Raw genomic sequence first — 444036 nt, 5'->3', positions numbered from 1 at the left:
TGGAGACGCTCGCATCGGAAGTCGGGGCCTTCGGCATCAAGGTGACGCTCGTCGAGCCCGGCGGCTACGACACGGACTGGCGAGGAGCCTCGGCCATCAGCGCTGAGCCGATGCAGGTCTACGAGGGGCTGCGCCAGAAGATCAAGGCCCTCAGCGCCACCCGAGCGCTAGGCAATCCGGTTGCCACGACTGCGGCGATCCTCGCTGTAGTCGACGCAGAGGAACCGCCGCTGCGACTCTTTCTCGGAAAGGCCTGCTTGCCTGCCGCGAAGCAGGCCTATTCGCAACGCATGTCGACCTGGGAAGCCTGGGCTGCCGTGTCCGAGGGAGCACAAGGCTGACCTGCGGACCGCCGGTGAGCCGGACTATCAGGAAGCGACTCCCTGCCGCGCGATCCAGTCGTCGACACAGCGCTCGAGCAGATCGCGCCGCTCACCCACCTCGGCCATCAGATACTGGCGTGCGTGTGTCTGCGCCAGTTCGCTCGACAGGAACCATTGCTCGCGCTCCGGGCTTCCTTGTGCCGGCGGCGCACCCCATGCCGAACTGCCGAGAAAAGCCTCGGTGACGGGCAGTCGCCCATCGGTCTTGCCGACGTCCGACAAGGCGTCTCGCGCGCCGCCGAGGACGATGCGCACCTGCACGACCTCATCGTCCGCCTCGATGGAGGCCGCGAGGCCGCCCGCTTGATGCACGTGCCAGAGTTGCGCTGCAGAAGCATTGCGAACCCAGCTCTCCAGCGCGCGCGTCAAACTTTCAAGAATGATTTCTTTGTTCATACGGGAATATTTCACGGTTTTGCCTATCACTTGCAACCTGCTTCGGCCCCGACCTGCAAAAGACACCCATTGGGCATGGCATCTTGTACCTGCTGTCACGCATCACAACAACAAGAGACACAGGGATATCAACTTCGAAGCCAAAAAGCTCGTTCGGCCCGCTCATGCGGGTATTTTTTTGTCCGGCCGCGGCCAGGGCCGGTGACGATGTTCGGAGGCCACAGAATGTGACCTGCCTCGGACCACGCTTCGGGCGTGAGCTATATTTCCTCCCATGGAAAAGGCGTCCGACATAGGCAAACCCACCGTCCCCATCGACCTGATCGGGCCAGATCACTGGCCGCGCTCGAAGCGCGGTTCCGGTCGTGCCACCAAGGTGATCCTCGCGGTCGTGGGTGGCTTGGCGGCCGCAGGCCTGATCGCCTACCGCTTCTTCGGGCGCTGACCACCGATCCCCCGCACAAACAAAAGCCCGCCGTCCGGAAGACAGCGGGCTTTTTTCATGGGCATGGGTCAAGGTCACAGCCCTGCCCTTACTGAAGCCGCGAGCCCTTGGGCAGCCGCTTGGCCAGCCACTCGTGCACGTCCGCACGAATGTTGCGGCCTTCAAGCAGAAAGTTCTCATAGCGGCTCGGCACATAAGGCAGATAGACCAGCGACATGCCTGCTTCCTCCGGCGTGCGCGCGGCCTTGCGGTTGTTGCAGACCGCGCATGCGCTCACGAGGTTGGTCCAGGTCCATGGGCCTCCGCGCGATTCGGGCAGCACGTGCTCGCATTGCAGGTCGCGCTCGTGGAACACGCCCGCGCAGTAGGCGCAGGTGTGACGGTCGCGGCGCAGCAGCTTGCTCTTGGTGACGCTCGGAATCACGTCGAAGAGGTTGATCTTCGACGCACCGCGCAGCGCGATGATCGGCGCCACTTCGACGCGCGACTGCACACCGCGCGCCACATTGAAGCCGCCACGCAGCGTGGCCAGCGGCAGGTCGCCGTCTTCCCATGCGACCGAGCCGGTCGCGTAGTGCAACACCGCCTGCTCCAGCGAAATCCAGGCTTGCGGCGTGCCCTGAATATCGAGTTGCAGGACGTGAGGGTGCATGACTCGCCTCCTTTTGCGGCGATGGTTGTGAGGTTGAATGAAATGAAACCATGGGGTGCACGAACGGAATCGAACCGTCGTCAGCGGGACCACAACCCGCGGCTCTGCCGTTGAGCTACGTACACCATAAGAAAAAGACGAGCAGCCGACTCACCACTCGCCGACCGCGCGCACGCGCTGGTCGAGATCGAGGCCTTCGAGTGGTGCCTCTCGGCCCGGCGACGTCGGCGCGCATTCGTTCGCGCGACGTGCATCGGTCACGATGCCGAAGCGTTGGGCCAGGGCCAGCACCATGCGCTTGCGTGGTTGTGCCGGGCGCACGGTGATCATCCGGATCGGGGTGTTGCGCTTGCGCATGGTGACTCCTTGGTTGTGTGACAGCTGAACAAAGAAAGAAATGGCCCCACGTGCACGACTCGAACGTGCAACCCCTTGCTTCGTAGGCAAGTGCTCTGATCCATTGAGCTAACGCGGGTCGAAAAACAAAAAGTGTCCGGTTACGAGTTCCGGCGCCGCCCAATCTTTGCGGCCGGTTTCCGCGGGAGGGCCATCTGCAATGGCCCGGTCCCGCTCGGGTTCGGTGTTGTTCAAAAAAGCGGTGGCCCGCTTTCCATTTCGGTTGTGTCCTCACGCGACGGACAGCGCGCTGGGCACTGCCCCGTACGACGTCGCTGCACAGGAGTGATCAATTCCTGCACATCCCGCCAGACCGTCTACGCGGTGGGCTCTGGCGGTGTGGTGAAGGCACACCCGAAATGGCAAACAAGAAGCCAAAAACAAAAAGGCCCGGAACCTTGCGGTGTCCGGGCCTCTGCATGAGAGAGCTTGGAAGGTGTGCGCCTATGCGCAACCTCCACCCGGTAGCACCTGATCCTCGACTTTTCCAACGCGCAGGCTGGCTGCAGCTTTTGTGGAATACACGTGGCTCTGGTGCTGATTCAGTCGGAACGACGGCATGCCATCGAAACCACCACACGCCCAGACGCGCACGAGCGATCGGCCCGAGGCGGGTCGAATGCTGGTGAGGTTCAATGCGGTGTTCACGATGGTTCCTGAGTCAAAAATTGCCGCTGTCGGCTGTAAAGGGTTGGAAAAAAGGTACGGCTTTGGGCCGCGATTGAGGGCAACTGTAAATAGTGTTTACGACTGCGTCAACAACCGGGACAATCTTTTTTTGTCTTGTTGTTGTTTTTGAACAGTGCCCAATATCACCGTCGCGCGCCGCCGCAATGCTCTCGCGCTGCACCGCCGCTTTCTCGAAGAGGCCGTTGCCGCGGGCCTGCCTGCCAAGGGGCTGGACCAGGCGTTTGCGAAGAAGATCGAAATCTCCCCCAGCATGTGGAGCCAGATCAAGAGTTCCCGGCCCATCGGCGACAACCTGGCACGGCAGATCGAACGGCACTGCAACGTGGAGCCGGGCTGGCTCGACAAGGAAGATCGCCCCTCCGAGGTGCCCGATGCAGCAGAAGAACGCTTCATTGCCGCCGCGCGCGAGGCATGGCGCACGGCCAATGCCAAGGGCAAGAAAGAGCTCAGCGGCTGGCTGAAGAAGCGCACGCAGGACGCTGCCGGCAACGAGCCCGCGCCCTGAACAAGGATCAGCCCAGTTCGGGCGCGTTGCGCAGGATGGCCACGCGCATGTCGTCCGGAATGGCGACGGCGCGATGCGTTTCGAGCGAAGTCGTCACGATCACCTGTGTCATCTGCATGCGCACTTCGCCCGTCTCGGCGCTGAAGCAGCGCACAGCCAACGTCATCGAACGCGAGCCCAGCCGCTGCACCGTGAGCCCGAGGAGCACCTGGTCGCCCATGCGGCTCACGGCGCGGAAATCGACATCGAGCTTCACGGTCGGCAAGCCGATGCGGCGCTGCGCCACCAGGCCGTGGTAGCTGAGCCCCAAGCCTTCATTGACCCAATCCTCGATCAGCCCGTTGAGCATCACGAAGTACTGCGGATAGAAAACGATGCCCGCCGGATCGCAATCCGAAAACCGGATCAGCCGCGGCCTGCGGAACTCATTGCTCGCGGCCGCCAGATCGACGTGCGTGTCGTCGCTCATCCTCAGCTCTCCTCGCCCGAAGGCTCGCCGCGCATCACATGCACGCGCAGCAGGCCCAGCTGCGTGTGCATCTGCTTGACCGTCTTCATGTCGAGCCCCGAGAACATCTCGAGGATCCACTGCTCGTGCTCGCTCGCCATCGTCTCGAAGGTGCGGCGCCCCGTGGGCGTGAGGCTCACGATCCACGCGCGGCGGTCGTCGGGGCTGGGCGCGCGCGCCACCATGCCTTCGCGTTCGAGCTCATCCGTCAGGCCCGTGACGTTGCCGCCGGTCACCATCAGGTAGCGCGACAGCACGCGCATCTTGAGCCCATCCTCGTAGCGGTAGAGCTGCGCCATGTAGTCGAAGCGCGCCAGCGAGATGCCGAAGCGCTCGCGCAGCCGGCGCCGGATCTCGGCCTCGATCTGCGTGGTGCTGGCCAGCATGCGCAGCCACAGCTTGAGCATCGCGTGGTCCTCGTGGCCCGCGCGGGCTTCGTGGCCCAGTTCTTCCGCATCGCTCAGCGCGGCGTGCGAGGCATCGTTGTTGCGTGTCATGTCACTTCTCCCCCCGAAACCGAGATGGACTGCCCGGTGACCGACGCTGCACCGGGCCCGCACAGCCAGCGCACGGCATCGGCCACCTCGGACGGCTGCACGATCCGCTTCTGCGGATTGACGCTGGAAAACTCCGCCAGCGCGTCGGCCTCGCTGCGCCCGGTCTTGCCGACCACATTGGCGACGCTGTTGCGCAGGATGTCGGTGTCGGTGTAGCCCGGACACACGGCATTCACCGTGATGCCCTTGCGCGCCACCTCGAGCGCCAGCGAGCGCGTGAGCCCGATCACGCCATGCTTGGCCGCGGTATAGGCCGCCACATAGGCGTAGCCCTTCTGCCCCGCCGTGCTGGCGATGTTGACGATGCGGCCCCAGCCGGTGTCGAGCATGTCGGGCAGTGCCGCCTGCGCGCACAGAAAGCTGCCGGTGAGGTTGACCGACAGCATCCGCTGCCAGAGCTCGAACGACGTCTTGAGGAAGGGCGCACTTTCGGCCGCGCCGGCGTTGTTGACGAGCACGGCGACCGGGCCTCGCGCAGCGCGGGCCTCGGCGAACGCCGCCTGCACAGCCTCGGGGCTTGCCACGTCGGCGGCCACGACGCCATGCCCGCCGCCCGCGAGCGAATCGGCCACGCGCTGCAGCGCCTCACGGTCACGGCCCAGCAGCGTCAGGACGGCGCCCTCGGCTGCCAGGGTGCGGGCGATCTCGGCGCCGATGCCGCGTGCCGCACCCGTGACGAGTGCGTGGCGGCCAGTGAGTGAATTTGATTGCATACCTGAATGTTTTAGTTCTGAATCATTTTAACGGAGTGAGCCGGCCCGAGTTGTCAGCGCATGAAACGGCCGCCGTTTAGGTCCAGCGTGGTGCCCGTCATGAAGGCTGCTGCCGGCGAAACCAGATAGACCACCGCCGCGGCCACCTCCTCTGGCAATCCGAAGCGGCCGAGGGGAATGCCCGCCCGCAGCACCCACTGCTTCGCAGGCTCCATGGCGTCGAGCGCCGGGCTGCGGATCGCCGCAGGGGCCAGCGCATTCACCGTCACGCCGTGCGGCGCCAGTTCCTGCGCGAACGATCGCGTCAGCGCCAGCAGTCCGGCCTTGCTCGCTGCGTAGTGCGCGCCGGTCGCCGTGCTGGCCTGCTGCCCCGCCATCGAAGTCAGGTTGACGATGCGCCCCGCGCCGCGCTCACGCATGTGCCGCCCGGCAATGCGACAGCCGAAGAAGCTGCCACGCAGGTTGACGGCGAGCACGTCGTCCCACTCTTCAGGTGTGATGTCCCAGAGCGATACGGTCGGCGTGCGCGCCGCGTTGTTGACCATGACGTCGACAGCGCCGAAATGTGCAACCGCCTTGTCGAAGCAAGCGGAGAACGCCGCCTCGTCGCGCACATCGAGTTGCAAGGCGAGCCCGCCGACCTCCGCCGCAACGGCTTCGGCATTCGCAAGCTCGATGTCGGCCAGGGCCACGCGCGCCCCGGCTTCCGCCAGCCCTCGCGCGATGGCCGCTCCCAGCCCCTGCCCCGCACCCGTCACGAACGCCACGCGGCCGGAAAGCGGGAGCAGCACTGCGCTCGTCATGCGATTCGCCTCAGGCCCTGGCGGGCCGTCCGTCCCAGGTCTGCGGCCCGACACCGCGCTCACGCAGCTTGAACTTCTGCACCTTGCCGTTCTCGGTGCGCGGCAAGTCGGCCAGCAGGTCGATGTATCGCGGCACGGCGAAGTACGGCAGGCGCCCTTCGCAAAAGCGCGCAAGCTCGGCGGGATCGATCGACACGCCCTCGCGCGCCACCAGCGCGGCCATCACCTCGTCTTCGGCCAGCTCGGAGCGCACCGGGTACACCGCGCACGAGGCCACGCCCGGGTGGCTCAGCAGCACCTGCTCGACCTCGAACGAGGAGATGTTCTCGCCACGCCGGCGGATCGCGTCCTTGATGCGGTCGACAAAGCGGAATGCGCCGTCGGCATCGCGCACCACACGGTCACCGGTGTGAAACCAGAGATTGCGCCAAGCCTCGACTGTCTTCTCCGGCATGTTGAAGTAGCCGCTCGCGAAGGCATACGGCTCATCCGCGCGCAGCAGCAGTTCGCCCGCTTCGCCGGGCGGCAGCGTCACGTCGTCTTCATCGGCCACGCGCGCCTGGAAGCCCGGGCGCAGCCAGCCCATGACACCGCCGCGCGGCGAATCGGGCGTGGTGGCGATGGCGAAATTGGTTTCCGTCGAACCGTAGCCTTCGAGCAGCGACACGCCTGTGCGCGCCTTGAACGCAGCGCCTGCGGCAGACGGCACGCCGGGCCCCAGCCCGATGCGCACGCGGTGGTCGCGCTCCCCAGGGCCTTCCGGCTGCGCGAGCAGGATCGGCACCATCGCGCCCAGCAGATACACCACCGTCGCCCCGCTCGAGCGCATCGTCGGCCAGAAGCCCGAGGCCGAGAAGCGCGACTCGAACACCACTTGTGCGCCCGTCAGCGCGGCCTGCACGAAGGTGTTGAGCGCGTTGATGTGAAAGAGCGGCAGCGTGGTGCACAGCACGTCGTCGGCGCCGACGCCGAGCACTTCAGCGCTGTTCACGCCCCACCAGAAATACTGCGCATGCGGGCAGATCACACCCTTGGCCGGCCCCGTGGTGCCGGAGGTGTAGAGGATCGCGAGCGGGTCGCCGGGCTGCACCGCAGCCGGATCAACGGGCTCCCCGCCCTCGGGATACGCCACGACGCGCACACCTTCAGGCGCTCGCCACGCATTGGATGCAGCTTCCCCAACCACCCAGACCTCGCGCAACGCAGTGCGCGTCAGGTCTGCCGTCGCGAGCCGCTCCAGGAAGCCCGCCTCGATCACCAGCAACTTCGCCTCGCTGTTCGCCAGGAAGTATTCGATCTGCGGCCCCATCGACGCCGTGTTGACCGGCACCATCGATGCCCCCAACCAGCCTGCACCGAGAAAGCTTTCGAGAAACTCGACACGGTTTCCGCACATCACCGCAATACGGTCGCCGCGTACCACGCCAGCCGCCGCCAATGCCCCAGCACGCACAGCCGCAGCCCGCGCCGCATCGCCATGCGTCCACTCGCTCCCCGCGATCCGCAGCAACGCACGCGAGCCGAACAGCCCGGCCTGCCGCCGCAGTATCGCCGGCAGCGTGCGCAGGGCGGGCGGTACGGCGCGCGGGTCACTCGTCATCGTGCGTGCCTCCGCCGAGGTAGGTGGCCTGCACCCGCGGGTCGCTGGCCAGCTCGGCCGAAGCACCCGACAGCGCAATCTCGCCCGTCTCCAGCACATAGCCCTCGTCCGAGCTTTCGAGCGCGGCGCGCGCGTTCTGCTCCACCAGCAGGATCGACACGCCGTCTTCCCGCAGCTTGCGCACGATGGTCAGAATGTCGCGCACGATCAGCGGCGCCAGCCCGAGGCTGGGCTCGTCGAGCATCAGCAGGCGCGGCGCCGACATCAGCGCGCGCCCCACCGCCAGCATCTGCCGTTCGCCACCCGACAGCGTGTCCGCGCGCTGCGAGCGCCGTTCCGCCAGCCGCGGAAAGCGGTCGTACACCGACTGCAGCCGCTTCTTCATTGCATCGCCGCGCAGCCGCTTGGCGTACGCACCGAGCTGCAGGTTGTCGAGCACGGTGAGCTCGCCGAACAGCTCGCGCTTCTCGGGCACGAGGCACAGGCCGCGCTCCACGCGCGCTTCCACGTCCAATCCCTGCAGGTCTTCGCCTTCGAAGCGCAGCGTGCCCTTGCAGGGCAGCAGGCCCATGGCCGCGGCCAGCAGCGTGGTCTTGCCCGCGCCGTTCGGCCCGATCACCGAAATGATCTGGCCCGGCTGCAAGTCGAGCGACACTCCGCGCACCGCCTCGACCTGCCCGTACGACACATGCAGATCGCCGATCTCCAGCATCGCGGTCATACAACGCTCCCCAGGTAAGCCGCCTGCACACGCTCGTCCGCGCGCACCGCCGACGGCACGCCCTCCACGAGCTTGGAGCCGAAGTTCATCACCACCAGCCGGTCCACCAGTTTCATCACGAAGTCCATGTCGTGTTCGACGATGAGGATGGTCACGCCCTCCTCGCGCAGCTTGCGCAGCAAATCGCCGAGTGCCATCTTTTCCTTGCGGCGCAGGCCGGCAGCCGGCTCGTCGAGCACCAGCAGCACGGGGTCGGCGGCCAGAGCGCGCGCAATTTCCAGGATGCGCTGCGTGCCCAGCGGCAGGCTGCCCGCCAGTTCGTGCGCGCGGTCGCCCAGGCCGATGCGGTCGAGCTGGCGCTGCGCCTCCTGCAGGATCTGGCTTTCCTCCGTGCGATCGAGCCGCAGCCCCGCCTTCAGGATGCCCGAGCGCGTGCGCGAGTGCGCACCCAACGCCACGTTGTCCAGCAGGCTCATGTGCGGGCGCAGCTTCACGTGCTGGAAGGTGCGCGCCAACCCCAGCCGCGCCACCTCGCGCTGCGGCATGCCCGCGATGTCGTGGTCCAGGAAGCGCACCTGGCCTGCGCTCATCGGCAGCGTGCAGGTCAGCAGGTTGAACATGGTCGACTTGCCTGCACCGTTGGGCCCGATCAGCCCGACGATCTCGCCGGCCTTCACGTCGAAGCTCACGTCGTTCACCGCAACCAGCCCGCCGAAACGCTTGACCGCACCATTCACCGACAACACCTGCGAGCCGCGTTCGGGCAGCGTGCGATGCGGCAACGGTTCGACCGGCGGCGCCTCGTGGCGCGACGGCCCTTGCGAACCGCCACGACGGCGCGTCCAGCGGCGCAGCAGGCCCATCACGCCGCCGCGCGCAAAGTGCAGCAGCAGAATGAACAGCGCGGCGAAGGCCACGGCCTCCAGCTGGCCGGCGCGTTGCGTGAGCATCGGCAGCACGTCTTGCAGGCCGTTCTTCAGCACCAGCACCAGCGCGGCGCCAACCAGCGCACCACCCAACTGACCGAGACCGCCGGCCACCGCCATCAGCAGGTACTCGATGCTGGCGCGCACGTCGAAGGGCGACGGGCTCACGAAGCGGTTCATGTGCGCATAGAGCCAGCCCGCCAGCCCCGCGAACAGCGCGGCTGTGACGAACAGCGACAGCCGCACGCGGTACGCATCCGCCCCCACGCTCGCCAGCAGCGTCGCACCGCCGCGCAGTCCGCGAATCGCGCGACCCGGCCGCGACTGCAGCAGGTTGTGGCTGAACAGGCAGGCCAGACCGACGACCACCCAGATCAGGTAGTACATCGCGCGCGGGTCGGCCAGCGACCAGCCCGCGACCTGCAGCGCCGGAATGTTCGACAGCCCCGTGTGCCGACCGAGCGCATCGACGTTGCCGAACAGCATCGCGATCGACAGCCCCCAAGCGATGGTGCTCAACGGCAGAAAGTGCCCGCCGAGCCGCAGTGTGAGCATGCCGATGGCAAGCGCCGACAGCCCCGTGAGCAGCAGCGCGAACAGCAGCCCGATCCAGGGCGACATGCCCTGCGTGGTCGTGAGCCACGCCGTGGCATAAGCCGCGATGCCCACGAAGGCCGCCTGCCCAAACGATGTGGCGCCGCCCACGCCCGTGAGCAGCACAAGGCCCAGCGCCACCAGCGCGCCGATGCCGATGTCGTTGAGCAGCGAAACGGTGAAGCTGCCCGCCAGCACCGGCACCAGTGCCAGCACGACGACGAGCCCGGCGATCCACGCCCGGTGCTTGTTGCGGTTGGCGTTCATTGGTCCACCTCGTCTTCTTCCTCTTCGGCATGCGTGGCCATGAAAGACCGCAGCATGAGCACCGGAATCAGCAGGCTGAACACGATCACGTCTTTCAGCGCACCGCTCCAGAACGAGGCAAAGCTCTCCACCACGCCAACCGCGAGCGCGCCAATGGCCGTCATCGGGTAGCTCACGAGCCCGCCGATGATCGCGGCCACGAAAGCCTTCAGGCCGATGATGAAGCCCGAGTCGTAATACATCGTCGTCACAGGAGCGATCAGCACGCCGATCAGCCCCGCCAGCAGCGAGGCGCAGCCGTACGCCAGCAGCGCCGTGCGCACCGGCCGGATACCGACCAGCCGCGCGCCCACCCGGTTCACGGCCGTGGCGCGCAGCGCCTTGCCTGCCACCGTGCGCTCGAACACCAGGAAGAACAGCCCGCTCAACACGATGGCCGCTCCCACCATCAACACCACCTGCCCGCTGACCGTGAAGCCATCACCCAGCGTGAACACGGCGCTGGTCAGCGGCGTGGTGCGCGAACCCTCGGGTCCGAAGAACAGCAGGCCCAGCCCCGACAGCAAAAAGTGCAGCGCCAGCGACACGATCAGCAGCACCAGCACCGATGCATCCGCGATCGGCTGGAACACCACCCGCGCCAGCAGCGGCGCGATGGGCACCACCAGCAGCACCGCCACCGCGATGTGCACCGCCACCGGCACGCCCGGCCGCGCCGCCAGCCATGCGAGCACGCACGGAATGGCGGGCAGCACACCCCACATCAGCACCGCCTTCGGAATGCGCGCGGCCTCGCCGCGACGCAGTAGGCTGCCGATCTCGGTGGCCAGGGCCAGTGCGGCCAGCACCGCGACCATGCCGATGGTCGGTGGCACTCGGTCGGTTTCGAAGGCCGCGAGCGACAGGGCCGCAAAGGCCGCGATGTCGCCGAACGGCACGAACACCACCCGCGTGACGGAAAAGATCAACACCAGCCCCAGCCCGGCCAGCAGATAGACGGCCCCGTTGGCCAGGCCGTCGGTGAGGAGAATCAGCGCCACGTCCCATGTCATCGCGCGGCCCTCCGGAAAGACAAAGGCGAGAGGTTCAAGGTGCGAGCTTCCATTGGCCGTTGTCGAGCTTGACGATCACGCGGGCGCGTTCGTCCACGCCGTAGAGACTGCCGGGCTTGAAGGTGTAGACGCCGTGCGTGCCCACCACTTCCTTCGTGCTGAAGATGGCATCGCGCAGCGCCACGCGGAACTCGGGCGTGCCTGGCTCCGCCTTCTTCATGGCGCGCGAGGCGGCATCGACGAACACCAGCCAGCCGTCGAACGAGTAGGCCGAAAAGGCGTCGCTGGTCGGTGCGTTGTTGACCTTCTGGAACACGGCGCGGAAGTCGGTCGCGATCTTCTTGGTCGGGTAGCTGTCCGGCAATTGCTCGGCCACGATCACCGGGCCGGTGGGCATCAGCGCGTTCTGGCCGGCCGCGCCGACCACGCGCACGAAGTCGGGGTTGATCAGGCCGTGCTGGCCGTACACGCCGCCCTTGAAGCCGCGCTCCTGCAGCGCGAGAAACGGCAGCGCCCCCGGCGTGCCGGCGCCGCCGGTCATCACCGCGTCGGGCCGCAGCGCCACGATCTTCAGCACCTGCCCCGTCACCGAGGCGTCGGCACGCGCATAGCGCTCGTTGCTCACCACCTTGATACCTGCGCCGGGCGCGGCCTTCATCAGCGCGTCGTAGACCAGGTCGCCCCAGGCGTCGGAAAAGCCGATGTATCCCACGGTCTTCACGTTGTTGCGCTTCATGCGCTCGACGACCGCGTCGATCATCAACTGCGTCGGCTGCGCCACCGTCATCACCCAAGGGTTCTCGTTGGGGTCGAGCAGGATGGGCGTGAGGCCGATCATCGGCGTCTTCGCTTCCTTGCCCACCTGCGCCATCGCAATGGCGGCCGGCACGCCCGATGTGCCCATGAGCACGTCGACCTTCTCTTCCTCGATCAGCTTGCGCGCGTTGCGCCCGGCCGTGGTCGGGTCGGAGCCATCATCAAGAACGACCAACTGGATCTTGCGGCCGTTCACCTCGCCCTTGTAGGCCAGCGCGGCCTGCATGCCCTTGGCATAGGGCACGCCCAGCGAGGAGTTCGGCCCCGACAGCGACACGCTGAGGCCGACCTTGAGGTCGGCCGCGAACGCGCTCGCTATGCCACAGGCGGTCAGCGCCGCGGCGAGGGTGCCGCGCGTCAGGATCTGCATCAGGCTCTTCATGTCGTAGCTCCGGTGAGGATTGTTGGAATGGACAGGTGGGTAACTCAGATGAACAACTGGATGGCCGGCAACGCGCGCGGGGCGTTGAGCAGGTCGACGCGCTTCTCGCGGATCAGCCAGCCGGTGGAGGTGCGAACAAGGTGATGGCGGGCGGTGCCGCTCAGCAGGATCTGGTCTTCGCCGCGCGCCTCGACGTAGAGGAACGGCGTGCGCAGCCATGCTTCATCGCCCTCCTCGCGCTCGATGCGAGAAGGCTGCAGCACATGCTGGCTGTGGCTCGCAGGATGCTGCGAATGCGCGCGCGGGTTCTTGAGGCGGTCGACGCGCAGCTGCAGCAGCAGCCGGTCTTCATAGGCCAGCGAGTTGTGCGAGAACGGGTCGGCCTGCGCCGCACCGAGCAGCGGCACCCAGTAGTGGCCGTCTTCGGCGAACAGGGCCAACCAGTCATCGAGCCGCCGCTCGTCGAGCAGCGCCGCCTCATGGGCGACGAAATCGCGCGGGTCCGTCATGCCGCAGCCTCCATGCCCGCCGCCATGGACTTCGCCCAGGCGCGGAACTGGTTGCGCATCAGCAGTTCGTTGGTGCCGTTGGTGGTGACCGTGGTTTGCTGCGTCTCGGCCGGGTCGTAGTTGCGGTGCAGGCTTACCCACTCGTTGCCGCCGGCGCGCAGGCCCTGCTGGATGCTCTCGAACAGGTGCACGTCGTCGTGCGCGACCACCGACATCGGCGAGAACACGAGGCGGTTGTAGCTCATGGCACGCTCGAACAGCAGCGCGGGCGCGCCCGCCGCGCGGAAGCTCCAGGCCTCGATAAGCGTGCGGTTGGCCGCCAGCGGGCGAATCACGCGAACGGCCTGCGGCGAGCCCTTGACCGACAGGCTCGGATAGAAGACCGAGTTCTGCGGCGAGCGCTGCAATATCTCGGTGGCCCGCGCCTCGCCGTGCGCGGCGCGCATCGCGGCTTCGTACTCGGGCAACTGCGCGTAGTTGGAGTGGATGCTGAAGTTCACCCCCAGCACGCTGTGCCCGTTGGCGAACACGCGGCCGCCCATCTTGTCGAAGAACTCGTAGCCCGAGCCGAAGGGCAATATCTGCTCCATCGCCATCGGCTTGGGGTCCGTGGGCGCATGGCCTTCCCACAGCGCCTCGGCCGCCTTGGTAGCCGACTCGTGCGTCGACATCGGGTGCACCGTGTCGTTGATGTTCTCCAGGTACATCTTCCAGTTGCAGTGGACGATGTTGCGCAGCACACCTCCACCCACTGTCAGCCTGCCTTCGGGCGAGCGGTCGACCATGTTGTCGATGGCGCCCAGCACCTCGCCGAAGTAGTCCTCGAACGAAGGCCCGGTGTCAGACAACCGCACGAACACGAAGTCGCGGTACACCTTCACGTGCTTCACCACCGACAGCCCCTGCCCCGATTCGCAGGCCTTGAGCTGCGTGCCCTCGTAGCCGTTCTTCAGCGGCAGCCCGAGCGGCGCGCCGTCGAGCTTGTAGGTCCACGCGTGGTACGGGCAGCGGAAGAACCGGCCGGTGTTGCCGCTCTCATCCGTCACCAGTTGCGTACCCTTGTGGGCGCAACGGTTGTAGAGCACGTGCACATCGCCATCGGGCTGGCGCACCATCAGCAGCGGCCGTCCCGCGATGTCCTGCGTGACGAAGTCGCCGGCCTCGGGCACCTGGCTCGCGTGGCCGAGGAAGACCCAGGTGTTGGCGAACAGGTTCTCCTGTTCCAGCGCGAAAAGCTCCTCGCTGAGGTACAGGTCGCGGTGCACCCGGTCGTCCTGCACCAGCGCCGCGACGAGATCGGGGCGGTTGCGATAGATGGTCATGGCGATGTGCTCGGTGGTTCGGCGGAAACTACGGAACCAGCTTCCACTGGCCCTTTGTCATCTGCACGATGACCACGCCGCGCTGGTCGGAGCCATAGCGGTCGTCGGGCTTGAAGGTGTAGATGCCGTGCGTGCCCACCAGCTCCTTCGTGCTCACGATGGCGTCGCGCAGCGCCGTGCGGTACTGCGGCGTGCCTGGCTCGCCCTTGGTGCGCGAGGCCGCATCGGCCAGCAGCAGGTAGGCGTCGTAGGTGTACGACGAGAAGGCATCCGTCGGCACCGCGCCATTGACCTTCTGGTAGGCGTTGCGAAAGCCCATCGACACCTTCTTGATCGGGTTGCTGTCGGGCAACTGGTCGGCCACCAGCACCGGTCCGCTGGGCACCTGCAGGCCTTCGATGGAAGCGCCGCCCACGCGCACGAAGTCGGCGTTGATGAGGCCGTGCGTGCCGTAGATCTTGCCCTTGTAGCCACGCTCGGCCAGCGCGATGTAGGGCAGCGCGCCGGGCGTGCCCGAGTTGCCGGCGAACACTGCATCAGGCCGCGACGCGACAATCTTCAGAACCTGCCCGGCCACGGACGAATCGCTGCGCGCATAGCGCTCGTTCGCCACCACCTTGATGCCGGCGGCGTCGGCGCTCTTCACCAGCGAGTCGTAGGCCAGGTCACCCAGTGCGTCCGAGAAGCCGATGAAGGCCACCGTCTTCACGCCCGACTTCTTCATGCGCTCGACCACGCCAGCGACCATGAGCGGGAACGGCTGCGACACCGTCACCGTCCACGCGCCCTCGGGGCCGGCGATGGTGACCGGCGTGGGCGAGATCAATGGCGTGTTCAGTTCCCTGGCCACCGCTGCGATGGCCATGGCGCCTGGCACGCCGGAGGTTCCGATGAGCACGTCGACCTTGTCTTCGGTCACCAGCTTGCGTGCGTTGCGCCCGGCTGTGGTGGGATCAGAAGCGTCGTCGAGCACGATCAGCTGTACCTTGCGACCGGCAATCTCCGGGTGCTCGGCAATGGCGGCCCGGATGCCCTTTTCGTAAGGAATCCCGAGCGCGGCCACGGGGCCCGAGAGCGAGCTGATGAAGCCGATCTTCAGGTCAGCCGCCATGGCCTGCGAAGCTGCCAGCGCAAGCGCTGTTGCGCCAAGAATGTGGGTTAGCTTGTTCTTCATCTCAGGGCACCAGCTTCCATTGACCCTTTTCGAGCTTCACGACAACGCGCGAGCGGTCATCCGAACCATAGCGGTCGGTCGGCTTGAAGTTGTAGACCGAATGCGTGCCCACCAGCTCCTTGGTGCTCACGATGGCATCACGCAGCGCCAGCCGGAATTGCGGAGTGCCAGGCTCAGCCTTGCTGGCCAACGCGCGTTGCGCAGCGTCGAGATAGATCAGCCACGCATCGAAGCTGTAGGCCGAGAAGGTGTCGGTGGGCGCTGCGCCGTTGGCCTTCTGGTAGGCGGCGCGGAAGTCCATCGCGATCTTCTTCATCGGGTTGTTGTCGGGCAGCTGCTCGGCCACCACCACCGGGCCCGTGGGCGCCAGCAGGCCTTCGACCGACGGGCCACCAACGCGGATGAAGTCGGGGTTGATCAGCGAATGCATGCCGTAGATCTTTCCCTTGTAGCCGCGCTCGGTCAGCGCGAGGTACGGCAACGCACCGGGCGTTCCCGACGCACCGGTGATCACCGCGTCGGGGCGCAGCGCCACGATCTTCAGCACCTGGCCGGCCACCGACGAATCGCTGCGCGCATAACGCTCGTTCGACACCACCTTGATGCCTGCCGTGGGCGCCGACTTCATGAGCGCGTCGTACACCAGGTCGCCCCAGGCGTCGGAGTAGCCGATGTAGGCCACCGTCTTCACGCCGGCCTGCTTCATCTTCTCGACCATCGCGCCCATCATCAGCGGCGCGGGCTGCGGCAGCGTCACCATCCATGCGCCCTCTTCGCCGGCCAAGTCGGCATTGGCGATGGAGATCAGCGGGGTCTTGGTTTCACGCGCCACGCCGGCAATGGCCAGCGAGCCCGGCGCTCCGGCCGTGCCGATGATGACGTCGACCTTGTCTTCCTCGATCAGCTTGCGCGCATTGCGTGCGGCCGTGGACGGGTCTGACGCATCGTCGAGCTGGATCACCTGGACCTTGCGGCCTGCGACCTCCGACTTGTAGGCGACTGCCGCCTTCATGCCCTTGTCGTACGGAATGCCGAGCGACGACACCGGCCCCGACATCGAAGTGATGAAGCCGACCTTGAGATCGGCGGCCCACGCGCCCGCGGCGCTCAGCGCGCCGAGGCCCGCGGCAATGGCCGCGAGTGTGCGAATTCGGTTCAGGACTTTCATGGCGAGGCTCCAGAGGTGGTTTTGGATGAACGTGAGGAAAGCAAAAAACTCAGAGGGCGAGACTTCCGACGCTGGTGCCGCCGCACACATACAGCACCTGGCCCGTGACGAAGCTGTTCTCGGCATCGGCGAAGAAACGCACGGCGCGTGCCACATCGGCCGATTCACCGAGGCGCTTGACGGGAACCGAGGCTGCAAGCGCTCGTTCCTTCTCGCTGCCGGCCTCGACCACGTCGTAGAACATGTCGGTACGGATCGGCCCCGGCGCCACCACGTTCACCGTGATGCCGTCAGCGGCAAGCTCCAGCGCCCAGGTGCGCGCCATGCCCAGCATGCCGGCCTTGGTGGCCGAGTAGCTGGTGCGCGTGGCCAGCCCTAGCGCGGCGCGTGACGACAGCAGCACCACGCGGCCGAAGCGCTGCGCACGCATCGCGGGTAGCGCACCTTGCACGAGCTGAATGGCACAGCCCAGGTGCAGGTCGACCAGTGCGTCGAGGTCGTCGAGCTTCACTTCGGGCAACAGCGCGGCGCGGATGACGCCTGCGTTGTGGACGATGGTGGTCGGCGCGAAGCGTTCGACCAGTTCGCGCACCGCCTCGCCCGTGGCGGCGCGGTCGCTCAGGTCGACCTCGATGCTATGCAGCTTCGGGTGGTCGATCTCGGCCTTGCGGCGCGCGAGCGACACCACCTCGTAGCCCTGCGCGAGCAGGTCCTCGCAGATCGCCTTGCCGATGCCGGCGCTGCCACCGGTGACGGCCGCGACCTTGGGCGCCGCGCTCATGCCGAGGCTCCCACCAGGGCCAGCACGCGCAGCGGGCTGCCGCTGCCCTTTTCGATCTTCAGCGGCGGGCAGATCAGCACCGCGCCGGCCGGTGGCAGCAGGTCGAGGTTGCTCAGGCACTGCAGCCCGTAGCGGCCCGCGCCGTGCATGTAGTAGTGGCACGGATACGGTGGCCGCAGGTGATAGCCCTGCCCCGCGTCGGTGCCGATGGCTTCGGAGCCGAAGCCCAGCACGTCGCGCTGCTCGACCAGGAAGCGCACGGCCTCGGTGCTCGGGCCCGGCGTGTGCTGGCCGGTTTCGTCGAAGTTCTGGTAGGCCTCGGGGTCGCTGCGCTTGGACCAGTCGGTGCGCATCAGCACCCACGCGCCCTTCGGAATGCGGCCATGCGCCGCCTCGTAGCGCTCGATGTCGGCCACGCTCAGCAGGTAGTCGTCGTTCGACTGCACATCGGCCGAACAATCGATCACGCAGGCCGGCGCCACGAAGTGCTGTACGGGAATGGTGTCGACCGAGTTGTTCGGCAGGTCGCGGCCCGAGATCCAGTGGATCGGCGCGTCGAAGTGCGTGCCGGTATGTTCGCCGCAGGAAAAGTTGTTCCAGTACCAGCCCGGGCCACGCTCGTCGTACTTCGACACTTCCTCGATGCGGAAGGGCCAGCATTGGCCCATCTCGGGCGGTAGCGCGATCTGCGGGAACTCGGGCGTGAGCGTCTGCGTGAGGTCGATCACGCGGATGCGGCCACTGGCCATCGCGGTCACCAGGCCGCCGAGGATTTCGGCGGCGGACATCAGTTCGGTTGTCGTGGTCATTCGTATGGCTCCTGTCTCAGCCGCCGGCCGCGAGCTCGCGCTCGAGCACCTTGGGGTTGTCGCGCCAGCGCTCCAGCCACTCCTGCGCCACGTCACCGGGGTAGACGTCTTCCACGCCGTCGCGCAGCGCCTTCACGATGGCATTGGCCAGCGCGGCGGGTGCGAGCTTGGGTGGCGGCGTGTGCTGGTTCCATTCGTCGTCGATGGGCCCCGGGAACACATTGATCACGCGGATGCCGGCCGGCCGCATCTCGGCACGCAGGCACTGCGCGAGCGAGTGCGCTGCGGCTTTCGACGCGCTGAAGGTGCCGTGCGGCGGGAAGTTGCTGAGCGCGTAGATCGACAGCAGGTTGACCCAGGCTGTCGCGCCGGTTACGCCGTCGGCCGAGCGGCCCTTCAGCGCGGGGCCGAACTCCTGCGCCAGACGAAGCAGGCCGAAGTAGTTGATGTCCATCTCGGCCTTGGCCACGTCGGTGCCGCGCCGCGCGCCGATGCCGAAGGTGCGGTGCACCTCGGCGTTGTTGATCACGATGTCGACCTTGCCGCCGATGGAGCCCGCAAGCTCGGTCACCTGGCGGCCGTTGGTCAGATCGAGCGGCACCAGCGTGACTTGTGGCAGCGCCGAGATGTCGTCGAGCCCGTCGCCCATCTTCTTCCAGGGCTCGGCATGGCCGACCCAGACGATGTCGGCGCCAGCCTTCACCAGCGCGCGCACGATGGCCTGGCCGGTCTCGGTCTTGCCGTCTGTCACCAGCGCCTTGCGGAACTTGGGGTCGCTGGTCATTTCGCGAAGCATCTTGTCGTCGGCCATATGGGCACTCCCTTCATTCGGAAAACCAATGAGAACGGCCTGCCCCGCGCGGTCGAGCCGGGCGCCGACACGCACTCGCTGCGGCGCATCACCAACCTCACCATGCAGGTGGACCATGAGCGTCGGGCCGGCATCGAGGTGCACCAGGCCTAGCCGCCAGGGCAGCCGCTCGCGGAAGAACAGGTCGTTGCTGTGGTGCAGCGTGGTGCTGCCGAGCAGCTCCCCCTCGCCGCTCTGCTGGCGCCAGCGCAGCGCAGCCGAGAGGCATTTGTGGCAGACCTCGCGCGGCGGGTACTGCACGGTGCCGCAGTCCTCGCAGGTCTGCAGTTCGAAGCGGCCTTCGGCGGCAGCAGCCGTGAGGCCGAGCGCCACGCGGCCGCGCGCACCGGGCGGCAGGTTCATCTGCCGGGTGCGCAGCACCGGGTTCTTGCGCGGGGGGCGCATCATCGGCATGGTCATAGCGCCTCCGCCGGGCCGCCCCAAGGCAGGCGCGCGGCCCCCTCGGGGGGCAGTGCAGCCGCGAAGCGGCAAACGTGGGGGTACATCATTCAGGTCTCCCCAGGATGACGGCGCCTGTGCACAGGCAGCGGTCGTAGGTCACCATGCCGAAGCCGGCGACCAGGCCCAGCTGTGCATCGGGCACGGTGCGTGGGCCTGCTTGATCAGTCAGTTGGCGGATCGCCTCGACCATGCCGAGGAATCCGCCCGCCGCGCCGGCCTGTCCGGCCGAGAGCTGCCCGCCGCTCGTGTTGTTCGGAAAGCTGCCGTCGAAGGTCATGGTGTGCGACTGCACGAAGGCCGGGCCCTCGCCCTTCTCGCAGAAGCCCAGGTCCTCGAACTGCATCATCACGATGACGGGGTAGTCGTCGTAGGTCTGCACGAAGTCGAGCTCGGTGGGCTGGATGCCGGCCTGCGCATACAGGTCGTCGCGGTCCTTGCGCCATCCGCCCTGCACCATCACGGGGTCTTCGGCGTAGGCGTTGTGGCGCTCGATGGCGCCGCGGATCACGACGTGCGCCAGGCCCAGGTCGCGCGCGCGCTCCTCGCTCATCACGAGGAAGGCATCGGCGCCCGCACAGGGCATCACGCAGTCGAACAGGTGGATCGGGTCGGAGATGGGCCGCGCGGCCATGTACTCGTCGAGCGTCAAGCCCTTCTTGAACATCGCGTTCGGGTTGCCGAGCGCGTTGGTGCGCTGGTCGACGCAGATGCGGCCGAAGTCTTCGCGCTTCGCGCCGTAGGTGCGCATGTAGTTGGCGGTGATGAACGCGAAGATCGAGTTCGGGCCGCCAGAGCCGTAGGGGTAGCTGGCATCGCGCGCGAAGTTGCTGAAGCTGCCCAGCGTCTGTCGGAAAGAATCGACGTGGTTGGTGTCGGCACCCACGCAAGCCACGATGTCGGCATCGCCCGCCTGCACCGCCCGCGCCGCGCGGCGCAGGCACATCACGCCAGATGCACCGCCGGTAGGCACATGGTCGAGCCAGCGAGGCGACAGGCCCAGGTGCTGCGTGACGCCCACCGCCGTGTCGGGCGCGAGCGAGAAGCTGCTGAGGCACAGGCCGTCGATCTGCTCCTTGGCCACGCCGCTGGCATCGACCAGCGCCTCGATGGCCTGGCCGATGAACCAGTGCGCGGTGCGCGTGGAGTAGCGCACGTAGGGCACGGTCACGGGCACCGCGACCGCGACGCCTTCGTAGGAGAGCCGTCGTTTCGTCGTCATGCCTGCCTCTTCTTCATGGCGCGTGTGTCGACGCAATGGCCCTGGCCCGGCAGCGACTGCGCCATTTCGCGCAGCTGGCCGCGCTGGATCTTCTGCGAAGGCGTGAGCGGCAGCGCATCGACGAAGGCCACGTAGCCGGGTGCCTTGTAGTACGCCAGTTGGGCCAGTGCGTGTTCGACGATGCTGGCGGCGATCTGCACGCGCTGCGAGGCATCGACGCCTTCGCGCATCACGATGCAGGCCAGCACCTCGTCACCGCGCACCGCATCGGGCGTGGCTGCTACGGCCGAAGTCTTCACCGCCGGGTGCTGGTTGAGCACGCTCTCGACCTCGACGGCCGAGATGTTCTCGCCGCTGCGGCGGATCACGTTCTTCTTGCGGTCGACGAAGAAGAAGTTGCCCTCGGCGTCGCGGCGCACCAGGTCGCCGGTGTGGAACCACCCGTCGGCCCAGGCTTCGCGCGTGGCCTCCTCGTCCTTCAGGTAGCCGGAGAAGAAATAGCGCTTCGGGTCGTTGCCGGCCGAACGCACCAGCAGTTCGCCCGGTGCATCGACGCCGACGTCGCTGCCATCCTCACCCATGAGGCGAATCTCGACGAAATCTTCCTGCCGCCCGAAACAGCTGGTGCCCACGAGGCGCGGCTCGCGGTTGGCCATGATGCAGGCGGCTGCGCCGGTCTCGGTCATGGCCCAGGCCTCGACCAGCGGGAAGCCGAAGCGCTCTTCGAAGGGCGCATGGTTCTTGCGGTCGACACCGGCGCCAAAGCCCCAGCAGATGGCGTGATCGCGGTCGGCCGCCGACTGTGGCGCGGACAGCAGCATGGCCGGCATCACGCCGAGGTAATGCACGATGGTCGCACCGCTTTCCTTCGCACTCGCCAGCCAGGTCTTCGGATGAAAGCGGTCAAGCTGCACCAGGCAACCGCCCGCAACCAGCACCACCATGGTGGAGAAGGCCATTGCGTTCATGTGGTTCAGCGGCAGCGGCGTGATGACGCGCTCTGCATCGGGCCTGATGCTGCACACACCATCGAGCGCCGCATACCACTCGCCCGCACGCAGGAAGTAGGCGTTGCTCAGGATGCAGCCCTTGGGCCGGCCCGTGGTGCCCGAGGTGTAGAGCAGGCCGCATTCGGTGTCGGCGCCCACGGGCTCATCGGCGCGCGGTGCGGTGGTCTTCGCTGGCGGCACTGCGTCTTCAGGCCTCATCGTCTCGAAAGCCACGCCCGCCTGCGCCGCCGCGGCACGCAGGTCGGCCGCGCGCGCCGGCAGCGTCACGGCCAGGCCGATCTCGCTGTGGCCGATCAGGTAGACCAGCTCGGCCGAGCGCATCTCGGCGTTGATCGGCACCACGCTCACGCCCAAGGCATTCAGCGCGAGCCAGTGGAAGATGAAGGCAGGCCGGTTCTCCAGCAACAAGCCGACGCGGTGGCCGTGCCCGTAGCCGGCTTGCGCATAGGCCGCCCGCAGGCGTTCGATCTGTGCGGCAGCCTCGCCCCAGCGGATGGCGCCTGCTTCGATGCCATAGGCGGCCGCAGTCACCGATTCGGTGAACAGGAATTCGGCTTGCGGCGTGCGCGCCGCGGTGGCCGCAAAGACTTGATGGACGGTGGCGTGTGGCATCTCGTCCCTGTCAGATGAAGAGCTGCACGGCCGGCAGCGCCGCGTCGCAGTTGAGCAGGTCGACGCGCTTGAGCGTCATGCGCAGCGCGCCATCCTGCATCGTGAGGTGGTGGAAGAAGGTGCCGACGTAGAACTGCAGTTCGTCACCCTGCGATTCGGTGTAGTGAAACCCGGTGCGCACCACGTAGCGGTTGGCCTCGGCATCGAACTGCTCGACCACCGGTACCTGCAACAGGTGGTGGCAGCGGCTCGGTGGCTGCTGCGAGAAAGCGCGCGGGCTCTTCAAGCGCTCGATGCGCAGGTCGCGCAGCAGCTTGTCTTCGTACAGGTGCGAGGTGTGGTTGAGGCCGTCTTCCTGGTCGGGCACGAGCGGCACCCAGTAGAAGGCGTCGTCGGTGAAGAGCGCGTTCCACTCCTCGTAGCGGCGGGTGTCGAGCAGGTGTGCTTCGTTCACGACGAAGTCGATCAGGTCCTGGCGGGTGACTTCGGTGCCGGCCATTACATCGTCTCCGTCATGCGTTGTACCCAGCTTCGGTACTGGTTGCGCATGGGCAGCTCGTTGGTGCCGCCGGTGGTGATCTCGCCGCCCTTCAGCTCCGAGGGGTCGTAGTCGCGGTGCAGGCTCACCCACTCGTTGCCGCTCGCATGCAGCCCGGCCTGCATGCCACGGTAGGCCTGCAAGTCGTCATGCCCAACCACCGAGAACGGCGAGTTGATGAGCCGGTTGTACATGGTGGTGCGCTGCAGCAGCTCGGGCGGCGCGCCCTTGAGGCGGAAGGTCCAGCTCTCGATCAGCGTCTTGTCGGCAGAGATCGGCTTGACCACGCGGATCGCCTGGATCGCGCCCTTGATCGTGAGGTTCGGGTAGTACACGGTGTTGTGCCGCGCCATTCCGAGGATCTGCGCCGTCTTCTCCTCGCCGTAGCGCGCCTTCATGGCGTCGTCGTACGCGGGGATCGCCTTGTATTTGCTATGGATGCTGAAGTACACGCCCGTGAAGCTGTGGCCGTTGTCGTAGGTGCGGATGCCCATGTCCTCGAAGAACTTGTAGTCGGACATGAAGGGCGCGAACTGCTCGACCGCCATGGGCTTGGGCTCGTCCTCGGGCTTGTCGGCCCACATGCGCTTGGCGGTGCCGGCAGAAGATTCGTGCGCCACCATGGGGTGCATGGTGTCGTTGAGGTTCTCGACGAACATCTTCCAGTTGCACTGGTGCATGAAGCGCAGGCAGCCGCCCGCGATTTCGAGCTCGCCTTCGGGCGAGCGGTCGGCCATGTTGTCGATGGAGCTCAGCGAGTCGCCGAAGTATTCGTCGAAGTCGGGGCCCGCGTCGTTGATCTTCACGAAGATGAAGCCGCGGTGGCTGCGCACGTGCTTCACGGTGGTAAGGCCCTTGCCCGACTCGCACTCGTGCAGCTGGGTGTGCTCGTAGCCCGTTTTCAGCGGAATCGCGAGCGGTGCGCCGTCGGTCTTGAATGTCCAGGCGTGGTACGGGCAGCGGAAGAATTTGCCGGTGTTGCCGCAGGGCCCGTTCACGAGCCGCGAGCCCTTGTGGGCGCAGCGGTTCATCATGGCGCGCACGCTGCCGTCGGAGTGGCGCACGATGATCAGCGGGCGGCCCGCGATCTCGTTGCTGATCCAGTCGCCGGGCTTGGGCAGTTGGCTTTCATGGCCGACGTAGTTCCAGGTGTTGGCGAAGAAATGCTCCTGCTCCAGCTCGAACAGTTCCTGGCTGGTGTACAGGTCGCGGTGCACGCGATCATGCTGCACCAGCGCGCGGATGGCATCGGGGTTGTCTCGGTACGAGGTCATGGTTCTCATGGCTCCTTGCTTCATCAGATGTCGAGCACCAGGCGCGCACCCTTGGCGCGCGAGATGCAGATCTGCATGACGTTGCCTTCCGCCTTCTCTCGGGCGGTGAGCACGTAGTCGCGGTGGTCGATCTCGCCTTCGAGCACGGGCACCGCGCACACGCCGCATTCGCCGCGCTTGCAGTCGAACATCGGGTCGCAGCCGTTCTCTATCAGGCAGTCGAGGATGCTCTGGTCGGCCGGCACGGTGAAGCACTGGTTCGACTGGGCGAGCTCCACCTCGAAGGGCTGATCGCCTTCTTCCGCGACGGGCTCGGTGAAAAGCTCGAAGTGCACGCGGTCATGTTCCCAGCCGCGCGCCTGGGTGCGCTCGAGCACGGCGTCGAGCATGACCTTGGGGCCGCACACGTAGAGGCGGTCGCCGGTGGGAACGCTGTCGAGCAGCGCGTCGATATCGAGCGGCGTGCCGGCCTCGGCGTCCGCGTGCACGCGCAGGTCATCGCCGAGCAGGGTTTGAAGCTCGGGCAGGAAGGCCATCAGGTCGCGGCTGCGGCCGGCGTAGTGCATGCGCACGGCTGCACCTTCGGCGCGGCGGCGGGCGGCCATGGTGGCGAGCGGCGTCACGCCGATACCACCGGCCACCAGCACGGTGCCGCCGGGGCCGGTGTGCAGCGGGAAGTCGTTCTTGGGCGCCTCGATGGCGAGGGTGTCGCCCTCTTGCAGCTGCTCGTGCATGAAGCGCGAGCCGCCCCGGCCTTCGGCCTCCTTGCGCACCGCGATCACGTATTCGGTGGGCGCATTGGTGGCATTGCGCGCCGTATCGAAGTTGATGAGCGAGTAGTGGCGCCAGTCGGTCTTGCCGTCGGGCAGCGACACCTGCACGCGGATGTGGGCGCCGGCTGCAAAGCCGGGCAGCGCGCGGCCATCTTCGGCGCGCAGGCGCAGCATGCGGATCAGCGGATTCAACGCCCGCGCCTCGACGACGCGCAGTGAGAGGATGGCTGAGGGTGCGGTCATCTTCGTTGTCTCTTCAGGCCAGTGCGTGTTGTGCCAGTGCGGCCTGCAGCTTGTGGCCGTGTTCGTCGGCCAGGGCCGCATCGCGCAGTTCGCGCAGCGTGGCCGGTGCCAGCGCTGTGCCGGCGCGCTCGACAGCGCGCATCACGGTGTCATAGTTGCGAATGCCGCGTTCGTGCGTATCGCTGTAGCCCTTGACAAGGCGCTGGCACTGGGCCAGCTCGACGGCCAGTTCGGGGTTGCGTTGCGCGGTGGCGGCGATGCGCTGCAGCCATTCCTCGATGCGGCGGTTTTCTTCGGCATAGCGCATCGTCGACAGGCGCCAGCGCTTGCATGCCGCCACGATGCGCAGCATGAGGTAGCCGCGCAACGAGCTGGTCTGGATCACCCGGCCGTGCTGCGTGAAGCGCTCGACGAGCTTCTTGGGCATCGTCGAGTTCATGAGCCAGCGGCCGATGCCGCCAGGCAGCGTCTCGCAGATTTCCTGCAGGCGCGGGTGCATGTACTCGTTGATGGCGAGCACCTGGCCGGGCTGCACGCTTGCCTCACCGCGCACGCGCTCGAAGCGGGTGGCGCGGGTCTTCAGGGCTGCGACGCGGGCAGTGTCTTCGTAGGACATCCAGAGCGCGAGGTGGCGCGCGGTTTCGCGCAGCAGGCGATGGTCGTCGTTGCCCGGCAGTGCGGCGATGGCGGCCATGCGGTCGAGGTACAGGCTGGCGTAGGCCGGGTCCTGGTAGTCGATGAGACGGCGCACGCCTTCGAGCAGGAAGTCTTGCGCTTGCACCGGGAAGTCGTGTTGCACCCGCTCAACCAAAGCCCGCACGGCCGGGTGGCGCGGTTGCGGCGCCGGCGCGGCGATAGGCACTTCTTTCGCAGGCTCGCCGTCGTCACCGCCCTGTGCGCGAGCGAATGCAGCGCCAAAGGCCTTGAGGCTGGGCTTCACGCCCACGCCGCCTCGCTCGATGGTTGCCTCGAACTGCGCGCGGCTGAACGGGAGCACGCCTGAGCCTGCCAGCGTGCCGAACAGCACGGCGCTGATCACGCTGCCCGAGGCTTCGGCTGCCTGTGCCATGTCGAAGCGGATGAAGCGCTTGGCTGCCTTGGCGGTGTGTGCCAGCAGTTGGTCGCTGTCGACGCGGCCGTCGCCCAAGGCGCTTTTCTCCGCAATGGAGAAGACACGGTGCGTGGATGCGATCAGCGTGGTGCGGTCGCGCGTGACAAGGCCGCGCTGCACGGCACGCCCGGCCTCCATGAGCTCCGACGCCAGCACCACGTCGACGTCGCCCGGCAGCGGCATCAGCGCGAGCACCGGCAGGCCGCCATCGGCCTCGGCTTGCGCCGTGGGATACAGCTCGACGTAGTAGATGGTCGCGCCGGTGCGCTGGGCCACGCCCGGCACCGAAGTGGTCTGGGCGACGTAGCCGTTGGCCTCGCCCATGTCGACGATCCAGTCGGCCAGCACGCCGCCGCCCTCCCCGCCCATGGCGAGGATGGCAACCTTTATGGGTTGTGCGTTGCTCGTCATTGCTTCAGAAGGCATAGGCTTCACGGCGGCGCGCTTCGCCGCGTTGCAGCCAGCCGATGACGGCGGCGCGCACTCGCTCGCGCAGCATGTCCCAGCGGCTGGGGTTGCTCACGATCTGCGCCTTGTAGAACGACGGGCACAGCACCGCGGCATGCGAAACCTCGCCGCACACGCCGCAGCCCACGCAGCTGTCGAGCACAGTCGCAACGGGGTCGGTGCGCAGCGGATCAGGGTTGGGCTTGATCGACAGCGACGGGCAGCCCGACAGGCGAATGCAGGAGTGGTCGCCGGTGCATGTGTCTGAATCGACACCGAACTTCTCGCGCACCATGCGCTTGCCGTCGGCGATGGCCTTGCGCACCAGCGGCTTCTCGCGGCGCTGCTTGTTGAGCATGCACTCCGACTGGGCGATCAGGACCTTGGGGCCCTTCTTCGTGGTGGTGAGTGCGTCTTTCAGCGCGTCGCGCATGCCTGCCACGTCGTAGGTGCGGCGTAGCGTCTTGACCCACTCAACGCCCACGCCGCGCACGGCGCGCTCGATTTCGTGGCCGGTGCTGCGCGTCTTGTTGACGGCGTGCGACGACAGGATGTCCTGCCCGCCCGTGGCCGAGGTGTAGTTGTTGTCTACGACGATGGTGAGGTTGTCGCTCTTGTTGAAGACCGCGTTCGCTACACCGCTGGTGAGGCCGTTGTGCCAGAAACCACCGTCGCCCATCATCGAGATCGCGCGCTTGCCGGCGGGTGCATTGAGCGCCGCGGCACCTGCGCCGCCCAGGCCGTAGCCCATGGTGGTGTTGCCGATGTTGAAGGGCGGCAGGATGGAGAACAGGTGGCAGCCGATGTCGGCGCTCACGTGGTGCGCTCCGAGTTCGCGCTCGACCAGCTTCATGGCGCTGAAGATGGGGCGCTCGGGGCAGCCGGTGCAGAAGCCCGGCGGACGGGCGTGGACTACCTCGCCCAATGCTGTCGACGGTTGCGCGGGCTCGGGTGCGGCATCGACGCCGATGGCCGCCACTTCCTTCAACGGAATCACCTTGCGCACCGGCGCTGGCACCGGCAGCGGCGCCAGGCGTTCGTAGCGCTCGCAGAAGCTGCGCGCGCCCTTGAGCAGTTCGGACGCGGTGTACTCGCCGGCCACCGGCAGCATGTCCTTGCCGTGCAGCGCGGTGGTCGAGCCGGCCTGGCGCAGGATGGTTGCCAGGTTCTGCTCGACGAAGTTGGGCTGCCCCTCTTCCACGACCATCACGGCGCGCTTGCCTTCGCAGAAGCGGATCACCTCGCTCTCGATGACGGGGTAGGCCACGTTCATCACATAGAGCGGCACCTGCGTGTTGCCGTACACGTCGGCCAGGCCCAGTCGCTCGAGGGCGCGCAGCAGCGTGTTGTAGCTGCCGCCCTGCACGATGATGCCGATGTCGTCGGCGTCTTCGGAGAAGAACTCGTTGAGCTTGCGCTCCTCGATGAAGCGCACGGCAGCGGGCCAGCGGTCTTTCACCTTCTCTTGTTCATGCACGAAGCTCGCGGGCGGCAGCACGATACGGCTGACATCGCGCTGCGGGTTCTCGAGCGCGTCTTTCAGCGTGAACTTCGGGCGGCGGTTGTCGCCTGCAATGAAGTGGCCGTGCACGTGGCAGGCGCGAATGCGCAGCTGCAGCATCACCGGCGTGTTACTGGCCTCTGAAAGATCGAAGCCCTGCTTCACCGCATCGACGATGCTCGGCAGGTTGGGGCGTGGATCGAGCAGCCAGATCTGCGACTTCATGGCGAAGGCATGGCTGCGCTCCTGCATGATGGACGAGCCTTCGCCGTAGTCTTCGCCGACGATGATGAGCGCGCCGCCGGTGACGCCGCCGGATGCCAGGTTGGCCAGCGCGTCTGACGCGACGTTGGTGCCCACGGTCGCCTTGAAGGTGACGGCGCCGCGCAGCGGGTAGTTGACGGAGGCGGCCAGCGTGGCAGCGGCGGTGGCCTCGCTCGCGCTGTTCTCGAAGCGGATGCCCTGCTCGGCGAGGATGTCCTGCGCGTCGGCCAGCACGTCCATCAGGTGCGAGATGGGTGCACCCTGGTAGCCCGCCACATAGGAAACTCCCGATTCGAGCAAGGCCTTGGTAACCGCCAGAATGCCCTCCCCACGGAAGACTTCCCCACCAGAAAGCCGCAGCTTCTTGACTTCTTCAACGAATGAACGCTCGGCCATCTGGGTCCTTGTTGTCTATCGTGGGACGATGAGCTTGGGGAGCTGCATCGCGGTTCATATAATGTTGACAAATGAATGTATCCACAATCATGAATTACCCTAGACATGCAAACAGCGTGCCCGCGGCGACTGTGAGGTGCCTTCATGGCTGAAGAACAATCCGTCGAATCGCATCGCTTCGTCGATGACTACCTGCCGGCACTGCTGGCGCAGGCCAGCCAGCTGATCTCCTCGGAGTTCCACGAGGTTGCGCGGCAGCAGGGCTTTTCTGTGTCGGAGTGGCGCGTGATGGCATCGCTCGCCGGCAGCGAGCCGATCAGCATCGGCCAGCTCGCGCAGGTGACGGTGACCAAGCAACCCACGGTGACGCGGCTTCTGGACCGCATGGAATCGCGCGGACAGGTCGAGCGCCTGCCCCACGAAAGTGATCGCCGCATCACGCTGGTGCGCATCACGCGCAAGGGACTGAAGGCGGTCGAGCACCTGATGGAACTGGCACGCGACCACGAGCGGCGCGTGCTCGAACCCTTCGGGCTGCGACGCGCCGAAGAGCTCAAGCAGACGCTGAGGCAGATGATCGACCTGCACGTGCATGTGCCGGTCGAGGAGCCGCAAGAAGACTGAGCTTGCTCGCTCGCCTCTCCGCTCAGAGGCGGGGCACGAGGACGGCGCGGCCGCGGTGGCCGCGTTGTGCGATCCATTCAAGCGCGCGAGCTGCATCGGCAAATGCGAACGGCTGCACATCGAGATGCAGGCGGCCATCGGCCAGCCTCGTGAGCAATTCGGGCGCCGCTGCACGGCCGACGGCTTCACGTCGAAACATGTTGAGAGGCAACAGCGCAACGTCGCGTTGCAGGAAGTGTGCGATGTCGAGCTGCAGCGTCGGGCCGGCGGTATAGCCGACCAGCACGGCACGGCCGCCTGGCCGCACCGAAGGCAGGACCTTGGCGAGCACATCTCCGCCGACCGTGTCGATCAGCAGATCGGCGCTGGCAGCGGATGGCGGCGCGGCATCTGGATTCACCGCCGTCACCGTGCAACCTGCGTCGCGTGCGAGTTGCATCACGAGCGAGCCGACGGCGCCGCTCGCGCCGGTCACGAGCACCTGCTCACCGGCCTGCAGCTTCGCGACTTCGTGCAGCGCCACCCATGCCGAGGTCGTGGGCGAGAAGAAAGCAGCGCCCAGCGCCATCGGCACCGCATCCGGCAACAGGCCCAGCGCTTCGTCGGGCGCATCGATCTGCTCGCACCAGGTGCCGTCGAAGAGCGTGCCGAGCCCGCTGCCGCGCAGCCACACGCGCTGGCCGACGGCATACCGTTCGCTTGCCATCACTACACCTGCAGCCTCCACGCCAGGCGTGTAGGGCAACGGCGGATGGCGAAGGAAACTGCCGCGCCACACTGTGCGATCGATGTGCCCGACCGTTGCGGCTTCCATGCGCACCAGGGTGCGGCCCGGCCGCGCGACAGGGTCGGCAATCTCCTCCAGCACGGGGATCGCATCGAATCCGTGGATGCGCACTGCCTTCACGGCAGCGTCTCCAGAAAATCGAGCACCGTACGCGCGAAGGCTTCAGGCATCTGGTCGGGCAGCGGCACCATGCCGCCTTCGATGTCGACGATGCGTGCTTGCGGCAGGTAGTGCTGCAGCTCCTCGGCATGCGGCGCCGCGAACGGGTCGGCGGTGGCGCGAACGATCAGCGTGGGCTGCGTGACGCGACTGATGCGCTCTTCCATGCGGTACGACGCGACGGCGCGATGGCCCTCTTCGACACGCTTGACCTTCAATGCATCGAGCACGAAGGCTTCGAGCAGGTCGGGACGTCCTAGCGGATAGAAACCCTGGCGCTTTTGCCACAGCGCTGCGAGGTGAGAGCCGTCTTCGCTCGGCGCGACTTCGTCGATGGGTGGACGTTGTGCTCGTGCCTTGCGAAAGGGCTCGTCGGTGTACGGCGTCGAAGACAGCACCAGGCTGCGAACGCGCTCAGGAAACGCTGCCGCGAGCTCGACTGCGATAACGCCGCCTGTGTGATGCCCCACCACGTCGGCCTGCGCGATGCCCAGCGCATCCAGCAGTTCACAGGCCACGCGTGCCCATTGCCCGATGCTCGCCGGCACTCCGCCGTCGGCCGAATCGCCGAAGCCGGCTGTGTCCATCGCGATGGCCCGACGATGCGCGCCGATCAACGGCAGCACTGCGCGGTACTCGGCCCAGCTGCGCGGCGACTGATGCAGCAACAGCACGGCCGGCGCCTGGTGGTCGCCGCACGCCGCGTAGTGCACCTGCCCCACCGACAGATCGGCAAAGGCGCGGCGGATGCTCATGGCAAGGTCTCGTCCGCGGGCGCGCGCCAAAGGCCCGCATGCCGCAGTTCGCCGAGCGTGCGCGAGAGCACGTCACGCCGGTAGGCCGCGATGTCGCGGCCTTCGTAGTCGTAGAAGCCGCTGCCGCTCTTGAGGCCCAGCCGGCCCTGCTCGACCATGCGGCCGACGATGGCTGGCGCGGTGTAGCGGCCCGCGTCGAGCGAGGCCGACATCTCGCGGCTCGCGTGATGCAGGATGTCGCAGCCGCCGAAGTCGATGAACTCGACCACGCCCAGCGCGGCGAAGCGCAGGCCCAGGCCGTAGCGCGTGGCCTTGTCGATTTCTTCGGCGGTGGCGGCACCCTCCTCGATCATTCGTGCGGCTTCGTTCATCACCAGCGCCTGCAGGCGCGGCACGATGTAGCCTGGCGAGGCGCCGCAGACCACGGGCAGCTTGCCGATCTCTTCCATCAGCGTCTTGGTGCGGGCGAGCACGGCGGCGTCGGTGCCGGGGTGGCAGCTCAGCTCGACCACGGGGATCACGTAGGCCGGGTTGAGCCAATGCATGTTGAGGAAGCGCCCGGGCAGCCGCACCAATGACGCCAGTTGCGTCACGAGGATGCTGCTGGTGGTCGAGGTGAGGATCGCGTCGTCGCGGCAATGGCGGTTGAGCTGCTCGAAGGCCTCGCGCTTGGCTTCCATGGTTTCGGGGACGCCTTCGAACACGAGTTCGGCTACGGCCAGCGCCTGCGGGGCGGCCGCGGCGTTGACGAAGTCCACGCGCGCGGCGATGCGCTCGATCTGCGATGCGTCGATCACGCCGAGTTGCGCGAGACCCGAGAGGCTGGCTTCGATCTCGGCCTTTGCTTCATCGCGCAGGCGCTGCCAGGCTTCGTCGCTGCGCGAGCGCAGGTCGATCAGCGAGATGCGGTGGCCGGCATAGGCGAATGCGATGGCGATGCCGCGCCCCATGCGGCCCGCGCCGACCGCCGCGAACCGGGGGAGCGCGGCGTCATTCGCCATCGTGCAGCCTCTGCTTGAGTTGCGCCGCGCTCAGGTCGGCGAGGCCCAGGCTTTCGAAGGTGCGCGGCCCGCGCCGCAGGTCGCGCCCGAGAAAGCCGCCGACGATGGCCAGCAGGCCGTGGGCGATGGGTGCATCCACGCCCGCGTGGCGCGCGGCCGAGGCCAGGAAGGCCAGGCCGAGCTCGGTGTCTTCCGTGATGTAGCGGTGCGTGTGCAGGTCGATGTTCTCGCGCCAGTCGCCCGATTTGACGAGCTGCTTGTGCGCGTCGCCGTACATCCACTGGTCGTTGTTGTAGTGGTCGGCCAGCGGATAGTGCGGCGCGCCCTGCCCGAAGGCTTCTCGCACGGCAATGCGTTCCTGGTCGAGCCGGTCGGTCACGTCGCGCACGGCGCGCTGCGTGCCTTCGTTGTGGATGTCCCAGCGCTCGAAGTGCTGCAGCGGCGCGGCGTTCATCACCATCAACGGCGGGTGGATGACTGGGCCGGCGTTCATCAGTGCACCCGAGAGCGCATCGCCGCAGCCGTGCACGGACGGATAAGCCTTGCGGATCACCTCGATGGCTTGCGCCTCCTTGCGAGCCGGGTAGACGCCGGTCGGCAGGCGGATGGCGCGGATGGTGACGTTGACTTCGCGCTCGCCGTGCTTGCGGGCCAGGTAAGGCAGGGTTCCGGTCTCGGCCCAGGCGACGTCGGCACGGCTGCCGGCCTCTTTCACCGTCTTGGCCATCACATAGCTGCCGAAGGTGCCCGGCGGCAGGAACACGACCTGCCCGTCGACCAGGTGCGGTGCCATCGCGAGTGCGATGTCGTGCTGGGCGATCGCGGGGGTGGGAATGACGATCAGCTCGGCGCCCTTCAGGGCTGCGCCGATGTCGGCGGTGGCCAGCGCAATGGGCACCTCGCGCGCGCCGTCGGCGTCCTTCAGCGTGATCGAGCCGGCACGCGCCAGCGGCTCGAGCGCCGCGGCGTCGCGGCGCCACAGGCGTACTTCATGGCCGGTTTCAGACAGGTCCGCAGCGGCCGCATAGGCGCCGTGGCCACCCCCAAGAATCGCAATTTTCATGTCGAAAGTCGAAAAGCAGGTGTCGATGAACCGGCGGCCGCAGGACGGACCCGGGGAAATAATGCCTTATTACATTACTTTTCATCGATTCAGATGTCAATCAAATTCGATGTCACCTGACTGCTCGGAAACCCGAAATGAAAAAGCCCGCGTTCGTTAGAAGCGCGGGCTTTCTGGGGGCGGGGCGGCCGTCAGGCCGCCCGGGAAGCAGGATCAGCGGCTGGGCTTGAACGCGCGCTTTTGCGCGTCGCGGGGCACGAACACCTTGCCTGGGCCGCCATGACCGGCAGCGCCATTGCCGCGGGGCGCGAAGCCCTCGCGCGGTGCGAAGCCGCCGTCGCCGCGGCCACCGCCGTGACCATGGCCGCCGCGCGGAGCGCTGTCGCCCCAGCCCGGCTTGCGGCCGTAGCCGGCACCGCCGCCGTTGCCGCCTTCGTCACGGCCGCCGCCGAAACCGGCATTCTGGCCGCCCTGGAAACCACGCGGGCCCGGTGCGGCCGGACCACGCGAGTTGCGGTCGTTGAAGCCGCTGGCGCCGGCATAGCCGCCGTTGCCGCCACCATTACCGCCGCGGTAGCCACCGCCACCGCCGCCACCGAACTTGCGGTCGCGCGATTGGTTGTCGCCACGGCCGCCGCGGAATTCGCCTTGCGGCGGACGCGATTGCGGCATGCGTTGTTGCGGCTCCATGCCCGGCACCACTTCGGCCTTGAACTGCTGGCGGCTGTAGTGCTCGATGTCCATGATCTTGCGGCGATCGCGGAACTCGGCGAACGTGACGGCCAGGCCGTCGCGGCCGGCACGGCCGGTGCGGCCGATGCGGTGGGTGTAGTCCTCGGCCTTCATCGGCAGGCCGAAGTTGAAGACGTGGGTGATGGTCGGCACGTCGATGCCGCGGGCGGCAACGTCGGTGGCCACCAGGATCTGCACCTGGCCCTGGCGCAGCGCCATCAGGCGGCGGTTGCGCAGGCCCTGGCTCAGGGCGCCGTGCAGCGCCACGGCGCTGAAGCCTTCTTGCTGCAGGTCGTTGGCGAGGCCGTCGCACTCGACTTGCGTGCTCGCGAACACGATCGCCTGGTTGATGCTGGTGTCGCGCAGCCAGTGGTCGAGCAGCTTGCGCTTGTGCTGGCTGTTGTCGGCCCAGAACAGCACCTGCTTGATGTTGGCGTGCTTTTCCTGCGGGCTGTCGATGGTGATGCGCTGCGGTTCGCGCATCACGCGCTGGGCCAGCTGCTGGATGCGCGGCGCGAAGGTGGCGCTGAACATCATCGTTTGCTGGCGCTCGATGGTGAGCTGGTTGACTTCGGCCAGGTCGTCGGAGAAGCCGAGGTCGAGCATGCGGTCAGCTTCGTCGACCACCAGGAACTTGACCTGGTCGAGCTTGAGTTGCTGCGAGCGTTGCAGGTCGAGCAGACGGCCGGGCGTGGCAACCACGAGGTCGGCGTTCTGCAGCTTGGCAATCTGCAGTTGGTAAGGCATGCCGCCCACCACGTTGGCGATGCGCAGGCCGCGGCAGTGGCGAACCAGTTCGATGGCGTCGTGCGCGACTTGCTGCGCGAGTTCGCGCGTCGGGCACAGGATCAGGGCGCCGGGCGTGGCGGCCTTGAAATGACGGGCGTTGGTCGGATCCTTGCGCTTCGGCTTCTTGGGCGGGGCTTCGCCGCGGGCAGCAGCTTCGGCGGCCAGGCGCTGGAACTCGGCCTTGGCTTCGGCTTCTGCCTCGGCCTGGCGCTTGAGCAGCGTGTGCAGCACGGGCAGCAGGAAGGCGGCGGTCTTGCCCGAGCCGGTCTGGCTCGAAACCATCAGGTCGACGAAGCGGGCAGCGCCCTCTTCGCCCATGGCGATCGGCACGACCTTTTCCTGCACGGTGGTGGGCTGGGTGAAGCCCAGGTCAGCCACGGCGGCGATCAGCTCGGGCGCAAGGCCCAGCTTGATGAAGCCGTTGGGCTTGGCGGGTTCTTCGGCCGCGGCAGCTTCGGGGGCAGCTGCATCCAGCGCCTCGAGGATGGGCGCCTCGGACATGGTGTCCGTGGCGGCGGTGAATTCGTTGTGGGTAGCGGATTGCACAGGCGCGAACTCGCCCTGCGCTTCAAAAGCGTCGGTCATGAATATCAATCTCAAACGCGAGCGCTGCCGTAGGCGGCGCCCCGTTGGTGGTTAAAAACATCAACCATCCAACGACATTCAACTTCGGGCTGACGCCTGAGGTTGCGGCCCTTTTTGATCAGCGAATGCGATCGGGCGCGGTGTGCAAGATAGGGAGATGCAAGAGACGCTGGCCGGGCTTGAAATACCTTCCCGATCAGCGAAGCCTGCGATTATGGCATGGATTCGGGTTTTTACCTAATCCCCCGGCTTTGCTCAATCCGTCAGGCGCAGAAAGGTCTCACGGTAGTGCGCCAGTTCCTCGATGGATTCGTGCACATCGGCCAGCGCGGTATGCGCCTGCTGCTTCTTGAAGCTGCTGTAGGCCGTGGGTTTCCAGCGCTTGGCCAGCTCCTTGAGGGTGCTGACGTCCAGGTTGCGATAGTGGAAGTACGCCTCCAGCTTGGGCATGTACCTGACCAGGAAGCGCCGGTCCTGCCCGATGGTGTTGCCGCACATGGGCGAACCGCTGCGCGGGATGTATTTGGCGATGAATTCCAACAGTTGCTGCTCGGCGGCGGCTTCGTCAAGGGTGGATGCCTTGACCTTGTCGATCAGGCCGCTGCGGCCGTGGGTGCCCTTGTTCCAGGCATCCATGGCGTCGAGCACGGCGTCGCTCTGGTGAATGACGAGCACGGGGCCGTCGATGACGGGCGTGAGGTCGGGGCCGGTAACAACCACGGCGATTTCGAGCAGGCGCTCTTTTTCAGGGTCGAGGCCGCTCATTTCGCAGTCCAGCCAGACCAGGTTCTGGTCGCTTTTCTTCAGGGTGGGCGCAGCTGCGGGGGGCGTCGGTTCAAGGGATTCAGGCATCGCAGGATTGTCGTCGAAGGGCTGCGGCCCCAGATAGCGGGGACTAAACTCACCGCTCCATGTCCTATTCGCTCATCTTCACCATCGCCTTTGCGGCAGCATTGGTCGCAGGCCTGCTCGTGAAGTTCTGGCTGGCCACGCGGCAGGTGCGCCATGTGGCGCAGCACCGCGGCACCGTGCCGGCCGCTTTCGCGCAGACCATCACCCTCGCCGCCCACCAGAAAGCGGCCGACTACACCATCGCCAAGGCGCGCTTCGGCCTGGTCGAGATGGCCTGGGGCGCAGCGCTGCTTCTGGGCTGGACCTTGCTCGGCGGCCTCGACGTGCTCAACAAGCTTCTGCTGGCGTGGATCGGCGGCGGCATGGCGCAGCAGCTGGCATTGCTGGCAGCCTTCGCGGCCATCGGCGGCCTGCTCGAACTGCCCTTCACGCTCTGGCAGACCTTCAGGCTCGAAGAGCGCTTCGGCTTCAACAAGATGACCTGGAAGCTCTGGCTGGCCGACACGCTCAAGTCGACGCTGCTGGGCGCGGTGATCGGCCTGCCGATCGCGGCGTTGATCCTCTGGCTCATGGGCGCGGCCGGGCAGCTGTGGTGGTTGTGGTCCTGGGGCGCGTGGATGGGATTCAACCTGCTGCTGATGCTGATCTACCCGACCTTCATCGCACCGCTGTTCAACAAGTTCAAGCCGCTCGACGACCCGACGCTCAAGGAGCGCGTGACGGCATTGATGAAGCGCTGCGGCTTCGCGGCCAAGGGCCTGTTCGTGATGGACGGCAGCACGCGCAGCGCCCATGCCAACGCCTATTTCACCGGCTTCGGCGCCAGCAAGCGCGTGGTGTTCTACGACACGCTGCTGCGCCAGCTCAACGCCGGCGAGGTCGAGGCCGTACTCGCGCACGAACTGGGACACTTCAAGCACCGCCATATCGTGAAGCGGCTGGTCGCGATGTTCGCCCTGAGCCTGGCTGGCTTCGCGCTGCTGGGCTGGGTGTCGACGCAGGTCTGGTTCTACACGGGCCTGGGCGTGCAGCCCAACATGACGGCACCCAACAGCGCGCTGGCGTTGCTGCTGTTCATGATTGCCGTGCCGGTGTTCGGCTTCTTCGTTGCTCCGCTGCCCGCACGACTGTCGCGCAAGCACGAGTTCGAGGCCGACGCCTACGCAGTGGCGCAAACCAGCGGCGCCGACCTGTCGGCCGCCCTGCTCAAGCTCTACCAGGACAACGCCTCGACGCTCACGCCCGACCCGGTGTTCGTCAAGTTCTACTATTCGCACCCGCCGGCCTCAGAGCGCCTTGCGCGCATGACGGCCGCCTGACCCGACCCCCTCATTTCGAAGAAGCCCATCATGAGCAGCATGTTCAAGCCCAAGGACTGGAAGAACCTCCCTCCCCGCAAGGCGCTGAGCGCCACCGAGATCGTGGCCGGCCTGGCGCGCCTCGACGGCTGGATGCTCACCGGCGACGGCGCCAACGTCGCCATCGAGAAAACCTTCAGCTTCGCCAACTACTTCGAGACCATCGCCTTCGTGAACGCGCTGGCTTTCGTGGCGCACACGCAAGACCACCACCCCGACCTGGCGGTGCACTACAACCGCTGCGTAGTGCGCTTCAACACGCACGACGTGGGCGGCCTGTCGGTCACCGACTTCGACTGCGCCCGCCAGGCCGACGCGCTGGTCGCGCCCCCCGCCGCATGACGGAACGAGCCCTTGGCTAAGCCCGGCCGCGCCACGCCCGCAGCCGCTGCTGCGAAGGCACTCCACGACGGCCTTGTCGTTGCCAGCCACGGGCGTCATTGCCTCGTCGAAACGCCCACGGGCGAGCGGCTGATCTGCCACCCGCGCGGCAAGAAGAGCCAGGCCGTGGTCGGCGACCGCGTGCACTGGCAGGCCAGCGAGGACGAAGGCACCATCGAGCAGGTGCTGCCGCGGCGCAACCTGTTCTATCGGCAGGACGAGATCCGCACCAAGTCGTTCGCTGCCAACCTCGACCACGTGCTGATCCTGATCGCGGCCGAGCCGGAGTTTTCCGAACATCAGCTGGCCCGCGCGCTGATCGCGGCGGAGGCCGAGCGCATCACGCCGATCATCGCGCTCAACAAAAGCGACCTTGTCGAGCCCTTCGAGCGCGCATGGACCAAGCTGGCACCCTACCGCCGCATGCACCACGGCGTGCTGCCCCTGTCGCTGAAGGCGTCAGGCGAGGCGGACTACGCCTCGCTGATGAAGCTTCTGGCCGGCAAATCCACCTTGGTGCTCGGCCCTTCCGGATCGGGCAAGAGCACGCTGACCAATCTGCTGGTGCCGGGCGCGACCGTGCTGACCCAGGAGATTTCGCAGGCGCTGAACTCGGGCAAGCACACCACCACGAGCACCACTTGGTACTGGATCGATGAAGCCCGCACCACCGGCCTGATCGACTCGCCGGGCTTCCAGGAGTTCGGCCTGAACCACATCGCGCCGATGCAGCTCGCCGGGCTCATGCCGGACATCGCCGAGCATGCGAACGACTGCAAGTTCTACAACTGCACGCATCTGCACGAGCCGGGCTGCGGCGTGATTGCGAACGTGGAAACAGCGAGCAGCGGACCAGGCGCCATCAGCGCGAGCCGCTACAAGATTTATGGCGAGCTGTTCGCCGAGTTGAGCCAGAAGCGGTACTGACCGAAAGGCAGCTTCAGCCGAGCCAGATGCGGTAGGACTTCCAGGTCGGGTCGAAGACAAGGTCCAACGTCACCGGCAGGTCCATGTCGTCCTGCAGCGATTGAGCATGCGAAATCGCTGCCTCAGGGTCGGACACCTGGAAGTGGACGGTGCGAACGCCCTCCTCCAACACCACGTGCGTGCAGCAGCCTGCTTCGTGCGTCTGCAGCCGCGCCGTCAGCCGGTCTTCGTAGACGCGTGCCTCTTCCAACTCCTCACCCGATTCGACCGGCACTGCCGTCGACAGGCGATGGCACAGGTCGGCGCGCCCCACCAGGGCAGTGGCCGCGTCATTGCGCATGACGATCACCTCGATCTCGCGGTCGTCCTCGGCCGTGCGCGTCGCGTTCATGCCCGACCAGGCGTGTTCGCCCTGGGGAAACACACCGGTGTGGCCGAGTTCGTCGCGCCAGCAGGCGTCGAACACAGGCACGAAATCGTCGAGCGGCACGCCATCGAAATCCGCGTGCGCGTCGGCCTCGACGTAGTCGACCGCCCCGACCTTCACCGCGAAGTCGTACTCGCCCAGGATATGGTCGAGCATGATGAGACTCATGTGGCGCGCATGGTCCTGCATGTCCATCGGGATGGGCTTGGCGAAGCCGATCTCCAGCGCCACCCGCCCCCGGTAGAGCTCGTGCTTCACAAGGACTTCGGAGCTTGCCAATTCGAAGTCGTTCATGCGCATGCCGAAGCCATCGCTCGAACGCTGACGAAAGGCTTCCACCTCGACCTGCGGCAGCTTGGGGCTGCTTTGCACCAGCGCCATCAGATCCTCGAAGTCGTCTACCGAACCGTGCGCCGTCAGCACCAGCTTGAACTCGGGCGGCTCGCCAGCCACTTCGGCCGCCAGCCGCGGAAAGAAGGGTTCGAGCAGTTCGTTCAACCCTTCCATCAATTCGCGAGCGGGCAAGGCGCGCAGGCTCTCGAGCCGGGCGCTCACTGCTTGCCAGAAGCCTGAGCAGGCCGCTGTGCGCGGATCGGTGTCGTGGGTCAGCATCGCCAGGGGTTCCTTCAGGGGTTTGGAGTGAGGATGTCCTGCAGGCGCTGGACCAGCGTGCTGCATTGCTCGCGCGTGCCGATGCTGATGCGCAGGTACTGCGCGATGCGCGGCTGTTTGAAATGCCGCACCAGCACCGCACGCTCGCGCAGCAGGGCCGCCAGTTCGGCAGCGTCGCGCTGCGGATGGCGTGCGAAGACGAAATTGGCCTGCGACGGCAGCACCTCGAAGCCCAGGTCTTCGAGCTGCAGGCCGAGGCCCTCCCGGGTGTCGACGATCTTGTCGCGGGTGCTGCGAAACCAGTCTTCGTCTTCGAGCGCGGCGACGGCGCCGGCCGAGGCCAGCCGGTCGAGCGGGTACGAGTTGAAGCTGTCCTTGACGCGCACCAGCGCGTCGATGAGGTGCGCCTGGCCGCAGGCAAAGCCGACCCGCAGGCCAGCCAGCGAACGCGACTTGGAGAGGGTCTGCACCACGAGCAGGTTCGGGTGCTTGTCGATCAGCGGCAACGCACTCTCGCCACCGAAATCGACGTATGCCTCGTCGACCAGCACCACGCGATCGGGGCAGGCTTCGAGCAGTTGCTCGATGCGCGACAGCGGCAGGCCGATGCCGGTCGGCGCGTTCGGATTCGCGATGACGATGCCTGCGCAACCTTGGCGGGCACGCGCTGCAAGGGCGTCGACATCGATGCGCAGGCCCTCGTCCACCGGCTGCTGCTCGCAGACGATGCCGTACAACTGCGCGTAGACCTTGTAGAAGCTGTAGCTCACGTCGGGCATCAGCAGCGGCTCGGCCTGCTGGAAGAACGCGAAGAAGGCGTGCGCGAGCACTTCGTCCGAGCCGTTGCCCGCGAACACTTCGTCGACCCGCAGGCCATGCCGCCGCGCTACGGCTTCACGCAGCGCGAGCGAGGTGGGGTCGGGATAGCGCTCCAGGCCGTTCTCGGCCGCACGCCGGATGGCCTCGATGGCGACTGGCGACGGCGGATACGGGTTCTCGTTGGTGTTGAGCTTGACAAGGTTCGCGATGCGCGGCTGCTCGCCGGGCACGTAGGGTTCGAGCGCGCCGATGCGCGGGCTCCAGAAGGCCGGCACGGGATGTGTCATGGTTCGTTCGCCGCTTCGCTCAACCGAGCAGGCGAGCCAGGGTGAGCAAGGCCAGCAGCACCATCCACATCACGACCGAGCGCCAGACCAGGCCCACGACACTTCGCAGGTGGCCGGGCTCGGGCTCGCGCCCCGGCGTGCTGCCGGTGTCGGTGCGACGGCCGTCGGCCAGCGATTCGCCGGCCTGGGCGCGCGGCAGCGGGTCGGTGACCGGAATCGGGCGCAGCGAACCGCCGCCCAGGCGCACGTTGACCGCACCCGACGTGGCCGCGAGGATCACACCGTCGTTCTCATTGGGAAAACGCTGTGCGTCATTGCGCCAGCAATCGATCGCTTCCTCGAAGCTGCCGACCACCGCGAAACCCAGCGCCGTGATGCGCGCGGGCAGCCAGTCGATCATGTGCCAGGCGCGATCCGCGGCCTGTTGCACAGAAACACTCGACGGCTGCACGGCAGCGCCGTTCTTGTGCGCCCAGTAGCGCGAGACGAACTCGCTCATGCGATAGAACACCGCGCCCGCAGGCCCAAGACCGATGGCCGCAATGATCGAGAACCACGCGAGCACGCCGAACACATGGCGATGCGCTGCGATCACCGAATGCTCGATCACGTGGCGCACGATCTCGCTGCGCGGCAGGTTGGCCGCATCAACGCCCTGCCAATGCGCGAGCAGCGAGCGCGCGAGCGGCTCGTCGCCTTCGTCGAGCGCGTCGCGGATGTCGGTGAAGTGATGGCTGAACTGCCGGAAGCCCAGCGTGACGTAGAGCACCGCAATGCTCCAGAGCACCGCGAACGGCAGGCCGAGCGTGAGCACCAGCAGCCAGTGCACACCCAGCGCGCCGAGCGTGGGCACGAACACCGCGAGGCCCCAGGCGATCCATCCGTGATGCGGCTTGCCCGCGTCGAAGTTGCGGCTGGTCCAGCGTGTCCACGCCAGCACCGCGCCGTACACGGGGTTGTGCGGGCCCAGGGGCCGCACCTGCTCGATCAGCAGCGCGCACAGGATGGCAAAAAAGCTCATCCTTCGATGATAGCGAGAGCGCCTGAAGGTTCAGGCCATCTTCATTCGAGCCGCGGATTCAGTCAGGCCGCGAGGAAACGATAGAGATTGCGCAGCATGCCCGCGGTCGCGCCCCAGACGAAGCGCTCGTCGGGCCCGTCCTGATAGGGCATCGAGTACCACTGGCGCCGGGTGCCATCGGGCGCGGGCACGGTGTGGTGGCGGTGATTGGCCGGGTCCATCAGCCATGCGAGCGGCACCTCGAAGGCTTGCGCGACCTCATAAGGATTGATGGTGAGTTCGAAGTCAGGTTGCACCAGCGCAACCACCGGCGTCACGATGAATGAGGTCACCGTCGTGTAGGTCGGCAGGTTGCCCAGAACCTCGATGTATTGCGCCGAGAGGCCGACCTCCTCCCAGGCCTCGCGCAAAGCGGCAGCCGCGATGTTGGCGTCCTCCGGGTCGACGCGGCCACCGGGAAACGCAACCTGCCCCGAATGCGTCGACAGATTCGAGGTCCGCTCGGTCAGCAGCACGGTCGCGCCCTGGGGGCGTTGCACGATCGGCACCAGCACCGCAGCCTGCGCGGGGACACGGTCGGTCATCCGCGGATCACGCCGCAGCTCCGGCGTCCAGGCAGGCGGTGTCGCGAAGCGGGCTCGCAACGCCTGTGCCGTCAGCTGCACGGCCGACACCGCCGGCAATCCCTCGACTCCTCCGGCCACAAACGGCACTTTGCGCGGGTCGAACTGCAGCAGCGTGGGCGGCGCCACGGCGTTGACGGGTTCGATGGATGCGGCCTGCAGAGGAATGGATGAGTTGGTCAAGAGATGAAACGTACCTGAGGCGGAGGAAAGAAAGAAGTAGAGCGGAAAAAAGGAAGGTTGTCGCTGAGCGGGGACAACAATGCAAAAAGCCGCCAGAGCGGCGGCTTTTCTTGCACGGCAGGCGGACTGCTTACTTGGCAGCCGCTGCAGCCGTCGACTTGCTCGGCAGCTTTTCCTTGATGCGTGCCGAACGGCCGCTGCGGTCGCGCAGGTAGTACAGCTTGGCGCGGCGCACATCGCCACGGCGCTTGACTTCGATACCGGCGATCAGCGGGCTGTAGGTCTGGAACGTACGCTCCACGCCTTCGCCGCTGGAGATCTTGCGCACGGTGAAGCCGCTGTTGAGGCCACGGTTGCGCTTGGCGATCACGACGCCTTCGTAGGCCTGCACGCGCTTGCGGGTGCCTTCGACGACGTTCACGCTGACGATGACCGTGTCACCGGGCATGAAATCGGGGATGGTCTTGCCGAGACGGGAGATTTCTTCCTGCTCGAGGGTCTGGATGAGGTTCATGATTTCCTGAAAGTCGATCGTGTCGGGCTACACAAAAGGCGCCTTGGGCTTTCACGGGATGACCGGGAAAAGACCGGGCGCGGCCGGGCAGAGGATCGGGGAACCGGGGATTATAGCTTTTTTTTCAGCGTGGCCTCGTCGGCTTTGCCAAGACGACCCGCCGCGCGGGCGGCGTCGATCAGGTCGGGGCGCCGTGCGGCCGTGATGGCCAACCGCTGGTCACGCCGCCAGCGCTCGATCTGCGCATGATGACCCGAGAGCAGCGGCGCCGGCACGCCCTGCCCGCTCCATTGCTCGGGCCGCGTGTAGTGCGGGCAGTCGAGCAGGCCGTCGAGTGCGGGGTTGAAGCTGTCCTGCACGTGGCTGGCCTCGTCGCCGAGCACGCCCGGCTGCAGCCTGGCCACAGCGTCGAGTAGCGCCATGGCTGCAATCTCGCCGCCGGAGAGAACAAAATCGCCGAGGCTGATCTGGTGAGTGACGCGCGCGTCGATGAAGCGCTGGTCGATGCCTTCGTAGCGGCCACAGATCAGCACCGCGCCTTCGCTGGCCGACCACTTCTCGACCGCCTCATGGCGCAGCGCCTCCCCGATCGGAGAAAACAACACGACGGGCGCCTGCGCCCCGCGTTCAGCCAGCGCCGCATCAAGGCAGGCCGCCAGCGGCTCCGCCATCATCACCATGCCTGGACCGCCGCCAAAGGGGCGATCGTCCACGCGCTTGTAATTGCCCTGCGCAAAATCGCGCGGATTCCAGAAAACGACTTCGACCTGCTTCGACTCGTAGGCACGGCGCGTCACGCCGCTGGCCATGAAAGGAGCGAACAGTTCAGGAAAAAGCGTGAGGACGTCGAAGCGCATGCGCGCAAGGTCCGGATCAGAAATCGGGTTGCCAGTCGACCGTGATGAGACGGCCGGGCAGGTCGACCTTGTCGACGAAGACCGAGACGAAGGGCACCATGCGCTCGATGGCCTTGCCGTCTTCTTCGGCGGTGAGCACCAGCGTGGTCTGCGGGCCAGTTGCGAGCAGCTCGCGCACGGTGCCGAGCACCACACCTTCGCGGTTGACCACCGACAGGCCGATCAGGTCGACCCAGTAGTACTCGTCGTCGCCGGCCGTAGGAAAGCTCGAGCGCGGCACGAACACACGCGCGCCACGCAGCGCCTCGGCTGCATTGCGGTCGGGCACGTCCTCGGATGTGGCGACGATGCAGTCGGAATGTTCTTTGGCCTCGCGGATCGCGAGCCGGAAAGCGGTGCTTGCCGAGGCTCCGGGAGCCTGCAGGAACCAGCGCTTGGAAGAAAAAAGCGCCTCGGGCTGAGCGCTATGGGGCAGGACCTTGAACCAGCCCCTGATGCCCCAGGCATCGGCGATGCGCCCTACTTCAATCGCATCCGCCGGCAATTCGGCGGTTTCGAGTGCGGGCAGCATCGCCGTGCGGACGGCTTAGGCCGCCGCCTTGGGAGCTGCCGAGGCAGCTTGACGGATCAGGCGCAGAACGGTGGGCGAAGCTTGTGCGCCGACGCTCTTCCAGTAGGCCAGGCGGTCCTGGGCGATACGGATGCTTTCTTCGTTTTCCTTGGCGGTCGGGTTGTAGAAACCCAGGCGCTCGATGAAACGGCCATCGCGGCGAACGCGCTTGTCCGACACGACGATGTTGAAGAACGGACGGCCTTTGGAGCCGCCGCGGGAGAGTCGAATGACGACCATGATTTATCCTTGGGTGGTCAGCAGGCCTTATGGATGAAGAAGAGGCCCGCTCACAATGTTCTTCCAGCGTCGAGACACGCGACATGGCCACCCGGCCAGCGACACGCTGAAAAGCCCGCGATTATAGCCCGACCCGCGTTTTCTCCGAATTCCGGCCTTGCGCCACCCGTTTCCACCGCATGCCCCTCACCATCCGCCCCAGCCGCGACGAAGACGTCGAGGCCATCGCCGCCATCTACGCCCACCACGTGCTGCACGGCACCGGTACCTTCGAAACAGAGCCTCCTTCCCCCGCCGACATGGCCGCCCGCCGGGCCGACGTACTGGGCAAGAACCTGCCGTATCTGGTTGTCGAAGAAAATGGCGAAGTGTTGGGTTTTGCCTACTGCAACTGGTTCAAGCCGCGCCCGGCCTACCGTTTTTCGGCCGAAGACTCGATCTACATGTCGGAGTCAGCACGCGGCAAGGGTCTGGGCGCCAAGCTGCTGGCAGCGCTGTCGCAGGCTGCCGAGGCGGCCGGCGTGCGCAAGCTGATCGCGGTGATCGGCGATTCGGCCAACGCCGGCTCCGTCGGCGTGCACCGCAGCCAGGGCTTCACGCACGTGGGCGTGCTGAAAGACTGCGGCTGGAAGTTCGGCGAATGGCGCGATGTCGTATTGATGGAAAAAGTGCTCGGCGAAGGCAGCACCACCAAACCCGAATGAAAAACAAGACCACCGCCGCCTGGCTCTCCTTCCTCGGCGGCCCGCTCGGCCTGCACCGCTTCTACCTGCGCGGCATGGGCGACTTGCTCGGCTGGCTGCTGCCCATTCCCACGGCGCTGGGCATCTACGGCATCGAGCGTGTGCGCATGTACGGGGTGGACGACGGCGTTAGCTGGGCGCTGATCCCGCTGCTGGGCTTCACCATCGCAGGCTGCGCGTTGACGGCCATCATCTATGGCCTCATGACGCCCGAGAAGTGGAATGCCCGCTTCAACGCCAGCGCACCGGCCGACGCGGAACCCGGCCGCACGAACTGGTTCACCATCGGTGCCGTCGTGCTCTCGCTCTTCTTCGGCAGCACGATCCTGATGGCCAGCATCGTGTTCAGCTTCCAGCGCTACTTCGAGCACCAGGTCGAAGAGGGCCGGAAGATCTCGCAGTAGCCGTCAGAACAGCTGGATGCTGATCCAGTAGGCAATCGCCGCCACGAACGCCGAGGCCGGGATCGTGAAGATCCACGCCCACACGATGTTCCCCGCCACGCCCCAACGCACCGCGCTCGCGCGCTGCGTCGAGCCAACGCCGACGATGGCACCCGTGATGGTGTGCGTGGTCGACACCGGAATGCCCAGCGCCGTCGCCAGGAACAGCGTCAGCGCTCCGCCCGTCTCGGCGCAGAAGCCGCCCACGGGCTTGAGCTTGGTGATCTTCTGGCCCATCGTCTTCACGATGCGCCAGCCGCCGAACATCGTGCCCAGCGCGATCGCGGCGTAGCAGCTCACGATGGTCCAGGTCGGCGGGCTCGCATCGCCGGCATTGGCATAGCCGGTGGCGATCAGCAACATCCAGATGATGCCGATGGTCTTCTGCGCATCGTTGCCGCCATGGCCCAGGCTGTAGGCGCCGGCCGAAACAAGCTGCAGCCGGCGGAACCAGCGGTCCACGCGCGACGGCGTGGCGCGCCGGAAGCCCCAGGCCACCACGACCATCATCATCGAACCGAGCAGGAAGCCCAGCAGCGGCGACACGAAGATGAAGGCCACCGTCTTCCAGATGCCCGAGGCCACCAGGCCACTGGTACCGGTCTTGGAGATCACCGCGCCCACGATGCCGCCGATCAGCGCGTGCGACGAGCTGCTCGGAATGCCGTAGTACCAGGTCACGAGGTTCCAGCTGATGGCACCCACGAGCGCACCGAACACCACGTGCACGTCGACCACCCCCGGCTGGGCGATGCCCTTGCCCACGGTGGCGGCCACGCTCAAATGGAAGATGAAGATCGCGATCAGGTTGAAGAAGGCCGCGAACACCACGGCCTGCCCCGGCTTGAGAACCCCGGTGGACACCACCGTCGCAATCGAATTGGCGGCGTCGTGGAACCCGTTCATGAAGTCGAACAGGATCGCCAGCGCGACCAGCACTATCACCACCCAGAGGGCGACCTGAACCGTTGCCATCAGCGCTGCCCGCTCAGGAATTCTCGAGGACGATGCCCTCGATCACGTTGGCCACGTCCTCGCACTTGTCGGTGATCGTCTCGAGCAGCTCGTAGATCGCCTTGAGCTTGATCACCTCGCGCACGTCGGGCTCTTCGCGGAACAGCTTGCTCATGGCGCTGCGCATCACGCGGTCGGCGTCCGATTCGAGGCGGTCGATTTCCTCGCAGGTCTTCAGCGTGGCCTCGGCCACGGCCGGGTCGGCGATCTTGCCGAGGAACTTGACGGCATCCTTCAGGCGGTCGCAGCACTTCACGCTCAGTGCCGTGAGGCGAACGATCTCGTCGGTCATGTGGCGCACGTCGTACAGCGCCATGGTCTCGGCCGAGTCCTGGATCAGGTCGGCCACGTCGTCCATCGTGTTGATGAGCTTGTGGATCTGCTCGCGGTCGATGGGCGTGATGAAGGTCTTGTGGATCAGCCGGTTGACGTCGTGCGTCACGCGGTCGGCGGCGCGCTCGGCGTTGTCGACGTCGCGGTTGTACTGCTCGCGCAGGTGCACGTCGCTGTAGTTGGCAACGAGCTGCTCGAAGGCCCTCGCCGCCTCCACGATACGCTCGGCGTGCTGGTTGAACATCTCGAAGAAATTGCCCTCGCGGGGCAGCAGCTTGCCGAACATGAAAACTCCAGGGGAGCGCCAATCACAGTTTCATGACGCCTTGATGAAAAACCGGCGAAGTTTAACGGGCGCGCGGGCCCTGCCCGGCCGGGCAGGCTTTTCGGGGCTGCCGGAACACCCGACTTTCAGGCCGGCAAGCGCAGCACCGGCAGGTGCCAGCCGCCGTAGATTCCGCCCAGGCGGAGCGCCACGATCAGCAGCACGCCGGCGTGAAAAGCCCAGCGCCGCGGCGTTCCGGCCGCCTGCAGCAGCAGGTAGGCCGCAATGCCCGCGATGGCGGCCGAGCCGTAGATGCCGCTGCTCAGCAGCAGCGGAACGCGGGCGGTGAACACATCGCGCAGCAGCCCACCGGCCGCGCCGGTCATGGTGCCGACCAGCAGCACGATGACGGCCGGCAGGCGCCGCTCCTCGGCCACCTGCGCACCGGTGATGGCGAACAGGCCGAGCCCCAGGGCGTCGGCAACGGCCAGCGCATGCTCCGGCACCGGCAACAGGTGCACCCAGACGATGGTGAGCGCCGCAGCCGCGAGGATCACGTAGACATACCGGGTGTCGCGGATCCAGAACACCGGATGGCGGTCGAGCAGCAGGTCGCGCAGCGTGCCGCCGCCCACCGCGGTGACCGAAGCGATCACCACCACGCCCAGCCAGTCGAGGCCCGCATGGCCGGCCCCCAGCGCCCCACTGACCGCGAAGACCGCCACGCCGGCGAGATCGAGGACGTAGAGCAGCACAGCCTTCAGACGATGCGCTTGACCACCTGGCCCGTAACGCGTGCCAGCGCCGCGCGCGGCACCTTGTCGGGCGCGATTTCGGCGAGCGGCTTCAGCACGAAGGCGCGCTCGCGCATGCGGGGGTGCGGCAAGGTCAGCGTCGGCGTGTCGATCACCGAGTTGCCGTGCATCAGCAAATCGAGATCGAGCGTACGCGGCGCGTTGGGAAATGGCCTTTCGCGGCCGGCCAGCACCTCCAGGCGCTGCAACGCCACGAGCAACTGCTCGGCATCCAGGCCAGTGCGCACGGCCACCACGGCGTTGATGAAATCGGGGCCTTCGGCATCCACCGGCTCACTGCGATATAGCGACGAGCGGGCCGTCACCACGGTTCGCTGAAGTGCGCCGATGTCCGCCATGGCGGCCTTCACGGCTGCCTCGGCATCACCCAGGTTGGCGCCGATGGCGATGAAGGCCTGTGCCGTGGGGTAGTCCTCCCGCGGGCCGCGCGGGCTGCGCGAAGGAGCACGGGTGGGCGCGCGGCGCGCAGGCGGTCCGCTCTTTGCGCCTGCAGACGGTGGCTTGGCACCACCGCCCGCACGCGGCGGTGCAGCCTTGGCCTTGGGGCCTGGCTTGCCGTCCTTCGGCCGGTTGGGCGTGCTCATGCGCCTCCGGCGCTCCCGCCGCCCCCACCACCAGCACCGCCACCACCTCCGGTGCGGGGCTTGCGGCGACGCCGGCGCTTGCGCGGTACCGCCTCGCCATCGGGCGGCACGGCGCCGGCTTCTACTTCAACCTCTTCGACTTCGTCGTCCTGCTCCGAATCGGGGGCCTGGCTCTTGCGCGCAGCCGGTTCACCGCCGCGCGGCTTCGGCGCCGGGGTTTCGCGCACCCGCACGCGCTGACGCACCTTCTGCTCCTCGCGCACCTGCTCCAGCAGGTCCTGGCGGCGCACGTCGTCGGCGGTGCTGAATTCCTGCCACCACTCGGCAATCGCCTCGCTCACCTCGCCCACGTCGGCGCGCAGGCGCATGAAGTCGAAGGCGGCGCGGAAGCGCGCCTGCTCGACCAGGCTGTAGGGCGTGGAGCCGGTGCGCTTGTCGAAGCGCGGCTGCATCATCCAGATCTCGCGCATGTCGGCGGCCAGCTTGCCGCGGCCCGAGACATCCCCGATGCGGGCGTTGAACACGTCGTCGATGGCGTCCTGCAGCGCCGGAAATGGCGGTTGCGGGCGCTGGCCGTGGCGGCCTTCCTGGCGCTGGGCCCAGCCGTCGCGCACGTCGGCCCACAGCACGCAGGCCAGCAGGAAGCTGGGCGCCACGGGCTTGCCTTCGCCCACGCGGCGGTCGGTGTCCTGCAGGGCGGCCTTCACGAAGGGCTGGTCGGCGCGCTCCACCACCACGTCGAGCAGCGGGTAGATGCCGCGGGCAAGGCCGAGCTTGTTCAGTTGCTCGACGGTCGCAATCGCGTGGCCGGTCTGCAGCAGCTTGAGCATTTCATCGAACAGGCGGCTTTGCGGCACGTCAGCCAGCAGCTTGCTCGACTCGATCAGCGGGGCCGCCGTCTTGGCTTCCATCTTGAAGCCCAGGGCCGCGAGCTTGGCCGAGAAGCGGATGGCGCGAATGATGCGCACCGGGTCTTCGCGGTAGCGCGTGGCCGGGTCGCCGATCATGCGCAGCGTGAGCTTCTGCGCGTCCTTGATGCCGTTGTGATAGTCGACCACGACCTGGTTGGCCGGGTCGTAGTACATGGCGTTGACGGTGAAGTCGCGGCGCGCCGCATCTTCTTCCTGCGGGCCCCAGACGTTGTCGCGCAGCACGCGGCCGCTGGCGTCCACGGCGTGCTTCATGCTGGCAAGCTCGCCCTTGCTGGTGCGCTCGTTGCCCGCCACCTGCTCGGCCGCGGCGTTGTCCATGTAGGCGCGGAAGGTCGAGACCTCGATCACCTCGTGCTCGCGCCCACGGCCGTACACCACGTGCACGATGCGAAAGCGCCGCCCGATGATGAATGCACGGCGAAACAGCGACTTGACCTGCTCGGGCGTGGCGTTGGTGGCCACGTCGAAGTCCTTGGGGCGCAGCCCCAGCAGCAGGTCGCGCACCGCGCCACCCACCACGTACGCCTCGTAGCCGGCCTGCTGCAGCGTGGTGACCACGTTCTTCGCGCGTTCGTCGACCAGGGCCGGATCGATCTTGTGAACCTCTGCCGGCACCTCCTGGCGCTTGCCGAAGCGGCTCTTGCCCTGCGTGCCACCGGCGGTCTTGCCGAGCAGCTTGTCGATGAATTTCTTGATCATTGTTGGTTGAAAGCCTAGTTCGCTCTTTTATTCGTTCTCGAGCATGGAGCGGATCAGCGGAATGGTGATCGCGCGTTGCGTCTGCAGGGCATAGCCGTCGAGCTGTGTGAGCAGCTCCATCAGGCTGCCGAGGTCGCGGCTGAATCGGTGCAGCATGTAGTCGAGCACGTCGTCGGACAGCATCACGCCGCGCGCATCGGCGGCCTGGCGCAGCACCGCGCGGCGTTCGCTTTCGCTCAGCACCTGCAAGTGGAACACGTGGCCCCAGCCGAGGCGGGTGCGCAGGTCTTCGCGCAGCGGCAGGTCGGCCGGCGGCAAGGCGCCAGCGGCGACCACGCCGCGCTGCAGGGTCTGGGCGTTGACGAACCAGTTGAAGGCCGCGTGCTGCTGCACGGCGGTGTAGAGGTGCACGTCGTCGAGCAGGACGGCGCCCCAGCGCTCGTCGAACTCGGGCGGCTCCAGCAGGCCGGCGTGCAGCCAGCCCACGCTGGCGCCCTGCTCGCGCAGTGCGACACGCACCGATTCGAGCAGATGGCTCTTGCCGCTGCCGCCTTCGCCCCAAAGATAGGTGGGCACCGGCGAGTGCAGCGCGGGGCTGCCGGCGCCGCCCACCCACACTTGCAGGTGCCGCAGCGCCGCCTCGTTGGGGCCGGCAAAAAAGGCGTCGAAGCTGGGGCCCGTCGCAATGCCGATATCGAGCGCGAGCTGTTTCATCCCGGGAAGGTTCATGGAGGGGGCCGCGAGGGCCCTTAAAATCGTGAGGAATTCTATCGGCCCGGCCACCATGGTTACCGGCGCCGCCTTCCGCTCCTACTCTTCGCGTCCTTCCCGACCTCGACCACCCATGACTTCCCCTACGCCCACTCCTCTCAGCTACAAGGATGCCGGTGTCGACATCGATGCCGGCGACGCGCTGGTCGACCGCATCAAGCCCCTGGCCAAGAAGACCATGCGCGAAGGAGTGCTGGCCGGCATCGGCGGCTTCGGCGCCCTGTTCGAGGTGCCCAAGCGCTACAAGGAGCCGGTGCTGGTGAGCGGCACCGACGGCGTGGGCACCAAGCTCAAGCTGGCCTTCGAATGGAACATGCACGACACGGTCGGCATCGACCTGGTGGCAATGAGCGTCAACGACGTGCTGGTGCAGGGCGCCGAGCCCCTCTTCTTCCTCGACTACTTCGCCTGCGGCAAGCTGGACGTGGACACGGCCGCGGCCGTGGTCGGCGGCATCGCCCGCGGCTGCGAACTCTCGGGTTGCGCTCTCATTGGCGGCGAAACCGCCGAAATGCCCGGCATGTACCCGGCCGGCGAGTACGACCTGGCGGGCTTTGCGGTCGGCGCCGTCGAAAAGTCGAAGATCCTCACGGGCCAGAACGTCAAGCCCGGCGACGTGGTGCTGGGCCTGGCCTCGGCCGGCGTGCACTCCAACGGTTTCAGCCTGGTGCGCAAGGTGATCGAACGCGCCGGCGCCGACCTGCCCGCCACCCTCGACGGCAAGCCCTTCCGCGAAGCCGTGATGGAACCCACCCACCTCTACGTGAAGCCCGTGCTCGAAGCGCTGGGCAAGCACCCGATCAAGGCACTGGCCCACATCACCGGCGGCGGCCTGCTCGAGAACATCCCGCGCGTGCTGCCCGAAGGCACCGCCGCCCACCTCAAGAAGGGCAGCTGGCCGCAGACCGAGCTGTTCGCCTGGCTGCAGAAGGTGGCCGGCATCGACGACATCGAGATGAACCGCACCTTCAACAACGGCATCGGCATGGTGGTCGTGATCGACGCGGCTGAAGCCGCCGCCTGCGCCGCTACGCTGCGCGCCGCTGGCGAATCGGTGCACGAGATCGGCGTGATCGCCGAGCGCGGCGAAGGCGCCGCGGTAGTCGTCGGCTGAGCGCCGGCTGCCCATCCACAATGTCTTGAACTGAGCACGCGACGCCCCGGATGGCCAAGAAGCCACAACCCATCAGCCCCGCCGTGACAACGGCCCCCGTCCACCGCCCGGCCGCCTCGCGCGGCGTGATGATCGCAAGCTACCTGCTGATGCTGGCCGCCTTGCTGCTGGTGATGTGGGAACACCTGCTGCCGGGGCTGCTGTGCGTCTGCATCGGCTTCCTGGCCACGCGGTGGTTCGCACGGGTGCTGAGCGCGGGCATGCGGCGCATTCCGGCACTCGGCGGCCAGCGCGCCGATGGCTGGGCCGGCGTGCTGGCCGTCATCCTCGTGCTGGTGGGGCCGATCGCGCTGATCACGCTGCTGCTGTCGCAGGCCCGCGAATACATCGTCGACGCGCCTGACCAGTACCGCGAATTGCTCGACTACACGGCGCGCACGGTGCTGGAGCTGCGCTCCAAGCTGCCGGTCGAAATCGCTGTCTACCTGCCCGAGGGCGCCGCCGAGGTGCAGCGGGTGATCGCCAATTACCTGCGCGCGCAGGCCGGCTCGCTGGCCGTGGCCGGGCGTGCCTGGCTGCACGGCATTCTCTTTTCGTACGTGGGCCTGATCGTGGGCGGCCTGGCCGCCGTGGCGCACGCGCCGCTGCGCCGCCTGCCGCTGGCCGACCAGCTGCACCAGCGCGTGCGGACCTTCGGCGAAGCCTTCGGCCAGATCGTGGCGGCCCAATTCTGGATCGCTGCCTTCAACACGCTGCTCACGGCGATCTTTCTGCTGTTCATCATGCCGACGTGGGGGGCTCACCTTCCGTACACGCCGGCGCTCATCACCCTCACCTTCCTGGCGGGGCTGGTGCCGATCGTGGGCAACCTGGTCTGCAACTCGGTGATCACGCTGGTGGGGCTGTCGGTGTCGCCGGTCACGGCGGCGGCGTGCCTGATCTTCCTGATCGTGATCCACAAGGCCGAGTACGTCATCAACGCCAAGGTGGTCGGCGCACGCACGCAGATGAGCGTGTGGGAGCTGCTGGCCGTGATGTTCGTGGCCGAGGCGGTGTTCGGGCCGGCTGGGCTGGTGGCGGCGCCGCTGTACTACGCGTACCTGAAGAAAGAGCTGCAGGCGGCGTCACTGGTCTGACGAGGCCGTTTGGCAGCAATGTCCTGATCTGATCGGTTTTGGTCCGGCCGCGAGCGGACTGCGGGCTGGCAAGGCAGAAGAATAGGCGGCATCATCCACTTTGCCTCTGCGAGCCCCGCCATGAAAACCTGTCTGATTGTGATCGACGCCCAGGAATCGTTCCGCCAGCGCGCGTACTGGTCCGAGAGCCAGGCCACTCCCTACTTCGCCGCGCAGAACGCGCTGATCGAAGGCTGCGCCGCCGCCGGCGTGCCGATCGCGCGGGTCTTTCACACCGACGAGCCCTCCGATGCGAGCAACCCGTTTGCCGTCGAATCGGGCCACGTGCGCCCCATCGGCGGGCTTGCCGACTTTGCCGCAGCAGCCACCTTCACCAAGCACCGCCACAGCGCGCTGGTCAACAGCGGGCTGGACATCTGGCTCACGCAGAACGGCATCGGCCGGCTGATCGTGAGCGGCATCCGCACCGAGCAGTGCTGCGAAACCACAACCCGCCACGCCTCGGACCTGGGCTGGGAGGTCGACTACGTGACCGACGCCACGCTCACCTTCGACATGGTGCAGCCCGACGGCCGGCCGCTTTCGGCCGCCGACATCAAGGCCCGCACCGCCACCGTGCTGCAGGGCCGCTTCGCCACCGTCTGCACCGTGGCACAGGCGCTCGAACGGGCCGTGGCGTGAGCGGCATGAGCTTGCGCGTGCTCATCCTCGCCTTCGACGGCGTCGAAGCGCTGGACTTCGCCGGCCCCTTCGAAGTGTTCACCACCGCGAGCCGGGTCAGCCAGCGGATGCAGCCGGGCACGACGGCGCCGTTCAATGTCGCATCGGTGGCCCACGCTGCACACGGCCAGCCCGTGCAGGCGCGCGCCGGCCTGCAGTTGCTGGCCAACCACACGCTGGCCGACAGCCCGAAGGCCGACGTGCTGATCGTTCCCGGCGGCGTGGTCGACGCGCCGATGGCCAGCCCCCACACCCTGCGATGGATCGCCCACAGCGCAGCCGGTGCGCAGGTCGTCGCCTCGGTCTGCACCGGCGCCTTCCTGCTGGCCGAAAGCGGCGTGATCGCGAACGACACCGTCACCACCCACTGGGAAGACATCGCCGACCTGCGCGAGCGCTTTCCTTCGCTCGACGTGCGCGACGGCGTGCGCTGGGTCGACAACGGCCGCATCGTCAGTTCCGCGGGCATCAGCGCCGGCATCGACATGAGCCTGCACCTCGTCGAGCGGCTGGCCGGACGCGAACTGGCCGAGCGCACCGCGCGCCAGATGGACTACGCATGGACCCGCAACCCCAGCCACGACCCATCCGCGTAGTCTTCGTCCTCCTGCCCGGCAGCATCGTGCTCGACTGGGCCGGCCCGGCCGAGGCGCTGCGCATCGCCAACCAGCGGCTGCGCGCAATGGGCCAGCCCGAGCGTTTTGCCATCGAGTTCGCGAGCCCCCGGCCGACGACGATGGGCTCGGTCGGTGTCGCGCTGGCCGGGCTCTCGCCCTTGCCGACGCAGCGGGACGGCCCCGGCTGGATCGTGCTGGTCGGCCTGCCCGGCGACACCATCGCCATCGACAACCCCGAGACGCAAGACCTGCTGCACTGGCTGCGCGGCCTGCGCTTCGAACGCGACCGGCTGGAGCTGCTGACGATCTGCGCCGGCGCGGTGCTGGCCGCGCATGCCGGTGCGCTGGCGGGCCGGCGCGCCACCACGCACCACCAGCACCTCGACGAACTTCGTGCCGTGGAGCCGCGCTGCGACGTGGTCAGCAACCGCGTGTTCGTGATCGACCCGCCGCTGTACAGCAGCGCGGGCGTGACGACCGGCATCGACCTCGTCCTGCACCGCATCGCCGGGCTGTGCGGCGAAGCGCTCGCGGCGCAGGTCGCGCAGACCATGGTGGTGGCGCTGCGCCGCGGCCCGCACGACCCGGAGCTGTCGCCCTTTCTCGCCTACCGCAACCACCTGCATGCCGCGCTGCATCGCGTGCAGGACGCGGTCAGCGAGCAGCCGCAGGCGGACTGGAGCGTGCCGCGCATGGCCGAGGTGGGGCACACCTCGGCGCGGCATCTCACGCGGCTGTTCGTCGAGCATGCGGGCGTAGCGCCGCTGGCCTATCTGCGGCGGCTGCGGCTCGCGGCTGCGCAACTCGCGCTGGCCTCGGGCGCGAGCGTGACGCGGGCGGCGGAGCAATCGGGCTTCGGCTCGGACACACAGCTGCGCCGCGCGTGGCACCAGTTCGGGTTGCCGGGCTCGCCTTCGGAGGCGGGCTCGGCCTTCAAGGCCTGAAAACGCTCAGTGCCAGACGCCGACGGGCGCCGGCCCGGGCACGCGCAGCAGCCTGTCGTCGCCGATCTCGAGCAGCCGGTTGGCCGCATAGCTGTTCTGCGAGTCGGGCTCCAGCGCCGCGCTGACCAGCGGCGACAGCGGCTGCGCGAGCGACACGTAGAAGCTCCCCGGCTGCACCACCGCGCGACCGGCCCGCGGCCGCACGCGGAAGGCGCGGATCGCCTCGCCGTCCTCGATGGCACCACGCGCATCCTGCCGCTGGCCGTCGGTCTGCGACAGGATCTCGTAGCGCTCCACCTGCCAGGGCGCCGCGCTGTCGATGCGCTCTACCCGCACGCCCAGCATCTGCAGGCGCTGCACGGCCGTGGTCTCGCTCGCCGCGAGCAGATAACCGCAGGGGCGCGGGCGCGCGTTGGCAATCTTGAGCGGCTCGGCGGCGCGCCATTCGACGTCGATGGTCTTGTCTTCCCCGGTCTTCGCATCGAGGAATTCGAGGCGCTGCCGCGTCGGCGTCTGCCAGGCCTCGACCACCAGATCGCCATGGCACGCCTCGGCCTTGGCGCGCTGGCCAGCCTGCGCGGTGAGCTGCATCAACGCCGGCCCCTGCTTCGCGGCCGTCTCGATGACCGTGGTGGCGGCCAGTACCTGCGTGTGCACGCGGCGCGCAAAGTGCGCACGCCCGAGCCCCACGCCGCGCACTTCGAGCAGCAGGCTCACGGCCTGGCGCAGCGCGCTCACGTTGCGTCCGGTGTCGGGCTGCACGCCGCCCATCGACACGGTGCGGTCTTCGCTCTTGCCGCCGGAGGTGGTGTGGTACTTGAAGCCCTGCAAGCCGGCCTGCGTGAATGCGGACTGGATGGCGTCGACGTAGTCGCGTTGCGCACCCACGGCGATGGCGGAGTCGAGATTGCCCACGGTGGCAGGCTGCAGCAGGCCGTCGTACTTCATGACCGCGCCGAACTTCTCGATCCAGCGGCCGCCGACGGTGAACTCGTGCAGGTCGAGCACCACCTGCGGCTGGTAGCGCAAGGTGGCGGCCGCGAGCATGCGCGCCTCGGGGGTGCGCAGCAGCAGGTGGTCACGATTCACGTCGATGCCGTTGGCGGTGACGCGGGTGAAGCGCTCGGCGCCGTCCGGGTTGCCGCGCGGCACCAGCACCAGGTTCACCTTCTTCAGCAGCGCGGCGCCGGGCTCGCTGGCGAACTGCTGCGCCAATGCCAACACGGCTTCGCCACCGGCCGGCTCGTTGCCGTGCTGCTGGCCGATCACCATCACGGTAGGCCGCGCGGGATCGATTCGCCCCTGGTCGGCCAGCACCACCAGCGGCATTTCGCGCCCCTGCTGCGTCAGGCCCAGGCGCTCGACGCGAACGTTCGGCGACTGGCGCGCAAGGTCGCTCAAAAAGGCCAGCACCTCGGCATGCGAAGGAAAGTCGGCGCGCCCGGCGCGAAAACCCGGCGTGGCGTAGCTCACCGGCGGATCGGGGAAACGCGCGGCGATGGCCTGCGGCTCGACCCACGCCTTGGCGGGGTCGAACTGGGCCTGGGCCGAAAGGGCCGGCAGCAGGGCCAGGCAGGAAACGCACAGGAGGCGGAGGGAGGGGGTGCGCAGCATGGCGCGCATTTTCTCCCGGCACCGGTCGCGCGGGCCAGCGCAGCTTCAGCCGGCGCTCAGCTCACCCGGCGGGGCCATCGAGGAGGCAGGCCCGCGCACGTGCGAGCAGCAGCGCCCGCTCGCGCGTGTTGCGCGTGAGCGCCGCGGCGCGGTCGAATTCCTTGCGCGCCTCGTCGCGGCGGCCGAGCTTGAAGAGCAGATCGCCGCGCACGGTCGGCAGCAGGTGGTAGCCCTTGAGCGAGGGCTCGTCCATGAGCGCATCGACCACCTCCAGCCCCGTCGCCGGCCCGAAGGCCATCGACAACGCGACCGCCCGGTTGAGCTCGACGATGGGCGACGGCGTGAGCTCGGCCAGCGCGTCGTAGAGCGCGGCAATGCGGCCCCAGTCGGTTTCGTCTGCGGTGCGCGCGCGGCCGTGGCAGGCGGCGATGGCGGCCTGCAGCGCATAGGGGCCGAGCGCGCCGCCGAGTGCTTCAGCACGCGCGAGCGCCGCGAGGCCGCGACGGATCAGCATCTGGTCCCAGCGCGCGCGGTTCTGTTCGAGCAGCAGCACCGGCTCGCCCGAAGGCCCCATGCGCGCGGCGGTGCGCGAGGCCTGGATTTCCATCAGCGCCACGAGGCCGTGCACCTCCGCCTCCTTCGGCACAAGCTCGGCCACGATGCGGCCCAGGCGCAGGGCCTCGTCGCACAGCGTGGGGCGCATCCAGTCGTCGCCGGCGGTGGCCGAGTAGCCTTCATTGAAGATCAGGTAGATCACTTCGAGCACCGAGGCGAGCCGGGCTTCGAGCTCGTGCCGGCGCGGCACCTCGAAGGGCACGCGCGCCTCGGCCAGCGTGCGCTTGGCGCGCACGATGCGCTGCGCCACGGTGGCCTCGGGCACGAGAAAGGCGCGCGCGATTTCATCGGTGGTGAGGCCGCCCATCAGCCGCAGCGTGAGCGCCACGCGGGCCTCGGTCGACAGCACCGGGTGGCAGGCGGTGAACACCAGCCGCAGCAGGTCGTCGCCGATGTCGTCGTCCAGCGCGGCATCGATCGCCTCGGCGAAATCGTCTTGTGCCATCTCATGTTGCGCGTCGATCTCGCGGCCGATTTCGCCGGCCTTGTGCTCGGCCAGCTGCAGGTGGCGCAGGCGGTCGAGCGCGCGGCGCTTGGCCACTGCCGTGAGCCAGGCCGCGGGGTTGTCGGGCACGCCGGATTCGCTCCATTGCTCAAGCGCCGAGACCAGCGCGTCCTGGGCCAGCTCTTCAGCCAGGCCCACGTCGCGCACCATGCGCGCGACGGTGGCGATGATCTTGGCGGACTCCATGCGCCACACCGCCTCGATGGTGCGGTGGATGGCGGCGACGTCCGCGCGGCCCTCTTCCCTGATCACAGCTTTACGGCTCGGTCTTCTTGACCGTCTGCATCGACGCGAACTCGCTGGTCAGCGCCTGCACGTCGGGCGGGTAGTCGCCGATTTCCTGGATCTGGCGCACCTCGATGACTTCGTTGTCGGAGCCGGGGCAGCGGGCAGCCCATTCGATGGCGGCGGCGCGCGAGGGCACGTCGATGACCCAGAAGCCGCCGAGCACTTCCTTGGCCTCGGCGAAGGGGCCGTCGACGATCTTGGGCTTCTTGTCCTTGAAGCTCACGCGCGCGCCCATCGAGGGCGGATGCAGGCCGTCGCAGCTGATCAGCACGCCGGCTTTCTGCATCGATTCGTTGTAGGCCATCATGGCCGACACCGCATCGACGTCTTCAGGGATGGTGCCGGGCGCGGCGGTTTCGTAGCCGTGGGGAATCATCAGCAGCATGAATCGCATGGTGGATCTCCTTGGGTTCGATTCGGTTGCGGCTGCTTCAGCTGCCGGCCTTCGCGCGGGCCTCGGTCTCGGCGCGCAGGCGGTCTTCCTGGGCGAGCAGCTCGGGCGTCATCGAATCGCCGAAGTCGGCAGCCTCGAACACCTGGCGGATCTCGATCTCGCCTTCCTGGAAGGGGCTGCGCTTGATCCACTCGATGGCTTCTTCCTTTGACTTGACCTGGAACAGCCAGAAACCAGCCAGCAGCTCCTTGGTTTCGGCGAAGGGGCCGTCGATGACGGTGCGCTTGCTCGGGCCTTCGCAGCGCACGCGCACGCCCTTGGAGCTGGGGTGCAGGCCTTCGCCCGCCAGCAGCACGCCGGCCTTGACCAGTTCCTCGTTGAACTTGCCCATGGCGGTGAGTATTTCGGTGCTGGGCATCACGCCTGCTTCGGAATCGGCGTTGGCCTTGACCAGAATCATGAATCGCATGTCGTTTCTCCTGAAGGTTGATGAGACTGGGAGCGGCTGACGAATGAAATTTGCCTGCTCCTGTTCACACGTCGGACGAGCGGAAGACGGATCGACACGATCGCATCGATCTATTTGTAATTTTGTGTTTCTGAAATTGAGGCTTCAGGGCAGGTAGCCGCAGAAGCGCAGCACGTGGCCGTCGGGCTCCCGGATCGCGAATTCGCGCAGTCCCCAGGGTTGGGAGGTCGGCGGCTCGATGACCGTCACGCCGCGCTTCACATAGGCGGCGTGCAGGCCGTCGATGTCCTTGCCCACGTGGATCACGATTTCGCCGCGCCAGGGCTTGGCCTCGCGCGAGTTGCATTGCCACAGCCTCAGGTAGACCGGGTCGCCGTAGCTGCGGTCGCCCTTCTTCACCCGGGCGTAGCTGGGCGGCTCCCCCGCGATGAAGTCGAGCTCGAAGCCCAGCACGTCGCGAAACCAGCGAGCGGCGCGCGACACGTCCGACACCGGCAGCACCGGCTGCACGCCGTGGAATTCATGCAGGGTGCCCAGGTCGGGCGCCGGGCTCACACCGGCCTTGGTGTTCATTTCAGCTGGCCATTCGGCGCAACATGGCGACGCGCTCGGCGATCGCGTCGATGTCGAGGGCGTCCTCGGCCTTCCCCAGATAGGTTTCCAGGTCGCGCACGGCCTGCGCCGTGTTGCCCTGCTCGGCGTGCGCGATGCCGCGGTCGCGGTACTCGCCCCAGGCACTGGGCAGCAGGGCGATCAGGCGGTCCTGCACGGCGATGACGCGCTGCCAGTCTTCCTGCGCGTGGTGCACTTCCTTCAGGTTGCGCAGCATGCGCGCGATGATTTCGCGCGGGCTTGCGGGCTGCAGGTACAGGCCCAGCGGCACGTCGAAATCGCCGACCAGGCCATTGCTGCGCTTGTAGGGTTCGAGCCGCTCGCCGAGTTCCTCGCGCGACAGCGACTTGCCGGTGAAAGGATCGATCACCACCTGCCCCTTGGGCAGCGTCACCTTGAGCATGAAATGCCCCGGAAACCCGATGCCGCGTGCCTGCAGGCCCAGGCCCTGCGCCAGTTCCATCCACAGCACGGCCAGCGAGATCGGAATGCCGCGGCGGGTGCGCAGCACGGCGTTCAGGTAGCTGTTGTCGGGGTCGTAGTAGTCGTTGACGTTGCCGCCGAAGCTCAGGTCATTGAAGAAGAACTGGTTCAGGGCGCGCAGGCGGGCCAGCGGTGCGGCGTCGGCCGGCAGGCGGCGCTTCAGGCGGGCCAGGAGTTGGTCTACATCGCCAAGCACCTGCTGAACGTCGAGATCGGGGTATTCGTCCTGCGCCAGGCTGGCGGCAGCTTCGAGCAACGGAAATTGATCGTCGCTGCGAACCAGCGATTCGAAATACTCCAGTGCGGTAGGAACCTGAAAGCTGAACGTCATGTGTCTTTGTAGAGGAGCATTCAGGGAGCGTCAAGGCGGAACACGTGCGTATTGCCAACGCCCTGCGCGCTGGCTTCAGCGGCGCAGGAAGCTGCGCAACCGCACGCCGACGGCCGCCAGCACGGCGAAATAGAGCAGCGCCGAGCCGGCGATCAGCGCGGCGAGCAGGCCGATGCGCAACAGGCGCTGCTCGCGCAGGCCGACCCAGTCGAAATGGCCCGAGCCCCAGAACAGCAGGCCGGCCAGCACCAGCGTGCCCGCCAGCACCTGCAGCGCGAACTTGCCCCAGCCCGGTTCGGGCTTGTAGCTGCCGCGGCGCATCAGGCCGACAAGCAGCCAGGTCGAATTGACCAGCGCGCCGATGGCGATGGTCAGGGTCAGCGCCGCGTGCTGCAGCACCGGTACCAGGAAGATATTGAGCACCTGCGTCAGCACCAGCACGCCCACGGCAATGAGCATCGGCGTGCGCGTGTCGTGCTTGGCGTAGTAGCCGGGCGCGAGCACCTTCACGGCCACGATGCCGACCAGCCCGACACCGTAGCCCATCAGCGCCAGGGTCGTGCGGCCCACGTCCTCGCCGGTGTACGCGCCGTTGTGGAAGAGCACCGCCACCAGCGGCTTGGCGAACAGCAGCAGCGCGATGGCACAAGGCGCGGAAAGCAGCACGACGAGACGAAGGCCCCAGTCGAGCAACGACGAATAGCGAGCGTCGTCCTTGGCGGCGCGGGCGCCGGCCAGCTGCGGCATCAGCACCACGCCGAGCGCGACGCCGAGCATGGCGGTGGGGAATTCCATCAGCCGGTCGGCGTTGGTGATCCAGGTGACGCTGCCCACTGCAAGGTGCGAGGCGATCTGCGTGTTGATGAGCAGCGAGATCTGCGCCACGCTCACGCCCAGCAGCGCGGGCAGCATCAGCTTGAGCACCTTGCGCGTGGCAGGGTCGGTCCATGCGGTCCGCAGCGCCCGGAAGCTCGCGCCAACGCGCGGCATCAGCCCGAGCTTGCACAGCGCCGGAATCTGCAGGGCCAGCTGCAGCACACCGCCCACCAGCACGCCCACGCACTGCGCGTAGATCGGCTCGATGCCCCACCGGCGGAACAGCGGCGCCCCGACCACGATCGCCAAAATCAGCGCAATGTTGAGCAGCACCGGCGACGCCGCCGGCACCGCGAACTTGCGCCAAGTGTTGAGAATGCCGCCCGCCAGCGCCACCAGCGACATGAAGCCGATGTACGGGAACATCCAGCGCGTCATGATCACGGCCGAGTCGAAGCCGGGCAGTCCGCTCGCCATGGCCCAGACCAGCAGCGGCGCGCCGGCCACGCCGGCCACGCACACGACCAGCAGCGTCCAGGTGAGCAGCGTGGCGACATGGTCGATCAACTGCCGGGCGCCCTCTTCCCCGTCTTCGGCCTTGCGCGCGGCCAGCACCGGCACGAAGGCCTGGCTGAAGGCGCCTTCGCCGAAGACCCGCCGGAACAGGTTGGGGATGCGAAATGCGACGTTGAAGGCGTCGGTCAGCGCGCTGACGCCGAAAACCGAGGCAAACAGCACGTCGCGCACAAGGCCCGTGATCCGCGAAGCGAGAGTCAGCAGGGAGACGGTGGAGGCGGATTTGAGCAGGGACACGGGGGCCGAGTGTAGGGCCCGCGAAGGTGCCGAAACGGGCCGATTCGGGCGCGAATTGGGCAAAAGGGCCAACCCAGCCTATAATGGAGGGCTTTGCTGCATCATCCTCAGACACCTAAGGAACATTAAATATGGCATCCGCCAAGCCCAAGAAGAAGAACCCGCGCCTCGCCTCCGGCCGTAAGCGCGTCCGCCAGGACACCAAGCTCAACGCTGCGAACACCTCGCTGCGCTCCAAATACCGTACCGCTGTCAAGAACGTCGAAAAGGCTGTTCTGGCTGGCGACAAGACCAAGGCAAGCGAACTGTTCGCGAAGGCCCAGAGCATCGTCGACACCGTCGCCGACAAGGGCATCTTCCACAAGAACAAGGCAGCCCGCGACAAGAGCCGCCTGTCGGCCAAGGTCAAGGCCCTCGCCCTCGCGCCTGAAAAGGCCGCCGCCTGACACCTGTCAGGCAAGCCCGGACCGGAATCCTCCAGTCCGCCGTTTGATCGGGGTGCGCTGCAGCAAAGTGAAAAACCGCCTTCGGGCGGTTTTTTCATGCCCGTTCGATTTGCGCCCCAGGGCGACGGGCAAGAAAAAAGGCCGCTCAGGCCTTCTTGGGGGGGATGGGCGTGTCGGGCACCAGGCAGGCCTCGGCCACCTGCAGGTCGTTGTCTCTCGCGAAGTTCACGCAGAAATCCCAGGCCATCGGCTCGGCATCGCGCAGCTCGCGGTTCACGATCACGCACTTCACGCCGTTGATGGTCGTCGGAATGCACCAGGGCGAGTAGCTCAGGTGGCTGCCCGGATAGGCGCCGCCGGGGCGAAAAGAGCACATCACGCCGGCCAGACGCTCGGCCCAATCGCTGGGGCGGAATGTCCGGCCATCCTTGGTGATGCCCTGGATGAAGATTTCTTTGGCAGTGGGGGAAATCATCGTTGAATGAGGCGACCGGAGCGGGTGCTGCGGTGCAGCAAGCGATTCTATCCGCGGCACTTTTTGCATCCTGAACATGGGGCATTGCTGTAATGCGGAATCCTCAACGAAGCCGTCAAACGGCACGCCTAGAATCCGCCTTCCCTATCTGGAGAACCCGAATGAGCGCTACCGCCCAGCCCACCTCGCCCCACGTCATGAACACTTACGGTCGCCTGCCGATCGCACTGTCGCACGGTCAGGGTTGCCGAGTCTGGGACACCACGGGCAAGGCCTACATCGACGGCCTCGGCGGCATTGCCGTGAACACGCTGGGCCACAACCACCCCGAGCTGGTGCCCGCCCTGCAGGACCAGCTGACCAAGCTGATCCACAGCTCCAACTACTACCACGTGACCGGCCAGGAACAGCTCGCCACCAAGCTGACCGAGATTTCGGGCCTCACCAACGCGTTTTTCTGCTGCACCGGCCTCGAAGCCAACGAAGCCGCCCTGAAGCTGGCGCGCAAGTTCGGCCACGACAAGGGCATCGAGCGCCCCGAGATCGTCGTCTACGAAGCCGCCTTCCACGGCCGCAGCATCGCCACCCTGTCGGCCACCGGCAATCCCAAGGTGCAGGCCGGCTTCGGCCCGCTGGTCGAGGGCTTCATCCGCGTGCCGCTGAACGACATCGAGGCGCTGAAGAAGGCCACCGAAGGCAACCCCAACGTGGTTGCCGTGTTCTTCGAAACCATCCAGGGCGAAGGCGGCATCCACCCGATGCGCGTCGAATACCTCAAGCAGGTGCGCCAACTCTGCGACGAGCGCGACTGGCTCATGATGATCGACGAAGTGCAGTGCGGCATGGGCCGCACCGGCAAGTGGTTCGCCCACCAATGGGCGGGCATCAAGCCTGATGTGATGCCGCTGGCCAAGGGCCTGGGCTCGGGCGTGCCGATCGGCGCCGTAGTGGCCGGCCCCAAGGCCGCCAACATCTTCGGCCCGGGCAACCACGGCACCACTTTCGGCGGCAACCCGCTCGCCATGCGCGCCGGCATCGAAACCATCCGCATCATGGAAGAGCACAAGCTGCTCGAAAACGCCGCCACCGTCGGCGCCCACCTCAAGGCCGCGCTGGAGCGCGAAATCGGCGGCCTGCCCGGCGTGAAGGAAATCCGCGGCCAGGGCCTGATGCTGGGCATCGAGCTCGACCGTCCCTGCGGCGTGATCCTGAACCGCGCCTGCGACGCCGGCCTGCTGCTGAGCGTGACGGCCGACAAGGTGATCCGCCTCGTGCCGCCGCTCATCCTGAGCATTGCCGAAGCCGACGAGATCGTTGCCATCCTCGCGCCCATCGTCAAAAACTTCCTGTCGGAGCCTGCCGCCCAATGACGACCGCCACGACGACCGCACCCGCCGCCATCCGGCACTACCTGCAGTTCTCGGACTTCACGGCCGACGAGTACGCCTACCTCTTCGATCGCATGGCGATCATCAAGAAGAAGTTCAAGACCTACGAAAAGCACCAGCCGCTGGTCGACCGCACGCTGGCCATGATCTTCGAGAAGGCCAGCACGCGCACCCGCGTGAGCTTCGAGGCCGGCATGTACCAGCTCGGCGGCAGCGTGGTCCACCTGACCACCGGCGACAGCCAGCTCGGACGCGCCGAGCCCATCGAGGACAGCGCCAAGGTCATCAGCCGCATGGTCGACATCGTGATGATCCGCACCTACGAGCAGACCAAGATCGACACCTTTGCCGCGCACTCGCGGGTGCCCGTCATCAACGGGCTGACCAACGAGTTCCACCCCTGCCAGATCCTGGCGGACATCTTCACCTACATCGAGCATCGCGGCTCCATCCAGGGCAAGACGGTGGCGTGGGTGGGCGACGGCAACAACATGGCCAACACCTGGCTGCAGGCGGCCGAGATCCTGGGCTTCACGGTGCACGTGAGCACGCCCAGCGGTTACGAGGTGGACCAGTCGATCGCCGGCATCCGCTCGGGCGACAGCTACAAGGTCTTCAAGGACCCGATGGAAGCCTGCCGCGGCGCCGACCTCGTGACCACCGACGTCTGGACCAGCATGGGCTACGAGGCCGAGAACGAGGCGCGCCGCAAGGCCTTTGCCGACTGGTGTGTCGACGAGGACATGATGCGCATCGCCCAGCCCGGCGCCCTCTTCATGCACTGCCTGCCTGCCCACCGCGGCGAAGAAGTGCAGGCCGAAGTCATCGACGGGCCGCAGTCGGTGGTGTGGGACGAGGCAGAGAACCGCCTGCACGCACAAAAGGCGCTGATGGAGTTCCTGCTCCTCGGCAGGCTCTGACTCCCTGAAGCACAAGGCGCAGCCGCATGTCCGATTGCCAGCAATGCGGCGCCTGCTGCGCCAGCTATCGCGTCGACTTCAGCGTGCATGAGCTCGACGACAACGGCGGCAAGGTGCCCTCGGGCCTCGCCGTCGAGGTGAACGACGCCATCTGCCGCATGCGCGGCACCGACCACACGCCCATGCGCTGCGCCGCGCTCACCGGCAAGATCGGCCAGTCCGTGGGCTGCGGCATCTACGAATGGCGCCCCAATCCGTGCCACGAGCTGCAGGCCGGCAGCGACGCATGCGAGCGGGCGCGGGCACGGCACGGGTTGCCGGCGCTGTCCTCGTTGCACTGATCCGTTCAACTCGTCACGTTCGGTGTTGGAAATAACCGACACCACGACCCCTCGCCCGGCGCTAACTTCGCGCCATGGCTCCATCACATCAGCAACGCATCTGGGACATCTCGCCGCCCGTGCATGAAGGCGCGCCGGTCTTTCCCGGCGACACGCCCTACCAGCAGCGCTGGGCGGCGACCATTTCGCCGGACTGCCCGGTGAATGTCAGCGAGATCAAGCTCTCGCCCCACGTCGGCGCGCACGCCGATGCGCCGCTGCACTACGACCCCGAGGGCCAGACCATCGGCAACGTCGACCTCACGCCTTTTCTCGGCCCCTGCCGCGTAATTCATGCGATCGACAAGGGCCCGCTGATCGAGTGGGATCACATCGCCCACGCCGTCGACAGCACCCTGCCCCCGCGCGTGCTGGTGCGCACCTACACCACCATGCCGGTCGGCCACTGGGACCCGCAGCTTGCGGCCTACGCCCCCGCCACCGTCGAGCGCCTCGCGGCCATGGGCGTGAAGCTCATCGGCATCGACACCGCCAGCATCGACCCGGCCGACAGCAAGACGCTGGAAAGCCACCAACGCATTCGCCGCCTCGACCTGCGCGTGCTCGAGAACCTCGTGCTCGACGACGTGCCCGAGGGCGACTACGAACTCATCGCGCTGCCGCTCAAGCTGGTCAGCGCCGATGCCTCCCCCGTTCGCGCCGTGCTGCGCGAACTCCCCCGCTGAAAACTCCACCATGACGACCCTTGCAGACTGCCGCGCGCTCGACGCGCAAGACCCGCTGCGCGCCTTGCGCGACCAATTCACCATTCCCGAGGGCGTGCTGTACCTCGACGGCAACTCGCTCGGCGTGATGCCCAAGGCCGCGCCCGCGCGCATCGCCGAAGTCGTGACCAAGGAATGGGGCGAAGGCCTGATCCGTTCGTGGAACACCGCGAGCTGGTTCGACCTGCCGCAACGCCTGGGCGACAAGGTGGCCCGACTGATCGGCGCCGCGCCCGGCGAAGTGGTGTGCACCGACAGCACCTCGGTCAACCTCTACAAGGTGCTGTTCGCGGCACTCTCGCAACAGAAGGACAGCGGTCGCAAGCTGGTGATCAGCGAGCGCAGCAACTTCCCGACCGACCTGTACATCGCCGAATCGCTGTGCCGCGAGCGCGGCTTCACGCTGAAGCTGATCGACGCGAGCGAATTGCCCGGCGTATTGACCGACGAAGTGGCCGTGCTGATGCTCACGCACGTCAACTACCGCACCGGCGCCATGCACGACATGAAGTCCGTCACCGCCGCCGCCCACGCCGTGGGCGCGCTCACGGTGTGGGACCTCGCGCACAGCGCAGGTGCCGTGCCGGTCGCGCTCAACGACAGCGAGGCCGACTACGCCATCGGCTGCGGCTACAAGTACCTGAACGGCGGCCCCGGCGCGCCGGCGTTCGCATGGGTGAACACGAAGCATGCGGGCCAGTTCGAGCAGCCGCTGTCCGGCTGGTGGGGCCATGCGGCGCCCTTCGAGTTCACGCCGCACTACCGGCCTGCCCCGGGTGTCGGCCGCTACCTCTGCGGCACGCAGCCGATCATCGCGCTGGCCGGGCTCGAATGCGGGCTCGACACCGTGCTCGCGGCCGAAGCCTTCAACGGCACGAACGGCGCGATGGCCGCGCTGCGCACCAAGTCGCTCGCGCTCACCGACCTGTTCATCGCACTGGTCGAAGAGCGCTGCGCCGGCCAGGGCCTCTCGCTCGTCACCCCGCGCGACCACGCACTGCGCGGCTCGCAGGTCTGCCTGAGCCGAGAAGAAGGTGCCTACGCCATCGTGCAGGCGCTGATCGCGCGCGGCGTGATCGGCGACTACCGCGCCGGCGACTCGCAGATGCCCGACATCCTGCGCTTCGGTTTCACGCCGCTGTACCTGAGCTTCGAAGACGTGTGGAACTCGGTCGAGCACCTGGCGCAGGTGCTGGAGACGGGCGAGTGGAAGCGCGAAGAGTTCAACCGCAAGAACGCCGTAACCTGAGACGAAGCCAGCCATGAAATCCCGACTGATCATTCTGTACACCGCCTTGCTGATGCTGGCGGCACCCGCCCTTGCACAGCAACCGGCGTTCACGCTGCCGCAACTGAAGGCCTTCGCCGAACTGACGCCCGACGCCTTTCGCCAGCAGATCAAGAGCCAGGGCTTCTCGTATGCCGACAAGACCGTGACCGACGAGGTCAGCATGATCGAGTACGAGAAGTTCGTCGACGGCCAGACCACGCACCTGATGAAGTCCACCTACGTGGAAAGCCGCCGCAGCGAGGACGGCGTGCAGCTCTCGCTGACCGACAAGGCCGCCTTCGAGCGCCTCGTGAAGGAGGCACGCGACACCGGCTACAAGCCGGGCGAGAAGGGCCGCATTCCCGGCGGCGAGACCTACCAGGAATACAAGCGCAAGAACGAGGTCGTGCGCTTCGTCTATCCGAAGAAGGAGTCCGGCATGGGCCTTCCTTCCTACACCGCCGTGGTCTGGCGATGACCCGCCAGCAAACATCATGAGCACCGACAAGTCCCCCGAGAACATCGTCCACGAGGAAAAAGCGCAGCTGGACTTCAGCAAGTCCATGAGCTACGGCGACTACCTGCACCTCGACGAGATCCTCAACGCGCAGCATCCGCTTTCGCCCGCGCACGACGAAATGCTGTTCATCGTGCAGCACCAGACCAGCGAGCTCTGGATGAAGCTGATGCTGCACGAGCTGCGCGCCGCCACCGCCCACATCGCCGAAGAGAAGCTGGCCGACGCATTCAAGATGCTCGCGCGCGTGAGCCGCATCATGGAACAGCTGGTGAGCGCATGGACCGTGCTCTCGACCATGACGCCGCCCGAGTACACGGCGATGCGCCCCTACCTCGCGAACTCCAGCGGCTTCCAGAGTGCGCAGTACCGGTGCATCGAATTCGCGCTCGGCAACAAGAACGCCGCCATGCTCAAGCCGCATGCACACCGCGCCGATCTGCTGGCGCAGGTCGAAGCGGCCTATCGCGCGCCTTCGCTGTACGACGAGTCGCTGCGCCTGCTGGCACGCCACGGCCTGCCGGTGCCCGCCGACCGGCTGGAACGCGACTGGACACAGCCCTACGAATCGAGCGATGGTGTCGAAGCGGCGTGGCTCACGGTCTACCGCAATCCGCACGATCACTGGGACCTGTACCAGCTCGGCGAAAAGCTCACCGACCTGGAAGATGCGTTCCGCCTCTGGCGCTTTCGCCACGTGACGACGGTCGAGCGCGTGATCGGCTTCAAGCGCGGCACCGGCGGCACGGGCGGCGTGAGCTACCTGCGCAAGATGCTCGACGTGGTGCTGTTCCCCGAGATCTGGAAGCTTCGCACCGACCTGTAATCTGGAAGACCGCGCGCGAAGTTGGCTCCTACAATCCGCGCGGCACCGGCACTTCAAGACTCGACAAGGCTCTGCGATTCGTCGCCTGGTCTTGTACTGCGGGGGAACCCCGTGGTGGATGGATGGCTACACATTCCGGCGCGTGAGCGGACCTGCGCTACCGCGCAGCCCAGCTAGCGCATCACCGGCTGGTTGAAGGGCCGGTTGCCACCCACCTTCACAGGCCTCGCCATCTTCATTCATGACGCGTGAACTGAGCTACAGCGAATGGATCGCCCACAGCCTCGCGCGCGCAATGCTTGCCGATGCGAGGCAACCCGGCGGCACCGCGCCCGGTGCGTTACGTGCGCGGGCCGCGGCAACGCTGGGCGCCGACGCGCCCTGGCTGAAGCCACTGGCGGAAGCGCTCGGCAACCGGTCGCGAGCCACTTGGCGGCGCACCGACCTGCCCACGCTGGCGAAGGCGATCCATGAAATGCCTGAGTTCGATGCGGCCTTCGAGCAGGACGAGGAGCCACGCGTGCGGCGAATCATCCTTCGGCCCGCGGAGATGTTCCCCCGCCCGATGGGGCTGGACCATTTCGCGCTGCCGAACATCCCGACGCTCGCCGACCTCGCGCAGTGGCTGGAGCTCGACGCGGACCGGCTGGCCTGGCTCACATCGCCGGCACAGGCTTTTCGCGCACCCAGCGATCCCAGCGTGCAGCCCGCATCGCACTACCGCTACCAATTGCAGCCCAAGCGCCTCGGCGGCCTGCGCCTGCTCGAGATTCCCAAGGCCGACCTGAAGCGCGCGCAGCGCCGCATCCTCGACGACCTTCTGCAGCACGTGCCCGTGCATGAAGCGGCGCACGGCTTCGTGCCGGGCCGCTCGGTCGCGAGCCACGCGGCCGCCCACGCCGGCAAGGAGGTCGTGATCGGATTCGACCTGCGCGACTTCTTCCCCGCGGTTCGCGCCTCGCGCGTGCATGCCACGTGGCGCACGCTGGGTTACCCCGAAGGCGTGGCGCGCGCCCTCACCGCACTGTGCACGCACCGCACCGATGCCGCTGTGATCGAGCGCCTGCGCGACGACGGCGGGCTCGACTGGATGGGCGCCAAGCGCCTCGCCGCGCCGCACCTGCCCCAGGGCTCGCCCTGCTCGCCCGCGCTGGCCAACCTCTGCGCATTCCGGCTCGACCTGCGGCTCGAAGGCCTGGCGTGGGTCTTCGGCGCCACCTACACGCGCTACGCCGACGACCTGGTGTTCTCCGGGCCGGCCTCGCTGCGCGCGCGGTTCACCGCCTTGCGCGCCTGGGTCGACGGCATCGCGGCCGACGAGGGCTTCGAGCTGCACCCGCGCAAGGTGCGCTGCATGCCTCAACACCGCAAGCAGCGCGTGACCGGCGTGGTCGTCAACGACAAGGCCAACGCGCCGCGCGAAGACTTCGACCGGCTCAAGGCCGTGCTGCATCGCTGCGCGCTCGATGGCCCCGCCGGCCAGAACCGCGCGAAGGCGGCCGACTTTCGCGGCCACCTGCTGGGCCACATCGCATGGATCGGCCAGTTCAGCCCGACGCGCAAGGCCCGGCTGATGAGGCTTTTCGACCGCATCGACTGGACGGGTACCACGCAAACGCCCTCATGAAGCTGGGGTGGACCTGATTGTTCCGTCGGCGCAAAGCGCTACAGTTTTGAAAACAACGGAGGCCCCCGCCATGCACGACATCCGGTTCACACCCGACGAGCTCTCCACCCTGCGCGAACATGGCGTCGTGCTGTTCGCCGACCGCGTGATCTTCGACGCGCAGCCGCCAATGCCGCCGCAGCAGATCGACGCCGTGCAGGCCCTGTGCGCAGGCCCCATTCCCGAAGCGCTGCTCGCGCTGTGGCAGCAGACGGCGGGCGGTCGGCTCGACTACGACCTGTCGCTCGAGATGAACGGCAACCTCGAAGCCATCAGCTGGAACGAGCTGTTCTGGAACGGCAGTGACGGCTACCACGACCTGCAGGGCTGGATCGAGCACGAACTGGAACTGGCCAAGGAAGCCGCCGAGGACGGCGGCAAGCCATCGAGCGGCAAGCTCACACACCTGCCCTTCGGCGGCTTCGAGTACACCGACCGCGTCTACGCGGTGGTCGAACCCGGTGCCGGGCACGGGCAGATCGTCGCGTGGAAGAAGGGCCTGCCACCGGCCTGGACGCACGCGCTGCATGAAGACAGCGTGAACACCATCGCGCCCGACCTGCGCGGCGCATTCGCGGCGCTGCAGCTCGACGAAGACCCGCTGGCGCCCACGAGCGACTACTTCTCGGGACAGACGCTGCTCGGCTACCTCGACGACCGCCACCAGGACCACGGGCTCGACCTCGACCTGATGGACAAGCTGGTGACCTTCTATTGCCACGCCGTGGTCGACTGGCGCACGCCGCTGGCCGAAGGCACGCTGCGCCACCATCCGTCGATCGCGCGCGTGGCCTTGCGCCATGCCATCGCGGCTGACGACGCCGGGCTGGTCGCCGAACTCGCCGCCTCTGGCGTGGGCTTCGACGGGCCGCATCAGGGCAGCGCGCTCGCGACAGACGTCGCGGTTGGGCACGGCGCCTTCGCCGCAGCCGCGGCGCTGGTGCGTGCGGGCGCGCCGGTGGCGGCCGACGCTCTGCGCAACATCGACGGGCAGATCGCTCCCGAACTCACGAGCGCCCTGCTGGCCAACGGCGCAGAGCCCAACGTGACGGCCATCGTCAAGTGCGCGGCGTGCGGAGCGCCCGCAAGCGCGCACCTGATCGCTGATGCCTGCGCGCAGGCGGGCATCGATGTGGCGCCCGCATTCGTTGCGGAGCGCGATGCGATGCTGCTCGAACTGGAGACCACGCTCGCGCAGATGCAGGACGGCACGCACGGGCACTACCTCGGACAAGAGGGGCTCGCGGAACGCATCGAGCATCTGCAGACATTCCGGCTCTGAAAGGCGCCGGCGCGCCGTTCGCTCAGCCGCCGTACAGCCAGGGCTGGTCGAGCAGCTTTGCGCCCAGCAGGCGCATCGCCATGTCGCGGCCCAGGCGCACGGCGCCCGTGGCATGGAAGATCTCGCCGTTGCGGCGCGCACGTGCCTGTACCTGTGCGTTGCGCGCCCAGCGCGCCTCGGCATAGCGCGCGAAGGCAGCGGGCACATCGGCCGCACGGCCGTCAGCTAACGAATCGGCCAGCGCCACCGCGTCTTCGATGGCCATGCCCGCGCCTTGCGCGAGGTACGGCACCATCGGATGCGCGGCATCGCCCACCAGCGCGACACGCTCATGCGCCATCTCAGCTGCGCTGGTCATGGGGGCGCGGTCGCCGAGCGACCATGCGCGCCAGCCGGGCATGGCATCGAGCAACGACTGCAGTCCGGCGCAGCTGCGACCCATGGCCTGCTTCAGGGCGGCGATGCTGCTGGACTGGTCCCAATCGCGCGCGTCGCCGGCCGGGGCCGATTCGGCGATCACCACCACGTTGAGCCAGTCGCCGCCGCGCACCGGGTACGCCACGGCATGCAGGCGTGGGCCGAGCCACACATCGACCCGCTTGCGGCGCAATGCGGCGGGCAGGCGCGATTGCTCGATCAACGCGCGCCAGGCCGTGTGGCCGGTAACGCGCGGTGGCTGCGCGGCAGACGCGCAATCGAGCTGCCTGCGCACCATGCTCCAGAGGCCGTCGGCTCCGACGATGGCTTCGCCCTCCCAGGCGCGCGCGTCGGTGCTCGACAGGCAGACGAGGTCATCGCTGGTTTCCACCTGCCTGATCTGCGCGCCAGTCACGAGCGTGCCGGTGCCGCGCGCACGCACGGCATCGAGCAGCAGGCCGTGCAGGTCGGCGCGATGCACGCAGAAGTAGGGAGCGCCGTAGCGCTGCTGCATGGCGTCGGCGAGCGGCATGCGGGCGAGTTCGGAGCCGCTTTCTGCGCTGTGCACCACCAGCGCATCGGGCCGCGCCGCGATGGCCGCGAGCCCGGGGCCCAGGTCGAGTTGCTGAAGACGCCGCGTGGCATTGGGCCCGAGCTGCACGCCGGCACCGATTTCGCCGAAGACGGCGGCCTGCTCGAAAACGTCGACCCGGTGCCGGCCCTTGGAAAGCGCCAGCGCAGTGGCCAGCCCCCCGATGCCGCCCCCGGCGACGAGGATGTGCGCGGGCATCGGTCTCAGCGGCCGTGCATGGACGGGCTGATGGTGGCCTGGTCGGCTTCCGGTTGTTTGAGAGGTGTCTTGGGACCGCAGCTTCCGCAGCTGTCGCACGAGCCGCAGCCCGAGGTCTTGGCGAGCGATGCAGCCAGTTCCTTGGCGCGTTCTTCGTCGACCCAGCCCGCGCGATGCGTGCCGGCCGCGAGCTTCTGTGCCGCGCCGCGGCGCCAGCCTGCGGGCATCCAGCGCCAGACCGCGTAGAACGCGGCGGCCGCGACGATCAATCCGACGATCAGTTGCTGTGCCATTTCTTCTTCAAACCTTTCATGACAGGTTTTAACCCGCTCCGAGTGCCACCGCAACGCGGTAGGTGATGAAGCAGGCCATGTAGGCCAGCGCGAACAGGTAGCCAGCCATGATCCAGACGTACTTCCACGAGCCCGTCTCGCGCTTCACCGCAGCCAGCGTCGAGATGCACTGCGGCGCGAACACGTACCAGACCAGCAGCGACAGCGCGGTAGCCAGCGACCAGCTGCCAGCGATGAGCGGCTCCAGCTGGCCCGCCACGTCGTCGCCCGTAGCCGACAGCGCGTACACCGTGCCGAGCGCACCCACGGCCACTTCACGCGCCGCCATGCCGGGCACCAGCGCGATCGAGATCTGCCAGTTGAAGCCGATGGGCGCGAAGATGTGCTCCAGCCCACGGCCGATCATGCCGGCCAGGCTGTACTGGATGGCCGGGCCGGTCGCGCCCTCGGGCGGCGACGGGAAGGTGGACAGGAACCACAGCAGGATCGTCAGCGTCAGGATGATCGTGCCCACGCGCTGGATGAAGATCCAGGCACGCTCGTACAGGCCCAGCGCCAGGTTGCGCGGGTTCGGCCAGCGGTAGGCCGGCAGCTCCATCAGCAGCGGCGAATGCTGCGTGTTGTCGCGGAAGCGCTTCATCACCCAGGCCACGGCCATCGCCGAGACGATGCCGAACACATACAGCGCGAACAGCACCACGCCCTGCAGGTTGAACACGCCGCCCACGGTGCGCGCCGGAATGAAGGCCGCGATGAGCAGCGCATACACCGGCAGCCGCGCCGAACAGGTCATGAGCGGCGCGATCATGATGGTCGTGATGCGGTCGCGCCAGTTGCTGATGGTGCGCGTGGCCATCACGCCCGGAATGGCGCAGGCAAAGCTCGACAGCAGCGGAATGAACGAGCGGCCCGACAGGCCCACGGTGCCCATCACGCGGTCGAGCAGGAAGGCCGCGCGCGGCAGGTAGCCCGAGTCTTCCAGCGCGAGGATGAACAGGAAAAGAATCAGGATCTGCGGCAGGAAGACGATGACGCCGCCCACGCCTGCGATCACGCCGTCGACCAGCAGGCTCTGCAGCATGCCCTCGGGCATGGCCGTCTTGAGCAGGTTGCCGAGCCCCTCGGTGCCGGCCTTGATGGCGTCCATCGGCACGTTGGCCCAGCTGAACACGGCCTGGAACATCAGGAACATGGTGACGGCCAGCACCAGCATGCCCCACACGGGGTGCAGCACCACGCGGTCGATGCGGTCGCTGGTGGCAAGGCTGCCGACCGGCTCCTTCACCGTGAGACCGAGGATGCGGCGCACCTCGCGCTGCGTGGCCAGCACGTCGTCGAGGCCCGGCGCCTGCCAGGGCTGCGGCGTGGCGGCGGCCACTGGCGTGTCGAGCGCTGCGAGCAGGCCTTGCGCGCCGCCGGTGTGCACGCCGACGGTCTCGATGACGGGCACGCCCAGTTCGCGCGAGAGCACGGCCGTGTCGACCACGATGCCCTGCTTCTTCGCCATGTCGGTCATGTTCAGCGCCACCACCATCGGCAGGCCGAGCCGCTTGGCTTCGATCACCAGCCGCAGGTTCAGGCGCAGGTTGGTGGCGTCGGTGACGCACACCAGCAGGTCGGGCAGGGCTTCCTTGCTCTGGCCGGTGACGATGTCGCGGGTGACGGCCTCGTCGGCGCTCAGCGCATTCAGGCTGTAGGCGCCCGGCAGGTCGAGCACGAACACGCGGCGGCCCGAGGGCGTGCGCAGCGTGCCTTCCTTGCGCTCGACGGTCACGCCGGCGTAGTTGGCCACCTTCTGGCGGCTGCCGGTGAGCAGGTTGAACAGCGCGGTCTTGCCGCAGTTGGGATTGCCCAGCAGGGCGATGCGGCCCGGCTGCGCGGTGGCGGCGAGGCGGCCGGGGCCCTGGATGACGGCTTCAACCATGGTTTGTGGCTCCCGGCGTGACGTGGATCAGCGCGGCCTCGTGGCGGCGCAGTGCGAAGGTGGTGTGGCCGAGGCGCACCGCCAGCGGCTCGCGGCCCGGAATGCCGCTGGCGACGATGCGCACGGCCTCGCCCGGCACGAAGCCGATTTCGGTCAGGCGCAGGACGAGTTCCCGGTCGTCGGCGTTGTCGGGGCGCGCCACATCGAGCACGGTGGCCCACTGGTTGTTCGGAAGCTGGTCGAGGCGCAGGGCGACGGCGGTGGTCGGCGCTGCGCCGAAATCGTTGGTTCGCACGGTGAGAGGACGCCCGGGATATCGGGCGCGCCGGTAAGCAAAACCTAGATGCTAGCAATTCTCACTCACAAATACCTGACCAACCCCTCGAAATCAGGCTCTATCAACCCAGAAACACCAAGAAACCGGCTCAAGGCCGGGTCTCAGGTGCCTCCCCCGGTAGAGGGAAGACCACCCTGCGGGTCGATCGAGACGACGCGCGCAGTCACTGACGCACCGTCGATAACGAGTTCGGCGACGGAAATCGGCAGCTTGAACCGCCGCGGGCCCGCACTGCCCGGATTGACGTAGAGCACACCAGCGCGCTCTTCGACTTTCGGCTTGTGCGAATGGCCCGAGACGACCACGCGCACGCCGGCTGCGGGCGGGTCGATGTCGAGCTGCGCAAGATCATGAATGGCATAGAGGTGCACGCCGCCGAACTTCACAAGTTCGGTTTCCGCAATGGCATCTGCCCAGGGTTCGCGGTCGTTGTTGCCTCGCACGACCGTCAACGGCGCAATGGCCGCGAGCGCTTCGAGGATGCCGGCGTTGCCGATGTCACCGCCGTGCACGATGAAGTCGCTGCCCTTCAGGAAGGCGATGGCCTCGGGCCGCATGAGCCCGTGCGTGTCGGAGATCAGACCGATGCGAAGCATGGGCAGAAGAAGAAAGTTATTCAGGCAAACCCGGGGCGACAGCCGGCAAGAAGCACGGCCTCCAAGGGCATGATCGACGGCATGCCCGAAGACATCATCGCACCGCAGCAGCCTCCCGAGAACACCGAAGAAGCATCCGCTTCGCCTCCGCCCACGCAGGACACCCCGCCGCGCGCGAGCCTGTTGCACTGGCTGGTCGGCGGCCTGCGCGCCTCGCTCCTGCTGGAGCCGCGCGTCGATGCACGACCCGCGCCCTGGCAGTTGCTGCTGCTCGTGCTGCTGCCCGAACTCGTCTGGACTGGCTTGGCGCGCCTCGAAATCGCCGGCCCCGCACGGCTCTACGAAACCGTCGGCCTCAACACGCTCTGGGTGCTCGGCGTGCTCGCGTGGCTGGGCTGGTTCGCGCTGTCCGGGCGGGCCCGCGGCGGCGGACTGGCGCGCTGGTTCGTGCTGGCCACCTGGGCGATGTTCCCGGCCAACCTGGCGCTCGGCATGCTGGCGCTGGGCTACACACGCGGCTGGTTGCCGTCGGCGATCGCCACCTCGCCCGGCTACTGGGTCGTCTTCGGCCTGGGATGCGCGTGGATGGTGCTGGCGCTGGTGCGGTTCACCGCGCGCGAAGCCGGCGCACGCTGGCGGCTTGCGGTCTTCGCGCCCGCGTTCGTGGCCTTGCTGACGCTTACTTTCTGGCAATCGCTCAACACACAGGACCGCATGTGGCAGCCCGATGCCACCAGCGCATCCACCCAGCCCGAGCGTCCGCGCATGCAGCTGACGCAGGAACTCTTCGAGGAGCAACAGGCGCTGTGGGAGCGCACGGTCGCGGCCCTGCCCGCCGGCAAGCCGGGGCAAACCAACGTCTACGGGCTGGTGTTTGCGCCCTACGCGTCTGAAGACGTGTTCCTGCGCGAAAGCAACATGGTCACCCAGTTGCTGGAGGAACGCTTCGACGCCAAGGGCCGCGTGATCCACCTGATGAACCACGCGACCACAGCCGAGACGCTGCCCTGGGCCACCCCGCTCAACCTGCAGCGTGCCATTGCCGCGCTGGCCGAGCGCATGGACCGCGAGAACGACGTGCTGATCGTCTACCTCACCTCGCACGGCGCGCGCGACCACCAGCTGGCCGCCGCGCACTGGCCGCTGGCCGTGCCCTGGCTCACGCCGGAAGAACTGCGCGAAGCGCTCGACGAAGCCGGCATTCGCCACCGGGTGGTGGCGGTGTCGGCCTGCTATTCAGGGGGTTGGATCGAACCGCTGGCCAACGAAAACACGCTGGTGATGACCGCCGCCGACGCCACGCACACCTCGTACGGATGCGGCCGGCTGTCGGAGCTGACCTTCTTCGGCCGCGCGATGTTCAACGAGGAACTGCGCAAGACCCGCTCCTTCGAAACCGCCTTCGCGGCGGCCGTGCCGCTGATCAAGCAGCGCGAGATCGAGGCCGGCAAGGAAGACGGCTTCTCGAACCCGCAGATCCGCGTCGGCGAAAAGATCCGCCCGCTGCTCGACCAGCTTGCGCAGCGACTCGACGCCGCCTCGAAGTAGCAGCGTCGACGGGCCTGCTCCCGGGAGTTATTCCAGGAGCTGTCGCAGCACGAACGGCAGGATGCCGCCGTGCTTGTAGTAGTCGACCTCGATAGGCGTGTCGATGCGCAGGCGCACCGTCACCTCCTGGTGCGTGCCGTCGGGGCGGTGCACCACCAGCTTCACGTCCATCTGCGGCTTCAGCTCGCTGCCGATCACCACGTCGATCTGCTCGTCGCCCGTGAGGCCCAGCGTCTGCCATGAATCGGCGCCGCGGAACTGCAGCGGCAGCACGCCCATGCCGACCAGGTTGGCGCGGTGGATGCGCTCGAAGCTGCGCGCCACCACGGCCTTGATGCCCAGCAGCTGCGTGCCCTTGGCGGCCCAGTCGCGCGAAGAACCGGTGCCGTACTCTTCGCCGCCGAACACCACCGTGGGCACGCCCTGCTCCATGTACTTCATGGCGGCGTCGTAGATGAACATCTTCTGGTTGCCCGGCTGGAACAGCGTGACGCCGCCCTCTTCCTGCGTGCCGTTGGCATCCGGCGGAATCATCAGGTTCTTGATGCGCACGTTGGCAAAGGTGCCGCGCATCATCACGTCGTGGTTGCCGCGGCGCGAGCCGTAGCTGTTGAAGTCGGCCTTGGGCACGCCGTGCGCCTTGAGCCAGATGCCCGCGGGCGAACTTTCCTTGATGGAGCCGGCCGGCGAGATGTGGTCGGTGGTGATCGAGTCGCCGAACAGCGCCATCACGCGCGCGCCCTTGAAGCCCGCGTCCGACGCATGCGGCTTCATCTTGAAGCCCTCGAAGAACGGCGGCTCGGCAATGTAGGTCGACTTCGGCCAGTCGTACACCTGGCCATCGGTGCCCTTGATGCTGCTCCAGAACTTGCCCGGGTCGGTCTTGACCTTGTCGTAGTTGGAGCGGAACGACTTGGCATTCATTGCGTAGCGCAGGTTGTCGTCGATTTCCTTCGGCGTGGGCCAGATGTCGCCGAGGTACACGTCCTTGCCTTTCTTGCCCTTGCCAACGGGCTCGGTCATCAGGTCGGTCATTACGTTGCCGGCGATGGCAAAGGCAACCACCAGCGGCGGCGAGGCCAGGAAGTTGGCCTTCAGGTTCGGGTGGATGCGCGCCTCGAAGTTGCGGTTGCCCGACAGCACGGCCGCGCCGATCAGGTCGTTCTTGGTGATCGCCTCGTTGATCTCGGGCGTGAGATCGCCGGCGTTGCCGATGCAGGTGGTGCAGCCGTAGCCCGCAAGGTAGAAGCCGAGCTTTTCGAGGTACGGCAGCAGGCCTGCCTTCTCAAGATATTCGGTGACGATGCGCGAGCCGGGAGCCAGCGAGGTCTTGATGTGCGGCTTGACCGTGAGGCCGGCCTCGACGGCCTTCTTGGCCAGCAGGCCGGCGGCCAGCATCACGCTCGGGTTCGAGGTGTTGGTGCACGAGGTGATGGCCGCAATCAGCACGTCGCCGTTGCCGATGGTGACTTCGCCCTTGGGTGCCGAGGGCGCCGTGGCGCTCACGTGCGCGGCGGCGTTGGTCGAGCGGTTCGCCACCATCTCGACCACGTCGAGCGGCGCGCCTGCTGGCGGCGGGGCGGCTTCTTCGTCACCGGCCTTGCCGGCCGCGACCAGCGGATAGCGCAGCTTGAGCTTGTCGGCCGGCTGGTTGAAGCCGTTGGCGTCGTTGGGCTTGCTGTAGAGCTCCGAGAACTTGGTGGAGAGGTGGCCGAGGTCGATGCGGTCCTGCGGGCGCTTCGGGCCGGCCAGGCTGGGCGAGACGGTGCCCAGGTCGAGCTTGACGATCTTCGTGTAGTCGATGTCGCCCGGGTTGGGCATGCCGTAGAGGCCCTGCGCCTTGTAGTAGGCGGCGAAGCGCTCGACCTCTTCCTTGGTGCGGCCGGTGCCTTCGAAATACGCCACGGTCATGTCGTCGACCGGGAAGAAACCCATGGTCGCGCCGTATTCAGGCGCCATGTTGCCGATGGTCGCGCGGTCGGGCACGGCAATGGATGCGGCGCCGGGGCCGAAGAATTCGACGAACTTGCCGACCACCTTTTCAGCCCGCAGGATGGAAGTGACGTACAGCACCAGGTCGGTTGCCGTGACGCCTTCGCGCAGCTTGCCGGTGAGCTCGAAGCCCACCACGTCGGGCGTGAGCATGTAGACCGGCTGGCCCAGCATGGCCGCCTCGGCCTCGATGCCGCCAACGCCCCAGCCGACCACGCCGATACCGTTGATCATGGTGGTGTGGCTGTCGGTGCCGACCAGCGAGTCGGGGTAATACGTTGGTTTGTCGTCCTTGTCGCTCGGGCTCTTGTAGACGCCGCGCGCAAAGTATTCGAGGTTGACCTGGTGCACGATGCCGAAGCCCGGCGGCACGACGCGGAAGGTGTCGAAGGCCTGCATGCCCCACTTCATGAACTGGTAGCGCTCGTTGTTGCGCTGGAATTCCAGCTTCATGTTCAGGTCGAGCGCCTTGGGCGTGCCGTAGTAGTCGACCATCACCGAGTGGTCGACCACCAGGTCGACGGGCACCAGCGGCTCGATGGTCTTGGGCGACTTGCCCAGCTTGGCGGCCACGCTGCGCATGGCGGCCAGGTCGGCCAGCAGCGGCACGCCGGTGAAGTCCTGCAGCACCACGCGGGTGACGACGAAGGGAATTTCGTCTACGCGCTCGGCGTTGGGCGCCCAGTGGGCCAGCTCTTCGACGTGCTTGGCCGAGACTTTCTGCCCATCGCAATTGCGCAGCACCGACTCGAGCACGATGCGGATGGAGACGGGCAGGCGGTCGATGGTGGGGTATTGCTTGGCCAGTTCCTTCAGGGACCAATATTTGCCGGACTTGCCAGACGGGGTCTTGAAGGTCTTGAGGGTGGACGCAAACGCATGCGCCGGGGCTTTGGCCATGGAGAGACTCCTGTTTGTTCGTGGAAGCCTCTCAAAGATATCAGGGATCAATGTCAGCCGTTGTAGTCGGTCTTCTCCGATCCCGCCTTCTGCCGCCCTGTTCCTCATCGCGAAAAATGCCGGGTAAAGGGGTGCCGCCGGCATTTGCGCGAGATCGGATCACCAACGACCGGCCGGCGTCAGCCCGGTGACCGCGCCTGCACTGCCGCGGGTGCGGCGCAGGCCAGTCCATTGCAGCTCGGCCAACACAACCACGCACGCCACCTGCGCCAGCACCCAGGCCATGCCCAGCACAGTGATCGCAAACATGCCGCTCACCAGCAGCGCGATGCACGCCACGGCCCAGCCGAAGTTGCCGGCGACGACCAGGCCGATCAGCGTGCGTGGCGGCGTGCTGCGACTGGCCATGAAGGCCGCGGCGGCGGCATAGACCAGCAGGAACACGCCCGTACCCATGAGCAGCGGCGCCGGCAGCCCGGTCAACCCGGCCAGTGCGCCGGTGAATGCCACCTGCAGCGCGCCGGTCGCGGCGCAGGAGGCAGCGTCGGCCCACATCACTGCGGGCAGGTAGCGGGGGGATGCGAAGACGGACATGTGAATCTCCTTGGTTGCTACGCTGCAGGCCAGTCCTGCCGCGTTGGAGCCAATGATTCCGGCCAGCGTGGATCGCGTCGATGACCTGGGAGGTCATGGCGCCGCGCCGCCATCACGCCAGAATGCGCCTCATGAACACCACCCGCTCCCATCCGACCAAGGCCAGCCAGCCCGGCGCGCGCGACCCGTTCGGCGCCCACCTGCGGCACTGGCGCACCCACCGCCGCCTGAGCCAGCTCGACCTGGCGCAGGAGGCCGAGGTCTCGACCCGCCACCTGAGCTATGTTGAAACCGGCCGCGCCGCGCCCAGCCGCGAGATGGTGCTGCGCCTGGCCGAGCGGCTCGAGGTGCCGCTGCGCGAGCGCAATGCGTTGTTGGTGGCCGCCGGCTTCGCGCCGATGTACCGGCAGCGCTCGCTCGACGATCCGGCAATGGCCGCCGCGCGCCGCGCTGTCGACTTGGTGCTGAAAGGCCACGAGCCCTTTCCCGCGCTGGCCGTGGACCGCCACTGGAACCTGGTCGCGCACAACGCGCTGGTGCCGCTGCTGATGGAAGGCGCCTCGCCCGAGCTGCTGAAGCCGCCCATCAACGTGCTGCGCCTGAGCCTGCACCCCGACGGCGTGGCGCCGCGCATCGCCAACCTCGCGCAGTGGCGCACTCACCTGCTCGAACGGCTGCAACAGCAGATCGCCGCCACCGGCGACGCGGTGCTGCAAGCGCTGCACGATGAACTTGCAGCCTATCCCCCGCCCGCCGTGAGCCATGACGCGCCCGTCATCGACACCGCGCTGTCTGCGGTGGCCGTGCCCTTTCAGGTGGTCATGCCGAGCGGCGTGCTGAGCTTCATCAGCACCATCACGATCTTCGGCACGCCGGTCGACGTCACATTGCAGGAACTCGCGGTGGAGTCGTTCTTTCCGGCGGATGAGCAGACGGCGGCAGCGCTGATGGCACTGGCTGCGCAGCAGCAACAGCAGGCGGGCTGAGGTCGGCCCTGCCGTCTGCATCGCGCGGCGGGCCTTCGAAGTCGTCCACCTGGATGACCTTGTCGGCTGCCTTCAGGTAGGCGAGCGCCAGTTCGGGGTCGGGCGTCGAGCGGGCCGCCTCCTCGAGCGAGTTCGTGCGGCGCAGCGCCTTGTTGAGCGCAGCCGTGGCGTCGCCTAGCTGCGCGCCCAGTTCCATCGCGTACATCAGATCGCGCAGGCCACCCGCGGCGGGCTCGCTCAGGTCAGGCGCCAGGCGTTCGATGATGCGCGGGTCCTTGCGCAGCAGGTCGGCCAGTTCGAGCAGCTGCACGTCGCGCAGCGGCGCCAGGTGCGCGGTGCGGCGCAGTACCAGCGCACCGATCACGCGCCGGCCCGCCGTCGGCAGGTTGGCATACAGATCGCGCAGGATCTTGCCGGCCTCGTCGATCTGCAGGCGGATCGCAGCCCGTGCGAAGGGCAACAGTTCGGGCGCACCATCGACGCGATAGCGCCAGATGCACGAACTGGCCAGGTACAGGTGCGCGAGCACGTCACCCAGGCGCGCCGACAGCAGCTCCATGCGCTTGAGCTTGCCGCCGAGCATGCCCATCGCGAGATCGGCCGTGAGCGCGTACTTGGCGCTCATGCGCGCGAGGAGCCGCGCTTCGTGCATCAGCTCATCGGGCGGCGTGCCGAACACCGGCGCGCCGAACAAGCTGCGCCACAGGTTCACCGCCACGTGCCTGCCGTGTGCCATGAGCGCCTTGCCGAGCGCGGTCTCGTCCTTCGCCTGCACGGCCGCCATTTCGTCGAGCACATGCGGATGGCATCGCACCGCGCCCTGCCCGAACACGATGAGCGCGCGCGTGAGGATGTTCGCGCCCTCCACCGTGATCGCGATCGGCGCCTGTCGGTAGGACACGCCGAGCAGGTTTGACGGGCCGGAGATGATGCCCTTGCCGCCGAGGATGTCCATGCCGTGGTTGACCGCGCGGCGTCCGGCTTCGGTCAGCTGCACCTTGAGGATGGCGCTCGCCACGCTGGGCCGCTCGCCCTTGTCGAGCGCGGCGGCCGTGAAGCGCCGCGCCGCGTCGGTCGCATACAGCTCGGCCGACATCTGCGCCACCAGCCCCGCGACCGCGTGGAACTTGCCGACCGGCATACCGAACTGTTCGCGAGTCTGCCCATAGCCATTGCTCACGTAGAGCGCTGTCTGCTGCATCGCCGAGCCCAGCGCCGGCAGCGAGATCGCACGGCCCGCGGCCAGGCACTCCATCAGCATGCGCCAGCCCTGCCCGACCTGCTGCTCGCCGCCGATGATCCAGTCCATCGGCACGAACACCTGCCGGCCGTGGATCGGGCCGTTCATGAAGGCGCTGTCCATCGGGCGATGGCGGCGGCCGATCTCCATGCCCTCGTGCGGCACTGGAATCAGCGCGCAGGTAATGCCGAGTTCGCGCTCGCCCTCGGGCCTGCTTTCGTCGATGGCGTGGAAGGCCAGCCCGACCACGGTGGCGACCGGCGCGAGCGTGATGTAGCGCTTGTCGAAATCGACAAGAAAGCCGCGCGTCGGCTTGCCGTTGAACTCGCGCTCGACCACCACGCCACGGTCGGGAATCGACGCCGCATCCGATCCCGCATACGGCGATGTCAGGCCGAAGCACGGCAGCTCACGGCCGTCGGCAAGGCGCGGCAGGTAGTGCTCTTTCTGCGCATCGGTGCCGTAGCGCAGCAGCAGTTCGGCAGGCCCCAGCGAGTTGGGCACCATCACCGTGACGGCCGTGGCCACGTTGACGGTGGCGATGCGCGCCACCACCGTGGCGTGCGCATGGTGACCGAAGCCGAGGCCGCCGAATTCCTCTGGAATGATCATCCCGAAGAAGCGCTTCTCGCGCAGATAGCGCCACACCTCGGGCGGCAGGTCGTGCGCCTGGTCGATGGCGTGGTCGTCGAGCATGTGGCACAGCTCGCGCACTTCGTTGTGGAGAAAGGCCTGCTCGCATTCGGTGAGCTGGTTGGGGCCCATGGCCGCCAGTGCATCGAAGTCCGGGCGGCCTGCGAAGAGCTGGCCTTCGAAGCCGACGGTGCCCGCCTCGAGCGCCGCGCGCTCGGTGTCGCCCAGCGGCGGGAGCGCCTTCGAGAATGGCTGCATGGCCCATCGGCCGATCAGTGTCGCCAGAGGCATGGTGCGTCTCCTTCCGCGACGAATGCGCGCGGATTGGCACCATTCTTGAGGCTTGTGGCTGGCCCCGAGGGCCGGTCAAGGGCTCCCCGGCCTGTCGGAGACGGACGCGCCTACCGCTTCTTCGGCGGCTGGGCCGCAGCAGCAGCGGCGGGATCCCGCCAGCCATATTCGACATAGCGCCGGATGACCAGGCAGCCCGGCGGCGAATCGATCAGCGAGACCGACGAGGTCGGCTCCTTCTCGTCGGTGTAGACCGCGTAGTTGGGCAGCAGCCGCGTCATCTTGTAGCTCGCCAGCTCCTGCTGGCCGACGCTCGCGCAGGTGAAGGGCGCGACCGAGATGCGCTCGGCCGACACGGTGCAGGCGCCGCTTTCATCGGGAATGGCGGTGATCGAAGCGGCCACGCCGGCGTTCGGAAACTCCATGCCGATCAGCGAAAACATCGGCCCTGCGTCGGGGCGCTTGCGGTCCCAGTCGAGCAGCACGTCGTGGCTGCGAGCCCCCTGCACGGTGAGCGTGGAAAGCCGCGTGATGGCCGGCAGGCAGCGCTTGATGCCCACGCTGGTGGCAGCGCGCGTGAGCGTGTCCTGCGGCGCCGCGGACGGGGCCTGGGGCACCAGCACGCCTTGGGCAAGCGCGGCGCCGGCAGCGGCCCATGCAAGGGAGGCAATCAGCAGGCGGGGAAATCGTTGGGTCGGCTTCATCCCGGTCCTCATGCGTAAAGGTTTTCGATGGCGGCGGTGTAGGCGCGCACGTTGTCCTCGCCCTCGGGGTCGAGCGTGGCGATGAAGCGGCGCGCGCGCTCGCGGTAGGCCGGCAGGTTGGCGTCGTGCTCGGCAAAAGCGCGCTGCAGGGCGCGGCCGCCCTCCTCGCAGTCGAAGCCGTGGTAGCGGTAGCCGCAGTCGCCGATGAGGTGCGAGTTGTGGACGAGCGGGTAGCCGCCGTACAGCGCCTCGTAGTAGAGGTAGTTCTGCGCGTTCTCCCAGTGGTGCGCGAACACGGCGTCGATCTTGCCGGGCATCACCTGGTACATCGGAAAGCGCCCCTCGAAGGTGGCCAGCCCGTGCTGCACGAGGTCCAGGCTCTGCGCGAAGCCGATGAACAGCGGCTTGTCCTTCAGGTGAAAGCTGTTGTAGACCCACATCTTCTCGATCAGCCGCGGCTGCGCGCGGTGCGCCGCCTCGCAGCCGAGCATTGGGATGAAGCTGGTCTTCACCATGCAGATGTTGGGCTCGAAGATGGCCACGCGCCACTGCTTGCGGCCGGGCTCGTAGACAAAGGGCGGGCTGTCCGCCGACGCGCGGGCCATGGCGCGCTCCAGCACCATCGGGCTCCAGAGGTGGGGCATGAGCCGCACCGGCGCGCGGAAGGTGCTCTCGAAGTAGGGCTTGCACGACACCTCGTACTCGGGAATCGTCCAGACCTCGTCGTAGGGCGCGCCTGAGATCAGCAGGCCGTGCGGCTTGTCGAAAATCATGCGCTCGATGTCGATCACGTAGTCGTTGCCCACGCGCATCGAGACGATCTTGCCGCCGCGCTCACGGAACGCCACGGACCACGGCATGGCCAGCTGGGCGCTCATCTCGATCATGAGGTCGAGCTCCTGCGCTGCCGTGGCCATGTCGATGATGGGCACCGGCGAATCGGCGAGGAAGTTGGTGGCGTCCGCCGGGCCGCCGTCGCCACCGCCGGCCACCAGCACAGCGCTTTCCACGCGCGGCGAACGCAGCAGCAGCATCACGAGGAACAGGCAGTTCTGGTAGACGCCGTTTTCCCACAGGCTCTGCTCACCCTTGCGGATGAAGATGGAAACGCCGACCTTCAGCCTGGCCGGCATGGCGGTCTTTTGCTGTTGTTGCGCCTCGCTCATGCGGCAGCCTTCACGCCGTCGACACGGAATGCGGCATTGCCACGCACCAGGTTCAGCAGGCGCTGCGCATAGCCGTCGACGTTCGCGGGGTTGAGCGGATCGACCGCGTCGAAGACGCGTTGCGAGCGGGCGCGGTAGTCGTCCAGCTGCCGGTCGTGATTGCGCACGGCCTGCTGCAGTTGCGCCGCGCCGGCTGCCACGTCGAAGTCAGGGTAGTAGTAGCCCGCATCGCGCAGCCAGGGCGAGTTGTGCACCAGCGGGTAGTTGCCGTAGAGCGCATCGAGGTAGCTGTAGTTCTGGTCGTTTTGCCACTGGTGCGAAACCACTGCGTCGGCAAACTGCACCATGAAGCCCGCGAAGTCGTGCCGGCCGTGGAAGATCGCCTTGTGCTGGCGCACGATGTCGAGCGAGTTCGCCAGGTACAGCATGGTCGGGTGGTCCTTGATGTGCAGGGTGTTGAGCACCTGCATCGAGGTCACGGCCGCCGGGTCTGCGCGATAGGCCCCGTCGCAGATCAGCATGGGCACGCTGCTGGACTTCACCACCGAGATGTTGGGCTCGAAGATCGCCACCCGAAAGCCCGGCTGCTCCACAGTGCGGGGCGTGTAGCCGAAGCGATGGCCCGCGGCCTCGACTTCCGCCACGCGCTGGGCCAGGAACTGCGGCGACCAGAGGTACGGCACCTCGAACACCGGGCAGCGATGCATGGTGCGCATCATGGGCGCGAACACCGCGTCTTTCGGCAGCAGCCACACCTCGTCGCAGCGATCGGGCTTGCTGAAGTGGCCCTTGTCGGTGAACACGATCGGCTCGGCCAGCGCCGCGAAAGGCTGGCCCACGCAATGGAACACCACGCGGCCACCGCATGCGCGAAAGTAGGAGAGCCATTGCACGTCGAGCGCGCCGGCCATCTCGATGACCACGTCGAGCGCATCGGTCAGCTCGCGCGCCCGCCCGAAGGCCAGGCCCATGGCAGCAAGGTCGACCTGGGGCGGCATGCTCGGCTGGTCGCCGGCGTCGATCAGGGTGACGGATTCGACGAACCCGATGCGTTGCAGCAGCCGGGCGAGGAACAGGACGTTCTGCCCCATCCCGTTCTCCCAGATGTTCTGCCCCGCGTGGGTGAGGACTGAAATACCAATGCGCATGGGGGCGAAGTGTGTACCAAAAGAAAAGGCTCCCGCACCATCACAGCGCGGGAGCCGGCCGGTCGCTGGCCGATTCAGTGGCTTATTTCCACTTCCAGCCGATGCCGGCGTTGACGCCCCACTCCTTGCCCGTGGTCGTCAGGCCCGCGCCCCAGGACATCTTGCCGTCGTCGGACAGCGCCTTGAAGGTCAGCGCCACAGCGCTGTAGCCCTTGTAGCTGCCGAGGCCCACGCCCACCGTCTTCTCGCCGGGGTACAGCGTCGGCAGGTAGGTGCCCGACATCGCGAAGGCCATGGCCGTGCCCGAGTAGGCAATGCGGGCCACGTCACCGACCTGGCTCTGCACCTGGTTCAGCTGGCTCATGTTGACCGCGTCGCCCGGCAGGATGCCCGGCGCCACGTTGCTGATGCGCGTGCCGCCAGTTGCCTGGCCGTTGCCCAGCGTGATCTGGTTGTAGTTGACCGAGCCGTCCGGGTTGGTCGCGTACTGCACGCTGCCGGCCTTCGCGGCGGCTGCCGATGCCTTGAGCTGCGCCACGTTGGTCGCGTCGCTGTCGGCCGTGCCTGCTGCCACGCCCGTGATCTGGCGGTACTGCCCGTTGGCCGCATCGCCCACCGACACCGCAGCCTGCGTGCTGGTGGTCGCATTGACGGCTGCTTGCTGCTGTGCCGACGCACCGCCCGGCACGTAACCGGCCACGCCCGCCGCGGTGGAAGCCACCGAGCCCGAGCCCAGTGCGACGCCGCCGCTTTGCGTCACGATCGCGCCGAAGCCGATGGCCGTGCCCTGCGAGATGCTCTGTGCCTTGCTCAGCTGCGTGCCGCCGGCATCCGCGTTGTCGCCCAGCGCCACGCCGCCGCCGCCCGCGCGGGAGTTCACGCCGATCGCCTGCGAACCCGTGGCCAGCGCCCCGGTGCCGATGGCGATCGCGTTCGCACCCGTGGCCTGGGCGCCGAAGCCCACCGCCACCGCGCCGTCGGCCGTCGCCTTCGCACCGTTGCCGGCCGCAAAGGAGTTGGCGCCGCTGGCCACCGACTGCGGGCCGATCGCCACTGCTTCCTGGCCGGAGGCGTCTGCGTCTGCCGCCGTCGAGTTGGCGTGGAAGTACTTGGTGCCCGTGTTGTAGATGTTGTTGACCGACGTGCTCAAGCTGTTGACGTTGACATTGGTCGTGCTCAGGCCGGTCGACAAGCTGCCGACGCCGGTCGAGAGACTTGCGATGTTGCTGGTCGCAGTGCTCAGGCCCGACGAGGTCGACGTGGACAGGCTTGCGAGGCTGCTGTCGGTGGTGCTCAAGCCGGTCGACAGGCTTCCGATGCTGCTTGTCGCGGTGCTCAGGCCCGTCGAGGTCGACGTGGACAAGCTGTCGATGCTGCTCGTGGCGGTGCTCAGCCCCGTGGAGGTCGAGGTCGAGAGGCTGGCAACGCTGCTGTTTGTCGTGCTCAGGCCGGTCGAGGTCGAAGTCGACAGGCTGGCAATGGCGCTCGTCGAACCGCTCAGGCTCGTCGACAGGCTCGCCACATTGCTGTTCGTCGTGCTCAGGCCGGTCGACAGGCTGCTGATGCTGCTGGTCGCCGTGCTCAGGCCCGTCGAAGTCGAAGTCGACAAGCTGTCGATGCTGCTCGTGGCAGTGCTCAGACCCGTGGAGACCGAGGTCGAGAGGCTGGTCACATTGCTGTTTGTCGTGCTCAGGCCGGTCGACAGGCTGCCGATGCTGCTGGTCGCCGTGCTCAGGCCGGTCGACAGGCTGCCGATGCTGCTGGTCGCCGTGCTCAGGCCCGTCGAAGTCGACGTGGACAGGCTGTCGATGCTGCTCGTGGCGGTGCTCAGGCCCGTGGAGGTCGAAGTCGAGAGGCTGGAAACGTTGCTGTTGGTCGTGCTCAGGCCGGTCGACAGGCTGCTGATGCCCGTCGAAGTCGATGTGGACAAACTGCCGATGCTGCTTGTGGCGGTGCTCAGCCCTGTGGAGGTCGAAGTCGACAGGCTGGAGACGCTGCTGTTCGTCGTGCTCAGACCGGTCGACAGGCTGCCGATGCTGCTGGTCGCGGTGCTCAGGCCCGTCGAGGTCGACGTAGACAGGCTGTCGATGCTGCTCGTGGCGGTGCTCAGACCCGTGGAGGTCGAGGTCGACAAGCTCGAGACGTTGCTGTTCGTCGTGCTCAGGCCGGTGGACAGGCTGCCGATGCTGCTCGTCGCAGTGCTCAAGCCAGTCGAGGTGGAAGTCGACAGGCTGGCAATACCGCTGGAAACCGAGGTCGACAGCGAAGTCAGTTGGCTGAAGTTCACCGCGTCGGTGGGGTTCACACCCGCGGCAACGTTGGTCAGGATGACCGGCGATGTCGCGCCGACGCCGCCCAGCGTGACCTTGGTGTGAGTCGCATCGTCGTACTGGACCGAGTTCGCGACGCCCGTGGACAGGCTGCCGATGCTGCTGTTGGCGGTGCTGAGGCCGGTGGACAGGCTGCCGATGTTGCTGTTGGCGGTGCTGAGGCCGGTGGACAGGCTGCCGATGTTGCTGGTGGCGGTGCTCAGCCCGGTCGACGTTGAAGTCGACAGGCTGGTCACGTTGCTGTTCGTGGTGCTCAGGCCAGTCGACAGGCTGCCGATGTTGCTGGTCGCCGTGCTCAGACCGGTCGACGTCGAGGTCGACAGACTAGTCACATTACTGTTCGTCGTGCTCAGGCCCGTGGACAGGCTGCCGATGCTGCTGGTGGCTGTGCTCAGACCGGTCGACGTCGAGGTCGACAGGCTGGTCACATTGCTGTTTGTCGTGCTCAGGCCCGTGGACAGGCTGCCGATGCTGCTTGTGGCTGTGCTCAGGCCAGTCGAGGTCGAAGTCGAGAGGCTGGTGACATTGCTGTTCGTCGTGCTCAAGCCAGTCGACAGGCTACCGATGTTGCTGGTCGCGGTGCTCAGACCCGTCGACGTCGAAGTCGACAGGCTGGTCACATTACTGTTCGTCGTGCTCAAGCCGGTGGACAGACTACCGATGCTGCTCGTCGCAGTGCTCAGACCAGTCGACGTCGAAGTCGACAGGCTGGTCACGTTGCTATTCGTCGTGCTCAGGCCAGTCGACAGGCTACCGATGTTGCTGGTCGCGGTGCTCAGACCCGTCGACGTCGAAGTCGACAGGCTGGTCACATTACTGTTCGTCGTGCTCAAGCCGGTGGACAGACTACCGATGCTGCTCGTCGCAGTGCTCAGACCAGTCGACGTCGAAGTCGACAGGCTGGTCACGTTGCTATTCGTCGTGCTCAGGCCAGTCGACAGGCTACCGATGTTGCTGGTCGCGGTGCTCAGACCCGTCGACGTCGAAGTCGACAGGCTGGTCACATTACTGTTCGTCGTGCTCAAGCCGGTGGACAGACTACCGATGCTGCTCGTCGCAGTGCTCAGACCAGTCGACGTCGAGGTCGACAGACTGGTCACATTGCTGTTGGTCGTGCTCAGGCCGGTAGACAAGCTACCAATGCTGCTCGTGGCAGTGCTCAGACCAGTCGACGTTGAAGTCGACAAGCTGGTCACATTGCTGTTGGTCGTGCTCAAGCCGGTAGACAGGCTGCCGATGCTGCTCGTCGCAGTGCTCAGACCCGTCGACGTCGAGGTCGACAGACTGGTCACATTGCTGTTCGTCGTGCTCAGGCCCGTCGAAAGGCTGGCAATGCTGCTCGTTGCAGTGCCGATGCTGCTCGACAACGAAGCTGTGACGGTCTTGACTTGCAGGACGTTGACGGCGTCCTGGTCCGCGCTGCCCGGCGCCACGCCTGTGATCTGGCGGTTGCCCACGTTCACTTCACCCGATGAGCTTTGCTTGCTCGTCAGGCCGAACGCGTCGTAGTTGGCCAACGCACCCACGCTGGCCACCGAGTTCGCACCCAGCGCCACGCTGTCGGGCTTGGTGGTCTGGGCGTTCTTGCCGACTGCCACGCTGTTGTCGCCGTTGGAGATCGCGTTCTGGCCGATGGCCACGCTGTCGGCGCCGTTGGCCTGGCTGTCCGCGCCGGTGCTGTTGGCGTGGAAGTACTTCGTACCGGTGTTGTAGATCGAGCTGACCGACGAGCTCAGGGTGCCAAGGTTGCTGTTGGTCGTGCTCAGGCCAGTCGACAGGCTGCCGATGCCGCTCGTTGCGGTGCTCAAGCCGGTGGACAGGCTGGAGACGTTGCTGTTCGTCGTGCTCAGGCCCGTTGACAGGCTGCCGATGCTGCTCGTCGCGGTGCTGAGACCTGTCGACGTCGAAGTCGACAGGCTCGCAACGTTGCTGTTGGTCGTGCTCAAGCCGGTAGACAGGCTGCCAATGCTGCTCGTGGCGGTGCTCAGACCCGTCGAGGTCGAAGTCGACAGGCTCGCAACGTTGCTGTTGGTCGTGCTCAGGCCTGTAGACAGACTGCCGATGCTGCTGGTCGCGGTGCTCAAGCCGGTCGAGGTCGAGGTCGACAAACTCGCAACGGCGCTGTTCGTGGTGCTTAAACCAGTGGACAGGCTGGAGACATTGCTGTTGGTCGTGCTCAAGCCGGTCGAGAGGCTGCCGATGCTGCTTGTCGCGGTGCTCAGACCTGTGGAGGTCGAGGCCGACAAGCTACCGATGCTGCTCGTCGCTGTGCTCAGACCGGTCGACGTCGAGGTCGACAAGCTGGTCACGTTGCTGTTCGTGGTGCTCAGGCCAGTCGACAGGCTGCCGATGCTGCTCGTCGCTGTGCTCAAACCGGTCGAGGTCGAGGTCGACAGGCTGGAAGCATTGCTGTTGGTCGTGCTCAGGCCAGTGGACAGGCTGCCAATGCCGCTAGTCGCCGTACTCAGACCCGTCGAGGTCGACGTGGACAGACTGGTCACGCTGCTGTTCGTGCTGCTCAAGCCGGTCGACAGGCTACCGATGCTGCTCGCCGACGCGCTCAGGCCAGTGGACAGGCTGCTGACGGTGCTGTTGGTCGTGCTCAAACCAGTCGACAGGCTGCCGATGCTGCTCGTCGCAGTGCTCAGACCGGTCGAAGTCGAGGTCGACAGGCTGGAAACCCTGCTGTTGGTCGTGCTGAGCCCGGTCGAAAGGCTGCCGATGTTGCTCGTCGCAGTGCTCAGGCCCGTCGAGGTCGAGGTCGACAGACTGGTCACATTGCTGTTCGTTGTGCTTAGGCCCGTGGACAGGCTGCCGATGCTGCTCGCGGCAGTGCTCATGCCCGTGCTCAACTGAGCCACGGTCACGGCGTCCTGGGGCGCCGCGCCATCGGCAACGTTCGTGATTCGCCGCAGGGCGGAAGACGAACCCACCGAGACCTCGGACGCAGGCGCGTTGGTGTTGGTGAGGAACCCCTTGCCGGTAGGCGCCGCGGCGCCGGTCACGCTGCCCGCGCCAATTGCGACGCTGTTTGCATACGCTGCATTGGCGTTGTCGCCGACGGCAATGCCGGACGCGCCATTGACGGCTGATCCACGTCCGACGGCAATGCCGGAGGTTGCCGTCGCAGCGACAGCGGACTGCCCACCAATGGCGATCGAATCGTTCGCAAGCGCCTTCGCCCCGCTGGTGACGTTGGAGCCGATCGCGGTGGATCCGTCAGCGAACGAATTCGCTGTCCGGCCAAGGGCCACGGAGTAGGCGCCTGTGGCGTTGGCTCCCGAGCCAATGGCGGCGCTGCGGTCACCGATGGAAGACGCATTGGTGCCGACCGCCAGGCCGTTTGTTGCACCGGCGCCGGTCTGCGCGGCATAACCGATAGCTGCGGAGGTGGCGCCCTGGGCATTCGAAAGGGTCCCGAACGCCGTGGAACCGCTGCCCGTGGCATTTGCGCTGTTGCCGAAAGCGGTCGAAGGTGCCAGTCCCGATGCATCGCCAACGGCACGCGCGTTGGTGCCGAAAGCCATGTCGTTGCCGAAGGCTGCATTGGCGTTGTTGCCGAAGGCCGTCGCGCCGCCGCCATTGGCCTTGGCACCGGCGCCGACCGCGACTGCGTTGGCGCCAGAGCCAATGGCAGAAACGCCGAGGGCTACCGCGTTGAGGGCCGACGCATTGGCGCCGTCGCCAACGGCAACACCGGCTGTGCCGCTGACGATCGAGCCGCGACCGACCGCGATACCGGAGTTGGCGGCAGCCGCCACCGAAGACTGACCGCCGATGGCGATGCCGTCGACGGCCGCCGACTTGGCCACGTCGGTGGTGTTGCTGCCGATGGCGATGGAGCCGGTGTTCGAAGCCAGCGTGCCATTGCCCGCTGCCAGCGAGTTCTGGCCCGTGGCCTTGGCTCCCACCCCGAAGGCGGTCGCGCCGCTGGCAGAAGCCGTGGTGCCGTTGTTGCCGATCGCCAGCGTGTTCAAGGCACTGGCCGTGGTCTGGCCGCCGACGGCGGTCGAATCCTGGCCGGTGGCCTTGGCACCTGTGCCAACGGCGGTGGAATCGCCCAACGATGCAGCCGTACCCGTCGCCACGGCGCCCCAGCCGATCGCAAGATTCGAGGCGCCGGTGGTCGCAGCATTGGCATTCGTGCCGATGGCGATGGCATTGCTGCCGATCGCGTTCGCGCCGTCACCGAGCGCAATCGCACTGGTACCCGCGACGTTGGCGCCGCGGCCGATGGCTACGCCCGAAGTGGCCCCGGAACTGACAAAAGCCTGGCCGCCGATGGCGATGGAATCCGTCGCGGTCGCCTGCGCGCCCTTGGTCGCGTTGCTGCCGATGGCCACCGCCCCGCTGCCCGAGGCGGTGGTCGAGTTGGCAACGGTCAGCGGGGTGGTGCCGTCCCCGCCAGCGCCGCCGATGGCTACGGAATTGAGCGCGGCAGCGTTGCTGCCGAAGCCCATCGCGATGCTGGAGATGCCACCCGCGTTCGACTCCAGCCCGTAGGCGCTGCTCCACTTGCCGCTCGCGTTGCTGAGGAAGCCGAATGCGGAAGCCCCGGTTGCCCGGCCCTGGGCGAACGCGCCGTACACGGTCACCGCGGTCGAGCCCGTACCGGTCGCGTTGCATCCCGCCACCAGCGAGTAGGTGCCGGTACCGTCTTGCGTCGGTGCACCGGTCGCTCCACTGGTGCTTCCGGGATTCACGCGGCCGACGATGCCACTCGATCCCGTCACACAGGTGCCGTCGGTATTGATGACGTTGGCGTACGCCACCCCGGCTGCGCCCTGCATCACCCCATAGATGGCCGCCACGGCCAGGAGACGGAATGTCGACCGCTTCGCGCTACCGCTTCGCTTGCCGCGCGCCGAGGTGAGCTCGGAAGCCGCCACCCATGCTCCCAGGGCTTCGTTCCATATACTTCTGTATGACTTATTCATTTACTGTTCGGCTCGCGGTGAATGGATTGACGGGTTCAGATCGACAAAAAATGCGATGCCCCTGCGTCAGGTTCCATCGCTGAAGGCACGCGCTTGGGAGTGCCTCGATTACAGGAATGCTGGAATGTACGGACTTGTTTACATTTCAGTTCGCATGCCGCAATAGGGAAATTTCGAACCAATGATTTAGTTCACAAAAATGAAATATGAGTGAACTCATTCAGGCCCGAGGGTTGCCGACAAGCCACTGAAAGCGGGAGGCCACATAGAATCCAAAGCGCGGCTTCAGCGGACTTTTTTCACACAACTTCGCCGATAAGCTCCCTTTCTCCTTCTTCTCGCCGCCGGCTCAAAGAACAGTGCGTCTGCTCTTTGCAAGCCTCGAAGAATGACAAAGCCCGCTGAAATAGGAATTTCGTCACATAGCAGTTAATTAATTGCCAACCCCAGAAAACGATCTCCAATCGCCGCGGATGGCAATTAACATTCTTGAAACAATTAAATGAGGTCCGCCATTCAGCTGCGCATCGGCATCACCATCGGCCTCCACCACGAGGCCGAAACCCTCTGGAACAACGGCATCAAGCAGAACGCCGTGTTCCTGGCGGAAGCACTGAAGCACTGCCCGGATGTGGCCTCGGTGGTATTGGTCAACACCACGGCGATCCCGATCACCCCGGCCCTGCCCTGGGACCAGACACGCTGGCCTACCGTGACCTTCGAGGTGGCCAAGGACAACGTGGACGTGCTGATCGAGCTCGGCGGCCAAATCGACGAGATGCAGACCGACTACCTGAAGCAGCGTGGCGCGCGGCTGGTGTCCTACTGCTGCGGCTTCGAATACGTGCACGCCATGGAGTCGATGCTGTTCAACAAGCCGCTCTGGGGGCAGAACCTGTTCGTGAACCAGCGCTACGACGACATCTGGATGGTTCCGCAGGTGGCGAACATCAGCCAGCCGTACTTCGAGGTGCTGCGCCGGGCCGAGGCGCGCCCCGTGCCTTTCGTGTGGAGCCCGGTATTCCTGGACGAACGCACGCGAGCCCTGCCCGACGCCGGCGTCTACCAGCCGCACGCCGGGCCGCGCCGCCTCAGCGTGATGGAGCCGAACATCAACGTGGTGAAGTTCTGCCTCTACCCGGTACTGATCGCCGAGTTGGCCTACCGCGCCCGGCCCGAAGCCATCGCGCTGCTGCAGGTCACCAATGCCGAACGGCTGGCCAGGGAGAACATGGAGTTCATCACGCTGATGAACCAACTCGACCTGGTCCGTGAGCACAAGGCGGTCTTCCTGGGCCGACATGAAACGCCCGTGTTCCTCGCGCAGAACACCGACATCGTGGTTTCGCACCAGTGGGAGAACCCGCTCAACTATTTCTATCTGGAAACCTGCTGGCAGGGCTACCCGCTGGTGCACAACGCGCACCTGTGCGCGGACCTCGGCTACTACTACCAGGGCAACGACGTGGCCGGCGGCAGCGCCCGGGTGCTCGAAGCCATCGACACGCATGATGCGCAGGCAGCCGCCTATCGCGAGCGCCAGCGCAGCCTGATCGACCGCTACCTCCCCGGCAACGCCGCGGCCACCGAGGTCTACAACAACCTGCTGCTCGGCCTGATGCAGCGCCCCGCCCGATAGACAGGCACACGGAGCCCGAAATGCTTGACCCGTCCGAACTCCGGCAGTTCTTTCCCGTGGTCGTGACACCGAGCCACGACGGCAAGTTCTTCCAGAACTACGTCGCCTCGATGCTGAACTTCACTGTCCAGGCCGAGCGCGCCGGCATGCGCATGCAGGTGCTGATGCACCAGGGCGAGAGCCTGGTGACGCGTGCGCGGAACAACTGCGTGGCCCAGTTCCTCGCCAATCCGCAATGGACCCACCTGTTCTGGATCGACGCCGACATCGGCTTCTCGGCGCAGGCGGCCTTCCGGTTGCTGCTGTCGGGCTACGACATCGCGGCCGGCGTCTATCCGCTCAAGCGGGAGAACTGGCCCGACGACGGCGTGGCCGCAGGCACGACACAGCAGCAGTTCGAGGCCACCTTCACCCGCTACACGGTCAACGCCAAGGCCTCGGAGACCACTTCGCAGGTCGAACTCAAGATCCAGCCCGACGGCTTCATGGAGATGACCGAGGCACCGACCGGATTCATGGTGATCAAGCGCGCCGTGTTCGAGCGGCTCATGGCGAGCTACCCCGACCTCGCCTACGTGCCCGACAGCATCGGCGAGGCCGACCTGGGCCTGCACTACCGCTTCTTCGACGTGATGGTCGACCCGCAGACGCGCCGCTATCTCTCGGAGGACTACGGCTTCTGCCGCCTGTGGTCGGGGCTGGGCGAGTCGATCTACATCGACGCCAACTCCAACCTGACACACCAGGGCGCCAAGCTGTACCGCGGCGACTTCGCCAACTCGCTGCTGACCTCCCTGCCCCACGCGGTGGGCGGCCCGGTCGGCGCGAAGATGGTGCTCACGGGCCAGGAGTACCTGCAGCCCAACGCGCCCTCGCTCTGAGCTGAACGAAGGCGCATCGCCCACAAAAAAGCCCCGCCGAAGCGGGGCTTTCTGATTGGAGCGAGCCGAAGAAGATCAGGCCGCGACCGTGTCCGCCACGCCCTTGTAGTCTTCGATCTTGTCGAAGTTCAGGTACTGGTAGATCTGCGCGCTGGACGCATCGAGCACGCCCGTGGCGGCCATGTACTCCTCGCGGGTCGGGATGCGACCCAGGCGCGAGCAGATGGCGGCCAGTTCGGCCGAGCCGAGGTACACGTTGGTGTTCTTGCCCAGGCGGTTGGGGAAGTTGCGCGTGCTGGTCGACATCACCGTCGCGCCTTCGCGCACCTGTGCCTGGTTGCCCATGCACAGCGAGCAGCCCGGCATTTCAGTGCGGGCACCGGCATTGCCGAACACGCCGTAGTGGCCTTCCTCGGTGAGCTGCTGCGCGTCCATCTTGGTGGGCGGAGCGATCCACAGCTTGACCGGGATGTCGCGCTTGCCTTCGAGCAGCTTCGACGCGGCGCGGAAGTGGCCGATGTTGGTCATGCACGAACCGATGAACACTTCGTCGATCACGGCGCCGGCCACGTCGCTGAGCGTCTTCACGTCATCGGGGTCGTTCGGGCAGGCCACGATGGGTTCGTGGATCTCGGCCAGGTCGATCTCGATCACGGCGGCGTAGTCGGCATCGGCGTCGCCCTTGAGCAGTTGCGGGTCCGCAAGCCAGGCTTCCTGCGCGGCGATGCGGCGTTGCAGCGTGCGGGCATCGGCGTAGCCTTCGGCAATCATCCACTTCATCAGCGTGATGTTGCTGTTGATGTACTCGATGATCGGCTCCTTGTTCAGGTGCACCGTGCAGCCGGCGGCCGAGCGTTCGGCCGAGGCGTCGCTCAGCTCGAAGGCTTGTTCCACCTTCAGGTCGGGCAGGCCTTCGATTTCGAGGATGCGGCCCGAGAAGATGTTCTTCTTGCCCTTCTTCTCGACCGTCAGCAGGCCGGACTTGATGGCATACAGCGGAATTGCGTTGACCAGGTCACGCAGCGTCACGCCGGGTTGCATCTTGCCCTTGAAGCGCACGAGCACCGATTCGGGCATGTCCAGCGGCATCACGCCGGTGGCGGCAGCAAAGGCCACGAGGCCCGAGCCCGCCGGGAAGCTGATGCCGATGGGGAAGCGGGTGTGGCTGTCGCCGCCCGTGCCCACGGTGTCGGGCGTCAGCAGGCGGTTGAGCCACGAGTGGATCACGCCGTCGCCGGGACGCAGCGACACGCCGCCGCGGTTGGCCATGAACTCGGGCAGTTCGTGGTGCATCTTGACGTCGACCTTCTTGGGGTACGCCGCCGTGTGGCAGAACGACTGCATGACGAGGTCGGCCGAGAAGCCCAGGCAAGCCAGGTCCTTCAGCTCGTCGCGCGTCATCGGGCCGGTGGTGTCCTGCGAGCCGACCGAGGTCATCTTGGGTTCGCAGTACGTGCCCGGGCGAACGCCCTGGCCTTCCGGCAGGCCGCAGGCGCGGCCGACCATCTTCTGTGCCAGCGAGAAGCCCTTCTTGGTGTCGACCGGGCTTTGCGGCAGGCGGAACAGCGTCGACACGGGCAGGCCCAGCGCCTCGCGCGCCTTGGCCGTCAGGCCGCGGCCGATGATCAGCGGAATGCGGCCACCAGCGCGCACTTCGTCGAACAGCACGTCGCTCTTGACCTGGAACTCGGCGATGACCTTGCCGTCCTTCAGCGCCTTGCCTTCATAGGGACGCAGCTCGACCACGTCACCCATGTTCATTTGCGCCACGTCGAGCTCGATGGGAAGCGCGCCCGAGTCTTCCATGGTGTTGTAGAAGATGGGAGCGATCTTGCCGCCGAGGCAGACGCCGCCGAAACGCTTGTTCGGCACGAAGGGAATGTCTTCGCCGGTAAACCAGAGCACCGAGTTGGTGGCGCTCTTGCGCGACGAACCCGTGCCGACCACGTCGCCGGCATAGGCCACGAGGTGGCCGCGGGCGCGCAGGTCTTCGATGAACTTCACGGGGCCGCGCTTGCCGTCTTCTTCGGGAACGATGCCCGGGCGTGCGTTCTTGTGCATCGCGAGCGCGTGCATCGGAATGTCGGGACGGGTCGTCGCGTCGGGTGCGGGCGACAGGTCGTCGGTGTTGATTTCGCCAGCCACCTTGAAGATGCTGACGGTGATGCTCTCGGGCACTTCGGGACGGCTGGTGAACCACTCGGCATCGGCCCAGCTTTGCAGCACGCCCTTGGCGTTGGCGTTGCCCTTGTCGGCCTTTTCCTTGACGTCGTGGAACTGGTCGAACATCAACAGGGTTTTCTTCAGGCCTTCTGCTGCCACAGCGCCGACTTCGGCGTCGTCGAGCAGGTCGATCATGGGGCTGATGTTGTAGCCGCCGAGCATGGTGCCGAGCAGTTCGGTCGCGCGGGCGCGCGAAATGAACTCGCTCTTCTCGGTGCCGTGGGCCACGGCCGCGAGGTAGCTCGCCTTGACCTTGGCGGCGTCGTCGACGCCGGCGGGCACGCGATAGGTGAGCAGATCGAGCAGGAAGGCGCCGTCCTTGGCGTTCGCGCTCTTGAGGAGCTCGATCGCTTCAGAGGTCTGCTTCGCGCTCAAGGGCAGCGGCGGGATACCGAGCGCGGCGCGTTCGGCAACATGGTCAACGTAGGCTTGCAACATCTTCTTTTCTCCGGAAACTGAGCTGGCGGGCGTGCAGTACGGCAAGCAAGAGCCGCGCCGCACGCCGTTTCGTTACTTACTTCTTTTCGCCGTCGGCGCCTTCGAACAGGGCCTTCGGCGGGTTCTTCTTCATTTCTGCGGCAAATGCGACCTGGGCGTCGGTCTGGCATTCATCGGCAATGCGCAGGCCGGCCTTCTGGTTCATCAGCATCGACTTGTTGCCGAGCTGGAGCCACATGGCGCCGGCACGCGGGTCTTCGAGGCGGATGGCGCCGGTGCGGCTTTCGACCGGGTGCATGCGGTACTTCAGGCCCTTGGTGGTCACGGTGAAGAAGCCGGGCTTCTTCTCGTCGGGCGTGACGGTCACGTCGGCGCCGAGTTCGCACTGGGCGCGGCCGATCGACACGCGCTGGGCGACGGCCAGGTCGGCATCGGTGAGCACGACGTTGGTGTCGTCGGCGATCGGCGTGACTTCCTCGACGGCCTTGGCCGCCTTGCGGGTGACCTGGCGCTTGGGAGGCGTCTTCTTGGCTTCGGCCTTTGCCGCAGGCTTGGCCGCGGGCTTGGCGTCCTGCGCGACTGCTGCAAGCGGCAGGGCCAGGGCGACGGCGGCGATCAGGGCAATTTTCTTCATGTGTGGGTTTCCTTGAGGCTGGATTCAGAGAGTTTCAGGAGGCCGCGAGCGCAAACCAGGCTTTCGCCTCGGGGGGCAACGCGCGCCCTGTTGCGTGGGCGCGCGTCAAGACCTGCCAAAAGTGGCGGTAGCTCGCGCGGTCGTGCAATGTGCCATCAATTTGTGTCGGAGCCCAATCAGCAAGCGCCGCTTTTGCAATGATTTGTGTGGCAACTTGAATCTGCGCCTCGTCGGGCGCAAAGGCCTCGAGGATGGGGCGGATCTGGTTCGGGTGGATGCTCCACATGCGCGTGTAGCCGAATTCGGTGGCCGCCTTGCGGGCCGCCGTGCGCATGGCATCGGTGTTGCTGAACTCGGTGACCACGCAGTGCGAAGGCACCTTGCCGTAGGCATGCGCGGCCGATGCGATGGCCAGCTTGGCGCGCACCACCAGCGGGTGGCTGAACTGCCCTGCCGCACCCATGCCATCGGCAGGGATCGCACCGGCGTGGGCCGAGACGAAATCCATCAGGCCGAAGCTCAGCGACTGCACGCGCGGATGGGCGGCAATCTCGAAGGCGTTGTGCACGGCGAGCGGCGACTCGATCAGCACGTGCAGCGGCAATGCATCGGCATCCGCCGCCTCGAGCGCCGCGACAGCCTGCAACACATCGGCCACCGATTCGACCTTCGGCACCATCAGATGGCTCAGGCGCTGGGCGGCAAGGCCGGCAATGGTGATCACGTCGCCGGCAAAGGCGGGATGGTCGACGGGGTGCACGCGCACGCCGACACGCATGCCGGGTTTGGCGGCCAACGCCAGTTCGGTGACGAGCGCGGCATGCTCGGCTTCGCCGCCCACCGGGGCGCCGTCTTCGCAATCGAGGGTAACGTCGAACACGCAGGCGCCGAACTCCTCGGCCATTTCGGCCTGGAGCGCGAGGCTCTTCTTCATGCGCGCCTCGACGCCGCTGTAGTGGTCGCACACGGGCAGCGTCACGGCGCCGGCTTGTGCGCCGAGCAGTACTTCAGCGGGATGCGCGGTCTTCGTCATGCCTTTTTCTGCGCCACGATGAACATGCGCGGGAAGGCGAGCAGCCGCTTGCCGTCGGTGCGCGCCGGATAGGCTTCGTTCACTCGACGCTCGTACTCGGCGAGGTAGCTCGCCTGCAGGTCCGGCGGCAGTCGGTCGACGAAAGGCTTCAGCCCCGTGCCGCGCACCCATTCGACGATGGATGCGGCATCGGCCATGCGGTGCTGGTAGATCGTGTGCCAGACATCGACGTGCACCGCACGCGGCGCCAGCAGGTCGTAGTAGCCACCGAGGTCGAGCAGCAGGGTGCGCAGCTTGTCGGCGTCGCCGATGCGTTCGGCCCACGGTGCTTCAGCGGCCACCGCACGCATCAGGCGATGCGTGGGCTCCTGGCGGTTGTCGGGCATCTGGATGGCAAGCACGCCACCCGGGGCCAGCGCGTCGAACAGGCGCGGGATCAGCTTTTCGTGATCGGGCACCCACTGCAGGGACGCGTTGGCATAAATGAGGTCGGGCGCTTCTTCCTGGGTTTGCGGCGCCCAGGTCGCAATGTCGCTCAACTCGAAGCGCGCCTGCGGCAGGCGCTCGCGCGCGCTGACAAGCATGGCTTCGGAGTTGTCGGTTCCGAGGACTTGCGCCTTCGGAAACCGGTTGACCAGCAGCTCGGTGGAGTTGCCCGGTCCGCACCCGAGGTCGACCACGCGGGCGGCCTCGGTCAGTGGCACCCGCGCCAGGAGCTCCTGTGCGGGTCGGGTGCGCTCGTCCTCGTAGCGACGGTAGAGCGCGGGGTTCCAGTCGAGCATGCTGGCCGGTCGTGCTTTAGAGCAGGTGAGCGACGCCGGCGCGTTCGCCTTCCAGTTCTTCCAGGGTCTTGTTGATGCGTTCCTGACTGAATGCATCGATCTCGAGGCCTTCGACCAGCTTGTATTCACCGTTTTCGCAGGTGACCGGGAAGCCGAACATCACGTCCTTCGGAATGCCGTACTGGCCGTCCGACGGAATGCCCATGGTGACCCACTTGCCATTGGTGCCCAGGGCCCAATCGCGCATGTGGTCGATGGCGGCGTTGGCAGCCGAGGCAGCCGACGACAGGCCGCGTGCTTCGATGATGGCAGCGCCGCGCTTGCCGACGGTCGGCAGGAAGGTGTTGGCGTTCCATTCCTGGTCGTTGATCATCTTGGCAACGCTTTCGCCGTTGATGGTGGCGAAGCGGTAGTCGGCGTACATCGTGGGCGAGTGATTGCCCCAGACGGTGAGCTTCTCGATGTCGGCCACGGCCTTGCCGGTCTTGGCGGCGATCTGGCTGGCGGCGCGGTTGTGGTCCAGGCGCAGCATGGCGGTGAAGTTCTTGCGCGGCAGGTCGGGAGCGCTCTTCATGGCGATGTAGGCGTTGGTGTTGGCCGGGTTGCCGACCACCAGCACCTTGACGTTGCGGCTGGCGACGGCGTTGAGGGCCTTGCCTTGCGCGGTGAAGATGGCGCCGTTGACGGCCAGCAGTTCGGCACGTTCCATGCCGGGACCGCGGGGGCGCGAACCGACGAGCAGTGCGTAGTCGGCGTCCTTGAAGGCGGTCATCGGGTCGCCGTGGGCTTCCATGCCGGCCAGCAACGGGAAGGCGCAGTCGTCGAGTTCCATCATCACGCCCTTGAGCGCCTTCTGGGCCTTCTCGTCGGGGATTTCGAGCAGTTGCAGGATGACCGGCTGGTCTTTGCCGAGCATTTCACCGGAGGCGATACGGAACAACAGGGCGTAACCGATTTGACCGGCGGCACCGGTGACGGCAACGCGGACGGGCTTTTTGCTCATGGGAAGACTCCAGAAGGTAATGAAACGGTGTCGGCGCTCTCGTGGGGCGCCAGGGGTTCTGCGGGCTGGGAATACTTCCCGCAGCGCGAGACCGGCCGCATTTTAAGCCGATTCAATGAGCCTCGTCTTATGTCTTATATAAGATATCCTCCGGGGGTCCGCCAAGGCGCACCCCACCGCTGCCATGAACACGCCCACCACATTCGACGAGCCCGCGACGCCGTCCTTCAGTCCGCTCTACCAGCAGATCAAGACATTGATCCTGCAGAGCCTGCAGGCGGGCGAGTGGAAGCCTGGCGAGCCCATCCCGAGCGAGATGGACCTGGCCGTGCGCTATCGGGTGAGCCAGGGCACGGTGCGCAAGGCCATCGACGAACTCTCGGCCGAAAACCTCGTGGTGCGCCGCCAGGGCAAGGGCACCTTCGTCGCCACTCATGCCGAGCAGCATGTGCAGTACCGCTTTCTCAAGCTCGTGCCCGATGCGGGCGACCCGAACACCGAGGGCCCGGCGGTGCGCACCATCGTCGACTGCAAGCGCCAGCGCGCATCGGCCGACGTGGCGCGCGCGCTCGGCCTGCGCACGGGCGACGCGGTGCTGCAGGTGCGGCGCGTGCTCGCCTACGGCGGCGTGCCCACCATCCTCGAAGACCTCTGGCTGCCCGGCGCGCCCTTCAAGGGGCTCACCGCCGAGCGGCTGCGCGCGTGGCCCGGCCCGATGTACGCGTTGTTCGAAACCGAGTTCGGCGTGCGCATGGTGCGCGCAGAAGAAAAAATCCGCGCCGTGCTGCCCGATGCCGAACAGGCCGCGCTGCTCGACGTGACGCTGCAGATGCCCCTGTTGAGCGTGGAACGCGTGGCGCACACCTACCATGACATGCCGATGGAGCTGCGTCGCGGGCTCTATCGCACCGACACGCACCACTACAGGAACCAGCTGGGCTGATCCCGATGCAGACGAAGGCCGAATACCGCCGCGCCGATGTGCGCATACAAGCTGCGCATTGCGCTACGAAGTCAATAGCATCCGACTGCAACGGTGCGCCGACTCGTGCATGTCCGCTGCGCGATGGTGCATTGCAATAGAATTTTGCGTTGTTTGCATTTCCGCAGAAGAAACAAAAGCGTTCGCTCTCAGAACAAGCCAACAAGTCACAAAAGCCACGAAAGCACTTCCCCCAATGACAGAGCTTGCAACTCCCCCCCGGCCTCCGCGTCGCGAATTCCGCAACATCAATGCCTTCACCGACCTCACGACCTACCGGCTGCCGCCGGCCGGCATCGTGTCGATCCTGCATCGCGTCAGCGGCGTGCTGATGTTCCTGCTGCTGCCGTTCATCATCTGGATGTTCGACACCTCGCTGTCTTCCGACTATTCGTTCGCCAAGTTCAAGGCCGCCTTCAACAGCGGCCTTGGTTTCGTTCCGGGGTGGTTCTTCAAGCTGGTCGCGCTCGCGCTCATCTGGGCCTACCTGCACCACTTCATCGCCGGCCTGCGCCATCTCTGGATGGACGTGAGCCACGCTGCCGTGACCAAGGAATTCGGCCATACCTCGGCTGTCGTCACGCTGGCACTGAGCATCCTGCTCACCGTGGTGCTCGGCGCCAAGCTGTTCGGCCTGTACTGAGAAGGAGCCAACCATGTCTGTGAATTACGGCTCCAAGCGCATCGTCGTCGGCGCGCACTACGGTCTGCGCGACTGGCTCAGCCAGCGCATTACGGGCGGCCTGATGGCGCTCTTCACGATCGTGCTGCTCGCGCAACTGATCTTCACCCGCGGCCCCATCGGCTACGACCTCTGGGCCGGCATCTTCGCCGCGCAGTGGATGAAGGTGCTCACGTTCTCCGTGATCGTCGCCCTGCTCTACCACGTGTGGGTCGGCATGCGCGACGTCTGGATGGACTACGTCCAGCCCGTCGGCATCCGTCTCGTGCTGCAAATTTTCACCATCGTCTGGCTTGTCGGTTGTGCGGGTTGGGCCATTCAAGTGCTTTGGAAGATCTGACCCCACCATGACCTACACAAAAGAAAAAATCACCAAGCGCAAGTTCGACGTCGTGATCGTCGGTGCCGGCGGCTCCGGCATGCGCGCCTCGCTGCAACTCGCACGTGCCGGCCTCAACGTGGCCGTGCTCTCCAAGGTGTTCCCGACCCGTTCGCACACCGTCGCCGCTCAAGGTGGCGTGGGCGCATCGCTCGGCAACATGAGCGAAGACAACTGGCACTACCACTTCTACGACACGATCAAGGGTTCCGACTGGCTCGGCGACCAGGACGCGATCGAGTTCATGTGCCGCGAAGCCCCGAAGGTCGTGTACGAGCTCGAACACTTCGGCATGCCCTTCGACCGCAACCCCGACGGCACGATCTACCAGCGCCCGTTCGGCGGCCACACGGCCAACTACGGCGAGAAGCCCGTGCAGCGCGCCTGCGCCGCGGCCGACCGTACCGGCCACGCGATGCTGCACACGCTCTATCAGAAGAACGTCGAAGCCCGCACCCAGTTCTTCGTCGAATGGATGGCGCTCGACCTCATCCGTGATGACGAAGGCGACGTGGTCGGCGTGACCGCGCTCGAAATGGAAACCGGCGACCTGCACATCCTGCAGGCCAAGACCGTGCTGCTGGCCACCGGCGGCGCAGGCCGCATCTTCCAGGCCTCGACCAACGCCTTCATCAATACCGGCGACGGTCTCGGCATGGCGGCCCGCTCGGGCATTCCGCTGCAGGACATGGAGTTCTGGCAGTTCCACCCGACCGGCGTGGCCGGCGCAGGCGTGCTGCTGACCGAAGGCTGCCGCGGCGAAGGCGCGATCCTGCTGAACAGCAACGGCGAACGCTTCATGGAGCGCTATGCGCCCACCCTGAAAGACCTGGCGCCGCGCGACTTCGTGTCGCGCTCGATGGACCAGGAAATCAAGGAAGGCCGAGGCTGCGGTCCCAACAAGGACTACGTGCTGCTCAAGCTCGACCACCTGGGCGCCGAAACCATCCACAAGCGCCTGCCCTCGGTGTACGAAATCGGCGTCAACTTCGCCAACGTCGACATCACGAAGGAACCGATTCCGGTCGTGCCCACCATCCACTACCAGATGGGCGGCATCCCGACCAACATCCACGGCCAGGTCGTCATCCAGAAGGGCGAAGAGAACAGCGCAGTGGTGAACGGCCTCTACGCCGTGGGCGAATGCTCCTGCGTGAGCGTGCACGGCGCCAACCGCCTGGGCACGAACTCGCTGCTCGACCTGCTGGTGTTCGGCCGCGCGGCCGGCAACCACATCGTCGAGTTCAACGACAAGCTCAAGGAACACAAGCCCCTGCCCAACGATGCGGCCGACCGCACGCTGGAGCGCCTGAACCGCCTCGAATCGACCACCACCGGCGAATACGCCCAGGACGTGGCCGGCGAGATCCGCGCCGTCATGCAGCAACATGCGGCAGTGTTCCGCAAGCAGGCCTCGATGGACGAAGGCGTGACCAAGATCGCCGCCGTGCGCGAGCGCGTCAAGGCCATCGGCCTGAAGGACAAGTCGAAGGTGTTCAACACCGCCCGCATCGAAGCGCTGGAAGTCGACAACCTGATCGAAGTGGCGCAGGCCACCATGGTTTCGGCCGCCGCCCGCAAGGAATGCCGCGGCGCCCACACGGTCGAAGACTACGAACGCCCGGCGGACGACCCTGTCGCACCGCTCGGCCGCGACGACGTCAACTGGATGAAGCACACGCTCTGGTACAGCCAGGACAACCGCCTCTCGTACAAGCCGGTCAAGCTACAGCCGCTCACCGTGGCCTCGGTTCCACCCAAGGTCCGCACGTTCTAAGAGAACGGCTCACAGTCAGCTCATACAAAGCATTCACAAGGTCACTACGATGAAGCGCACATTCCAGATTTACCGCTACGACCCGGACAAGGACGCCAAGCCCTACATGCAGACGGTCGAGATCGAACTCGACGGCCACGAGCGCATGCTGCTCGACGCCCTCATGAAGCTCAAGGCGCAAGACCCGACGCTGTCGTTCCGCCGCTCGTGCCGCGAAGGCGTCTGCGGCTCCGACGCGATGAACATCAACGGCAAGAACGGTCTGGCCTGCCTGACCAACATGAACACGCTCAAGGGCACCGTCGTGCTCAAGCCGCTGCCGGGTCTGCCCGTCATCCGCGACCTGATCGTGGACATGACGCAGTTCTTCAAGCAGTACAACTCGATCAAGCCGTACCTGCAGAACGACACCGTGCCGCCCGAGAAGGAACGCCTGCAGTCGCCCGAAGAGCGCGAAGAGCTCAACGGCCTGTACGAGTGCATCCTGTGCGCGAGCTGCTCCACGAGCTGCCCGAGCTTCTGGTGGAACCCCGACAAGTTCGTGGGCCCCGCCGGCCTGCTGCAGGCCTACCGCTTCATCGCCGACAGCCGCGACGAAGCCACCGCCGAGCGCCTGGACAACCTGGAAGACCCGTACCGCCTGTTCCGCTGCCACACGATCATGAACTGCGTGGACGTGTGCCCGAAGAGCCTGAACCCGACCAAGGCCATCGGCAAGATCAAGGAATTGATGGTGCGCCGCGCCATCTGACCCTGATCCATTTGTTCGAGAAGCCACCATGCAACCCGCCGCCGACTCCGCCGACCTGCTCAGTGAACGTGCGCTGAGCAAGCTCAAATGGCGCTGCCGGCGCGGACTGCTCGAGAACGACCTGTTCATCGCCCGCTTCTTCGAGCGGCACGAATTCCGCATGACCGTGGGTCAAGCGGGAGCGATGGAGACACTGATGGACCTGTCGGACAACGACCTCCTTGACCTCCTTCTGCGCAGGAAGGAGCCCGAGCCCGCATGGGCCGGGGCCGAGGTGGTCGCATTGCTGCAGCTGATGCGTACCGACGGCGCGCAGCGTCCCGCAATCTCTCCTTCGTCCTGAATCCACCTCTGAAAGTAAACCGAAATGAAAGCATCCGATACCAAGGCCACGCTGTCGTTCAGCAACGGCGGCGACAGCGTCGAACTGCCGATCTACAAGGGCACCGTGGGCCCCGACGTGATCGACATCCGCAAGCTGTACGCACAGACCGGCATGTTCACCTACGACCCGGGCTTCATGTCGACCGCCGCCTGCCAGTCGGCCATCACGTACATCGATGGCGACAAGGGCGAGCTGCTGTACCGCGGCTACCCCATCGAGCAGCTCGCGACCAACTGCGACTTCATGGAGACCTGCCACCTGCTGCTGTACGGTGAACTGCCGGACACGGCCAAGAAGGCCAACTTCACCAAGCTCGTGACCAACCACACGATGGTGAACGAGCAGATGCAGTTCTTCCTGCGCGGCTTCCGCCGCGACGCGCATCCGATGGCCATCATGACCGGCCTGGTGGGCGCCCTGTCGGCCTTCTATCACGACAGCACGGACATCAACAATCCCGAGCACCGCGAGATCGCCGCGATCCGCCTGATCGCGAAGATGCCCACGCTCGTGGCAATGGCCTACAAGTACACGATCGGCCAGCCGTACATGTACCCGAAGAACGACCTGAGCTACGCCGGCAACTTCCTGCACATGATGTTCGCCACGCCGTGCGAAGAGTACAAGGTGAACCCGGTGCTCGAGCGCGCGCTCGACCGCATCTTCATCCTGCACGCAGACCACGAGCAGAACGCCTCGACCTCGACGGTGCGCCTGTGCGGCTCGTCGGGCACGAACCCCTTCGCGGCCATCGCGGCCGGCGTGGCCTGCCTCTGGGGCCCCGCCCACGGCGGCGCCAACGAAGCGGCGCTGAACATGCTCTACGACATCCAGAAGGAAGGTGGCGTGGAGAAGATCGGCGAGTTCATCAAGAAGGTCAAGGACAAGAACTCGAACGTCAAGCTGATGGGCTTCGGCCACCGCGTGTACAAGAACTACGACCCGCGCGCCAAGCTGATGCAGGAAACCTGCAACGAAGTGCTGACCGAGCTGGGCCTGGAACAAGACCCGCTGTTCAAGCTCGCCAAGGAACTGGAAAAGATCGCCCTGGAAGACGAGTACTTCGTGTCGCGCAAGCTGTACCCGAACGTCGACTTCTACTCGGGTATCGTGCAGCGCGCCATCGGCATCCCGGTGCCGCTGTTCACCGCGATCTTCGCGCTGGCCCGCACGGTCGGCTGGATCGCCCAGCTGAACGAAATGATCGGCGACCCCGAGTACAAGATCGGCCGCCCGCGCCAGCTGTTCGAAGGTTCGCCGAAGCGCGACGTGAAGCCGATCACGGCTCGCTGAGCTTCCGTCGAATCTCGATGATCAGAAAAGCTGCCTTCGGGCAGCTTTTTTTTGGCCTGTAAATTGCGATCTCTTTGGGCTCAAGAAGGAGAAGGCGAATGTCAGTTTTTCAACGCGTGACCTGGTTTGGCGCGAAGGCGGCATTCATTGCCTTCGCGACAACGCTGCTGTTCGGCTGCGCTACCGACGCTCCCGGCGCAAAGCCGCCGCAGCAGATTGCAGTGAAGGTTCTCATCATCAGCATGTTCAAGCCCGAGGCACAGGTGTGGTTCGAGCCGCTGAAGCTGACCCGGGAGATCAAGGTGCCCGGCCTGTCCGCCGAGGATCCGTTGGTCCGGTGCAACGCCGATTCGGTGTGCCAGGTCACCACCGGCATGGGCCACACCAATGCGGCGGCTTCCATCACGGCACTGGTGTTCAGCGGGAAGTTCGACCTCTCGAAGACTTACTTCCTGGTGGCCGGCATCGCGGGCGTCGACCCGAATGTCTCGACCATCGGTTCTGCCACCTGGGCCCGGTTCCTGGTCGACTTCGGCATCGCGCACGAGATAGATGCGCGTGAAATGCCGTCGACCTGGCGCTCTGGCTACTTCGGCATCGGCGCCAAGGATCCGGACTCGAAGCCCAAGTTCGAATACCGGACCGAAGTCTTCCGCCTCGACGAGAAGCTGCTGCAGAAGGCCCTGAAGCTCTCGGCCAATGCGCCGCTGGCCGACAACGACAAGGCACGCGCCTACCGCGCCAGGTATTCGCAGCCAACCGCGAAGGCCCGCCCGTCGGTCCTGCAATGCGACACCGCGGCCGGCGACACCTACTGGCACGGCAGGTTCCTGGGCGAAACCGCCACGCGCTGGGTTTCGCTCGTGACCGACGGGCAGGGCAAGTACTGCACCACCCAGCAGGAAGACAACGCCACCTACGAGGCATTGAAGCGAGGCGCCAGCGCGGGGCTGCTCGACCTGCAGCGCGTGGCGGTTCTTCGCACGGCCTCCAATTTCGATCGGCCCTACCAGGGGCAGACCGCTTACGCCTCGTTGAATGCCGAGTCGGGCGGGTTCCCCATCGCTACCGGCAATCTCCTGATCGCAGGACGCCCTCTGGTGGACGCGATCGTGGGCAACTGGTCCGCCTGGAGCGCGGGGGTTCCCGCGGACTGATCCGCTCCGGGCTCAGCCTTTCACCACTTCACCCGCACGCCGATCGACCCGTTGATCGAGCTTTTGACCTTGGCGTCGCCACCGCTGGCCCAGAGCTTGCCGATTTCGCCGTAGAGGCTTGTCGTCTGGCCCAGCGCCAGCGTGAAGCCACCTGCCAGCTCGGTGCTTGTGCCGCCCGTCGGCGCCGAGATATCGGTCGTCGTCGCCCCGTTCACGAAGCGCGCGATGTCCGCGCCGCTCGATGTCCTGTAGACATTGAAGCGGCCGTACGGCTGAAGCGCGCCGATGCCCGTGTCGATCTGGCCCTTGACCCGCACGCCCGCACGGGCGATCCAGCCGCTGTCGGCCTGCGGCTGCGCGATGGCGCCGACGATGGCGGAGTTGTTCAGATCCATGTGCTGGTGAATCAGTTGCAACTGCGGCTCGACGCTCCAGCCACTGCCGCCCAACGCAAAGGCCTGGCCCACCTCGATCGAGCCCAGCAGGCTGTTGCTCTTGCCGCCGACACCCGGGCTCAGGAATGGCTCGACCGTGTAGCGGTGACGGCCCGACTGCACCACCGCATCGGCGTAGAAGCCGCTGTCGCTGGTGTAGGTGCCGTACACGCCCAGGTACTGGCTGCGCAGGTCGTTGCGGCCCACGGCCAGGTTCTGGATGCCACTGGCGAAGCCGTTCACGCGGGCATCGCCGTCGAGCTGGCCGACGTAGAGGCCTGCTCGCCAGTTCGGCATGACCAGCAGGTCGGTGCCGGCCTGGAAGCCGGTGAGACGCCCTTTGCTGGATGGCGAGACGGCACCGCCCTGCTGAATGTCGATGTCGGTGGAGAGCACGCGGGCCCAGGCGCGGCGATCAGAACCGGTCGGGGTGGTCGCGGTGCCCTTGACGTCGTCATCTCCCACGCGCTTGCGCAGGTCGCCCAGCATCGCGAGGTTGCCCTGTCGCAGCGGGCCCGCCAGCGCGGCGTAGAGCGAGGCTTCCGCGCGGTAGGTGACCACGGGCGCAGAGGGCGTGGGCGCACCTGGCGACGCAGCGGTGCTCGAACGCAGGAACCAGTTCTCGCCTGCGCCATTGGCATCAGCGGCGTACAAGCGGTACTCGTAGGCGCCGGCATCCACGTGGCCATTGGCCAGCGAGAACGCATCCTTGGTCGTCTGGGCAGTGGTCGTCGCGCCGTTCTGCGCGGTGATCACCTCGATGCCGTTGCCGCTGGTGAGCGCACCCAGGCCGCCAAGGTTGGTGATCTGCACCGTGGTCTTGCCGCTGGCCACCGCAGTTGCGCCGTTGAGCACCAGACGATCCGACGGCCCCGTGCCGTTGAGCGCGGTGCCGAGCCTGAGCACGCCGTTGTTGCCGACGTACGCGCCCGTCACCGTCAGCGTGGTGCCTGCGGTCGCACCCACCAGCGAGACGGTGCCGCTGTTGGCTAGCGAGGCCACGCTCTGATTGAAGCCCGCCAGATCGAGCGTCGCGCCCGAAGCCACGCTGTGCGCCGAAGCCGCGCTGAAGGTGTTGGCGGCGCCCGCCTTGAGCGTGCCCTGCGCGACATTGGTGGCGCCGGTGTAGTTGTTGGCGCCCGACAGCGTCAGCGTGCCCGTGCCTTCCTTCGTGATGAAGCCGCCGCCGCTGATCGCGCCGCTCAGGGTCGCGTTGAATACGCCGGTGTCGATGACCGGATCGTTGTTGCCCGTGAGCTGGATCGCGTTGGCGATCGTCAGCCCGTCGGCGCTGAAGCCCAGCGTGGTGTCGTCGTCCATCGACAGCGTGCCGGTGCCCAGCGCCAGGTTGTTGCCGAGGTTCAGGCGCCCCTGGCGCAGCGCGGTGCCGCCGGTGTAGGTGCTGGCGCCCGAGAGCGTCAGCGTACCGGTGCCTTGCTTGACGAGGCCGCCGCCGCTGCCGGTCAGGCTGCCACCGAAGGTTTGCGATGTGTTGTCGGTCAGGGTGAGGGTGTTGGCACCCAGCGCCACCAGACTGCCCGCCACGCCCGACAGGTGCGCCACCGACTGGCTGCTGCCGGTCGACAGGTCGAACACCGCGCTGCCCCCCGTCAGCGATACCCCGGTCGCCCCGGCCAGGGTGCCCGCGCCGGCCAATTTCAGCGTGCCGTTGCTGATGGTCGTCTCGCCCGTGTAGCTGTTCGCGTTCGTCAGCGTCAGGGTGCCGGTACCCGTCTTCGTCAGGCCGCCGGTACCGCTGATGCCGCTTGCCAGCGTCACGTCGTTGCCGTTGGTGTCGAACGTACCGCCGCTTGCACCCAGCGCATTCAATCGGCCGGAAATGTCCGTCGTGTTTGCCGCGGCCCATTGCAGGCCGCCGCCGTTCAGGGTGATGCGGCCGGTGCCGAGGTTGCCACCGTTGCTGAAGTTGATCAGGCCGGCGTTGACGATCGTGGCACCCGAGTAGGTGTTCGCCCCGGTCAGGAAGGTGATGCCGCTGGCGTTCTGCACGACCGCGCCAGTGCCGGCGATGGCCGTGGCAAATGTGTAGGTGGCATCGGACTGGTTGAAGTTGATCGTGCCCGCATTGGTGATGCTACCGACCAGCCCGGTGACGGTGCCGGCGGTCGTGCCGTTGGCCGTGGCATTGCCGATGTTGAGCGTGCCGTTTCCATTGATGGTGAAAGCGGCGCCGGTCAGGTTCAGCGTGCTGCCATCACCCAGGTTGAAGACACCCGCGCCACCCGCCCCGCCGTTGCCGGAGCAGCCGCAGTTGCCGCCCGTGCCACCCAGGCCGCCGATGTACAGCTGGGTGCCGACCGTGATGGTCGCCCCGCCGGTGGCAGTGAGCATTCCACTGCCGCCCGTGCCGCCATTGCCGCCCCGTGTGAAGGGGGCTCCCCCCGAACCGCCACCGCCACCGGCACCGCCGATCAGCAGCGTGTTGGTGACGTTCAGGGCCGTGCCGTTGAGATTGAGTACCCCTGCACCTCCGTCGCCTCCATTCATGCCGCCCAGGTTGGCGCCGTCCCCGCCGCCGGCGCCGCCCCCGATGCCGACGTAGTCGTAGATCGGCAGAAGGCTGCTGCCGCTGGCCGGGCTGGGGAGCGTCTGCGTCGGAGCGGGAACACCACCCGCACCACCAGCGCCTGGAAGGTAGAAGTCTGCCCCGCCACCGCCGCCGCTGATGCTGCCGTTGCCACCGTCACCGCCGCCCGTGCCGCCGGTGCCTATGAGGAGCACGTCGGCCGCGTGCGCTAGCGGCGCGGCCAGGCCCAGCGACACCGCGAACATCGCGCTCGCCGCAGCGCGACGCCGTGCGCGGCGCTTCCCGCCCGCGCCTGCTCCTTTGACGGCCGACACGGCCAGTTCAGATACAGCCTGCCAGACGCCCAGACTCCCGTTCCAGACGACCCTGAAAGTGCGATTCATCCTGTTGATCCCGTTCTGTTTTGTCGGATCCGGCTACGTGGTCGCAGCCGCGTTTCACGGAACGCCAGTCGAGGCACTTGCTCGCGACGGAGCGATGCCGGGCATCCGGGAGACTTAAAGGAGCCAATGTAAAATTTGCAACAGGACGATTCAATTACCCGAAAGAGTAGTCATGAACACCGACCCGATCCTGTTGCAGGAAATCGTGCGCCTCTACGAGGCCGAACCTGACCTGCTGACGCTGCCGCGGCTTCTCTTCGAGGGTGTGGTCCGCCTGACGGACTCCGACGTGGTCGGCTGGACAGAGGTCCACCATCGCAGCGGCGAGCTGCGCGCGCTGCTGTCGGTCGAAGACGACCCGGATCGGCGCCAGGCGGCGTTCCAGGCCTACGCACGTCATGCGGGCAGCCACCCTTTCTGGCAGAAGGATCCAGCCTTTTACGGCGAGCGCGCGGTGCGCGAATCGGATGTCTTCACCGATGAGGAATTCATGGCGCTCCCCATGGCTCGCGATGTCTTCCTGCCATCGGGCGCCCACCGCATCATGGGCGTCCTGATTCAGCACGGCGAATACGCGTTGGATCTGAGCGCGCATCGGGTCATCGGGCGACCGGCATACAGCGATGCGCAGCGCGACCGGCTCCAGATCTACCGAGGGCACGTGCTGCGCGTATACCGCCAGGCGCAGCAGCGTACCGTCGACAACCTCCCCCCAGCCGACCGTCTTCGCTACGCCTTTCCGGAGTTGACGCAGCGTCAGGTCGAGGTTGCCGTGTGGATTGCCCAAGGCAACTCGAACGAGGCCATCGCCAGTGCCATGAACGTCACTCTGGATACCGTCAAGGCGCATTTGAAGGCGATCTTCAGCAAGATCGGCACCGACAGCCGGCTCGCCCTGGCCAAGCTTGTCCACACCGTGCCTCCGTTCTCGCAGATGCCGCCGCTGTGGAAGCTGCCGATGGGAACGTGGAAAACGCAAACCAGACCTGGGTGACGCGCACGGCGAAGCCGTGCAGCCGCGGGGCATCCCGTCGCCACCCGGCAACGATGCCATCGTGCATCGCGATGGATACGGGGCGAAAACAAGGGGAAAATGACAATCTCATCGCAAAGCGCGATGACTCCCCACAGCCCCATGAGCACATCCGAACGCAACTTCGCCCGCCGCATCGACCTCACGTCGCTGCAGCTGTTCGTTGCCGTGTGCGAACTGGGCAGCATCGGCCGCGCTGCCGAGCGCGAGTTCATCGCGGCCTCGGCCATCAGCAAGCGGCTGTCCGACCTCGAGGCCACGCTCGGCACCACCCTGCTCTACCGCCACGCGCGTGGCGTCGACCTCACGCCCGCTGGCGAAAGCCTGCTGCATCACGCCCGCTCGGTGCTCTACAGCCTGGAGAAGATGCAGGGCGAGCTCAGCGAATACGCCGACGGCGTGCGCGGCCACGTGCGGGTGCACGCCAACATCTCGGCGATCGTGCAGTTCCTGCCCGAAGACCTGGGCGTGTTCACGCGCGCCCACGAGGCCATAAAGATCGACCTTGAAGAACACTTGAGCAGCGAAGTGATCCGCGCGGTGCAGGAAGGCGCGGCCGACCTCGGCGTGTGCCACGTGGCCGGCGGCGCGGGTGAGTTGCAAAGCCTCTCGTACCGGCACGACCGCCTCGCGCTCATCGTGCCCACGGGGCATGCGCTGGCGGCGCAGGGCGCTATCGACTTCGTGGATTCGCTCGACTTCGACCACGTCGGCCTGCACACCAACAGCTCGATCTACGTCGCGATGCACGAGGCCGCGCTCGACGCCGGCCGCAGCATCAAGCTGCGTATCCACGTGACGGGCCTCGACGCCATGTGCCGGATGATCGAGAACGGCCTGGGCATCGGCGTGATGCCGCAGCGCGCCTTCGAGCTCATGCAGAACGGCATCGGCCGCGGCCTCGTGAGCGTGGCGCTCAACGACGCCTGGGCGGCACGCGAGATCCGGCTGGTGGCGCGCGACTTCTCCACCCTGCCGGTGGCGGCGCGCTCGCTGGTGAATCACCTGCACGCGGCTGCGGACGCCGCAGAACAGATCGCGGCCTGAACCTCGAATTCACGGCCGCAACGACAGACAATCCATTTCCCCACGAAAGACAAGAGACCGACATGGCACGCACGCTCTACGACAAGATCTGGGACGAACACGTCGTCCACACCGAGGAAGACGGCACCGCGATCCTCTACATCGACCGCCACCTAGTGCATGAAGTGACCAGCCCTCAGGCCTTCGAAGGCCTGCGCGAAGCCGGCCGCAAGCTGTGGCGCATCAGCTCGGTCGTGGCCACCGCCGACCACAACACGCCAACCACGGGCTGGGAGCGCGGCTACGAAGGCATTGCCGATCCGACCAGCAAGGAACAGGTCACCACGCTCGACCACAACATCGCCGAATTCGGCGCAGCCGCGTTCTTCCCGTTCCTGAGCAAGCGCCAGGGCATCGTGCACGTGATCGGCCCCGAGTCGGGCGCGACGCTGCCGGGCATGACTGTCGTCTGCGGCGACTCGCACACCTCCACGCACGGCGCGTTCGGCGCGCTGGCGCACGGCATCGGCACCAGCGAGGTCGAGCACGTGATGGCCACGCAGACGCTGCTTGGCAAGAAGGCGAAGAACATGCTCGTGAAGGTCGAGGGCAAGCTGCCGCTCGGCTGCACCGCCAAGGACATCGTGCTGGCCATCATCGGCAAGATCGGCACGGCCGGCGGCACGGGCTACACCATCGAGTTCGCTGGCTCGGCCATTCGCGACCTGAGCATGGAAGGCCGCATGACGGTCTGCAACATGGCCATCGAGGCCGGCGCGCGCGCCGGGCTGGTGGCGGTCGACGAGAAGACCATCAGCTACGTGAAGGGCCGTCCGCTCGCGCCCACCGGCGTGGAGTGGGACCAGGCCGTGACCTACTGGCGCACGCTGCAGTCCGACCCTGGCGCGACCTTCGACGCCGTGGTCGAGCTCGACGCCGCGCAGATCCAGCCGCAGGTGACCTGGGGCACCTCGCCCGAGATGGTGGTCGATATCAACGGCCGCGTGCCTGATCCCGACAAGGAAAAAGATGCGAACAAGCGCGGCGCCATCGAGCGCGCGCTGGTCTACATGGGCCTGGAGCCGAACAAGGCCATGAACGACATCTTCATCGACAAGGTGTTCATCGGCTCTTGCACCAACAGCCGCATCGAAGACATGCGCGAAGCCGCCGCCGTGGTGAAGAAGCTCGGCCAGAAGGTCGCGAAGAACGTGAAGCTCGCGATGGTCGTGCCCGGCTCGGGCGTGGTGAAGGAACAGGCCGAGCGCGAAGGGCTCGACCTGATCTTCAAGGCTGCAGGCTTCGAATGGCGCGAGCCCGGGTGCTCGATGTGCCTCGCAATGAACGCCGACCGGCTCGAGCCCGGCGAGCGCTGCGCATCCACCAGCAACCGCAACTTCGAAGGCCGCCAGGGCGCCGGCGGCCGCACCCACCTCGTGAGCCCCGCGATGGCTGCCGCTGCTGCCGTGCACGGCCACTTCGTCGACGTGCGCACCTTCGCCTGATCTGGAGACAACACATGCAGAAATTCACCGTGCACAAGGGCCTCGTGGCCCCGATGGACCGCGAGAACGTCGACACCGACGCGATCATTCCGAAGCAGTTCCTGAAGTCGATCAAGAAGACCGGCTTTGGCGTGAACCTGTTCGACGAATGGCGCTACCTTGACGCAGGCTTTCCGGGCCAGGACCCGGCCAGCCGCAAGCCCAACCCCGACTTCGTGCTGAACCAGCCGCGCTACGCCGGCGCCTCGGTGCTGCTGGCGCGCAGGAACTTCGGCTGCGGCTCGTCGCGCGAGCATGCGCCGTGGGCGCTCGACCAGTACGGCTTTCGCGCGATCATCGCGCCGAGCTACGCCGACATCTTCTTCAACAACAGCTTCAAGAACGGCCTGCTGCCAATCGTGCTGCCCGAAGCGCAGGTGGCCCAGTTGTTCGACGAGACCTTCGCGTTCCCGGGCTACCAGCTGACCATCGACCTGGAGCGCCAGGTGGTCGTGAAGCCCGATGGGCAGGAGTTCGCGTTCGACGTGCAGGCCTTCCGCAAGTACTGCCTGATCAACGGGCTGGACGACATCGGCCTCACGCTGCGCCACAAGGACAAGATCAAGGCCTTCGAGGCCGAGCGCCTGGCGCAGAAGCCGTGGCTCGCGCACACGATGATCTCCTGATCGCGCGCATTTCCGTTTTCAAAAAACCTCAGACCAATTTATGAAAATCGCAGTTCTCCCGGGTGACGGCATCGGCACCGAAATCGTGGCGGAAGCCGTCAAGGTGCTCGACGTGCTCGACCTGAAGTTCGAGATGGAGTCGGCGCTGGTCGGCGGCGCGGCCTACGAGGCGCACGGCCACCCGCTGCCTGAATCGACGCTCAAGCTGGCGAAGGAATCGGACGCAGTGCTGTTCGGCGCCGTCGGCGACTGGAAGTACGACAAGCTCGACCGCCCGCTGCGGCCGGAGCAGGCCATCCTGGGGCTGCGCAAGAACCTCGGCCTGTTCGCGAACTTCCGTCCCGCCATCTGCTACGAGCAGCTGGTGGATGCATCGAGCTTGAAGCCCGAGCTGATCGCGGGCCTGGACATCCTGATCATTCGCGAACTGACCGGCGACATCTACTTCGGCCAGCCGCGCGGCCGCCGCATCGCGACGGACGGGCACTTCCCGGGCGCCGAAGAGGCGTTCGACACGATGCGCTATTCGCGCCCCGAGGTCGAGCGCATCGCGCGCGTGGCCTTCGAGGCCGCCCGCAAGCGCAGCAAGCGCGTGACCAGCGTCGACAAGAACAACGTGCTGGAAACCTCGCAGCTGTGGAAAGACGTGATGCTCGACATCGCGAAGGAATATCCGGACGTCGAACTCGACCACATGCTGGTCGACAACGCGGCCATGCAGCTCGTGAAGGCGCCCAAGAAATTCGACGTGGTGGTCACCGGCAACATGTTCGGCGACATCCTCTCGGACGAGGCCGCGATGCTCACCGGCTCCATCGGCATGCTGCCCTCGGCGTCGCTCAATTCGAGCAACCAGGGCCTGTACGAGCCCAGCCACGGGAGCGCCCCCGACATTGCCGGCAAAGGGGTTGCCAATCCTTTGGCTACAATCCTGTCCGCTGCCATGATGCTCCGCTTCTCACTCAACCAAGCCGAAGCTGCCGACCGTATCGAGTCGGCGGTCAAGGACGTGCTCGCCTCCGGGCTGCGCACGGGCGACATCTGGTCAGAAGGTACGAAGCGCGTCGGCACCCGCGAAATGGGCGACGCGGTCGTTGCAGCAATCACCAAAAAGACGATTACCGGCTAACCGCAGCCCGCTTCGTCACGCCCCTCCCCGGCTCGACGAGTCGGGGGCAAGAAAAGACAACTTTTTCTTTTTTCATAAGGGCAAACTGAAATGGCGAACGCATCTCAACCTCTGGTCGGCCTCGTGGGCTGGCGCGGCATGGTCGGCTCGGTCCTGATGGACCGCATGCAGGCCGAAGGCGACTTCGGTCTCATCGAGCCGGTCTTCTTCTCGACCTCCAACGCCGGCGGCAAGGCCCCGGCGATGGCCAAGAACGAAACCGCGCTGAAGGATGCGAACGACATCGAGGCACTGAAGAAGTGCGACATCGTCATCACCTGCCAGGGCGGCGACTACACCAGCGAGGTGTTCCCCAAGCTGCGCGCCGCCGGCTGGAACGGCCACTGGATCGACGCCGCCTCCACCCTGCGCATGCAGGACGACGCAATCATCGTGCTCGACCCGGTCAACCTGCCGGTCATCGAGAACGCGCTCGCCAAGGGCGGCAAGAACTGGATCGGCGGCAACTGCACCGTGAGCTGCATGCTCATGGGCGTGGGCGCCCTCTACAAGGCAGGCCTGGTCGAGTGGATGACCAGCATGACCTACCAGGCAGCCTCGGGCGGCGGCGCGCAGCACATGCGCGAGCTGCTGACCCAGTTCGGCACCCTTAACGCCGAAGTGCGCGCCCTGCTGGACGACCCGAAGTCGGCCATCCTCGAAATCGACCGCAAGGTGCTGCACAAGCAGCAGACCCTCAGCGCCGCTGAAACGGCCAACTTCGGCGCGCCGCTGGGCGGCTCGCTGATCCCCTGGATCGACAAGGACCTGGGCGACGGCATGTCCAAGGAAGAGTGGAAGGGCGGCGCCGAGACCAACAAGATCCTCGGCCAGGGCCCGGGCTTCAGCACCGCTGCCACGCCGGTCGACGGTTTCTGCGTTCGCATCGGCGCGATGCGCTGCCACAGCCAGGCCCTGACCTTCAAGCTCAAGAAGGACGTGCCGGTCGCCGACATCGAAGCGATGATCGCCGCCGACAACCCCTGGGCGAAGGTCGTGCCGAACACGCGCGAAGCCACCCTGAAGGATCTGACGCCGGTGGCCGTGACGGGCACCATGGACATTCCTGTCGGCCGCATCCGCAAGCTGGCGATGGGCCCGGAATACGTTGGTGCCTTCACCATCGGTGACCAGCTGCTGTGGGGCGCCGCGGAACCGCTGCGCCGCATGCTGCGTATCCTGCTCGAAGCCTGATGCGGGCTGCTCAGGGCCTTTTGAAACATGAATTGTTGCTTTACGGCAACATCGAATGTGTGCGTAAGTATGCGCGCACTGGGTAGAACAAGCGCATTGCCTTGTCAGTGCCCGGTGATGGTGCTAACGTCCTCTTACAAATTCTGGGCCTGAGCCGCCCCCTATCAGCATGACAAGACATCTGTTGCCTGCGGCCAGCCCATCGGCCGCTCGCCCGCCTCTGCCATCGAATGGCTGGCGCCTTTCCATCCTTGGCGCGGCGGCAGCCGTGGCCCTGGGCATCGTCAGCACCGACGCCAGCGCATTCGCGCTGGGTCAGCTGAAGGTGCAATCGGCGCTGGGCGAACCCTTGCGCGCCGAGATCGACGTGACCGAAATCGCCGCCAACGAGGCGGACGGTCTGAAGATCAACATCGCCACGGCCGAAGCCTTCAAGAGCGCGGGCGTTCCGTACAACTCGGCACTGAGCGACGTCAAGGCGACGCTTCAGCGCCGCGCCGGCGGCCAATACGTGGTGCGCTTGAGCGGTAACCGCCCGTTGAACGACCCGTTCATCGACCTGTTGCTCGAGGCCAACGGTTCGTCGGGCCGCATCGTGCGCGACTACACCGTGCTGCTCGATCCGCCGGCCACGCGCCAGGCGGCGGCACCGGCCACGCCCATTTCGCCCCAGATCGCCACGCCGACCGAACGCGTTGCCCCGGCAGCCCGTGCTCGCCGCGAGCGCCCTCCGGTGGTGCCGGCTGCGCCTTCGGCAGCCCCCTCTGCACCTGCGGCAGCTGCACCGGCGCCTGCGCCCGCTGCGGCAGCACCCGCCCCTGTCACCGCAGCCGCTCCGGCGGTTCGCAGCGGTGGCGGCGAACAAGTCACCGTTCAGCGCGGCGACACCGCCAGCAAGATCGCCGGCGCCCACAAGCCAGCCGACGTGTCGCTGGACCAGATGCTGGTGGCGCTGCTGCTCTCCAATCCCGATGCATTCGTCGGCGGCAACGTCAACCGCATGCGCGCCGGCGCGGTGCTCGATCTGCCAAGCGGTGCCGAGGCGGCCGCCATTCTGCCGGACGAAGCCCGCCGCACGGTCACGGCACAGAGCCGCGACTTCGGCGCCTACCGCCAGCGCCTGGCCGACAACGCGCCGACCTCGAACGTGGCCGCCGCCAGCCGCAAGGCATCGGGCAAGCTGCAAGCCAACGTCGAAGACCGCAATGCAGCGGCCAGTGCCCCCGACAAGCTCACGATCTCGCAAGGCAACGCGGCCACCCGCGCCGCCGACGAGAAGGTCGCGCAGACCCGTCAGGCACAAGACAACAACAACCGCGTCGCGGAACTGTCGAAGAACATCAACGAGCTGAACAAGCTCAAGGCTGCAACGGGCACCGGTTCGTCGGCACCTGCTGCTGCCGCTGCACCGGCAGCACCGTCGACGCCGGGCATCCCGGTTCCGGCACCGACCACCAGTGCCACGACCGCCCCCCCGGTCGCAAGCCCTGCTCCGGCACCTGCCGCTGCACCAGTCCCGGCTCCCGCCCCCGTTGCGGCAGCCGCGCCAGCCGCTCCTGCAGCAGCAGCACCGAGCCCCGCGCCCACGCCCGAGGCAACGGCTGCAGCCCCTGCCGCTGCACCGGCTCCGACGGCCGAGGCCGCAGCCGCTGCCGCGCCAGCTGCAACCGACGCCGGTGCCGCTCCCGCAACTGCGGCAGCCAGCGCCGCAGTGGCCGCCGCTGCACCGAAGCCAGCCGTGAAGAAGCCCGCTCCGCCACCCCCGCCGGAGCCCACCTTCCTCGAAGAACTGCTGGACAACCCGCTGATGCTGGCCGGCGCGGCGCTGATCGCGCTGCTGATCGGCTTCTTGCTGTACCGCGTGCTGGGCCGTCGGCGCGAGGAAATGAGCGAAAGCGTGTTCCTCGAAAGCCGCATCCCGAAGGACTCGTTCTTCGGCGCCAGCGGCGGTGAATCAGTCGACACCAAGCATCGCGGCGACTCCACCGTCTCGTCGCTGTCGTACTCGCCGAGCCAGCTCGACGCGGGCGACGTGGACCCCGTGGCCGAAGCCGACGTGTACCTGGCCTACGGCCGCGACCTGCAGGCCGAGGAAATCCTGCGTGAAGCGCTGCGCCTGAACCCGGACCGCACCGCCATCCACCTGAAGCTGCTCGAAATCCACGCCAAGCGCCGCGATGTGCGCGCCTACGAAGGCCTGGCTACCGAAGTGCACAAGCTGACCGGCGGCCTCGGCTCCGACTGGACCCGCGTGGTCGACATGGGCAAGGATCTCGATCCGGGCAACCCGCTGTACGAATCGGGCGCTCCCCGCAGCGGTGGCGGCGCCAGCGCTGCCGAGACGGCTGCTTTTGCAGGCGCCCTCGCCTCGGCCGCCAAGCCGGCAGCAGTTCCGCCTCCCGCAGCACCGCCAGTGGCCGTTGCACCGCCCGCCTTCGTGCCCTCGGTGGCACCGCTGGACTTCGACCTCGACCTGACCACGCCGCCGGCACCCGCCCCTGCGCCGGTCCAGCACGCACCGGTCGGCGCCAGCCTGCCGAAGTCGGTCTACGCGCCCGCTCCGACGACAGCACGCCCCGCGCCGCCCCTGTCGAACGGCCACGCCGCAACGCCTGTCGATCTCGAGAACGACTTCGACACCGCCCCCGGCGCGCTGTCGGCAGACACGCTCCCCAGCTCGCTGAGCGATGCGGAACACAACACCCGCCCCGCCGCGCTGCGCAATGCGCTGCCGGCCGACTCGGGTTTCATCGAGTTCGACATGAGCGCGCTGGCAGGCCTGCCGGCTGCCCGCTCGGCCGAAACTGCAAGGCCTGCGGCTACCGCGCCTGACGACGAAGGCGATGACAGCCCGCACGCCGTCAAGCTGTCGCTCGCTCGCGAACTGCAAGCCATCGGCGACGTCGAAGGCGCCCGTTCGCTGGTCGAGGAAGTCGAAGCCGAAAGCGCCGGCGACCTCAAGTCGCAAGCCCGTCAACTGCTCGCAGAACTGCGCTGAGCGATTGCCGCTCCTGTCGTTCTTCCTGAATTCGTGAGGCTGGCGCTCGGCATCCGGTACAACGGCCAAGCGTACGAGGGCTGGCAAAGCCAGCGCTCGGGCCGCACGGTGCAGGACAAGCTCGAAGCGGCTCTCACGAAGTTCGCCGCGCAGCCCATCGGCACGCTGTGCGCCGGCCGCACCGATGCCGGCGTGCACGCGCTGATGCAGGTGGTGCACTTCGACACCACCGTCGAGCGCGAACCCTTCTCCTGGATGCGCGGCACCAACCGCTTTCTGCCCGACGACATCGCGGTGCAGTGGGCGCAGCCGGTGCCCGACGAATTCCACTGCCGTGCCAGCGCCCTGGCGCGCCGCTACCTCTACGTGCTTTCTCAATCGCCGGTGCGGCCCAGCCTCGATACGGGCCGGGTCGGCTGGTCGATGCATGCGCTCGACGGCGACGCGATGCGCACCGCGGCCGCGCTGCTCGTCGGGCGGCACGACTTCAGTTCGTTCCGCGCCTCGGCCTGCCAGGCGCGCTCGCCGGTCAAGGACCTGCGGCGCATCGAGATCACGCGCGTGGGCGACGGCGAACGCTGCCGCTGGCATTTCGAATTCGAGGCCGACGCCTTCCTGCACCACATGATCCGCAACCTGATGGGCTGCCTGGTGCGCATCGGCCGTGGCGACGAACGGCCCGAGTGGATTTCTGAAGTGCTCGAGGCACGCAGCCGCAAGGCGGCGGCGCCCACCTTCTCCGCGGACGGCCTGTATTTCCTGGGCCCGTTGTACGACGCCAAGTGGGGTCTGCCGGCGGAAGCCACGCTGCAGGCCGGCGGGGCTCCGTATGATGGCCCGCCATGACCGCGCCTCCCGTTCCCCGCACCCGCATCAAGATCTGTGGCCTGACGCGTGAGGCTGACGTGGATGCGGCAGTCGAAGCCGGCGCCGACGCCATCGGCTTCGTGCTCTACGCGAAGAGCCCCCGCGCCGTGACACCCGAGCGCGCCGCCGAACTGGCCTCGCGCCTGCCCCCGTTCATCACGCCCGTGCTGCTGTTCGTGAACGAGGATGCTCCCAAAGTCATAGCAGCACTCAGCCGCGTGAAGGGCGCCATCGCGCAATTCCACGGCGAGGAGACGCCCGAACAGTGCGAAGAAGCCAGCGGCGCGGGGCGCTTTCGCTACATGCGCGCGGCCCGCATTCCGCTGGGGGCTGCCGGGGCCGGCTTCGACCTCGTAAAATACGCGTCCGATTACTCCCACGCCCAGGCCATCCTGCTCGACGCTCACGTCGAAGGTTATGGCGGTGGCGGCAAGGCATTCGATTGGTCACTTCTTCCACCCGCCGTCGACGCTCACCTCGTCTTGAGTGGTGGGCTCACACCTGCAAACGTGAGCGATGGCATTCGCATCCTGCGGACGCGCTGCAAGACGCTGTCCGTTGATGTGAGCTCGGGCGTCGAAATCGACGGCCCCGGGAACAAGGGCCTCAAGGACGCCGGAAAGATCCGGCAATTCGTCGCAGCCGTCAGGGCTGCCGACGCGTCCTTCTCCAGTTAGCCGCCGCAGCCGATCGTTGTCGGGCTGCGGCTCACCGATCGAGAACCATGCAAAGCCAATTCCAGGACTACCAGCAACCCGATGCCACCGGCCATTTCGGCAACTACGGCGGCACCTTCGCGAGCGAAACGCTCACCCACGCGATCAACGAACTGCGCGACGCGTATGCGAAGTTCAAAGACGATCCGGCGTTTCTCGCCGAATTCCACTATGAGCTGGAGCACTTCGTCGGCCGCCCCTCGCCGATCTACCACGCCGCACGCACCAGCCGTGAAATGGGCGGCGCGCAGATCTACCTGAAGCGCGAAGACCTCAACCACACCGGCGCGCACAAGATCAACAACGTGATCGGCCAGGCGATGCTTGCTCGCCGCATGGGCAAGCCCCGCGTCATTGCCGAAACCGGCGCCGGCCAGCACGGCGTGGCCACCGCCACCATCTGCGCGCGCTACGGCCTCGAATGCGTGGTCTACATGGGCAGCCAGGACGTGAAGCGCCAGAGCCCCAACGTCTACCGCATGAACCTGCTCGGCGCGACCGTGGTACCCGTCGAATCCGGCAGCAAGACGCTGAAGGACGCGCTCAACGAGGCGATGCGCGACTGGGTCACCAACGTGGAAAACACCTTCTACATCATCGGCACCGTCGCCGGCCCGCACCCCTATCCGACGATGGTGCGCGACTTCCAGAGCGTGATCGGCACCGAGTGCATCGAGCAGATGCCGGCCATGCTCGCGGCCGACGGCATCACCGGCGAGGCCGAGGGCAGGCAGCCCGACGTGGTCGTCGCCTGCGTGGGCGGCGGCAGCAACGCCATGGGCATCTTCCATCCCTACATCCCGTTCGCTGGCACGCGCCTGATTGGCGTGGAAGCTGCGGGCGAAGGGCTCGACAGCGGCAAGCACTCGGCATCGATCCTGCGCGGCAGCCCCGGCGTGCTGCACGGCAACCGCACCTACCTGCTGCAGAACGAGGACGGGCAGATCACCGAGACCCACAGCATCAGCGCGGGCCTCGACTACCCAGGCGTGGGCCCCGAGCACGCGTACCTGGCCGACATCGGCCGCGCCGAATACGTCGGCATCACCGACACCGAAGCGCTCGAAGCCTTCCACTACCTGTGCCGAACGGAGGGCATCATCCCCGCGCTCGAATCCAGCCATGCCCTGGCCCATGCAATGAAGCTCGCCAAGACCATGCGCCCCGACCAGTCGATCCTGGTGAACCTCTCGGGCCGTGGCGACAAGGACATCGGCACCGTCGCCGATCTGTCGGGCGTCGATTTCTACGACCGGCCCTCGATGCGCGGCCTGAGCGTGAAGGGAGGCAAGTGATGAGCCGCATTGCCGCCACCTTCGACGCGCTGAAAAAAGACGGCCGTCGCGCCCTGATTCCCTACGTGACCGCCGGCTTCCCCTTCGCCGACATCACACCCGAGCTGATGCACGGCATGGTCGAGGCCGGCGCCGACGTGATCGAGCTGGGCGTGCCCTTCTCCGACCCCATGGCCGACGGGCCCGTGATCCAGAAAGCCGGCGAAGCCGCGCTGGCATTGGGCATCGGCATGAAGCAGGTGCTCGCCATCGTGGCCGCCTTCCGCCAGAAGGACTCGACGACGCCCGTGGTGCTGATGGGCTATGCCAACCCGGTCGAGCGCTACGACCTCGTGCATGGCAAGAAGGCCTTCATCCGCGATGCGGTCGCCGCCGGCGTCGACGGCCTGCTGGTGGTCGACTACCCGCCGGAAGAGTGCGAAGACTTCGCCGCCGAACTGAAGGCTGCCGGCATCGACCTGATCTTCCTGCTGGCCCCGACCAGCACCGACGAGCGCATGGCGCAGGTCGCGCGCATCGCCAGCGGCTACGTCTACTACGTGTCGCTCAAGGGCGTGACGGGCGCTGGCCACCTCGACACCGAGGCGGTCGGCCAGATGGTCCCGCGCATCCGCCAGCACTTGAGCATCCCGGTCGGCGTGGGTTTCGGCATCCGCGATGCGCGCACGGCGCAGGCGGTCGGATCGGCCGCGGATGCGGTCATCATCGGTACCAAGATCATTCAACTCATCGAAGACCAGCCCCGCGAGCGGGTGGTGCCGGCGGTGCGCGAATTCCTTGCGGGCATCCGCGAGGCGCTCGACGCGCTGCCTGCCGCCACGGCCAAGAACGCGGCTGGTCGATAATCACCGCCAACACAAGGAGCCCCTTATGAGCTGGCTTGAAAAACTGCTACCCGCCAAGATCGCACAAACCGACCCGTCCGAGCGCCGCCAGGTGCCCGAGGGCCTGTGGATCAAATGCCCCGCCTGCGAGACCGTTCTGTACAAGACCGATCTCGAGCACAACCAGAACGTCTGCCCCAGCTGCAGCCACCACCACCGCATCGGCGCCCGCGCGCGGCTCGACGCGTTCCTCGATGCCGAGGGCCGCTACGAAGTCGGCCAGGAAGTGCTGCCCGTCGACGCGCTGAAGTTCAAGGACAGCCGCAAGTACCCCGAGCGCCTGAAGGAAGCCCTGGAAAACACCGGCGAAACCGATGCGCTGGTCGTCATGGGCGGCTCGGTCCACAGCATCAGCGTGGTCGTGGCCTGCTTCGAGTTCGAATTCATGGGCGGCTCCATGGGCAGCGTGGTCGGCGAGCGCTTCGTGCGCGGCGTCGAGACCGCCATCGAGCAGAAGGTGCCCTTCATCTGCTTCACCGCCACCGGCGGTGCGCGCATGCAGGAAGGCCTGCTCTCGCTGATGCAGATGGCCAAGACGAATGCCGCGCTCACGCGCCTGGCAAAGAAGGGCCTGCCCTACATCAGCGTGCTGACCGACCCGACCATGGGCGGCGTGTCGGCAGGCTTCGCCTTCGTGGGCGACGTGGTGATCGCCGAGCCCAAGGCGCTGATCGGCTTTGCCGGCCCGCGCGTGATCGAATCGACCGTGCGCGTGACGCTGCCCGAGGGCTTCCAGCGCGCCGAGTTCCTGCAGACCAAGGGCGCCATCGACTTCATCAGCGACCGCCGCGAACTGCGCAAGACCATCGCCAGCACGCTGGCCATGCTGCTGCGCCAGCCGGCCGACGCGGTCAGCTGAGCGAAACAGGGCAAACGCAAAAGGGCCCAGGTGCGATGCATCCGGGCCCTTTTTTTATTTTCGCTTCAGAAAGTCAGTTGATAGGCAAACACCAGCAGGTTGCCCAGCACGATCGCGATCACCTGCAGCACGACGATGGCTGCCAGCGGCGACAGGTCGACCCCGCCGATCAGCGGAATGAAGCGGCGAAACGGCCGCACCAGCGGCTCGGCCAGGCGCGAGATCAGGTCGAGCAGCATCGGCGAGGCGTTTGGAATCCACGACAGCACCGCATAGACCACCAGCAGTGCGGTCAAGCCGGAAACCGCCAATTGCATCAACCCGACCAGCGACACCAGCGGCAAGGTCGCGATACGCCCCAGGTTGCCCACCAGCAGCCACAGCAGCAGAAACTTCAGCATCACCAGCAGCCAGGCCGCGATCAGGCTTGCCATGTCCCAGCGCTTCACCGCGGGCACGATGCGCCGCAACGGCAGCACGATCCAGTCGGTGATGGCGAACACGAAGCGCCCGAGCGGATTGCCGAACGGCACCCGGTGGTACTGCATGTAGAGCCGCAGCAGACATGCGCCGCCGAGGAGGCCGACGATCACGTCGAGAAGGAACGAGGGAATCTGATAGAGCATGGGGCGTGGCCGTGAGCGGAATGCGATGATAGCCACGCAAGGCTCTTCGATGACGACACAACCCTTTTTGCATTCACTGCCATTGTTCCCGCTCGGTACGGTCCTGTTTCCGGGTGGCCTTCTTCCACTGCGCATCTTCGAGGTTCGTTATCTCGACATGATCGGCAAGTGCCGCAAGGCCGACGCGCCCTTCGGTGTGGTGAGCCTCACCAGCGGCAGCGAAGTGCGCAAGGCTGGCGCCGATGCGGAAAGCTTCGCCGCCATCGGCACGCTGGCCATGATCCGCGAGTTCGAGTCGCCGCAGAGCGGCCTGCTGCAGATCGAATGCGTGGGCACGCAACGCTTTCGGGTTCGCAGCAATGAGCTGCAGAAGCATGGCCTGTGGGTCGCCGAGGTCGAGGCCGTGAACGACGACGTCGCGCTTGAAATCCCCGACGACCTGCGGCACACCGCCACCGCGCTGCGGCGCCTGATCGACACGCTGGAAGAGCGCCGGCGTGCGCAAGGCGAAGCGGTGCGGCTGCCGATCGGCGCGCCCTATCAGCTCAACGATTGCGGCTGGGTGGCCAACCGCTGGTGCGAACTGGTGCCGATGCAACTCGAACTGCGCCAGCGCCTGATGGAGCTCGACAGTCCGTTGATGCGGCTCGAACTGGTCAGCGATCTGCTCGCACGCACGGGCATCACTGAATAGGCTGCTACTTTTTTTGTAGCACATTGCGCAGGATTGACGGGCGCTGGGCGCAGGTTTTATTCAAACCCGATGGGCTAAAATGCCAGCCCCGCGCACGCTCCCGGATGCGCGCCACCCGCCTCCCATGTCCGATCACCTGACCCCTCACCTTCCCACGCCCGCTGCGGCACCGGCCGCGACCACGCCTGCCGCCGACGACAACAAGCTCATCGCCGAACGCCGCGAGAAGCTCAAGCTGCTGCGCACAGCGCAGGCTGAGGGCAAGGGTGTCGCGTTCCCGAACGACTTCAAACCGGGCCATCGTGCGGCGGCACTCATCGAGGCACATGACGCCACCGAAGCCGAAGCCCTTGAAGCTCAAGCCGTCGCCGTGAGCGTGGCGGGCCGGATGATGCTCAAGCGCGTCATGGGCAAGGCCAGCTTCGCGACGCTGCAAGATGCCACCAGCCGCATCCAGCTCTACGTAACGCGCGACGCGGTCGGCGAAGAGGCTTATGCCGAATTCAAGCGCTGGGACCTAGGCGACATCATTGGCGCCGAAGGCACACTGATGAAGACCAAGACCGGCGAGCTGTCGGTCAAGGTCACGAAGATTCGCCTGCTGACCAAGAGCCTGCGGCCTTTACCCGGTGACTTCTACGGCATGGCCGACCAGGAGCAGAAGTACCGCCAGCGCTACGTCGACCTGATCACCGACGAATCGGCACGCGTGCGCTTCACTGCGCGCAGCAAGGCCGTGAGCGCCCTGCGCGAGTTCATGGTGGCCAACGACTTCCTCGAAGTCGAGACGCCCATGCTGCACCCGATTCCGGGCGGCGCGAACGCCAAGCCCTTCAAGACGCACCACAACGCGCTCGACCAGGAGATGTTCCTTCGCATCGCGCCCGAGCTGTACCTCAAGCGCCTGATCGTCGGCGGCTTCGAGCGCGTCTTCGAAATCAACCGGAGCTACCGCAACGAGGGCATCTCGGTGCGGCACAACCCCGAGTTCACGATGATGGAGTTCTACGCGGCCTACTGGAACTACCGCGACCTGATGGACTTCACCGAGACGCTGATCCGCACCATCGCCGACAAGGCCGTGGGCACGCAGCAGCTCACCTATCAGGGCAGGCCGGTCGACCTGACCCAGCCCTTCGAGCGCCTGACGATCCGCGAGGCGATCCTGAAGTACACCGACGCCGGTGATGGTGTCGACGACGCCGCCTGGCTCATCAACGCCCTGCGCAAGATCGGCCTGAGCGAAGAGAAGGACAAGCTCTCGCAGCGCAGTTTGGCCAGCCTGCAGGTGATGTACTTCGAGGAGACTGTGGAAGAGAAGCTCTGGCAGCCGACCTTCATCATGGAGCACCCGACCGAGATCTCGCCGCTGGCGCGCGCCAACGACGAGCGCCCCGAGGTCACCGAACGCTTCGAGCTGTACATCACCGGCCGCGAGTTCGGCAACGGCTTCAGCGAGCTGAACGACGCCGAAGACCAGGCCGCGCGCTTCAACGCGCAGGTGGCCGCCAAGGACAGTGGTGACGACGAAGCCATGTACTACGACCACGACTTCGTGCGTGCGCTCGAATACGGCATGCCGCCCACCGGCGGCTGCGGCATCGGCATCGACCGGCTGATGATGCTGCTGACGGATTCGCCGAGCATTCGCGACGTGATCCTGTTCCCGGCGCTGCGCAGGGAATCTTGAGCGTGTTGTCACCGTCGTCGCTGCCGACGATCGGCATCGACTTCGGCACCTCCAACTCCGCCGTGGCCTGCCGGGTCGATGGCGAGGCCCGCCTGTTGCCCATCGAAGGCGCGGCCACCACCCTGCCCACCGCGATCTTCTTCAACGCCGAAGACCGCACGACCCACTTCGGCCGCGACGCCATCGGCCAGTACCTCTCGGGCACCGAAGGCCGCCTGATGCGCTCGCTGAAGAGCCTGCTCGGCAGCGCGCTGATGCAGGAGAAGACCGCGATCTACGACGGCCTCGTGAGCTTCGAGGACATCATCGCGCGCTTCCTGCGCGAACTGGCCGTGCGCGCCAGCCGCGAGCTCGGCCGGATACCCGAGCGCGTGGTGATCGGACGGCCCGTGCATTTCGTGGACGACGATGCCAAGCGAGACGAGCGTGCCGAAGAGAGCCTGCGCCACGCAGCGCGCGCGGCGGGGTTCCGCGAGATCGCCTTCCAGCTCGAGCCGATCGCAGCCGCCTTCGACTACGAGCAGCGCATCGCCAAAGAATCGATCGTGCTCATCGTCGACATCGGCGGTGGCACCTCTGACTTCACCGTTGTGCGCGTCGGCCCCGAGCGTGCCGCGCGCGAGGACCGCAGCGACGACGTGCTGGCCACCAGCGGCGTGCACATCGGCGGCACCGACTTCGACCAGCGCCTGAACCTCGAGCGCGTGATGCCGCAATTCGGCTTTCGCCACCACGGCCCGCAGGGACGCGAAGTGCCGAGCAAGGTGTTCTTCGAGCTTTCGTCCTGGCACCTGATCAACTGGCTCTACGCTGCCAAGGCGGTGCGGCAGGCAAAGGATTTGCGCACGAGCTACAGCGACACGCGGCTGCACGACCGGCTGATGACCGTGCTCGAAGAGCGGCACGGGCACCGCATCGCGAGTGCGGTGGAAGCGGCCAAGATCGATGCCTCGGTGACCGATGCGGCGACGGCAATCGACCTCTCCTGCGCCGAACACGGGCTGGTGGCCTCGCTCACGCCGGACGATATGGCACAGCAGTTGGCCGGACCACTCGAGAACGTGATTGCGTGCGCACACGCCTGCGTCAAGCGCGCGGGCCTGCGCAGCGGCGACCTCGACGCGATCTACCTCACCGGCGGCTCTTCGGCGCTGCGCCCGTTCCAGCACGCGCTGCGCAAGAGCTTCGCGGGCGTGAACCTGGTCGAGGGCGACCTGTTCGGCGGCGTGGCGACGGGGTTGGCTTGCGCGGCGCGCACCGAGCGCCGTCGCGCATGAAATACCTGGCGGGCTATCCGGCGCCCCTGCTGGACCAGGTCCGCCAGCTGATCGCCGAGGACAAGCTCGCTGCGCTGCTCGGCAAGCGCTATCCGGACGGAGTGCACAACGTGCAGACCGACCGCGCGCTCTACGAGTACGTGAACGAGCTCAAGAGCGAGTTCATGCGCAAGGCCGAACCGCTGTCGAAGGTGATGTTCGACAACAAGCTGCACGTGATCCGCAACGCGCTGGGCACGCACACCACGGTGTCGCGCGTGCAGGGCGGCAAGCTCAAGGCCAAGCGGGAGATCCGGGTGGCGAGCCTGTTCAAGGGCGTGCCGCTGGCCTGGTTGCGGATGATCGTCGTGCATGAACTGGCGCACATGAAGGAGCGGGAGCACGACAAGGCCTTCTATGCGTTGTGCACGCACATGGAGCCGGACTACCAGCAGCTTGAATTCGACCTGCGGCTGTATCTGACGCACCTGGACATGAACGGCCGTCGGCTCTGGGACGCCAGCTCCCGGCTCTGATCAGTCGGACGCGAAGAACGCGGACAGCTCGCGCGCCAGCACCTCGACCTCTTCCTGGGACATGGTCTCGATGGCATGCGACGCACGCAGGTTCTCGGTGCCATGAAGGCTCTCGATCAATTCATTGCGTGAGCCCGAATCGTGGTGCAAGTGGAAAAGCGGCACGTGCATCGAGTGCCAACGCAGACCCAGCCGCCCTGCCCTGCGCAGCAGTTCGTCGTCCTCGCCGCCCCATCCTTCCAGGCGTGCGTTGTACCCGCCGACTCGGATGTACTCGCTACGCTTGAACAGCACGATGCCCCCATTGGCATTCGAGTACAGCACACCGGCATCCGAAGGCAGTTGCTCCACGTCGATCGATGCGAATCGGGCGTAGTCGGGCAACTGCATGAAATCGCGCTTGAGTTCACCCGTCACGTTGATGACGCTCCAGTAGGGGCACAGCACCTCGCTGCTGTCCCGGTCCAGCAGCACATCGACACAGCCACGCAGCGTTGAAGGCTGGGCAATGGAATCGGCGTCGTGGAAGCAGATCACAGGGCTGCGGGCCAGCCGGACGCCCGTGTTGTAGAGCATCGACTTGGGAAACGGCCCATCGTGATGGATGAAGACATGCCGGATCTTCGGATCGCACAGCCGCTGCCAGTCGAAGCGCGGCGCCGTCGCCGCCTCCATCAACCACAGCCGGTAGTCGGTATAGGTGTAGGCCAGATGCGCCAGCACGGCATAGAGGTTCTCGCGCCGCTCTTCGGTCGCCTCCCTGTACGAAACGATGATGTCTATATCGCGAAGGGAGATCTTGTCGGTTGCCGTCATGAAACAACGTCCGTCAGAAGGGGCGGTACAGCACGACGTTGTGTTCGTCGGCCGGCTCCTTGTAGCGCGTGTCATGAATCGTCAGGTTGACGGCCTGCTTCTTGTCGCTGGAATGGTCGTTGAAAATTCCCGCTCCATTGACCGCACTCACTACCTCCGCCAGACCCGGCCCAGCCCAGTTGTCGTGCCCCCTGAGCAGATAGAAGTGCATCACGCCGCACTGCTGGTGCGCCCAGTAGTCGTGCCAGCCGAACGAATCGGGACGCCACAGCGAGTTGTGACCTTCGAAGAAGATGGGACGGCTCATCGGCATGCATTCCGGCGTGGAAACGATGAGATAGCGGGAGCGGTAGTTGAGAAATTCCAGCAGGTCGCGGCCTTGCGAATGGAGCATGTGCTCGATGACATCACCCAGGATCACCACGTCGTAGAGATCGCCGCTGCGTTCATAGAGCTTGTCGGCCGTGATCGGAAGAATCTGGTGGTAGCCGACCTCGCGCAGTTGAGGAAATGCCACTTCGTCACACTCCAGCGCGGTCAGCTCGCATTCGGGCACGACGTTCTTGAGCAAGGCTCCATATTTGCCGCCCCCGGCACCGATGTCCAGGATGCGCTTGGGATTGATCGTCTTGACGACGTGCTGCGTCAAGCTGTCGAAAGTCAGCCAGGATTCGCCGATGTGCGCCATGAGAAATGTCCCCCGAAACTGCCTGATTCAGAACATTTGACTCTATAGGACGGCGCGGCTGACTTATCTGGCGTATTTGCCAGCTTGTTCACAAATGCGCCAATTCCGGATCGGCTGGACAGCCTTCAAACGTCCGTCATCCGCCTCGCATCGCGGTACCCGCGCGAAGCGACGAGCGTCGACCAATCGGGTGCGGCGCCCTGCGGCAGCAGCGCCTGGCGGCGCGCTTCGCTGCTCGCGTCCGGCAGCCATCGGCCCGCGCGCGCGGCAGCCTCGAAGCCCTCGAGGAAGTCGTCGAGCAGGCGCCCCTCGCCGATGCTCTGGTTGCACAGCAGCGCCATGTCGCATCCGGCTTCCAGCGCGGTCAGCGCCGCATCGGTATAGCTGAGCAGCCGGCCATCGATGTAACGGCCCGCCTCCATGCTCAGGTCGTCGCTGAACACCGCCCCGTCGAAGGCAAAGCGCTGCCGCAGGATCGCCTTGAGCCATTTCGACGAAAACCCCGCCGGCCGCTTGTCGACCTTCGGATAGATCACGTGCGCCGGCATCACGGCGCCGAGCGTGCCCGACAGCCAGTCGTACGGCCGTGCGTCATCGTCAAGGATGGCCTTGAGGCCACGCTTGTCCACCGGGATCTCGACATGCGAATCGGCCTGCACGAAGCCATGCCCCGGAAAATGCTTGCCGCAGTTGCGCATGCCCATCTGCAGCATGCCGTGCATCACGCTCTTGGCCAGCAGCGCCACCACGCGCGGATCGCGATGAAAGCTGCGGCTGCCGATGACGCTGCTGCCGCCGTAGTCCAGGTCGAGCACCGGCGCAAAGCTGAAGTCGACGCCGCAGGCGCGCAACTCACCCGCCAGCACCTGTCCGACCGCGGTCGCGGTCTGGGTGGCGCGCATGGCGTCGCGCATCCACAACTCGCCGAGTGCGCGCATCGACGGCAGGTGCGTGAAGCCGTCGGTGCGAAAGCGCTGCACGCGGCCGCCCTCGTGGTCGACGCAGATCAGCAGGTCGGGGCGGATCGCCTTGATCTCGGCATTGAGCGCAGTCATCTGCGCGCGGTCCTGCCAGTTGCGGGCGAAATGGATCACTCCGCCGACCAGCGGATTGGCGAGGCGACGGCGGTCGGCGTCGTTGAGCTCGGTAGCCGCCACATCGATGATCAGCGGCGCATGGGGGCGAGCGGCGGGCCCGGCAGTCATAGCTTCTCCACCACCACGAAGCTCGCGGCGTATTCGGTTTCGTCAGTCACGGTCACATGGGCCGTGAGGCCCTGCGCCTCGAACCAGTCCTTCAGGCCGCCATGCAGCACGATGACGGGCTTGCCACTGCGCAGGTTGGCGATCTCGCACAGGCGCCAGCTCATGGGCATGCGCATGCCCAGGCCGATGGCCTTGCTGAAGGCCTCCTTGGCGGAGAAGCGGGTCGCCAGATAGCTCAGGCCGCGCTTGGGCCAGCGTTCGCTGCGGGCCTTCCAGACTGCGAATTCAGCGTCGCTCAGCACCTTGCGGGCAAAGCGTTCGCCCTGGCGCTCGAAGGTCGCGGCAATGCGACGCAGGTCGCAGATGTCGGTGCCAATGCCGTAGATCATGCGGCGCGGGCGCTCATTGCGCCTCGTTGATGCAGCGCAGGTAGTCGCGCGTGGCGGCCGTATAGCCGAGCTCCAGCGCGTCGGCCACGAAGGCATGGCCGATCGAGACCTCCTGCACGCCAGGCACCGCGCGCAGGAAAGCCGTCAGGTTGTCGCGACTCAGGTCGTGGCCGGCGTTGATGCCCAGGCCTGCGGCATGGGCCGCGCGCGCCGTGTCGGCATAGCGCTGGAGCACGGCCTTCTCGTCGGGCGCTCCGCGCGATGCGGCATAGCCTTCGGTGTAGAGCTCGACGCGGTCGGCGCCCACGGCCTTGACCGCCGCCATCATTTCGGGAATCGGGTCCATGAACAGGCTGACGCGCACGCCCAGCGCCTTGGCTTCGGCGATCAGGGGGCGCAGGCGCTCGGCGTCGTCGGGGAAGGTCCAGCCGTGGTCGCTGGTCGACTGGGTTTCGCTGTCGGGCACGAAGGTGGCCTGGTGCGGCCTCAGCGTGCGCACGAAGTCCATCAGGTTCTGGAAGGGGTTGCCTTCGATGTTGAACTCGATGGCCGGCCAGTCTTTGGCGAGCAGCGCCGACAGGTCGCTCACGTCGTGTGCGCGAATGTGGCGGGCATCGGGCCGCGGGTGCACGGTGATGCCGTGCGCACCGGCAGCCAGGCAGGCCTGGGCGGCTTTCACCACGCTCGGGATGCCCAGGTGGCGCGTGTTGCGGACCAGGGCCACCTTGTTGAGGTTGACGGACAGCGAGGTGGTGGTGCCTGAAGTGCTCATAGTGCTTGCAGATCTCTCATCATTTGCCGCGTGCGCAGCGTGGACACGCCGCAATGGTAGTTGAGCAAGGTGCGCAACTGGTTTCGCAGGGCACTGTTGCTGCCGGCGTTCATGGTGGCAATTTCACGCAACGTGGCGGTAAAAGGGGCGCGGTCGTCGAGAACTGCCTGCAGAGCCTGCCAGTCGGCGCCATTCAGCGCGGCTTCGTCGTCGGCGGCTTGGCGCAGGCCGGCTTCCGGCACGAGGCTGTAGCGCTGCTCGGCGGCAAGCGGCTCCAGCGTGAGGGTCTGCACATCGAGCGATGGCAGCAGGCCGACCTCGCGCAGCAGCAGCAACTCGAAAGCACGCAGCGCAGCAGCCTGGGTCGCGGCCTGCGCGCCGACGTGATCGCCTGCCAGCACCTGAACGACCCCGGCGTAGGCATCGAACAGCGCTTCATGGGCATCGTCACGCGCCAGCAGGCGCAGCAGCAGCTCGTTGACGTAATAGCCCGACAGCAGCGCCTCGCCGGTCGGCATCACATGGCCGCCCATCCATTCGGCGCCCTTGAGCGTGCGGATTTCGGCGTCGCCGCCGTAGTTGAGCTGCAGCGGCTGCAGCGGCAGCAATACCGGTCGAAAGTTCGAACTCGGCCGTTTCGCCCCTTTGGCCACGAGCGCAATGCGCCCGTGGTGGCGGGTGAAGACTTCGAGAATCAGGCTCGACTCGCTCCAGTCGTAGCGATGGAGCACATAGGCCGGTTCGTGCGAAACGCGGTGGGCAGCGGCCACTTCATTCGTAGCCGAACGAACGGACACGGGCTTCGTCGTCGGCCCAGCCCGAACGCACCTTCACCCACAGTTCGAGAAACACCTTGGCGTCGGCCAGCTTCTCGAGCTCGACGCGGGTTTCCATGCCGATGCGCTTGATGCGCTCGCCCTTGTCGCCGATCACCATGGCCTTATGGCCGTCGCGTTCGACCACGATGGTGGCGGCAATGCGCAGCAGGCGCTTCTGGCCCTTCTTCTGGGGCGGCTCTTCCTCGAACTTGTCGATGATGACGGTCGAGGTGTAGGGCAGCTCGTCGCCGGTGAGGCGGAACAGCTTCTCGCGCACGAGTTCGCCGGCAAGGAATTTCTCGCTGCGATCGGTCAGCTCGTCCTCGTCGTAGAACCAGGGCTGTTCGGGCAGGTACTTCTCGCAGATGCCGAACAGGCGCTCGACGTCCTTGGCGTTCTTCGCCGACATGGGCACGAACTCGGCGAAGCTGTGCTTCTCCTGCATGGTCTTCAGCCAGGGCGCGATGTCGCCGCGGCGGTGCACGTTGTCGAGCTTGTTGGCCAGCAACACGGTCGGAATGCCCTTGCCGAGCAGCTTGAGCACGCGCTCGTCGGCCGGCGTGAAGCTGCCGGCCTCGACCACGAAAAGAATCAGGTCCACATCGCCGACCGCACCCTGTACGGTCTTGTTGAGCGACTTGTTCAGCGCGTTGGCGTGCAGGGTCTGGAAGCCCGGCGTGTCGACGAACACGAACTGCGTGGCGCCCAGCGTGCGCATGCCGGTGATGCGGTGGCGCGTGGTCTGCGCCTTGCGCGAGGTGATGCTGATCTTCTGGCCGACCAGCGCATTGAGCAGCGTCGACTTGCCCACGTTGGGCTTGCCGACGATGGCGATGAGGCCGCAGTGTTGGGGTCCGGTGGCAGGCGCATCGCCTGCAGTGTCTTCGGGTCCCGCTACGGGATTGATAGCATCGTTCATTCTGGTTTCACGCGGTGCCGCGTGCCTTGAGCCGGATCAACATGGCGGCCGCAGCCGCCTGCTCGCCGGCGCGGCGCGAGCCGCCGATGCCGCGTTCGCGAAGCCCCAACTCGGGCACCTCGCACTCGACATCAAAAGTCTGCTTATGCGCTGCGCCCAGTGTGGCGGCCACGCGATACACCGGCAGCTTCATTTTGTGACCCTGCAGCCATTCCTGCAATTCGGTCTTGGGATCCTTGGCTGCGGCTTCCATGCGCGGATTGATTTCGACCGCCTCGTAGAGCCGGTGCACCAGCGACTGTGCGGCCGCAAAGCCGGCGTCGAGATAGACGGCGCCGATCAGCGCCTCGAGCGCGTCGGCCAGGATCGACGGCCGGTTGGGCCCGCCCGAGCGCGCCTCGCCTTCGCCGAGCCGCAGCAGCGGCGACAGCGCCAGCCCTACCGCCAGGCGGTGCAGCGTGTCCTGCTTGACCAGGTTGGCCCGCACGCGCGACAGGTCGCCTTCGGGCAGAGCCGACAGGCGCATGTAGAGCAGGTGCGAGACCGCCAGGTTCAGCACCGAGTCGCCGAGAAATTCAAGGCGCTCGTTGTGGTCGGCCGAGAAGCTGCGATGCGTGAGCGCGAGCTGGAGCAGCCGCGGATCGGAGAAGGTGTGCTGGAGGCGCGCCTGCAGCGCGGCGAGGCTGCCCTCCACCTTTTTGGGCGCCGTGTTCAGCGGGATTCGCCCTTGTACTTGAGCGTCAGGTAGGCCGGGCCGAACAGGGGGATCTCACGCTCGTACGAGTACGACACGACCACCTTGTCGCCGACCTTCTTGATGTCGAGATCCTTACCGCTGACCGACTTGAAGTCGTCGATGGCCTGGGCACGATCGAAGATGGCGCGCACTTCAGGCACGGTCGTGCCTTCCTTGGCCTTGTTGACCGCCTTGTCGATGGCCTGCCATTCGATCAGCGTCGGGATGACCTGCGCGACGACCACGCCCAGGCACCCGAGCACGACCGCGACAAACACCAAGCCGATGAACGAAATGCCGCGTTGTTGCGCAGCCCTGCTGCGAACGAACCGATGTGTTCTCATGCCCTCATACCCCTCGAACTGAACTATTCAGATGAATGCTTATTGAAACGGACCGATGCGACCCAGATCGCCGAAGTTCATCCAGACGAAGAACGCCCTGCCCACGATGTTCTTGTCCGGCACGAAGCCCCAGAAACGCGAGTCCGCCGAATTATCGCGGTTGTCGCCCATCATGAAATAGTTGCCGGCCGGCACCTTGCAGACCACGCCCTCGACCGAGTAGCGGCAGTTTTCGATGCCCGGGAAATTGAAGCCACTGGCACCGGGAACGTAGGATGGCGTGGTTTCGTCGTTGAGGATCTTGTGCTGCTTGCCGCCGAGGTTCTCGGTGTACTGCTTGAGCAGGCGCATCGATTCGCCGTCGAGGTAGTCGGCATCCGACTCCTTGGACACCGGCTGGCCGTTGATCGTGAGCTTCTTGTTCAGGTAGGCCACCTCGTCACCCGGGACGCCGACCACGCGCTTGATGTAGTCCATGCTCGGCTTGGGCGGGTAGCGGAACACCACCACGTCGCCGCGCGCCAGCGGCGTACCGTCGGTGATCTTGGTGTTGATCACGGGCAGGCGAAGGCCGTAGGTGAACTTGTTGACCAGGATCAGGTCGCCGGTCAGCAGCGTGGGCATCATCGAGCCCGACGGGATCTTGAAAGGCTCGTAGAGGAACGAGCGCAGCAGAAACACCACCAGGATCACCGGGAACAGGCCGGCGGTCCAGTCGAGCCACCAGGGCTGCATCAGCAGCCGTTCGCTCGCCTTCGCGTCGGCCGTGTCGACCTGCTTGATACCCTGCTCGGACAAGCGCGCATTGCGCTCGGTCAGCGAAGCTTCCAGCTTGGCGGCGGCCTGTTCGCGCCGGGGCAGGAAATAGAAGCGCTCGGCCAGCCAGTAGAGGCCGGTGACCACCGTCGCCAGGAACAGCAGCAAGGCAAAGTTGCCTTCGATCGCGTTGAAATACCAGGCGCCGACATAGGCGGCGAAGGCCGCGAGGACCAGGGTGGTGATGAATGCCATTTTTTTGATCAGTCTTCGACTTGCAGAATCGCGAGGAAGGCCTCTTGCGGGACCTCGACGGAGCCGATCTGCTTCATTCTTTTCTTGCCCGCCTTCTGCTTCTCGAGCAGCTTCTTCTTGCGGGTGATGTCGCCGCCATAGCACTTGGCCAGCACGTTCTTGCGAAGCGCCTTGATTGTCTCACGCGCAATGATGGTGACGCCGATAGCCGCCTGGATCGCAACGTCGTACATCTGGCGCGAAATGATCTCGCGCATCTTCGACACCACGGCCCGGCCGCGGTACTGCGACTGGCTGCGGTGCACGATGATCGACAGCGCATCGACCTTGTCGCCGTTGAGCAGGATGTCGACCTTCACCACGTCGGACGCGCGGTACTCCTTGAACTCGTAGTCCATCGAGGCGTAGCCCCGGCTCACCGATTTCAGCTTGTCGAAGAAGTCGAGCACGATCTCGCCGAGCGGCATCTCGTAGGTCAGCATGACCTGACGGCCGTGGTAGGCCATGTTCATCTGCACGCCACGCTTCTGGTTCGCCAGCGTCATGACGGAGCCGACGTATTCCTGCGGCATGTAGAGATGAACGGTGACGATCGGCTCGCGGATCTCCGCCATCCTGCCGACGTCGGGCATCTTGGACGGGTTCTCGACCATGATCACTTCGCCGTCGTTCTTGACCACCTGGTAGACCACGCTCGGCGCGGTCGTGATCAGGTCCTGGTCGAACTCGCGCTCCAGGCGCTCCTGCACGATTTCCATGTGCAGCAAGCCGAGGAAGCCGCAGCGGAAGCCGAAGCCGAGCGCCTGGCTCACCTCGGGCTCGTAGCGCAGCGACGAATCGTTGAGCTTGAGCTTTTCGAGTGCGTCGCGCAGCGAGTCGTACTCGCTCGCTTCGGTCGGGTACAGGCCCGCGAACACCTGCGGCTGGATTTCCTTGAAGCCGGGCAGCGCCTCGGTCGCCGTTGCCGCAGCGCCACCGGTGCCGGCCTTGATCAGCGTGACCGTATCGCCGACCTTGGCCGCCTGCAGCTCCTTGATGCCCGCGATGATGTAGCCCACCTCGCCCGCTTCGAGCGAATTGCGGGGTTCGTTGGCGGGCGTGAAGACGCCGACGCTGTCGGCGTTGTACATCGCACCCGACGCCATCATCTTGATGCGATCACCCTTCGCGAGCCGGCCGTCGACCACGCGCACCAGCATGACGACGCCGACGTACGGGTCGAACCAGCTGTCGACGATCATCGCGCGCAGCGGGCCGTCGGGGTTGCCGCGCGGCGCGGGCATCCTGGCAACGATGGCTTCGAGAATGTCGTCGATGCCCACGCCGGTCTTTGCCGAGCACGGGATCGCATTGGTCGCGTCGATGCCGATCACGTCTTCGATTTCGGTGCGCGCGTTGTCGAGGTCCGCGTTGGGCAGATCGATCTTGTTGAGCACGGGCACCACTTCGACTCCGAGGTCGAGCGCGGTGTAGCAGTTGGCCACTGTCTGCGCTTCGACACCTTGCGATGCATCGACGACGAGCAGTGCGCCTTCGCACGCCGACAGCGAGCGGCTCACTTCATACGAGAAGTCGACGTGGCCCGGCGTGTCGATCAGATTGAGGTTGTAGACCTGCCCATCGAGTGCCTTGTAGTGCAGCGCTGCGGTCTGCGCCTTGATGGTTATCCCACGCTCTTTTTCGATGTCCATCGAGTCGAGCACCTGCGCTTCCATCTCGCGGTCTGCGAGGCCGCCGCAACGCTGGATCAAACGGTCTGCGAGCGTCGACTTGCCATGGTCGATGTGCGCAATGATCGAAAAATTTCTGATGTGATTCATCAACGGGAACGCTTAAGTACTTGAATTGGCTCGTGCGCAGAGTGCGACAGGCAAGAAAAAAGGGCGCGTCTTCTGGAGACGCGCCCTGAACCAACAAGCAATGGCAACTGCAGTAGTTGGAACTTCATTGTAGGCAAAAAGGGAAGCGCGTACATCCGGGAACGGGGTCCAAAGGGGTCGTTGCAGGTCCACAACATGAAAGATATGAACAGGTTATCAACAGGATCGGTGGAGCAGTCACTGAACAACTTGTGGGCGATCTGTGGAGCACCGGTGGACTGCTGTCTGACATCTCGCATGGTGAAGGTCAGGGCACTCCTTATGCGCCGACCGACCGCCGAGAGCGCCCTATTCTACCGAAATCCGTCCTTAGCCTCTTTAAAAGTTAGTGAACACAAACAAAAATCGGCATTTCCGAGCCCTCAGATTTTTTTAGGGGCCGGCGCCTGAACGTCGTAAACACCTCAAAAAAACGGCCCCAAACCCGACTGCCGGGTGGGGCCACTTGACGCCAGAGCCAGATCAGCGTGCAGGGCGAATCAGCGCGTACTGCGCCCAATCGCCACGGCGGAACAGCACGCTGAGCGCCTTGCTCTTGTCGGCCTTGCCGATGGCGGACTCGAATTCGCGCGCATTCGACACCTCGACATTGCCCACCGACAGGATGATGTCGCCTTCGCGCAAGCCTGCACGGGCTGCGGCGTCACTGGCGGCATCGACCTTCACGCCGCCCTTCAGCTTGAGCTCTTTCTTCTGCGCGTCGGTGAGATCGCTCACAGCCAGACCGAGCGACTTGGCGGCTGCAGATGCGGGCGGCTTCGGCGCCGGCTCGTCGCGGTCGCCCGCACGCTTGCCCGGCTTGTCGGGCTCGATCTCGGCAATGGTCACGCTGAGGTCGCGCGAAGCGCCGCGGCGGAACACGGTGAGCGTGCTCTTGGTGCCCGGCTTGGTGTTGCCCACCAGGCGCGGCAGGTCGCTCGGCTTCTCGATGGGCTTGCCGTCGAACTTGGTGATGACGTCGCCCGGCTCGACACCGGCCTTTTCGCCCGGCGAGCCGGCTTCCACGCCGCGCACCAGCGCACCCTGTGCCTTGCCCAGGCCGATGGCCTCGGCCACGTCCTTGGTGACCTGGTCGATCTGCACGCCGATGCGGCCGCGCGAGACGCGGCCCGAGGTGCGCAGCTGATCGCTCACGCGAATCGCCTCGTCGATCGGGATCGAGAACGAGATGCCCATGAAGCCGCCCGAGCGCGAGTAGATCTGGCTGTTGATGCCGACCACTTCGCCGCGCATGTTGATCAGCGGGCCGCCCGAGTTGCCGGGATTGATGGCCACGTCGGTCTGGATGAACGGCAGGTACTCACCGGTGTCGCGCTGCTTGGCGCTCACGATGCCGGCCGTGACGGTGTTCTCGAGGCCGAAGGGCGAACCGATTGCCATCACCCATTCGCCGACACGCAGCTTGGAGATGTCGCCAACCTTCACCGCTGGCAGGCCGGTGGCCTCGATCTTGACGACCGCGACGTCGGTGCGCTTGTCGGCGCCAACGATCTTGGCCTTGAACTCGCGCTTGTCGGGCAGCGTGACCAGCACTTCGGAAGCGTCTTCGACCACGTGCGCATTGGTCATCACGTAGCCGTCGGCCGTCAGGATGAAGCCGGATCCGACGCCACGCGGACGCTCCTCTTCCTGCGGCTGCTGCGGGCGCTTGGGGGTCGGGCCCTGACGCGGTTGGCCAGGCAGAGGCTGGCCGAAGAAACGGCGGAAGAACTCCTGCATCTCCTCGTCCATCTCGCCATTGCCGCCGCGCTGGGCAACCTTCTCGACGGTGCGGATGTTGACGACGGAAGGGCCGACCTGGTCGACCAGATCGGTGAAATCGGGCAGCGTGCGCGTTTGCGCATGGACCGGCTCGACCGGAAGGAATGTGGCGCTTGCAGTCAGTGCGAGCGCGCAAGCCAGCAGACCGGAACGAAACTTGTGTCCCTCGACTTTGAAGATCATCGGTTTTCTTTCAAAAGAACAGAGCGGCTGAAAACAAGTGCTATGAGTTTGCGCTGTGTGCTTGGTTCAGCGCAATTGGCGCTTATTTGGCCTGTCAGCGCGTGCGCGCGAGGCTTTGGGCGAATGCATTGAGCGTCTGCTGCGGCACCTCGCCGACTGCGGTCAGCCACCAGTCGCTGGCCGGCTCGGGCAGACGCCGGCGAATGGCGTTGGTCGCTCCGATGGTCAGCACGCCGTCGCGGGGCGCGCGCGCCGCGTCGTAGCGCTCGATGAAAAGCGACACCGAGGCCAGGCCATCGGAGAAGGTCCACTGGACCGTCGCCGCGTCCTGCTTCGACTTGCCGCTGCTGTCGCCATCACCGCCCGCTGTCGGGCGACGGAAGAAGCTTCGGGGCTTAAATCCGGCCACGGGCGTGCGCAGCGTCCAGCCTTCGTCCTGCGCATTGCTGCGCTCGAGCTCCAGCTTCTCGATGCGGTAGCCGGAGGTGTTGGACATCATCTGCGAGAGCGCCTGCGCCTTCACCGGCGCGTCGAGTTGCAGCTCGGAAAACGCCGACTGCTCCACCACGCGGGAATCGCCGTCAATGGTCTGCAGCTTCACCACCAGGCCCGAGCGGCGCTCGCTCCAGATGCGATAGCCGAAGCGCAGCGCGTCGTGCGGCACCAGTTGCACCACGTCGGCATCGAAGCCGGCCACGCGGTCCTTGCCGATCGCGCGCACGTCGTAGAAATCGCCAATCGACGAATCGGGCTTGTCCGGCAGGTTCGGGAAGAGATCAAGGTTCTCGCGCTTCTCGACCTTCACCACCTTCGCCTCCGGCAGGAAGGTCATGACATTGCGGTTGCGCCGGAAGGTCGAGCGCGGCGGCCCCGAGAGAGCTTCGATGCGTTCGATCTGATGCTCGCCGTCGCGCACATGCCAGATGCGTGCGCTCGACAGGTCGCCGCCCGGCGCCGACACCACGAAGGTGCCCACGTAATTGCGCTGCCGGGCGCCCGCGTGCATGCGCTGCAGCCACTCGGTCACGCTCATGGCCGGTGGCTCGTCCGTCTGCGCAGTTGCCGCGCTCTTCGTATTCGCAGCGCCCGAGCGGGTCTGCGCGGTGGCAGTCTGCGCAAGGCAAAAAGCAGCAAACACAAGTACGAAAGCGCGCGCGGAGATCGGCATCGGAACGGTCATTACGGGCAGCTAGGGGTGCGCGCACTCAGCGCGTCGGACCCTCGAAGGTGGCATTGCGCAGGAAACCGGAAGGCATTTGCGAAGCACCGCCGGCTTGCTGATGCGCTTCGAGCAGTTGATCGAGCCGCGGGTCACGCAGCATGACCTGCGGATTGCCGTTACCCACGATCACGCGGGTCGGGGTCAACGTGTTGCTCGCGGGTTGCGGGCTGTTGACCGCAGCCGCCGCCAACACCGAATTGACCGCCGGCTGCTGTTGCTGCTGGACCGAAGCCAGCTGCGCGCCGCCCTGCGGCACCGCTGTGCCGTTGCCGACCAGGGTCCAGCTGATGGCAGCCACGGCCATCAGCGACGCGGCACCGGCCACAAGCTTCCAGCGGAACACAGGCTCGTTGGCCGCTTCCGCCCTGCGCTGCACGGGCAGTACCACTGGTGCGGCGACCGGCGCCGACATGGGGGCGACCACCACAGGCTCCGCCGCCAATCGCTGCTGGAAGCGCGCCAGGAATGCCGAGGTGTCGCTGCACGGCGAATGAGAGCCCGAACGCAGCACATCGCCCACCACGTGGTAGGCCTGCCATGCCGCGCGCGATTCGCCTTCGGCGCAGACAGCTTCGATCGCCTGCGCGAACGCCTCGCCCTGCAAATGACCATCCGCAAGTGCGGACACCTGTTCCCGAACCGTCATCGTCTGATTCATTTCATTCACCTGCTTACTTACCAACGCTTGCCGGACTGGTTGTCCAGCAGCGGCTTGACCCTGGCCGAAATGGCCTCGCGCGCCCGGAAAATACGCGAACGCACCGTGCCGATAGGGCAATCCATGACCTCGGCAATCTCTTCGTAACTCATGCCCTCGATTTCGCGCAGCGTGACCGCCTGGCGCAACTCGGCAGGGAGTGCTTCCATGGCCGCCTCGACGGCACTGGCGATTTCATTCGCCGCCATGACCGATTCGGGGGTTTCGTCGGTGGTTGGTTCGTTTCCGGGACGGTAAGTTTCATCGTCGTCCTCAGAAGAAGGCCTGAGAGCGGCCTCGGAGACAGTCGGATCGCGCTTCATGTCCACCAGCGCCTTCTTGGCGGTGTTGACGGCGATCCGGTAGAGCCAGGTGTAGAACTGCGCCTCACCGCGGAACTGGTGCAGCGCGCGATACGCGCGAATGAAGGTTTCCTGCGCAATATCCTCGACCAGGTCGACATCGCGCACCATCCGCCCGATCAGGCGCTCGATGCGGCGCTGGTACTTGATGACCAGCAACTCGAATGCCTTCTGGTCGCCCGCGACGGTGCGCTGGACCAGCTGGAAATCGACCTCGCCCGGACGCACCACGGCGGGCGCATCGTTCAGGCCGGAATCCGGCGGCACAGGCGGAGAAGTGGTCATCGACGGAGGATCAGGGCGCGTCGGCGGGAGCCGTCGCGCGCCAGGGGTCGCCCGCAGGTGCTGCGGACGGGGGGCGCGAATATACCGCACGGCGCACGTCGCGCCAGCGCTCAGGCATGGCCCGCTGCTCGATCCAGACCCAGCGTCGGGCGCGGCCCGGCTCGCTGAGCCGCACCAGCATCAGCGACTGGAAATCGAGCGCCACGAACGCTCTGGCAGCATGCACGGCCCGGGAGGCATGGCCTCCCGTCAACGACCAGTAGAGGCCGTCGAAATGCAGAACGCCCACGCCATCGCGTCGCAAGCCGAAGCCCGCGGCGACACCTGCAAACACGACACTGAGAACCAGCAGCAGCTGGCGCCATCCGGCGCTATCGAAGAGATAGCAAGATGCGCCCGCACAGCAAGCGCCCAGGGCCCAGAGGACAACGAGAATCCGGGTTGCGCCACGCGAGCGCCCCACCGGATAGGTCACCGACGGTGCGCTGTGCATGAAAGAGCAGTGCTCAAGCGCGCTTGAACACCAGCGTGCCGTTGGTGCCGCCGAAGCCGAAGTTGTTCTTGACCGCGACGTCGATCTTCAGATCGCGCGCCTCGTTGGCGCAGTAGTCGAGATCGCATTCCGGATCCTGATTGAAGATGTTGATGGTCGGCGGGCTCTTCTGCTCGTGCAGCGCCAGCACCGTGAACACCGATTCGATGCCGCCCGCGCCGCCCAGCAAATGGCCGGTCATGGACTTGGTCGAATTGACGACGAGCTTCTTCGCGTGATCGCCGAATGCCAGCTTGACCGCATTGGTCTCGTTGACGTCGCCGATCTGCGTCGAAGTGCCGTGCGCATTGAGGTACTGCACCTGTTCCGCATTGACACCGGCATTGGCCAGCGCCATGGCCATCGAGCGGCGCGGGCCGTCGACGTCGGGCGCAGTCATGTGGTACGCGTCGCCCGTCAGGCCAAAGCCCGCGACTTCCGCGTAGATCTTGGCACCACGTGCCTTGGCGTGTTCGTACTCTTCGAGCACCAGCACGCCGGCCCCCTCGCCCAGCACGAAGCCGTCGCGGTCCTTGTCCCACGGACGCGAGGCCGTAGCGGGATCGTCGTTGCGGGTGCTCAGCGCGCGAGGCGCGGTGAAGCCACCGATGCCGAGCGGAGAGATGGTCGACTCCGCGCCACCCGCGATCATCACGTCGGCATCGCCGTACTCGATCATGCGTGCCGACGTGCCGATGGCATGCAGGCCGGTGGTGCAGGCGGTCACGACCGCGATGTTCGGCCCCTTGAAGCCGTACTTGATCGAGACGTGGCCCGAGATCATGTTGATGATCGATGCCGGCACGAAGAACGGCGACACGCGGCGCGGGCCGCGGCTCATCAGTTCGCCGTGCGTTTCCTCGATCATCGGCAGGCCGCCGATGCCGGAGCCGATGTTGCATCCGATGCGCACGGCTTTTTCATAGGACAGCGCTTCGCCGGTCGGCAGTCCGCTGTCCTGCACCGCCTGGATGGCGGCGGCGAGACCCAGATGAATGAAGCGGTCCATGTGGCGCGCTTCTTTCTCCGAGATGTATTGGGTGATGTCGAAACCCTTGACCTCACCGGCGAACTTGCAGGCGAAGGCGCTTGCATCGAACGCGGTGATGTTCGCAATACCCGACTTCCCGGCCAACAGGTTGGCCCAGGATTCGGTTGCGGTGTTTCCGACAGGAGCGATGCAACCGAGTCCGGTCACGACGACGCGGCGTTTGGTCATGCCGGCAAACCTTTCTGGAAGCGCTGAACAGTTGCCTGTCGGCGCGTGCGGTTTTTAAAGGAAAAGCCGCCGGCCGCAGTTGCAGTGTTGTCAGCTGGCCTATCAGGCCTTTTGATTCTTGGTGGCGTAGTCGACGGCGTTTTGCACCGTGGTGATCTTCTCGGCATCTTCGTCGGGAATTTCGATGCCGAATTCGTCTTCGAGTGCCATCACGAGTTCGACCGTGTCGAGCGAGTCAGCGCCGAGGTCGGCCACGAAAGCCTTTTCGTTCGTCACTTGGGACTCTTCCACGCCGAGCTGCTCGGCGATGATTTTCTTGACACGTGCTTCGATATCGCTCATTTGGTTCCCTCTGAGGGTTGTAGGTAATCGGTGGATTTTAGCCGGGCGCATTGTGGCATTTGCCGCGCGTCCGGTACGGGAAAAACTTGCGCCTTGCGGCTACATGTGCATGCCGCCGTTGACGTGCAGCTCTTGCCCCGTGACGTAGGACGCCTGGGGCGATGCGAGGTAAGCCACCGCGTGCGCGATGTCGGCCGGCTTGCCCAAGTGGCCCAACGGGATCTGCTGAAGCAGCGCCTGTTGCTGGGCTTCGGGGAGGCTGGCCGTCATGTCGGTTTCGATGAAACCGGGTGCGACGCAGTTGACGGTGATGTTGCGGCTGCCCAGTTCGCGGGCCAGCGCACGGGTCATGCCCGCGACGCCTGCCTTGGCAGCGGCGTAGTTGGCCTGGCCGGCATTGCCGGAGGCGCCGACCACGCTGGTGATGCTGATGATGCGGCCGTAGCGCTGCTTCATCATCGGGCGGATCACCGCGCGCGAGAGGGAGAAGACCGCCTTGAGATTGGTGTCGAGCACCGCGTCCCAATCACTGTCTTTCATGCGCATGGCGAGCGTGTCGCGCGTGATGCCGGCGTTGTTCACCAGCACGTGGATGGCGCCGTAGGCCTGCACGATCTCGTCGATCAGGGCCTCGACGGCGGCGCCGTCGTTCACGTCGAGCGCACGGCCGCGGCCGCCGTAGGCGCTCAGGGCCGAAGTGATCTTGGCCGCGCCATCGTCGGTGGTGCCGGTGCCCACGACCTTGAGGCCGCGCTGCGCCAGCTCCAGCGCGATCGCCGCGCCGATGCCGCGCGTTGCGCCGGTGACCAGGGCGACTTGCCCTTCGAATTTGGGAATGCTCATAAGAAAAAGTGTCGGAGCCTTGCGCCGGTCAGCCGGCGAGCGATTGTCGGGTGTCCGCGAGCGTGGCCGGGTCGTACACCGACGCGGCTTCCAGATCGGGGGAGATGCGCTTCACCATGCCGGCCAGCACCTTGCCGGGACCGCACTCGATGATGGCGGCTACACCGCGCAGTTTCAAGGCCTGTACGCTCTCGACCCAGCGCACCGGGCCGGCGGCCTGGCGCACCAGGGCGTCGCGGATGCGGTCGGCATCGGTCTCGATGGCGACGTCGATATTGTTCAGCACCGGAATTTGCGGCGTGGCCAGCGTGATGGAAGCCAGCTTCTCGCGCAGCGCTTCCGCGGCAGGTTTCATGAGGCTCGAATGGAAGGGCGCCGAAACCGGCAGCAGCAGCGCCCGCTTGGCACCGTTGGCCTTGAGCAGTTCGCAGGCCTTGTCGACCGCGGCCTTGCTGCCGGCGATCACGGTCTGCATGGGGTCGTTGAAATTCACCGCTTCGACGATTTCCGCGCTGCCAGAGCCAAAGCTGGCAGTGGCTTCCGCGCAGCCTGCCACCACCTTGCCCGACTCCATGCCGAGCACCGCAGCCATCGCGCCGACACCGACGGGCACCGCCTGTTGCATCGCTTGCGCGCGGAAACGCACGAGCGGCGCAGCCTGCGCGAGCGTCAGAACACCCGAAGCCACCAGCGCCGAATACTCGCCGAGCGAATGACCAGCCACCACAGAAGGCGCGGCGCCACCCTCGGCCAACCAGGCGCGCCATGCAGCAACACCAGCCACCAGCATCACGGGCTGAGTGTTGGTGGTGAGCGCCAGCTCTTCCTTGGGGCCGTTCTTGATCAGCGCGCCGACGTCTTCGCCGAGCGCTTCGGAAGCTTCGCGCAGCGTTTCAGCCACGGTCGGGTGATCGCCCCAGGCGTCGAGCATGCCGACCGCCTGCGAGCCCTGACCCGGAAAGACAAAAGCAAAGGATTTCATTGTTGTATGCGCCATCTCGCATCGCGGCCGCCCTCTTCCAGGGCGACGCAACGCACTACAGATTCAATAGCACCGCGCCCCAGGTGAAGCCGCCGCCCACGCCTTCGAGCATGAGCGTTTCGCCTTTCTTCACCTTGCCGGAGCGCACGGCCTCGTCGAGCGCCAGCGGAATCGAGGCGGCGGAAGTATTGCCGTGCTCGTTCACCGTGACGATCAGCTTCTCGCGCGGAAGCTTCAGCTTCTTCGCCGTGCCTTCCATGATGCGGATGTTGGCCTGATGTGGAATGAGCCAGTCAATGTCGGTGTCGACCTTGCCGGCCTTGGCCAGCGTGGCGCGCGCAGCCTCTTCGAGCACGCGGACCGCGAGCTTGAAGACAGCCTGGCCGTCCATGTGCAGCAGCGGCGTGCCCAGCACATTGCCGCCTGAAACGTGGCCTGGCACGCAAAGAATGCCGACGTGCTTGCCATCGGCATGCAGGTCGCTGGCCAAGATGCCGGGCTCTTCGCTGGCTTCGAGCACCACCGCGCCCGCGCCGTCGCCGAACAGCACGCAGGTGGTGCGGTCGTTGAAATCGAGGATGCGGGAGAACACTTCGGCACCAACCACCAGCGCGCAACGCGCTGTGCCCGTGCGGATCATCGCGTCGGCGACGGTCAGTGCGTAGACGAAACCACTGCAAACCGCCTGGACGTCGAATGCCGGGCAGCCGGCAATGCCGAGCTTGTTCTGGAGAATGGCGGCCGACGACGGAAACACCATATCGGGCGTCGAGGTCGCGACGATGATCAGGTCGATGTCGCTGGCTTTACGGCCGGCAGCCTCCAGGGCGTGTCGAGCCGCTTCAAGACCAAGGTCGCTGCTCGTGACATCCGGCGCGGCGAAATGCCGCGCGTGGATGCCGGTGCGCTCGACGATCCACTGGTCGGAGGTTTCGATGCCTCGCGTCGCCAGATCCTTGGCGAGATCGTCATTGGTCACGCGGCGTGGGGGCAGATAGCTGCCGGTGCCGGTAATGCGTGAATAAGAAGGGGTCATCAAACGTGAAGGGCCGTCGCGTCGACCGGCGCCGCCGGTTCCTGTCGCGCTAGCAAAGGCGCGGCGTGGGCGATGCGGGCCCGCACGCGATCGAGCAGGTTGTTGCGAGCGGCATCATAAGCGCGATCCAGCGCATGGCCGAAAGCCACTTCGTCAGCCGAGCCATGGCTCTTGAAAACCAGGCCACGCAGCCCCAGCAAGGCTGCACCGTTGTAGCGACGATGATCCAGGCGACTTTTGAACGCTTTTAGAACCGGATAGGCAACAATTGCCGCCATCTTGGTAAAAATGCTCCGGGAGAATTCGACGCGAATGAATTCACCGATCATTGAAGCCACGCCCTCGCTGGCCTTCAGAGCCACGTTTCCGACGAAGCCGTCACAGACGACGATGTCGGTCGTGCCCTTGAAGATGTCGTTACCTTCCACGTTGCCGTAGAAGTTCAGATCCTTGGAGTTGGCAGCCGTACGCAGCAGTTGGCTCGCTTTTTTGATCGTTTCGCTGCCCTTGATTGCTTCCTCGCCGATATTGAGCAGGCCGACCGAGGGCGCCTCGTTGCCAGTCAGCGCCGACACCAGGGCCGAGCCGAGCACGGCGAACTGGAGCAGGTCTTCAGCGTCGCAATCGACGTTCGCACCCAAATCGAGCACGGTCGTTGCCCCGCCCTTGGCATTGGGAAGCTGCGGTGCGATCGCGGGGCGATCAATGCCTTCGAGCGTCTTGAGCAGGTAGCGCGCAATCGCCATGAGGGCGCCGGTGTTGCCGGCGGAAATGGCGGCTTGGGCGGCGCCGTCCTTGACCTGCTGGATCGCGACGCGCATTGAAGAGTCTTTCTTCTTGCGCAGGGCGATTTCAACCGGGTCATCCATGCCCACCACTTCGCTTGCAGCGACGATACGGGCACGCGGATGCGCGGCAAACCCCGCCAGTGCGGCCGGCGCGCCGACCAGCAACAACGAGGCTTCGCTGTGCCGCTCGAGAAACGCGCGGCAGGCCGCGAGCGTGACGCGCGGCCCATGATCGCCTCCCATGCAATCCACGGCGAGCGTGATTGCAGAAGGCGCAGCAGTGATTTCGGGGGAAGAAGGCGTAGCCATCAAAACAAAGGCCCGACGCTACAGCAGAAGTAGCTTCGGGCCTTGGCCTTGGAATGCGAGATCAGGCTTCAGACTTGTTCTTGAGCACCTGGCGGCCGCGGTAGAAACCGTTGGGGCTGATGTGGTGGCGCAGGTGCGTTTCGCCGGTGGTCGGCTCCACGGCGATGCCGGGCACGACCAGCGCATTGTGGGAACGGTGCATGCCGCGCTTGGAAGGCGACTTCTTGTTTTGCTGGACGGCCATGATGGCTCCTGGACTGTTAGGTGAGTGATTGGATGCGGGCTCAAGCGGTGGCAATACAAAAAATTTAACGGCATGTATGGAATGCCTTTATCTGTACTGCTGCTCACGGCGGCGCGCGCGAAGCCCATGATTATAGCCCAGCCTGCGGGAAAGGGCTACTTTCCCTCTTCGGGCTTGCGCGAACGCAACGCGCCGAGCACTGCGAAGGGGTTCGGCTTGGCCTCTTCGGCCGCCTTGAAGTCCTCGTCGCTGGACGAAAGTTGCACCGGCGTGGGGCAGACATCGTGAACGGGCATGACGGGGATTTCCATCAGCAGCTCGTCCTCGATCAGGGCACGCAGATCGAAATCCCGGCTCACGACGAGCAGGTCTTCCTCGGATTCCTCGTCTTGCGCCTCGGCAGTGGCCTCGTCGGCCACGAAACGGAACCAGCGATCCACGGAAAGCAGCGTGTCGACCGGCGACAGGCAACGCTGGCAGACCAGCGGCACGGTGGCTTCAGCCTCCAGGTGCAGCCAGGGCGCGGCCTTGCCATCCGCACCGGGGCGCTCTTCCCCGTGGGCCTCCCATCGGACCACCGCGTCGGGCGCCGGGACGGCCAGTTCGGCGACCAGGCGTACATAGTTCGGAACCGGATCGGCGGCTTCCAGGGTGGCGGCAGCGGCGGTAAAGCCGGGCACATTGAGCCGTTCGGGGGCAAATTCTCTCTTCATCCGCGCCAGTCTAGCGTGCCGGCCATCTCACCGGCTTGGGGCATACCTGAGAGTTCTGGGCGGCTCACGCACAATCGTCACCATGCAACGCACCGTGATCCTCGCCTCGACCTCGCGCTACCGCCGCGAACTGCTCACCCGCCTGCGCCTGCCCTTCGATGTGCACTCGCCGGAAGTCGACGAAACGCCCCAGCCCGGCGAAACGCCGCACGACCTGGCCGTGCGCCTCGCGCTGGAAAAGGCCAACGCCGTGGCCACTCGCTTCCCAGAAGCCGTGGTCATCGGTTCGGACCAGGTGGCCGACCTGGCCGGCGAGGCGCTGGGCAAGCCCGGCGACCATGCCCGCGCCACCGCCCAATTGCGCCGCATGCGCGGCCAGACGCTGATCTTCCAGACGGCCGTGGCCGTCGTCTGCAAGGCCACCGGCTTCGTCCAGCGCGACATCGCGCCCGTGCGCGTGGTGTTCCGCGACCTCAGCGACGCCGCCATCGAACACTATCTGCAGGCCGAGCAGCCCTATGACTGCGCCGGCAGCGCCAAGAGCGAAGGCCTCGGCATCGCGCTGCTGAGCGCCATCGACAGCGACGACCCGACCGCACTGGTCGGCCTGCCGCTGATCCGCACCTGCCAGATGCTGCGCGCCGCGGGGGTCGATCTGCTGTGACACAACAAAAAGGCAAGCTCTACCTCGTTCCCGCGCCGCTCGACTTCGGTTGCGACGTGCAAGCCCCGCTGCAAGACGCCCTCCCGCTGGGCACGCTGCAGACAGCCGCCGGCATCACCCACTGGATCTGCGAGAACGCGAAATCCGCGCGCGCCTACCTGAAGCGCATCGACGAAGTGGCGCCACTGGCCGCTGCGCTGCAGGCGCAGAACATCCAGGAACTGCCGCGCGAAGTGCACAAGAAAGGTGATCACGCAGGCCAGTTCGACGCCCGCCCCCTGCTGGCCGCCGCGCTCGAAGGCCACGACATCGGCCTGCTGAGCGAGGCAGGCATGCCGGCGGTGGCCGACCCGGGCTCCTCGGTGGCGCGTGCCGCGCACGACCTGGGCCTTACCGTGGTGCCGCTGACCGGCCCGGTCTCGTTGCTGCTCGCACTGGCCGCAAGCGGACTCAACGGCCAGAACTTCGCCTTCGTCGGCTACCTGCCGCAGGACGCCGGCGAGCGCCAGACCCGCATCCGCGAGCTCGAAGCGCTCGCGCTCAAGTCGGGCCAGACGCAGCTGTTCATCGAGACGCCCTATCGCAACGCCGCGCTGCTGCAGGCCCTCGTGCAGACCCTGCAGCACAACACCCGGCTCGCCGTGGCGCGCGGCCTGACGCTCGCCTCCGCCCACGTGCGCAGCGAAACGGTCAAATCCTGGCGCGCCAAGCCACAAGCCACCACAGACGAACGCCTGCCCGCCGTGTTCGCGATCGGCCGCTGACGATGGTGGGTGTTACCGCAGCCACGCGCTGGGCATCGCGCGCGCAGTTCTTTGCCGCCGGCTTCATCTTCGCGACCTGGGGCGTGCATGTGCCCACGGTCAAGGCGCACTACGGCATCGACGAAGCCCAGCTCGGGCTGGCGATGCTCGCGGCCGGTGCCGGTGCGATGTTCGGCCTGACCAGCGCAGGCCGCTGGATCGGCCGCCACGGCCCGCGCCGTGTAGCCGGCATCTGCGGCTGCATTTATGCACTGCTGCTGGCCGGCCTGATCGCGATGCCCGGCTATGCCGCGCTGCTGGTTCTACTGGCGGCTTTCGGCCTCGTGACCAGCGTGTTCGACGTCTCGATCAACACCGAAGCCGCCCAACTCGAACTGCACGGCGACACGCCCCTGATGAGCGGCATGCACGGCATGTTCAGCCTGGGCGGCATGGCCGGCGCCGCAAGCGGCAGCGCCGCATTGGCGGCCGGGCTCGGCGCGCAGGCGCACCTGCTGCTGGTCTCGGTCGCGATGGTGCTGCTCGTTGCCGTAGCCTCGACACGCATGCTGCCCCGCCCCGCCACCAGCGGCGCCACCGAGGCCGATCACGGCTTCCTGCTGCCCCGCGGCACGCTCGCGGTGCTGGGCGTGCTCGCCGCACTGGGTCTGATCGCCGAAGGCGCGATCTACGACTGGAGCGTTCTCTATATGCAGCAGGAAATCGGCAGTCCCCAGCAACAGGCTGCTCTGGCATATGCGAGCTTCTCGGCCGCGATGGCGGCGGCGCGCTTCGGCGGCGACGCGCTGCGCGCCCGCTTCTCGCCGGGCAGGCTGCTGCTCGGCAGCGGCCTGCTGGCCGCGGTGTCCATGGCGCTGGTGCTCATCACCGAACTGCCCTGGCTGGCGCTGGTCGGCTTCGCGGGCGTGGGGGTCGGCTTTGCGAACGTGGTGCCGATCCTGTTCTCGGCCTCGGCGAAAGTTCCGGGCATCGAGCCCGCACGCGGCATTGCGTCGGTCTCGGCCCTTGCCTATCTGGGGTTCATGGCAGGCCCGGCAGTGATCGGACTGCTCGCGCGGGCGACCTCGCTGACCGCCGCGCTCTATGTCGTCGTGGTCTTCGCCGCGGCGCTGGCGGCATCTGCGCGATACACCGCCAGCGGCGAAAACAAATAAGAGATCAGCGCAGGGCCGGCGCGGTGTGCATCAGGCGCACCGTGGTTTCAGCCATCGCCGCGCCGAACTTCTTGGCCAGCTTCTCGGCCACGTTGTCGCGCCGCGTGTAGTCGATCACCTCTTCGGCCTTGATCACTTCGCGCGCCACGTAGTCGACGTTGCCCAGCTGGTCGGCCAGGCCGTATTCGACGGCCTGCTCGCCGCTCCAGAACAGTCCGCTGAACAGGCCGGGGGTGTCGAGCTTCAGGCGGTCGCCACGGCCGGCCTTCACCACATTGATGAACTGCGTGTGGATCTGGTTGAGCATCGTCTGCGCGTGCGCGCGCTGCGCATCGCTCATCGGGCTGAACGGATCGAGGAAGCCCTTGTTCTCGCCGGCGGTCAGCAGGCGGCGCTCGACGCCGACCTTCTCCATCACGCCGGTGAAGCCGAAGCCGTCCATCAGCACGCCGATGCTGCCGACGATGCTGGCCTTGTCGACATATATCTTGTCTGCGGCGGCGGCAATGTAATAGGCGGCCGAGGCGCAGGTCTCCTCGACCACGGCATAGACCGGCTTCTTGTACTTGGCCTTCAGGCGCTTGATCTCGTCGTTGATGATGCCGGCCTGCACCGGGCTGCCGCCGGGCGAGTTGATCAGCAGGACCACGCCCTTGGCGCCTTCGTCCTCGAAGGCCGTCTTCATCGCGGCGACCACGAACTCCGCGCTCGCATCCCCGCCATTGGCGATTTCGCCCTTGATCTCGACGACGGCGGTGTGCGCCGTGGTCTTGGCCGTGCTCGGCGCGCTGCGCGAGAGCGCGAACCACGCCAGGAAGACGAAGAAGGCAAGCCAGGACAGACGCACGAAGGTCTTCCAGCGACGCGTGGCCTTCTGTTCGTTCAACGAAGCGAAGGCGAGCTTTTCGAGGGTGGCGCGCTCCCAACCGGGGCGCTGCGTGGGATCTTTGGCCATATTCGTAGGAGGGGCCGGCTCAAATGGTTCGAACCCGGCGGGTTCCGTTCGGTTCGGGTCGGTCATGTCAGAAGGTCAGGGGGTGAAGGTTCCAGCCAGTATGCCAGTGCACTACGCCGTCATGCTCGCTCAAGGCGATCTTCACGAGGCCGCCGCGGCACGGCCCGCCCGCGCATTCGCCGGTGTCGGGCTTGTAGACCGCGCCGTGCGTCGCGCACAGCAGCCACTGGCCGGTGTCGTCGAAGAAGCGGTCGGGCTGGAAGTCGAGTTCCATCGCGACGTGGCTGCACCGGTTGAGAAACGCATGCGGCTGCCCCTCGAAACGTATCGCGAAGGCGCGGCAGGTTTCTCCGCCATAGACCACGTCGAAGGGCACGGCCAGGCTGCCTTCGACCAGGTCCGCGGCATTGCACAACGGGATACGTTCTTCGTCGCTCATGGCGGGACTTTTTCAGGCGTTTCCGAGGAGCCACGCCTCGAGGTCGGCCACCGAATGCGCAATGTGCAGCGGCTTGAATTCGTCGAAGCTGGCGGGTTCGTGCGCGCCGTAGCTCACACCCACGTTGGCGCAGCCGGCGTTCTGCGCAAGCTGCAGGTCATGCGTGGTGTCGCCGATCATCAGGGTGCGTTCCGGCGGCACGTCGAGTTCTTCCATCAATTCCAGCAGCATGCGCGGATGCGGCTTGCCGAAGGTTTCGTCGGCAGTGCGAGAGGCGTCGAAGCGGTCGCGCAGCGCGACCGACTTGAGCGCTTCGTTGAGGCCACGGCGCGACTTGCCGGTGGCCACGGCCAGTTTGTGGCCGCGCGCGCGCAGGGCATCGAGCATCTGCAGCACGCCATCGAACAACACGAGGTCGTCCTGGTGCTGAAGATAGTGGTAGCGGTAACGGGCGCCAAGCTCCGGGTATTTTTCTTTCGGCACGTCGGGCGCCGCACGCGCGAGCGCCTCGGCCAGGCCGAGGCCGATCACCCAGGCGGCGTCGTTCTCGCTCGGCTTGGCACCGCCAACGTCGATCACCGCGGCCTGGATGCAGCGCACGATCAGGCGCGTGGAGTCATAGAGCGTGCCGTCCCAGTCGAAGGCAATCAGGTCGAAGCGAAGAGGTCTGGAAGAATCAGTCATGGGCCGTGGGAGTGGGGTGTTGGGCCAGCGCCTCGAGGGTGGCGGGCGGCATCAGCGCGTGCAGTTCGGGCGGCAGGTCGGCCTGCAGCGCCACGCGATCGCCGCTGGCCGGATGGTTGAATTGCAGCCGCCAGGCGTGCAGGAACATGCGCTTGAGGCCGAGTTTCTGAAATGCGCGCTGGCGTTCGGACTCGCCGTACTTGTCGTCGCCGGCAATCGGATGCCCGGCCGACGCGAGGTGAACGCGAATCTGATGCGTGCGCCCGGTCTTGATAGTCACTGCCAGCAACGACAGCGGCGCGGCATCGCCCGGCAGCGAGAGCCGCGCCAGCACCCGCACCAGCGTGACGGCGCGCATGGCGTCCGGATGGTCCTTGGCGACCACGCGCACGCGGCGCTCGCCGGCGCCAGCGCCGGAACCGTCGGGCAGCAAGTACTTGGCCAGCGGCGCGTCGAGCACCTTCTTGTTGGCCGGCCAGGTGCCCTCGACCAGCGCCAGATAGGTCTTGCCGGTTTCGCGTTCGCGGAACTGGTCCTGCAGCGCGACCAGCGCGCTGCGCTTCTTGGCGACGAGCAGGATGCCGGAGGTTTCGCGGTCCAGCCGGTGCACCAGTTCCAGGAATTTGGCGGCGGGCCGGGCCGTGCGCAGTTGCTCGATCACGCCAAAGCTCACGCCGCTGCCGCCATGGACGGCCACGCCGGCCGGCTTGTCGATGGCCAGCACGGCTTCGTCTTCGAGTAGCACCGGAAATTCGCGCGCCGGTGCCGGCGGGGTGCCGCCCTCTTCAGCGCGCGGCGAGATGCGGATCGGTGGCAGTCGCAGCACATCGCCCGTCTCGATGCGGGTTTCGGCCTGCACCCGGCCCTTGTTGATGCGCACCTCGCCCGACCGGATGATCCGGTAGACGTGCGTCTTCGGAACGCCTTTCAGATGGCGGAAAAGGAAGTTGTCGAGCCGCTGCCCGGCAGATTCGGCGTCGACCGTGAGGAATGTGATGGCCGAATGCGGCGCCCCGGCTTCGCCTGGGGCTTTTTGGCCTGCGGGATTTGGAGCAGCCGCGGGGCCTTGCTTCGCACCTATAATGTTTTTCACCAGCGCGGTCATGTAAGTGCTTGATTAGACAGAAGTTTAGTCCACTGCCATCAAATACCCAGGACGGCGCTGTGAGGTCGATGCCGCTTTGGCGCCGAGCTGCAAACCCCGCGCAATTGCGCAAAGTGGCAGACCAGGCACCCAAGTCAAGCCGACACCCACGAAACACCGATACGGAATACCCAGCCTGCAGCTTCCAAGCTGCCGGCGGATCGAAGCGAGTCCTTTGTTGTGTTGATGCTGCTGATTCAAATGTGCCTGCGCTGGCCAACCTGGTTTCGACCAGTGGCCTCAGGCATTGAATCGTTGGCAGCGTGCGCCACTCTTGCGCAACCAGCTATCAAAAAGATAGCTGGCCAACACCGAATCTGGCTCGCGCCCATCCACGCGCCCCCACCCCGGCTGTCTTCTTGAGCTAACGCTCGAGAGGCCTGCTCGCGCCTGGCGCGGCAGTGAACAGCATCCGGGGCCCAAGCGGCAATTCCCTGGTTTCGCGGGCGTCGTCCGTGCATCGTTGGCCCATCAAGGGCCGGTAGAACGATACATATAAGGACAACGCATCATGAAGCGGATGCTGATCAATGCCACGCAGGCCGAAGAACGCCGCCTGGCCATCGTCGACGGGCAGAAACTGCTCGACTACGAAATCGAAATCGAAGGGCGCGAACAGCGCAAGGGCAACATCTACAAAGCCGTCGTGACGCGCGTCGAGCCCTCGCTCGAAGCCTGTTTCGTCGACTACGGCGAAGACCGCCACGGCTTCCTGCCGTTCAAGGAAATCTCCAAGCAGTACTTCGCCGAAGGCGTGTCTGCCAGCCAGGCCCGCATCCAGGACGCGATCCGCGAAGGCCAGGAACTCACCGTCCAGGTCGAAAAAGAAGAACGCGGCAACAAGGGCGCGGCCCTCACCACCTTCATCTCGCTGGCCGGCCGCTATGTCGTGCTGATGCCGAACAACCCCCGTGGCGGTGGCGTTTCGCGCCGCATCGAGGGCGACGACCGCGCCGAACTCAAGGAGGCGATGGACCAGCTCGAGTACCCGAAGGGCATGAGCATCATCGCGCGCACCGCCGGCATCGGCCGCATCGCGTCCGAACTCCAGTGGGACCTGAACTACCTGCTCAAGCTCTGGACCGCCATCGACGGCGCGGCCAAGGGCGGCAAGGGCGCCTTCCTGATCTACCAGGAATCGTCGCTCGTCATCCGCGCCATTCGTGATTACTTCAATCACGACATCGGCGACATCCTGATCGACACCGACGACATCTACGACCAGGCGCAGCAGTTCATGGCGCACGTCATGCCCGAGCATGCCGCCCGCGTGAAGCGCTACCGCGACGACGCGGCCCTGTTCAGCCGCTTCCAGATCGAGCACCAGATCGAATCGGCCTACGCCCGCACCGTGCAGCTGCCTTCGGGCGGCGCCATCGTGATCGACCACACCGAAGCACTGGTCTCGGTCGACGTGAACTCGGCCCGCGCCATCAAGGGCGGCGACATCGAAGAGACCGCCACCCGCACCAACCTCGAAGCCGCCGACGAAGTGGCCCGCCAGATGCGCCTGCGCGACCTGGGCGGCCTGATCGTCATCGACTTCATCGACATGGACGAGTCGAAGAACCGCCGCGAAGTCGAAAGCCGCCTGCGCGACGCTCTGCGCCAGGACCGCGCCCGCGTGCAGTTCGGCTCGATCAGCAAGTTCGGCCTGATGGAAATGAGCCGCCAGCGCCTGAAGCCCGCGCTCTCCGAAGGCTCGTCGATCCCCTGCCCCCGCTGCGGCGGCTCGGGCCACATCCGCGACACCGAATCGAGCGCGCTGCAGATCCTGCGCATCATTCAGGAAGAGTCCATGAAGGACAACACGGCCGCCGTGCATGTGCAGGTGCCCGTGGAAGTCGCCTCGTTCCTGCTGAACGAAAAGCGCCCCGAAATCGCGAAGATCGAGCTCAAGCAGCGCGTCACCGTGCTGATGGTGCCCAACAAGACGCTCGAAACGCCGAACTACAAGCTCGAGCGCCTGAAGCACGACGATCCGCGCCTCGACCACATCGAAGCCAGCTACAAGATGGCCGACGAGATCGAAGACCCGACATCGGTCACGCGCCGTTCGCAAGAGCCCACCAACAAGCAGACGCCGGTCATCAAGGGCGTGCTGCCCGATGCGCCCGCGCCCGTGGTGCCGCCCAAGCCCGAAGCAGTGCGTGCGCCTGTCGCAGCAGCACCCGCACCGGTCGCACCGCCCGTGGTGAGCGCACCGGTTCCGGCGCAGACCGGCTTCTTCGCCTGGATCAAGAACCTGTTCGGCGGCACGCCGGCCCCCGCTGCGGCGCCTGCGCCGTCCGCGATCCCGGTCGAGGCACCGAAGCCCCGTCGCGACGGCCGTCCTGGCCGCGACGGCGAAGCACGCGGCGGCGCACGTGACGGCGAACAGCGCCGTGGCGGCCGCGGCGGCGAAGGCCGCGGCGAGAACGGCGGACGCTCCGGCGGTCGCGACGGCGAACGCCGTGGCGGCCGTGGTGGCGAGCGCCGTGAAGGTCGCGAAGGCCGTGAAGGCCGTGAAGGCCGCAGCAGCGAACTGCGCAACGACGCCGCCAACCAGCCGCGTGAACAACGCGAACCGCGCGAGCAGCGTGAGCCCCGCGAGCCGCGTGAAGCGCGCGCACCGCGCGACGGCGAACAACGCCGCAACGGTCGTGGCGAGCGCCGCGAAGGCGAAGGCCGCGAAGGTCGCAACAACGCACCGGCCGAAGCACTCGACGGCAACGTCAACCTCGAAGCCCAGCAACTGGCGCCGGGCGCCGTTGCAGGCGATGAAGGCAACGCAGCAGAACGCGCACCCCGCGCCCGCGGCGAACGCCGTGAACGTGGCGAGCGCGGTGAACGTGGTGGCGAACGCAATGGCGCCGACAACAACGGCGCCCGCGAACGCAACAATGCCGAAGCCGGCGAAGGCGCCGCACAAGGCGAGCAACGCCAGCCCCGCAACGGCCGCGACGAGCAGCGCGCACCGCGTGGCGACCGCAACGACGGCCGCCGCGAACGCCGCAACGACGCGCCTCAAGCCGAAGCGGATGCACGCGGCGCCGAAGCCGCAGCAGCCGATGTCGATCAAGGCGGCGAAGCCAGCATCAACGGCAGCAACGAGCAGGCACCGCGCCGCGAAGGCGACGAGCGCCGCGGCCGTTCGCGTGACCGCTACGGCCGTGACCGCCGCGAACGCGGCCCGCGCGATGAAGCCGAAGCCACCGCCGAAGGCGCCGCAACGGAAGCCACGGGCGATGCACAGCAGCAAGCCCCGCAGCAGCAACTGCCGCTGGCGTCGGAACGCTTCGAAGCAGTCGAAGCCGCTGCGGCACCGGAAGTCCGAGAGCCCGTGGCAGCACCGCAGCAGGTCCGCACCGAGCGCCCTGCGCCGGCACCGGCTGTCGTGGCAGCAGTTGCGCCGATCGTCGTCGAAAGCGCCAAGGCGCCTGTCGCCGCCAACGGCCGCGCACTGCCCAAGGTCCAGCCTTTCGAACTGCCGCTGAACGAGCTCGCGCAGATCGCCGAGAGCTCGGGCCTGCAGTGGGTCAACTCGGATGCCGAACGCATCGCGCAAGCACGCGCCGCCATCGAAGCCGAGCCGAAGCCGGTGCACGTGCCGCGCGAACGCCCACCGGTGGTTGTGCTCGACGAGGGCCCGCTGGTGCTGGTCGAAACCCGCCGCGACCTCGGTTCGATGTCGCTGCCGTTCGAGCAAGAGCAGCAACGCAGCCTCTGAGCGACACACGCTCCCAAGTAGAAACGGCGCCAGTGGCGCCGTTTTTTTATGCCTTGTCGTGCGCCGGCAGTTCCGGCATCTCCAGGATCAGCTGGCCGAACCGGCAGGCGCATTCCGTCTTGCCGCCCTCGCTCCAGATCAGCGAAAAATCCACGTTCGGCAAAGGCGGCAGGCCGTAGCGGCCGTCGACGATCTTCATGCCCGGCTCCACGTCCTCGCGCGTGAGCACCGTCACGGCCAGCCCCGCCAGCACGGCCGCGCGAATGCCATGCTGGCTCGCGGAGGTGAACACGACGTGCCAGTCGACCGGCGTCGCATCCAGCGCTGCGCCGGCCAGTTCACGGTTGACGCAGGGCTTCGGAAAGTACGCCAGCGGCAGCGACGCGCCGGCGGGCGGCTCGAAAGTCTCAGCCGCCACCCACACCAGTTGCGTGCGCCGCAAGCGCGTGCCCTCCTCGCAATCGGCCGGCGACATCACCACCGCGAGGTCGAGCTCGCCCGCCTTGATCATTGCGCGAAAGTCGAGGTGCATGCTCACGCTGACCTCCATGCGCGTGGCGGGAAACGAGCGCGCAAACTGCGAGAGCAGCGGCGGCAGCCGGTCGCCCATGAAGGTGTCCGGCGCGCCGAAGCGCACCACGCCCGAGATCAGCGAGGGTTGAAAACGCCGCGTCATCGTGTCGAGCGTGTCGAGGATCTGCTGCGCATAGCGAAGGAAGTCTTCGCCGTCTTCCGTCACCGTGAGGCGGCGTGTCGTTCGATGCAGCAGCGGCCGGCCCACCTGCTCTTCGAGCCGCCGGATCTGGTGGCTGATGGCCGACTGCGTCAGGTGCAGCCTCTGGGCGGCGCGCGTGAAGCCGCCGGTTTCCTTGACGGCCACGAAGGCTCGCAGCAGCGCAGGGTCGAAATCCATGGCAATCAACCAATCAATGATGAATCGTCATGGATTCTAGGAAATTAAATCATTTCCATCATGAAGAGGCCTTCCCCAGAATCGCCCGGACCTCTTTGCCAAAGACTCCCGAAAGACTTCCGATGCCTCTCTCCCATACCGGCAAGAACCGGGTCGCGCTGGCCGCGATCTGCCTCATTGCCCTGATGTTCGGCCTGGAAATCTCCAGCGTGCCGGTCATTCTTCCCACGCTCGAACAGGCATTGCACGCCGACTTCAGCGACATGCAGTGGATCATGAACGCCTACACCATCGCCTGCACCACGGTTTTGATGGCCGCGGGCACGCTTGCCGACCGCTACGGCCGCAAGCGCCTCCTCGTCGTCGGCGTGGTGCTCTTCGGCCTCACCTCGCTGGCCTGCGGGCTGGCGCAGAGCGCGCCGGTGCTGATCGTCGCGCGCTTCCTCCAGGGCCTGAGCGGCGGCGCGATGCTGATCTGCCAGCTCGCCGTGCTCTCGCACCAGTTCCAGGAAGGCAAGGAACGCAGCAAGGCCTTCGCCATCTGGGGCGTGGTCTTCGGCATGGGCCTGGGGTTCGGGCCGATCATCGGCGGTGCCATCGTGGCGCTGTCGAACTGGCAGTGGGTGTTCCTGGTCCATGTGCCGCTGGCGGCGGTGGCCGTTGCCCTGGTGTTCGGCAGCGTGGAAGAGTCGAGCGACCCCGATGCGCAAAAGCTCGACCTGCCTGGCATCGTCACGCTGTCGCTTGCGGTGCTGGGCCTGACGTACTTCATCACGCAGGGGCCGGGCCTCGGCTTTGCGAGCCCGCTGGCCATCGGCGTGATCGCGGCGTCGGCCGCGAGCTTCGCGCTCTTCCTGTGGGTGGAAAAGATCAACCCGCATCCGATGTTCGACTTCTCGGTCTTCAAGATTCGCAATTTCTCGGGTTCGATCATCGGCTCCATCGGCATGAACTTCAGCTTCTGGCCGTTCATGATCTATCTGCCCATCTACTTCCAGGGCGCGCTGGGCTACGACGCGGTCACGGCCGGCTCGGCACTGCTGGCCTACACGCTGCCCACGCTCGTGCTACCGCCGCTGGCCGAGCGGCTGTCGCTGCGCTACCGGCCCGGCGTGGTCATTCCCGCGGGCCTGTTCGTCATCGGGCTCGGCTTCATGGCGATGCGCTATGGCAGCGGTATGGCCCACGCAGGCTGGATGACGATGCTGCCCGGCTGCCTGCTGGCTGGCATCGGGCTGGGCCTGACCAACACGCCCGTCACCAACACCACCACCGGTTCGGTGCCGAGCTCGCGCGCGGGCATGGCCTCGGGCATGGACATGAGCGCACGGCTGATCACGCTGGCCATCAACATCGCGCTGATGGGCTTCATCCTGCTCGAAGGCGTTCATGCGCATCTGCGCGGCGCGTTGTCGGCATCGCTGGACGCAATGAAATTGCGCGCGCTGGCGGAAAAGATCGCGGCCGGCAACTTCGCGTCGCTCGCCGAAGGCTTTCCGGCGCTGTCGCAGGCGGACCCGTCCGGTGCCGTCGTGCATGCAGCGCTGGTGAACAGCTTCGGACTGGTGATGCTCTACGGGGGAGTCGGCGTCTGGGTGCTGGCCGGCGTCAGTCTGCTGATCTTCGGCAGTGGCAAGCCACTGGCGCGGTCATCGGGCCTGCACGCCGAGAGGTCCTGCCCCTGAAAACGCTCAGCTGTTCTCGATCTGCGCCGCGCGCTTCCACGCCTCGGCGGCTTGCTCGGCATCGTCGCGGTCTTCGGCCAACTGGGCCAAGGCGAGCCAGGCGCGACGGTACAGATCGGTGTCCTGCAGCCCAAGGCCGGCCTGCGTCAACAGTTGCTGGGCCTTGCCCCACAGCTGGCGCTTCATGCAGGCCATGCCCGCGAGGTACTGGAGGTTCGGGTCGCGCGGGTTGTTGCGCTGCGCGCTTTCGATGCGCGCCAGCCAGTCGGCATCGACCGAGTCGAGCCCCGCTTCGAGCGCACGCGCCAGCTTGACGCGCAGCGCATCGCCGAGCGCGCGCGGATTGGCCACCATGCGCTCCCAGGCCGGCAGCAGCCAGCCGCGCGCCAGGGCAAGGTCGCCACGCAGCGCGACCATGCGTTGGGCCGCGTGAATCGCCACTTCGGGCATGTCGCGCTCATTGGCATCGAGCTCAGTCCACGCGCGAAGCAGCTGTGCCGGATCGTGCGCGCCCGTCAGCAGCTCGGTCGCCAGCCCGCGCACGATGCTCTGTGCCGCGGCGTCAGAGAAGGCGCGGTGCTTGGCCAGCAGGCGCGCGGTTTCGAGCGCTTCGAGCGTGCGGCGATCCTGCCGTGCCGCCTTGAGCCGCAGGCGCAGTGCGAGCGTGCGGCGCTGTGCGCCCTGCGGCAGTTCTTCGAGCCGCGCGAGCGCTGCAGCCGCGTCGCGGTCTTCGAGCGCCCAACGCGCCGCGCGCAGCTGCACGCCTTCGCGCGTCTCAGGGCTGGCGAGCACGGCGCGGTCGGCGCTTTCGTTGAGGGCCTGCTGCAGATGGGCGTCGCGCGCTGGCTTGTCTTGCAGGGCCTGCGCACTCTCGGCCGCCAGCAGGTGCGACAGCACGCGCACCTGCTGCGCCTGCGGCAGGCTGGCGCCAAGCGCCGACAGCGTTTTCTCCTGCGTGAGCGCGGCCTGCGCGGCCTTGCGTGCACGCGAGAAGCGACCCGAGATCAGCTGCACCATCGCGTCGAGCAGGGCCGCATGCAGCGTGCGCTCCTTCTGCTGCAGCCGCCACTGGCGCGCCTGCGTCGGCAGCGAGAACAACGCTGCCAGTGCCCGCAAAGCCACGTGCATCAGCACGAAGGCCACCAGCAGGATCACGAGCACGAGGTTCAGCGACAGGTCGACACGCCAGGGCGGCCAGAACACGGTGATCGTGCCCTGGTTGTTGCCTGCGAAAAGAGCGACTGCTGCTGCAACAGCGAACAGCGCGAGGAGCCAGATTGCGGCGCGCATGTCCGATCAGCGTCCTGCTGCGGCGGTGGCCAGTGCCGCGAGCGTGTCGTCGATCCGGACCGGCTCGGACGTCTTCACCAGCGCCTGCAGCTGCTGCAGCTGCGTGGCGGCGGCCTGGGTGCGGCGCGATGCGGGATCGAAATAGCGGTTGAGCGAGGCAGTTACCTGCGACAGCTCGCCGCGCGTGGCCTCCATCTGCCGCGACAGCAGCGACAGGCGCGCATTGAGCAGCTTGAGCTTCAGGTTCTCGCGCAGGAAGTAAGACTGCTCGGGCGCCAACAGGATCGCCTCCGGGCTCTGGATGCGGCCGACGCGCACCAGCGAGCGGGCCTCGCCGCGCACGGTGAGCAGCACGCGGCGCCACCACGGCGCGTCGGCGGGAATCGGTTCGGGCTGCCAGGCGTTGGTGCCGGTGCCGCGCACGGCAACGGCGTTGAGCGTGGGCAGGTCGTCCACGCCGCGCATCAGTTCGTCGAGCTTCTGCAGCGCTTCGGCGCTGTCGGTGCTTGCGGTGCTGCGCAGGCGGTCGGCATCGCGCTGCATGGCACGCTGCAGTGGCGTCAGCCGTGGCTGCGCGGCACGCGCGATGCGCACGTCGCCGGCCTTCAGCGCAGCCAGCAGCGGCTCGACGCTGCCGGTGACCTGTGCCTGCTGCAGGGCAAGGCGCACGGCCGACTCGATGTCGACCACGAGGTTCTCATCGCGCGAACGCGAGAGGCTTTGAATGAGTTCTTCGAGCTGCGAGCGCTGCAGCGCGACTTCAGCCACGCGGGTTTCGACCAGGGCCACGCGGGCCGAGGCCTCGCGAACGGTGTCGCTTGCCTGGCGGGCCAGCGTGCGCGCCTCCATCGATTGCGCGATGGCATCGGCGCTCTGGCGTGCCAGCTGCTCCTTCATGCCGCCGACCTTCTGCCACAGCGCGATCGCCATCAGCAATGCGGCCAGCGCCACGAGGGCCACGAGGCCGAATGCGATGCGAGAGAGGATCAGCGCCCCTGCTGCCTGTGCGGCCGGCGTCTGGTGCGGTGCCAGCGTGGCGGGCACCGGCGCCGTGGCAGCGGTTGGGGAAGGAGAGGAAAAATCGTCTGACGGGGACGCGGCGCTCATGCCAAGGATTCTATAGACGCGATCAGCGCATCCCGCAGTGGTGTGCATACACGCAACGCCCCGAAACCCGCGGCCCGCGCGGCTTCGCCGATTCGTGCATGCGTGGCGACCGCACTCGCGGCCTGCCATTGCACACCGGGCATCGCGCGCTGCAGATTGCCGATGGCCTCTGAGCTGCTGAAGAGCCAGATCGCGCGGCCTTCGGCGCCGTCGATGGCCAGCCGACGTTGTACGACGTCCAGCGACGGCGGCAACCGGCGGTAGGCCACCACGGTGTCGCGATGGCCGCCCGCGACATCGATTTCATTGGCGAGCCAGTCGCGCCCTGTGGGGTGCCCGGCTTCGTCGCCGCCGCGCACGATCAGCACGCGCACGCCGGCAGACACCTGGGCCTGCACCCGCTCCCACAGCGCTTCGGAGTCGAAACGCGTGGCCTCGGGAGGCGGTGCGTCGATGAGTTCCAGCGGCACGCCGGCGCGAAGCAAGGCGCGCGTGGTGCCTGGGCCCGTGGCCCAGAAGCGGCGCCCTGCCAGCGTATCGGCGGCGTTCTTGTGCTGGAAGAAATGCTCGACGGCCGTGGCGCTCACGAACATCAGCGCCGCGTAATTCACCAACTGCCGCCACGCCGTGCGCAGCGGTTCGGCATCGGCCACTGGCGCGATCACGATGAGCGGCAGCGCCACCGCATCGAGCCCCGCGGCGCGCAGGTCACTCACCCATTGCGCCGCCTCGCGCGCCGGCCGCGTGACGATGACGGGGCGGGCGGTCATACGATGACCACCGATCTCAGTGGGCCCCGGCGTCGCGCAGCAGCGCCGCGGCGCGCTCGCCGAGCGCATCGGCCTGCGCGAAATCGCCGGCCTGCGCCAGCGCATGCACCTTCACCAGCGGCGCGTTGCCCTCTGGATCGCCCCAAGCGGCGTCGATGCGCAGCGCGCCGTCGGCCTGCCAGCGTGCATGAGCCGCCAGCGGCATGGAGCAGCTGCCGCCCATCGCGCGACTCACAGCGCGCTCGGCGGCGGTGGAAAGCCAATCGCCCTGGTGGGCCAGCGAGCACAGGAGTTCGATGAGTTCGGCACGGTCCGCGCGCACCTCGATGCCCAATGCGCCCTGCCCGGCGGCCGGCAGCATGGTGTCGGGATCGAAGGCCACGCGGATGCGGCTTTCCAGCCCCAGCCGCTTGAGCCCGGCCGCCGCCAGCACGATGGCGTCGTACTGCCCTTCGTCGAGCTTGCGCAGGCGGGTATCGAGGTTGCCGCGCAGCGGTTCGATGCGCAGGTCGGGCCGTAGCGCGCGCAGCAGCACCACACGGCGCAGGCTCGAAGTGCCGACGACCGCACCCTGCGGCAGCGCGTCGAGCGATTCATAGCGGGGGGAGACCAGCGCGTCGCGCGGGTCTTCGCGCTCCAGCACGCAGGCCAGCGCGAAGCCTTCGGGCAGGTCCATCGGCACGTCTTTCAGCGAATGGACTGCGATGTCGGCGCGCCCTTCTTCGAGCGCGAGTTCGAGCTCTTTCACGAAGAGCCCTTTGCCGCCTACCTTGCTGAGCGTGCGGTCGAGGATCTGGTCGCCGGTGGTCGTCAGGCCGAGCAGGCTGACCGTATGGCCCTTTTCTTGCAAAAGCGCCCGGACGTGTTCGGCTTGCCACAGTGCCAGGCGGCTTTCGCGCGTGGCGATCACGATATTGCTCAAGACCGGTTCCAAAAGTACATGTTCTAAACCGCCGGAATGCTAGCATGTTGCGCCGCAACAACGCAGGCGGCGCATCCATTCAAGAAGTCAAAAAGTCCAGGACAAACATCGAATGAAAGCCAGCAAGACCCCTGCTCCCCCCAAGCGCCGCCAGACCGAAGACCAGCCACTGATCGACGACATCCGGCTGCTGGGCCGGATCCTCGGCGACGTGATCCGGGAGCAGGAAGGAGACGAAACCTACGCGCTGGTCGAAAAGATCCGCACCTTGTCCGTGGCTTTCCGCCGCGATGCCGATCACGCCGCCGACCGCGCGCTGAAGAACCTGCTCAAGGGCCTGAGCGCGGCCGAGACGGTGCGCGTGATTCGCGCCTTCACCTACTTCAGCCACCTGGCCAACCTCGCGGAAGACCGCCACCAGATCCGCCGCCGCACGGAAACGGAACGCGCCGGCGAAAGCGTCGAAGGCGACCTGCAAACGGCACTCGCGCGCATCCGCAAGGCCGGCGTGAAGCCCGACGACATCGTCGCCTCGCTGGCCCACAGCTATGTGTCGCCGGTGCTCACCGCGCACCCGACCGAAGTGCAGCGCAAGAGCATCCTCGATGCCGAGCGCGCCATCGCGCAACTGCTCACCGTGCGCGACGAGATCAGGCTGCGCCAGAGCGCCTATGCGGGCGGCAAGGATGCACTCTCGCCGCTCGAGTTTGCCGAGAACGAAACGCAGATGCGCACCCGCGTCACGCAGATCTGGCAGACGCGCATCCTGCGCTTTTCCAAGCTCACGGTGGCCGACGAGATCGAGAACTCGCTGAGCTACTACGAAGCCACCTTCCTGCGTGAGATTCCGCGCGTCTACGCCGACCTCGAAAAAGCCCTCGCCCAGGGCGGCCACACGCCTTCGGTCGCGCCCTTCCTGCGCATGGGCCAGTGGATCGGCGGCGATCGCGACGGCAACCCCAACGTCACCGCCCAGACGCTCGAATACGCCCTGGGCCGCCAGTGCGAACTGGCGCTGCGCCACTACCTCACCGAAGTGCACTACCTGGGCGGCGAGCTGTCGCTGTCGGCCACGCTGGTCGATGTGACGGTCGAGATGCAGGCGCTGGCCGAACGCTCGCCCGACACCAACGAGCACCGCAAGGACGAGCCCTACCGCCGCGCCCTCACCGGTGTGTATGCGCGCCTTGCGGCCACGCTGCGCGAGCTCACCGGCGGCGAGGCCGCGCGCCACGCCGTCGCGCCGCAGAACCCGTACGCCACGGCCGAAGAGTTCCTGGCCGACCTGCGCACCGTGGCCGAATCGCTCGAAGAAAAGCACGGAACCGTGCTTGCCGCGCCGCGCCTGCTGCCGCTGATTCGCGCGGTAGAAGTGTTCGGCTTTCACCTGGCCACGGTCGACCTGCGCCAGAGCTCCGACAAGCACGAAGCGGTGATTGCCGAGCTGCTGGCCACCGCTCGCATCGAGCCCTCGTATGCATCGCTCGCCGAAGAGGCCAAGCAGACGCTGCTGCTCAGGCTGCTCGACGACGCCCGCCCGCTGCGCGTGCCCGACGCCGACTACTCGCCGCTTGCGAAGAGCGAGCTGGCCATCTTCGCCGCCGCCCGCGTTTCGCGTGCGCGCTATGGCGCCGCGGCCATTCGCCACTACATCATCAGCCACACCGAAACGGTGAGCGACCTGCTCGAAGCGCTGCTGCTGCAAAAAGAAGTGGGCCTGCTGCGCGGCGCGATGGACAGCAACGCAACCTGCGACCTGATCGTGGTGCCGCTGTTCGAAACCATCGAAGACCTGCGCAACGCCGCGCCCATCGTGCGCGCCTTCTATGCGCTGCCGAACATCCAGGCGCTCGTCGAACGCTCGGGCGCCGAGCAGGACGTGATGCTCGGCTACTCCGACAGCAACAAGGACGGCGGCATCTTCACCAGCAACTGGGAGCTGTACCGCGCAGGCATCGCGCTGGTGTCGCTGTTCGACGAGCTCAACAAGAAGAAGGCCAACCCCATTCGCCTGCGCATGTTCCATGGCCGCGGCGGCACCGTGGGACGCGGCGGCGGCCCGAGCTACCAGGCCATCCTCGCGCAGCCGCCCGGCACGGTGCGCGGCCAGATCCGGCTGACCGAGCAGGGCGAAGTCATCGGCTCGAAGTACGCCAACCGCGAGATCGGCCGGCGCAACCTCGAAACGCTGGTGGCTGCCACGCTCGAAGCCACGCTGCTGCCGCAGGGCAAGTCGGCGCCCGCCACCTTTCTCTCGGCTGCGGGCGAACTGTCGACCGCCAGCATGGCCGCGTACCGCAAGCTGGTCTACGAGACCCCGGGCTTCGGCGACTATTTCTTCGGCTCCACGCCGATCCGCGAAATTGCCGAGCTCAACATCGGCTCGCGCCCCGCCTCGCGCAACCCCAGCCACAAGATCGACGACCTGCGCGCGGTGCCGTGGAGCTTCAGCTGGGGCCAGTGCCGCCTCACCATTCCTGGCTGGTTCGGCTTCGGCTCGGGCGTCGAACAGTTCCTCGCCGCAGCGGGCACGGCTGCGGGGAAGAAGGAGCGCCAGGCATTGCTGCAGCGCATGTACGAGCAGTGGCCCTTCTTCCGCACGCTGCTGTCGAACATGGACATGGTGCTGGCCAAGAGCGACCTCGCGCTGGCTTCGCGCTACGCCGAGCTGGTCACCGATCGCAAGCTGCGCCAGAAGGTGTTCTCGATGATCGATGCCGAATGGCACCGCACCTCCGACGCACTCACACTCATCACCGGCGCGAAGCAGCGGCTCGAAGGCAATGCCGAGATGCAGCGCTCGGTGCGCCACCGCTTTCCGTACATCGACCCGCTGCACCACCTGCAGGTCGAGCTGATGCGGCGCTACCGCGCGGGCGACGGCGGCGAGCGGCTGCAGCGCGGCATCCACATCTCGATCAACGGGGTGGCGGCGGGGCTGCGCAATACGGGCTGAGCACACCCATTCCGACCACGGCAAAGGGCGCTTCGGCGCCCTTTCCTACGTCTGGCATCGGCAATCAGGCACCTGTAAGGTCATTTAAAAGGGTACGGTCGGACACGTTCACAGTTCTCGCAATCGCGCGGCAGCTCGAAGTCGTTACAAGGAGCCCGTTGCCATGCCAGTCCCGCAGTCCCTCACCCATTCGCCCATCGACTTCGTCGGCAACGACGCCGAGGCGCTGGCCTCCCACATGCGCCACTGCGCGCGCGCTCACGGGCGCTGGTTCTCGCTGCGAAGCCACATGCAACGGGTGCGCGCGCTCGCTGCGGGCCGCATCGTCACGATCGCCTGCGTGGCCGTGGTGCTGGGTATCGGTCTCTTCGCCATCGCTTGAGCGCCGCAGCCGTCGTCGACCGTCTCCAGGGACTCAGTCCGTACGCCCGGGCGCTGCTGCTCGGCCCGCATGATCCGGTAGCCGCACCGATCCGCGCCGAACTCTTCGGCATCCAGCGTTTCGAGCAGCACGGCCACAGCCTCGCCCGCGCCCAGGTGGTGGAAGAAGACCGCCGCCTCGCGCGCGAGGGTGCGCCCTTCTTTCCGCGCGTGGACGAAAACCTCGCGTCGCTGCGCAACGCCTTCGACTACATCGCGCTGATCTCGCTCAGCGGGCGCTACGTGTCGCCCGCGGCCGAGTGGCTGCTCGACAACTTCCACCTGGTCGAGGCGCAGCTCCAGCAGATTCACGACGGCGTGCCGCGCAGCTACTACGCGCGCCTGCCCAAGCTCGCCGCGCCGCCGCTGGCGGGGCTGCCGCGCGTGTACGGCATTGCATGGGCCTACGTGGCCCATACCGACAGCGTGCTCAACAAGACGCTGTTCACCGCCTTCCTCAATGCCTATCAGGACATCGACGAGCTCACGCTCGGCGAGCTGTGGGCGCTGCCCACCACCCTGCGCGTGGTGCTGCTCGAAAACCTGCGCCGCGTGGCCGAGAGCATTGCCGAGAACAAGGTGGCGCGCGAGATTGCGCATGCCGCATGGGACGCCGCGCCGCACCTTTCGGTGCAAGACCTCGACGTGCTCTACCGCGCGCTGCAAAGCCACGGCCTGCAGGACAACTACCTCACGCAGCTGTGGCAGCGCCTGCCCGTCGAGCACGGCGAAGACATGCCCGCGCTGGTGCGCTGGACCGAGCAGCACTGCCCCAACGGGCCGGCACTGATCGGCGAAGCGCAGAACGCACAGGCCGCCGCCAATCTCACGGTCGGCAACATCATCACCACGCTGCGCATGATCGGCCAGGTCGAGTGGAGCGACCTGATCGAGCCCGTGAGCCGTTCGCTGCGTGTGCTGCGCGAACTGCCGAGCTTCGCCAACGAGAGCGAACTCACGCGCCAGCAGATCACGCATGCGATGGAGCAGGTGGCGCGCAGCAGCGAACAGCCCGAGCGCGCCGTCGCGCAAGCCGTGGTGCAACTGGCCGCCAGCGCGCCGGCCGACGACGCGGGCGCGGAGACCGACCGCGCCGACGGCACCGCCGGCTACTACCTCTTCGGCCAGGGCCGGCCCGCGCTCATCGCGGCGCTGCAATCGAACGGCCATGCGGGCCGTGCCAGGCGGGCGCCCGACACGCGGCAGGCACGCAGCCATCGCGGCTGGCGATTGCCCGTCTACGTCGGCTCCGTTGCGCTGGGCACCGCGCTGCTGCTGTTCGCCGTGGTGCACAGCCTGCCGCACCGCGAAGACTGGACCACCGTGCTGGCGCTCGTCCTTCTGGCGTGGCCGCTCTCTGAAGCGCTGCTCGCGCTTGCGCAACGCATCATGGCCGAGTCGGTGCGAGTGCAGGGCCTGCCGCGCCTGGACTTTGCGAACGGCATTCCTGAGCGGCACCGCGCGCTCGTCGTCATGCCCACGCTGCTGGGTTCGACCGCGAACAACGCGCAGCTCGCGCACCGGCTCGAACTGCACTGGCTCGCCAACCGCGAAACAAATGCGCAGTTCGCGCTGCTCACCGACTGGGCCGATGCACCGCTGGCCTCGCTGCCCGAAGACGGCCCCCTGCTCGACGACGCCCTGCAGCGCATCGCTGCGCTCAACACCAAATACCCTGTGGCGCCAGGCGAAGCGCCACGCTTCCTGCTGCTGCACCGCCCGCGCAGCTGGAGCGACACCGAGCAGCGCTGGATGGGCTGGGAGCGCAAGCGCGGCAAGCTCGAAATGCTGGTGCGCCTGCTCGCAGCCGGTGACGCCAGCGGCTTCCTGCCGCTCGCACCGGGCCTGCGGCTCGCCGCCGGCCGCACGCCGTATGTGCTGACGCTCGACAGCGACACCGGCCTGCCGCCGGGCGCCCTGCGCGACCTGGTGTCGATTGCCGCGCATCCGCTCAACGCGCCCGAAATCGACGTGCAACGCCAGCGCGTGGTCGCCGGCTTCGGCATCCTGCAGCCGCGCATCGTCACGCCGTTTCCGCAGCGCCACGAGCGCTCCTTCTTCCATTGGGTGTTCGCCGGCCAGTGCGGGCTAGACCCCTACGGCAGCGGCGCCTCCGACATCTACCAGGACGTGTTCGGCAGCGGCTCCTTCACCGGCAAGGGCCTGCTGAACGTGCGTGCGCTGCACGCCACGCTCGATCGCCGCCTGCCCGACGGCGCGGTGCTCAGCCACGACCTGCTCGAAGGCACGGTCGCGCGCTGCGCGATGGTGAGCGACGTCGTACTTGTCGAGGACCATCCGCACCATGCCGGCGTTGCGGCGTCGCGCGTGCACCGCTGGGTGCGCGGCGACTGGCAGCTGCTGCCGCTGATGTGGCGCGCGCGCCGCTTCGGCATCGATGCGCTGGGCCTCTGGAAGATGAGCGACAACCTGCGCCGCTCACTGGTGGTGCCAGCTTCTTTCGCGCTGCTGGTGCTGGTGATCTTCACGCAGGCCATGCCGCTGGGCTGGGCGCTGGCGGCCGTGGCGTCGGCGCTCACGCTCGGGCCCTTGCTCGGCGCGCTGGCCGGGCTGGTGCCCACGCGCCGCGCCATCGAGCTGCGCCACTTCTTCGACGTGGGCGCGGTCGAGCTGCTGCGTGCCATGGCCGGCGCGGCCTGGCAGTTCGTTCAACTCGCGGCGCAGACGCGGCTGCTGCTCGACGCATGGTTCCGCGCGACATGGCGCCTCGTGGTCAGCCGCCGGCATCTGCTCGAATGGACCACGGCCGCGCAGGCGCAGGCGCAATCGAGCGGTCGCCTCGCATCCTTTGTGCGCAATGCCGCCGCGAGCAGCGTGGCGTGCCTCGCGCTCGCCGTGGCGGCGCACTGGAGCGCATACCCCGTGATCGGCACGCTGCTGTTCGTGCTGTGGGCGCTGGCGCCGGTCGCGGCCTGGTGGGGCAGCCGCTCTGAAGCAAAGGCACCTGACCCGCTCAGCACCGGCCAGCGCACCTACCTCGAGAAGCTTGCGCACGACACATGGCGCTTCTTCGAGCATGTGGTGGGCCCGGACGACAACCACCTGCCGCCCGACAACCTGCAGCTGGAGCCGCAGCCCACCGTCGCGCATCGCACCTCGCCGACCAACATCGGCATGTACCTGCTGGCTACCTGCTGCGCGCGCGAGTTCGGGTGGATCGACACCGCCGCCCTGCTCGCCCGCATCGCCGCCACGCTCGACAGCGTGGACCGCATGCAGAAGCACAACGGCCACCTGTTCAACTGGTACGACACGCAAACGCTGAAGCCGCTGCCGCCAGATTACGTGTCGAGCGTGGACAGCGGCAACTTCGCGGGCCACCTCGTGGCCGTGGCGCAGGCCTGCCGCGCCTTCGCCGCCGAAGGCTGCCAGCCCCATGAAGCGCCCGCGCTCGAAGCACTTGCCGAGCGCTGCGACGCGCTGCACGCCGGCATGGACTTCAGTGGCCTCTACGACCCCAAGCGTCACCTGTTCCATATCGGCCTGCGGGTCGAGGAGAACGTGCTCGACGCAAGCTACTACGACCTGCTGGCTTCCGAATCGCGGCTGCTGAGCTTCCTGGCGATTGCCAAGGGCGACGTGCCGCGCCGCCACTGGATGGCGCTGGGCCGACCGTTCCTTCTGGTGGGCTTCCGGCCCAGCCTGAAGTCGTGGTCGGGCTCGATGTTCGAGTACGTGATGCCCGCGCTGGTGATGACCGAGCCTGCCGACGGCCTGCTGCAAGTGGCCAATGCCGCCGCCATTGCCGAGCAGCAGGCCTTCGGGCGGGCGCAGAACCTGCCGTGGGGCGTTTCCGAATCGGCCTACTTCGCACAAGACCACTCGCTGGCCTACCAGTACTCGCCCTTCGGCGTGCCGCGCCTCGCGCTGCGGCGCACGCCGCCCACCGACCGCGTGGTGGCGCCCTATGCGAGCGCCATGGCCGCGCCGTTCGCGCCCGGGGCGGCGGTGATCAACCTGGAACAGCTCGAATCGCTCGGCGCGCGCGGCGAGTTCGGGTTTCACGACGCGGTCGACTTCACCGTCTCGCGCCAACCCGAGGGGCAGGACTTCACCGTGGTGCGCAACTTCATGGCGCACCACCAGGGCATGTCACTGGTAGCGCTGTGCAATGTGCTGTGCGCCGACGCGCCGCGCCGCTGGTTCGGCAGCGCCGCGCTGGTGCAGGCGCACGAGTCGCTGCTGCACGAGCGCACGCCGCGGCAGATCATCGGCAGCGCCGATCCGCGCACGCCGCCCGAGCCCAGCCAGGCCGAGCTGGCGCCGCTGTTCCAGCCCCGCCTTGTCGACCCGATGGCGCCCGGCTTCCAGCCCACGCACTTGCTGTCGAACGGCCGCTACACCGTTGCCCTGCGCGCCAACGGCGCCGGTGTGAGCCGCTGGCATTCGTTCAACGTGACGCGCTGGCGCGACGACCCGCTGCGCGACAGCTACGGCACCTTCTTCTTCGTGCGCGACGAGGGCACCCAGGAACTCACCTCGCTCACCGCCCTGCCCGCGCCGGGCGACGGCTGGCGCTACCGCACCCGCTTCCTGGCCGACCACGTGCAGTTCGACGCGACCGGCCCCGGCCTGCAGGTGCGTACCACTGTGCTCATCAGCCCCGAGGACGACACCGAGCTGCGCAACATCACGCTGCACAACTCGGGCGAGGAAACGCGCACGCTCGAACTGGTCTCGTACTTCGAGCCGGTGCTGTCGAACCCCAAGGCCGACGAGGCGCATCCGGCCTTCGCCAACCTGTTCGTCGAGTCGCGCTGGGAGCCCGCATGGCGCGCGCTGCTGATGTCGCGCAAGCCGCGCCTGCATGGCGACGCGGTGATGGCCGCCGCGCACTTCCTGGCCTCGGCGGACGCGCACGTGCTCTCGGTCGACTGCATGACCGACCGGCGCGCCTTCATCGGGCGCAACCGCACGCTGGCCAGCCCCGCGCTCGACGCGCAGCCGCTCACGCCCAACGGCAAGCAGGTCAACGGGCTCGACCCCATCGCCTGCCTGCGCGTGCGGCTGTCGATTGCGCCCGGTGCCACCGCGCGCCTGAGCTTTGCCACCGCGGCCGACAAGAACATCGATGCGCTGATGCCCGGCATCGACCGCTACATGCAGCCGATGCACGTGGAGCGCGCCACCCGCATGGCCGCCACGCTGGCGCAGGTGCGGCTGCGCGACCTGAGCATCGCGCCCGCGCAGAACCTGGCGCTGCAGGACCTGACGACCATCCTCACCTACACCACGCCGCGCGTCATGCGCGACCGCGGGCTGATCGACCTGCGGCAGATCTGGCGCTTCGGCATCTCGGGCGACAAGCCCATCGTGCTGGTGCACATCCATTCGATGATCGGCATGGGGTTGATCAACACGCTGCTGCGCGCCCAGCCCTGGTGGGGCTTCGGCGGCGTGGCCTGCGACCTGGTGGTGCTCAACAGCGAGCCCAACTCGTACCTGATGCCGCTGCAGCGCGAAATAGAAAGCCTGCGCGCGCGCGTCGCGCAGCAGACGCAGAACAGCTTTCCGCGCAACGACACGGCCGGCTTCTACCTGTTGCGCGACCAGGACGTGGTGCCCTCGGAAAAGGCCGCGTTCTCCAGCCTGGCGCGCGCGGTCTTCACGGCCGACGGGCGCCCGCTCGAAGTGCAGGTGGCCGCGCTGCACGAGGCCCGCAATGACACGGCATCGATGGTCAATGACGCCGCCGCACCGCCGGGCGTGCCCCTGCTGCCGCGCCCTGCCCCGACGCCATCGGCTACCGCCCCGACCGGCGACTTCGACGCCGGCACCGGCGAGTTCCGCTTCGAGGTCGGCGCAGGCCGGCGCACGCCACGGCCGTGGATCAACGTCATCGCCAACGCGGGCTTCGGCTTCCAGGTGTCCGAGTGGGGCACGGGCTTCACCTGGGCTGGCAACAGCCGCATGCACCAGGTGACGCCGTGGTCGAACGATCCGGTGCAGGACCCGGCCTTCGAGCACTACCTGCTGCAGGACCTTGCTTCGCGCGAGATGCTGCCGCTGACACCTGCCGGCGGCAGCGCGGGCAGCGCACGCCACCGTGTGCGACACGGACAGGGCTACACGGTGTTCGAGCACAAGGCGAACGGTCTCGCGCTGGAAACCACCTTCTTCGCGGACCGCGACGAGGCCGTCAAGCTCGTGCATGTGCGCGTGCGAAACGGCGGCACCGGCACGCGCCGCCTGCGCGCACTGGCCATGGCCGAGTGGCAGCTCGGCGACGCGCGGGGCACGCGGCGCACCGTGCATTGCTGGAAGCCGGAAGACCAGCCGGCAGTGTTCGGCCAGCAGCGCGAATCGGGCGCGGGCTTCGGCGGCAGCACGGCCTTCCTGCTGCTGGCGGGGCTGCAAGGTGCCACGCAATGGACCTGCGACCGCAATGAATTCTTCGGTGATCGCGGCATGGTCGAAGTACCCGACACGCTCGCACGGCGCGCCGGCAGCGGGCTCGACGCCTGCGCGGCCATCGGCGGCGAGTTCGTGGTGGCGGCCGGCGGCACCGCGGGCTTCACCTTCGTTCTGGGCCACGCGGGCAGCGCAGACGCCGCACTCGAGCTCGCGCGCCGCTGGCGCCAGCGCGACGTGCCCGAAGCATTGGCGCAGGTGCGCGGCTTCTGGGACGAGTTGCTCGGCCGCTTGCAGGTGCGCACGCCCGATCCGCTGTTCGACGCACTGGTCAACCGCTGGCTGATCTATCAGACTCTGGCCTGCCGCCTCTGGTCGAAAGCGGGCTTCTACCAGGCAGGCGGCGCCTTCGGCTTTCGCGACCAGCTGCAGGACGCGATGGCCTTCGCGCTCACCGACCCGGCGCGGCTGCGCGAGCAGATCCTGGTCAACGCGGCGCGGCAGTTTCCCGAAGGCGACGTGCAGCACTGGTGGCACATGCCCGGCGGTGCCGGCGTGCGCACGCATTTCTCTGACGACCTGCTGTGGCTGCCGTACGCGTCGGCGCACTATGTCGAGGTGACGGGCGATGCATCTCTGCTCGACGAGATGGCCGGCTTCATCGAAGGCCCCGCCATTCCCGACGGTGCCGAAGACGCCTACTACGCGCCGCAGCGCAGCGGCCAGATGGCCAGCTTGTTCGAGCACGGCGCGCGCGCCATCGACCGCAGCCTGAAGACCGGCGTGCACGGCCTGCCGCTGATGGGCACCGGCGACTGGAACGACGGCATGAATCGCGTGGGCAACGAAGGCCGCGGCGAATCGGTGTGGCTCGCGTGGTTCCTGTGCAGCGTGGTCGCGCAGTTTGCGCCGCTGGCACAGGCACGCGGCGAGCACGAACGCGCCGCGCGCTGGACCGCGGCACGCACCGGCTGGATCGCCGCGCTGCACGATGCCGGCTGGGACGGCGCGTGGTTCCGCCGCGCCTTCTTCGACAACGGCGCGCCGCTGGGCTCTTCGTCCAACGACGAATGCCGCATCGACCTGATTGCGCAGGCGTGGTCGGTGCTGTCGGGCGCCTCGGACGCGGCGCACACGGGGCCGGCCATGGAATCCGTCAAGAAACTGCTGCACGACGAACCGGCCGGACTGCTGCGCCTGCTGACGCCGCCGTTCGCGCGTTCGGGCAACAACCCGGGCTACATCCAGGCCTACCCGCCCGGCGTGCGCGAGAACGGCGGGCAGTACTCGCACGGCGCGGTGTGGGCGCTGATGGCGCAGGCGCTGCAGGGCGACCACGAGGCCGCGTGGCGGAGCTTCGAGGGGCTGAGCCCTGCCCATCGCGCACAGCACCCCGAGCGCGGCCCGGCCTACGAGCTGGAGCCCTACGTGATGGCGGGCGACATCTACGGTGCCGCGCCTTACGTGGGCCGCGGCGGCTGGAGCTGGTACACCGGCTCGGCCGCATGGCTGCACCGCGCGGCGGTCGAGACGCTGCTGGGCCTGAGCGTGAAGGGGCGCCAGCTCTCGCTGACGCCGCGCGTGCCTGCGCACTGGCCGGGCTTCGAGATCGCACTGCGGCTCGGCGCGCGCAAGCTCACGCTGCAATGGGGCGATCTGCAAGGTGCCGCCGCCTCAACGCATCAGCTGGCGGTGGGCGAATGGATCGACTGGCAGGCGCTGCCGGCCGATGCGGTGCTGCGGGTGGGATGAGCCGGCACTCGCGGTGGCCCTAGACTCGCAACCAGACCTCGCATCAGAAGTCGTGACTCGATCACGCATCCGACATTCCATCGCTTCCCGAAGCGGCGCCACCCAGAGCATGAGCACCACCAAGATCCAGTTCCGCCGCAAGGTCATCGTCATCGTCCTGCTGTGCGTGGCCGTCGGTGGCGCCGTCGTCCGTCACTACGCGACACCCGGCACCACCACGCGCGACATCGCCACGCTGCTGATGGTGCTGTGGGTGCCGATCATCGGCAACGTGATTGCATGGCTCATCAGCAAGCGCCCGCGCCGTACGCCGAGTGCGCCGGCCGTCATGCCGCCGAGCTTCGACACGGCAGGCGCCTTCACGCCGCATGCGCGCGTCGAGCTCACCTTCCGCAAGCCCGCGCTGCCCTCGCAGGACGTGCCAATTGCGCCGGGCGAATACCGCTGCGCACTGGTGATCGACAAGGAAGGCTTCTCGGCGCGCTGGGTCGTGCCACCGGGCGATGCCCTGGAGCGCGGCAAGCCTGCGGCGCTGGAGGTCGAATTCCTCTCGCCGGCCGTGGCGCAACCGAAGTTTGCGCAGGGTGCGGTCTTTCGTGTACTGATCGGCGACTCGTTCATCGCCGACGGCCGGGTGCTGTAGCTGCGGACCGCGCCAGCAAAGCCAGCAAATACGGATACGCGGATGGCTACAACCATCAAAAGGGTCGATTGTTCGCCCCAGGGAAACTGACTACTGCTCCCCGGCGTCTTTGTCGCGGAGGCGACGGCTCGCACACTCCAATGCCTCTTCACCAGCATTGGCCCACGCGTCGCCGATGCTTCCAAGGACCGCTTCCCATGATGAATTCCCCAAGCAGCAACCCGTGCATCGACGACCTCGCTGCACCGGCGCCGGTCTCCGCACCGGTGCCTGCGTCCCGCTCCGCATGGCTCGCCGTCAGCTCCATCGCCGTCGGCACCTTCGCGATGGTCTCGACCGAGTTCATGCCCATCGGCCTGCTGACCGACATTGCGCGCGGGCTCAACGTGTCCGACGGCACGGCCGGCCTGATGGTCACCATGCCCGGCGTGCTGGCCGCGTTCGCCGGCCCGGCGTTGATCGTGGCGTCGGGCAAGCTCGACCGCCGCACCGTGCTGATCGCGCTCACCACGCTGCTGATCGCCTCGAACCTGCTCGCCGCCTTCGCGCCCAACTTCGGCACGATGCTGGTGGCGCGCCTGCTGCTCGGCCTGTGCGTCGGCGGCTTCTGGACTTTTGCGCCCGCCGCCGCCACGCAGCTGGTGCCGCATGCCTCGCAGGCACGCGCCATGTCGCTGGTGCTGGCCGGTGTGTCGGCCGCCACGGTGCTCGGGGTGCCGGCAGGTTCGTTCCTCGGCACGCTGTTCGGCTGGCGCGCCTCGTTCGCGGTGACCGGTGCACTGGCGGCCGTCGTGCTGCTGGTGCAGCTGTGGCTGCTGCCCGCGATTCCGCCGGTGCGCGCCATCGGCGCACGCGACCTGCTGACGCCGCTCACGCGCCGCATGGCGCAAGTCGGCCTGCTCGCGGTGCTGTTCTTCATCGCCGGCCACTTCGCGGCCTACACCTACCTGAAGCCGCTGCTGCAACAGGTGTTCGGCCTGGCGCCCAACTCGGTCTCGACGCTGCTGCTGGTCTATGGCGCGGTGGGCTTCGTCGGCACCTTCGTCGGCGGCAGCCTGGTGGCGCGCAGCGTGCGCGGCACCACCCTGCTGGCGGCGTTGATGCTCGCCACCGCCCTGCTGCTGACGACGGTGATCGGCTCCGGCTTCGTGCCCGGCGCGGTGGTGGTCGTGATCTGGGGCGTGGCCTTCGGCCTGATCCCCGTGGCGCTCACGGGCTGGATGATGGAAGCGGTGCCCGACGCACCCGAAGCCGGCCAGGCCCTGCTGGTGAGCGGCTTCCAGGTGGCGATTGCCTCCGGCGCGCTGATCGGCGGCGTGACGGTCGACAGCTTCGGCATCTCCAGCGCGATGGTGCTCAGCGGCGTGCTGGTGCTGATCGCTGCGCTCATCGTCGGCACGCTGGGCCGGGCACGCGGTGGTGCTTCGCTGACTGCGGTTCCGGAATAGCGCGGCACTGCCCCTTCAGCGGCGGCCGGGCTTCGTTCCGGCCGCCACGATCGCGTCGAGCACCACGCGCAAGGCCTTGTTGACGGGCTTGTCCCGCCGGATCACCACGGCCAGCGTTCGGTGCATGCGTGGATTCAGGCGGCTGGTCTTCAGCTCGGGGTGAGCGCCGCGGCCCACCATCGACATGCCGGGCACGATGGCATAGCCCAAGCCCGCGGCCACCATCTCCTTCATCGCCTCGACGCTGCCCAGCTCCATTACGGGCTGCGGCTGCAGGCCACCGGTGGCGAACCAGCGGTCGACCAGCTTGCGCGTGTTGGCAGCGGGCTCGAACAGCACCAGCGGCAGCGCGCCCAGATCGCTCGGCGCCACCCTCGCCTTCAGCGGCGCGAGGTCTGCCCGGCCGATGGCGACGAACTCGTCGTCGAGCACCGGCATCACCGTCAACGAACGCCCGGCCGCCGGCAACGTGACCAGCGCTAGGTCGAGGCTGTTCTCTTCCACCTTGCGCGCCTGGTCTTCGGTGTTGCCGGTGCTGACCACCACGCCCAGCTCCGGAAACTGCTCGCGCAGGCCACGCAGCACGGCCGGCAGGAAATGCAGGCAGGCCGTCGCGCCAGTGCCCAGCCGCACGCGGCCCGCGATGCCGCTGGCATGGTCGGCCAATGCATCGACGGCGTTCTCGACCGCAGTCTCGATGTGTTGCGCGTGGCGCAGCAGCTCCATGCCCGCGGGCGTGGCCTTCGCGCGCTTGCCGACGCGCTCGACGAGGCGCACCGCCAAGTGGCGCTCCAGCTGGCGAATCTGCAGGCTCACGGCCGGCTGCGAGATGCCGAGCCGGTCGGCCGCTGCCGAGAAGCTGCCCGTTTCAATCACCAGCCCGAAGGACTTGAGCTGATCTAGGTTCAGTGATTTATCCAAAGTATTTCTTATGCCTTGCATAGCTCAGAGAAGCTTCACTTATCAATTGTGGATCGTCAAGATCGGGCCATGTCATCTCCATGCCTCACTTCTGCCACCGTTGAAATCCTCGACGCCGAGCCGCATCACATGGCCGCCGTGCAGGCCATCTACAGCCACTACGTGCTGCACGACCTGTGCTCCTTCGAGGAAGAAGTACCCACCGTCGACCAGATGCAGGCGCGCCGCGCCGATGTGCTCCAGCGCGGCCTTCCCTACCTCGTCGCGCTGAAGGACGGCGAGGTCGCCGGCTATGCCTACGCCACCGCCTACCGCGCCCGCTCCGCATACCGGCACACGGTGGAAGACTCGATCTACGTCGCGCAAGGCATGCACGGCCATGGCATCGGCAAGGCGCTGCTGCGCGAAGTGATCCGGCGCTGCACCGACGGCGGCTTCACGCAGATGGTGGCGTGCGTGGGCAACAGCGCCAACACGGGCTCACTGCGGCTGCACGAAAGCCTGGGCTTCGAGCAGGTCGGCGTGCTGCGCGACATCGGCTTCAAGTTCGGGCAGTGGGTCGACACCGTGCTCCTGCAACGTGCATTGCGCTGAGCCCGCCCCGCAGCGCGGCTGGCTGGCACTGCTGTGCACGAGCCGGCTGCTGCAGGCGATGATCGTCACCGCCTATTCCGGCGTGCTGCCGTTCATGATGGCCGACTGGCACATGACGGCCGCGCAGGCCGGCTCGATCCAGAGCGCCTGGCACGTGGGCTACATGAGCTCGCTGTTCGCCGTGGGCCTGCTGGCCGACCGCTACGGGCCGCACCGCATCTTCTTCGCCGGCAGCGCCATCAGCGCGATGGCGGCACTGGCCTTCGCCATCTTCGCGCGCGGCCATCTCTCGGCGATGCTGCTCTATGGCCTGGCCGGGCTGTGCGCGGGCGCTTCGTACACGCCGGGCCTGCAGCTGCTGGCGCGCAACACCGAGCCCGCCGTACGTGGGCGTGCGATGGGCCTTTTCATCGGTTCGTCGTCGATGGGCTATGCGCTCTCGCTTGCGGTGGTGGCGGCATTCAGCCATCTGCAGTACTGGCGGCTGGGCCTGCTGGTTGCGGCGGGCTGCACCGTGGCGGGCGCATTGCTGACGCTGCAGGCGCTGCGCCGCATGCGGCCGCCTTCGGCGCCCGTGCCTGGCGCGGTCCGCGAAGGCACCTGGCACGCGCTGGCCGCCACGGTGCGCGACAAGCCCGCGATGGCGGGCAACTGGGCCTACGCCTTCCATTGCTGGGAGCTCATGGCGCTGTGGGCGTGGCTGCCGGCCTATCTGGTGGCATCGTCGGGCACGGCGACATCGTGGCAAGGCGCGGGCATCGCGCTTGCCGCGCTGGCGCACCTCGTCAGCGTGTTCGGCAGCGTCGCAGGCGGCGCAGCCTCCGACCGGCTTGGCCGCGCGCGGGTGATGATGATCGCCACCGTCGCAAGCCTGTGCATGTCCTTCGCCTTCGGCTGGATGTGGAGCTGGCCGCTGTGGCTTCTGGCTGCGGCCGCCGCCATTTACAACTTGCTCGCCATTGCGGATTCGTCGGTCTACTCGACCGCGCTGGCCGACGTGGTGGCGCCGCACCGGCTGGGCGTGGCGTACTCGGTGCGTTCGGTGATGGGCTTCGGCGCGGGTGCGCTCAGTCCGTGGGTGTTCGGCCTCGCGCTGGACTGGGGGCAGACGCGCTTCGGCCTGGGCAGCACGCACGGCTGGGTGGCGGCGTGGAGTTCGGTCGGGCTGGGCGCGCTGCTGGGGCCGCTGATGATCGCGCGCTTCTCACGGCTGCATCGTGCGCACGCGGCTGCTGCTCACTGAGCTTCTTCGCCCTCGGACCACTCGGGGCTGTAGCCGCCGAGCGTCGGGTGGTACATCTCGTCGCCCGAATGCTGGGTGAACTCGACATTGAGCCGGTCTTCGCGCAGGCCCAGGATCTCGATGCAGTCGCGGCACAGCGCCTTGGCCACTTCGAGCCGCAGTTCGGCCGATCGGCCGCGCCGGATGTCGCACATGAGCACCGACACCTCGGCGGGCTCGCCATCCACCAGGCGCCACACACCGCCCTCGCCCACTTCGCGGATTGCGATGCTGATGCGGCGGATGTCGACGCTCATCATCTGCGCGTAGGTTTCGCTGAGTTTCTTGGCGAGGCGTTTCTTGTCGGCCACGGGGTGGCGGCCGTTCACATCGAGTTGGAGATAGGGCATGTGGGGATTCCTCCAGGCTGATCCTAGCCATTGCGGTTTTACTCTGCAACCGAATGGCCATTGCGGTCTAAACTCGCGCCCAACGCAGGAAGAAAAGCCATGGCCCGAAGAAGAAGCCTCAAAACCGACGCATGCCCGATGGCACGCGCGCTCGAGATCGTCGGCGACCAGTGGTCGCTGCTTGTCATCCGCGATGCGTTCGACGGCATGAAGCGCTTCGGCGAGTTCCAGCAGAGCCTGGGTGTCGCGAAGAACATCCTGTCGGACCGGCTGAAAAATCTGGTGCAGGAAGGCGTGCTCGACCTCGTGCCCGCCTCCGATGGATCGCTCTACCAGGAGTACGTGCTGACGGCCAAGGGCAAGGGCCTGTTCCCCGTGGTGGTGGGCCTGCGGCACTGGGGCGAAGCGCATCTGTATGCCAAGGGCGAGCGCCATTCGGTGCTGCTCGAGCGCGACAGCGGCAAGCCGGTGCCGAAGATCGATCTGCGCACGCGCGATGGAAAGCCGCTGGACCCGGACCTCACCTTCGTGAAGAAACTGCCGGCAACAACAGCGACTAAAGCAGGCTCTCGCTGATGAACGGGAAAAGCAGCCACAGCTGCAGCCGCGTGCCGAAGTCGACGCCGGGATCGCTCTCGTAGACGGTCCCGGTACCGTTCACGCTCCCCACCCACTGCAGCCGGTCGCCCGATTCTCGGCGCTGTCTTCGCTGGTGGGTGCAGTGTCGCTGTCGCGTGCGGTCAACGACGAGGCGCTTTCGCGGGAGATCCTCACGGCTGCGGCTGGCGAGTTGAAGGCCCTGCTGGGCCAGGCCTACTCCCCCAGCAGCTCCCCGATCGGCTGCAGGTCTTCCACCCGGTCGCAGATCGACTTGATCACCATCGTGATCGGAATGCCCAGCAGCAGGCCCCAGATGCCCCAGAGCCAGCCCCAGAAGATCACGCCCACGAACACTGCCACCGGGTTCATGCGGCTGGTGCGGCTGGTGAGCCAGGGCATCAGCAGGTTGCCGATGATCGTGTGGATCGCCAGCGACACGCCGCCCACCACGATGCCCATCTGCAGGCTGTTGAACTGCAGGAAGGCCACCAGCCCCGCGGCCGCCAGCACGATCACCGAGCCGATGTAGGGAATGAGGTTGGTCACTGCCGCGATGATTCCCCACACCGCCGCGTTCTCCACGCCGAGGGCCCAGAACGCCAGCCCGGTCGCCACGCCCACCACCCCGCTCACCAGTATCTGCACCAGCAGGTAGCGCTCGATGTTGCGGGTGATGTCGTCCAGCACGTGCACCGTGACCTTCTTCTTCTGCAGGCTCGACCCGGTGATCTTGATGAGCTTGCGGCGGAAGGTGTCGCCCGAGCAAAGCGCGAAGTAAGTGAGGAAAGCCACCAGCGTGAGCTGCCCCATCGCACTCAGCAGCCCGACGGTGCCGCTCAGCAGGTAGTCGCGCACGTTGAAGCCCGGCCGTTCGATGACCACGCGCGCCACGCCCTTGCGCGCTGCAACGCGGGCGGAGTTTTCTTCGGCGGCTTTCTCGAGCTGCGCGGCGGCCTGCTGCACGCTTTCGAGCGGCGTGGCGCTGGCGCCCTTGTCGCGGCGCATGGCCTGGCCGAGCTTCTGCGCGGCCACCGGCAGCGAATCGAGCAGCTGCGAGGCGCTGCCCGACAGCGAATAGCCGGTCCAGCCCAGCCCGCCGAACAGCCCCACGAGGATCAGCGCCGCGCCAATCCAGCGCGGCAGCTTCCAGCGATGGAGCAGGTCCACCAGCGGCGAGAGCGCGTAGGTCAGCAGCAGGCTCAGCATCAGCGGAATGAACACGGCCTGGCCCCACTGCAGCGCGAACACGCTGGCCAGCACGGCGAGCACCACCAGTGAGGCGCTGCGCACGTCGACGGGCATGTGCAGCAGCAGGCGGTCGCGCGCGGGTGCGGGCGGCTCCGGTTCGGGCGGCTCCGGTTCGGGCTCGGTGACCGGTTCGGGCTCTTGCGCCTCGGGCGCAGGTGCGGGCTCGACCGCTGCGGCCTGCGGTGGCTCGGCAGCCGGTTCCGGCTTTGGCTCAGGCGGCGGTGGCGCCTCGGCAGCCGCGGGCTTGTCGTCGCTCATCGCGCTTCCTTGAGCACTTCGCGCACCGCGGCAAGCTGGCGACGCGACACGGCCACGGGTTCTGGAATGGCGTCGAGGCGCAGGGCCCAGCCCTCGGCATCCTCGCCGTCGTCGTATTTCTCCAGCGCGCGAATCGCCGAGCGCGCCACCAGCGCATTGCGGTGCACGCGCAGGAAGCGGTTCGGATAGCGCTCCTCGAACTCGTTGAGCGAGCCGTCGAGGATGTGGCTGCGCGTGGCGGTGCGCACGGTGAGGTACTTGTATTCGGACTTGAGGTAGAGCACTTCAGACAGCGGCACGCGCTCGGCTCGGCCGCGGTCCTGGATCAGCACCGTCTCGGGCACGGCCTCGGCCTGCAGCGCGCGGCGCTCCTTCAGGAAGCGTTCTGCCTTCTGCAGTGCCTGCTGCAAGCGCTCGGCGCGCACGGGCTTGGTGAGGTAGTCGACCGCATCGAGGTCGAAGGCCGTCACCGCGTGGGTCGCGTGCGCGGTCACGAACACCACGGCCGGCGCATCGGAGCGGCTGCGCAGCGCGCGCGCCACCTCGATGCCGTCGACGCCGGGCATGTGTACGTCGAGCAGCACCAGGTCGAGTGCCATCGTCGTCAGGTGCTGCAGCGCCTCGGCACCCTGCGAAGCCTCGGCCACCACTTCGGCGGCGGGCGATGTGCAGTCGCGCAGCAGCGTGCGAAGGCGCGATCGCGCCAGGGCTTCGTCGTCAACTATGAGTGTCTTGAGGGTCATGATTCGGCGGGGATCGCTATGCGCACCCGGTAGCTTTTCTGGTCCATGCCGGCGCTGAACTGCATCTGCATGTCGTGCAGCAGCCGCAGGCGGTCGCGCACGTTGGCCAGCGCAATGCCGTGGCCGCGCGGCAGCGGCTCGTCGGCCCAGCGCAGCGGCGGCAGGCTGTTGACCACCTCGATCACCACCATGGAACCGCGCCGCTCGGTGCGGATGCGCAGCCTGGCGCCCTCGGGGCTGGGCTCCACGCCGTGCTTGATGGCGTTCTCGACCAGCGGCTGAAGCAGCAGGGGCGGCAGGCGCGCGTTGCTGGCGGCGGCGTCCAGGTCCCAGCGGATGCGCAGGCGGTCGCCGAAGCGCACCTGCTCGATGGCCAGGTAGCGCTCGGCCAGCGCGATCTCGTCGGCCAGCGTGCACGATTCGCCCGGGTCGGCCAGCGCCTGGCGGAACAGCTCGGCCAGGTCTTCGAGCATGGTCTCGGCCTTGGCCGGCTCTTCGCGCACCAGCGCGATGGCGCTGTTGAGCGTGTTGAACAGAAAGTGGGGGCGGATGCGCGATTGCAGTTCTTCGAGCCGCGCGGTGGTCGCCGCCGGCGTCTGGCCCCGGGCGCGCAGCACCATCGCGGCCATCACCAGCCCCGCGAACAGGGCTCCGGTCAACGCACTGGCCAGCCACGGCGCACTGGCAAGAACACCCGTCAGCCGCAGCAGGCCACAGCCATACAGCGCCGACACCGCACCGAGCACCGCACCGGCCGCGTACTGCCCCTGCTTCGGCAGGCGCCGCAGCGGCTTCTTCAGCCCGCAGGCGCTCACCAGCCACATCAGGGTGGCTGGCAGGGCCCCGCCAGTGACGGTGGCCGTCTGCACCAGCCATTCGCCGGGCGTGGAGGCCACGAACAGGGTGGCGATGGCCACCACCGCCTCGACGAACACCACGGTGCGCAGCACCACCCCGATCTGGCAGGCGTCGAAGATCGATGGGTCGCCGCGCAACGGCGTGCGAGCCCTTTCCGACGATGACGGGGGCGTGGGGGTAGAGCTGGCCGATAAAATCGCCGGGTTGCGCATCGCAGACATCAGATCCATCGGGTGACCAACCCATTATTGCCTCCTGGACGGCTCCCATGACCCAAAACCAATTCGACAAGAAATCCGAAGCCTGGTCGGCCCTTTTCTCCGAACCGATGAGCGACCTGGTGAAGCGCTACACCTCCAGCGTCTTCTTCGACAAGCGCCTGTGGCAGGCCGACATCCAGGGCTCGCTGGCCCATGCCGGCATGCTGGCCGCACAGGGGATCATCGGCGTGCAGGACCACGCCGCCATTGAACGCGGGATGACGCAGATTCGCGCCGAAATCGAATCCGGCGCCTTCGAGTGGAAGCTCGACCTCGAAGACGTGCACCTGAACATCGAGGCCCGCCTGACCCAGCTGGTCGGCGACGCCGGCAAGCGCCTGCACACCGGCCGCAGCCGCAACGACCAGGTCGCCACCGACGTGCGCCTGTGGCTGCGCGGCGAAATCGACCTGATCGGCGACCTGCTGGTCGAGCTGCAGAAGGCGCTGGTCGACATCGCCGAGAAGAACGTCGACGTGATCCTGCCGGGCTTCACCCACCTGCAGGTGGCGCAGCCGGTGAGCTTCGGCCACCACATGCTGGCGTATGTCGAGATGTTCAGCCGCGATGCGGAACGCATGGGCGAGGTGCGCAGGCGCGTCAACCGCCTGCCGCTGGGCGCCGCCGCGCTGGCCGGCACCAGCTACCCGCTGGACCGCGAACTGGTCGCCAAGACGCTGGGCATGGACGGCGTGTGCCAGAACAGCCTGGACGCCGTGAGCGACCGCGACTTCGCCATCGAATTCACCGCTGCCGCCAGCCTGTGCATGGTGCACATCAGCCGCATGAGCGAAGAACTCATCCTGTGGATGAGCCAGAACTTCAGCTTCATCCAGATCGCCGACCGCTTCACCACGGGCTCGTCGATCATGCCGCAGAAGAAGAACCCCGACGTGCCCGAGCTGGCGCGCGGCAAGACCGGCCGCGTGGTCGGCCACCTGATGGCGCTCATCACGCTCATGAAGGGCCAGCCGCTGGCCTACAACAAGGACAACCAGGAAGACAAGGAGCCGCTGTTCGACACCGTCGACACGCTCAAGGACACCCTGCGCATCTTTGCCGAGATGATCGGCGGCATCACCGTGAAGCCCGAGGCCATGGAAATGGCCGCGCTGCGCGGCTATGCCACCGCCACCGACCTGGCCGACTACCTGGTGAAGAAGGGCCTGCCCTTCCGCGACGCGCACGAAACGGTGGCGCATGCCGTCAAGGCCGCCACCTCGCACAAGGTCGACCTGGCCGAGCTGCCGCTGGCCGTGCTGCAGCAGTTCAACCCGGGCATCGAGAAGGACGTGTACGACGTGCTGAGCCTGCGCGGCTCGCTGAACGCACGCAACATCCTGGGCGGCACCGCCCCGGCGCAGGTGAAGGCGCAAGTGGCGCGCCACCGCGCCCGCCTCGGCTGAGCGCGGCAACACCGGCGGCCGCACCGTGTTCTACGCCATCCCGCTCGAGAACAAACCGAGCTGGCGCAACCCACCGTGGATGACGGTGCTGCTGATCCTCCTGAACATGCTCGTGTTCTGGGGGCCGCAGCGCAGTGAAGAGAACACGCGCGAGCGTGCCGCCAACTACTACACGAAGAGCGTGCTGCCCGAACTGGAGCTGCCGCCCTTCGTCGAATGGCTGGAAAAAACCGACCCCAAGCGCGGCAAGCTGGCCCGGCGCATGCTGCCGCACGAAGAGGCCTATCCGCAGCTGCTGGAAGGCCTGCAGAACGACAAGAAGTTCCTGGCAAAGCTGCGGGCTGACGAGGTCATCAAGCCCACGAACCCGCAGTACGGCGAATGGAAGCGCGACCGCCAGCAGTACGAGGCGATGCTGCCGGCGCCCTTCACCGAGCGCTGGTCGCAGGACTACAACAAGGACGCCGAGTTCAAGCCCTGGACCTGGATCACCGCCGCCTTCCTGCACGGCAGCACCGGCCACCTGCTGGGCAACATGCTGTTCCTCTTCCTCTTCGGCTTCTCGGTCGAGCTGGCGCTGGGGCGCGGCACCTACCTGACGTTCTATCTGCTGGGCGCCGTCGGCTCCTCCCTGCTGGCCGGCTGGGCCTATGCCGGCAAGGAGGGCTACGGGCTCGGCGCCTCGGGCGCCATCTCGGCGCTGATGGGCATGTACGCGGTGATGTACCGGCTGCGGCGCATCCGCTTCTTCTACCAGCTGTTCTTCTATTTCAACTACGTCACCGCACCGGCCTTGCTGCTGCTGCCGGCCTGGATCGTCAACGAGCTGATGCAGCACTGGCTGGGCGGCCAGGGCATCGCCTACATGGCCCACCTGGGCGGCCTGCTGACCGGCGCTGCGCTGATGACCGGCGCCATGCTGCTGGGCCGCGTGAAAACGCCCGAAACCGTCAAGTCGGAAATGACGAACGACGACGACCACTTCGATGCGCACGTGGCAGCCGCACGCCGGCTGGCCGCCGCAATGAAGTTCGAGCCCGCCTGCGCCGAGTGGCGCGCCGCCGCCGCCCTGCGCCCCAACGACGCCGACACGCTGCGCGCCTGGTTCAACACCGCGCGGCTGCAGCCCGCGAGCGACGACTTCCACCAGGCCGCGCGCCGCATCTTCCGCCTGCCCGGCACCGACCCCGAAACGATTGCGCTGCAACACGCCAGCTACAAGACCTACCTCGACCAGGCCAAGCCTGGCCTGCGCCTGAAGCCCGACGACATGGCCCGGCTCGCGCGCCGCTTCGCCCGCATCCGCGAGTTCGGCGATGCCGACATGCTGTGCCGCATCCTGCTGAAGACCGCGCCCGACCATCCGCAGCTGGCCGACACGCTCTCCGTGTGTGCGAACGGGTTGCTGCATGCCGGTGAACGCGAAAAGGCATTGGGCCTGTTGCCGCACCTGCTGCGGCTGGCGCCGAACGACATGGTGACGCGCGCCCTGCAGCGCGCCTGACAAGCGCCTGAGCGGGCGTCAGCCGCCCGGCATCGGCTCTTCGAAATTCGACAGCAGCCGCGCCCGGCCAGCCAGCACATGGCGTTCGGCGGCAGAGCGCGCACGCGCGCGGTTCGACGCCACGATCGCCTCGAAGATCGCGCGGTGCTCGATGTTCGAGCGGCGCATGTTGCCCGGTGCGTTGAAGTACTTGCGCCGCACCAGGTGCAGCTCCTTCACGTAATCGTCGTAGGCCTGATGGGCGCGACGGTTGTTCGACAGCGTGAGGATCAGCGCGTGGAACTGCAGGTTCAGCTCGTAGTAGAGCGTGCCGTCTTCCGCGTCGCAGGCGGCGTCCATCGCAGACAGCAACGACTCGAACTGCTTCTTGTGCTCTTCGGTGAGGTGCTCGCAGGCGCGGTCGGCGGCATAGCCGAACACCAGTGCGCGCATCTCGTAGATCTCCAGCATCTCGCGCAGCGAAAGCTGCCGCACGTACACGCCGCGGTTGGTTACCGCATTGACGATGCCCAGCCCCGCCAGCACCTTGATGGCCTCGCGGATCGGTCCGCGGCTGGTGCCCATGCGCAGTGCCAGCGCCGCCTCGTTGAGCCGCTCCCCCGGCTTGAACTCCCCGGTGTAGATCAACTGCTTGAGTTCATTGACGATGGCATCCGACAGTGCGGAACCACGGGTGCTGGAAGATGGCGGAGGCATGCGGCAATCCTAACTTCAGACCAACAGCGCTCCGCCCAGCCTCGCCCCGGCCGGCGGCTAGTCGACCTTGACGTTCGCGCTCTTCACCAGCTTCACCCAGAACTTGCCGTCCTCCGCCAGGAAGCTGCCGAACGCCTCGGGCGACGCGGAGACCGACACCTCGGTGCCGTCTCGCGCCAGCGAGGCCTTGACCGAAGGCTGCTGCATCGCGGTGACGGTCGCGTCGTAGATCTTCTTCACCACGGCCGGCGGCGTGCCGGCGGGCACGAACATGCCGTACCAGAACTCGAGGTGGTAGTCGGGCAGGCCCGCCTCCTTCATGCCCGGCAGCCCGGGCACCAGCGGCGAGCGCTCGCGCGTGCTGACGGCCAGCGCGAGCAGCTTGCCGCCGCTGGCCATGGGCAGCACCGAGGGCGAGGTGCCGAAGGTCAGCTGCGTGTCGCCCGCCATCACCGACTGGATCGCCAGGCTGCCGCCCCGGTAGGGAATGTGCGTCATCTCGGCACCGGTGATCTGGCCGAACAGCGCCGCGCCCAGGTGCGGCGCCGAGCCGTTGCCAGAAGTCGAGTAGTTGAGCTTGCCCGGGTCCTTCTTCGCCGCCGCGACAAGGTCGGCCACCGAGCGGATGCCGGTCGCGGGGTTGACGGCCAGCACCAGCGGCGAGGTGGTGATCTTGGTAACGGGCGCGAGGTCGCGCGCCGAGTAGGCCAGCCTGGGGTTGAGCGCCGGGTTCACCGAGATGCTGCTCGGGCTTGCGATCAGCAGCGTGTAGCCGTCGGGCGGTGCCTTGGCCACGATTTCCGCGGCAATGCTCGAGCCGTTGCCGGGCTTGTTGTCGATCACCACCGGCTGCCCGAGCGCCCTGGCGAAGGCATCGCCCATCGCGCGGGCCACATAGTCGGCCGCGCCGCCCGGGGCGAAGCCGATCACGAGGCGCACCGGCTTGCTCGGGTAGTCCGCCGGTTGCGCCCAGCCGGTACTCGCGAAGGCGCACAGCCCGAGGGTCATGACGAGGTTTCTGGTGTTCATGCGCTTGTCTCCTTCATTGTGTTTTTCGTCGCGCGCTTCGGGACGGATCGATCAGCCCGCGGGCGGCATTCGCAGCACGATCTTTCCGACATGGCCGCCGGCTTCCATCCGGTCCTTCGCTTCCTGCAGCCTGGCGAAGTCGAAGACGCGGTCGACGTGCGGCTTGATCCGCCCCGCGGCAATGTGCGGCAGCACGTCGGCCACGAAGGCGGGCAGCGCCGCTGCGCGCTGCGCCTTGCTGCGCAGCTTGTTGGACACGCCGAACACGGCCAGCCGCTTCGCATGCAGGGCCGCCAGGTCGAGCTCGGCCTTCACCACGCCGTCGACATAGCCGACGGTGGCGAGCCGGCCTTCGAAGGCCATGGCGCGGATGTTTTCCGCGAACACCGTGCCGCCGACGGTGTTGATGACGATGTCGGCGCCGTGGTCCTGCGTCACCTCCAGCACGGCGGCCGCGAAGTCGGGTGTGCGCGTGCAGATCGCGACATCGAGCCCCAGGCTTTGCAGCAGCGCCAGCTTGTCGGCCGAGCCCGAGGTGCCGATCACCTTGGCGCCGAGCGCCTTGGCAAGTTGAAGCGAAGCCACGCCCACGCCGGAAGACACGCCGTTGATCAGCACCCAGTCGCCCGCGCGCAGCCGGCCTTGCAGCACGAGCATGTCGTACGACACCAGGAAGGTCAGCGCGACGCTGGCGGCCTCTTCCCACGACAGGCTGGACGGCATGGCCATCGCCTCGATGTCTTCCATCAGCGCGTATTCGGCAAAAGCCCCTGCGCAGCGGCCCATCACCCGGTCGCCCGCGCGAAAGCGCGTGACCTCCGCACCCACGGCAACGACCTCGCCGGCCCCCTCCCCGCCGATCGCCTTCCAGCCCCCGGCCTGGCCGTGCAGGCCATGGCCCGACACGAACTCACCGCGGTTGAGCGACGCGGCCCGCATGCGCACCAGCAGCTGGTTCGCTCCCGGCTGCGGCACGGCCGTGTCGCGTATTTCGAGGACCGTGGCCTCGTCGCTCATCTGCATCCTGTACGACTGCATGGTGTTTGTCTCCTTGCTTCTTCTCAGCGTCCGGTGAAGACCGGCTTGCGCTTCTGCATGAAGGCGGTGCGGCCTTCGGTGTAGTCGGCGCTTTCGAAGCAGCCGCGAATCAGCGAATTGCACAGCGCCAGGTCAAGTTCCGGCGAGGGCTTGAGGATCTCGCGCGTGATCGCCTTGCCCGCCGCAATGGTGAGCGGCGCGTTCTCCGCCATCGCGCCGGTGTATTCGGCGAGCAGCTTGTCCAGTGCGTCCGGCGCGCTCACGCGCGTTACCAGGCCGAGCGACCTGGCTTCGGCTGCGTCGATGCGGCGGGCCGTGAAGAACAGGTCTTTCGCTGCGCCGGGGCCGATCAGGTCGACCAGGTTCTTCATCGCCGAGTAGCGGTAGCCCAGGCCGAGGCGCGCCGCCGGAATGGAGAACACCGCGTCCTGCGCCGCGATGCGGATGTCGCAGCTGATCGCCACGTTCACGCCGCCGCCGATGCAGTAGCCGCGGATGCAGGCGAGCGTGGGCTTGGGAAAGTCGTGGATGCTCATCAGCGCGTCTTCGGCCATGGCCTCGTAGCGGGCCACGGCCTCGCGCGCCGCGCGCATGTCCTCGAACTGCGAGATGTCGGCGCCCGAGACGAAGGCCTTCTCGCCCGCGCCCGAGAAGACGACCAGGCGCACACGGTCGTCGTCCTGCGCCACGCGCAGCAGCTGCGGCACAGCCTCCCACATGTCGACCGACAGCGCGTTGTGCCGCGCGGGGTTGTTGAAGCGGATGTGCAGCGTGCTGGCGTCGAGCCAGGTCTGCACGCGTTCAGTGCTGGATGCGTAGGTGGGGTTGGTCATGCTCTTCTCTTCAATAGACTCCGGTCGCCTTCATTCGGGCAAGCTCGTCCGGGCCGAGGCCCAGTTCGCCGAGGACTTCTTCCGTGTGTTCACCTCGCCGCGGCGCTGCGCGGGCGATGGTGCTGGGCGTGCGTTCGAGCTGCATCGGCTGGCCGACCAGCCGCTGCGGGCCGAGGCGCGCCGAGACCACGTCCTTGACCATGCCGAGGTGCCGGATCTGCGGCTCCTCGAACACTTCGCGCATGTCGCTGATGAGGCCGCAGGCCACGCCGCCGGCATTGAACTGCTCGATCCAGTGGCTGCGGTCCTGCGCGGCCAGCCGGTGGTTGATCTCGGCGTTGAGCGTGTCGCGGTTGACGGAGCGCGAGGCCTTGTCGTGATAGCGCGGGTCTTCGATCCATTCCGGCGCGCCGAGGATCTGGCAGAAGCGCTCCCAGATCTTCGAGCCGAAGACGGCGATGTTGAGGTAGCCGTCGCGTGCCTTGTAGACGCCGGTCGGGATGCTGGTCGGGTGGAAGTTGCCCGCCTGCGTGCCGACTTCGCCGTCGATCAGGTAGCGCGAGGTCTGGAAATCCATCATGTAGACCATCGCCTCCAGCAGCGAGGTGTGCAGCCACTGGCCGCGGCCCGATGCTTCGCGCTCCAGCAGCGCGACGAGGATGCCCTGCGCCGCGAAGATGCCCGCGCAAAGGTCGGCAATCGGGATGCCGACGCGCACCGGGCCGTCGCCCGGCAGGCCGGTCACCGACATCAGGCCGCCCATGCCCTGCGCGATCTGGTCGAAGCCGGGGCGCTTGGCAAGCGGGCCGCTCTGGCCGAAGCCCGAGATGCTGGCGTAGACCAGGCCCGGGTTGTCGGCCGAGAGCGTTTCGTAGTCGATGCCCAGGCGGAACTTCACGTCGGGCCTGAAGTTCTCGACCACCACGTCGGCACTGGCGATCAGGCGCTTCAGGGTGGCGACGCCCTCTTCTTCCTTCAGGTTGAGCGTGATCGAGCGCTTGTTGCGGTGGGTGTACTGGTAGTCGGAGCCGTCCTGCCCGCCAAGCGTGTCGTCGCCGCGCATGTGCTCGGGCATCTGCACCTGGATCACGTCGGCGCCCCAGTCGGCGAGCTGCCTGCAGGCCGTGGGCCCGGCGCGCACCTGGGTCAGGTCGATGACGCGAAAGCGTTGCAGGGCGGAAGAGGCAGGCAGATGGGGCATGCGGGCTCGATGAAGAAGGACCTTGAACGGGCCAGATTGTTTTCATCGACAACCAAAAGTGTCAACACTTTTATATAAACAGTGGACATTAAATGCGGCAATCGTATACGATATTCCGGCAAACAAAGGATCTCCGCATGCTGCCCTGGCTCGCCGAACAGGCCTCCGATCACCTCTCGACCGTGCGCGACACCCCGCTCGCAAAGCTGGTGCGAGACGACATGCTGGCGATGATCCTGCGGGGCGAATTGAAGACCGGCCAGCGCATCAACGAGCCCGACGTTGCCGCCCGGCTCGGCGTTTCGCGGGTGCCGGTGCGCGAGGCCCTGCGCGAACTAGAAAGCACCGGACTCGTGGTCGCGCGCAAGCACGCCGGCGTCTTCGTGCGCGAGCCGACCAGCGACGAAGTGCACGACCTCTACGAGATGCGCGGCCTGCTCGACGGCTTTGCCGGGCGCCGCGCGGCGCGGCTGGCCGAGCCGGAACGCATCGCGCTGGCCGATGTGCTCGACGCCTCCATCGCCGCCATGAACGCGGCCTTTGCCGCCCACGACGTGCAGCGCTACTACCGCGAGAACCTCGCCTTCCACTGGGCCATCGTCGAGGCGGCGGGCAACCACGCGCTGGCCCAGACCTACCGGACGATCGTGCAGAAGCTGCACCTGTCGCGCCTGAAGAACCTCTCGCAGGACATGGGCATGCGCGCGTCGATCGCCGAGCACACGCGCATTGCCCGCGCGCTGCGCAAGGGCGACATCGCCCGCTGCGAAGACCTCATGGCGCGCCACGTGAGCGACGCCTACGACCGCCTGCAGAGCCGTCGCCACTGAACGCGCGGCGCAGCCGCTCTTGCCCGAACAACTACCAGGAGACATTCATGCAACGCCGCGCCTTCACACTGGCCATTCCTACTTCCGCATTCCTCGGGATGCACGGTCTTGCGCGTGCGCAGGACTTTCCGAACAAGCCCATCCGCTACATCGTGCCGGTCGCGGCCGGCGGCGGCAGCGACATGGTGGGCCGCACCGTCACCGAGCGCTGGGGCAAGCTGCTCAACCAGACCTTCATCGTCGACAACCAGGGCGGCGGAGGCGGTGTGATCGCCTCGCAGAACACGGCCCGCGCCCCGGCCGACGGCTACACGCTGATGCAGGGCTACGTCGCCACGCACGGCACCAGCCCCGCGACGCGCCAGGTGCCCTACGACCCGGTCAAGGACTTCACGCCGATCGGCATGATCGGCGGCACGCCCAACGTGTTGGTGGCCAACGCCGACCTGCCGGCCAAGGACTTCAGGCAGTTCGTCGAGTACGCGAAGGCCAACGCAGGCAAGCTCAGCTATGGCTCGGCCGGTGCGGGCTCGCTGACGCACCTGACGATGGAGCTCTTCAAGCAGCAGACCGACCTGCAGATGACGCACGTGCCGTATCGCGGCGTGGCGCCAGCCTTCAACGACCTGATGGGTGGCCAGACGCAGGCCATGTTCCCCGGCCTGGCCGCGGCAATGCCGCACATCAAGTCGGGCCGCGTGCGTCCGCTGGCAGTGACCGGCAAGGCGCGCCATCCGCAGATCAAGGACGTGCCCACGCTCGAGGAGCTGGGCTTGAAAGGCTTCGACGCGATGCAGTGGTACGGCGTGGTCGGTCCGGCCAACATACCGCCCGCGGTCGTGAAGCTGCTCAACGACACGCTCAACACCGTGCTCAAGGCGCCCGATCTCAGCGAGAAGCTGGCGATCGAGGCCGTCGAGCCCATGCCCATGAGCGCGCAGCAGTTCGGCGACTACATCCGCGCCGACGTCGCGCGATGGACCCAGCTCGCGCGCGACCGCAAGATCGAGCTCACGACCTGAAGCCCGCCTCTTTTCCCCCTCCCAGCTATCCACCAAAGGCTTTCACACACATGGCCCGCAATACCCAGGTCGCCGCAGACCACAACGCACCTCCCATCACCCGCATCCTTGCCGAGTACGTCGCGGGCCATGCCTCGCGCGGCTGGAGCGACGCGGTGGACCATGAGGCGCACCGCACCTTCCTCAACTGGCTGGGCTGCGCCGTGGGCGCCGCGCGGCACGAAGCCGTCGAGGCCGCGCTGGCCGCCGTGCAGGTGCTGCAGCCCGCACCGCAGGCCACCGTGCTCGGCCGCACGGAGAAAGTCGACATCGCGAACGCGGCGCTGCTCAACGGCATCAGCTCGCACACCTTCGATTTCGACGACACGCACCTGAAGACCATCATCCACCCCGCCGGCCCGGTGGCCTCCGCCGTGCTGGCGCTGGCCGAGCACACGGGCGCGAGCGGCCGCGCGGTGCTCGATGCGCTGGTGCTGGGCATCGACGTTGCCTGCCGCCTGGGCAACACCGTCTACCCCGAGCACTACGACCGCGGCTGGCACATCACCGGCACCACGGGCATGTTCGGCGCGGCGGCGGGTTGCACGCGCCTGCTCGGGCTGGATGCGAACCGCACGGCGATGGCGCTCAGCATTGCCGCGTCGCAGCCGGTCGGCCTGCGCGAGCAGTTCGGCACCATGACCAAGCCATTCCATCCGGGCGGCGCGGCGCGCGCCGGCCTGATGGCCGCGCTGATGGCCCGGCACGGCTACACCGCGAGCCCGAAGGCGATCGAGGCGCCGCGCGGCTGGGCGCAGGTGGTGTCGACCAGGTACGCATGGAACGAAGTCACCGACGAGCTCGGCGAGCGTTTCGAGATTTCGTTCAACAGCTACAAGCCCTTTGCCTGCGGCATCGTGATCCACCCGAGCATCGACGCCTGCGTGCAGCTGCGCGAGCGCGGCATTGCACCGGAGCAGATCGAGCGCATCGAGCTCAAGGTGCACTCGCTGGTGCTCGAACTCACGGGCAAGAAGGAGCCGGCCGACGGGCTGCAAGGCAAGTTCAGCGTGTACCACGGGTGCGCGGCCGGCCTGCTGTTCGGCCGCGCGGCCGAAGAAGAATTCGCCGACGACATCGTGACGCGGCCCGACGTGGTCGCCCTGCGCCGCAAGGTCGTGGCCACGGTCGACGACAGCATCGACGAGGCCAGCGCCGACGTGACCGCGGTGCTGACCGATGGCCGCCGCGAGCACGTGTTCATCGAGCACGCCATCGGCTCGCTGCAACGCCCCATGAGCGACGCGGACCTGGAGCGCAAGTTCCACGGGCTGTCGAACGGCATCCTGGGCGCGCAACGCACGAGCGAGCTTCTTGCAGCCTGCTGGTCGCTGGGCACTGCCGCCGATGTGCGCAGCCTTGTGGCGCTGGCCCGGCCCTAGTACGGAGAACGGAGACCCGCATGAAACCGTCCGACCTCTCCCACGCCATCGACCGCCGCGCCTTCTGCGCCGCGGGCGGACTCCTGCTGGCGGGCTGCGCCGGCACCAAGGCCAGCTCGCAGGCGACCGCGGCGGCGGAGCTCGGCGGCACCGGCAAGCTGCGCGCCGCCATCAACTTCGGCAACCCGATCCTCGCCAGCCGCGGCGCGGGTGGCGTGCCGAGCGGCGTCTCGGTGGACCTTGCGCGCGAGGCGGCGCGCCGCCTCGGCCTGGCCGTCGAGCTGGTGCAGTTCAACTCCGCCGGCAACGTGGTCGAAGCGGTCAAGGCGCGGCAGGTCGACATGGCCTTTGTCGCCATCGACCCGGTGCGCGCGGCGGACATGGAATACACCGCGCCCTACGTGATCATCGAAGGCGCCTACCTGGTTCGCAACGGCTCGCCGCTGCAGCGCAACGCCGATGTCGACCGTGCGGGAACCCGCGTCGCGGTGGGTCGCGGCAGCGCCTACGACCTGTTCCTCACGCGCGAGCTGAAGGCCGCCACGCTGGTACGCGCACCGACCTCGCCCGAGGTCACGAACCAGTTCCTGGCCCAGAACCTCGACGTGGCCGCCGGCGTGAAGCAGCAGTTGGAAGCGGATGCCGCGCGAATGGGCGGCGTGCGCCTGCTGCCGGGCCGCTTCATGGTGATCGAGCAGGCCATGGGCGTGTCGAAGGGCCGGCTCGCTGCGCAGGCGTGGCTCAGCGATTTCATCGAGGAGATGAAGGCATCAGGCTTCGTTGGCGAGGCGCTGAAACGGCACGGCATCGAGGGCGCTGCCGTTGCGCCCCGTAGCAGCGCCGCGCGCTAGGCCGCCGGGGTCGGCCGCAGCAACCAGCGCACTTCCTGCGTCTGCTCGCTGTCGGGGTAGCGCGACTCCATCGTCGTCAGGATGGGCTGCGCCATGTCGGCCCGGCCCAGCCCCTGCACCAGCGCGCGGGCAGCCAGCTCGTAGGCCTGCGGAATCGCCTCGCTGCCGCGAAAGCGCTTGTCGAAGCCCGACAGCAGTGCCAGCGTGGCGTGCGCATCGCCGTTGCGCCATTCGGCGCGCGCCATCGCGATCACCATGACGGCATCGTCGAGCGCGAAGGCCTTGTCCTTTTCCTTGCAGACCTTGAAGACCTTGAGCGCCTCCGAGGCCAGGTCGCGCCGCATCAGCAGCGGGATGAAGCGCCGCGCCTGATCGAGCATCGTGTCCTTCTTGTCGGGCATCAGCGCCAGCACGCGGTGGTAGCGGCGCTGCGCCGCGAGGTCGTCGGACGCGGCCGTGCGCTGGGCCTCGTAGGCCGAGCCCAATGCGGCCGCGAGGTCGCCCTCGGTGATCAGCTGCGCCACTTCTGCGTCCATGCGCTGCGCGGCGATCTGCTCGGGCGTGCGGCGGTCGACCGTGGCGCCGTCGCCCAGCTCGCTGCCCGGCACGGCGTCGAAGCCGAAGGCGTCGTGGTGCTGGAACATCACGTAGCCCAGCAGGCTCGCCATGACCCAGCCGAAGTAGATGAAGGCGAAGTTGATCACCGGCAGCGCGATGCGCCCGTCGAACATCGGCAGCAGCATCGACAGCGCCACCTGCGCGCCCGTGCTCAGCAGGAACAGGAAGAAGCACAGCAGCGCATACGGCCAGCCGATGATGCGCATCGCGTCCATCACGTTGCCGGGGTTCATCGCCTGGAAGAAGCTGGCCGACTGCACCAGCACGATCACCGCCGCCGGGAACGTGAACGACATGACGAACAGCCCCACCGTGCCGAGGATCGGCGCGTACCAGGCAAGCCAGCCGATGAGAAAGGCCTGCACCATCGTGATCGCGAACAGCTTCCACGGCAGGTAGGTCCAGTCGTCGCTGGACTCGCGGCCGAAGTCCGCCGAATCGCGGATGCCGCGCGCGCCCAGCGCAATGATCTTGAAGCCGTAGCGGCTGGCCGCCAGCATGATGCCGACCTCGATGACGAAGAGCGCCAGCGCGTCGGGCAGGAAGAAGATCGCGTCGAAGAACAGGCTGCAGAACGACAGCAGCAGCCCGTAGGCCAGCGGCCGCATTTGGAACGGAAAGGCGAAGAAGCTGTTCAGGCGGTGCCAGAACGGCGGTGGCGGCGGCGCCGCATCCTTGACGACGATCATGGCAACGACCCCCTGTTTTTATGGATTCGCTTACTTGCGGAAGAAATCGCTCTGGCTCATGGCGCCCCGGCCGCCCAGGCGCACCACGGTGGCCTCTTCGGCATGCACCAGGCGCATCTGGCCCAACTCACTCTCCAGACGCTGCGTGAAGCTGGTCTTGAGCTGAATGACCGACTCGCCCATCTGCAGCACGCTGGTGCCCTTGACGATGGCGCTCTTGCGGTTGGGCGCCACTTCGACGGAATCGATGTGGTAGTCGTAGTCGAGGGTGAGGATGCCGCCCATCTGGTCGCCGACGCGGCGCAGGATCTCGAAGGTCTTGTGCTGCGCCTCGCAGGCCTCGTCACGGTTGTGCGAGGTCTCTTCCGTGCGGCCCATCATGGTCGTCTTGCTGTCGATGACGGCCTTGCGGCTGAGCTGCTTGCACAGCTTGTCGGCGTCGCGGGCGGCAATGGCGCGCGCTTCCTTCTGGTAGTAGTCGCGCACCATCGGCTCGTCGAGCTTGCGACCGCCGATAAAGAAATACCACGCGCCCACGCAGAGCACGATCGCAATCGCAATTTGCTTCATTTCCCCGCTCGCGCGTGTGCGCGTCCCTCTAAATTTTGCGGGCAGTATACGTTGCCGAATGTTTCCTAAAGACTGCATTCGGCCCCAAATCGGGCCTGCGGCATGAATCCGGCCACCCGGGCGCCCCGTATATCTGGCATGTGCATCGATGCCCCACAATCCGCGGATGCCAGCTCCCAGCCCCGACGCCGAACTGATGGCGCTGATCGACCGCATCGGCCATCGCGACGAAGCCGCCCTGCGCCAGCTCTACGACCGCACCTCGCCCAGGCTGATGGGCCTGGCGATGCGCGTCGTGCGGCAGCGCGAATGGGCCGAGGACGTGCTCCAGGAGGCCTTCCTGACTGTCTGGCGAGTCGCCGGCGACTATCGCGCCTCGCTCAGCCCGCCGCTCGCATGGCTCGGGCTGATCGTGCGCAGCCGGGCGCTCGACCTGCTGCGCCGCCGCACCGCCGACCGCGCCCAGCTGACCCAGGAATTCGACGAGCTCATGGCCGACCAGCTCGAATCGGACGCGCCCAACCCGGCCGACACCGCCGATGCGAGCGAGCAGGCCTGGGCGCTGCACCAGTGCCTGAGCCAGCTAGAGGGCCGCCAGCGCGAGGTGGTCAGCCTGGCCTACCTGCGCGACATGAGCCACGGCGAGCTGGCCGAGCAACTGAAGCTGCCGCTCGGCACGGTCAAGACGTGGATCCGGCGCGGGCTGGAAAAGCTGCGCGTCTGCATGGGGCGCTTTGCGTGAGAGCGACGATGAACAAGGCAGCCTCCCAATGAACCTCATCGCCCACCCCGAACTGCTCGAACTGCTGGCCGCAAGCCATGCGCTCGGCACCCTGCGCGGCGGCGCCCGTCGCCGCTTCGAAGCCCTGGCCCGCGAACAGGCGCCGGTGCGCGCCGCCGCGCTGGTCTGGCAAGGCCGGCTCGCGGGCATGACCGAGCTGCAAACCTCGATCGCGCCCGACCCGGCCGTGTGGACCCGCATCCGCAACATGATCGACGCCGAGCAGTCGGCACTCGCCATCGAACGGCAACGCGATGCCGCCAATGCCAGGGCCGACAGCGAGCCGCGCCAAGGCGGCTGGCTGCGCAGCCTCACGCTGTGGCGCGGCGCCACCGCCGCCGGCGCGCTGGCCACGGTGCTGGCCGTGGCGGTCGGCCTGAACCTGCGCGACCAGCTGCACAACGCCCCGGCGGTGCAGTACGTGGCCGTGCTGAGCGACGACAAGGACGCAGCCTCGATGCTCGTGACCTTCGACCCCAAGAAAAAGCAGCTGGTGCTTCAACGCGTGGGCGGCTTCAATGAAGGCAACGACAAGTCGCTGCAGCTCTGGGCCCTGCCGCCGGGCGGCGCGCCGCGATCGCTGGGTGTGCTCGACAACGCCCCGGGCCTGCGCCTCGCGGCATCGGAGTCCGACGTGCATGCCGTGCCTGCGCTGGCCATCACGCTCGAAGCCAAGGGCGGCGTCCCGCCGGGTAGCGGGCCGAAAGGACCGGTCCTGTTCAAGGGCGCGCTCATCGAGAAAACCATCTAGGCGGGACCCGGCTGTCAACGGTCACGGCCACTGGAGCGTCGTGATGGAAAATCCGCCTACCGCTCGCTCCCCGCCCTTCTTCCGTTCTTCCGATGCACTCGATGAAAACCGCGCTGGCCGCGATCGCCCTGCTCGCCGCAGCGCTCGCAGCGCACGCCCAGTCCAGCTTCTTCCCCCAGGAATCCGAGACGGCCGCTGCCGAGGCCGCGGCCGCGCGCGACTACCTGGCCGCCAAGGACCGCTGGCACAACGAGCTCGCGGCTTTTGCGCGCGCCGACCAGGAACGCTTTCCCGCGCCCGGCGGCGTGGTGTTCGTCGGCAGTTCCACAGTGCGCATGTGGACCCGCCTGCAGCAAGATTTCGCGCGCGTGCCCGGCGGCGTGATCAACCGCGGCTTCGGCGGCTCGACGCTGCAAGACTGCAGCCTCTTCGCGCGAGACCTCGTGGTGCGCTACAAGCCCCGGCAGGTGATGGTCTATGCGGGCGACAACGACCTGGCCGAGGGCCGCACGCCGCTGCAGGTGCTCGACAGCTTCGCGCGCTTTGCCAACGCGGTGCGCGCCGAGCTGCCGGATGCGCGCATCAGCTTCATCTCGGTCAAGCCCAGCCCCTCGCGCGAGCAGCTGATGCCGCAGATCCGCGAGACCAATCACGTGATCTCGGCCTACCTGAACCTGCTGCCCAACAGTGAGTTCATCGATATCTACACGCCGATGCTCGGCGCGGATGGCCGCCCGCGCATGGAGCTTTTCCGCGGCGACAGGCTGCACATGACGGACGAGGGCTACCGGCTCTGGCACTCGGTGATCGCGCCGCACCTGCCTGTTCCGCCCGCGCCGCCGACGGCCAGCCTGCCCTGAACCTGGGCGCTCAGGCCGGCGCGGGCTCCGACGGCACGTCGTCCGCCGGCGGCGGCACGTCCGCCCCACGCGTGAAACGCGCCACGAAGTACATCCCCGAGAACACCGCCAGCAGCAGCAGGCCGTCGCCCCACCATGGCCGTGCCGTCTGGCTGTCGCCGTAGAAGGCCAGCACCAGCAGCACCGCCACCAGGTGCGCGCAGAACACCGGCAGCGAGGCCGAGCCCATTGCCTCCAGCCAGCGTAGCCGCGGAATGCGCCGCATCAGCCAGGGCCCGAAGCGCACCGCCAGGATGCCCAGCGCCACAAGGTTCACCAGCCGCAGCGGCCCGAGCTGCCATTTGTCGAACAGCAGGTTCAACTCCACGTCGCCGCCGAACGGCGCCTGCCCGTTGATGCCGGTGTGGCGCCAGTAGACGCCGTACAGCGCGATACCCGCCGCCAGCACCAGCAGCCACGCCGGAAAGCGCAGCGGCCGGGCTTCCGGCCCGTTGCGGGTGGCGCCGATGCACAGCCCCGCGAACCACAAAAACTGCCAGGCATAGGTGTTGAACGCGCCCATCTCGTGGAACGGCACCGGCACACCCAGGTAGCGCTCTGCCAGCCCGTAGACCCATTCGCTGAGCCCGAACTGCGCCGCCGCCCACACGGTCGCGCTCGCCACCATCACCCAGGTCCAGCCATGGCGCATGGCGAAGGCCAGCACCCAGGGGCTCAAAAGCATGAAAAAGATGTACATCGGCAGGATGTCGAGCAGCGCCGGCTCGTAGATGAGCAGCAGCCCGAACAGGAAGCCCTCGCGCGGCTCCGCCAGGTAGTACGACACCAGGTTCTTCACGGCCGGCTGGTCGATGTGCAGCCCCACCGCCGCGATCACCGTGAACAGGAACAGCAGGATCGCCGCCTGGCACAGGTAGACCTTCAGCACGCGCCGCCAGAAGGCCTGGCGCATCGAATCGACCCCGCGCAGATAGCCGATGCGGCTGTACACCAGCCCGGCCACGAAGGCCGACAACAGCACGAAGCCCTCTGCCGCCGAAACGAACCCGAAAGGCTGGCCCAGCGGATCGGTCAGCCGGGTGGGAAGGTGGGTGACGGTCATCAGCACGAGCATCAGCCCGCGCAAGGCGTCTATTTCCCAGTAGCGTTTCATCGGTCGGCGGCGAGGTCTTGGTGGCGGTCCGCGCGGCGCACGCACGACAGCGGCTGATTGTAAGAAGGCCGGTGTAAAGACGTTCCGGGGTGCGCGCGAATGACACCGTCGTAGTGAGCGCAGCTCCGGACAGCGCCGACGGCCTATGACTGTTGGCACTGCCGAAGCGTCGTGCAAATCGGCTACGCTGCGCGCTGCCTCAAGGTGGAGATACAAAAAAGTGAACCGTTTCCTTCCAACATTGCTCCTGGCCGGCGGCGTCCTCATGGCCGGCCCGGGCTTTGCCCTCCAGATCACCAGCCTCACGCCCCAGGGCGAGGTCGCGCGCGTACGCCAGGTCGTCGCCAAGTTCGACCAGGCCGCCGTCAACTTCGGCGACCCCAAGGCCCCCGCCCCGCTCACGGTGAGCTGCACCGACGCGCAGGCCGCCAAGGGCACGGGCCGCTGGACCGACGCCAAGGCCTGGGTCTACGACTTCGAGAACGACCTGCCGCCCGGCGTGCGCTGCACAGTCACCCGCATTCCCACCTTCAAGCCCGCCAGCGGCGAGCTGACCGGCCCCGAGCGCTACCAGTTCAACACCGGTGGCCCCTTCGTGCGCAACTACATGCCGGGCAGCTACAGCCGCATCGACGAACAGCAGATGTTCGTGCTCGAGCTCAACGGCGCGGCCACGCTCGACAGCGTGCGCCAGAACATCTGGTGCGCCGCCGACGGCGTGGGCGAGCGCATTCCCGTCAAGCTGCTCGACGGCGAGCAGCGCGCAGGCCTGCTCAAGGCCTTCGGCCGCGACAAGGCCGCCGAGAAAGACCCGCTGCGCTTCGTCACCATGCAGTGCAACCGCACGCTGACGCCCGGCGCCAAGGTGCAGGTCGTCTACGGCAAGGGCGTGGCCACGCCTTCCGGCGTGCCCAACAACGTGGAACGCCGCCTCGACTTCCAGGTGCGCGAGCCCTTCGCCGTCTCGTTCACCTGCGAGCGCGAGAACGCGCAGGCCGCCTGCCTGCCGCTGCGCCCGATGCAGCTGACGTTCAATGCACCGGTCACGCGCAAGCTGGCTTCACAAATTCAGCTCAAGGGCGACAAGACCATCAAGGCCAAGCTCGAGAACGAGGGCGGCACGCAGAGCGACGATGACGTGGTCAACGGCGTGAGCTTCGAGCCGCCGCTGGCCGAGAGCACGCAATACAGCATCGAGCTGCCCTCCAAGTTCGAGGACGCCTCGGGCCGCCCGCTGGCCTCGCCCGGCACCTTCCCGCTGAAGGTGGCGACCGGAATGATGCCGCCGCTGGCCAAGTTCGCCGCCTCGCCCTTCGGCGTGGTCGAGCGACTGGCCGAGCCCGACACCCCGGCCATGATGCCGGTCACCGTGCGCCGCGTGGAGCCGAAGCTGATGGTGAACGCCCTCACGCCCGGCAAGGTGAGTGACATGAACCCGAAGACCGACGCGGAAATCATCGCGTGGTTCCGCAAGGTGCGCCGCTACGACAGCTTCACCATCTCGCGCGAGCAAGCCCGAAAGGACGTGAAGGGCCCGCTGCCGCCGGTCATCGACAAGGACGACCGCACCAGCCTGCAAACGCGCATGCTGTCGCTGCTGGCGGGCCAGTCGGGCGTGAAGGCGCTCGACATGCCCAAGTCTGACGCCGGCGATCCGCGCCCCTTCGAAGTCATCGGCATTCCGCTGACTCCCGGCTTCCACGTGCTTGAAATCGCCTCGCAGAAACTCGGCGAGGCGCTGCTCGACGAGCGCTACAACGCCGGCCGCACGATGTACGTGCGCACCACCGCGCTGGCCACCAACCTGGCCGTGCACTTCAAGCTGGGCCGCGAGAACTCGATGGCCTGGGTGACCACGCTCGACAAGGGCAAGGTCGTGGCCGGCGCCGAGGTTCGCGTGTCCGGCTGCGACGGCAAGGCCGTGGCCAGCGGCACCACCGATGCGAACGGCATCGTCATGCTGAACGGCGTGTCGCCGCAGCCGCCGTCGTGCAACGGCCCGAACGAATACGAAACGGGCGCCTGGTTCGTCAGCGCCCGCGCCAAGGACGACAAGGGCGTCGAAGACCTCGCCTTCACCTGGAGCGACTGGCAGCGCGGCATCGAGCCCTGGCGCTTCAATGTGCCGACCAACCTGCAGGCCGAGCCCGATCGCGTCGCCCACACCATCTTCGACCGCACGCTGCTGCGCGCCGGCGAAACGGTGTCGATGAAGAGCCTGATCCGCACGCAGACCAGCAAGGGCTTCGGCCTGCCGGAGAACCGGCCCGACACCCTCGTCATTACCCACACGGGCAGCGGCCAGCGCTTCACGCAGCCGCTGAACTGGCGCAAGACCGCCACCGGCGGCCTGAGCGCGGAGAACACATTCCCCATTCCGCCGGCAGCCAAGCTCGGCGTGTACGAGGTGATGCTGCGCACCGGTAAAGGCAAGGATGCCAATGGAGAAGGCGAGTCCGACGGCGACGAGGACTACGCCCGCAGCTTCAGCACCGGCATGTTCCGTGTCGAGGAATTCCGCCTGCCCGTGCTCGAAGGCCGCATCTCGCCCACCGAGAAGAAGCCGCTGGTGGCAGCCACCAGCGTGCCCACCGACGTGCAGATCAACTACGTTGCCGGTGGCGGCGCCGCCAACCTGCCGGTGCGCGTGTCGGCCATGGTGCGCGGCAAGGCCCTGAGCTTCTCCGACTACGACGCCTTCAGCTTCAACCCGCCGCGCGCCACGCAGGGCGACGGCACCGAGGCCGCCGCCCCGGCCGCGGATACGAGCGCCGGAGAGGAAGACCTCAACAGCGTGAACGACACCCGCGTGATCGCCGACAAGCTGCCGCTCACACTGAACAAGGACGGCGGCGGCAAGGTCACGATCGACAAGGTGCCCAAGGTCAAGGCCGCGCGCGAGCTGCTGCTCGAAGCCACGTACGCCGACCCGAACGGCGAGGTGCAGACCATCCGCAGCACGCAGACGCTGTGGCCCGCATCCGTCATCGCCGGCATCAAGACCGAGGGCTGGGTTTCCACCGCCCAGAAGCTGAAGTTCCAGGCGCTCGCGCTCGACCTCACGGGCAAGCCCCAGGCCAACGTGACGCTCAACGTACGCGCCGTGGCGCGCATCACCACCACCAGCCGCAAGCGCATGGTGGGCGGCTTCTACACCTACGACAACAAGACCGAGACCAAGGACATCGGCACCGTCTGCAGCGGCAAGAGCGACGCGCGCGGCCTGCTGCTGTGCGAGTCGGAGCTGAAGGAAGCCGGCGAAGTCGAACTCATCGCCAGCGCCACCGACAGCGACGGCCGCGACGCCAAGGCCGTGAGCTCCGTCTACGTGACGAAGCAGGGCGAGCTCTGGTTCGGCGGCGAAGACAACGACCGCATCGACGTGCTGCCCGAGAAGAAGAGCTACCAGCCCGGCGAAGTCGCCAAGTTCCAGGTGCGCAGCCCCTTCCGCTTCGCGACCGCGCTGGTCGCGGTGGAACGCGAAGGCATCATCGAGACGCACGTGGTGCAGCTCGACGGCAAGGACCCGACCGTCACCCTGCAGGTCAAGCCCGAGTGGGGCCCGAATGCCTACGTGAGCGTGCTCGCCCTGCGCGGCCGCCTGCGCGAAGTGCCGTGGTACAGCTTCTTCACCTGGGGCTTCAAGTCGCCGCGCGAGTGGTGGACGGCCTTCTGGTACGAAGGCAAGGAATACGTGGCGCCGACCGCCATGGTCGACCTGAGCAAGCCGGCCTACCGCCTCGGCATGGCCGAGATTCGCGTCGGCACGCGCGCCCACCAGCTCGACGTGACCGTCACCAGCGACAAGCCCAGCTACCCGATACGCAGCAAGGCGCAGGTCACCATCAGCGCCAAGCTGCCCGACGGCAAGCCGGCGGCAGGTGCCGAAGTGGCGCTGGCCGCGGTCGACCAGGCCCTGCTGGAGCTGATGCCTAACGACAGCTGGAACCTGCTCAACGCCATGCTGCAGCGACGCAGCTGGGGCGTGAGCACCTCCACCGCGCAGATGGAAATCGTCGGCCGGCGCCACTACGGGCGCAAGGCCGTGCCCGCGGGCGGCGGCGGCGGCAAGGGCCAGACGCGCGAACTGCTCGACACCCTGCTGGTGTGGAACCCGAAGGTGGTGCTCGATGCCAACGGCCAGGCCGTGGTGACGGTGCCGCTGAACGACGCGCTCACCACCTTCAAGATCGTGGCGGTGGCCGATTCGGGCACCAGCCTGTTCGGCACCGGCCAGGCCAGCATCCAGGCCACGCAGGATCTGCAGATCATCAGCGGCCTGCCGCCGCTGGTGCGCGAGGACGACCAGTTCCGCGCGCAGATCACGCTGCGCAACACCACGCAGAAGCCGATGAAGGTCGAGGCCGCGCCGCGCGCCACCCTGCTCACGCTGGAGCCGCAGACCGTGGACATCCCGGCCGGCGAGGCGCGTGAAGTGGCCTGGACCGTGACCGCGCCCGCACAGCTCGCGCAGACGCGCGCCGAAGCCATCCTGTGGGAGATCGAAGCGAAAGACACCATCGGCGGCGCGCAAGGTGCGAGAGATGCGCTCAAGGTGCGCCAGCGCATCGTGCCTTCAGTGCCGCTCACGGTGCAGCAAGCCACGCTGGTGCAGGTCGATGGGCCGTTCACGCTCGACGTGGCACCGCCCGCCGACGCCCTCCCCGGCCGCGGCGGCCTCAAGCTGTCTCTGCAGCCCAAGCTGGCCGAAGGCCTGCCAGGCGTGCGCGACTGGTTCGCGAACTACCCCTTCATCTGCCTCGAACAGAAGACCAGCAAGTCGGTCGGCCTGCGCGACGCGAAGATGTGGCAGGGCGTGCTGGCACAGCTGCCGACGTATCTCGACAGCGACGGCCTGGCCAACTACTTCCCGCCGCGCGACGGCGAGGCCAACCGCGGCAGCGACATCCTCACGTCGTACCTGCTCGCGGCGACGAACGAGGCCGCGCAGCTCAACCCGGCCTTCGCGCTGGCCGACGACGTGCGCGCACCGATGGAGTCGGGCCTGATCGCCTTCGTCGAAGGCCGCATCACGCGCGAGTTCTGGAGCCCGCGCAAGGACCTCGACGTGCGCAAGCTCGCCGCGCTCGAAGCGCTCTCGCGCTACGGCAAGGCCAAGGGCAGCATGCTCGGCAGCATCACCATTGCGCCGAACCAGTGGCCCACCAGCGCGGTGATCGACTGGCTCAACATCCTCAAGCGCGTGAACGACGTGCCGCAGCGCCAGCAGCGCCTGGACGAAGCCAACAACGTGCTGAAGGCCCGTCTCTCATACCAGGGCACCAAGCTGATCTTCAGCACCGAGCAGGACGACTACTGGTGGTGGCTGATGACCAACGGCGACGTCAACACCGCCCGCCTGCTGCTCAGCGTGATGGACGACCCGAGCTGGAAGGACGACATCGGCAAGCTCGCCAACGGCTTCATCGGCCGTCAGCAGAACGGCGCATGGCACACCACCACCGCCAACCTGTGGGGCGGGCTGGCGCTGGAGAAGTTCAGCAAGGTGTTCGAAAGCACGCCGGTGGCCGGCGTCACTGCCGCCACGCTCGGTGCAGTGAAAGCCCAGGTCAACTGGAGCCAGGTCGAACGCGTGAAGACCAGCGACCCGGCCGGTGCACCGAACCAGACCACCTTCTTCGGCGCGCCCGCTTCGCCGGGCAACCTGAAGAACAACACGATGTTCCTGCCGTGGGCAGCATCGCCGTCGGGCGTACCGGTGCGCGACACCCTGCTGGTAACGCAGCAAGGCACCGGCAAGCCGTGGCTCACGCTGCAGTCGATTGCCGCCGTGCAGCTGAAGGCACCGTTTGCCGCCGGCTATGCGATCAAGAAGACCATCACGCCGGTCGAGCAGGCCACCGCCGGCAAGTACACGCGCGGCGACGTGCTGCGCGTGACGCTGGAGGTGAACGCCAGCGCCGACATGACCTGGGTAGTCATCAGCGACCCGATCCCCGGTGGTGCCACCATCCTCGGCGGCGGCCTCGGCCGCGACTCGCAGATCGCCACCCAGGGCGAGAAGAAGTCGGGCGCCGGCTGGGCCGCCTTCGAGGAACGCAGCTTCGAGGCCTTCCGCAGCTACTACGAGTACCTGCCCAAGGGCGTGGTGAAGATGGAATACACCGTGCGCCTGAACAACGTCGGCGACTTCGCGTTGCCGCCAAGCCGCGTCGAGGCGATGTACGCGCCGGAGATGTTCGGCGAGGCGCCGAATGCGCGGGTGAAGGTGGAGGCGGCGAAGTAACAATTTAGCGGTCATCGCTTCTTCACCGGCGGTCGTCACCATCGCAGCGAACCAACAACCTGGAGGAAAGATCATGGGTCTGGCTGTCTGTGTCGGCATGCTCGCCGAATTGCTCGAAGACGATCCCGAAAGCGCCGAGGGCTTCGAGGAAGAACTGGCCGAAGCCAACCGCGTGCTGGCCGCCGCGGGGCTTCCCCAGCACACGGAGCCACGCGAGCCGATGGAGCTCGACTCGCGCGCTTCAATCGACGGCTTCCCGTATTCCTTCATCCACTACCTGCGCCGCGCCTACGCCCACCGACTGCTCTCGCCCGACTGGGTAGCGACGCCGCTGCCGGACGACGTCGACCCCACGGCCGACCCGAAGATCCAGGCGCTGCTCGACGGCTCGGCAAGCCACCTGCTGTGCCACTCGGACGCGGAGGGCTTCTACGTTCCCATCGATTTCAAGGATGTGCTGTTCGACGGGGATGACAGCTGCGAAGAGGATGACGAGGACGACGAAGACGAGGAAGAAGAGGAAGCCGGCCTCCCCGGCGGCATGCTCGGCTCGTCCTACCGCCTGCTCGAAGAACTCGTGTTCGTGGCTCCGGCCCTGGGCATCCACCTCGACAACGGCAAGCTCTCGGACGAGGAAGCGGAACGCATCGACGCGCTGATCGAGGAAGACGGCGGCCTGTACCGGGAATACGTGTCTTGGCTGCTGCTGTATGAATCGGCGCGGCTGAGCATTGCGCACAAGACGGCGATTGTTTTCTGCTGACGCCGTAACTCCACCATGACCCGGCTGCTCGAAATCCGCACCTACAGGCTCAAGCCCGGCACGCTCGCCGACTTCCATGAAGCCATGCACACGCGGGCAGTACCGATGCTGCGCAGCAAGGGCATGGACGTCGTCGCCTATGGAAAGTCGGACCACGAGGAAGAGACCTACCACCTCGTGCGCGCATATGCGGACCGGCAGGCGCTGGAAGCGGAACAGGCCGCGTTCTACGGTTCGGCCGAATGGCGCGAAGGCCCGCGCAGCGCGCTGGTCGATCGTATCGAGACCTACCTCAACACGCTGCTGTGGGCATCGGACGAAACGGTGGCCAGCATGCGTTCGCTGAACCCCGGCTGACCGCGACACAGGCAGTGTTGAACGCCCTCTGACGCGCCCATCGGCCTAAACTGCCTTCCCACCCGCCCCTTCCCCAGGAGACAACCATGACCACGCTCGAAATCGCGAACAAGCTCGTCGCGCTGTGCAGAGAAGGAAAGTTCGAGGACGCGAAATCGCTCTACGCCGATGACGCGGTGAGCGTCGAGGCGGGCGCCCCGCCCGGCCAGCAGCGCGAAGCCGTCGGCCTGGCAGCCATCGAGGCCAAGGGCAAGTGGTGGAGCGACAACCACGAAGTGCATTCGTTCAAGATCACCGGCCCCTGGCCGCATGACGACCGCTTCATCGTCGGCTTCGATTTCGACGTGACCATGAAGCCCACGGGCCAGCGCTTCCAGATGGAGGAAGCGGGCCTCTACACCGTCAAGGACGGGGCCATCGTGCGCGAAGAGTTCTTCTATTCGATGGGCGGCTGAGGCGCCCCGGGGCACGAACACCGGCAAAATGCCTGCAGGTGCCCCATGAACACACGATTTGTAGAAGCCTTTCTCTGGGCCGCACGGCTCGGCAGCTTCCGCGCGGCGAGCGACCGGCTCCACATCACGCAGGCGGCGGTGTCCAACCGCGTCGCCTCCCTCGAAGAAGACATCGGCGCGCGCCTGTTCGAACGCGATGCGCGCGAGCTGCGGCTCACACCGGTCGGCGTGCGGCTGATGGACTACGGCGAGCGCCTGCTCGAGTTGCGCCGCGAGATCGTCTCGCTCGGCCGTCCGCGCGAAGACATCCTCGGCCTGGTTCGCATCGGCGCCATCGAGACCGTCGTCCATACCTGGCTGCTGGGCTTTCTCACCAACCTGCGCTCCACCTATCCGGGCATCGAGGTGCAGCTGACCTCCGAGACCACGCTGGCCCTGCACCGCGGCCTGCGCGAAGGCGCGCTCGACATCGCGCTGCAGACCGACCACATCGCCGGCGCCGGCATCGTGAGCACGCCCTGCCTGCCGATGCCCATGGGCTGGGTCGGACCGCCCGGCGTCGAGCCCATGCAGACGGTCGAGCAGTTGCTGCGCCAACCCGTGCTCACGATGAGCCCCGGCTCGCAGCCGCACGAGGCGCTGAAGAACCTGTTCCGCGCGGCCGGCATTCCGCTGGGCAAGGTGCACTGCGTGAGCTCGATCTCGGCGCTGGCTCGGCTGGTGAAGGCGGGCTTCGGCAACGCGCTGGTGCCGCTGCCGCCCTGCTATGAATACGTGGCCATCGGCGACGTGCGAATCATCGAGTGCGACGCGCTCATCTCGCCGCAGCGCATCGTGGTGAGCCACCTCGAAGCCGCAGACTCCGACGCCATCCGGCTGGTGGCCGAGCTGGCGTGCCGCGCTTCCGACCAGTTCACCACGTCGGCAATCGCACCAACCTGGAGCGCATCGGCAGAGGGTTAACCCTCAAAACAGCGCATTTCGGCCCCGAAAAGGGGCCAGTAATTCTTGTGGCTGTAGCCCAGAAAAACTCGTTTGTGACAGTTCGCCCCTGCGACGGAAGATCGCGCCTTCATTTTTCGAAGGCCCGCCTGCTCTTCCGCCGCCATGAACACACCTGACCTTTCTTTCCCCGCAGCGAACGCGAACGGCCTGCTGTTCGTCGCTTCCGATGTCGAGCCGGCCGACGATGCCGACTTCAACCGCTGGTACGACCAGGAGCACGTGGAAGAGCGCGTGCGCATCCCCGGCTTTCTCTCGGGCGCGCGCTACTTCTCGCTCGAAGGCGGCCGCAAGTACCTCGGGCTGTACCGCACCGAATCGCTGGCGGTGTTCGGTTCGCCCGGCTACCGCGCCGCGTTCGAGAAGCAGACGCCGTGGTCCATCGCCAACCTCGACCGCATGCGGCAGCCGGTGCGCCGCGTGTGCGCCGTGCGCGCCGTCACGGGTTTCGGCAGCGGCAGCCACGTGGTCGTGCTTCCCCTGCCGGTGGCCGCCGACGCTGAAGCGCTGGTGCAAAGCGCAGAGCGCATCGGCCTTCAGCTGAAGAAAGAGCAGGCAGGCTTCGTGCAGTCGTACCTGCTCGTGCCCGACACCGCGCTCAGCACGCCGCTGCCGCGCGAATCCACCGAAGGCCGCGTGCTGCAGCCGATGCTGGTGATCGAAACCAGCAGCGCCGACGCCGCGCGCACCGCGCGTGCCACGGCCGCCGCCGCCTTCGATACCGACCCCGCCACAGGCTGGCTGCTCGCTCTCGGCTGGAAGCTGAGCGCGGCCGAGCTGGGCTGACCCGACTTCCATCTCTTCCCTGAACAAAGGTATTCCGATGACCGAACATGTTCTCCCCGCTGCGGCCACCGCAGCCACGCCGCCCGCGCCCGGGTCCGCCAAGATGGGCCGCCTGGCCATGGCCAGCTCCATCGGCACCACGCTGGAGTGGTACGACTTCACCGTCTACAACATCATGGCCGCGCTGGTCTTCAACGCGGTGTTCTTCCCGTCGTTCGACCCGCTCACCGGCACCATCCTCGCGTTCTCGACCTACGCGGTCGGCTACATCTCGCGTCCGCTGGGCGGCATGGTGTTCGGCCACCTCGGCGACCGGCTGGGCCGGCGCTTCGTGCTGGTGGCCACGCTGGTCATCATGGGTGTGTCCACTGGCCTGATGGGCCTGCTGCCCACCTATGCGACCTGGGGCATCTGGGCGCCGGTGGCACTGGTTGCGCTGCGCTTCGTGCAGGGCGTGGCGCTCGGCGGCGAATGGGCCGGCGCGGTGCTGCTGTCGATGGAACACGGCAAGCCCGACGAGCGCGGCCGCAACGCCTCGTTCACGCAGGTCGGCCCGTCGTGCGGCACGCTGATCGGCACCGGCTTCATCGCCATCGTGTCGGCTTGGCTGAGCCCGGAAGAGTTCCAGGCCTGGGGCTGGCGCCTGCCGCTGATCTCCAGCGTCGCGCTGGTGCTGTTCGGCCTGTGGCTGCGCCGCGGTGTTGACGAGACTCCCGTGTTCCGCGAGATGGAAGAGAAGAAGGCCACCGCCAAGACCCCCATCAAGGAAGTGTTCACCCAGCACTGGCGCAGCCTGCTGGTGGCCGGCGGCTCGCGCATCGGCTCCGACGTGCTGTACGCGCTGGTGGTGGTGTTCACGCTGACCTACGTGACGACGGTGCTGCACCTGTCGCGGCCGCTGGCGCTCACCGCCACGATGATCGGCGCGGCCTGCAACGCGATTGCAGTGCCGTGGTTCGGCAGCCTGTCTGACCGCATCGGCCGCCGGCCGGTCTACATTGCCGGCGCGCTGCTGGGCATGGTGTGGGCCTTTGTGTTCTTCGTGCTGATGGACAGCGCGCAACCGGTCGCCATCTGCGCGGCGGTGGTGGTGGGCCTGTTGATCCACGCAATGATGTACGGCCCGCAGGCCGCCTTCGTGACCGAGCAGTTCCCCGGCCGCGTGCGCTATGCGGGCGCCTCGCTGGCCTACACGCTGGCCGGCATCGTGGGCGGTGGCTTCGCGCCGCTGATCATCGCGAGCCTGTTCAAGTCGTGGGGCACCACGGTGGCCGTGTCGCTGTACGTGGTGGCCGCACTGGGCCTGACGCTGATCGCCCTCGTGGTGGCCCGCGAAACCGCCAAGCGCCCACTGGAGAACTGATGACGACGAACATGCATCATTCCCTGCGCTTCGCCTGCGAGAGCATTGCCGAAGACGGCACGCGCTCCACCGCCCTGCACAGCATCGCGCCCCGCGCGCTGGTGGTGGCAGGCTGGACCGGCCGCGACATCGCTGCCATCGAGCACCACATCGAGGAGCTGGCGAAGCTCGGCGTGCCGCGCCCTTCGAGCGTGCCGTTGTACTACCGCGTCGCGGCCCAGTTGCTGACGCAATCGCCGGCCATCGAGGCGCTGGGCGACCAGAGCTCCGGCGAGGCTGAGCCCGTGTTCTTCTTCTCGCAGGGCGAGTGGTGGCTGAGCGTGGCCTCTGATCACACCGACCGGCATGTAGAGAGCTACTCGGTTGCCGTGTCGAAGCAGATGTGCGCAAAGCCCGTGGCCGAAACTGCATGGCGCTGGCGCGACGTGCAGGCGCACCAGGACACGCTCGAACTGCGCTCGCGCATCTTCGAAGACGGCCGCTGGACCGACTACCAGCGCGGCACGCTCGCATCGATCCGGCCGCTGGCCGCGCTGCGCGACGGCATGCCCGGCGCCGGCAGCGCACCCGAGGGGCTGTTCATGACCTGCGGCACGCTGGGCGCACTGCCCAACGCGAAGGGCGAAGGCATACGCCCCGCCGGGCAGATGGAAATCGAACTGCACGACCCGAAGCTGCAGCGCCGCATCGTGCATCGCTATGCGGTGGAAGCACTACCGGTGGTGGCGTGATGAAAGACGGCTTCACCATCGCAGCCCTGCGCGAACGCATCGCGCGCGGCGAGCTGTCGCACGAGGCACTGATCGAACAGGTGCTCGAAGCGGCCACGCAACCCGCTGCCGAGCACGTCTTCACGCGGCTCTACGCCGATGCCGCGCTCGCTACAGCCCGACACGCCGATGCGGCGCGCAAGGCCGGCATCGAACTCGGCCCACTCGCCGGCCTGCCCGTGTCGGTCAAGGACCTCTACGACGTGGCCGGCGAGACCACCATGGCCGGCTCTGCCGTCTGCGCAGGCGAGCCGCCGGCCACGCGCGACGCAGTCGCCGTGACGCGGCTGCGCACGCAAGGCGCTGCCATCGTCGGCAAGACCAACATGACCGAGTTCGCGTTCTCGGGCGTGGGCATCAACCCGCACTACGGCACGCCGCGCAATCCGGCCGACGCGGCCACGGCGCGCATTCCGGGCGGTTCGTCGTCGGGCGCTGCGGTGTCGGTGGCGCTCGGCCTCGCTGTCGCGGGGCTGGGCTCGGACACGGGCGGCTCCATCCGCATTCCCGCCGCGCTGTGCGGACTCGTGGGCTTCAAGAGCACGCAGTCGCGCGTGCCGCGCACGGGTGCCTTCGAACTGGCGCGCTCGCTCGACACGGTCTGCGCCATGGCCCGCAGCGTGGAAGACTGCCTGATCGCCGATGCGGCCATTGCCGATGCACCGCTCGCGGTGCGCCGCCGCCCGCTGCAGGGCATGCGCCTTGCCGTGCCGCGCACGATGATGTTCGACGATATCGAGCCCGCAGTGGCGCACGCCTTCGACCGCGCGCTGCAGGCCCTCTCGGCCGCTGGCGCGCAGATCGTGGACATCACGCTGGCCGAACTCGCCGAGATCGCGACCGTCAACGCGCCCGGCGGCTTCTCGCCGGTCGAGGCCTCTGCGGTGCACCGCGAGCGCTTCGCCGCAAAGCGCAGCGGCTTCGATTCGCGCGTAGCCGCACGTATCGCGCTCGGCACCGAAGTGCGCGCCGCCGACTACATCGCCATGCAAGACCGCCGGCGCGACTGGATCGGCCGCGTCGAACGGGCCATCGAAGGCTTCGACGCCCTCGTGTGCCCGACCGTGCCGATCGTCGCGCCGCCCATTGCGGCGCTGGCGGAAGACGCCGCCTTCTTCAAGGCCAACGGCCTGCTGCTGCGCAACACCTTCGCGATCAACCTGCTCGACGGCTGCGCCTTCAGCCTGCCCTGCCATGCGCCGGGCGAACTGCCGGTGGGGCTGATGCTGGCCTCGGTGCGCGGCGACGACGCGCGGCTCGCGGCCGTAGCGCTGGCTGTGGAAGCTGCGCTGCCCGAATCTGGAACGTAAATCAGGGGCTGACGAATCTCGGGTCGAGCTGCGCCACGGCGAACTTGCGCACGTGATCGACGAAGGCGCTCACCAGCAATGACGAGCTCCGCCGCACCGGCGTGAGCACGGAAAAATCCGTCACCATTTCCGGCTCGAAGGGCAGGAAGCTCAGGCCCTGGCCGGCGTGCTCCAGCGCGGTGATCGGGTCCACCAGCGACACGCCGAGGCCGGCAGCCACCATGGCGCAAACGCCGGCCGACACCTGCGTCTCGACCTGCAGCTTGCGCTCGATGCCGTAGGACGCAAAGAGCGCGTCAACATGCAGCCGCGATTCGATCACATGCGGATGCGAGACGAAGTGCTCGCCAGCCAGGTCCGGAGGGCGGATCACCTTTTTCTTCGCGAGCCGGTGATCGCTGCGCATCACGCAAACCATCCGGGTCGCGATCAGCCGCTCACCGTGCGTGCTCGAATGGCTTACCGGCAGGATGACGAATCCGACGTCGCAGCGCTCGCCCACCACCAGGTCCACCACCGTGCGCGAGGAATGGTTGGCGAGCGACACCCGGATGTCGTTGTGCTCGGCCAGGAAGCCCGCAATTGCGCGCGGCAAGAAAGACAGCGCCAATGCCGGCGCGGCGGCAATGCGCAGCGCGCCGCGCTGCAACGACCGGATCTCCTCGGCGGTTCGCGCAATGCGCTCCATGCCGAGCAGCGAGCGCTCGACCTCCTCGTTCAGCGCCTCGGCCTCCGCGGTGGGTTGCAGGCGCCCCCGCACACGCAAAAAGAGCGGGAAGCCCACGCTTTCCTCCAGGTCGGCCACCAGCCGCGTGACGGCAGGCTGCGACACGTGCAGCGACTCGGCCGCGCGTGTCACGGTTTGCCACAGCATCACGGCGCGAAAGGCCTCCAATTGACGAATCTTCATGTCGGGCACTCCATACATGAATGTTATGGCCTTCCGAAAAAAAACGATTGTTCAGCGAACGAACGCATCGTTAATCTGCATTCTTCGAGTGAAACGAACTGCAGAACCCATTCTGGTGCGCCATAAGAGAAACGCATCACGATAGGGAAAACCCGGACTTTTTGGTGCGCAACAAAGGAAATCCCATGATGCTTCGTCCCGTTTCCGCGGCCGTGAATGCGGCGCTGTCCACCGTGCTGGCCTTCTGCGCCCTTGCCGCAGCAACCATCGCGTCAGCCCAGCAGCCGACCACGCTCTACGTCGGCTCCTACGGCGGCTCGACCGAGAAGGCCTTCAAGGAGAAGCTGATCCCCGCGTTCGAGGCCAAGCACAACGCCAGGATCGTCTACGTGTCGGGCAACTCGACCGACACACTGGCCAAGCTGCAGGCACAAAAGGGCAAGCAGGAACTCAACGTCGTGCTGCTCGACGACGGCCCGATGTACCAGGCCGTGCAGTTCGGCTTCTGCGACAAGCTGGGCAACCAGCCGGTGCTGAAAGACCTGTACTCCGTCGCACGCATGACCGACAGCGCAGTCGGCGTGGGCATCGTCGCCGCCGGCATCGCCTACAACACCGAAGCCTTCAAGAAGGCGAACCTGCCTCCGCCGGATTCGTGGGAGGTGCTCACCGACAAGCGCTTCAAGCAGAAGGTCGCGATCCCGCCGATCAGCAACACCTACGGCCTGCAGACGCTGCTGACCTTCGCCAAGCTGCGCAAGGGCGGCGACAAGAACATCGACCCGGGCTTCACGGCAATGGCGCGCGAAGTCGGGCCCAACGTGCTGGCGTGGGAACCGTCGCCGGGCAAGATGACCGAGCTGTTCCAGAACAACGACATCATGCTGGCCGTGTGGGGCAGCGGCCGCGTGCAGGCGCTGAAGGACACGGGCTTCCCGGTGCAATTCGTGATTCCGAAGGAAGGCGCGCCGGCCCTGCTGATAGCTGCCTGCCCGGTGGCGCAGAACACCGCCCCGGCACTCTCGCAGGCCTTCGTCAACTACCTGCTGACGCCTGAAGTGCAGGCCATCCTCGCCGACACGCAGGGCTGGGGCCCGGCCAACTCGACCACCAAGCTGGCACCGGCAGTGGCGGCCAAGGTGCCGTACGGCAAGGAACAGATGGACAAGCTGCTGCCCACCGACTGGACGCTGGTCAACGAGAAGCGCGCAGAGTGGACCAACCGCTGGAACCGCACCGTCGAACGCTGAGCAAGCATGACCTTCCTTCAACTCGATCAACTCGGCAAGACCTTCGGCGACTTCCGCGCCGTGGAGAGCCTGAGCCTGGACGTCGAGCGCGGCGAGTTCATCTCGCTGCTCGGCCCCTCGGGCTGCGGCAAGACCACCACCCTGCAGATGGTGGCGGGCTTCGTCGAGCCGACGCGCGGACGCATCCGCCTGAACGGCGCCGACATCACGGCCATGCGGCCGGAGAAGCGCGGCATGGGTGTAGTGTTTCAGAGCTATGCGCTGTTTCCGCACATGACCGTGGCCGACAACATCGGCTTCGGCCTCGATATGCGCGGCATGCGGGGCGCCGAGAAGTTGAAACGCATCGACGAGACGCTCGAGCTCGTGCGACTGCCGGGCCTGGGCAAGCGCTATCCAAAGGAACTCTCGGGCGGCCAGCGGCAACGCGTTGCCATCGCCCGTGCGCTGGCGGTGCGCCCCGAGGTGCTGCTGCTCGACGAGCCGATGTCGAACCTCGACGCGAAGCTGCGCGAGGACATGCACGTCGAGCTGCGCGGCATCCAGCGGCACCTTGGCATCACCACGATCCTGGTCACGCACGACCAGGTCGAGGCCATGACCATGAGCGACCGCATCGCGGTCATGCACGGCGGGCGCATCGTGCAGCTCGCCACGCCCTACGAGGCGTACGAGCGACCCGAATCCGCATTCGCCTCGTCCTTCCTCGGCAAGACGAACGTGCTGAAAGGTGTCGTCGAAGCCCGCAACATGCGCTGCTGCGAAGTGCGTGTCGGCGATTCGCTGCTGCACGTGCCGCACCAGGAAAAGCCGCTTGCGCGCGAGGTCAACGTCTATGTTCGGCCCGAGAAGGTGAAGCTTGCGCCGGCCTCGGCCGCGAACGGCATTCCGGCCACCATCCGCACGAGGCTCTTCCTGGGCAACCACTGGCTGGTCGAGGTCGACAGCGCGCTCGGGCCGATGCGCGTAAGCCATCCCAACATCGGCGCGGTGCCACCGGCCGAAGGCGAAGCCGTCGCGCTGCACTGGCTGGACGACGACCTGCGCCTGCTCGACACGGAGGCCGCGAATGGCTGAGGCAGCCTCCGGGCCGCGCGCGGCTTCTGCGCCCTGGTTCCTCAGCGCGCCCGCGCTGCTGCTGTTTCTCGGGCTGCTGGTGATTCCGCTCGCGCTCACCGCGGTGTTGTCATTCCATTCGTTCGACGGCACGCGCGGTGTGCTGCCGGACTTCACTGCTCGCAACTACCTCGAGGTTTTCTCGGACCCGTACTACTACGAGATCTTCCTGCGCACGGCCGGCCTGGCGCTCGCGGTCACGCTGCTGTCGGTGCTGTTCGGCGTGCCGGAAACCATCATCCTGTCGCGCATGAAAGCGCCGTGGCGGGGCATCTTCCTGATCGTCATTCTTGGCCCGCTGCTGGTCTCGGTCGTGGTCCGCACACTGGGCTGGGCCATCCTCATGGGCAACAACGGGCTCATCAATGCGGGCCTGCGGGCACTCGGCCTCACGGACGAACCGGTACGCCTGCTGTTCACGATGACCGGGGTGGTCATCGCGCTCACGCACGTGCTGATGCCGTTCATGGTGATCTCGGTGTGGGCCTCGTTGCAGAAGCTCGATCCGCAGGTCGAGAACGCGGGGCTCTCCTTCGGCGCGGCGCCTTTCACGGTGTTTCGCCGGGTCATCCTGCCGCAGATCCTGCCAGGCATCCTGTCGGGCGGGATCATCGTGTTCGCGCTGGCGGCCTCGGCCTTCGCCACGCCGGCCATTCTTGGCGGGCGCCGGCTCAAGGTGGTGGCCACGGCCGCGTACGACGAGTTCCTGAGCACGCTGAACTGGCCGCTGGGCGCGTCGATCGCGATCCTGCTCCTGGTGGCCAACGTCATCGTCATCGCCGGCTTCAACCGCTGGCTCGAGCGGCGCTACGCACAGGTCTTCGAAGGCTGAGAAAAAGAGGCACGACATGCGCAAGAACGGACAGCTCTCCCTCGTCTACCACGCGATCTTCATCGCCTTCATCCTGGCGCCGCTGGTCGTAGTGGTGCTGGTGTCGTTCACAGGCAAGGGCTACATCTCGCTGCCGACCGACGGCTTCTCGCTGCGCTGGTTCCGCGCCATCGGCGGCGCCACCGAGCTGGTCAACGCGTTCTGGATCTCGCTCTGGCTCGGCCTTGCGAGCGCGACCGTCGCCGTGGTGCTGGCAGTGCCGGCCGCGCTGGCGCTGGTGCGCTACCGCTTTCCGGGGCGCGGCGTGCTCGCGGCCTTCTTCATGTCGCCGCTGATGATTCCGCATGTGGTGCTGGGCGTGGCGTTCCTGCGCTTCTTCACCACGGTGGGCGTGTCGGGGTCGTTCGCGTGGCTCGCGCTGACGCACGTGGTGGTGGTCATGCCCTACGCACTGCGGCTGGTGCTGGCCTCGGCCACGGGCCTCGATCGCGATGCAGAGAAGGCCGCGCTCTCGCTCGGCGCGAACCGCATGACCGCGTTCCGCCGCATCGTGCTGCCGCTGATCCTGCCGGGCGTGGTCGGCGGCTGGATGCTCGCCTTCATCCAGAGCTTCGACGAGCTCACCATGACCGTGTTCGTCGCCACGCCGGGCACCACGACTCTGCCGGTCGCCATGTACAACCAGATCGCGCAGACCATCGACCCGCTGGTGGCGTCGGTATCGACCGTGCTCATCGCCGGCACGGTGGTGCTGATGGTGCTGCTCGACCGCCTCGTCGGCCTCGACCGCGTGCTGATCGGCAAGGGCTGAGCGCGCCCTGCCCGCCTCTGCCCATCTGCTCGCATCCGGGCATTTCTTTTTCTGCATTCCATGAACACAAGTGATTTGATCGTCGTCGGCGGCGGCCTGGTCGGCACCGCGCTGGCCTACGGCGCGGCGCGCAACGGCACTCGCGTGACCGTCCTCGACGAGGGCGACGATGCCTTTCGTGCGTCGCGCGGCAACTTCGGACTCGTATGGGTCCAGGGCAAGGGCTTCGGCATGACGCCGTATGCGCGCTGGACGATGAGGTCGGCCGCGCAATGGCCGCAGCTCGCCGAGGCACTGAATACCGACACCGGCATCGACGTGCAGCTGCGCCAGCCCGGCGGCTTTCATTTCTGCTTTTCCGACGAGGAGATGCAGGCACGCGAAGCGCGCATGCGCAGCATCAGCGACGCGCTCGACGGCAACTACTCCTTCGAAATGCTGGACCACGCATCGCTCAAGGCACGGCTGCCCGGCATCGGGCCCGCGGTCGCCGGCGCGAGCTATACGCGGATGGATGGCCACGCCAATCCGCTGAAGCTGCTGCGGGCGCTGCACGCGGCCTGCCGCCATCACGGCGTGCGCTTCGCGCAGGGCAGCCGGGCGACGCGGATCACGCCGCAGGCCGGCGGCTTCGAGATCGAGGCCGGCACGGCCACATGGCACGCGCCGCGCGTGGTGCTCGCGGCCGGCCTCGGCAACCGCGAGCTGGCGCCGCAGGTCGGCCTCTTTGCGCCAGTGCAACCCAACCGGGGCCAGGTGCTGGTCGGCGAACGCGTCGCCCGCTTTCTCGACCATCCGACCACCTACGTGCGCCAGACGGACGAAGGCACGATCCAGCTCGGCGATTCGCTCGAGGACGTCGGCCTCGACGACGGCACGACCGCCGACGTACTGAGCACCATCGCGCGTCGCGGCGTGCGCAGCTTTCCGGTGCTGGAGAGCCTGCGGCTGGTGCGCGCATGGGGCGCGCTGCGGGTGATGACGCCCGACGGCTTTCCGATCTACCAAGCATCGACGCAGTGCCCTGGCGCATTCGTCGTGACCTGTCACAGCGGCGTGACGCTGGCCGCCAACCATGCGTTCTCCATCGCGCCGTGGATCGCCGGCAGTGCCGGGGGCGGCGCACCGGCCGGCATCGAATCTTTCAGCGGTGACCGCTTCCTCAACGGCAACGAGACCTTCCAACATGCCCACTAACGTCCGCTTTCGCTCCCTGGTTCCGGCCGATGCTTCGCCGCGCGGCGAGCCGATGGTCAACCTGTTTTTCGATGGCCGTGGCCTGCAGGCTCCGGCCGGTTGCAGCGTGGCCGCGGCCCTGCTCGCCAACGGTGTCTCTACCTTCCGCACCACGCCCGTGAGCGGGGCACCGCGCGCGCCCTACTGCATGATGGGCGCGTGCTTCGATTGCCTGGTCGATATCGACGGCCAGCCCAACCGGCAGAGCTGCCTCGTCGCGGTGGCCGAAGGCATGCAGGTAAAGACGCAGGCCGGCCTGCGTTCCTTCGATGGCGGTGATGCCGTGATAGCCGAAGAGGCCGCGCATGTCGAATGAACGTTGCGACATCGCCATCGTTGGCGCCGGACCGGCCGGCATGTCGGCCGCCATCGTTGCCGCGCGGCTCGGCGCCAGCGTCGTCGTGCTCGACGAGCAACGCGGTGCGGGCGGGCAGATCTATCGCGCCATCACCGACGCGCCGGCGCGCCGGGTCGACCTGCTCGGGCCGGACTACGCCGCCGGCCGCTCGCTCGCCGATGCCTTCGCTGCAAGCGGCGCCCGGCACCTGACCAACGCCGCCGTCTGGCAGGTGACGCCCGAAGGCGCTGTGCATTACCTGCGCGACGGCGCGACCTCAACGCTGCAGGCCGGACGCGTCGTGCTCTGCTCGGGCGCCATGGAGCGTCCGTTCCCGATCCCGGGCTGGACGCTGCCGGGCGTGCTCACCGCTGGCGCTGCGCAAATCCTGCTGAAGAGCGCCGACGTGGTGCCGGCCGAGCCCGTCGTGCTCGCGGGCTGCGGACCGCTGCTCTACCTGCTCGGCTGGCAGTACGTGCGCGCGGGCGTGCCAATTCGCGCGCTGGTCGACACGACGTCGATGGAAGACTACCGCCGCGCGCTCTCGCACCTCGGCGGCGCACTGGCCGGCTGGCGCTACCTGAAGAAAGGGCTGTCGCTCATGCGTGTGCTGAAGCGCGCCGGTGTGCCCTTCCACACCGGTGCCGAGAACCTCGCAGCGGAAGGCGATGACGGCGTGGAGGCGCTGCGCTTCACGGCCGGCGGCAAGGCGCATCGCATCGAGACTTCGACCCTTCTGCTGCACCACGGCGTGGTGCCGAACACGCAATTCACCTGGTCGCTGCGGGCCAGACACACGTGGGACGACGCGCAACTGTGCTGGCGGCCCGAGGCGAATGCCTGGGGTGCGCTCGACGTGCCCGGCATCCACGTCGCCGGCGATGGCCTCGGCATCGGTGGTGCGCTGGCGGCGGCGCAGCAGGGCGAGCTTGCGGCGCTCGGCGCGATGCACGGGCTCGGCCGGATCACCACCGCGGAGCGCGACAAGCTTGCCGAGCCGCTTCGCGCGGCGCTGCGCGAGCACCTGCGCATCCGCCCCTTCCTCGATGCGCTGTACCGGCCCAAGAAGGCCAACCGCATTCCGGCAGACGACGTGATCGTGTGCCGCTGCGAGGAAGTCGCTGCCGGCGCCATCCGGCATTTCGTGGCGCTCGGCTGCGACGGACCGAACCAGGCGAAGGCCTTCGGGCGTTGCGGCATGGGCCCGTGCCAGGGGCGCCAGTGCGGCCTGACCGTGACTGAGCTGATCGCGGACGCGCGCGGCGTGACGCCGGCCGAAGTGGGCTACTACCGCATCCGGCCGCCGATCAAGCCGATCTCGCTGGGCGAGCTCGCGGGCGCGGAATGAAGCGATCGGCGGATGTGATCGTCGTTGGCGGCGGCCTGCACGGCCTGTCGAGCGCGCTGCATCTTGCGCAGCGCGGGCTGGCGGTCATCGTGCTCGAGGCCGAGTTCTGTGGCCGCCATGCTTCCGGCGTGAACGCGGGCGGCGTGCGAACCCTCGGGCGCCACGTCGCCGAGATTCCGCTCGCGCTGGCGTCGCGAACAATGTGGCACCGGCTGGCCGAACTCGTCGGCGATGACGCGGGTTTTGCGCCCAGCGGCCAATTGAAGGTTGCCGAGACCGATGAGGAACTGCAGACGCTGCGCGACACCGTTGCGCGTCTGCATTCGCTTGGCTTCGGCCATGAAGAACTCGTCGACGCCAAACAGGTGCGCGAACTCGTGCCCGCCATTGCGCCGCACGTCGTCGGCGGCATCTGGGTGCGCGATGACGGCCATGCCTTGCCGTACCGCGCCGTCACCGCATTCCGGCTGGCATCCCAGCGCGCCGGCGCAGAAGTGCACGAGGAGACGCGCGTCGAACGCATCGACCATCGCGCCGGCCGCTGGCACGTGGCAACCACGCGTGGCAGCTTCGATGCTACCCATCTGGTCAACGCCGCCGGTGCCTGGGCCGGCACGCTGGCCGCGCAGGCCGGTGACCCGGTGCCGGTCGAAGGGGGCGGGCTTATGCTCATGATCACGCACCGTGCACCGCCCTTCGTCACGCCGGTGCTCGGCGCGACCGGCCGGCCGCTGTCCTTCAAGCAGTTCGCGAACGGCACGGTGCTGATCGGCGGTGGGCTGCGCTGCACCGCGGACCTCGACGCGCGGCATGGCATCGTCGACATGCCGAAGCTCGCCCGCAGCGCGCGCACGGTGACCGACTTGTTCCCGCACCTGAAGCCGCTGGGCGTCAACCGCGCCTGGGCCGGCGTCGAGGCCTTCATGCCCGACGGTATTCCCGTGATCGGCCCGAGCCGCGCGGCGCCGAACCTCGTGCATGCCTTCGGCTTTTCTGCGCACGGCTTCGAGCTCGGGCCGATCGGCGGGCAGATCGTTGCCGAGCTCGTGACCGAAGGCCGCAGCACGCTGCCCATCGAAGCCTTTGCCGTCGACCGCTTCGCGCGTCGAGCGGCCGCAACTTTTCAACCACTCCAGCAAGGACAACCATCATGAGCGACATCCAGCGCTACGACTCCAACGCACGCCTTTCCCGCATCGTCGTGCACAACTCGGTGGTCTACGTCGCAGGCGTCACCGCGAACGACCGCAGCGGCGACGCCCAGGCGCAGGCCGCGGACATCCTCGCCAAGATCGACGGCTACCTTGCGAGCGTTGGCACGAACAAGTCGCGCCTGTTGTCGGTGCAGATCTGGCTGCAGGACATCGATCGAGATTTCGCCGGCCTGAACGCCGCCTGGGCAGAGTGGATTCCCGCCGATGCCATGCCCACACGGGCCACCTGCGAGGCCAGGCTGGCAGCGCCCGACCTGCGCGTCGAGATCATCGTGACGGCGGCGCTGTAGGGCGTCGCGTCAGGGCGCTTCGCACTCGTCGATGAAGTTCTCGAGCAGCTTCTTGAGCTGGCTGGTCTTGCGCGGCCCCAGCGCTTCTTCGATGACATCGTGGTGCGCGTCCACGCTTTTCTTCAGGCGCGAGACCGTTTCCAGGCCCAGGTCGCTGATGTAGACCAGCACCCTGCGGCTGTCGGTGGCGTCGGCTGCGCGCTGCACCAACCCGCGGCTCACCAGCTTGTCGATGTTCTTGGTCAGCGCCGGGTGGTTCAGCAGCACGGTTTCCGCCAGGTCGCCCATGGAACGCCCCTGCTCGTCGGCCAGCACCTGCAGGATGCGCCAGTGCTCTTCCGTCACCTCTTCCGCGGCGATGGATTGGGCCAGGCCGATGCGCATGCGCCGGTTGGCTGAGGCCAGCAGGTAGGCCAGGTACTGGGAAATGTCTTGCTCGGGCATGGGCGGCGGGGCGGTCTGCGTCGGAATCGGATGCGGGTGAGTCTACGCAGAATCGTTTGCCTTGGAAAGTATTGGCGCGATTTTTGCAGCATGCTCAGCCCCAGTCGCCGTCCTTCCATCCTCCGCACCGGTCATTCGCCCCATGCTCGCCCTCTCATCGAACAGGATTGCGGCCCGCGCGCAACGGCCGCGGCCCCTGCTTGCGCGCCAGGAACTCAACATCGCGCTGTGCGTGCCGCTGGGCGGCACGGCCGGCATATGGGCTCCCTCTTCCCTCGCCTGCGCCAAGCTGGCGCAGGCCGAGCTCAACCGCGACGCGGGCATCGGGGGCCGCTCATGCCGGCTGCTGACCGTCAATGCCGCGGGCGATTCGGCCGACATCGAAGCCACGCTGACCGAACTGGTGCAGGCCGGCGACATCGACGCCATCATCGGCATGCACACCAGCGCCGTGCGCCATCGCATCCTGCGCGCCGTGGGGGGACAGATCCCGATCGTCTATACGCCGCTGTACGAAGGCGGGGAATCCACGCCAGGCGTCTTCGCGATCGGCGAGACCGCCGCACGCCAGCTGCAGCCGGCGATCGGCTGGCTGGGCCGCCACAAGCACCCGCGGCGCTGGTTCGCGGTCGGCAACGACTACATCTGGCCGCACATCTCGCACCGGATGGCGCGCGGCTACATCGCGCAAGCCGGCGGCGAGCTGGTCGGAGAGACGTACGTTCCCTTCGGAACCACGGATTTCTCGCAGGTGCTCGACGCGCTACACAAGGGCAGCGTCGACGCCGTCCTGCTCTCGCTCATCGGACAGGATGCCATCGAGTTCAACCGGGCCTTCGGCCGCACGAGCCTGTCGCGCGCCATGCTGCGGCTGTCCTGCGCCATCGGGGAGAACGAACTCCTGGGCATCGGCGCCGACAACGCGGAAGACCTCTACATGGCCTGCGGCTACTTCGCCACGCTCGACACGGAGGCCAACCTGGCCTTCAAGGAGCGCTACCACGCGCATTTCGGCGAGCGCGCGCCGACTCTCAACACCTTCGGCCAGTCGACCTACGAGGGCATGCATTTCCTGGGCGCGCTGTTCGCCGGGAGCAGGCAGCCCATGGCCTGCCTGGAACACCTGGGCGGCACGCCGATCCACTACCGCAGCGCGCGGGAAGCCGACTACCAGGGCGGTGGAGTGAACCGCACGCCGATCTATCTGGCCCGGGCCGAAGGCAATGCGTTTCGCGTCATCACGCGACTTTGAGTGAGCTGAGAACGGTTGTGTTTTATTTTCCAAAGAAAATAAAATCCTTGACTTGGAAAATATCGGCACACAGAATAAAGCCGTGACGAGCCTGTAGGCGCCCGCTGCTTCGCACGGTGCGGCAAGGCCGACGCAACGCCGATCCGGCCGCCTCTTCGGGGCTGCCGGCGCCCACTCAACGAAGAACGCGGAGTCCGCTCATGGCCATCAAGCGCCCCACCCTCGACCAGCTGCAGGACGTTGCCCTGGGCCTGGGCATCCATCTGTCCGAAGCGCAGGCCAGCAGCTACAACGCGCTGCTGCAGGCCAACTTCGACGCCTACGACGCAGTCGACGCGATGCCCGACTACCTGCCTGTCGTGAGCTATGCGCGCACGCCCGGCTACCGTCCCCTGGGCGAAGAAAACAAGTACGGCGCCTGGTACGTCAAGACCACGATCAAGGGCAAGGCCGAGGGCAAGCTCGCCGGCAAGACCGTGGTGCTCAAGGACAACGTCTGCCTCGCCGGCGTGCCGATGATGAACGGCGCCTCCACGCTCGAAGGCTATGTGCCGAACGTCGACGCCACCGTCGTCACCCGGCTGCTCGATGCCGGCGCCACGGTGGTGGGCAAGTCGGTCTGCGAATACTTCTGCTTCTCGGGCGGCTCGCACACCAGTGCCTCCGGGCCGGTCCACAACCCGCACCGCATGGGCTACTCGGCCGGAGGCTCCTCGTCGGGCAGCGCAGCGCTGGTGGCCGCGGGCGAGGTCGACCTCGCGATCGGCGGCGACCAGGGTGGCTCCATCCGCATGCCGGCGTCCTATTGCGGCATCTACGGCATGAAGGCCACCCACGGCCTGGTGCCCTACACCGGCGTGATGCCGATCGAACTCACCATCGACCACACCGGCCCGATGACGGCCAACGTGACCGACAACGCGCTGATGCTCGAGGTGCTGGCCGGCCCCGACGGACTCGACCCCCGCCAGCATGCGGGCCAGGCCGCCAAGCCCTACAGCGAGCTCATGAAGGACGGCGTGCGCGGCCTGCGCATCGGCATCGTCAAGGAAGGCTTCGGCTGGCCCCAGTCGGACCCCGCCGTCGGTGCCAAGGTGCGCAAGGCGGCCGAGGTGTTCACCCGGCTGGGCGCGATCGTCAGCGAGGTGTCGGTCCCCATGCACTCGGTCGGCCCGGCGATCTGGCTGCCGATTGCCGCCGAGGGCGCCACCCAGCAGATGATGAAAGACAACGGCCACGGCTTCAACTGGAAGGGGCTCTACGTCACCAGCATGGTCGACTTCCACGCCGGCTGGAAGCACCGCGCCGACGAGCTCTCCGAAACGCTCAAGCTCACCATGGTGCTGGGCGAGTATTTCATCAAGCACTACCGCGGCCACTACTACGCCAAGGCGCAGAACCTGGCCCGCCAGCTGACCGCGGCCTACGACAGCGCCCTGTCCGATGTCGATCTGCTGCTGATGCCCACGCTGCCGATCACGGCCACGCCGCTGCCGGCGCCCGGCGCCAGCATCGAGGAGGTGGTCACGCGCGCATTCGAAGTGCTGCCCAACACCTGCCCCTTCGACGTCACCGGCCATCCCTCGATGAGCGTGCCCTGCGGGCTGATCGACGGCCTGCCGGTCGGGATGATGCTCACCGGCCGCTGCTACGACGAGGCCACCATCTACCGCGCCGCCTATGCCTTCGAGCAGGCCGGCGACTGGAAAGCGATCTGACGCTTTCGCCCGCTTTCTTCTGTTCCCACCCTTCCCGACAACACAGTGGCGGCTGCGCCCGCCGAGCAACGAGGAGTTAGTTCCATGGATCGTCGTTCCTTCATCCAGTCTTCGGCCGCTGCCCTGGCAGGCACTGCAGTGCCGCTGTTTCCGATGGCAGCCATGGCTGCCGACGAGATCGTCGTCGGCAGCATCGTCGACATGTCGGGCGGGCTGGACATCTACGGCAAGCCGATGGCCGACTGCATGACGCTCGCGGTCGAGGAGCAGAACGCCGCCGGCGGCCTGCTGGGCAAGAAGATCAGGCTGGCCACCTACGACCCGCAGTCGAACATGCAGCTCTATGCGCAGTTCGCGCAGCAATCGGCGCTGAAGGACAAGTCGACGGTCGTGATGGGCGGCATCACCTCGGCCTCGCGCGAGGTGATCCGGCCGGTGCTCACGCGCAACAAGACGCTGTACTTCTACAACACGCAGTACGAAGGAGGCGTGTGTGACCGCAACACCTTCTGCACCGGCGTCACGCCCGGCCAGACCGTCGCCAAGCTCATTCCCTACGCGATGAAGAAGTGGGGCAAGAAGGTCTACGTGGTGGCGGCCGACTACAACTACGGCCAGATCACCTCGCAATGGGTCAAGAAGTTCGTGCAGGAGAACGGCGGCTCGGTCGCCTCCATCGACTTCTTCCCGCTCGATGTGACCAACTTCGGCCCGACCATCTCGAAGATCGAGGCGGCCAAGCCCGACATGATCGTCTCGGCGCTGGTCGGCGGCGCGCACATCTCCTTCTACCGCCAGTGGGCCGCCGCGGGCCTGACGAAGAAGATCCCGCTCGCGTCCACGACGTTTGCGGGCGGCAATGAGCACATCGTGCTGTCGCAGGCCGAGGCCGACGGCTTTCTCATCTCCTACAACTACTTCCAGAACCTCGACACGCCGCAGAACAAGGCCTTCAAGGAGCGCTTCTACAAGCGCTTCGGCGCCGACTATCCCAACATCACCGAACTCGCGATGGGTACCTACCAGGGCTTCAAGCTCTGGGCCGAGGGCGTGAAGAAGGCCGGTTCGCTGGACCGCGAGAAGATGATCGCCGCCCTGGAGACCGGCATCAGCATCGACGGCCCGAGCGGCAAGGTCTCGCTCGACCCGGCAACCCACCACTGCGTGCTGAACGTAAGCATCGCGGAGGTGCGCAACAAGCAGCTCAACATCGTCGAGACCTTCCAGCAGCAGCCCCCGGTGGACACCAGCGCGGTCTGCAACCTCGTGAAGAACCCGAAGGACAACCAGCAGTACGTGATCAAGGTCTGAAGGCAAGGCACCGGCATGGATCTCGCACTCGTCGTTCTCATCCAGGTGCTCTACGCGGTGGCGAGCCTGGTCATCGTCTCGGCCGGGCTGGCCGTCATCTTCGGGATGATGAAGGTCATCAACCTCGCGCACGGCGAGTTCATGATGCTCGGTGCCTATGCCGTCATCGCGGCGCTCAAGATCGGCGTCAACCTGTGGATCGCGATGTTCATCGTCGCGCCGATCGCGGTGGGCCTGGTCGGCGTGGTGCTGGAGCGGCTGGTCATCCGCCGCCTCTACGGCCGCATGGTCGACACCATGCTGGCCACCTGGGGACTGTCGCTGCTGCTGGTGGGCATCGTCACCTCGGTGGCTGGCAACACCACGGCCGGCGTCTCGGCGCCGCTGGGCAGTTTCTCCGTCGGCGCCTATTCGGTCAGCGGATACACGCTGGTGATCATCGCGGTTGCCGTGGCGCTGTCGCTCGCGATCCGCTTCGTGCTCACGCGCACGCAGCTGGGCCTGATCGCACGCGGCACCATGCAGAAGCCCGACATGGCGAACGCGCTCGGCATCAGCCCGAGCCGCGTGTACTCGGTCACCTTCGCGGTGGGCGCCGCGCTCTCCGGCCTGGCCGGCGGGCTGCTCGCGCCGCTGACCGGCGTGGTGCCGACCATGGGCGCCGCCTTCGTGGCCAAGGCCTTCATCACCGTGATCGGCGGCGGGCCGGCCATCCTGGCAGGCCTGATCGGCGCATCGGCGCTGTTCGGCGCCATCAACCAGCTCGCGACCTTCGTGACCACGCCGGTGCTGGGCGAGGTGGCGCTGCTCGTGGCCGCGATCGTGATGCTGCGGCTGCTGCCGCAAGGCATCACCGGGCGTTTCTTCAAGGGGTCCCTGTGAATCGTTTTGCCAAGTCCTGGGCCAGCGCGGCGATCAGCCTGGCCGTTGGCGTCGCGCTGCTCTTCGGCCTGCCCGGCGTGATGGACGACTACACGCTGATCGAAGTCACGATCTACGCCGTCATGTCGATCCTCGGCGTGAGCCTGGCCTTCATCTGGGGCTTCGGCGGCATCCTGTGCTTCGGGCAGGCAGCCTTCTTCGGGCTCGGCTCGTACACCTACGCGATCGCGATGATGAACATGGGCGACAGCACCGTGCCCTTCCTGCTCGCGATCGTGGTCCCCGCGCTGTTCGCCGCGCTGCTGGGCTACGTGATCTTCTACGGCCGGCTGTCGGACGTGTACATGGGCGTCATCACCCTCACCGTCACGCTGATCCTGTTCAACCTGATCAACTCGACCGCCGGGCCGGAGTGGCGCATCGGCAGCGCGCCGCTGGGCGGCTTCAACGGCATCCCGGCGATACCGACGCTCAACTGGCCCGGGCAGCAGGACGAGGTGCTCACGCCGAAGGACCTGTTCTACGTCACCTTCAGCTGCCTGCTGCTGGTCTATCTGGGGCTGCGCGTGCTGATCAGCTCGAAGATCGGCCGCGTGATCGTCGCGGCCAAGGAGAACGAGCAGCGCGTGCTGCTGCTGGGCTACGACGCGCGCGCCTACAAGCTCTTCAGCTTCACGCTGGGCGGCGCCATCGCGGGCCTGGCGGGCTGCCTGTTCGCGAACTGGGGCGCGTTCACGAGCCCCACCATCTTCGGCCTCGGGCAGTCGGCGCAGATCATCATCTGGGTCATCGTCGGCGGCCTGGGCACGCTGGTCGGGCCGATCGTCGGCTGCATCGCGATCCAGTGGCTCACCTCGCAGATCGGTACGCAGCAGACCTTCAATTCCAACCTGGTGCTCGGCGGCATCCTGGTGGTCTTCGTGCTGCTGGTGCCGCGCGGCATCGTGCCGACCCTCGGCGACCTGATCGACATGGCCTGGCGGCGCATGCGCAAGACGCCGGCCCATGCCCCGAAGGCGGCCTCGCCCGCGGCAGCCCCCAAGGCCCCGGTCGAAGCGCCGCCGCACGCGCTGGCCGCAACGGAGACGGCCCCATGACGACGCCCCTGATCGAGACCCGCAACCTCAACGTGCGCTTCGGCGGCGTGCACGCCACGCGCGACGTGAACTTCACGCTGGCCGAGGCCGAGCTGCGCTGCGTGATCGGCCCGAACGGCGCCGGCAAGAGCACCTTCTTCAAGCTGCTGACCGGCCAGGTCAAGCCGACCTCGGGCCAGATCCTGTTCCGCGGCCAGGACATCTCGAAGATGCAGCCGCACGACCCGGGCCGCCTGGGCATCGGCATCAAGACCCAGGTGCCCAGCCTGTTCAACGGGCTGAGCGTGTGGGAGAACGTGTGGCTCTCGGCGCGGCGCCTGAACAGCACCGCGCAGGCCGACCGCATCACGCGCGAGACGCTCGAACGCGTGGGCATGCATGCCTACCGCGACGTCACGGCTGGACTTCTGGCGCACGGCATGCGGCAGTGGGTCGAGATCGGCGTGGTGATCGCGGCCGATCCGCCGCTGATCCTGCTCGACGAACCGGCCGCCGGCATGAGCGACGCCGAAGTGGCGCGCACGGCCGAACTCATCCTGGAAATCAACCGCCAGCATGCGCTGGTGGTGGTGGAACACGACATGAACTTCATCCGCATGATCGCCAGGAAGGTCACCGTGCTGCACCAGGGCGCCGTGATCAAGGAGGACACGCCGGACCGCATCATGAGCGACCCGCTGATCCAGCAGATCTACCTCGGCAAGAAGCCGCACTGAACCCGAAGGCGCACCACAACATGCTGGACGTATCGGGTCTTCACGCAGGCTACGGGGCCATCCCCGTGCTGCACGACATCTCGCTGAAGATCGCACAAGGCGAATCGGTCGGCATCCTCGGCCACAACGGCATGGGCAAGACCACCATGCTGCGCACGCTGATCGGCGCGCTGCGTGCCACATCGGGCACCGTGCGCTTCGGCGATGCCGACGTCACGCGCCTTGCGCCACATGCGCGAGCCCGCCTGGGCATGGCCTACGTGCCGCAGGGGCGCGAGATCTTTCCGACGCTGAGCGCGATGGACAACCTGCGCATGGGCCTGGTGAAGACCGGCGAGCGCACGCTGCACACCATCGAGGCGCTGCTGGAGGACTTTCCGCGCCTCAAGCCGCTGCTCGAACGGCCCGGCGGTTCGCTCTCGGGCGGCGAGCAGCAGTTGCTGGCGCTGGCCCGCGCACTGGCCGGAAAGCCCACGCTGCTGCTGCTCGACGAGCCCACCGAAGGCATCCAGCCTTCGATCATCGAGGAGATCGCCGAAACGCTGGCGGCACTGCGCGACCGCATGAAGCTCACGATCGTGCTGGTGGAGCAGAACCTCGAGTTCATCGCCGCCGTGTCGCAGCGAGTGCTCGTCATCAAGCGCGGCCAGATCGGCGGGGAGATCCCGCGCGAGCACCTCGGCGATTTCGAAATCATGAGTCAATACACAGGAGTCCATGGATGAGCAACGAACTGCATTACCTCGAGCTGGTGGACATCGGCCAGCGCATCCAGCGCAAGGAGCTCTCGCCGGTCGAGGTCACGCAAGCGCAGCTCGACCGCATCGGCAAGGTCGACGGCGCGCTGAAAAGCTATGCGATGGTGACGGCCGATCAGGCGCTGGCCGAAGCGCGCCGCGCCGAGGCCGAGATCGCAAAGGGCCAGGTCCGCGGGCCGCTGCACGGTGTGCCGGTCGCGGTAAAGGATCTGTGCTGGACCGAGGGCGTGGCCACCGCCGCCGGCATGACGCTCTACCGGGACTTCGTGCCCACCGAGGACGGCACGGCCGTGCGCAAGCTGCGCGAGGCCGGCGCCGTGATCCTCGGCAAGCTGCAGCTCACCGAGAGCGCGTATGCCGACCACCACCCCACAGTCACTCCGCCGGTCAATCCGTGGAATGCGGCGCACTGGTCGGGCGCGTCGTCGAGCGGCTCGGGCGTCGCGACCGCGGCGGGGCTTTGCTATGGCTCGCTGGGCACCGACACGGGAGGCTCGATCCGCTTTCCCAGCGCCGCCAACGGGCTCACCGGCCTCAAGCCGACCTGGGGCCGCGTGAGCCGCTACGGCGCCTTCGAGCTGGCCGCGACACTCGACCACATCGGCCCGATGACGCGTAGCGCCGCCGATGCGGGCGCGATGCTCGGCGCCATCGCCGGCGCCGACCCCAAGGACCCGACCGCGAGCCTGGCGGCCGTGCCCAACTACCTGGCGGGCATGCAGCGAGGCCTGCGCGGCTTGCGCGTGGGCATCGACGCACGCTGGAATGGCGAGGGCGTCGATGCGCAGACCTTGAAGGTGATGGAAGGCGCGCTCGCGGCTGTGCGCGAGCTGGGCGCCGAGGTGCGCGAAGTTGCCTTCCCCGACCCGGCGCAGGTCATCGCCGACTGGTTTCCGCTCTGCGGCATCGAGGCGGCCGTGGTGCACGAGTCGACCTACCCCGCACGCAAGGATATGTACGGCCCGGCCCTGTCCGGCCTGCTCGACCTCGGCCGCGCACAGAGCGGCATGGACTACCAGAAGATCGTGTTGAACCGCCATGCCTTCAGCGGCCGGGTGCGGGCGATGTTCGAGGGCATCGACCTGCTGCTGGTGCCGGCCCACGGCGTGGCGTCACCCACGCTCGCGCGCATGGCCACCTTCGGCGAGGACGCCGGGCTGATGTCCGCCATGCTGCGCTACACCTGCCCCTTCGACATGAGCGGCAGCCCCACGATCACGCTGCCGGGCGGCTTCACCGAGGCCGGCACGCCGGTTGCCTTCCAGTTCGTCGCCCGCCATTTCGAGGAAGAACTGCTTGTGCGCGCGGGCTGGGCCTTTCAGCAGGCGACCGACTGGCACCAGCGGCATCCGGCGCTTTGAAGGCGTACGACACGATCATCGTGGGCGCCGGCACCGCAGGCTGCGTGCTGGCGAACCGGCTGTCGGCCGATCCGGCCCGCAAGGTGCTGCTGCTCGAGGCGGGCAGGGCCCCGCCCCGCGCCTCCAGCATTCCGGCGCTGTGGTCGTCGATGCTGAACACCGAGGTGGACTGGAGCTTTCATACCGAGCCGCAGCCAGGTTGCAAGGGAAGGCGCCTGTACTGGCCCAGAGGCAGGATGGTCGGCGGATCGGGCGCCCTGAACGCGATGATCTACATGCGCGGCGTGCCCTCCGACTACGACCGCTGGGCAGCGGCCGGATGCGCCGGATGGAGCTGGAAAGAGGTACTGCCGTTCTTCAAGCGGTCCGAGCAGAACCTTCGGCTTGGCGCTTCGCCCCTGCACGGCGGCGAAGGGGAGCTGGTCGTCTCCGACATCGCGCACGTCGACGCGGTGGAGCGCCTCTGGCTGCAGGCCGCGCAGGCAGCCGGCTTGCCGGCGAACGAAGATTTCAATGGCCCGCGCCAGGAAGGCGTCGGGCTGTTCCAGGCCATGGTGAAGGACGGCGCGCGCTTCGGCACCGGCAGTGCGTTCCTGGCGCCCGCGCTGGCGCGTCCCAACCTGTCCCTGCACACCGGCGTGACGCTCCTGCGCCTGATCTTCGAAGGTACGCGGGCGACCGGCGTGGAGTTTCTTCACAACGGGATTCCCGGACGCGTCACCGCCTCTTCCGAGGTGGTGCTCTGTGCAGGCGCCGTGGGCTCGCCTCACCTGCTACTGAACTCGGGCATCGGCGCGGCCGACGAGCTTTCCCGCGTCGGCATACGCCCGTTGATCGACCTGCCCGGCGTCGGCAAGAACCTGCAGGACCACGTCAACGCTTCCATCACCTGTGCCACGCACGAGCGGTTCGGCATTGCACAGGCTGCGGACGAGGAAGCGGCGCTCCACATGAAGCTGTGGGAGCAAGACCGCAGCGGACCGCTCGCCTCGAACTGGTCTTCATGCGGGGGCTTCGCGCGCGTCGAACCCGGCACCGGCGACCCCGACCTGCAGCTCTATTGCATCCCCAGCGCCAACCGCGACCACAACCGCCATCTCTCGGCAGGCCCGGGCATCACGCTTTTCTCGGTCCTGCAGCGACCGCAGAGCCATGGCGAGCTGCGCCTGCGTTCCGCCGATCCGCTCGAGGCGCCGGCCATCGACCCTCGGTACTTCAGCGACGCGCAGGGCAGCGACCTGCAGCTTCTGGTGGAAGGCATCCGCCTGAACCGGGAGATCTTGCGCCAGGCGCCCATCGCCGAACACCTCGGCGATGAGATTTCAGCCAGTGCGGGCGCAGTCACCGATGCGCAGCTGCGCGATTTCGTTCGCGGCCACGCATCCACCCTGTATCACCCGACCAGCACCTGCAAGATGGGCATCGACGACCTGGCAGTCGTGGACCCGACGTTGAAGGTTCATGGCATCGAAGGCCTCTATGTGGCCGATGCCTCGGTGTTCCCTTGCATGGTTTCGGGCAACACGAATGCACCGACGGTGATGGTGGCGGAGCGTGCGGCGCACTTCATCGCCCCCTAAGCCGCCCGTTACCGGCTCAAGGCAATGAGGCTCCACACGATCGCCACGAGCTGGGCGAGGTTGATCAGGATTGCGGTGATGTGGGTCCTGCGGAATCCCGGGATCGCATCCATGTAGTTGGACTGGATCTGCGCCCCGAGCGCGTCCATCTTGGGAATGACCTTCTTGCGCAGCGCGACGGCAATCAACGCCAGCGCCGCAGCACCCATCGCGAGCCCCGGGCGACCCGCAAATGCAAAGCTGACGGCCGTTGCAGCCGCGGTAACGAATGCGGCGCGGTAGTAGATGTTGAAGAAGCCACGCACAAAGCGGGCGTCGAGCGGCGTGTCGTGCTTCAGCACCAGGAGCGGGATGGAACCCATGATGAAGTAAGCCGTCGTGACGAGAAGTGCCACCGTGAAGAACAGGGCGGCAAACATGGCAGCAGACATCTTGGTTTTCCTCCACGCCATGGGGCTTGGGACGACCGGCACATTATGGGCATTGGCCCGCTGCCGTCCACTGGTGGCTGCCCTGCCCCGGGGTCATCGGCTATCGTCCTGTTCATGTCGCTCGCGCAACCCTCACTCACCGGCCCTCGCCTTCTGCTGCGCCCGCTGCTCGCTTCCGACGCAGCGGCGCTCGTCGAGGCAGCCTCTGACGGCGAACTCTGGAGCCTGCCGTTCACCGTCGTGCCCTCGGCGGAAACCGTCGATGCCTACATCGGCAACGCCCTTGCCGGCCGGGACGCCGGCACCGTGATGCCCTTCGCCACCGTGCTGCGCGAGACCGGCAAGGTCATCGGCTCCACGCGCTTCTGGAAGATCGACCGCATCAACCGCAAGCTGGAAATCGGCAGCACCTGGATCGCGGCCTCATGGCAGAAGACCTTCGTCAACACCGAGGCCAAGCTGCTGATGCTGCGCTACGCTTTCGAAGAACTGCAATGCGTGCGCGTGCAGCTCACCACCGACGAGATCAATGCCAAGTCGCGCGCGGCCATCCTTCGGCTCGGTGCGAAGCAGGAAGGCGTCGTGCGCAACGAACGGATCATGCCGGACGGCCGCAAGCGCAATTCGGTGCGCTTCAGCATCATCGACGACGAGTGGCCGGCGGTAAAACAGCAACTGGAAGCGCGGCTTGGCGCAACGGAGGAACCCAGAGGATGAGTCATTCGGTCATACCCACATCGGAAGAGCACTTCGAAGGCTTGCATCGTGCAGTCGACATCGTCGCGCGCGAACACAAGTACCTGGCGCTGATCGAGGCGCCGCCGCTCGAACAATCGATCGCCTTCTATCGCGACGTGCTGGCCAACGATTTCCCGCATTTCGTGGCCTTGCATGGCCGGGCCGTGGTCGGCTGGTGTGACGTCGCGCCGGTCTTCGGGCATTCGAGGGCGCACATCGGCGTGCTCGGCATCGCGCTGCTGCCCGAGGCGCGGCACAAGGGGCTCGGCGCCGCGCTGCTGCAGGCCGCCATCGACAAGTCATGGGCGCGCGGACTGACGCGCATCGCGCTGTCGGTTCGCACCGACAACCTCAACGCCAAGGCGCTGTACGAAAGATTCGGGTTCGAGCTCGAAGGCACGTACCGCCGCGCCAACCTGATCGACGGCGTGTACTACGACGCCCACGCCATGGCCCTGCTTCGCTAGACTGGACAGCGTCGTCGAACGGAGAGTGCCCATGTGCCGCAGCATCAAGACCCTCTACAACTTCGAGCCGCCGGCCACCGAGCAGGAGATCCGCGCCGCCGCGCTGCAGTTCGTGCGCAAACTCAGCGGCTTCAGCGTGCCGTCCAGGGCGAATGAAGAAGCCTTCGAGCGAGCGGTCGATGAAGTGGCCGCCACCGCGGCGCGGCTGATCGACTCGCTGGTCACCACGGCCGAGCCGCGCGATCGGGCCATCGAAGCCGAGCGCGCCAAGGCCCGCGCCGCCGTGCGCTTCGGCAGCAGCACCGCCGGATAACCTGCCGCCAGCGTCGCGGCATCGCCTTTGATATGGTGCTCTCCAGCACCACCATGCGAATTCCGAGCGTATGAAAAAGACTTACACGGGCGGCTGCCATTGCGGCGCCGTTCGATTCGAAGCCGATATCGACCTGAGCCTGGGCACCCTGCGCTGCAACTGCTCGATCTGCACCAAGACCCGCTTCTGGCCCGCCATCGTTGCGACCGATGCCTTCCGGCTCATCGAAGGCGAATCCGAACTCAGCGAGCAGATGCTCGACACCCGCAACAGCCACTACATCGTCTGCAGGCATTGCAGCGTGCGCTCCTTCGGCGTGGGCCATTCGCCCGAGACCGGCGCGAGCGCCTATGGCGTGAACGTGACCTGCCTGGACGACATGGACCTCGACGACCTCGCCAACTCGCCGATAAGCTACGTGGACGGACACCGCGGCACCTGGCACATCGCGCGCACAGCCATCGGAATCTGACGAAGAGAACCGCTTCCCGCACAAACCACCATCTGGAGATATGCACATGCCCATCGAACTCTGGCTTGCCTTCGTCGCGGCCTCCGCCGTCATGCTGATCATTCCGGGGCCGACCATCCTGACGGTGATCAGCTATTCCATGTCGCACGGCCGCCGCGCCAACGTGCCGCTGGTGGCGGCCGTGGCGCTCGGCGACTCGACGGCGCTGGTGGTGTCGCTGCTGGGGCTGGGTGCGCTGCTGGCCACCTCGGCCTTCTGGTTCACGGTGGTCAAGTGCGTGGGCGGGCTGTACCTGCTGTACCTCGGCATCAAGCTGCTGCGCGCGGGCATCTCGTCCACCGAGGTGGCCGCACCGGCCGCGCCCGCCTCGCGGCTGCGGCTGTTCGCCAACACCTACCTGGTGACGGCGCTGAACCCGAAGGGCATCGTGTTCTTCGTGGCCTTCCTGCCGCAGTTCATCAGCCCGGCGGCCGACGTGACGCGCCAGCTCTGGGTGCTGGCCGTCACCTTCGTGGTGCTGGCCGCAACCAATGCCACGCTCTACGCGGTGTTCGCAGGATCGGCGCGCAAGCTGCTGTCGTCGCCACGCGCGCAGCGGCGCTTCAACTTCGCGGGTGGCTCGCTGCTGAGCGCGGCGGGCATCTGGGCTCTGATGGCACGCCGCCCGGTGTAATCCACCCGCACAGCCCCATGAAAAAGGCCGCGAAGCGCCATGCTTCGCGGCCTTTTCTTTAGTTGCCGCTCAGTTGCGGTACGGGTTGTTCGGATTGCGGTCGTAGCGGTTGGGAACGCCGTCGTTGTCACGGTCCCTGTCGTAGCGGTTCGGCACGCCGTCGCGGTCACGGTCGCCGTAGTGCTGGCCGCGCGGCGGCGGCGGACGGTCGTAGGGTGCGACCACACAGCCGGCCAGGATGGCCGATGCGGCCAGCAGGATCGCCAATGTCTTCGTCATGTGAGTTCTCCTTGGAGTGTTTGTGAAACCGGGGTTCGCCTCCTGCGAGCCGGTACTGCATTGAAGGCCACGCCGGTACGCGTTGGGTTTCCGCATTGAAGCCCCCGCGTGAAGTTCGTTACCGGATGTGGAACCTGCAGAGAACTCTGAGCCGGAGTTCTCGCTCCGGCAAGGCGGCGGGCCGCCCGTCCCCGAGTAGGCGAGGTTCCCGTGGTGCATCGCCGAGAATGTCGTGGCCTCATGCCTTTCGGACACGAATCTTTTCGATGCAGCTCGCGCCCCTCATTCCCGCCCGCAAGACCCTCGCCGCTGCCATGCTGGCCGTGGCTTGCGCGCACCCTGCCTGGGCTCTCGTCAGCTTCGAGGAAGTGAAGCGCGATTTCCGCTCGTCCGACACCACGGTGCTCGACCGCAACGGCGAACTGCTGCAGCGCGTGCGCACCGACCCCACCGTGCGTCGCGGCCAGTGGACCGCGCTGGCCGATGTGTCGCCAGCGCTGCGCACGGCCATGGTGCTGAGCGAGGACAAGCGCTTCTACGAGCACAGCGGCATCGACTGGCGCGCAGTTTCGGCGGCCGCCTGGGGCAACTTGTGGAACACGCGCACGCGCGGCGCCTCGACCATCACGATGCAGCTGTCAGGCCTGCTCGACGAAGACCTGCGCCGCAACTCGGGCGGGCGCAGCTTCACCCAGAAGATCGGGCAGACGGTGGCGGCCGCGCAGCTGGAGCGCAACTGGCGCAAGGACCAGATCCTGGAGGCGTACCTCAACACCGTGCCGTTCCGCGGCGAGATCGTGGGCATCGACGCGCTCTCGCGCACGCTGTTCGGCAAGGCGCCGAGCGGGCTCGATGCGCGCGAGGCGGCCGTTGCGTCGGCGCTGGTGCGCGCGCCGAATGCCAAGCCCGCCGTGGTGGCGCAGCGCGCCTGCGAGGTGCTGCGCGCGATGGAGCCGCAGCAGAAGACCGACTGCGAGGCGCTCGACATGTTCACCAGCGCGGCGGTGCAGCGAAAGGCCTTCGAGGCGAACGAAGGGATTGCGCCGCATGCGGCGCGGCGTGTGCTGCGGGAACTGAGGGACGCGAATGCGGGGGCAGCCCCCACCCCGACCCTCTCCCAGCGGCCGAAGGATAAAGACAGGGAAGTCGGCGTGCGCACCACGCTGCGCGCACCGCTGCAGCGCTTTGCGCTCGACTCCCTGCAGCGCCATCTGCGCGAATTGCGCGAGCGCCACGTGGAAGACGGCGCGCTCGTCGTGCTCGACAACGCGACGGGCGAAGTGCTCGCCTGGGTCGGCTCCTCCGGTCCGCTGAGCCAGGCGGCCGAGGTCGATGGCGTCACCGCCTTGCGGCAGCCCGGTTCCACGCTCAAGCCTCTGCTCTACGGCCAGGCGATTGCCGAGCGGCGCATCACCGCGGCCTCGCTGATCGAGGATTCTTCGGCGCAGATCAGCACCGCCAGCGGCCTCTACATTCCGCAGAACTACGACCGCCGCTTCAAGGGCCCTGTGTCGGCGCGCACCGCGCTGGCTGCGTCGCTCAACGTGCCGGCGGTGCGCACGCTGGTGATGGTGTCGCCCGAGGCCTTCGCGCGCGAGCTGCGTGCAGCCGGCCTGCCGCTGCGCGAGAGCGGCGACTACTACGGCTACAGCCTCGCGCTGGGCAGCGCCGAGGTGTCGCTGCTGTCGCTCACCAACGCCTATCGCATGCTGGCCAACGGCGGGCGCTACGGAACGACGACACTGACCGCGCGGCCACCTGTGCCTGCGGACAAGACGAAGGCAGGCGCCCCGCCGCTGCTCGACCCGCGCGCCGCCTTCATCGTCGGCGACATCCTCTCCGACCCGAACGCGCGCACGCGCACCTTCGGCCTCGACAGCATCCTCTCCACCCGTTTCTGGACGGCCGTGAAGACCGGCACCAGCAAGGACATGCGCGACAACTGGGCCGTGGGCTGGTCGCAGCGCTACACGGTGGGCGTGTGGGTCGGCAACGCCAGCGGCGAATCGATGTGGGACGTGAGCGGCACCAGCGGCGCAGCGCCGGTGTGGGCTGAGGTAATGCGCTTCCTGCACGCACGCGAGCCGAGCCGCGCGCCCGCGCCGCCGCCGGGCCTCGTCGAAACGCGCGTGAGCTTCGGCCCCGGCGTCGACGGCAACCCGCTCGAAGCGGCGCGCAGCGAATGGTTCCTGCAGGGCACCGAGCAGCCGCTGTTCGCGCTCGACACCGGCATGGCTGCCGACACCGTCTCGGCGCGCATCACCGCGCCGACCGACGGCACCATCATCGCGCTCGACCCCGACATTCCGCCCCAGCGCCAGCGCGTGCGCTTCGACTCGGAAGGCCGCGGCGTGCAGTGGCGCGTCGACGGCAAGCCCTTTGCGCGCGGCAACAGCGTGCAGTGGTTTCCCTGGCCGGGGCGCCACGTGATCGAACTGGTGGACGCCAGCGGCAAGGTGGTCGACCAGCGCCGGCTCGAAGTGCGCGGCGCGGGCGTGGTGACGAAAAGCGCGCGCCGGTAATTGGCCCGGTTGCCGTCCGGGCCAATCACCGGATGTACAGTCCGGGCTTCGGACGGCAAAATTCGTCCAATCATTGAATGACTAGGCCCACCTGATGCTCGCCCAAGCCCCTCGCACCTCTCTGGCGGACACCGCTGCCGACAGCATCCGCGCCGAAATCTCCGCCGGCCGCTGGGCCGTCGGCTCCCGCATTCCCATCGAGCCGCAACTCGCGCAACTGCTGGGCGTGAGCCGCGGCACGGTGCGCGAGGCGGTCAAGACGCTGGTGTCGCGCGGGCTGCTCGAAGTGCGCCAGGGCTCGGGCACTTACGTTCGCTCGGGTTTCGACCCGTCGTCCAGCCTGCAGAAGATGCGCCTGGCCAGCCTGCGCGACCAGTTCGAGGTGCGCCGCGCGCTCGAAGTGGAGGCCGCACGGCTCGCGGCGGTGCGCCACACGGCGCGCGACCTGCGCCGCCTGCACACCCTGCTCGACAAGCGCGGCACCTTCGACGCCAGCGACAACGGCGCGGGCTTCATCGAACGCGACCTCGCCTTTCACCTTGCCATCGTCGACGTGTCGGGCAATCTCGCGCTGGCCGAAACCTGCCGCTTCATCACGGGCTACATCAAGGAAACCATCGCGAGTTCGCTGGGCAGCAGCAACCTGCCCGAGCCCGACGAGGCCGCGCACCGCGCCATCGTGGAAGGCATTGCCAGCCGCGACCCCGACGTGGCCGCCGCGGCGGTGCGCACCTTCATGGCGCCGATGATCAACGCGCTGGCGCTGGGCTCGTGATGAGTTCGGCCACTTTCGCGCCGGGCAACGGCGCCACTACGCGCCACGCAAGCAACGACCTGCTGATCGACGCCGAAGCCGACAGCCTGCCCTTGCCGCGCCCCACACCCGCACCAACACTCGCCCGCCGAATCCTGCTCGGCGCGAGCGTGGTGCTGATCGCCTTCAACCTGCGCCCGGTGTTCGCCAGCCTCTCGGTGGTGCTGCCGGAAATCATCAAGGCCACCGGGCTCTCGTCCACCGCCGCGAGCCTGCTGACCACGTTGCCGATCGTCTGCCTCGGCGTGTTCGCGCCGCTCGCGCCCGGCCTGGGCCGCCGCTTCGGCACAGAGCGAACGCTGCTCGCGTGCATGGTGCTGATCCTGGTCGGCACGGTGCTGCGCGGCACCGGCAACATTCCGCTGCTGTTCCTGGCCTCGGCCATCGCGGGCAGCGGCATCGCGGTGTCGAACGTGCTGCTGTCGGGCCTGGTGAAGCGCGACTTCGCGGCGCAGGCGGCGCTGATGATGGGCCTGTACACCATGGCCGTGTGCGGCGGCGCGGCCAGCGCCGCCGGCCTCACAGTGCCCATCGAGCACGCGCTGGGCGGCGGCTGGACCATGGCGCTCGCTATGTGGGCGCTGCCGGCCGCGCTGGTCACCCTCATCTGGGCGCCGCAGGCGCTGCCGCTGAAGCCGGTGGCGAGCGAATCGGGCTTCACGGTGCGCGGCCTGTGGCGCGACAGGCTGGCGTGGCAGGTCACCTTCTTCATGGGGCTGCAATCAGCCCTTGCCTACATCGTGATGGGCTGGCTCGCGCCGATATTGCGCGAGCGCGGCCTCGGCAGCGAAACAGCCGGCTACGTGGTGTCGCTGTCGGTCATGACGCAGGTGGTCACCTGCCTCGTGGTGCCGGCGCTGGCGGTGAAGCTGCGCAACCAGCGCGGGCTGGCCGTGGTGCTGGCGATGCTCACGGTGGGCGCCATGCTGGCGATGCTGTTCGCGCCGCTCGGTGGGGTATGGGCCTGGGCCGTGCTGCTGGGCATTGCGCAGGGCGGCACCTTCGCGCTGGCGCTCACGATGATCGTGCTGCGCTCGCCCGACTCGCACGTGGCCGCGCACCTCTCGGGCATGGCGCAGGGCGTGGGCTACATGGTGGCGGCCTTCGGTCCGCTGGTGGCCGGGCTGCTGCACGGCTGGACGGGGAGCTTTCGCGCCTCGTCGTGGCTCTTCATCGGGCTGGGCATCGCGCTCGTCGTCGCGGGGCTGGGCGCCGGCCGCACGATGCACGTGGGCACGACGACCGTGCCGCGGCACTGAGCAGGTCTGCTTCCTTACTGCGGCCCGCCGCAGAAATCCGCGCGTTCGGTGGTCTTCGCGGTGAAGCGGATGCGCGTGCTGCTCGCTGAGCTTTTCGGCTCGTTCTGCGGCCACTCGCTCTGCAGCCAGGTGTATTGCCACTCATACGACGCACCCGGCTTCGCGGCTTCGCCGTAGGCGATGCGCAGGCTGCCGTTGCTTTCGTCGTGGCAGTGCTTCGAGGTCTTGTATTCCTTCTCGCTGAAGCAGGCGCGGATCATCTTGAAGCACGAGAACGGAATGCCTTCTTGCACGGCCTTGCCGCCTTCGAGCGGGATGAAGTCGGCCGTGTCGAACGAGGCGCCGCCGCCGGAGTACCCCTCGAACACGGTCTGCAGCACGGCCACGGCCCACTTGCCTTCAGCCAGCGGGTAGAGCGCGGGCGCAAGCGACAGGTGCGTGTCGGGCCGGTCGGCATCCTTCTTCAGGCCCTGCGCGTAGTCCGAGAAGTCATGGAGGCGATCGAGCTGCCAGCTCTTCGCATCGATGCCTCGCTTGATGCGCGCCATGACCAACGGCTCGCCAGAGAGCACCACGTAGTCATTGGGCGAAGCGCCGCGCGGGCGGTACAGGCCGAGCTCCTGCACGTCGCAGGGCTGCGGCAGCAAGGCACAGAGGTGCGCTCGCCATTGCGCATCGAGCGACTCGGGCTTCTTCACGGCATCGAACACCTGCGCGGACGGCGCGGCGAGCACGGGAGCGGCGAACGGCAGGGAGAGCAGCAGCGGCAACAGCTTTTTCATGGAGCCGAATGGTAGCCACGGCCTGGGCGTTGCGCGAGGGTCGCTTGCTAAAGTCGGCTCCGACCATGAATCTTTCTTCTCCTCCCCTCCTCCGGATCGATGCGCTGCGCTTCGCGTACCCCGACCAGCCTGCGCTGGTGTCGAACTGGAGCGCATCCATCGGCCCGGGCGTCACGCTGCTTTATGGCGACACGGGCACCGGCAAATCGGCGCTGCTCCAGGTGATTGCAGGCACGCTGCCCGCCATCGGGCGGCTGACGGTGGCGGGGGTGAGCCTCGATGCCGCGCCCGAGGCCTATCGCCGCCAGGTGTTCTTCGTCGATCCGGTGACCGACCGCTTCGACCAGCTCACCGCACGCGAATGCACGGCCTCGCTCGTCGAGGGCGACGCGGGCTTCAGCGACGCGAAGTGGCAGGCCATTGCCGACGGCTTTGCGCTCGCCCCGCATCTGGACAAGAAGATGTTCATGCTCTCGACCGGTTCGAAGCGCAAGGTGTGGATGGCGGCCGGGCTTGCATCGGGCCGCCCGCTCATCCTGCTCGACGAGCCGACGGCCGGGCTCGATGCACCATCGACCCGCTGCCTGTGGGCCACGCTCACCGGCTTTGCGGACCAGTCGAAGCAGGCGGTCATCGTGGCCAGCGCGGCGCGCATCGACACGGTGCCGCTCGCGGCCACCATCGAGCTGCCGCTCGGCTGAAGCGTCTCTTCAGGCCGCGTCGAAGTTCGTGCTGCGGCTCACGGCCTCCCAGGCCTCCATGTCCTTGAGCAGCGCCTGCGCATGGGCGCGCACCGCATCGACCGAATCGTCGCCCAGTTGCAGGCGCAGCGGTGTGTGTTCGGCGTCCAGCGCCTTCTCGATGGCCACCGCCGCCTTGCGCGGATCGCCGGCCTGCGTGTTGTGCATGGTGTGCGCGAACTCGCGCGTGGCGCCCACCACCGGCTGGTAGGCCTCGATCACCGGCATGTGGCGCATGCCGCTGCCCGCGAGCTGCGTGCGGAACTGGCCCGGCTCGACGATCAGCACCTTGATGCCGAAGGGCGCCACTTCCTGCGCCAGCGCTTCCGAAGCGCCTTCCAGCGCGAACTTGGAGGCCGAGTACGCGCTGAAGCCCGAGAACGAAAGCTGCCCGCCCAGGCTGGAGATGTTGACGATGGCGCCCGACTTCTGCGCACGCAGCACCGGCAGCGCGGCGCGGGTGACGGCCATGGCGCCGAAGAAGTTGGTGTTCATCAGGGCGCGCAGCTCGGCGTCGGGAGTTTCTTCTAGCGCGCCGACCACGCCGTAGCCGGCGTTGTTGATGAGCACGTCGATACGGCCGAAGCGCGCGACCGCGGCTCGAACGGCGGCTTCGGCTGCGCCGGCTGCGTCCACGTCGAGCGGCGTGGCCAGCACGCGGTCGGGCGCCAGCGCCACGAGATCGGCGAGGCGGCCGGCGTCGCGGGCGGTGGCGACCACGTTGTGGCCCTGCGCCAGCGCGTGCTCGGCAAAGGCGTGGCCGAAGCCGGAAGCAGCGCCGGTGATGAACCACGTCTTGCGGGTTTCGGGAGTGTTGGCGGTGGTGGGCATGAGGGTGGCTCCTTCGGTATTTGCGGGTTGTTGGAGAGGCATGGCGTGACTGTTCCAGCAATCGCATTCATCGACTAGACGGTTCAAATCGAATGCACCTTGCGATACGATGCATGAATGGACCGCACCCTGCTCCCGCACCTCGCGATCGTGCTGGCGGTGCACCGGCGCGGCGGCTTCGCGGCTGCCGCGGCCGAACTGGGCATGAGCGCCTCGGCCGTGAGCCACGCGGTGCGCGCCGTCGAAGACCACCTGGGCCAGCCGCTGTTCGCACGCACCACCCGCAGCGTGCGGCTCACCGAGGCCGGCGCCGGCTTCATCGGCATGCTCAGCCCCGCCATGGGCGAGATTGCCGATGCGGTCGACCGCTTTGGTGAAGCATTGGGGCGCGTGAGCGGCGTGCTGCGCATCAACGCGCCGCACGTGGCGCTGCCACTGGCCATGACGCCGCTGGTGGCCGAAATGTCGCGCCGCCACCCCGAACTCACGGTCGAAATTACCTGCGACGACGGCCTGGCCGACATCGTCGCCGGCGGCCACGACGCGGGCGTGCGTCTGGGCCACACCGTGGCGCAAGACATGGTCGCCGTGCGGCTCACGCCGCCCTTCCAGGCCATCATGGTGGCCACGCCGCGCTACCTGGCTGCGGCTGGCGAGCCGCGCAACATCGACGCGCTGCAGCAGCACAACTGCATCGGCTTTCGCTTCGTGACTTCGGGCGGCGTGTACGCCTGGGACCTGCGCGACAAAGCAGGCGCCCACGTGTCGATCGAGGTGCCGGGCACGGTGCGCGTCACCGACGCGCTGTATGCCCGTGATCTGGCACTGGCCGACGTGGGCATTGCCTACATCTTCGAGCCCCTGGTGCGCGCCGAACTGCGCGACGGCCGCCTGCGGCAGCTGCTGCCGCGCACGGCTTTCGACGAGCCGGGGCTGTTTTTGTACTTTCCGCGCCGCGCGGCGCAGGCACCCAAGCTGCGCGCTTTTGTCGACCTGGCGCGGGAAATGCTGAAGCCTTAAAGCGCCCGCCGAAGGGGGTCATCGGGCCCCATCCGGCCGAACCCGGCCCCAGCCGGGCGACAATCGGGGATTCCGGCGAAAACACCCCTATCCCCGTTCCGCCGGAAGTTCCAGCCAACCCGACAACCCAGGATCTACGGAAGCAAGCGCATGAGCTCGAAGCAACCCACCATCGTCTACACCCTCACCGACGAGGCGCCCCTGCTGGCGACCTACGCGTTTCTGCCCATCATCCGCGCCTTCACCAACCCGGCCGGCATCAACGTGGCCACCAGCGACATCTCCGTGGCGGCCCGCATCCTGGGCGAATTTCCCGAGCTGCTGAGCGACGACCAGAAGGTGCCCGACAACCTGGCCGAACTGGGCAAGCTCACGCTCAAGCCCGAGGCCAACATCATCAAGCTGCCCAACATCAGCGCCTCGGTGTCCCAGCTCAAGTCGGCCATCAAGGAACTGCAGGGCAAGGGCTACAAGATCCCCGACTACCCCGAGAACCCGACCTCGGACGAGGACAAGGACATCCGCGCGCGCTACAACAAGTGCACCGGCAGCGCGGTGAACCCGGTGCTGCGCGAAGGCAACTCCGACCGCCGCGCGCCCAAGGCCGTGAAGGAATACGCACGCAAGAACCCGCACAGCATGGCCGACTGGAGCCAGGCCTCGCGCTCGCACGTCTCGCACATGCACGGCGGCGACTTCTACCATGGCGAAAAGTCCATGACGCTGGACCGCGCGCGCAACGTCAAGATGGAGCTGATCACCAAGAGCGGCAAGACCATCGTGCTCAAGCCCAAGGTCGCGCTGCTGGACCGCGAGGTCATCGACTCCATGTTCATGAGCAAGAAGGCACTGCTGGCCTTCTATGAAAAGGAGATCGAGGACGCGCACAAGACCGGCGTCATGTTCTCGCTGCACGTCAAGGCCACCATGATGAAGGTCTCGCACCCCATCGTGTTCGGCCACTGCGTGAAGATCTTCTACAAGGAAGCCTTCGAGAAGCACGGCAAGCTGTTCGACGAGCTGGGCATCAACGTCAACAACGGCATGATCGATCTCTACAACAAGATCGCCACCCTGCCGCAGAGCACGCAGGACGAGATCAAGCGCGACCTGCACGCCTGCCATGAGGGCCGCCCCGAACTGGCCATGGTCGACTCGGCCAAGGGCATTACCAACTTCCATTCGCCCAACGACGTGATCGTGGACGCCTCGATGCCCGCGATGATCCGCAACGGCGGCAAGATGTGGGGCGCCGACGGCCGCCTGAAGGACGTGAAGGCCGTGATGCCCGAATCGACCTTCGCCCGCATCTACCAGGAGATCATCAACTTCTGCAAGTGGCACGGCGCCTTCGACCCCAAGACCATGGGCACGGTGCCCAACGTGGGCCTCATGGCCCAGAAGGCCGAGGAGTACGGCTCGCACGACAAGACCTTCGAGATCCCGGAGGACGGCGTCGCCAACATCACCGACCTGGACAGCGGCGAAGTGCTGATGAGCGAGAACGTGGAGCAAGGCGACATCTGGCGCATGTGCCAGGTCAAGGACGCCGCGATCCGTGACTGGGTCAAGCTGGCCGTTACCCGTGCGCGCAACTCGGGCATGCCGGTGGTGTTCTGGCTGGACGCCTACCGCCCGCACGAGGCGCAGCTGATCACCAAGGTCAAGATGTACCTGCACGAGCACAACACCTCGGGCCTGGACATCCAGATCATGAGCCAGGTGCGCGCCATGCGCTACACGCTGGAGCGCGTCGTGCGCGGCCTGGACACCATCAGCGCCACCGGCAACATCCTGCGCGACTACCTGACCGACCTGTTCCCCATCATGGAACTGGGTACCTCGGCCAAGATGCTGTCGATCGTGCCGCTGATGGCCGGCGGCGGCCTGTACGAGACCGGCGCGGGCGGCTCGGCCCCCAAGCACGTGCAGCAGCTGGTGGAAGAAAACCACCTGCGCTGGGACTCGCTGGGCGAATTCCTCGCGCTGGCCGTGAGCCTGGAAGACCTGGGCCTGAAGACCGGCAACAAGAAAGCCGCCATCCTGGCCAAGACGCTCGACACCGCCACCGGCAAGCTGCTCGACAACAACAAGAACCCGTCGCCCAAGACCGGCCAGCTCGACAACCGCGGCAGCCAGTTCTACCTGGCCATGTACTGGGCGCAGGAACTCGCCGCGCAAACGGACGACAAGGAACTGCAGGCCCAGTTCGTGAAGCTGGCCGGCACGCTCGCCAGCAACGAGCAGAAGATCGTCGACGAACTCTCGGCCGTGCAGGGCAAGCCGGTGGACATCGGCGGCTACTACCTGGCGGACCCCGCCAAGTTCGAAGCCGTGATGCGCCCGAGCGCCACGCTCAACGCGGCGCTGGCGTCGGCCCAGGGCTGATGGGTATCGAGCGGGTGGCAGCTGTGAAGCCCTGGCTCGCAATGCTTCCCGCCGCGCTGGCCCTGGCTGGCGCGGCAGGCACTGCGCACGGGGCCGAAGACTGCGAAGCCCTGCGCACCCGCGTCGAATCGAAGATTGCCGCGGCCGGCGTGGCGCGCTTCACCGTCACCGTCATCGATGCCAACGCATCGGCGAACGGCCAGGTGGTGGGCAGCTGCGAGCTCGGCAGCAAGAAGGTCGTGTACCTGAAGGACGCCGGGTCCGGGCCGGGCTCGGCCCCGGCGGTCCCGCCCACATCGTCGGGCGAACCAATCCTCACCGAATGCAAGGACGGCACCGTGTCCGTCGGCGGCGACTGCAGGAAGTAGACGGGGCAGCGCTCAGCGCTTCCCCACCACCCGCGCAATCCAAGCCAGCAACACTGCCTCAACTTCCTCACGATTGACCTCGTTCAGCGTCTCGTGTCGCGCGCCACCGAACACGTGGCACGACACATCGCGCAGCCCCGCCTCGCGGTAGCGCTGCACCAGCGGATAGAACCACTCGGCCTTGTTGCTGACCGGGTCCTCATCACCGATGAACAGATAGAGCGGCAGCTCGGGCCGGATGTGCTTGCGCATCGCGGCAGGCGTCAGGTCGGCGAGATTCGCGAACATCGAACCCAGCCCCTCGGCCGATACCGTGAAGCCGCACAGCGGATCGGCAATGTAGGCATCGACCTGCGCCGGATCGCGGCTGAGCCAGTCGAAGGGCGTGCGAACGTCTGGCAATGCGGCGTTCATGTCTTCCAGCTTGAAGCCAGACTGCAATGCGGCACCCAGCAAGTCGAGCGCCGAAGTGCCCGAGAGCACCGCGCCCGCCAGCAGCGCGCTGTGTTTGACGAGGTAGTACTGCGTGGCGAACGAGCCCATGCTGTGGCCCACAAGAATCAGCGGCAGGCCGGGATGCACGCCGCGCACGTGATGGCTCAGCAGCGCCATGTCGTCCACCAGCCCGGCGAACGCGCGCGGTCCGAACTCGCCCAGTTCGCCGCGCTCTGAGGCTCCCTTGCCATGGCCGCGGTGCTCGTTCGCATAGACCACGTAGCCGGCCTGCACCAGCGCATCCGCCAGATGCCGGTAGCGCAGCGAATGCTCGCCCATGCCGTGCGCCAGCTGGATGACGGCACGCTGCGTCGCGCCCTGCCAGCGATGGACCTCCACCGTGACGCCGTCGTGGGCGGTCAGTTCGAAGTGGGTCTCGGTGGTGGGCATGCGGTGCTCCGATTTGAAGGGAGCACCATCCTAGGTGCTGATGAACGGAGCTTCGATCAGGGGTTTCCAGCCTCTGTCGCGTGGCGGACAGCCAATAGCGCTGCCATCTTCTTCAACGCAGCTTCCGGCGTGGGCTCGATGTGGATCGAGCAGGCCAGCATCAGGTTCAGCGGCTGACCGAAGTCTTCGACCGCGATGCCGGTGCCGCTTTCGCGCAGCACGTCATTCGCGTCGACCTCGCACTGCAATGCCGCCCGCGCGCGGTCTGCATAGCTGCCTTCGGGCACGCCGTAGGCCACCACCGGAATCCCCAGCGCAATCGCCGCGCCAACTTCGAACACCGTGCCGGAATCGGGCTCCATGCCCCTGAAGCACTGGAGATTGGCAACGACACCGTCTGCGCTGCGAAGGCGCTGCATGTTGGCTTCGTAGATCTGCATTTCCGGGGCGTCGGGGGTTTGCTCCTCGTTGCCGTCGGCAGGTAGCAGTGCCGCGAGGCCGGCCGCATCGCACGCGGCAGTCAGCCGGATGAAATGATCTCTCGCGTCGGGACGGAAGACGTCCGGGCCCGCCAGGTAGATGCGCGGGCGAGCCGGGATCTCGGGAGATTTGTCCATCGACGGAGCATCATCGATTTCCGAGCTCGGCTCAATCTCGGCAACATGGTGTGAAGCGACTTACCGATGGATGCATCAGGCACACGGCACCAATCCCCGGCCTTCGGGGAATCAGGCAAGAAACTCGCATAAAGCGACTACCGCCCCGCTCGCGCCTTTTTCAAGAATGGACGCTCCCTCCATTCACGAACCAAGGCGCACCATGAACACTGCACATCGCACCGGCGCACTCACCGCGCTCTCGCTGTCCCTCGCCATGGCCTCCGGGCCTTCGCAGGCCCAGGCGCAACGCCCCAGGCTGCTCGAAGACCCGAACCGCTACGTGGGCATGTGGGTGACACAAGACGGCCATATCCGCCACGAACTGCTTCCAAACGGCCGCTACGACGAAGCCCGTGGCACGCGCCAGAGCGCCTACCAGGGCCGCTACACGCTCACCGGCAATCACATCGACTACGTCGACGACACCGGCTTCACGGCGGACGGCGAGTTCCGCGACGGCGTGCTGTACCACGCGGGCATGGTGCTCTACCGCGAAAGCAAAAGCACTACGCGGCGCTGAGCGGCAACCGGATCGGCTTCGCGTTTTGCAGGATCAGGCAAAAACCACGTTCGATTCGGATACCACCTCAGGCACCTCGGAAGCGAAACTTCTTTCCATGCCCGGCTCACGCTCTTTTCTGTGTGAGCCCCACGGCAACCAGACCAGCACGAGGAGTTCTCCATGACCGCAATCCAGGAAAAAGTCGTTCTCATCACCGGCGCGAGCAGCGGCATCGGCGAAGCGACCGCGCGGCTGCTTGCGCGGCGCGGCGCCAAGGTGGTGCTCGGTGCGCGCCGCACCGACAGGCTCGCGGCACTCGTGGCCGAAATCGAGGCCACGGGCGGCACGGCGAGCTTCCAGCGGCTCGACGTGACGCACCGGCCCGACGTGGAAGCCTTTGCCGAATTCGCCCTCGAGACGCATGAGCAGATCGACGTGCTCGTCAACGCCGCGGGCGTGATGCCGATGTCGCCGCTGTGGAACCGCAAGATCGAGGAATGGGAACTCATGATCGACGTGAACCTGCGCGGCGTGCTGCTCGGCATCGCAGCCGTGCTGCCGACGATGCAGGAGCAGGGCTGGGGCCACATCGTGAACGTGGCGCCGGTGGCGATGCAGGGTGTGTCGCCCAACTCGGCCGTGTACCACGGCACGCAGTACGCGGTGAACGCGATCTCCGAGGGGCTGCGGCAGGAGCACGCCGGCCGCCTGCACGTGACGGTGGTGAGCCCCGACGTGAACGGCCCGAGCGACCCGCTGGCCGAGCGCATCGCGGCCAGCTACGCCCGCGAACGCATGCGCACGAACCGGCGACTTGCAGTGCCGGTGGATGCCGTGGCCCGGTCGATTGCCGGGGCCATCGAAGGCTATGGCATCACGGCCGGAGCGATGCGGCCGCCCAGCAGGCAGAAGCCGCACCCCTCCGTGTACGTCCAGTAATTCAATAGGTCTTGTACGGCAGGAACTTGCCCGACAGCACCACGTTGACGCGGTCGCCCTTCGGGTCGGCCTGGCGCTGGATGTCCATGCTGAAGTCGATGGCGCTCATGATGCCGTCGCCGAACTCTTCATGGATCAGCTCCTTGATGGTGGTGCCGTACACGCTCACCACCTCGTACCAGCGGTAGATGAGCGGATCGGTCGGCACAGGCGTGGGCAGCGAGCCCTTGTAGGGCACCACCTGCAGCCACTTCTGCTCCTCGACCGTGAGGCCGAAGATCTTGCCGATGACCTTGGCCTGCTTGTCGTCGAGCGTCATCTGGCCGAGGCAGGCGGCGGTGGTCCACTCTTTCGAGAGACCGACCTTCCTGGCCACGTCGGCCCACTGGATGCCCTTGCTCACCTTGACGGTGATGATTTTCTCGGTGACGTCGTTGCGGTTCATGCGGGTTTGCTCCTGATTGGATTGAAGAAAAGCGGAAGGCTCACGACGCCTTCGCGCGCGTGACGAGAAAGTCGACGATGTGATTGCGCAGCGCGTAGTAGCCGTCCAGGTGGTGCAGCGAGGCCCTGGTGCGTTCGCGCGGCAGCGGGTTGACCACCGTCTCGACGATGTTCCCCGCACGGTAGCCGCCCTGCGGCAGGTCGGCGCCATTGGTCATCAGCAGGATGCGGTCGGCCAGCAGGATGGCCTCGTCCACGTCGTGCGTGATCATGAAGACGGTCTGCTGCGTCTGCCGCACGATGGCCATCAATTCATCTTGAATGGTGCCGCGCGTGAGCGCATCGAGCGCGCCGAAGGGCTCGTCGAGCAGCAGCATCTTGGGCTGGATGGCAAAGGCGCGCGCAATGCCCACACGCTGCTTCATGCCGCCCGAAAGCTGCGACGGCTTCTTGTCGATGGCCGCCTGCAGGCCGACCATGGCAACGAAGCGCTCCACCTGTGCATCGACCTGCGCGCCCGACCACTCTGGCCAGCGCGAAACCACGGCGAACGCGATGTTCTTGCGCACGGTGAGCCACGGCATGAGCGCATGGCTCTGGAACACCACGCCGCGCTCCAGGCTGGGGCCCGCCACCTCGCGTCCATCCATGAAGACGTGGCCTGCGCTGGCCTGGTCGAGGCCTGCCAGCACGTTGAGGATGGTGGTCTTGCCGCAGCCCGAGTGGCCGATGATGCAGACGAATTCGCCACGGTCGAGCGTGAACGACACGTCCGCGAACACAGGCCGTGTTGGCACAAAGGCCTTGGCGAGCCCTTCGATGCGCAGGAAGCCGCGGGCGCCTGGCGCCTCCACGGCGGCAGTGGATGCAACGGGTTGAGTCATGACTTCGCCTTGGGTCGCAAGATCGGTGCGCTCACTCCACATACGTCACCTTCCGCTGCAGGCCCGCGAAGGCCTGGTCGAGCAGCATGCCCACGACACCGATCAGCAAGATCGCGAAGATCACGTTGGTGAGCGACAGGTTGTTCCACTCGTTCCACACGAAGTAGCCGATGCCCGTGCCGCCCACCAGCATCTCGGCCGCCACGATGACAAGCCACGCAATGCTCATGCTGATGCGCATGCCCGTGAGGATGGTCGGCGCTGCCGCCGGCAGGATCACGCGGAACGCACGGCGCAGCGGCTTCACCTCGAGCGTGCTGGCCACGTTGAGCCATTCGCGCTTGACCGAGGCCACGCCGAAGGCCGTGTTCAGCAGCATCGGCCACACCGAGCAGATGAAGATCACGAAGATGCCGCTGACCGACGAGTCCTTGATGGTGTAAAGCGCCAGCGGCATCCACGCCAGCGGCGAGATCGGCTTGAGCACCTGTATGAACGGATCGAATGCCTTGTGCAGCAGCGGCGACATGCCGATGACGAAGCCCAGCGGCACTGCAACCAGGCACGCCAACGCAAAGCCCAACCCCACGCGTGCCAGCGAATAGGCCAACTGGATGGCAATGCCCTTGTCGTTGGGCCCGTTGTCGTAGAACGGATTCGACAGGTGCTTCCACGCGGTGGCGCCCATCTCGGCCGGCGTGGGAAAGCCCGAACTCTTCACCTGGCCCTGCGTCGGGTCCTTGCCAAGCATCTTCTGGTATTCGATCTGCTCGGCTGTCATGCCTGCTACAGCGGAGGCACCGGTGGTCGGTGCGGTCGCCAGCTGCCACACGCCGACCAGCAGCAGGAACATCAGCAGCGACACCAGCGCCGCCTTGAACGAGAGGGCCTTCTTCGGCATGGCTCAGGCCATCTTCGCAATGGCGAAGCTCTTGACGTAGTCGTCGGGCTTCGCCGGATCGAACACCTTGCCCATGATCGTGAACTTGGGGTAGGCGCCATCGGGCACGACCTGGCCCAGGTCCTTCATGCGCTTCTTCGCGTCGGTGAGCAGGAAGACTTTTTCGGCGATCTGCTTGTAGTTGATGTCGCCTTTCACGTAGCCCCAGCGCTTCATCTGCGTGAGCATCCACACGGCCATCGACTGCCAGGGAATAGGGTCGAAGTCGGCCCGGTCGGGCACGGTGCGGATGTTGCCCAGCCCGTCGGCAAACTTGCCGGTGAGCACCTGCATGAGCACGGTCTCGGGCTGGTTCAGGTACTGCGCGGGCGCGATCACCTTCGCGATGAGCTCGCGGTTCTTCGGATCGCGCGCCATGGCCGATGCGGTGAGCACCGAGCGCACCAGCGCGGCGAAGGTGTTGGGGTTCTTCTCGATGAACTCGGTCGAGGAGCCGAAGGCGCAGCACGGGTGTCCGTTCCACAGCTCTTTGGTGAGCAGGTGGATGAAGCCGATTTCCTCGAACACGGCGCGCTGGTTGAACGGGTCGGGGCCGAGGTAGCCGTCGATGTTGCCTGCGCGCAGGTTGGCCACCATCTCGGGCGGCGGCACCACGCGGATCTGGATGTCGGTGTCGGGGTTCAGGCCCGCTTCCGCCACGTAGTAGCGCAGCAGGAAGTTGTGCATGCTGTACTCGAAGGGCACGGCGAACTTCAAGCCCTTCCAGGTCCTGGGGTCGCGCTTGTCCTTGTGCTTGTGCTTGTTGGCCAGGGTGATGGCCTGGCCGTTGGTGTTCTGGATGGTCGCGACGTTCATGGGCACCGCGTTGGAGCCCGCGCCCATCGAAATGGCCAGCGGCATGGGCGACAGGAAGTGTGTGGCGTCGTACTCCTTGTTGAGCATCTTGTCGCGAATGAGCGCCCAGCCCGCCGTCTTCACCACTTCCACGTCGAGGCCCTGCTTCTGATAGAAGCCCAGCGGGTGCGCCATGATGAGCGGCGTTGCGCAGGTGATTGGAATGAAGCCGATCTTGAGCCTGGTCTTCTCGAGCGGCGCTTTCTCCTGCGCCATGGCCTGCAGCGCGCCGAGCGGAAACACCGAGGCGATGGCGGCGCGCGCGGTGTTGGCGCCAACGGCGCGCAGGAAGCCACGCCGCACGCTGTCAGCGGGGAACAGCGCCTTCATGAGGCTGGCTTCGAGCTTGTCTTCTGGCAGCACACCCGCGCCGTGCACGCGCCCGCAGGCGCAGCGCATCTTCAGTGGCCGGTCGGCATCGTAGGGATCGCAGGCGGTCTGTTCGCGCGGGCTGGACATGGTGGTGCACCTCGTTGGAAAGATGCAGCAGCCGTTGCAAGCGCCGGGCCGGAAATGCGCCGCAACTCCCTTTCGACGCGTTGCGGCTCCAGATCGTGCCGCCGATGTCGAGGCCTTGTAGGGCTGGCACTACAAGCCGGTGCACACCGGCCGTGTTTTCAGCCAGTCGCACCCTGCTTGCCGTGGCGTTCGGCATACAGGGCCAGTTCCACGTCGTTCTTGGTGCCGGTCTTTTCGAGGATGCGCGCGCGGTAGGTGCTCACGGTGTTGGGCGCCAGGCCCAGCTGCGCACCGATTTCGCTCACGCTGTGCCCGGCGCTGAGCAGGCGGTACACCTGATGCTCGCGGTGCGAGAGCATTTCGGCGCCCTGCCCGGCGCCACGGCCCACGGCAGTGGCCAGTGCCTCGGCCGTGGCCGCCGACACGTACAACCCACCGGCCGCCACCTTGCGCACCGCACCGACCATGTCGTCGGCGTCGGCGCTCTTGTTGAGATAGCCCGAGGCGCCGAGCTTGATGCAGCGTACGGCGTACTGCTTCTCGGGGTACGTGCTGAGCATCAGCACCGGGAGCGTGGGCCACTGCTTGCGCAGGGCCTGCAGCACGTCGAGGCCGTCGCGGCCCGGCAATGCGATGTCGAGCAGGACCACGTCGAGGCCTTCCTGGCCTCCGAGCGCCTGTACCGTTTCCAGCACTTCCGGGCCGGTCTGTGCTTCGGCGCGCACGGTCATGGCGGGCAGGCCGTTGGAGAGGTCGCCGAGCATCTGCTTGAGGCCCTCTCGCACGATGCGGTGGTCGTCGGCTATCAGTACGCGGATGTCGGTCATCTCATTTGTCCGTGTCTTCTTGTTCTCGTTCGGGGTGCGTGCGGATGACACCGGGTGCTCCCCTCCGCGATGTTTCCCCGTCGGCATGATCGCGCCCCGAACCGACGCAGCAGATCGAAAAACAGGGCTTCATGGCAGCGGCAAGTGCAGACAGAAGGTGCTGCCCTCACCCATCCGGCTCTCGATATCGACGCGCCCGCCGAAGTGGCGCGCACGCTCTCGCATGCCGAGCACGCCATAGGAAGTGGCAGCCTCGAAGGCCTGCGCCGGTGCACCGACACCGTCGTCGCGCACGCTGATGCTCAGTTGCTCTTGTTCGACACCGATGCGGATCTCGAGGCTGTGCGCCCGCGCATGCCGGCCGACGTTGCTCAGCATCTCCTGGAAGATACGGAACACTGCAATAGCCGCAGGCTCGGGCAGCTCCACGCCGGGCGGCACGTCGAAGCGCCAGTCCAGTTCGAGCTCCGCCGCCTGCACGAACTCGTGCGCCTGCCATTCGAGCGCGGCCCACAGGCCCTGATGGTCGAGGATGCTGGGACGCAGGTCGGTGATGATGCGCCCCACGTTGTCTACCGCGCGTTCGATGAGCTGGCTCATGTTCGTGCACTTGCAGCGCATCTGGTCGCGCATGGCTTGTGCCGCGTCGGGCGTGCGCTCCTGCTGTTCGCCCAGGCGCTTGCCGATCCAGTTGACGTCCATCTTCAGCGCCACCAGCAGGCTTCCGAGCTCGTCGTGCACCTCGCGCGCGATGCGGGTCCGCTCGTCCTCGCGCACCTTGTCGAGCCAGGCAGAGAGTTCACGCAGTTGCACCAGCGCGTCGCTGAGCTCACGGGTGCGCTCCTGCACGCGCAGGCCGAGTTCGTCCTTTGCCTGCTGCAAGGCCTCGGCCTGGCGGCGACGTTCGGTGATGTCGACGAAGGTGATGACGGCGCCGCGCACCTGAGCGCCATCCATGATGGGGTGGCTCGAATATTCGACCGCGAAGGCGGTGCCGTCGCGGCGCCAGAACACCTCGGTGTCGATGCGGCACGGCAGGCCGCGTCTGAAGGCGTTGAAGATGGGGCAGTCGGTGTCGGCGTAGTGCGAACCGTCGGGGTGCGAGTGGTGCGTGAGCTCGTGCATGTTCGAACCGAGCACGTCGCGCACCTCGTGGCCGAGCATCTGCGCGCCGGCCCGGTTGATGAACATGCAATGACCGTCGAGGTCGATGCCGAAGATGCCCTCGCCCGTCGACTCAAGCAGCAGGCCTAGCTGGTGCTGCCAGAGCGGGTGGCTAGCGGTCGGGTTCAGTACGGGCGTCTCCATGCACCAAAAGCAAGCAACAGCCGTGCCCGAAGCACCCCGGCCGGGTCAGGTGCGCGCCCAGTGGAACTTTCGATCCGCCTCCTTGATGGGCTGGTCGTTGATGCTCGCAAAGCGCCTTTGCATCAGGCCGTTCTCCGCGAACTCCCAGTTCTCGTTGCCGTGGCTGCGATACCACTGGCCCGCGTCGTCGTGCCATTCGTACTCGAAGCGCACCGCGATGCGGTTGTCCATGAAGGCCCACAGCTGCTTCTTCAGCCGGTAGTCGAGCTCGCGCACCCACTTGCGCGACAAGAATTCGACCACCTGCTCGCGGCCATTGACGAACTCGGCGCGGTTGCGCCATTCGGTGTCGGGCGTGTAGGCCAGGCTCACGCGCACGGGGTCGCGCGAGTTCCAGGCGTCTTCGGCAGCCTGGACTTTCCTGGTGGCCGATTCAAGGGTGAAGGGCGGCAGCGGCGGGCGGGATTCCATGAGGGTCTTTCGTTGAAGTGGTGAAGGGGAATGCGCCGCAATGTGCCACATGTAGACAGACCTGTCTACATGCCTACAATCGCGGCATGGACATCTCCGTCATCTCTGCGCTGCCTGCGCGCGAGCGCATCCTTCTCACCGCGCACGACCTCTTCTATGCCGACGGCATTCGCGCCACCGGCATCGACCGCGTCATTGCCGCGTCGGGCGTCACCAAGGTCACCTTCTACCGGCACTTTCCTTCGAAGGACGACCTGGTGCGAGCCTTTCTCGACCACCGGCACGGACGATGGATGGCATGGTTCATCGATGCGCTCGGCCGGCGCGGCGCGCAGCAGCGCATCGGCGACGCACAGGCGCTGGAGATGCTGGCCGACGTGATGGCCGAGTGGTTTGCCGACCCGGTGTTCCGCGGCTGCGCGTTCATCAACTCGGTGGTGGAAGTGGGCACGAGCGTGGCCGGTGCCAGCGAAATCGCGCGCGAGCATAAGCGCGAGATGGTCGAGGTAATTGCGGGCCTCATGCCCGATGGACCGCAACGCACGGCCATTGCGCAGGCGGCCGCGCTGGGCGTCGACGGCGCCATCGTCAAGGCGCAGATGGGCGACGCCGCACTCGCGCGCGAAGCGGTCGACGACCTGCGCCGCTTGCTTCAGGCGCTGACAGCCACGCTCGTCACTTCACGACCATCAGCGTGAACGGCCACACATAGGCCTGCAAGGTCACGTAGAAGCCCACGAGGCAGGCCAGCGCGATGGAGTGGAAGAAGACGTAGCGAAGGATCTCGCCTTCGTGGTTGAACCAGCGCGTGGCGGTGGAGGCAACCACGATCGACTGTGCATCGATCATCTTGCCCATCACGCCGCCCGAGCTGTTGGCCGCGCCCATCAGGTTCGGGCTCAGGCCCAGCTGGTCGGCCGCCACCTTCTGCATGCCGCCGAAGAGCACGTTCGACGCCGTGTCGGAGCCCGTGAGCGCCACGCCCAGCCAGCCCATCAGCGTGCCGAAGAACGGGTAGAACATGCCGGTGTTGGCAAAGGCCAGCCCCAGCGTGGTGTCCAGTCCCGAGTAGCGCGTGAGCGTGCCCAGCGCGAGCATCAGCATGATGGTGAGCAGCGAGAACTTCACCAGCCACAGCGTGCGGCCATAGGCGGCCACGAGTTGGATGGGGTTGTACTTCATCACCAGCCCGCCCACGATGGCCGACACCAGGATGCCGGTGCCCGTGGCCGAGAGCAGCAGCAGCTGGTACACCGCGCCCTCCTTCGTCGGCTTGGGCACCACCGGCGCCACCTTCTCGATCATGTTGTGCAGCCCGTCGATGGGGAAGTTGGGCGCGAAGATGCCGTTGAGCCAGGTCTTCACCACAGGCAGGCCCCAGATGAACACGAACACCGTGAGAATGAGCCACGGCGTCCAGGCGCGGATCACGTCGGCGCTCGAATGCTTCGCGGGCGCAACGGCCGGGCCGGCCTCGCCGCCGTCGGTTTCGTGCCCCTTGAGCGACACCGAGGTCCAGATCTTCTTAGGCTTCCACACGCGCAGGAACAGCACCAGGCAAACCATCGACACGATGGCCGCGATGATGTCCACCAATTCGGGCCCGATGTAGTTCGACACCAGGAACTGCGGAATCGCGAAGGACACGCCCGTCACCAGGATGGCCGGCCACACCTCCATCATTCCCTTGCGCCCCGCGAAGGCCCAGATGAGCCAGAACGGCACCAGCAGCGAGAAGAACGGCAGCTGCCGCCCGATCATCGCGGTGACCGCCATCAGGTCGTAGCCGTGCACCTTGGCCAGCGTGATGACCGGTGTGCCCAGCGCGCCGAAGGCAACCGGCGCCGTGTTGGCAATGAGCGAGAGCCCCGAGGCCGCGAGCGGCGAGAAGCCCAGCCCGATGAGAATGGCCGCCGTGACCGCCACCGGCGTGCCGAAGCCGGCCGCACCCTCGAAGAAGGCGCCGAAGGCAAAGGCGATGAGCAGCAGCTGCAGGCGCCTGTCTTCCGTGATGCCGGCAATCGAGTCCTGCAGTATCTGGAAGCTGCCGTTCTGCTGCGTGAGCTGCTGCAGGAAGATGATGTTCAGCACGATCCAGCCAATGGGCAGCAGGCCGGTGATGCCGCCCAGAAAGGCCGCCTTGCCCGCCATGTCGGCCGGCATGCCGAAAGCGAACACCGCGATGACCACCGCACTCAGCAGGCCGAGCCCCGCCGCGTAGTGCGCCTTGACGTGAAGCAACCCGAGACACACCAGCATCACCACCACCGGTATCGCGGCCAGTGCCGTCGATACGATCATGTTGCCGAACGGGTTGTAAACCTGTTGCCAGACCATGCGCTTGTCTCCTCTTTGTTGGAATCTTTTTGAGTCGGCAACACGAGGCTGGAATGGTCCTGCCACGAGCGGCCGAAAGCGTTCGCTACCATCCTAACCCGCTCCCCTCGCCAGCAAAAGATGGTTTCTCCGCGTCTCCCCTCGACCCAGGGCCTGCAGGCCTTCGAGGCCGTTGCACGCCTGCGCAGCGTGAACCTCGCCGCCGAAGAGCTCAGCGTGACGCCCAGCGCGGTGAGCCACCGCATCCGCCAGCTCGAACTGCTGCTGGGGCTGAAGTTCTTCGTGGGCAACGATTTCAGCCTCAGCGCCGACGGCATGGCCTACCTGGCGCGCGTGCGCGAGGCCATTGCGGCGCTGCAGCAGGTGCCGGGCCGCGAGCCCGAATCGCAGGTGCGGCGGCTGCGCGTGGCGGTCACGCCGACCTTCTCGCGGCAGATGCTGCTGCCGCGGCTCGCGCGGTTTCGCGACGCGTACCCGAACATCGAGCTGATGCTGCAGGTGACCATGCCGGTGCGCAACGTCACGGTCGAAGAAGCCGACATCGAGTTGCGCTTCGGCACCGGGCCCTTTCACGATCGCGAGTTTGTCCAACTGCTGGCCGACGAGGTCTCGCCGGTGTGCAGCCCCGCCTACCTGAAGCGCCAGGGCCCCTTCGACGGCTTTGCCACCGATGCCGAGGTGTCGCGCGCGCAGTTGCTGCGCACGCCGCTGGAGTCGTGGCGCACCTGGTTCAAGGCCTGCGGCGTGGGCCTGCCCGAGCCGGCCACGGGCCACCAGTTCAACGACCTCGGGCTGGCGCTCGACGCGGCGGCCGAAGACTTCGGCGTGGTGCTGATGCACCTGCGGCTGGGCAGCGCCTGGCTCGACAACGGACGGCTGGTGCGGCTGTCGCAGCGCAGCGTGCCCTCGCCCAACGCCTACTTCCTGTGCTGGCGGCCGGGCGCCATGGAGCGCTGGGAGTGCGCGACCTTCGTCGAGTGGCTGCGCGAGGCCCTGCGCGAGTGAAGCGGCCGATCTGAATTTTTTTCAGTTGCGAGCCCGGCTTTTTTCAGATGGCGCACCGGAGCGCCTGCCGATAATGGCCGGTTCGCCTTCGTCAACCCACAAGAACCAGCCAGGAGACAGCCCGTGTCCGACCTTTCCAAGATCACCAGCATCGAAGACCTGCGGGTGATCGCCAAGCGGCGTGTGCCGAAGATGTTCTACGACTACGCCGACTCCGGCGCCTGGACCGAGGGCACCTACCGCGCCAACGAGAGCGACTTCCAGAAGATCAAGCTGCGCCAGCGCGTGGCCGTGAACATGGAAGGCCGCTCCACCCGTACCACCATGGTCGGCCAGGAGGCCGCAATGCCCGTGGCCATTGCGCCCACCGGCCTCACCGGCATGCAGCACGCCGACGGCGAAATCCTCGGTGCGCGCGCGGCCAAGGCCTTCGGCATTCCGTTCACGCTGTCGACCATGAGCATCTGCTCGCTCGAAGACATTGCCGAAGGCACCGACCGGCACCCCTTCTGGTTCCAGCTCTACGTGATGAAGGACCGCGACTTCATCGAACGACTGATCGAGCGCGCAAAGGCCGCCAACGTCACGGCCCTGCAGCTCACGCTCGACCTGCAGATCCTCGGGCAGCGCCACAAGGACATCAAGAACGGCCTCACGGCACCGCCCAAGCCCACCATCAAGAACCTGATCAACCTGGCCACCAAGCCGCGCTGGTGCATGGGCATGCTGGGCACCAAGCGCCGCACCTTCGGCAACATCGCGGGCCACGCCAAGGGCGTGAAGGACCTGTCGTCGCTGTCGTCGTGGACCGCCGAGCAGTTCGACCCCGCGCTGAGCTGGGCCGATGTCGAATGGATCAAGAAGCTCTGGGGCGGCAAGCTCATCCTCAAGGGCATCATGGACGTGGAAGACGCGCGCCTTGCAGCCTCGAGCGGCGCCGATGCGCTCATCGTGTCGAACCACGGCGGCCGGCAGCTCGACGGCGCGCCATCATCCATCGCGGCGCTGCCCGCCATCGTCGACGCGGTGGGCACCGAGATCGAGGTGTGGATGGACGGCGGCATCCGCAGCGGGCAAGACGTGCTCAAGGCCCGCGCGCTGGGCGCACGCGGCACCATGATCGGCCGCAGCTTCCTGTATGGCCTGGGTGCCTATGGGCAAGAGGGCGTAACGCGCGCGCTGCAGCTCATCCACAAGGAGCTCGACATCACGATGGCTTTCTGCGGCCGCACGAGCATCGACGAAGTCGATTCGAGCATCCTGCTGCCGGGTACGTTCTAGGCTTGCCTGAAGGCCTCCCGAAGGCCACTTCGGGGGTAGGCCGATGCGGCGTTGACCGACACGCCGCAGCCTCTTGCCGGCGCAGAATGTTTTGGCAACAACAACATTGCCTGCACGGCACAAGAAGGCACCATGAGCGCAGTCACGCCTGTTCCGGGAGGCCCAGCGGCCTCTGCTTCGCCACTACCGCACTACACGGCCGAAGAAAAGCGCCACCGCGTCTTCGCGATCATGGCGGCCTCTTCCGGCAACCTGGTCGAGTGGTTCGACTTCTATGTGTATGCGTTCTCGGCGCTGTACTTCGCGCCGGCCTTCTTTCCCAAATCGGACCCCACCGCCCAGTTGCTGAACACCGCCGGCGTATTCGCGGCCGGCTTCCTGATGCGGCCCATCGGCGGCTGGCTCTTCGGCCGCGTGGCCGACCGGCTGGGGCGCAAGACGTCGATGCTGATCTCGGTGACGATGATGTGCGCCGGCTCGCTCGTCATCGCGTGCCTGCCGACTTACGCGCAGATCGGCGCGTGGGCGCCCTTCCTGCTGCTGATCTGCCGCCTGTTCCAGGGGCTGTCGGTTGGCGGCGAATACGGCACCACCGCCACCTACATGAGCGAGGTGGCACTGCGCGGCCAGCGCGGCTTCTTCTCGTCATTCCAGTACGTCACGCTGATCGGCGGGCAACTGCTCGCGGTGCTGGTGATCGTGGTGCTCGAACAACTGCTGACCGAGGCCGAACTCAAGGCCTGGGGCTGGCGTGTTCCGTTCGTCATCGGTGCCATCGCAGCGGTTGTCGCGCTGCTGCTGCGCCGCACGCTGCATGAAACGCAGACCGACGAAGCCAAGAAGAACAAGGAGGCCGGCAGCATGGCCGGCCTGTTCAGGCATCACACGCCCGCCTTCCTCACGGTGCTGGGCTACACGGCCGGCGGCTCTCTGATCTTCTACACCTTCACCACGTACATGCAGAAATACCTGGTGAACACGGTGCACCTGCCCATCAAGACCGCAAGCTATGTGATGACCGGGGCGCTGTTCGCCTACATGTGCATGCAGCCGGTGTTCGGCGCGCTGTCGGACCGCATCGGGCGGCGCAACAACATGCTGCTGTTCGGCGGGCTCGGCGCGCTGACGACCGTGCCCATCCTTACCGCACTGCAGCACACGACGAGCCCGGTGATGGCTTTCGTGCTGATCATCGTGGCGCTGGCCATCGTGAGCTTCTACACCTCGATCAGCGGGATCGTGAAGGCGGAGATGTTCCCGCCTGAAGTGCGGGCGCTGGGCGTAGGGCTGGCCTATGCCGTGGCCAACGCGATCTTCGGCGGCTCGGCGGAATACGTGGCGCTGGGACTCAAGTCACTGGGACACGAGTCGGCATTCTTCTGGTATGTGAGCGCGATGATGGTGATCGCGTTCCTGGTGAGCCTGCGCCTGCCGAGGCAAGCGAGCTACCTTCATCACGATCACTGAACCAACACTGGCAGCTGGCTACTCGGCTTCCAGACGCTGCGCCACTTCGTGCTTGCTCAGCCCGCGCACCGAAGCAAGGTTCTCGAGTTGCGCTGCCCTGGGCCGGGCCTTGCCCTGTTCCCAGTGGTAGATCGTCTGGCCCGACACGCCCACCAGCTTTCCATAAGACGCGGCGGAAATACCCAGCTTCGTGCGATGCGCAGCCAAGCGCCCGGCACTGAAGCGGCGCTTGGTTCCGCCTTCATCCGACTCGTCGGGTTCGCTCGCGCGTGCACTGCGGGCCGTGCCTTTGGTAACGTTGCGCAGTTCCTTCTCCAGCGAACTCACTTGGCGGCGCAATGCCGCTATGGCCGCGCGGTGATGAACCGATGCCTTCTTGAGGGTTTCCATTTCTGCGCGGACTTCCTTGCGGGCGACACGCGAGATTTCAGATTTAAGGATGGATGCAATGTTTGGCATGCCGGCATTGTGCCCAGCAAATGTAAACACGGGACAAGAATGTCAAATCTTGGATCAAATTTGAATCTTTTGATTACAAAGCGAAGATCCGCGTCATCGCGACCCACTTCTCCCCTTCAGGCGTCCAGGGCGTGGGCGCCTGGAACTTCCACATCAGTTCTTCCCACTCCCTGATCTTTGGATTGCTCCGCGTGGCAAGCGCCATGGCATCGGCGTTGTAGCAGGCATCGTCCGTCTCCATCAGCATCACCATCCGCGTACCGAGCCGGTAGATTTCCATGGCCGTTATGCCGTGCGCATTCAGGTGCTCGCGCACCTCGGGCCAGATGCTGCGGTGATAAGCCTCGTACTCGGCGATCAATACAGGGTCGTCTTTCAAATCGAGGGCCAGGAAATGGCGCATGGCTTGTTCCGATCAAAGCAGGGAATCAATCAGGTCAGCGCCCGATCCAGATGCGTATATCCGCCGTCCACAAACACCCATTGCCCGGTGGTGTGCGCGGCACGCTCCGACAACAGGAACACGACGTTGTCCGCAACCTCCTGTGGAGTCGTCATGCGGCGGCCAAGCGGGATCTTGTCGGTGATCTCCGCGAGCTTGCGATCAGGCTCGTCGAACGCGGAGATCCAGCGCTGGTACAGCGGCGTCATCACCTCGGCCGGGATCACCGCGTTCACGCGAACGCCGTCCTCCAGCAATGAAGCAGCCCACTCACGCGTCAGCGACAGTTGCCCGCCCTTGGCTGCGGTGTAGCCGCTGGTGTTGCCCTGCCCCGTTATTGCCGTCTTCGACGAGATGTTCACGATCGCGCCGCGGCTGGCCTTCAGGTGCGGCAGGCAGTAATGCGCCATCACGTAGCAGTGGACGAGATTGCGTTCGAGTGAACGTACGAAGGCCTCGCGTCCCGCCTCCAGCCCCACGCTGTCGTTCACGCCCGCGTTGTTGACCAGGCCATCGATGCGACCGAACTCGGCGGCGGTATCGGCAATGGCCTTCGCGCAGGCAGCCTCTTCCATCAGCTCGAACTGGAAGAACCTCGCGCGCGGCTGCAATGCAAGCAATGCTTCTTCAAAAGGCGCTTCGAGCGGATTCTTCCCGCAGATCACCGGCACCGCGCCCTCCTGTGCCAGCGTCATCGAAATGGCCGCGCCAATGCCGCTGCCGCCACCGGTAACGATCACCACCTTGTCCTTCAGATTCAGGTCCATGCTGTGCAGTGCCTTTCCTTATCCACGAAAGAGGTATTTCTCCAGCGACTCGGGCTTCATCGTGATCGAGAAGCCCGCGCCTTTCGGCGGCATGTAGGCCGCATTGCGAATCTCGCAGGGCTCGACGAAGTGCTCGTGCAGGTGGTCGACGTACTCGACCACGCGGCCTTCGCGCGTGCCCGAGATGCAGAGGTAGTCGATCATCGACAGGTGCTGCACGTACTCGCACAGCCCCACTCCCCCTGCATGCGGGCACACGGGCAGCCTGTACTTCGCGGCCATCAGCATCACCGCAAGAATCTCGTTCACGCCGCCTAGCCTGCACGCGTCGATCTGCACCACGTCGATGCCGCCGCGCATGATGAACTGCTTGAACATGATGCGGTTCTGGCACATCTCGCCCGTGGCCACTTTCACCGGTGCGATGCCCTCGCGAATCTTGCGGTGGCCTTCCACGTCGTCGGGGCTGGTGGGTTCCTCGATGAACCACGGCTTGGCAAACGCCAGCTGGCGCACCCAGTCGATGGCCTGGCCGACTTCCCACACTTGGTTGGCGTCGATCATCAGGTGCCGGTCGGGCCCGAGCACCTCGCGCGCCACGCGCAGGCGGCGGATGTCGTCCTGCAGGTCGCGCCCCACCTTCAGCTTGATGTGGTTGAAGCCCGCATCCACAGCCTCTTGCGCCAGGCGCCGCAGCTTCTCGTCGGAGTAGCCCAGCCAGCCGGCCGATGTGGTGTAGCAGGGGTAGCCCTCGGCCTGCAGCGTGGCGATGCGTTCGGCCTTGCCAACGGCCGCCGCGCGCAGCAGGGCCAGCGCCTCGTCCGGCGCGATGCAGTCGGTGATGTAGCGGAAGTCGATGCATCGCACCAGTTCCTCGGGGCTCATGTCGGCTACCAGCTGCCACACGGGCTTGCCTTCGGACTTGGCCCACAGGTCCCACATCGCGTTGACCACCGCGCCGGTCGCAAGATGAATCGCGCCCTTGTCGGGACCGATCCAGCGCAGCTGGCTGTCAGAAGTTACGTGCCGCCAGAAGCGCCCCATGTCCTCGGCCACCCACGCCAGGTCGAGCCCCACGACCAGATGCCGCATCGCCTCGATGGCCGCGCAGCAGATCTCGTTGCCGCGGCCGATGGTGAAGGTGAGGCCGTGGCCTTCGAGCCCCGGCTGGTCGGTTTCGAGCACGACGTACGCCGCCGAATAGTCGGGGTCGGGGTTCATCGCATCGGAGCCGTCCAGATGCTGCGAGGTGGGAAAGCGCACGTCGAGCACGCGCATGGATCGGACGATGGTCATGGGACTTTGCGGGCGAGCGATCAGTCGTACAGCACCGCTGCGATCTTCGGATCGGCGATGTTGGTCTTGTCGTACCAGAAGAACCCGGTGTCGACCACCTTCGGCAGCTTCTCACCCTTGATGGCCTTCACGGCCATCTCGACGGTCTTGTAGCCCATGCCCACGGGGTTCTGCGTGATGGCGCCGGCCATGCTGCCGTCCATGATGGCGTTCTTCTGCTGCTTGCCGGAGTCGTAGCCGATGATCACGACCTTGCCGTTGCGCTTCATCTCCTTCACGCCATTGACCACGCCGATGGCAGAGCCTTCATTGGCGCCGAAGATGCCCTTGAGGTTTGGCGAGGCTTGCAATATCGACTTGGTGATCTCGGTCGACTTCAGCTGGTCGCCGCCGCCGTACTGCACGCTCACGATCTTGATGTTCGGGTAGGTCGACTTGATGCGGTTCACGAAGCCGTCGCGCCGGTCGACGCCCGTGCGGCTGGTCTGGTCGTGCACCACCAGCGCGACTTCGCCGCTCTTGCCGATCAGCTCGGCCATCTTGTCGGCTGCGAGCGCGGCGGCAGCCTTGTTGTCGGTGGTCGTGGTGGTCACGGGAATGTCGCTGTCCACGCCCGAGTCGAATGCCACCACCGGAATCTTCGCGGCCTGCGCTTTCTTCAGCAGCGGAATGGCCGCCTGGCTGTCGAGCGCGGCAAAGCCGATGGCCTGTGGCTTCTTGGCGAGCGCGGCAGAAAGCATGTCGATCTGCTTGTCGACCATGGCCTCGGTCTCGGGGCCTTCGAAGGTGACCTTGACCTTGTAGTCTTTCGCGGCCTGCTCGGCGCCCGACTTCACGGCCTGCCAGAACTGGTGCTGGAAGCCCTTGGACACGAGCGGGATGTAGACCTCTTGCGTCTGCGCCTGCGCGATGCCGGCAAGGCCGATGAGCGCCGCGCCCAGCGTGCACGCAACGGCTGTTCTTCTCTGGATCATGCGAAGTCTCCTGTGGTTGTAGAACGAAACGAAAGCGAGGGGAATCAGTGCGTCTTGCTGCCGCGGCGGCGCAGGATGTCGGCGTACACGGCCAGGATGATGATCACGCCCGTGACCACCGTCTGCCACTCTTGCGCAACCGAAAGAATGCGCAGGCCGTTGGTGAGCACGCTCATGATGAAGGCGCCGATGATCGTGCCGACGATGGTGCCGGTGCCGCCGCTGAGCGACGTGCCGCCGATCACCACGGCCGCAATCGCGTCGAGTTCGTAGCCCTGCCCCAGCGCGGGCTGCGCCGAGTTCAGGCGCGAGGCAATCAACAGCCCCGCAATGCCGCAGATGCCACCGCTCACCGTGTACACCACGATCTTCCAGAAGTCGGTGTTCACGCCCGACAGGCGCACCGCTTCTTCATTGCTGCCGAGCGCGAAGGTGTAGCGGCCCAGGATGGTCTTGTTGAGCACGATGCTCGCGGCCACCGCCACCAGGAACAGGATCAGCACCGCATTGGGAATCGGCAGCGCCGGAATGAAGTAGCCGATGAGCGAGTCTTGCGAGATCGCCGGAAAGTCCGGCGTGTCGTTGAAGTAGATCGGCTTGGTACCCGAGATCACCAATGACAAGCCCTTGAGCAGCATCATCATGCCCAGCGTCGCGATGAAGGGCGGTATCTTGAGCTTGGCGATCAGCACGCCAGAGACAAAGCCTGCCAGCGCGCCGAAGAGAATCGCCGCCGCAATGCCCAATGCGAGCGGCATGCCCATGTAGGTGAGCACCACGCCGGCCATGACGGCGCAGAAGGTCATCAGCGTGCCAACCGACAAATCGATGCCCGCGGTGATGATGACGAAGGTGCAGGCAATGGCGAGCACGCCGTTCACCGCTGTCGACTGCAGGATGCTCACGAGGTTGTCGGCCTGCAGAAACTGCGGCGACGCGACGCTGAAGAACACCATCAGCGCAACGAGGCTGGCAAAGGCCAGCAGCTTCTGCCTGGTGGCGGGGCGAAAAAGCCGGGCCCTCAGCGAGAAGCCGGGCGTGACTGCAGTGGTGGCGGTGGGGGTCGTCAAAGGGTGTCTCCAATCGTCATGCGGTGGCGGCAGCAGCAGCGGTGGTTTCACGCCGGGTGGCGAGCTGCATGATCTTTTCCTGCGAGGCTTCGCGCGCCGGCAGCTCGCCGGTGATGCGGCCTTCGCACATCACGAGCACGCGATGGCTCATGCGCAATATCTCGGGCAGCTCCGAAGAGATGATCACGATGGCCTTGCCCTGCGCGGCAAGCTCGTTGAGCAGGCGGTATATCTCGGCCTTGGCGCCCACGTCGATGCCGCGCGTGGGCTCGTCGAAGAAGAGCACGCCGCAGTCGCGCAGCAGCCACTTGGCGATCACGATCTTCTGCTGGTTGCCGCCCGACAGCAGCCGCACCTGCTGGCGCACCGAAGGCGTCTTGATGCTGAGCTGCTTCACGTAGCGCTCGCCGGCCGCCTCGATGGCGCCCTGGTCGATGAACAGGCCCATCGACAGGAACTTCTTCATGCTCGGCAGCGCGATGTTGGTTTCCACGTCCATGCCGGTGGCCAGGCCGAAGTGCTTGCGGTCTTCCGACAGGTAGCCGATGCCGTGGGCCACCGCGTCCTCGGGCGACTTGATCGACACCTTCTTGCCGTGCACGAAGACCTCGCCCGCGTCGATACGGTCGGCGCCGAACACCGCGCGCGCCAGCTCGGTGCGGCCCGCACCCATCAGGCCCGCAAAGCCGAGGATCTCGCCGCGGCGCAGCACGAAGCTCGCGTTGCGCACCATCGTTCCGCGGCAGATGCCCCTGGCCTCGAGCACGATCTCGTTGCCCGAGGTGTCGGGCATGTCGGTTTCCACCTCCGCGAGCTGGCGGCCCACCATCATGGCGATGAGCGAATCCATCGGCGTTTCGGCCATCGGCACGGTGGCGATGTACTGGCCGTCGCGCATCACGGTCACGCGGTCGGCGATGCGCTTGAGCTCGTCCATCTTGTGCGAGATGTAGACGATGGCCACGCCCCGCGACTTCAGCCGGCCGATGATGCGGAACAGGTCGGCCACCTCTTCGTTGTTCAGCGCGGCAGTGGGCTCGTCCATGATGAGCACGCGCGAGTCGAACGACAGCGCCTTGGCGATCTCCACCATCTGCTGCTTGGCCACCGTGAGCTCGCCGACCGGCGTGCGCGGGTCGAGCCGCAGGTTCATGCGCTCGAAGATGCGTTGCGTCTCGGCGCACATGGCCTCTTCGTCGATGAAGAGGCCGAAGCGCCCGCGCGGCTCGCGGCCGATGAAGATGTTCTGCGCGGCGCTCAGGTGGTTCATCAGGTTGAGCTCCTGATGGATGATGCCGATGCCCAGGGCCTGCGCAGCGCGCGGGCTCGCGATGTCCACGGGCTGGCCGTCGAGCAGCACTTCGCCGGAGTCCTTGCGGTACACGCCCGCCAGCACCTTCATCAGCGTGGACTTGCCCGCGCCGTTCTCGCCCATGAGCGCATGCACCTCGCCGGGCAGCAGCTCGAACTGCGCCTTGTCGAGCGCGCGCACGCCGGCGAAAGACTTGCTCAGGTCGCGAAGGGTGACGATGGGTTGCGTCATGGGCAATCTCAGTGCAGTGACAGGTCGTAGAAGCGCTGCGCCGTGCCACGCCACACGCTGGCCTGCTCGCTTGGCGAAAGGCTGCCGATGCAGGCCTCGCTCACGGCAACCCAGCCCGCGTAGTTGCCGGCCAATGTGAGCACGGGCCAGTCGCTGCCCCACATCAGGCGATCGGGCCCGAACACGTCGAGCAGGTGCTCCCACACCGGGCGCACGGCGCGCACGGCCGCATCGACGTCGCCGTGCGTGGACGGCGGAGCCTCACCCCACAGCCCCGAGAACTTGCAGCACACCTGCGGCAGTGCCGCGACCGCTGCAATGCTCTTGCGCCATCGCTCGAAGTCTTCGCTGCCGTGCGCGCCGACGGGTGGCTTGGCCCCATGGTCGACCACCACGGGCAGCTCCGGCCATTGCTTCAGGAAGCGCAGCATCGGCGGCAAGTGCCGTGGCTTCACCAGCGCATCGAAGCGCAGGCCGAACCGCAGCAAGGTGCGTAGTGCATCAGGACGCGGCCGGTGCGCGATCCAGTCGTCGTCGGGCAGGTCTTGCAGCATCGGCCGCACGCCCTTGAAGCTGGGGTGCCGCGCCATCCGCTCCAGCGAAGCGACGGCGCCAGGCCGGCTCAGGTCGACCCAGCCGACCACGCCGCCGATGACGTCGTGCGCCGTGGCCAGGTCGAGCATGAAGTCGGTTTCGGCCTTCGATTCGGCGGCCTGCACCAGTACGGTCCGGCCCACGCCGTGAGCCTGCAGCAGCGGCGCGAGGTCTTCGGGCAGGAAGTCGCGCACCAGCGGGGCCAGCGTCGGCACGCTCGCGCTCAACCACGTGTAGTCGCCGCGTGCGGGCCGCCAGAAATGCTGGTGCGAGTCGATGCGCTGGATCATGTCCGGTCGCGGGCAGCGGTATGCTGCCGAACGCCTTGCCTCTCTAGTCCATGTGTGAACAGAGTATTTACATACGAACTTTTAGCGTCAAGCGCACTTCATGGGTGCTTACCCGTAGAACGAAACTTGCAAAAAGCAATGTCTGCTGTTGAAATTCACCAGTGAACAAATCGATTCAAACCGACATCCTGAGCAAGCCCGCCGAAGACCCTGAGCGCTACCGCGCGCCCGCGCTGGACAAGGGCCTGGACATCCTCGAACTGCTGGCCGACCAGCCCGAGGGCCTGACGCGCGGCGAGATCGTGAAGGCGCTCGACCGCGGTCCGAGCGAGATCTACCGCATGCTCGAACGGCTGGTGGCGCGGCAGTACGTGCTGCGTTCGCTCGCGGGCGACCGCTACAGCCTGAGCCTGAAGATGTTCGACCTTGCGCACCGCTACCCGCCGAACCACCGGCTGGTCACGCAGGCGCTTCCGGTGATGGACCGCTACGTGAAGGAGGCCGAGCAGTCGTGCCACCTGGGCGTGTACGACCGGGGCAACGTTCAGATCGTGGCGCAGGTCAACAGCCCGGCGGCGAGCAACATGACGGTGCGGCCAGGCACACGCGTGAACCTGCTCGACACCGGCTCGGGCCAGGTGCTGCTGGCCTGCGAATCGGACGAGCGGCGCAAGCAGATGGTGGCCGAGCACGTGGCGCTCGACGGCGAGGTGCAGATACCGCCCGACGAGCTGGAGCACATGCTCGAAGCCGTGCGCGCCACCGGCTACCGGCAGCGCGAGAGCATGCAGTACTTCGGCGTGATAGACATCTCGTGCCCCATCCTCGGCCCGCACGGGCATGCGCTGGCGGTGCTCACCACGCCGTACATCCGGCGCATCGACCGCCATACCATTCCGTCGCTGGACCGCGCGCGCGAACTGATGCTGCAGGCTGCGCGCGACCTCTCGCTGCTCGCGAACGCCTAGTTCCCGGGAGGCTTGGGCGCCTTCTTCTTTCGCCCCCCGATGGCCCCGGACGCCGCAGCCCCGAGGATGCGGCGAAAGGTGGGGCATTCCATGTGACTGGGCGCGCGGCACACAGCAGCGTGCCGCAGGCCGTCGCGCATGGCGCTCAGGCTGCGGATCGTCCTGTCGAGTTCTTCCGCCTTGGCTGTGAGCATCAACCGGTCGATGCGCGGCTGCCCGTTGGGCCCGAACATGCGCGCGATCTCGCCCAGAGAGAAGCCGGCGGCGCGCCCCAGTGCAATGAGTGCGAGCCGCTCCAGCACGCCGGCATCGAACAGGCGGCGCAGGCCGTGCCTTCCGGTCGAGGCGATCAGCCCCTTCTCGTCGTAATAGCGCAGCGTCGAGGCGGGCACGCCGGAGCGCTGCGCAACCTCGCCGATATCCAGATGTTTCATTACCCTCTTGACCTCAAGCCGACTTGAACTTGCATAGTGCGGTTTCCGCCTCATGAAGGCAAGCCAAAGGAAACGACCATGGACGACACCACCCCGCAGGCCGGCGACGAACAGGCAAGGCTCTGGAACGGCTCGGCCGGACGCGCCTGGGTCGACACGCAGGCAACGCTCGACCGCCTGTTCCAGCCCTTCGAAGACTTGCTCGTCGAGGCTGCGTCCGCCCGACCGGGAAGCTGCGTGCTCGACGTGGGCTGCGGCACCGGCAGCACCACGCTCGCATTCGCACGGCTGCACGGCGCCGAAGGCGGTTGCGTCGGCATCGACATCTCGGAGCCGATGATTGCCGTCGCCCGCAGCCGCGCCGAGCGCGAAGGCTCGCCGGCAAGCTTCATCTGCGCCAACGCGCAGACCCACGCCTTCGAGCCCGCGAGCTTCGACAGCATCATGTCGCGCTTCGGCGTGATGTTCTTCGACGACCCCGTGCGGGCCTTTGCCAACCTGCGGACTGCCGCAAGGGACAACGCCGAGCTGCGCTTCATCGCCTGGCGCAGTGCGGCAGAAAACCCGTTCATGACCACCGCCGAGCGCGCCGCCGCGCCGCTGCTGCCGAACCTCCCCGCCCGCCGGCCGGATGCGCCGGGCCAGTTCGCCTTCGGCGACAAGCGCCGGGTCCACGCCATCCTCGATGAGAGCGGCTGGGTCGACATCGAAATCCAGCCCATTGACGTGCCCTGCACCATGCACGAGAAAGAACTGATCGGCTACCTGAGCCGGCTCGGCCCCGTCGGCAATGTGCTTCAGCAGGCGGACGAGCACGTGCGTGCACAGGCAATCGACACGGTGCGTGCTGCCTTCGAGGCTTTTGTGCATGGTGACGAAGTGCGCCTGACCGCCGCCTGCTGGATGGTCGTTGCGCGCGCGCCTTGAAAGCACCGGAGCGCGCCGCACGAACTCCTGCAAGCCTTGCACACGTATCGCCTCCCTTACACTGCCCTTCATGAGTACGCAGGGCTCACCCTCATCCGCGCCAGGCAACACGATCACGGGCGCAGATGCACCGCCTGGCCCCGGCGACTCCCATGCCCAGCTGGTTCGCGAACGCCTGTTGCGCCGCATGTTCGTGATGGGCCCGCCCACGGTGCTCACGGCGCTGGCCGCGGCCATCGCGATGGCCGGCGTGTTCTTCTGGATGACGCGCGGCCTCGGCGCATTGATGTGGGGCTTCGTGATCTGCGCGCTGCTCGGCCTGAGGCTGGTGTTCATGCGCTGGAACGCGCGTCTGTACCCGGAGCCCGAGTTCACCTTGCGCCAGCCCGACGGCGCGTGGCGCTTCATGTGCCCGCTGGGCGCCTACATGTCCATGTGGACGCTGGCGCCCTGGGCGCTGATGCCGCCGGGTACGGAATCGCCCATGCGAATCCTGATCCTGCTGCTGGGCATGTTCGCCGTGCTGATGGGCTCGGTGCCGGTGATCGCCACATGGCGCGCCATGGTGCCTGTGGTCACCATTCCGCTCACGCTGGGCGTGGTGACGCGCTTCGCGTGGATGGGCGGCACGGACGGCTGGTTCACCTGCGTGGTCGGCCTGCTGTTCGGCGGCTCGATGGCGCGCTACGCACTGTCGCAGCACCAGCTCATCCGGCGCAGCCTGTCAGACCAGATCGACAAGGAACTGCTGAGCGAACAGCTGCTGCGCCAGTCGTTCGAGCTGCAGCGGCTCAACCGCGAGCGCAGCCGGTTTTTCGCGTCGGCCAGCCATGACCTGCGCCAACCCGTGCATGCACTGGCGCTGTTCTCCCGCTCGCTGGAGCGCGACCTCGCGGACCACCCGCTTGCCCCCGTGGCCGGCCGCGTCGTGCAGGCGACCGACGCAGTGAGCGGCCTGCTCAACGCGATGCTGGACATCTCCAAGATCGATGCGGGCACTGTGGTGCCCCAGCCCACGGAGATCGCCGTGGACCCGCTGTTCCTGCGGCTGTCGCAACTCTTCGAGCCGCGTGCCCAGCAGGCGGGGCTTTCGCTGCGGTTCCATACCGGGCCCGAATGGCTGAAAACCGATGCCGACCTGCTGCTGCGCGTGCTGACCAACTTCGTCGACAACGCCCTCAAGTACACACGGTGCGGCGGCATTCTTGTGAGCGCGCGACCACGCGGCGACCGTTTGCGCCTGGCCGTGTGGGACACGGGCCTGGGCATCGCACCCGAGCATCTGCCTCATGTGTTCGACGAGTTCTACCAGGTCGACAACCCGCAACGTGATGTCGCGCGTGGCCTGGGCATCGGGCTGGCCATCGTCAAGCGCCTGGTCGACCTGCTCGGCGGTGAAGTCGGCGTGCGTTCCCGGCAGGACCATGGCAGCGTGTTCTGGGTCGACCTGCCGCGCCGACCACCGGCACCGGCAGCCCCGGCCCTCGCGCCCACGGTTACACCTGCTCCCGCCGCGATCGACACCACGGAGCTACCGCTGGTGCCCCCACGCGTGCTGCTGCTCGACGACGAGCAACCTGTGGGTGAGGCGGTGCGCATGTGGCTGGCACCCTACTGCGAGCGCATCGAAATCACCACGCGGCTGTCCGATGCCTGCGCACAGGTGCGGGCAACGCCGGAAGACTTCGACGCTTTCATCGTCGACTTTCGGCTTGCTGACCCGCAGGACGGCATCCAGGCGACCGCGGAACTGCGCCAGCTTGCCGGCCGTCGCGTGCCCACGATCCTGGTCACGGGCGATACCGACCCCGAGCGTGTGCGTGCCGCTTACGCCAGCGATCTGGTCGTGATGTTCAAGCCGGTTCAGCCGGAGGTGCTGCTGCGCACCCTGCACCAGATCATCCGCAGCGAGGAAAGGGAGCCAGCCCTCAGTCCGCGTAGACGCCAGCCGCCTTGATCACAGGCGTCCACTTGGCGATCTCTTCGATCACGAACTTCTTGTGACCCGCCGGCTCGATGCGCCCGTCGGTGGCCACCACGGCGCCCAGCAGCTCTTCACGATGGATGAAGTCCGGGTCTTTCAGCGCAACCTTGAGCGCATCGTTGAGCTTCTTCAACACCGGCGCAGGCGTGCCCTTCGGCGCATAGAGACCGTGCCAGATGGTGACCTGGAAGTTCTTCAGCCCGGCTTCGTCGAGCGTCGGCAAGTCTTTCAGCATCGGCAGCGCAAGCCGCTTCGATGTGGTGACGGCAAAGGCCTTTACCTTACCGGCCTGGATCTGCGGCGTGGTGTTGGTGGTCTGGTCGCACAGCAGGTCGATCTGGCCGCCGATCAGGTCGGTGATGGCCGGGGCGGTGCCCTTGTAGGGCACGGGCGTCATCTCGGTCTTGGTGGCGCTCTGGTACAGCAGGCCGCACAGGTGCGAGGCCGAGCCCACGCCGGCGTTGCCGATGTTGATCTTGCCCTTGTTGGCGGCGATCCAGGTGCTCAGCTCCTTGTAGTTGCTGGCGGGAATGCTGGGCTTGGAGATGAGCGTCATCGGCACATCGTTGACGATGCCCAGGTATTCGAAGTCGGTCTCGACCTTGAACGGCACGTTGCGCACCAGGCTCGGCACGGTGGCCATCGCGATGTGGTTCAGCAGCAGCGTGTAGCCGTCGGGCGCGGCGCGCGCCACCTTGGCCGCGCCGATGGAGCTGCCGGCGCCGGGCACGTTGTCGATGATGACGGTGTTGCCGCCGAGCGGCTTGCGCAGCGCCTCGGCAAGGTCGCGCGCCACGCGGTCGGTCGGGCCGCCGGCTGCGAAGGGCACGACGATGGTGACGGGCTTGCTGCCCGGAAAGTCCTGCGCGTGGGCAGCGACGGCGGCAGCGGCGATCGCCGCGAGGGCGAACAGTTTCTTCATGGAGTCTCCGAGACGTTGGGAAAAAAGAGGATGAAAAAAGTAGATCAGGGCGCGCGTGACGGCACACGGCTTTCGAGCGCGGGCGGCTGCCACGTGGGCTGGATGTGGCAGCCGTTCTTGCCGTCGGCATCGTAGCGAGGCATCAGCGACTTGCAGCGCTGCGCGAGGCTTTCGGGCGTGGGCTTCTCGCCCTTGTCGATCCAGTCGAGCAGCGCGGCAAAGAGCGCGGGGTATTCCGAATCGCTGAGGTAGCTGTGCTCGCGCTCGTTGCTGAAGCTCTGCACCAGCAGGTCGCCGGTGCCTGCCGCATCGCGGATGCGGCGATAGGAATTCTCCAGCTCGACGAAAGCGGTCGGGTCGTCGATGGCATGCAGGCCCACGGTGGGCAGCGCGGTGCGGCCGGTGGGCTGGCTGTCGGCCGCCAATGCGCCCTTGGCCTGCGGGTCGGCCGCGTAGCGCGCCACGCCGGCATTGAGCGCAGCATCGTCGGCCGAGCCGCTGTAGACCACGCCGATGTTGCCGAAGGGGTTGCGGCCGTTCAGCCGTTTCTGCACCAGGTCCTGGAACAGCCAGGTCGCCCATGTGAGGTGCCCCACCAACGAGCGCTCCTGGATCTTCACGACCGAAAGAATGGTCTTCAGTTTCGCCGCCTGCTCTGGCGTGCGCTGCGCGGCGGGCAGGCCAACGCCAGTGCACTCCTGCACGCGCGCGGCGAGGTCGGCGCGCGTGAGCTTCGAGTCCATCGGCAGGCCCATCCACAGCGGGTACTGCGGCTCGTCGGGGCGCGGATGGTTGCGGCAGACGTACTGGTACACCACGCGCAGGTCGAGCCGGAAGTCGTAGGCGCTGTTGCCGCCGCCAAGCACGCCGCTGGTCAGCAGCAGGCCGTCGTACGGGCTCTTAGCGCCGCCGGCCGGCGCATACAGCTCGGCCGCTTTCGCCGCCACGCCCGCGCCGTAGCTCTGCCCGTGCAGCAGCGTGCGGCGCGGCTGGCCGAAGTGGCGCACGAAGATCTGGCGCAGACGCTCGGTGTCTTCGGCCGACATGGTCACGCCGTAGCCGCCGCGCCGGTAGGTGGAACCGGCCCAGGCGTAGCCGGCCTTCACGGTGACGGCCCAGCGCTTGAGGTCTTCCGCGCTGCGCTCGAGCTTGGGCGGTCCGGTCTCGGGGCCGCCGTGGGCGTGCATGACGAGCACGCCGCGGTTCCAGTCCTTCGGGATCGCTATCCAGTAGAGGGCGCCCGTGCCGTCCTCACCGGTGTAGCAGCGCGCGGCCTCGGGCACCGGCGCGGGGCAGGTGGTGGCCTTGGGTGCGGTCGCCGCCGCATGCGCGGACAACATCGGCGCAGCGCCGATCAGTGCGAATGCCGCGAGGCTGGACAGTCGTTTTTTCAATGGCGTACTCCGAATTCGAGCGCCGCGTTCGCTCCCGGGTCGGAGACGAAGGCGAGAACGCCGCTGTTGAAGATGAAATTGCCCGGTCGGCCCGCATCGGCCTGCACCACGCCCAGCACGGGCGCGTCGTAGCTCAGCACCGCGGCAGCACCCGCCAGATTGAAACCGTTGCCGGCCACCGTGGCATCGTGGTTCTCGCCCTTGACACTGACCAGCGCATAGCTCCCGTCGGCCGTGCCGGGCGTCAGGCTCTGCTGCAGGCCGAACACACGCAGCCCCGCATTCGCGGCCGACTCGCGCACCAGGTGCACCGGTACGGCGACGCCGTTGACCAGGCCAATCACCATCGAGCCAGTGAGCGTGCCGCCGGTGGTCACGGCGCTGCCCGTGGGCGAGGTGGTGAACAGGTCGAACGAGGCGCGCGTGGTGTTGTAGGCGACGTAGCCCTTCTCGGTCTGCGTGCAGTTGGCGTCGTAGATCATGAAGCCGCCCGACACCGGGTCGCGGCAGTACTGGAAGGTGCCCGCATTGCGCAGCCGCACGGCCAGCGACTGCGCGCTGGTGCCGCTCGTGCCCTGCTGCACACCCACCGCGTTGAAGATGTTCGCCACCGACTTGAAGTCGCCCGACACCGGCGCCGCCGCGAAGGTGTTCTGGAACGCCACCAGGGGCGCAAAGCCGCCGCCGCTGGGCGCGTTCACGCCGCCCGACACCACGCCGCCGGGCCCGAAGCTGAACACCGCGCCGCTCTCGGCGCTCGAATAGCTGCAGTTGCCCTCGGCAATGAGCGAGCCGGTGCGTTGCGTGCCCACGGTGCGCTGCAGGCTGGCGTCGATGGTTATGGCGTAGGTCATGGCGGCGGGGTCGATCTGCACGCGCAGCTCTTCGCCGAAGCTGTTGCCGCCCTTGTAGCTGGTGACGGAGGCGGGCAGGTTCGGGCAGGCCAGCGGGTCGCCGACCTCGGTCACGCAGCTGTAGTTGACGGCCGCGTCCAGGCTGCCGCTGCCGCGGTACTTGGGCCATGCCGGAAAGCGGCACAGCGGGCGCGTGCGGCCATAGGTGCCGGCCACCGCGTCGGCCGCGATGCCGGTGGCGGGCGCGAGGCCGCCCTCTACCCAGCCTTCGAGCGCGGCGAGCGAGTCCCAGTTGGGAATGAAGCTGCCGGTGCCATGGCCCATGCCGGGCACGGTGTAGAAGCGCATGCCCTGGTCGACCGCCGCCTGGCCCAGCGTGGCGACGACCTGCTTGTAGTAGTCGATGGTCGAGTTGTTGCTGATCACCTCGTCGGCCAGCCCGTGCAGCATGATGAGCCGGCCGCCATGGCCGAAGAACGGTGCCAGGTTGGGGTTGGTCGCGTCCGTGAGGTTCGATACCGCCGTCACTCGCGCGGTGTAGGTGCCCGGGTCAAGTGGGTCGAAGGTGAGCGAATCGAAGGCGTCGATGCGCGTGACGAAGTACTTCACCCACTGGTCGCCGGTGACGTACATGTTGGCGTCCAGCGAGGTCGCCGGGTTGCCCGGCACGGCGCGCGTGCCGAGGTCGCGCGTGGTGTACGGGCCGGCCACCAGCGTGCCTTCGAGGATGTTGTAGCCGCCCGCGCGCTTCACGCCGTTGGCCAGCGAGTAGGTCGTGAAGTCCAGCGGGTTCTCGATGGCGCGCACGGTGTCGAGCTGCGCGTCCGACAGGCAGGTGTTGCCCGTGTCCGTGCCGCCGGGGCAGCGCAGCGAGGCCAGGATCTGCATGTTCAGCAGGCGGCAGCTCTCCACGTTGCTGATGAGGTTGTCGGCTGCGCCGTCGAGCTTGTCGCAGGCGTTCATCACGGTCTTCTGCACCAGCAGCGTCTTGGTCACGTTCATCCAGCCCGCGCCGCCGTTGCGGTACAGGGCGCGGCCCACGGCCACGTTCGACAGGCGCGTGCCGGTGTAGTTGAGCGCGGGTTCGTTGGCGATCACGCCGTCGTAGTCCAGCGGCCAGCGCTGGATGTAGCTCAGCGCGTCGCGCCCGCCGGTCGAGGTGCCGAGAAAGTAGGCGTGCTTGGGCGCCATGCCGTAGCGCGCGAGCACCAGCGCCTGCGCCACGTCGCGCGTCTTCTTGAGCGAGAGGCCGCCGTAGTTGGCCAGCTGCTCGTCGTTGGCCGCGAACTTGCCGTCGGTGATGCTGCCCGACTGGTGGCCCGAGTCGTCGCCGTAGGTGGCGTAGCCCAGCGCCAGCGGCGCGGGCTTGTCGGCGGGGCCGAAGCGGATGACCTCGGTGCCGTCGATGAGCACGCCGTCGAAGCCGCCGCCGCCGAAGTGGATGGTCTTCTGGTTCCACTTCTCGGGCAGGTTCACCGCGAAGTTGATGACCTGCGAAGCGGGGTCCACCGGCTGGATGGTGCCGCGCACGCGGCAGTAGTCGCCGAGCGTGTTGCCCACGTCGCCCGCGGCCACGGGCGTGGCACTGGTGACGGTGGCGCCTTGCGTGGGCAGACTGATGAGCGAGGCGGGCAGGCTCTTGCCCGACAGGTCGGCACAGGAGACAACCGGCTGCACGGGCGGGGGCGGCGGGTTGTCGGGCGGGCCGTCCGGCGGGTTGTCGGCGGGCGGGTTATTGCCGTCGCTGGCGGGCGGGGTTGTGGGCAGGATCGGGAGGAAGCCGGCACCGCCGCCTCCCCCACCGCCGCCACCACAGGCGACAAGGATCAGCGAAATACCGATCGCGGAAACGACGGCACGAAACATCGAGGCGGGGCGCGTTGTGCGCATGGATTTGTCTCCGGCATGCGGCCTCGGTGGGCCGCTTTTTGAATAGGCGGCCGGACGATAGATTCAGGGTGACTTAGGGTCAAATAAAATAACAAGGCACTCTTCATACGAAAAAAATATGGACATACGGGCACTGCGCTACTTCGCCGCCGTCGCGGAGACCGGCCACATGACACGCGCGGCCGAGCAACTGGGCATCCAGCAGCCGCCGCTCAGCCAGCAGATCAAGACGCTGGAACGCGAGCTGGGTGTGCTGCTGTTTCGCCGCCATCCGCGCGGCGTGGCCCTCACCGACGCGGGCCGCCTCTTTCAGACCGAGGCGCTGCGCATGCTGCAGGACATGGACGCCATGAAGCAGCGCATGGTGCGTGTAGCCAAGGGCCAGGCCGGCACGCTCGCAGTCGGCTTCACCAGCTCGGCCGCGGCGCACCGCTTCATGCCCGAGGCGCTGCGCGAGTTCCGCCGTGCGCACCCCGCGGTGGAGCTTCAGCTGCGCGAAGACAACGCCGCCGAACTCACCGAGGCGCTGGCCGCGGGCCGACTGCACTGCGGCCTGTTGCGCGTGCCGGTCGCGCGGCCCGAGGGGCTGGTGTTCGAGACGCTGCTGCGCGAGCCGGTGCTCGTTGCCATGCCCAGCGACCATCGCTTTGCCCTCGGCCGCAACAAGGCCTCGCGCCCGCTACCGCTCGCGAAGCTGTGCGAGGAAGGCATCATCCTCGTGCGCCGCCCCGGCGCGCCCGGCCTCTATGCCGACCTGCTAGCGCTGTGCCACGCCAAGGGCCTGCGCCCGCGCGTGGTGGCCGAAGTCGATCGCATGATGACCAACCTGAACCTAGTGGCCGCCGGTGTCGGCCTGTCGGTGGTGCCGGCCTCGATGACCGGCGTGCACGCACACGCCATCGCCTATGCGCGGCTGGCCGATGGCGGCCAGCTCGATGCGCCGCTCACGCTGGTGTCGCGCGTCGAGGAAGACAACCTGCCCGCGCAGCATTTCGCGGAGCTGCTGCGCAGGTTGGCTGTCGAAAATCCGGGGTCATGAGCTTGCTGCGGCGTCGTCATTTCATCCAGCGCGCGGGCGGCGCGCTCGCGACGGCGATGTGCGCGCTGCCGGAGGTGTCGCATGCCGCGCCATGGCCAAGCCGCCCGGTGCGCCTGATCGTGGTCTACCCGCCCGGCGGCGTGAGCGACGGCATGGCACGCGTGCTGGCAGAGCCTCTGGCGCAGTCGCTGGGCGTGCCGGTGCTGATCGAGAACCGTCCCGGCGCGGGCGGCAGTCTCGGCATGGATGCGCTCGCGCGCGCAACACCCGATGGCTGCACCCTGGCCTTCTCCGCCATCAGCCCGCTCACGCTGCACCCGCTGCTGGCGCGCGTGCCCTACGACCCGCAGCGCGCCTTCGTGCCCGTGGCCAGCGTGATGCGCACGCCGGTGCTTGTGGTGGGCACGCCGGCCTTCACAGGGCACGGCTTCGGTGAGCTGATCGCGCAGGCGCGCAGGCAACCGGGCGAGGTGCGCTGGGCCACCTCGGGCGTGGCGACCATCGGCCACCTGGTGCTGGCGCAGGTGCGCATGCAGAGCCGCACCGACATCACGCACATCCCCTACCAGGGCGGCGGGCCTCAACTCAACGATGCGCTGAGCGGACAGTTCGAGGTGCTGTCGACCAACGTCGCGGCGCAGCAGCTTCAGTACATCGAAGGCGGGCGCTTCCAGGCGCTTGCAGTCGGCGCGCCTGCTCGCATCGAGGCACTGCCCGCGGTTCCCACGCTCGCGGAGCTGGGCTTCGAGAAGGCGAACCGCGATTCGCTCTTCGGCATCTTCGCGCCGGCACGCACGCCTGCGGCGGTGGTGCAGCGGCTCAATGCGGAGATCAATCGTGTGCTGGACAGCAGCGTGGTGCGTGCGCGGCTGCGTGGGGCATACAACCTGCCGGCCGGTGGTGGCACCGACGATTTTGCGCACGAGATTGCGGTTGATCGACGGCGCAATCGCGAACTGGTCGCGGGCGACCGCTCGCAGTTCGACTGATTACTTCTCGGCGACCCAGAGCCTCGGGTAGTCGCGCACGAAGCCGTCTTCCGTCACGCTCAACGTCGCCGCATAGTCGAAGCGCTTGGCCTCGTAGGCATATTCGCTCTCGCTACGCCGCTCGTAGCGCTGCGCCAGCTCGCTCAGCACGCCACCACCATCCAGATCGACCCAGGCCGCCGGAGCATCGGCGCCCTCGCCCTTCGCCAGGTTGAGCCGTCGCAACTGCAGCAGGTTGGTTGCAGGCGTGAAGCCCAGGTCGAGATCGACGCAGTGCGACAGGTCGGGCACCGCCTCGTCGTTGAGCTTCCAGTGGCCACGCGGGTCGCGGGCAATCGACAGATCGACGGCCACGTCGCCCAGCCAGCCGCGCACGGTGCCCCATTGGGTGTGCCAGTGCAGGTCGCAGCGCACGCGGTAGTGCAGTTGGCCGATGCGGCCGTCTTCCTGTCGGAACACGGCCGCGCCATCGAGTTGCCAGGCCGAGGCATTGCGTTCTAGACGGCAGGCGTCGTGGCCCGGTACATCGAGCCTGCGCCAAAGGATGGAGGCGACTGTTTGCATGGCGCGGATGATGGCACCGGCATGCTGCACCGCGCAAGCAATGACCCGCGCGGCCGCAGGTGGTGGTCAGGTTCCGGGAAGACTATCGGCGTCGCATGACGCCGCCATCTGCCGATCTTCCAGCCCCTCCCCCGCCGCCGGCCCCGCGCTGGCTCGACTGGATCGACCGCGCGGCGATGCCCTTTGCCATCGCAATCGCCCTGCTGCTGTTCGCCCAATGGCCGCTGCGCGACCTGGCCGGCTCGGGCAATGGCCCCACGCAGGCCAACGACCTTGCGCAGTGGCTGTTCGCGCTGTACGTGGCCGTGGCGCTGCGGCACGCCGGGCGCCGCGGCGCGCACCTCGTGGCGCGGCCCGACCTGGCTGCCGACACCAGCGGGCGCTTTGCGCGGCTGCGCCGCATCGGCGCGGCGCTGTGCGTGCTGCCGTGGGCGCTGTTCCTGATCGTGACGGCCACGGTGCCGGTGTGGCGCTCGGTGGCCGCGTTCGAGCTGTTCCCCGACACTTTCAACCCCGGCTATTTCATGATCAAGGTGGCGCTGCTGCTGCTCGCGGTGTTGCTGGCGGTGCAGAGCGCGCTCGATCTCCTGCGCGAACTGCGCCATCCACGAGGGCACTGAATGGCCTGGCTCGGACTCGCCCTGCTCGCGCTGGCCCTGGCGCTGATGATGACCACCGGCTGGCCGACTTATGCCGTGCTGCTCGGCGTGTGCACGCTGGGCGCGCTGGCCGGACTGGCGCTGGGCGCGTTCGATGCGGCGCTATTGCAGAACCTGCCGTGGCGCATCGTCGGCCTGCTGGAGCACGACCTGCTTCAGGCGCTGGCGCTCTATGCGCTGGTAGGCGCGCTGCTCAACCGGCTGGCACTGGCCGAGCACCTGTACAACGGCTTGCGCAAGGCGCTGGCTTTCGTCGCCCCGCGCGCCGCATCGGAGCTGGCCGGCATGGTGCTGGGGCTGATGCTCGCGCCGATGAACGGCTCGGTCGGCGCCAGCCTGCTGACGCTGGCGCGCACGGCCGGCAAGGGCTGGGCAGCCGAAGGCCTGCCCGCGGCACAACGCACCGCGCTCGTGGCCGTGACCAGCACGCTGGGCGTGATCGTGCCGCCATCGCTTGTGCTTCTGCTGCTCGGCGACGCGATGCTACGCGCCCACACCGAGGGCGTGAACATGGCGCGCACGCTGGCCTTGCCCACAGCCAATGCCAACCGCATCGTCAACACACAGGACATCCTCCAGGCCGCACTGGTGCCAGCAGCGGCGCTGCTGATCGGCTGGCTCGCGGTCGCGTGGTTCGGCGCCCGGCGCAACAAGCCCGCCGCCACTGCAGCACCGCGCGAGCCGATGCAGCCGCGCGAAGGCTGGACGCTGCTGCTCGTGCCCCTGCTGATCGGCGCTTTGCTCGTGCTGGTCACGCTGGGCAGGGTGCGCGCGGTCGAGGGCGCGGCCGCCGCCTGCGTGCTGCTGCTCGGCTGGGGCCTGGTGTCGCGCCAGCTCACGCGGGCGGTGCTGTGGCAGGTGCTCGACGACGCGATGGCGCTCACCGGCGCGCTGTATGCGCTGCTGGTGGCCGCGACCACTTTCTCGCTGCTGTTGCGCGGCTTCGGCACCGACGGGCTGATCGCGCGGCTCATGCTGTCGCTGCAGGGCCACCCCATGGTCGGGCTCATGGCGGTGCTGGCCGTGCTGCTGGCCTGCGCCTTCGTGCTCGACGCCTTCGAGCTGATCTTCCTCATCGTGCCCATCGTCATGCCGCCGGTGCTCGCCCAGCTCGACGACGCCGCATGGATCGCCACGCTGACCCTGCTGGTGCTGCAGGCCGGCTTCCTGCTGCCGCCTTTTGGCTATGCGCTGGTGCTGGCACGCGGGCAGGTCGCGCCGCGCCCGCCGGTGGCTGCCGTGGCGCGGGCACTGGCGCCTTACCTGGCGGTGCTCGCCACCGTGACCGCGCTGGTGATGGCGCTGCCCGAGACCACGCGCTGGCTGCGCACCTCGCCAACCGCGCTCGCGCCCGCCGAGCCGATGAACGATGAAGCGGTGGACCGCCTGATGCGCGAGATGGCGCCGCCCGACACCGGCGACAGCGCCGCTCCACCAGAGGAGAAATAGCGCCGCGGCGTGCCGCACAATGCGCGGCGTATGACATTCAAGCTCCCCGTCGCACTCGCGCTCGTCCTGTCCTTCAGCGCCAGCCACGCGGCGGCGTTGAAAGACGGCGACATCATCTTCCACACCTCGCGTTCGGCGCAGAGCATCGCGGTGCAGCGCGCCACCGGCTCGCGCTACAGCCACATGGGCATCGTGCTGTTGCGGGGCGGCAAGCCTTATGTGTTCGAGGCGGTGTCGACGGTGCGCTACACGCCGCTTGCGCAATGGACCGCGCGCGGCAACGGCGGGCACTACGTGGTGAAGCGGCTGCGCAATGCCGACACGCTACTGACACCAGGCGCAGTGGCCAAACTGCGCGCGGGCACCTCTGACTTCGAAGGGCGGCCCTACGACCTGACCTTCGAATGGTCCGACAAGCGCATCTACTGCTCCGAACTCGTGTGGAAGCTCTACCAGCGCGCGCTGGGCGTGCGCATCGGCGAGCTGCAGAAGATCCGCGAATTCAACCTGGGCGACCCTGCGGTGCGCGCCAAGATGCGCGAGCGCTATGGCGACAAGGTGCCGATGGACGAGCCGGTGATCTCGCCGGTGGCGATGTTCGAATCGCCGCTGCTCGTGACCGTCGAAACCCGCTGACCGAATCTCCCCCGCACGGGCACACGCCGCCCGACCGCGAGACAATCGTGGCCGTGAGTTCACAGACCCAGCCACCGTCACCTGCGACACCGCCGATCCGCCGCATCGCGCACCTCGACATGGACGCCTTCTACGCGTCGGTCGAGCTGCTGCGCTATCCGCAGCTCAAGGGCCTGCCGGTGGTGATCGGCGGCGGGCGGCGGCGCGTGGACGAAGCCATCCGCAACCTGCCCGAGGGCGGCACGCTGGCCGACATTCCGGTCGAGTCCTTTCCGCTGCTGAAGGACTACACCGGCCGCGGCGTGATCACCACCGCCACCTACCCGGCGCGGCAGTTCGGCGTGGGCTCGGCCATGGGGCTCATGAAGGCGGCCAAGCTGTGTCCGCAGGCCATCATCCTGCCGGTGGACTTCGACGAGTACCGGCGCTATTCGCGCGCCTTCAAGAACCTCATCCTGGAGGTCGCGCCGCTCATGGAAGACCGCGGCGTGGACGAGGTGTACATCGACTTCACCGACGTGCCCGGCGGCCAGCGCGACGGCGGGCGCTCGCTGGCACGACTGCTGCAAAAAGCCATCTTCGATGCCACCGGCCTGACCTGCTCCATCGGCGTGGCGCCCAACAAGCTCATCGCCAAGATGGCGAGCGAGTTCAACAAGCCCAACGGCATCTCCATCGTCTACGAGGACGATCTCGAATCGCGCATCTGGCCGCTGCCCTGCCGCAAGGTGAACGGCATCGGCCCCAAGGCCGACGAGAAGCTCAAGCGCTTCGGCATCGAAACGGTGGGCCAGCTCGCGGCGCGCGACCGCGACTGGCTCATTGCCACCTTCGGCAAGGCCACCGGCGCATGGATGCACGAGGTGGCCTGGGGCCGCGACAACCGCCCGGTGGTGACCGAGAGCGAGCCCGTGTCGATGAGCCGCGAGACCACCTTCGACCGCGACCTGCACGCGGTGCGCGACCGCGCCGAGCTGGGCGCGATCTTCACGCAGCTGTGTGAGCAGCTCGCCGCCGACCTGCAGCGCAAGGGCTACGTGGGCAAGACCATCGGCATCAAGCTGCGCTACGACGATTTCAAGATCGCCACGCGCGACCAGACCATCGACCGCTTCACGGACGACGCGAAGACCATCCGCCACACGGGCGGTCTGTGCCTGAAACGCGTGCCGCTGGAGCGCCCGCTGCGCCTCCTGGGCGTGCGTGTGGGCGCGCTGGCAAAGGCGGGCAGCCCCGAGGCGCTGGCGCCCGCCGGGGCCGGTGCGCATCGCGCCGCGTCGGAACCGGCGGCGACCACCGCGTCGCTGTTCTGAACACGCCATGGTGAAACGCTGGCTGCGGCGCATCGCCTTCACGCTGCTGGGCTTCGTTGCACTGGTCGGCCTCTACGTAGCCACGGCCTGCGTGCTGGTGTTCTGGCCGGCCAATGCGAAGCCATCGAACGATGCAGCCGCCGACGTGCAGGCCTGGGTGCTGAGCAACGGCGTGCACACCGACTACGTGTTCCCCATCCGATCGGCCACCGTCGACTGGCTGCAGGTGTTCCCGCTGAAAGACTTCAAGGCGCCGCCGCCCGATGCCGAGTTCATCGCCATCGGCTGGGGCGACCGCGAGTTCTACCTGAACACGCCCACCTGGGGCGACCTGACGGCGGCGCGCGCCTTCGGGGCTCTGTCGGGCGGCAACCGCGCGCTGATGCATGTGAGCTACCTGCGGCGCAACCAGCTGGGGCGCGGCGCCTACAGCCTGCCGCTCTCGCAGGCGCAGTACGCGCAACTGGCCGGCTACGTGCGCGCCGCGCTGCCCTCGGGCCAGGCCACGCCCATCGCGGGCGCGCACTACGACAGCCAGGACGCCTTCTACGAAGCCGAAGGCGGCTACAACCTCTTCGAGACCTGCAACACCTGGACTGGGCGCGGGCTGCGGCGCTCGGGCGTCACCGTCAGCCGCTGGACGCCCTTCGACTTCACGGTGACGTGGCACCTGAAGCCGGTGCGGCCCTGAGCGACGAAGCTCAGGGCTTGGGTACGCCGGCCGACCACTGCGGCCAGTTCGCGACGATGTGATCGACCACGCGGCTGCCCACCAGCTCGATGTTTTCCACCGTCTCGGCAAAGCCGCCGGCCGTTTCGCCCGGTGCAGGGTCCAGGTGCTGCAGCGTGGTTTCCTTCGGGCTGCCCTGGTCGAAGTTGACGGCGCCGCGCAGGCTCATCACGCGGTCGGTGCCGTGGGTGCGCTTGATCACGAGGGTGATGGCGGCGGCTTCCATTTCGGTGATGACGTAGTCGTCGGCACCGTAGAGCTTGGCGATGTACTGCGCCTGCTTCGACATGCCGGGGCCGTGGAAGAAGGTGTCGCCGGTCATGTGCGTGCCGGTGCCCACGAAGGGCGCGCGGCGGGCCGCGGCATCGGGGTAGCGCAGGCGGTACTTGCGGGCCGAGTCGGCGTCTTTCAGCGGCGTGTCGGCCGAGAGCTTCATGGCCCAGCCCACGAGGTCGGGGTTGAGCTTGAAGCGGCGGTATTCCTCGTAGCCCTTGCGCGGCATGAAGGTCGGCTCGCCGGGCTTGTTCTCTTCGGGTGCCCAGCGGTGGCCCAGGTCGTAGTCGACCAGCCAGGTGGCCCAGCTCACTTCGCCGATGGTGCCGCGCGAGGGCGGAGTGCCGGCCACGCCCGAGATCACGTAGTAGCTCTGCGAGAAGTCGAACTGCGGGTTCAGCAAGATGGCCTGCATCGACGACGACGAGTTGACCTTGCCCATGCCGAGCACCGCGCCGCACACGCCGTCGGTGTTGCAGTACACGGGCTGCAGTGCGCCGGGCACCGCAATGGGCCTGGCGCCCTTCCAGTAGCGCTCGTACCAGTGCTGGAACTCGCCGGCGCGGTCACCGGTGTTCTGGCCGATCTCGAACATGGCGGCGACGAAGACCTTGACCTTCACGGGCGCAGCCGGGGCAGATGCGGTCGGGGTCGAAGTGGAAGCACAGGCCGTGAACAGCAGCGCCGCGGCGGGCACGGCCAGCCAGCGGGCGGTGAAAAGGGAGGGCTTGAAAGAAGTCATTCTGGAACCCGTTAAGAAGGACAAGGACGGCAGGACAAGGACAACAAGCGCGTCCGGCGTCCTACAACCGCCGATTGTCGGTGCTGGCAAAAGCGCGATGTAACGCCATCACGCAAACACCATGCCGGACTCTTCCACTCCTGCAAAGCCTCCGTCAAAGCCGACGCCCATCGCCAACGGCCTCGTCTACGTGAACCCCGACATGCCCGGCATCCGCCGCCTGAAGCACGGCGAGCGCTTTCGCTATCGCGATGCCAAGGGGCAATGGCTGCGCGACGTGGACGAGATCTCGCGCATCCGCATGCTGGCCATTCCGCCGGCCTACACCCAGGTCTGGATCTGCCCGCTGCCCAACGGCCACCTGCAGGCCACCGGCATCGACGCACGCGGGCGCAAACAATACCGCTACCACGCCGACTGGCGCTCGATGAAGGACGAGACCAAGTTCGACCGCCTCGAAGCCTTCGCGCTCGCGCTGCCGCGCATCCGCGCCCGTGTGGCGCGCGACCTGCAATTGCCAAGGGGCCAGAAGGCGCCGGGCCGCAGCCAGGTGCTCGCGGCGGTGGTGCGCCTGCTCGACACCACGCTGCTGCGCGTGGGCAACGAGGAATACGCGAGCAGCAACGGCTCCTACGGCCTCACCACGCTGCGCAACCGGCATGCGGCCGTGCAGGGCCAGGCCCTGCGGCTGCGCTTTCGGGGCAAGAGCGGCGTGATGCACGAGGCGAAGCTCGACGACCCGCGCGTGGCCAGGGTGGTACGGCAATGCCAGCAACTGCCGGGGCAGGCGCTGTTCCAGTACGTGGACGAGGATGCAGAGGGAGGCGGAAATGGCGAACTGCGCAGCGTCTCGTCCACCGACGTGAACGACTACCTGGCCGAAGCCGCGCAAGGCGAGCGCTTCACCGCGAAGGATTTCCGCACCTGGCACGGCACCGTGCAGGCGCTGGAACTCACCCGGCTGGCCTGCGAGCCGGGCCGCACCGCTGCCGACGGCACTCGCTACAGCGCAAAGGACATCCTCGCGGCCGTCGCCAGGCAACTCGGCAACACGCCCGCAGTCTGCAAGAAGGCGTACGTGCACCCTGCCGTGCTGGCGCTGGGCAGTGCGCTCTCGGAGGGCGACGAAGCCACCGGCGCACTGTTCGAAAGGATCGCTGGGCACGGCACGGCCAGGCCATCACGTGGGCTGCATGCGGCCGAACGGCGGCTGCTGGCCTTCCTGCGAGCGCCACGGGGGAGGCGTGCAGCGCGAGGCCGCAACAGCAAGACTCAGTTGCCGGTCGCGAGCACGAGGCGCACGCTGTCGCCATCCAGCGCCACGGCGTAGCCAAGGTCTTCAGCCAGGTTCTGCAGCGCGACGGCGTCGATGGCCAGGGCGCGCGGTGCGCGGTGCGCATCGAGCACGGCGGGCGTGCCACCGGGTTCGCGCGGCAGGGCCGTGAGGCGCAGTGCATTCGCACCATCTGCCTCGACACGGATCGCCCCCGCCTCGGCCGCACCGTCGTGCAGGTACCCCAACGCCCCGAGGAACAGATAGCGCAGGGCTGCCGCGGCAGGCCAGCGGTGCTCGTCTTCCTGCGGATCGAGCGAGGCATCGGCGTCGAGCGACACGCCGTGCAGGTCGAAGGCCGAGCGCATCAGCGCCACGCATTGCGCCACCAGCGCGCTGCGGGTGATGCCGTCGTCGGTGGTGGCCAGTTCCCAATCGCGCAGCGAGCGGACGGCTTCGATCAGCTCCGACACCTGGTTGTCTATCAGCGCCACCCGCTCTTCGCAGGCCACGGCGTCGATGGTGGCGGCGCCAACCTGCCGCTTGAGCATCAGCAGCGCCATGCGGATCACCGAGACGGGCGCCGCCATGTCGTGCCGCAGGGCGGGCAACGCACGTGTGAGCAGTTCGTGGCGCACGCCGGCGGCGATCCAGCTGCGCGCACTGGGCGAGGCCTTCATTGCGCAGCAGCCACGGGCGTCGGGTTCATCGGCACGGTCACGAGGTACTTCCTGAAACGGGGGAGTTAACAAGTATCGTGCCCGACCCCGGGTGCGGGTGTAGGAGCGTGCCTACGATGGCCCCGCCCACCGGTTGGGAATGTCCGGAAACGGCGCGCCGACGCTCGGCCCTGCCTCTACCTTCGTGCCTCCGTCCACTCCCGCCCCGATCGATCCTCATGACCCCAGAGCAGAACAAGCGCGCCGTCACCGAAGCCTGGAAGGCCTTTGCGAGCCGCGACCCGCAGCGCATCCAGGCCGTCTTCACCGAAGACGCCGAATGGCTGGCGCCCAAAGGCAACGCGACAGCGGTGGCGCTCGACGTACCCGACCACATGATCGGACCGGCTGCGATCGCGCACTTCCTGGTCGAGGCCTTTCCCAAACTCTTCGTCGCAGACGTCGCGGTGAGCTTCTCTCACCTGTACTGCGACGGCGACACCGTGATCCTCGAAGAGCGCATGCAGGCCACGCTGGCCAGCGGCAGGCACTACGACAACGACTACTGCTTCGTCTTCGAGCTGCGCGAAGGCCGCATCGCCCGGGTGCGCGAGTACATGGACACGCAGAAGGGCCGGGCCGCGATCTTCGGTTGAATCAGCCGACCGGCGCGCAACGCGCCTGCAACTCGCGCTTGAGCAGCTTGCCGTTGGCCGTGGTCGGCATCGCGTCGATCACCTCGATGCGGGCCGGGCGCTTGTAGGGCGACAGATGCTCGACAAGGTGCGTGCGCAGAGCCGCCTCGTCGAGCACCGCACCAGGCTTCAGCTCGACGAAGGCGACGACCTGCTCGTTGCCGTCGGCCTCGGGCACGCCGACCACCGCGCACAGGTGCACGCCGTCGAAGCGGCCGATGACCGCCTCGATCTCCGCCGGGTATACGTTGAAGCCCGAGCGGATGATCATTTCCTTCAGCCGGCCGACCACGAACAGCGCGCCGTCGCTGCCGAAGCGCCCGAGATCGCCGGTGGCGTACCAGCCGCCGGGGCGCATCACCTGCGCCGTGGCGGCGGCATCGCGGAAGTAGCCGAGCATGAGGCCGGGGCCGCGCAGCCAGATCTCGCCGGTATCGCCGGGCGCGGCGTCATTGCCGTCGAGGGTCACGATGCGGGCCTCGCCGCCTTCCACCGCGTAGCCCGCCGAGGTATCCGCGCGCGGCGACTCGGTGCGCGTGAGAAACACCGAGCCCGCGTACTCCGACAGCCCGTAGCCATAGTGCAGCGGCTGGCCGAACAACTGCTCCACGCGCTGCTTGAGCGCCGGATCGAGCGGCGCCGAGCCGGTGTAGACGTAGCGCAGCTGCGGAAAGCGCGGCGCCACGCCCTCCGCCTCGATGTGGGCCAGCAGGCGCGCATACATCGTCGGCGGCCCGAGCAGGTTCGACACCTGTTCGTGCGCCAGCGCCTGCAGCATGTCGGCCGGCGAGAAGCTGCCGCGCAGCACCAGCGCGGCACCGCCCGTGAGCGCGGCCATCAGCACCGTGCCGATGCCGAAGATGTGCGTCATCGGCAGGAAGGCGTAGGCGCGGTCGCGCTCGCTCAGCGCACGCACCTGCGCCGAGACGCGGCCGAAATGCAGCAGGCCGCGGTGCGACACCATCACGCCCTTGGGCGTGCCCGAGGTGCCGGAAGTGAAGATGATGGCGGCCGTGTCGGCCAATGCCGGGTCGGGCTCGGTGCGCGCTTCGGCACGCACGGCCGAGCGCATCACGCCTTCGAGCGCGGAAGGCTCTGCACCGGCCCTCTGCGCATGCCTTTCAGCAGCTTCGGATGCCCCGGTCGTGAAGTAGCAAAGCCGTGCATCCGCACGCTCCGCAATGGCCGTGATCTCGCCCGGCGACATGCGCGCATTCACGCCGCACGACCACGCCCCGACGCGGCTGCAGGCCATGAGCAGCGCGATATGCGCGGCGCAGTTCTCGGCCACCAGCACCACGCGGTCGGTCGGCCGCACACCGGCGGCCAGCAGGTCGTTTGCGGCGGCATCGACCATCGATTGCAGCGCCGCATACGTCGTCGTCCCAGCGGGTTCGAAAAGAAAGACAGCCTCCGGCGTGTGAGCCGCGCGTGCCTCCAACAACTGATGAATCTTCTGCATCGCCTATTCCGCCTCGATGCCCTTGGACGCCGTCGCCCAGAGCTGGCGATCTGACCTGCCCTTCGTCGCCAGCAGGTCGGCCGCACCAGACCACACGTCGTAGCCCTGCTCGCGCAGCCGGTGCGCGATGTCTTCGCGCGCCAGCATCTTCTGCGCCGCGGCGTTCATGCGCGCGACCAGCGCAGGGTCCATGCGCGCCGGGCCGTAGAGGCCGAACCAGCCGCCCACGTCGTAGCCGGGCACGCCCGACTCGATCATGGTCGGCACATCGGGCAGCATGCGGTTGCGCTGACGCGAGGTGACGGCCAGCGCGCGCACCTTGCCCGTCTGGATGAAGGGCTTCGAGGTGGCGATGATGTCGAACATCATGGTCACGGTGCCGCCCATCACGTCGGCGAGCGCCGGTGCACTGCCTTTGTAGGGCACGTGCGTCAGCTGCACGCCGGTCATCTTCTCCAGCAGCGCACCGCTCAGGTGGTTTGAGGCGCCCACGCCCGCCGAGCCGTAGAACACCTTGCCGGGCCGCGACTTCGCGTAGGCCAGCAACTCGGCGAGGTTGCGCACCGGCACTTCGTTGTTGACGACGAGCACGTTGGTGTAGTCCACCAGCGGCGCGATGGGCGTCAGGTCCTTCATCGGGTCGAAGGCCATCTTGCGCTGCACGTTCGGGTTGATGGTGATGGTCGGGCTCGCGCCGAAGAACAGCATCGTGCCGTCGGGCGCGGCCTTGGCGACCGCGTCGCCGCCGAGCGAGCCGCTGGCGCCGGGACGGTTGTCGACGATGACCTGCGTGCCCAGCTCCTGGCTCAGCGCGGGTGCGAGCAGGCGCGCGGCGCCGTCGACCGGGCCGCCTGCGGAATAGCCGACGACGAGCTTGATGAGCGGCGGCAAGGGCTGCTGCGCGAAAGCACGGTGCGGCAATGCGGTCAGCGCCGCGCTGCCTGCCATCGCGGCCATGAGGTGTCGGCGCGAGAAGTGAGTCGATGTCATGAGCGTTGTCTCCTGTTGTGTATTTCTTCGTCGGCTACATCGCTCAGGCCGGCAGGTCGAGCACCTGGCGCGCGAGGATGTTGCGCTGTATCTCGTTGGTCCCGCCGTAGATCATTGCGGCGGTGGAGCCGATGAGCGGAGAGAGCACGTTGAAGCTCTGCCCGTCGAGCAACTGGTCGCCGGCCACGGCACCCTGCTCTTCGCCCGCCTCGACCAGCAGCGCGCCGATGCGGTGATAGGTCTCGCTCGCCCAGATCTTCAGCAGCGACACCGAAGCCGGCAGCGGCTTGCCGGCGCGCACGATGCTCGCGAAACCCGTGTAGGCGGCCGACAGGTCGAGCACGTCGAGCCGCAGCGCGGCGAAGCGCTGCGCGAACACCGGGTCGGCAAACAGGCGCCGCGCCTGCGCCAGCCGCGCCAGCTGGCCCAGCGCGTACTGCGACTGCTTGGGGCTGCCCAGGAAGATGCGCTCGAAGCCCAGCAGCGCCTTCGCAATGGTCCAGCCGCCATGCAGCTTGCCCACGAGGTTTTCTGCCGGCACGCGCACGTTGTCGAAGAACACTTCGCAGAACTCGGGCTCGCCGGCCAGCGTATGAATCGGCCGGATGGTGATGCCCGGCGTGCGCAGGTCGCACAGCAGGAAGCTGATGCCCTCCTGCTTGCGTGCGTCCTTGTCGGTGCGCACGAGCATGAAGATGTGGTTGGCGTCCTGCGCGAGCGTGGTCCAGATCTTCTGGCCGTTCACGACGAAGTGATCGCCCTGCGCGTCGCGCGCGGGCAGCGCCTCGGTGCGCAGGCCCGCGAGGTCGGAGCCGGCATTGGGCTCGGAGTAACCCTGGCACCAGACATGCTCGCCGCTCAGGATGCGCGGCAGAAAGCGCTGCTGCTGCTCGGGCGTGCCGTGCTGGATGAGCAGCGGGCCGATCATCACGATGCCCTGGTCGGGCGCGCGCGCCACGCCGTGCTGCTCCAGCTCCTCGATCCACGCGATGAGCTTGTCCGCCGGCAGGCCCATGCCGCCATGCGCCTGCGGCCACGCGGGCGCGATCCAGCCTTGCGCCGACAGCGTGAGATACCACTCGCGCATCTCGCTCCAGCGCGCGCGGTGCGAGAGATAACGCAGTTGCGGCGGATAGCGCTGCTGCAGGAAGGCGCGCACCATGCTGCGGAAGTCGGCCTCGGGCATGGCGGACCAGTCCGCGGTGCGCGGAAACTCACCCTGCCACTCGGCCGCCCCCGTCGTGGCTTCCGCATCGCCCGACAGCGACGCATGCCGGCGCTGATGCGCGCTGACGTTGCCCAGCCAGGCCGACAGGCACAGCACACGCTTGTAGAACAGGCTCAGGTCGCACTCCTGCGTGTAGCCGATGGCGCCATGCAACTGCACCGATGCTCGCGACGCCTGCAGCGCAGCGGCTGTGCAGCGCGCGTTGACGCGACTCGCCTCGGCTTCGATCCGGTCCGCCGGCAAGCCCTGTGCAGCCAGAGCCAGCACCTCGTTCAACGTGGCCTGCGCCACTTCGAGGTGGATGAACATGTCGACACAGCGATGCTGCAGCGCCTGAAAGCTGCCGATGGGCTTGCCGAACTGCGAGCGCGTGCGCAGGTAGGCCAGCGTCTGCGCCAGCATGGCCTGCCCCGCGCCCAGCAGCTCGGCCGATTGCAGGATCTGGCCGGCCGCAAGGGCATGGCGCAACGCATCCTGCGCGGCCGGGCCTTCGGCCAGCACCGCGCCGGGCGGCAACGCCACCTGCTCGAAGCGCAGGTTCGAGGCCTGGCTGCCATCGACCAGCGGCACCAGCGTTTCGGTCACGCCTTCGGTGCCGCGTGGCACCCACAGCAGCACCGCATCGTCCTCTCCGCGCGCCGACACCAGCCAGCCGCTGGCAGCCGCACCGGGCAGCACCATGAGTTTTTCGCCTTGCAGCAGCACGCCGCCTGTGTGCCCGGGCCGTACTTCGCAGCCGCAGGCCAGCGGCACCGCGCTCAGGTCGCCGGCGCTTTCCTGCCATGCCAGCGCGGGCAGGCTGCGGCCCGCGACCAATTCAGCGAGCAGGGCATCCGCGCCCGGCGTGCCGAGCCGCGCCAGCAGCAGCGCGCTGAGGCCGGCCACGGCCAGCAGCGGCTCGGGCGCCACATGCTCGCCCGCAGCCCGCAGGATCTCCGCCGCGCCGTCGAGGCCCAGCGCGAGGCCGCCGGCCGATTCGGGCGCCAGCATGCCGGGCCAGCCCAGCGCGGCGATGCCGCCCCAGCCGTCGGCCTCGTCGGCACCGGGTTGTTCCATGCATGCGCGCCGCCGCTGGATAGCGCGGCTGCGAACGAAGTAGTCGAGCGCCGATTCGCGCACTGCCGAAAGTGATTCAAGATCCATCGCCGCAGCGTGCCTGAAGACCCCGCGAGCGAGCATTTGCATTTGCCGAAGGGAGGGTTTCGCAATCAGAGAACCACCCCGCGCGAGGGCGGGCTAGATTCGCTGCCATGACGAAAATCAAGAAATCCCTGCACACCGAGCTGGGCCACAGCACGCCCGACAAGATCACCGTGCGCGGGCGCGACCTGCCTTCGGAAATCCTCGGCCACCTGAATCTCGGCGACATGGCCTTCCTGGAGCTGACAGGGCGCATCCCGACGCCGCAGGAATCCGTCACCTTCAACGCCATCGTCGTCACGCTGGTGGAGCACGGCATCACGCCCAGCGCGCTGGCTGCTCGCCTCACTTATGCGGGCGCACCCGAAGCACTGCAAGCCGCCGTGGCTGCCGGCCTTTGCGGCCTGGGCACGGTGTTCGTCGGCAGCACCGAGGGCGCCGCGAAGATGCTCTACGAAGCGATTCCCTTTGGCGAGAAGCCCACGCGCCCGCTCGCCGACATGGCAAAAGACATCGTGGCCGACCATCGCGCGCACAAGCAGATCGTGCCGGGCCTTGGCCATCCGCTGCACAAGCCCATCGACCCGCGCACGCCGCGCCTGTTCCAGATCGCGGCGGAGAACGGGCTCTCCACGCACTATGTCGCGCTGATGCAGGCGGTGCAGGAAGAAGCCGAGCGCGTGTCGGGCAAGTCGCTGCCGATCAACGCGACCGGGGCCATCGGCGCCATTGCGGCCGAGTTCGGCTTTCCGTGGAAGATCATTCGCGGCTTCGGCGTGATGGCGCGCGCCATCGGCCTCGTGGGCCACATCCTGGAGGAGATCGACGACCCGATGGCCATCGAGATCTGGCAACGCGTGGAGAAAGAAGCCGGCGGCCCCGCCAGGACTGACTGAGCAACGACCGATGAACAACGCCAACGACAAGAGCTTTCCCGACATTCGCGACGCCGTGCGCGACCTGTGCGCGCAGTTTCCCGATGCCTACTTCCGCAAGATCGACGAGGCACGCGGCTACCCCGCCGAATTCGTCGACGCGCTCACCAAGGCCGGCTGGATGGCCGCGCTGATCCCGCAGGAGTACGGCGGCTCGGGCCTGGGGCTGACCGAGGCCTCGGTGATCATGGAAGAAATCAACCGCTGCGGCGGCAACTCCGGCGCCTGCCACGGCCAGATGTACAACATGGGCACGCTGCTGCGCCACGGCAGCGAAGCGCAGAAGCGCAACTACCTGCCGAAGATCGCCAACGGCGAACTGCGCCTGCAATCGATGGGCGTGACCGAGCCCACCACCGGCACCGACACCACGAAGATCAAGACCACGGCGGTGAAGAAGGGCGACCGCTACGTCATCAACGGCCAGAAAGTGTGGATCTCGCGCATCCAGCATTCGGACCTGATGATCTTGTTGGCGCGCACCACGCCGCTGGCGGACGTGAAGAAGAAGTCCGAGGGCATGTCGATCTTCATCGTCGACCTGCGCGAGGCCATCGGCAAGGGGCTCACGGTACAGCCCATCCTGAACATGGTGAACCACGAGACCAACGAGCTGTTCTTCGAGAACCTCGAGATTCCGGCCGAGAACCTGATCGGCGAGGAAGGCCAGGGCTTCAAGTACATCCTCGACGGGCTCAACGCCGAGCGCACGCTGATCGCGGCCGAATGCATAGGCGACGGCTACTGGTTCATCGACCGGGTAACGGCCTACACCAAGGAGCGCGTGGTGTTCGGCCGGCCCATCGGTCAGAACCAGGGCGTGCAGTTTCCGATTGCCGAGGCGTTCATCGAAGTGGAAGCGGCGAACCTGATGCGCTATGAAGCCTGTCGCCTCTTCGACGCGCACCAGCCCTGCGGCGCGCAGGCCAACATGGCGAAGTACCTTGCGGCCAAGGCGAGCTGGGAGGCGGCGAACGCGTGCCTGCAGTTCCATGGCGGCTTCGGCTTTGCGTGTGAATACGACATCGAGCGCAAGTTCAGGGAGACGCGGCTGTACCAGGTGGCGCCGATCTCGACCAACCTGATCCTGAGCTACGTGGCTGAGCACATGCTCGGCCTGCCCCGTTCGTTCTGAAGGACTTCATCGCCATGAACCCAGTCGACCACCCGAGCAAGGTGCTCGCAACCTTCGCCGCTGAACTGCAGTTCGCCGACATTCCTGCCCCCGTGCTGCGCCGCACGGAAGACCTGATGCTCGACTGGCTGGGCTCGGTGCTCGCGGCCCGCACCGCACGGCCGGTGCGAAGCATCGAACGCTTTGCGCAGATGATGGGCCCCGCCGACGGACCCAGCGAGATACTGACCTCGCGCCGCACCAGCTCGCCAGTGTTCGCTGCGTTGGTCAATGCAGCGGCCTCGCATTTCGTGGAGCAGGACGACGTGCACAACGGCTCGGTGTTCCATCCAGCCGCCGTGGTGATTGCGCCTGCGCTGGCCGTGGCGCAGAGCATCGGCGCGAGCGGCGCACAGCTGCTGACGGCCGTGGTCGCGGGCTACGAGGTGGGCATTCGGGTTGGCGAATTTCTCGGACGCTCGCACTACAAGACCTTTCATACGACCGCGACTGCAGGCACGCTCGCAGCCGCCGCTGCGGTGGGCCGTTTGCTGGACCTCACGCCGCAGCAGATGCTGCACGCCTTCGGCTCGGCCGGCACGCAGTCGGCCGGCGTGTGGGAGTTCTTGCGCGACGCGGCCGATTCCAAGCAGCTGCACTGCGCGCATGCGGCAGCGAGCGGGCTGATGTCGGCCTACCTCGCGCAGGACGGCTTCACCGGCGCCGCGAAGATCCTCGAAGGCGCGCAGGGCCTGGGCGTCGGCATGTCGAGCGACGCCGACCCTGCGAAGCTCACCGACGGCCTCGGCACGCGCTGGACGCTGGCCGAGACCTCCTTCAAATACCACGCCTCCTGCCGCCACACCCACCCCGCCGCCGACGCGCTGCTGCAGGTGATGACGCAGAACAAGCTGAAGCCCACCGACGTGTCGCACGTGACCACGCACGTGCACCAGGGCGCCATCGACGTGCTGGGCCGCGTGACCGTGCCGGCCACCGTGCACCAGGGCAAGTTCTCGATGGGCACAGTGCTGGGCCTCATCGCCGTGCACGGCCGCGCGGGCCTAGGCGAGTTCGACCGCGACTTTCTCGCGCCCGAGGTCTCGGCCTTCCGCGACAAGGTGGCGATGCAGCTCGACGATGAAGTCGACACTGCCTACCCCGCACGCTGGATCGGCAAGGTCAGCGTGCAGACAACCGACGGCCGCACGCTGCAGGGCCGTGTGGATGAACCGAAGGGCGACCCCGGCAACAGCCTGGACCGCGCGGAAATCGAGGACAAGATGCAGCGCCTGGCGCACTACGGCGAAGGCGTGACGGCAGAAGAAGCGAAGGCGCTGTGCGAGCGGGTCTGGCAACTGGCCGATACGCCGCGCGTGGGGCGCTGGCTTATCGGCTGAAGCGGCTCAGGCGAACAGGCGTCCCTGGCCGGGCACGCGCGGATCGAGCCCGGCGGTGCCGACGAGGTCCCAGAAGCCTGCGGGCGAACTCGAGACCACGGGCACCCGCAGGCGCGCTTCGACTGCGCGCACCGCATCGAGCGTGACCAGCCCGCCGCAAGAGATGAGAATGCCGTCGGCGCCGGGCTGGGCATCGAAGACCTTCAGGCACAGATCGACCAGCACCTGCGTCGGAACTTCGCCCACGGCCTTCACGTCGGAGATGGAAAGGCCTTCGAGCGCGAGGGGTTCGAAGTCGCTCTGTTCCAGGTACTTGCGCAGGTGCAGGTTGACTTCGTCGATGTACGCGGTGGCCACCGCCACGCGCCGCACTCCGAGGTGACGCAGTGCGCCGACGATGGCGTTGCTCATGGTGGTGCAGGGCAATCCAGTGGCACGCGCCATCTCGACTTCGAGTTGCCGGTTGAAGGCCGCACCGCGAAAGAAGCTCAGCGAGGTGCCCATGAGCGAGACCGCGCTCACGCCCTCCTCCTTGAGCGCCACGGCTTTCTCGACCACGGAGTCGATGACGTCGAGATAACCGCGTGTCGAGATTTCTCCAAGGCCCAGGCCTTTGGCACTGAAGCGGATGCGTTCGCCGTAAAGCAGCGGGCCGTCTACCGGCACTTCGCCGGCTGCGGGGGGGACGATCAGGCCCAGGTGAGGTGTGGTCATTTCGATGGCTCCATGCTTTTTTTGGCTCTTGTTTCGGGGTATGTGCACAGGCCACCGGGTACTCCCCTCCGCGAATGTCCCCCGGCCTGCGGCCTCCTCCTTTATTTCGCTGCGGGGAGCACCCGGCGCCCTGTGCACCGGACGTGCTGTCGGTTTGCGGCTGATTAACCAGTGCTCTGAACGATCACGACGGCGGGGTGCCTTGCGCAGCGAAATAAAGGAGGAGGGGCGAAGCCCCGGGGGACATTCGCGGAGCAAGGTACCCCGTCGGCGTGAGCGCCCCACGAACAAAAAAACTCAATTCCCCTCAGCCACGATGCGCTGATCAGAAATGATCTTCTTCCACCGAGAAGTCTCCGCAGCCATGTCCTTCCCAAGCTGCGAAGGCGTTGCATAGGCACGCAGCGTGCCCTGCGCCGCGGCAGCCGTGCCGGCCTCCGGCGTATCGAGCACCGACTTCACCGCAGCCGACAGCTTCTCGACCACATCGTTCGGCGTGCCCGCGGGTGCCAGCACAAAGATGCGCGGCGCCACATCGAACCCCGGCAGCGCATCGGCCAACGGCGGCACGCTCTCCGCGCCTTCCAGCTTGGCCGTGTTCATCAGCGCCACCGCGCGCAGCTTGCCCGCCTTGGCCTGCGCCATGCCCGCCGTCGCGCTCACCACGCCAAGAGGAATCTGCCCGCCGATCACGTCCGGCACGATCTGCGCGGCGCCGCGGTACGGCACATGCACCACCGAACTGCCGGTGGCCTGCTTGAGCATCTCGAAGCCCAGATGCTGCACCGTGCCGACACCCGACGTGGCATACGAATAGCGCGAGGCATTGGCCTTGAGCTCCTTCACCAGCTCGGCCGGCGTCTTCGCGGGAAAGTCGTTGTTGGCGACGATCATCAGCGGCGAGATGAAGGCGCCCGCCACCGGCTTGAAGCTGGTGAGCGGATCGATGCCGATCTTCGGCTGCAGCAGCTTGGCAATGAGCAAGGCGCTGTCGCCCATCATCAGCGTGTAGCCGTCGGGCGGCGCCTTGGCGACGAACTCGGCCGCGATGAGCCCCGTGGCGCCGGTGCGGTTCTCCACCAGCACCTGCTGGCCCAGCACGGCCGACAGGCGCACGCCGAGCAGGCGGGCCACAGCATCGACACCGCCGCCGGCCGAATAGCCGACCACGAGGCGAATCGGCTTGTCGGGGTACTTCTGGGCCCAGGCCACGGGCGCCGCGAGGGTGAACGCACCCGCAAGGCCCAGGGCCGCCATTGCGCGCAGTGCATGGCGGCGCGCGGGTCGAATCGCTTGTCTGGCTTTCATCTTGTCTCCGTTGTCTTGGTCGGAATCGCCGGCCGTCTGTCGCGGCCTGGTCGTGAAGGAAAGTGTTGCCGGAAGGCAGCGCCTGGCCGCTCAGGCCTTGCCCTTGCCGTGCGAGGTCGGCAGCTTCGCCAGCTCGCGCACGCGGTCGGCATTGGGTGTGAAGCCCAGGCCCGGTGTCTCGGGCAGCGTGAGCCAGCCCTGGTCGGGCACCGGCAGGCCGTCGAATATCTGCTTGAGCATCTGCACCGCGACGTAGTGGTACTCGACCAGCCCGCCGTTCGACACGCCCGCATGCAGATGCATGTTGTGGAAGGGCCAGGCGCCACCGTTGTCGATGGGCACGTTGAAGGCCTGCGCCATGCCCGCGATCTTCAGGCACTGCGAGTAGCCGCCCGAGATGGTCACGTTGGGCTGCAGCACGTCGGCTGCCTGGTTCACCAGCAGGTCGCGGAAGCGGAAGGCCAGCCCCTCGTTCTGGCCGCAGGCGAGCGGAATACGGGTGCGCGCGCGCAGCTGTGCCATCTGGCGCACGTCGTTCTGCGTGAGCGGCTCCTCGAAGAAGCTGATGCCGTAGGGCTCGATGCGTTGCGCGAGTTCGGTGGCGTGAAACAGGTCGAGACCGCAGTTGGCGTCGACATACAGCTTCACGTCGGGGCCCACGGCCTCGCGCACAGCGGCGACGCGGCGCACGTCTTCGGCGATGACTTCGTCAAGCGGACGCGGCTCGTCGCGGCGCGCGAGTGCGTGGTTGCCGACGGTCATCTTCAGGCGCTGGAAGCCCTGCGACACCCACAGCTTCGCGGCGGCCGCGAGCTGGTCGCGCTCGAAGAAGCCGAAGCCGAAGGTGGCGTACACCGGCACCTTGGCGCGCGCGCCGCCGAGCAGGCGCCACAGCGGCTGGCCCAGCGCGCGGGCCTTGATGTCCCACAGCGCGATGTCGAGCGCTGCGATGGCATGACTGGCGTAGCCGGTCTGGCCGCGCGGCGAGAGCAGCCAGTAGAGCTTGTCCCACAGGCGTTCGGTGGCCATCGGGTCTTCGCCGATCAGCGCGGGGCCCGCCACCTCGCGCACGGCTGCGGCAACGATTTCTTCCTCGGTGATGGCAGTCATGCCGTGGCCGACGAGGCCGGTGTCGGTCTCGATCTCTGTGAGGCACAGCGACAGCGAGGTCTGCTTGTTCAGGCCGACCACGTCGATGGTGACGGGAATGTTCAGCGGCGTGGCGCTGACGCGAACGATCTTCAAGGGTGTCTCCTTTGGTTTGCGCGATCTTTGCGCGCGGGCCGCGAGAGAACAATTCGTTTTTGGCGGGCGCGAGGCTTCGCGCGGCGCGAAGCCTCGTGCTCAGTCTGGCCGGCCGAGGTGCTCCAGCACCGAGCGCGCAGCCACGGTCAAATCTTGCTGCCTGCGCACGCACAGCAGGTGGCGGCGCATGGCCCAGGGTGCATCGAGCTTCAGGCAGCGCAGCTTCAGTATCTGCAGCTGCGGCAGGATGGCCGCATAGGGCAGCACGCCGATGCCCACGCCCTGCTCCACCATGCGGCACACCATGTCGAAGCTGCCCACCTGCATGCGCACCTTGAGCGGCACCTGCGCCTCCAGCGCAGCGGCCAGCAGCACGCGGTGCAGGGCCGTGCCTTCGCGCACCACGATATGGTCGTGGCGCAGCACCTCGTCTACATCGATGCGCTTGCGCCGGGCCAGTGGGTGGTCGCGCGCGATCACCACGGCCAGCTCGTCGTTGCGGTAGGGCAGGCATTCGAGGCCGTCGGCGGACGTGTTGCCCTCGATCACGCCGATGTCGGCCAGGCCTGCCTGCACGGCCTTCACTACCTCGGTGCTGGCGCGCTCCTGCAGGTCGATCTTCAGCACCGGGTGCAGCCGCAGGAAGGAGCCGATCTGCGCCGGCAGAAACTGCGCGATGGTCGATGCATTGGCCGTGATGCTGACCACGCCCGCCACGCCGTTCTGGAAATCGTCGAGCTCGGCGCCGAGCCGGTCCATGGCCGAGAGCACCGCGCGCGCATGCAGCAGCAGGCCATGCCCCGCCGACGTGAGCGTGACGCCGCGCGCATGGCGCACCAGCAGCGGCAGCCGCGCGCGGGCTTCAAGATCGGAGATTCGTTTGCTGGCCGCCGCGAGCGCGATATGGCAGCGCTTGGCGCCCTCGCTGATGCTGCCGTGATCGGCCACGGCCACGAACAGGCGCAGCGACTTCAGGTCGGCGGACATGATGGCCGCGCCCTCAATGCGCGACGAGGTGGTCGAACAGCTCGCGCGCCGAGGCCGGCAGCTGCTCGCGGTTGCGCGCGATCAGCTTCAGCTCTCGCTCGGCCCATGCATCGCTGAGCGCCACGGTCGAGATGCGCATCGCCATCGATAACCGCTGCGCAGAAGACGCCGGCAGCACGCCGACCCCCACGCCCGCCTCGATCATCAGGCAGATGGCCTCGAAGCTGCTGACCTGGATGCGCGGGTTGAAGCCCCGCCCCGCGAGCTCGGCGCGGCGCTGCAGGAAGCGGTGGATGGCGCTGCCGTGGTGCAGGCCCACGTGCTGCTCGTCGAGCGTGTCGGCAAAGGCCACTGAAGACGCGCCCGCGAGGTGGTGCGTGGTGGGCACGACCAGCACGAGCTGGTTGCTGCCGAACGGCCGTGCATCGAAGTCACCCGTGTGCACGTCGCCGGCGAGGATGCCGATGTCGGCCTCGCCGTCTGCCACCGCGCGCACGATTTCTTCGCTCAGGTATTCGCGCAGGTCGACCTGCACGGCCGGGTGCTGCGTGAGAAAGCCCGCGAGCTTCTGCGGCAGGTACTCGGTGATCGAGGTGGTGTTGGCGAACACGCGCACATGGCCCTTGATGCCCTTGCCGAAGTCCTGCATGTCGCAGCGCAGGTGCTCCATCTGCTGCATCACGCGCTTGGCGTGGTACAGCACCGCCTGCCCCGCGGCAGTGAGGCTCACGCCCTGCGCGCTGCGGTGCAACAGCTTGCCTCCCACGGCCTCTTCCATCTGCTTGATGCGGGTGGAGGCGGCGGCCAGCGAGATGCAGGCCTTCTCGGCGCCGCGCGTGAGGCTGCGCGCGTCCGCCACATAGACGAACAGTTTCAGGTCGAACAGGTCGAAGTGCAGGTTCACCGGGCGCGGGCATCAAAGAGGAAGGGAACGCGCATTGTCCGGCGAATGGTGCCGTGCGTACCCTCTTGCGGGTTTCTCCTCAGACCGGGTCCCAGCTGAACACGTCGGCCGAGCGGTCCAGCGGGAAGAAGCTGGCGCGCATTGCGGGCATGGCGTGCTCGGCGATGCTCTGCGGCGTCCAGCCTTCGGAGCGGTGGATGGAGCGCACCGGGCGCGGCTGGCTGATGAGCGAGATCTCGTTGTTGCGCACCGAAAAGATCTGGCCGTTGACCCCGCCAGCCGCATCGCTCGCAAGGTAGACGGCGAGCGGCGCGACCTTGGCGGGCGTCATCTGCTTGATCTTGTCGACGCGGGCGCGCTGCTCGTCGGTGTCGGTGGGAATGGCGCCGATCATGCGGCTCCAGGCAAAGGGTGCGATGCAATTGGAGCGCACGTTGAATTTCTGCATGTCGAGTGCAATCGACTTCGACAGCGCCACGATGCCGAGCTTGGCGGCCGAATAGTTGGCCTGGCCGAAGTTGCCGATGAGGCCCGAGGTCGAGGTCATGTGCACCAGCGCGCCCGAGTTCTGCTCCTTGAAATGCGTGGCTGCCGCGCGGCTCACGTAGTAGGAGCCGTACAGGTGCACCTTGAGCACCGAGTCCCACTCGTCGACCGACATCTTGTGGAAGAAGCGGTCGCGCAGGATGCCGGCGTTGTTGACTACCACGTCGATGCGCCCGAAGCTGTCGACCGCGCACTGCACGATGCGTGCCGCGCTGGCGGCGTCGGCCACGTTGTCGGCGTTGGGAACAGCCTGCCCGCCGGCCGCGCGGATCTCGTCGGCCACCTGCTGGGCCGGGCCTGCGCTGCGGGTTGGGCCGCCGCCTTCGGCGTCGAGTGCGCCATCGAGCGCGGCGCCGATGTCGTTGACCACCACCTTCGCACCGTGGGCCGCCATGGCCAGCGCAATGTCGCGCCCGATGCCGCCGCCCGCGCCCGTGACGACGACCACTTTTCCTTCAACCATGTTTGTCTCTGCTCCGGATGTTCCGCTCGCGGGTTCGCGGGCGAATTTCAGAATGCCACAGGCGGGGCAGGAGCGGGTTTCGGGTTTCCGAAGAGGGGCTTAAGGGCTGCTTCGGCTTACTGCCGCGCCGTGCGGATATTCAACGGCAGCGCCTGCGGCCAGCTCGTACGGAACGGATTGATGTCCAGCCCGCCACGACGCGTGTAGCGCGCATACACCATGAGCTTGGTCGGCTTGCAGCGGCTCCAGATGTCCGTGAACATGCGCTCGGCGCAGGGCTCGTGGAATTCGTTGTGGTTGCGAAAGCTCACGATGTACGCCAGCAGCCCGGCCTGGTCGATGGGCGGGCCGCTGTAGCGGATCTGCACGCTGCCCCAGTCGGGCTGGCCGGTGACGAGGCAGTTGCTCTTGAGCAGGCGGCTGGTGAGGGTTTCGTTCACGTGCACCTGCGTGGCGTCGCTGCTCAGCAGCTCGGGGGCGGGCTGGTAGTGGGTGCACTCGATGTCGAGGCGGTCGAGGTCGAGGCCGTCGAGTTCGTGCACCGGCTCGCGGTCGAACATGTCGGGCGCCAGCAGATTCACGCCGATGCCGGCCGACTGGTCGCTGCCGCGCCATGCGGCCTCCGACAGGTCGGCGCGCAGGCGCTCGCGCACCGCGTCGATGCTCGCGAACTGGCTGTTGTTGAAGCTGTTGAGATAGAGCTTGAAGCTCTTGCTCTCGATGATGTTGGGCGTCTCGCACGGAATGGTGAAGTGCGCGATGGCCAGTTGCGGCTTGCCGCGCAGGTTGAGCCAGCTCACTTCGAAGGCGCTCCAGAGGTCGGCGCCGAAGAACGGCAAGGCGCCGGCCTTGATGCCCATGGCCTCGCGCTGCGTGGCGCGCGCGATGGGAAACAGCAGCGTGGGGTCGTAGTGGTCGGCGTAGGCCGAGGCGCGGCCGAGCTGCGATTGCTCGGGCGTGTTGGGGTTCGTCGGGTCGTGGCTCATGGCTTGGCTTCTCTGGATTCCGCCGCGTGCGCGAACGGAGCAATGTGGTTGGCGAGGATGGTGCACACCTCGGGCGGCAGGTCATGACCCATGCCGGGAACGGAGACGAATTTCGAGCCCGGAATGCGTTTGGCAGTGTCCTCGCCGCAGGCGATGGGCACGAGCGCATCGGCCTCGCCGTGCAGCACCAGCGTGGGCGACTGGATGCGCGGCAGCACCTGGGGGCGGTCGGCATCGGCGCCGATGGCCAGCATCTGGCGCATCAGGCCTGCCGGGTGGTAAGAGCGCCGCATGCTGAAGGTGAGGCGCTCGGCCAGGTCTTCATCGCTTTGCGGATAGGCGGGGCTCTGGATGAGCCGCAGCAGCCTGATGCTGTGCGCGACCAGTTCGGGCTCGCTGCTGCCCGACGGACGGCGCATGAGCATGGAGGTGACTTCGCGGCGCGGCCCGGGCAGGCCGCGCGCACCACTCGAACTCATGATGCTCACGAGGCTGGTCGCGCGTTGCGGCGCGCTGGCGGCCAGGCGCTGGGCGATCATGCCGCCCATGGAGGCACCGACGATGTGGGCCTTGGCTATGCCCAGTGCGTCGAGCACGCCGAGCGAATCGAGGGTCATGTCCTGCAACGTGTAGGCCGAGCGCACCTTCAGGCCGAGGCGGTGGCGAATCGTTTCCCACACCAGGTTGCCGACGCCCGCGTGGTCGAAGCCCTGGCTCAGGCCGATGTCGCGGTTGTCGTGGCGCACCACGCGAAAGCCCGCCTCCACCAGTTGCTGCACGAAGCCGGTGGGCCAGGCCACCAGCTGCATGCCCAGGCCCATGATGAGCAGAATGACAGGGCGCCCTTCGCCTCCGGTGTCGTCGACTTCGATCTGCAGCCCGTTGGCGGTGACTTTCATTGGTTCCCTGGTCTTCTTTCTCTGGTCTTCTATTTGAACTCGCGCTCGCGCAGCCACTTGGTGGCAACCCACTTTTCGCCCGCCAGCACCGGCGCGCCGCCGTGCAGGGTGCGGGTGACGGGGTCGGGCCGGTCGTAGCTGAAGAACACGCCGCAGCCGCGCACGGGCGCCACTTCGAGGCCCACGTCGGGGAAGGTGGTGGCGCCGCCGCCCTCGGGCTCCTGCAGGTACATCACGAGCGTGGCGACGCGCTGGCCGCCGCGCTTGAGGATGGTGGGCGTGCCCGGCTCGTTCGGGTCGAAGTAGTCGTAGTGCGGGCGGTACTGCGCGCCGGGGGCATAGCGCAGGATCTGCAGGCCTTCGCCGAATTCGAGCGGCCAGCGCAGCAGCGCTGCGATGCGCTGCTCCAGGCGCGCGACGATCTCGTTCTCGCCACGTTCGAAGAACATGCCGTCGCTGGTGCGATCGACGTTGAGTACCTCGCCGCCGGTGCGCGTCTCCACGGTGAGCGAGCGCGCAAGCCGCACGCGCGCAGCGGCGATCAGACCTTCACACTCTTCGCCAGACAGCAGGTTGCCGAAGACGATGACACGCGGATGCCGCATGGTCTGCAGCACCTGCACGCGGCGGTCGCCTGCGTCGAGGTGCAGCGGCGCGCCATCGAGGTCGGGGCCGGGCATTTCCGTGTGCACGGGCGGCAGGGCCACTTCCACGTTGGGGAAGCCGGCTTCGAGCTGGGCCAGCGCCGTGTCGGCGGCGGCATCGTGCCAGCCGGCCGCGCGCATGGACGCACGCAGCGCCGGCACCGAGTGCCCGGCCGCGAGCTGGGCCACCAGCCACTCGCGCAGTTCCGGACTGATTGGTTGGGACATCAGACTTTTCTCCTGAACACCAGCCTTTCGGCGGTTGACACCTGAGCGTCGAAACCATAACCCTCGAGATCGAACTTTTCCAGTGCCTTGGGCGTGGCCGCCTTGTGCTGCACGGCCCAGCGCGCCAGCAGCCCGCGAGCACGCTTGGCGAAGAAGCTCACGATCTTGTACTTGTCGCCCTTCCACTCCTCGAACACGCATTCGACCACACGGGCCTTGAGCACCTTCTTGTCGACCGATTTGAAGTACTCCTGCGAGGCGACGTTGACGACCACCGGGGTGCGATCGGCCGCCAAGCGCTCGTTCAGGTGCTCGGCGATGCGCGAGCCCCAGAAGGCGTACAGGTCCTTGCCGTGGCGGTTGGCCAACTGGGTGCCCATTTCGAGGCGGTAGGGCTGCAGCAGGTCAAGCGGGCGCAGCAGGCCGTAGAGGCCGCTGAGGATGCAGACATGGTCTTGCGCCCAGTCGAGCTGCGCCCTGGTGAGGGTGCGGGCGTCAAGGCCGCCGTAGACGTCGCCGTCGAAGGCGAAAGCGGCCTGGCGGGCGTTCTTCGCGCTGCTCTTGCTGGACCAGGCCTCGTAGCGGGCCACGTTCAGGGCCGAGAGCTTGTCCGACAGGTGCATGAGTTCAGAAATCTGCTGGGGCGACTTCTCGCGCAGCAGCTTGATCAGCTCGACCGAAGGGCCGCGCGGAGACTCGAAATGGGGTTGGGTGGCGGGGAGTTCGGAGGGGAGCGGGGTGTCGTAATCGAGCGACTTTGCAGGGGAAAGCAGGAAGAGCATCCCGGAATTATCAGTGGCTGCCGTGACGCCAGGCCGCCCCGGTAAAATCGCGGGCTATCCCACCCTGTCCCCCAACGGCTCCCTGAAGGGCCGTTCTGCATTTCCCATGAGCGAACCCATCACCCCTTCCGCCCAGCCCGGCCTCGACAGCCTGTCGAAATCGTTCGAACCCGCCGCCATCGAGGCGCACTGGGGCCCGGAATGGGAGAAGCGCGGCTATGCCAAGGCCGGCTTCCGCGGCACGCAGCAACCCAAGGAAGGCGCAGAGTCGTTCGCGATCCAGCTGCCGCCGCCCAACGTGACGGGCACGTTGCACATGGGCCATGCGTTCAACCAGACGATCATGGACAGCCTCACGCGGTATCACCGCATGAAGGGCGACAACACGCTGTGGGTGCCGGGCACCGACCACGCCGGCATCGCAACGCAGATCGTGGTGGAACGCCAGCTGCAGGAGCAGAAGGTCAGCCGCCATGACCTGGGCCGCAAGAACTTCGTGGCGCGCGTGTGGGAGTGGAAAGAAAAGTCGGGCAACACCATCACCGAGCAGATGCGCCGCATGGGCGACACGGTGGACTGGAGCCGCGAATACTTCACGATGGACGACGACCTCTCGGCGGTCGTGACGCAGACCTTCGTGAAGCTGTACGAAGAGGGCCTCATCTACCGCGGCAAGCGCCTGGGCAACTGGGACCCGGTGCTCAAGACCTCGGTGAGCGATCTCGAAGTCGAGAGCGAAGAAGAAGACGGCTCGCTCTGGCACATCGCCTACCCGCTGGAAGACGGCAGCGGCACGCTGACCGTGGCCACCACCCGGCCCGAAACCATGCTGGGCGACACGGCCGTGATGGTCCACCCGGAAGACGAGCGCTACAAGCACCTGATCGGCCAGCACGTGAAGCTGCCGCTGGTGGACAAACTCATCCCAATCATTGCCGACGACTACGTCGACAAGGAGTTCGGCACCGGCGTGGTGAAGGTCACGCCCGCCCACGACTACAACGACTACGCAGTCGGCCAGCGCCACAAGCTCGAGATGATCGGTGTGCTGACGCTGGACGCGACCATCAACGACAACGCACCCGAGAAGTACCGAGGCCTCGACCGCTTCGTGGCGCGCAAGGCCATCGTGGCCGACCTCGACGCGCTGGGCCTGCTCGTCGAGGTGAAGAAGCACAAGCTGATGGTGCCGCGCTGCGCGCGCTCGGGCGCCATCGTCGAGCCGATGCTCACCGACCAGTGGTACGTGGCCATGACGCGCCCCGGCGTCGACGGCCAGTCGATCGCGCAGAAGGCCATCGACGTGGTGAAGTCGGGCGAAGTGCGCTTCGTGCCCGAGAACTGGGTCAACACCTACAACCACTGGATGGAGAACATCCAGGACTGGACCATCTCGCGCCAGCTGTGGTGGGGCCACCAGATCCCGGCCTGGTACGACGAGGAAGGCAATGTGTACGTGGCCGAGAACGAGGCCGATGCACAGGCCAAGGCGCCGGGCAAGAAGCTCGTGCGCGACGAGGACGTGCTCGACACCTGGTACTCGTCGGCGCTGGTGCCCTTCTCTTCGCTCGGCTGGCCCGCGAAGACGCAGGACCTCGACCTGTACCTGCCCTCGACCGTGCTGGTGACGGGCTACGACATCATCTTCTTCTGGGTCGCCCGGATGATCATGATGACCAAGCACTTCATCGGCAAGGTGCCCTTCAAGCACGTGTACATCCACGGCCTGGTGCGCGACGCGCAGGGCAAGAAGATGAGCAAGTCCGAAGGCAACGTGCTGGACCCGGTCGATTTGATCGACGGCATCGAGCTGCCCGAGCTGCTGGACAAGCGCACGCAAGGCCTGCGCAAGCCCGAGACGGCGCCTGCGGTGCGCAAGAACACGCAGAAGGAGTTTCCGGACGGCATTCCGGCCTTTGGCGCCGATGCGCTGCGCTTTACCTTCGCTTCGCTGGCTTCGCTGGGCCGCAGCATCAACTTCGATTCGAAGCGTTGCGAGGGATATCGCAACTTCTGCAACAAGCTGTGGAACGCCACGCGCTTCGTGCTGATGAATTGCGAAGGCCAGGACTGCGGCCTGCTGGAGCACACGAAGGAAGAGTGCAAGGTCGGCGGACCGGCGCATGGCTACCTGAAGTTCAGCCGCGCCGACTACTGGATCGTGTCGCAACTGCAGCGCGTGGAGGCCGAAGTGGCCAAGGGCTTCGAGGAATACCGCCTCGACAACGTGGCCAATGCGATCTACCAGTTCGCCTGGGACGAGTTCTGCGACTGGTACCTGGAAATCGCCAAGGTGCAGATCCAGACCGGCGACGATTCGCAGAAGCGCGCCACGCGCCGCACGCTGATCCGCACGCTCGAAACGCTGCTGCGCCTGGCGCACCCGGTGATTCCGTTCATCACGGAAGAGCTGTGGCAGAAGGTGTCGAAGGTTGCAGGACGTGAGGGCGAGTCGATCATGATCGCGGCCTATCCGAAGAGCCAGCCGGAGAAGATCGATGAAGCGGCCGAGGCGCATGTGGCGCGGCTGAAGGCGCTGGTCGATGCATGCCGCACGCTGCGCGGCGAGATGAATGTTTCGCCAGCCACGCGCCTGCCGCTCTACGCAGTGGCCGACGACGCCGAGGGCGCGGCCTTCCTGCGCGAATCGGCGCCGGTGCTGCAGGCACTCGCCAAGCTGAAGGAAGTGAAGGTCTTCGACGACGAGGCCTCGTGGTCGGCCGCGGCCGAAGCGGCGCCGGTGGCGGTGGTGGGTGCAGCACGCCTGTGCCTGCACATGGAGATCGACAAGGCTGCGGAGAAAGTTCGCATCGGCAAGGAAATCGCGCGCATCGAAGGCGAGATCGCCAAGGTGCACGGCAAGCTCGGCAACGAAGCCTTCGTCGCAAAGGCTCCGCCGGCCGTGATCGAGCAAGAACGTAAACGTCTGACTGACTTCACGGCCACTCTGGAGCGTTTGCGCGACCAGCTTGTGCGCCTCGGCTGACAGACGCAGGGCTTTGAGGGCGTTTAGGATTCCAGGAGCGGCTGCGCGCCGCTGCGCCTCCTAACTCCCCTCTTCAAGAAAGACGCTGAGCTGCCCATGTCCACTTCCTCGACCCGCATCCGCAAGGCCGTATTCCCCGTTGCAGGCTTTGGTACTCGCTTCTTGCCAGCCACCAAGGCGCAGCCGAAGGAAATGCTGCCGGTGGTCGACAAGCCGCTGATCCAGTACGCCGTCGAAGAGGCGTACGCCGCGGGCATCCGCGACATGATCTTCGTGACCGGCCGCAACAAGCGCGCCATCGAGGATCACTACGACACCGCCTACGAGCTCGAAAGCCAGCTCGAGGCCAGCGGCAAGACCGCCCTGCTCAACATCGCGCGCTCGGTCATGCCCGACGACATGACCTGCTCCTACGTGCGCCAGCCGCGCATGCTGGGCCTGGGCCATGCGGTGCTGTGCGCCGAACACCTGGTGGGCAACGAACCCTTCGCCGTGCTGCTGGCAGACGACCTGATGGTCGGCCCCGATGGCGGCGAGCCCGTGCTGGCGCAAATGACCGCAGCTTTCGCCCGCCTCGGCGGCTCGCTGCTGGCAGTGCAGGAAGTGCCGCTCGCGCACGTCAAGCGCTACGGCATCGTGGCCGGCGACGCGGTCGAAGAAGGCCTGATAAAGGTCAACCGCATGGTCGAGAAGCCTAAGCCCGAAGACGCGCCTTCGCGCCTGGGCGTGGCGGGCCGCTACATCCTGACGCCGGGCGTGTTCGACGAAATTCGCAACCAGCCAAAGGGCGCTGGCGGCGAGATCCAGCTGACCGACGGCATCGCGGCGCTGATGAAGAAGGAATCGGTCTACGCCTATTCGTACAAGGGCATCCGCTACGACTGCGGCAGCAAGGAAGGCTTTCTGCAGGCGTCGGTGGAACTGGCGCTGGCGCACCCCGAAGTGGGCGCGGAATTCCGCGAATACCTCAAGAGCCTGAAGCTGTAATCGCCTCGTCTCTGCTTCGAGGTGCCATCACGAACAAAGGGCCGCTGCTGCGGCCCTTTTCTTTTGTTTCTTTTGCTTCGTCAGCGGCGCTTGAGCACGTGGATGAAGTCGCTGCCGACGGTTTCCTGCTCCATCAGCTCGTTGCCCGTCTGGCGCGCAAAGGCCTGAAAGTCGCGGATCGACCCCGGATCGGTCGACACCACCTTCAGCAGTTGCCCGCTCGCCATTTCGTTGAGCGATTTCTTCGCCTTGAGAATGGGCAATGGGCAGTTCAGCCCGCGCGTGTCGAGCTCGCGGTCAACTTGCATTGCCCGGCTCCGGCGGCAGGCTCAGGCCGCGGCGGCGCTCTTCGTTTTCCGCGGCGGTGAAGAACACGGGCTCGTGCCCGCGCGTGCGCAGCCAGTCGGCCAGCGCATAGCCGGTGCCGGCGGGCCAGCACCGGAGATCGGGCAGGTCGTAGAGGCGGTAGTCGACCAGTTCGGGCGAGAGCTTCACGTCGCCATCGGCCACCACGTGGTACGCGATGATGATCTGGTTCATGCGCTGGAAGTCGTACGCACCGACGAGCTTGGTGGCGCTGACGTCGAGGTTGGTTTCTTCTTTCACCTCGCGCGCAACGCCCTCTTCGGGCGTCTCCCCGGCTTCCATGAAGCCGGTGATCAGCGCGAACATCTTGCCCGGCCATGCCGCATTGCGCGCCAGCAGCACCTGGCCGCGGTACTCGACGATGGCCGCGAGCACGGGGGTCGGGTTGTTCCAGTGGGTGTGGCCACAGTTGGGGCAACGCAGGCGCTCCTTGGGGCCGCCGTCTTCCATCAACGCGATCCACTCGAGCGGCGTAGCGCAGACCTGGCAAAACTTGGGATGGGGCATGGGGGTCTCTTTTCTTTTTTGTGGCTGCCTGAGCGCCTTGAGCGGGCGCTGCTGCCAGTCGTTGCTTATGCGGGAAAGACGCCCGTCGAAAGGTAGCGGTCGCCCCGGTCGCAGACAACGAACACGATGGTGGCGTTCTCGACCGTCTTCGCCACTTCGAGCGCGGCCCACAACGCACCTGCAGCCGAGATGCCGCCGAAGATGCCCTCTTCGCGCGCGAGGCGCCGGCACATTTCTTCTGCGTCGTCCTGGCTCACGCTGATTTCTTCGTCGACCCGGCTCGGGTCGAAGATCTTCGGCATGTACTCCGCAGGCCATTTGCGGATGCCCGGAATGCGCGAGCCCTCGGCCGGCTGCGCGCCGATGATGCGCACTGCCGGGTTCTTCTCTTTCAGGAAGCGCGAGACGCCGGTGATGGTGCCGGTGGTGCCCATGGCACTCACGAAGTGCGTGACCTTGCCCTTGGTGTCGGCCCAGATCTCGGGGCCGGTGGTCTCGTAATGGATGCGCGGGTTGTCGGGGTTGGCGAACTGGTCGAGCACGCGTCCCTTGCCCTGCGCGACCATCTGCTCGGCGAGGTCGCGCGCGTATTCCATGCCGCCGCTCTTGGGCGTGAGCACCAGCTCGGCGCCGAAGGCCTTCATGGTCTGGGCGCGCTCCACCGACAGGTCCTCCGGCATGATGAGCACCATGCGATAGCCCTTGATGGCCGCGGCCATGGCCAAGGCGATGCCGGTGTTGCCGGAGGTGGCTTCGATGAGGGTGTCGCCGGGCTTGATCTCGCCGCGCTCCTCGGCGCGCCGGATCATCGAGAGGGCCGGCCGGTCTTTGACCGAACCAGCCGGATTGTTGCCTTCGAGCTTGCCGAGAATCACGTTGCCGCGCTTGGCGTTTTCTGCGGCGTTGATGCGTTGCAGGGCGACCAGGGGGGTCTTGCCAATGGCGTCTTCGATCGTCGGATAATTCATGGCAGCCACTGTGCCATAATTTTGGGCTTCGTTCAGAACCCTGCCCGGGTGGTGAAATTGGTAGACGCAGGGGACTCAAAATCCCCCACCGAAAGGTGTGCCGGTTCGATTCCGGCCCCGGGCACCACACTTTGGCTCGCCCCCAAGGCTACGCGCACTTCGTGTCGCTTCGCCTTCCCCCTACCGGGGGCGACACCGGTGGCCCGGCGAAGCCGGTTCCACGGTGTCCCTGGAATGGGCCCTGCTCTCCCCTATGTCGGCTCGTTCTGTTCGCGCAGGCCTGTATGCACCGTCGGGTGCGAAAGCCGCACCCGCAGTTCGCGCTTGAGACGTGTGTTGTCCAGCCGGCGCGATTCCCCCATGAAACTCAGCAGTTGCAGCGGCAGTTGCCGCTCGGCCTCGCCACGGGCCACTCGCGGCGGGCGGGGCATGCCGTACATATCGGCGGCCAGGTCTACGTAGTCGCCCATGCGCAGTTCGGTGTCGTCCGAGGCATGCACGATGCGCTGCGGCTTGCCGCGGAACAACGCGGCGATACAGGCGCGCGCAAGGTCGTCTGCGTGGATGTGGCTGGTGTAGACGTCGTCTTCGTGCCTCAGCACGGGCGTGCCGCGCTGCAGGCGGCCGCGCGGGGTGCCGTTTTCGCGGTCGGGGGCGTAGATGCCCGGAATGCGCAGGATGCTGGCGCGCACGCCCGCGCTGCGGCCCAGCCAGCGCACGGCTCGTTCGGCGTCCACGCGGCGGTGGGAGCGTGGGGTGTCGGGGCGCACGATGCGGGTTTCGTTCACGCGGGCGCCGCCGCAGTCGCCGTATACGCCGCTGGTCGAGCCGTAGACGAAGGCGGAAGGCACCGACCGCAGCCGCAGTGCCCGCGCCAGTGCAGTAGTGCGCTGGTCGCGCCACCAGGCGGCGCCACCGTCACGGGCGGGCGGTGCCAGGTGCAGCACCCGCGTTGCGATACCCGCCAGGCGGCGCAGGGTGGCTGCGTCGTCCAGATTGCCCACCAGCGGGCGGATGCCGGCCGTGCGCAGGGCGCCCACGCGGTCGGCCGACGAAGTAAGCGCCACCAGTTGCATGCGGCCGCGCAGGTCGCGCGCCACGCGCTGGCCGACGTCGCCGCACCCGACGATCAGCAGGCGTTCGCGCCGGAAACGCGCTGGCAGAGCGCCGGAGGGGCTATTGATTGAAGGCAAAATCCTGTTCCTGTCCCAATTCAGTTGCTCACCGGGTCTTACGCACGGCCCGGGCAGAGTTCACCCTCGAAGAATACCGATGACTGCTACAGCGCCGCATGAAGCGGGCTTTTCCATCCACGTCGAACCCAGCGGACGCCATTTCGTGGTCCACGGCGACGAAACCATCCTGGCGGCCGGCATTCGCCAGGGCATCGGCCTTCCCTATGGCTGCAAGGACGGCGCCTGCGGCTCGTGCAAGTGCAAGAAGCTCTCGGGCGAGGTCACCCTCGGCCCGCACCAGAGCAAGGCCCTGAGCGCCGAGGAACAGCTCGCCGGCTACGTGCTGACCTGCTGCGCGCACGCCAGGAGCGACGTGGTGCTCGAATCGCGCCAGGTCACGGAGGCCGGAGCGCTGCCGATCCGCAAGATGCCGGTGCGGGTGCTGGCCCTCACGCGCCAGTCGCACGACGTGATGATGGTGCGCCTGCAGCTGCCGGCCGGCGAGCCGCTGCAGTTCTACGCTGGCCAGTATGTGGAATTCATCCTGCGCGACGGCGCGCGCCGCAGCTACTCGATGGCCAATGCACCGCACACGCTGGGCGAACCGGGCACGGGCATCGAACTGCATCTGCGGCACCTGCCCGGCGGCAAGTTCACCGACCATGTGTTCGGCACGATGAAGGAAAAGGAAATCCTGCGCATCGAAGGCCCCTTCGGCAGCTTCTTCCTGCGCGAGGACTCCGCCAAGCCGATGATCCTGCTGGCCTCGGGCACGGGCTTCGCGCCGATCAAGGCGCTGCTGGAGCACATGCAGTTCAAGGCCATCGACCGGCCCGCCACGCTCTACTGGGGCGGCCGCCGGCCGGAAGACCTGTACATGGACGCATGGGTGCGCGAGCAGATGACGCAGATGCCGAACCTGCGCTACGTGCCCGTCATCTCCAACGCCACGCCCGAAGACAACTGGACCGGCCGCACCGGCTTCGTTCACCAGGCCGTGCTCGAAGACTTCGCCGACCTGTCGGGCCACCAGGTCTATGCCTGCGGCGCACCCATCGTGGTCGACTCGGCCAAGCGCGACTACGTGGCGCTGGCGGGCCTGCCCGAAGAAGAATTTTTTGCCGACGCGTTCACCACAGAGGCTGATAAAGCCCTTCCCTGAGACAAAACCAAAAAGAGAATCCCAAGAAAAAATGAAAACGAGACACTTCCTCCTCACCCTGATCGCAAGCACCACCGCCCTGCTGGGTGCCGGCCACGCCATGGCGCAGCAACAGCGCCCCATCCGCCTCGTCGTTCCCTACGCCGCAGGCGGCCCGATCGACAACACGGCTCGCATCCTGGCCGAACGCGTCAAGGACACGCTGGGCCCGGTCATCATCGACAACAAGCCCGGGGCGGGCGGCAACATCGGCGCCGATATCGTGGCAAAGGCGCCCGCCGACGGCCTGACGATCGGCATCGCGGCCACCGCCACCAACGCGGTGAATCCGTGGCTCTACAACAAGATTCCGTTCAACGCCGCAACCGACTTCGCACCAATCACGCAGATGGTCCGTGTGCCCAACGTGCTGGTGATGAACGCCGACACGGCCAAGCGCCTGAACATCAACAGCGTGGCCGACCTGATCCGCTATACCAAGGCCAACCCGGCCAAGCTCAACTACGGCAGCGGCGGCAACGGCAGCGCGGGGCACCTCGCGGGCGAGCTGTTCAAGAAGGAAGCAGGCATCTTCGCGCTGCACATTCCGTACAACGGCGGCAGCCCGGCGCAACTGGCGCTGATCTCGGGGCAGGTCGATTTCAACTTCGACAACCTCGCCACCGCCGCGCCGAACATCCGCTCGGGCAAGCTGAAGGCGATTGCAGTGACGACGCTGCAGCGCAGCGCCTCGCTGCCCGATGTGCCCCCCATCGCCGACACGCTCAAGGGCTTCTCGATCGACACTTGGTGGGGCCTGGTCGCGCCAGCGGGTACGCCGCACGACGTGGTCGTGAAGCTCAATCAGGCGTTCGTAGCGGCCCTGAACGCACCGGAAACGAAGACGCGCTTCGCCGGACTGCTGGCGGAGCCGGTGGCCGGCTCGCCGGAGCAGTTCGGCGCGTTCATGAAGAGCGAACTCTCCAAGTACGAAGCGGTGGTCAAGGCCACCGGCGCGAAAGTGGACTAACCCCCGGGCTGCGCGCACTTCGTGTCGCTTCGCCCTTCCCCTTGCAGGGGCAATACCGGCGGCCCGGCAAAGCCGGCTCCGCGGTATTTCTTGAAGAGACCGGGACTATTCGCCCAAGTAAGCGGCCCGCACGCGCGGGTCGCTCAGCAGTTCCTTGGCGTCACCGTTCATCGTGATGAGGCCGGACTCCATCACGTAGCCACGGTCGGCCAGCTGCAGTGCGCGGTTGGCGTTCTGCTCCACCAGCAGGATCGTGACGCCCTGCGAGGCCACGGTCTGCACCACCTCGAAGATCTTGTCGCACATGATCGGCGACAGGCCCATGGTGGGTTCGTCCAGCAGCAGCACCTTGGGGCGCGCCATCAGCGCGCGGCCCATGGCCAGCATCTGCTGTTCGCCGCCCGACATGGTGCCGGCCAGCTGGTCCTTGCGCTCGCGCAGGCGCGGGAAAGTGACGAACACGCGCTCCATGTCGCTCGCGATGGCGGCCTTGTCCTTGCGGATGTAGGCGCCGATCTGCAGGTTCTCGGTGATGGTCATGCGCGTGAACACGCCACGGCCTTCGGGCACCATCACGAGGCCCTCTTCCACCAGGTCCCAGGCGCCGCGGCCCTTGATGCTGCGGCCCAGGAACTCGATGTTGCCGGCCCCGGCCGGCAGCGTGCCGGTGATGGCCTTCATGGTGGTGGTCTTGCCGGCGCCGTTGGAGCCGATCAGCGACACCAGTTCGCCTTCGCGCACCTCGAAGTCCACGCCCTTGACGGCCTGGATGCCGCCGTAGCCGACCTTCAGGCCGGAGACCTTCAGCAGCGTCTTGCCGGTGGCCTTGGCTTGTGCGGCATTGGCCCGGGTTGCTTCTTCAGCGCTTGTCATGGTTGCGGTGCTCATTTCAGTGGCCTCCCGTGCCGAGGTAGGCCTCAATCACTTTTTCATTCTTCTGCACGTCGGCGGGCGTACCTTCGGCAATCTGCTTGCCGTAGTCCAGCACGGTGACGCGGTCGCACAGGCCCATGATGAGCTTGACGTCGTGTTCGATGATCAGGATGGTGCGGTCGTCCTTGCGGATGCGGTCGATCAGTTCGCGCAGCAGCACCTTCTCGGTGGAGTTCATGCCGGCGGCGGGTTCGTCGAGCGCGATGAGCTGCGGGTCGGTGGCCAGTGCACGTGCAATTTCGAGGCGGCGCTGGTCGCCGTACGACAGCGTGCGCGCCTTGTAGTCGGCGAACTTGCCGATGCCCACGTAGTCGAGCAGTTCCTGTGCGCGCTTCGCAATGGCCTTCTCTTCAGCCTTGAAGCTGCCCGTGCGCAGCATGGCGCCGAAGATGCCCGACTGCGTGCGGATGTGGCGCCCGACCATCACGTTCTCGAGCGCCGTCATTTCGGCGAAGAGGCGGATGTTCTGGAAGGTGCGTGCAATGCCGGCCTTGGCCACTTCATGCACGGCCGTCGGCTGGTAGGGCTTGCCTGCGAGTTCGAAGGTGCCGCTGTCGGGCGTGTACAGCCCGGTGATCACGTTGAAGAAGGTGGTCTTGCCAGCACCGTTGGGGCCGATCAGGCCATAGACCTGGCCGCGCTTGATGGTGATGCCCACGTCGGACAGGGCTTGCAGCCCACCGAAGCGCTTGGAAATTCCACGAACGTCGAGGATGGTGTCTGTCGTCATGTTGATTTTTCCTTCGGCGTTCAGGGATTGATCGACATGGGACGCGAAGCCGCACCCGGCACTTCGTCGGCAGGCGTATCGATGCCCGGCGCGTGCGTTTGCAGCGATCCGGGGGCCACGGCCGCATGGGCCGGGTCGACGGGCACGCCGCCCTTCTTCGTCAGCGTCTTGCCGTGCTCCGGAGAGGGCCAGAGGCCGCGCGGACGCACCAGCATGATGATGATCATGGCGAGTGCAATGAAGAGCTGGCGCAGGATGGACGCGTCGAGGCGGCCACCGGTCAGCGACTGCAGCGGGCCGGCAACGTAGCGCAGCACTTCGGGCAGCGCTGCAAGCAGCACGGCACCGAGAATGACGCCGGGCAGATGGCCAATGCCGCCGAGCACGACCATGGCCACGATCATCACCGACTCCATCAGGCTGAAGGACTCGGGCGACACGAAGCCCTGGAAGGCCGCGAACATCGCGCCCGACACGCCGCCGAAGCTCGCGCCCATGCCGAATGCCAGCAGCTTCATGTTGCGGGTGTTGATGCCCATCGCCTTGGCGGCGATTTCATCTTCGCGGATGGCCATCCAGGCGCGGCCGATGCGCGAGACCTGCAGGCGGTGCGAGATGATCACGGTGGCGATCACCAGCGCAAGGAACAGGTAGTAGTACAGCGAGACCGAAGAGATCGAGAAGCCGTCGAACTTCCATGCCTTGCCGAGGTCCAGGCCCCAGAACTTGATGGAGTCGATGGCCGTGATGCCCTTCGGACCGTTGGTGATGTTGACCGGTTGGTCGAGGTTGTTCAGGAACACGCGGATGATTTCGCCGAAGCCCAGCGTGACGATGGCGAGGTAGTCACCGCGCAGCTTGAGCGTGGGCGCGCCGAGCAGCACGCCGAGCACGGCGGCCACCACCAGCGCCAGCGGTATCACGATCAGCAGCGAGGTGTGCATGCCGTTCGGGAACATCTGCGCGAACCACGGGAAGGTCTCGGTCAGGTGCGACGAGCCCATGAGCGCGAAGAGGTAGGCCCCCACCGCGAAGAAGGCGACGTAGCCCAGGTCGAGCAGGCCGGCGTAGCCGACCACGATGTTCAGGCCCAGGGCCAGCAGCACGTAGAGCAGTGCGATGTCGGCGATGCGCACCCAGGCGTTGCCCTGCATCTGCAGCAGCAGGGGCAGCGCGAGCACCGCGATGATGCCGATGACGTAGAGGGCGAGGTTCTTGCTGTTCTTCATGTCTCGCTCCTTACGCACGGTCCGCCACGCGTTCGCCGAGCAGGCCGGACGGACGCAGCGTGAGCATGACGATCAGCACGATGAACGCGAAGATGTCGCTGTAGTTGCTGCCCAGCACACCGCCCGTGATGGTGCCGATGTAGCCCGAGCCGATGGCCTCGATGAGACCGAGCAGGATGCCGCCGACCACCGCGCCGGCCAGGTTGCCGATGCCGCCGAACACGGCAGCCGTGAAGGCCTTGAGGCCGGGCAGGAAGCCCATCGCATGCTGCGCGATGCCGTAGTTGGACGCATACATCACGCCGGCGATGGCCGCGAGCACGGCGCCGATGATGAAGGTGGCCGAGATGACCATGTCGGGGCGGATGCCCATGAGCGCGGCGACGCGCGGGTTCTCGGCGGTGGCGCGCATTGCGCGGCCGAGCTTGGTGTAGTTGACCAGCCACATGAGCACCACGAGCGAGAACGCCGTGACGCTGAGGATCATCACCTGCGTGGGCGAGATCACCGCACCGCCCACGTGGATGGGATCGGTCGACAGCAGGTTGGGATACGCCTTGTTGGTCGGCTTCCAGATGATCATTGCCAGCGTCTGCAGCAGGATCGACATGCCGATGGCGGTGATCAGCGGCGCGAGCTTGGGGCTGTTGCGCAGCGGCCGGTAGGCCACTTTCTCGATCACGAAGTTGAGGGTTGCCGCGACAACGCAGGCAATGATCAACGCGATGAGGAGGATCAGCCAGCCCGGTGTGTTGGGCATGCCGTCCTTCATGAGCCCGATGATGGTCCAGCTCGTGAGAGCCCCGACCATCAGCACTTCTCCGTGCGCAAAGTTGATCAGATTGATGATGCCGTACACCATGGTGTAGCCCAAGGCTATCAAGGCATACATGCTGCCGAGAACCAGACCGTTGATGATCTGCTGCAGCAAAATGTCCATATCGCGATTCCCTATGTGTTGCACCGTTGCGGGGTGCCATTCACCCACCAGGGCACCGGTTTGGCGCCCCTGAGCTGACAAGCAAAAAACCAGCCAACATGTGTCGCTGGCGGATTTGTGGGCGGGATTGTAAGCACGCACCAGCGCTGATTTGGTGCGCTTGGACCGGGGTTTACCCGCTCACGTCATGCTGTATGCGCGTGGGGTCATGCACGCTTTGCGCGCATGCTGCAAGACGGTATCGATGCGGGTATCGACGATCTTGTCAGCCGTTGCCTTCGGCGTTCCGGCGGCGCAGTTCGCGCAGCTTTTCCGCGATGCGGATCTCGAGTCCACGCTCTACAGGTTCGTAGAAAACCTGGCCTTCCAGCCCGTCGGGAAGGTAGCGCTCGCCGGCGGCGAAACCACCCTCCTCGTCGTGCGCATAGCGATAACCCTTGCCGTAGTCGAGCTCCTTCATGAGCTTGGTGGGTGCATTGCGCAGGTGCATGGGCACCGGGCGTGTGCTGTCCGTCTTCACAAGGGCACGCACCGCGTTGTAGGCCTTGTAGACGGCATTCGACTTGGGCGCGATCGCGAGGTAGACCACGCATTCGGCCAGCGCCAGTTCGCCCTCGGGGGTACCCAGGCGTTCGTACACCTCGGCCGCATCGAGCGCCAGGCGCAGCGCGCGCGGATCGGCCAGGCCGATGTCTTCGCTGGCCATGCGAACCAATCGGCGCGCCATGTAGCGCGGATCGGCACCGCCGTCGAGCATGCGCACGAACCAGTAGAGCGCGGCATCGGGGTCGCTGCCGCGCACGGATTTGTGCAGCGCGCTGATGGTGTCGTAGAACTGTTCGCCGCCCTTGTCGTAGCGCCGCATGCGCTCGCCGAGCACGCGCAGCAGCCACTCGTCGGTGATGTGGTCGAGCTTTTCGGCACGGGCCGCGACGGCGAGCGTTTCGAGCGTGTTGAGGAGCCGGCGCGCATCGCCGTCGGCATAGGCCACGAGGCGGTCGACCGCCGCGACGTCGATGGCGGGCACGGCCTGGATCGCCTGCGCGCGCGCCACGATCTGCTTGAGGTCGTCTTCGCCCAGCGACTGCAGCACGTAGACGGCTGCACGCGAGAGCAAGGCCGAATTGACTTCGAACGAAGGGTTCTCGGTGGTCGCTCCGATGAAGGTGAAGAGGCCCGACTCCACGTGCGGCAGGAAGGCATCCTGCTGGCTCTTGTTGAAGCGGTGCACCTCGTCCACGAAGATGATGGTGCGCCGCTGCTCCAGCCCGTCGCGCGCGGAGGTGGCACGGTCGACGGCTTCGCGGATGTCCTTCACGCCACCCAGCACCGCGCTGATGCTCAGGAACTGTGCGTCGAAGGCATCGGCCATGAGCCGCGCAATGGTGGTCTTGCCGGTGCCTGGCGGCCCCCAGAGGATGCAGGAATGCGGCTGGCCCGACTCGAAGGCAATGCGCAGCGGCATGCCCGGGCCGAGCAGGTGCTGCTGGCCGATCACCTCGCCCAGCGTCTTGGGACGCAGGCGCTCGGCAAGGGGTTGATGAGCAGTGTTGGCCAAGCCTGTGGCTTATTGCTTGACGACGTCCGCGCCGGCCGGCGGCTTGAAGTCGAACACGCTGGCCGGCAACGAGGGGTTCACCTCGACCTTGCTGAACTTGAGCACCGAGCGCTGGCCGAAGCTGTCGAGGATTTCAAGCGCCGCCAGCGCATCACCCTGGAAGCCGACCTGCACGCTCTGCAGTTGGCCGTCCTTGTTCTTCGGCGTTGCCTTGACCCACTGCAGGCCGTCGCGCTCCGGCGCGGCTTCGAGCGTGAAATCGGCCTGCAAGGCTCGCAGATCGGGTGCGGCGGCAATCAGCGCCGCGGGCGTGGAGCCCAGCGCCTGCGCCTGCGCGCGCTGCGTGACCTGGTTCAGGTCGGCGTCGTAGAGCCACAGCGTCTTGCCGTCGGCCACGATGTTCTGCGCAAAGGGCTTCTGGTAGTCGAACTTGAATTTGCCGGGGCGCTGGAATTCGAAGGTGCCGGTCGATGTCTTGGTGCGGCCCGGTTGCCCTTCGCGCGCCGGAGCAGTCACGGTCTGGGTGAAATCGGCGCGGCCGGATTTGACCGTCTTCACGAAGGTTTCAAGGCTTTCGAGCCCGCCGGCCCAGGCGTTGGCGGAACTCAGGAGGGCGATCAATAGCCAATGACGCAATTTCAATTTGGATTCCTCTGAATAGCTGTGGCACTGGGCTTCGACCCTACCCGCCGCGAATTGCGGCAGGTGTAGGCCTTGATGAAGATTTGCAATGCCGCAAGGCGTTTTTGCAAATTGCCTTTCAGCACGTAACCTGAATTACGAAAGCCCTGCGGCGAATTACTCCGCCGCGCGCGCCGGCACCAGGATTTCTCGCTGGCCGCTGCCGCTCATGGCACTGACGAGGCCCGCCTTTTCCATGTCTTCGACAAGGCGCGCGGCGCGGTTGTAGCCGATCTTCAGGTGGCGCTGCACCAGCGAGATGCTGGCCTTGCGGTTCTTGAGCACGACCTCGACCGCCTGGTCGTACATCGGGTCTTTCTCGCCATCGCTGCCACCCAGCAGGTCGCCTTCACCATCGCCATCGACCGTCCCGCCTTCGAGCACGCCCTCGATGTAGTCGGGCTCACCCTGGCTCTTGAGGTAGGCCACCACGCGGTGCACTTCCTCGTCGCTCACGAAGGCGCCGTGCACGCGGATCGGCAGGCCCGTGCCGCTGGGCATGTAGAGCATGTCGCCCATGCCGAGCAGCGCTTCGGCGCCCATCTGGTCGAGGATGGTGCGGCTGTCGATCTTGCTCGACACCTGGAAGGCGATGCGGGTAGGGATGTTGGCCTTGATGAGGCCGGTGATCACGTCGACGCTCGGGCGCTGCGTGGCAAGAATGAGGTGAATGCCGGCGGCTCGCGCCTTCTGCGCGAGGCGGGCGATCAGCTCTTCGATCTTCTTGCCGACCACCATCATCAGGTCGGCCAGCTCGTCGATCACGACGACGATGTGCGGCTCGCGCTTGAGCGGCTCCGGATCGTCGGGCGTGAGGCTGAAGGGGTTGTAGATGAACTCCTCGCGCGCCTTGGCTTCGTCAATCTTGGTGTTGTAGCCGGCCAGGTTGCGCACGCCGAGCTTGCTCATGAGCTTGTAGCGGCGCTCCATCTCGGCCACGCACCAGTTCAGGCCATGGGCCGCCTGTCGCATGTCGGTGACCACGGGCGCCAGCAGGTGCGGGATGCCTTCGTAGACCGACATTTCGAGCATCTTCGGGTCGATCATGAGCAGGCGAACGTCGCGTGCCTCGGCCTTGTAGAGCAGCGAAAGAATCATCGCGTTGATACCGACCGACTTGCCCGAACCGGTGGTACCGGCCACCAGCACGTGCGGCATCTTCGCGAGGTCGGCCACCACAGGGTTGCCGATGATGTCCTTGCCGAGGCCCATGGTGAGCATCGACTTGCCTTCGTTGTAGATCTGCGAGCCCAGGATTTCGCTGAGCTTGATCGACTGGCGCTTGGCGTTCGGCAGTTCGAGCGCCATGTAGTTCTTGCCCGGAATGGTTTCGACCACGCGGATCGACACCAGCGAAAGCGAACGCGCCAGGTCCTTGGCCAAGCCAAGAATCTGCGAGCCCTTGACGCCGGTGGCGGGCTCGATTTCGTAGCGGGTGATCACCGGGCCGGGCGAGGCCAGTACCACGCGCACCTCGACGCCGAAGTCCTTAAGCTTCTTCTCGATCATGCGCGAGGTCATCTCGAGCGTGTCGGCCGAAACCGTTTCCTGGCGCGTCTGCGCAGCGTCGAGCAGGTCGACCTGTGGCAGCTTGCTGTCGGGCAGTTCCTTGAAGAGCGGCTTCTGGCGCTCCTTGACGACGCGATCGCTCCTGGGCACCTCGGTCATCGCGGGCTCGATCTGCACCGGCGGCGAAGGGGGACGGCGCTTGGGGCGCGGCTCGATGCGGATTTCTTCTTCGTCGTCGTCGAAGGCGCCGGACGACGGCGCCAGCGAGGGCTCAGAGCGACCCTGATCGCCACCGCGCGTGAATGCCGGTTCGTCAGCCTCGGCACGCTCGCGGGCGGCCTGCTTGCCCATGGCGATGTCGGCGGCCAGTTCACGCTTCTCGCGACGCGACTCGAACAGCGAGTAGGCGCGCGCGCCGATGCGCTCGGCGATCAGGCTCCACGAGAAGCGGAACACCAGCGCCGAGCCGATCACGCCGCCTGCGATGGCCACCAGCGCCGAACCAGTGAAGCCCATCCAGCGCACGCTGGCCGGCCCCACAAGGTAGCCCAGCGCACCACCACCGGAGCCCGGCAGGTGGGCTTCAAGCCGGTACAGGCGCGACCATTCGAGCACGGTGCTCGCACACAGCAACAGGATGAGGCCGAACCAGAAGGCGAGACGGCTGCGGTTGAAGCGACCGCGCGGCGCCTGTTGTTCGCCGGACGACGGTTCGCCGCCGCGCAGCCAGTTGGCCAGCGACGACAACCAGGCGCGCAACCCGGCGAATAGGCACCACCAGACGGAATAGCCTGCAACGTAGTAGCTGCCATCGGCCAGCCAGGCGCCAATGCGGCCGCCCCAGTTCTTGATTTCGCCCCCGGTGCCCGAAGTCGACCAGGCGGCATCGGAAGGCGTGAAGCTCAGCATTGCGAGCAGCCAGAACAACAGCGCGGCAAATCCTGCGATCAGCGTGATTTCGTGAGCGAAGCGCATCGCGCGCATGCGCACGGGTTGCCCCTCGGCAGCAGAAGAAGATTGAAGCGTATTGAGCGAATAGGTCATGAAAAACACGGCGCCCGGCCCGGGAAATCAGGGGCCGGAGGCACGAACACTACAACAAAAGGCCGGGACCGCCGGTAACGGCGGGCCCGGCCCCGGAGGCTCAAGCCAGTGACAGGAGCCGTTCCTTGACGATCATCGATCCGTCATCCATGGTCTGCACGAAACCGCGCTCTTCGAGATCCTTCATCACGCGGCTCACCATTTCGCGTGAGGCACCGACCATCTTGGCCAGGTCCTGGCGGGAGATCTTGTCGCGCACCTTGAGATTGCCGGCACCGTCGTCGATGGCGAATTCGAGCAGCGAGCGGGCCACGCGTCCGTAGACATCCATCAACGCCAGCGACTCGATCTTGCGGTCGGCATGGCGCAGGCGCTGCACCAGGCCGCGCATGATGTTGTAGGCCATCGAGGAGTTCTCGGGCAGGCAACGCGCGAAGGCGTCGCGGCCCAGCATGAGCACATCGCACTGGATTTCGGTGCGCACGGTGGCCGAGTGCGGCTCGTCGTCGATCAGGCTCATCTCACCCAGGTAGTCGCCGGGATGCAGCGTGGCAAGGATGACCTCGCGCCCGCGGCTGTCGGCGCTGGTGACGCGTGCGCGCCCGGTCAGGATGATGTACAGCGCATCGGACTTCTTGCCCTGCTCCACGACGACTTCTGCGCGCTTGAAGCGCTTCTTGATGATCGCGTCCGCGATGCTGGCGGACTGCGTGGCCGTCAGCGACGCGAACAAAGGAACGCGCCGAAGCAATTCGAGGTTGGACAGCATCGACATTTATCAATCCCTGAGACAGCGCACGGAGCGACCCAGAGGGCAAGCCAATGGATTACTACAATCGCGCGCATTGAAAACACCGTTCACCCGGTGTTGAACCGGGCAGTGATACTCCATATATATCGCTACCACCCTGAAAATGTACACGCTGACGCAGCGCATATCCTAGGTTTTCTACCCATGTCCGCTTCCCAACACGCCAAGGTTTTGATTCTCGGCTCCGGTCCGGCCGGCTATACCGCCGCCGTCTACGCAGCCCGCGCAAACCTTCAGCCCCTGCTCATCACTGGCATCGCCCAGGGCGGGCAATTGATGACCACGACCGAGGTCGATAACTGGCCGGCCGACGTTCATGGCGTGCAGGGCCCCGACCTGATGCAGCGCTTCCTGGAGCACGCAGAACGCTTCAAGACGCAGATCGTGTTCGACCACATCAACAAGGTCGACCTGAGCAAGCGCCCCTTCACACTTACCGGCGACAGCGGCACCTACACCTGCGACTCGCTGATCATCGCCACGGGTGCTTCCGCGAAGTATCTGGGCCTCGATTCGGAACAGAAGTTCATGGGCCGCGGCGTCTCCGCATGCGCGACCTGCGATGGCTTCTTCTACCGCGAGCAGGAAGTCTGCGTGATCGGCGGTGGCAACACGGCCGTCGAAGAGGCACTCTATCTCGCCAACATCGCGAACAAGGTGACGCTGGTCCATCGCCGGGACAAGTTCCGCGCCGAACCCATCCTGATCGACAAGGTCAAGGAGAAGGTCGCCGAAGGCAAGATCGTGCTGAAGCTGCACAACGAACTCGACCAGGTGCTGGGCGACGACTCGGGCGTGACGGGCATCCGGATCAAGAACACGCAAACCGGCGCTACCGAGCAGATCGACCTCAAGGGCTGCTTCATCGCCATCGGGCACCACCCCAACACCGACATCTTCCAGGGCCAACTGGAGATGAAGGACAACTACATCCTGACCCGCTCGGGCCTGCAGGGTTTTGCCACGATGACCAGCATTCCGGGCGTCTTTGCCGCCGGCGACGTGCAGGACAACGTGTACCGCCAGGCCATCACGAGCGCTGGTACCGGCTGCATGGCGGCACTCGACGCCCAGCGCTTCCTGGAGCAGGACGGCACCCTGTAGCCAATGCGGCCCCAAAAAGGGCTATAATCCGAGGCTTTGCCGAAACAGGGCTCTCTCACGAGCCGCGGCAAAGTCGGGGTACCGCCACCCGTTTCTGGCGAGGTTAAGCTGCAAAACACCCTGCAATCGCCCTGATTGCGCCGGTGCCAGCTGTTCAAGAAAGAGTGTCCTCATGGCACGCGTATGCGACGTAACGGGCAAAGGCCCGATGGTCGGAAACAACGTTTCCCACGCCAACAACAAAACCAAGCGCCGGTTCCTGCCGAACCTGCAATACCGCCGTTTCTGGGTCGAGACTGAAAACCGCTGGGTTCGCCTGCGTGTTTCGAGCGCTGCACTGCGCCTGATCGACAAGAACGGCATCGACGCCGTGCTCGCAGACCTGCGCGCACGCGGCCAAGCTTAAGGAGCTGAAACATGGCAACGAGCAAAGGCGGACGCGAAAAGATCAAGCTGGAATCCACCGCGGGTACCGGCCACTTCTACACGACCAGCAAGAACAAGAAGACGATGCCTGAAAAGATGTCGATCATGAAGTTCGACCCGAAGGCGCGCAAGCACGTCGAATACAAGGAAATCAAGCTGAAGTAATTCGGCTCCGGTTTTCCCAATAAAAACCCACTGCTAACCCAGCGGGTTTTTTGTTGCCCGTCGATTTGCAATGCAAGAACGGCGGACATAAAAAAGCCGACCCTGGGTCGGCTTTTTCATTGAGCGCGGAATCGTCAGGCGCGGGCAGCGCGCAGGCGGGTCGAGAAGTCGCGCAGACCGGCAATGCCGCTGGCTTCCGCCCGATGGCACCAAGCCGCCAGATCGGCCGCCAGCTGCTCGCGCGATTGCGAGGTGTTCAGCCACAGCTGACGCAGCTCTTCGCGCATCGTGACCATCTTGTCGAGCACCGGGTGGGCAGCGCGGGCCTGCACGACATGCGAGCGAGCCGAAGCAGGCACCTTGTCGTCGTCGCGGTGCAGCCAGCGCTTGGCGGCCTTGAGCACCGACAGGTCGGCACCCTTGGTCTTCAACGCATCCAGTTCCTGGCTGGTGGCGCGGCGCATTTCGCGCGCATAGCCGGCCATGACCTCATAGCGGTTGGCGATGACGGCCTCGAGCGTTTTCTCGTTGGCCACGGGCTGGATGTCGCCCATCAACATCTTCGGCGGCACCTTCTTGACCTTGGCCCAGCCGAGCTTCTGGAGCGCCTGGATGTAGATCCAGCCGATGTCGAACTCGTACTTCTTGACCGAGAACTTGGCCGAAGTCGGGTAGGTGTGGTGGTTGTTGTGCAGCTCTTCGCCGCCGATGATCAGGCCCCAGGGCATGATGTTGCGGCTGGCGTCGGGCGCCTCGAAGTTGCGATAGCCCCAGTAGTGACCAATGCCGTTGATAACGCCGGCAGCGGTGATGGGAATCCAGAGCATCTGCACAGCCCACACGGCCATGCCGAGCGTGCCGAACAGCGCCAGGTTGATCACCAGCATCAGGCCCACGCCTTGCCAGCTGTAGCGCGAATACAGGTTGCGCTCGATCCAGTCATCGGGCGTGCCGTGACCGTAGCGCTCCATCGTTTCCTTGTTCTTCGACTCGGCGCGATACAGCTCGGCGCCGCGCCAGAGCACTTCGTCGATGCCCTTGACCTGCGGGCTGTGCGGGTCGTCCTGCGTTTCGCACTTGGCGTGGTGCTTGCGGTGAATGGCGACCCATTCCTTCGTCACCATGCCGGTGCCGAGCCACAGCCAGAAGCGGAAGAAATGCGACGGGATCGGGCCCAGATCCATGGCCCGGTGCGTTTGCGTGCGGTGCAGGAAGATCGTGACCGCGGCAATCGTGATGTGCGTGGTGACGAGCGTGTACAGCACGACTTGCCACCATGCGATGTCCCACAGGCCGTGTCCGAGCCATTGGATGGCCGCGTTCAAAACGGCGGAGTCAGGAAGCAACATTGAGTCAGGTACTCCATGGCCACACGAAGGTGCAGCCTTCAGATAACCCGCGATTTTAAAGCGGCAGGCCTAAAACAAAGCCTTTAAACCTTCAAGAAAAGCGCAGATTAACCCTAGTTTGGAGTCCCGCCCCTATTTGCGGTTCCACACCGCGGCAAAGAAACCGTCGGTCGAATGGCGGTGCGGCCACAGGCGCAGGTAGCGCTTTGCGCCCTCCCCGCCGGCGCAAAGCGCCTCGGAACCCTCGATTTTCAGGCCCTGCAGCAATTCCGCCACATCCACGGGCACGAAATCGGGATTGGCGGCGCTGAAAGCCTCCGCAATCGCCTCGTTTTCTTCCGGCAGCACGCTGCAGGTGGCGTAAACCAGACGGCCGCCCGATTTCACGAGCCGCGCCGCGCTTTGCAGGATGGCGGTCTGCTTGACCGTCAATTCCTCGACCGACTTGACCGATTGGCGCCATTTCAGGTCAGGATTGCGCCGCAGCGTGCCCAACCCCGAGCAGGGCGCATCGACCAGTACGCGGTCGATCTTGCCCGCCAGGCGCTTGATACGGTCGTCGCGCTCATGGGCGATGGCAGCCGGATGAACGTTCGAGAGCTTGCTGCGCGCCAGCCGCGGCTTGAGCGCGTCGAGCCGGTGCGCCGACGTGTCGAAGGCATACAGCCGGCCGGTGTTGCGCATCGTCGCGCCGATGGCCAGCGTCTTGCCGCCCGCGCCAGCACAAAAATCGACCACCATCTCGCCGCGCTTGGCATCCAGCAGCAGCGCCAGCAACTGCGAGCCCTCGTCCTGCACCTCGATGGCGCCACGGACAAAGGCATCCAGCTTGGTCAGCGCCGGCTTGCCGTCGATGCGCAAGCCCCAGGGCGAGAACGGAGTCGCTTCCGATTTGATAGCAGCCTTGGCAAGCTCAGCCTTCACATCCGCGCGCTTGTCGGTCAGCGCGTTGACGCGCAGGTCGAGCGGCGCAGGCTGTTGCAGGGCTTCTACCAGCGGCCAGAAACCATCGCCCAGTTGCGCCTTCAGCGGGGCCACCAGCCACTCGGGCAGGTTGTGGCGATGGCGCTCCAGCAGGTCGTCCGGTTTCACGGCGTCGCAGTTGTCGAGCCAGCGCTTCTCGGTGTCGTTGAGCGCGCTCTTCAAAAAGTCGCGCGGGCCGTGAAAGCCCAGGATCGCCATGCGGCGCTCCTTCGAGCCACTGCCCGAGGGCGAGAGGTGGTCGAACAGCAGCTTCTTGCGAAGCACGGTGTAGACGGTTTCGGCAAGCGTCGCGCGCTCGCGCGGACCGAACTCGCGGTGGTCGCGGAAGAACCGCGAAACGACCTGGTCGGCCGGGTGATCGAATTTCAGGACAAGGCCGACCAGATCGGCGGTGGCCTCCAACAGGGCTTTGGGGTGCATCCCCCGATTGTCTCAGCCGCCGCCCTGCCTGCCCCGAAGGGCTATGCGCCGCGCGTCCAGACCGCCCCGAAGGCTTCCCGTTCGATGTCTTCCAGCTTGGGCGAATGACCAGCCCACAGCACCAGCGCAGCCCCCGGCAGCGTGAGGGTCTGTTCCAGCTGGCGACACAGGTTCCAGCGGTCTTCGTCGTCGAGCCCCGGCAGTTCGACGAACACGATGTAGGCACGGCGCCACGGGAATTCGCGCAAGTTCTTGCGCACCAGCCAGGCCCGCGAGGCGGGCAGGCAACGCACGAGGTCAGCCCGCAGTTCGCCCAGCTCGTAGTCGTTGAGGTCGTGCCGCGAGATCTGGCTGAAAAACGGCGTGCCGGTGATCTCTTCCCAGGCGCGCTCCTCGGCCTCTTCTGCTTCCTTGAGGCGGCCGCGCCACAACTTCAGCGCCTCTTCATCGTGCGGGCCCGCGTCTGGATCTTCGAGCGAGGCCACGGCGCTCCTGGCCGCCCACCACCGGCTGGCCGCGCCGGAGCCATGCAAGCGCTCGAGCACGGCAAGGCGCGCCTCGCGATCGCTCGCGGGCAGCATCTGGGCCAGTCCCCGCAGCGCGCCGGGATGCTCCGGCGCGATCTGCAGGGCGCTCTCGTAGCGCAAGCGCACAGGAGCTGCCGGGTCAAGCCGCCGCTCGGAATCGGCCCATTCGACCATCTCGTCCGGCGTGTTGCGCTCGCCTCGCGCGGCCAGCACCGCGATGCGCTCGCGGATGCGCGCCCGGTGCGCGTGGTGCTGCTTCCAGTCGGCGGCATGGGCGCGGCGCCACTGGCTGTCGAAATACTCGATCCACTTCTTGCGGTCGGCCAGCAATTCGAGCGCCGGACGCATCGACCACTCGGGCATGGCCGCCTTCTGGCCGAGCGCCTCCAGACGGTCCCGCAAGACCGGGTGGGTGTCCTCCAGGTCGCTGACGCGGCGCATCGCCTCGCGCAACGCCTGGCGCGCGAAGTCGTCGCCGGGCGGCGTGCGCACGCGCTTGCGCAGGGCCGCGAACGGGCCCGGTGGCTGCGGCTCGTGCTCGGCGCGAGCCCAGTGCCAGGGCCAGAATTCGTTGGCGTACCAATTGCCCTTGATCGCGATCTCGGTCAGCGCGGCCGCCGCCACGGAACTGCCCAGCAGCCGGCCCGAGATGCGGTCGGCCTCGTACTCGTCCTGGCGGGCCAGCGCGAAAGTCTTGGCCGCGAAGCGCGGAAAGTACCAGCGGAAGAAGGCCTGCGAGAACAGCGCCATCACGCCTTCGTTGCGCTGCAGGTTGGCGTCGAGCTTGAGCCACGACAGCCGGGTGCGGTAGATCCAGGCACTCAGCTTGCCGTGATTGCCGCGGAGATGGCCGTACTCGTGCGCCAGCACCGACAGAAGCCGCCGCCGGTCGAGCATCATCAAGAGCGGCAGGCCGATGCTCAGCGAGTTGACCGCGCCGCCGAACAGCCCGAAGCGCGGCACCTGCCGGATGCTGGCGTTGAATTCGTCGTCGAGATAGACATGGTGGACCGGCGGCCCCTTGATCTTGCTGCGAATGCGGTCCAGCGCCTCGAAGAGTGCCGGCGCGTCTTCCCGATGGAGCTCGATGCCCTCAGGCTCGTCGAAGCGCACCCAGAGCGCACGCAACGTGGCCCACAGCAGGCCCGCGGCGAACAGCAGCAGCCAGCCCCGTGTGAAGTTGAATCGCACCTCCCCGATCGAGGAGAGCACCCAGGCAATGAGGCCCACCGAGAGCCCGAGGCAGCCCAGCACCCACAGGTAGCCGAGCGCGGCAAAGGCCGCGACGCTGCGTCGATAGCGCGCACTGTCGTCCGCACTGGCATGCTCGCTCAGTCGAACCAGGTGAACAAAATCAGCGCGATCCATCCGACTCCCGTCAAATCAAGCCCCGACAGTTTTTGAAGAAAGAAGCCCCCGTTGAACGACGAAGACCTCCCACCCCTGATCGAAACGCCCCTCGGCCGCTACCGCCATTACAAGGGCGGCGAATACGAAGTGCTCGGTACCGTGCGGCACAGCGAGACGCTGGAGCCGATGACGCTGTACCGCGCCCTGTATGGCGCCCATGGCCTCTGGGTCCGGCCAGCCGCCATGTTCGGCGAAACCGTCGAGATTGACGGCGTGCCCCGGCGAAGATTTATTCCGATCTAGCCAGTCAGGCTGCGCGCGCCCGTCCTGACTCAAAAGACTGCTACTTTTTCAGTAGCAATCCGCATTCCATCAACCGCAGCGGACGTCCGTTACGCGCCCGCGGGCGTCGACATCGAGATTGAGCCGTCCGCCATTGAGTTCCATCGTGGCCGCATCGCCAGGCTTCAGCACTCGCACGATTCCGGCGCCCGAGCGCACGCGGGCGGCGGCTTCGAGCTGGGGCGTCAGCGGCTGGCCTACGGCAAAGCGGGCGCCATCTGCGTTGCATTGGTAGACCGGTTCAGGCGGCGGCGCAGGTGCCGGGGCGGGCGCGGGCGCCGGAGCGGCACAGCCCGCCATCAGGGCAGCGCCGGCAACGGCCAACAGCAACGATTTGGTTTTCACTTTCTGGACTCCCGAAAACCCGCGAATATAAACAACTTTAAGGTTTGTGACTCAATGTATCTGACAACCATCCGGCGATGGCACGCGGATACAACAGATGCTCCTGCGCCAGGACCCGCCCGGCCAGGGTGGCCGCGGTGTCATCGGGCAGCACCGGCACGACGGCCTGCGCCAGGATCGGCCCGTGGTCGAGTTCGGTGGTCACTTGGTGGACCGTCACGCCCGCCACCTTGCAGCCCGCCTCGATGGCGCGCTGGTGCGTGTGGAGACCCGGAAACGCCGGCAGCAGCGAGGGATGGATATTCACCAGCCGACCTGCATAGCGGCCGACGAAGCCCGGCGTCAGGATGCGCATGAAACCCGCCAGCACCACCAGCGCCGGCGCATAGCCGTCGATCACCTTCGCCAGCGCCTCGTCGAAGGCCTCGCGGGAGGCGAAATCCTTGTGCGGGACCACCGCGGTGTCGATGCCGTGGGCCTTGGCGATCGCCAGCCCGCCGGCCTCGGCCTTGTTGCTCACTACAGCGGCAATGCGAGCGCCGAAACGCTCGGCCCAGCGGTCGCGCTCGGCGGCGCGCACGATGGCCGCCATGTTGGAGCCGCCGCCGGAGATCAGGATCACGATGTTCTTCATGGGAGGCGGGATTATCCGTGGCGCGTGTCTTGTCGCCGCGCGGACACCGATTCACAGCACGACCGTGCTAAAACTCGCAGTTCCGGAGACACACCGCGTCTGCGGTGAACCGATCAACACAGCGAGGCACGCATGGATTTGAGCTTCACACCCGAAGAACAGAAGTTCCGCGAAGAGGTTCGCGCCTGGGTCAAAGAAAACCTCCCCAAGGAGATTTCGCACAAGGTGCACAACGCGCTCGAACTGACGCGCGACGATCTGCAAGGCTGGGCCAAGATCCTCGGCAAGAAGGGCTGGCTGGGCTACGGCTGGCCCACCGAGTTCGGCGGCCCGGGCTGGACCGCCGTCCAGCGCCATCTGTTCGAGGAAGAAACCGCCCTCGCCGGCGCACCGCGCATCGTCCCGTTCGGCCCCGTGATGGTCGCACCGGTGATCATGGCCTTCGGCAATGCCGAGCAGCAGAAGCGCTTCCTCCCTGGCATCGCCAGCGGCGAAGTCTGGTGGAGCCAGGGCTACAGCGAACCCGGCTCGGGCTCCGACCTGGCGTCTGTCAAGACAAAGGCCGAGCGCAAAGGCGACAAGTACATCGTCAACGGCCAGAAGACCTGGACCACGCTCGGCCAGTACGGCGACTGGATGTTCAACCTCGTGCGCACCAGCAACGAAGGCAAGCCCCAGACCGGCATCAGCTTCCTGCTGCTCGACATGAAGTCGCCCGGCGTCACTGTTCGCCCCATCAAGCTGCTCGACGGCGGCCACGAAGTGAACGAAGTGTTCTTCGACAACGTCGAAGTGCCCGCCGAGAACCTGATCGGCGAAGAGAACAAGGGCTGGACCTACGCCAAGCACCTGCTCTCGCACGAACGCACCAACATCGCCGATGTGAACCGCGCCAAGCGCGAGCTCGAGCGCTTGAAGCGCATCGCCAGGAGCGAAGGCGTCTACGAAGACCATCGCTTCCGCGACGAGATCGCCAAGCTCGAAGTCGACATCGTCGCACTCGAGATGATGGTGCTGCGCGTGCTCTCCGCCGCCACCTCGGGCAAGAACTCGCTCGACGTGGCTGGCCTGCTCAAGATCCGCGGCAGCGAGATCCAGCAGCGCTACAGCGAACTGATGATGCTGGCCGGCGGCCCCTATTCGCTGCCGCTGATCCGCGAGGCGATGGAAGCCGGCTGGCAAGGCAACTTCCCGGGCGGCAACCCGGCGCTCGCGCCGCTGACGTCGACCTTCTTCAACATGCGCAAGACCACCATCTACGGCGGTTCGAACGAAGTGCAACGCAACATCGTCGCGCAGACGGTTCTGGGCTGAGGAGACACGCACATGGATTTCAATTTTTCCGACGACCAGGAACAACTGCGCGACGCCGTTCGCAAGTGGGTCGACAAGGGCTATGACTTCGAGCGCCGCCGCGGCATCGAGGCCAAGGGCGGCTTCTCTCGCGAGGCCTGGGACGAACTGGCCGAGCTCGGCCTGGGCGGCCTCTATATCAGCGAAGACGACGGCGGCCTGGGCATGGGCCCGGTGGCCGGCATGGTCGTCATGGAAGAGCTGGGCCGCGGCATCGTGCTGGAGCCCTTCGCGCAGACGCTGATCGCCGGTGCCGTGCTCAGCGGCTATGCCGCTGCCGACACCAAGGACAGCTGGCTGCCGCGCATCGCGGGCGGCCAGGTCATCGTGGTGCTGGCGTACCAGGAACGCAAGGCACGCTACCGCCTCGACGTGTGCGACGCGCACGCAGCAAAGACCGGCACCGGCTGGTCGCTGAACGGCGCCAAGAGCGTGGTGCCCGTGGGCGACGAAGCCGACGCTTATCTCGTGCCCGCCAAGGTCGACGGCAAGATCGCCCTCTTCCTGGTCGAGCGCAGCGCCAGCGGTGTCGAAGCCCGCGGCTACGGCACGCAGGACGGCGCCCGTGCCGCCGAAGTGGTGTTCGACAAGGCCGACGCCACTCTGGTGACGCTCGACGGCCTGGCCGCGCTCGAGTACGCCGTGGACGTCGGCATTGCCGCCACCTGCGCCGAAGCCGTCGGCGTGATGGACAAGACCGTGGCCGTCACCATCGACTACATGAACCAGCGCAAGCAGTTCGGCGTGACCATCTCCACCTTCCAGGCGCTGCGCCACCGCGTCGCCGACATGAAGATGCAGCTCGAACTCGCGCGCTCGATGAGCTACTACGCGACGCTCAAGCTCAACGCCCCGGCCGACGAGCGCCGCCAGGCGCTGGCCCGCGCCAAGTACCAGCTCGGCGTGTCGATGCGCTATGTGGCCGCCAACTCGGTGCAGCTGCACGGCGGTATCGGTGTGACCGACGAATACATCGGCAGCCACTACTTCCGCAAGCTCACGCAGATGGAAATGACCTTCGGCGACACGCTGCACCATCTGGGTGAAGTGTCGGCCCGCATGCAGGACACGGCTGGCGTCTTCGCCTGACGGACTTTTTCCCCTAGCATCCAACGCCCGCCCGCCTTCGCGCCGGCGGGCGTTTTCACTTGGAACCCAGAACTCCAGGAACCCAGGAACGAAACATGCAATCCCGCCGCACCCTTCTTCTTGCCATGGCCGTCACAGGGACAGCCGCCACAGCCATGCTGACCGCCTGCGCCACCTCCCCTACGCCTTCGTACACCGAGCGCCCACCCATCGTGTTCATGCACGGCAACGGCGACTCGGCCGCGCTCTGGCAGACGACGATATGGCGCTTCGAGTCGAACGGCTGGCCGCGCGACCGGCTCTTCACGGTCGACCAACCCAATCCGGTCGCGCGCGACGACGACGCCGTGGCCCAGCCCGGGCGCAGTTCGACCGGCGAGTCGGCGGTGTTCCTCAAGGCTGAAGTCGACAAGGTGCTGAAGGTGACGGGCGCCAGCAAGGTCGTGCTGATCGGCAACTCGCGTGGCGGCAACACCATCCGGAACTACGTGCAGAACGGCGGCGGCGCAGCAGTTGTGAGCCATGTGGTGCTGGGCGGCAATCCAGCGCACGGCATCTGGGCGGTGAAGGGCTTCCGCGAGAACAACGAGTTCTCGGGGCTGTCGGGCTTCATGCAGCAGCTCAATGCGCCGAAGGGACCGAACGGCGAGGAAGTCACGCCGGGCGTGAAATGGATGACCCTGCGCTCCGACAACAACGACAAGTACGCACAGCCTGACGGCGTGTGGATCGGCGCGCCCGGCAAGCCGACCAACATCGGCTTCGACGGGCCGGCGCTCAAGGGCGCGACCAACATCGTGCTGCCGCGCGTCGACCACCGCGAGACTTCGTTCTCGCCCGCCGCGTTCGCCGCGACGTGGCAGTTTCTGACCGGGCAGGCGCCGCGCAGCACGGATGTCGCGGCGGAGACGGATGTGGTGCTCAACGGCCGTGCGATCGGCGCGGAAAACCTTTCGCTGAACGGCGCGAAGGTGACCGTCTATGCCGTCGACCCCGCCACCGGCGCGCGGCTCGGCGAAGCCGTCTTCACCAAGTCCGTCGGCGCCGACGGCCGCTGGGGGCCCTTCAAGGCGCGCGGCGACGCGGCCTACGAGTTCGTCCTGGCCACGCCCAGCTACGGCACCACGCACATCTACCGCAGCCCGTTCCCGCGCAGCAGCAGCGTCGTGAACCTGCGGCCGGAGCGCGTCATACCCGCCGACAACGGGGCCAGTGCCGTCGTCGTGTTCACGCGCCCGCGCGGCTACTTCGACGCACAGCGCGACACCATGCGCTTCGATGGCAAGAGCCCGCCCGCCGGCGTGCCGCCGAAGGGGTCGGGCGTGTCGACATCGCGGCTGCGCATCGAGGGCGGCGGCGCGCCGCGTGCCGTGAGCGGCGAATTCAACGGCGAGCGCATCACGGGCCTGACCTGGCCGGCCGCGAGCGAACACACGACCGTGCTCGAGCTGACCTACTGAGGCACAGGCGGCCATGACCGACACGGACACCCCCTTCGTCCTGCAGGCGCGCGACGAGCGCGGCGTGGTCACGCTGACGCTGAACCGGCCGGCCTCGTTCAACGCGCTCTCGGAAGGCATGCTGGGCGCGCTCGAACAGGCGCTCGGCGAGATCGCGGCCGACGAGACCGTGCGCGCCGTCGTCATCGCTGCGGCGGGCAAGGCTTTCTGCGCCGGCCATGACCTGAAGGAAATGCGCGCCGAACCTTCGCTCGGCTACTACCAGCAGCTGTTCGAACGCTGCGGCGCGATGATGCTGTCGATCCAGAAGCTGCCAGTGCCCGTGATCGCGCGCGTGCACGGCATCGCGACGGCGGCAGGCTGCCAGCTGGTTGCGGTCTGCGATTTGGCTATGGCGTCGAGCGAGGCGCGCTTTGCGGTCAGCGGCGTGAACGTGGGGCTGTTCTGCGCCACGCCGAGCGTCACGCTCTCGCGCAACCTCGGCCGCAAGGAAGCCTTCGAGATGCTGGTGACGGGTGAATTCATCAGCGCGCAGGAAGCGCGCGAAAAGGGACTGGTCAACCGGGTGGCCCCGCCCGGAGAACTCGACGCGGCCGTCGAGACACTGGTGGCCAGCATCGTTGCCAAGCCCCGCCAGGCGCTCGCTTTGGGCAAGGCCCTGTTCTACCGCCAACTGGAAACCGGCATCGAGGCCGCGCTGGCCGACGCCAGCCAGACCATGGCCTGCAACATGATGGACGAGAGCGCGCTGGAAGGCGTTCAGGCCTTCATCGAGAAGCGCCCGCCCGACTGGAAGCGCTGAAGCTAGGTGTCGTGCAGCCGCGAGCTTTGCGGCAGGTGCGCCATCAGGAACTCCATCTGGTCGGCCAGGATGCGCCTGTTTCGCAGAATGAAATCTTCCCAGAGGCTGGGCACGTAGGGCGCGTACAGCAGCGGCATGTTCGCCTGTTCGGGCGTGCGGCTGCTCTTGCGGTGGTTGCACGGCTTGCAGGCCGTGACCACGTTCATCCAGGTGTCGATGCCCTTCTGGGCGAACGGAATGATGTGCTCGCGCGTGAGCTCGTCTTCGTGGAAGTGCCCGCCGCAGTACGCGCAGATGTTGCGGTCGCGCGAAAACAACTTGCTGTTGGTGAGCCCGGGCCGCTGCGCGAAAGGGTTGATGCGTGGCACGCCCTTGGTGCCGATGATGCTGTTGATCGCAATCTGCGACTGCTCGCCCGTGATCGCGTTGTGGCCGCCACGGAACACCGCCACCTGCGCGCCCACTTCCCAGCGAACTTCGTCCGCCGCATAGTGGATCACCGCCTGTTCCAGCGAAATCCATGACTGGGGCAGCCCTTGGGCCGACAGCTTCAAGACCTTCACACACGCCTCCTCGAAAAGTGAGAGAACACGGAAAGACCAGGGACACGGAGCGCATTGAAGACCGACGCCAATCAACGCACTACGTCACAATATACCGGCTTTGTGACAAATCGGCCTGATTCGCCCATTTGACGGGCGAAAGGCGCTATCAAAAAGATACTCACCAATGCAGGTTTTTCGCGGCTTCCGGCACCCGGGCGTAGCTCCTGCCTGCGCCCTCACCATTGGCAATTTCGACGGCGTGCACCGTGGCCACCAGGCCATGCTCGCGCTCTTGCAGACCGAGGCCCGCCAGCGCGGGCTGCCGAGTTGCGTGCTCACCTTCGAGCCCCACCCGCGCGACTATTTCGCCGCCATCACCAAGAAACCCGACCTGGCGCCGGCGCGCATCGGCACGCTGCGAGACAAGCTCAGCGAGCTGGCTGCCTGCGGCGTGGCGCAGACCATCGTGCTGCCATTCGACGGCAGGCTGGCCTCCCGGTCGCCCGAGGAATTCATCCAGGAGGTGCTGATCGACGGCCTGGGCGCGCGCTACGTGCTGGTGGGCGACGATTTCCGTTTCGGCGCCAAGCGGGCCGGCGACTACGCCATGCTTGATGCGGCCGGCGATGCCCGCGGCTTCGACGTGGCACGCATGAACAGCTACGAAGTGCACGGCCTGCGGGTTTCGAGTTCCGCCGTGCGCGAAGCGCTGGCCGAAGGCCGCATGGCCGACGCCCAGACACTGCTGGGCCGGCCGTACACCATCTCCGGCCATGTGGTCCATGGCCGCAAGCTCGGCCGGGCGCTGGGCGCCTCGGCGCCGGGCAAGGACGACGGTTTTCGCACCCTCAACCTGCGCTTCAAGCACTGGAAGCCGGCCGCCAGCGGCATCTTCGCGGTACTGGTGCACGGCCTGGCTGACCAGCCGCTGCCGGGCGTAGCGAACCTCGGCGTGCGCCCCTCGCTGGACGCCAACGACGTCAACGCCGGGCGTGTTTTGCTGGAGACGCATTGCCTGGAGTGGCCCTCCCATCTGGGCGCCGAAGGGGCCTACGGTAAAATCGTCCGCGTGGAACTTCTGCACAAACTGCACGACGAATTGCGCTACACCAGCCTCGAGGCCCTCACTGCGGGCATCGCGAAGGATGGCCGCGACGCGCGCGCGTTCTTTGCATCGACCCACGCCGAAACCCACCGCCAGACCACGCGCGACCGAATTTAGCCCTGCACGCACCGTGCTGCCGCCCTTCGACAAGCTCAGGGCGAACGGCTTTACCTTCCGCACCGACACGCTTCATGCAGTTCGGGCTGAGCCTGTCGAAGCCCCCTGTTTCGCACCCCAACATGTCTGACGCTGCTTCCCCCAAAGATTACCGTTCCACGCTGAACCTGCCCGACACCCCCTTCCCGATGCGCGGCGACCTGCCCAAGCGCGAACCGGGCTGGGTGAAGGAATGGAACGACGAAGGCCGCTACCACCGCCTGCGCGACGCCCGCCACGGCGCGCCCAAGTTCATCCTGCACGACGGCCCGCCGTACGCCAACGGCCAGATCCACATGGGCCACGCGGTGAACAAGATCCTGAAGGACATGATCACCAAGGCGCGCCAGCTCGAAGGCTACGACGCGCTCTACGTGCCCGGCTGGGACTGCCATGGCCTGCCGATCGAGAACGCCATCGAAAAGCAGTACGGCCGCAACCTGAGCCGTGACGAGATGCAGGCCAAGAGCCGCGCCTTCGCCACCGAGCAGATCGCCCAGCAGATGGTCGACTTCCAGCGCCTGGGCGTGCTGGGCGAGTGGGACCATCCCTACAAGACGATGGACTTCGCCAATGAAGCCGGCGAGCTGCGCGCGTTCAAGCGCGTGATCGAGCGTGGTTTTGTCTACCGCGGCCTGAAGCCGGTGTACTGGTGCTTCGACTGCGGCTCCTCGCTGGCCGAGTTCGAAATCGAATACGCCGACAAGAAGAGCCAGACCGTCGACGTGGCCTTCAAGGCGCACGAGCGCGAGAAGGTGCTCAAGGCCTTCGGCACCGACCACACGATCCTCGGCGACGTCTTCGCCGTGATCTGGACCACCACCGCGTGGACCATCCCGGCCAACCAGGCGATCAACCTGAACCCCGACCTCGAGTACTCGCTGGTCGACACCGAGCGCGGCCTGCTGATCCTTGCCAACTCGCTGGTCGAGATGTGCATGACGCGCTATGCGCTCGACGGCAAGGTGCTGGCCACGGTCAAGGGCGAGAAGCTCGGCGGCCTCGAATTCGAGCACCCGCTGTACGACGTGGATGCCGGCTACAAGCGCCTGTCGCCCGTGTACCTGGCCGACTACGCCACCGCCACCGACGGCACGGGCCTGGTGCACTCCTCGCCCGCCTACGGCGTGGACGACTTCAACTCCTGCATCGCCCACGGAGTGGCGTACGACGACATCCTGAACCCGGTGCAAGGCAACGGCAGCTACGCGGCCGACTTCCCGCTGTTCGGCGGCCAGAACATCTGGAAGGCCGTGCCGGAAATCATCGCCGCGCTGCGCGACGCCAACCGTGTGCTGACAAGCGAGACCATCACCCACAGCTACCCGCACTGCTGGCGCCACAAGACGCCGGTGATCTACCGCGCCGCGGCGCAGTGGTTCATCCGCATGGACGAAGGCGAAGGCGTGTTCACCAAGGACAAGGCGCCCAAGACACTGCGCCAGACCGCGCTCGACGCCATCGAGCAGACCAGCTTCTATCCGGAGAACGGCAAGGCGCGCCTGCACGACATGATCGCCGGGCGTCCCGACTGGTGCATCAGCCGCCAGCGCAGTTGGGGCGTGCCGATCCCGTTCTTCCTGCACAAGGATTCGGGCGACCTGCATCCGCGCACGATGGAAATCATCGACCAGGCCGCCGACATCGTCGAAAAGGGTGGCATCGAGGCCTGGAGCCGCGCCACGGTCGAAGAGATCCTCGGCGCCGAAGACGCGCCGCACTACACGAAGAGCACCGACATCCTCGAAGTGTGGTTCGACTCGGGCTCGACCTTCTCCCACGTGCTGCGCGGCACGCACCCCACCGTGCACCACGACACGGGGCCGGAAGCCGACCTGTACCTCGAAGGCCACGACCAGCATCGCGGGTGGTTCCACTCGTCGCTGCTGATCGCCTGCGCGCTGGAAGACCGCGCGCCGTACCGGGGCCTGCTGACGCACGGCTTCACGGTCGATGCCAAGGGCATCAAGATGAGCAAGTCGCTCAAGAACGGCATCGATCCGCAGGAAATCAGCAACAAGCTGGGTTCGGAAATCATCCGCCTGTGGGTGGCCGCGAGCGACTATTCGGGCGACATCGCTGGCGACGACAAGATCCTGGCGCGCGTGGTCGATGCGTACCGCCGCATCCGCAACACGCTGCGCTTCCTGCTCGCGAACACGAGCGACTTCGACGCCACCAAAGATGCGGTGCCGCTCGACCAGCTGTTCGAGATCGACCGCTATGCGCTGTCGCGCGCTGCGCAGTTCCAGGCCGAGATCCTCGCGCACTACAAGGTGTACGAGTTCCACCCGGTGGTGGCAAAGCTGCAGATCTACTGCTCGGAAGACCTGGGCGGCTTCTACCTCGACATCCTGAAGGACCGGCTCTACACGACGGCCCCGGGCTCGCTGGCTCGCCGCAGCGCGCAAACGGCGCTGTGGCACATCTCGCAAGCCATGCTGCGCTGGATGGCGCCGTTCCTCAGCTTCACAGCCGAGGAAGCATGGAAGTTCGTGAGCACCGGCAAGCCGGGCGAATCGATCTTCGCGCAAACCTACAGCCAGTTCGCCGCGCCCGACGAAGCCCTGCTCGCCAAGTGGAGCCGCATCCGCGAGATCCGCGATGCGGTGAACAAGGACATCGAAGCGGTGCGTGCCGAAGGCAAGGTCGGCTCGTCGCTGCAGGCCAATCTGCAGCTGACCGCGCCTGCCGACGACTTCGCGCTGCTGGGCTCGCTGGGCGATGACCTGAAGTTCGTCTTCATCAGCTCGGCCATTGCACTGGCCGCCGGTGAAGCGCTGTCGACGGTGGTGACGCCGAGCGCCGCGCAGAAGTGCGAGCGCTGCTGGCACTACCGCGACGACGTGGGCCACGATGCGGCACACCCGACGATCTGCGGGCGCTGCACGAGCAACCTGTTCGGCGCCGGCGAATCGCGGAGCGTTGCCTGATGGCCGCCACCCGCTCCATGTCTTCTGCATCGCGTTCGCGCGGCGGCAGCATCTGGCCGTGGCTCGGGCTGGCGGTGATCATCGTGATCATCGACCAGTTCACCAAGACGCTGATCCTGGGCTACTACAAGCTCGGCGACGCGACCTACGTGACGAGCTTCTTCAACGTCGTCCGCGCGCACAACACAGGGGCCGCCTTTTCATTCCTCGCGGATCACTCGGGATGGCAGCGCTGGCTGTTCACGATCATCGGCGTGGCGGCTGCGGTGTTCATCGTGTGGATGCTGAAGTCGCACGCGGGGCAGAAGCTGTTTTCGTTCGCCATGGCCTGCATCCTGGGCGGGGCCATCGGGAACGTGGTCGACCGGATGATGCACGGCTATGTCGTCGACTTTCTGAGCTTTCATGCTGGGAACTGGTACTTCCCGGCTTTCAATGCTGCGGACAGTGCGATCACGCTCGGGGCCATCTGTCTGATCCTGGACGAGATCCGGCGAGTTCGTCGGGGTAAGTGACTTTTTTGGGGCACCCGGCAGGCGGTACGGCGCGATCGGCCCCACTATGCCGGCCGCTTCGCGGCTTCCCTGCGGTGCTCGCGTTTCGCGGGGTCTCGCAGAACTCGCTTCGCTCAGACAGCTGCGAGCCCTGATCCGCGAAACGCTGCGCTCCTCGGCGGCACAGAGGGGCCGCCCACACCGCACCACCTGCCAGGCGCCTGTCGTGACGTGAATGCCGTCGCCCTCACCCCAGCCCTCTCCGAGAGGGAGAGGGAGCAAAACAATGCGCGGGCTTCAAGGAGTGGGGCTCAACAACTGCTCTGACCACGGCGGTGGGTGCTGTGCCCTTGGGTGGCCGTTGAGGCACCGCCGAGCAGCGCAGCGAGGGGCGGATCAGGGCTCGCCCTTGTCTGAGCGAAGCGAGTTTGGGCGAGACCCCGCCCGTCGTGAGCAGCGCAGGGAAGCCCGAAGGGCCGGTGACGTCGGCCGTCCAAGGGCACAGCACCCACCGCCGAGCCCACAAACACAAAGCCCTCTCGGGTTTCTCCCGCTTTCTCGCGATGTCATAACAAAGTCATACTGCGGCGGTCCAATGTAATCGATTACATGAACACCGCACGATGAGCATTCAAGCCGTTGCAGCCAAAGCCGGGGTCTCCGTGGCCACCGTCTCGCGCGCCTTCAATTTCCCCGACAAGGTGACGCCTGCCACGCGCGAGCTGGTGGAGCGTGTGGCGCGCGAACTCAACTACGTGCCGAATGCCAGCGCGCGCACCTTGCGCACCCAGCGCAGCCGTGTGCTCGGCGTGGTGCTGCCCACGCTGCTGAACCCGACCTTCGCCGAGTGCCTGCAAGGCATTGCGCGCGCAGCCGTCGCGGGTGGCTACGCGATCATTCCCGTCACCACGGGCTACAAGCTCGACGAAGAAGAGCGTGCCGTTCATCTGCTGCTGGCCGGCAATGTCGACGGGCTGATCCTCGTGGTGTCGAACCCCTCCACTTCGGCTGCCCTGCCCCGCCTGCAGGCAGCCGGCGCGCCCTATGTGCTCGCCTACAACCGGCACCCGGACCACCCTTGCGTATCGGTCGACAGCGAAGGCGCGGTGGCCGACGCGGTCACGCGCCTCGTGCTGCTGGGCCACCGCCGCATCGCCATGGTCAGCGGCACGCTCGCCGCGTCGGACCGAGCGCAGCAGCGCTACCGCGGCTACCTGAAGGGCATGACCGAGGCCGGGCTCGCGGCGCCCGCGCTCATCGAAGTGCCCTTCGTCGAAACGGCCGTCGATGCGCTCTCCAGCCAGCTGCAGGCACGCAACCGCCCTACCGCGCTGATCTGCTCCAACGACCTGCTGGCCATTCGCAGCATCCGCGCCGCGCATCTCAGCGGCCTGTCGGTGCCCGGCGACCTCAGCGTCGTCGGCTTCGACGGCATTGCGCTCGGTGAAGACCTCACGCCCGCGCTTACCACCATCACCCAACCCAACAGCGACATCGGCCGCCACAGCGTAGAGCTGCTGATTCAGGCCATGGCCAGCGGCGCCACGCTGCAGGCCGATGCGAGCCTGCTGCTTCCCCATGCCTTCCGAGACGGCGAGTCGTGCGCTTCGGTGCACGAAGACAACAACGCCGCCATTTCACGACCCTGACCACTTCTCGTTCTTTGCCTACATCCATCCAAGGAGCTTCTTCATCATGTCTCTTCGCTTCCACCGCATGGCCCGCCTCGGCCTGCTCGCCGCCACGCTCGTCGCCGGCAGCGCCATGGCGCAGACCGCCATTTGCTACAACTGCCCGACCGAATGGGCCGACTGGGGCACGCAGCTGAAGGCCATCAAGGCCAGGACCGGCGTCACCGTGCCGCCCGACAACAAGAACTCGGGCCAGTCGCTCGCTCAGATGGCGGCCGAGAAGGCCAGCCCCGTGGCCGACGTCACCTACCTCGGCGTGACCTTCGCGGTGCAGGCAGCCAAGGACGGCCTGGTCGAGCCCTACAAGCCGGCCGCATGGAAAGACATTCCCGACGGCCTGAAGGACCCGGCCGGCAACTGGTTCACCATCCACTCGGGCACGCTCGGCTTCATGGTCAACGTCGATGCGCTCAAGGGCAAGCCGATTCCGAAGTCGTGGGCCGACCTGCTCAAGCCCGAATACAAGGGCCTGATCGGCTACCTCGACCCCGCCTCGGCCTTCGTCGGCTACGTCGGCGCGGTCGCGGTGAACGAAGCGCGCGGCGGCACGCTCGACAACTTCAAGCCGGCCATCGACTACTTCAAGGCGCTGCAGAAGAACGAGCCCATCGTGCCGAAGCAGACCTCGTACGCGCGCGTGCTGTCGGGCGAAATCGCGATCCTGCTCGACTACGACTTCAACGCCTACCGCGCCAAGTACAAGGACAAGGCCAACGTCGCCTTCGTGATCCCGAGCGAAGGCACGCTGGCCGTGCCCTACGTGATGAGCCTTGTCGCCAAGGCTCCGCACGCGGCCGACGCGAAGAAGGTGCTCGACTTCACGCTTTCCGACGAAGGCCAGGCGATCTGGGCCAAGGCCTACCTGCGGCCGGTGCGCGCCAATGCGATGCCCAAGGAGATCGAGGCGCAGTTCCTGCCCGCGAGCGAATACGCCCGCGCCAAGAGCGTGGACTACGGCCGCATGGCCGCAGCGCAGCGCGCCTTCTCCGACGAGTACCTGAAGGAAGTCCGCTGAGCGGACGCCACGCGCGATGACGCAAGCCACTCTCTCCAACGCGTCCAACGCCTGGAACCCGCGCTGGCGCCTGCTGGCCTGCGTCGCGCCCGCGGCCGCCTTCTTCGCGGCCTTCTGGCTGCTGCCGGTGGTGCGCCTGCTCACGCTGCCGGCCGACAAAGGCTGGGCCACCTATTTCGCCGTTCTGACCGATGCGCGCTACCTCACGAGCATGGCCAACACGGTCGCGCTCTCGGTGGCCGTGACGCTGGCCACGCTGGTGCTGGGCGCGGCCGTCGGCATCTACCTGGCGCGCCATGCCTTTATCGGCAAGCGTGTGCTGCTGTCGCTGCTCACGCTGCCGCTGTCGTTTCCGGGCGTGATCATCGGCTTCTTCGTGATCCTGCTGGGCGGGCGGCAAGGCGTGGTGGCCGACATCGGCGACAGCCTGTTCGGCGAGCGCATCACCTTCGCCTACGGCCTGCTCGGGCTGTTCCTGGCGTACCTGTATTTCTCGCTGCCGCGCGCCATTGCCACTTATGCAGCGGCGGCCGAGTCGATGAACACGCAGCTCGAAGAAGCGGCGCGTTCGCTCGGCGCCTCGCGGCTGCGAGTGGCGCGCGACGTGTGGATGCCCGAACTCGCGCCCACCACGCTGGCCTGCGGCGCCATCCTGTTCGCCACCTCGATGGGCGCCTTCGGCACGGCCTTCACGCTGGCCAGCAAGTTCGAGGTGATCCCGATCACCATCTACAACGAGTTCACCAACTACGCCAACTTCGCGCTCGCCGCGTCGCTGTCGATCTCGCTGGGCATCGTGACCTGGCTGGTGCTGTTCGTGGCGCGCCGCTTCGGCGCGAACCCCGTCGCACGTTGAGACCCACGCACATGCGCAAGAACACACAACCGAAGGCCCCCTTCCTGCTCGCCGTCACGGTGATCGTGAGCCTCTTCATGATCGCGCCGATGTTGCTGTCGGTGATGGCGGGGCTCGTCAACAACTACAGCGCCGGGCTCAAGAGCGGTCTTACGCTGCGCTGGCTCGGCGAGGTGTGGGAGAACTACGGCGGCACCGTCGGCTGGTCGCTCGCGCTGGCCGTGGCCTGCGTCGTCGGCACCGTGCTGCTGGGCGTGCCCTGTGCCTATGCGCTGGCGCGCAGCCGCTCGCGCGCCGCGCGCATCTTCGAAGAGCTGCTGACACTGCCGGTCGCGGTGCCGGGCCTTGCGACGGCGCTGGCTTTGATCCTCGCCTACGGCCAGCTCACTGCCTTTCGCCAGAGCTTCGCCTTCATCCTCGTCGGCCACATGATCTTCACGCTGCCCTTCATGGTGCGCACCGTGAGTTCAGCCTTCCAGCGCGACGACCTGCTTGCGCTCGAAGAGGCCGCACGCTCGCTGGGCGCCAACTTCCGCCAGCGCTTCATGGGCATCCTGGTACCGGCCGTGTTCCCGGCCATCGTGGCCGGCAGCCTGATGGTGTTCACGCTGTCGGTGGGCGAATTCAACCTCACGTGGATGCTGCACACGCCGCTCACCCGCACGCTGCCCGTGGGCCTGGCCGACAGCTATGCCTCGATGCGCATCGAGATCGGATCGGCCTACACGCTGGTCTTCTTCGCCGTCATTCTTCCGGTGCTGTGGGGCCTGCAGTACCTTGCCAACCTGATGCAGAAACGCCATGGAACTTGAACGCATCCCCGTCGACATTACGAACTGCGCAAAGACCTACGCAGACGGCACGCGCGGCCTGCAGCCCACCGACCTGAAGGTCGAGGCTGGCGAGGTGCTCGCGCTGCTGGGCCCTTCGGGCTGCGGCAAGACCACGCTGCTGCGGCTGATCGCGGGGCTGGAAGCGCCCGACGCGGGCAGCCGCATCGTGTTCGGCGGGCAAGACGTCACGCAGCGCCCGGTCGAGCACCGCGGCGTGGGCATGGTGTTCCAGAGCTACGCGCTCTTTCCGCAGATGACGGTGGCGGCCAACATCGGCTACGGCCTGCGCATTCGCGGCGTCTCGCCCGATGAGGAAAAGCGCAGCGTCGGCGAGTTGGTCGACCTGGTGCGCCTGGGCGGCCTGGAAAACAAGCGCCCCGCCGAACTCTCCGGCGGCCAGCGCCAGCGCGTGGCCCTGGCGCGCGCCGTGGCCGTGCGCCCGCGCGTGCTGCTGCTCGACGAGCCGCTGGCCGCGCTCGACGCCAAGCTCAAGGAATCGCTGCGCGACGAGCTGGCCGAGCTGCTGCGCCGCCTGCACATCACGGCCATCCACGTCACGCACGACCAGCAGGAGGCGCTCGCCATCGCCGACCGGCTCGCGGTAATGCGCGCCGGCCGCATCGTGCAGGTGGGTCGTGGCGAAGACCTGTACCGCGCGCCCGCGCACCCCTTCGTCGCCGAGTTCCTGGGCCGTGTCAACCGCCTCGAGCGCGAGGCCGATGCCATCGCGCAAGGTGTTGTCCGACTCGGTGGATCAACCGTGCCCTGCCCGGGCGCGTGGCAAAGCCATGCGATGCTGCTCGTGCGGCCTGAAGACATCGAGGTCAGCGCACCGCAGCCCGATTGGGGCGCCGCCACCGTCGAGCGCCGCACCTTCCTCGGCGACCGCGTGCAGTTGCACCTGCGCCTGCAAGACCAGCCCGTGCTGGTGGCCGATGTAGGGCGCGACAATCCCTTCGGGCCGGGCGACGCGGTGGGTCTTCGCATCCACCCCGACCGGCTGATGACGTCGCAGGAGACAAGCGCATGACGACAACTCAGAGCAAGAACACCGTCCTGGTCCAGCTGACCGACCTGCACATCCGCGAGCCGGGCCGGCTGGCCTACGGCCGCATCGACACCGCGCCGTACCTCGAACGCGCCGTGCAGTCGGTGCTGGCCCTGCGCCAGCAGCCCGACGCAGTGGTCGTCACCGGCGACCTGACCGATTTCGGCCGCGCCGCCGAGTACGAGCACCTCGCCCGCCTGCTGGCTCCGCTGACCATGCCGGTCTACCTGATGCCCGGCAACCACGACGACCGCGACCAGCTGCGCCGCAGCTTTCCCGGCCATGCCTACATGGGCACCGGCGCCGATACAGACGGCTTCATCCAGTACTCGGTGCGCGTCGGCGACCTGCGCCTGCTCACGCTCGACACCTGCGTGCCCGGCGCCAGCCACGGCTCGCTGTGCGAGAAGCGGCTGGCCTGGCTCGAGGCACAGCTCGACGCCTGCCGCGACGAGCCCGTCGTGGTCGCCATGCACCACCCGCCCTTCGAAACGCTGATCGGCCACATGGACGAGATCGGCCTGCTTCAGGGCGCCGACGCGCTCGAAGCCCTGCTTGCGCGCTACAGCAACGTCGAGCGTGTCATCTGCGGCCACCTGCACCGTGCCATCGACGTGCGTTTCGGCGGCACCATCGCCTCGACCTCGCCGGCGCAGGCCCATCAGGTCTGCCTGGATCTGGCCCCGGACGCGGACTCGGCCTGGACACTGGAGCCGCCTTCATTCCGGGTGCACGCGTGGTCAGCGCGCGGACGCCGGCTCGTCACCCATCTCGCGGCATCAGGCAGCTTCGAAGGCCCCTATCCTTTCCACGACAACGGAGCGCTGATCGACTGAAGCGCTCACTTGTGGAAAATGGGGTCGAAACGAACCAGAACGAAAAGGATAGAACCCGACCCCCATGAAGCATCTCCTGAATCTGCTGGCGGCCGTGGCCCTGCTGGTATGGGGCACGCACCTGGTCCGCACCGGCGTGCTGCGTGTGTTCGGCGCCAACCTGCGCAAGATCCTCGTGCAGAGCATGCGCAACCGCTTCACGGCCGCCCTCTCGGGCATCGGCGTGACGGCCCTGGTGCAGTCGAGCACCGCCACCTCGCTCATGACCTCGTCCTTCGTCGGGCAGGGCCTGGTTACGCTGCCGGCGGCGCTGGCGGTGATGCGGGGCGCCGACGTGGGCACTGCGCTGATCTCGGTGCTGTTCTCGGCAGACCTGTCGTGGCTTTCGCCAATGTTCATCTTCGTGGGCGTGGTGCTGTTCATCACGCGCTCGGCCACCGTGGCGGGGCGCGTCGGCCGGGTGCTGATCGGGCTCGGGCTGATGCTGCTGGCGCTGCAGCTGGTGGTGGAGGCGACCGAGCCGCTGTTCTCCTCGCCGGCCGTGCGCGCGCTGCTCGCATCGATCAGCAGCGACGTGCTGCTTGAAATCACCATCGGCTCGGTGCTGGCCATCGTGGCCTATTCGAGCCTCGCGGTGGTGCTGCTGGTCGCGGCCATGGCCACGTCGAACGTGGTGCCGCTGGACGTGGCGCTCGGCCTGGTGCTCGGCGCCAACCTGGGCAGCGGCCTGCTCGCAGTGCTGACCACGGCCAAGTCGGCGGTGGCCGTGCGGCAGGTGACTGTGGGCAACCTGCTCTTCAAGGCACTGGGCGTGGCCGTCGTCGCCCCCTTCATCGGGCTGTGGATCCGTTATGTGCAGCCGCAGCTGCCCAACCAGACGCACGGGGTCGTGCTGTTCCACCTGGCGTTCAACATCGTGATCAGCGTGGGGTTCATCGGCCTCACGCAGTGGGTCGCCAAGCTGGTAACGCGCATGCTGCCGGTGCCGCAGCAGCCGGCCGGCACATCACGGCCGCATCACCTCGATCCATCGGCGCTGTCGACGCCCTCGCTCGCCATTTCGAATGCCGCGCGCGAGGCGCTGCACCAGGCCGACATCGTGGAGACCATGCTGATCGGCACACTCGACGTGATACGCCACAACGACCTGCGGCTCGCGCAGGAACTGAGGCAGCTCGACGACACGGTGGACGAGCTGTACTCGGCCATCAAGTACTACATGACCCGCATCTCGCGCGAGGCGCTGGGCGAAGAGGAAAGCCGGCGCTGGACCGACATCATCAGCTTCACGATCAACATGGAGCAGATCGGCGACATCATCGAGCGCGTGATCATCGACGTGGAAGACAAGAAGATCAAACCGCAGCGCAACTTCTCTGAAGCGGGCATGGCGGAAATCGTCGAGCTGCACGGGCGGCTGGTCGCCAACCTGCGGCTGAGCATGAGCGTGTTCCTGAACGGCAACGTGCGCGATGCGCAGAAGCTGCTCGAAGAGAAGGTGCGCTTCCGGAACCTGGAGCGGGCCTACGCCACGACCCACCTGGACCGGCTGTCGGACCGCACGACGCTGAGCATCGAGACCAGCTCGCTGCACATCGACCTGATCAGCGACCTGAAGCGGATCAACTCGCACATCTGCTCGATTGCGTATCCGATCCTGGAGTCGGCCGGAGCACTGGCGCCCAGCCGGCTGAGGGAATCCCGACTGGGAAAGATCGAGGGCTGACCGACTAGTCGGCCTGCTCGGCCGTCTTCAGCACGGAAGCCTCGCGCCCCCGCCGCGCATACCGCTGCGCCAGCACGGCGCACACCATCAGCTGCATCTGATGGAACAGCATCAGCGGCAGCACGATCGCGCCCACCGCGTGCGAGGCGAACAGCACCTTCGCCATCGGTATGCCGCTGGCCAGGCTCTTCTTGGAGCCACAGAACACGATCGTGATCTCGTCCTCGGTATCGAAGCCCAGCTTGCGCGCCAGCAGGGTCGTGAGGCTCAGCGCCAGCCCCAGCACCACCGCGCACACCACCAGCAGCCCGACCAGCGCATGCGCGGGCACCTGCTTCCACAACCCCTCGATCACGGCCGCGCTGAATGCCGTGTAGACGACCAGCAGGATCGAGCCCTGGTCGACGAACTTCAGCACCGCGGCGCGGCGCTGTATCCACTTGCCGATCAACGGCCGCAGCAGATGCCCCGCCACGAACGGCACCATCAACTGCAGCAGGATGCGTCCGATCGAGTCCAGCGACGAGCTCGCATGGCCGCCGTTCGGCAGCACCACCAGATTGACCAGAATCGGCGTGATGAACACACCCAGCAGCGTGGAGGCCGACGCGCTGCAGATGGCGGCGGGCATGTTGCCCCGAGCCATCGCCGTGAAGGCGATCGCCGACTGCACCGTGGCGGGCAGCACGCACAGATAGAGCACGCCGGTGTAGAGCTCTGGTGTCACCAGCGGCAGGAGCAGTGGCTTGAGTGCCAGCCCGAGCATGGGAAACAGCACGAAGGTGCTGCCGAACACCAGCAGGTGCAGCCGCCAGTGCGTGAGCCCGTTCAAGATCGCCTCGCGCGACAGCTTGGCACCGTGCAGGAAGAACAGCAGCCCGATGGCAGCGGTCGTGAGCAGCTCGAAGAAATGCGCCACCTTGCCGCTTGCAGGCAGCAGGCTGGCAAAGGTCACGACCGAGAGAAGCGCGAAGGTGAAGTTGTCGGGAAGAAAGCGGGGGCGGGACATGTTGCAACTTGGGGCGCTGCGCGCGTTGCAGGCGCGCAGGCCGACTCAGCAGGGGAATGTGTGATTTCCGCGCATGAATCTCGTCGCCAATTTGCGGAGCCCGGCGCGTGCTCCTCGCGCCTTTGAGGATGCATTTTCGGCGAAGTCCGGCAGCGGCTGCCGGTCAGCGAAAAATGCCCCTGCCTCAGTGTGCGGCGGGCGAACTGAACTGCGCCTGACGATGGCGCAGGCAATAGTCGATCAGGTCGTCGATTTCGGTGGCCTTGTCGAACACGGCATCGGCACCGAGGTGCACGCATTTGCGCCGCATGTCAGGCGTGGCGTAGTTGCTGAGCACCACCATCTTCTGCGACGGCCCGCGGTGGCGACAGGCTTCGAGCACGCGAAAACCGGTGCCGTCCTTCAGGAACAGGTCGACGATGGCCAGGTCCCATTGCGACAGGTTGTCCGACAGCCAGCGCGAGCCCTCCTCCTCCGACTCGGCCTCGCCGACCGGATCGACCCGTGCCACCTCGCGCAGCGTACCCACAAGGCTCTTGCGGATGGTCGGGTTGTCTTCGACGATGAAAGTGCGAACTGTGGTCATGGGCTGGCTCGTCTCTACGCTGTGTTCACAGGCTACAAAGTGCACCCGGCACAAGTCGAAGGCATGACACCCCACCGCCGGTAGGACAAGACTGGCGCCCTGCCCCACCGGAGCCATTCAGAGCGTCAGGATCGTGCAGCCCGTGGTCTTGCGCGCCTCCAGGTCGCGGTGCGCCTGCTGCACGTCGGCCAGTGCATAGCGCTGGTCGATCGGGATCTTCACCGCGCCGCTTCGCACCACCGCGAACAGGTCGTCGGCCATCGCCTGCGTGCTTTCGCGCGTGGCCATGTGCGTGAACAGTGTTGGCCGCGTCACATAGAGCGAGCCCTTGGACGCCAGCAAGCCGAGGTTGACCGGCGGCACCGGACCCGAGCCATTGCCGAAGATGGCAAGCAGGCCGAAGGGGCGCAGGCAGTCGATCGAGCCTTCGAAGGTGTCCTTGCCCACCGAGTCGTACACCACCTTCACGCCCTTGCCGCCGGTGATCTCTTTCACGCGGGCCGCGAAGTTCTCGGTGCTGTAGTTGATGGCGTGGGCCGCGCCGTGCGCCAGCGCGAGCTTGCACTTGGCATCGCTGCCGGCCGTCCCGATCAGTTGCAGGCCCAGCGCCTTGGCCCACTGGCAGGCGATCAGCCCGACGCCGCCGGCCGCAGCATGGAACAGGATGAAGTCGCCGGCCTGCAGACCTTCGGCCGGCAGCGTCTTCTTCAGCAGGTACTGGGTGGTCAGGCCCTTGAGCATCATGGCCGCGCCAGTCTCGAAGGAGATGTCGTCGGGCAGCTTGCACACGCACTTGGCCGGCATCACGCGCAGTTCGCAGTAGGCGCCCGGCGGCGGGCTGGCATAGGCGGCGCGGTCGCCGGGCTTCAGGTGCGTCACGCCCTCGCCCACCGCCTCGACGATGCCCGAGGCCTCCATGCCCAACTGCAGCGGCATCGCGAACGGGTAGAGCCCGCTGCGCTGATAGGTGTCGATGAAATTCAGGCCCACGGCCTTGTGGCGGATGCGGATCTCGCCGGGGCCGGGCTCGCCGACTTCCACGTCGACGATCTTCAGTTCTTCGGGGCCGCCATGGCGGTCGATACGGACGGCTTTGCTCATCATCGTTGCAGTCTCCACACGCAGGAAAAGAAGAGGGATGGGCATCCTGCCACGTCTGGGTTTCCCGTGGCGGCGCGGGGCATCATTGCCCGGTAGAGTCGGCGGCCATGCAGACACAGCCGCAGCGCCTCGCTCCCCTTACCGTTCTCCTGCTCGTCGTTCCGCCGCTGCTCTGGGCCAGCAATGCCGTGGTCGGCCGGCTGGTGCGCGACATGGTGTCGCCGCTCACGCTGAACTTCGTGCGCTGGGTCATCGCGTTTGCGCTGCTCTTGCCGCTGGCCGCGCCGGTGTTGCGCCGCAACAGCCCGCTGTGGGCGCACTGGAAACGCTACGCGGTGCTCGGGCTGCTGGGCATCGGCCTGTACAACGCGTTCCAGTACCTGGCGCTGCAGACCTCTACGCCCATCAACGTGACGCTGGTCGGCTCCAGCCTCCCGCTGTGGATGCTCGCGACCGGGGCGCTGTTCTTCAGCGCACGCATCAGTGCCCGCGAAATCGGTGGCGCGCTGCTGTCGATGGTGGGCGTGCTGCTGGTGCTCAGCCGCGGCGAATGGCAGCAACTGCTCGGGCTGCGGCTGGTACCGGGCGACCTCTACATGATTTTGGGCACCATCGCCTGGGCCTTCTACAGCTGGCTGCTTGCGCGCACGCACGAGCCCAAGGCCGTGCGGCAGGACTGGGCCGCGTTCCTGATGTCGCAATTGGTGTTCGGTGTCGCATGGTCGGGCGCGCTGGCCGCCGGTGAATGGACGCTGACACCCGCCCACATCGACCTGGGCTGGCCGCTCATCGCCGCGATGCTGTTCATCGGCATCGGGCCCGCGGTAGTGGCGTATCGCTGCTGGGGCACCGGCGTGCAGCGCGCGGGCCCGCAGGCGGCAAGCATCTTCATGAACCTCACACCGCTGTTCGCGGCGGTGCTGTCGGCGGCCTTCCTGCGGGAGCCGCCGCATTGGTACCACGGCACGGCGTTTCTGCTTATCGTGGGCGGGATCGTGGTGGCGTCCCGGCGCTGAAAACACCGGGCTTCGCGCAGCCTGGGGGCGAGCTCAGTACGTGCCCGGGTAGGCCCCGCCGTCGGCGAGCACGTTCTGGCCGGTCATGTAGCCGGCCTGCATGCTGCAGAGAAACGCGCAGATGGCGCCGAACTCGGCCGGCGTGCCGAAGCGCTTCGCGGGAATGTTCTTCTTGCGGGCTTCCCACACGGTATCGAAGTCCTGGCCCGACTTCTGCGCCGCGCCGGCCATCGTGCCCTTGAGGCGGTCGGTGTCGAAGGAACCCGGCAGCAGGTTGTTGATGGTCACGCCCTGCGCTGCGATGGGCGTGCGCGCCACGCCGGCCACGAAGCCGGTGAGGCCGCTGCGCGCGCCGTTCGACAGGCCCAGGATGTCGATGGGCGACTTCACCGAGCTCGACGTGATGTTCACGATGCGGCCGAAGCCGCGCTTGGCCATGCCGTCGACCGTGGCCTTGATCAGCTCGATGGGCGTGAGCATGTTGGCGTCGACCGCCTTGATCCACGCCTCGCGGTCCCAGTTGCGGAAGTCGCCGGGCGGCGGGCCGCCCGCGTTGGTGACGACGATGTCGAAGTCATGGCCCAGCGCAAACACTGCGGCGCGGCCGGCTTCGGTCGTGATGTCGGCGGCCACGTGCTTGACGAACGGGCCCGATGTGCCCGCAGCTTCCGTCAGCTTCTTCGCAGCCGCTTCCAGTGCCTCGGCGCCGCGCGCCACGATCACCACGTTCACGCCTTCGCGCACCAGCGCCTCGGCGCAGCCGTAGCCCAGCCCCTTGCTCGCGCCGCACACCAGCGCGGTCTTGCCCGCAATACCCAGATCCATGTTGTTGCTCCAGTGATTAAGTCAGTACGGCAAGGGACTTCAGCGCCCCTTGCGTGTGAAAACGAAAATGCCCGCGATGACGAGCACGGTGCCGGCCGCGATCCACGGCGTGAACGGCTCGCCCAGTATGACCACCCCCATGAGGATGGTCGACAGCGGCCCGATCATGCCGGTTTGCGCGGCCACGGCCGGGCCGATGCGCTCGATGGCCATCATCACCATCAGCACGGGCACTGCCGTGCAAAGCGTGGCGTTGAGCACTGACAGCCAGATCACCTCGGGCGCCACCTGCATCGCCACGCTCATCGGCCGCGTCAGCACGAACTGCAGGATGCATAGCACGCAAGCCACCGTGGTAGCCAGGCCCACGAGCCGCAGCGACCCGAGGCGCTTGACGAACTCGCCGCTGTAGACGAGGTAGCCCGCATAGCTCACCGCGCTCAGGAACACCAGGAACGCGCCCCACGCCGCCGCCCCGCCGCCCTTGCCGCCGCCCCCGGTCCACAGTTCGTGGCCGAACACCAGCAGCACGCCGGCATAGCTCACGACCATGCCCAGCACCTGCTGGCGCGTGGCGCGCCGCCGGTACATCAGCCAGCCGAACAGCAGCACCAGCGTGGGGTTGAGATACAGGATCAGCCGCTCGAAGCTGGCCGAGATGTACGCGAGCCCCGCAAAGTCGAGAAAGCTCGCAAGGTAGTAGCCCGAGAAGCCGAGCCCGATCACGCCGATCCAGTCGCGGCCGGTGAGCGCGGGCTTGCCGCGCCCCGCCCACCATGCCATCACGGCAAAGAGCGGCAGCGCGAACAGCATGCGCAGCATGATGAGCGTGATGGCGTCCACGCCGTAGCGGTACGCCAGCTTGACGATGATGGCCTTGCCGCTGAACGCGATGGCGCCCAGCGTGGCGAGTATCAGACCGGACGCATAGCCTTTTCTTGCGCCGTCGTGAGTTGGGATGCCGAGCGATGCGGCTGTCTTGTTCATCCCCCGATCATCGCGGGAACCTCGAGACCTTGCTCAATACCCTGCAGCCAGGCCGTCGCGGCGCGGGTCGCTGGCAGCCACGTAGCCTTCCACCGAAGGCTCGCCCGCGCGCCAGATGAACTGGCCGGCGCCGAAGTCCTGGTACGAGTCGTTGATCACTTCCAGGTGGTGGCCCAGGTCGCGCAGGCCCTGCACCGTGGCCGGGTTCATCGCAGCCTCGACGTTGATCTCGAGCCCCGCGTTGAAGCGCCAGCGCGGCGCGTCGCAGGCGGCCTGCGGGTTCTGCTTGTAGTCGAGCATGCGCACCAGCGTCTGCATGTGGCCCTGCGGCTGCATGTTGCCGCCCATCACGCCGAAGCTCATCACCGGCTGGCCGTCCTTGGTGAGGAAGGCCGGAATGATGGTGTGGAACGGGCGCTTGCCCGGCGCCACCACGTTCGGGCTCTCGGCCTTCAGGCTGAAGCCGTGACCACGGTTCTGCAGGCTGATGCCGAATTCGGGCTCCACGCAGCCCGAGCCGAAGCCCATGTAGTTGCTCTGGATGAAGCTCACCATCATGCCGCTCTCGTCGGCAGCCGTGAGGTAGATGGTGCCGCCCTTCACGGGGTTGCCGGCCTTGAAGTCTTGCGCCTTCTTCACATCGATGAGGCGGGCGCGCGAGGCGAGGTACGCATCGTCGAGCATCTGCTCGGTCGTGACTTCCATCGTCTTGCGTTCCGACACGTAGCGGTACACGTCGGCAAAGGCCAGCTTCATCGCTTCGATCTGCAGATGCTGCGATTGCACCGAGTCGACCGGCAGCGAGGCGATGTCGAACTTTTCGAGAATGCCGAGCGCGATGAGCGCGGCAATGCCCTGGCCGTTAGGCGGAATCTCGTGCAGCGTGTGGCCGCGGTAGTCGCGCGAGATCGGCTTGACCCACTCGGGCTGGTAGGCCGCGAGGTCGGCCACCGTGAGCGCACCGCCCTGCTCGGCCGAGAACTTCGCCAGCGCCTCGGCGATCTCGCCGTTGTAGTAGGCCTCGCCCTTGGTGCGTGCAATGGCCTTGAGCGCACGCGCGGCGGCCGTGAAGCGGAACAGCTCGCCCACCTCGGGCGCGCGGCCCCACGGCAGGAAGGTCTGCGCAAAGCCCGGTTGCGAGCCCAGCAGCGGCGTGGCCGCAGCCCACTTGCCCTGCACCACCGGCGGCACCAGATAGCCGCGCTCGGCGATGTCGATGGCCGGCACCAGCAGGTCGGCGAACGGCAGCTTGCCGAAGCGCTCGCTCATGGCGACCCATCCGCGCACCGCGCCCGGCACCGTGACCGAGTCGATGCCGCGCATGGGCGGATTGGCCGCGTCGGCACCGTACTTGGCCTTGAAGTACTCGGGCGTCCATGCCTTGGGCGCCGGGCCCGAGGCATTGAGGCCGTGCAGCTCCTTGCCGTCCCACAGGATGCAGAAGGCATCGCTGCCCAGGCCGTTGCTCACCGGCTCGACCAGCGTCATCACGGCGGCAGTGGCAATGGCCGCATCGACCGCGTTGCCGCCCTGCTGCAGGATGCGCAGGCCGGCCTGCGAGGCCAGCGGGTGCGAGGTCGACACCACGTTGCGCGCGAAGATCGGGATGCGGGTCGAGAGGTAGGGGTTGTTGAAATCGAAGTTCATTTAGGCGTGCTCTTCTTTCTCTGCTTCATTCGTTGGTGATCTTGCGGTCGACGACGATCTTCTTCCACTTGGCAGCGTCGACGGCGACCATCTTCGCGAACTGGTCGGGCGTGCCCGGAGTCGCGGTTTCGATGCCCAGGCGCGCGAGCTTCTCTTTCACTTCAGGATCGGCCAGCGCTTCGTTGGCCGCCTTGTTGATCTTCGCGACGATGTCGGCCGGCAGGCCCTTCGGGCCGTAGAAGCCGAACCAGGTGTTCGACTCGTAGCCCGGCAGCGTGTCGGCAATGGGCGGCAGTTCGGGCGCCAGCGGGCTGCGCTTGAGCGAGGTAACGCCCAGTGCGCGCAGGCGGCCGTCACGCACGTGCGGCATGCCGGTGGGCAGCGAGTCGAACAGCACGTCGACCTTGCCGCTGATCAGGTCGGGAATGGCCAGCGCCGTGCCCTTGTAGGGAATGTGCGTGACGAACACGCCGGCCTGCGCCTTGAACAGCTCGGCCGTGAGCTGCACGATGGTGCCGTTGCCGCTCGATGCGTAGTTGAGCTTGCCGGGGTTCTTCTTCGCGTAGTCGATCCACTCGCGCACCGTCTTGGCGGGCGAATTGACCGGCACCAGCATGATGCTGGCCGCGTCGCCTACATGCGCGATGGGCGTGAAGTCGCGCACCGTGTCGTAGGGCAGCTTGCTGACGGCCGGGCCGATCGAATGCGTGCTGGTGGTGGCCAGCAGGATCGTGTAGCCGTCGGCCGGGGCTTTGGCAGCCTGGTCGGAGCCGATGGCGCCGCCGGCGCCGGGCTTGTTGTCGACCACCAGTGTGGTGCCGAGCTTCTCGCCCATCTTCTGCCCCAGCGTGCGGGCGAAGAGGTCGGTGGCGCCGGCCGCCGGGAACGGCACGATCAGGCGGATCGGCTTGTTCGGGTAGCCCTGGGCCAGGCTGGCGGACGAGGCGGCCATGCCGAGCGCAACGGCGAGCACCTGGAGGAACTGGAGGCGTTTCATGTACGGAATTCTGTGCCTGTGAACGAAAAAAGGATGCTATGCAGCGGGAGCGCATCAAGCCAGATAATTCTGCTTATTCAACTATCAAAGCTGTTTATGGCAAGGAACACCGCTGAAGAGATCTCGCTGCAGCAGTTGCGGGCGCTGACGGCGGTGGCCGAAACGGGCAGCTTCACACTGGCGGCCGAGGCATTGCAGCTCACGCAGCCGGCCATCAGCCATCTGGTCAAGCGCCTGGAAGAGGAGCTGGCGCAGCCGCTGGTCGTGCGCGGCCGTCGCATCCGCATGACCAACGCGGGCCAGATGATGGTCGACACGGCCGTGCGTGCGCTGCGGCTGATCGATGAATCCGTCGATGCCTGCCGCTCGCAGTCGCAGCTGCGCGAAGGCCGCATCGTGCTGGCGGTGGGCCACCTGACCGCCGGCGCCCTGCTGCCGCCGTTGCTCGGCCGCTTTTCGCAGAAGCACCCGACGCTTGCGACCACGCTGCTCGACAGCACGGCGGATCAGATGATCTCGCGCATCCTCTCGCAGGAGGCAGACTTGGGCTTCGGCTCCGACATCGGCCAGAAGCACTCGGAGCTGGCGACGGAGCCGCTGTTCTCCGACCGCATGGCCCTCTTCGTGCGGGACGACCATGCGCTGGCGCAGCACGCCGTGGTCGAGGCCCGGCACCTGGAGGCGCTGCCCTTCATCCACGTCAACCCCGACGCCAATGTGTGGCGTGCCGTGAGCCGCCAACTGTCGAGCATGGCCAACGTGTACCCGCGCGTGGTGCATCACGTGTCGATGCTGTCGACAGCCTTCGGCCTCATCCAGGCGGGTGCAGGGGTAGCGCTGCTGCCGCGCTATGTGGAAGTGCTGATGCCGGCCAACCTGCGGGCGTTGGGCGTGGTGCGGCCCACGCTGGAGTACCCGGTGGTCGCCATCCGGCTGGCCAAGCACCCGCTCAACCCGGCTGCCATGGCTTTTCTGGCGATGGCTCGGCAGCATATGAAGCCGCCCCGAACGCGCACCTAAAGAGTCGTCGCATCAACGAAAAACGGCGCCCGAAGGCGCCGTCTTGAAGGGGGCAGAACGCCGTCAGTCTTCGACGAAGGCCTCTTCGCGCTTCGACTTCACAGCCGGCAGCAGCACGATGATCAGCAGCAGCGCAGCAGCAGCCAGCAGGCTCGCCGAGATCGGACGCGTCACGAACACGCTCCAGTCGCCGCGCGACAGCAGCAGCGAACGGCGCAGGTTCTCTTCCATCATCGGCCCGAGGATGAAGCCCAGCAGCAATGGTGCAGGCTCGCAACCCAGCTTGAAGAAGGTGTAGCCCACCAGACCGAAGATGCCCACCATCCAGATGTCGAAGGTGTTGTTGTTGGTCGAGTACACGCCGATCGCGCAGAACAGCACGATGGCGGGGAACAGGTACTTGTACGGCACCGACAGCAGCTTGATCCACATGCCGATCAGCGGCAGGTTCAGGATGATCAGCATCGCGTTGCCGATCCACATCGAGGCGATCAGGCCCCAGAACAGCTCGGGATTGCTGGTCATGACCTGCGGACCCGGCTGGATGTTGTGGATCGTCATTGCGCCCACCATCAGCGCCATCACCGCGTTGGGCGGAATGCCCAGCGTCAGCAGCGGGATGAAGGAAGTTTGCGCACCGGCATTGTTGGCCGACTCGGGAGCCGCCACGCCGCGGATGTTGCCCTTGCCGAAGGGCACTTCGCCCGGCTTCAGCTTGGTCTTCTTCTCGATCGTGTAGGCCGCGAAAGCCGCCAGCAGCGCTCCGCCGCCAGGCAAAATGCCAAGAGCCGCGCCCAGTGCCGTGCCGCGAAGCACCGCGGGAACCATGCGCTTGAAGTCTTCCTTGGTCGGGAACAGGCCCGAGACCTTGGCAGTGAACACTTCACGCTCGTCATCGGGGCGCGAGAGGTTGGCAATGATTTCGCCATAACCGAACACGCCCATGGCGATGGCCACGAAGCCGATGCCGTCTGTGAGTTCCGGAATGTCGAAGCTGTAGCGAGCGACACCCGAGTTCACGTCGGTGCCGACCAGACCCATCAGCAGGCCCAGCACGATCATCGCGATGGCCTTGAGCAGCGAGCCCGAAGCCAGCACCACGGCGCCGATCAGGCCCAGGATCATCAGCGAGAAGTATTCGGCAGGGCCGAACTTGAAGGCCAGCTCGGTCAGCGGCGGTGCGAAGGCGGCCAGGATCAGCGTGCCCACGCAACCAGCGAAGAACGAACCCAGGCCGGCGGCAGCGAGTGCCGGGCCCGCACGGCCCTTGCGCGCCATCTGGTAGCCGTCGATCACGGTCACCACCGACGATGATTCGCCCGGCAGGTTGACCAGAATCGCGGTGGTGGAGCCGCCGTACTGCGCGCCGTAGTAGATGCCGGCCAGCATGATCAGCGCCGACACGGGCGGCAGCGCGTAAGTGGCGGGCAGCAGCATCGCGATGGTCGCGACCGGGCCGATGCCCGGGAGCACGCCGATCAGCGTGCCCAGAATGCAGCCGACGAGGCAGTACAGCAGGTTGGTGAAGGTAAAGGCAACGCCAAAACCCATCGAGAGGTGTTCAACCAATTCCATGATGTGAGCAGCTTTCTTCTCAGCCGGTGATGAAGGTCGGCCAGACCTGGATCTGGAGCTTCAGCGCCCAGATGAACGCGACATAGCTGCCGACGGCCAGCACAGTGGCCAGGACGAGCACGCTGGGCAGCTTGAACTCATGGCCCGCAAGGCTGGAGATGATCACCAGCGCGTAGATGGCGATGATCATGCCCATGGCCGGCACGCCGATGCTCGGCAGGCCGCCGAGCAGGATGCCGAATGCGAGGTTGGCGCCCAGGATGAACACCACCTGCTTCCAGGCCCACTTGCCGATCTTTTCGCCGTCGGTGGTTTCAACGGTGAGCCCGCTGAACATGATCCCGAGGCCGATGAGGGCCATCAGGATGCCGAGCATCAACGGGAAATAACCCGGACCCATGCGGGCCCCGGTGCCCACGGTGTAGGTGGTGGCGCCCCATGCGAACGCCACACCCACCACCGTGAACATCAGACCCGAGAAAAAGTCTTTCTGACTCTTGATCTTCACGAACAGTCTCCTCGAACAAATTTCGATGCGGGATTGTCGAGTCAGCTTCCGGTCAGACTGATGTGGATTCCACTAACCAAAGGCCTAGGGATAACCCGAAAGGTCTCAGCGGCCTTCCGGATGTCGAACTGCCGAATTATTCCAGCGGCGGCGTGGCGCTCAGCACCTCTTCGATGGTCGTCACGCCTTCAGCCACGCGCAGCGCGCCAGCCAGCCGCAGCGGCCGCATGCCGTCGATCACGGCCTGCCTGCGCAGCCCGCCCAGGTTGGGCTCCTTCGTGACCTGCGCCTTGAACGCCTCGCTGATGCTCAGCAGTTCGTACAGCCCCATGCGGCCCATGTACCCGGTCATGCGGCAATCGACACAACCCACCGGCTTGTAGGCGCGCACCGAGCCCGTGATCTGCCACGGCTTGACGATGGTCTCCAGCTTCTCGCGGGTGACGGTGTCGTCGGGCTGCTTGCAGTTGGGGCACAGCGTGCGCACCAGCCGCTGTGCGAGCACGCCCAGCATCACCGCGTTGATGAGGTACGAAGGCACGCCCAGCTCCATCATCCGCGTGATGGCGCTCGGCGCGTCGTTGGTGTGCAGCGTGCTGAACACCAGGTGGCCGGTGAGCGCGGCCTGCACCGCCATCTCGGCGGTGGCGAGGTCGCGGATTTCGCCGACCATGATGATGTCCGGGTCCTGCCGCATCAGCGCGCGCAGGCCTTCGGTAAACCCGAAGTCCAGCTGCGGCTGCACCTGCGTCTGGTTGAACGACGGCTCGATCATTTCGATCGGGTCTTCCACCGTGCTCACGTTGACCTCTTCGGTCGCCACGCGCTTGAGCGTGGAATACAGCGTGGTGGTCTTGCCCGAGCCCGTGGGCCCAGTCACCAGGATGATGCCGTTGGGCCGCGTGACCAGCTGTTCCCAGCGTTGCGCGTCGTGCTGCGCAAAGCCCAGCGCGTCGAGGTCTTTCACTGCCGTGTCGGGATCGAAGATCCGCATCACCATCTTCTCGCCGAAGGCGGTCGGCAGGGTTGACAGGCGCATTTCGACTTCGTCGCCGCGCATGTTGCGGGTCTTGATGCGGCCGTCGAGCGGGCGGCGCTTTTCCACCACGTCCATGCGGCCCAGCAGCTTGATGCGCGCGACCATCGCGTTCATCACGCCCATCGGCATCTGGTAGGCCGGATGCAGGATGCCGTCGATGCGAAAGCGGATCACGCCCTGCTCGCGGCGCGGCTCCAGGTGGATGTCGCTCGCGCGCTGGTCGAAGGCGTATTGCCACAGCCAGTCGACCACCTGCACCACGCTCTGGTCGTTGGCGTCGAGCTGCTTGTTGCTCTTGCCGAGCTCCACCAGCTGCTCGAAGCTCGCGCCGCCGGTGTTGCCGCCGGCCTTCTGCGCGGCGCGCACCGACTTCGCCAGCGCGAAGAACTCGGCCGTGTAGCGCTGGATGTCGGCCGGGTTGGCGACCACGCGGCGCACCGAGCGGCGCGCCTGGCGCTCGACCTCGGCGATCCAGTCGGTGAGGAAGGGCTCGGCCGTGGCCACCACCACCTCGTTGGGCAGCACCTGCACCGGCAGCACCTTGTGGCGCTCGGCATAGGCGGCGCTCATGGTGTCGGCCACCTTGCCCACGTCGACCTTGAGCGGGTCGATGCGCAGGTACGTGAGCCCGGCGCGGCCCGCGAGCCATTGCGTAAGCATTTCAAGATCCAGCGGCTTGTTGTCGCTCTCTCGCGTCATGGCCACGTTGGCCAGCCGCACCAGCGGTGCCTGCCGGCTTTCGGCCTGCGCGCAGCGCGCGATGGTGCGCTTGGCTTCGACCGGGGAAATCACGCCATCGGCGGCGAGCCATTCAATAAGGCGCCGCAGATCGAGCGGGCCTTCGTGGCGGGCGGCCAGGGGGGCGGGAGCAGAAACAGCGGGAACAGCGCTCATGAGCCGGCAGGTCGAGTGATTGAAATATTCAGGGGCTTGAAGACTCGCAACCATTTCGGCGCGGGCAAGCCCCAGCGAGTCTGGATCGTTTGGGCGCGCTCGGCAAGCGCCTCGCGCTTCGGACGGCTCGGCGTGCGCTGCGCGAGCACCACCGTGTTGCCTTCGCGCGTCGGCTTGAAGGCCCAGACGGCGTCGGCGCCGAATGCACCGGCGATCTTTTCGAGGCTGCGCTCGTAGCTCGACGAGCGGCCGAAGAGGTTGACCGTCATGCAGCCGTCTTCGGTGAGCAGCGCGCGGCAGTCGGCATAGAAGTCTTCGCTGTCGAGCACGGGCGCGGCGGCCTCGTGGTCGTACAGGTCGACCTGCAAGGCATCGACAGTGCCGTGCCATTCGGGCTTGCGGATCTCGGCGGCCGCGTCGGCGATCACCACGCGCAGCTTCGGGTCGTCGGGCGGCAGCTTGAACCAGCCGCGGCAGGCCGACACCACCTGCGGATTGAGCTCGATCGCGGTGGTGCGCATGCGCAGGATCTTGCGGCTGAACTTGGTGAGCGTGGCCGCACCCAGGCCGAGCTGCATCGCATGGCGGGTGGCGACGGTCTTGCCGTCGGCAAACAGCAGCCAGGCCATCATGCGCTGCACATATTCGAGTTCGATCTCGAAAGGCGCGTCGAGCTTCATCGAACCCTGGACCCATTCGGTGCCCAGGTGCAGGTAGCGGATGTCGCCCCAGTCGGAGAAATTGACTTCGGGGAGAGAAATAGAAGTTTTGCTCGATGCCATCGATGCCGTCAGACGACTAGTTTGTGGGTGGCCAGCACCTCGCGCCACGCCGCAAGCTTGCGCTCGAAGCTCCACGACGCATTGGCAGGACTGGTGGAAGGCAGCTGGTAGACCGGCACGCCCAGGGTGCGCGTATGGCGCGCGTGCTTGAAGCTCTCGCCGCCGTTGTGGGCGATGGCGGCGAGCTTCGGCAGATGCAGCCCGGCAATGTCGTTCGCCACGGGCGCGCGGATGGCCGAGTCGAGGCTGCCCTCGCGCTCGCAAGACGCGTACACGTCCCACACGCCCAGGCCGCGGTCGAGCAGCCAGCGGCAGCGCTGCGCGTAGCTGTCTACGCCCGACGGCAAAGGGACTTCGGGCCAGACAGCTTGCAAGATCTTCCAGAACTGGTTTTGGGGGTGTGCATAGTACTGCTGCCGCTCGAGCGACTTGACCCCGGGGAAGCTGCCGAGGATGAGCACGGCCGTTGCAGGCGAGACGATGGGCGCCAACCCCGTGAGCATGGAACTGGCGGCATCGGATGCGGCGGGTGGATTCATGGGCGGCAATCGTGCCACCGTCCCGCACGCACTTGCGCGGCCCATGAAAAAACCCGCCGAAGCGGGTTCTTTCGAGAGAGGACCGAAACAGGCCCGAAATTACTTCTTGGCGGCTTCGTTCTCGGCCGTGCCGGGGATCTTCTCGCCGATGGCCTTGCCGGTGCTGCGCATGCCGTCGGCCGTCTTGTGGCCGGCGTTCTCGACGACTTCGCCGGTCTTGGTGGCCGCATGCTTGGTGGCGGTGGTGGCCTTCTTGGTGGTGCGCTTGGTGGCGCTCCAGGCCTTCTTGGTGCCCTTTTCGGTGGCGGCGACGGCCTTCTTGGTGGTGCGCTTGGTGGCGTCAACGGCGTCCTTGCCGGCTTCCTTCACCTTTTCAGTGGTGGAGGGCTCGGCCGGGGCCGGGGCGGTGGCAGCAGGCGCGGTGGTCTGGGCCACGGCCGACACGCCGATGGAGGCGAGCGCCAGCGCGAGGACGACGGGCACGGTGCGAATGAAAGACGTGGTCATGTAAAGCTCCTTGTTGGATGAAGTTTTGAGTGACTGACTTGCCACTGAACCAGCAACGAACTGGTGAAGTTCAAGGATGACAGCAAATCCACGGCATCTGCACGCATCCGGGCAGGTCGGGGCATTGGCCTACGCGGGTTGCGGCGGGCGCTCCGACATGGCCATGAGGTTTTCGAGACGCGGAAGCGTTTCGAGCGCGTTCCGGGTGGTGGCCGCGGCCAGTTCGTCGATGCCCATGCCCCGCAGGCCGGCCACCACTTCGGCAATGCGCGGCAGCTCGGCCGGCTCGTTGCGGCCCTGCGGTTCGCCGGCATCGCGCTGGGCCTGCGTGCGGTACAGCCAGTGCGGCTGGATGTCGGGCGCATCGGTCTCCATCACGATCGATTCGATTGGCAGCGTGGTGGCCAGCCGCCGCAGCTGCAGGGCCCGCTCGAAGGTCACCGCGCCGCCGAAGCCGAGCTTCAACCCGAGATCGATGCACGCATGGGCCTGCTGCTCGCTGCCGTTGAAGGCATGGGCAATGCCCTGCCACGGCCTGCCGCCCGCCGTCTGGCGAAGATGCTTGAGCACCTTGTCGACCGAGCGCCGCACGTGGATGAGTACGGGTAACCCATGCTTGCGTGCCAGTTGCAACTGAGTGTGAAAAAAGCGCTCCTGCTTCGGGCCGTCGAGCCCCTCGACGAAGTAGTCGAGCCCGATCTCGCCGACCGCCACGAGCCGCGGGTCGCCGCGCCGTGCGGTCAGTTCGGCATCGAGGGTTTCAAGGTCTTCGTCCTTCGCCTCGCCGGTGCACAACGGGTGGATTCCCAGCGCGTAGGCATCGCCCTGCGCGTGGGCCAGTTCGCGCACGGCGGCGAAATTGAAGACGGCCACCGCCGGGATCACGCACATCGCCACCCCCAGCCCGGCGGCGCGGGCGCGAAGGGCCGGCATCTCCGCACCGAATTCGGGCGCATCCAGATGGCAGTGGGTATCGACGAAGGTAGCCATCGCACGATGATGCCTGATGGGATGCGCAGGCGCGGAAAGCGTGCTACTGTGAACTCCTTCACGCGATTTTTTAGCCGGAGGTGCTCCGATGCGCAGGCCCGCTTTCTACAGCCGTTCGCCCCGCACGCTGCCACCGGCCGCAGACGAGGCGGCCGAACGGGCGGATGCGCCAGCATCGGCTGAAAACGCCGGCGGGGGCCAGTCCCTGCAGGCTGCTCCCGCGAAAAAACCCGGCTGGCAACCCGGTCGCCGCAGCTTCGCGCTGCTCTTCCTGCTGTCGGCCGCGCTGGTCACCGGCGCCGCGCTGTGGATGCCGCGCCCGGGCGCCAAGGCCCTCACTCAAAAAGACATCGACGCGGCCGTGCTGCGCACGCTGCAGACCAACACCCTGCCCTCGCCCGCGGCCAAGGCGGCCGACATCATCCGGCCCTCGGTGGTGCGGGTGGTGAGCTACGGCGAAGAAAAGCACACGCCCGAAGCCAAGACCCAGAAGCGCGGACGCAACATCGCCAAGGGCAAGCCGCCTGAAGCACCCAACGACGGCGAGGCCCCGGGCGAGGTCGAGCGCGGCGTGGGCACGGGCGTGGTGATCGTCGACAAGGGCGTGATCCTCACCAACCTGCACGTGGTCGCCGGTGCCGACAAGATCAAGGTCACCTTCTACGACGGGCTGGAAGCCATCGCCACCATCACCGGCGTGCAGCCCGAAAACGACCTCGCGGTGCTGCAGGCGCAGAAGATTCCCGACGACCTGATCCCCGCCACCATGCGCTCGACCGCCGACCTGCGCCCCGGCGACCAGGTGGCGGCCGTGGGCTTTCCGTTCGGCATCGGGCCGTCTGTGTCGGCTGGCGTGGTGTCGGGCCTGAAGCGCTCGTTCCGCTCGCCCGAGGGCAAGCAGGAGCTGGGCAACCTGATCCAGTTCGATGCCGCAGCCAATCCGGGCAATTCAGGCGGCCCGCTGATCAACATGGATGGAGAGGTGCTCGGCATCGTCACCGCCATCCTCAACCCGACGCAACAGCGCACCTTCATCGGCATCGGCTTCGCGGTGCCCATCGAGAACGCCGCGTCCGCCGCGGGTTCGCCACCGTTCTGACCGATCCTTCTTCGAAAGTCCTTCGCATGAGCACAGCAGAGACCGTCAACCCCACGCCCGCCGGCACCGCCGAACTGATGGAACAGATCCTCTACGAGGTGAAGCGCGTGGTCGTGGGCCAGGACCGCTTTCTGGAGCGCGTGATGGTCGGCATGCTTGCGGGCGGGCACCTGCTGGTCGAAGGCGTGCCGGGCCTTGCGAAGACGCTCACCATCAAGACGCTGGCCGACACCGTGCGCGGCCAGTTCAAGCGCATCCAGTTCACGCCCGACCTGGTGCCGGCCGACCTTGTGGGCACGCGCATCTACAACCAGAAGACCGGCGAGTTCAGCACCTCGCTGGGCCCCGTGTTCGCCAACCTGCTGCTGGCCGACGAAATCAACCGCGCGCCGGCCAAGGTGCAGAGCGCGCTGCTCGAAGTGATGCAGGAGCGCCAGGTCACCATTGCCGGCGAAACGCACAAGGTGCCGCGCCCCTTCCTCGTGATGGCCACGCAGAACCCCATCGAGACCGAGGGCACTTACCCGCTGCCCGAGGCGCAGGTCGACCGCTTCATGATGAAGGTGCTGGTCGACTACCCGAGCGACGAGGAGGAATTCGTCATCGTCCAGCGCGTGATCGGCCCGCCCGTCAACGCCACGCCGGTCGCCACCACCGAGCAGCTCGCGGCGCTGCAGGCCGAGGCGCGGCGCGTGTACGTCGACCCTTCGCTCATTCAATACGCCGTGAAGCTGGTGTCGGCCACGCGCACGCCCGAGAAGCACGGCCTGAAGGATCTGCGCCGCTTCATCACCTTCGGCGCCAGCCCGCGCGCGAGCATCAGCCTGACCGAAGGCGCGCGCGCCCTGGCACTCTTGCGCGGCCGCAGCTATGCGCTGCCGGAAGACATGACGGCGCTGGTGCCCGACGTGCTGCGCCACCGCGTGACGCTTTCCTACGAAGGCTTGTCCGAAGGCCTGACGCCTGATGGCCTGGTCGAGAAGATCATGCGTGCAGTCCCCGCCCCACCCAAACCGCTCGAACATGAAAAGCTGGTGGCCTGAAATGAGCACACCCCCAGTCTTCGCGCACTTCGTGTCGCTTCGCCAACCCCCTTGCAGGGGGCAACACCAGCGGCCCGGCAAAGCCGGTTCCGCGGTGTTCCCTGAAATCGCATGAAAAGCTGGTGGCGTAAGGCCCCTACGGCCGCAAACGACGAACGGCTCGCCGCAGAAGCCGGCGGGGCCGAACGCGCGCTGCGCCGGCTCGAATGGACCGTGATCCGCCGCCTCGACGGCCTGTTGCAAGGCGACTACCGCACGCTGATGCGCGGCACCGGGCTCGACCTGGCCGACCTGCGCGAGTACCAGCACCACGACGACGTGCGCCACATCGACTGGAACGTCACCGCGCGGCTGCAGACGCCGCATGTGCGCGTGTTCACCGAAGACCGCGAGATGGCCGCGTGGTTCGTGCTCGACCTGAGCCGCTCGGTCGATTTCGGCTCGGGCCTGAAGGCCAAGCGCGAGATCTCGGCGGGCTTCGTCGGCGTGCTGGCGCGGTTGCTCACGCGGCACGGCAACCGGGTCGGCGCACTGGTCTACGGCAGCGACCTCGAAGCGGTGATTCCGCCGCGCAGCGGACGGCGCCACGTGCTGCACCTGCTGCATGCGATGGAAAAGCGCGCCGGCAAGGCCGAGACCGCCCCCACGCAGAAAGGCATGACGCGCCTGGATGGCCTGCTCAAGTCGGCCGCCACGCTGATGCCGCGCCGCTCCACCGTGTTCGTGGTGTCCGACTTCCTGAGCGAGCCCGGCTGGGAGCGCCCGCTGGGCCAGCTGGTGCAACGCCATGAAGTGGTCGCCGTGCGCCTGTTCGACCCGCTCGAACTCGAACTGCCCGACCTCGGCCTGGTGCCGCTGCGCGATGCCGAGACCGGCGAGCAGCTGTGGGTCGACACCCACGACGCCGGTTTTCGCAAGCGCTTCGCGCGCCTGGCGTCCGAACGTGAAACCGCACTGCGCGAGGCGCTGGCAAGGGCAGGCGTCGACGCACTCGAGCTCTCGACCCAGGACGACCTGGTGGAAGCCATCGTCCGTTTCGCCGATATGCGCAAGCGCCGCACGCGCATCGGAGGCCCAGCTGGCATGAAGGCGGTGGCAGCATGACTTTTCTCTGGCCTCAATTCCTCTGGCTGCTGGCGGCCCTGCCGCTGCTGATCCTGCTCTACCTCTGGCTGCTGCGGCGCAAGAAGAAGCTGGCCGTGCGCTACGCCAGCCTGTCGATCGTGCGCGAAGCCATGGGCGCCGGGCAGAGCATCCGGCGGCACATTCCGCCCTTGCTTTTCCTGCTGGCCATGGCTGCGATGCTGGTGGCCGCGGCGCGGCCAATGGCGGTGGTGGTGCTGCCGTCGAACCAGCAGACCATCATCCTGGCGATGGACGTGTCGGGCAGCATGCGCGCGGCCGACGTGCAGCCCAACCGGCTCGTGGCGGCGCAGGAGGCAGCCAAGAGCTTCATCAAGGACCTGCCGCGCAGCGTGAAGGTAGGCATCGTCGCCTTCGCGGGCAGCGCGCAGGTGGCGCAACTGCCCACCACCAACCACGAAGACCTGGTGACCGCCATCGACAGCTTCCAGCTCCAGCGCGCCACCGCCACGGGCAATGCCATCGTGGTGTCGCTGGCCACGCTGTTCCCCGATGCGGGCATCGACGTCGAGCAGTTCAGCGCGCCGAGCCGCCAGCGCGGCATGCCGATCGACCAGAACGAGAAGAAGCTCAAGGAGTTCACACCCGTGGCGCCGGGTTCCTTCACCTCCGCCGCGATCATCATGCTGACCGACGGCCAGCGCACCACCGGCGTCGACCCGCTCGATGCGGCCAAGGCCGCGGCCGACCGCGGCGTGCGCATCTACACGGTGGGCGTGGGCACCGTCGATGGCGAAACCATCGGCTTCGAAGGCTGGTCGATGCGCGTGCGGCTCGATGAAGACACGCTCAAGGCCATCGCCAACAAGACGAACGCCGAGTACTTCTACGCCGGCACCGCGAACGACCTGAAGAAGGTCTACGAGACACTGAGCTCCAAGCTCACGGTGGAGAAAAAGGAAACCGAAATCTCGGCGCTGTTCGCGATGTGCGCGGCGGTGCTGACGCTGCTGTCGGCGGGGCTGTCGCTGCTCTGGTTCAACCGGATTCTTTAGCAGGCCTTCGCGGCTTGGCAGCCGGCGCATCGGGCGTCTTGACCGCCCCGATGCCCCCCAGGAACAGATCGGCCACGATCGGCGCAATGGCCGCGTGGTCGAGCCGGCCGCCGGGCTTCATCCAGGTGAACATCCAGTTGATCATGCCGAACAGCAGCATGGTCAGCGGCTTGGCAAGGTCGTCACTCGGCGCACCGGGGCGCAGCGCAGACACGGCGCGCGCAAAGCCCGCGACCACCTCGCGCTCCTTGTCGAGCACGCGTTCGCGGTCGGCTTCCGCGAGAAAGCGCACGTCGTCGGTCAGCACGCGGTGCGCGTCCTGCGCGCCGGCGTATTCCTCGACGATGCGGTAGATGAAGCGGCGCAGGCGCTGCTCGTCGGTGTGCGTCGAGGCCTCTTCCTCGGCCACCAGCGCCGCGAGCTTGGAGACGTGCGTCTCGGCAATGCTGATCAGCAGGCTGCTCTTGTCCTTGTAGTAGTGATAGAGCGTGGCCTTCGAGAGGCCGCAGGCCTCGGCCACCTGGTTCATCGAGGTGGCGGGATAGCCGCTGCGCGCGAACAGCTGGGCGGCCTGCGCGAGGATCAGTTCACGCTGATCGTCGTAAGTGGCGGATCTTCCACGCGGCATCGGGTCGGTTTCCTGGGTTGGACTGTTGGAGACAACGCGCGATCTTGCACGAAGCGCGAATGGGGTCAGCCCCGCTTGGTGGCAATGAGCGAACGCACCTCGGTGGCCGGCAGGCGCGGACGCTCTGCCTCGACCTGCGCGAGCGGCGCCACCTCATGCAGGCTCGCGAGGCTGCGCACCGTGAGCTCCTGATAGGTCTGCGTGCCTTCGAGCTTCCATGCGATCTCGTCCTCGCTCAGCTCGCGCTTCACCTTTGCCGGAATGCCCGCGACCAGGGAGCGCGCCGGCACCTTCATGCCGGCCGGCACGAAGGCACAGGCCGCGACGATGGCCTTCTCGCCGATCTCGGCCTCGTCCATCACCACAGCGTTCATGCCCACCAGCGCGTCGCGCCGCACGATGCAGCTGTGCAGGATCGCGCCATGGCCGATGTGGCCGTTGACCTCGATCACCGTGTCGTTGTCGGGAAAGCCGTGCACACAGCAGTGGTCCTGCACGTTCGAGCCCTCCTCCAGCACGATGCGGCCGAAGTCGCCGCGCAGGCTGGCGCAGGGGCCTACATAACAGTTCGGGCCGACGATCACGTCGCCGATCAGCACGGCAGTGGGGTGCACGTACGCGCTCGGGTCGACGACCGGAATTACGCCGTCGATGGAATAGCTGGGCATTCGGTCTCCTTTGTTTTTCGCGGGACTCAGGGTTTGCCCTGAATAGCTCCCGCTTGTGCCGGTAGCAGGCTCGATACTAAAATCAACCGAACGGTCGGTCAATAGTGTTTGCACTCCGATCCGCTCCCACAAAGGATGAAAGAGACACGCGATGACTGAGCCTTTGGTACTCACCGGCAACGCCGGCGCCGTGCGCACGTTGAGCCTCAACCGCCCCGCGGCGCTCAACAGCTTCACGACGCAGCTGCACGCCGAACTCATGGCGGCGCTGGAACTGGCGGCTCAAGACGAAAGCGTGCGCGTCGTGGTGCTCACGGGCGCAGGCCGTGCCTTCTGCGCAGGGCAGGACCTGGCCGACCCTTCGGTCGCCCCCGATCCGACACCCGGCGCTGCGCCCAAGGACCTGGGCCACGTCATCTCCACTTACTACGCCCCGCTGGTCGCGCGCCTGCGCTCGATGCCGGTGCCGGTGATCGCAGCTGTCAACGGTGTTGCGGCCGGAGCAGGCGCCAATCTCGCGCTGTGTTGCGACCTCGTGGTGGCGGCCCGCTCGGCCAGCTTCATCCAGGCCTTCACCAAGATCGGCCTCGTGCCCGACACCGGTGGCACCTGGCTGCTGCCGCGCCTCGTGGGTTCGGCTCGCGCACTCGGCATCGCGCTGCTGGGCGACAAGCTGCCGGCGGAAGAAGCCGCTCGCATCGGCCTGATCTGGCAATGCGTGGACGACGCGGCGCTGACTGAAACCACGGCGGCGCTCGCACTGAAGCTGGCCGGCATGCCGACCCGCGCCCTCGTCGCCACGCGCCAGGCCATGGCCGCCGCGCAAGACATGGACCTCGACACGGCACTCGCCGAAGAAGCCCGCCTCCAGCGCGACATGGGCAACGCCAACGACTACCGCGAAGGCGTCGAAGCCTTCCGCGCCAAGCGCGCCCCCGTGTTCAAGGATCGCTGAGCCATGACCGACACCACCCGCACACCCCAGCAGACGGCCGAGTACGTCCGCGACGGCATGTTCGAGAACGACAACGCCAGCAAGGGCCTGGGCATGCGCATCGTCGAGGTCGGCCCCGGCCAGGCCACCATCGAGATGCGCGTGCGCGCCGACATGCTCAACGGCCACGCCATCTGCCACGGCGGCTTCATGGCCACGCTGGCCGACTCGACCTTCGCCTTTGCCTGCAACTCGTACAACGAGCTGACCGTGGCCTCGGGCTTTGCCATCGACTTCATCGCCCCGGCGCGCGAGGGCGACCTGCTCACCGCGCGCTGCCACGAAGTGTCCAAGGCCGGCCGCACCGGCCTGTACGACACCGAAATCATCAACCAGCTCGGCGAGCGCATCGCGATGTTCCGCGGCCGTTCCTACACAGCCAAGGGCCGCCCCGCCGTCCCGAACGCCGCTGCCGCCTGAGGAGACAACAGACATGACCGTGAAGCACCCCGCCCCCGGCGACCTCGACCCCATCGAAACCGCCAGCCGCGACGAGATCGCCGCGCTGCAGCTCACCCGCCTGCGCGCCACGCTGCAGCGCGCCTACGACAACGTGCCGCACTACCGCAAGGCCTTCGATGCCAAGGGCGTGCACCCCGACGACCTGAAGTCGCTCGCCGACCTGTCGAAGTTTCCGTTCACAGTAAAGAGCGACCTGCGCGACAACTACCCCTTCGGCATGTTCGCCGTGCCGCGCGAAAACGTCGCGCGCATCCATGCGTCGTCGGGCACCACCGGCAAGCCGACCGTGGTCGGCTACACGCTGAAGGACATCGACACCTGGGCCAACCTCGTGGCCCGCTCCATCCGCGCGGCGGGCGGGCGGCCCGGCGACATGGTGCACGTGTCGTACGGCTACGGCCTCTTCACCGGCGGCCTCGGCGCGCACTACGGCGCCGAGCGCGCGGGCTGCACCGTCATCCCGATGTCGGGCGGCCAGACCGAGAAGCAGGTGCAGATCATCCAGGACTTCAAGCCGAACATCATCATGGTCACGCCCAGCTACATGCAGGTGATCATCGAGCAGTTCGAGCGCCAGGGCCTCGACGCCAAAGACAGCTCGCTGAAGGTCGGCATCTTCGGCGCCGAGCCATGGACTGAAGCCATGCGCCGCGACATCGAGGCCAAGGCCGGCATCGACGCCGTCGACATCTACGGCCTGAGCGAAGTGATGGGCCCCGGCGTGGCCAGCGAATGCGTCGAGAGCAAAGATGGCCCCGTCATCTGGGAAGACCACTTCTACCCCGAGATCATCGACCCCGAGACCGGCGAGCTGAAGGCCGACGGCGAAGAAGGCGAACTGGTCTTCACCTCGCTGAGCAAAGAGGCCATGCCCATCGTGCGCTACCGCACGCGCGACCTCACGCGCCTGCTGCCGCCCACCTCGCGTTCGTTCCGCCGCATGGGCAAGATCGTCGGGCGCAGCGACGACATGATGATCATCCGCGGCGTCAACGTCTTCCCCACGCAGGTCGAAGAAATCGTGCTCGCGCACAAGGCGCTGTCGGGCCTCTACCAGGTGCACGTGAGCCGCGCCGACAAGCTCGACCAGGTCGAGGTGCACTGCGAGCTCAACCCCGCCGACGCCGCCTCGGCGGACCGCACCGCCATCGGCGAATGGGTGCAGCACCGCGTGAAGACGCTCATCGGCATTTCCACGCGCGTGGTGGTTCACGCGCCCAACGAGATGGAACGCACCCAGACCGGCAAGGCACGCCGCGTGATCGACACGCGCCCGCGCTGAGCCGCCCCTCACACCCCACCGAAAGGACACGCACATGTACACCCAGGCAATGGACACCATGGGCAAGGACGCAGGCGACGGCAAGCAGAAGGTCGTGCGCTCCGCCGAGGAAATGCGGCTCGAAGAGCGCTTCGACGCGCACATCGATGCTGGCGACTTCATCGAGGCAAAAGACTGGATGCCCGAGCACTACCGCAAGACGCTGGTGCGCCAGATCAGCCAGCACGCGCACTCCGAAATCGTCGGCATGCTGCCCGAAGGCAACTGGATCAGCCGCGCTCCCACGCTCAAGCGCAAGGCCATCCTGCTGGCCAAGGTGCAGGACGAAGGCGGCCACGGCCTCTACCTGTATGCCGCCGCCGAAACGCTGGGCACCTCGCGCGACCAGATGTTCGACGCGCTGCACAGCGGCAAGGCCAAGTACAGCTCGATCTTCAACTACCCCACGCTGACCTGGGCCGACATGGGCACCATCGGGTGGCTGGTCGATGGCGCTGCCATCATGAACCAGGTGCCCATCTGCCGCTGCTCGTACGCGCCGTACGCCCGCGCCATGATCCGCATCTGCCGCGAGGAGAGCTTTCACCAGCGCCAGGGCTACGAAGCCCTGCTTACCATGATGACCCACGGCACCGACGCACAGAAGGCGATGGTGCAGGACGCGGTCGACCGCTGGTGGTGGCCGTCGATCATGATGTTCGGCCCGCCGGACGACCAGTCGCCCAACAGCGCGCAATCGATGCGCTGGGGCATCAAGCGCTTCAGCAACGACGAGCTGCGCCAGAAGTTCATCGACGCCGCCGTCGAGCAGGCCGCCATCCTCGGCGTGACCCTGCCCGACCCCGACCTGAAGTGGAACGAAGAGCGCCAGGCGCACGACTTCGGCGCCATCGACTGGAGCGAGTTCTGGCGCGTGATCGGCGGCGACGGCCCCTGCAACCGCGAACGCCTGCAGGCCCGCGTCGACGCCTGGGAAGACGGCGCATGGGTACGCGAAGCCGCGATGGCCCACGCCAACAAGCAACCAATGAAGGAGGCGGCATGACCGTCGAACAGAAACAAGAGTGGCCCCTGTGGGAAGTGTTCGTGCGCAGCAAGGCAGGCCTCGACCACAAGCACTGCGGCAGTCTGCACGCGGCCGATTCGAAGATGGCGATCCAGATGGCGCGCGACGTGTACACCCGCCGCCAGGAAGGCAGCAGCATCTGGGTGGTGCGCTCCGAGCAGATCGTGGCCAGCGACCCGGGCGACAAGGACATGTTCTTCGACCCGGCTGAAGACAAGGTGTACCGCCACCCGACCTTCTACGCGCTGCCCAAGTCGGTCGACCACATGTGAGCAAGGCCAGGACCATGCAAGCATCGATCGAACTGAACCGCACGCCCGCCGTGCAGTACCTGCTGCGCATCGGCGACACCTGCCTGGTGCTCGCGCAGCGCCTGGGTGAATGGTGCGGCCACGCGCCCGTGCTGGAGGAAGACATCGCGATGGCCAACATCGCGCTCGACCTCGTCGGCCAGGCGCGCGCGCTGCTCACGCACGCCGGCAAGCTCGAAGGAGCCGGCCGCGAGCACGACGAAGACCAGCTGGCCTACCTGCGCGACGAGCGCGACTACTTCAACCTCACCATCGCCGAACTGCCGCGTGGTGACTTCGCGTTTGCCGTCGTGCGCAACACGATGGTTTCGACGCTGCTCAAGCTGCTGTGGCAGCGCCTCGCCGCATCGAACGACGCCGAAGTGGCCGCCATCGCCGGCAAGGCCGTGAAGGAAGCGCGCTACCACCAGCAGCACTCGGGCGACTGGGTGGTGCGCCTGGGCGACGGCACCGACGAATCGCGCCAACGCACTGAAAAAGCGCTGAAGCAGCTGTGGCTCTACATGCCCGAGCTGTTCGAAAGCGATGCGGTGGATGCCGAAGCCAGCGCCAGCGGCCTCGGCCCGGCGTGGAGCGAGTTGCGCGACCCTTGGCTCGACGAGATGCAGCAGGTGCTCGACGCGGCCGGCCTCGCCATGCCGAAGGAAGCCGCTTTCCGCAGCAACGGCAAGCGCGGCGTGCACAGCGAGCACATGGGCTACATCCTCGCGGAGATGCAGCACCTGCAGCGCAGCTACCCCGGGGGCGTGTGGTGACCACGGCCGACCTCATGGCAGCCTCGCGCGTCGATGCCGCGTGGGCCGTGCTGCACACCGTGCTCGACCCCGAGGTGCCGGCCGTGTCGGTCTGCGACCTCGGCATCGTGCGCGATGTGATCGAGCACGACGACGGCCTGGAGATCGTGCTCACGCCAACGTACTCCGGCTGCCCCGCGACCGAAGCCATCGAGCACGACGTGCTGGCCGCGATCGAGCAGGCCGGCCTCGGCCACGCCCGCGCCACCCTGCGCCGCGCCCCCGCCTGGAGCAGCGACTGGATCAGCGACGAAGGCCGCGCCAAGCTCAAGGCCTACGGCATCGCGCCACCGGCCCACCTCACACCCGAAGCCGCGGCCAAAACCGCAATGCCGATCAAGCTCTTCGGCCGCATCGCAGGCGAACGCATCGCCTGCCCGCGCTGCGCGAGCGAGCGTACCGAACGCCTTTCGGCCTTCGGCTCGACCGCCTGCAAGGCGCTCTATCGCTGCATGGCCTGCCGCGAGCCTTTCGAACATTTCAAGCCAATCTAAAAAGCGCCCCAAGCGATGAGCACCCTCTTCCACCCCTTGCGCGTGAAGGCCATCGAGCCCGATACGGCCGAGGCCGTCATCGTCTCGTTCGAAGTGCCGGGCGACCTGCAGCAAGTCTTCGGCTTCACGCAGGGCCAGTACCTCACCCTGCGCCACGACATCGACGGCCAGGACCTGCGCCGCTCCTATTCGATCTGTGCCGGCCTCGACGACGGCGAGCTGCGCGTCGGCGTGCGCAAGGTGCGCGGTGGCGTGTTCTCCAACTGGATCAACGCCAGCCTGCAGCCCGGCGACACCCTGCAGGTGATGGCGCCGCAAGGCCGCTTCTTCGTGCCCATCGAGCCGGCTTCGGCTCGCCATCACGTGGGCATTGCGGGCGGCAGCGGCATCACGCCCATCCTGTCAATCATGAAGACGGTGCTGGCCCGGGAGCCCGCGAGCCGCTTCACGCTGATCTACGGCAACCGCCAGCTCCAGTCCACGATGTTCAAGGAAGAAATCGAGGACCTGAAGAACCGCTACATGACGCGCCTCGTGCTGCAGCATGTGTTCTCCGACGAGCACACCGATTCGCCGCTGGGCTTCGGCGTGATGAACCGCGAGAAGATCGGCGAGTTCCTCAAGAGCGTGGTGCCGGCTGCGCAGATCGACCACGTTTACGTGTGCGGCCCGTTCCAGATGAACGACGAAGCCGAGGCCGCGCTGCTGGCAGCCGGCGTGCCCGAAGACCGCATCCACATCGAACGCTTCGGCGTCGCCCTCCCCTCGGCCACCCAGGTGGGCGCGGTGGTGCACGAGGCGCAGCCCGGAGACGCCAAGCAGGCGCGCATCGTCATCGTGCGCGACGGCCTGCAGCGCGAGATCACCTACACCGAAGGGCAACCCAGCATCCTCGACGCGGCATCGGCTGCGGGCCTTGAAGTGCCCTTCTCGTGCACCTCGGGCGTGTGCGGCACCTGCCGCGCAAAGTGCGTTGACGGGGAAGTCCGCATGGAAAGAAACTTCGCGCTCGACAAGAATGAAGTAGCCGCGGGATTCATCCTGACCTGCCAGGCCCACCCCCTGACCGAACGAGTAACGCTCTCATTCGACGAGCGCTAGCACTTCAACGTTTTTTTCAACCCGGAGACAAGACCAAATGAAATTCTTCTTCAAGCCCCTGCTGATCGCCGCGCTGTGCGCCACCGCCGCCGCATCGTGGGCCGACGTCACTGTCGGCGTGACGGTCTCGGCCACCGGCCCTGCCGCCTCGCTCGGCATCCCCGAGAAGAACACCATCTCGCTGATGCCCAAGACTCTCGGAGGCCAGAAGATCAACTACATCGTGCTCGACGACGCATCGGACACCACCGCAGCCGTGGCCAACACGCGCAAGCTCATCACCGAGAACAAGGTCGACATCGTGCTGGGCTCTTCCACCACGCCCACCTCGCTCGCCATGATCGACGTGGTCAGCGAGGCCAAGGTGCCGATGATCTCGGTGGCCGCCTCGGCCCGCATCGTCGAGCCGGTGGACGCCAAGAAGCGCTGGGTGTTCAAGACGCCGCAGAACGACATCATGATGTCGCTCGCCATTGCCGAGCACATGGCCTCCAACGGCGTGAAGACCGTCGCCTTCATCGGCTTTGCCGACGCCTACGGCGAAGGCTGGTCTGAAGAATTCGCCAAGGCCGCCGCGCTGAAGAAGATCACCGTGGTCGCCAACGAACGCTATGCGCGCACCGACACCTCGGTCACGGGTCAGGTGCTGAAGATGATGGCCTCGAAGGCTGACGCCGTGCTGGTCGCGGGTGCGGGCACGCCGGCCGCGCTGCCGCAGAAGGCGCTCAAGGAGCGCGGCTACACCGGCAAGATGTACCAGACGCACGGCGTGGCGAACGCCGACTTCCTGCGCGTCGGCGGCAAGGACGTGGAAGGCACCTTCCTACCGGCCGGCCCGGTGCTCGTGGCCGACCAGCTGCCCGCCAGCAACCCGGTGAAGAAGTCGGCCATGACCTATGTGACTGCCTACGAAGCCGCCTACGGCAAGGGCACGGTGTCGACCTTCGGCGCGCACGCCTGGGACGCCGGCCTGCTGATGAGCTCGGCCGTGCCGGTCGCGCTGAAGAAGGCACAGCCTGGCACGCCCGAGTTCCGCGCCGCACTGCGCGATGCGCTGGAGCAGACCAAGGAAGTGTCGGGCGCACATGGCGTTTTCAACATGACCGAGAAGGACCACCTGGGCCTGGACCAACGCGCCCGCGTGATGGTGAAGATCGAAAACGGCGCCTGGAAATACCAGCCCTGATCAACTGGGCTCGCCCCCAGGCTTCGCGCACTTCGTGTCGCTTCTCCTACCCCCTACCGGGGGCAACACCGGAGGCCCGGCAAAGCCGGTTCCTCGGTGTTCCCGATCTGACTAACGGGCGCCGCCCGAAGGCTGTTGTTATATGGATTCGCAGATCGCCCTTTTGCTGGGGCAGGACGGCATCGTCAACGGTGCCGTCTACGGTTTGATGGCGCTCGCGCTGGTGCTGGTGTTTTCAGTCACGCGCGTCATCTTCATTCCCCAGGGCGAGTTCGTCGCCTTCGGGGCGCTCTCCATGGCGATGCTGCAGGCCGGCCGCGTGCCGGCCACGCTGTGGCTTCTGCTGGTGCTGGCTGTCGCGGTGCTGCTGGTGGAGTTCTGGCGCTGGAGGCGCGGCGCGGTGGTCGACTGGGCCTCTGCGCTCGCTTGGTGCGTGGTGCTGCCGGCGGCTGCGGCCGCGCTGGTGCTGCTGCTCAAGCCGACCTCGATGGCGGGCCAGACGCTCGCCACGCTGCTGCTCATCATGCCGCTCGGCCCGCTGCTCTATCGCCTGGCCTACCGGCCACTGGCGGATGCCAACGTGCTGATGCTGCTGATCGTCTCGGTCGCGCTGCACGGCGTGCTGGTCGGCCTGGGCCTGCTGTTCTTCGGCGCCGAGGGTTCGCGCACCACGCCGTTCTCCGAGGCTCGCTTCGACATCGGCGGCATTCCGGTCAGCGGGCAATCGCTGGTGGTGGTGGGCGTGACGCTGCTGCTGGTGATTGCCATGTTCCTGTTCTTCGGCCGCTCGATGGTGGGCAAGGCGCTGCGCGCCACCGCCATCAACCGCGTAGGTGCACGGCTGTCGGGCATTCCGACCGAACTGTCGGGCGACCTGAGCTTCGCGCTCGCGGCGCTCATCGGCGCCATCTCGGGCCTGCTGATCGCGCCGATCACCACGGTGTATTACGACACCGGCTTCCTGATCGGCCTGAAGGGCTTCGTCGCCGCCATCGTCGGCGGGCTCGCGAGCTATCCGCTGGCACTGGCCGGCGCGCTGCTGGTCGGCCAGCTCGAATCGTTCGCCTCTTTCTGGGCCAGCCCGTTCAAGGAAGTGCTGGTCTTCACCCTGATCATTCCCGTGCTGTGGTGGCGTTCGCTCAACAGCCATCATGTGGAGGACGAAGAATGAGCGCGTCTTCTTCGAACAACATTGCCGTGCCCGCACAACCCGAAGGCAAGCCGCTGATCACGCCGCGCCAGCTCACGCTGGTGTGCGTGGTGCTGCTGGCACTGGCCTGGGGCTTCCTGCCCGAATTCACCGTCTCGGTGCTCAGCAACATCGGCCTGTATGCGCTGGTCGCTGCCGGGCTGGTCATGCTGACCGGCGTGGGCGGCATGACCTCTTTCGGCCAGGCCGCCTTCGTGGGCATGGGCGCGTATGCCACGGCGTGGATCTGCACGTCGCCTACCGCCGCCGCGTGGCTGGGCGGCGCGGTCAGCCCGGCGCTGCTGCCATGGGCGGGCCTGCTGCTCGGGCTTGTGTTCACCTTCGCACTCGCATGGGCGCTGGGTTCGGTCACGCTCAAGCTGCAAGGCCACTACCTGCCGCTGTGCACCATCGCCTGGGGCCTGAGCCTGTACTACCTGCTGGGCAACATGGACTTCCTGGGCGGCCAGACCGGCATTACCGGCGTGCCGCCGCTGGTGGTGGCCGGCGTGTCGCTGGCCACGCCGCGCATGCTGGGCGTGGTGATCTGGGCGGCGCTGCTGCTCGCGCTCTGGGCGCTGCACAACCTGCTCGATTCGCGCGAAGGCCGCGCCATCCGCGCGCTCAAGGGCGGGCGGCTCATGGCCGAGTCGATGGGTGTGGATACAGCGCGCCACCGCATCAAGCTGTTCGTGCTGGCCGCGCTGCTCGCAGCGGTGTCGGGCTGGCTCTACGCGCACCTGCAGCGCTTCGTGAACCCGACGCCCTTCAACCTGAACATCGGCATCGAGCTGCTGTTCATGGCGGTGGTCGGTGGCGCGGGCCATCTGTGGGGCGCGGTGCTGGGCGCAACGCTGATCACACTGCTGAAGGAAAAGCTGCAGGACATCCTGCCCGCGTTGCTCGGCAGCAGCGGCAACTTCGAAGTGATCGTGTTCGGTCTGCTGATGCTCTTCGTGCTGCAGCGCTTCTCCGATGGCCTGTGGCCCACGCTGGCGCGCATCGTGCGCCGCTGGGTGCGCGATGACTCGGCGGGCAAGGCCGCCGCAGCAGCAGCGCTCGCCAAGACTCCCTCTACCGTGCAGCTCGCACAACGCGCCCTGCCACCCAGTGGCGAACTGCTGCTGCAAGCCAGCGACGTGAGCAAGCGTTTCGGCGGCCTCGTCGCCAACAACTCGATCTCGATGACGCTCAAGGCCGGCGAGATCCACGCGCTGATCGGCCCGAACGGCGCTGGCAAGAGCACCTTCTTCAACATGATCTCGGGCGTGGACGATCCCACCTCGGGCGAGGTGAGGCTGGCGGGCCAATCGATGGCAACGAAGCCGTCGCGCGCCTTCGCCGCACTCGGCCTGGGCCGAACCTTCCAGCACGTGCGCCTGCTGGGGCAGCGCAGCGTGGTCGAGAACGTCGCGCTCGGCGCCCACCTGCGCGCAAAGCGCGGCTGGCTCGCGGCAATGCTGCGGCTGGACCGCGCCGAAGAAGCCGCGCTGATGGCCGAAGCCCGCAAGCAGATCGAACGCTGCGGCCTAGGCCCACATGCCGACACGCCCGCCGCATCGCTTTCTTTGGGACAGCAGCGCGTGGTCGAAATCGCCCGTGCGCTCGCCGGCCAGCCTTCGGTGCTGCTGCTCGACGAACCCGCGGCCGGCCTGCGCCATCTTGAAAAACGCGCCCTCTCGGTGCTGCTGAGCCAGCTGCGCGCTGAGGGCCTCGGCATCCTCGTGGTGGAGCACGACATGGAGTTCGTGATGAATCTCGCCGACCGCATCACGGTGCTCGAATTCGGCACCGTCATCGCCACCGGCACGCCCGCCGAAGTGCAGGCCAACCCGCGCGTGCTCGAAGCCTATCTGGGCGGCGCTGACGACGAACTGCTGGAAGACGCACGATGAGCCACCCTCTGCTTCAACTCGAGGACTTCTGCGTTGCCTACCGCACCGTGGAGGCGGTGCACAGCGTGCGCCTGCAGGTGAACGAAGGCGAGATCGTCACCGTGATCGGCCCCAACGGCGCCGGCAAGACCACGCTGCTGTGCGCTGCCATGGGCCTGCTGCAGTCCACCGGCCGGCTCTCGCTGGGCGGCGAGCGCATCGCCCGCCCCGGCGTCGAGACGATGGTGGCGCGCGGCGTGGCGCTGGTGCCCGAGCGGCGCGAGCTGTTCGGCGAGATGTCGGTCGAAGACAACCTGCTGCTCGGCGGCTTCTACCAGTGGCGCAAGGGCAAGCGCGACCAGCGTGCGCGCATGGACGAGATCTTCGAGATCTTCCCGCGCCTGCGCGAACGCCGTCCGCAGATGGCATCGACGCTCTCGGGCGGCGAACGCCAGATGCTGGCCATCGGCCGCGCGCTGATGGCGCGGCCCCGCCTGCTGATGCTCGACGAACCCTCGCTCGGCCTTGCACCGCTGGTGGTGCGCGAAGTGCTGCGCGTGGTGTCGCAGCTGCGCAGCCATGGCGTGTCGGTGCTGCTGGTGGAGCAGAACGCGCGCGCCGCGCTGCAGGTGGCCGACCGCGCCTATGTGCTCGAAATGGGCGCCGTGGCGCTCGAAGGCAAGGCGCGTGACCTGCTGCACGACCAACGAATCATCGACACCTACCTGGGCATCGGCAAGAAGGACTGACCCAGTCTTCGACCCGGCGCCATTGACCAAAGGACACGCACCATGACCACCACCCTCCAAAGCTACATCGCCGGCCGCTGGATCGGCCAGCAGGCTGCGCAGCAACTGCGCAGTGCCGTCAACGGCCAGCCCGTGGCAAGCACGCACGCCGAGGCCATCGACTTCGCCGAGGCGCTGCAGTACGCGCGCCGCACCGGCATTCCCGCGCTGATGGCGCTCGACTTCCAGCAGCGCGCCGAACGCCTGAAGGCATTGGCCAAGTACCTGGCCGCGAACAAGGAAACGCTCTACGCCGTCTCGGCCCACACGGGTGCAACGCGCGCCGACAGCTGGATCGACATCGAGGGCGGTGCGGGCACGCTGAGCGCTTACGCCGGCATCGGCACCAACGAGCTGCCCTCGGGCAACCTCGTGCACGAAGGCCCGGCCTTCCCGCTCGGCAAGAAGGGCGGCTTCGCGGGTACGCACATCCTGGTGCCGCGCGGCGGCGTGGCGGTGCACATCGACGCGTTCAACTTTCCCATCTGGGGCCTGCTCGAGAAGTTCGCGCCCAGCTTCCTCGCGGGCATGCCCTGCATCGGCAAGCCGGCCACGGCCACCAGCTACCTCACCGAAGCGCTGATGCGCCTCATCGTGCAGTCGGGCATCCTGCCTGCGGGCAGCCTGCAACTCGTGATCGGCAGCACGGGCGACCTGCTCGACCGGCTCGAAGGCCCCGACGTGGTGACCTTCACCGGCTCGGCCGATACCGCTGCCAAGCTGCGCGTGCACCCGAACATCGTGCGCCAGTCGATCCCGTTCAACGCCGAGGCCGACTCGCTGAACTGCGCGATCCTCGCGCCCGACGTGACGCCCGACGACGAGGAGTTCGATCTCTTCGTGAAGGAAGTGGCGCGCGAGATGACCACCAAGGCCGGCCAGAAGTGCACGGCCATCCGCCGCGCGATCGTGCCGCGCCAGCATCTCGATGCGGTGGCCGAGCGGCTGCGCGCGCGGCTCGCGAAAACTGTCGTCGGCGATCCGTCGCGCGAAGAAGTGCGCATGGGCGCCCTCGCCTCGCGCGACCAGCAGGCCGACGTGGCCGAACGCGTGGCCACGCTGCTGAAGGGCGCGGAACTGGTGTACGGCGAGCGCGACGGTTTCTCGCCGGTGGGCGACGGCGTGAGCGAAGGCGCGTTCTTCGCGCCCACGCTGCTGCTGAGCCGCAAGCCGCTCGAACACGACGCCGCGCACGACGTCGAGGCCTTCGGCCCCGTCAGCACGCTGATGCCCTACGACGGCATCGACGAAGCGCTGGCACTGGCCGCGCGCGGCCGCGGCAGCCTGGTGGGCACGCTGGTCACGCGCGACCTGGCCATCGCGGCCAAGGCGATCCCGGTTGCTGCCGCATGGCACGGCCGCCTGCTGGTGCTCGACCGCGAGGCCGCGGCCGAGTCGACCGGCCACGGCTCGCCGCTGCCGCAGCTCAAGCACGGCGGCCCCGGCCGCGCGGGCGGCGGCGAAGAGCTCGGAGGCCTGCGCGCCGTGAAGCACTACCTGCAGCGCGCCGCGGTGCAGGGCTCGCCCACCATGCTGGCCGCCATCACCGGCGAGCACGTGCGCGGCGCGGCCGTGCGCGAGAGCGATGTGCACCCCTTCCGCCGCTACTTCGAAGACCTGCGCATCGGCGACTCGCTGCTCACGCACCGCCGCACCGTCGGCGAGGCCGACATCGTGGCCTTCGGCGGCATCTCGGGCGACTACTTCTACATGCACTTCGACGAGGTGGCCGCGAAGCAGTCGCCCTTCGGCAAGCGCATTGCGCACGGGTACTTCGTGCTGTCGGCCGCGGCCGGGCTGTTCGTGTCGCCTTCGCCGGGACCGGTGCTGGCCAACTATGGCCTCGACACGCTGCGCTTCACCAAGCCCGTGGGCATCGGCGACACCATCCAGGCGCGCCTGACCTGCAAGCGCAAGATCGACCGCAACAAGAAAGACGCGAGCGGCCAGGGCCAGGGCGTGGTGGCATGGGACGTGGAAGTGACGAACCAGGACGGCGAGCTGGTCGCCAGCTACGATATCCTGACGCTCGTTTCCAAGAAGCCCGAAACCACCTCCACTCCAGCCTCTACCTGATGTTCGATCTCACTGGCAAAGTCGCGCTCGTCACGGGCGGCAACGGGGGCATCGGCCTCGGCATGGCGCAGGGCCTCGCCAAGGCCGGCGCGCGTGTCATCGTCGCCGCGCGCAATGCGCAGAAGTCGGCCGCTGCCGTCGAAGCGCTGAAGGCGCTGGGCAGCGACAGCTTCGCGCTCGAAGCCGACGTGAGCGACGAAGCCTCGGTGCAGAAGCTGTTCGACGACGCCGCCGCGCGCTGCGGCCGGCTCGACATCCTCGTCAACAACGCCGGCACCAACATACGCAAGCCGGTCGACCAGCTCTCGCTGGACGAGTGGCACCAGGTGATGAACACCAACCTCACCAGCGCCTTCCTGTGCAGCCGCGCCGCGCACCCGCACCTGAAGGCCGCGGGCGGCGGCAAGATCATCAACATCGGCTCGATGATGTCGATCTTCGGCGCGCCCTATGCACCGGCCTATGCCGCGAGCAAGGCCGGCATCGTGCAGCTCACCAAGTCGACGGCGCTCTCGTGGGCGGCCGACAACATCCAGGTCAACGCGATCCTGCCGGGCTGGTTCGAGACCGAACTGACCGACGGCGCACGCAACCAGATCCCGGGCCTGTACGAGCGCGTGAAGGCACGGGCCGCAGCCGGCCGCTGGGGCCAGCCGGCCGACATTGCCGGCACCGCCGTGTTCCTCGCGAGCCCCGCGTCGGACTACGTGACGGGCACGGCCATTCCCGTCGACGGCGGGTTTTCCATTTCGGGCTGATGCCCGCGGGCCGTGTAAATTCGCCCGCCATGCTCTTCTGGATTCAGCTCTTCCTTTTCGTCGCCGGCACGACCGCTTTGCTGTACGTGTCGCGCGGCCCGCTGAGCCAGCCCGGCTCGCACGGTTTCTACCGCTTCTTCGCATGGGAATGCATGCTGGTGCTGATCGTCGTGAACCTGCCCATGTGGCACGACGATCCGTTCTCGCCCAAGCAGATCGTCTCGTCGCTCTTCTTCGTGCTGTCGATCTGGCTGCCGATCCACGCGGTGCGGCTGCTCAAGGCGCAGGGCAAGCCGACCGAGGCGCGCAGCGACGACCCCGCGCTGTACGGTTTCGAGAAAACCTCAGCCATCGTCAGCACCGGCGCCTTCCGCTATATCCGCCATCCGATGTACACGGCGCTGATGCTGCTGGCGTGGGGCGCTTTTCTCAAGCAGTTCACCTGGCTCACGCTGGCGCTGGTGCTCGCGGCCACGGTGCTGCTGTTTCTGACGGCGCTGCGCGACGAGCAGGAGTGCATCGCGCACTTCGGCGATGACTATCGCGCTTATATGCGGGGCACGCGGCGGTTTATTCCGTTTTTGCTTTAGCGGGCGGCCGAAGCTCGTCTCCGCGTGAGCGCCGTTCAGCAACGGCGTGGTGATGCCGAAGGATCGATCCGCTCGAGAGAGTGAGGGTCGAGTTCGCCAGGCCAGTCAGCAGGCGATAGCGCACTCACGCGGCCACTGCCGGGGTTGAAGGCGGGCAGGCGGCCAAGCATGTGACCCAATGGAACCAAGGCCAAGCGCAACAGTTGTGCGCCCGTTTCCTTCAGGTCGTTGTGCCGCACCGCGACACCGAGCATCGCCATATGGACGCGCAGATGCAGAAGGAAGCGCGACTGCCCGATGACGTGTGCAAGTTCGAGCGCACGCCACCCTTGTGCGGTGTCGCCGTTTGCCAGTGCGGCGCGCGCGAATGACATTTCACGGTCAAAAGCCTGATGCTGAAGAGCTGGATTCATGCAGGCGATTGAAAGCCCCAAAGCCACTCCAGGGTCAAGAAGCAGCCTTGCGGCACGAGGGGTCGATGAAGCAGCCCACGAAGGCCTTTTCACACGCACGTCATCCTCAACCTTGCGGGATGCTGACCCGCCCGATCAGGTTCTGTTCACACGAGCCTCCTAGCATTCGTGCATGCTGCTCGCACGCATCCGTCGTTTTGCTGAGGCGCACTACAAGGCGTGGTGCGTTGCCGGCATCCTGCTGATCTTTCTGCAGCCGTTCATCGCGGTGCATTTCCGCTGCGACGGGCTGGAAGACGAGCCGATGCTGCGCTTGCGCAACCTCAGCGAAACCACGCAATTCGAAGCCGACGACCGCGCGGATCATCCGTCCGACCGCGAGACCACGGTGTTCACCCAGGCGCCGGCGAGCATCGACCACCCCGATGCCTTCAAGCTCGGGCTGAACACGCTGATGGCGATGGTGCTGGCACTGCTGCCGCTGGCCGTGGCTGTCGCACGGCTGGTGGTGCCCATCGTGCGCGAAGCGCCCGAACACGTGCCGCCGCACGGCGGTGCCCCGCCTCTCTCGCAGCCCTGGCGGCTTCTGCCGCCCACTGCTGCACCACCTTCCGGGATCTGAGACACGACGCCTCGCGCGTCTGGTGGTCCGCTGCTTCGCGCTGCGGGTTCCTGCGTCCCTCCCGAAAGGTTTGACCATGTCCGGATTTTTCTGGTGCGCGCGCCGCACCGGGTGCTGTCGCACGCCCATTGTTTTCTCCAGCTTGCCGAAGAAGGTGGCGCCATGAATGCGCTGAACCTCACACTCTTTCAATGGCTCACGGCCGGCAGCCAGCCGACGCCGTGGGTGCTGTCGGTTGCATCGGCCTTCGCGCTCTGGGGCAGTTGGCTGTGCGCGGGCGTGCTCGTTGTGGCGCTGTGGCGGCATCGCGCCGACCGGGCCTACCTTTGCATCGTGGCAGCGCTCGCGGGCTTCGCATCGATGGCCTCGCACGCGATTGCGCTGTCGCTCAACGCTCCGCGGCCTTTCATGCTGGGGCTGGCTCCGTCATACATCGAGCACGCGGGTCGCGGCTCGCTGCCCAGCACGCACGCAACGGTGATGTTCATGGTGGCGCTGGCCTTCCTGCTGCGCCCCAGCCTGCGCAGGCTGAGCGTGCCACTGCTGCTGCTGGCCGCCATCACCGGATGGGCGCGCGTCTACGTGGGCGTTCATTTCCCGCTCGACATCGCAGCCGGCCTGCTGCTCGCGGTCGCGATCGCGGGGCTGCTCGCCGCCGCGCAATGGATCGCGCACCGGTTCATTTCTTTTCCGACGTCGCACGCTGGCCGCGCGCGCGACGACAAGACAGCGGCCGCTTCTTTCTGGAGGCATCCATGATCTCCCCGACCAACGCCAGCAGGCATTCGCGCGCACCGGCCAGGCTGCAGCAGGCCGAGGCGCCCGCACCACGCGCAGCCACGCCTTTTGCCCCGCCGACCGGAGCGCGCAGCATCTCCTGTGTGATCCCCTGCTTCAACGAAGCGGCCAACCTGCGGCACCTGCTGCCATTGCTCGAGGACATCCTCTGGGCCACGCACATGCGCTGGGAGATCATCGTGGTGGACGACGGCAGCACCGACGACACCGCCGCGGTGGCCGAGGCGTGGTGCGAGCTCTCGGGCTTTCGCTGCATCTCTCTGTCGCGCAACTTCGGCAAGGAGGCCGCACTCACTGCAGGCCTTGCCGCTGCCACGGGCGATGCGGTGGTGCTGCTCGACGGCGACCTGCAGCATTCGCCGCAGCTCATCCACACGATGGTCGCGCAGTGGGTGGCCGGCGCAGAGGTGGTGTATGCGGTGCGCGAAGAGCGCAGCGACGAGAGCCGCTTCAAGCAGATCGGCAGCCGGCTCTTCTACAGCCTCGTCAATTCGTCGGACCGCTTCGCCGTGCCCAAGGATGCGGGCGACTTCCGCCTGATGGACCGCAAGGTGGTCGATGCGCTCATGAGCCTTCCGGAGCGCAGCCGCTTCATGAAGGGGCTGTACGCCTGGGTGGGGTTTCGCGCAGTGGCGCTGCCTTACACGCCCGCACCGCGTGCGGAAGGCCGCAGCACTTTCAACGCACGCCGGCTGGTGCGCCTGGCCATCGACGGGCTCACTGCCTTCACCACCTGGCCGCTGCGCATGGTCAGCGTGGTGGGCCTGCTGTTGGCGTTGCCGGCCTTCGGCTATGGCGCCTTCGTGGCAATCGACCACCTGTTGTTCGGCAATGCCGTCTCGGGCTGGACCACCATCGTGGTGAGCCTGATGTTCTTCATCGGCATACAGATGATCTCTACCGGCATCGTGGGCGAATACATCGCGCGCATCTACGAGGAGGTCAAGGGCCGCCCGCTGTATGTGGTGCGCGAAGAGCGCGGCACGGGGATCGAGACCGGCAAGCCATGAAGCAATTCGACTCTGCATGGCGGACCGTGCCCCGGCCGCTGTGGCTCATTGCCGCGCTCTTCGCGTGGCTGCTGGCCACTGCCTGGCTCCGTCCGCTGATGGCGCCTGACGAGGGCCGCTACGGCGGCGTCGCGCTCGCGATGCTGCACTCCGGCGACTGGCTGGTGCCTCGGCTCGACGGCCTGCCCTTCTTCCACAAGCCGCCGCTGTTCTACTGGATCGGCGCGGCCGCGATGTCGGTGACCGGGCCGGTGGAATGGGCGGCGCGACTGCCGTCCGTCCTGGGTGGTGGCGCAGCGGCGGCTTCGCTGTTCTTCTTCCTGCGCCGATGGACGACAGTGCCGCAGGCGCTGCTGTCGACGGTGGTGCTGGTGACCACGCCCTTCTTCTTCCTGGGCGCGCAGTTCGCGAACCTCGACATGCTGGTGGCCGGCTGCATCTCTGCCACGGTGCTTCTGACGGCCGGCGCCGCAATGGCGAAGGAGCGCGGGGAACCATGGCAGGCGCTGCTGGCTGGCGCCTACCTGTTCGCCGCGGCCGGCTTGCTGGCCAAGGGCCTGATCGGCCTCGTGCTGCCCGCGATGGTGATCGCGATCTGGTGCGCAGCGACGCGCAGGCTCGCAACACTGCGGCTCGCGCTGTGGCTGCCCGGCTGGGCAATCGTGCTGGTAGTGGCCGGCCCGTGGTTCGTCGCGATGCAGATGAAGTACCCGAAGTTCTTCGACTACTTCGTCATCACGCAGCACTTCCGGCGCTTTGCTTCATCGGGCTTCAACAACGAGCATGGCTTCTGGTTCTACCTGCCGGTGCTCGCATGCTTCACGCTGCCATGGTTCGCGTGGGTGTTCGTGCCCAGAGGCAAGGACGGCACCGCGCGCGCCCGGCTCAGCGATGTCGACTGGTTGATGTGGATCTGGCTCGCAGTCATCGTGGTGTTCTTCTCGCTGCCGCGCTCCAAGCTCGTCGGCTACGTGCTGCCTGCCCTGCCGCCGCTGGCGTACCTGATCGCGCAGCGCGTGCTCGCCGGCCGCGTGCTGGAGACGCTGCTACCCAAGGTGCACGTAATGGCGCTGGGGGCCGCCGCCGTGTGCATCGCCTGCGTGGTTGCCATTTCGATCCTTTCATCGCCGCCGGGCACGCGGCTGCGGCTGCCGGCCGGGCAGGCGGTGGCGCCCGGCGACCAGGTGCTGATGCTCGACAGCTATTACTACGACATTCCCTTCTACTGGAACCTGCGCGGGCCGGTATTGGTGTCGGACGACTGGAAGGCGGCAGCGCTGGACACCCGCGACAACTGGCGCAAAGAGATCTCCGACGCCGGCCGCTTCGAGCCGGAGCGCGCGGCCCGCACGCTGATCGACCACACGCAGCTCGCGGCCACGCTGTGCGTGCCCCGCACCACATGGCTCGTCGCTTCGAACACGGCGCAGCTCACGCACCCTTGGCTCTTCCGCGCGCAACTGGTGGCGGTGAACGACGGCGTCGCCGCATGGCGTTTCGCAGGCAGCGCCACGAGCGACCCGCATTGCCTGGAAGCCACGCCCGCCCCGATCTCCGGAACGAACGGCGATGAGTGAGGCCTTGCGCTACCTCTGTATCTGCGCGGACGACTTCGGCATGAGCGCGGGCATCAACTCCGCCGTGTTCGACCTGGCCGAGCAGGGAAAGATCTCCGCGACCAGTTGCATGGTGCGACGCGATGCCTGGTTGACCGGAACGAGGATGCTGCGGCGCATCGACCCGGCGCGGTTCGATGCCGGCCTGCATCTGGACCTCACGCGGCCCGCCCGTGCTGGTGGCACCGAGCCCGGGCTCTTGGGGCTGCTCGCACGGACGTACACGCGCACGGTGTTCGCACCGGGGCTGCAGGCCGACATCCGCGACCAGCTGACGCGCTTCGAGGACGCCATGGGCCGCGCGCCCGCCTTCGTCGACGGGCACCGGCACGTGCACCAGTTTCCGGTCGTGCGCGATCTGCTGGTGGAGGAAATCGCGCGGCGCTATGCCGCGTCGCCGCCCTGGATCCGCAGCACGGCACCGGGCTTGCGCCAGGGCCCCGAGCGGCTGAAGGCCCGGGTCATCCACGCACTGGGTGGCGCGCAGCTGGCCACGCTGGCCGCGCAACGCGGCATTCCCATGAGCAGCCACCTGCTGGGCGTCTACGATTTTTCGGGCGACATGCAGCAACACGAGCAGCGCCTGTCCGAATGGATATCGGCATGCAATGCCGGCGACGTGCTCATGTGCCACCCCTCCGCCGGCATCGAGCCGGGCGACCCGCATGGCGCTGCCCGGTTGCGCGAGTACGCATTGCTGCGAGAACTGGTGCTGGCGGCGCAGGACGGCAGCAGCGGGATAGCGCTCGCGCCGCTCTCGCAACACCTGCGGCGAGGCTGACAAGCCGGTCGCGTAACATCCGCGCCACCCTCCCTCCGCGCCCCGCCCAATGCCCTCCCCGAAAAGCGCCGCCTTTCCCTCGGTGGCGCAAGCCGCCCTCCTGTTCGTGGCGCTGTTCCTCTGCGAGTTCGTCATTGGCGCAGCGCTGCGCGACGCCAACGGATGGCTGGAGCTCAACACCATGCAGATCGGTGTGCTTGCAGCCGTGCTGGGCAACGGCTGCGTGTTCGCGGTGGTGATGCACGCCCAGAAGCTCACGTACCGCGAGCTGTTCCACCAGTCGCCGGCTTCCGCCGGGGCAGTGCTCATGCTCGTGGTGCCGCCGGTGCTGCTGCTGGTGCCCGCGCTGCTGCTGACGATTACTTCCGCGCTCAACCTGCTGATGCGCGTTGTTCCGCTGTCGGCCTGGGAAGAATCGATGTTCAGCCGCATGGCCGACGGCAGCATCGCCGCCGTGCTCGCGGTGTGCGTGCTGGCGCCGCTGCTGGAGGAAATGCTGTTCCGCGGCATCGTGCTGCGCGGCTTCCTGCAGCGCTATCCGCGGGGGCAGGCAATCTTCATGTCGGCACTGTTCTTCGGCGCGGCGCACATGAACATCTACCAGTTCGTGGTCGGCTTCGTGATGGGCACCGTGCTCGCGTGGCTGTACGAGCGCACGCGCTCGCTCATTCCGTGCATTGCGCTGCACGCCGCCTACAACACAACCACCTTGCTGCTGGCCGACTGGCTGGACGCTGCATCGCCCTCGCGCCTGCTCTGGGCCGTGCTGCTGGCACTGGCGGCAGCCGTGTGCGGCGTGCTGGCCTTGCGGGCGATGCTGGTGCCGCGCGCGGCGCGGGGCACTTCAGCCTGAACGTCCTCTAGCGAGACAGCGGCGGCAGTGGCTGCGCGTCGACTGCATCGCCATCGACGATGAAGTGCCCGCCCGCCACGTGGTGCAAGGTGCGCAGTTCGTCGTGCCCGGTGAAGTTCCAGCGACCGTTGGCAAACACGCGCTCATCGGCCTGCGCGGCGATCACCTCGCCAAGGAACAGGTCGTAGCGCTGCTGGATCGAGGGCTCGGGCAGCAGCCGGCATTCGAGCCAGGCCGCGCAGCCTTCGAGCAGCGGCGCATCGGTGGCCGTGCCCGCGAAGGTCTCCAGGCCATAGGCGGCGAACTTGTCCTGCCCCGACTTCTCGACGATCTCGCGGCCAGAGCTGTTGCCCAGCGCCTCGGTCAGGTCGAGCTGCGCACGCACCGGCACCTGCAGCGCGAAGCTGCCGGCGCCTTCGAGCAGCACACGCGTCCAGGTGCTCTTGTCGAGCACCACCGCCACCTTGGGCGGATCGAAGTCCAGCGGCATGGCCCAGGCCGCGGCCATGATGTTGCGCTGGCCGCCATGTGCGGCGCTCACTAGCACGGTGGGGCCGTGGTTCAGCAGGCGGTAGGCTTTGTTCAGTGCAACGGGCTGGCGGTGGGAGGCGGTCATGGACGAGGTTGCTCGGGTTAGGGGCACACGCGGGAGGAGACGGTGGCCGTGTGGATGCGGTCTCGGCGAAATCGTACCTGTCATGGGCTTGGCTTGTATCGCACTGCAGCATTCCACCGAAGCAGGTCCAACTCCGGGGCTGTGAGGCGCAGGACCATCCCGCCCCTCCTCGAATCACAGGTATCTGCGTGGCTATACTGCGCGCCGTCACGTCAAAACAGGCGTGATCGGGATTGGCGTCCCGTGCAATCACTGCGACACAAGCCGCAGTTTCCCCGCAGAGTCTGCGGCTTTGTCGTTCGTGCCTCCAGTTTTGGCGGCTCGACGGGAGGGCTCGCGCCCTGCCGGTTTCACGCAAGTGATTGCCCGGTACGCCAACCCGTCGAGCTGCCGCCCTCAATTGGCGTTGAGTGCGTCGGTTTCAGCAAACCGCAATCACTTGGAGGCCATTCATGGCTGCATCCGCTCGTGCGTCCGCGCACCTTCACTCACTTCCCGAATCTTCTGAAGCCGCCAGCGTTGAATCGCTTGCGCTGCAAGCATGCGATGACATCGACAGTCTTCACGAGGTGAAGCGTGCGTACGTGTGTCTCGAAAAGCTCATCGTTCCACAGGGGTTGAGCGATACCGAAGAGGTTTATCCGACCCGCACCGAGCTCAGCGCGCTGGTGCGGGTGGTCAATGAGGAGCTGCAGCGGCGGATCGAAACAGCCGGCACCACGATGCAGTCGTTGCGTGTCGCCGTGAGCGAAAGCGGTACGCGCTAGATGTGAAACGCCGCCAGCCCACCCACCACAAGCCCCGCAGCCGCCACGCCGAACATCGCCCGCTCAAGCCATTTCTTCTTCGTCAGCAGCGCAATGGCAGCCAGCGCAATCGACACCTGCAGCACAGTAGTCGCCTGAGCCCACCGATGGTGTTGGTGCATCTGCTCATCAGACTGCGCATCCCACCGGCTCGCCTCCGCCTCCAGCTTCTTCGCCTCGGTCTGGATCTCAGTCTTCTCCTGCTCGTAGCGCGCCACCTTGACCTGCCAGCCCTGCCTGCGGGTGTCGTCGGTCGCGGTGTCGCGCGCGAACTCGGCCAGCGCCTGCTTGGTGCTCTTCGACTGGAAGTAATTCCACTGGTTAGATGCCTCGGTCTTCTTGATCGCGGCGTTGTTCTTGTAGAGGCCGGCGTTGGCCTGCGTGGCCCCGCCCATATACGAGAAGATCGCGCCGACGGTGGCGATCACGGCGGTGCACACCGCGATCTTGCTCGTCATGCTCATGCCGCCGGAATGCGCTGCTACTGCGTCGTCATGGCCACCGCCATGGCCGCCTGATGCAGCGTGTTCCAGTTCGTGGTCGTGCGGGCCGTGCACGTGAAAGCCGTGTCCTGACATGGGATCCTTGCTGAAATATGGTTTTTAGGGCGCGCGAGAGTATGCACGGTCGCGCGCCGGTATCCCCCTGCGCCGTCAGGTTCCGGTCCGCTACCCATTGCCAGCATGAAGCGACAACAACAAACTTGCCCATGACCGCGGAAACTTCCCTGATGCCCACGCCCACGACCGCCCCACGCCGCCCTGGCCTTGCCGACATCGTCGCGGGCGTTTCCATCGCGGGCCTGCTGCTGCCCGAGGCGGTGGCTTATTCAGGCATTGCAGGGCTGCCACCGCAGGCCGGCGTGATCGCGCTGTTCGCGGGCCTTCTTGTCTACGGCCTCTTCGGCAGCAGCCGCTTCGCGATCGTCTCGGCCACTTCGTCTTCCGCCGCCGTGCTGTTCGCGGCCACGATGTCGGTGACAGGTGTGGATGCGGTCACGCGGCTGGCGTTGGGCGCGGGCATTGTGCTGCTGGCCGGGGTGTTCTTCGTCATCGCGGGCGTCGCCAGGCTCGGCGCGGTGTCGAGCCTGATCGCCAAGCCGGTGCTGCGCGGCTTCGCGCTGGGGCTGGCGCTGACCATCGTGGTCAAGCAGTTGCCCAAGGTGCTTGCGGTGCCGCCGGCGCACAGCGATTTCTTCCGCCTTGCCGCGGGGCTGGTGGTCGAATGGCGGCACTGGAACCTTGCGGGCGCGGCCATGGCGCTTGTCGCGCTGGTGCTGCTGCGCAGCCTGGCACGATGGCGCGCGGTGCCGGCTGCCCTGCTGGTGATCGTGGCCGGCATCGTGCTCGACGTGAGCGGCCTGTGCCATGCCTGGGGTGTGGCGGCGGTGGGGCCGATCTCGCTGGACTTCTCGCACCCGGGCGTGCCGCAACTCGACCGGGAACAGTGGCAGAGCCTCGGCGGGCTGGCCTTCGCGATGGCGCTGATCCTCTATGCCGAGTCTTACGGGTCTATCCGCACCTTTGCGATGCGCCACGGCGACAACGTGTCGGCCAACCGCGACCTGCTGGCGCTCGGTGGTGCGAACCTGCTGTCGGCGCTGTTCCAGGGCATGCCGGTGGGCGCGGGCTACTCGGCCACGTCGGCCAACGAATCGGCCGGTGCGAAGACTCGCGCGGCCGGCATCGTCGCAGGGCTGGTGGTGCTGGTGGCGGTGCTCACGCTGCTGCCGTGGATCGCGCATACGCCCGAGCCGCTGCTGGCGGCCATCGTCATCCACGCGGTGAGCCACACGTTGAGCCCGGCGGCGCTGCGGCCGTACTTTCAGTGGCGGCGCGACCGGCTGGTGGCGCTGGTGGCGATTGCCGCGGTGCTGCTGCTGGGCGTGCTCAACGGGCTGCTGGCTGCCATCGGCGTGAGCCTGCTTTTGCTGCTGCGCGGCTTCTCGCGCACCACCGTGAGCTGGCTCGGCCGGCTGGGCCAGAGCCACGACTTTGTAGACACGGCCCGCCACCCCGAGGCCGTGGTGCCGCCTGGCGTGCTGATCGCGCGGCCCGATGTGCCCTTGTTCTTCGGCAATGCGGATGCAGTGTTCGCATCGATCCGCGCACGTATCGACGCGGCGCCGGGCCTGCAGCGCATGGTGCTGAGCCTGGAAGAGTCGGCCGACCTCGACGCGACCAGCATCGAAGCGCTGTGCGACTTTGCAGCCTATGTGCGCGTGCGCGGCGCGCGCCTGTCGCTGGCGCGCGTGAAGGACGACTTGCGCGACCTGCTCGCGAAGGTGAATTCGCCCGACCTGCATGCCGAGGTGTACGCGCCCTGGAGCGTCGACGATGCGGTGCAACCAGAAAACAGGACGCCACGGTCTTCTTGATCACCTGCCGTCGGAGGCAGCGTGTTCAACCGTGTGGATTTCAGCTCTTGGGGGGTGGCTTGGGCTCGCGGCTTTCCCGCAGAGTTTTAAGCCGTGGTTCCGCCTGACCTGGTGGAATCCGACCTTCTGCCTCCAGTCGCTTGAGGCGCCGTTCATCTGCCCGATTGAGAGCATCTTTGAGCAGTGCCATCTTGCGATCGTTGCAGGGTTCGCAGTCGTAGTAGCTTCCGGGATCAGTCGTGGGCCCAAGCGCCTCGTCCAACTCCGCGGTACTGATTCTCCCCGTGGGCTCAATGCCGATAGCGAGGATTTTTCCGTTCTTGAATGTAACGAGCGCACTGCCCTCGCATCCGGTTTCTTGCGCCTGCGGCACGAGATACGACCTCTTTGAGACCCTCCGCATATGACGTAGCGCATAGAACACATCTTCGACGGTCAAAACAACATCCTGACAATCTAGAAAATCTTTGTTCTCCCACGCTGTTTTCCCCGACGGGTTGTCGATCTTGATCGACTTTACGAAGGCTGCCGGATAGCGCCTGTCTGCCGCGTGAACTGACAGGGCCATAGCTACGGTAGCCAGCGTTACCGCAAGAACGATGACTTTTCTCATGGCGTCGGGACCACCAGATTCCAATTCGCACCTTGTGCCTCGGTCGTATTTTTTCTGCTGGCTTCTGGATGTCGAAATATCTCGCTCGGTGCGATCTGCATGGAGTCTTCGAGCGCCTTGACAAGCCACGAGAGTGCTTGGTTCTGGGCGGTGGTCGGCGTGTCGTATACACCGTACCGTCCTCTCAACTCATCCGTGGAGAGTTTGTTGTTTCGTGGTACCTGGAACCCTGCTGGTAGTCTGGCCCTGCCCACCATCTCGATACCAATGCCCTCCATGTTGCCTGGATACCGGTCGCTAGGTGCCCTGCGCATCTCGATGCGATGCATCGGATCCACCGCGTTCACGCCCGCAGGGTAGTCTCGCGGAGAGCACTTCCCGGTGATCAGGCACCTCGCCTTCAGTGGCCCGACATGGTTCGTGCGCTGGTAGATCGCGGCGGTCTGGTAAATAGTTCCATCGGTGTCGACAAGAAAGTGCGCGCCATTGGCCTTTGGGCGTTTGTAGCTGTTCAGCGAGGATGCTGAAGTGTCCGCATCGGTCTGGTGCACAACGATGCCTGTGATCGTGCTCGTACGTCTACCGCGTTCGATCGCAGGGCTGCGCGCATTGCGGACTTTCGCGTGAATGATCATTCCATCCGTGTCAATTTGAATTGCCATACGGCCTCCCGGAAATTAATTTCTCGTTGTTGATGTGGGTACCCCGGAACATGCAAGTCATCGACCTGCAGGCTTGCTTCGACGCACCCGCCCAGGATGATATCGACCCGAACATTGATTTGTTGCGGCCCGAGTTGCCGCTTTTCTGCGTCACCGCAGACGCAGTATTTGCGTCAATCAGCGCAACGCCGCCTGCCGCCTGAATTCGCTCGGGCTGCCGCCCGTGTGCTCGCGGAACACTCGGCTGAAGTGCGAGAGGTTGCCGAAGCCCGAAGCCAGCGCGATGTCGGTGATCGACCTTGCCGCGTTTGCTGGGTCGAGCAGTTCGCGGATGCTCGCGGCCAGTCGCCGGTGCTGGATGTAGCCATTCAGCGTTTCGTCGTCGTCCGCGAAGGCGCTGTGCAGCAGGCGCTTGCTGCTGCGCAGGGCCAGCGCCATGCGCATCCTGGTCGACAACGCGGTGGCCGATGAATTCGTCGCGAAGTTCGCGGCCCGCGCGCAGGCACTGCCGCTCGGCGATCCGCGCGAAGCTGGTGTGCGGCGGCAAGGCCCAGAACACGCTGATGCCCGCCACCGTGCTCGACCATGTGACGCCCGCAATGGAGATCTACCACGAGGAATCCTTCGCGCCGGTGAAGGCGGTGGTGCGCGCGAGCGGCGTGGAAGAAGCCGTGGCCATTGCCAACGACAACGAGTTCGGCCTTTCATCGGCCGTGTTCGGCCGCGACGTGGCGCGTGCGTGGAACGTGGCGCAGCGCATCGAGTCCGGCATCTGCCACGTCAACGGCCCCACGGTGCACGACGAGGCGCAGATGCCCTTCGGCGGTGTCAAGGCATCGGGCTACGGGCGCTTCGGCGGCCGGGCCGGCGTGGAGGCCTTCACGGAACTGCGCTGGATCACGGTGCAGACGACGCCGCGGCACTACCCGTTCTGAAAGAGCGCTTCAGCCCGCAAGAAAGTCCGGCTGGCGAAACTTTTTTTCAAGAAACTGCCCGTTGGCCACCAGCGCGGCCGCATCGCTCGACGCCACGTTGGCGACGATCTCGCGCAGCTTTGCATCGAGCAGGCCCAGCTGTTCGCCGAGCAACTGGCGCGCGGTCTTGCCGTCCTTCACCGCATGCGTGATGCGAAAGGCCGGCGGCAGCGCGACGTAGTTGGCGAGCGTTTCGGGCAGGTAGCGCAGCACGGTCTCGCGCACGGTGAACAGGTCGTCGCCATGCGAGCCCGTACCGACGAGGCGCGGCAGCACCTCGCCCACCGAGCCGCGCACGTTGTCGAGGCTCTTGCGCATGTCTTCGGTGAGGTGCGGCTGCGCCTGCGCGACCACGCGGTCGAGGCGCTCCAGCGTCTGCTCGACGCTGAGGCTGTCTTCGATGCGGCGTTCGAGTTCGGGTGCCCTGCGGCCCAGCAGCCAGCCGGCCACGTACAGGCCGGCAGTGATCAGCAGCCACCCGGTGTCGATGACGCCGGCAAACAGCAGTGCCGGCCCCAGCAGCGCCAGCGCGCAGCCGAGGATGTTGCCGTTGCCGTAGAGAAACAGCAGCGCGCGCAGTTTGAGCGAGCGCTCCGGCATCACTGGTAGCCCCGGATTTCCTTGAACACCTGCCCCAGCTGCAGCTTGCGGCCGTCGAACTCGCGCCCGCCCGAGAGCTGCGCGATCTCCTGCATCTCGCTCACGTTGGCCTCGCCGAAGAGGATGGGGAAGATGCGCGCGGGCAGGCCGCCCGCGGCATAGCGCTCGCGGAACTCGCGCGGCTTCAGGCCCGCGTTGTTCTCGCCGTCGGTCAGCAGCACGATGCTCACAAAGCGGTCGGGCTCGCGCTGCTGTTCCTTGCGTGCCACTTCTTCGGCGGCAGCGAGCGCCGAATAGATGGCCGTGCCCCCGTTGGCAGTCATCGCGTCGGCCTGCTCGCGCAGCGTGGCGCGGGCCGCGTCGATCCGGTCGGCATCGAAGCGCACCCACACCGGCTCCTGCACCTCGGTGGAGAAAGTGATCAGCACCACGCGCTCGCGGCTCTGGAAGGCGCTGTAGCGGGCGCTGGCGGTGGTGGCTTCGTCAGCACCCGACAGCAACTTGAGCGCCTCGCGCATCGACGCCAGCCGCTTGCCCGCCATGGACCCGCTGAGGTCGAGCACGAAGATCGAGGTGGCAGGCTTGCGCCATTTCGACTGGTAGGTGCCGAGCACCGCGTCGATCACCTCCAGCCGGTTGGGAAAGCCCAGCTCGGCCACGGCGGCGGTAGGCAAGGCGCCGGCGGCGGCAACCTCGGGGTTGGCGGGGCGCAGGAAGGCAGCCGAGAGTGCATCGCGCTGGAACGGCGCGGCCTTCAGCGTGGCGACCAGCTGGGTGTAGGCCTCGCGCTTGTCGGCGTTGAGCAGCATCAGCGGGTAGTCGGCCGAGATCATGCCGTCGCGCGGGTAGATCAGCGTGAGCTGGTCGGCGGCGGGCAGCTTCTCGTTGGCGCGCAGGATCACGGCTTCGTAGTTGACCATCGCGTCGATGGCCGACGGGTCCTTGATGTAGGCATCGGCCAGCCAGCCCGAGCTGCCGGCGGTGAGCTTCTGGCCGGAGAGAAAGGCCTTCAGCGTTTTCTCGTCCACGTCCTGGGCGGTCAGGTCTTCGGTCTTGCCCGCGAGCGCGGAGGCCACGGCGAACAGCGCGCTCATGCCGGTATTGGAGCTGGTGGCGTTGGTCATGCCGTAGCGCAGCTGGCCTGCGCCTGCGGCCTTCGCGATTTCGGCCCAGCCCGGCGGTTTCTTGTTCCACCCGAGCTGCGCGGCCTTGGCGCTCTTCACGCCGAGCGCGATGCGCGAATAGAAGAGCTTGTCGCGCGCCAGCGGCTTGGCCTGCAGCGCGAGCGCGGGATACGCACCGTTGGGCGGCAGGATCGCGTCGAAGCGCTCGCCGGCGTTGATGCGCTCGACGATATCGAGCGTGCCGGCGTACGAGAGCTTCACGTCCACGCCGGCCGCCTTCGCGGCGGCGACGATGGGGGCTTCGAGGTCCTTGAGTTCGGAGCCCGCGAGGATGGTGAAGGTCGCGGTGGCTTGCGCGGCCGGCGCGGCGTTCATCGCCTGTGGCGGCTCTTCCTTGCCACAGGCCGCAAGGCCCAGCACCACAGCCGTCAGAGCTAGCAGCCGGGTCAGCAGACTCACAGCGCGACCTCGCCGCGCGGCGACTGCAGCGCCTCTGTCGTTTCCTGGCGGCGCACGCGGTCGAGATAAGTGCGGCTCTTCGCGACTTCATTCGTCAGCGTGTCCACCGTGGTCTGCATGGAGTCGAGCGCCTTGCTCTTGAAGTCGGCAATCGTGTCCATGGTCTGGTAGATGTTGGCGAAGGCCTGCTGCAGCTTGGCGATCTCGATGGTGCTGGAGGCTGCCTGCTGGTGGATGGCGCTGCTCTGGTCGCGCAGCATCTCGCTGGTGCTGGCAATGAGGTTGCCGGTGGTGGCGTTGAGCGCGCTGATCTGGTCGAGCACCAGCTTCTGGTTGGACAGCGCCTGCGCGACGATCACCGCGGTGCGCAGCGCGGCCACGGTGGTGGTGGTGGCGCGGTCCACGCCCTTCATCAGCTCCAGGTTGTTCTTGCGGATCATGTCCAGCGCCAGGTAGCCCTGGATGTTCACCGCGAGCTGCGTGAGCAGGTCGGTGACCTTCTGGCGCGAATAGAACAGCATTTCCTCGCGGATCACGCGGGCCTTCTCGGGGTCGGTGGTTTCCAGCGCGCGGGCCTTGGCGTCGAGCTGGCCGTCGAGCGCCTTGCCGATGTGCACGTATTTCTCGAGCCGCTCCATCAGCGTCCAGAGGTTGACCTTTTCCTGTTCGATGGCGGTGTTGTCGCGCAGCAGCTCGTCCTTGCCGCGCTTGAGCGATTCGATGATGGCGTTCAGGTGCGTCTGCGACGACTGGTAGCGCTCGAAGTAAGCGAGCAGCTTGTTGCCCAGCGGAATGATGCCCAGCAGCTTGCGCGCCGAGAACAGGTCGCCCTGCTTCGAGGGGTCGAGGTCTTCCACCTGGTGGCGCAAGTCGATCAGCGACTGGCCGATCTGCGCGCCCTTGTCGAACAGCCCGTTGCGCAGCGAACCCACGGGCCGGTCGAGCATGCGGTTGGAGACCGATGCAGAGGCCTCGATGTCCTTGTTGCCCATCGAGTGGATGCGCTCCACGGCCTCTTTGAACTGCGGATGCTGGCTGTCGTGTGCGGTGATGTCGTCGATGAAGCGCGCCACCTGCGCGTCGAGCTCGGCTACGTCCTCGGGCTTCAGGCGCACCTTGCCGCTGGCCGACTCGACCGGCACCAGGGCAACGGGCGCGGGCGGTTCGAGCGTGAAGGCCTGCGGCGGCTGCAGGTCGATGGGCGCGGGGGCCGTTGCGGTGGTGGTGGTTGCGGTGACAGGCGCGTTCATGAATGCGTTCCTTGGTTCAGTCGTTCGGTCGTTCACTTGAAGCGGGCTTCGATGCCCGTGGTCATTCGCTCGAGCCACTCGAAGCTCGGCGGGTCGATCACGTCGACCAGCACGTCGGGCACCTTCACGCCGCGCGCGGCCCAGGTTTCGGGGCCCTTGGCGTCGCCGCCGGTGCGGTAGCCGTATTCGTGTGCCAGCTCGCGCAGGGCCGGGTCGTTTTCCAGCGCCGCGCCGAGCCGCGCGCCGCCGGGCGTGTAGGGCACCAGCACGTGCTTCGAATAGACGGTGGGCTTGGGGTAGAGCAGCACCATGTCGCTCTTGAGCCGGTCGGGGTTCTTGAGCCAGAACTCGATCATTTGCGACTCGTAGGCCACCAGCAGCGGCGCCTTGCCCATGCCGAGCGCGAGATAGTCTTCGAACGGCCCGGCCGACGATTGCTCCTGGAAGCCCTGGCGCAGGAAGAGCGGTGCAACCACGGGCATGACGCGGTCCACGTCTTCCTGGCTCTGCACGATCTGCTGGCTGTTGGCGAGGTAGCTCGCGAGCGCGAGGTACATGGCCGCCGAGTTGGAGGTGCGCACATCGGTCGAGTTGATGAGCAGCGACTTGCTGGTGGAAAACGCGCTGCTGGCCTTGAGCTCCTTCCAGCGCGTGCCCTTCTCGATCATGGCCATGAGGCCCGGCAGGTCGACCACGTAGTAGAAGTCGCCCTGCTTCTGCGCGATGCCGTTGGCCACGAGAATTTCCGCAATCGGCCGCCAGCTGGCCAGCACGATGGGCGTGTAGAACGGGTTGAAGACGTTAGGCGCCTTGGCCAGCGTCTTGAGCTGCGCCGCAGCGGGCGCGCCCGAGGGAAAGCCGAAGTCGAACTTGGTGGCGTCGTAGCGGCTGGCAATGGCACGCGAACCTGCCTTCTCGACGGTGACAGTGATGCCCTGCGCGGCCAGCGCCTTCTGCACGCGCGGGTCGGCAAAGAAGGTTTCTTTTTCGGAGCCGATCAGGCCCCGCAGCGTGACCTGTTTCTGCTGCTCGATGCGCGCGGCGGCGGCGGTGGCCGATTCATCGTGCAGGCGGGTGTTCGAATACCAGACGCCGGACCCGACCGCGGCCAGCAGGACGACGGCCAGCGCTGGTGCGATCAGCTTGCGGATTTCCAAATCTCATGCTCCTCTCCCCCTGTGAACGGGGGTAGAGAAACATGCTAACTACCGAATATGACGGTTTGTGACAGTCAGATGTCGGTGGCTATTTCCTGGGTAATGCGCAGGAATTTCTCGATGTCGGCGACGGAATTGCAATGCAGCGGCGACACCCGAACGGTGCCCGCGAGCCCGAAGGATTCGAGCATGCGCTTCGAGTAGATGCTGGTTGCCACACGCTCGTAGACGGTCACGCCGCGCTTGCCGTACTCGACCACCGCCTGCGTGCAGTCGATACGGTCGAAGCCGATGCCCAGGATCAGGTCGCGCTTCGTCAGGTCTTCGTGGTCGAGGAAGACGTTGACGCCCTTCATCTCCCGCATGCCGGTGGCGTTCGCGTTGCCGTCGAGCAGCAGTGCCAGCAGCGCGCGCTCGTGCAATTCGATGTGCGTGATGCCGGCGATGAACAGTGCGCGCCGGTCGGTGGCGTCGCTGAAGTGGCCGCCCAGCCAGCAAACGTAGTCGACGATTTCCGTGAGCACCGCGAACTGCCACGGCGCCGCGCTGCCCAGGTCCCAGTAGTCGGGCTTCTTGCCCGCCAGCTTGTGGTGCGGCAGCACGGCCGCGCGCTCGGACACCCACGAGAGCCCCGAGCCCCGACAGCCGAAGAACTTATAGGGCGCGAGGTTGATGCCGTCCACCGGCGTCTTCTGCAGGTCGATGAGGCCGTGCGGCGCGTGCTGCACGGCGTCCACCAGGATGTACAGGTCGGGCTTGATCTCGCGCGCGCGGCGCACGATTTCGGTCATGTCGAGCTTGGCGCCGGAGATGTTCGACGCGTAGATCACGTTGAGCAGGCAGGTGTCCTTGTCGACCAGCCGCACGATCTCTTCCACGTCGACGCCACCGGTGACGGGGTTGCTCTGCGCCACGCGCAGCTCGCGGCCGAGGCGCTGGGCATAGAGGCTCATCGCGTCGAAGGCCGACGGGTGTTCGAGCACGGTGGTGACCATGTTCATGCCCGGCACGTTCTCCGCGATGGCGCGCACCATGTCGAACATGGCGCCCGAGGCGCTGAACGAGGCGTACACGCTGCCGCCCGTGGCGTTGAGGATGGTGCGCAGGTCGGCGCTGCCCTTGGCCTGGATGTTCTGCAGCTCGACGGCCGTGGCGTGGATGCGCTCGGCGTTGTCGGGAATGGCATCGACCTGCGCGAAGCGCTCGACCGCGGCCTTGAGGCGGAACGAGCCGCCGGCGTTGTCGAAGTACAGGCGCTCGCGGCCGTGGTGGTCATGGTCGACCTGCAGGAAGCGCGCTTTCACCTCGCGCATCAGCGCATCGGAAAAGGCCTGGCCGCGGTCGAGATCAGGAAGCTGGAGAGTCATCGCTCAGACGCCCTTGTTGTTCGGGTTCTTGTAGATCTCGCGCACCGCATCCGTCATCGGGAAGTTGAGGTTCGCGTTCTTCGGCGGGATCGGCGACAGGAACCACTTGGTGTAGAGCTGCTCGATGGCGCCCGACTTCATCAGGCCCGTGACGGTCTCGTCGACGAGTGCCTTGAACTGCGGGTCGTCCTTGCGCAGCATGATCCCGTAGGGCTCCTGGCGCAGCGATTCCTTCAGGATCTTGTAGTCGCCCGGGTTGGTCGCGCTGGCGATCATGCCGGCGAGCTGCACGTCGTCGAGCACATAGGCGTCGGCGCGGCCGGTGGACAGCAGCAGGAAGCCGTCGGACGTGTCCTTGCCGGCGATCTCGTTCACTTCGATGGTGCCGCTCTTGCGCGCGCCGCGCAGCAACTGGATCGAGGTGCTGCCCGAGACGGTGGCCACGTTCTTGCCGTTGAGGTCGCCCAGTGCATTGATGCCCGAAGCCTTCTTCACGGCGGCGGTGATGTTGGTGACGAAGTGGCTGGGCGCGAAGTCGACTTGCTGCTGGCGCTGCGTGGTGTTTGTGGTGGTGGCGCAGTCGAGGTCGACGGTACCGTTCTGCAGCAGCGGAATGCGGTTGGTCGAGTTGAGCATGGTGTAGCGCACCTCGATCTTGGCCAGGCCCAGCTTGGCCTTCACGGCGTCGACGATCTTCAGGCAGATGTCGTTGGTGAAGCCGATGGGCGCGCTGTCGGCGCTGAGCTTGTACGAGAACGGGATCTGGCTGTCGCGCGCGCCGATCTGGATCGTGCCGCTCTCCTTGATCTTCTGCAGCGTGCCGCCGTCCTGGGCACTGGCGGCGCCGCAGGTGAAGGCAAAGACAAGTCCGAGCGCGAGGGGCAGTTTCTTGAAGTCCATGGAGAGTTCCTTGAAGAGTCGATGACGTTGGTCGAACGCGGTGGTTTTGGCGAATCTTCTGCCTCGCAATGAATTTCTAAAAGCGATTTTTTGTGATCGAATCGCATGAATAAAAGCGTTCTTTCAGTCAGCCTTCACAGGAGCAACGCACCGTGATGACCTTCAAGCAACTCGAAGCCCTGTATTGGATCGCCCGGCTCGGCGGCTTCGCGCAGGCGGCCAACCAGCTCAACACCTCGCAGTCGGCCATCTCCAAGCGGGTGCACGAGCTGGAGCAGCTGTTCGACACCGAGCTGTTCGACCGCAGCCAGCGCGCCGCGCGGCTCACCGAGAAGGGCGAAGAGATGTTCGTGCTCGCCCGGAAGCTGCTGGAGCAGCGCGACGCCGCCGTCGAGCAGTTCGGCAAGCCCGGCGTGGTGGAACGCCGTATCCGCGTCGGCGTGACCGAGCTCACCGCGATGACGTGGTTGCCACGGCTGGTGGGCCTCATCCAGCAGCACTACCCCAAGGTGATCCTCGAGCCCGACGTGGACGACAGCCTGCAGCTGCGCGACAAGCTGCTGGCTGACGAGCTCGACCTGGTCATCGTGCCCGACACCTTTGCCGACTCGCGCCTGCCGCACAAGGTCATCGGCCAGGTGAAGAGCGCGTGGATGTGCAAGCCCGGCGTGGTGCCGGCCGGCGGCACCGTGCGACTGCACGAACTGGCGCGCCATCGCATGCTGGTGCAGGGCAACAACTCGGGCACGGGCCGCGCCTACGACGCGTGGATGAAAGAGCAAGGCGTGCAGCCCGCCAACGTGATCGTGGTGAGCAACCTGGTGGCGCTGACCGGGCTCACCGTGTCGGGGCTGGGCGTGAGCTACCTGCCGCGCGAGTGCCTGCAGCCGCTGGTGGCGGCGGGGATGCTTACGGTGATCGACGTGACGCCAGCCTTGCCCGTGGTGCGCTACGTGGCGATGCACAAGGGCGAGCACCGCAGCGCGTTGACCTCGTCCATCGTGATGCTGGCGCAGGAATGCTGCGACTTCACGCGGATGTTCCAGGCGCAGGCGGAGGGGGAAGAAGAGGAGCCGGCGAGCAACTGAGCGCGAGCTTCGTCCTAGCTGTTGTCGTCGACGGGGGACAGGTCCGGATGCAATTGCCGCAGCGCCAGCGACAACCGGAGCACTCGCTCCCGCGCACCCGGCTCACCCCGGGCCAGTGCGCCCAATGCTGCTTCGTAGTCGTCAGTGAGCTGCTGCCACAGCTCGAAATCGGCGCCAAGGCCTTCAGCGTCCTTGTCCATCTTTGCTCCAAGTCGGAATTCGACGGCCGGTGAGTGCGTCAGTTTGACCGATTTTTGCCGGGAGCGTTAGAACTTTAGGGGTCGTGGGGTCATATCCAACTGGATACGACGCAGTGCCGGTACCGCGGCCCCTGACTTTGAGGGGCACCGATTCGGGGTTGTCCTTATGAAAATATCTTTCAAACAATCCAATAATTGACGTCAATATAGGCGGCGTAGCGCGATATTTTCGTCAAATCAAGGAAATTAAGAAAAAGTCTTTCATTTCAGGCGCCTGCTTCCCGCTCACCGTCGCAAGACGACCATCAGAAAGTGCCCATGACCATCACCGTGACACGCCAGGATGCTCGCTACAACACCCTGAAAAAGGGTTTCAACCTGCGATGGCCTGCAACGGAGTCAGACGCCGCTTCGCGCATCGAACTGGCGGAGAACGCCGGCGATGCGGCCGCCGCCCTGCAGCGCATCGTCGATGCAGGCCTTCGGCCCACGTTGCGCAGTGGTGGGCATTGTTATGAAGACTTCGTCTCCAACAACCCCAACGGCGCGATCCTCGACCTGAGCCTGCTCAACCAGGCGAGCCCCGCCAGCGGCGACGGGCGCTACCGTGTCGGCCCCGGCACGCAGAACTGGAGCGAATACCTCGACCTGTACAAGCGCAGCAACGTCACGCTGCCCGGCGGCTCCTGCTATTCGGTCGGCGCGGGCGGGCACATCTGCGGCGGCGGCTACGGCCTGCTGTCGCGCCTGCAGGGGCTGACGGTCGATTGGCTTTCCGCCGTCGACATCCTTACGGTCGACTCCCGCGGCAAGGTGGTGCCGCGCACCGTGGATGCGCGCCGCGAGCCCGATCTGTTCCGCGCATGCCGTGGCGCGGGCGGCGGCAACTTCGGCGCGATCACCAGCTACGTGTTCGACACCCTGCCGCCCGCGCCGCGCGAGGTTGCGCTGGCGGTGGTCGCCTTCGACTGGGCCACCATGACGCCCGAGCGCTTTGCCACCCTGCTCTCCACCTACGGCGAATACTGGGCGACCCGCGGCAAGTCGCCGGACACCTGGGGCATGTTCTCGCTGCTCAAGCTCACGCATCGCTCGTCGGGCCAGATCGTGATGCTGACGCAGTTCTGCAACCCCGACGGCACCTGCAACGACCTCACGGTGCTCAACGAATTCCTCGATCGCTTTCGCGCCTGCGCGCCGGTGCCCGCCAAGGGCCGGCCGCCGGGCGTGGGCCCGGCCCCGCAACGCGACGCGGGGCAGTTGCTGTGCTCCAAGCCGCACACGGTGACACGCTACGACTGGCTCACGGCCACCCAGTACCTCAACGGCTCGGGCGACAACCAGCGCGGCAAATACAAGTCGGCCTACATGAAGCAGAACTTCAGCGCCCGCGAGGCGCAGCGCATCTACACGCACCTGACGCGCGTGATACCGGGTGTCGATCTCAGCCAGTCGCTGGTGCAGGTGGATTCGTACGGCGGCGCCGTCAACAAGCCCGAGCGCATCAACGACACGGCGGTGCCGCAGCGCGCTTCGATCATGAAGCTGCAGTACCAGACCTACTGGCGCGATGCGAAGGACGATGCCGGCCACCTGCGCTGGATCGGCGATTTCTACCGCGACGTGTACGGCACGCCCGACGTACCCGAGCGCTACGCCGGCACCCCTTACCCCGGCGAGCGCTACGAGGGCTGCTACATCAACTACCCGGACAGCGACATGCTGGCCTACCCTTTCTGGTCGCAGCTCTACTACGGCGACCAGGGGCTCTATGACTTCCTGCGGAAGGTGAAGCGTCGGTATGACCCGAACAACATCTTTCACCATGCAATGTCTGTACGGCCTTGAGATGAGCCATCGCTCTTGTTTGGGGCGCGATCACGCCGACGGGGTACCTTGCTCCGCGAATGTCCCCCGACCTGCGGCCTCCTCCTTTATTTCGCTGCGCAAGGCACCCCATCGACGTGATCGTTCAGAGCACTGGTTGATCGGCCAGCACAACGGCTGCGCCCATGTGCGAATGGCATCGGGTGCTCCCCGCAGCGAAATAAAGGAGGAGGCCGAAGGCCGGGGGACATTCGCGGAGGGGAGTACCCGGTGTCATTCGCACACACCCTGAACAGCAACCACTGAGCCAAATCACAAGAGGAATCTCATGACACATCGCCCCCAACGCCGCACAGTCATGCAATGGATCGGCGGCACCTCCGCCCTTGGTGCCCTGACGCCATGGCTGCCTGCCAACGCGCAAACCCCAGACGCCGCAGCCACCAGTCGCAGCACACTCACACCGCGTTTCGCCTATGTCGGCACCTACACCAGCGACGCACCGGGCGGCACAGCCGGCGGACCAGCATCGAAGGGCATCTATGTGCTCGCCATCAACGACGGTGCCTGGACGCAAGTGCAAGCGGTCCCAAGCGCGAACCCCTCGTTTCTCGCCGTGCACCCCAGCCAGCGCTTCCTGTACGCGATCAACGAGATCGACACCTACCAGGGCCTGCCCACCGGAACAGCCGAAGCCTATGCCATCGATGAGCGCAGTGGCCGCCTGACACTGATCAACCGCCAGCCGCTGTCACTCTCCGGCGTGATCCCGGCACATCTGGCCGTGTCGCCGGATGGCCGCGCGCTGGTGGTGGCGCTGTATGGCGGTGGCGCCTACAACGTGTTGCCGATCAGTGCGGACGGCAAGCTCGGCAAGGTATCGAGCATTGAGAAGGAAACCGGCTCCGGCCCCGACACCGAACGGCAGGAGTCGCCACACCCGCACATGGTGCAGTTCGACGCCTCGGGCCAGCGCGTGCTAGCCACCGACCTCGGCAGCGACCGCATCAACGTCTTCACGCTCACCGACGGCAAGCTGGCACTGGTCGGCCGCACTGCCACGCAGCCCGGCAGCGGCCCGCGCCACCTGGCGCTGCATCCGTCGCAACGCATCCTGTACCTGGTGAACGAACTCGACGCCACAGTCGCCTGCTTCGGCTACGACGCGGCCAGCGGCCTGATAGATGGACAACGCCAGCGGATCTCGACAGTGCCGCAAGACTTCACCGGCCAGAAAAACTCGGCGGCGCTGGTGATGCATCCCTCGGGGCAGTTTCTCTACGCGAGCAACCGCCGGCTGAAGTCGGAGCATCCGCTGGCCGACAGCATTGCAGCATTCCGCGTCGATGCAACCAGCGGCACGCTGACACCGCTGCAGCACTGGAGCGAAGGCCTACGCTTCCCTCGCGCGCTCGCGATGGCGCCCAGTGGCAGTCACCTCTACGCGCTCAGCCAGAAAGGCGACGCCATCCTGCGCCTGCGCATCGACCCCGCGAACGGCAAGCTGGACCAGCCGGTGCAGGTGGCACAAGTGCCGACGCCAGCCTGCCTGGTGTTCGCCTGATCAGCTCCCGCGCGTGAGCATCCGCCCCGCGCGCGCCAGCACCCGTGCTTCGGCCTCGCCGCCGCGGTAGGCCAGCACGCCGTTCACGAACACGCGCTCCACACCCAGGCTCACGCCGTGCGGCTGGTCGTAGGTCGCGGTGTCGGCGATGGTCTCGGGGTCGAACACCACCACGTCGGCCATCGCGCTGGTGCGCAGCAATCCGCGGTCGGCGATGCGCAGGTTGCGCGCGGTCATGCCGGTCATCTTGTGCACGGCCTGCTCCAGCGTGAACAGCCTGCGCTGGCGCCAGTAGCGCGCAAACACGCGAGGGAAAGCCCCCCACAGGCGCGGATGCGGATGCCGGTCGTGCGGCAGGCCGTCGCTGCCTATCATGGTGAGCGGATGCGCGATGACGCGCTCCACGTCTTCCTCCTGCATCTGGAAGTAGCAGGCGCCGCCCGGCTTCAGGCGCAGGCAGGCCTCCTGCTCGGTGACGCCCCACTCGCGCGCGATGTCGGAGACAAGGCGCCCCGTCATCTCCGGATGCGGGTCGGACCAAGTGAGCAGCACGTCGATCACGCCATCGACAAGGTCCTCGCGCAGCACGGTCGAGCCGGCCACGTAGGGGTACACGTCCATCGCGATCTTCTGGCGCTGCGCCAGCGACTCGATCAGCGGCAGCGTCTCCTTCGTGCGGCCCCAGTTGGCGGGGCCGGCGCACTTGTGGTGCGAAATGACGAGCGGCACGCCGGCATTGAAAGCCGAGTCGCCAGCCTCGTGCAGCGCCTCGATGATCTGCTGCATCTCGCTGCGCAGGTGCGTGGCGTACACGCCGCCATGGCGTGCCACGACGCGCGCCAGCGCCGTCACTTCTTCGGCGGGCGCAGCAAAGGCCTCTTCGTAGAACAGGCCCGACGACATGCCGTGCGCACCGTCGGCCATGCAGCTGTCGAGCAGCGCTTCCATGCGCGCCATCTCATCGGCGCTGGCGGGGCGGTCCAGCGCTTCCATGGTGGCGAAGCGCAGTGTGGTGTGACCGACCAGCGCTGCCACGTTGAGCGCAGGCTGCGTCGCGTCGACCGCCGCGCGGTACTCCGCCATGGTCGCGTGCTTGAACGAATCGGCGCCCAGCAGCGTGAGCGGCGGCAGCGACTGCGGCGTGCGGTAGGGCGCGAGCGAAATGCCGCAGTTGCCCGTCACCACCGTGGTGATGCCCTGCGACACCTTGGGCAAGCACAGCGGGTCGCGCAGCACGATGGCGTCGTCGTGCGTGTGCGCGTCGATGAAGCCAGGGGCGATGACCTTGGCGCGGCAGTCGACGATCTCGACGTCGGCCAGCGCGAGGCCATCGGGCAGCCGCTCGCGCAGGCCTTCGCCGAGCGCGACGATGCGGTCGCCCTGCAGCAGTACGTCGCCGGGCCACGAAGGGCCGCCCGAGCCGTCGACCACCAGGCCAGCTTCGAGCAGGATGGCCTTGCCTGTCGTCGCACTCACGATGCGGCTCCCTTGTTACTGTTGATGCCGCCGCCGTCCCAGCTTTGCAGCGGGTGCGTGGTGGCGTCGATGCCGTGGCGCTGGAAGGCTTCGCGCGCGCGCTGAAGGCGCTGCACGGCGGGCTCGCCGCGGCGCTGGGCCACGAGCACGGTAAGGATCTCGATGGCAGTGAGGTGCGTCAGGTAGGCATCGATGCCCACGTGCATCACCGCGTCATCGGGCACCGACAGGCCGAGCAGAAAGTCGGCCTTGGCCGCGAGCGCCGTGCCGGGCCGCGTCAGCGCAACCACCTTGGCGCCCTGCCCGCGCGCGATGTCCACTGCGTCGAGCAGCGAGGGCATGCCGCCCACGTGCGAGATGGCGATGACCACGCCGCCCGGCCGCTGCGCCGCGCCGGCCACCTGCTGCAGGTGGTAGTCGGCCCAGGCATTGGCCGACAGGCCGAGCCTGAAGAGCCGCGCCTGCAGGTCGTTGGCCATGAACCACGAGGTCGCGCCCGCGCCGTACAAGTCCACGTGCGGCGCCGCCGCAATCGCCGCCACGGCGCCGTCGAGCACCTGCATGTCGAGTTGGCCGCGCACGCCCGAGACCGATGCCGCCGCGCTGCGCGCGATCTTGCCGACCACTTCGTCGGCCGCGTCCTCGATGTTCACGCGGCGGTGCAGCGGCGAGCCACCGAGCGCCAGCTCCTGCGCGAGCGCGAGCTTGAATTCGCGCAGACCGGCAAAGCCGAGGTCGCGGCAAGTGCGCATGATGGTAGGCACCGAGCTGCGCGAGCGCTCGGCCAGCTGCTCGAAGCTCTCTTCGAGCACACGGTCGGGGTCTTCGAGGATCAGGTCGAGAATCGCGCGCCGCGTCGCCGGGGCGTCGCTGCGGATCTGCGCGATTTTCTGAAGCAGGGAGGGTGTCATCGCAGCGTGCTCAGAAGTGCATGGCGACGGCATCGCTCACGCGGTAGTCGTTCTCGACCACGGGCATCCAGTGCCATTTGTCGAAGGTGGTGCAGGGGTGCGAAATGCCGAGGCCGACCCGGTCGCCGACCTTGGGCGCTTCGGCTTCCTCGCTCGCGTCCCAGCGCAGGTAGGCGTGCTGGTCGTTGAGCGCGGTGATCTTCCAGCCCGCGGGCACGGCCTGCGGCTGCAACACGCCGCGCGCCGCGCGCGCGATGGGCACGGGCAGCGAGAGATCGAAGGAAATGTCGCGCTTGCCGACCGCAAGAATCGCCAGGCCCGGCTCGGGGCGCGATTGCACCGTGGCCCAGACTTCCATCGCCGGCACCAGGCTCTCGCCACAGCCGCAGCCCAGGCGCTCATCGACCGCGCTCACCATGCGCTTGTAGAAGCCATGGTCGTGCGTGACGTAGCAGCCCGAGCGCAGCAGGCCGCGCACCGGCGCGCCGAGCGCGGGCTTCAGGCGCCCTGCCACGAGGTCGAAGATGGCCGAGCCACCGGCCGAAACCAGCACCTCGTCGGTCTCGAAAAGCTTGTTGGTGTCGCAGTGGCGTGCCACAGCTTCCACACGGTCCATCAGCGTCTTCGCGTAGGCCGCATCGGGCTCGCTCTGGCCGGTGGCGCCCTGCCCTTCGTAGCACTCGATGCCCACGAGCTTGACCGCATCGCTCGCGCGCAGCCGTGTGGCCAGCTCCACGGCTTGCTCGTGCGTACGGCAGCCGGTGCGCGCGCCGTCGACGCCGATCTCGATCATCACCTCGAAAGGCACGCTCGCGGGGTGGCGCTTCGCCCAGTCCTCTATCAGCGCGAGCTGCGCCAGCGAATCGACCAGGAACACGATGCGCAGGTCGACATGCTCGCTCAGCAGCATCTGGATGCCCGCGAGGTCTTCGTCGCTCACCACCTGGTTGGCGATGACCGTGCGGCGCGCGCCGGCCGCCACGCCCACGGCCAGCTGCGTGACGGTGGCGAAGGTCAGGCCCCAGGCACCGGCGTCGAGCTGGCGCTGGAAGAGCTGCGGCGACATGGTGGTCTTGCCATGCGGCGCGAGGTCGATGCCCCATTCGCGCACGCGCGACTGCATCCAGGCGAGGTTGTGTTCGAGCGCCTCGCGCTTGAGCACGGCCAGCGGCAGCGGCAGGTCACCGGCGAGCACGTTCCATCCGGCGGCGCCGATCTCGCTGCGGCGGCGCGGCGCCTGGGTGCGCGGGTAGCCCTTGAAGTTGCTGCCCAGCAGCGGGTCGTTGAAATCGTTGGCGGCGACGGCTTTGTCGGTCATGGTCATGCGGCAATGTTGGAGAGCAGTTCTTTGCGGATGCAGGCGCTGTAGTGTCCTGCCGAAATTTCTTCGAGCGGCGGCACAGTCAGCGCGCAGGCCTCGATGGCATGCGGGCAGCGCGTGCGAAACACGCAGCCCGAGGGTGGCGAGATGGGGCTGGGAATGTCGCCCTTCAGCGCAATGCGCTCGGTCGCCACCTCGGGGTCGGGCTTCGGGCTCGCGGCCAGCAGCGCCTGTGTGTAGGGATGCGAGGGCCGCGCGAACAGCTCTTCGGTGGTGGCGACTTCCATCACCTTGCCCAGGTACAGCACCACCACGCGGTCGCACAGGTACTCGACCACGTCGAGGTCGTGCGAGATGAAGAGCATCGTCAGGCCCAGCCGCTCGCGCAGGTCGGCCAGCAGATTGATGACCTGCGACTGAATGGACACGTCGAGCGCCGACAAGGGCTCGTCGGCCACGATGAATTCGGGCTCCACGGCCAGCGCGCGCGCCACGCCGATGCGCTGGCGCTGCCCGCCCGAGAACTCGTGCGGAAAGCGGCTCGCATGCTCGGCGCGCAGGCCCACGGTCTCGAGCAGCTCGGCAATGCGCTTGTCGCGCGCCGCCGCGCCCTTGTGCAAGCCATGGGTGGACAGCGCCTCGCCGAGGATCGCGCTGATGCGCATCTTGGGGTTCAGGCTGGCGTACGGGTCCTGGAAGATGATCTGCAGCTTGCTGCGCAGCTTGCGCATGCGCTCGCCCGACAGCGTGCCGATGTCGTCGCCGCGGTACAGCACTTGCCCGCTGGTGCGTTCGAGCAGTCGCAGCACGGTGCGGCCGATGGTGCTCTTGCCCGAGCCCGATTCGCCCACCAGGCCCAGCGTTTCACCGGGCTGGATCGCGAACGACACGTCGTCGACCGCGCGCACCGGGCGGTCGCTGCTGCCGAAGTATTTCTTGAGTCCGCGGACTTCGATGAGTGGAGAAGAGGAAGAAACAGCGGTCATGCGACCCTCACGAGTGGTTGCGCCGGCTGCACACGGATGCAGCGCGCCTGGCGGCCGTGGTGCGTTTCGATCAGCGGCGGCATCCCGGCGGTGCAGCCGGCCAGCGCGAGATCGCAGCGCGGCTCGAAGGCGCAGCCCGGCGGCGGTGCCAGCGGACTCGACACCTGGCCGCGAATGGCGAACAGGCGCTTGGGCTTGGGCTGGCCGGGCAGGCGCGCCTTGCCCGGCAGGCAGGCCAGCAAGCCCTGCGTGTACGGATGCTCGGGCTGCGCGAACAGCGGCCGAACCGGTGCGCTTTCGACCACGCGGCCCGCATACAGCACCACCACGTCGTCCGCATGGTGCGCGACCACGCCGAGGTTGTGCGTGATGAAGAGGATGCTCATGCCCGTCTCGGCCTGCAGCCGGCGCATGAGCTCGAGGATCTGCGCCTGGATGGTCACGTCGAGCGCGGTGGTGGGCTCGTCGGCAATCAGCAGCGTCGGGTCGCAGGCCATGGCCAGCGCGATCATCACGCGCTGGCGCATGCCGCCCGAGAGCTGGTGCGGATACTCGTGAATGCGCTGCGCGGCGGCCGGTATCTCGACCAGCTCCAGCATGCGCAGAGCATGGGCCAGCGCCGCCTTGCGGTCGAGGCCCTTGTGCAGGCGCACGCTTTCCGCAATCTGCTCGCCGATGGTGAACACCGGGTTCAGGCTGGTCATCGGCTCCTGGAAGATCATCGACAGCTGGTTGCCGCGCAGCGAGCGCATCTCGCGTTCGCCGATCTGCAGCAGGTCGAGCGTCTTGCCTTCGCGCGTCACGAACGAGGCGCTGCCGCTGACCTGCGCGTTCGCGGTCTTGGGCAGCAGGCGCATCAGCGTGAGGCTGGTGACCGACTTGCCCGAACCCGATTCGCCGACCAGCGCGGTCGTCTTGCCCGGCTGGATGGAGAAGCTCACGTCGGCCACCGAACGCACGAGGCCGTCTTCGGTGGGGAAGCTGGTGCTCAGGTTGCTGACCGTGAGACGTGGTGTTTGATTGGCGTTCGTCATCACGATGTCTTCTTGAGCTTCGGGTCGAGCAGGTCGCGCACACCGTCGCCCAGCAGTTGCAGCGACAGCGCCGTGAAGATGATCGCGAGCCCCGGGAACAGCACTACCCAGAAGGCCTGGTGCGCGTACTGCTGGCTGCCCGCGACCATGGTGCCCCAGGTCGGGATCTCGGGCGGCACGCCGACGCCGAGGAACGAAAGGCCCGCCTCCGCCAGGATCGCGTACGCGAAGATGAACGACACCTGCACGAGGATCGGCGACATCAGGTTCGGCAAGATGTGCCGCCACAGGATGCGCGAGGTGCGCACGCCCAGCGCACGCACGGCCTCGACGAACAGCAGTTCGCGCACCACCAGCGTCGAGGCCCGCACTACCCGCGCCACGCGCGGCGTGTAGACCAGCACCAGCGCGAGCACGGTGTTCATCAATGACGGCCCGAGGATGGCCACCAGCGCGATGGCCAGCAGGATGTCGGGGAAGGACATCATCGCGTCGACCACTCGCATCAACGGCGCGTCGAGCCGGCGGAAGAAGCCGGCCATCAGGCCCAGCACCGTGCCGGCGATGACCGCGCCCAGCGCGGTGAGCGCCGCGATGGCCAGCGAGTAGCGCGCGCCGTGCACGATGCGCGAATACAGGTCACGGCCCAGTTCGTCGGTGCCGAGCAGATGCTCGGCGCTCGGCGCCTTCAGGCGCTCCAGCACGGCCGTGTCGTTGGGGTCGATGGAGGCGAACAGCGGCGCGCCGATCGCGAGCACCGCGATCACCAGCAGCACCAGGGCGGAAACCATCACGATGCGGCGATGCATCAGCTGACGGAGCATTCGGGGCATACGCATCGCTCAGACCTTCACGCGCGGATCGACCACCGCATACAGCAGGTCGATCGAGAAATTGATGAGCACATAGATCGCGGCGATCACGAGCAGCGCACCTTGAATGACGGGGTAGTCGCGCCGCAGCACGGCACTGACCACGAGGTTGCCCACGCCGGGCAGGCCGAACACGGTCTCGGTGATGACGGCGCCGCCGATCATCAGCGCCACCGTGAGACCGATCACCGTGACGATGGGCACCAGCGCATTGCGCAGCGCGTGCTTGAGCACCACCGTGCTTTCGCTCAGGCCCTTGGAACGCGCGGTGCGCACATAGTCTTCACCGAGCACGTCGAGCATGGAGGCGCGCGTGAAGCGGATGATGAGCGCGGAGTTCAGCAGGCCCAGCACCGTCGCCGGCAGCACCAGCGAATGCAGCCGCTCGGCCAGCGCCGCATCGGGCGCGCCGTAGCCCGACACCGGGAACCAGCCGAAGGACACGGCAAAGATCTGGATCAGCACGATGCCGAGCCAGAAGCTCGGAATGCTCGCGCCCAGCATCGCGATGCCGGTGAATAGCTGGTCGACCGCGCGCCCGCGGAACACGGCGGAGACGATGCCGCACGGCACGCCGATCAGCGCCGCGATGGCCACCGCCATCAGCGCAAGCAGCGTGGTGGGTTCGGAGCGCTCCCACAGCGCCTGCGTCACGGGGCGCTGCAGGAAGATCGAAGTGCCGAGGTTGCCCTGCAGCACCTCGCGCAGCCAATAGCCGAACTGCACGGGCAGCGGCTTGTCGAGGCCGTACTCCTTCTGCACGCGGGCGATGTCGGCCGCGGTGGCCTGGTCGCCCAGCAGCACCGAAACCGGATCGCCCGAGGCCGCACGCGTGAGCACGAAGACGAGCACCGCCACGATGGCGAGCACGACGAGCATGCCCGCGGCGCGGGAGGCGATGTAGCGGAACATCGATTTCTTCATCACGCGGAAAACTCGATGGCGGCGGCGCTGCCCACTGCAACGTACTGGCCGGTGAACTTGATGTCGCCGCCCTGCACGCGGAAGACGGTGACGTTGTCGCCCTGCTTGTTGTGGCACACGTAGAGGAACCTGCCGCTCGGGTCGAGCGTGCAGCTGCGCGGGTAGTTGCCGCGCGACCATTCCTCGAGCACCAGCGTGGGCGCGCCGGTGCGTGCGTCGATCTTGAAGAGCGAGATCGAGTCGTGCAGGCGGTTGAGCGACACGAAGTGCTGGCCGTCCGGCAGCATGCGGATGCCCGATGCGTAGCTGGTGCCCTTGAAGCCCTTGGGCAGCGCCGAGGTTTCGCTCACCAGCGTGAGCACGCCGGTGGCGTTGTCGTAGCGCATGAAGGCGATGGTCGATGCTTCTTCGTTCACCAGGTAGAGCCACTTGCCGTTCGGGTGGAACACGAAGTGGCGCGCGCCCGAGCTTTCCGACACGGCCACCGTGCTCGGCTGGCTCAGCACGCCGGTGATGCGGTCGAAGCGGTAGGAGATGACGCGGTCCAGCCCGAGGTCGGCCACCAGCACGAAATTGCCCTTCGGGTCGGCGTGCACCATGTGCGCGTGCGGGCCGTCGTGGTCGCTGGTGGCAAAGCCTTCGTGCGAGCGCGCGGCTGCCGGCACCACGTCGGCGCCGGGCTTGCAGGGCGTGGATGCGCCGCAGGCCTCGACGTCCTTGTAGACGACTGCGGGGGTGCCGGCATCGGGCGTGCCGTCGGCGCGCAGCGCGATCACGCTGACGTCGCCGCTGGCGTAGTTGGCCGTGAACAGGAAGCGGCCATCGGGATGCACGCTGATGTAGGCCGGGTCCTTGCCGCCGCAGGCCGTCTCGGAGACGAACGACAGCGCGCCATCTGCACCGATGCGGAAGGCCGAGACCGAGCCGGCCTCGAACTCGTTGGCCGCATAGAGCATCGGCAGCTTCGGGTGGCGCGCGAGCGACGCGGGGTTGCGCAGCTTCGCGCCCTCGCCCGCACTGGTCACGGCCGGCGGCGCGCCGGGGATGGGCTTGAGCGCACCGGTGGCGCTGTCGAGCACGAACTGGTGCACACCCAGTCCGCGGCCGCCGCGCCACGGCTTGCCGCCGTCGCTGTAGGTGCCGACGTAGGCGTAGACCGGGCCGGAGGTTGCGGCTTGAACGGTGGAGGCCGTGAGGCCGAGGGCTCCGAGGCCGGAGGCCAGTGCGCTGGCTTGCAGAAGTTGGCGACGCGATGGCATGGCTGGTATCCCTGCCTTACTTGATCTTCGCGTTCCAGAAGAACGGCCAGGTCGCGGGCGTGTAGTTGTCCAGCGCCGGGCTCTTGGCCGAGAGGCCGTTGAACTTGCCGACGTTGATGTACGGCACTTCGTCATAGACGACCTGCTGCACCTTGCCCCACAGCGCGCCGCGCTTGGCCGGGTCGCTCTCGACATTGAAGGCCTGCAGCGCCGACTTCTTCGCGGGCGTGTCCCACCAGCCGGGCGCGCCGTCGCCGAGTTGCGGCGGCGAGAGCATCGGCTCGGGGAACTGGCCCGAATGGGTGACGTAGATGTCCCACAGCTTGGCGTCGTTGCGGCGCTGCACCAGCGTGGCCCAGTCGACCACGTTGAGGTCGACCTTGAAGCCGGCGCGCTTGAGCTGCTCGGCCATCAGCAGCGCCATGTTGTAGTGAAAGTCGTACTGGCGGCTGGTGAGCACGCGGATCGGCTCGCCCTTGTAGCCGGCCTTGGCCGCAGCCTCCTTGGCCTTGGCGGCGTTGCGCTGGTTGTACTGGTCGGCACCGGCCGTCGAATAGAACGGCGAGCCCTTGGGGAAGTGGTTGCCCTCGGCCACGAAGAAGCGCGTGTCGCCGAAGCCGGCCGCGAGCATTTCGCCTTCGCCCAGCGCGGTCTGGATCGCCTGGCGCACCGGCTGGCTGGCGGCCACGCCTTCCTTGGTGTTGAGCACGAGGTAGGGGAAGCCGAACGAGGGCGTCATGATCGGCACGGTCTTGCCGCCGGACTTTTCCAGGCGCGGCAGTGCTTCCACCGGCAGCAGGTCGGCAAAGTCGTACTGGCCGGCCAGCGCGCCTTCGACGCGCGTGCTGGCGTTGGGCACGGGCACGAAGCGCAGCTCCTCGATGGCCGCTTCGCGCTTGCCGCCGTAGCCGCTCGCGGGCTCCTTGCGCGCCGTGTACTTGTCGAAGCGCGTGAGCAGCACGAACTGGTCGGGGCGGCGCTCCTTGAACTTGTAGGGGCCGGTGCCGACGAAGTCCTTCAGCGGCGAGGCGATGGAGTCCTTGGCCATGATGGCGGCCATGCCGCTGGGCAGCGCGAGCTGCGAGAGCAGCGGTGCATAGGGCTCCTTCAGCACCACCTCGACCGCCAGCGGGCCCTTGGCCTTGAGGCTGTCGATTTCCTTGCCCACGGCCTTGCCGCGCGGCGACTGTTCCATCCAGCGCTGCAGGCTGGCCACCACATCGTCAGCCGTGAGTTCGCGGCCGTTGTGCAGCATGACGCCCTTGCGCAGGGTGATGGCGTAGGTCTTGCCGTCGGCCGAGATCTTCGGCATGCCTTCGGCCAGCATCGGCACCACGTTCCACTTGGCGTCGAAGGTGTAGAGCGTCTCGTACACGTGCTGCATGATGGTTCCGACCAGGTCGGCAGTCGAGGCCATCGGGTCGAGCGTCTGCGGCTCGGCCACCATCGCCAGCGTGGCGAAGTTGCGCGGGCCCTGGGCCTGGGCGCTCTGGTAGGGCAGCGCGGCGCACAGCATCGCGAGCAGGGAAGCGCCCAGCAGGCTGCGCTTCGACAGCATGGGCAGGCGCTGGACAAGACCGACGTGGGGCATGGGGAACTCCTTCATGAGGCGGGCGAGTTTGTGAAAGAAAATTTCTCTTCGGCCCGGACTTTGAAGCAGTATTCATGCCAAATCATCCGTGTTAACCCTCGATAAAGGGTTTTTCTGAAATAGATTTTCAGATTGGATGGATACTCGCCAATCCCCCTTCCATCGTTCACTTCAACCCCAGGAGCCCTCCCATGCCTCTCGAATACCTCGGCGCCCCGCCCCTTGCCTCCGACCGCCAGGTTCGCCCCTTCTCCCCGGCCGTGCGCGCCGGCGACTTCGTCTATGTGTCGGGCCAGGTGCCCGCCAACAAGGACGGCGAGATCGTGGTGGGCGGCATCGAGGCGCAGACGCGCCAGGTGATGGAAAACCTCAAGACCGTGCTCGCGCTGGCCGGCGCCACGCTCGACGACGTGTGCAAGAGCACCGTCTGGCTGCAGGACGCGCGCGACTTTGGTGCCTTCAACCGCATCTACATGAGCTACTTCGGTGAAAACAAGCCGGCGCGCTCGACGACCGAGGCGCGGCTGATGGTCGACGCCAAGGTAGAGATCGACGTGGTCGCCTACAAGCCCAAGGCCTGATCAGGCCTGCAGTTCGGTCTTGCGCTGGATGATGCGCGAGACCAATCCATATTCGACGGCCTCCGTGGCCGAGAGCCAGCGGTCACGCTCGATGTCGGCCAGCACCACGTCGATGGGCTTGCCGGTCTCGCGCGCGATCTCGTGCGCGATGCGCTGGCGGGCCTTGATGATTTCCTGCGCCTGGATGGCGATGTCGGTCGCCTGCCCGCCCGCGCCGCCGCTGGGCTGGTGGATCAGGAAGCGCGTGTTCGGCAGGCACACGCGGCGCTCGCGCGGCGCCGCCAGGAACAGGTGCGTGGCCGCACTGCCGACCCAGCCAGTGCCGATCATGTTCACCGGCGCGCTGATGAAACGCACGATGTCGTGGATGGCATCGCCCGACTCCAGATGCCCGCCCGGCGAACTCACGAGGATGTCGATGGGCTTGTCGGGGCTGTCGGCGTCCAGCGCGATGAGCCGGCGCGTCACATCGGCCGCCACTGAGTCGCTGATGGTGCCGAAGATCAGCAGCGTGCGCGACTTGAACGCCTTCTCCTCCAGGTAGGAGTTGCGCGGCTCGGCGGTTGCGGCGGGCTTGGTGTCGTCGTCGGATTCCATTGAAAACATGGGCTGCATGGAGAAAGCTCCTGTGGTTGAACTGTCTTGACGAACAAGCCCACAGTTTCGTGACATTGCGCGCTATGGCAAGCTGCGGCGATGCTCGATGAACGCTATCTCTCGCAATTCCCGGCGCTGCGAAGCCGGCTGGTTCGCGCGGCGGCGCGAATGCTGGGTGGCCCGGCGGATGCCGAGGACGTAGTGCAGGAAAGCTACCTGCGCGCGCTCGAGGCTGGCGGCATGCCCGAGCCCGACTCGGTGCAGGCCTGGCTGACGACGGTGATGCAGAACCTTGCCATCGACAAGTTGCGGCGGGAGAACTGGATGCAGCGGTGGCTGCGGGATGCCGAAGGGCTTGCGCCCGAGGCACCTTCGGCGGAAGTGGATGCGGCGCAGGCCGAATCCATCGAGCGGGCGCTGCGTCTGATCGCCGCGAGGCTGTCGCCAGCGGACGGCGCCGCGGTGCTGCTGCGCGAAGTATTCGAAGCCAGCTTCAAGGAAATTGCCCAGGCCAGCGGCAAGACTGAGGCGGCTTGCCGGCAGCAGTTGCATCGGGCGCTGCTGCGTCTTCGGCAGGACAAGGACGGAACAGAAAGCGCCTCGGAAGCGGCCTTCCATGTGTATCGGCAGGCGCTGAGCGACTGCGATGCACGAACGCTGCTTGCGATGCTGCGGCAGCCGCCGACGCGTGCTGTCGCAGTGTCGGCAACGGCTGCCCCAAGGCCTGATGCACCGCGCGTGGTCTGCCAGGTGATGCAGATTGGCGGCCGGCTCGGCCTTGTGCTCACGCTGGGTGGAAAGGTGTTGTGCGTGCTGCCGCTGGATGTGCGGCAACAGGAAGAAATGACCGAACTGCTGGCTGTCTAGCCCGCCAGCCGCCCCGCCACCAACTGCAACACCCGATCGCACCGCTTCGCCAGATCCTGGTCATGCGTGACCATCACGAACGCAGTGCCATGCCGGTGCGCAAGTTCGAGCATCAGTTCGAACACCGTGTCCGCTGTGCTGCGGTCGAGGTTGCCAGTAGGCTCGTCTGCCAGCACGCAGGCCGGTTTCGTGACCAGTGCGCGCGCAATCGCAACCCGCTGGCGCTCGCCGCCCGACAGCTCGGCCGGCCGGTGATGCAGGCGCTGGCCCAGCCCCACGCTTTCGAGGATCTTCGTGGCCGACTGCGCGGCCGCATGGGGCTCCACGCGCCGGATCTTCAGCGGCATGGCCACGTTGTCGAGTGCGCTGAACTCGGGCAGCAGGTGATGGAACTGGTAGACGAAGCCCAGGTGCTGGTTGCGCAGCCGCCCCTGCTCCGCCGCATCGGCATGCGCGATGTCCTTGCCCAGCAGTTCGACCTTGCCGGCCGTGGGCTCGTCGAGCCCGCCCATCAAATGCAACAGCGTGCTCTTGCCGGAGCCCGAGGCGCCGACGATTGCCAACGTTTCGCCGGCATGCACGTCGAGGTCCACGCCGTGCAGCACGGTCAGGTCGAGCCGGCCTTCGTGGAAGCGCTTGGTCAGGCCTCGGGCCTTCAATACGACTTCACTCATAGCGCAAGGCCTCGGCAGGGTTCACGCGGCTGGCGCGCCAGCTCGGGTACAGCGTGGCCAGGAAGGCCAGCACGAGGGAGATGATTGCAATGGGCATGATGTCGCTGCGCTGCGGATCGCTCGGCATCTTGCTGATCAGGTAGATGTCCTTGGGCAGGAAGCTCGCGTGGAACAGCTGCTCCAGGAAGGGCACGATCACGTCGATGTTGTAGGCAATGCCAAGCCCCAGCAGCAGTCCGGCCACGGTGCCGATCACGCCCACCATCGCGCCCTGCACCACGAAGATGCCCATGATGCTGCGCGGCGAGCTGCCCAGCGTGCGCAGGATGGCGATGTCGGCGCGCTTGTCGGTCACGGTCATCACCAGCGTGGAGACGAGGTTGAAGGCCGCCACCGCCACGATCAGCGTGAGGATGATGAACATCATGCGTTTCTCGACCTGCACGGCCGCGAACCATGTCTTGTTCTGGCGCGTCCAGTCGCGAATGAGGAACTCGCCCGGCAGGGTCACTGCCAGCTGGTCGGCCACGTCGCGTGCCTCGTTGAGGTTCTTGAGCTTCAGGCGGATGCCGGTCGGCCCTTCGAGGCGGAACACCTTGGCCGCGTCCTGCTCGTGGACCATGGCCAGCGCCGAGTCGTATTCGTAGTGGCCCGAGTCGAAGGTGCCGACCACGGTGAACTGCTTGAGCCGCGGCACCACGCCCGCCGGCGTGACCTGCCCGCCCGGCGCCACCAGCGTGACCTGGTCGCCCGGCTGCACGAAGAGCGAACGCGCCAGTTCTGCGCCGAGCACGATGCCGAACTCGCCCGGCACAAGCTTGTCGAAGGTGCCCTTCGAGGCGATGCCGTTGATGTCGGTGACCTCGGGTTCGAGCTTGGGATCGATGCCGCGCACGATCGTGCCCTTCATGTCCTCACCGCGCGCAATGAGCGCCTGCGTATTGATGAAAGGCGCTGCGCCGACCACTTCGGGGTGCTTGCGCGCCGCGGCCATGATCTGGTCGAGGCTTTGCAGCGCCTGCCCGTCGCGCGAGAAGATCTCGATGTGCGACACCACGCCGAGCATGCGGTCGCGCACCTCCTTCTGGAAGCCGTTCATCACACTGAGCACAATGATCAGCGCCGCCACGCCCAGCGCGATGCCGAGCATCGAGACACCGGAGATGAAGGAGATGAAGCCGTTGCGCCGCGTCGCCCGGCCTGCGCGCGTGTAGCGCCAGCCGAGCTGCAGTTCATAAGGAAGTCGCATAGGGGCGGAATTGTGGCATTCCGGATGACCTTGGGGCTTCCCGGACAATACGGGAATGGCCGAAACCTCCCCACGTCACTTGTTGATCCCCTTTGCCGGCCGCGGTTCCCCGGCATGCCGCGCGGCGCTGCCGACGCTTCGGCTCCCCAATCTCGAAACCCTGCTGCAGCGGCTCACCCTCGCGGACACCGACACGCAGGACGAAAGCACGCGCTCGCCTCCGCATGAACGCGCGCTGGCGCAGGCACTGGGCATCTCCGCCGCCGACGGCTGCATCCCCTGGGGCGCGCTCGATGCGCGGCGGCTGGGCATCGCCACGCCCGGCGATACCGAAGGCTGGGGCGTCGTCATGCTGTGCAACTGGCAGGTCGGCATCGACGACGTGGTGCTGGGCGACCCCGCCGCCATCGAAATCGACGCCGACGAATCGACCGCCCTGCTGGAAGCCGCGCGCCCCTTCTTCGAGGAAGACGGCATCGTGCTGCACCCCTCGCCCGTGCCCGGCCGATGGCTGGCGCGCGCGCGCATCTTCGACGGGCTGGCTACCGCCTCCATCGACCGCGCCGTGGGCTACCCGATCTCGCAATGGTCGCCGCTGGCCGATGCCGCGCGGCCGCTGCGCCGGCTGCAGAACGAAATGCAGATGCTGCTGTACACGCAGCGCGTGAACGACGACCGCGCCGCGCGCGGCGTGCCGCCCATCAATTCGTTCTGGCTCAGCGGCACCGGCGCGCTGAACAAGGAAGCCGCACCTGCCGCGGCACCGACAGTGAGCGACGCCCTGCGCATCGCCGCCTTACGCGACGACGGCATGGCCTGGGCCGCCGCCTGGCAAGAGCTGGACGCGGGCCCCGTCGCCGCGCTTCTGGCCGACTACACGCGCGGCGACGCCGTGTCGCTCACGCTGTGCGGCGACCGCACAGCCCAGCGCTACACCGTGCAGCCACGCAGCCTGGCCGGCTGGGCCAGGAGCCTGTTCGACCGCAAGCGGGCCGCCACAGTGCTGGAGGCGCTATGAAGATCATCGCCAGGGAGATTCCCCCGCGCACCGTCTGGGCGCTGGAGCAGGCCGGCGTGCATCCGCTGCTGGCAAGGCTCTTCGCCGCCCGCGGTGTGCGCGCCAAGGAAGAACTCGACGACGGCCTCGCACGCCTGCTGCTCCCCGACACGCTGCGCGGCACGCACGAGGCCGCAGTGCTGCTGGCCGACGCCATTGCGCAGGACAAGCGCCTGTGCATCGTCGCCGACTACGACTGCGACGGCGCCACCGCCTGCGCAGTCGGCGTGCGCGGCCTGCGTCTGCTGGGCGCCAGGCACGTGAGCTACCTCGTGCCCGATCGCGTGGTCGACGGCTACGGCCTCACGCCACCTATCGCCGAGCGCGTGGCCGACAGCGGCGCCGACATGTTGATCACCGTCGACAACGGCATCGCCAGCGTCGAAGGCGTGGCGGCCGCCAAGGTGCGCGGCCTGCAGGTGCTGGTGACCGACCACCACCTGCCCGGCCCCGAGCTGCCCACGGCCGACGTGCTGGTCAACCCGAACCAGCCCGGCTGCGAGTTCGAGAGCAAGAGCATCGCCGGTGTCGGTGTGATGTTCTACGTGCTGCTCGCACTGCGCTCCGAGTTGCGCAAGCGCGGCGTGTACGACACGGCCACGCAGCCCAAGCTCGATGTGCTGCTGCCACTTGTGGCGCTCGGCACCGTGGCCGACGTGGTGAAGCTCGACGCCAACAACCGCCGCCTTGTGGCGCAGGGCCTGCGCCGCATCCGTGCCGGCACGATGCCCGCCGGCGTGGCGGCGCTCTTCAAGGCCGCGGGCCGCAATGCCTCGGCCGCCACCACTTTCGACTTCGGCTTTGCACTCGGCCCGCGCATCAACGCCGCCGGCCGGCTGGCCGACATGACACTGGGCATCGAGTGCCTGCTGACCGACGACGCAGGCCGCGCCGAAGAACTTGCGCGCATGCTCGACGGCATCAACCGCGAGCGGCGCGACATCGAGGGCGGCATGCGCGACCAGGCGCTGCTGCTGGCCGAATCGCTGTTCGCCACCGATGGCGAAGGCATCGAAGCCCCGCCGCCGGCCATCAGCGTGTTCGACGCGGGCTTTCATGAAGGCGTGGTGGGCATCGTGGCCTCGCGCATCAAGGACCGCTTTCACCGCCCCACTTTCGTCTTCGCCGCGAGCGGCGCGCCGGGCAAGGAGCAGGAGCTGAAAGGCTCGGGCCGCTCGATTCCCGGCTTCCATCTGCGCGACGCGCTCGACCTCGTGGCCAAGCGCCACCCTGGCGTGCTGCTGCGCTTCGGCGGCCACGCGATGGCGGCCGGCTGCACGGTCGCGCGCGAGCACTTCGAGACTTTCGAAAAAGGCTTCGCGCAGGTAGCCGGCGAATGGCTGGCCGAGGCCGAGCTCACGCGGCAGATCGAGACCGACGGGCCGATAGCTCGCGAGTACATGCGCATCGACCTCGTCGACACGCTGCACCGCGAGGTGTGGGGCCAGGGCTTTGCGCCGCCCACCTTCAGCGAAGAGGTGGAAGTGGTGTCGCAGCGGCTGGTGGGCGAGAAGCACCTGTCGCTCAAGCTCAGGCACCAGGGTCAGCCTATCGACGCGATCTGGTTCAGCCACACCGAGCCGCTGCCGCCGAAGGTCAAGCTGGCGTTCCGGCTCGATGCCGATGAATGGCAGGGCGTGCGCAGGCTGCGCTTCCTGGTCGAAGGCGCTGAGTTCTAAGAGGCCTCGATGTTCGACGGCGTGAGCTACGGCCTGCTGGCTGGCCTGACGACCTGCGGCCTGGTGCTGCTGCTGGTGTTCGGCACGAAGATCCACGGCTGGTACGCGTTGAGCTGCGCGTGCGCGCTGGCAGCCTTCGCCGGGTTGAACAGCCTCGCGCCTTCCACGCAATTCGCGCAATGGCCCGCGGCAGCGCTGGTGTTGTGGACGGCCTGCCGGCTGCAGTTCGTGCGGCAATTGCTGCGGCTGGAAGATTTCTCGCCCCGGCTCGACCGGGTCGCGCGGGCAACCCTGGTCATCTTCGCGATCGCCACGCTCTATGCCACGCTCGAGACGCAGCGCCTGTGGACGCTGCGCATGGTGCAGGCGCTGGCGGTGGCTTCCACCGTGATCCTCGCGGCAGGCGCTGTGAAGGTGCTGCGCCGCCAGCCGTGGCCGGCGGCGCTCTTCCTGGCCGGCGCGGCACTGCTGCTCGGCGGCCTCTCGACCGCGCGGATGTCGGCCTGGATCGGGCCGGCGTGGGCGCCGCCCCAGCCGAACCTGGTGCAGGCCGCAATGATCGCCGAACTGGTGATTTTCATCTTCGCGCTCGGCATGCGCCTGCGGGGCGATGGCGCTGGCGAGGCACGCGTGCAGCAGAAGGCGGGAGACTCGGGCACCGACGCTCTCACCGGCGCCGCCAGCCGCACCGGCTTCGAGAGCCGCGCCGAAGAATGGCTGCGCGACGGCCGGCCTTTCTCGCTGATGGTGATCGACCTGAACGGCTTCAAGGCCGTGAACGAGCGGCATGGCCGCGCGGGTGGCGACGCGGTGCTGACTGCCATCGCCCAGCGCCTGCGCGAGCAGGTGCGCGCCGACGACATGGTCGCCCGGCTCGGCAGCGACGAGTTCGCGATTCTTCTGGTCGGCAGCCCGCCGCGGCAAAAGCTCGCGGAGATGGCCATCCGCATCGAGACCGCAGGCGCCAGGCCGGTGGCCTACGAAGGCCGGCTGCTCGCAGGGGGCGAACTCAGCATGGGCATTGCCTGCCACCCCGCCGACGGCGACACGCTGGCCGGCCTGCTCGAATCGGCCGGCCGCGCGCTTCAGCATTGCAAGCGGCAGCGCATGGGGCCGGCCTACGCTTTCGCGGGGGAACATGCGGGCGGCGCGGCGGCACGTGAATAATTTCTTCGTAAGCGTTGTCGCGCGGAGCGAAATCTTCTTGCTGTAGAGGGGCCGAGCTTTCACGCAGGCCCTTTATCCTCTGCGGCGAACTCACAGGAGGATGTTTTTTCCATGCGCCGCTTTGAACTCATCGAGGGAACCGCCAGCAAATTCTGGGAAATCGAGCAGGCAGACACCGAGCTCAACATTCGCTGGGGCCGCATCGGCACCGCGGGCCAGAGCCAGACCAAGTCGTTCGACGACGCCACCAAGGCTGCCACCGCGCTGACCAAGCTGGTGGCCGAGAAGACCGGCAAGGGTTACTCCGAAGTGGGCGTGGCCGCCAGCGCGGCCATCGGCAAGACCGAGGCGAAGCCGAAGGTGGAGAAGGCAGAGCCAGCGGAAAAGCCCCCTACGCCGACGGCCGTCGTCGCCAGCACCACGGCCGCGGATGCGGCACCCACCGAAGGCATCGACAGCCAGGCCGACCGCGTGTTCGAAACCGTGCGCGCGCAGATCGAAGCCGGTACTCTGACCTCCAGCGACACGCTCTCGGCCGGCACTCTCAAGCGCCAGCACGGCGTGAGCGAGCAAGGCGCGGCGCTTGCCTTCAAGCGCCTCAAGAACGAGGGCCTGCTGTCAGGCTGGGGCACCAGTTGCACGCCAGCCAAGGACGCCCAGGCCATCGCGAAAGCACTGGGCGCCGCAGCGCCAAGCGCATCGCACGCAGTTCCCCCCGCGACCAGCGTCGAAATACCCGCAAGCGCCGACACCCCGCCCTGGCTCGCCGCCGGCACGCCCATACGGCTCTCGCCCGACATGCAGCGCGAAGCCTTCCCGTCGCGCCGCTTTCCGCCAAAGCCCTCCGACGAAGCGGTGAGCGTGGCCGCAGCCTGGCTGCCGGTGCGCCGCAAGCTCGAGCTCAACGTCAACATGACCGGCACTGACGCGGCCCTACGGGCGGCCACGCAGCGCATGGTCGACCGCAGCACGCAGCCTGACCCCGCGGCCGACGCCGAGGCCGACACCGTGCTGCTGGCACTCGCGCTGGGCACCGGGGGCCGCTACAACGTGCACGAGATAGGCAACGTGCTGGTGAACTACCTCGTGAAGCAGTACGGGCTGCCAGCCACCATCGACATGGCGCTGGCCGCGCAGCAGATCGATGTGCAGACCGCCTACGACCGCGCAACCCAGAAGCACCAGAGCAGCTTCGGCACCGCCGTCGCCCGCCAGATGGGCGACTCTTACTACGGCCCGCTGGGGCAAGGCGAACAGACGCTGCGCGCACACCTGGCGTTGGCCACCCCCGATGTCTGGCAGGACTGCCGCGACCGCATCGAAGCCGGCCTGCCCAAGGTGCACCCCAGCCGTCAGCCCGCGCTGGCAATGCTGCTGCCCGATGCGCCCGAGATCTCGAACACGCTCGTGCACACGCTCGCGGCCGACAAGACCACGCCCGAAACCATGCACTGGCTGCTGCTGACAGCCACCGACCCCGACGCCATCGCGCTGGCCGCGAAGGTCCGCCTGAGCTATTCGACCGGCTTCTGGGGCAGCGGCCCCATGACGAGCACGCTGGTGCAGGAGCGCGGCCTTGACGCGGTGCCGGTGCTGGAGCGCGGCGCCGCCACTGACGATGCGGGCGATGCGCTGGCTTGCATCGGCACGCCCGAAGCCGTGCAGGCGCTCGCCCGCGTGGCGAGCAATTCGAAGGGTGCGCTGGCGCGGCTGGCGCTGGCCGTCGACCGCTGGCCGATGGCGGCCATTCCCGCGCTGTCGCGGCTGGTCGCGGCGGGAGGGAAAGACGCCAACCTCGTCACGCCCAGCCTCACGCGCCTGCTGCGCGCGCACAGCGCGTCCTTGCCGGCCTTGCGGCCCTGGCTCGATGCCGGCGCGCAGGCGGTGATCGACCGGCAACTGGCGCTGCTGGCCGGCCCCACCGAAGTGGCCGACGCGAGCGAGCTGCCCGGCGTGCTGGCAGCGCCGCCGTGGCTCGCCAAGGTGCAGAAGAAGGCGGCCGGCGCGCTCGTGCTGGAGCCGCTGGCGCTGGCGCCGGTGGAACAGTGGGGCGAAGGCGAGCGCGAGAAGGCGCTGCGCCTGAACTCATGGCAAACCGGTCGCTACGACGCTGCGCGCAAGAACACGGAGGCGCTGCTCGACTCGCTGGGCTTCGACAAGGGCAGGATCAGCCTGGCGCCCTTCGCCAAGACCGCCGCGGCGGCCATCGCGGCCGGCGACGCCGACGGCCTGACCGCCAGCTGGCGCGCGATGGTGGCCGAGCGCAAGAAAGACCGCTACTACTGGTTCACCTTCAATGCAAGCTTCTCGGCGCTGCTGCCGGCGGCAATCGGCGTGCCGTTCTGGAATGCGGTCGCAGGCGAAGCCGAGAGCGACAGCATCGGCATGATCCTGGCCACGCACGGCCTCGCCGTGCTGCCGGGGCTGGTGGCCATGGTGCGCTCCAAGCCCACCGACAATCTCTCGTACGCCCTGAACTACGGCGCCGCCGAACTGGCCATGCCGGCCGCGCGCGCCTTCGCCAAGCTCAAGACGCTGCGCGCCGAAGGCCGCGAATGGCTGCTGAAATATCCAGAGCACGCCGCCGCCGGCCTGATTGCGCCCGCGCTCGGCAAGGCCGGCGAAGCACGTGACTGCGCGGGTTCGGCGCTGCGCCTGCTGCAGGCCAACGGCCACGAAGCGCTGCTGCTCGACGTGGCCGGCCGCTACGGCAAGCCTGAAGTTGTTGAGGCGCTGCGCGCCGTGCTCGACGAAAGCCCGCTCGACCGCTTTCCCACCAGGCGCGCGAAGCTGCCCGAGTTCTGGCAGCCGCGCGGCTGGCGCCGACCCACGCTGAAGAACGGCAAGGCCCTGCCCGACGACGTGCTCGACAACCTCGGCCAGATGCTGACCTTTCCGACCAACGAGGAAATCTACGGCGGCATCGCCGTGGCCAAGGAGGCTTGCGACACCGACTCTCTTGCCGAATTCGCCTGGGACGCCTTCACCGCCTGGCTCGAAGCCGGCGGCCCGAGCAAGGAAGGCTGGGCGCTCACCGCACTCGGCTTCTTCGGCAACGACGACACCGCACGCAAGCTCACTCCCTTCATCCGCGCCTGGCCCGGTGAGGCCGCACACGCGCGCGCCGTGACCGGGCTCGACGTGCTCGCCAC

The 444036-nt window shown here is 66.9% G+C and carries 417 protein-coding genes, 3 tRNA genes and 3 pseudogenes (2 of these 423 cut by a window edge); 197 read left to right on the top strand and 226 right to left on the bottom strand.

Annotated features, from left to right (window positions below; all coding sequences use genetic code 11):
* Window positions 1–341: the end of an SDR family NAD(P)-dependent oxidoreductase gene (locus ACN9MV_RS09005; RefSeq protein ID WP_426391877.1), read on the top strand. Its footprint begins 478 nt before the window's first position; the window shows 341 of its 819 coding nt (coding positions 479–819); the start codon falls outside the window, past its left edge; the stop codon is at window positions 339–341.
* Between the two features lie 27 nt (window positions 342–368).
* Here ACN9MV_RS09005 and ACN9MV_RS09000 read toward each other — a convergent pair whose 3' ends face one another.
* Window positions 369–779, bottom strand: coding sequence for a hypothetical protein (locus ACN9MV_RS09000; protein ID WP_426391876.1), 411 nt, complete (start codon window positions 777–779; stop codon window positions 369–371).
* Between the two features lie 274 nt (window positions 780–1053).
* Here ACN9MV_RS09000 and ACN9MV_RS08995 point away from each other — a divergent pair, with 274 nt between their 5' ends.
* Window positions 1054–1224 (top strand): hypothetical protein, encoded by a 171-nt coding sequence (locus tag ACN9MV_RS08995; protein WP_176928697.1) that lies wholly within the window; start codon window positions 1054–1056, stop codon window positions 1222–1224.
* Window positions 1225–1312: 88 nt separating this feature from the next.
* Here the strand turns inward: ACN9MV_RS08995 and ACN9MV_RS08990 are convergent, their stop codons facing one another.
* The 4 genes from ACN9MV_RS08990 to ACN9MV_RS08975 all read right to left on the bottom strand — a co-directional run bounded on the left by ACN9MV_RS08990 (window position 1313) and on the right by ACN9MV_RS08975 (window position 2351).
* Window positions 1313–1876 carry an HNH endonuclease gene (locus ACN9MV_RS08990; protein ID WP_426391875.1) on the bottom strand — a complete coding sequence of 188 codons (564 nt, stop codon included), beginning with the start codon at window positions 1874–1876 and terminating at the stop codon, window positions 1313–1315.
* Window positions 1877–1927: 51 nt separating this feature from the next.
* A tRNA-His gene (locus ACN9MV_RS08985) sits at window positions 1928–2001 on the bottom strand.
* Between the two features lie 25 nt (window positions 2002–2026).
* The gene (locus ACN9MV_RS08980; RefSeq protein ID WP_093049839.1) at window positions 2027–2233 is read right to left on the bottom strand and encodes a short-chain dehydrogenase; all 207 of its coding nucleotides are present in this window, start codon (window positions 2231–2233) and stop codon (window positions 2027–2029) included.
* Between the two features lie 41 nt (window positions 2234–2274).
* Window positions 2275–2351, bottom strand: a tRNA-Arg gene (locus ACN9MV_RS08975).
* 723 nt (window positions 2352–3074) lie between these two features.
* Here ACN9MV_RS08975 and ACN9MV_RS08970 point away from each other — a divergent pair.
* Window positions 3075–3467: a hypothetical protein gene (locus ACN9MV_RS08970; protein WP_426391874.1), complete on the top strand. Its 393-nt coding sequence runs from the start codon at window positions 3075–3077 to the stop codon at window positions 3465–3467.
* Between the two features lie 7 nt (window positions 3468–3474).
* Here the strand turns inward: ACN9MV_RS08970 and ACN9MV_RS08965 are convergent, their stop codons facing one another.
* The 23 genes from ACN9MV_RS08965 to ACN9MV_RS08855 form a co-directional block, all read right to left on the bottom strand.
* Entirely contained in the window at window positions 3475–3936 is a 462-nt protein-coding gene (locus ACN9MV_RS08965) for an acyl-CoA thioesterase (RefSeq protein ID WP_426391873.1), read from the bottom strand.
* Window positions 3937–3938: 2 nt separating this feature from the next.
* The gene (locus ACN9MV_RS08960; RefSeq protein WP_093172033.1) at window positions 3939–4472 is read right to left on the bottom strand and encodes a MarR family winged helix-turn-helix transcriptional regulator; all 534 of its coding nucleotides are present in this window, start codon (window positions 4470–4472) and stop codon (window positions 3939–3941) included.
* Complete coding sequence (locus ACN9MV_RS08955; RefSeq protein WP_307615797.1) at window positions 4469–5245, bottom strand: SDR family NAD(P)-dependent oxidoreductase; 777 nt, start codon at window positions 5243–5245, stop codon at window positions 4469–4471. The genes ACN9MV_RS08960 and ACN9MV_RS08955 overlap by 4 nt, the downstream gene beginning before the upstream one ends.
* A gap of 53 nt (window positions 5246–5298) precedes the next feature.
* Window positions 5299–6048, bottom strand: a complete 750-nt coding sequence (locus ACN9MV_RS08950; RefSeq protein ID WP_426391872.1) for an SDR family NAD(P)-dependent oxidoreductase — start codon at window positions 6046–6048, stop codon at window positions 5299–5301.
* A 10-nt stretch (window positions 6049–6058) separates the two neighbouring features.
* A complete protein-coding gene (locus ACN9MV_RS08945) occupies window positions 6059–7648 on the bottom strand; it encodes an ATP-dependent acyl-CoA ligase (RefSeq protein WP_426391871.1) in 1590 nt (529 codons plus the stop codon).
* Window positions 7638–8369: an ABC transporter ATP-binding protein gene (locus ACN9MV_RS08940; protein ID WP_007831224.1), complete on the bottom strand. Its 732-nt coding sequence runs from the start codon at window positions 8367–8369 to the stop codon at window positions 7638–7640. The genes ACN9MV_RS08945 and ACN9MV_RS08940 overlap by 11 nt, the downstream gene beginning before the upstream one ends.
* Window positions 8366–10156, bottom strand: a complete 1791-nt coding sequence (locus tag ACN9MV_RS08935) for an ATP-binding cassette domain-containing protein (RefSeq protein WP_426391870.1) — start codon at window positions 10154–10156, stop codon at window positions 8366–8368. The genes ACN9MV_RS08940 and ACN9MV_RS08935 overlap by 4 nt, the downstream gene beginning before the upstream one ends.
* Complete coding sequence (locus ACN9MV_RS08930) at window positions 10153–11208, bottom strand: branched-chain amino acid ABC transporter permease (RefSeq protein ID WP_093049773.1); 1056 nt, start codon at window positions 11206–11208, stop codon at window positions 10153–10155. Before ACN9MV_RS08930 ends, ACN9MV_RS08935 begins: the two co-directional genes overlap by 4 nt.
* Window positions 11209–11242: 34 nt before the next feature.
* The gene (locus tag ACN9MV_RS08925; RefSeq protein ID WP_093049770.1) at window positions 11243–12406 is read right to left on the bottom strand and encodes an ABC transporter substrate-binding protein; all 1164 of its coding nucleotides are present in this window, start codon (window positions 12404–12406) and stop codon (window positions 11243–11245) included.
* Between the two features lie 44 nt (window positions 12407–12450).
* A complete protein-coding gene (locus ACN9MV_RS08920) occupies window positions 12451–12915 on the bottom strand; it encodes an aromatic-ring-hydroxylating dioxygenase subunit beta (protein ID WP_093075471.1) in 465 nt (154 codons plus the stop codon).
* Window positions 12912–14237: an aromatic ring-hydroxylating dioxygenase subunit alpha gene (locus tag ACN9MV_RS08915; RefSeq protein WP_426391869.1), complete on the bottom strand. Its 1326-nt coding sequence runs from the start codon at window positions 14235–14237 to the stop codon at window positions 12912–12914. The genes ACN9MV_RS08920 and ACN9MV_RS08915 overlap by 4 nt, the downstream gene beginning before the upstream one ends.
* A 28-nt stretch (window positions 14238–14265) precedes the next feature.
* Entirely contained in the window at window positions 14266–15411 is a 1146-nt protein-coding gene (locus tag ACN9MV_RS08910; protein ID WP_093049760.1) for an ABC transporter substrate-binding protein, read from the bottom strand.
* A gap of 1 nt (window position 15412) precedes the next feature.
* Entirely contained in the window at window positions 15413–16579 is a 1167-nt protein-coding gene (locus tag ACN9MV_RS08905) for an ABC transporter substrate-binding protein (protein ID WP_097199744.1), read from the bottom strand.
* Window positions 16580–16628: 49 nt separating this feature from the next.
* Window positions 16629–17360 carry an SDR family oxidoreductase gene (locus tag ACN9MV_RS08900; protein ID WP_093075480.1) on the bottom strand — a complete coding sequence of 244 codons (732 nt, stop codon included), beginning with the start codon at window positions 17358–17360 and terminating at the stop codon, window positions 16629–16631.
* Window positions 17357–18169 carry a cyclase family protein gene (locus tag ACN9MV_RS08895; RefSeq protein ID WP_093049750.1) on the bottom strand — a complete coding sequence of 271 codons (813 nt, stop codon included), beginning with the start codon at window positions 18167–18169 and terminating at the stop codon, window positions 17357–17359. The genes ACN9MV_RS08900 and ACN9MV_RS08895 overlap by 4 nt, the downstream gene beginning before the upstream one ends.
* 16 nt (window positions 18170–18185) lie before the next feature.
* Window positions 18186–19439, bottom strand: coding sequence for an SDR family NAD(P)-dependent oxidoreductase (locus ACN9MV_RS08890; RefSeq protein WP_426391868.1), 1254 nt, complete (start codon window positions 19437–19439; stop codon window positions 18186–18188).
* 85 nt (window positions 19440–19524) lie between these two features.
* Window positions 19525–20700, bottom strand: a complete 1176-nt coding sequence (locus ACN9MV_RS08885) for a thiolase family protein (RefSeq protein ID WP_093172051.1) — start codon at window positions 20698–20700, stop codon at window positions 19525–19527.
* A complete protein-coding gene (locus ACN9MV_RS08880) occupies window positions 20697–22322 on the bottom strand; it encodes an AMP-binding protein (protein WP_426391867.1) in 1626 nt (541 codons plus the stop codon). Before ACN9MV_RS08880 ends, ACN9MV_RS08885 begins: the two co-directional genes overlap by 4 nt.
* Before the next feature lie 10 nt (window positions 22323–22332).
* Window positions 22333–22821 carry an aromatic-ring-hydroxylating dioxygenase subunit beta gene (locus ACN9MV_RS08875; protein ID WP_426391866.1) on the bottom strand — a complete coding sequence of 163 codons (489 nt, stop codon included), beginning with the start codon at window positions 22819–22821 and terminating at the stop codon, window positions 22333–22335.
* Window positions 22821–24134, bottom strand: a complete 1314-nt coding sequence (locus ACN9MV_RS08870) for an aromatic ring-hydroxylating dioxygenase subunit alpha (RefSeq protein WP_426391865.1) — start codon at window positions 24132–24134, stop codon at window positions 22821–22823. Before ACN9MV_RS08870 ends, ACN9MV_RS08875 begins: the two co-directional genes overlap by 1 nt.
* 23 nt (window positions 24135–24157) lie before the next feature.
* On the bottom strand, window positions 24158–25150 hold the full coding sequence (locus ACN9MV_RS08865; protein ID WP_426391864.1) for a PDR/VanB family oxidoreductase: 993 nt from the start codon (window positions 25148–25150) through the stop codon (window positions 24158–24160).
* 13 nt (window positions 25151–25163) lie between these two features.
* Window positions 25164–26672, bottom strand: coding sequence for an indolepyruvate oxidoreductase subunit beta family protein (locus ACN9MV_RS08860; RefSeq protein ID WP_426391863.1), 1509 nt, complete (start codon window positions 26670–26672; stop codon window positions 25164–25166).
* 4 nt (window positions 26673–26676) lie between these two features.
* Complete coding sequence (locus ACN9MV_RS08855; RefSeq protein ID WP_426391862.1) at window positions 26677–28869, bottom strand: thiamine pyrophosphate-dependent enzyme; 2193 nt, start codon at window positions 28867–28869, stop codon at window positions 26677–26679.
* Between the two features lie 144 nt (window positions 28870–29013).
* Here ACN9MV_RS08855 and ACN9MV_RS08850 point away from each other — a divergent pair, with 144 nt between their 5' ends.
* Entirely contained in the window at window positions 29014–29493 is a 480-nt protein-coding gene (locus tag ACN9MV_RS08850; RefSeq protein WP_093075493.1) for a MarR family winged helix-turn-helix transcriptional regulator, read from the top strand.
* Window positions 29494–29515: 22 nt separating this feature from the next.
* On the opposite strand, the gene ACN9MV_RS08845 is transcribed toward ACN9MV_RS08850, so the two are convergent.
* From ACN9MV_RS08845 to orn, 6 genes are all read right to left on the bottom strand, one after another.
* Window positions 29516–30400 carry a quinone oxidoreductase family protein gene (locus ACN9MV_RS08845; RefSeq protein WP_426391861.1) on the bottom strand — a complete coding sequence of 295 codons (885 nt, stop codon included), beginning with the start codon at window positions 30398–30400 and terminating at the stop codon, window positions 29516–29518.
* Entirely contained in the window at window positions 30397–31194 is a 798-nt protein-coding gene (locus ACN9MV_RS08840) for an alpha/beta fold hydrolase (RefSeq protein ID WP_426391860.1), read from the bottom strand. Before ACN9MV_RS08840 ends, ACN9MV_RS08845 begins: the two co-directional genes overlap by 4 nt.
* On the bottom strand, window positions 31191–32195 hold the full coding sequence (locus ACN9MV_RS08835; RefSeq protein WP_426391859.1) for a 3-hydroxybutyryl-CoA dehydrogenase: 1005 nt from the start codon (window positions 32193–32195) through the stop codon (window positions 31191–31193). The genes ACN9MV_RS08840 and ACN9MV_RS08835 overlap by 4 nt, the downstream gene beginning before the upstream one ends.
* Window positions 32185–33258: an NAD/NADP-dependent octopine/nopaline dehydrogenase family protein gene (locus ACN9MV_RS08830; protein WP_093075498.1), complete on the bottom strand. Its 1074-nt coding sequence runs from the start codon at window positions 33256–33258 to the stop codon at window positions 32185–32187. The genes ACN9MV_RS08835 and ACN9MV_RS08830 overlap by 11 nt, the downstream gene beginning before the upstream one ends.
* 213 nt (window positions 33259–33471) lie before the next feature.
* Window positions 33472–35364: a DEAD/DEAH box helicase gene (locus tag ACN9MV_RS08825; protein ID WP_426391858.1), complete on the bottom strand. Its 1893-nt coding sequence runs from the start codon at window positions 35362–35364 to the stop codon at window positions 33472–33474.
* 255 nt (window positions 35365–35619) lie between these two features.
* Window positions 35620–36216 carry an oligoribonuclease gene (orn, locus tag ACN9MV_RS08820; RefSeq protein WP_426391857.1) on the bottom strand — a complete coding sequence of 199 codons (597 nt, stop codon included), beginning with the start codon at window positions 36214–36216 and terminating at the stop codon, window positions 35620–35622.
* 59 nt (window positions 36217–36275) lie between these two features.
* On the opposite strand from orn, the gene ACN9MV_RS08815 reads away from it, so the two are divergent.
* Genes ACN9MV_RS08815 through rsgA form a run of 3 tightly spaced genes read left to right on the top strand, consistent with a single transcriptional unit; the run spans window position 36276 to window position 38882 of the window.
* Window positions 36276–37535 carry a M48 family metallopeptidase gene (locus ACN9MV_RS08815; protein WP_097199756.1) on the top strand — a complete coding sequence of 420 codons (1260 nt, stop codon included), beginning with the start codon at window positions 36276–36278 and terminating at the stop codon, window positions 37533–37535.
* 30 nt (window positions 37536–37565) lie between these two features.
* On the top strand, window positions 37566–37916 hold the full coding sequence (locus tag ACN9MV_RS08810) for a 4a-hydroxytetrahydrobiopterin dehydratase (RefSeq protein WP_093049703.1): 351 nt from the start codon (window positions 37566–37568) through the stop codon (window positions 37914–37916).
* A 12-nt stretch (window positions 37917–37928) separates the two neighbouring features.
* Window positions 37929–38882, top strand: a complete 954-nt coding sequence (gene rsgA / locus ACN9MV_RS08805; RefSeq protein WP_097199757.1) for a ribosome small subunit-dependent GTPase A — start codon at window positions 37929–37931, stop codon at window positions 38880–38882.
* Window positions 38883–38895: 13 nt separating this feature from the next.
* Here the strand turns inward: rsgA and ACN9MV_RS08800 are convergent, their stop codons facing one another.
* From ACN9MV_RS08800 to rpsP, 8 genes are all read right to left on the bottom strand, one after another.
* Entirely contained in the window at window positions 38896–39921 is a 1026-nt protein-coding gene (locus tag ACN9MV_RS08800) for a hypothetical protein (protein WP_426391856.1), read from the bottom strand.
* Window positions 39922–39935: 14 nt separating this feature from the next.
* A complete protein-coding gene (hisC, locus tag ACN9MV_RS08795; RefSeq protein ID WP_426391855.1) occupies window positions 39936–41027 on the bottom strand; it encodes a histidinol-phosphate transaminase in 1092 nt (363 codons plus the stop codon).
* A 19-nt stretch (window positions 41028–41046) separates the two neighbouring features.
* Window positions 41047–42048 carry a CobD/CbiB family protein gene (locus ACN9MV_RS08790; RefSeq protein ID WP_093075510.1) on the bottom strand — a complete coding sequence of 334 codons (1002 nt, stop codon included), beginning with the start codon at window positions 42046–42048 and terminating at the stop codon, window positions 41047–41049.
* A 62-nt stretch (window positions 42049–42110) separates the two neighbouring features.
* Complete coding sequence (locus tag ACN9MV_RS08785) at window positions 42111–42854, bottom strand: CoA pyrophosphatase (RefSeq protein WP_426391854.1); 744 nt, start codon at window positions 42852–42854, stop codon at window positions 42111–42113.
* 130 nt (window positions 42855–42984) lie between these two features.
* Window positions 42985–43368 carry a 50S ribosomal protein L19 gene (gene rplS, locus ACN9MV_RS08780; protein WP_093172085.1) on the bottom strand — a complete coding sequence of 128 codons (384 nt, stop codon included), beginning with the start codon at window positions 43366–43368 and terminating at the stop codon, window positions 42985–42987.
* Between the two features lie 110 nt (window positions 43369–43478).
* Window positions 43479–44225 (bottom strand): tRNA (guanosine(37)-N1)-methyltransferase TrmD, encoded by a 747-nt coding sequence (gene trmD / locus ACN9MV_RS08775; protein ID WP_426391853.1) that lies wholly within the window; start codon window positions 44223–44225, stop codon window positions 43479–43481.
* Window positions 44226–44241: 16 nt separating this feature from the next.
* Window positions 44242–44796, bottom strand: a complete 555-nt coding sequence (rimM, locus tag ACN9MV_RS08770; RefSeq protein WP_426391852.1) for a ribosome maturation factor RimM — start codon at window positions 44794–44796, stop codon at window positions 44242–44244.
* 15 nt (window positions 44797–44811) lie between these two features.
* Entirely contained in the window at window positions 44812–45075 is a 264-nt protein-coding gene (rpsP, locus tag ACN9MV_RS08765; protein ID WP_093049676.1) for a 30S ribosomal protein S16, read from the bottom strand.
* A gap of 179 nt (window positions 45076–45254) precedes the next feature.
* Here rpsP and ACN9MV_RS08760 point away from each other — a divergent pair, with 179 nt between their 5' ends.
* Together ACN9MV_RS08760 and ACN9MV_RS08755 are read left to right on the top strand one after the other, a co-directional pair.
* Complete coding sequence (locus ACN9MV_RS08760; protein ID WP_426391851.1) at window positions 45255–45779, top strand: GNAT family N-acetyltransferase; 525 nt, start codon at window positions 45255–45257, stop codon at window positions 45777–45779.
* A complete protein-coding gene (locus tag ACN9MV_RS08755; RefSeq protein ID WP_426391850.1) occupies window positions 45776–46222 on the top strand; it encodes a hypothetical protein in 447 nt (148 codons plus the stop codon). Before ACN9MV_RS08760 ends, ACN9MV_RS08755 begins: the two co-directional genes overlap by 4 nt.
* A gap of 3 nt (window positions 46223–46225) precedes the next feature.
* Here the strand turns inward: ACN9MV_RS08755 and ACN9MV_RS08750 are convergent, their stop codons facing one another.
* The 6 genes from ACN9MV_RS08750 to hda form a co-directional block, all read right to left on the bottom strand.
* Window positions 46226–47236 carry an inorganic phosphate transporter gene (locus ACN9MV_RS08750; protein ID WP_093075515.1) on the bottom strand — a complete coding sequence of 337 codons (1011 nt, stop codon included), beginning with the start codon at window positions 47234–47236 and terminating at the stop codon, window positions 46226–46228.
* 13 nt (window positions 47237–47249) lie between these two features.
* A complete protein-coding gene (locus ACN9MV_RS08745; RefSeq protein WP_012746613.1) occupies window positions 47250–47894 on the bottom strand; it encodes a DUF47 domain-containing protein in 645 nt (214 codons plus the stop codon).
* Window positions 47895–48019: 125 nt separating this feature from the next.
* Entirely contained in the window at window positions 48020–48628 is a 609-nt protein-coding gene (locus ACN9MV_RS08740; protein ID WP_093049662.1) for a trimeric intracellular cation channel family protein, read from the bottom strand.
* Between the two features lie 5 nt (window positions 48629–48633).
* Window positions 48634–49272 (bottom strand): 2-amino-4-hydroxy-6-hydroxymethyldihydropteridine diphosphokinase, encoded by a 639-nt coding sequence (folK, locus tag ACN9MV_RS08735; protein WP_426391849.1) that lies wholly within the window; start codon window positions 49270–49272, stop codon window positions 48634–48636.
* Complete coding sequence (pcnB, locus tag ACN9MV_RS08730) at window positions 49269–50903, bottom strand: polynucleotide adenylyltransferase PcnB (RefSeq protein ID WP_093075518.1); 1635 nt, start codon at window positions 50901–50903, stop codon at window positions 49269–49271. Before pcnB ends, folK begins: the two co-directional genes overlap by 4 nt.
* A gap of 27 nt (window positions 50904–50930) precedes the next feature.
* Window positions 50931–51617, bottom strand: coding sequence for a DnaA regulatory inactivator Hda (gene hda, locus ACN9MV_RS08725; RefSeq protein WP_305367572.1), 687 nt, complete (start codon window positions 51615–51617; stop codon window positions 50931–50933).
* Window positions 51618–51747: 130 nt separating this feature from the next.
* Here hda and purM point away from each other — a divergent pair, with 130 nt between their 5' ends.
* From purM to ACN9MV_RS08700, 5 genes are all read left to right on the top strand, one after another.
* Complete coding sequence (gene purM / locus ACN9MV_RS08720; RefSeq protein ID WP_093049650.1) at window positions 51748–52788, top strand: phosphoribosylformylglycinamidine cyclo-ligase; 1041 nt, start codon at window positions 51748–51750, stop codon at window positions 52786–52788.
* Between the two features lie 50 nt (window positions 52789–52838).
* Window positions 52839–53924: an AI-2E family transporter gene (locus tag ACN9MV_RS08715; protein ID WP_176928696.1), complete on the top strand. Its 1086-nt coding sequence runs from the start codon at window positions 52839–52841 to the stop codon at window positions 53922–53924.
* 120 nt (window positions 53925–54044) lie between these two features.
* Window positions 54045–54605: a cysteine hydrolase family protein gene (locus ACN9MV_RS08710; RefSeq protein WP_426391848.1), complete on the top strand. Its 561-nt coding sequence runs from the start codon at window positions 54045–54047 to the stop codon at window positions 54603–54605.
* 5 nt (window positions 54606–54610) lie between these two features.
* Window positions 54611–55240, top strand: a complete 630-nt coding sequence (locus ACN9MV_RS08705; RefSeq protein ID WP_426391847.1) for a DJ-1/PfpI family protein — start codon at window positions 54611–54613, stop codon at window positions 55238–55240.
* Window positions 55204–56205, top strand: a complete 1002-nt coding sequence (locus ACN9MV_RS08700) for a GlxA family transcriptional regulator (protein ID WP_426391846.1) — start codon at window positions 55204–55206, stop codon at window positions 56203–56205. The genes ACN9MV_RS08705 and ACN9MV_RS08700 overlap by 37 nt, the downstream gene beginning before the upstream one ends.
* 6 nt (window positions 56206–56211) lie before the next feature.
* Here the strand turns inward: ACN9MV_RS08700 and ACN9MV_RS08695 are convergent, their stop codons facing one another.
* The 7 genes from ACN9MV_RS08695 to murJ form a co-directional block, all read right to left on the bottom strand.
* The gene (locus ACN9MV_RS08695) at window positions 56212–57819 is read right to left on the bottom strand and encodes a M14 family zinc carboxypeptidase (RefSeq protein WP_426391845.1); all 1608 of its coding nucleotides are present in this window, start codon (window positions 57817–57819) and stop codon (window positions 56212–56214) included.
* A gap of 61 nt (window positions 57820–57880) precedes the next feature.
* Window positions 57881–59125: an RNA polymerase sigma factor gene (locus ACN9MV_RS08690; RefSeq protein WP_426393154.1), complete on the bottom strand. Its 1245-nt coding sequence runs from the start codon at window positions 59123–59125 to the stop codon at window positions 57881–57883.
* Between the two features lie 70 nt (window positions 59126–59195).
* Window positions 59196–59621 (bottom strand): YciI family protein, encoded by a 426-nt coding sequence (locus ACN9MV_RS08685; protein WP_093049636.1) that lies wholly within the window; start codon window positions 59619–59621, stop codon window positions 59196–59198.
* A 37-nt stretch (window positions 59622–59658) separates the two neighbouring features.
* On the bottom strand, window positions 59659–60090 hold the full coding sequence (locus tag ACN9MV_RS08680; RefSeq protein WP_426391844.1) for a YciI family protein: 432 nt from the start codon (window positions 60088–60090) through the stop codon (window positions 59659–59661).
* 144 nt (window positions 60091–60234) lie between these two features.
* On the bottom strand, window positions 60235–60663 hold the full coding sequence (locus ACN9MV_RS08675) for a bleomycin resistance protein (protein ID WP_093049630.1): 429 nt from the start codon (window positions 60661–60663) through the stop codon (window positions 60235–60237).
* A gap of 1 nt (window position 60664) precedes the next feature.
* Window positions 60665–61516 carry a SirB1 family protein gene (locus ACN9MV_RS08670; RefSeq protein WP_093049627.1) on the bottom strand — a complete coding sequence of 284 codons (852 nt, stop codon included), beginning with the start codon at window positions 61514–61516 and terminating at the stop codon, window positions 60665–60667.
* Window positions 61517–61591: 75 nt separating this feature from the next.
* Window positions 61592–63145 (bottom strand): murein biosynthesis integral membrane protein MurJ, encoded by a 1554-nt coding sequence (gene murJ / locus ACN9MV_RS08665; RefSeq protein WP_426391843.1) that lies wholly within the window; start codon window positions 63143–63145, stop codon window positions 61592–61594.
* A gap of 131 nt (window positions 63146–63276) precedes the next feature.
* Here murJ and rpsT point away from each other — a divergent pair, with 131 nt between their 5' ends.
* Entirely contained in the window at window positions 63277–63591 is a 315-nt protein-coding gene (rpsT, locus tag ACN9MV_RS08660; RefSeq protein ID WP_007831346.1) for a 30S ribosomal protein S20, read from the top strand.
* 145 nt (window positions 63592–63736) lie between these two features.
* Here rpsT and ACN9MV_RS08655 read toward each other — a convergent pair whose 3' ends face one another.
* On the bottom strand, window positions 63737–64066 hold the full coding sequence (locus ACN9MV_RS08655; RefSeq protein ID WP_093049621.1) for a DUF3579 domain-containing protein: 330 nt from the start codon (window positions 64064–64066) through the stop codon (window positions 63737–63739).
* Window positions 64067–64227: 161 nt separating this feature from the next.
* Here ACN9MV_RS08655 and ACN9MV_RS08650 point away from each other — a divergent pair, with 161 nt between their 5' ends.
* From ACN9MV_RS08650 to ACN9MV_RS08610, 9 genes are all read left to right on the top strand, one after another.
* Window positions 64228–65436: an aspartate aminotransferase family protein gene (locus tag ACN9MV_RS08650; RefSeq protein ID WP_093075526.1), complete on the top strand. Its 1209-nt coding sequence runs from the start codon at window positions 64228–64230 to the stop codon at window positions 65434–65436.
* A complete protein-coding gene (argF, locus tag ACN9MV_RS08645) occupies window positions 65433–66374 on the top strand; it encodes an ornithine carbamoyltransferase (protein WP_093049615.1) in 942 nt (313 codons plus the stop codon). The genes ACN9MV_RS08650 and argF overlap by 4 nt, the downstream gene beginning before the upstream one ends.
* A 26-nt stretch (window positions 66375–66400) precedes the next feature.
* A complete protein-coding gene (locus tag ACN9MV_RS08640) occupies window positions 66401–66715 on the top strand; it encodes a YkgJ family cysteine cluster protein (protein ID WP_093049612.1) in 315 nt (104 codons plus the stop codon).
* Window positions 66716–66789: 74 nt separating this feature from the next.
* Window positions 66790–67440, top strand: coding sequence for an arylformamidase (gene kynB, locus ACN9MV_RS08635; RefSeq protein ID WP_426391842.1), 651 nt, complete (start codon window positions 66790–66792; stop codon window positions 67438–67440).
* Window positions 67441–67450: 10 nt separating this feature from the next.
* Window positions 67451–68728: a kynureninase gene (kynU, locus tag ACN9MV_RS08630; RefSeq protein ID WP_426391841.1), complete on the top strand. Its 1278-nt coding sequence runs from the start codon at window positions 67451–67453 to the stop codon at window positions 68726–68728.
* 13 nt (window positions 68729–68741) lie between these two features.
* Window positions 68742–69227, top strand: a complete 486-nt coding sequence (locus tag ACN9MV_RS08625; RefSeq protein ID WP_093049603.1) for a hypothetical protein — start codon at window positions 68742–68744, stop codon at window positions 69225–69227.
* Window positions 69228–69243: 16 nt separating this feature from the next.
* The gene (gene kynA, locus ACN9MV_RS08620; protein ID WP_093075533.1) at window positions 69244–70092 is read left to right on the top strand and encodes a tryptophan 2,3-dioxygenase; all 849 of its coding nucleotides are present in this window, start codon (window positions 69244–69246) and stop codon (window positions 70090–70092) included.
* A 241-nt stretch (window positions 70093–70333) separates the two neighbouring features.
* A complete protein-coding gene (locus ACN9MV_RS08615) occupies window positions 70334–71719 on the top strand; it encodes a reverse transcriptase family protein (RefSeq protein WP_426391840.1) in 1386 nt (461 codons plus the stop codon).
* Between the two features lie 70 nt (window positions 71720–71789).
* Window positions 71790–73040 (top strand): SMI1/KNR4 family protein, encoded by a 1251-nt coding sequence (locus ACN9MV_RS08610; RefSeq protein WP_426391839.1) that lies wholly within the window; start codon window positions 71790–71792, stop codon window positions 73038–73040.
* A 22-nt stretch (window positions 73041–73062) separates the two neighbouring features.
* On the opposite strand, the gene ACN9MV_RS08605 is transcribed toward ACN9MV_RS08610, so the two are convergent.
* The 5 genes from ACN9MV_RS08605 to ACN9MV_RS08585 all read right to left on the bottom strand — a co-directional run bounded on the left by ACN9MV_RS08605 (window position 73063) and on the right by ACN9MV_RS08585 (window position 77397).
* Window positions 73063–74247 carry an FAD-dependent monooxygenase gene (locus tag ACN9MV_RS08605; protein ID WP_426391838.1) on the bottom strand — a complete coding sequence of 395 codons (1185 nt, stop codon included), beginning with the start codon at window positions 74245–74247 and terminating at the stop codon, window positions 73063–73065.
* A gap of 5 nt (window positions 74248–74252) precedes the next feature.
* Complete coding sequence (locus ACN9MV_RS08600) at window positions 74253–74540, bottom strand: DUF6587 family protein (protein ID WP_093049590.1); 288 nt, start codon at window positions 74538–74540, stop codon at window positions 74253–74255.
* A gap of 28 nt (window positions 74541–74568) precedes the next feature.
* A complete protein-coding gene (gene feoB, locus ACN9MV_RS08595) occupies window positions 74569–76464 on the bottom strand; it encodes a ferrous iron transporter B (RefSeq protein ID WP_093049588.1) in 1896 nt (631 codons plus the stop codon).
* Window positions 76457–76759: a FeoA family protein gene (locus ACN9MV_RS08590; RefSeq protein ID WP_093075538.1), complete on the bottom strand. Its 303-nt coding sequence runs from the start codon at window positions 76757–76759 to the stop codon at window positions 76457–76459. Before ACN9MV_RS08590 ends, feoB begins: the two co-directional genes overlap by 8 nt.
* Window positions 76760–76902: 143 nt before the next feature.
* Window positions 76903–77397 carry a metallophosphoesterase family protein gene (locus ACN9MV_RS08585; protein ID WP_426391837.1) on the bottom strand — a complete coding sequence of 165 codons (495 nt, stop codon included), beginning with the start codon at window positions 77395–77397 and terminating at the stop codon, window positions 76903–76905.
* Between the two features lie 81 nt (window positions 77398–77478).
* Here ACN9MV_RS08585 and ACN9MV_RS08580 point away from each other — a divergent pair, with 81 nt between their 5' ends.
* Window positions 77479–78945, top strand: a complete 1467-nt coding sequence (locus ACN9MV_RS08580; protein ID WP_426391836.1) for a C13 family peptidase — start codon at window positions 77479–77481, stop codon at window positions 78943–78945.
* 27 nt (window positions 78946–78972) lie between these two features.
* On the opposite strand, the gene ACN9MV_RS08575 is transcribed toward ACN9MV_RS08580, so the two are convergent.
* Both ACN9MV_RS08575 and ACN9MV_RS08570 read right to left on the bottom strand, forming a co-directional pair.
* On the bottom strand, window positions 78973–81837 hold the full coding sequence (locus tag ACN9MV_RS08575; RefSeq protein ID WP_093075541.1) for an aconitate hydratase: 2865 nt from the start codon (window positions 81835–81837) through the stop codon (window positions 78973–78975).
* Between the two features lie 159 nt (window positions 81838–81996).
* Entirely contained in the window at window positions 81997–82431 is a 435-nt protein-coding gene (locus ACN9MV_RS08570; protein ID WP_426391835.1) for a hypothetical protein, read from the bottom strand.
* 131 nt (window positions 82432–82562) lie between these two features.
* On the opposite strand from ACN9MV_RS08570, the gene ACN9MV_RS08565 reads away from it, so the two are divergent.
* A complete protein-coding gene (locus ACN9MV_RS08565) occupies window positions 82563–83417 on the top strand; it encodes a helix-turn-helix domain-containing protein (protein ID WP_426391834.1) in 855 nt (284 codons plus the stop codon).
* Here ACN9MV_RS08565 and ACN9MV_RS08560 read toward each other — a convergent pair.
* From ACN9MV_RS08560 to ACN9MV_RS08530, 7 genes and pseudogenes are all read right to left on the bottom strand, one after another.
* Window positions 83314–85581 (bottom strand): acyl-CoA dehydrogenase, encoded by a 2268-nt coding sequence (locus tag ACN9MV_RS08560; RefSeq protein WP_426391833.1) that lies wholly within the window; start codon window positions 85579–85581, stop codon window positions 83314–83316. The two genes, ACN9MV_RS08565 and ACN9MV_RS08560, sit on opposite strands and share 104 nt — an antisense overlap.
* Window positions 85582–85691: 110 nt before the next feature.
* A complete protein-coding gene (locus ACN9MV_RS08555) occupies window positions 85692–86285 on the bottom strand; it encodes a hypothetical protein (RefSeq protein WP_426391832.1) in 594 nt (197 codons plus the stop codon).
* An 8-nt stretch (window positions 86286–86293) separates the two neighbouring features.
* Complete coding sequence (locus ACN9MV_RS08550) at window positions 86294–87451, bottom strand: DUF2827 domain-containing protein (protein WP_426391831.1); 1158 nt, start codon at window positions 87449–87451, stop codon at window positions 86294–86296.
* Window positions 87448–88599 (bottom strand): DUF2827 domain-containing protein, encoded by a 1152-nt coding sequence (locus ACN9MV_RS08545; RefSeq protein ID WP_426391830.1) that lies wholly within the window; start codon window positions 88597–88599, stop codon window positions 87448–87450. Before ACN9MV_RS08545 ends, ACN9MV_RS08550 begins: the two co-directional genes overlap by 4 nt.
* An 82-nt stretch (window positions 88600–88681) precedes the next feature.
* Window positions 88682–89131, bottom strand: a pseudogene (locus tag ACN9MV_RS08540) (YadA-like family protein); the annotation flags it as partial.
* A 288-nt stretch (window positions 89132–89419) separates the two neighbouring features.
* A pseudogene (locus ACN9MV_RS08535) lies at window positions 89420–94873 on the bottom strand (ESPR-type extended signal peptide-containing protein); the annotation flags it as partial.
* A gap of 42 nt (window positions 94874–94915) precedes the next feature.
* Window positions 94916–95866 (bottom strand): annotated as a pseudogene (locus ACN9MV_RS08530) (ESPR-type extended signal peptide-containing protein); the annotation flags it as partial.
* Between the two features lie 502 nt (window positions 95867–96368).
* Between ACN9MV_RS08530 and ACN9MV_RS08525 the strand changes: the two are divergent.
* Window positions 96369–97505: a DUF2827 domain-containing protein gene (locus ACN9MV_RS08525; protein ID WP_426391829.1), complete on the top strand. Its 1137-nt coding sequence runs from the start codon at window positions 96369–96371 to the stop codon at window positions 97503–97505.
* A gap of 20 nt (window positions 97506–97525) precedes the next feature.
* Window positions 97526–98386: a hypothetical protein gene (locus ACN9MV_RS08520; RefSeq protein ID WP_426391828.1), complete on the top strand. Its 861-nt coding sequence runs from the start codon at window positions 97526–97528 to the stop codon at window positions 98384–98386.
* Window positions 98387–98461: 75 nt separating this feature from the next.
* On the opposite strand, the gene ACN9MV_RS08515 is transcribed toward ACN9MV_RS08520, so the two are convergent.
* The 5 genes from ACN9MV_RS08515 to ACN9MV_RS08495 all read right to left on the bottom strand — a co-directional run bounded on the left by ACN9MV_RS08515 (window position 98462) and on the right by ACN9MV_RS08495 (window position 104499).
* The gene (locus tag ACN9MV_RS08515) at window positions 98462–101047 is read right to left on the bottom strand and encodes a bifunctional aconitate hydratase 2/2-methylisocitrate dehydratase (RefSeq protein WP_093049553.1); all 2586 of its coding nucleotides are present in this window, start codon (window positions 101045–101047) and stop codon (window positions 98462–98464) included.
* Window positions 101048–101123: 76 nt separating this feature from the next.
* Window positions 101124–101681: a hypothetical protein gene (locus ACN9MV_RS08510; RefSeq protein WP_093049550.1), complete on the bottom strand. Its 558-nt coding sequence runs from the start codon at window positions 101679–101681 to the stop codon at window positions 101124–101126.
* A 34-nt stretch (window positions 101682–101715) separates the two neighbouring features.
* Window positions 101716–102714, bottom strand: coding sequence for an HpcH/HpaI aldolase/citrate lyase family protein (locus ACN9MV_RS08505; RefSeq protein ID WP_426391827.1), 999 nt, complete (start codon window positions 102712–102714; stop codon window positions 101716–101718).
* The gene (tam, locus tag ACN9MV_RS08500) at window positions 102711–103496 is read right to left on the bottom strand and encodes a trans-aconitate 2-methyltransferase (protein ID WP_426391826.1); all 786 of its coding nucleotides are present in this window, start codon (window positions 103494–103496) and stop codon (window positions 102711–102713) included. The genes ACN9MV_RS08505 and tam overlap by 4 nt, the downstream gene beginning before the upstream one ends.
* Window positions 103497–103512: 16 nt before the next feature.
* Complete coding sequence (locus ACN9MV_RS08495) at window positions 103513–104499, bottom strand: malate dehydrogenase (RefSeq protein WP_042578072.1); 987 nt, start codon at window positions 104497–104499, stop codon at window positions 103513–103515.
* A gap of 184 nt (window positions 104500–104683) precedes the next feature.
* Between ACN9MV_RS08495 and ACN9MV_RS08490 the strand changes: the two genes are divergently transcribed.
* The 8 genes from ACN9MV_RS08490 (at window position 104684) to ACN9MV_RS08455 (ending at window position 111905) form a co-directional block, all read left to right on the top strand.
* Complete coding sequence (locus tag ACN9MV_RS08490) at window positions 104684–105442, top strand: GntR family transcriptional regulator (protein WP_093049541.1); 759 nt, start codon at window positions 104684–104686, stop codon at window positions 105440–105442.
* Between the two features lie 235 nt (window positions 105443–105677).
* Complete coding sequence (gene sdhC, locus ACN9MV_RS08485) at window positions 105678–106124, top strand: succinate dehydrogenase, cytochrome b556 subunit (protein ID WP_093049538.1); 447 nt, start codon at window positions 105678–105680, stop codon at window positions 106122–106124.
* A 13-nt stretch (window positions 106125–106137) separates the two neighbouring features.
* Window positions 106138–106503, top strand: coding sequence for a succinate dehydrogenase, hydrophobic membrane anchor protein (sdhD, locus tag ACN9MV_RS08480; protein WP_093049535.1), 366 nt, complete (start codon window positions 106138–106140; stop codon window positions 106501–106503).
* 7 nt (window positions 106504–106510) lie between these two features.
* Window positions 106511–108319, top strand: coding sequence for a succinate dehydrogenase flavoprotein subunit (gene sdhA / locus ACN9MV_RS08475; protein ID WP_093049532.1), 1809 nt, complete (start codon window positions 106511–106513; stop codon window positions 108317–108319).
* 49 nt (window positions 108320–108368) lie between these two features.
* Entirely contained in the window at window positions 108369–109070 is a 702-nt protein-coding gene (locus ACN9MV_RS08470; protein ID WP_093049529.1) for a succinate dehydrogenase iron-sulfur subunit, read from the top strand.
* A gap of 28 nt (window positions 109071–109098) precedes the next feature.
* Entirely contained in the window at window positions 109099–109413 is a 315-nt protein-coding gene (locus tag ACN9MV_RS08465) for a succinate dehydrogenase assembly factor 2 (protein WP_093049525.1), read from the top strand.
* A 24-nt stretch (window positions 109414–109437) separates the two neighbouring features.
* The gene (gene gltA, locus ACN9MV_RS08460; protein WP_093049522.1) at window positions 109438–110748 is read left to right on the top strand and encodes a citrate synthase; all 1311 of its coding nucleotides are present in this window, start codon (window positions 109438–109440) and stop codon (window positions 110746–110748) included.
* Window positions 110749–110846: 98 nt separating this feature from the next.
* Window positions 110847–111905 (top strand): purine-nucleoside phosphorylase, encoded by a 1059-nt coding sequence (locus ACN9MV_RS08455; RefSeq protein WP_426391825.1) that lies wholly within the window; start codon window positions 110847–110849, stop codon window positions 111903–111905.
* Between the two features lie 20 nt (window positions 111906–111925).
* Here the strand turns inward: ACN9MV_RS08455 and ACN9MV_RS08450 are convergent, their stop codons facing one another.
* Window positions 111926–115270 (bottom strand): autotransporter outer membrane beta-barrel domain-containing protein, encoded by a 3345-nt coding sequence (locus tag ACN9MV_RS08450; RefSeq protein ID WP_426391824.1) that lies wholly within the window; start codon window positions 115268–115270, stop codon window positions 111926–111928.
* A 172-nt stretch (window positions 115271–115442) separates the two neighbouring features.
* Between ACN9MV_RS08450 and ACN9MV_RS08445 the strand changes: the two genes are divergently transcribed.
* The 12 genes from ACN9MV_RS08445 (at window position 115443) to accD (ending at window position 129480) form a co-directional block, all read left to right on the top strand.
* Window positions 115443–116264 (top strand): helix-turn-helix transcriptional regulator, encoded by an 822-nt coding sequence (locus ACN9MV_RS08445; protein ID WP_097199789.1) that lies wholly within the window; start codon window positions 115443–115445, stop codon window positions 116262–116264.
* 141 nt (window positions 116265–116405) lie between these two features.
* Window positions 116406–117350, top strand: coding sequence for a LysR substrate-binding domain-containing protein (locus ACN9MV_RS08440; protein WP_093172142.1), 945 nt, complete (start codon window positions 116406–116408; stop codon window positions 117348–117350).
* A gap of 62 nt (window positions 117351–117412) precedes the next feature.
* Window positions 117413–118834: a 3-isopropylmalate dehydratase large subunit gene (gene leuC, locus ACN9MV_RS08435; RefSeq protein WP_093049506.1), complete on the top strand. Its 1422-nt coding sequence runs from the start codon at window positions 117413–117415 to the stop codon at window positions 118832–118834.
* Window positions 118835–118848: 14 nt separating this feature from the next.
* Entirely contained in the window at window positions 118849–119499 is a 651-nt protein-coding gene (gene leuD / locus ACN9MV_RS08430) for a 3-isopropylmalate dehydratase small subunit (RefSeq protein ID WP_093075564.1), read from the top strand.
* Window positions 119500–119539: 40 nt separating this feature from the next.
* On the top strand, window positions 119540–120628 hold the full coding sequence (leuB, locus tag ACN9MV_RS08425; RefSeq protein WP_426391823.1) for a 3-isopropylmalate dehydrogenase: 1089 nt from the start codon (window positions 119540–119542) through the stop codon (window positions 120626–120628).
* Between the two features lie 90 nt (window positions 120629–120718).
* Window positions 120719–121861 carry an aspartate-semialdehyde dehydrogenase gene (gene asd / locus ACN9MV_RS08420; RefSeq protein WP_093049497.1) on the top strand — a complete coding sequence of 381 codons (1143 nt, stop codon included), beginning with the start codon at window positions 120719–120721 and terminating at the stop codon, window positions 121859–121861.
* A gap of 169 nt (window positions 121862–122030) precedes the next feature.
* The gene (locus ACN9MV_RS08415) at window positions 122031–124859 is read left to right on the top strand and encodes a FimV/HubP family polar landmark protein (RefSeq protein WP_426391822.1); all 2829 of its coding nucleotides are present in this window, start codon (window positions 122031–122033) and stop codon (window positions 124857–124859) included.
* A 33-nt stretch (window positions 124860–124892) separates the two neighbouring features.
* Window positions 124893–125705, top strand: a complete 813-nt coding sequence (gene truA, locus ACN9MV_RS08410) for a tRNA pseudouridine(38-40) synthase TruA (RefSeq protein WP_426391821.1) — start codon at window positions 124893–124895, stop codon at window positions 125703–125705.
* Entirely contained in the window at window positions 125702–126403 is a 702-nt protein-coding gene (locus tag ACN9MV_RS08405) for a phosphoribosylanthranilate isomerase (protein ID WP_426391820.1), read from the top strand. Before truA ends, ACN9MV_RS08405 begins: the two co-directional genes overlap by 4 nt.
* A gap of 47 nt (window positions 126404–126450) precedes the next feature.
* Complete coding sequence (trpB, locus tag ACN9MV_RS08400; RefSeq protein ID WP_426391819.1) at window positions 126451–127737, top strand: tryptophan synthase subunit beta; 1287 nt, start codon at window positions 126451–126453, stop codon at window positions 127735–127737.
* Entirely contained in the window at window positions 127737–128582 is an 846-nt protein-coding gene (gene trpA, locus ACN9MV_RS08395) for a tryptophan synthase subunit alpha (protein ID WP_093049483.1), read from the top strand. Before trpB ends, trpA begins: the two co-directional genes overlap by 1 nt.
* Window positions 128583–128607: 25 nt before the next feature.
* The gene (gene accD, locus ACN9MV_RS08390) at window positions 128608–129480 is read left to right on the top strand and encodes an acetyl-CoA carboxylase, carboxyltransferase subunit beta (protein WP_012746558.1); all 873 of its coding nucleotides are present in this window, start codon (window positions 128608–128610) and stop codon (window positions 129478–129480) included.
* Window positions 129481–129545: 65 nt separating this feature from the next.
* On the opposite strand, the gene ACN9MV_RS08385 is transcribed toward accD, so the two are convergent.
* Complete coding sequence (locus ACN9MV_RS08385) at window positions 129546–130106, bottom strand: YggT family protein (protein ID WP_093049480.1); 561 nt, start codon at window positions 130104–130106, stop codon at window positions 129546–129548.
* A gap of 49 nt (window positions 130107–130155) precedes the next feature.
* Here ACN9MV_RS08385 and ACN9MV_RS08380 point away from each other — a divergent pair, with 49 nt between their 5' ends.
* From ACN9MV_RS08380 to ACN9MV_RS08365, 4 genes are all read left to right on the top strand, one after another.
* Complete coding sequence (locus tag ACN9MV_RS08380) at window positions 130156–130800, top strand: LON peptidase substrate-binding domain-containing protein (RefSeq protein ID WP_426391818.1); 645 nt, start codon at window positions 130156–130158, stop codon at window positions 130798–130800.
* A gap of 124 nt (window positions 130801–130924) precedes the next feature.
* On the top strand, window positions 130925–132490 hold the full coding sequence (gene lysS / locus ACN9MV_RS08375; protein WP_426391817.1) for a lysine--tRNA ligase: 1566 nt from the start codon (window positions 130925–130927) through the stop codon (window positions 132488–132490).
* Window positions 132487–133767, top strand: coding sequence for an Hsp70 family protein (locus ACN9MV_RS08370; protein ID WP_426391816.1), 1281 nt, complete (start codon window positions 132487–132489; stop codon window positions 133765–133767). The genes lysS and ACN9MV_RS08370 overlap by 4 nt, the downstream gene beginning before the upstream one ends.
* Entirely contained in the window at window positions 133764–134282 is a 519-nt protein-coding gene (locus tag ACN9MV_RS08365; RefSeq protein WP_426391815.1) for a M48 family metallopeptidase, read from the top strand. Before ACN9MV_RS08370 ends, ACN9MV_RS08365 begins: the two co-directional genes overlap by 4 nt.
* Here ACN9MV_RS08365 and ACN9MV_RS08360 read toward each other — a convergent pair whose 3' ends face one another.
* The 24 genes from ACN9MV_RS08360 to ACN9MV_RS08245 form a co-directional block, all read right to left on the bottom strand.
* Window positions 134283–135098 carry a galactosyltransferase-related protein gene (locus ACN9MV_RS08360; protein ID WP_426391814.1) on the bottom strand — a complete coding sequence of 272 codons (816 nt, stop codon included), beginning with the start codon at window positions 135096–135098 and terminating at the stop codon, window positions 134283–134285.
* Between the two features lie 13 nt (window positions 135099–135111).
* Window positions 135112–135786, bottom strand: coding sequence for a hypothetical protein (locus ACN9MV_RS08355; protein WP_093049465.1), 675 nt, complete (start codon window positions 135784–135786; stop codon window positions 135112–135114).
* A 125-nt stretch (window positions 135787–135911) separates the two neighbouring features.
* The gene (gene nagZ / locus ACN9MV_RS08350; RefSeq protein WP_426391813.1) at window positions 135912–136991 is read right to left on the bottom strand and encodes a beta-N-acetylhexosaminidase; all 1080 of its coding nucleotides are present in this window, start codon (window positions 136989–136991) and stop codon (window positions 135912–135914) included.
* Window positions 136988–137380 carry a holo-ACP synthase gene (gene acpS / locus ACN9MV_RS08345; protein ID WP_093049461.1) on the bottom strand — a complete coding sequence of 131 codons (393 nt, stop codon included), beginning with the start codon at window positions 137378–137380 and terminating at the stop codon, window positions 136988–136990. The genes nagZ and acpS overlap by 4 nt, the downstream gene beginning before the upstream one ends.
* 13 nt (window positions 137381–137393) lie before the next feature.
* Window positions 137394–138152 carry a pyridoxine 5'-phosphate synthase gene (locus ACN9MV_RS08340; protein ID WP_426391812.1) on the bottom strand — a complete coding sequence of 253 codons (759 nt, stop codon included), beginning with the start codon at window positions 138150–138152 and terminating at the stop codon, window positions 137394–137396.
* Window positions 138149–138922 (bottom strand): DNA repair protein RecO, encoded by a 774-nt coding sequence (gene recO, locus ACN9MV_RS08335; RefSeq protein WP_093075584.1) that lies wholly within the window; start codon window positions 138920–138922, stop codon window positions 138149–138151. Before recO ends, ACN9MV_RS08340 begins: the two co-directional genes overlap by 4 nt.
* Window position 138923: 1 nt before the next feature.
* Entirely contained in the window at window positions 138924–139889 is a 966-nt protein-coding gene (gene era, locus ACN9MV_RS08330) for a GTPase Era (protein WP_093049452.1), read from the bottom strand.
* A gap of 7 nt (window positions 139890–139896) precedes the next feature.
* Entirely contained in the window at window positions 139897–140583 is a 687-nt protein-coding gene (gene rnc / locus ACN9MV_RS08325; protein WP_093049449.1) for a ribonuclease III, read from the bottom strand.
* A 17-nt stretch (window positions 140584–140600) separates the two neighbouring features.
* On the bottom strand, window positions 140601–140969 hold the full coding sequence (locus ACN9MV_RS08320) for a DUF4845 domain-containing protein (RefSeq protein ID WP_093049446.1): 369 nt from the start codon (window positions 140967–140969) through the stop codon (window positions 140601–140603).
* Window positions 140970–141008: 39 nt separating this feature from the next.
* Window positions 141009–141980 (bottom strand): signal peptidase I, encoded by a 972-nt coding sequence (lepB, locus tag ACN9MV_RS08315; RefSeq protein ID WP_093049443.1) that lies wholly within the window; start codon window positions 141978–141980, stop codon window positions 141009–141011.
* 8 nt (window positions 141981–141988) lie between these two features.
* Window positions 141989–143800, bottom strand: coding sequence for a translation elongation factor 4 (gene lepA, locus ACN9MV_RS08310; protein WP_093049440.1), 1812 nt, complete (start codon window positions 143798–143800; stop codon window positions 141989–141991).
* Between the two features lie 522 nt (window positions 143801–144322).
* A complete protein-coding gene (locus ACN9MV_RS08305; RefSeq protein WP_093049437.1) occupies window positions 144323–145804 on the bottom strand; it encodes a DegQ family serine endoprotease in 1482 nt (493 codons plus the stop codon).
* 94 nt (window positions 145805–145898) lie between these two features.
* Window positions 145899–146984 carry a MucB/RseB C-terminal domain-containing protein gene (locus tag ACN9MV_RS08300; protein ID WP_093049434.1) on the bottom strand — a complete coding sequence of 362 codons (1086 nt, stop codon included), beginning with the start codon at window positions 146982–146984 and terminating at the stop codon, window positions 145899–145901.
* Window positions 146985–147009: 25 nt separating this feature from the next.
* Window positions 147010–147684 carry a sigma-E factor negative regulatory protein gene (locus tag ACN9MV_RS08295; RefSeq protein WP_307613624.1) on the bottom strand — a complete coding sequence of 225 codons (675 nt, stop codon included), beginning with the start codon at window positions 147682–147684 and terminating at the stop codon, window positions 147010–147012.
* A gap of 17 nt (window positions 147685–147701) precedes the next feature.
* Window positions 147702–148370 carry an RNA polymerase sigma factor RpoE gene (rpoE, locus tag ACN9MV_RS08290; protein WP_093049428.1) on the bottom strand — a complete coding sequence of 223 codons (669 nt, stop codon included), beginning with the start codon at window positions 148368–148370 and terminating at the stop codon, window positions 147702–147704.
* Window positions 148371–148380: 10 nt separating this feature from the next.
* The gene (locus ACN9MV_RS08285; RefSeq protein WP_093172172.1) at window positions 148381–148863 is read right to left on the bottom strand and encodes a hypothetical protein; all 483 of its coding nucleotides are present in this window, start codon (window positions 148861–148863) and stop codon (window positions 148381–148383) included.
* A 13-nt stretch (window positions 148864–148876) separates the two neighbouring features.
* Window positions 148877–150121, bottom strand: a complete 1245-nt coding sequence (gene fabF, locus ACN9MV_RS08280; RefSeq protein WP_426391811.1) for a beta-ketoacyl-ACP synthase II — start codon at window positions 150119–150121, stop codon at window positions 148877–148879.
* A 102-nt stretch (window positions 150122–150223) separates the two neighbouring features.
* Window positions 150224–150463, bottom strand: a complete 240-nt coding sequence (acpP, locus tag ACN9MV_RS08275) for an acyl carrier protein (RefSeq protein WP_007830471.1) — start codon at window positions 150461–150463, stop codon at window positions 150224–150226.
* A gap of 99 nt (window positions 150464–150562) precedes the next feature.
* Window positions 150563–151306, bottom strand: coding sequence for a 3-oxoacyl-ACP reductase FabG (fabG, locus tag ACN9MV_RS08270; protein WP_093049420.1), 744 nt, complete (start codon window positions 151304–151306; stop codon window positions 150563–150565).
* A 28-nt stretch (window positions 151307–151334) separates the two neighbouring features.
* The gene (fabD, locus tag ACN9MV_RS08265) at window positions 151335–152288 is read right to left on the bottom strand and encodes an ACP S-malonyltransferase (RefSeq protein WP_097199801.1); all 954 of its coding nucleotides are present in this window, start codon (window positions 152286–152288) and stop codon (window positions 151335–151337) included.
* A 55-nt stretch (window positions 152289–152343) separates the two neighbouring features.
* On the bottom strand, window positions 152344–153324 hold the full coding sequence (locus ACN9MV_RS08260; RefSeq protein ID WP_093049413.1) for a beta-ketoacyl-ACP synthase III: 981 nt from the start codon (window positions 153322–153324) through the stop codon (window positions 152344–152346).
* Window positions 153324–154421 carry a phosphate acyltransferase PlsX gene (gene plsX / locus ACN9MV_RS08255; protein ID WP_093172178.1) on the bottom strand — a complete coding sequence of 366 codons (1098 nt, stop codon included), beginning with the start codon at window positions 154419–154421 and terminating at the stop codon, window positions 153324–153326. Before plsX ends, ACN9MV_RS08260 begins: the two co-directional genes overlap by 1 nt.
* A 61-nt stretch (window positions 154422–154482) precedes the next feature.
* On the bottom strand, window positions 154483–154665 hold the full coding sequence (rpmF, locus tag ACN9MV_RS08250) for a 50S ribosomal protein L32 (protein WP_007830466.1): 183 nt from the start codon (window positions 154663–154665) through the stop codon (window positions 154483–154485).
* A gap of 155 nt (window positions 154666–154820) precedes the next feature.
* Window positions 154821–155378 (bottom strand): YceD family protein, encoded by a 558-nt coding sequence (locus tag ACN9MV_RS08245; RefSeq protein ID WP_426391810.1) that lies wholly within the window; start codon window positions 155376–155378, stop codon window positions 154821–154823.
* Between the two features lie 82 nt (window positions 155379–155460).
* Between ACN9MV_RS08245 and ACN9MV_RS08240 the strand changes: the two genes are divergently transcribed.
* From ACN9MV_RS08240 to ACN9MV_RS08230, 3 genes are read left to right on the top strand one after another with little or no spacing between them, the layout of a single operon-like run.
* Window positions 155461–156042, top strand: a complete 582-nt coding sequence (locus tag ACN9MV_RS08240; RefSeq protein WP_093075596.1) for a Maf family nucleotide pyrophosphatase — start codon at window positions 155461–155463, stop codon at window positions 156040–156042.
* Entirely contained in the window at window positions 156039–156806 is a 768-nt protein-coding gene (locus tag ACN9MV_RS08235; protein WP_426391809.1) for an SAM-dependent methyltransferase, read from the top strand. Before ACN9MV_RS08240 ends, ACN9MV_RS08235 begins: the two co-directional genes overlap by 4 nt.
* A 2-nt stretch (window positions 156807–156808) precedes the next feature.
* Window positions 156809–157960, top strand: coding sequence for an MFS transporter (locus ACN9MV_RS08230; RefSeq protein ID WP_426391808.1), 1152 nt, complete (start codon window positions 156809–156811; stop codon window positions 157958–157960).
* A gap of 4 nt (window positions 157961–157964) precedes the next feature.
* Here ACN9MV_RS08230 and ACN9MV_RS08225 read toward each other — a convergent pair whose 3' ends face one another.
* Genes ACN9MV_RS08225 through ACN9MV_RS08210 form a run of 4 tightly spaced genes read right to left on the bottom strand, consistent with a single transcriptional unit; the run spans window position 157965 to window position 161131 of the window.
* Entirely contained in the window at window positions 157965–158981 is a 1017-nt protein-coding gene (locus tag ACN9MV_RS08225) for a S49 family peptidase (RefSeq protein WP_093049395.1), read from the bottom strand.
* Window position 158982: 1 nt separating this feature from the next.
* Entirely contained in the window at window positions 158983–159354 is a 372-nt protein-coding gene (locus tag ACN9MV_RS08220) for a Rieske (2Fe-2S) protein (protein ID WP_093049392.1), read from the bottom strand.
* Window positions 159355–159366: 12 nt separating this feature from the next.
* Entirely contained in the window at window positions 159367–160038 is a 672-nt protein-coding gene (locus ACN9MV_RS08215; RefSeq protein WP_093049389.1) for an HAD family hydrolase, read from the bottom strand.
* Complete coding sequence (locus ACN9MV_RS08210; protein ID WP_426391807.1) at window positions 160031–161131, bottom strand: RluA family pseudouridine synthase; 1101 nt, start codon at window positions 161129–161131, stop codon at window positions 160031–160033. The genes ACN9MV_RS08215 and ACN9MV_RS08210 overlap by 8 nt, the downstream gene beginning before the upstream one ends.
* A gap of 562 nt (window positions 161132–161693) precedes the next feature.
* Here ACN9MV_RS08210 and ACN9MV_RS08205 point away from each other — a divergent pair.
* Window positions 161694–164891, top strand: coding sequence for an Rne/Rng family ribonuclease (locus ACN9MV_RS08205; protein WP_426391806.1), 3198 nt, complete (start codon window positions 161694–161696; stop codon window positions 164889–164891).
* A gap of 46 nt (window positions 164892–164937) precedes the next feature.
* Here ACN9MV_RS08205 and ACN9MV_RS08200 read toward each other — a convergent pair whose 3' ends face one another.
* Complete coding sequence (locus ACN9MV_RS08200; RefSeq protein WP_093049383.1) at window positions 164938–165804, bottom strand: LysR family transcriptional regulator; 867 nt, start codon at window positions 165802–165804, stop codon at window positions 164938–164940.
* A gap of 122 nt (window positions 165805–165926) precedes the next feature.
* Between ACN9MV_RS08200 and ACN9MV_RS08195 the strand changes: the two genes are divergently transcribed.
* Window positions 165927–167489, top strand: coding sequence for an MFS transporter (locus tag ACN9MV_RS08195; RefSeq protein ID WP_426391805.1), 1563 nt, complete (start codon window positions 165927–165929; stop codon window positions 167487–167489).
* A gap of 6 nt (window positions 167490–167495) precedes the next feature.
* On the opposite strand, the gene ACN9MV_RS08190 is transcribed toward ACN9MV_RS08195, so the two are convergent.
* Genes ACN9MV_RS08190 through hemC form a run of 4 tightly spaced genes read right to left on the bottom strand, consistent with a single transcriptional unit; the run spans window position 167496 to window position 171578 of the window.
* The gene (locus ACN9MV_RS08190) at window positions 167496–168779 is read right to left on the bottom strand and encodes a heme biosynthesis protein HemY (RefSeq protein ID WP_093049378.1); all 1284 of its coding nucleotides are present in this window, start codon (window positions 168777–168779) and stop codon (window positions 167496–167498) included.
* A gap of 6 nt (window positions 168780–168785) precedes the next feature.
* On the bottom strand, window positions 168786–169886 hold the full coding sequence (locus tag ACN9MV_RS08185) for a uroporphyrinogen-III C-methyltransferase (RefSeq protein WP_426391804.1): 1101 nt from the start codon (window positions 169884–169886) through the stop codon (window positions 168786–168788).
* Complete coding sequence (locus tag ACN9MV_RS08180) at window positions 169883–170656, bottom strand: uroporphyrinogen-III synthase (RefSeq protein WP_426391803.1); 774 nt, start codon at window positions 170654–170656, stop codon at window positions 169883–169885. Before ACN9MV_RS08180 ends, ACN9MV_RS08185 begins: the two co-directional genes overlap by 4 nt.
* A gap of 16 nt (window positions 170657–170672) precedes the next feature.
* Complete coding sequence (hemC, locus tag ACN9MV_RS08175; protein WP_426391802.1) at window positions 170673–171578, bottom strand: hydroxymethylbilane synthase; 906 nt, start codon at window positions 171576–171578, stop codon at window positions 170673–170675.
* A gap of 112 nt (window positions 171579–171690) precedes the next feature.
* On the opposite strand from hemC, the gene ppc reads away from it, so the two are divergent.
* From ppc to ACN9MV_RS08150, 5 genes are all read left to right on the top strand, one after another.
* Window positions 171691–174534, top strand: a complete 2844-nt coding sequence (gene ppc, locus ACN9MV_RS08170; protein ID WP_093049367.1) for a phosphoenolpyruvate carboxylase — start codon at window positions 171691–171693, stop codon at window positions 174532–174534.
* A gap of 163 nt (window positions 174535–174697) precedes the next feature.
* Window positions 174698–174916 (top strand): hypothetical protein, encoded by a 219-nt coding sequence (locus ACN9MV_RS08165; protein WP_093049364.1) that lies wholly within the window; start codon window positions 174698–174700, stop codon window positions 174914–174916.
* On the top strand, window positions 174913–183078 hold the full coding sequence (locus ACN9MV_RS08160) for a GH36-type glycosyl hydrolase domain-containing protein (protein ID WP_426391801.1): 8166 nt from the start codon (window positions 174913–174915) through the stop codon (window positions 183076–183078). Before ACN9MV_RS08165 ends, ACN9MV_RS08160 begins: the two co-directional genes overlap by 4 nt.
* A gap of 109 nt (window positions 183079–183187) precedes the next feature.
* The gene (locus ACN9MV_RS08155) at window positions 183188–183721 is read left to right on the top strand and encodes a hypothetical protein (protein WP_426391800.1); all 534 of its coding nucleotides are present in this window, start codon (window positions 183188–183190) and stop codon (window positions 183719–183721) included.
* A gap of 197 nt (window positions 183722–183918) precedes the next feature.
* On the top strand, window positions 183919–185169 hold the full coding sequence (locus tag ACN9MV_RS08150) for an MFS transporter (protein WP_426391799.1): 1251 nt from the start codon (window positions 183919–183921) through the stop codon (window positions 185167–185169).
* 15 nt (window positions 185170–185184) lie between these two features.
* Here the strand turns inward: ACN9MV_RS08150 and ACN9MV_RS08145 are convergent, their stop codons facing one another.
* Window positions 185185–186111, bottom strand: a complete 927-nt coding sequence (locus ACN9MV_RS08145) for a LysR family transcriptional regulator (RefSeq protein ID WP_426391798.1) — start codon at window positions 186109–186111, stop codon at window positions 185185–185187.
* 48 nt (window positions 186112–186159) lie between these two features.
* On the opposite strand from ACN9MV_RS08145, the gene ACN9MV_RS08140 reads away from it, so the two are divergent.
* Together ACN9MV_RS08140 and ACN9MV_RS08135 are read left to right on the top strand one after the other, a co-directional pair.
* Window positions 186160–186684 (top strand): GNAT family N-acetyltransferase, encoded by a 525-nt coding sequence (locus ACN9MV_RS08140; protein WP_426391797.1) that lies wholly within the window; start codon window positions 186160–186162, stop codon window positions 186682–186684.
* Window positions 186671–187927 (top strand): MFS transporter, encoded by a 1257-nt coding sequence (locus tag ACN9MV_RS08135; protein WP_426391796.1) that lies wholly within the window; start codon window positions 186671–186673, stop codon window positions 187925–187927. Before ACN9MV_RS08140 ends, ACN9MV_RS08135 begins: the two co-directional genes overlap by 14 nt.
* Here the strand turns inward: ACN9MV_RS08135 and ACN9MV_RS08130 are convergent.
* A complete protein-coding gene (locus ACN9MV_RS08130) occupies window positions 187921–188316 on the bottom strand; it encodes a tautomerase family protein (protein ID WP_426391795.1) in 396 nt (131 codons plus the stop codon). The two genes, ACN9MV_RS08135 and ACN9MV_RS08130, sit on opposite strands and share 7 nt — an antisense overlap.
* A 99-nt stretch (window positions 188317–188415) precedes the next feature.
* Between ACN9MV_RS08130 and ACN9MV_RS08125 the strand changes: the two genes are divergently transcribed.
* Window positions 188416–188892, top strand: coding sequence for a winged helix-turn-helix transcriptional regulator (locus ACN9MV_RS08125; RefSeq protein WP_093172210.1), 477 nt, complete (start codon window positions 188416–188418; stop codon window positions 188890–188892).
* Window positions 188893–189129: 237 nt separating this feature from the next.
* Here the strand turns inward: ACN9MV_RS08125 and ACN9MV_RS08120 are convergent, their stop codons facing one another.
* The 3 genes from ACN9MV_RS08120 to ACN9MV_RS08110 are packed head-to-tail and all read right to left on the bottom strand — an operon-like array spanning window position 189130 to window position 192235.
* Window positions 189130–190422 carry an AI-2E family transporter gene (locus ACN9MV_RS08120; RefSeq protein WP_426391794.1) on the bottom strand — a complete coding sequence of 431 codons (1293 nt, stop codon included), beginning with the start codon at window positions 190420–190422 and terminating at the stop codon, window positions 189130–189132.
* Complete coding sequence (locus ACN9MV_RS08115) at window positions 190419–191165, bottom strand: LytR/AlgR family response regulator transcription factor (protein WP_093049334.1); 747 nt, start codon at window positions 191163–191165, stop codon at window positions 190419–190421. Before ACN9MV_RS08115 ends, ACN9MV_RS08120 begins: the two co-directional genes overlap by 4 nt.
* Window positions 191162–192235 (bottom strand): sensor histidine kinase, encoded by a 1074-nt coding sequence (locus ACN9MV_RS08110; protein WP_101952319.1) that lies wholly within the window; start codon window positions 192233–192235, stop codon window positions 191162–191164. The genes ACN9MV_RS08115 and ACN9MV_RS08110 overlap by 4 nt, the downstream gene beginning before the upstream one ends.
* A 56-nt stretch (window positions 192236–192291) precedes the next feature.
* Between ACN9MV_RS08110 and argH the strand changes: the two genes are divergently transcribed.
* Window positions 192292–193689 carry an argininosuccinate lyase gene (gene argH / locus ACN9MV_RS08105; protein ID WP_093172212.1) on the top strand — a complete coding sequence of 466 codons (1398 nt, stop codon included), beginning with the start codon at window positions 192292–192294 and terminating at the stop codon, window positions 193687–193689.
* Window positions 193690–193714: 25 nt separating this feature from the next.
* A complete protein-coding gene (locus ACN9MV_RS08100; RefSeq protein WP_093172214.1) occupies window positions 193715–195193 on the top strand; it encodes a rhomboid family intramembrane serine protease in 1479 nt (492 codons plus the stop codon).
* A gap of 18 nt (window positions 195194–195211) precedes the next feature.
* Here the strand turns inward: ACN9MV_RS08100 and ACN9MV_RS08095 are convergent, their stop codons facing one another.
* The 5 genes from ACN9MV_RS08095 to ACN9MV_RS08075 are packed head-to-tail and all read right to left on the bottom strand — an operon-like array spanning window position 195212 to window position 199990.
* A complete protein-coding gene (locus tag ACN9MV_RS08095; protein WP_093075625.1) occupies window positions 195212–195889 on the bottom strand; it encodes a GntR family transcriptional regulator in 678 nt (225 codons plus the stop codon).
* 57 nt (window positions 195890–195946) lie between these two features.
* Entirely contained in the window at window positions 195947–196918 is a 972-nt protein-coding gene (locus tag ACN9MV_RS08090; protein ID WP_426391793.1) for a Bug family tripartite tricarboxylate transporter substrate binding protein, read from the bottom strand.
* A gap of 51 nt (window positions 196919–196969) precedes the next feature.
* Entirely contained in the window at window positions 196970–197956 is a 987-nt protein-coding gene (locus ACN9MV_RS08085; protein WP_426391792.1) for a zinc-binding dehydrogenase, read from the bottom strand.
* 23 nt (window positions 197957–197979) lie between these two features.
* Complete coding sequence (locus ACN9MV_RS08080) at window positions 197980–198789, bottom strand: enoyl-CoA hydratase (RefSeq protein WP_426391791.1); 810 nt, start codon at window positions 198787–198789, stop codon at window positions 197980–197982.
* 10 nt (window positions 198790–198799) lie between these two features.
* Window positions 198800–199990 (bottom strand): CaiB/BaiF CoA transferase family protein, encoded by a 1191-nt coding sequence (locus tag ACN9MV_RS08075; RefSeq protein WP_093049311.1) that lies wholly within the window; start codon window positions 199988–199990, stop codon window positions 198800–198802.
* Between the two features lie 137 nt (window positions 199991–200127).
* On the opposite strand from ACN9MV_RS08075, the gene ACN9MV_RS08070 reads away from it, so the two are divergent.
* Genes ACN9MV_RS08070 through ACN9MV_RS08055 form a run of 4 tightly spaced genes read left to right on the top strand, consistent with a single transcriptional unit; the run spans window position 200128 to window position 204114 of the window.
* Complete coding sequence (locus ACN9MV_RS08070; RefSeq protein WP_093075633.1) at window positions 200128–200820, top strand: GntR family transcriptional regulator; 693 nt, start codon at window positions 200128–200130, stop codon at window positions 200818–200820.
* A 47-nt stretch (window positions 200821–200867) separates the two neighbouring features.
* The gene (locus ACN9MV_RS08065) at window positions 200868–201842 is read left to right on the top strand and encodes a Bug family tripartite tricarboxylate transporter substrate binding protein (RefSeq protein WP_426391790.1); all 975 of its coding nucleotides are present in this window, start codon (window positions 200868–200870) and stop codon (window positions 201840–201842) included.
* A 50-nt stretch (window positions 201843–201892) separates the two neighbouring features.
* Window positions 201893–203263: an MmgE/PrpD family protein gene (locus tag ACN9MV_RS08060; RefSeq protein ID WP_426391789.1), complete on the top strand. Its 1371-nt coding sequence runs from the start codon at window positions 201893–201895 to the stop codon at window positions 203261–203263.
* Between the two features lie 20 nt (window positions 203264–203283).
* Window positions 203284–204114, top strand: coding sequence for an ABC transporter substrate-binding protein (locus ACN9MV_RS08055; protein ID WP_426391788.1), 831 nt, complete (start codon window positions 203284–203286; stop codon window positions 204112–204114).
* Here ACN9MV_RS08055 and ACN9MV_RS08050 read toward each other — a convergent pair.
* On the bottom strand, window positions 204111–205421 hold the full coding sequence (locus ACN9MV_RS08050) for a hypothetical protein (RefSeq protein ID WP_426391787.1): 1311 nt from the start codon (window positions 205419–205421) through the stop codon (window positions 204111–204113). The two genes, ACN9MV_RS08055 and ACN9MV_RS08050, sit on opposite strands and share 4 nt — an antisense overlap.
* 30 nt (window positions 205422–205451) lie before the next feature.
* The gene (locus ACN9MV_RS08045; protein WP_093049294.1) at window positions 205452–205991 is read right to left on the bottom strand and encodes a hypothetical protein; all 540 of its coding nucleotides are present in this window, start codon (window positions 205989–205991) and stop codon (window positions 205452–205454) included.
* A 166-nt stretch (window positions 205992–206157) separates the two neighbouring features.
* Here ACN9MV_RS08045 and ACN9MV_RS08040 point away from each other — a divergent pair, with 166 nt between their 5' ends.
* From ACN9MV_RS08040 to ACN9MV_RS08030, 3 genes are all read left to right on the top strand, one after another.
* A complete protein-coding gene (locus tag ACN9MV_RS08040) occupies window positions 206158–206733 on the top strand; it encodes an RNA polymerase sigma factor (protein ID WP_371127341.1) in 576 nt (191 codons plus the stop codon).
* A gap of 28 nt (window positions 206734–206761) precedes the next feature.
* Window positions 206762–207523 (top strand): anti-sigma factor, encoded by a 762-nt coding sequence (locus tag ACN9MV_RS08035; protein ID WP_426391786.1) that lies wholly within the window; start codon window positions 206762–206764, stop codon window positions 207521–207523.
* A gap of 101 nt (window positions 207524–207624) precedes the next feature.
* Window positions 207625–208383, top strand: a complete 759-nt coding sequence (locus tag ACN9MV_RS08030) for an SGNH/GDSL hydrolase family protein (protein ID WP_426393153.1) — start codon at window positions 207625–207627, stop codon at window positions 208381–208383.
* Between the two features lie 10 nt (window positions 208384–208393).
* On the opposite strand, the gene opgC is transcribed toward ACN9MV_RS08030, so the two are convergent.
* On the bottom strand, window positions 208394–209536 hold the full coding sequence (gene opgC, locus ACN9MV_RS08025) for an OpgC domain-containing protein (protein ID WP_093049285.1): 1143 nt from the start codon (window positions 209534–209536) through the stop codon (window positions 208394–208396).
* A gap of 265 nt (window positions 209537–209801) precedes the next feature.
* Between opgC and ACN9MV_RS08020 the strand changes: the two genes are divergently transcribed.
* From ACN9MV_RS08020 to ACN9MV_RS07980, 9 genes are all read left to right on the top strand, one after another.
* Window positions 209802–215783, top strand: a complete 5982-nt coding sequence (locus tag ACN9MV_RS08020) for an alpha-2-macroglobulin family protein (RefSeq protein WP_426393152.1) — start codon at window positions 209802–209804, stop codon at window positions 215781–215783.
* 73 nt (window positions 215784–215856) lie between these two features.
* Window positions 215857–216546, top strand: a complete 690-nt coding sequence (locus ACN9MV_RS08015; protein ID WP_093049279.1) for a hypothetical protein — start codon at window positions 215857–215859, stop codon at window positions 216544–216546.
* Window positions 216547–216561: 15 nt separating this feature from the next.
* Entirely contained in the window at window positions 216562–216903 is a 342-nt protein-coding gene (locus ACN9MV_RS08010) for an NIPSNAP family protein (protein ID WP_426391785.1), read from the top strand.
* 86 nt (window positions 216904–216989) lie between these two features.
* Window positions 216990–217358 (top strand): nuclear transport factor 2 family protein, encoded by a 369-nt coding sequence (locus tag ACN9MV_RS08005; protein ID WP_093049273.1) that lies wholly within the window; start codon window positions 216990–216992, stop codon window positions 217356–217358.
* Window positions 217359–217403: 45 nt separating this feature from the next.
* Window positions 217404–218321 carry a LysR family transcriptional regulator gene (locus tag ACN9MV_RS08000; RefSeq protein WP_426391784.1) on the top strand — a complete coding sequence of 306 codons (918 nt, stop codon included), beginning with the start codon at window positions 217404–217406 and terminating at the stop codon, window positions 218319–218321.
* Window positions 218322–218465: 144 nt separating this feature from the next.
* Entirely contained in the window at window positions 218466–219146 is a 681-nt protein-coding gene (locus tag ACN9MV_RS07995) for a hypothetical protein (RefSeq protein WP_426391783.1), read from the top strand.
* Window positions 219147–219183: 37 nt separating this feature from the next.
* Window positions 219184–220509: an MFS transporter gene (locus ACN9MV_RS07990; RefSeq protein WP_426391782.1), complete on the top strand. Its 1326-nt coding sequence runs from the start codon at window positions 219184–219186 to the stop codon at window positions 220507–220509.
* Window positions 220509–221240 (top strand): DUF2848 domain-containing protein, encoded by a 732-nt coding sequence (locus ACN9MV_RS07985; RefSeq protein ID WP_426391781.1) that lies wholly within the window; start codon window positions 220509–220511, stop codon window positions 221238–221240. Before ACN9MV_RS07990 ends, ACN9MV_RS07985 begins: the two co-directional genes overlap by 1 nt.
* Window positions 221240–222589 carry an amidase gene (locus tag ACN9MV_RS07980; protein WP_426391780.1) on the top strand — a complete coding sequence of 450 codons (1350 nt, stop codon included), beginning with the start codon at window positions 221240–221242 and terminating at the stop codon, window positions 222587–222589. The genes ACN9MV_RS07985 and ACN9MV_RS07980 overlap by 1 nt, the downstream gene beginning before the upstream one ends.
* A 1-nt stretch (window position 222590) precedes the next feature.
* Here ACN9MV_RS07980 and ACN9MV_RS07975 read toward each other — a convergent pair whose 3' ends face one another.
* The gene (locus ACN9MV_RS07975; RefSeq protein WP_426391779.1) at window positions 222591–223499 is read right to left on the bottom strand and encodes a LysR substrate-binding domain-containing protein; all 909 of its coding nucleotides are present in this window, start codon (window positions 223497–223499) and stop codon (window positions 222591–222593) included.
* A gap of 185 nt (window positions 223500–223684) precedes the next feature.
* Between ACN9MV_RS07975 and ACN9MV_RS07970 the strand changes: the two genes are divergently transcribed.
* Genes ACN9MV_RS07970 through ACN9MV_RS07930 form a run of 9 tightly spaced genes read left to right on the top strand, consistent with a single transcriptional unit; the run spans window position 223685 to window position 231933 of the window.
* Window positions 223685–224749 (top strand): ABC transporter substrate-binding protein, encoded by a 1065-nt coding sequence (locus tag ACN9MV_RS07970; protein ID WP_371258798.1) that lies wholly within the window; start codon window positions 223685–223687, stop codon window positions 224747–224749.
* Between the two features lie 6 nt (window positions 224750–224755).
* Window positions 224756–225826 carry an ABC transporter ATP-binding protein gene (locus ACN9MV_RS07965; RefSeq protein ID WP_426391778.1) on the top strand — a complete coding sequence of 357 codons (1071 nt, stop codon included), beginning with the start codon at window positions 224756–224758 and terminating at the stop codon, window positions 225824–225826.
* The gene (locus ACN9MV_RS07960; protein ID WP_354337332.1) at window positions 225819–226697 is read left to right on the top strand and encodes an ABC transporter permease; all 879 of its coding nucleotides are present in this window, start codon (window positions 225819–225821) and stop codon (window positions 226695–226697) included. The genes ACN9MV_RS07965 and ACN9MV_RS07960 overlap by 8 nt, the downstream gene beginning before the upstream one ends.
* A gap of 16 nt (window positions 226698–226713) precedes the next feature.
* Complete coding sequence (locus ACN9MV_RS07955; protein WP_426391777.1) at window positions 226714–227508, top strand: ABC transporter permease; 795 nt, start codon at window positions 226714–226716, stop codon at window positions 227506–227508.
* A gap of 60 nt (window positions 227509–227568) precedes the next feature.
* A complete protein-coding gene (locus ACN9MV_RS07950) occupies window positions 227569–228705 on the top strand; it encodes an NAD(P)/FAD-dependent oxidoreductase (protein ID WP_426391776.1) in 1137 nt (378 codons plus the stop codon).
* On the top strand, window positions 228695–229060 hold the full coding sequence (locus tag ACN9MV_RS07945; protein ID WP_426391775.1) for a (2Fe-2S)-binding protein: 366 nt from the start codon (window positions 228695–228697) through the stop codon (window positions 229058–229060). The genes ACN9MV_RS07950 and ACN9MV_RS07945 overlap by 11 nt, the downstream gene beginning before the upstream one ends.
* Complete coding sequence (locus ACN9MV_RS07940; RefSeq protein ID WP_426391774.1) at window positions 229050–230429, top strand: FAD-dependent oxidoreductase; 1380 nt, start codon at window positions 229050–229052, stop codon at window positions 230427–230429. The genes ACN9MV_RS07945 and ACN9MV_RS07940 overlap by 11 nt, the downstream gene beginning before the upstream one ends.
* Window positions 230426–231583, top strand: a complete 1158-nt coding sequence (locus ACN9MV_RS07935; RefSeq protein WP_093049242.1) for an NAD(P)/FAD-dependent oxidoreductase — start codon at window positions 230426–230428, stop codon at window positions 231581–231583. Before ACN9MV_RS07940 ends, ACN9MV_RS07935 begins: the two co-directional genes overlap by 4 nt.
* Window positions 231580–231933, top strand: a complete 354-nt coding sequence (locus ACN9MV_RS07930; RefSeq protein ID WP_093049240.1) for a RidA family protein — start codon at window positions 231580–231582, stop codon at window positions 231931–231933. Before ACN9MV_RS07935 ends, ACN9MV_RS07930 begins: the two co-directional genes overlap by 4 nt.
* Window positions 231934–231942: 9 nt before the next feature.
* Here the strand turns inward: ACN9MV_RS07930 and ACN9MV_RS07925 are convergent, their stop codons facing one another.
* Window positions 231943–232377: a MarR family winged helix-turn-helix transcriptional regulator gene (locus ACN9MV_RS07925; protein ID WP_093049237.1), complete on the bottom strand. Its 435-nt coding sequence runs from the start codon at window positions 232375–232377 to the stop codon at window positions 231943–231945.
* 142 nt (window positions 232378–232519) lie between these two features.
* Here ACN9MV_RS07925 and ACN9MV_RS07920 point away from each other — a divergent pair, with 142 nt between their 5' ends.
* The 9 genes from ACN9MV_RS07920 (at window position 232520) to ACN9MV_RS07880 (ending at window position 243052) form a co-directional block, all read left to right on the top strand.
* A complete protein-coding gene (locus ACN9MV_RS07920; protein WP_093172231.1) occupies window positions 232520–233629 on the top strand; it encodes a substrate-binding domain-containing protein in 1110 nt (369 codons plus the stop codon).
* A gap of 200 nt (window positions 233630–233829) precedes the next feature.
* Window positions 233830–235347 carry an amidase gene (locus ACN9MV_RS07915; protein ID WP_093075653.1) on the top strand — a complete coding sequence of 506 codons (1518 nt, stop codon included), beginning with the start codon at window positions 233830–233832 and terminating at the stop codon, window positions 235345–235347.
* Window positions 235348–235431: 84 nt separating this feature from the next.
* Window positions 235432–236658, top strand: coding sequence for an urea ABC transporter substrate-binding protein (locus ACN9MV_RS07910; RefSeq protein ID WP_093049228.1), 1227 nt, complete (start codon window positions 235432–235434; stop codon window positions 236656–236658).
* Window positions 236659–236673: 15 nt separating this feature from the next.
* Complete coding sequence (locus ACN9MV_RS07905) at window positions 236674–237540, top strand: ABC transporter permease subunit (RefSeq protein WP_426391773.1); 867 nt, start codon at window positions 236674–236676, stop codon at window positions 237538–237540.
* The gene (locus ACN9MV_RS07900; protein ID WP_426391772.1) at window positions 237537–238637 is read left to right on the top strand and encodes a branched-chain amino acid ABC transporter permease; all 1101 of its coding nucleotides are present in this window, start codon (window positions 237537–237539) and stop codon (window positions 238635–238637) included. Before ACN9MV_RS07905 ends, ACN9MV_RS07900 begins: the two co-directional genes overlap by 4 nt.
* Entirely contained in the window at window positions 238634–239353 is a 720-nt protein-coding gene (locus ACN9MV_RS07895; RefSeq protein WP_093049222.1) for an ATP-binding cassette domain-containing protein, read from the top strand. Before ACN9MV_RS07900 ends, ACN9MV_RS07895 begins: the two co-directional genes overlap by 4 nt.
* A gap of 20 nt (window positions 239354–239373) precedes the next feature.
* Window positions 239374–240078 (top strand): ABC transporter ATP-binding protein, encoded by a 705-nt coding sequence (locus tag ACN9MV_RS07890; protein WP_093049219.1) that lies wholly within the window; start codon window positions 239374–239376, stop codon window positions 240076–240078.
* Window positions 240075–241472 (top strand): amidase, encoded by a 1398-nt coding sequence (locus tag ACN9MV_RS07885; RefSeq protein ID WP_426391771.1) that lies wholly within the window; start codon window positions 240075–240077, stop codon window positions 241470–241472. Before ACN9MV_RS07890 ends, ACN9MV_RS07885 begins: the two co-directional genes overlap by 4 nt.
* Window positions 241469–243052 carry a GMC family oxidoreductase gene (locus ACN9MV_RS07880; protein WP_426391770.1) on the top strand — a complete coding sequence of 528 codons (1584 nt, stop codon included), beginning with the start codon at window positions 241469–241471 and terminating at the stop codon, window positions 243050–243052. Before ACN9MV_RS07885 ends, ACN9MV_RS07880 begins: the two co-directional genes overlap by 4 nt.
* A gap of 8 nt (window positions 243053–243060) precedes the next feature.
* On the opposite strand, the gene ACN9MV_RS07875 is transcribed toward ACN9MV_RS07880, so the two are convergent.
* Window positions 243061–243471: a hypothetical protein gene (locus ACN9MV_RS07875; RefSeq protein ID WP_426391769.1), complete on the bottom strand. Its 411-nt coding sequence runs from the start codon at window positions 243469–243471 to the stop codon at window positions 243061–243063.
* 126 nt (window positions 243472–243597) lie between these two features.
* On the opposite strand from ACN9MV_RS07875, the gene ACN9MV_RS07870 reads away from it, so the two are divergent.
* The 5 genes from ACN9MV_RS07870 to ACN9MV_RS07850 all read left to right on the top strand — a co-directional run bounded on the left by ACN9MV_RS07870 (window position 243598) and on the right by ACN9MV_RS07850 (window position 246146).
* A complete protein-coding gene (locus tag ACN9MV_RS07870) occupies window positions 243598–244200 on the top strand; it encodes a GNAT family N-acetyltransferase (RefSeq protein WP_093049207.1) in 603 nt (200 codons plus the stop codon).
* The gene (locus ACN9MV_RS07865) at window positions 244197–244688 is read left to right on the top strand and encodes a GNAT family N-acetyltransferase (protein ID WP_093049204.1); all 492 of its coding nucleotides are present in this window, start codon (window positions 244197–244199) and stop codon (window positions 244686–244688) included. Before ACN9MV_RS07870 ends, ACN9MV_RS07865 begins: the two co-directional genes overlap by 4 nt.
* A 31-nt stretch (window positions 244689–244719) precedes the next feature.
* Window positions 244720–245001, top strand: a complete 282-nt coding sequence (locus tag ACN9MV_RS07860; RefSeq protein WP_093050367.1) for a DUF2277 domain-containing protein — start codon at window positions 244720–244722, stop codon at window positions 244999–245001.
* 70 nt (window positions 245002–245071) lie between these two features.
* The gene (locus ACN9MV_RS07855) at window positions 245072–245473 is read left to right on the top strand and encodes a GFA family protein (RefSeq protein ID WP_093172250.1); all 402 of its coding nucleotides are present in this window, start codon (window positions 245072–245074) and stop codon (window positions 245471–245473) included.
* 46 nt (window positions 245474–245519) lie between these two features.
* Window positions 245520–246146, top strand: coding sequence for a LysE family translocator (locus ACN9MV_RS07850; protein ID WP_093050364.1), 627 nt, complete (start codon window positions 245520–245522; stop codon window positions 246144–246146).
* A 69-nt stretch (window positions 246147–246215) separates the two neighbouring features.
* On the opposite strand, the gene ACN9MV_RS07845 is transcribed toward ACN9MV_RS07850, so the two are convergent.
* Complete coding sequence (locus ACN9MV_RS07845; protein WP_093049198.1) at window positions 246216–246425, bottom strand: thrombospondin type 3 repeat-containing protein; 210 nt, start codon at window positions 246423–246425, stop codon at window positions 246216–246218.
* Window positions 246426–246691: 266 nt separating this feature from the next.
* Between ACN9MV_RS07845 and pbpC the strand changes: the two genes are divergently transcribed.
* The 3 genes from pbpC (at window position 246692) to ACN9MV_RS07830 (ending at window position 251020) form a co-directional block, all read left to right on the top strand.
* Window positions 246692–248947 (top strand): penicillin-binding protein 1C, encoded by a 2256-nt coding sequence (gene pbpC, locus ACN9MV_RS07840; RefSeq protein WP_426391768.1) that lies wholly within the window; start codon window positions 246692–246694, stop codon window positions 248945–248947.
* A 94-nt stretch (window positions 248948–249041) separates the two neighbouring features.
* A complete protein-coding gene (locus tag ACN9MV_RS07835; RefSeq protein ID WP_093049192.1) occupies window positions 249042–249722 on the top strand; it encodes a FadR/GntR family transcriptional regulator in 681 nt (226 codons plus the stop codon).
* Window positions 249722–251020: a CynX/NimT family MFS transporter gene (locus ACN9MV_RS07830; protein ID WP_426391767.1), complete on the top strand. Its 1299-nt coding sequence runs from the start codon at window positions 249722–249724 to the stop codon at window positions 251018–251020. The genes ACN9MV_RS07835 and ACN9MV_RS07830 overlap by 1 nt, the downstream gene beginning before the upstream one ends.
* Before the next feature lie 14 nt (window positions 251021–251034).
* Here the strand turns inward: ACN9MV_RS07830 and ACN9MV_RS07825 are convergent, their stop codons facing one another.
* Window positions 251035–251802, bottom strand: coding sequence for a hypothetical protein (locus ACN9MV_RS07825; protein ID WP_426391766.1), 768 nt, complete (start codon window positions 251800–251802; stop codon window positions 251035–251037).
* A 65-nt stretch (window positions 251803–251867) separates the two neighbouring features.
* On the opposite strand from ACN9MV_RS07825, the gene ACN9MV_RS07820 reads away from it, so the two are divergent.
* Window positions 251868–252503 carry an ABC transporter ATP-binding protein gene (locus tag ACN9MV_RS07820; protein WP_426391765.1) on the top strand — a complete coding sequence of 212 codons (636 nt, stop codon included), beginning with the start codon at window positions 251868–251870 and terminating at the stop codon, window positions 252501–252503.
* A gap of 9 nt (window positions 252504–252512) precedes the next feature.
* On the opposite strand, the gene ACN9MV_RS07815 is transcribed toward ACN9MV_RS07820, so the two are convergent.
* On the bottom strand, window positions 252513–253373 hold the full coding sequence (locus ACN9MV_RS07815; RefSeq protein ID WP_426391764.1) for an oxidoreductase: 861 nt from the start codon (window positions 253371–253373) through the stop codon (window positions 252513–252515).
* A gap of 117 nt (window positions 253374–253490) precedes the next feature.
* On the opposite strand from ACN9MV_RS07815, the gene ACN9MV_RS07810 reads away from it, so the two are divergent.
* The 3 genes from ACN9MV_RS07810 to ACN9MV_RS07800 all read left to right on the top strand — a co-directional run bounded on the left by ACN9MV_RS07810 (window position 253491) and on the right by ACN9MV_RS07800 (window position 257149).
* Window positions 253491–254393 carry a LysR family transcriptional regulator gene (locus ACN9MV_RS07810; RefSeq protein ID WP_426391763.1) on the top strand — a complete coding sequence of 301 codons (903 nt, stop codon included), beginning with the start codon at window positions 253491–253493 and terminating at the stop codon, window positions 254391–254393.
* A 150-nt stretch (window positions 254394–254543) separates the two neighbouring features.
* On the top strand, window positions 254544–256781 hold the full coding sequence (locus ACN9MV_RS07805; protein WP_093049177.1) for an NADP-dependent isocitrate dehydrogenase: 2238 nt from the start codon (window positions 254544–254546) through the stop codon (window positions 256779–256781).
* A gap of 41 nt (window positions 256782–256822) precedes the next feature.
* The gene (locus ACN9MV_RS07800) at window positions 256823–257149 is read left to right on the top strand and encodes a DUF1161 domain-containing protein (protein ID WP_426391762.1); all 327 of its coding nucleotides are present in this window, start codon (window positions 256823–256825) and stop codon (window positions 257147–257149) included.
* A 12-nt stretch (window positions 257150–257161) separates the two neighbouring features.
* On the opposite strand, the gene ACN9MV_RS07795 is transcribed toward ACN9MV_RS07800, so the two are convergent.
* The gene (locus ACN9MV_RS07795) at window positions 257162–258034 is read right to left on the bottom strand and encodes an alpha/beta fold hydrolase (RefSeq protein ID WP_097199851.1); all 873 of its coding nucleotides are present in this window, start codon (window positions 258032–258034) and stop codon (window positions 257162–257164) included.
* Between the two features lie 56 nt (window positions 258035–258090).
* A complete protein-coding gene (locus ACN9MV_RS07790) occupies window positions 258091–258651 on the bottom strand; it encodes a nucleoside 2-deoxyribosyltransferase (protein ID WP_426391761.1) in 561 nt (186 codons plus the stop codon).
* Window positions 258652–258853: 202 nt separating this feature from the next.
* Here ACN9MV_RS07790 and ACN9MV_RS07785 point away from each other — a divergent pair, with 202 nt between their 5' ends.
* Entirely contained in the window at window positions 258854–259213 is a 360-nt protein-coding gene (locus tag ACN9MV_RS07785) for an Atu4866 domain-containing protein (protein WP_426391760.1), read from the top strand.
* A gap of 162 nt (window positions 259214–259375) precedes the next feature.
* Window positions 259376–260134, top strand: a complete 759-nt coding sequence (locus tag ACN9MV_RS07780) for an SDR family oxidoreductase (protein WP_093049169.1) — start codon at window positions 259376–259378, stop codon at window positions 260132–260134.
* Between the two features lies 1 nt (window position 260135).
* Here ACN9MV_RS07780 and cynS read toward each other — a convergent pair whose 3' ends face one another.
* The 7 genes from cynS to ACN9MV_RS07745 all read right to left on the bottom strand — a co-directional run bounded on the left by cynS (window position 260136) and on the right by ACN9MV_RS07745 (window position 266322).
* A complete protein-coding gene (gene cynS / locus ACN9MV_RS07775; RefSeq protein WP_093049166.1) occupies window positions 260136–260579 on the bottom strand; it encodes a cyanase in 444 nt (147 codons plus the stop codon).
* Window positions 260580–260619: 40 nt separating this feature from the next.
* Complete coding sequence (locus ACN9MV_RS07770; RefSeq protein WP_426391759.1) at window positions 260620–261462, bottom strand: ABC transporter ATP-binding protein; 843 nt, start codon at window positions 261460–261462, stop codon at window positions 260620–260622.
* Between the two features lie 31 nt (window positions 261463–261493).
* The gene (ntrB, locus tag ACN9MV_RS07765) at window positions 261494–262363 is read right to left on the bottom strand and encodes a nitrate ABC transporter permease (protein ID WP_093075675.1); all 870 of its coding nucleotides are present in this window, start codon (window positions 262361–262363) and stop codon (window positions 261494–261496) included.
* A 3-nt stretch (window positions 262364–262366) separates the two neighbouring features.
* Window positions 262367–263656 carry a CmpA/NrtA family ABC transporter substrate-binding protein gene (locus ACN9MV_RS07760; protein WP_426393151.1) on the bottom strand — a complete coding sequence of 430 codons (1290 nt, stop codon included), beginning with the start codon at window positions 263654–263656 and terminating at the stop codon, window positions 262367–262369.
* 218 nt (window positions 263657–263874) lie between these two features.
* A complete protein-coding gene (locus ACN9MV_RS07755) occupies window positions 263875–264543 on the bottom strand; it encodes a response regulator transcription factor (RefSeq protein WP_426391758.1) in 669 nt (222 codons plus the stop codon).
* Window positions 264544–264672: 129 nt separating this feature from the next.
* A complete protein-coding gene (locus ACN9MV_RS07750; RefSeq protein WP_426391757.1) occupies window positions 264673–265851 on the bottom strand; it encodes a PAS domain S-box protein in 1179 nt (392 codons plus the stop codon).
* Window positions 265852–265896: 45 nt separating this feature from the next.
* Window positions 265897–266322, bottom strand: coding sequence for a DUF1348 family protein (locus ACN9MV_RS07745; RefSeq protein ID WP_097199855.1), 426 nt, complete (start codon window positions 266320–266322; stop codon window positions 265897–265899).
* An 86-nt stretch (window positions 266323–266408) separates the two neighbouring features.
* Between ACN9MV_RS07745 and ACN9MV_RS07740 the strand changes: the two genes are divergently transcribed.
* The gene (locus ACN9MV_RS07740; RefSeq protein WP_426391756.1) at window positions 266409–267020 is read left to right on the top strand and encodes a TetR/AcrR family transcriptional regulator; all 612 of its coding nucleotides are present in this window, start codon (window positions 266409–266411) and stop codon (window positions 267018–267020) included.
* Here ACN9MV_RS07740 and ACN9MV_RS07735 read toward each other — a convergent pair.
* Window positions 266998–268659: an L-lactate permease gene (locus tag ACN9MV_RS07735; protein WP_426391755.1), complete on the bottom strand. Its 1662-nt coding sequence runs from the start codon at window positions 268657–268659 to the stop codon at window positions 266998–267000. The two genes, ACN9MV_RS07740 and ACN9MV_RS07735, sit on opposite strands and share 23 nt — an antisense overlap.
* Before the next feature lie 120 nt (window positions 268660–268779).
* Between ACN9MV_RS07735 and ACN9MV_RS07730 the strand changes: the two genes are divergently transcribed.
* From ACN9MV_RS07730 to ACN9MV_RS07720, 3 genes are all read left to right on the top strand, one after another.
* The gene (locus ACN9MV_RS07730; RefSeq protein WP_426391754.1) at window positions 268780–269664 is read left to right on the top strand and encodes a LysR substrate-binding domain-containing protein; all 885 of its coding nucleotides are present in this window, start codon (window positions 268780–268782) and stop codon (window positions 269662–269664) included.
* Between the two features lie 123 nt (window positions 269665–269787).
* Window positions 269788–270945 (top strand): alpha-hydroxy acid oxidase, encoded by a 1158-nt coding sequence (locus ACN9MV_RS07725; protein WP_426391753.1) that lies wholly within the window; start codon window positions 269788–269790, stop codon window positions 270943–270945.
* Window positions 270946–271077: 132 nt separating this feature from the next.
* Complete coding sequence (locus ACN9MV_RS07720; RefSeq protein ID WP_093050355.1) at window positions 271078–272412, top strand: MFS family transporter; 1335 nt, start codon at window positions 271078–271080, stop codon at window positions 272410–272412.
* A gap of 18 nt (window positions 272413–272430) precedes the next feature.
* On the opposite strand, the gene ACN9MV_RS07715 is transcribed toward ACN9MV_RS07720, so the two are convergent.
* The 8 genes from ACN9MV_RS07715 to ACN9MV_RS07680 all read right to left on the bottom strand — a co-directional run bounded on the left by ACN9MV_RS07715 (window position 272431) and on the right by ACN9MV_RS07680 (window position 279847).
* Window positions 272431–272871, bottom strand: coding sequence for a helix-turn-helix domain-containing protein (locus ACN9MV_RS07715; RefSeq protein WP_426391752.1), 441 nt, complete (start codon window positions 272869–272871; stop codon window positions 272431–272433).
* A 73-nt stretch (window positions 272872–272944) separates the two neighbouring features.
* Entirely contained in the window at window positions 272945–273274 is a 330-nt protein-coding gene (locus ACN9MV_RS07710; RefSeq protein ID WP_093049134.1) for an L-rhamnose mutarotase, read from the bottom strand.
* A 29-nt stretch (window positions 273275–273303) separates the two neighbouring features.
* Window positions 273304–274080, bottom strand: coding sequence for an SDR family oxidoreductase (locus ACN9MV_RS07705; RefSeq protein WP_426391750.1), 777 nt, complete (start codon window positions 274078–274080; stop codon window positions 273304–273306).
* A gap of 18 nt (window positions 274081–274098) precedes the next feature.
* Window positions 274099–275376: an L-fuconate dehydratase gene (locus ACN9MV_RS07700; RefSeq protein WP_426391749.1), complete on the bottom strand. Its 1278-nt coding sequence runs from the start codon at window positions 275374–275376 to the stop codon at window positions 274099–274101.
* Window positions 275377–275396: 20 nt separating this feature from the next.
* A complete protein-coding gene (locus tag ACN9MV_RS07695) occupies window positions 275397–276350 on the bottom strand; it encodes an ABC transporter substrate-binding protein (protein ID WP_093049126.1) in 954 nt (317 codons plus the stop codon).
* Between the two features lie 44 nt (window positions 276351–276394).
* Window positions 276395–277420 carry an ABC transporter permease gene (locus tag ACN9MV_RS07690; RefSeq protein WP_093049123.1) on the bottom strand — a complete coding sequence of 342 codons (1026 nt, stop codon included), beginning with the start codon at window positions 277418–277420 and terminating at the stop codon, window positions 276395–276397.
* A 16-nt stretch (window positions 277421–277436) separates the two neighbouring features.
* The gene (locus ACN9MV_RS07685; RefSeq protein ID WP_426391748.1) at window positions 277437–278963 is read right to left on the bottom strand and encodes a sugar ABC transporter ATP-binding protein; all 1527 of its coding nucleotides are present in this window, start codon (window positions 278961–278963) and stop codon (window positions 277437–277439) included.
* A gap of 8 nt (window positions 278964–278971) precedes the next feature.
* The gene (locus tag ACN9MV_RS07680; RefSeq protein ID WP_426391747.1) at window positions 278972–279847 is read right to left on the bottom strand and encodes an amidohydrolase family protein; all 876 of its coding nucleotides are present in this window, start codon (window positions 279845–279847) and stop codon (window positions 278972–278974) included.
* Window positions 279848–280035: 188 nt separating this feature from the next.
* Between ACN9MV_RS07680 and ACN9MV_RS07675 the strand changes: the two genes are divergently transcribed.
* A complete protein-coding gene (locus ACN9MV_RS07675) occupies window positions 280036–280815 on the top strand; it encodes an IclR family transcriptional regulator (protein ID WP_093076066.1) in 780 nt (259 codons plus the stop codon).
* On the opposite strand, the gene ACN9MV_RS07670 is transcribed toward ACN9MV_RS07675, so the two are convergent.
* Window positions 280812–281249 carry a helix-turn-helix domain-containing protein gene (locus ACN9MV_RS07670; RefSeq protein WP_426391746.1) on the bottom strand — a complete coding sequence of 146 codons (438 nt, stop codon included), beginning with the start codon at window positions 281247–281249 and terminating at the stop codon, window positions 280812–280814. The two genes, ACN9MV_RS07675 and ACN9MV_RS07670, sit on opposite strands and share 4 nt — an antisense overlap.
* A gap of 78 nt (window positions 281250–281327) precedes the next feature.
* Here ACN9MV_RS07670 and ACN9MV_RS07665 point away from each other — a divergent pair, with 78 nt between their 5' ends.
* Together ACN9MV_RS07665 and ACN9MV_RS07660 are read left to right on the top strand one after the other, a co-directional pair.
* Window positions 281328–282176 (top strand): class I SAM-dependent methyltransferase, encoded by an 849-nt coding sequence (locus ACN9MV_RS07665; RefSeq protein ID WP_426391745.1) that lies wholly within the window; start codon window positions 281328–281330, stop codon window positions 282174–282176.
* Between the two features lie 70 nt (window positions 282177–282246).
* Window positions 282247–284133 (top strand): ATP-binding protein, encoded by a 1887-nt coding sequence (locus ACN9MV_RS07660; RefSeq protein WP_426391744.1) that lies wholly within the window; start codon window positions 282247–282249, stop codon window positions 284131–284133.
* On the opposite strand, the gene ACN9MV_RS07655 is transcribed toward ACN9MV_RS07660, so the two are convergent.
* From ACN9MV_RS07655 to ACN9MV_RS07645, 3 genes are read right to left on the bottom strand one after another with little or no spacing between them, the layout of a single operon-like run.
* Complete coding sequence (locus ACN9MV_RS07655) at window positions 284105–285082, bottom strand: tripartite tricarboxylate transporter substrate-binding protein (RefSeq protein ID WP_093049105.1); 978 nt, start codon at window positions 285080–285082, stop codon at window positions 284105–284107. The two genes, ACN9MV_RS07660 and ACN9MV_RS07655, sit on opposite strands and share 29 nt — an antisense overlap.
* A gap of 44 nt (window positions 285083–285126) precedes the next feature.
* Complete coding sequence (locus tag ACN9MV_RS07650; RefSeq protein WP_426393150.1) at window positions 285127–286422, bottom strand: alpha/beta hydrolase family protein; 1296 nt, start codon at window positions 286420–286422, stop codon at window positions 285127–285129.
* 50 nt (window positions 286423–286472) lie between these two features.
* On the bottom strand, window positions 286473–289220 hold the full coding sequence (locus ACN9MV_RS07645) for a tannase/feruloyl esterase family alpha/beta hydrolase (RefSeq protein ID WP_426391742.1): 2748 nt from the start codon (window positions 289218–289220) through the stop codon (window positions 286473–286475).
* 118 nt (window positions 289221–289338) lie between these two features.
* Here ACN9MV_RS07645 and ACN9MV_RS07640 point away from each other — a divergent pair, with 118 nt between their 5' ends.
* The gene (locus ACN9MV_RS07640; protein ID WP_426391741.1) at window positions 289339–290259 is read left to right on the top strand and encodes a LysR family transcriptional regulator; all 921 of its coding nucleotides are present in this window, start codon (window positions 289339–289341) and stop codon (window positions 290257–290259) included.
* Window positions 290256–291248, top strand: coding sequence for a Bug family tripartite tricarboxylate transporter substrate binding protein (locus ACN9MV_RS07635; RefSeq protein WP_426391740.1), 993 nt, complete (start codon window positions 290256–290258; stop codon window positions 291246–291248). Before ACN9MV_RS07640 ends, ACN9MV_RS07635 begins: the two co-directional genes overlap by 4 nt.
* On the opposite strand, the gene ACN9MV_RS07630 is transcribed toward ACN9MV_RS07635, so the two are convergent.
* A complete protein-coding gene (locus ACN9MV_RS07630) occupies window positions 291249–291812 on the bottom strand; it encodes a putative glycolipid-binding domain-containing protein (protein ID WP_093050349.1) in 564 nt (187 codons plus the stop codon).
* A gap of 95 nt (window positions 291813–291907) precedes the next feature.
* Between ACN9MV_RS07630 and ACN9MV_RS07625 the strand changes: the two genes are divergently transcribed.
* The 5 genes from ACN9MV_RS07625 (at window position 291908) to ACN9MV_RS07605 (ending at window position 296560) form a co-directional block, all read left to right on the top strand.
* Window positions 291908–292432, top strand: a complete 525-nt coding sequence (locus ACN9MV_RS07625; RefSeq protein WP_093049090.1) for a C4-dicarboxylate ABC transporter substrate-binding protein — start codon at window positions 291908–291910, stop codon at window positions 292430–292432.
* On the top strand, window positions 292433–293920 hold the full coding sequence (locus ACN9MV_RS07620) for a TRAP transporter large permease subunit (RefSeq protein WP_093172301.1): 1488 nt from the start codon (window positions 292433–292435) through the stop codon (window positions 293918–293920).
* 30 nt (window positions 293921–293950) lie between these two features.
* Window positions 293951–294556: a YiiX family permuted papain-like enzyme gene (locus ACN9MV_RS07615; protein WP_093172302.1), complete on the top strand. Its 606-nt coding sequence runs from the start codon at window positions 293951–293953 to the stop codon at window positions 294554–294556.
* 119 nt (window positions 294557–294675) lie between these two features.
* Window positions 294676–295869, top strand: coding sequence for a Y-family DNA polymerase (locus ACN9MV_RS07610; protein ID WP_093049081.1), 1194 nt, complete (start codon window positions 294676–294678; stop codon window positions 295867–295869).
* A gap of 7 nt (window positions 295870–295876) precedes the next feature.
* Entirely contained in the window at window positions 295877–296560 is a 684-nt protein-coding gene (locus tag ACN9MV_RS07605) for a TIGR02117 family protein (protein ID WP_093172304.1), read from the top strand.
* Between the two features lie 10 nt (window positions 296561–296570).
* Here ACN9MV_RS07605 and ACN9MV_RS07600 read toward each other — a convergent pair whose 3' ends face one another.
* Window positions 296571–297614 (bottom strand): purine-nucleoside phosphorylase, encoded by a 1044-nt coding sequence (locus ACN9MV_RS07600; RefSeq protein WP_426391739.1) that lies wholly within the window; start codon window positions 297612–297614, stop codon window positions 296571–296573.
* 121 nt (window positions 297615–297735) lie between these two features.
* Between ACN9MV_RS07600 and ACN9MV_RS07595 the strand changes: the two genes are divergently transcribed.
* The gene (locus ACN9MV_RS07595) at window positions 297736–298944 is read left to right on the top strand and encodes a DNA topoisomerase IB (RefSeq protein ID WP_093172308.1); all 1209 of its coding nucleotides are present in this window, start codon (window positions 297736–297738) and stop codon (window positions 298942–298944) included.
* On the opposite strand, the gene ACN9MV_RS07590 is transcribed toward ACN9MV_RS07595, so the two are convergent.
* Window positions 298887–299567, bottom strand: a complete 681-nt coding sequence (locus ACN9MV_RS07590; protein ID WP_093049069.1) for a hypothetical protein — start codon at window positions 299565–299567, stop codon at window positions 298887–298889. The genes ACN9MV_RS07595 and ACN9MV_RS07590 overlap by 58 nt on opposite strands.
* A gap of 218 nt (window positions 299568–299785) precedes the next feature.
* Here ACN9MV_RS07590 and ACN9MV_RS07585 point away from each other — a divergent pair, with 218 nt between their 5' ends.
* Window positions 299786–300202, top strand: coding sequence for a nuclear transport factor 2 family protein (locus tag ACN9MV_RS07585; RefSeq protein WP_093172309.1), 417 nt, complete (start codon window positions 299786–299788; stop codon window positions 300200–300202).
* 1 nt (window position 300203) lies between these two features.
* On the opposite strand, the gene ACN9MV_RS07580 is transcribed toward ACN9MV_RS07585, so the two are convergent.
* The 3 genes from ACN9MV_RS07580 to ACN9MV_RS07570 are packed head-to-tail and all read right to left on the bottom strand — an operon-like array spanning window position 300204 to window position 305064.
* Entirely contained in the window at window positions 300204–301703 is a 1500-nt protein-coding gene (locus tag ACN9MV_RS07580; RefSeq protein ID WP_093172310.1) for a class I adenylate-forming enzyme family protein, read from the bottom strand.
* A gap of 3 nt (window positions 301704–301706) precedes the next feature.
* Window positions 301707–302693 carry a Bug family tripartite tricarboxylate transporter substrate binding protein gene (locus tag ACN9MV_RS07575; RefSeq protein WP_093172312.1) on the bottom strand — a complete coding sequence of 329 codons (987 nt, stop codon included), beginning with the start codon at window positions 302691–302693 and terminating at the stop codon, window positions 301707–301709.
* A gap of 43 nt (window positions 302694–302736) precedes the next feature.
* Window positions 302737–305064 (bottom strand): acyl-CoA dehydrogenase, encoded by a 2328-nt coding sequence (locus ACN9MV_RS07570; protein ID WP_093172314.1) that lies wholly within the window; start codon window positions 305062–305064, stop codon window positions 302737–302739.
* Window positions 305065–305171: 107 nt separating this feature from the next.
* Between ACN9MV_RS07570 and ACN9MV_RS07565 the strand changes: the two genes are divergently transcribed.
* From ACN9MV_RS07565 to ACN9MV_RS07555, 3 genes are read left to right on the top strand one after another with little or no spacing between them, the layout of a single operon-like run.
* A complete protein-coding gene (locus ACN9MV_RS07565; protein ID WP_093172316.1) occupies window positions 305172–305957 on the top strand; it encodes a citryl-CoA lyase in 786 nt (261 codons plus the stop codon).
* 10 nt (window positions 305958–305967) lie between these two features.
* Window positions 305968–307131: an acyl-CoA dehydrogenase family protein gene (locus ACN9MV_RS07560; protein WP_093049052.1), complete on the top strand. Its 1164-nt coding sequence runs from the start codon at window positions 305968–305970 to the stop codon at window positions 307129–307131.
* Window positions 307132–307145: 14 nt separating this feature from the next.
* A complete protein-coding gene (locus tag ACN9MV_RS07555; RefSeq protein ID WP_426391737.1) occupies window positions 307146–308510 on the top strand; it encodes an MmgE/PrpD family protein in 1365 nt (454 codons plus the stop codon).
* Between the two features lie 6 nt (window positions 308511–308516).
* Here ACN9MV_RS07555 and ACN9MV_RS07550 read toward each other — a convergent pair whose 3' ends face one another.
* The 10 genes from ACN9MV_RS07550 to yaaA all read right to left on the bottom strand — a co-directional run bounded on the left by ACN9MV_RS07550 (window position 308517) and on the right by yaaA (window position 318216).
* Window positions 308517–309224 (bottom strand): arylmalonate decarboxylase, encoded by a 708-nt coding sequence (locus ACN9MV_RS07550; RefSeq protein ID WP_426391736.1) that lies wholly within the window; start codon window positions 309222–309224, stop codon window positions 308517–308519.
* A 297-nt stretch (window positions 309225–309521) separates the two neighbouring features.
* On the bottom strand, window positions 309522–310532 hold the full coding sequence (locus ACN9MV_RS07545; RefSeq protein WP_093172321.1) for a Bug family tripartite tricarboxylate transporter substrate binding protein: 1011 nt from the start codon (window positions 310530–310532) through the stop codon (window positions 309522–309524).
* A 90-nt stretch (window positions 310533–310622) separates the two neighbouring features.
* Window positions 310623–311777, bottom strand: a complete 1155-nt coding sequence (locus ACN9MV_RS07540) for a mandelate racemase/muconate lactonizing enzyme family protein (protein ID WP_426391735.1) — start codon at window positions 311775–311777, stop codon at window positions 310623–310625.
* A 99-nt stretch (window positions 311778–311876) separates the two neighbouring features.
* Window positions 311877–312764 carry a LysR family transcriptional regulator gene (locus ACN9MV_RS07535; RefSeq protein ID WP_093075728.1) on the bottom strand — a complete coding sequence of 296 codons (888 nt, stop codon included), beginning with the start codon at window positions 312762–312764 and terminating at the stop codon, window positions 311877–311879.
* A gap of 13 nt (window positions 312765–312777) precedes the next feature.
* A complete protein-coding gene (locus ACN9MV_RS07530; protein ID WP_093049037.1) occupies window positions 312778–313668 on the bottom strand; it encodes a LysR family transcriptional regulator in 891 nt (296 codons plus the stop codon).
* Between the two features lie 79 nt (window positions 313669–313747).
* A complete protein-coding gene (locus tag ACN9MV_RS07525; protein WP_093172327.1) occupies window positions 313748–314677 on the bottom strand; it encodes an SDR family NAD(P)-dependent oxidoreductase in 930 nt (309 codons plus the stop codon).
* A gap of 116 nt (window positions 314678–314793) precedes the next feature.
* A complete protein-coding gene (gene queF / locus ACN9MV_RS07520; protein ID WP_093049031.1) occupies window positions 314794–315663 on the bottom strand; it encodes an NADPH-dependent 7-cyano-7-deazaguanine reductase QueF in 870 nt (289 codons plus the stop codon).
* Entirely contained in the window at window positions 315660–316562 is a 903-nt protein-coding gene (locus tag ACN9MV_RS07515; RefSeq protein WP_426391734.1) for an alpha/beta fold hydrolase, read from the bottom strand. Before ACN9MV_RS07515 ends, queF begins: the two co-directional genes overlap by 4 nt.
* Before the next feature lie 29 nt (window positions 316563–316591).
* Window positions 316592–317434, bottom strand: a complete 843-nt coding sequence (locus ACN9MV_RS07510) for a 2OG-Fe(II) oxygenase (RefSeq protein WP_093049025.1) — start codon at window positions 317432–317434, stop codon at window positions 316592–316594.
* Window positions 317434–318216 (bottom strand): peroxide stress protein YaaA, encoded by a 783-nt coding sequence (gene yaaA, locus ACN9MV_RS07505; protein ID WP_307613700.1) that lies wholly within the window; start codon window positions 318214–318216, stop codon window positions 317434–317436. The genes ACN9MV_RS07510 and yaaA overlap by 1 nt, the downstream gene beginning before the upstream one ends.
* Window positions 318217–318322: 106 nt before the next feature.
* Here yaaA and ACN9MV_RS07500 point away from each other — a divergent pair, with 106 nt between their 5' ends.
* Window positions 318323–321202, top strand: a complete 2880-nt coding sequence (locus ACN9MV_RS07500) for a valine--tRNA ligase (RefSeq protein ID WP_426391733.1) — start codon at window positions 318323–318325, stop codon at window positions 321200–321202.
* A gap of 96 nt (window positions 321203–321298) precedes the next feature.
* Window positions 321299–322189 carry a UTP--glucose-1-phosphate uridylyltransferase GalU gene (gene galU / locus ACN9MV_RS07495; protein ID WP_093075739.1) on the top strand — a complete coding sequence of 297 codons (891 nt, stop codon included), beginning with the start codon at window positions 321299–321301 and terminating at the stop codon, window positions 322187–322189.
* Window positions 322190–322269: 80 nt separating this feature from the next.
* Here the strand turns inward: galU and ACN9MV_RS07490 are convergent, their stop codons facing one another.
* From ACN9MV_RS07490 to cysM, 3 genes are all read right to left on the bottom strand, one after another.
* Window positions 322270–322497 (bottom strand): sulfurtransferase TusA family protein, encoded by a 228-nt coding sequence (locus ACN9MV_RS07490; RefSeq protein WP_056509850.1) that lies wholly within the window; start codon window positions 322495–322497, stop codon window positions 322270–322272.
* Complete coding sequence (locus ACN9MV_RS07485) at window positions 322487–323062, bottom strand: NUDIX domain-containing protein (RefSeq protein WP_426391731.1); 576 nt, start codon at window positions 323060–323062, stop codon at window positions 322487–322489. Before ACN9MV_RS07485 ends, ACN9MV_RS07490 begins: the two co-directional genes overlap by 11 nt.
* Before the next feature lie 65 nt (window positions 323063–323127).
* Complete coding sequence (gene cysM, locus ACN9MV_RS07480; RefSeq protein WP_093049007.1) at window positions 323128–324030, bottom strand: cysteine synthase CysM; 903 nt, start codon at window positions 324028–324030, stop codon at window positions 323128–323130.
* 42 nt (window positions 324031–324072) lie between these two features.
* On the opposite strand from cysM, the gene ACN9MV_RS07475 reads away from it, so the two are divergent.
* Window positions 324073–324157: transfer RNA gene (locus ACN9MV_RS07475), tRNA-Leu, on the top strand.
* 124 nt (window positions 324158–324281) lie between these two features.
* On the opposite strand, the gene ACN9MV_RS07470 is transcribed toward ACN9MV_RS07475, so the two are convergent.
* Window positions 324282–325223 (bottom strand): NAD-dependent epimerase/dehydratase family protein, encoded by a 942-nt coding sequence (locus tag ACN9MV_RS07470; protein WP_426391730.1) that lies wholly within the window; start codon window positions 325221–325223, stop codon window positions 324282–324284.
* Window positions 325224–325302: 79 nt separating this feature from the next.
* On the opposite strand from ACN9MV_RS07470, the gene ACN9MV_RS07465 reads away from it, so the two are divergent.
* Window positions 325303–326367, top strand: coding sequence for a CDP-6-deoxy-delta-3,4-glucoseen reductase (locus ACN9MV_RS07465; protein WP_093049000.1), 1065 nt, complete (start codon window positions 325303–325305; stop codon window positions 326365–326367).
* 31 nt (window positions 326368–326398) lie between these two features.
* A complete protein-coding gene (locus ACN9MV_RS07460; protein WP_426391728.1) occupies window positions 326399–327376 on the top strand; it encodes a Bug family tripartite tricarboxylate transporter substrate binding protein in 978 nt (325 codons plus the stop codon).
* A 105-nt stretch (window positions 327377–327481) separates the two neighbouring features.
* Here ACN9MV_RS07460 and ACN9MV_RS07455 read toward each other — a convergent pair whose 3' ends face one another.
* The 8 genes from ACN9MV_RS07455 to ACN9MV_RS07420 all read right to left on the bottom strand — a co-directional run bounded on the left by ACN9MV_RS07455 (window position 327482) and on the right by ACN9MV_RS07420 (window position 336775).
* On the bottom strand, window positions 327482–328249 hold the full coding sequence (locus tag ACN9MV_RS07455; protein ID WP_093050343.1) for an ABC transporter ATP-binding protein: 768 nt from the start codon (window positions 328247–328249) through the stop codon (window positions 327482–327484).
* Window positions 328250–328265: 16 nt separating this feature from the next.
* Window positions 328266–329039, bottom strand: a complete 774-nt coding sequence (locus ACN9MV_RS07450; RefSeq protein WP_093048994.1) for an ABC transporter ATP-binding protein — start codon at window positions 329037–329039, stop codon at window positions 328266–328268.
* A 20-nt stretch (window positions 329040–329059) separates the two neighbouring features.
* On the bottom strand, window positions 329060–330268 hold the full coding sequence (locus ACN9MV_RS07445) for a branched-chain amino acid ABC transporter permease (protein WP_093048991.1): 1209 nt from the start codon (window positions 330266–330268) through the stop codon (window positions 329060–329062).
* A 10-nt stretch (window positions 330269–330278) separates the two neighbouring features.
* The gene (locus tag ACN9MV_RS07440; RefSeq protein WP_093048988.1) at window positions 330279–331208 is read right to left on the bottom strand and encodes a branched-chain amino acid ABC transporter permease; all 930 of its coding nucleotides are present in this window, start codon (window positions 331206–331208) and stop codon (window positions 330279–330281) included.
* A 265-nt stretch (window positions 331209–331473) separates the two neighbouring features.
* Window positions 331474–332766 (bottom strand): replication-associated recombination protein A, encoded by a 1293-nt coding sequence (locus tag ACN9MV_RS07435; RefSeq protein WP_097199891.1) that lies wholly within the window; start codon window positions 332764–332766, stop codon window positions 331474–331476.
* 9 nt (window positions 332767–332775) lie between these two features.
* A complete protein-coding gene (gene lolA, locus ACN9MV_RS07430) occupies window positions 332776–333408 on the bottom strand; it encodes an outer membrane lipoprotein chaperone LolA (RefSeq protein WP_093048981.1) in 633 nt (210 codons plus the stop codon).
* 156 nt (window positions 333409–333564) lie between these two features.
* Entirely contained in the window at window positions 333565–336000 is a 2436-nt protein-coding gene (locus ACN9MV_RS07425; RefSeq protein ID WP_426391726.1) for a DNA translocase FtsK, read from the bottom strand.
* A gap of 100 nt (window positions 336001–336100) precedes the next feature.
* Complete coding sequence (locus tag ACN9MV_RS07420; protein WP_093048975.1) at window positions 336101–336775, bottom strand: Crp/Fnr family transcriptional regulator; 675 nt, start codon at window positions 336773–336775, stop codon at window positions 336101–336103.
* A 180-nt stretch (window positions 336776–336955) separates the two neighbouring features.
* Between ACN9MV_RS07420 and trxB the strand changes: the two genes are divergently transcribed.
* The 3 genes from trxB (at window position 336956) to rpmG (ending at window position 338506) form a co-directional block, all read left to right on the top strand.
* Window positions 336956–337915: a thioredoxin-disulfide reductase gene (gene trxB, locus ACN9MV_RS07415; RefSeq protein WP_093075748.1), complete on the top strand. Its 960-nt coding sequence runs from the start codon at window positions 336956–336958 to the stop codon at window positions 337913–337915.
* Window positions 337916–338087: 172 nt separating this feature from the next.
* Complete coding sequence (gene rpmB, locus ACN9MV_RS07410; RefSeq protein WP_007830293.1) at window positions 338088–338321, top strand: 50S ribosomal protein L28; 234 nt, start codon at window positions 338088–338090, stop codon at window positions 338319–338321.
* An 11-nt stretch (window positions 338322–338332) separates the two neighbouring features.
* A complete protein-coding gene (rpmG, locus tag ACN9MV_RS07405; RefSeq protein WP_007830291.1) occupies window positions 338333–338506 on the top strand; it encodes a 50S ribosomal protein L33 in 174 nt (57 codons plus the stop codon).
* Window positions 338507–338640: 134 nt separating this feature from the next.
* Here the strand turns inward: rpmG and ACN9MV_RS07400 are convergent, their stop codons facing one another.
* The 3 genes from ACN9MV_RS07400 to ACN9MV_RS07390 form a co-directional block, all read right to left on the bottom strand.
* Entirely contained in the window at window positions 338641–339855 is a 1215-nt protein-coding gene (locus ACN9MV_RS07400) for a DesA family fatty acid desaturase (protein WP_093048969.1), read from the bottom strand.
* A gap of 132 nt (window positions 339856–339987) precedes the next feature.
* Window positions 339988–341259, bottom strand: coding sequence for an RsmB/NOP family class I SAM-dependent RNA methyltransferase (locus tag ACN9MV_RS07395; protein ID WP_426391723.1), 1272 nt, complete (start codon window positions 341257–341259; stop codon window positions 339988–339990).
* 41 nt (window positions 341260–341300) lie between these two features.
* Window positions 341301–343154: a M48 family metallopeptidase gene (locus tag ACN9MV_RS07390; RefSeq protein ID WP_097199893.1), complete on the bottom strand. Its 1854-nt coding sequence runs from the start codon at window positions 343152–343154 to the stop codon at window positions 341301–341303.
* Window positions 343155–343205: 51 nt separating this feature from the next.
* On the opposite strand from ACN9MV_RS07390, the gene ACN9MV_RS07385 reads away from it, so the two are divergent.
* Window positions 343206–343439 (top strand): DUF1653 domain-containing protein, encoded by a 234-nt coding sequence (locus ACN9MV_RS07385; RefSeq protein ID WP_093048960.1) that lies wholly within the window; start codon window positions 343206–343208, stop codon window positions 343437–343439.
* Between the two features lie 69 nt (window positions 343440–343508).
* Here the strand turns inward: ACN9MV_RS07385 and ACN9MV_RS07380 are convergent, their stop codons facing one another.
* Both ACN9MV_RS07380 and purN read right to left on the bottom strand, forming a co-directional pair.
* Window positions 343509–343823, bottom strand: a complete 315-nt coding sequence (locus ACN9MV_RS07380) for an I78 family peptidase inhibitor (protein WP_093048957.1) — start codon at window positions 343821–343823, stop codon at window positions 343509–343511.
* A 37-nt stretch (window positions 343824–343860) separates the two neighbouring features.
* Window positions 343861–344457: a phosphoribosylglycinamide formyltransferase gene (purN, locus tag ACN9MV_RS07375; RefSeq protein WP_093048954.1), complete on the bottom strand. Its 597-nt coding sequence runs from the start codon at window positions 344455–344457 to the stop codon at window positions 343861–343863.
* 132 nt (window positions 344458–344589) lie between these two features.
* Between purN and ACN9MV_RS07370 the strand changes: the two genes are divergently transcribed.
* The 4 genes from ACN9MV_RS07370 (at window position 344590) to ACN9MV_RS07355 (ending at window position 349161) form a co-directional block, all read left to right on the top strand.
* Entirely contained in the window at window positions 344590–345771 is a 1182-nt protein-coding gene (locus tag ACN9MV_RS07370; protein ID WP_093048951.1) for an acyl-CoA dehydrogenase family protein, read from the top strand.
* A 12-nt stretch (window positions 345772–345783) separates the two neighbouring features.
* Window positions 345784–346899 (top strand): acyl-CoA dehydrogenase family protein, encoded by a 1116-nt coding sequence (locus ACN9MV_RS07365; protein WP_093075753.1) that lies wholly within the window; start codon window positions 345784–345786, stop codon window positions 346897–346899.
* A gap of 95 nt (window positions 346900–346994) precedes the next feature.
* Complete coding sequence (locus ACN9MV_RS07360; protein ID WP_093048945.1) at window positions 346995–348359, top strand: alpha/beta fold hydrolase; 1365 nt, start codon at window positions 346995–346997, stop codon at window positions 348357–348359.
* Between the two features lie 13 nt (window positions 348360–348372).
* The gene (locus tag ACN9MV_RS07355; protein WP_426391719.1) at window positions 348373–349161 is read left to right on the top strand and encodes an enoyl-CoA hydratase; all 789 of its coding nucleotides are present in this window, start codon (window positions 348373–348375) and stop codon (window positions 349159–349161) included.
* Window positions 349162–349163: 2 nt separating this feature from the next.
* Here the strand turns inward: ACN9MV_RS07355 and ACN9MV_RS07350 are convergent, their stop codons facing one another.
* Entirely contained in the window at window positions 349164–349724 is a 561-nt protein-coding gene (locus ACN9MV_RS07350) for an HNH endonuclease (RefSeq protein WP_093048940.1), read from the bottom strand.
* A gap of 166 nt (window positions 349725–349890) precedes the next feature.
* Here ACN9MV_RS07350 and ACN9MV_RS07345 point away from each other — a divergent pair, with 166 nt between their 5' ends.
* The 10 genes from ACN9MV_RS07345 (at window position 349891) to ACN9MV_RS07300 (ending at window position 362399) form a co-directional block, all read left to right on the top strand.
* Window positions 349891–350928 (top strand): bifunctional riboflavin kinase/FAD synthetase, encoded by a 1038-nt coding sequence (locus ACN9MV_RS07345; protein WP_093048937.1) that lies wholly within the window; start codon window positions 349891–349893, stop codon window positions 350926–350928.
* Between the two features lie 122 nt (window positions 350929–351050).
* The gene (gene ileS / locus ACN9MV_RS07340; protein ID WP_426391717.1) at window positions 351051–353900 is read left to right on the top strand and encodes an isoleucine--tRNA ligase; all 2850 of its coding nucleotides are present in this window, start codon (window positions 351051–351053) and stop codon (window positions 353898–353900) included.
* Window positions 353900–354415, top strand: a complete 516-nt coding sequence (gene lspA, locus ACN9MV_RS07335) for a signal peptidase II (protein ID WP_093048934.1) — start codon at window positions 353900–353902, stop codon at window positions 354413–354415. The genes ileS and lspA overlap by 1 nt, the downstream gene beginning before the upstream one ends.
* A gap of 602 nt (window positions 354416–355017) precedes the next feature.
* A complete protein-coding gene (locus ACN9MV_RS07330) occupies window positions 355018–356043 on the top strand; it encodes a LacI family DNA-binding transcriptional regulator (protein WP_426391714.1) in 1026 nt (341 codons plus the stop codon).
* Window positions 356044–356089: 46 nt separating this feature from the next.
* The gene (locus tag ACN9MV_RS07325; RefSeq protein WP_354337374.1) at window positions 356090–357100 is read left to right on the top strand and encodes an ABC transporter substrate-binding protein; all 1011 of its coding nucleotides are present in this window, start codon (window positions 356090–356092) and stop codon (window positions 357098–357100) included.
* Window positions 357101–357116: 16 nt separating this feature from the next.
* The gene (locus ACN9MV_RS07320) at window positions 357117–357956 is read left to right on the top strand and encodes an ABC transporter permease (protein WP_093048924.1); all 840 of its coding nucleotides are present in this window, start codon (window positions 357117–357119) and stop codon (window positions 357954–357956) included.
* 11 nt (window positions 357957–357967) lie between these two features.
* The gene (locus tag ACN9MV_RS07315) at window positions 357968–358768 is read left to right on the top strand and encodes an ABC transporter permease (protein ID WP_093048921.1); all 801 of its coding nucleotides are present in this window, start codon (window positions 357968–357970) and stop codon (window positions 358766–358768) included.
* Window positions 358758–359819, top strand: a complete 1062-nt coding sequence (locus ACN9MV_RS07310) for an ABC transporter ATP-binding protein (RefSeq protein ID WP_426391713.1) — start codon at window positions 358758–358760, stop codon at window positions 359817–359819. The genes ACN9MV_RS07315 and ACN9MV_RS07310 overlap by 11 nt, the downstream gene beginning before the upstream one ends.
* Window positions 359816–360673, top strand: coding sequence for a phosphodiesterase (locus ACN9MV_RS07305; RefSeq protein ID WP_426391712.1), 858 nt, complete (start codon window positions 359816–359818; stop codon window positions 360671–360673). The genes ACN9MV_RS07310 and ACN9MV_RS07305 overlap by 4 nt, the downstream gene beginning before the upstream one ends.
* A gap of 64 nt (window positions 360674–360737) precedes the next feature.
* Window positions 360738–362399, top strand: a complete 1662-nt coding sequence (locus tag ACN9MV_RS07300) for a Na/Pi cotransporter family protein (RefSeq protein ID WP_093172362.1) — start codon at window positions 360738–360740, stop codon at window positions 362397–362399.
* A 4-nt stretch (window positions 362400–362403) separates the two neighbouring features.
* On the opposite strand, the gene ACN9MV_RS07295 is transcribed toward ACN9MV_RS07300, so the two are convergent.
* From ACN9MV_RS07295 to ACN9MV_RS07285, 3 genes are all read right to left on the bottom strand, one after another.
* Complete coding sequence (locus ACN9MV_RS07295; protein ID WP_354337378.1) at window positions 362404–363408, bottom strand: bile acid:sodium symporter family protein; 1005 nt, start codon at window positions 363406–363408, stop codon at window positions 362404–362406.
* A gap of 184 nt (window positions 363409–363592) precedes the next feature.
* On the bottom strand, window positions 363593–363994 hold the full coding sequence (locus tag ACN9MV_RS07290; protein WP_093048906.1) for a response regulator: 402 nt from the start codon (window positions 363992–363994) through the stop codon (window positions 363593–363595).
* A 117-nt stretch (window positions 363995–364111) separates the two neighbouring features.
* Window positions 364112–365095, bottom strand: a complete 984-nt coding sequence (locus ACN9MV_RS07285; RefSeq protein WP_093050337.1) for a quinone oxidoreductase family protein — start codon at window positions 365093–365095, stop codon at window positions 364112–364114.
* Between the two features lie 107 nt (window positions 365096–365202).
* Between ACN9MV_RS07285 and ACN9MV_RS07280 the strand changes: the two genes are divergently transcribed.
* A complete protein-coding gene (locus tag ACN9MV_RS07280; protein WP_426391710.1) occupies window positions 365203–366111 on the top strand; it encodes a DMT family transporter in 909 nt (302 codons plus the stop codon).
* Between the two features lie 33 nt (window positions 366112–366144).
* Here the strand turns inward: ACN9MV_RS07280 and ACN9MV_RS07275 are convergent, their stop codons facing one another.
* The 4 genes from ACN9MV_RS07275 to ACN9MV_RS07260 are packed head-to-tail and all read right to left on the bottom strand — an operon-like array spanning window position 366145 to window position 370567.
* The gene (locus ACN9MV_RS07275; RefSeq protein ID WP_426391708.1) at window positions 366145–366936 is read right to left on the bottom strand and encodes an SDR family oxidoreductase; all 792 of its coding nucleotides are present in this window, start codon (window positions 366934–366936) and stop codon (window positions 366145–366147) included.
* A 39-nt stretch (window positions 366937–366975) separates the two neighbouring features.
* On the bottom strand, window positions 366976–367923 hold the full coding sequence (locus ACN9MV_RS07270; RefSeq protein WP_093048898.1) for a DMT family transporter: 948 nt from the start codon (window positions 367921–367923) through the stop codon (window positions 366976–366978).
* Between the two features lie 33 nt (window positions 367924–367956).
* On the bottom strand, window positions 367957–369570 hold the full coding sequence (locus tag ACN9MV_RS07265; RefSeq protein ID WP_093172371.1) for a gamma-glutamyltransferase family protein: 1614 nt from the start codon (window positions 369568–369570) through the stop codon (window positions 367957–367959).
* 25 nt (window positions 369571–369595) lie between these two features.
* Window positions 369596–370567, bottom strand: a complete 972-nt coding sequence (locus ACN9MV_RS07260) for a Bug family tripartite tricarboxylate transporter substrate binding protein (RefSeq protein ID WP_426391707.1) — start codon at window positions 370565–370567, stop codon at window positions 369596–369598.
* A gap of 96 nt (window positions 370568–370663) precedes the next feature.
* On the opposite strand from ACN9MV_RS07260, the gene ACN9MV_RS07255 reads away from it, so the two are divergent.
* Window positions 370664–371587, top strand: coding sequence for a LysR family transcriptional regulator (locus ACN9MV_RS07255; protein ID WP_093048889.1), 924 nt, complete (start codon window positions 370664–370666; stop codon window positions 371585–371587).
* Between the two features lie 63 nt (window positions 371588–371650).
* Here the strand turns inward: ACN9MV_RS07255 and ACN9MV_RS07250 are convergent, their stop codons facing one another.
* The 7 genes from ACN9MV_RS07250 to ACN9MV_RS07220 form a co-directional block, all read right to left on the bottom strand.
* The gene (locus ACN9MV_RS07250; RefSeq protein WP_093048886.1) at window positions 371651–373162 is read right to left on the bottom strand and encodes a tripartite tricarboxylate transporter permease; all 1512 of its coding nucleotides are present in this window, start codon (window positions 373160–373162) and stop codon (window positions 371651–371653) included.
* A gap of 19 nt (window positions 373163–373181) precedes the next feature.
* Window positions 373182–373670, bottom strand: coding sequence for a tripartite tricarboxylate transporter TctB family protein (locus tag ACN9MV_RS07245; protein WP_093048883.1), 489 nt, complete (start codon window positions 373668–373670; stop codon window positions 373182–373184).
* 136 nt (window positions 373671–373806) lie between these two features.
* Entirely contained in the window at window positions 373807–375603 is a 1797-nt protein-coding gene (locus ACN9MV_RS07240; protein ID WP_093048880.1) for a GspE/PulE family protein, read from the bottom strand.
* On the bottom strand, window positions 375600–376385 hold the full coding sequence (locus tag ACN9MV_RS07235; protein ID WP_093048877.1) for a spermidine synthase: 786 nt from the start codon (window positions 376383–376385) through the stop codon (window positions 375600–375602). Before ACN9MV_RS07235 ends, ACN9MV_RS07240 begins: the two co-directional genes overlap by 4 nt.
* 8 nt (window positions 376386–376393) lie before the next feature.
* The gene (locus ACN9MV_RS07230) at window positions 376394–376924 is read right to left on the bottom strand and encodes a DNA-deoxyinosine glycosylase (RefSeq protein ID WP_093048874.1); all 531 of its coding nucleotides are present in this window, start codon (window positions 376922–376924) and stop codon (window positions 376394–376396) included.
* Window positions 376925–377023: 99 nt separating this feature from the next.
* Window positions 377024–377431, bottom strand: a complete 408-nt coding sequence (locus ACN9MV_RS07225) for a hypothetical protein (protein WP_093048872.1) — start codon at window positions 377429–377431, stop codon at window positions 377024–377026.
* A gap of 129 nt (window positions 377432–377560) precedes the next feature.
* A complete protein-coding gene (locus tag ACN9MV_RS07220; RefSeq protein WP_093172379.1) occupies window positions 377561–378421 on the bottom strand; it encodes a TatD family hydrolase in 861 nt (286 codons plus the stop codon).
* Window positions 378422–378509: 88 nt separating this feature from the next.
* Between ACN9MV_RS07220 and ACN9MV_RS07215 the strand changes: the two genes are divergently transcribed.
* The 4 genes from ACN9MV_RS07215 to ACN9MV_RS07200 all read left to right on the top strand — a co-directional run bounded on the left by ACN9MV_RS07215 (window position 378510) and on the right by ACN9MV_RS07200 (window position 382701).
* A complete protein-coding gene (locus ACN9MV_RS07215; protein WP_093048866.1) occupies window positions 378510–379520 on the top strand; it encodes a S1C family serine protease in 1011 nt (336 codons plus the stop codon).
* A 26-nt stretch (window positions 379521–379546) separates the two neighbouring features.
* Window positions 379547–380563: an AAA family ATPase gene (locus tag ACN9MV_RS07210; RefSeq protein WP_093048863.1), complete on the top strand. Its 1017-nt coding sequence runs from the start codon at window positions 379547–379549 to the stop codon at window positions 380561–380563.
* Between the two features lie 111 nt (window positions 380564–380674).
* Complete coding sequence (locus ACN9MV_RS07205; RefSeq protein WP_093048860.1) at window positions 380675–381667, top strand: DUF58 domain-containing protein; 993 nt, start codon at window positions 380675–380677, stop codon at window positions 381665–381667.
* The gene (locus tag ACN9MV_RS07200; protein ID WP_093048857.1) at window positions 381664–382701 is read left to right on the top strand and encodes a VWA domain-containing protein; all 1038 of its coding nucleotides are present in this window, start codon (window positions 381664–381666) and stop codon (window positions 382699–382701) included. The genes ACN9MV_RS07205 and ACN9MV_RS07200 overlap by 4 nt, the downstream gene beginning before the upstream one ends.
* Here ACN9MV_RS07200 and ACN9MV_RS07195 read toward each other — a convergent pair.
* Window positions 382685–383329 carry a TetR/AcrR family transcriptional regulator gene (locus ACN9MV_RS07195; RefSeq protein ID WP_097199909.1) on the bottom strand — a complete coding sequence of 215 codons (645 nt, stop codon included), beginning with the start codon at window positions 383327–383329 and terminating at the stop codon, window positions 382685–382687. The two genes, ACN9MV_RS07200 and ACN9MV_RS07195, sit on opposite strands and share 17 nt — an antisense overlap.
* Window positions 383330–383394: 65 nt before the next feature.
* Complete coding sequence (locus tag ACN9MV_RS07190; protein ID WP_426391706.1) at window positions 383395–383997, bottom strand: phenylacetic acid degradation protein PaaY; 603 nt, start codon at window positions 383995–383997, stop codon at window positions 383395–383397.
* 151 nt (window positions 383998–384148) lie between these two features.
* On the opposite strand from ACN9MV_RS07190, the gene ACN9MV_RS07185 reads away from it, so the two are divergent.
* The 15 genes from ACN9MV_RS07185 (at window position 384149) to ACN9MV_RS07115 (ending at window position 398962) form a co-directional block, all read left to right on the top strand.
* A complete protein-coding gene (locus ACN9MV_RS07185; protein ID WP_426391705.1) occupies window positions 384149–384952 on the top strand; it encodes an enoyl-CoA hydratase-related protein in 804 nt (267 codons plus the stop codon).
* A gap of 3 nt (window positions 384953–384955) precedes the next feature.
* Window positions 384956–385411 (top strand): hydroxyphenylacetyl-CoA thioesterase PaaI, encoded by a 456-nt coding sequence (gene paaI, locus ACN9MV_RS07180; RefSeq protein ID WP_426391704.1) that lies wholly within the window; start codon window positions 384956–384958, stop codon window positions 385409–385411.
* A 13-nt stretch (window positions 385412–385424) separates the two neighbouring features.
* Complete coding sequence (gene paaK / locus ACN9MV_RS07175; protein ID WP_354337387.1) at window positions 385425–386735, top strand: phenylacetate--CoA ligase PaaK; 1311 nt, start codon at window positions 385425–385427, stop codon at window positions 386733–386735.
* A 34-nt stretch (window positions 386736–386769) separates the two neighbouring features.
* Window positions 386770–387780 (top strand): 1,2-phenylacetyl-CoA epoxidase subunit PaaA, encoded by a 1011-nt coding sequence (gene paaA / locus ACN9MV_RS07170; RefSeq protein WP_093075788.1) that lies wholly within the window; start codon window positions 386770–386772, stop codon window positions 387778–387780.
* Entirely contained in the window at window positions 387777–388073 is a 297-nt protein-coding gene (paaB, locus tag ACN9MV_RS07165; protein WP_081265691.1) for a 1,2-phenylacetyl-CoA epoxidase subunit PaaB, read from the top strand. Before paaA ends, paaB begins: the two co-directional genes overlap by 4 nt.
* 14 nt (window positions 388074–388087) lie before the next feature.
* Window positions 388088–388867 (top strand): 1,2-phenylacetyl-CoA epoxidase subunit PaaC, encoded by a 780-nt coding sequence (gene paaC / locus ACN9MV_RS07160; RefSeq protein ID WP_426391703.1) that lies wholly within the window; start codon window positions 388088–388090, stop codon window positions 388865–388867.
* A gap of 14 nt (window positions 388868–388881) precedes the next feature.
* A complete protein-coding gene (gene paaD, locus ACN9MV_RS07155) occupies window positions 388882–389400 on the top strand; it encodes a 1,2-phenylacetyl-CoA epoxidase subunit PaaD (RefSeq protein WP_426391702.1) in 519 nt (172 codons plus the stop codon).
* A 15-nt stretch (window positions 389401–389415) separates the two neighbouring features.
* Window positions 389416–390501, top strand: a complete 1086-nt coding sequence (gene paaE, locus ACN9MV_RS07150; RefSeq protein WP_093048832.1) for a 1,2-phenylacetyl-CoA epoxidase subunit PaaE — start codon at window positions 389416–389418, stop codon at window positions 390499–390501.
* A gap of 37 nt (window positions 390502–390538) precedes the next feature.
* Complete coding sequence (locus ACN9MV_RS07145) at window positions 390539–391687, top strand: ABC transporter substrate-binding protein (RefSeq protein ID WP_093075793.1); 1149 nt, start codon at window positions 390539–390541, stop codon at window positions 391685–391687.
* Between the two features lie 142 nt (window positions 391688–391829).
* Window positions 391830–392858: a branched-chain amino acid ABC transporter permease gene (locus ACN9MV_RS07140; protein ID WP_426391701.1), complete on the top strand. Its 1029-nt coding sequence runs from the start codon at window positions 391830–391832 to the stop codon at window positions 392856–392858.
* Window positions 392855–394771 (top strand): ABC transporter permease subunit, encoded by a 1917-nt coding sequence (locus ACN9MV_RS07135; protein ID WP_426391700.1) that lies wholly within the window; start codon window positions 392855–392857, stop codon window positions 394769–394771. The genes ACN9MV_RS07140 and ACN9MV_RS07135 overlap by 4 nt, the downstream gene beginning before the upstream one ends.
* Window positions 394768–395499 (top strand): ABC transporter ATP-binding protein, encoded by a 732-nt coding sequence (locus tag ACN9MV_RS07130; RefSeq protein WP_093048821.1) that lies wholly within the window; start codon window positions 394768–394770, stop codon window positions 395497–395499. Before ACN9MV_RS07135 ends, ACN9MV_RS07130 begins: the two co-directional genes overlap by 4 nt.
* Before the next feature lie 42 nt (window positions 395500–395541).
* The gene (gene paaZ / locus ACN9MV_RS07125) at window positions 395542–397614 is read left to right on the top strand and encodes a phenylacetic acid degradation bifunctional protein PaaZ (protein ID WP_426391699.1); all 2073 of its coding nucleotides are present in this window, start codon (window positions 395542–395544) and stop codon (window positions 397612–397614) included.
* Window positions 397614–398372, top strand: coding sequence for an SDR family NAD(P)-dependent oxidoreductase (locus ACN9MV_RS07120; RefSeq protein WP_426391698.1), 759 nt, complete (start codon window positions 397614–397616; stop codon window positions 398370–398372). Before paaZ ends, ACN9MV_RS07120 begins: the two co-directional genes overlap by 1 nt.
* Window positions 398373–398401: 29 nt before the next feature.
* Entirely contained in the window at window positions 398402–398962 is a 561-nt protein-coding gene (locus tag ACN9MV_RS07115) for a methyltransferase family protein (RefSeq protein WP_426391697.1), read from the top strand.
* Between the two features lie 35 nt (window positions 398963–398997).
* Here the strand turns inward: ACN9MV_RS07115 and ACN9MV_RS07110 are convergent, their stop codons facing one another.
* Window positions 398998–399375 carry a DUF3703 domain-containing protein gene (locus ACN9MV_RS07110; protein WP_093048810.1) on the bottom strand — a complete coding sequence of 126 codons (378 nt, stop codon included), beginning with the start codon at window positions 399373–399375 and terminating at the stop codon, window positions 398998–399000.
* Window positions 399376–399547: 172 nt separating this feature from the next.
* Here ACN9MV_RS07110 and ACN9MV_RS07105 point away from each other — a divergent pair, with 172 nt between their 5' ends.
* From ACN9MV_RS07105 to ACN9MV_RS07080, 6 genes are all read left to right on the top strand, one after another.
* Entirely contained in the window at window positions 399548–399997 is a 450-nt protein-coding gene (locus ACN9MV_RS07105; protein ID WP_093172399.1) for a hypothetical protein, read from the top strand.
* A 162-nt stretch (window positions 399998–400159) separates the two neighbouring features.
* Window positions 400160–400756: a phosphatase PAP2 family protein gene (locus ACN9MV_RS07100; protein ID WP_426391695.1), complete on the top strand. Its 597-nt coding sequence runs from the start codon at window positions 400160–400162 to the stop codon at window positions 400754–400756.
* Window positions 400753–401805, top strand: coding sequence for a glycosyltransferase family 2 protein (locus ACN9MV_RS07095; RefSeq protein ID WP_426391694.1), 1053 nt, complete (start codon window positions 400753–400755; stop codon window positions 401803–401805). The genes ACN9MV_RS07100 and ACN9MV_RS07095 overlap by 4 nt, the downstream gene beginning before the upstream one ends.
* Window positions 401802–403382, top strand: coding sequence for an ArnT family glycosyltransferase (locus ACN9MV_RS07090; RefSeq protein ID WP_426391693.1), 1581 nt, complete (start codon window positions 401802–401804; stop codon window positions 403380–403382). Before ACN9MV_RS07095 ends, ACN9MV_RS07090 begins: the two co-directional genes overlap by 4 nt.
* On the top strand, window positions 403375–404202 hold the full coding sequence (locus ACN9MV_RS07085) for a ChbG/HpnK family deacetylase (protein WP_426391692.1): 828 nt from the start codon (window positions 403375–403377) through the stop codon (window positions 404200–404202). Before ACN9MV_RS07090 ends, ACN9MV_RS07085 begins: the two co-directional genes overlap by 8 nt.
* Window positions 404203–404251: 49 nt before the next feature.
* Entirely contained in the window at window positions 404252–405055 is an 804-nt protein-coding gene (locus ACN9MV_RS07080) for a CPBP family intramembrane glutamic endopeptidase (protein WP_426391691.1), read from the top strand.
* Window positions 405056–405062: 7 nt separating this feature from the next.
* Here ACN9MV_RS07080 and ACN9MV_RS07075 read toward each other — a convergent pair whose 3' ends face one another.
* Entirely contained in the window at window positions 405063–405671 is a 609-nt protein-coding gene (locus ACN9MV_RS07075; protein ID WP_097199919.1) for a flavin reductase family protein, read from the bottom strand.
* Window positions 405672–406123: 452 nt separating this feature from the next.
* Here ACN9MV_RS07075 and ACN9MV_RS07070 point away from each other — a divergent pair, with 452 nt between their 5' ends.
* Window positions 406124–406438: a hypothetical protein gene (locus ACN9MV_RS07070; protein WP_426391689.1), complete on the top strand. Its 315-nt coding sequence runs from the start codon at window positions 406124–406126 to the stop codon at window positions 406436–406438.
* Here ACN9MV_RS07070 and ACN9MV_RS07065 read toward each other — a convergent pair.
* Window positions 406435–407055: a DUF4337 domain-containing protein gene (locus tag ACN9MV_RS07065; RefSeq protein WP_426391688.1), complete on the bottom strand. Its 621-nt coding sequence runs from the start codon at window positions 407053–407055 to the stop codon at window positions 406435–406437. The two genes, ACN9MV_RS07070 and ACN9MV_RS07065, sit on opposite strands and share 4 nt — an antisense overlap.
* A gap of 131 nt (window positions 407056–407186) precedes the next feature.
* Between ACN9MV_RS07065 and ACN9MV_RS07060 the strand changes: the two genes are divergently transcribed.
* Window positions 407187–408854, top strand: coding sequence for a SulP family inorganic anion transporter (locus tag ACN9MV_RS07060; RefSeq protein ID WP_426391687.1), 1668 nt, complete (start codon window positions 407187–407189; stop codon window positions 408852–408854).
* A gap of 40 nt (window positions 408855–408894) precedes the next feature.
* On the opposite strand, the gene ACN9MV_RS07055 is transcribed toward ACN9MV_RS07060, so the two are convergent.
* Both ACN9MV_RS07055 and ACN9MV_RS07050 read right to left on the bottom strand, forming a co-directional pair.
* Complete coding sequence (locus ACN9MV_RS07055) at window positions 408895–409467, bottom strand: hypothetical protein (RefSeq protein ID WP_426391686.1); 573 nt, start codon at window positions 409465–409467, stop codon at window positions 408895–408897.
* Complete coding sequence (locus tag ACN9MV_RS07050; RefSeq protein ID WP_426391685.1) at window positions 409464–410129, bottom strand: peptidoglycan recognition protein family protein; 666 nt, start codon at window positions 410127–410129, stop codon at window positions 409464–409466. The genes ACN9MV_RS07055 and ACN9MV_RS07050 overlap by 4 nt, the downstream gene beginning before the upstream one ends.
* Before the next feature lie 50 nt (window positions 410130–410179).
* Between ACN9MV_RS07050 and ACN9MV_RS07045 the strand changes: the two genes are divergently transcribed.
* A complete protein-coding gene (locus ACN9MV_RS07045; protein WP_176928691.1) occupies window positions 410180–410332 on the top strand; it encodes a hypothetical protein in 153 nt (50 codons plus the stop codon).
* Here the strand turns inward: ACN9MV_RS07045 and ACN9MV_RS07040 are convergent.
* On the bottom strand, window positions 410307–410585 hold the full coding sequence (locus ACN9MV_RS07040) for a helix-turn-helix transcriptional regulator (protein WP_256328798.1): 279 nt from the start codon (window positions 410583–410585) through the stop codon (window positions 410307–410309). The genes ACN9MV_RS07045 and ACN9MV_RS07040 overlap by 26 nt on opposite strands.
* Before the next feature lie 11 nt (window positions 410586–410596).
* Between ACN9MV_RS07040 and ACN9MV_RS07035 the strand changes: the two genes are divergently transcribed.
* Window positions 410597–411064 (top strand): aldehyde dehydrogenase family protein, encoded by a 468-nt coding sequence (locus tag ACN9MV_RS07035; protein WP_426391684.1) that lies wholly within the window; start codon window positions 410597–410599, stop codon window positions 411062–411064.
* A 9-nt stretch (window positions 411065–411073) separates the two neighbouring features.
* Here ACN9MV_RS07035 and ACN9MV_RS07030 read toward each other — a convergent pair whose 3' ends face one another.
* The 6 genes from ACN9MV_RS07030 to ACN9MV_RS07005 all read right to left on the bottom strand — a co-directional run bounded on the left by ACN9MV_RS07030 (window position 411074) and on the right by ACN9MV_RS07005 (window position 417960).
* Complete coding sequence (locus ACN9MV_RS07030; RefSeq protein WP_093048775.1) at window positions 411074–411703, bottom strand: hypothetical protein; 630 nt, start codon at window positions 411701–411703, stop codon at window positions 411074–411076.
* Window positions 411703–413286, bottom strand: a complete 1584-nt coding sequence (locus ACN9MV_RS07025) for a substrate-binding domain-containing protein (protein ID WP_426391683.1) — start codon at window positions 413284–413286, stop codon at window positions 411703–411705. Before ACN9MV_RS07025 ends, ACN9MV_RS07030 begins: the two co-directional genes overlap by 1 nt.
* Window positions 413283–414536 (bottom strand): toxic anion resistance protein, encoded by a 1254-nt coding sequence (locus ACN9MV_RS07020; protein ID WP_307613743.1) that lies wholly within the window; start codon window positions 414534–414536, stop codon window positions 413283–413285. Before ACN9MV_RS07020 ends, ACN9MV_RS07025 begins: the two co-directional genes overlap by 4 nt.
* A gap of 32 nt (window positions 414537–414568) precedes the next feature.
* Window positions 414569–415693, bottom strand: a complete 1125-nt coding sequence (locus tag ACN9MV_RS07015; protein WP_093048770.1) for a hypothetical protein — start codon at window positions 415691–415693, stop codon at window positions 414569–414571.
* A 74-nt stretch (window positions 415694–415767) separates the two neighbouring features.
* A complete protein-coding gene (locus ACN9MV_RS07010; RefSeq protein WP_426391682.1) occupies window positions 415768–417060 on the bottom strand; it encodes an aminotransferase class V-fold PLP-dependent enzyme in 1293 nt (430 codons plus the stop codon).
* A 3-nt stretch (window positions 417061–417063) separates the two neighbouring features.
* The gene (locus tag ACN9MV_RS07005; RefSeq protein ID WP_097199933.1) at window positions 417064–417960 is read right to left on the bottom strand and encodes a transporter substrate-binding domain-containing protein; all 897 of its coding nucleotides are present in this window, start codon (window positions 417958–417960) and stop codon (window positions 417064–417066) included.
* Between the two features lie 155 nt (window positions 417961–418115).
* Between ACN9MV_RS07005 and ACN9MV_RS07000 the strand changes: the two genes are divergently transcribed.
* Window positions 418116–419048 (top strand): LysR family transcriptional regulator, encoded by a 933-nt coding sequence (locus ACN9MV_RS07000; protein ID WP_426391681.1) that lies wholly within the window; start codon window positions 418116–418118, stop codon window positions 419046–419048.
* Between the two features lie 14 nt (window positions 419049–419062).
* Here ACN9MV_RS07000 and ACN9MV_RS06995 read toward each other — a convergent pair whose 3' ends face one another.
* The gene (locus ACN9MV_RS06995; protein ID WP_093048758.1) at window positions 419063–419248 is read right to left on the bottom strand and encodes a hypothetical protein; all 186 of its coding nucleotides are present in this window, start codon (window positions 419246–419248) and stop codon (window positions 419063–419065) included.
* Window positions 419249–419566: 318 nt separating this feature from the next.
* Here ACN9MV_RS06995 and ACN9MV_RS06990 point away from each other — a divergent pair, with 318 nt between their 5' ends.
* Both ACN9MV_RS06990 and ACN9MV_RS06985 read left to right on the top strand, forming a co-directional pair.
* Complete coding sequence (locus tag ACN9MV_RS06990; protein ID WP_426391680.1) at window positions 419567–421096, top strand: FAD-binding protein; 1530 nt, start codon at window positions 419567–419569, stop codon at window positions 421094–421096.
* A gap of 307 nt (window positions 421097–421403) precedes the next feature.
* Entirely contained in the window at window positions 421404–422639 is a 1236-nt protein-coding gene (locus ACN9MV_RS06985) for a lactonase family protein (protein ID WP_426391679.1), read from the top strand.
* Here ACN9MV_RS06985 and ACN9MV_RS06980 read toward each other — a convergent pair whose 3' ends face one another.
* The 9 genes from ACN9MV_RS06980 to ACN9MV_RS06940 are packed head-to-tail and all read right to left on the bottom strand — an operon-like array spanning window position 422640 to window position 433013.
* Window positions 422640–424115 carry an N-acyl-D-amino-acid deacylase family protein gene (locus ACN9MV_RS06980; RefSeq protein WP_426391678.1) on the bottom strand — a complete coding sequence of 492 codons (1476 nt, stop codon included), beginning with the start codon at window positions 424113–424115 and terminating at the stop codon, window positions 422640–422642.
* Window positions 424112–425026: a MurR/RpiR family transcriptional regulator gene (locus ACN9MV_RS06975; RefSeq protein ID WP_093048748.1), complete on the bottom strand. Its 915-nt coding sequence runs from the start codon at window positions 425024–425026 to the stop codon at window positions 424112–424114. Before ACN9MV_RS06975 ends, ACN9MV_RS06980 begins: the two co-directional genes overlap by 4 nt.
* A gap of 10 nt (window positions 425027–425036) precedes the next feature.
* Entirely contained in the window at window positions 425037–426344 is a 1308-nt protein-coding gene (locus ACN9MV_RS06970) for an amino acid deaminase (RefSeq protein WP_256216702.1), read from the bottom strand.
* Between the two features lie 2 nt (window positions 426345–426346).
* Window positions 426347–427333, bottom strand: coding sequence for an ABC transporter ATP-binding protein (locus ACN9MV_RS06965; RefSeq protein ID WP_426391677.1), 987 nt, complete (start codon window positions 427331–427333; stop codon window positions 426347–426349).
* Window positions 427330–428367, bottom strand: a complete 1038-nt coding sequence (locus ACN9MV_RS06960; protein WP_093048739.1) for an ABC transporter ATP-binding protein — start codon at window positions 428365–428367, stop codon at window positions 427330–427332. The genes ACN9MV_RS06965 and ACN9MV_RS06960 overlap by 4 nt, the downstream gene beginning before the upstream one ends.
* Window positions 428367–429206, bottom strand: a complete 840-nt coding sequence (locus ACN9MV_RS06955; protein WP_093048736.1) for an ABC transporter permease — start codon at window positions 429204–429206, stop codon at window positions 428367–428369. Before ACN9MV_RS06955 ends, ACN9MV_RS06960 begins: the two co-directional genes overlap by 1 nt.
* A 3-nt stretch (window positions 429207–429209) precedes the next feature.
* Entirely contained in the window at window positions 429210–430151 is a 942-nt protein-coding gene (locus ACN9MV_RS06950) for an ABC transporter permease (RefSeq protein WP_093050319.1), read from the bottom strand.
* Between the two features lie 11 nt (window positions 430152–430162).
* The gene (locus ACN9MV_RS06945; protein ID WP_426391675.1) at window positions 430163–431422 is read right to left on the bottom strand and encodes a lactonase family protein; all 1260 of its coding nucleotides are present in this window, start codon (window positions 431420–431422) and stop codon (window positions 430163–430165) included.
* A 16-nt stretch (window positions 431423–431438) separates the two neighbouring features.
* A complete protein-coding gene (locus ACN9MV_RS06940) occupies window positions 431439–433013 on the bottom strand; it encodes an ABC transporter substrate-binding protein (protein ID WP_093075832.1) in 1575 nt (524 codons plus the stop codon).
* 191 nt (window positions 433014–433204) lie between these two features.
* Here ACN9MV_RS06940 and ACN9MV_RS06935 point away from each other — a divergent pair, with 191 nt between their 5' ends.
* Window positions 433205–433594 carry a RidA family protein gene (locus tag ACN9MV_RS06935; protein WP_093048728.1) on the top strand — a complete coding sequence of 130 codons (390 nt, stop codon included), beginning with the start codon at window positions 433205–433207 and terminating at the stop codon, window positions 433592–433594.
* Here the strand turns inward: ACN9MV_RS06935 and ACN9MV_RS06930 are convergent, their stop codons facing one another.
* Window positions 433595–434209 (bottom strand): ATP-dependent Clp protease proteolytic subunit, encoded by a 615-nt coding sequence (locus ACN9MV_RS06930; RefSeq protein WP_371127339.1) that lies wholly within the window; start codon window positions 434207–434209, stop codon window positions 433595–433597.
* Window positions 434210–434290: 81 nt separating this feature from the next.
* Between ACN9MV_RS06930 and ACN9MV_RS06925 the strand changes: the two genes are divergently transcribed.
* Window positions 434291–435058, top strand: coding sequence for a sigma-70 family RNA polymerase sigma factor (locus ACN9MV_RS06925; protein ID WP_426391674.1), 768 nt, complete (start codon window positions 434291–434293; stop codon window positions 435056–435058).
* Here ACN9MV_RS06925 and lolD read toward each other — a convergent pair.
* Together lolD and ACN9MV_RS06915 are read right to left on the bottom strand one after the other, a co-directional pair.
* Window positions 435055–435732: a lipoprotein-releasing ABC transporter ATP-binding protein LolD gene (lolD, locus tag ACN9MV_RS06920; RefSeq protein WP_093048718.1), complete on the bottom strand. Its 678-nt coding sequence runs from the start codon at window positions 435730–435732 to the stop codon at window positions 435055–435057. The two genes, ACN9MV_RS06925 and lolD, sit on opposite strands and share 4 nt — an antisense overlap.
* Complete coding sequence (locus ACN9MV_RS06915) at window positions 435725–436981, bottom strand: lipoprotein-releasing ABC transporter permease subunit (RefSeq protein ID WP_093048715.1); 1257 nt, start codon at window positions 436979–436981, stop codon at window positions 435725–435727. Before ACN9MV_RS06915 ends, lolD begins: the two co-directional genes overlap by 8 nt.
* A gap of 55 nt (window positions 436982–437036) precedes the next feature.
* Here ACN9MV_RS06915 and ACN9MV_RS06910 point away from each other — a divergent pair, with 55 nt between their 5' ends.
* The 4 genes from ACN9MV_RS06910 to ACN9MV_RS06895 all read left to right on the top strand — a co-directional run.
* Complete coding sequence (locus tag ACN9MV_RS06910; protein ID WP_426391673.1) at window positions 437037–437999, top strand: hypothetical protein; 963 nt, start codon at window positions 437037–437039, stop codon at window positions 437997–437999.
* Window positions 437996–439717 carry a single-stranded-DNA-specific exonuclease RecJ gene (gene recJ, locus ACN9MV_RS06905; RefSeq protein ID WP_093075836.1) on the top strand — a complete coding sequence of 574 codons (1722 nt, stop codon included), beginning with the start codon at window positions 437996–437998 and terminating at the stop codon, window positions 439715–439717. Before ACN9MV_RS06910 ends, recJ begins: the two co-directional genes overlap by 4 nt.
* A 9-nt stretch (window positions 439718–439726) precedes the next feature.
* On the top strand, window positions 439727–440884 hold the full coding sequence (locus tag ACN9MV_RS06900; protein ID WP_426391672.1) for a diguanylate cyclase domain-containing protein: 1158 nt from the start codon (window positions 439727–439729) through the stop codon (window positions 440882–440884).
* A 111-nt stretch (window positions 440885–440995) separates the two neighbouring features.
* On the top strand, window positions 440996–444036 hold the 5' portion of the coding sequence (locus ACN9MV_RS06895; RefSeq protein WP_426391671.1) for a WGR and DUF4132 domain-containing protein. Its footprint extends 1108 nt past the window's final position; only the first 3041 of its 4149 coding nucleotides appear in the window; it begins with the start codon at window positions 440996–440998; its stop codon lies off the right edge, out of view.

Source organism: Variovorax sp. R-27 (assembly GCF_049913215.1).
Lineage (GTDB): Bacteria > Pseudomonadota > Gammaproteobacteria > Burkholderiales > Burkholderiaceae_C > Variovorax.
This window is presented reverse-complemented; position numbering and strand designations above follow the sequence as displayed.

What these genes read in the sequence shown, in the direction of transcription:
- ACN9MV_RS08260 (WP_093049413.1), bottom strand. Translation starts at nt 153,324, where the DNA reads ATGACCCCTTCTTATTCACGCATTACCGGCACCGGCAGCTATCTGCCC.
- ACN9MV_RS07240 (WP_093048880.1), bottom strand. Translation starts at nt 375,603, where the DNA reads ATGAGCGCTGTTCCCGCTGTTTCTGCTCCCGCCCCCCTGGCCGCCCGC.
- ACN9MV_RS08010 (WP_426391785.1), top strand. Translation starts at nt 216,562, where the DNA reads ATGACCCGGCTGCTCGAAATCCGCACCTACAGGCTCAAGCCCGGCACG.
- ACN9MV_RS08490 (WP_093049541.1), top strand. Translation starts at nt 104,684, where the DNA reads ATGAACACGCCCACCACATTCGACGAGCCCGCGACGCCGTCCTTCAGT.
- ACN9MV_RS07455 (WP_093050343.1), bottom strand. Translation starts at nt 328,249, where the DNA reads ATGACAAGCGCTGAAGAAGCAACCCGGGCCAATGCCGCACAAGCCAAG.
- ACN9MV_RS08895 (WP_093049750.1), bottom strand. Translation starts at nt 18,169, where the DNA reads ATGACCACGACAACCGAACTGATGTCCGCCGCCGAAATCCTCGGCGGC.
- ACN9MV_RS08670 (WP_093049627.1), bottom strand. Translation starts at nt 61,516, where the DNA reads ATGACGTTCAGCTTTCAGGTTCCTACCGCACTGGAGTATTTCGAATCG.
- ACN9MV_RS07960 (WP_354337332.1), top strand. Translation starts at nt 225,819, where the DNA reads ATGGCTGAGGCAGCCTCCGGGCCGCGCGCGGCTTCTGCGCCCTGGTTC.
- ACN9MV_RS08910 (WP_093049760.1), bottom strand. Translation starts at nt 15,411, where the DNA reads ATGAAGAACAAGCTAACCCACATTCTTGGCGCAACAGCGCTTGCGCTG.
- ACN9MV_RS08295 (WP_307613624.1), bottom strand. Translation starts at nt 147,684, where the DNA reads ATGAATCAGACGATGACGGTTCGGGAACAGGTGTCCGCACTTGCGGAT.
- ACN9MV_RS07835 (WP_093049192.1), top strand. Translation starts at nt 249,042, where the DNA reads ATGCTCGCCCAAGCCCCTCGCACCTCTCTGGCGGACACCGCTGCCGAC.
- ACN9MV_RS07710 (WP_093049134.1), bottom strand. Translation starts at nt 273,274, where the DNA reads ATGCGCCATTTCCTGGCCCTCGATTTGAAAGACGACCCTGTATTGATC.
- ACN9MV_RS07295 (WP_354337378.1), bottom strand. Translation starts at nt 363,408, where the DNA reads ATGTCCCGCCCCCGCTTTCTTCCCGACAACTTCACCTTCGCGCTTCTC.
- ACN9MV_RS07075 (WP_097199919.1), bottom strand. Translation starts at nt 405,671, where the DNA reads ATGACCGCCTCCCACCGCCAGCCCGTTGCACTGAACAAAGCCTACCGC.
- ACN9MV_RS08885 (WP_093172051.1), bottom strand. Translation starts at nt 20,700, where the DNA reads ATGACGACGAAACGACGGCTCTCCTACGAAGGCGTCGCGGTCGCGGTG.
- ACN9MV_RS07855 (WP_093172250.1), top strand. Translation starts at nt 245,072, where the DNA reads ATGAAAAAGACTTACACGGGCGGCTGCCATTGCGGCGCCGTTCGATTC.
- ACN9MV_RS08305 (WP_093049437.1), bottom strand. Translation starts at nt 145,804, where the DNA reads ATGATCTTCAAAGTCGAGGGACACAAGTTTCGTTCCGGTCTGCTGGCT.
- ACN9MV_RS07045 (WP_176928691.1), top strand. Translation starts at nt 410,180, where the DNA reads ATGCAAGTCATCGACCTGCAGGCTTGCTTCGACGCACCCGCCCAGGAT.
- ACN9MV_RS07670 (WP_426391746.1), bottom strand. Translation starts at nt 281,249, where the DNA reads ATGAAACATCTGGATATCGGCGAGGTTGCGCAGCGCTCCGGCGTGCCC.
- ACN9MV_RS07955 (WP_426391777.1), top strand. Translation starts at nt 226,714, where the DNA reads ATGCGCAAGAACGGACAGCTCTCCCTCGTCTACCACGCGATCTTCATC.
- folK (WP_426391849.1), bottom strand. Translation starts at nt 49,272, where the DNA reads ATGAGCACGCCCAACCGGCCGAAGGACGGCAAGCCAGGCCCCAAGGCC.
- ACN9MV_RS08150 (WP_426391799.1), top strand. Translation starts at nt 183,919, where the DNA reads ATGATGAATTCCCCAAGCAGCAACCCGTGCATCGACGACCTCGCTGCA.
- ACN9MV_RS07655 (WP_093049105.1), bottom strand. Translation starts at nt 285,082, where the DNA reads ATGAAGAAACTGTTCGCCCTCGCGGCGATCGCCGCTGCCGCCGTCGCT.
- ACN9MV_RS06975 (WP_093048748.1), bottom strand. Translation starts at nt 425,026, where the DNA reads ATGACACCCTCCCTGCTTCAGAAAATCGCGCAGATCCGCAGCGACGCC.
- ACN9MV_RS08230 (WP_426391808.1), top strand. Translation starts at nt 156,809, where the DNA reads ATGGTGGGTGTTACCGCAGCCACGCGCTGGGCATCGCGCGCGCAGTTC.
- trpB (WP_426391819.1), top strand. Translation starts at nt 126,451, where the DNA reads ATGCAAAGCCAATTCCAGGACTACCAGCAACCCGATGCCACCGGCCAT.
- lepB (WP_093049443.1), bottom strand. Translation starts at nt 141,980, where the DNA reads ATGGCATTCATCACCACCCTGGTCCTCGCGGCCTTCGCCGCCTATGTC.
- lolD (WP_093048718.1), bottom strand. Translation starts at nt 435,732, where the DNA reads ATGAGTGAAGTCGTATTGAAGGCCCGAGGCCTGACCAAGCGCTTCCAC.
- ACN9MV_RS07915 (WP_093075653.1), top strand. Translation starts at nt 233,830, where the DNA reads ATGGCCATCAAGCGCCCCACCCTCGACCAGCTGCAGGACGTTGCCCTG.
- hisC (WP_426391855.1), bottom strand. Translation starts at nt 41,027, where the DNA reads ATGACACATCCCGTGCCGGCCTTCTGGAGCCCGCGCATCGGCGCGCTC.
- ACN9MV_RS07820 (WP_426391765.1), top strand. Translation starts at nt 251,868, where the DNA reads ATGAATCTTTCTTCTCCTCCCCTCCTCCGGATCGATGCGCTGCGCTTC.
- ACN9MV_RS07360 (WP_093048945.1), top strand. Translation starts at nt 346,995, where the DNA reads ATGCAATCCCGCCGCACCCTTCTTCTTGCCATGGCCGTCACAGGGACA.
- ACN9MV_RS09000 (WP_426391876.1), bottom strand. Translation starts at nt 779, where the DNA reads ATGAACAAAGAAATCATTCTTGAAAGTTTGACGCGCGCGCTGGAGAGC.
- ACN9MV_RS08640 (WP_093049612.1), top strand. Translation starts at nt 66,401, where the DNA reads ATGTCCGATTGCCAGCAATGCGGCGCCTGCTGCGCCAGCTATCGCGTC.
- ACN9MV_RS07920 (WP_093172231.1), top strand. Translation starts at nt 232,520, where the DNA reads ATGCTCGCCCTCTCATCGAACAGGATTGCGGCCCGCGCGCAACGGCCG.
- ACN9MV_RS07290 (WP_093048906.1), bottom strand. Translation starts at nt 363,994, where the DNA reads ATGACCACAGTTCGCACTTTCATCGTCGAAGACAACCCGACCATCCGC.
- ACN9MV_RS07735 (WP_426391755.1), bottom strand. Translation starts at nt 268,659, where the DNA reads ATGGTCTGGCAACAGGTTTACAACCCGTTCGGCAACATGATCGTATCG.
- ACN9MV_RS07205 (WP_093048860.1), top strand. Translation starts at nt 380,675, where the DNA reads ATGAAAAGCTGGTGGCGTAAGGCCCCTACGGCCGCAAACGACGAACGG.
- ACN9MV_RS08580 (WP_426391836.1), top strand. Translation starts at nt 77,479, where the DNA reads ATGCCCGAAGACATCATCGCACCGCAGCAGCCTCCCGAGAACACCGAA.
- ACN9MV_RS07285 (WP_093050337.1), bottom strand. Translation starts at nt 365,095, where the DNA reads ATGAGCAAAGCCGTCCGTATCGACCGCCATGGCGGCCCCGAAGAACTG.
- ACN9MV_RS08365 (WP_426391815.1), top strand. Translation starts at nt 133,764, where the DNA reads ATGAAATACCTGGCGGGCTATCCGGCGCCCCTGCTGGACCAGGTCCGC.
- ACN9MV_RS06985 (WP_426391679.1), top strand. Translation starts at nt 421,404, where the DNA reads ATGACACATCGCCCCCAACGCCGCACAGTCATGCAATGGATCGGCGGC.
- ACN9MV_RS07770 (WP_426391759.1), bottom strand. Translation starts at nt 261,462, where the DNA reads ATGACTCAACCCGTTGCATCCACTGCCGCCGTGGAGGCGCCAGGCGCC.
- leuB (WP_426391823.1), top strand. Translation starts at nt 119,540, where the DNA reads ATGAAAATCGCAGTTCTCCCGGGTGACGGCATCGGCACCGAAATCGTG.
- ACN9MV_RS07790 (WP_426391761.1), bottom strand. Translation starts at nt 258,651, where the DNA reads ATGGACAAATCTCCCGAGATCCCGGCTCGCCCGCGCATCTACCTGGCG.
- ACN9MV_RS07680 (WP_426391747.1), bottom strand. Translation starts at nt 279,847, where the DNA reads ATGATCCAGCGCATCGACTCGCACCAGCATTTCTGGCGGCCCGCACGC.
- ACN9MV_RS07085 (WP_426391692.1), top strand. Translation starts at nt 403,375, where the DNA reads ATGAGTGAGGCCTTGCGCTACCTCTGTATCTGCGCGGACGACTTCGGC.
- ACN9MV_RS08225 (WP_093049395.1), bottom strand. Translation starts at nt 158,981, where the DNA reads ATGACCGACCCGAACCGAACGGAACCCGCCGGGTTCGAACCATTTGAG.
- ACN9MV_RS08165 (WP_093049364.1), top strand. Translation starts at nt 174,698, where the DNA reads ATGCCAGTCCCGCAGTCCCTCACCCATTCGCCCATCGACTTCGTCGGC.
- accD (WP_012746558.1), top strand. Translation starts at nt 128,608, where the DNA reads ATGAGCTGGCTTGAAAAACTGCTACCCGCCAAGATCGCACAAACCGAC.
- tam (WP_426391826.1), bottom strand. Translation starts at nt 103,496, where the DNA reads ATGCTCGACTGGAACCCCGCGCTCTACCGTCGCTACGAGGACGAGCGC.
- ACN9MV_RS08525 (WP_426391829.1), top strand. Translation starts at nt 96,369, where the DNA reads ATGAGGTCCGCCATTCAGCTGCGCATCGGCATCACCATCGGCCTCCAC.
- ACN9MV_RS07305 (WP_426391712.1), top strand. Translation starts at nt 359,816, where the DNA reads ATGACGACAACTCAGAGCAAGAACACCGTCCTGGTCCAGCTGACCGAC.
- paaA (WP_093075788.1), top strand. Translation starts at nt 386,770, where the DNA reads ATGTACACCCAGGCAATGGACACCATGGGCAAGGACGCAGGCGACGGC.
- ACN9MV_RS08520 (WP_426391828.1), top strand. Translation starts at nt 97,526, where the DNA reads ATGCTTGACCCGTCCGAACTCCGGCAGTTCTTTCCCGTGGTCGTGACA.
- ACN9MV_RS08125 (WP_093172210.1), top strand. Translation starts at nt 188,416, where the DNA reads ATGGCCCGAAGAAGAAGCCTCAAAACCGACGCATGCCCGATGGCACGC.
- ACN9MV_RS07805 (WP_093049177.1), top strand. Translation starts at nt 254,544, where the DNA reads ATGAGCTCGAAGCAACCCACCATCGTCTACACCCTCACCGACGAGGCG.
- ACN9MV_RS08245 (WP_426391810.1), bottom strand. Translation starts at nt 155,378, where the DNA reads ATGAAGAGAGAATTTGCCCCCGAACGGCTCAATGTGCCCGGCTTTACC.
- ACN9MV_RS08655 (WP_093049621.1), bottom strand. Translation starts at nt 64,066, where the DNA reads ATGATTTCCCCCACTGCCAAAGAAATCTTCATCCAGGGCATCACCAAG.
- ACN9MV_RS07895 (WP_093049222.1), top strand. Translation starts at nt 238,634, where the DNA reads ATGACGACGCCCCTGATCGAGACCCGCAACCTCAACGTGCGCTTCGGC.
- ACN9MV_RS07870 (WP_093049207.1), top strand. Translation starts at nt 243,598, where the DNA reads ATGTCGCTCGCGCAACCCTCACTCACCGGCCCTCGCCTTCTGCTGCGC.
- ACN9MV_RS06925 (WP_426391674.1), top strand. Translation starts at nt 434,291, where the DNA reads ATGCTCGATGAACGCTATCTCTCGCAATTCCCGGCGCTGCGAAGCCGG.
- ACN9MV_RS08130 (WP_426391795.1), bottom strand. Translation starts at nt 188,316, where the DNA reads ATGCCCTATCTCCAACTCGATGTGAACGGCCGCCACCCCGTGGCCGAC.
- ACN9MV_RS08810 (WP_093049703.1), top strand. Translation starts at nt 37,566, where the DNA reads ATGAGCAGCATGTTCAAGCCCAAGGACTGGAAGAACCTCCCTCCCCGC.
- ACN9MV_RS07365 (WP_093075753.1), top strand. Translation starts at nt 345,784, where the DNA reads ATGGATTTCAATTTTTCCGACGACCAGGAACAACTGCGCGACGCCGTT.
- ACN9MV_RS07355 (WP_426391719.1), top strand. Translation starts at nt 348,373, where the DNA reads ATGACCGACACGGACACCCCCTTCGTCCTGCAGGCGCGCGACGAGCGC.
- kynA (WP_093075533.1), top strand. Translation starts at nt 69,244, where the DNA reads ATGAGCACCGACAAGTCCCCCGAGAACATCGTCCACGAGGAAAAAGCG.
- ACN9MV_RS07975 (WP_426391779.1), bottom strand. Translation starts at nt 223,499, where the DNA reads ATGAAGATTCGTCAATTGGAGGCCTTTCGCGCCGTGATGCTGTGGCAA.
- ACN9MV_RS07705 (WP_426391750.1), bottom strand. Translation starts at nt 274,080, where the DNA reads ATGGACCTGAATCTGAAGGACAAGGTGGTGATCGTTACCGGTGGCGGC.
- ACN9MV_RS08465 (WP_093049525.1), top strand. Translation starts at nt 109,099, where the DNA reads ATGCAACCCGCCGCCGACTCCGCCGACCTGCTCAGTGAACGTGCGCTG.
- ACN9MV_RS08690 (WP_426393154.1), bottom strand. Translation starts at nt 59,125, where the DNA reads ATGGAGTCCGCCAAGATCATCGCCACCGTCGCGCGCATGGTGCGCGAC.
- ACN9MV_RS07055 (WP_426391686.1), bottom strand. Translation starts at nt 409,467, where the DNA reads ATGAGAAAAGTCATCGTTCTTGCGGTAACGCTGGCTACCGTAGCTATG.
- ACN9MV_RS07945 (WP_426391775.1), top strand. Translation starts at nt 228,695, where the DNA reads ATGCCCACTAACGTCCGCTTTCGCTCCCTGGTTCCGGCCGATGCTTCG.
- ACN9MV_RS07555 (WP_426391737.1), top strand. Translation starts at nt 307,146, where the DNA reads ATGAACCCAGTCGACCACCCGAGCAAGGTGCTCGCAACCTTCGCCGCT.
- ACN9MV_RS07780 (WP_093049169.1), top strand. Translation starts at nt 259,376, where the DNA reads ATGACCGCAATCCAGGAAAAAGTCGTTCTCATCACCGGCGCGAGCAGC.
- ACN9MV_RS07070 (WP_426391689.1), top strand. Translation starts at nt 406,124, where the DNA reads ATGGCTGCATCCGCTCGTGCGTCCGCGCACCTTCACTCACTTCCCGAA.
- rpmG (WP_007830291.1), top strand. Translation starts at nt 338,333, where the DNA reads ATGGCAACGAGCAAAGGCGGACGCGAAAAGATCAAGCTGGAATCCACC.
- ACN9MV_RS07995 (WP_426391783.1), top strand. Translation starts at nt 218,466, where the DNA reads ATGAACACACCTGACCTTTCTTTCCCCGCAGCGAACGCGAACGGCCTG.
- leuD (WP_093075564.1), top strand. Translation starts at nt 118,849, where the DNA reads ATGCAGAAATTCACCGTGCACAAGGGCCTCGTGGCCCCGATGGACCGC.
- ACN9MV_RS07700 (WP_426391749.1), bottom strand. Translation starts at nt 275,376, where the DNA reads ATGACCATCGTCCGATCCATGCGCGTGCTCGACGTGCGCTTTCCCACC.
- ACN9MV_RS07310 (WP_426391713.1), top strand. Translation starts at nt 358,758, where the DNA reads ATGGAACTTGAACGCATCCCCGTCGACATTACGAACTGCGCAAAGACC.
- ACN9MV_RS06950 (WP_093050319.1), bottom strand. Translation starts at nt 430,151, where the DNA reads ATGTTCCGCTACATCGCCTCCCGCGCCGCGGGCATGCTCGTCGTGCTC.
- ACN9MV_RS07190 (WP_426391706.1), bottom strand. Translation starts at nt 383,997, where the DNA reads ATGCCCAGCTATTCCATCGACGGCGTAATTCCGGTCGTCGACCCGAGC.
- paaD (WP_426391702.1), top strand. Translation starts at nt 388,882, where the DNA reads ATGGCAGCCTCGCGCGTCGATGCCGCGTGGGCCGTGCTGCACACCGTG.
- ACN9MV_RS08825 (WP_426391858.1), bottom strand. Translation starts at nt 35,364, where the DNA reads ATGACCGACGCTTTTGAAGCGCAGGGCGAGTTCGCGCCTGTGCAATCC.
- era (WP_093049452.1), bottom strand. Translation starts at nt 139,889, where the DNA reads ATGAACGATGCTATCAATCCCGTAGCGGGACCCGAAGACACTGCAGGC.
- ACN9MV_RS07080 (WP_426391691.1), top strand. Translation starts at nt 404,252, where the DNA reads ATGCCCTCCCCGAAAAGCGCCGCCTTTCCCTCGGTGGCGCAAGCCGCC.
- ACN9MV_RS07890 (WP_093049219.1), top strand. Translation starts at nt 239,374, where the DNA reads ATGCTGGACGTATCGGGTCTTCACGCAGGCTACGGGGCCATCCCCGTG.
- ACN9MV_RS06995 (WP_093048758.1), bottom strand. Translation starts at nt 419,248, where the DNA reads ATGGACAAGGACGCTGAAGGCCTTGGCGCCGATTTCGAGCTGTGGCAG.
- ACN9MV_RS08145 (WP_426391798.1), bottom strand. Translation starts at nt 186,111, where the DNA reads ATGCAAGGCATAAGAAATACTTTGGATAAATCACTGAACCTAGATCAG.
- paaZ (WP_426391699.1), top strand. Translation starts at nt 395,542, where the DNA reads ATGACCACCACCCTCCAAAGCTACATCGCCGGCCGCTGGATCGGCCAG.
- ACN9MV_RS07090 (WP_426391693.1), top strand. Translation starts at nt 401,802, where the DNA reads ATGAAGCAATTCGACTCTGCATGGCGGACCGTGCCCCGGCCGCTGTGG.
- ACN9MV_RS07020 (WP_307613743.1), bottom strand. Translation starts at nt 414,536, where the DNA reads ATGAACGCGCCTGTCACCGCAACCACCACCACCGCAACGGCCCCCGCG.
- ACN9MV_RS07605 (WP_093172304.1), top strand. Translation starts at nt 295,877, where the DNA reads ATGGTGAAACGCTGGCTGCGGCGCATCGCCTTCACGCTGCTGGGCTTC.
- ACN9MV_RS08920 (WP_093075471.1), bottom strand. Translation starts at nt 12,915, where the DNA reads ATGACGGACCCGCGCGATTTCGTCGCCCATGAGGCGGCGCTGCTCGAC.
- trmD (WP_426391853.1), bottom strand. Translation starts at nt 44,225, where the DNA reads ATGCGCTTCGACGTCCTCACGCTTTTTCCTGAACTGTTCGCTCCTTTC.
- ACN9MV_RS07785 (WP_426391760.1), top strand. Translation starts at nt 258,854, where the DNA reads ATGAACACTGCACATCGCACCGGCGCACTCACCGCGCTCTCGCTGTCC.
- ACN9MV_RS08060 (WP_426391789.1), top strand. Translation starts at nt 201,893, where the DNA reads ATGGCCCGCAATACCCAGGTCGCCGCAGACCACAACGCACCTCCCATC.
- ACN9MV_RS08600 (WP_093049590.1), bottom strand. Translation starts at nt 74,540, where the DNA reads ATGGCACAGCAACTGATCGTCGGATTGATCGTCGCGGCCGCCGCGTTC.
- ACN9MV_RS08610 (WP_426391839.1), top strand. Translation starts at nt 71,790, where the DNA reads ATGCACGACATCCGGTTCACACCCGACGAGCTCTCCACCCTGCGCGAA.
- ACN9MV_RS07825 (WP_426391766.1), bottom strand. Translation starts at nt 251,802, where the DNA reads ATGAAAAAGCTGTTGCCGCTGCTGCTCTCCCTGCCGTTCGCCGCTCCC.
- ACN9MV_RS08710 (WP_426391848.1), top strand. Translation starts at nt 54,045, where the DNA reads ATGAAAACCTGTCTGATTGTGATCGACGCCCAGGAATCGTTCCGCCAG.
- ACN9MV_RS08000 (WP_426391784.1), top strand. Translation starts at nt 217,404, where the DNA reads ATGAACACACGATTTGTAGAAGCCTTTCTCTGGGCCGCACGGCTCGGC.
- ACN9MV_RS07565 (WP_093172316.1), top strand. Translation starts at nt 305,172, where the DNA reads ATGACGAAAATCAAGAAATCCCTGCACACCGAGCTGGGCCACAGCACG.
- ACN9MV_RS07420 (WP_093048975.1), bottom strand. Translation starts at nt 336,775, where the DNA reads ATGTCGATGCTGTCCAACCTCGAATTGCTTCGGCGCGTTCCTTTGTTC.
- ACN9MV_RS07345 (WP_093048937.1), top strand. Translation starts at nt 349,891, where the DNA reads ATGCAGGTTTTTCGCGGCTTCCGGCACCCGGGCGTAGCTCCTGCCTGC.
- ACN9MV_RS08955 (WP_307615797.1), bottom strand. Translation starts at nt 5,245, where the DNA reads ATGCAATCAAATTCACTCACTGGCCGCCACGCACTCGTCACGGGTGCG.
- ACN9MV_RS07000 (WP_426391681.1), top strand. Translation starts at nt 418,116, where the DNA reads ATGACCTTCAAGCAACTCGAAGCCCTGTATTGGATCGCCCGGCTCGGC.
- ACN9MV_RS07060 (WP_426391687.1), top strand. Translation starts at nt 407,187, where the DNA reads ATGACCGCGGAAACTTCCCTGATGCCCACGCCCACGACCGCCCCACGC.
- ACN9MV_RS08565 (WP_426391834.1), top strand. Translation starts at nt 82,563, where the DNA reads ATGAACACCACCCGCTCCCATCCGACCAAGGCCAGCCAGCCCGGCGCG.
- ACN9MV_RS08945 (WP_426391871.1), bottom strand. Translation starts at nt 7,648, where the DNA reads ATGACGAGTGACCCGCGCGCCGTACCGCCCGCCCTGCGCACGCTGCCG.
- ACN9MV_RS08875 (WP_426391866.1), bottom strand. Translation starts at nt 22,821, where the DNA reads ATGGCCGGCACCGAAGTCACCCGCCAGGACCTGATCGACTTCGTCGTG.
- ACN9MV_RS07795 (WP_097199851.1), bottom strand. Translation starts at nt 258,034, where the DNA reads ATGCCCACCACCGAGACCCACTTCGAACTGACCGCCCACGACGGCGTC.
- ACN9MV_RS07910 (WP_093049228.1), top strand. Translation starts at nt 235,432, where the DNA reads ATGGATCGTCGTTCCTTCATCCAGTCTTCGGCCGCTGCCCTGGCAGGC.
- orn (WP_426391857.1), bottom strand. Translation starts at nt 36,216, where the DNA reads ATGCCTGAATCCCTTGAACCGACGCCCCCCGCAGCTGCGCCCACCCTG.
- ACN9MV_RS07645 (WP_426391742.1), bottom strand. Translation starts at nt 289,220, where the DNA reads ATGCGCACAACGCGCCCCGCCTCGATGTTTCGTGCCGTCGTTTCCGCG.
- ACN9MV_RS07440 (WP_093048988.1), bottom strand. Translation starts at nt 331,208, where the DNA reads ATGGACATTTTGCTGCAGCAGATCATCAACGGTCTGGTTCTCGGCAGC.
- ACN9MV_RS08545 (WP_426391830.1), bottom strand. Translation starts at nt 88,599, where the DNA reads ATGCGCATTGGTATTTCAGTCCTCACCCACGCGGGGCAGAACATCTGG.
- ACN9MV_RS08905 (WP_097199744.1), bottom strand. Translation starts at nt 16,579, where the DNA reads ATGAAAGTCCTGAACCGAATTCGCACACTCGCGGCCATTGCCGCGGGC.
- ACN9MV_RS08830 (WP_093075498.1), bottom strand. Translation starts at nt 33,258, where the DNA reads ATGAAAATTGCGATTCTTGGGGGTGGCCACGGCGCCTATGCGGCCGCT.
- ACN9MV_RS08020 (WP_426393152.1), top strand. Translation starts at nt 209,802, where the DNA reads ATGGCCGGCCCGGGCTTTGCCCTCCAGATCACCAGCCTCACGCCCCAG.
- ACN9MV_RS06900 (WP_426391672.1), top strand. Translation starts at nt 439,727, where the DNA reads ATGTTCGACGGCGTGAGCTACGGCCTGCTGGCTGGCCTGACGACCTGC.
- ACN9MV_RS07535 (WP_093075728.1), bottom strand. Translation starts at nt 312,764, where the DNA reads ATGTCCGCCGACCTGAAGTCGCTGCGCCTGTTCGTGGCCGTGGCCGAT.
- ACN9MV_RS08585 (WP_426391837.1), bottom strand. Translation starts at nt 77,397, where the DNA reads ATGCTTCGCATCGGTCTGATCTCCGACACGCACGGGCTCATGCGGCCC.
- ACN9MV_RS07615 (WP_093172302.1), top strand. Translation starts at nt 293,951, where the DNA reads ATGACATTCAAGCTCCCCGTCGCACTCGCGCTCGTCCTGTCCTTCAGC.
- ACN9MV_RS07490 (WP_056509850.1), bottom strand. Translation starts at nt 322,497, where the DNA reads ATGCAAGTTGACCGCGAGCTCGACACGCGCGGGCTGAACTGCCCATTG.
- ACN9MV_RS08835 (WP_426391859.1), bottom strand. Translation starts at nt 32,195, where the DNA reads ATGGCGAATGACGCCGCGCTCCCCCGGTTCGCGGCGGTCGGCGCGGGC.
- ppc (WP_093049367.1), top strand. Translation starts at nt 171,691, where the DNA reads ATGAAAGCCAGCAAGACCCCTGCTCCCCCCAAGCGCCGCCAGACCGAA.
- ACN9MV_RS08990 (WP_426391875.1), bottom strand. Translation starts at nt 1,876, where the DNA reads ATGCACCCTCACGTCCTGCAACTCGATATTCAGGGCACGCCGCAAGCC.
- ACN9MV_RS08695 (WP_426391845.1), bottom strand. Translation starts at nt 57,819, where the DNA reads ATGCTGCGCACCCCCTCCCTCCGCCTCCTGTGCGTTTCCTGCCTGGCC.
- ACN9MV_RS07100 (WP_426391695.1), top strand. Translation starts at nt 400,160, where the DNA reads ATGAATGCGCTGAACCTCACACTCTTTCAATGGCTCACGGCCGGCAGC.
- ACN9MV_RS07585 (WP_093172309.1), top strand. Translation starts at nt 299,786, where the DNA reads ATGACCCCAGAGCAGAACAAGCGCGCCGTCACCGAAGCCTGGAAGGCC.
- ACN9MV_RS07860 (WP_093050367.1), top strand. Translation starts at nt 244,720, where the DNA reads ATGTGCCGCAGCATCAAGACCCTCTACAACTTCGAGCCGCCGGCCACC.
- ACN9MV_RS07885 (WP_426391771.1), top strand. Translation starts at nt 240,075, where the DNA reads ATGAGCAACGAACTGCATTACCTCGAGCTGGTGGACATCGGCCAGCGC.
- ACN9MV_RS06935 (WP_093048728.1), top strand. Translation starts at nt 433,205, where the DNA reads ATGCCTCTCGAATACCTCGGCGCCCCGCCCCTTGCCTCCGACCGCCAG.
- ACN9MV_RS07590 (WP_093049069.1), bottom strand. Translation starts at nt 299,567, where the DNA reads ATGAAGGCCTCGCCCAGTGCGCGCAGCTGGATCGCCGCCGGCGTGCGC.
- ACN9MV_RS07450 (WP_093048994.1), bottom strand. Translation starts at nt 329,039, where the DNA reads ATGACGACAGACACCATCCTCGACGTTCGTGGAATTTCCAAGCGCTTC.
- argH (WP_093172212.1), top strand. Translation starts at nt 192,292, where the DNA reads ATGACCCAAAACCAATTCGACAAGAAATCCGAAGCCTGGTCGGCCCTT.
- ACN9MV_RS08115 (WP_093049334.1), bottom strand. Translation starts at nt 191,165, where the DNA reads ATGACCCTCAAGACACTCATAGTTGACGACGAAGCCCTGGCGCGATCG.
- ACN9MV_RS08935 (WP_426391870.1), bottom strand. Translation starts at nt 10,156, where the DNA reads ATGAACGCCAACCGCAACAAGCACCGGGCGTGGATCGCCGGGCTCGTC.
- ACN9MV_RS08240 (WP_093075596.1), top strand. Translation starts at nt 155,461, where the DNA reads ATGCAACGCACCGTGATCCTCGCCTCGACCTCGCGCTACCGCCGCGAA.
- trxB (WP_093075748.1), top strand. Translation starts at nt 336,956, where the DNA reads ATGTCCGCTTCCCAACACGCCAAGGTTTTGATTCTCGGCTCCGGTCCG.
- ACN9MV_RS08355 (WP_093049465.1), bottom strand. Translation starts at nt 135,786, where the DNA reads ATGGCGCACATCGGCGAATCCTGGCTGACTTTCGACAGCTTGACGCAG.
- ACN9MV_RS07035 (WP_426391684.1), top strand. Translation starts at nt 410,597, where the DNA reads ATGAATTCGTCGCGAAGTTCGCGGCCCGCGCGCAGGCACTGCCGCTCG.
- ACN9MV_RS07510 (WP_093049025.1), bottom strand. Translation starts at nt 317,434, where the DNA reads ATGTCCCAACCAATCAGTCCGGAACTGCGCGAGTGGCTGGTGGCCCAG.
- ACN9MV_RS07600 (WP_426391739.1), bottom strand. Translation starts at nt 297,614, where the DNA reads ATGACTTCTTTCAAGCCCTCCCTTTTCACCGCCCGCTGGCTGGCCGTG.
- lepA (WP_093049440.1), bottom strand. Translation starts at nt 143,800, where the DNA reads ATGAATCACATCAGAAATTTTTCGATCATTGCGCACATCGACCATGGC.
- ACN9MV_RS08360 (WP_426391814.1), bottom strand. Translation starts at nt 135,098, where the DNA reads ATGACGGCAACCGACAAGATCTCCCTTCGCGATATAGACATCATCGTT.
- ACN9MV_RS07810 (WP_426391763.1), top strand. Translation starts at nt 253,491, where the DNA reads ATGGACCGCACCCTGCTCCCGCACCTCGCGATCGTGCTGGCGGTGCAC.
- ACN9MV_RS07220 (WP_093172379.1), bottom strand. Translation starts at nt 378,421, where the DNA reads ATGGCTACCTTCGTCGATACCCACTGCCATCTGGATGCGCCCGAATTC.
- ACN9MV_RS07275 (WP_426391708.1), bottom strand. Translation starts at nt 366,936, where the DNA reads ATGGATCTGGGTATTGCGGGCAAGACCGCGCTGGTGTGCGGCGCGAGC.
- ACN9MV_RS06940 (WP_093075832.1), bottom strand. Translation starts at nt 433,013, where the DNA reads ATGCCCCACGTCGGTCTTGTCCAGCGCCTGCCCATGCTGTCGAAGCGC.
- ACN9MV_RS08320 (WP_093049446.1), bottom strand. Translation starts at nt 140,969, where the DNA reads ATGAGAACACATCGGTTCGTTCGCAGCAGGGCTGCGCAACAACGCGGC.
- ACN9MV_RS07665 (WP_426391745.1), top strand. Translation starts at nt 281,328, where the DNA reads ATGGACGACACCACCCCGCAGGCCGGCGACGAACAGGCAAGGCTCTGG.
- paaI (WP_426391704.1), top strand. Translation starts at nt 384,956, where the DNA reads ATGACCGACACCACCCGCACACCCCAGCAGACGGCCGAGTACGTCCGC.
- paaE (WP_093048832.1), top strand. Translation starts at nt 389,416, where the DNA reads ATGAGCACCCTCTTCCACCCCTTGCGCGTGAAGGCCATCGAGCCCGAT.
- ACN9MV_RS08340 (WP_426391812.1), bottom strand. Translation starts at nt 138,152, where the DNA reads ATGAGCACTTCAGGCACCACCACCTCGCTGTCCGTCAACCTCAACAAG.
- ACN9MV_RS08800 (WP_426391856.1), bottom strand. Translation starts at nt 39,921, where the DNA reads ATGCTGACCCACGACACCGATCCGCGCACAGCGGCCTGCTCAGGCTTC.
- rpmB (WP_007830293.1), top strand. Translation starts at nt 338,088, where the DNA reads ATGGCACGCGTATGCGACGTAACGGGCAAAGGCCCGATGGTCGGAAAC.
- ACN9MV_RS07460 (WP_426391728.1), top strand. Translation starts at nt 326,399, where the DNA reads ATGAAAACGAGACACTTCCTCCTCACCCTGATCGCAAGCACCACCGCC.
- ACN9MV_RS07425 (WP_426391726.1), bottom strand. Translation starts at nt 336,000, where the DNA reads ATGACCTATTCGCTCAATACGCTTCAATCTTCTTCTGCTGCCGAGGGG.
- ACN9MV_RS08195 (WP_426391805.1), top strand. Translation starts at nt 165,927, where the DNA reads ATGCCTCTCTCCCATACCGGCAAGAACCGGGTCGCGCTGGCCGCGATC.
- ACN9MV_RS07695 (WP_093049126.1), bottom strand. Translation starts at nt 276,350, where the DNA reads ATGATCCAGAGAAGAACAGCCGTTGCGTGCACGCTGGGCGCGGCGCTC.
- ACN9MV_RS08445 (WP_097199789.1), top strand. Translation starts at nt 115,443, where the DNA reads ATGAACACCGACCCGATCCTGTTGCAGGAAATCGTGCGCCTCTACGAG.
- ACN9MV_RS06955 (WP_093048736.1), bottom strand. Translation starts at nt 429,206, where the DNA reads ATGCGTATGCCCCGAATGCTCCGTCAGCTGATGCATCGCCGCATCGTG.
- ACN9MV_RS07580 (WP_093172310.1), bottom strand. Translation starts at nt 301,703, where the DNA reads ATGCAGAAGATTCATCAGTTGTTGGAGGCACGCGCGGCTCACACGCCG.
- ACN9MV_RS07985 (WP_426391781.1), top strand. Translation starts at nt 220,509, where the DNA reads ATGACGACGAACATGCATCATTCCCTGCGCTTCGCCTGCGAGAGCATT.
- ACN9MV_RS07940 (WP_426391774.1), top strand. Translation starts at nt 229,050, where the DNA reads ATGTCGAATGAACGTTGCGACATCGCCATCGTTGGCGCCGGACCGGCC.
- ACN9MV_RS08205 (WP_426391806.1), top strand. Translation starts at nt 161,694, where the DNA reads ATGAAGCGGATGCTGATCAATGCCACGCAGGCCGAAGAACGCCGCCTG.
- ACN9MV_RS08090 (WP_426391793.1), bottom strand. Translation starts at nt 196,918, where the DNA reads ATGAACACCAGAAACCTCGTCATGACCCTCGGGCTGTGCGCCTTCGCG.
- ACN9MV_RS07965 (WP_426391778.1), top strand. Translation starts at nt 224,756, where the DNA reads ATGACCTTCCTTCAACTCGATCAACTCGGCAAGACCTTCGGCGACTTC.
- fabG (WP_093049420.1), bottom strand. Translation starts at nt 151,306, where the DNA reads ATGAGCATTCCCAAATTCGAAGGGCAAGTCGCCCTGGTCACCGGCGCA.
- ACN9MV_RS07745 (WP_097199855.1), bottom strand. Translation starts at nt 266,322, where the DNA reads ATGGAATCCCGCCCGCCGCTGCCGCCCTTCACCCTTGAATCGGCCACC.
- purN (WP_093048954.1), bottom strand. Translation starts at nt 344,457, where the DNA reads ATGAAGAACATCGTGATCCTGATCTCCGGCGGCGGCTCCAACATGGCG.
- asd (WP_093049497.1), top strand. Translation starts at nt 120,719, where the DNA reads ATGGCGAACGCATCTCAACCTCTGGTCGGCCTCGTGGGCTGGCGCGGC.
- ACN9MV_RS08415 (WP_426391822.1), top strand. Translation starts at nt 122,031, where the DNA reads ATGACAAGACATCTGTTGCCTGCGGCCAGCCCATCGGCCGCTCGCCCG.
- ACN9MV_RS07515 (WP_426391734.1), bottom strand. Translation starts at nt 316,562, where the DNA reads ATGAAAGTCACCGCCAACGGGCTGCAGATCGAAGTCGACGACACCGGA.
- sdhC (WP_093049538.1), top strand. Translation starts at nt 105,678, where the DNA reads ATGACAGAGCTTGCAACTCCCCCCCGGCCTCCGCGTCGCGAATTCCGC.
- trpA (WP_093049483.1), top strand. Translation starts at nt 127,737, where the DNA reads ATGAGCCGCATTGCCGCCACCTTCGACGCGCTGAAAAAAGACGGCCGT.
- pbpC (WP_426391768.1), top strand. Translation starts at nt 246,692, where the DNA reads ATGCAGCTCGCGCCCCTCATTCCCGCCCGCAAGACCCTCGCCGCTGCC.
- ACN9MV_RS07010 (WP_426391682.1), bottom strand. Translation starts at nt 417,060, where the DNA reads ATGACTCTCCAGCTTCCTGATCTCGACCGCGGCCAGGCCTTTTCCGAT.
- ACN9MV_RS07760 (WP_426393151.1), bottom strand. Translation starts at nt 263,656, where the DNA reads ATGCGCTGCGCCTGCGGGCGCGTGCACGGCGCGGGTGTGCTGCCAGAA.
- ACN9MV_RS08840 (WP_426391860.1), bottom strand. Translation starts at nt 31,194, where the DNA reads ATGAGCATCCGCCGCGCCTTTGCCGATCTGTCGGTGGGGCAGGTGCAC.
- ACN9MV_RS07575 (WP_093172312.1), bottom strand. Translation starts at nt 302,693, where the DNA reads ATGACATCGACTCACTTCTCGCGCCGACACCTCATGGCCGCGATGGCA.
- argF (WP_093049615.1), top strand. Translation starts at nt 65,433, where the DNA reads ATGACGACCGCCACGACGACCGCACCCGCCGCCATCCGGCACTACCTG.
- ACN9MV_RS07570 (WP_093172314.1), bottom strand. Translation starts at nt 305,064, where the DNA reads ATGGATCTTGAATCACTTTCGGCAGTGCGCGAATCGGCGCTCGACTAC.
- ACN9MV_RS06965 (WP_426391677.1), bottom strand. Translation starts at nt 427,333, where the DNA reads ATGACCGCTGTTTCTTCCTCTTCTCCACTCATCGAAGTCCGCGGACTC.
- lspA (WP_093048934.1), top strand. Translation starts at nt 353,900, where the DNA reads ATGGCCGCCACCCGCTCCATGTCTTCTGCATCGCGTTCGCGCGGCGGC.
- ACN9MV_RS08070 (WP_093075633.1), top strand. Translation starts at nt 200,128, where the DNA reads ATGCTGCCCTGGCTCGCCGAACAGGCCTCCGATCACCTCTCGACCGTG.
- queF (WP_093049031.1), bottom strand. Translation starts at nt 315,663, where the DNA reads ATGAGCCACGACCCGACGAACCCCAACACGCCCGAGCAATCGCAGCTC.
- ACN9MV_RS07260 (WP_426391707.1), bottom strand. Translation starts at nt 370,567, where the DNA reads ATGAAACGCCTCCAGTTCCTCCAGGTGCTCGCCGTTGCGCTCGGCATG.
- ACN9MV_RS07800 (WP_426391762.1), top strand. Translation starts at nt 256,823, where the DNA reads ATGCTTCCCGCCGCGCTGGCCCTGGCTGGCGCGGCAGGCACTGCGCAC.
- hda (WP_305367572.1), bottom strand. Translation starts at nt 51,617, where the DNA reads ATGAAACAGCTCGCGCTCGATATCGGCATTGCGACGGGCCCCAGCTTC.
- ACN9MV_RS07970 (WP_371258798.1), top strand. Translation starts at nt 223,685, where the DNA reads ATGATGCTTCGTCCCGTTTCCGCGGCCGTGAATGCGGCGCTGTCCACC.
- kynU (WP_426391841.1), top strand. Translation starts at nt 67,451, where the DNA reads ATGACGACCCTTGCAGACTGCCGCGCGCTCGACGCGCAAGACCCGCTG.
- gltA (WP_093049522.1), top strand. Translation starts at nt 109,438, where the DNA reads ATGAAAGCATCCGATACCAAGGCCACGCTGTCGTTCAGCAACGGCGGC.
- ACN9MV_RS07500 (WP_426391733.1), top strand. Translation starts at nt 318,323, where the DNA reads ATGAGCGAACCCATCACCCCTTCCGCCCAGCCCGGCCTCGACAGCCTG.
- ACN9MV_RS07830 (WP_426391767.1), top strand. Translation starts at nt 249,722, where the DNA reads ATGAGTTCGGCCACTTTCGCGCCGGGCAACGGCGCCACTACGCGCCAC.
- ACN9MV_RS07925 (WP_093049237.1), bottom strand. Translation starts at nt 232,377, where the DNA reads ATGCCCGAGCAAGACATTTCCCAGTACCTGGCCTACCTGCTGGCCTCA.
- ACN9MV_RS07330 (WP_426391714.1), top strand. Translation starts at nt 355,018, where the DNA reads ATGAGCATTCAAGCCGTTGCAGCCAAAGCCGGGGTCTCCGTGGCCACC.
- ACN9MV_RS07255 (WP_093048889.1), top strand. Translation starts at nt 370,664, where the DNA reads ATGGCAAGGAACACCGCTGAAGAGATCTCGCTGCAGCAGTTGCGGGCG.
- purM (WP_093049650.1), top strand. Translation starts at nt 51,748, where the DNA reads ATGACTTCCCCTACGCCCACTCCTCTCAGCTACAAGGATGCCGGTGTC.
- ACN9MV_RS07755 (WP_426391758.1), bottom strand. Translation starts at nt 264,543, where the DNA reads ATGACCGACATCCGCGTACTGATAGCCGACGACCACCGCATCGTGCGA.
- opgC (WP_093049285.1), bottom strand. Translation starts at nt 209,536, where the DNA reads ATGAAACGCTACTGGGAAATAGACGCCTTGCGCGGGCTGATGCTCGTG.
- ACN9MV_RS07135 (WP_426391700.1), top strand. Translation starts at nt 392,855, where the DNA reads ATGAGCGCGTCTTCTTCGAACAACATTGCCGTGCCCGCACAACCCGAA.
- ACN9MV_RS08185 (WP_426391804.1), bottom strand. Translation starts at nt 169,886, where the DNA reads ATGAGCGCCGCGTCCCCGTCAGACGATTTTTCCTCTCCTTCCCCAACC.
- ACN9MV_RS07395 (WP_426391723.1), bottom strand. Translation starts at nt 341,259, where the DNA reads ATGCACCCCAAAGCCCTGTTGGAGGCCACCGCCGATCTGGTCGGCCTT.
- ACN9MV_RS08005 (WP_093049273.1), top strand. Translation starts at nt 216,990, where the DNA reads ATGACCACGCTCGAAATCGCGAACAAGCTCGTCGCGCTGTGCAGAGAA.
- ACN9MV_RS07370 (WP_093048951.1), top strand. Translation starts at nt 344,590, where the DNA reads ATGGATTTGAGCTTCACACCCGAAGAACAGAAGTTCCGCGAAGAGGTT.
- ACN9MV_RS07740 (WP_426391756.1), top strand. Translation starts at nt 266,409, where the DNA reads ATGGACATCTCCGTCATCTCTGCGCTGCCTGCGCGCGAGCGCATCCTT.
- ACN9MV_RS08890 (WP_426391868.1), bottom strand. Translation starts at nt 19,439, where the DNA reads ATGACCATGCCGATGATGCGCCCCCCGCGCAAGAACCCGGTGCTGCGC.
- ACN9MV_RS07320 (WP_093048924.1), top strand. Translation starts at nt 357,117, where the DNA reads ATGACGCAAGCCACTCTCTCCAACGCGTCCAACGCCTGGAACCCGCGC.
- ACN9MV_RS08440 (WP_093172142.1), top strand. Translation starts at nt 116,406, where the DNA reads ATGAGCACATCCGAACGCAACTTCGCCCGCCGCATCGACCTCACGTCG.
- ACN9MV_RS08745 (WP_012746613.1), bottom strand. Translation starts at nt 47,894, where the DNA reads ATGTTCGGCAAGCTGCTGCCCCGCGAGGGCAATTTCTTCGAGATGTTC.
- rplS (WP_093172085.1), bottom strand. Translation starts at nt 43,368, where the DNA reads ATGAACCTCATCCAGACCCTCGAGCAGGAAGAAATCTCCCGTCTCGGC.
- ACN9MV_RS07050 (WP_426391685.1), bottom strand. Translation starts at nt 410,129, where the DNA reads ATGGCAATTCAAATTGACACGGATGGAATGATCATTCACGCGAAAGTC.
- ACN9MV_RS08035 (WP_426391786.1), top strand. Translation starts at nt 206,762, where the DNA reads ATGAACCTCATCGCCCACCCCGAACTGCTCGAACTGCTGGCCGCAAGC.
- ACN9MV_RS08925 (WP_093049770.1), bottom strand. Translation starts at nt 12,406, where the DNA reads ATGAAGAGCCTGATGCAGATCCTGACGCGCGGCACCCTCGCCGCGGCG.
- kynB (WP_426391842.1), top strand. Translation starts at nt 66,790, where the DNA reads ATGGCTCCATCACATCAGCAACGCATCTGGGACATCTCGCCGCCCGTG.
- rpsP (WP_093049676.1), bottom strand. Translation starts at nt 45,075, where the DNA reads ATGGTCGTCATTCGACTCTCCCGCGGCGGCTCCAAAGGCCGTCCGTTC.
- ACN9MV_RS07850 (WP_093050364.1), top strand. Translation starts at nt 245,520, where the DNA reads ATGCCCATCGAACTCTGGCTTGCCTTCGTCGCGGCCTCCGCCGTCATG.
- acpS (WP_093049461.1), bottom strand. Translation starts at nt 137,380, where the DNA reads ATGATCTACGGCATTGGCACCGACATCTGCGACCTGCGTCGCATTGCC.
- ACN9MV_RS08085 (WP_426391792.1), bottom strand. Translation starts at nt 197,956, where the DNA reads ATGCAGTCGTACAGGATGCAGATGAGCGACGAGGCCACGGTCCTCGAA.
- ACN9MV_RS07185 (WP_426391705.1), top strand. Translation starts at nt 384,149, where the DNA reads ATGACTGAGCCTTTGGTACTCACCGGCAACGCCGGCGCCGTGCGCACG.
- ACN9MV_RS07280 (WP_426391710.1), top strand. Translation starts at nt 365,203, where the DNA reads ATGCAGACACAGCCGCAGCGCCTCGCTCCCCTTACCGTTCTCCTGCTC.
- ACN9MV_RS08055 (WP_426391788.1), top strand. Translation starts at nt 203,284, where the DNA reads ATGAAACCGTCCGACCTCTCCCACGCCATCGACCGCCGCGCCTTCTGC.
- ACN9MV_RS08495 (WP_042578072.1), bottom strand. Translation starts at nt 104,499, where the DNA reads ATGAGCAAAAAGCCCGTCCGCGTTGCCGTCACCGGTGCCGCCGGTCAA.
- ACN9MV_RS07105 (WP_093172399.1), top strand. Translation starts at nt 399,548, where the DNA reads ATGCTGCTCGCACGCATCCGTCGTTTTGCTGAGGCGCACTACAAGGCG.
- ACN9MV_RS06915 (WP_093048715.1), bottom strand. Translation starts at nt 436,981, where the DNA reads ATGCGACTTCCTTATGAACTGCAGCTCGGCTGGCGCTACACGCGCGCA.
- ACN9MV_RS07640 (WP_426391741.1), top strand. Translation starts at nt 289,339, where the DNA reads ATGGACATACGGGCACTGCGCTACTTCGCCGCCGTCGCGGAGACCGGC.
- ACN9MV_RS07715 (WP_426391752.1), bottom strand. Translation starts at nt 272,871, where the DNA reads ATGCCAAACATTGCATCCATCCTTAAATCTGAAATCTCGCGTGTCGCC.
- ACN9MV_RS08380 (WP_426391818.1), top strand. Translation starts at nt 130,156, where the DNA reads ATGACGACACAACCCTTTTTGCATTCACTGCCATTGTTCCCGCTCGGT.
- ACN9MV_RS07225 (WP_093048872.1), bottom strand. Translation starts at nt 377,431, where the DNA reads ATGACCACGTCTTTCATTCGCACCGTGCCCGTCGTCCTCGCGCTGGCG.
- ACN9MV_RS07625 (WP_093049090.1), top strand. Translation starts at nt 291,908, where the DNA reads ATGACGCCGCCATCTGCCGATCTTCCAGCCCCTCCCCCGCCGCCGGCC.
- ACN9MV_RS08190 (WP_093049378.1), bottom strand. Translation starts at nt 168,779, where the DNA reads ATGCGCGCCGCAATCTGGCTCCTCGCGCTGTTCGCTGTTGCAGCAGCA.
- ACN9MV_RS07905 (WP_426391773.1), top strand. Translation starts at nt 236,674, where the DNA reads ATGGATCTCGCACTCGTCGTTCTCATCCAGGTGCTCTACGCGGTGGCG.
- ntrB (WP_093075675.1), bottom strand. Translation starts at nt 262,363, where the DNA reads ATGCCGAAGAAGGCCCTCTCGTTCAAGGCGGCGCTGGTGTCGCTGCTG.
- ACN9MV_RS08865 (WP_426391864.1), bottom strand. Translation starts at nt 25,150, where the DNA reads ATGACCGCACCCTCAGCCATCCTCTCACTGCGCGTCGTCGAGGCGCGG.
- lysS (WP_426391817.1), top strand. Translation starts at nt 130,925, where the DNA reads ATGTCCGATCACCTGACCCCTCACCTTCCCACGCCCGCTGCGGCACCG.
- ACN9MV_RS08550 (WP_426391831.1), bottom strand. Translation starts at nt 87,451, where the DNA reads ATGAGCGAGGCGCAACAACAGCAAAAGACCGCCATGCCGGCCAGGCTG.
- ACN9MV_RS08960 (WP_093172033.1), bottom strand. Translation starts at nt 4,472, where the DNA reads ATGACACGCAACAACGATGCCTCGCACGCCGCGCTGAGCGATGCGGAA.
- ACN9MV_RS07325 (WP_354337374.1), top strand. Translation starts at nt 356,090, where the DNA reads ATGTCTCTTCGCTTCCACCGCATGGCCCGCCTCGGCCTGCTCGCCGCC.
- ACN9MV_RS06990 (WP_426391680.1), top strand. Translation starts at nt 419,567, where the DNA reads ATGACCATCACCGTGACACGCCAGGATGCTCGCTACAACACCCTGAAA.
- ACN9MV_RS08200 (WP_093049383.1), bottom strand. Translation starts at nt 165,804, where the DNA reads ATGGATTTCGACCCTGCGCTGCTGCGAGCCTTCGTGGCCGTCAAGGAA.
- cynS (WP_093049166.1), bottom strand. Translation starts at nt 260,579, where the DNA reads ATGAACCGCAACGACGTCACCGAGAAAATCATCACCGTCAAGGTGAGC.
- ACN9MV_RS07750 (WP_426391757.1), bottom strand. Translation starts at nt 265,851, where the DNA reads ATGGAGACGCCCGTACTGAACCCGACCGCTAGCCACCCGCTCTGGCAG.
- ACN9MV_RS07235 (WP_093048877.1), bottom strand. Translation starts at nt 376,385, where the DNA reads ATGGCATCGAGCAAAACTTCTATTTCTCTCCCCGAAGTCAATTTCTCC.
- ACN9MV_RS08065 (WP_426391790.1), top strand. Translation starts at nt 200,868, where the DNA reads ATGCAACGCCGCGCCTTCACACTGGCCATTCCTACTTCCGCATTCCTC.
- ACN9MV_RS08995 (WP_176928697.1), top strand. Translation starts at nt 1,054, where the DNA reads ATGGAAAAGGCGTCCGACATAGGCAAACCCACCGTCCCCATCGACCTG.
- ACN9MV_RS08560 (WP_426391833.1), bottom strand. Translation starts at nt 85,581, where the DNA reads ATGCCTCTGGCGACACTGATCGGCCGATGGGCCATGCAGCCATTCTCG.
- ACN9MV_RS08750 (WP_093075515.1), bottom strand. Translation starts at nt 47,236, where the DNA reads ATGGCAACGGTTCAGGTCGCCCTCTGGGTGGTGATAGTGCTGGTCGCG.
- feoB (WP_093049588.1), bottom strand. Translation starts at nt 76,464, where the DNA reads ATGGTTGAAGCCGTCATCCAGGGCCCCGGCCGCCTCGCCGCCACCGCG.
- ACN9MV_RS07595 (WP_093172308.1), top strand. Translation starts at nt 297,736, where the DNA reads ATGCCGGACTCTTCCACTCCTGCAAAGCCTCCGTCAAAGCCGACGCCC.
- ACN9MV_RS08650 (WP_093075526.1), top strand. Translation starts at nt 64,228, where the DNA reads ATGAGCGCTACCGCCCAGCCCACCTCGCCCCACGTCATGAACACTTAC.
- ACN9MV_RS07110 (WP_093048810.1), bottom strand. Translation starts at nt 399,375, where the DNA reads ATGAATCCAGCTCTTCAGCATCAGGCTTTTGACCGTGAAATGTCATTC.
- fabF (WP_426391811.1), bottom strand. Translation starts at nt 150,121, where the DNA reads ATGACCAAACGCCGCGTCGTCGTGACCGGACTCGGTTGCATCGCTCCT.
- ACN9MV_RS07875 (WP_426391769.1), bottom strand. Translation starts at nt 243,471, where the DNA reads ATGTTTGCCGCCCTGTTCTTCACGGTGGCACTTCTCGTCACGACGGCT.
- ACN9MV_RS08700 (WP_426391846.1), top strand. Translation starts at nt 55,204, where the DNA reads ATGGACCCGCAACCCCAGCCACGACCCATCCGCGTAGTCTTCGTCCTC.
- ACN9MV_RS07300 (WP_093172362.1), top strand. Translation starts at nt 360,738, where the DNA reads ATGAAGCATCTCCTGAATCTGCTGGCGGCCGTGGCCCTGCTGGTATGG.
- ACN9MV_RS07145 (WP_093075793.1), top strand. Translation starts at nt 390,539, where the DNA reads ATGAAATTCTTCTTCAAGCCCCTGCTGATCGCCGCGCTGTGCGCCACC.
- ACN9MV_RS07005 (WP_097199933.1), bottom strand. Translation starts at nt 417,960, where the DNA reads ATGGACTTCAAGAAACTGCCCCTCGCGCTCGGACTTGTCTTTGCCTTC.
- ACN9MV_RS07935 (WP_093049242.1), top strand. Translation starts at nt 230,426, where the DNA reads ATGAAGCGATCGGCGGATGTGATCGTCGTTGGCGGCGGCCTGCACGGC.
- ACN9MV_RS08815 (WP_097199756.1), top strand. Translation starts at nt 36,276, where the DNA reads ATGTCCTATTCGCTCATCTTCACCATCGCCTTTGCGGCAGCATTGGTC.
- ACN9MV_RS07685 (WP_426391748.1), bottom strand. Translation starts at nt 278,963, where the DNA reads ATGACGCAACCCATCGTCACCCTTCGCGACCTGAGCAAGTCTTTCGCC.
- ACN9MV_RS07195 (WP_097199909.1), bottom strand. Translation starts at nt 383,329, where the DNA reads ATGCCGCGTGGAAGATCCGCCACTTACGACGATCAGCGTGAACTGATC.
- ACN9MV_RS07610 (WP_093049081.1), top strand. Translation starts at nt 294,676, where the DNA reads ATGGACGCCTTCTACGCGTCGGTCGAGCTGCTGCGCTATCCGCAGCTC.
- ACN9MV_RS07660 (WP_426391744.1), top strand. Translation starts at nt 282,247, where the DNA reads ATGAGTACGCAGGGCTCACCCTCATCCGCGCCAGGCAACACGATCACG.
- ACN9MV_RS08385 (WP_093049480.1), bottom strand. Translation starts at nt 130,106, where the DNA reads ATGCTCTATCAGATTCCCTCGTTCCTTCTCGACGTGATCGTCGGCCTC.
- ACN9MV_RS07485 (WP_426391731.1), bottom strand. Translation starts at nt 323,062, where the DNA reads ATGCCCCATCCCAAGTTTTGCCAGGTCTGCGCTACGCCGCTCGAGTGG.
- ACN9MV_RS08220 (WP_093049392.1), bottom strand. Translation starts at nt 159,354, where the DNA reads ATGAGCGACGAAGAACGTATCCCGTTGTGCAATGCCGCGGACCTGGTC.
- cysM (WP_093049007.1), bottom strand. Translation starts at nt 324,030, where the DNA reads ATGAATTATCCGACGATCGAAGACGCCATTGGCAAGACCCCCCTGGTC.
- ACN9MV_RS07720 (WP_093050355.1), top strand. Translation starts at nt 271,078, where the DNA reads ATGAGCGCAGTCACGCCTGTTCCGGGAGGCCCAGCGGCCTCTGCTTCG.
- ACN9MV_RS08915 (WP_426391869.1), bottom strand. Translation starts at nt 14,237, where the DNA reads ATGACCATCTATCGCAACCGCCCCGATCTCGTCGCGGCGCTGGTGCAG.
- ACN9MV_RS08680 (WP_426391844.1), bottom strand. Translation starts at nt 60,090, where the DNA reads ATGCGATTCATGATTCTGGTCAAGGCCAACGCCGATTCCGAAGCAGGC.
- ACN9MV_RS08940 (WP_007831224.1), bottom strand. Translation starts at nt 8,369, where the DNA reads ATGACCGCGATGCTGGAGATCGGCGATCTGCATGTGTCGTACGGGCAG.
- ACN9MV_RS07390 (WP_097199893.1), bottom strand. Translation starts at nt 343,154, where the DNA reads ATGGATCGCGCTGATTTTGTTCACCTGGTTCGACTGAGCGAGCATGCC.
- ACN9MV_RS08850 (WP_093075493.1), top strand. Translation starts at nt 29,014, where the DNA reads ATGGCTGAAGAACAATCCGTCGAATCGCATCGCTTCGTCGATGACTAC.
- ACN9MV_RS07230 (WP_093048874.1), bottom strand. Translation starts at nt 376,924, where the DNA reads ATGAATCCACCCGCCGCATCCGATGCCGCCAGTTCCATGCTCACGGGG.
- ACN9MV_RS07620 (WP_093172301.1), top strand. Translation starts at nt 292,433, where the DNA reads ATGGCCTGGCTCGGACTCGCCCTGCTCGCGCTGGCCCTGGCGCTGATG.
- ACN9MV_RS07400 (WP_093048969.1), bottom strand. Translation starts at nt 339,855, where the DNA reads ATGTTGCTTCCTGACTCCGCCGTTTTGAACGCGGCCATCCAATGGCTC.
- ACN9MV_RS06910 (WP_426391673.1), top strand. Translation starts at nt 437,037, where the DNA reads ATGGCCGAAACCTCCCCACGTCACTTGTTGATCCCCTTTGCCGGCCGC.
- ACN9MV_RS08015 (WP_093049279.1), top strand. Translation starts at nt 215,857, where the DNA reads ATGGGTCTGGCTGTCTGTGTCGGCATGCTCGCCGAATTGCTCGAAGAC.
- sdhA (WP_093049532.1), top strand. Translation starts at nt 106,511, where the DNA reads ATGACCTACACAAAAGAAAAAATCACCAAGCGCAAGTTCGACGTCGTG.
- ACN9MV_RS08140 (WP_426391797.1), top strand. Translation starts at nt 186,160, where the DNA reads ATGTCATCTCCATGCCTCACTTCTGCCACCGTTGAAATCCTCGACGCC.
- ACN9MV_RS07445 (WP_093048991.1), bottom strand. Translation starts at nt 330,268, where the DNA reads ATGAAGAACAGCAAGAACCTCGCCCTCTACGTCATCGGCATCATCGCG.
- ACN9MV_RS08455 (WP_426391825.1), top strand. Translation starts at nt 110,847, where the DNA reads ATGTCAGTTTTTCAACGCGTGACCTGGTTTGGCGCGAAGGCGGCATTC.
- ACN9MV_RS08930 (WP_093049773.1), bottom strand. Translation starts at nt 11,208, where the DNA reads ATGACATGGGACGTGGCGCTGATTCTCCTCACCGACGGCCTGGCCAAC.
- paaC (WP_426391703.1), top strand. Translation starts at nt 388,088, where the DNA reads ATGCAAGCATCGATCGAACTGAACCGCACGCCCGCCGTGCAGTACCTG.
- ACN9MV_RS08615 (WP_426391840.1), top strand. Translation starts at nt 70,334, where the DNA reads ATGACGCGTGAACTGAGCTACAGCGAATGGATCGCCCACAGCCTCGCG.
- ACN9MV_RS07095 (WP_426391694.1), top strand. Translation starts at nt 400,753, where the DNA reads ATGATCTCCCCGACCAACGCCAGCAGGCATTCGCGCGCACCGGCCAGG.
- ACN9MV_RS08470 (WP_093049529.1), top strand. Translation starts at nt 108,369, where the DNA reads ATGAAGCGCACATTCCAGATTTACCGCTACGACCCGGACAAGGACGCC.
- ACN9MV_RS07650 (WP_426393150.1), bottom strand. Translation starts at nt 286,422, where the DNA reads ATGTTGTCCGCGCATGCGGCGGCGACCGCACCCAAGGCCACCACCTGC.
- ACN9MV_RS08555 (WP_426391832.1), bottom strand. Translation starts at nt 86,285, where the DNA reads ATGAAGCCGACCCAACGATTTCCCCGCCTGCTGATTGCCTCCCTTGCA.
- ACN9MV_RS07845 (WP_093049198.1), bottom strand. Translation starts at nt 246,425, where the DNA reads ATGACGAAGACATTGGCGATCCTGCTGGCCGCATCGGCCATCCTGGCC.
- ACN9MV_RS08300 (WP_093049434.1), bottom strand. Translation starts at nt 146,984, where the DNA reads ATGACCGTTCCGATGCCGATCTCCGCGCGCGCTTTCGTACTTGTGTTT.
- ACN9MV_RS08180 (WP_426391803.1), bottom strand. Translation starts at nt 170,656, where the DNA reads ATGACCGCCCGCCCCGTCATCGTCACGCGGCCGGCGCGCGAGGCGGCG.
- ACN9MV_RS08110 (WP_101952319.1), bottom strand. Translation starts at nt 192,235, where the DNA reads ATGCGCAACCCGGCGATTTTATCGGCCAGCTCTACCCCCACGCCCCCG.
- ACN9MV_RS07315 (WP_093048921.1), top strand. Translation starts at nt 357,968, where the DNA reads ATGCGCAAGAACACACAACCGAAGGCCCCCTTCCTGCTCGCCGTCACG.
- ACN9MV_RS07815 (WP_426391764.1), bottom strand. Translation starts at nt 253,373, where the DNA reads ATGCCCACCACCGCCAACACTCCCGAAACCCGCAAGACGTGGTTCATC.
- galU (WP_093075739.1), top strand. Translation starts at nt 321,299, where the DNA reads ATGTCCACTTCCTCGACCCGCATCCGCAAGGCCGTATTCCCCGTTGCA.
- fabD (WP_097199801.1), bottom strand. Translation starts at nt 152,288, where the DNA reads ATGAAATCCTTTGCTTTTGTCTTTCCGGGTCAGGGCTCGCAGGCGGTC.
- ACN9MV_RS08605 (WP_426391838.1), bottom strand. Translation starts at nt 74,247, where the DNA reads ATGCCCGCGCACATCCTCGTCGCCGGGGGCGGCATCGGGGGGCTGGCC.
- rpoE (WP_093049428.1), bottom strand. Translation starts at nt 148,370, where the DNA reads ATGACCACTTCTCCGCCTGTGCCGCCGGATTCCGGCCTGAACGATGCG.
- yaaA (WP_307613700.1), bottom strand. Translation starts at nt 318,216, where the DNA reads ATGCTCTTCCTGCTTTCCCCTGCAAAGTCGCTCGATTACGACACCCCG.
- ACN9MV_RS07545 (WP_093172321.1), bottom strand. Translation starts at nt 310,532, where the DNA reads ATGAAAGCCAGACAAGCGATTCGACCCGCGCGCCGCCATGCACTGCGC.
- ACN9MV_RS07550 (WP_426391736.1), bottom strand. Translation starts at nt 309,224, where the DNA reads ATGACCACACCTCACCTGGGCCTGATCGTCCCCCCCGCAGCCGGCGAA.
- ACN9MV_RS08855 (WP_426391862.1), bottom strand. Translation starts at nt 28,869, where the DNA reads ATGGCCGAGCGTTCATTCGTTGAAGAAGTCAAGAAGCTGCGGCTTTCT.
- paaB (WP_081265691.1), top strand. Translation starts at nt 387,777, where the DNA reads ATGACCGTCGAACAGAAACAAGAGTGGCCCCTGTGGGAAGTGTTCGTG.
- ACN9MV_RS06945 (WP_426391675.1), bottom strand. Translation starts at nt 431,422, where the DNA reads ATGCCATCGCGTCGCCAACTTCTGCAAGCCAGCGCACTGGCCTCCGGC.
- ACN9MV_RS07120 (WP_426391698.1), top strand. Translation starts at nt 397,614, where the DNA reads ATGTTCGATCTCACTGGCAAAGTCGCGCTCGTCACGGGCGGCAACGGG.
- ACN9MV_RS08510 (WP_093049550.1), bottom strand. Translation starts at nt 101,681, where the DNA reads ATGAAGAAAATTGCCCTGATCGCCGCCGTCGCCCTGGCCCTGCCGCTT.
- ACN9MV_RS08040 (WP_371127341.1), top strand. Translation starts at nt 206,158, where the DNA reads ATGCCAGCTCCCAGCCCCGACGCCGAACTGATGGCGCTGATCGACCGC.
- paaK (WP_354337387.1), top strand. Translation starts at nt 385,425, where the DNA reads ATGACCGTGAAGCACCCCGCCCCCGGCGACCTCGACCCCATCGAAACC.
- ACN9MV_RS07140 (WP_426391701.1), top strand. Translation starts at nt 391,830, where the DNA reads ATGGATTCGCAGATCGCCCTTTTGCTGGGGCAGGACGGCATCGTCAAC.
- ACN9MV_RS07930 (WP_093049240.1), top strand. Translation starts at nt 231,580, where the DNA reads ATGAGCGACATCCAGCGCTACGACTCCAACGCACGCCTTTCCCGCATC.
- ACN9MV_RS08965 (WP_426391873.1), bottom strand. Translation starts at nt 3,936, where the DNA reads ATGAGCGACGACACGCACGTCGATCTGGCGGCCGCGAGCAATGAGTTC.
- sdhD (WP_093049535.1), top strand. Translation starts at nt 106,138, where the DNA reads ATGTCTGTGAATTACGGCTCCAAGCGCATCGTCGTCGGCGCGCACTAC.
- ACN9MV_RS08755 (WP_426391850.1), top strand. Translation starts at nt 45,776, where the DNA reads ATGAAAAACAAGACCACCGCCGCCTGGCTCTCCTTCCTCGGCGGCCCG.
- ACN9MV_RS08095 (WP_093075625.1), bottom strand. Translation starts at nt 195,889, where the DNA reads ATGCCTCCGCCATCTTCCAGCACCCGTGGTTCCGCACTGTCGGATGCC.
- ACN9MV_RS08760 (WP_426391851.1), top strand. Translation starts at nt 45,255, where the DNA reads ATGCCCCTCACCATCCGCCCCAGCCGCGACGAAGACGTCGAGGCCATC.
- ACN9MV_RS07635 (WP_426391740.1), top strand. Translation starts at nt 290,256, where the DNA reads ATGAGCTTGCTGCGGCGTCGTCATTTCATCCAGCGCGCGGGCGGCGCG.
- leuC (WP_093049506.1), top strand. Translation starts at nt 117,413, where the DNA reads ATGGCACGCACGCTCTACGACAAGATCTGGGACGAACACGTCGTCCAC.
- ACN9MV_RS08505 (WP_426391827.1), bottom strand. Translation starts at nt 102,714, where the DNA reads ATGACGAAGACCGCGCATCCCGCTGAAGTACTGCTCGGCGCACAAGCC.
- recJ (WP_093075836.1), top strand. Translation starts at nt 437,996, where the DNA reads ATGAAGATCATCGCCAGGGAGATTCCCCCGCGCACCGTCTGGGCGCTG.
- acpP (WP_007830471.1), bottom strand. Translation starts at nt 150,463, where the DNA reads ATGAGCGATATCGAAGCACGTGTCAAGAAAATCATCGCCGAGCAGCTC.
- ACN9MV_RS07560 (WP_093049052.1), top strand. Translation starts at nt 305,968, where the DNA reads ATGAACAACGCCAACGACAAGAGCTTTCCCGACATTCGCGACGCCGTG.
- ACN9MV_RS08790 (WP_093075510.1), bottom strand. Translation starts at nt 42,048, where the DNA reads ATGAGCTTTTTTGCCATCCTGTGCGCGCTGCTGATCGAGCAGGTGCGG.
- ACN9MV_RS08860 (WP_426391863.1), bottom strand. Translation starts at nt 26,672, where the DNA reads ATGACGAGCAACGCACAACCCATAAAGGTTGCCATCCTCGCCATGGGC.
- ACN9MV_RS07215 (WP_093048866.1), top strand. Translation starts at nt 378,510, where the DNA reads ATGCGCAGGCCCGCTTTCTACAGCCGTTCGCCCCGCACGCTGCCACCG.
- ACN9MV_RS08450 (WP_426391824.1), bottom strand. Translation starts at nt 115,270, where the DNA reads ATGAATCGCACTTTCAGGGTCGTCTGGAACGGGAGTCTGGGCGTCTGG.
- ACN9MV_RS07115 (WP_426391697.1), top strand. Translation starts at nt 398,402, where the DNA reads ATGCTCTTCTGGATTCAGCTCTTCCTTTTCGTCGCCGGCACGACCGCT.
- ACN9MV_RS08715 (WP_176928696.1), top strand. Translation starts at nt 52,839, where the DNA reads ATGGCCAAGAAGCCACAACCCATCAGCCCCGCCGTGACAACGGCCCCC.
- ACN9MV_RS08120 (WP_426391794.1), bottom strand. Translation starts at nt 190,422, where the DNA reads ATGAGCGACGACAAGCCCGCGGCTGCCGAGGCGCCACCGCCGCCTGAG.
- ACN9MV_RS07265 (WP_093172371.1), bottom strand. Translation starts at nt 369,570, where the DNA reads ATGAACTTCGATTTCAACAACCCCTACCTCTCGACCCGCATCCCGATC.
- ACN9MV_RS08980 (WP_093049839.1), bottom strand. Translation starts at nt 2,233, where the DNA reads ATGCGCAAGCGCAACACCCCGATCCGGATGATCACCGTGCGCCCGGCA.
- ACN9MV_RS08215 (WP_093049389.1), bottom strand. Translation starts at nt 160,038, where the DNA reads ATGACTGATTCTTCCAGACCTCTTCGCTTCGACCTGATTGCCTTCGAC.
- ACN9MV_RS07980 (WP_426391780.1), top strand. Translation starts at nt 221,240, where the DNA reads ATGAAAGACGGCTTCACCATCGCAGCCCTGCGCGAACGCATCGCGCGC.
- ACN9MV_RS08870 (WP_426391865.1), bottom strand. Translation starts at nt 24,134, where the DNA reads ATGACCTCGTACCGAGACAACCCCGATGCCATCCGCGCGCTGGTGCAG.
- ACN9MV_RS08080 (WP_426391791.1), bottom strand. Translation starts at nt 198,789, where the DNA reads ATGACCAACCCCACCTACGCATCCAGCACTGAACGCGTGCAGACCTGG.
- plsX (WP_093172178.1), bottom strand. Translation starts at nt 154,421, where the DNA reads ATGGCTACGCCTTCTTCCCCCGAAATCACTGCTGCGCCTTCTGCAATC.
- ACN9MV_RS08675 (WP_093049630.1), bottom strand. Translation starts at nt 60,663, where the DNA reads ATGAACACCAAGGCCGGTGTGAGCCCGGCGCCCGACCTGGGCACCCTG.
- ACN9MV_RS07990 (WP_426391782.1), top strand. Translation starts at nt 219,184, where the DNA reads ATGACCGAACATGTTCTCCCCGCTGCGGCCACCGCAGCCACGCCGCCC.
- ACN9MV_RS06930 (WP_371127339.1), bottom strand. Translation starts at nt 434,209, where the DNA reads ATGCAGCCCATGTTTTCAATGGAATCCGACGACGACACCAAGCCCGCC.
- ACN9MV_RS08685 (WP_093049636.1), bottom strand. Translation starts at nt 59,621, where the DNA reads ATGCGATTCATGCTGCTGATGATTCCCCACGGCTACGAAACCGCCGCG.
- rimM (WP_426391852.1), bottom strand. Translation starts at nt 44,796, where the DNA reads ATGCTGCCCGCACTCGAAACCGCCGAATTGCCGGCGGATGCGATTGAA.
- ACN9MV_RS07210 (WP_093048863.1), top strand. Translation starts at nt 379,547, where the DNA reads ATGAGCACAGCAGAGACCGTCAACCCCACGCCCGCCGGCACCGCCGAA.
- ACN9MV_RS07465 (WP_093049000.1), top strand. Translation starts at nt 325,303, where the DNA reads ATGACTGCTACAGCGCCGCATGAAGCGGGCTTTTCCATCCACGTCGAA.
- ACN9MV_RS07270 (WP_093048898.1), bottom strand. Translation starts at nt 367,923, where the DNA reads ATGAACAAGACAGCCGCATCGCTCGGCATCCCAACTCACGACGGCGCA.
- ACN9MV_RS07730 (WP_426391754.1), top strand. Translation starts at nt 268,780, where the DNA reads ATGGTTTCTCCGCGTCTCCCCTCGACCCAGGGCCTGCAGGCCTTCGAG.
- ACN9MV_RS08570 (WP_426391835.1), bottom strand. Translation starts at nt 82,431, where the DNA reads ATGTCCGTCTTCGCATCCCCCCGCTACCTGCCCGCAGTGATGTGGGCC.
- ACN9MV_RS08285 (WP_093172172.1), bottom strand. Translation starts at nt 148,863, where the DNA reads ATGCACAGCGCACCGTCGGTGACCTATCCGGTGGGGCGCTCGCGTGGC.
- ACN9MV_RS07030 (WP_093048775.1), bottom strand. Translation starts at nt 411,703, where the DNA reads ATGCCGGAGCGCTCGCTCAAACTGCGCGCGCTGCTGTTTCTCTACGGC.
- ACN9MV_RS07525 (WP_093172327.1), bottom strand. Translation starts at nt 314,677, where the DNA reads ATGGTTGAAGGAAAAGTGGTCGTCGTCACGGGCGCGGGCGGCGGCATC.
- ACN9MV_RS06960 (WP_093048739.1), bottom strand. Translation starts at nt 428,367, where the DNA reads ATGACGAACGCCAATCAAACACCACGTCTCACGGTCAGCAACCTGAGC.
- ACN9MV_RS07130 (WP_093048821.1), top strand. Translation starts at nt 394,768, where the DNA reads ATGAGCCACCCTCTGCTTCAACTCGAGGACTTCTGCGTTGCCTACCGC.
- ACN9MV_RS08575 (WP_093075541.1), bottom strand. Translation starts at nt 81,837, where the DNA reads ATGGCCAAAGCCCCGGCGCATGCGTTTGCGTCCACCCTCAAGACCTTC.
- ACN9MV_RS08155 (WP_426391800.1), top strand. Translation starts at nt 183,188, where the DNA reads ATGAGCACCACCAAGATCCAGTTCCGCCGCAAGGTCATCGTCATCGTC.
- ACN9MV_RS08050 (WP_426391787.1), bottom strand. Translation starts at nt 205,421, where the DNA reads ATGATCGTCGTCAAGGATGCGGCGCCGCCGCCACCGCCGTTCTGGCAC.
- ACN9MV_RS07630 (WP_093050349.1), bottom strand. Translation starts at nt 291,812, where the DNA reads ATGCAAACAGTCGCCTCCATCCTTTGGCGCAGGCTCGATGTACCGGGC.
- ACN9MV_RS07250 (WP_093048886.1), bottom strand. Translation starts at nt 373,162, where the DNA reads ATGGAATTGGTTGAACACCTCTCGATGGGTTTTGGCGTTGCCTTTACC.
- ACN9MV_RS08075 (WP_093049311.1), bottom strand. Translation starts at nt 199,990, where the DNA reads ATGCCCCATCTGCCTGCCTCTTCCGCCCTGCAACGCTTTCGCGTCATC.
- ACN9MV_RS08625 (WP_093049603.1), top strand. Translation starts at nt 68,742, where the DNA reads ATGAAATCCCGACTGATCATTCTGTACACCGCCTTGCTGATGCTGGCG.
- ileS (WP_426391717.1), top strand. Translation starts at nt 351,051, where the DNA reads ATGTCTGACGCTGCTTCCCCCAAAGATTACCGTTCCACGCTGAACCTG.
- ACN9MV_RS07200 (WP_093048857.1), top strand. Translation starts at nt 381,664, where the DNA reads ATGACTTTTCTCTGGCCTCAATTCCTCTGGCTGCTGGCGGCCCTGCCG.
- ACN9MV_RS07865 (WP_093049204.1), top strand. Translation starts at nt 244,197, where the DNA reads ATGAGTCATTCGGTCATACCCACATCGGAAGAGCACTTCGAAGGCTTG.
- ACN9MV_RS08030 (WP_426393153.1), top strand. Translation starts at nt 207,625, where the DNA reads ATGAAAACCGCGCTGGCCGCGATCGCCCTGCTCGCCGCAGCGCTCGCA.
- ACN9MV_RS08515 (WP_093049553.1), bottom strand. Translation starts at nt 101,047, where the DNA reads ATGTTGCAAGCCTACGTTGACCATGTTGCCGAACGCGCCGCGCTCGGT.
- ACN9MV_RS08405 (WP_426391820.1), top strand. Translation starts at nt 125,702, where the DNA reads ATGACCGCGCCTCCCGTTCCCCGCACCCGCATCAAGATCTGTGGCCTG.
- ACN9MV_RS06970 (WP_256216702.1), bottom strand. Translation starts at nt 426,344, where the DNA reads ATGACCGACAAAGCCGTCGCCGCCAACGATTTCAACGACCCGCTGCTG.
- rpsT (WP_007831346.1), top strand. Translation starts at nt 63,277, where the DNA reads ATGGCATCCGCCAAGCCCAAGAAGAAGAACCCGCGCCTCGCCTCCGGC.
- ACN9MV_RS08900 (WP_093075480.1), bottom strand. Translation starts at nt 17,360, where the DNA reads ATGAGCGCGGCGCCCAAGGTCGCGGCCGTCACCGGTGGCAGCGCCGGC.
- ACN9MV_RS08880 (WP_426391867.1), bottom strand. Translation starts at nt 22,322, where the DNA reads ATGCCACACGCCACCGTCCATCAAGTCTTTGCGGCCACCGCGGCGCGC.
- pcnB (WP_093075518.1), bottom strand. Translation starts at nt 50,903, where the DNA reads ATGATCAAGAAATTCATCGACAAGCTGCTCGGCAAGACCGCCGGTGGC.
- ACN9MV_RS08705 (WP_426391847.1), top strand. Translation starts at nt 54,611, where the DNA reads ATGAGCTTGCGCGTGCTCATCCTCGCCTTCGACGGCGTCGAAGCGCTG.
- rpmF (WP_007830466.1), bottom strand. Translation starts at nt 154,665, where the DNA reads ATGGCCGTCCAGCAAAACAAGAAGTCGCCTTCCAAGCGCGGCATGCAC.
- ACN9MV_RS08950 (WP_426391872.1), bottom strand. Translation starts at nt 6,048, where the DNA reads ATGACGAGCGCAGTGCTGCTCCCGCTTTCCGGCCGCGTGGCGTTCGTG.
- ACN9MV_RS07950 (WP_426391776.1), top strand. Translation starts at nt 227,569, where the DNA reads ATGAACACAAGTGATTTGATCGTCGTCGGCGGCGGCCTGGTCGGCACC.
- ACN9MV_RS07065 (WP_426391688.1), bottom strand. Translation starts at nt 407,055, where the DNA reads ATGTCAGGACACGGCTTTCACGTGCACGGCCCGCACGACCACGAACTG.
- nagZ (WP_426391813.1), bottom strand. Translation starts at nt 136,991, where the DNA reads ATGACTGCCGGGCCCGCCGCTCGCCCCCATGCGCCGCTGATCATCGAT.
- ACN9MV_RS08045 (WP_093049294.1), bottom strand. Translation starts at nt 205,991, where the DNA reads ATGAAGCAAATTGCGATTGCGATCGTGCTCTGCGTGGGCGCGTGGTAT.